At 70.8% G+C, this 458,384-nt stretch carries 408 protein-coding genes, 3 tRNA genes, 5 pseudogenes and 1 riboswitch (2 of these 417 running past the window's edge); of the genes and pseudogenes, 173 read left to right on the plus strand and 243 right to left on the minus strand.

Annotation, left to right across the window (positions count from 1 at the left end; translation table 11 throughout):
- The 4 genes from MQE23_RS14060 to MQE23_RS14075 all read left to right on the plus strand — a co-directional run.
- Positions 1-148 carry the 3' end of an aldo/keto reductase gene (locus tag MQE23_RS14060; protein ID WP_037669253.1) on the plus strand. It extends 845 nt beyond the left edge of the window, so the window shows 148 of its 993 coding nt (coding positions 846-993); its start codon lies beyond the left edge, outside the window; the stop codon is at positions 146-148.
- A 62-nt stretch (positions 149-210) separates the two neighbouring features.
- Complete coding sequence (locus MQE23_RS14065) at positions 211-909, plus strand: HAD family phosphatase (protein WP_243379311.1); 699 nt, start codon at positions 211-213, stop codon at positions 907-909.
- A 128-nt stretch (positions 910-1,037) separates the two neighbouring features.
- Positions 1,038-1,745 carry a hypothetical protein gene (locus MQE23_RS14070; RefSeq protein ID WP_037669251.1) on the plus strand — a complete coding sequence of 236 codons (708 nt, stop codon included), beginning with the start codon at positions 1,038-1,040 and terminating at the stop codon, positions 1,743-1,745.
- A gap of 126 nt (positions 1,746-1,871) precedes the next feature.
- Positions 1,872-3,326 carry an MFS transporter gene (locus tag MQE23_RS14075; protein WP_243379312.1) on the plus strand — a complete coding sequence of 485 codons (1,455 nt, stop codon included), beginning with the start codon at positions 1,872-1,874 and terminating at the stop codon, positions 3,324-3,326.
- Between the two features lie 75 nt (positions 3,327-3,401).
- Here MQE23_RS14075 and MQE23_RS14080 read toward each other — a convergent pair whose 3' ends face one another.
- The 5 genes from MQE23_RS14080 to MQE23_RS14100 form a co-directional block, all read right to left on the minus strand.
- On the minus strand, positions 3,402-4,403 hold the full coding sequence (locus MQE23_RS14080; RefSeq protein WP_243382620.1) for a ScbA/BarX family gamma-butyrolactone biosynthesis protein: 1,002 nt from the start codon (positions 4,401-4,403) through the stop codon (positions 3,402-3,404).
- A gap of 106 nt (positions 4,404-4,509) precedes the next feature.
- Positions 4,510-5,184 (minus strand): response regulator transcription factor, encoded by a 675-nt coding sequence (locus tag MQE23_RS14085; RefSeq protein ID WP_020272684.1) that lies wholly within the window; start codon positions 5,182-5,184, stop codon positions 4,510-4,512.
- Entirely contained in the window at positions 5,177-6,427 is a 1,251-nt protein-coding gene (locus MQE23_RS14090) for a sensor histidine kinase (protein ID WP_243379313.1), read from the minus strand. Before MQE23_RS14090 ends, MQE23_RS14085 begins: the two co-directional genes overlap by 8 nt.
- A 25-nt stretch (positions 6,428-6,452) precedes the next feature.
- A complete protein-coding gene (locus MQE23_RS14095) occupies positions 6,453-7,202 on the minus strand; it encodes an ABC transporter permease (RefSeq protein WP_243379314.1) in 750 nt (249 codons plus the stop codon).
- On the minus strand, positions 7,199-8,104 hold the full coding sequence (locus MQE23_RS14100; protein ID WP_243379315.1) for an ABC transporter ATP-binding protein: 906 nt from the start codon (positions 8,102-8,104) through the stop codon (positions 7,199-7,201). Before MQE23_RS14100 ends, MQE23_RS14095 begins: the two co-directional genes overlap by 4 nt.
- 183 nt (positions 8,105-8,287) lie before the next feature.
- Here MQE23_RS14100 and MQE23_RS14105 point away from each other — a divergent pair, with 183 nt between their 5' ends.
- The gene (locus MQE23_RS14105; RefSeq protein ID WP_243379316.1) at positions 8,288-10,153 is read left to right on the plus strand and encodes an ABC transporter ATP-binding protein; all 1,866 of its coding nucleotides are present in this window, start codon (positions 8,288-8,290) and stop codon (positions 10,151-10,153) included.
- On the plus strand, positions 10,150-12,030 hold the full coding sequence (locus MQE23_RS14110; RefSeq protein WP_020272679.1) for an ABC transporter ATP-binding protein: 1,881 nt from the start codon (positions 10,150-10,152) through the stop codon (positions 12,028-12,030). Before MQE23_RS14105 ends, MQE23_RS14110 begins: the two co-directional genes overlap by 4 nt.
- Before the next feature lie 39 nt (positions 12,031-12,069).
- Here MQE23_RS14110 and MQE23_RS14115 read toward each other — a convergent pair whose 3' ends face one another.
- Positions 12,070-12,459, minus strand: coding sequence for a helix-turn-helix domain-containing protein (locus tag MQE23_RS14115; protein ID WP_243379317.1), 390 nt, complete (start codon positions 12,457-12,459; stop codon positions 12,070-12,072).
- Between the two features lie 280 nt (positions 12,460-12,739).
- Here MQE23_RS14115 and MQE23_RS14120 point away from each other — a divergent pair.
- The 4 genes and pseudogenes from MQE23_RS14120 to MQE23_RS14135 form a co-directional block, all read left to right on the plus strand.
- Positions 12,740-13,114: pseudogene (locus MQE23_RS14120) on the plus strand (ABC transporter ATP-binding protein); the annotation flags it as partial.
- 170 nt (positions 13,115-13,284) lie between these two features.
- Positions 13,285-15,345 carry a M4 family metallopeptidase gene (locus tag MQE23_RS14125; RefSeq protein ID WP_243379318.1) on the plus strand — a complete coding sequence of 687 codons (2,061 nt, stop codon included), beginning with the start codon at positions 13,285-13,287 and terminating at the stop codon, positions 15,343-15,345.
- A gap of 221 nt (positions 15,346-15,566) precedes the next feature.
- The gene (locus MQE23_RS14130; RefSeq protein WP_243379319.1) at positions 15,567-17,213 is read left to right on the plus strand and encodes a M4 family metallopeptidase; all 1,647 of its coding nucleotides are present in this window, start codon (positions 15,567-15,569) and stop codon (positions 17,211-17,213) included.
- A 68-nt stretch (positions 17,214-17,281) separates the two neighbouring features.
- Entirely contained in the window at positions 17,282-17,803 is a 522-nt protein-coding gene (locus MQE23_RS14135; RefSeq protein WP_037669256.1) for a DUF1990 domain-containing protein, read from the plus strand.
- Positions 17,804-17,873: 70 nt separating this feature from the next.
- Here the strand turns inward: MQE23_RS14135 and MQE23_RS14140 are convergent, their stop codons facing one another.
- On the minus strand, positions 17,874-20,495 hold the full coding sequence (locus MQE23_RS14140) for a glycosyltransferase family 1 protein (protein ID WP_037669233.1): 2,622 nt from the start codon (positions 20,493-20,495) through the stop codon (positions 17,874-17,876).
- 290 nt (positions 20,496-20,785) lie between these two features.
- On the opposite strand from MQE23_RS14140, the gene MQE23_RS14145 reads away from it, so the two are divergent.
- From MQE23_RS14145 to MQE23_RS14175, 7 genes are all read left to right on the plus strand, one after another.
- On the plus strand, positions 20,786-21,988 hold the full coding sequence (locus tag MQE23_RS14145; protein ID WP_037669230.1) for a S8 family peptidase: 1,203 nt from the start codon (positions 20,786-20,788) through the stop codon (positions 21,986-21,988).
- A gap of 215 nt (positions 21,989-22,203) precedes the next feature.
- Positions 22,204-24,324, plus strand: coding sequence for an alpha-1,4-glucan--maltose-1-phosphate maltosyltransferase (locus tag MQE23_RS14150; protein ID WP_243379320.1), 2,121 nt, complete (start codon positions 22,204-22,206; stop codon positions 24,322-24,324).
- Positions 24,321-26,021 carry a maltose alpha-D-glucosyltransferase gene (gene treS, locus MQE23_RS14155; protein ID WP_020273068.1) on the plus strand — a complete coding sequence of 567 codons (1,701 nt, stop codon included), beginning with the start codon at positions 24,321-24,323 and terminating at the stop codon, positions 26,019-26,021. Before MQE23_RS14150 ends, treS begins: the two co-directional genes overlap by 4 nt.
- A gap of 191 nt (positions 26,022-26,212) precedes the next feature.
- A complete protein-coding gene (locus MQE23_RS14160) occupies positions 26,213-27,655 on the plus strand; it encodes a maltokinase (protein WP_243379321.1) in 1,443 nt (480 codons plus the stop codon).
- Between the two features lie 41 nt (positions 27,656-27,696).
- Positions 27,697-30,615: a 1,4-alpha-glucan branching enzyme gene (gene glgB / locus MQE23_RS14165; protein ID WP_243379322.1), complete on the plus strand. Its 2,919-nt coding sequence runs from the start codon at positions 27,697-27,699 to the stop codon at positions 30,613-30,615.
- A 125-nt stretch (positions 30,616-30,740) separates the two neighbouring features.
- Positions 30,741-31,211: a hypothetical protein gene (locus MQE23_RS14170; protein WP_020273065.1), complete on the plus strand. Its 471-nt coding sequence runs from the start codon at positions 30,741-30,743 to the stop codon at positions 31,209-31,211.
- Complete coding sequence (locus MQE23_RS14175) at positions 31,208-31,618, plus strand: hypothetical protein (RefSeq protein ID WP_020273064.1); 411 nt, start codon at positions 31,208-31,210, stop codon at positions 31,616-31,618. The genes MQE23_RS14170 and MQE23_RS14175 overlap by 4 nt, the downstream gene beginning before the upstream one ends.
- 48 nt (positions 31,619-31,666) lie before the next feature.
- On the opposite strand, the gene MQE23_RS14180 is transcribed toward MQE23_RS14175, so the two are convergent.
- From MQE23_RS14180 to MQE23_RS14195, 4 genes are all read right to left on the minus strand, one after another.
- The gene (locus tag MQE23_RS14180; RefSeq protein ID WP_243382623.1) at positions 31,667-33,898 is read right to left on the minus strand and encodes an AAA family ATPase; all 2,232 of its coding nucleotides are present in this window, start codon (positions 33,896-33,898) and stop codon (positions 31,667-31,669) included.
- 180 nt (positions 33,899-34,078) lie between these two features.
- Positions 34,079-34,396 (minus strand): thioredoxin domain-containing protein, encoded by a 318-nt coding sequence (locus MQE23_RS14185; protein ID WP_279345142.1) that lies wholly within the window; start codon positions 34,394-34,396, stop codon positions 34,079-34,081.
- Complete coding sequence (locus MQE23_RS14190) at positions 34,390-34,803, minus strand: MerR family transcriptional regulator (RefSeq protein ID WP_020273061.1); 414 nt, start codon at positions 34,801-34,803, stop codon at positions 34,390-34,392. The genes MQE23_RS14185 and MQE23_RS14190 overlap by 7 nt, the downstream gene beginning before the upstream one ends.
- A 29-nt stretch (positions 34,804-34,832) precedes the next feature.
- Positions 34,833-35,342: an Lrp/AsnC family transcriptional regulator gene (locus tag MQE23_RS14195; RefSeq protein WP_020273060.1), complete on the minus strand. Its 510-nt coding sequence runs from the start codon at positions 35,340-35,342 to the stop codon at positions 34,833-34,835.
- Positions 35,343-35,387: 45 nt separating this feature from the next.
- Here MQE23_RS14195 and MQE23_RS14200 point away from each other — a divergent pair, with 45 nt between their 5' ends.
- Together MQE23_RS14200 and MQE23_RS14205 are read left to right on the plus strand one after the other, a co-directional pair.
- Entirely contained in the window at positions 35,388-36,302 is a 915-nt protein-coding gene (locus MQE23_RS14200; protein WP_243379323.1) for an NAD-dependent epimerase/dehydratase family protein, read from the plus strand.
- 1 nt (position 36,303) lies between these two features.
- Positions 36,304-37,203 carry an aldo/keto reductase gene (locus tag MQE23_RS14205; RefSeq protein ID WP_020273058.1) on the plus strand — a complete coding sequence of 300 codons (900 nt, stop codon included), beginning with the start codon at positions 36,304-36,306 and terminating at the stop codon, positions 37,201-37,203.
- Here MQE23_RS14205 and MQE23_RS14210 read toward each other — a convergent pair.
- Entirely contained in the window at positions 37,200-38,870 is a 1,671-nt protein-coding gene (locus tag MQE23_RS14210) for a DHA2 family efflux MFS transporter permease subunit (RefSeq protein WP_243379324.1), read from the minus strand. The two genes, MQE23_RS14205 and MQE23_RS14210, sit on opposite strands and share 4 nt — an antisense overlap.
- Positions 38,871-39,021: 151 nt before the next feature.
- Here MQE23_RS14210 and MQE23_RS14215 point away from each other — a divergent pair, with 151 nt between their 5' ends.
- On the plus strand, positions 39,022-39,639 hold the full coding sequence (locus tag MQE23_RS14215; protein ID WP_020273055.1) for a TetR/AcrR family transcriptional regulator: 618 nt from the start codon (positions 39,022-39,024) through the stop codon (positions 39,637-39,639).
- Positions 39,640-39,752: 113 nt separating this feature from the next.
- Here the strand turns inward: MQE23_RS14215 and MQE23_RS14220 are convergent, their stop codons facing one another.
- On the minus strand, positions 39,753-41,147 hold the full coding sequence (locus MQE23_RS14220) for a cation:dicarboxylase symporter family transporter (RefSeq protein WP_037669584.1): 1,395 nt from the start codon (positions 41,145-41,147) through the stop codon (positions 39,753-39,755).
- A 177-nt stretch (positions 41,148-41,324) separates the two neighbouring features.
- Here MQE23_RS14220 and MQE23_RS14225 point away from each other — a divergent pair, with 177 nt between their 5' ends.
- Entirely contained in the window at positions 41,325-43,013 is a 1,689-nt protein-coding gene (locus MQE23_RS14225; protein WP_020273053.1) for an ATP-binding protein, read from the plus strand.
- Positions 43,010-43,714, plus strand: a complete 705-nt coding sequence (locus MQE23_RS14230) for a response regulator (protein WP_243379325.1) — start codon at positions 43,010-43,012, stop codon at positions 43,712-43,714. The genes MQE23_RS14225 and MQE23_RS14230 overlap by 4 nt, the downstream gene beginning before the upstream one ends.
- A 6-nt stretch (positions 43,715-43,720) precedes the next feature.
- Here the strand turns inward: MQE23_RS14230 and MQE23_RS14235 are convergent, their stop codons facing one another.
- Positions 43,721-44,272 carry a hypothetical protein gene (locus MQE23_RS14235; protein WP_020273051.1) on the minus strand — a complete coding sequence of 184 codons (552 nt, stop codon included), beginning with the start codon at positions 44,270-44,272 and terminating at the stop codon, positions 43,721-43,723.
- A 77-nt stretch (positions 44,273-44,349) separates the two neighbouring features.
- Here MQE23_RS14235 and MQE23_RS14240 point away from each other — a divergent pair, with 77 nt between their 5' ends.
- The 5 genes from MQE23_RS14240 to MQE23_RS14260 all read left to right on the plus strand — a co-directional run bounded on the left by MQE23_RS14240 (position 44,350) and on the right by MQE23_RS14260 (position 50,471).
- Positions 44,350-45,222: a 5'-methylthioadenosine/S-adenosylhomocysteine nucleosidase gene (locus tag MQE23_RS14240; RefSeq protein ID WP_037669601.1), complete on the plus strand. Its 873-nt coding sequence runs from the start codon at positions 44,350-44,352 to the stop codon at positions 45,220-45,222.
- A gap of 103 nt (positions 45,223-45,325) precedes the next feature.
- Positions 45,326-47,245, plus strand: coding sequence for a tetratricopeptide repeat protein (locus MQE23_RS14245; RefSeq protein ID WP_051185582.1), 1,920 nt, complete (start codon positions 45,326-45,328; stop codon positions 47,243-47,245).
- 70 nt (positions 47,246-47,315) lie between these two features.
- Positions 47,316-48,680: an extracellular solute-binding protein gene (locus MQE23_RS14250; protein WP_037669596.1), complete on the plus strand. Its 1,365-nt coding sequence runs from the start codon at positions 47,316-47,318 to the stop codon at positions 48,678-48,680.
- A gap of 16 nt (positions 48,681-48,696) precedes the next feature.
- Complete coding sequence (locus tag MQE23_RS14255; RefSeq protein WP_243379326.1) at positions 48,697-49,626, plus strand: sugar ABC transporter permease; 930 nt, start codon at positions 48,697-48,699, stop codon at positions 49,624-49,626.
- A gap of 5 nt (positions 49,627-49,631) precedes the next feature.
- Positions 49,632-50,471: a carbohydrate ABC transporter permease gene (locus tag MQE23_RS14260; RefSeq protein WP_243379327.1), complete on the plus strand. Its 840-nt coding sequence runs from the start codon at positions 49,632-49,634 to the stop codon at positions 50,469-50,471.
- A 338-nt stretch (positions 50,472-50,809) separates the two neighbouring features.
- Here MQE23_RS14260 and MQE23_RS14265 read toward each other — a convergent pair whose 3' ends face one another.
- Together MQE23_RS14265 and MQE23_RS14270 are read right to left on the minus strand one after the other, a co-directional pair.
- Positions 50,810-52,147, minus strand: coding sequence for an enolase C-terminal domain-like protein (locus MQE23_RS14265; protein ID WP_243379328.1), 1,338 nt, complete (start codon positions 52,145-52,147; stop codon positions 50,810-50,812).
- A 45-nt stretch (positions 52,148-52,192) separates the two neighbouring features.
- Positions 52,193-53,530: a gluconate:H+ symporter gene (locus MQE23_RS14270; RefSeq protein WP_243379329.1), complete on the minus strand. Its 1,338-nt coding sequence runs from the start codon at positions 53,528-53,530 to the stop codon at positions 52,193-52,195.
- A 136-nt stretch (positions 53,531-53,666) separates the two neighbouring features.
- On the opposite strand from MQE23_RS14270, the gene MQE23_RS14275 reads away from it, so the two are divergent.
- The gene (locus MQE23_RS14275) at positions 53,667-54,455 is read left to right on the plus strand and encodes an IclR family transcriptional regulator (RefSeq protein WP_037672438.1); all 789 of its coding nucleotides are present in this window, start codon (positions 53,667-53,669) and stop codon (positions 54,453-54,455) included.
- A gap of 46 nt (positions 54,456-54,501) precedes the next feature.
- On the opposite strand, the gene MQE23_RS14280 is transcribed toward MQE23_RS14275, so the two are convergent.
- Positions 54,502-54,951: a PPOX class F420-dependent oxidoreductase gene (locus MQE23_RS14280; RefSeq protein ID WP_243379330.1), complete on the minus strand. Its 450-nt coding sequence runs from the start codon at positions 54,949-54,951 to the stop codon at positions 54,502-54,504.
- A 231-nt stretch (positions 54,952-55,182) separates the two neighbouring features.
- On the opposite strand from MQE23_RS14280, the gene MQE23_RS14285 reads away from it, so the two are divergent.
- Positions 55,183-55,875: a helix-turn-helix transcriptional regulator gene (locus MQE23_RS14285; RefSeq protein WP_243382627.1), complete on the plus strand. Its 693-nt coding sequence runs from the start codon at positions 55,183-55,185 to the stop codon at positions 55,873-55,875.
- Between the two features lie 18 nt (positions 55,876-55,893).
- Here the strand turns inward: MQE23_RS14285 and MQE23_RS14290 are convergent, their stop codons facing one another.
- Positions 55,894-56,919, minus strand: a complete 1,026-nt coding sequence (locus tag MQE23_RS14290) for an ATP-dependent 6-phosphofructokinase (protein ID WP_020276077.1) — start codon at positions 56,917-56,919, stop codon at positions 55,894-55,896.
- 222 nt (positions 56,920-57,141) lie between these two features.
- On the opposite strand from MQE23_RS14290, the gene pta reads away from it, so the two are divergent.
- The 3 genes from pta to pyk all read left to right on the plus strand — a co-directional run bounded on the left by pta (position 57,142) and on the right by pyk (position 61,957).
- A complete protein-coding gene (pta, locus tag MQE23_RS14295) occupies positions 57,142-59,244 on the plus strand; it encodes a phosphate acetyltransferase (RefSeq protein WP_020276078.1) in 2,103 nt (700 codons plus the stop codon).
- Complete coding sequence (locus tag MQE23_RS14300; RefSeq protein ID WP_020276079.1) at positions 59,241-60,455, plus strand: acetate kinase; 1,215 nt, start codon at positions 59,241-59,243, stop codon at positions 60,453-60,455. The genes pta and MQE23_RS14300 overlap by 4 nt, the downstream gene beginning before the upstream one ends.
- Positions 60,456-60,529: 74 nt before the next feature.
- Positions 60,530-61,957, plus strand: a complete 1,428-nt coding sequence (gene pyk, locus MQE23_RS14305; protein WP_020276080.1) for a pyruvate kinase — start codon at positions 60,530-60,532, stop codon at positions 61,955-61,957.
- Between the two features lie 103 nt (positions 61,958-62,060).
- Here the strand turns inward: pyk and MQE23_RS14310 are convergent, their stop codons facing one another.
- From MQE23_RS14310 to MQE23_RS14325, 4 genes are all read right to left on the minus strand, one after another.
- Complete coding sequence (locus MQE23_RS14310; protein ID WP_243379331.1) at positions 62,061-63,437, minus strand: hypothetical protein; 1,377 nt, start codon at positions 63,435-63,437, stop codon at positions 62,061-62,063.
- Positions 63,427-63,990, minus strand: a complete 564-nt coding sequence (locus MQE23_RS14315; protein WP_243379332.1) for a DUF6114 domain-containing protein — start codon at positions 63,988-63,990, stop codon at positions 63,427-63,429. Before MQE23_RS14315 ends, MQE23_RS14310 begins: the two co-directional genes overlap by 11 nt.
- Before the next feature lie 118 nt (positions 63,991-64,108).
- Positions 64,109-64,741, minus strand: coding sequence for a DUF6230 family protein (locus MQE23_RS14320; protein ID WP_037672444.1), 633 nt, complete (start codon positions 64,739-64,741; stop codon positions 64,109-64,111).
- Between the two features lie 622 nt (positions 64,742-65,363).
- The gene (locus MQE23_RS14325) at positions 65,364-66,341 is read right to left on the minus strand and encodes a tetratricopeptide repeat protein (RefSeq protein ID WP_037672445.1); all 978 of its coding nucleotides are present in this window, start codon (positions 66,339-66,341) and stop codon (positions 65,364-65,366) included.
- A 234-nt stretch (positions 66,342-66,575) separates the two neighbouring features.
- Here MQE23_RS14325 and MQE23_RS14330 point away from each other — a divergent pair, with 234 nt between their 5' ends.
- Positions 66,576-67,211, plus strand: coding sequence for a TetR/AcrR family transcriptional regulator (locus MQE23_RS14330; protein WP_020276085.1), 636 nt, complete (start codon positions 66,576-66,578; stop codon positions 67,209-67,211).
- Between the two features lie 32 nt (positions 67,212-67,243).
- Here the strand turns inward: MQE23_RS14330 and MQE23_RS14335 are convergent, their stop codons facing one another.
- The 6 genes from MQE23_RS14335 to MQE23_RS14360 all read right to left on the minus strand — a co-directional run bounded on the left by MQE23_RS14335 (position 67,244) and on the right by MQE23_RS14360 (position 71,998).
- Positions 67,244-67,621 carry a hypothetical protein gene (locus MQE23_RS14335; RefSeq protein WP_020276086.1) on the minus strand — a complete coding sequence of 126 codons (378 nt, stop codon included), beginning with the start codon at positions 67,619-67,621 and terminating at the stop codon, positions 67,244-67,246.
- 73 nt (positions 67,622-67,694) lie between these two features.
- Positions 67,695-69,395, minus strand: coding sequence for a methylmalonyl-CoA mutase family protein (locus MQE23_RS14340; RefSeq protein WP_243379333.1), 1,701 nt, complete (start codon positions 69,393-69,395; stop codon positions 67,695-67,697).
- A gap of 75 nt (positions 69,396-69,470) precedes the next feature.
- Positions 69,471-69,809, minus strand: a complete 339-nt coding sequence (locus MQE23_RS14345; RefSeq protein WP_020276088.1) for a DUF3817 domain-containing protein — start codon at positions 69,807-69,809, stop codon at positions 69,471-69,473.
- A 43-nt stretch (positions 69,810-69,852) separates the two neighbouring features.
- Positions 69,853-70,362, minus strand: a complete 510-nt coding sequence (locus MQE23_RS14350) for a MarR family transcriptional regulator (protein ID WP_020276089.1) — start codon at positions 70,360-70,362, stop codon at positions 69,853-69,855.
- 32 nt (positions 70,363-70,394) lie between these two features.
- Complete coding sequence (locus tag MQE23_RS14355; RefSeq protein WP_037672446.1) at positions 70,395-70,742, minus strand: antibiotic biosynthesis monooxygenase family protein; 348 nt, start codon at positions 70,740-70,742, stop codon at positions 70,395-70,397.
- Positions 70,739-71,998: a cytochrome P450 gene (locus tag MQE23_RS14360; protein ID WP_082320044.1), complete on the minus strand. Its 1,260-nt coding sequence runs from the start codon at positions 71,996-71,998 to the stop codon at positions 70,739-70,741. Before MQE23_RS14360 ends, MQE23_RS14355 begins: the two co-directional genes overlap by 4 nt.
- 246 nt (positions 71,999-72,244) lie before the next feature.
- On the opposite strand from MQE23_RS14360, the gene MQE23_RS14365 reads away from it, so the two are divergent.
- Together MQE23_RS14365 and MQE23_RS14370 are read left to right on the plus strand one after the other, a co-directional pair.
- Positions 72,245-73,873 carry an FAD-dependent monooxygenase gene (locus MQE23_RS14365; protein WP_279345143.1) on the plus strand — a complete coding sequence of 543 codons (1,629 nt, stop codon included), beginning with the start codon at positions 72,245-72,247 and terminating at the stop codon, positions 73,871-73,873.
- Positions 73,874-73,908: 35 nt separating this feature from the next.
- The gene (locus tag MQE23_RS14370; protein WP_037672448.1) at positions 73,909-74,892 is read left to right on the plus strand and encodes an amidohydrolase family protein; all 984 of its coding nucleotides are present in this window, start codon (positions 73,909-73,911) and stop codon (positions 74,890-74,892) included.
- A gap of 75 nt (positions 74,893-74,967) precedes the next feature.
- Here MQE23_RS14370 and MQE23_RS14375 read toward each other — a convergent pair whose 3' ends face one another.
- The 9 genes from MQE23_RS14375 to MQE23_RS14415 form a co-directional block, all read right to left on the minus strand.
- Positions 74,968-75,309, minus strand: a complete 342-nt coding sequence (locus MQE23_RS14375; RefSeq protein WP_020276095.1) for a TcmI family type II polyketide cyclase — start codon at positions 75,307-75,309, stop codon at positions 74,968-74,970.
- 26 nt (positions 75,310-75,335) lie between these two features.
- The gene (locus MQE23_RS14380; protein ID WP_020276096.1) at positions 75,336-75,815 is read right to left on the minus strand and encodes an SRPBCC family protein; all 480 of its coding nucleotides are present in this window, start codon (positions 75,813-75,815) and stop codon (positions 75,336-75,338) included.
- 1 nt (position 75,816) lies between these two features.
- A complete protein-coding gene (locus MQE23_RS14385; protein WP_020276097.1) occupies positions 75,817-76,074 on the minus strand; it encodes an acyl carrier protein in 258 nt (85 codons plus the stop codon).
- Between the two features lie 44 nt (positions 76,075-76,118).
- Positions 76,119-77,369 (minus strand): ketosynthase chain-length factor, encoded by a 1,251-nt coding sequence (locus MQE23_RS14390; protein ID WP_020276098.1) that lies wholly within the window; start codon positions 77,367-77,369, stop codon positions 76,119-76,121.
- Positions 77,366-78,634: a beta-ketoacyl-[acyl-carrier-protein] synthase family protein gene (locus MQE23_RS14395; RefSeq protein WP_243379336.1), complete on the minus strand. Its 1,269-nt coding sequence runs from the start codon at positions 78,632-78,634 to the stop codon at positions 77,366-77,368. Before MQE23_RS14395 ends, MQE23_RS14390 begins: the two co-directional genes overlap by 4 nt.
- Positions 78,631-79,095 (minus strand): cupin domain-containing protein, encoded by a 465-nt coding sequence (locus MQE23_RS14400; RefSeq protein WP_020276100.1) that lies wholly within the window; start codon positions 79,093-79,095, stop codon positions 78,631-78,633. The genes MQE23_RS14395 and MQE23_RS14400 overlap by 4 nt, the downstream gene beginning before the upstream one ends.
- 60 nt (positions 79,096-79,155) lie before the next feature.
- Complete coding sequence (locus MQE23_RS14405; protein ID WP_243379337.1) at positions 79,156-80,274, minus strand: SchA/CurD-like domain-containing protein; 1,119 nt, start codon at positions 80,272-80,274, stop codon at positions 79,156-79,158.
- 215 nt (positions 80,275-80,489) lie between these two features.
- On the minus strand, positions 80,490-80,783 hold the full coding sequence (locus MQE23_RS14410; protein WP_243379338.1) for an MTH1187 family thiamine-binding protein: 294 nt from the start codon (positions 80,781-80,783) through the stop codon (positions 80,490-80,492).
- Complete coding sequence (locus MQE23_RS14415) at positions 80,780-81,124, minus strand: DUF3817 domain-containing protein (protein WP_020276103.1); 345 nt, start codon at positions 81,122-81,124, stop codon at positions 80,780-80,782. The genes MQE23_RS14410 and MQE23_RS14415 overlap by 4 nt, the downstream gene beginning before the upstream one ends.
- Positions 81,125-81,329: 205 nt before the next feature.
- Between MQE23_RS14415 and MQE23_RS14420 the strand changes: the two genes are divergently transcribed.
- From MQE23_RS14420 to MQE23_RS14435, 4 genes are all read left to right on the plus strand, one after another.
- The gene (locus MQE23_RS14420) at positions 81,330-81,962 is read left to right on the plus strand and encodes an AIM24 family protein (RefSeq protein ID WP_010048561.1); all 633 of its coding nucleotides are present in this window, start codon (positions 81,330-81,332) and stop codon (positions 81,960-81,962) included.
- Position 81,963: 1 nt separating this feature from the next.
- Positions 81,964-82,614 (plus strand): AIM24 family protein, encoded by a 651-nt coding sequence (locus MQE23_RS14425; protein WP_020276105.1) that lies wholly within the window; start codon positions 81,964-81,966, stop codon positions 82,612-82,614.
- A complete protein-coding gene (locus MQE23_RS14430; protein WP_020276106.1) occupies positions 82,611-83,411 on the plus strand; it encodes an AIM24 family protein in 801 nt (266 codons plus the stop codon). Before MQE23_RS14425 ends, MQE23_RS14430 begins: the two co-directional genes overlap by 4 nt.
- 116 nt (positions 83,412-83,527) lie before the next feature.
- On the plus strand, positions 83,528-84,004 hold the full coding sequence (locus tag MQE23_RS14435) for a MarR family transcriptional regulator (protein WP_020276107.1): 477 nt from the start codon (positions 83,528-83,530) through the stop codon (positions 84,002-84,004).
- 21 nt (positions 84,005-84,025) lie between these two features.
- On the opposite strand, the gene MQE23_RS14440 is transcribed toward MQE23_RS14435, so the two are convergent.
- The gene (locus MQE23_RS14440; protein ID WP_020276108.1) at positions 84,026-85,435 is read right to left on the minus strand and encodes an ATP-binding protein; all 1,410 of its coding nucleotides are present in this window, start codon (positions 85,433-85,435) and stop codon (positions 84,026-84,028) included.
- Positions 85,432-86,100, minus strand: a complete 669-nt coding sequence (locus tag MQE23_RS14445) for a response regulator transcription factor (RefSeq protein ID WP_020276109.1) — start codon at positions 86,098-86,100, stop codon at positions 85,432-85,434. Before MQE23_RS14445 ends, MQE23_RS14440 begins: the two co-directional genes overlap by 4 nt.
- A gap of 116 nt (positions 86,101-86,216) precedes the next feature.
- On the opposite strand from MQE23_RS14445, the gene MQE23_RS14450 reads away from it, so the two are divergent.
- On the plus strand, positions 86,217-86,861 hold the full coding sequence (locus MQE23_RS14450) for a PepSY domain-containing protein (RefSeq protein ID WP_243379339.1): 645 nt from the start codon (positions 86,217-86,219) through the stop codon (positions 86,859-86,861).
- 383 nt (positions 86,862-87,244) lie between these two features.
- On the opposite strand, the gene meaB is transcribed toward MQE23_RS14450, so the two are convergent.
- Positions 87,245-88,201 (minus strand): methylmalonyl Co-A mutase-associated GTPase MeaB, encoded by a 957-nt coding sequence (gene meaB / locus MQE23_RS14455; RefSeq protein ID WP_020276111.1) that lies wholly within the window; start codon positions 88,199-88,201, stop codon positions 87,245-87,247.
- A gap of 50 nt (positions 88,202-88,251) precedes the next feature.
- Positions 88,252-89,451 carry an acetyl-CoA C-acetyltransferase gene (locus tag MQE23_RS14460; protein WP_243379340.1) on the minus strand — a complete coding sequence of 400 codons (1,200 nt, stop codon included), beginning with the start codon at positions 89,449-89,451 and terminating at the stop codon, positions 88,252-88,254.
- 148 nt (positions 89,452-89,599) lie between these two features.
- Here MQE23_RS14460 and mce point away from each other — a divergent pair, with 148 nt between their 5' ends.
- The 7 genes from mce to MQE23_RS14495 all read left to right on the plus strand — a co-directional run bounded on the left by mce (position 89,600) and on the right by MQE23_RS14495 (position 99,575).
- The gene (mce, locus tag MQE23_RS14465; RefSeq protein ID WP_020276113.1) at positions 89,600-90,040 is read left to right on the plus strand and encodes a methylmalonyl-CoA epimerase; all 441 of its coding nucleotides are present in this window, start codon (positions 89,600-89,602) and stop codon (positions 90,038-90,040) included.
- A gap of 233 nt (positions 90,041-90,273) precedes the next feature.
- Positions 90,274-94,221 (plus strand): polarized growth protein Scy, encoded by a 3,948-nt coding sequence (scy, locus tag MQE23_RS14470; protein ID WP_037672450.1) that lies wholly within the window; start codon positions 90,274-90,276, stop codon positions 94,219-94,221.
- Positions 94,222-94,404: 183 nt separating this feature from the next.
- Positions 94,405-95,340: a cellulose-binding protein gene (locus MQE23_RS14475; RefSeq protein WP_010040099.1), complete on the plus strand. Its 936-nt coding sequence runs from the start codon at positions 94,405-94,407 to the stop codon at positions 95,338-95,340.
- 85 nt (positions 95,341-95,425) lie between these two features.
- Positions 95,426-96,385, plus strand: a complete 960-nt coding sequence (locus tag MQE23_RS14480; protein ID WP_243379341.1) for an ABC transporter ATP-binding protein — start codon at positions 95,426-95,428, stop codon at positions 96,383-96,385.
- A 2-nt stretch (positions 96,386-96,387) separates the two neighbouring features.
- A complete protein-coding gene (locus MQE23_RS14485) occupies positions 96,388-97,158 on the plus strand; it encodes an ABC transporter permease (protein WP_243379342.1) in 771 nt (256 codons plus the stop codon).
- A gap of 147 nt (positions 97,159-97,305) precedes the next feature.
- On the plus strand, positions 97,306-98,709 hold the full coding sequence (locus MQE23_RS14490; protein ID WP_243379343.1) for an ABC transporter ATP-binding protein: 1,404 nt from the start codon (positions 97,306-97,308) through the stop codon (positions 98,707-98,709).
- Positions 98,706-99,575, plus strand: a complete 870-nt coding sequence (locus MQE23_RS14495; RefSeq protein WP_243379344.1) for an ABC transporter permease subunit — start codon at positions 98,706-98,708, stop codon at positions 99,573-99,575. Before MQE23_RS14490 ends, MQE23_RS14495 begins: the two co-directional genes overlap by 4 nt.
- Positions 99,576-99,581: 6 nt before the next feature.
- On the opposite strand, the pseudogene MQE23_RS14500 reads toward MQE23_RS14495, so the two are convergent.
- Positions 99,582-99,913: pseudogene (locus MQE23_RS14500) on the minus strand (ATP/GTP-binding protein).
- 261 nt (positions 99,914-100,174) lie between these two features.
- Between MQE23_RS14500 and MQE23_RS14505 the strand changes: the two are divergent.
- A complete protein-coding gene (locus tag MQE23_RS14505) occupies positions 100,175-101,203 on the plus strand; it encodes an LLM class flavin-dependent oxidoreductase (RefSeq protein ID WP_037672453.1) in 1,029 nt (342 codons plus the stop codon).
- A gap of 83 nt (positions 101,204-101,286) precedes the next feature.
- Here the strand turns inward: MQE23_RS14505 and MQE23_RS14510 are convergent, their stop codons facing one another.
- The gene (locus MQE23_RS14510) at positions 101,287-101,679 is read right to left on the minus strand and encodes an SCO5389 family protein (RefSeq protein ID WP_020276121.1); all 393 of its coding nucleotides are present in this window, start codon (positions 101,677-101,679) and stop codon (positions 101,287-101,289) included.
- 256 nt (positions 101,680-101,935) lie between these two features.
- On the opposite strand from MQE23_RS14510, the gene nucS reads away from it, so the two are divergent.
- On the plus strand, positions 101,936-102,607 hold the full coding sequence (gene nucS, locus MQE23_RS14515) for an endonuclease NucS (RefSeq protein WP_010040116.1): 672 nt from the start codon (positions 101,936-101,938) through the stop codon (positions 102,605-102,607).
- 70 nt (positions 102,608-102,677) lie between these two features.
- Here the strand turns inward: nucS and MQE23_RS14520 are convergent, their stop codons facing one another.
- The 4 genes from MQE23_RS14520 to MQE23_RS14535 form a co-directional block, all read right to left on the minus strand.
- Positions 102,678-105,173, minus strand: coding sequence for an ATP-binding protein (locus MQE23_RS14520; protein ID WP_243379345.1), 2,496 nt, complete (start codon positions 105,171-105,173; stop codon positions 102,678-102,680).
- Positions 105,174-105,438: 265 nt separating this feature from the next.
- Complete coding sequence (locus tag MQE23_RS14525; RefSeq protein WP_003993003.1) at positions 105,439-105,762, minus strand: STAS domain-containing protein; 324 nt, start codon at positions 105,760-105,762, stop codon at positions 105,439-105,441.
- Positions 105,763-105,912: 150 nt separating this feature from the next.
- Positions 105,913-106,761 (minus strand): 3-hydroxyacyl-CoA dehydrogenase family protein, encoded by an 849-nt coding sequence (locus tag MQE23_RS14530; protein WP_020272609.1) that lies wholly within the window; start codon positions 106,759-106,761, stop codon positions 105,913-105,915.
- Positions 106,762-106,887: 126 nt separating this feature from the next.
- Positions 106,888-107,529 (minus strand): TetR/AcrR family transcriptional regulator, encoded by a 642-nt coding sequence (locus tag MQE23_RS14535; RefSeq protein WP_020272608.1) that lies wholly within the window; start codon positions 107,527-107,529, stop codon positions 106,888-106,890.
- 79 nt (positions 107,530-107,608) lie between these two features.
- Between MQE23_RS14535 and MQE23_RS14540 the strand changes: the two genes are divergently transcribed.
- From MQE23_RS14540 to MQE23_RS14550, 3 genes are read left to right on the plus strand one after another with little or no spacing between them, the layout of a single operon-like run.
- Positions 107,609-108,391 carry an ATP-binding cassette domain-containing protein gene (locus MQE23_RS14540; RefSeq protein ID WP_243379346.1) on the plus strand — a complete coding sequence of 261 codons (783 nt, stop codon included), beginning with the start codon at positions 107,609-107,611 and terminating at the stop codon, positions 108,389-108,391.
- 16 nt (positions 108,392-108,407) lie between these two features.
- A complete protein-coding gene (locus tag MQE23_RS14545; protein WP_020272606.1) occupies positions 108,408-109,157 on the plus strand; it encodes an ABC transporter permease in 750 nt (249 codons plus the stop codon).
- A gap of 13 nt (positions 109,158-109,170) precedes the next feature.
- A complete protein-coding gene (locus tag MQE23_RS14550) occupies positions 109,171-109,743 on the plus strand; it encodes a cob(I)yrinic acid a,c-diamide adenosyltransferase (protein ID WP_010040132.1) in 573 nt (190 codons plus the stop codon).
- Between the two features lie 3 nt (positions 109,744-109,746).
- Here the strand turns inward: MQE23_RS14550 and MQE23_RS14555 are convergent, their stop codons facing one another.
- Together MQE23_RS14555 and MQE23_RS14560 are read right to left on the minus strand one after the other, a co-directional pair.
- Entirely contained in the window at positions 109,747-109,935 is a 189-nt protein-coding gene (locus tag MQE23_RS14555) for a DUF5708 family protein (RefSeq protein ID WP_020272605.1), read from the minus strand.
- Positions 109,932-110,510, minus strand: coding sequence for a hypothetical protein (locus MQE23_RS14560; protein ID WP_020272604.1), 579 nt, complete (start codon positions 110,508-110,510; stop codon positions 109,932-109,934). The genes MQE23_RS14555 and MQE23_RS14560 overlap by 4 nt, the downstream gene beginning before the upstream one ends.
- Before the next feature lie 152 nt (positions 110,511-110,662).
- On the opposite strand from MQE23_RS14560, the gene MQE23_RS14565 reads away from it, so the two are divergent.
- From MQE23_RS14565 to MQE23_RS14575, 3 genes are all read left to right on the plus strand, one after another.
- A complete protein-coding gene (locus tag MQE23_RS14565) occupies positions 110,663-111,856 on the plus strand; it encodes a histidine kinase (protein WP_020272603.1) in 1,194 nt (397 codons plus the stop codon).
- Complete coding sequence (locus MQE23_RS14570) at positions 111,853-112,494, plus strand: response regulator transcription factor (RefSeq protein WP_020272602.1); 642 nt, start codon at positions 111,853-111,855, stop codon at positions 112,492-112,494. The genes MQE23_RS14565 and MQE23_RS14570 overlap by 4 nt, the downstream gene beginning before the upstream one ends.
- A 134-nt stretch (positions 112,495-112,628) precedes the next feature.
- Entirely contained in the window at positions 112,629-114,452 is a 1,824-nt protein-coding gene (locus MQE23_RS14575) for a glycoside hydrolase family 18 chitinase (RefSeq protein WP_037669157.1), read from the plus strand.
- 6 nt (positions 114,453-114,458) lie between these two features.
- Here the strand turns inward: MQE23_RS14575 and MQE23_RS14580 are convergent, their stop codons facing one another.
- The 26 genes from MQE23_RS14580 to MQE23_RS14705 all read right to left on the minus strand — a co-directional run bounded on the left by MQE23_RS14580 (position 114,459) and on the right by MQE23_RS14705 (position 142,314).
- On the minus strand, positions 114,459-114,905 hold the full coding sequence (locus MQE23_RS14580) for a DUF2550 domain-containing protein (RefSeq protein ID WP_037669156.1): 447 nt from the start codon (positions 114,903-114,905) through the stop codon (positions 114,459-114,461).
- Positions 114,906-115,035: 130 nt separating this feature from the next.
- Complete coding sequence (locus MQE23_RS14585; RefSeq protein ID WP_010040145.1) at positions 115,036-115,413, minus strand: F0F1 ATP synthase subunit epsilon; 378 nt, start codon at positions 115,411-115,413, stop codon at positions 115,036-115,038.
- A gap of 130 nt (positions 115,414-115,543) precedes the next feature.
- The gene (gene atpD / locus MQE23_RS14590) at positions 115,544-116,980 is read right to left on the minus strand and encodes a F0F1 ATP synthase subunit beta (protein ID WP_020272599.1); all 1,437 of its coding nucleotides are present in this window, start codon (positions 116,978-116,980) and stop codon (positions 115,544-115,546) included.
- A complete protein-coding gene (locus MQE23_RS14595; RefSeq protein ID WP_020272598.1) occupies positions 116,981-117,898 on the minus strand; it encodes a F0F1 ATP synthase subunit gamma in 918 nt (305 codons plus the stop codon).
- Positions 117,899-117,918: 20 nt separating this feature from the next.
- The gene (atpA, locus tag MQE23_RS14600; protein ID WP_020272597.1) at positions 117,919-119,508 is read right to left on the minus strand and encodes a F0F1 ATP synthase subunit alpha; all 1,590 of its coding nucleotides are present in this window, start codon (positions 119,506-119,508) and stop codon (positions 117,919-117,921) included.
- A 124-nt stretch (positions 119,509-119,632) separates the two neighbouring features.
- Positions 119,633-120,448 (minus strand): F0F1 ATP synthase subunit delta, encoded by an 816-nt coding sequence (locus tag MQE23_RS14605; protein WP_020272595.1) that lies wholly within the window; start codon positions 120,446-120,448, stop codon positions 119,633-119,635.
- The gene (locus MQE23_RS14610; protein WP_086852629.1) at positions 120,445-120,993 is read right to left on the minus strand and encodes a F0F1 ATP synthase subunit B; all 549 of its coding nucleotides are present in this window, start codon (positions 120,991-120,993) and stop codon (positions 120,445-120,447) included. Before MQE23_RS14610 ends, MQE23_RS14605 begins: the two co-directional genes overlap by 4 nt.
- Before the next feature lie 38 nt (positions 120,994-121,031).
- Positions 121,032-121,271 (minus strand): ATP synthase subunit C, encoded by a 240-nt coding sequence (locus tag MQE23_RS14615; protein WP_053670587.1) that lies wholly within the window; start codon positions 121,269-121,271, stop codon positions 121,032-121,034.
- Between the two features lie 67 nt (positions 121,272-121,338).
- The gene (gene atpB, locus MQE23_RS14620; RefSeq protein WP_243382630.1) at positions 121,339-122,109 is read right to left on the minus strand and encodes a F0F1 ATP synthase subunit A; all 771 of its coding nucleotides are present in this window, start codon (positions 122,107-122,109) and stop codon (positions 121,339-121,341) included.
- Positions 122,110-122,382: 273 nt separating this feature from the next.
- Positions 122,383-122,820 carry a hypothetical protein gene (locus MQE23_RS14625; protein WP_037669155.1) on the minus strand — a complete coding sequence of 146 codons (438 nt, stop codon included), beginning with the start codon at positions 122,818-122,820 and terminating at the stop codon, positions 122,383-122,385.
- A gap of 330 nt (positions 122,821-123,150) precedes the next feature.
- Entirely contained in the window at positions 123,151-124,494 is a 1,344-nt protein-coding gene (locus MQE23_RS14630; protein ID WP_243379347.1) for an MraY family glycosyltransferase, read from the minus strand.
- Between the two features lie 129 nt (positions 124,495-124,623).
- Complete coding sequence (gene glyA, locus MQE23_RS14635) at positions 124,624-125,862, minus strand: serine hydroxymethyltransferase (RefSeq protein WP_020272589.1); 1,239 nt, start codon at positions 125,860-125,862, stop codon at positions 124,624-124,626.
- A 71-nt stretch (positions 125,863-125,933) separates the two neighbouring features.
- Entirely contained in the window at positions 125,934-126,614 is a 681-nt protein-coding gene (locus MQE23_RS14640; protein WP_037669145.1) for a low molecular weight phosphatase family protein, read from the minus strand.
- Positions 126,611-127,258, minus strand: a complete 648-nt coding sequence (locus MQE23_RS14645) for an L-threonylcarbamoyladenylate synthase (RefSeq protein WP_020272587.1) — start codon at positions 127,256-127,258, stop codon at positions 126,611-126,613. The genes MQE23_RS14640 and MQE23_RS14645 overlap by 4 nt, the downstream gene beginning before the upstream one ends.
- Positions 127,259-127,328: 70 nt before the next feature.
- Entirely contained in the window at positions 127,329-128,174 is an 846-nt protein-coding gene (gene prmC / locus MQE23_RS14650; protein WP_020272586.1) for a peptide chain release factor N(5)-glutamine methyltransferase, read from the minus strand.
- A gap of 35 nt (positions 128,175-128,209) precedes the next feature.
- Positions 128,210-129,286: a peptide chain release factor 1 gene (prfA, locus tag MQE23_RS14655; RefSeq protein ID WP_020272585.1), complete on the minus strand. Its 1,077-nt coding sequence runs from the start codon at positions 129,284-129,286 to the stop codon at positions 128,210-128,212.
- 106 nt (positions 129,287-129,392) lie between these two features.
- On the minus strand, positions 129,393-129,614 hold the full coding sequence (gene rpmE / locus MQE23_RS14660; protein ID WP_010040182.1) for a 50S ribosomal protein L31: 222 nt from the start codon (positions 129,612-129,614) through the stop codon (positions 129,393-129,395).
- Positions 129,615-129,753: 139 nt separating this feature from the next.
- Complete coding sequence (locus MQE23_RS14665) at positions 129,754-130,890, minus strand: LCP family protein (protein ID WP_020272584.1); 1,137 nt, start codon at positions 130,888-130,890, stop codon at positions 129,754-129,756.
- Positions 130,891-131,099: 209 nt separating this feature from the next.
- Positions 131,100-132,893 (minus strand): trypsin-like serine protease, encoded by a 1,794-nt coding sequence (locus MQE23_RS14670; protein ID WP_243379348.1) that lies wholly within the window; start codon positions 132,891-132,893, stop codon positions 131,100-131,102.
- Between the two features lie 125 nt (positions 132,894-133,018).
- Entirely contained in the window at positions 133,019-135,064 is a 2,046-nt protein-coding gene (gene rho / locus MQE23_RS14675; RefSeq protein ID WP_243379349.1) for a transcription termination factor Rho, read from the minus strand.
- Between the two features lie 402 nt (positions 135,065-135,466).
- The gene (thrB, locus tag MQE23_RS14680; protein ID WP_020272580.1) at positions 135,467-136,396 is read right to left on the minus strand and encodes a homoserine kinase; all 930 of its coding nucleotides are present in this window, start codon (positions 136,394-136,396) and stop codon (positions 135,467-135,469) included.
- Between the two features lie 294 nt (positions 136,397-136,690).
- On the minus strand, positions 136,691-137,749 hold the full coding sequence (thrC, locus tag MQE23_RS14685) for a threonine synthase (protein ID WP_020272579.1): 1,059 nt from the start codon (positions 137,747-137,749) through the stop codon (positions 136,691-136,693).
- Positions 137,750-137,755: 6 nt separating this feature from the next.
- Positions 137,756-139,048 carry a homoserine dehydrogenase gene (locus tag MQE23_RS14690; RefSeq protein WP_020272578.1) on the minus strand — a complete coding sequence of 431 codons (1,293 nt, stop codon included), beginning with the start codon at positions 139,046-139,048 and terminating at the stop codon, positions 137,756-137,758.
- Between the two features lie 153 nt (positions 139,049-139,201).
- Positions 139,202-140,593 carry a diaminopimelate decarboxylase gene (gene lysA, locus MQE23_RS14695; protein WP_243379350.1) on the minus strand — a complete coding sequence of 464 codons (1,392 nt, stop codon included), beginning with the start codon at positions 140,591-140,593 and terminating at the stop codon, positions 139,202-139,204.
- 16 nt (positions 140,594-140,609) lie between these two features.
- On the minus strand, positions 140,610-141,674 hold the full coding sequence (nrtL, locus tag MQE23_RS14700) for an ArgS-related anticodon-binding protein NrtL (protein ID WP_243379351.1): 1,065 nt from the start codon (positions 141,672-141,674) through the stop codon (positions 140,610-140,612).
- 151 nt (positions 141,675-141,825) lie between these two features.
- Complete coding sequence (locus MQE23_RS14705) at positions 141,826-142,314, minus strand: response regulator (protein ID WP_347710132.1); 489 nt, start codon at positions 142,312-142,314, stop codon at positions 141,826-141,828.
- A 163-nt stretch (positions 142,315-142,477) separates the two neighbouring features.
- Here MQE23_RS14705 and MQE23_RS14710 point away from each other — a divergent pair.
- Positions 142,478-142,549 (plus strand) — tRNA-Arg (locus MQE23_RS14710).
- A gap of 465 nt (positions 142,550-143,014) precedes the next feature.
- On the opposite strand, the gene MQE23_RS14715 is transcribed toward MQE23_RS14710, so the two are convergent.
- Positions 143,015-143,620 carry a dihydrofolate reductase family protein gene (locus MQE23_RS14715; protein WP_020272574.1) on the minus strand — a complete coding sequence of 202 codons (606 nt, stop codon included), beginning with the start codon at positions 143,618-143,620 and terminating at the stop codon, positions 143,015-143,017.
- A gap of 232 nt (positions 143,621-143,852) precedes the next feature.
- Entirely contained in the window at positions 143,853-144,116 is a 264-nt protein-coding gene (locus MQE23_RS14720; RefSeq protein ID WP_020272573.1) for a hypothetical protein, read from the minus strand.
- A gap of 105 nt (positions 144,117-144,221) precedes the next feature.
- Here MQE23_RS14720 and MQE23_RS14725 point away from each other — a divergent pair, with 105 nt between their 5' ends.
- Complete coding sequence (locus MQE23_RS14725; RefSeq protein WP_020272572.1) at positions 144,222-144,818, plus strand: TetR family transcriptional regulator C-terminal domain-containing protein; 597 nt, start codon at positions 144,222-144,224, stop codon at positions 144,816-144,818.
- A gap of 108 nt (positions 144,819-144,926) precedes the next feature.
- On the plus strand, positions 144,927-145,427 hold the full coding sequence (locus tag MQE23_RS14730) for an Asp23/Gls24 family envelope stress response protein (RefSeq protein WP_037669140.1): 501 nt from the start codon (positions 144,927-144,929) through the stop codon (positions 145,425-145,427).
- Between the two features lie 25 nt (positions 145,428-145,452).
- On the opposite strand, the gene MQE23_RS14735 is transcribed toward MQE23_RS14730, so the two are convergent.
- Both MQE23_RS14735 and MQE23_RS14740 read right to left on the minus strand, forming a co-directional pair.
- On the minus strand, positions 145,453-145,746 hold the full coding sequence (locus MQE23_RS14735) for an AzlD domain-containing protein (RefSeq protein ID WP_347710163.1): 294 nt from the start codon (positions 145,744-145,746) through the stop codon (positions 145,453-145,455).
- 38 nt (positions 145,747-145,784) lie between these two features.
- Positions 145,785-146,495 carry an AzlC family ABC transporter permease gene (locus tag MQE23_RS14740; protein WP_347710164.1) on the minus strand — a complete coding sequence of 237 codons (711 nt, stop codon included), beginning with the start codon at positions 146,493-146,495 and terminating at the stop codon, positions 145,785-145,787.
- 102 nt (positions 146,496-146,597) lie between these two features.
- On the opposite strand from MQE23_RS14740, the gene MQE23_RS14745 reads away from it, so the two are divergent.
- Positions 146,598-147,167, plus strand: coding sequence for an XRE family transcriptional regulator (locus tag MQE23_RS14745; RefSeq protein ID WP_020272568.1), 570 nt, complete (start codon positions 146,598-146,600; stop codon positions 147,165-147,167).
- Positions 147,168-147,469: 302 nt separating this feature from the next.
- Here MQE23_RS14745 and MQE23_RS14750 read toward each other — a convergent pair whose 3' ends face one another.
- Positions 147,470-148,501, minus strand: a complete 1,032-nt coding sequence (locus MQE23_RS14750) for a Ku protein (RefSeq protein ID WP_020272567.1) — start codon at positions 148,499-148,501, stop codon at positions 147,470-147,472.
- A gap of 54 nt (positions 148,502-148,555) precedes the next feature.
- Here MQE23_RS14750 and ligD point away from each other — a divergent pair, with 54 nt between their 5' ends.
- Positions 148,556-149,437 carry a non-homologous end-joining DNA ligase gene (ligD, locus tag MQE23_RS14755; protein WP_037669137.1) on the plus strand — a complete coding sequence of 294 codons (882 nt, stop codon included), beginning with the start codon at positions 148,556-148,558 and terminating at the stop codon, positions 149,435-149,437.
- Positions 149,438-149,477: 40 nt separating this feature from the next.
- On the opposite strand, the gene MQE23_RS14760 is transcribed toward ligD, so the two are convergent.
- Positions 149,478-150,281 (minus strand): nuclease-related domain-containing protein, encoded by an 804-nt coding sequence (locus MQE23_RS14760; RefSeq protein WP_243379354.1) that lies wholly within the window; start codon positions 150,279-150,281, stop codon positions 149,478-149,480.
- Between the two features lie 120 nt (positions 150,282-150,401).
- Here MQE23_RS14760 and MQE23_RS14765 point away from each other — a divergent pair, with 120 nt between their 5' ends.
- From MQE23_RS14765 to MQE23_RS14815, 11 genes are all read left to right on the plus strand, one after another.
- Positions 150,402-150,905, plus strand: a complete 504-nt coding sequence (locus tag MQE23_RS14765; protein WP_243379355.1) for a dual specificity protein phosphatase family protein — start codon at positions 150,402-150,404, stop codon at positions 150,903-150,905.
- A 370-nt stretch (positions 150,906-151,275) separates the two neighbouring features.
- The gene (locus tag MQE23_RS14770) at positions 151,276-152,013 is read left to right on the plus strand and encodes a hypothetical protein (RefSeq protein ID WP_347710133.1); all 738 of its coding nucleotides are present in this window, start codon (positions 151,276-151,278) and stop codon (positions 152,011-152,013) included.
- The gene (locus MQE23_RS14775) at positions 152,010-153,281 is read left to right on the plus strand and encodes a HAMP domain-containing sensor histidine kinase (protein ID WP_243379356.1); all 1,272 of its coding nucleotides are present in this window, start codon (positions 152,010-152,012) and stop codon (positions 153,279-153,281) included. The genes MQE23_RS14770 and MQE23_RS14775 overlap by 4 nt, the downstream gene beginning before the upstream one ends.
- Positions 153,282-153,410: 129 nt before the next feature.
- Entirely contained in the window at positions 153,411-153,899 is a 489-nt protein-coding gene (locus MQE23_RS14780) for an SH3 domain-containing protein (protein ID WP_020276413.1), read from the plus strand.
- Between the two features lie 52 nt (positions 153,900-153,951).
- A complete protein-coding gene (locus tag MQE23_RS14785; protein ID WP_020276412.1) occupies positions 153,952-155,316 on the plus strand; it encodes an FtsW/RodA/SpoVE family cell cycle protein in 1,365 nt (454 codons plus the stop codon).
- On the plus strand, positions 155,313-156,773 hold the full coding sequence (locus tag MQE23_RS14790) for a penicillin-binding transpeptidase domain-containing protein (RefSeq protein ID WP_020276411.1): 1,461 nt from the start codon (positions 155,313-155,315) through the stop codon (positions 156,771-156,773). Before MQE23_RS14785 ends, MQE23_RS14790 begins: the two co-directional genes overlap by 4 nt.
- Positions 156,774-156,863: 90 nt before the next feature.
- Complete coding sequence (locus MQE23_RS14795; RefSeq protein ID WP_020276410.1) at positions 156,864-157,802, plus strand: diiron oxygenase; 939 nt, start codon at positions 156,864-156,866, stop codon at positions 157,800-157,802.
- Positions 157,803-157,895: 93 nt separating this feature from the next.
- Complete coding sequence (locus tag MQE23_RS14800; protein WP_243379357.1) at positions 157,896-158,885, plus strand: hypothetical protein; 990 nt, start codon at positions 157,896-157,898, stop codon at positions 158,883-158,885.
- Positions 158,886-159,132: 247 nt separating this feature from the next.
- Positions 159,133-159,786: a TetR/AcrR family transcriptional regulator gene (locus MQE23_RS14805; protein WP_020276408.1), complete on the plus strand. Its 654-nt coding sequence runs from the start codon at positions 159,133-159,135 to the stop codon at positions 159,784-159,786.
- A gap of 10 nt (positions 159,787-159,796) precedes the next feature.
- Entirely contained in the window at positions 159,797-160,096 is a 300-nt protein-coding gene (locus tag MQE23_RS14810; RefSeq protein ID WP_020276407.1) for a hypothetical protein, read from the plus strand.
- A gap of 106 nt (positions 160,097-160,202) precedes the next feature.
- A complete protein-coding gene (locus tag MQE23_RS14815) occupies positions 160,203-161,450 on the plus strand; it encodes a C40 family peptidase (RefSeq protein WP_243379358.1) in 1,248 nt (415 codons plus the stop codon).
- On the opposite strand, the gene MQE23_RS14820 is transcribed toward MQE23_RS14815, so the two are convergent.
- The 5 genes from MQE23_RS14820 to MQE23_RS14840 are packed head-to-tail and all read right to left on the minus strand — an operon-like array spanning position 161,414 to position 167,020.
- Entirely contained in the window at positions 161,414-162,676 is a 1,263-nt protein-coding gene (locus MQE23_RS14820; RefSeq protein WP_020276405.1) for a styrene monooxygenase/indole monooxygenase family protein, read from the minus strand. The two genes, MQE23_RS14815 and MQE23_RS14820, sit on opposite strands and share 37 nt — an antisense overlap.
- A 13-nt stretch (positions 162,677-162,689) precedes the next feature.
- Positions 162,690-163,337: an ATP/GTP-binding protein gene (locus MQE23_RS14825; RefSeq protein ID WP_037672864.1), complete on the minus strand. Its 648-nt coding sequence runs from the start codon at positions 163,335-163,337 to the stop codon at positions 162,690-162,692.
- Entirely contained in the window at positions 163,318-163,740 is a 423-nt protein-coding gene (locus MQE23_RS14830) for a DUF742 domain-containing protein (protein WP_010040346.1), read from the minus strand. Before MQE23_RS14830 ends, MQE23_RS14825 begins: the two co-directional genes overlap by 20 nt.
- Complete coding sequence (locus MQE23_RS14835) at positions 163,737-164,261, minus strand: roadblock/LC7 domain-containing protein (RefSeq protein WP_020276403.1); 525 nt, start codon at positions 164,259-164,261, stop codon at positions 163,737-163,739. Before MQE23_RS14835 ends, MQE23_RS14830 begins: the two co-directional genes overlap by 4 nt.
- On the minus strand, positions 164,258-167,020 hold the full coding sequence (locus MQE23_RS14840) for a nitrate- and nitrite sensing domain-containing protein (protein ID WP_243379359.1): 2,763 nt from the start codon (positions 167,018-167,020) through the stop codon (positions 164,258-164,260). The genes MQE23_RS14835 and MQE23_RS14840 overlap by 4 nt, the downstream gene beginning before the upstream one ends.
- Positions 167,021-167,388: 368 nt before the next feature.
- Between MQE23_RS14840 and MQE23_RS14845 the strand changes: the two genes are divergently transcribed.
- The gene (locus MQE23_RS14845) at positions 167,389-168,174 is read left to right on the plus strand and encodes a protein phosphatase 2C domain-containing protein (RefSeq protein WP_020276400.1); all 786 of its coding nucleotides are present in this window, start codon (positions 167,389-167,391) and stop codon (positions 168,172-168,174) included.
- Between the two features lie 33 nt (positions 168,175-168,207).
- On the opposite strand, the gene MQE23_RS14850 is transcribed toward MQE23_RS14845, so the two are convergent.
- On the minus strand, positions 168,208-168,699 hold the full coding sequence (locus MQE23_RS14850; protein WP_020276399.1) for a MarR family transcriptional regulator: 492 nt from the start codon (positions 168,697-168,699) through the stop codon (positions 168,208-168,210).
- Positions 168,700-168,873: 174 nt separating this feature from the next.
- The gene (gene lon, locus MQE23_RS14855; RefSeq protein WP_243379360.1) at positions 168,874-171,288 is read right to left on the minus strand and encodes an endopeptidase La; all 2,415 of its coding nucleotides are present in this window, start codon (positions 171,286-171,288) and stop codon (positions 168,874-168,876) included.
- A 175-nt stretch (positions 171,289-171,463) separates the two neighbouring features.
- On the opposite strand from lon, the gene MQE23_RS14860 reads away from it, so the two are divergent.
- Positions 171,464-172,111 carry a GNAT family N-acetyltransferase gene (locus tag MQE23_RS14860; protein WP_243379361.1) on the plus strand — a complete coding sequence of 216 codons (648 nt, stop codon included), beginning with the start codon at positions 171,464-171,466 and terminating at the stop codon, positions 172,109-172,111.
- A gap of 12 nt (positions 172,112-172,123) precedes the next feature.
- Here the strand turns inward: MQE23_RS14860 and MQE23_RS14865 are convergent, their stop codons facing one another.
- Positions 172,124-172,945, minus strand: a complete 822-nt coding sequence (locus MQE23_RS14865; RefSeq protein ID WP_037672855.1) for a rhomboid-like protein — start codon at positions 172,943-172,945, stop codon at positions 172,124-172,126.
- Positions 172,946-173,116: 171 nt separating this feature from the next.
- Here MQE23_RS14865 and MQE23_RS14870 point away from each other — a divergent pair, with 171 nt between their 5' ends.
- The 4 genes from MQE23_RS14870 to MQE23_RS14885 all read left to right on the plus strand — a co-directional run bounded on the left by MQE23_RS14870 (position 173,117) and on the right by MQE23_RS14885 (position 179,877).
- On the plus strand, positions 173,117-173,794 hold the full coding sequence (locus tag MQE23_RS14870) for a spermidine synthase (RefSeq protein WP_243379362.1): 678 nt from the start codon (positions 173,117-173,119) through the stop codon (positions 173,792-173,794).
- Positions 173,795-173,918: 124 nt separating this feature from the next.
- A complete protein-coding gene (locus tag MQE23_RS14875; RefSeq protein WP_010040369.1) occupies positions 173,919-174,659 on the plus strand; it encodes a response regulator transcription factor in 741 nt (246 codons plus the stop codon).
- Complete coding sequence (locus MQE23_RS14880; RefSeq protein ID WP_037672852.1) at positions 174,656-175,768, plus strand: HAMP domain-containing sensor histidine kinase; 1,113 nt, start codon at positions 174,656-174,658, stop codon at positions 175,766-175,768. Before MQE23_RS14875 ends, MQE23_RS14880 begins: the two co-directional genes overlap by 4 nt.
- 281 nt (positions 175,769-176,049) lie before the next feature.
- Entirely contained in the window at positions 176,050-179,877 is a 3,828-nt protein-coding gene (locus MQE23_RS14885; RefSeq protein WP_243379363.1) for a multifunctional oxoglutarate decarboxylase/oxoglutarate dehydrogenase thiamine pyrophosphate-binding subunit/dihydrolipoyllysine-residue succinyltransferase subunit, read from the plus strand.
- Between the two features lie 78 nt (positions 179,878-179,955).
- Here the strand turns inward: MQE23_RS14885 and fxsT are convergent, their stop codons facing one another.
- The 7 genes from fxsT to MQE23_RS14920 form a co-directional block, all read right to left on the minus strand.
- A complete protein-coding gene (fxsT, locus tag MQE23_RS14890; RefSeq protein WP_243379364.1) occupies positions 179,956-182,913 on the minus strand; it encodes an FxSxx-COOH system tetratricopeptide repeat protein in 2,958 nt (985 codons plus the stop codon).
- A 94-nt stretch (positions 182,914-183,007) separates the two neighbouring features.
- Positions 183,008-184,234 carry an FxsB family cyclophane-forming radical SAM/SPASM peptide maturase gene (locus MQE23_RS14895; protein WP_243379365.1) on the minus strand — a complete coding sequence of 409 codons (1,227 nt, stop codon included), beginning with the start codon at positions 184,232-184,234 and terminating at the stop codon, positions 183,008-183,010.
- On the minus strand, positions 184,231-184,380 hold the full coding sequence (locus tag MQE23_RS14900) for a hypothetical protein (protein ID WP_020277089.1): 150 nt from the start codon (positions 184,378-184,380) through the stop codon (positions 184,231-184,233). The genes MQE23_RS14895 and MQE23_RS14900 overlap by 4 nt, the downstream gene beginning before the upstream one ends.
- Positions 184,377-187,700 (minus strand): SAV_2336 N-terminal domain-related protein, encoded by a 3,324-nt coding sequence (locus tag MQE23_RS14905; RefSeq protein WP_020277090.1) that lies wholly within the window; start codon positions 187,698-187,700, stop codon positions 184,377-184,379. The genes MQE23_RS14900 and MQE23_RS14905 overlap by 4 nt, the downstream gene beginning before the upstream one ends.
- A gap of 3 nt (positions 187,701-187,703) precedes the next feature.
- Positions 187,704-188,702 (minus strand): MoxR family ATPase, encoded by a 999-nt coding sequence (locus tag MQE23_RS14910; RefSeq protein ID WP_243379366.1) that lies wholly within the window; start codon positions 188,700-188,702, stop codon positions 187,704-187,706.
- A 157-nt stretch (positions 188,703-188,859) separates the two neighbouring features.
- On the minus strand, positions 188,860-190,818 hold the full coding sequence (locus MQE23_RS14915) for a trypsin-like peptidase domain-containing protein (protein WP_020277092.1): 1,959 nt from the start codon (positions 190,816-190,818) through the stop codon (positions 188,860-188,862).
- On the minus strand, positions 190,815-191,159 hold the full coding sequence (locus MQE23_RS14920; RefSeq protein WP_037673754.1) for a CU044_2847 family protein: 345 nt from the start codon (positions 191,157-191,159) through the stop codon (positions 190,815-190,817). The genes MQE23_RS14915 and MQE23_RS14920 overlap by 4 nt, the downstream gene beginning before the upstream one ends.
- A gap of 187 nt (positions 191,160-191,346) precedes the next feature.
- Between MQE23_RS14920 and MQE23_RS14925 the strand changes: the two genes are divergently transcribed.
- Positions 191,347-191,526, plus strand: coding sequence for a DUF6104 family protein (locus tag MQE23_RS14925; RefSeq protein ID WP_023586593.1), 180 nt, complete (start codon positions 191,347-191,349; stop codon positions 191,524-191,526).
- 16 nt (positions 191,527-191,542) lie between these two features.
- Here MQE23_RS14925 and MQE23_RS14930 read toward each other — a convergent pair whose 3' ends face one another.
- The gene (locus tag MQE23_RS14930) at positions 191,543-192,373 is read right to left on the minus strand and encodes a hypothetical protein (protein ID WP_243379367.1); all 831 of its coding nucleotides are present in this window, start codon (positions 192,371-192,373) and stop codon (positions 191,543-191,545) included.
- A gap of 146 nt (positions 192,374-192,519) precedes the next feature.
- On the opposite strand from MQE23_RS14930, the gene MQE23_RS14935 reads away from it, so the two are divergent.
- Positions 192,520-193,479, plus strand: a complete 960-nt coding sequence (locus MQE23_RS14935) for a DUF4097 family beta strand repeat-containing protein (protein ID WP_243379368.1) — start codon at positions 192,520-192,522, stop codon at positions 193,477-193,479.
- Between the two features lies 1 nt (position 193,480).
- Entirely contained in the window at positions 193,481-194,536 is a 1,056-nt protein-coding gene (locus MQE23_RS14940; protein ID WP_243379369.1) for a PadR family transcriptional regulator, read from the plus strand.
- A 16-nt stretch (positions 194,537-194,552) separates the two neighbouring features.
- On the opposite strand, the gene MQE23_RS14945 is transcribed toward MQE23_RS14940, so the two are convergent.
- The 4 genes from MQE23_RS14945 to MQE23_RS14960 form a co-directional block, all read right to left on the minus strand.
- On the minus strand, positions 194,553-195,122 hold the full coding sequence (locus MQE23_RS14945) for a Clp protease N-terminal domain-containing protein (RefSeq protein WP_020277098.1): 570 nt from the start codon (positions 195,120-195,122) through the stop codon (positions 194,553-194,555).
- The gene (locus tag MQE23_RS14950; RefSeq protein ID WP_003992902.1) at positions 195,122-195,331 is read right to left on the minus strand and encodes an HTH domain-containing protein; all 210 of its coding nucleotides are present in this window, start codon (positions 195,329-195,331) and stop codon (positions 195,122-195,124) included. The genes MQE23_RS14945 and MQE23_RS14950 overlap by 1 nt, the downstream gene beginning before the upstream one ends.
- A 104-nt stretch (positions 195,332-195,435) precedes the next feature.
- A complete protein-coding gene (locus tag MQE23_RS14955) occupies positions 195,436-196,401 on the minus strand; it encodes a zinc-binding dehydrogenase (protein WP_020277100.1) in 966 nt (321 codons plus the stop codon).
- A gap of 407 nt (positions 196,402-196,808) precedes the next feature.
- The gene (locus MQE23_RS14960; RefSeq protein ID WP_020277101.1) at positions 196,809-198,041 is read right to left on the minus strand and encodes an NADP-dependent malic enzyme; all 1,233 of its coding nucleotides are present in this window, start codon (positions 198,039-198,041) and stop codon (positions 196,809-196,811) included.
- Positions 198,042-198,693: 652 nt separating this feature from the next.
- Here MQE23_RS14960 and MQE23_RS14965 point away from each other — a divergent pair.
- The 3 genes from MQE23_RS14965 to MQE23_RS14975 are packed head-to-tail and all read left to right on the plus strand — an operon-like array spanning position 198,694 to position 201,376.
- Complete coding sequence (locus MQE23_RS14965) at positions 198,694-199,644, plus strand: ABC transporter substrate-binding protein (protein WP_037673743.1); 951 nt, start codon at positions 198,694-198,696, stop codon at positions 199,642-199,644.
- A gap of 32 nt (positions 199,645-199,676) precedes the next feature.
- The gene (locus MQE23_RS14970) at positions 199,677-200,618 is read left to right on the plus strand and encodes an amino acid ABC transporter permease (protein WP_020277103.1); all 942 of its coding nucleotides are present in this window, start codon (positions 199,677-199,679) and stop codon (positions 200,616-200,618) included.
- Entirely contained in the window at positions 200,615-201,376 is a 762-nt protein-coding gene (locus tag MQE23_RS14975) for an amino acid ABC transporter ATP-binding protein (RefSeq protein WP_020277104.1), read from the plus strand. The genes MQE23_RS14970 and MQE23_RS14975 overlap by 4 nt, the downstream gene beginning before the upstream one ends.
- Positions 201,377-201,431: 55 nt before the next feature.
- Here MQE23_RS14975 and MQE23_RS14980 read toward each other — a convergent pair whose 3' ends face one another.
- Positions 201,432-202,202 (minus strand): class I SAM-dependent methyltransferase, encoded by a 771-nt coding sequence (locus MQE23_RS14980; RefSeq protein WP_243379370.1) that lies wholly within the window; start codon positions 202,200-202,202, stop codon positions 201,432-201,434.
- An 89-nt stretch (positions 202,203-202,291) separates the two neighbouring features.
- Between MQE23_RS14980 and MQE23_RS14985 the strand changes: the two genes are divergently transcribed.
- Positions 202,292-202,951 (plus strand): CGNR zinc finger domain-containing protein, encoded by a 660-nt coding sequence (locus tag MQE23_RS14985; protein ID WP_020277106.1) that lies wholly within the window; start codon positions 202,292-202,294, stop codon positions 202,949-202,951.
- A 17-nt stretch (positions 202,952-202,968) separates the two neighbouring features.
- On the opposite strand, the pseudogene sodX reads toward MQE23_RS14985, so the two are convergent.
- Positions 202,969-203,523 (minus strand): annotated as a pseudogene (gene sodX / locus MQE23_RS43650) (nickel-type superoxide dismutase maturation protease); the annotation flags it as partial.
- Here sodX and sodN point away from each other — a divergent pair.
- Positions 203,411-203,806 (plus strand): superoxide dismutase, Ni, encoded by a 396-nt coding sequence (gene sodN / locus MQE23_RS14995; protein ID WP_010040396.1) that lies wholly within the window; start codon positions 203,411-203,413, stop codon positions 203,804-203,806. The pseudogene sodX and the gene sodN overlap by 113 nt on opposite strands.
- A gap of 72 nt (positions 203,807-203,878) precedes the next feature.
- Here sodN and MQE23_RS15000 read toward each other — a convergent pair whose 3' ends face one another.
- Together MQE23_RS15000 and MQE23_RS15005 are read right to left on the minus strand one after the other, a co-directional pair.
- Complete coding sequence (locus MQE23_RS15000) at positions 203,879-204,112, minus strand: hypothetical protein (RefSeq protein ID WP_020277108.1); 234 nt, start codon at positions 204,110-204,112, stop codon at positions 203,879-203,881.
- Between the two features lie 16 nt (positions 204,113-204,128).
- Entirely contained in the window at positions 204,129-205,283 is a 1,155-nt protein-coding gene (locus tag MQE23_RS15005; protein ID WP_020277109.1) for an inorganic phosphate transporter, read from the minus strand.
- A 105-nt stretch (positions 205,284-205,388) separates the two neighbouring features.
- On the opposite strand from MQE23_RS15005, the gene MQE23_RS15010 reads away from it, so the two are divergent.
- Positions 205,389-206,123: a VOC family protein gene (locus MQE23_RS15010; RefSeq protein WP_243379371.1), complete on the plus strand. Its 735-nt coding sequence runs from the start codon at positions 205,389-205,391 to the stop codon at positions 206,121-206,123.
- A 65-nt stretch (positions 206,124-206,188) separates the two neighbouring features.
- On the opposite strand, the gene MQE23_RS15015 is transcribed toward MQE23_RS15010, so the two are convergent.
- The 4 genes from MQE23_RS15015 to MQE23_RS15030 form a co-directional block, all read right to left on the minus strand.
- Positions 206,189-207,409 (minus strand): sigma-70 family RNA polymerase sigma factor, encoded by a 1,221-nt coding sequence (locus MQE23_RS15015; protein ID WP_243379372.1) that lies wholly within the window; start codon positions 207,407-207,409, stop codon positions 206,189-206,191.
- Between the two features lie 28 nt (positions 207,410-207,437).
- Entirely contained in the window at positions 207,438-207,851 is a 414-nt protein-coding gene (locus MQE23_RS15020; RefSeq protein WP_020277113.1) for a YciI family protein, read from the minus strand.
- A gap of 84 nt (positions 207,852-207,935) precedes the next feature.
- Entirely contained in the window at positions 207,936-208,211 is a 276-nt protein-coding gene (locus MQE23_RS15025) for a hypothetical protein (protein ID WP_082320081.1), read from the minus strand.
- A gap of 26 nt (positions 208,212-208,237) precedes the next feature.
- Positions 208,238-208,822 (minus strand): dihydrofolate reductase family protein, encoded by a 585-nt coding sequence (locus tag MQE23_RS15030; RefSeq protein ID WP_243379373.1) that lies wholly within the window; start codon positions 208,820-208,822, stop codon positions 208,238-208,240.
- 112 nt (positions 208,823-208,934) lie between these two features.
- Between MQE23_RS15030 and MQE23_RS15035 the strand changes: the two genes are divergently transcribed.
- On the plus strand, positions 208,935-209,525 hold the full coding sequence (locus tag MQE23_RS15035; protein WP_243379374.1) for a TetR family transcriptional regulator: 591 nt from the start codon (positions 208,935-208,937) through the stop codon (positions 209,523-209,525).
- A gap of 64 nt (positions 209,526-209,589) precedes the next feature.
- Here the strand turns inward: MQE23_RS15035 and MQE23_RS15040 are convergent, their stop codons facing one another.
- The 3 genes from MQE23_RS15040 to MQE23_RS15050 form a co-directional block, all read right to left on the minus strand.
- Positions 209,590-210,207, minus strand: a complete 618-nt coding sequence (locus MQE23_RS15040; protein WP_020277116.1) for a GNAT family N-acetyltransferase — start codon at positions 210,205-210,207, stop codon at positions 209,590-209,592.
- A gap of 342 nt (positions 210,208-210,549) precedes the next feature.
- Entirely contained in the window at positions 210,550-211,719 is a 1,170-nt protein-coding gene (locus MQE23_RS15045) for a family 2 encapsulin nanocompartment cargo protein polyprenyl transferase (protein WP_243379375.1), read from the minus strand.
- 111 nt (positions 211,720-211,830) lie between these two features.
- Positions 211,831-213,237, minus strand: a complete 1,407-nt coding sequence (locus MQE23_RS15050; RefSeq protein WP_020274263.1) for a family 2B encapsulin nanocompartment shell protein — start codon at positions 213,235-213,237, stop codon at positions 211,831-211,833.
- Between the two features lie 291 nt (positions 213,238-213,528).
- Here MQE23_RS15050 and MQE23_RS15055 point away from each other — a divergent pair, with 291 nt between their 5' ends.
- Both MQE23_RS15055 and MQE23_RS15060 read left to right on the plus strand, forming a co-directional pair.
- A complete protein-coding gene (locus MQE23_RS15055; RefSeq protein WP_020274262.1) occupies positions 213,529-213,993 on the plus strand; it encodes a DUF6010 family protein in 465 nt (154 codons plus the stop codon).
- Between the two features lie 10 nt (positions 213,994-214,003).
- Positions 214,004-214,912, plus strand: a complete 909-nt coding sequence (locus MQE23_RS15060; protein WP_020274261.1) for a pyridoxal-phosphate dependent enzyme — start codon at positions 214,004-214,006, stop codon at positions 214,910-214,912.
- A gap of 49 nt (positions 214,913-214,961) precedes the next feature.
- On the opposite strand, the gene MQE23_RS15065 is transcribed toward MQE23_RS15060, so the two are convergent.
- Entirely contained in the window at positions 214,962-216,560 is a 1,599-nt protein-coding gene (locus MQE23_RS15065; protein WP_243379376.1) for a Na+/H+ antiporter, read from the minus strand.
- Positions 216,561-216,622: 62 nt separating this feature from the next.
- On the opposite strand from MQE23_RS15065, the gene MQE23_RS15070 reads away from it, so the two are divergent.
- The 3 genes from MQE23_RS15070 (at position 216,623) to MQE23_RS15080 (ending at position 218,720) form a co-directional block, all read left to right on the plus strand.
- Positions 216,623-216,883, plus strand: coding sequence for a UBP-type zinc finger domain-containing protein (locus tag MQE23_RS15070; protein ID WP_020274258.1), 261 nt, complete (start codon positions 216,623-216,625; stop codon positions 216,881-216,883).
- Between the two features lie 260 nt (positions 216,884-217,143).
- On the plus strand, positions 217,144-217,557 hold the full coding sequence (locus tag MQE23_RS15075; RefSeq protein WP_003992877.1) for a hypothetical protein: 414 nt from the start codon (positions 217,144-217,146) through the stop codon (positions 217,555-217,557).
- 17 nt (positions 217,558-217,574) lie between these two features.
- The gene (locus MQE23_RS15080; protein ID WP_082319955.1) at positions 217,575-218,720 is read left to right on the plus strand and encodes an RNA polymerase sigma factor SigF; all 1,146 of its coding nucleotides are present in this window, start codon (positions 217,575-217,577) and stop codon (positions 218,718-218,720) included.
- Positions 218,721-218,723: 3 nt separating this feature from the next.
- Here the strand turns inward: MQE23_RS15080 and MQE23_RS15085 are convergent, their stop codons facing one another.
- On the minus strand, positions 218,724-219,173 hold the full coding sequence (locus tag MQE23_RS15085) for a hypothetical protein (RefSeq protein ID WP_020274255.1): 450 nt from the start codon (positions 219,171-219,173) through the stop codon (positions 218,724-218,726).
- Between the two features lie 115 nt (positions 219,174-219,288).
- On the opposite strand from MQE23_RS15085, the gene MQE23_RS15090 reads away from it, so the two are divergent.
- Both MQE23_RS15090 and MQE23_RS15095 read left to right on the plus strand, forming a co-directional pair.
- Positions 219,289-220,257, plus strand: a complete 969-nt coding sequence (locus MQE23_RS15090; RefSeq protein ID WP_020274254.1) for a diacylglycerol kinase family protein — start codon at positions 219,289-219,291, stop codon at positions 220,255-220,257.
- 321 nt (positions 220,258-220,578) lie between these two features.
- Complete coding sequence (locus MQE23_RS15095; RefSeq protein WP_003992873.1) at positions 220,579-220,836, plus strand: WhiB family transcriptional regulator; 258 nt, start codon at positions 220,579-220,581, stop codon at positions 220,834-220,836.
- Positions 220,837-221,027: 191 nt separating this feature from the next.
- On the opposite strand, the gene MQE23_RS15100 is transcribed toward MQE23_RS15095, so the two are convergent.
- Positions 221,028-222,494 carry a PAS domain-containing sensor histidine kinase gene (locus MQE23_RS15100; protein WP_020274253.1) on the minus strand — a complete coding sequence of 489 codons (1,467 nt, stop codon included), beginning with the start codon at positions 222,492-222,494 and terminating at the stop codon, positions 221,028-221,030.
- A 384-nt stretch (positions 222,495-222,878) separates the two neighbouring features.
- Complete coding sequence (locus tag MQE23_RS15105) at positions 222,879-223,547, minus strand: TetR/AcrR family transcriptional regulator (protein WP_037670682.1); 669 nt, start codon at positions 223,545-223,547, stop codon at positions 222,879-222,881.
- 97 nt (positions 223,548-223,644) lie between these two features.
- Between MQE23_RS15105 and MQE23_RS15110 the strand changes: the two genes are divergently transcribed.
- Positions 223,645-224,397, plus strand: a complete 753-nt coding sequence (locus MQE23_RS15110; RefSeq protein WP_020274251.1) for an SDR family oxidoreductase — start codon at positions 223,645-223,647, stop codon at positions 224,395-224,397.
- Positions 224,398-224,417: 20 nt separating this feature from the next.
- On the opposite strand, the gene MQE23_RS15115 is transcribed toward MQE23_RS15110, so the two are convergent.
- Positions 224,418-225,488 carry an SIS domain-containing protein gene (locus MQE23_RS15115; RefSeq protein ID WP_020274250.1) on the minus strand — a complete coding sequence of 357 codons (1,071 nt, stop codon included), beginning with the start codon at positions 225,486-225,488 and terminating at the stop codon, positions 224,418-224,420.
- 257 nt (positions 225,489-225,745) lie between these two features.
- On the opposite strand from MQE23_RS15115, the gene nagB reads away from it, so the two are divergent.
- Positions 225,746-226,531, plus strand: a complete 786-nt coding sequence (gene nagB / locus MQE23_RS15120; RefSeq protein WP_243379377.1) for a glucosamine-6-phosphate deaminase — start codon at positions 225,746-225,748, stop codon at positions 226,529-226,531.
- On the opposite strand, the gene MQE23_RS15125 is transcribed toward nagB, so the two are convergent.
- The 6 genes from MQE23_RS15125 to MQE23_RS15150 form a co-directional block, all read right to left on the minus strand.
- Positions 226,528-227,070: a hypothetical protein gene (locus MQE23_RS15125; protein WP_243379378.1), complete on the minus strand. Its 543-nt coding sequence runs from the start codon at positions 227,068-227,070 to the stop codon at positions 226,528-226,530. The genes nagB and MQE23_RS15125 overlap by 4 nt on opposite strands.
- Complete coding sequence (locus tag MQE23_RS15130) at positions 227,067-227,315, minus strand: helix-turn-helix transcriptional regulator (RefSeq protein ID WP_020274247.1); 249 nt, start codon at positions 227,313-227,315, stop codon at positions 227,067-227,069. Before MQE23_RS15130 ends, MQE23_RS15125 begins: the two co-directional genes overlap by 4 nt.
- 61 nt (positions 227,316-227,376) lie before the next feature.
- Positions 227,377-228,912: a glycoside hydrolase family 3 protein gene (locus MQE23_RS15135; protein WP_243379379.1), complete on the minus strand. Its 1,536-nt coding sequence runs from the start codon at positions 228,910-228,912 to the stop codon at positions 227,377-227,379.
- Positions 228,913-228,921: 9 nt separating this feature from the next.
- Positions 228,922-229,761, minus strand: coding sequence for a carbohydrate ABC transporter permease (locus tag MQE23_RS15140; RefSeq protein WP_020274245.1), 840 nt, complete (start codon positions 229,759-229,761; stop codon positions 228,922-228,924).
- Positions 229,758-230,744 carry a sugar ABC transporter permease gene (locus tag MQE23_RS15145; RefSeq protein ID WP_020274244.1) on the minus strand — a complete coding sequence of 329 codons (987 nt, stop codon included), beginning with the start codon at positions 230,742-230,744 and terminating at the stop codon, positions 229,758-229,760. The genes MQE23_RS15140 and MQE23_RS15145 overlap by 4 nt, the downstream gene beginning before the upstream one ends.
- 72 nt (positions 230,745-230,816) lie before the next feature.
- A complete protein-coding gene (locus MQE23_RS15150; RefSeq protein ID WP_020274243.1) occupies positions 230,817-232,100 on the minus strand; it encodes an extracellular solute-binding protein in 1,284 nt (427 codons plus the stop codon).
- Positions 232,101-232,410: 310 nt separating this feature from the next.
- On the opposite strand from MQE23_RS15150, the gene MQE23_RS15155 reads away from it, so the two are divergent.
- From MQE23_RS15155 to MQE23_RS15180, 6 genes are all read left to right on the plus strand, one after another.
- Positions 232,411-233,175 (plus strand): GntR family transcriptional regulator, encoded by a 765-nt coding sequence (locus tag MQE23_RS15155; RefSeq protein ID WP_020274242.1) that lies wholly within the window; start codon positions 232,411-232,413, stop codon positions 233,173-233,175.
- 142 nt (positions 233,176-233,317) lie between these two features.
- Complete coding sequence (locus MQE23_RS15160) at positions 233,318-233,584, plus strand: DUF3311 domain-containing protein (protein ID WP_082319954.1); 267 nt, start codon at positions 233,318-233,320, stop codon at positions 233,582-233,584.
- Complete coding sequence (locus MQE23_RS15165; RefSeq protein ID WP_020274240.1) at positions 233,581-235,209, plus strand: sodium:solute symporter family protein; 1,629 nt, start codon at positions 233,581-233,583, stop codon at positions 235,207-235,209. Before MQE23_RS15160 ends, MQE23_RS15165 begins: the two co-directional genes overlap by 4 nt.
- Positions 235,210-235,280: 71 nt before the next feature.
- A complete protein-coding gene (locus tag MQE23_RS15170) occupies positions 235,281-235,787 on the plus strand; it encodes a GNAT family N-acetyltransferase (RefSeq protein WP_020274239.1) in 507 nt (168 codons plus the stop codon).
- 77 nt (positions 235,788-235,864) lie between these two features.
- A riboswitch (cobalamin riboswitch) is annotated at positions 235,865-235,947 on the plus strand.
- A 145-nt stretch (positions 235,948-236,092) separates the two neighbouring features.
- Complete coding sequence (locus tag MQE23_RS15175; protein WP_020274238.1) at positions 236,093-238,450, plus strand: ribonucleoside-diphosphate reductase subunit alpha; 2,358 nt, start codon at positions 236,093-236,095, stop codon at positions 238,448-238,450.
- Positions 238,450-239,457, plus strand: a complete 1,008-nt coding sequence (locus MQE23_RS15180; protein WP_020274237.1) for a ribonucleotide-diphosphate reductase subunit beta — start codon at positions 238,450-238,452, stop codon at positions 239,455-239,457. Before MQE23_RS15175 ends, MQE23_RS15180 begins: the two co-directional genes overlap by 1 nt.
- On the opposite strand, the gene MQE23_RS15185 is transcribed toward MQE23_RS15180, so the two are convergent.
- The gene (locus MQE23_RS15185; RefSeq protein WP_167338028.1) at positions 239,370-239,612 is read right to left on the minus strand and encodes a hypothetical protein; all 243 of its coding nucleotides are present in this window, start codon (positions 239,610-239,612) and stop codon (positions 239,370-239,372) included. The genes MQE23_RS15180 and MQE23_RS15185 overlap by 88 nt on opposite strands.
- 93 nt (positions 239,613-239,705) lie before the next feature.
- On the opposite strand from MQE23_RS15185, the gene MQE23_RS15190 reads away from it, so the two are divergent.
- Positions 239,706-240,668 carry a helix-turn-helix domain-containing protein gene (locus MQE23_RS15190; RefSeq protein WP_243379380.1) on the plus strand — a complete coding sequence of 321 codons (963 nt, stop codon included), beginning with the start codon at positions 239,706-239,708 and terminating at the stop codon, positions 240,666-240,668.
- Between the two features lie 12 nt (positions 240,669-240,680).
- On the opposite strand, the gene MQE23_RS15195 is transcribed toward MQE23_RS15190, so the two are convergent.
- The 22 genes from MQE23_RS15195 to MQE23_RS15305 all read right to left on the minus strand — a co-directional run bounded on the left by MQE23_RS15195 (position 240,681) and on the right by MQE23_RS15305 (position 261,222).
- A complete protein-coding gene (locus tag MQE23_RS15195; protein WP_243379381.1) occupies positions 240,681-242,051 on the minus strand; it encodes a cytochrome P450 in 1,371 nt (456 codons plus the stop codon).
- Positions 242,048-243,133, minus strand: a complete 1,086-nt coding sequence (gene cyc1, locus MQE23_RS15200) for an epi-isozizaene synthase (protein ID WP_128092619.1) — start codon at positions 243,131-243,133, stop codon at positions 242,048-242,050. The genes MQE23_RS15195 and cyc1 overlap by 4 nt, the downstream gene beginning before the upstream one ends.
- A gap of 295 nt (positions 243,134-243,428) precedes the next feature.
- Positions 243,429-244,079: a peptide deformylase gene (gene def, locus MQE23_RS15205; protein WP_020274233.1), complete on the minus strand. Its 651-nt coding sequence runs from the start codon at positions 244,077-244,079 to the stop codon at positions 243,429-243,431.
- A gap of 69 nt (positions 244,080-244,148) precedes the next feature.
- Complete coding sequence (locus tag MQE23_RS15210) at positions 244,149-245,129, minus strand: tetratricopeptide repeat domain-containing protein (RefSeq protein WP_037670680.1); 981 nt, start codon at positions 245,127-245,129, stop codon at positions 244,149-244,151.
- A gap of 117 nt (positions 245,130-245,246) precedes the next feature.
- A complete protein-coding gene (locus tag MQE23_RS15215) occupies positions 245,247-246,494 on the minus strand; it encodes an HD domain-containing protein (RefSeq protein WP_243379382.1) in 1,248 nt (415 codons plus the stop codon).
- Positions 246,491-247,822: an HD-GYP domain-containing protein gene (locus MQE23_RS15220; RefSeq protein ID WP_243379383.1), complete on the minus strand. Its 1,332-nt coding sequence runs from the start codon at positions 247,820-247,822 to the stop codon at positions 246,491-246,493. Before MQE23_RS15220 ends, MQE23_RS15215 begins: the two co-directional genes overlap by 4 nt.
- A 152-nt stretch (positions 247,823-247,974) precedes the next feature.
- Entirely contained in the window at positions 247,975-248,286 is a 312-nt protein-coding gene (rsrA, locus tag MQE23_RS15225) for a mycothiol system anti-sigma-R factor (RefSeq protein WP_243379384.1), read from the minus strand.
- The gene (gene sigR, locus MQE23_RS15230) at positions 248,283-248,969 is read right to left on the minus strand and encodes an RNA polymerase sigma factor SigR (RefSeq protein WP_010047600.1); all 687 of its coding nucleotides are present in this window, start codon (positions 248,967-248,969) and stop codon (positions 248,283-248,285) included. The genes rsrA and sigR overlap by 4 nt, the downstream gene beginning before the upstream one ends.
- Positions 248,970-249,225: 256 nt before the next feature.
- Positions 249,226-249,873: an alpha/beta family hydrolase gene (locus tag MQE23_RS15235; protein ID WP_243382639.1), complete on the minus strand. Its 648-nt coding sequence runs from the start codon at positions 249,871-249,873 to the stop codon at positions 249,226-249,228.
- 10 nt (positions 249,874-249,883) lie between these two features.
- A complete protein-coding gene (locus tag MQE23_RS15240; RefSeq protein ID WP_020275104.1) occupies positions 249,884-250,699 on the minus strand; it encodes an SOS response-associated peptidase in 816 nt (271 codons plus the stop codon).
- 91 nt (positions 250,700-250,790) lie between these two features.
- Positions 250,791-251,525 (minus strand): 4'-phosphopantetheinyl transferase superfamily protein, encoded by a 735-nt coding sequence (locus MQE23_RS15245; RefSeq protein WP_020275103.1) that lies wholly within the window; start codon positions 251,523-251,525, stop codon positions 250,791-250,793.
- Complete coding sequence (locus MQE23_RS15250) at positions 251,522-251,713, minus strand: hypothetical protein (RefSeq protein ID WP_167338033.1); 192 nt, start codon at positions 251,711-251,713, stop codon at positions 251,522-251,524. The genes MQE23_RS15245 and MQE23_RS15250 overlap by 4 nt, the downstream gene beginning before the upstream one ends.
- Positions 251,710-252,111 (minus strand): lipocalin-like domain-containing protein, encoded by a 402-nt coding sequence (locus MQE23_RS15255; RefSeq protein WP_020275101.1) that lies wholly within the window; start codon positions 252,109-252,111, stop codon positions 251,710-251,712. Before MQE23_RS15255 ends, MQE23_RS15250 begins: the two co-directional genes overlap by 4 nt.
- Positions 252,108-253,016 carry an alpha/beta hydrolase gene (locus MQE23_RS15260; protein ID WP_020275100.1) on the minus strand — a complete coding sequence of 303 codons (909 nt, stop codon included), beginning with the start codon at positions 253,014-253,016 and terminating at the stop codon, positions 252,108-252,110. Before MQE23_RS15260 ends, MQE23_RS15255 begins: the two co-directional genes overlap by 4 nt.
- On the minus strand, positions 253,013-253,963 hold the full coding sequence (locus tag MQE23_RS15265; protein ID WP_243379385.1) for an aromatase/cyclase: 951 nt from the start codon (positions 253,961-253,963) through the stop codon (positions 253,013-253,015). The genes MQE23_RS15260 and MQE23_RS15265 overlap by 4 nt, the downstream gene beginning before the upstream one ends.
- A gap of 28 nt (positions 253,964-253,991) precedes the next feature.
- Positions 253,992-254,777, minus strand: a complete 786-nt coding sequence (locus tag MQE23_RS15270) for an SDR family NAD(P)-dependent oxidoreductase (RefSeq protein ID WP_243379386.1) — start codon at positions 254,775-254,777, stop codon at positions 253,992-253,994.
- A gap of 52 nt (positions 254,778-254,829) precedes the next feature.
- Complete coding sequence (locus MQE23_RS15275; RefSeq protein WP_020275097.1) at positions 254,830-255,093, minus strand: acyl carrier protein; 264 nt, start codon at positions 255,091-255,093, stop codon at positions 254,830-254,832.
- Positions 255,094-255,199: 106 nt separating this feature from the next.
- Positions 255,200-256,393, minus strand: coding sequence for a ketosynthase chain-length factor (locus MQE23_RS15280; RefSeq protein ID WP_243379387.1), 1,194 nt, complete (start codon positions 256,391-256,393; stop codon positions 255,200-255,202).
- Positions 256,390-257,661, minus strand: coding sequence for a beta-ketoacyl-[acyl-carrier-protein] synthase family protein (locus tag MQE23_RS15285; protein WP_020275095.1), 1,272 nt, complete (start codon positions 257,659-257,661; stop codon positions 256,390-256,392). The genes MQE23_RS15280 and MQE23_RS15285 overlap by 4 nt, the downstream gene beginning before the upstream one ends.
- Entirely contained in the window at positions 257,658-258,329 is a 672-nt protein-coding gene (locus tag MQE23_RS43655) for a TcmI family type II polyketide cyclase (protein ID WP_020275094.1), read from the minus strand. The genes MQE23_RS15285 and MQE23_RS43655 overlap by 4 nt, the downstream gene beginning before the upstream one ends.
- A 256-nt stretch (positions 258,330-258,585) precedes the next feature.
- Positions 258,586-259,392 (minus strand): response regulator transcription factor, encoded by an 807-nt coding sequence (locus MQE23_RS15300; RefSeq protein WP_082320004.1) that lies wholly within the window; start codon positions 259,390-259,392, stop codon positions 258,586-258,588.
- Positions 259,393-259,758: 366 nt separating this feature from the next.
- On the minus strand, positions 259,759-261,222 hold the full coding sequence (locus MQE23_RS15305; RefSeq protein ID WP_243379388.1) for an MFS transporter: 1,464 nt from the start codon (positions 261,220-261,222) through the stop codon (positions 259,759-259,761).
- A gap of 249 nt (positions 261,223-261,471) precedes the next feature.
- Here MQE23_RS15305 and MQE23_RS15310 point away from each other — a divergent pair, with 249 nt between their 5' ends.
- The 10 genes from MQE23_RS15310 (at position 261,472) to MQE23_RS15355 (ending at position 272,219) form a co-directional block, all read left to right on the plus strand.
- Positions 261,472-262,176, plus strand: coding sequence for a TetR/AcrR family transcriptional regulator (locus MQE23_RS15310; RefSeq protein ID WP_037671485.1), 705 nt, complete (start codon positions 261,472-261,474; stop codon positions 262,174-262,176).
- A gap of 174 nt (positions 262,177-262,350) precedes the next feature.
- Entirely contained in the window at positions 262,351-263,577 is a 1,227-nt protein-coding gene (locus MQE23_RS15315) for a cytochrome P450 (protein WP_020275090.1), read from the plus strand.
- A gap of 11 nt (positions 263,578-263,588) precedes the next feature.
- Positions 263,589-264,596 carry an LLM class F420-dependent oxidoreductase gene (locus MQE23_RS15320; protein ID WP_020275089.1) on the plus strand — a complete coding sequence of 336 codons (1,008 nt, stop codon included), beginning with the start codon at positions 263,589-263,591 and terminating at the stop codon, positions 264,594-264,596.
- The gene (locus tag MQE23_RS15325) at positions 264,593-265,801 is read left to right on the plus strand and encodes a hypothetical protein (protein WP_020275088.1); all 1,209 of its coding nucleotides are present in this window, start codon (positions 264,593-264,595) and stop codon (positions 265,799-265,801) included. The genes MQE23_RS15320 and MQE23_RS15325 overlap by 4 nt, the downstream gene beginning before the upstream one ends.
- 202 nt (positions 265,802-266,003) lie before the next feature.
- The gene (locus tag MQE23_RS15330) at positions 266,004-267,464 is read left to right on the plus strand and encodes an FAD-dependent oxidoreductase (RefSeq protein ID WP_243379389.1); all 1,461 of its coding nucleotides are present in this window, start codon (positions 266,004-266,006) and stop codon (positions 267,462-267,464) included.
- A gap of 80 nt (positions 267,465-267,544) precedes the next feature.
- Positions 267,545-268,399, plus strand: coding sequence for an NAD(P)H-binding protein (locus MQE23_RS15335; RefSeq protein ID WP_243379390.1), 855 nt, complete (start codon positions 267,545-267,547; stop codon positions 268,397-268,399).
- A gap of 171 nt (positions 268,400-268,570) precedes the next feature.
- On the plus strand, positions 268,571-269,293 hold the full coding sequence (locus MQE23_RS15340; RefSeq protein ID WP_243379391.1) for a M50 family metallopeptidase: 723 nt from the start codon (positions 268,571-268,573) through the stop codon (positions 269,291-269,293).
- A gap of 110 nt (positions 269,294-269,403) precedes the next feature.
- Complete coding sequence (aroA, locus tag MQE23_RS15345; RefSeq protein WP_020275084.1) at positions 269,404-270,720, plus strand: 3-phosphoshikimate 1-carboxyvinyltransferase; 1,317 nt, start codon at positions 269,404-269,406, stop codon at positions 270,718-270,720.
- Positions 270,721-270,737: 17 nt separating this feature from the next.
- The gene (gene rsgA, locus MQE23_RS15350; protein ID WP_020275083.1) at positions 270,738-271,748 is read left to right on the plus strand and encodes a ribosome small subunit-dependent GTPase A; all 1,011 of its coding nucleotides are present in this window, start codon (positions 270,738-270,740) and stop codon (positions 271,746-271,748) included.
- Positions 271,749-271,895: 147 nt separating this feature from the next.
- Positions 271,896-272,219 carry a multidrug efflux SMR transporter gene (locus MQE23_RS15355; RefSeq protein ID WP_020275082.1) on the plus strand — a complete coding sequence of 108 codons (324 nt, stop codon included), beginning with the start codon at positions 271,896-271,898 and terminating at the stop codon, positions 272,217-272,219.
- Positions 272,220-272,226: 7 nt separating this feature from the next.
- Here MQE23_RS15355 and MQE23_RS15360 read toward each other — a convergent pair whose 3' ends face one another.
- Positions 272,227-272,835 carry a TetR/AcrR family transcriptional regulator gene (locus MQE23_RS15360; RefSeq protein WP_243379392.1) on the minus strand — a complete coding sequence of 203 codons (609 nt, stop codon included), beginning with the start codon at positions 272,833-272,835 and terminating at the stop codon, positions 272,227-272,229.
- Between the two features lie 203 nt (positions 272,836-273,038).
- Between MQE23_RS15360 and hisN the strand changes: the two genes are divergently transcribed.
- The 3 genes from hisN (at position 273,039) to MQE23_RS15375 (ending at position 274,972) form a co-directional block, all read left to right on the plus strand.
- On the plus strand, positions 273,039-273,839 hold the full coding sequence (gene hisN, locus MQE23_RS15365) for a histidinol-phosphatase (protein ID WP_020275080.1): 801 nt from the start codon (positions 273,039-273,041) through the stop codon (positions 273,837-273,839).
- 177 nt (positions 273,840-274,016) lie between these two features.
- The gene (locus MQE23_RS15370; protein WP_020275079.1) at positions 274,017-274,409 is read left to right on the plus strand and encodes a CBS domain-containing protein; all 393 of its coding nucleotides are present in this window, start codon (positions 274,017-274,019) and stop codon (positions 274,407-274,409) included.
- Positions 274,410-274,555: 146 nt separating this feature from the next.
- A complete protein-coding gene (locus MQE23_RS15375) occupies positions 274,556-274,972 on the plus strand; it encodes a Fur family transcriptional regulator (RefSeq protein ID WP_037671479.1) in 417 nt (138 codons plus the stop codon).
- Between the two features lie 228 nt (positions 274,973-275,200).
- On the opposite strand, the gene MQE23_RS15380 is transcribed toward MQE23_RS15375, so the two are convergent.
- From MQE23_RS15380 to MQE23_RS15395, 4 genes are all read right to left on the minus strand, one after another.
- Positions 275,201-275,274: transfer RNA gene (locus MQE23_RS15380), tRNA-Met, on the minus strand.
- A 108-nt stretch (positions 275,275-275,382) separates the two neighbouring features.
- A complete protein-coding gene (locus tag MQE23_RS15385) occupies positions 275,383-277,206 on the minus strand; it encodes a tetratricopeptide repeat protein (protein WP_243379393.1) in 1,824 nt (607 codons plus the stop codon).
- Between the two features lie 233 nt (positions 277,207-277,439).
- Positions 277,440-277,513 (minus strand) — tRNA-Met (locus MQE23_RS15390).
- Positions 277,514-277,569: 56 nt separating this feature from the next.
- Positions 277,570-280,509: a UPF0182 family protein gene (locus MQE23_RS15395; RefSeq protein ID WP_082320005.1), complete on the minus strand. Its 2,940-nt coding sequence runs from the start codon at positions 280,507-280,509 to the stop codon at positions 277,570-277,572.
- Positions 280,510-280,672: 163 nt separating this feature from the next.
- On the opposite strand from MQE23_RS15395, the gene MQE23_RS15400 reads away from it, so the two are divergent.
- Entirely contained in the window at positions 280,673-281,215 is a 543-nt protein-coding gene (locus MQE23_RS15400) for a PPA1309 family protein (RefSeq protein WP_037671475.1), read from the plus strand.
- A 42-nt stretch (positions 281,216-281,257) separates the two neighbouring features.
- Here the strand turns inward: MQE23_RS15400 and MQE23_RS15405 are convergent, their stop codons facing one another.
- From MQE23_RS15405 to MQE23_RS15420, 4 genes are all read right to left on the minus strand, one after another.
- Complete coding sequence (locus tag MQE23_RS15405) at positions 281,258-282,349, minus strand: PDZ domain-containing protein (RefSeq protein ID WP_037671473.1); 1,092 nt, start codon at positions 282,347-282,349, stop codon at positions 281,258-281,260.
- 102 nt (positions 282,350-282,451) lie between these two features.
- Positions 282,452-282,670: a hypothetical protein gene (locus tag MQE23_RS15410; protein ID WP_243383001.1), complete on the minus strand. Its 219-nt coding sequence runs from the start codon at positions 282,668-282,670 to the stop codon at positions 282,452-282,454.
- A 61-nt stretch (positions 282,671-282,731) separates the two neighbouring features.
- Positions 282,732-283,193: a molybdenum cofactor biosynthesis protein MoaE gene (locus tag MQE23_RS15415; protein ID WP_020275072.1), complete on the minus strand. Its 462-nt coding sequence runs from the start codon at positions 283,191-283,193 to the stop codon at positions 282,732-282,734.
- 127 nt (positions 283,194-283,320) lie between these two features.
- Positions 283,321-284,442, minus strand: a complete 1,122-nt coding sequence (locus tag MQE23_RS15420) for an SDR family oxidoreductase (protein ID WP_243379394.1) — start codon at positions 284,440-284,442, stop codon at positions 283,321-283,323.
- Positions 284,443-284,634: 192 nt separating this feature from the next.
- On the opposite strand from MQE23_RS15420, the gene MQE23_RS15425 reads away from it, so the two are divergent.
- Complete coding sequence (locus MQE23_RS15425) at positions 284,635-286,101, plus strand: zinc-dependent metalloprotease (RefSeq protein WP_243379395.1); 1,467 nt, start codon at positions 284,635-284,637, stop codon at positions 286,099-286,101.
- A complete protein-coding gene (locus tag MQE23_RS15430; protein ID WP_243379396.1) occupies positions 286,098-286,625 on the plus strand; it encodes an NUDIX hydrolase in 528 nt (175 codons plus the stop codon). Before MQE23_RS15425 ends, MQE23_RS15430 begins: the two co-directional genes overlap by 4 nt.
- A gap of 63 nt (positions 286,626-286,688) precedes the next feature.
- Here MQE23_RS15430 and MQE23_RS15435 read toward each other — a convergent pair whose 3' ends face one another.
- The 4 genes from MQE23_RS15435 to MQE23_RS15450 form a co-directional block, all read right to left on the minus strand.
- Positions 286,689-287,444: an AIM24 family protein gene (locus MQE23_RS15435; RefSeq protein ID WP_020275069.1), complete on the minus strand. Its 756-nt coding sequence runs from the start codon at positions 287,442-287,444 to the stop codon at positions 286,689-286,691.
- Positions 287,445-287,460: 16 nt separating this feature from the next.
- A complete protein-coding gene (locus MQE23_RS15440; RefSeq protein WP_020275068.1) occupies positions 287,461-288,141 on the minus strand; it encodes an AIM24 family protein in 681 nt (226 codons plus the stop codon).
- An 11-nt stretch (positions 288,142-288,152) separates the two neighbouring features.
- Positions 288,153-289,907 (minus strand): TerD family protein, encoded by a 1,755-nt coding sequence (locus tag MQE23_RS15445; RefSeq protein ID WP_243379397.1) that lies wholly within the window; start codon positions 289,905-289,907, stop codon positions 288,153-288,155.
- Positions 289,908-290,127: 220 nt separating this feature from the next.
- On the minus strand, positions 290,128-290,736 hold the full coding sequence (locus MQE23_RS15450; RefSeq protein ID WP_243379398.1) for a M48 family metallopeptidase: 609 nt from the start codon (positions 290,734-290,736) through the stop codon (positions 290,128-290,130).
- 255 nt (positions 290,737-290,991) lie between these two features.
- On the opposite strand from MQE23_RS15450, the gene MQE23_RS15455 reads away from it, so the two are divergent.
- Positions 290,992-292,218 (plus strand): TOMM precursor leader peptide-binding protein, encoded by a 1,227-nt coding sequence (locus MQE23_RS15455; RefSeq protein ID WP_243379399.1) that lies wholly within the window; start codon positions 290,992-290,994, stop codon positions 292,216-292,218.
- Positions 292,211-293,581, plus strand: a complete 1,371-nt coding sequence (locus tag MQE23_RS15460) for an AarF/ABC1/UbiB kinase family protein (RefSeq protein WP_020270251.1) — start codon at positions 292,211-292,213, stop codon at positions 293,579-293,581. The genes MQE23_RS15455 and MQE23_RS15460 overlap by 8 nt, the downstream gene beginning before the upstream one ends.
- A gap of 37 nt (positions 293,582-293,618) precedes the next feature.
- On the opposite strand, the gene MQE23_RS15465 is transcribed toward MQE23_RS15460, so the two are convergent.
- The 5 genes from MQE23_RS15465 to MQE23_RS15485 all read right to left on the minus strand — a co-directional run bounded on the left by MQE23_RS15465 (position 293,619) and on the right by MQE23_RS15485 (position 297,631).
- Entirely contained in the window at positions 293,619-293,837 is a 219-nt protein-coding gene (locus tag MQE23_RS15465; RefSeq protein ID WP_082319742.1) for a hypothetical protein, read from the minus strand.
- A 187-nt stretch (positions 293,838-294,024) separates the two neighbouring features.
- The gene (locus MQE23_RS15470; RefSeq protein ID WP_020270253.1) at positions 294,025-294,348 is read right to left on the minus strand and encodes a hypothetical protein; all 324 of its coding nucleotides are present in this window, start codon (positions 294,346-294,348) and stop codon (positions 294,025-294,027) included.
- Entirely contained in the window at positions 294,345-294,713 is a 369-nt protein-coding gene (locus MQE23_RS15475) for a WhiB family transcriptional regulator (protein WP_010047663.1), read from the minus strand. Before MQE23_RS15475 ends, MQE23_RS15470 begins: the two co-directional genes overlap by 4 nt.
- A 174-nt stretch (positions 294,714-294,887) precedes the next feature.
- A complete protein-coding gene (locus MQE23_RS15480; RefSeq protein ID WP_020270254.1) occupies positions 294,888-295,214 on the minus strand; it encodes a hypothetical protein in 327 nt (108 codons plus the stop codon).
- A 164-nt stretch (positions 295,215-295,378) separates the two neighbouring features.
- Positions 295,379-297,631 (minus strand): ATP-dependent DNA helicase UvrD2, encoded by a 2,253-nt coding sequence (locus MQE23_RS15485; protein ID WP_342364973.1) that lies wholly within the window; start codon positions 297,629-297,631, stop codon positions 295,379-295,381.
- 125 nt (positions 297,632-297,756) lie between these two features.
- On the opposite strand from MQE23_RS15485, the gene MQE23_RS15490 reads away from it, so the two are divergent.
- Positions 297,757-297,999 carry a mycoredoxin gene (locus MQE23_RS15490; RefSeq protein WP_003992805.1) on the plus strand — a complete coding sequence of 81 codons (243 nt, stop codon included), beginning with the start codon at positions 297,757-297,759 and terminating at the stop codon, positions 297,997-297,999.
- 42 nt (positions 298,000-298,041) lie between these two features.
- On the opposite strand, the gene MQE23_RS15495 is transcribed toward MQE23_RS15490, so the two are convergent.
- The 6 genes from MQE23_RS15495 to MQE23_RS15520 form a co-directional block, all read right to left on the minus strand.
- Entirely contained in the window at positions 298,042-298,659 is a 618-nt protein-coding gene (locus tag MQE23_RS15495) for a class I SAM-dependent methyltransferase (protein WP_020270256.1), read from the minus strand.
- 13 nt (positions 298,660-298,672) lie between these two features.
- On the minus strand, positions 298,673-299,617 hold the full coding sequence (gene nudC / locus MQE23_RS15500) for an NAD(+) diphosphatase (protein WP_020270257.1): 945 nt from the start codon (positions 299,615-299,617) through the stop codon (positions 298,673-298,675).
- A 165-nt stretch (positions 299,618-299,782) separates the two neighbouring features.
- On the minus strand, positions 299,783-301,186 hold the full coding sequence (locus MQE23_RS15505) for a dipeptidase (RefSeq protein ID WP_037667235.1): 1,404 nt from the start codon (positions 301,184-301,186) through the stop codon (positions 299,783-299,785).
- Between the two features lie 10 nt (positions 301,187-301,196).
- Positions 301,197-304,721 carry an ATP-dependent DNA helicase gene (locus MQE23_RS15510; RefSeq protein ID WP_243379400.1) on the minus strand — a complete coding sequence of 1,175 codons (3,525 nt, stop codon included), beginning with the start codon at positions 304,719-304,721 and terminating at the stop codon, positions 301,197-301,199.
- Positions 304,722-304,812: 91 nt separating this feature from the next.
- Positions 304,813-308,169, minus strand: coding sequence for an ATP-dependent DNA helicase (locus tag MQE23_RS15515; protein ID WP_243379401.1), 3,357 nt, complete (start codon positions 308,167-308,169; stop codon positions 304,813-304,815).
- A 293-nt stretch (positions 308,170-308,462) separates the two neighbouring features.
- Positions 308,463-308,885, minus strand: a complete 423-nt coding sequence (locus tag MQE23_RS15520) for an MGMT family protein (protein ID WP_243379402.1) — start codon at positions 308,883-308,885, stop codon at positions 308,463-308,465.
- A 186-nt stretch (positions 308,886-309,071) separates the two neighbouring features.
- On the opposite strand from MQE23_RS15520, the gene MQE23_RS15525 reads away from it, so the two are divergent.
- The 3 genes from MQE23_RS15525 to MQE23_RS15535 all read left to right on the plus strand — a co-directional run bounded on the left by MQE23_RS15525 (position 309,072) and on the right by MQE23_RS15535 (position 315,071).
- Positions 309,072-311,810 carry a lysylphosphatidylglycerol synthase domain-containing protein gene (locus tag MQE23_RS15525; protein WP_243379403.1) on the plus strand — a complete coding sequence of 913 codons (2,739 nt, stop codon included), beginning with the start codon at positions 309,072-309,074 and terminating at the stop codon, positions 311,808-311,810.
- 108 nt (positions 311,811-311,918) lie between these two features.
- Entirely contained in the window at positions 311,919-313,466 is a 1,548-nt protein-coding gene (locus MQE23_RS15530; protein WP_243379404.1) for an alpha/beta fold hydrolase, read from the plus strand.
- A gap of 135 nt (positions 313,467-313,601) precedes the next feature.
- Positions 313,602-315,071, plus strand: coding sequence for an alpha/beta hydrolase (locus MQE23_RS15535; RefSeq protein WP_037666856.1), 1,470 nt, complete (start codon positions 313,602-313,604; stop codon positions 315,069-315,071).
- A gap of 92 nt (positions 315,072-315,163) precedes the next feature.
- Here MQE23_RS15535 and moeZ read toward each other — a convergent pair whose 3' ends face one another.
- The 12 genes from moeZ to MQE23_RS15590 form a co-directional block, all read right to left on the minus strand.
- Positions 315,164-316,342, minus strand: a complete 1,179-nt coding sequence (gene moeZ / locus MQE23_RS15540; protein WP_020269791.1) for an adenylyltransferase/sulfurtransferase MoeZ — start codon at positions 316,340-316,342, stop codon at positions 315,164-315,166.
- A 63-nt stretch (positions 316,343-316,405) separates the two neighbouring features.
- Positions 316,406-317,155 (minus strand): spherulation-specific family 4 protein, encoded by a 750-nt coding sequence (locus tag MQE23_RS15545; RefSeq protein WP_243379405.1) that lies wholly within the window; start codon positions 317,153-317,155, stop codon positions 316,406-316,408.
- Positions 317,143-318,102 (minus strand): NAD-dependent epimerase/dehydratase family protein, encoded by a 960-nt coding sequence (locus tag MQE23_RS15550; RefSeq protein WP_020269793.1) that lies wholly within the window; start codon positions 318,100-318,102, stop codon positions 317,143-317,145. The genes MQE23_RS15545 and MQE23_RS15550 overlap by 13 nt, the downstream gene beginning before the upstream one ends.
- Before the next feature lie 121 nt (positions 318,103-318,223).
- The gene (locus MQE23_RS15555; protein ID WP_243379406.1) at positions 318,224-319,465 is read right to left on the minus strand and encodes a hypothetical protein; all 1,242 of its coding nucleotides are present in this window, start codon (positions 319,463-319,465) and stop codon (positions 318,224-318,226) included.
- Positions 319,462-321,210, minus strand: a complete 1,749-nt coding sequence (locus MQE23_RS15560) for a DUF3492 domain-containing protein (RefSeq protein ID WP_020269795.1) — start codon at positions 321,208-321,210, stop codon at positions 319,462-319,464. Before MQE23_RS15560 ends, MQE23_RS15555 begins: the two co-directional genes overlap by 4 nt.
- Positions 321,211-321,399: 189 nt before the next feature.
- Positions 321,400-323,022, minus strand: a complete 1,623-nt coding sequence (locus tag MQE23_RS15565; protein ID WP_020269796.1) for an ABC transporter ATP-binding protein — start codon at positions 323,020-323,022, stop codon at positions 321,400-321,402.
- A complete protein-coding gene (locus MQE23_RS15570; RefSeq protein WP_243379407.1) occupies positions 323,019-324,017 on the minus strand; it encodes an ABC transporter permease in 999 nt (332 codons plus the stop codon). Before MQE23_RS15570 ends, MQE23_RS15565 begins: the two co-directional genes overlap by 4 nt.
- Positions 324,014-325,024: an ABC transporter permease gene (locus tag MQE23_RS15575; protein ID WP_243379408.1), complete on the minus strand. Its 1,011-nt coding sequence runs from the start codon at positions 325,022-325,024 to the stop codon at positions 324,014-324,016. The genes MQE23_RS15570 and MQE23_RS15575 overlap by 4 nt, the downstream gene beginning before the upstream one ends.
- A gap of 4 nt (positions 325,025-325,028) precedes the next feature.
- Positions 325,029-326,747 carry an ABC transporter substrate-binding protein gene (locus MQE23_RS15580; RefSeq protein WP_243379409.1) on the minus strand — a complete coding sequence of 573 codons (1,719 nt, stop codon included), beginning with the start codon at positions 326,745-326,747 and terminating at the stop codon, positions 325,029-325,031.
- 219 nt (positions 326,748-326,966) lie between these two features.
- A complete protein-coding gene (locus tag MQE23_RS43660) occupies positions 326,967-327,059 on the minus strand; it encodes an Ms4533A family Cys-rich leader peptide (RefSeq protein ID WP_020269800.1) in 93 nt (30 codons plus the stop codon).
- Positions 327,060-327,126: 67 nt separating this feature from the next.
- Positions 327,127-328,374, minus strand: a complete 1,248-nt coding sequence (locus MQE23_RS15585; RefSeq protein WP_243379410.1) for a DUF3152 domain-containing protein — start codon at positions 328,372-328,374, stop codon at positions 327,127-327,129.
- A 554-nt stretch (positions 328,375-328,928) separates the two neighbouring features.
- Positions 328,929-329,963 carry an alpha/beta hydrolase gene (locus MQE23_RS15590; RefSeq protein ID WP_243379411.1) on the minus strand — a complete coding sequence of 345 codons (1,035 nt, stop codon included), beginning with the start codon at positions 329,961-329,963 and terminating at the stop codon, positions 328,929-328,931.
- A gap of 300 nt (positions 329,964-330,263) precedes the next feature.
- Between MQE23_RS15590 and MQE23_RS15595 the strand changes: the two genes are divergently transcribed.
- From MQE23_RS15595 to MQE23_RS15610, 4 genes are all read left to right on the plus strand, one after another.
- Positions 330,264-330,488: a hypothetical protein gene (locus tag MQE23_RS15595; RefSeq protein ID WP_020269804.1), complete on the plus strand. Its 225-nt coding sequence runs from the start codon at positions 330,264-330,266 to the stop codon at positions 330,486-330,488.
- Between the two features lie 215 nt (positions 330,489-330,703).
- Positions 330,704-331,351, plus strand: a complete 648-nt coding sequence (locus MQE23_RS15600; protein ID WP_020269805.1) for a TetR/AcrR family transcriptional regulator — start codon at positions 330,704-330,706, stop codon at positions 331,349-331,351.
- Positions 331,352-331,486: 135 nt separating this feature from the next.
- Complete coding sequence (locus tag MQE23_RS15605) at positions 331,487-331,714, plus strand: DUF3107 domain-containing protein (protein ID WP_010047710.1); 228 nt, start codon at positions 331,487-331,489, stop codon at positions 331,712-331,714.
- Positions 331,715-331,905: 191 nt separating this feature from the next.
- Positions 331,906-332,175: a hypothetical protein gene (locus tag MQE23_RS15610; protein WP_020269806.1), complete on the plus strand. Its 270-nt coding sequence runs from the start codon at positions 331,906-331,908 to the stop codon at positions 332,173-332,175.
- A gap of 307 nt (positions 332,176-332,482) precedes the next feature.
- On the opposite strand, the gene MQE23_RS15615 is transcribed toward MQE23_RS15610, so the two are convergent.
- Entirely contained in the window at positions 332,483-333,238 is a 756-nt protein-coding gene (locus MQE23_RS15615; RefSeq protein ID WP_208641468.1) for a ferritin-like fold-containing protein, read from the minus strand.
- A gap of 479 nt (positions 333,239-333,717) precedes the next feature.
- Here MQE23_RS15615 and MQE23_RS15620 point away from each other — a divergent pair, with 479 nt between their 5' ends.
- Positions 333,718-336,519: a DEAD/DEAH box helicase gene (locus MQE23_RS15620; protein WP_243382642.1), complete on the plus strand. Its 2,802-nt coding sequence runs from the start codon at positions 333,718-333,720 to the stop codon at positions 336,517-336,519.
- 164 nt (positions 336,520-336,683) lie between these two features.
- On the plus strand, positions 336,684-337,556 hold the full coding sequence (locus MQE23_RS15625) for an alpha/beta hydrolase (RefSeq protein ID WP_243379412.1): 873 nt from the start codon (positions 336,684-336,686) through the stop codon (positions 337,554-337,556).
- Here the strand turns inward: MQE23_RS15625 and MQE23_RS15630 are convergent.
- Entirely contained in the window at positions 337,553-338,446 is an 894-nt protein-coding gene (locus tag MQE23_RS15630; protein WP_243379413.1) for an NYN domain-containing protein, read from the minus strand. The genes MQE23_RS15625 and MQE23_RS15630 overlap by 4 nt on opposite strands.
- A gap of 204 nt (positions 338,447-338,650) precedes the next feature.
- Between MQE23_RS15630 and MQE23_RS15635 the strand changes: the two genes are divergently transcribed.
- On the plus strand, positions 338,651-338,827 hold the full coding sequence (locus MQE23_RS15635; protein ID WP_167337993.1) for a hypothetical protein: 177 nt from the start codon (positions 338,651-338,653) through the stop codon (positions 338,825-338,827).
- Positions 338,828-338,962: 135 nt separating this feature from the next.
- The gene (locus MQE23_RS15640; protein WP_243379414.1) at positions 338,963-341,065 is read left to right on the plus strand and encodes a serine protease; all 2,103 of its coding nucleotides are present in this window, start codon (positions 338,963-338,965) and stop codon (positions 341,063-341,065) included.
- Positions 341,066-341,089: 24 nt separating this feature from the next.
- Here the strand turns inward: MQE23_RS15640 and MQE23_RS15645 are convergent, their stop codons facing one another.
- From MQE23_RS15645 to MQE23_RS15655, 3 genes are all read right to left on the minus strand, one after another.
- Positions 341,090-341,695, minus strand: a complete 606-nt coding sequence (locus MQE23_RS15645; RefSeq protein ID WP_150482878.1) for a MarC family protein — start codon at positions 341,693-341,695, stop codon at positions 341,090-341,092.
- Positions 341,696-341,837: 142 nt separating this feature from the next.
- Positions 341,838-342,695, minus strand: coding sequence for a PHP domain-containing protein (locus MQE23_RS15650; RefSeq protein ID WP_020270848.1), 858 nt, complete (start codon positions 342,693-342,695; stop codon positions 341,838-341,840).
- Between the two features lie 190 nt (positions 342,696-342,885).
- A complete protein-coding gene (locus tag MQE23_RS15655) occupies positions 342,886-343,527 on the minus strand; it encodes a DUF6758 family protein (RefSeq protein ID WP_037667706.1) in 642 nt (213 codons plus the stop codon).
- A gap of 159 nt (positions 343,528-343,686) precedes the next feature.
- Here MQE23_RS15655 and MQE23_RS15660 point away from each other — a divergent pair, with 159 nt between their 5' ends.
- The gene (locus MQE23_RS15660) at positions 343,687-344,910 is read left to right on the plus strand and encodes an MFS transporter (RefSeq protein WP_243379415.1); all 1,224 of its coding nucleotides are present in this window, start codon (positions 343,687-343,689) and stop codon (positions 344,908-344,910) included.
- Between the two features lie 30 nt (positions 344,911-344,940).
- On the opposite strand, the gene MQE23_RS15665 is transcribed toward MQE23_RS15660, so the two are convergent.
- Positions 344,941-345,525: a suppressor of fused domain protein gene (locus MQE23_RS15665; protein ID WP_243379416.1), complete on the minus strand. Its 585-nt coding sequence runs from the start codon at positions 345,523-345,525 to the stop codon at positions 344,941-344,943.
- A gap of 459 nt (positions 345,526-345,984) precedes the next feature.
- Between MQE23_RS15665 and MQE23_RS15670 the strand changes: the two genes are divergently transcribed.
- Both MQE23_RS15670 and MQE23_RS15675 read left to right on the plus strand, forming a co-directional pair.
- Positions 345,985-347,100: a magnesium and cobalt transport protein CorA gene (locus tag MQE23_RS15670; RefSeq protein ID WP_020270844.1), complete on the plus strand. Its 1,116-nt coding sequence runs from the start codon at positions 345,985-345,987 to the stop codon at positions 347,098-347,100.
- Positions 347,101-347,123: 23 nt separating this feature from the next.
- Positions 347,124-347,636: a hypothetical protein gene (locus tag MQE23_RS15675; RefSeq protein ID WP_020270843.1), complete on the plus strand. Its 513-nt coding sequence runs from the start codon at positions 347,124-347,126 to the stop codon at positions 347,634-347,636.
- Positions 347,637-347,640: 4 nt separating this feature from the next.
- On the opposite strand, the gene MQE23_RS15680 is transcribed toward MQE23_RS15675, so the two are convergent.
- On the minus strand, positions 347,641-348,399 hold the full coding sequence (locus tag MQE23_RS15680; protein ID WP_020270842.1) for a hypothetical protein: 759 nt from the start codon (positions 348,397-348,399) through the stop codon (positions 347,641-347,643).
- 213 nt (positions 348,400-348,612) lie between these two features.
- On the opposite strand from MQE23_RS15680, the gene MQE23_RS15685 reads away from it, so the two are divergent.
- From MQE23_RS15685 to MQE23_RS15695, 3 genes are read left to right on the plus strand one after another with little or no spacing between them, the layout of a single operon-like run.
- Entirely contained in the window at positions 348,613-349,899 is a 1,287-nt protein-coding gene (locus tag MQE23_RS15685; RefSeq protein ID WP_020270841.1) for a CBS domain-containing protein, read from the plus strand.
- Positions 349,889-350,488 carry a DUF1003 domain-containing protein gene (locus MQE23_RS15690; RefSeq protein ID WP_020270840.1) on the plus strand — a complete coding sequence of 200 codons (600 nt, stop codon included), beginning with the start codon at positions 349,889-349,891 and terminating at the stop codon, positions 350,486-350,488. Before MQE23_RS15685 ends, MQE23_RS15690 begins: the two co-directional genes overlap by 11 nt.
- 43 nt (positions 350,489-350,531) lie before the next feature.
- Entirely contained in the window at positions 350,532-351,665 is a 1,134-nt protein-coding gene (locus MQE23_RS15695; RefSeq protein ID WP_020270839.1) for an Mrp/NBP35 family ATP-binding protein, read from the plus strand.
- 120 nt (positions 351,666-351,785) lie between these two features.
- Here MQE23_RS15695 and MQE23_RS15700 read toward each other — a convergent pair whose 3' ends face one another.
- From MQE23_RS15700 to sigE, 5 genes are all read right to left on the minus strand, one after another.
- Positions 351,786-352,457, minus strand: a complete 672-nt coding sequence (locus tag MQE23_RS15700) for a hypothetical protein (RefSeq protein WP_020270838.1) — start codon at positions 352,455-352,457, stop codon at positions 351,786-351,788.
- A gap of 235 nt (positions 352,458-352,692) precedes the next feature.
- Positions 352,693-353,133 carry a sec-independent translocase gene (locus tag MQE23_RS15705; protein WP_037667704.1) on the minus strand — a complete coding sequence of 147 codons (441 nt, stop codon included), beginning with the start codon at positions 353,131-353,133 and terminating at the stop codon, positions 352,693-352,695.
- 193 nt (positions 353,134-353,326) lie between these two features.
- Entirely contained in the window at positions 353,327-355,312 is a 1,986-nt protein-coding gene (locus tag MQE23_RS15710) for a trypsin-like peptidase domain-containing protein (protein WP_243379417.1), read from the minus strand.
- Between the two features lie 132 nt (positions 355,313-355,444).
- Positions 355,445-356,371, minus strand: a complete 927-nt coding sequence (locus MQE23_RS15715; protein WP_280641066.1) for a zf-HC2 domain-containing protein — start codon at positions 356,369-356,371, stop codon at positions 355,445-355,447.
- 71 nt (positions 356,372-356,442) lie between these two features.
- Complete coding sequence (gene sigE, locus MQE23_RS15720) at positions 356,443-357,213, minus strand: RNA polymerase sigma factor SigE (protein ID WP_243379418.1); 771 nt, start codon at positions 357,211-357,213, stop codon at positions 356,443-356,445.
- Positions 357,214-357,375: 162 nt separating this feature from the next.
- Between sigE and MQE23_RS15725 the strand changes: the two genes are divergently transcribed.
- Positions 357,376-358,074 carry an O-methyltransferase gene (locus MQE23_RS15725; RefSeq protein WP_279345197.1) on the plus strand — a complete coding sequence of 233 codons (699 nt, stop codon included), beginning with the start codon at positions 357,376-357,378 and terminating at the stop codon, positions 358,072-358,074.
- A 118-nt stretch (positions 358,075-358,192) separates the two neighbouring features.
- Here MQE23_RS15725 and MQE23_RS15730 read toward each other — a convergent pair whose 3' ends face one another.
- Positions 358,193-358,360, minus strand: a complete 168-nt coding sequence (locus MQE23_RS15730; RefSeq protein ID WP_003966491.1) for a DUF3117 domain-containing protein — start codon at positions 358,358-358,360, stop codon at positions 358,193-358,195.
- 385 nt (positions 358,361-358,745) lie between these two features.
- Here MQE23_RS15730 and MQE23_RS15735 point away from each other — a divergent pair, with 385 nt between their 5' ends.
- On the plus strand, positions 358,746-359,549 hold the full coding sequence (locus tag MQE23_RS15735) for an enoyl-CoA hydratase-related protein (RefSeq protein WP_243379419.1): 804 nt from the start codon (positions 358,746-358,748) through the stop codon (positions 359,547-359,549).
- 15 nt (positions 359,550-359,564) lie between these two features.
- Here the strand turns inward: MQE23_RS15735 and MQE23_RS15740 are convergent, their stop codons facing one another.
- Positions 359,565-360,155, minus strand: a complete 591-nt coding sequence (locus MQE23_RS15740; protein WP_279345144.1) for a DNA-3-methyladenine glycosylase I — start codon at positions 360,153-360,155, stop codon at positions 359,565-359,567.
- Entirely contained in the window at positions 360,152-360,553 is a 402-nt protein-coding gene (locus MQE23_RS15745) for a DivIVA domain-containing protein (RefSeq protein ID WP_082319773.1), read from the minus strand. Before MQE23_RS15745 ends, MQE23_RS15740 begins: the two co-directional genes overlap by 4 nt.
- A gap of 135 nt (positions 360,554-360,688) precedes the next feature.
- Here MQE23_RS15745 and folP point away from each other — a divergent pair, with 135 nt between their 5' ends.
- Positions 360,689-361,549 (plus strand): dihydropteroate synthase, encoded by an 861-nt coding sequence (gene folP / locus MQE23_RS15750; protein WP_243379420.1) that lies wholly within the window; start codon positions 360,689-360,691, stop codon positions 361,547-361,549.
- A gap of 95 nt (positions 361,550-361,644) precedes the next feature.
- Here folP and MQE23_RS15755 read toward each other — a convergent pair whose 3' ends face one another.
- Positions 361,645-362,403, minus strand: coding sequence for a TIGR00730 family Rossman fold protein (locus MQE23_RS15755; RefSeq protein ID WP_020270827.1), 759 nt, complete (start codon positions 362,401-362,403; stop codon positions 361,645-361,647).
- Positions 362,404-362,521: 118 nt separating this feature from the next.
- On the minus strand, positions 362,522-363,601 hold the full coding sequence (gene dapE / locus MQE23_RS15760) for a succinyl-diaminopimelate desuccinylase (RefSeq protein ID WP_020270826.1): 1,080 nt from the start codon (positions 363,599-363,601) through the stop codon (positions 362,522-362,524).
- Between the two features lie 84 nt (positions 363,602-363,685).
- On the opposite strand from dapE, the gene MQE23_RS15765 reads away from it, so the two are divergent.
- On the plus strand, positions 363,686-364,669 hold the full coding sequence (locus MQE23_RS15765) for a heavy metal transporter (protein WP_082319772.1): 984 nt from the start codon (positions 363,686-363,688) through the stop codon (positions 364,667-364,669).
- Between the two features lie 344 nt (positions 364,670-365,013).
- Positions 365,014-365,460, plus strand: coding sequence for a hypothetical protein (locus MQE23_RS15770; protein ID WP_020270824.1), 447 nt, complete (start codon positions 365,014-365,016; stop codon positions 365,458-365,460).
- A gap of 68 nt (positions 365,461-365,528) precedes the next feature.
- Here the strand turns inward: MQE23_RS15770 and MQE23_RS15775 are convergent, their stop codons facing one another.
- Complete coding sequence (locus MQE23_RS15775) at positions 365,529-366,626, minus strand: bifunctional succinyldiaminopimelate transaminase/glutamate-prephenate aminotransferase (RefSeq protein ID WP_243379421.1); 1,098 nt, start codon at positions 366,624-366,626, stop codon at positions 365,529-365,531.
- A gap of 127 nt (positions 366,627-366,753) precedes the next feature.
- Positions 366,754-367,071 (minus strand): ferredoxin, encoded by a 318-nt coding sequence (gene fdxA, locus MQE23_RS15780; RefSeq protein WP_010047804.1) that lies wholly within the window; start codon positions 367,069-367,071, stop codon positions 366,754-366,756.
- A gap of 140 nt (positions 367,072-367,211) precedes the next feature.
- Between fdxA and MQE23_RS15785 the strand changes: the two genes are divergently transcribed.
- Together MQE23_RS15785 and MQE23_RS15790 are read left to right on the plus strand one after the other, a co-directional pair.
- On the plus strand, positions 367,212-368,228 hold the full coding sequence (locus tag MQE23_RS15785) for a GNAT family N-acetyltransferase (RefSeq protein WP_243379422.1): 1,017 nt from the start codon (positions 367,212-367,214) through the stop codon (positions 368,226-368,228).
- A 30-nt stretch (positions 368,229-368,258) separates the two neighbouring features.
- Entirely contained in the window at positions 368,259-369,110 is an 852-nt protein-coding gene (locus MQE23_RS15790; protein ID WP_243379423.1) for a tetratricopeptide repeat protein, read from the plus strand.
- Between the two features lie 117 nt (positions 369,111-369,227).
- Here MQE23_RS15790 and MQE23_RS15795 read toward each other — a convergent pair whose 3' ends face one another.
- The 8 genes from MQE23_RS15795 to MQE23_RS15830 form a co-directional block, all read right to left on the minus strand.
- Entirely contained in the window at positions 369,228-369,842 is a 615-nt protein-coding gene (locus tag MQE23_RS15795; RefSeq protein ID WP_020270819.1) for a response regulator transcription factor, read from the minus strand.
- On the minus strand, positions 369,839-371,005 hold the full coding sequence (locus MQE23_RS15800) for a histidine kinase (protein WP_243379424.1): 1,167 nt from the start codon (positions 371,003-371,005) through the stop codon (positions 369,839-369,841). Before MQE23_RS15800 ends, MQE23_RS15795 begins: the two co-directional genes overlap by 4 nt.
- A complete protein-coding gene (locus MQE23_RS15805; RefSeq protein ID WP_020270817.1) occupies positions 371,002-371,742 on the minus strand; it encodes an ABC transporter permease in 741 nt (246 codons plus the stop codon). The genes MQE23_RS15800 and MQE23_RS15805 overlap by 4 nt, the downstream gene beginning before the upstream one ends.
- Entirely contained in the window at positions 371,739-372,650 is a 912-nt protein-coding gene (locus MQE23_RS15810; RefSeq protein ID WP_020270816.1) for an ABC transporter ATP-binding protein, read from the minus strand. The genes MQE23_RS15805 and MQE23_RS15810 overlap by 4 nt, the downstream gene beginning before the upstream one ends.
- Before the next feature lie 152 nt (positions 372,651-372,802).
- Positions 372,803-375,706: a hypothetical protein gene (locus tag MQE23_RS15815; RefSeq protein ID WP_243379425.1), complete on the minus strand. Its 2,904-nt coding sequence runs from the start codon at positions 375,704-375,706 to the stop codon at positions 372,803-372,805.
- A gap of 156 nt (positions 375,707-375,862) precedes the next feature.
- Entirely contained in the window at positions 375,863-376,273 is a 411-nt protein-coding gene (locus MQE23_RS15820) for a DUF6113 family protein (RefSeq protein WP_020270814.1), read from the minus strand.
- On the minus strand, positions 376,270-377,130 hold the full coding sequence (mshB, locus tag MQE23_RS15825; RefSeq protein WP_020270813.1) for an N-acetyl-1-D-myo-inositol-2-amino-2-deoxy-alpha-D-glucopyranoside deacetylase: 861 nt from the start codon (positions 377,128-377,130) through the stop codon (positions 376,270-376,272). The genes MQE23_RS15820 and mshB overlap by 4 nt, the downstream gene beginning before the upstream one ends.
- Before the next feature lie 26 nt (positions 377,131-377,156).
- On the minus strand, positions 377,157-377,351 hold the full coding sequence (locus MQE23_RS15830; protein ID WP_030842840.1) for a hypothetical protein: 195 nt from the start codon (positions 377,349-377,351) through the stop codon (positions 377,157-377,159).
- A 177-nt stretch (positions 377,352-377,528) separates the two neighbouring features.
- On the opposite strand from MQE23_RS15830, the gene MQE23_RS15835 reads away from it, so the two are divergent.
- Complete coding sequence (locus tag MQE23_RS15835) at positions 377,529-379,646, plus strand: prolyl oligopeptidase family serine peptidase (protein WP_243379426.1); 2,118 nt, start codon at positions 377,529-377,531, stop codon at positions 379,644-379,646.
- 283 nt (positions 379,647-379,929) lie between these two features.
- On the opposite strand, the gene MQE23_RS15840 is transcribed toward MQE23_RS15835, so the two are convergent.
- From MQE23_RS15840 to MQE23_RS15870, 7 genes are all read right to left on the minus strand, one after another.
- Positions 379,930-381,078, minus strand: coding sequence for a dipeptide ABC transporter ATP-binding protein (locus tag MQE23_RS15840; RefSeq protein ID WP_010047833.1), 1,149 nt, complete (start codon positions 381,076-381,078; stop codon positions 379,930-379,932).
- The gene (locus MQE23_RS15845) at positions 381,071-382,129 is read right to left on the minus strand and encodes an ABC transporter ATP-binding protein (RefSeq protein ID WP_243379427.1); all 1,059 of its coding nucleotides are present in this window, start codon (positions 382,127-382,129) and stop codon (positions 381,071-381,073) included. The genes MQE23_RS15840 and MQE23_RS15845 overlap by 8 nt, the downstream gene beginning before the upstream one ends.
- 11 nt (positions 382,130-382,140) lie before the next feature.
- Positions 382,141-383,109 carry an ABC transporter permease gene (locus MQE23_RS15850; RefSeq protein ID WP_037667683.1) on the minus strand — a complete coding sequence of 323 codons (969 nt, stop codon included), beginning with the start codon at positions 383,107-383,109 and terminating at the stop codon, positions 382,141-382,143.
- Positions 383,102-384,028, minus strand: coding sequence for an ABC transporter permease (locus tag MQE23_RS15855; protein WP_020270808.1), 927 nt, complete (start codon positions 384,026-384,028; stop codon positions 383,102-383,104). Before MQE23_RS15855 ends, MQE23_RS15850 begins: the two co-directional genes overlap by 8 nt.
- Positions 384,029-384,173: 145 nt before the next feature.
- The gene (locus MQE23_RS15860) at positions 384,174-385,814 is read right to left on the minus strand and encodes an ABC transporter substrate-binding protein (protein ID WP_020277548.1); all 1,641 of its coding nucleotides are present in this window, start codon (positions 385,812-385,814) and stop codon (positions 384,174-384,176) included.
- A 633-nt stretch (positions 385,815-386,447) separates the two neighbouring features.
- Positions 386,448-388,355 (minus strand): translational GTPase TypA, encoded by a 1,908-nt coding sequence (gene typA / locus MQE23_RS15865; protein WP_243379428.1) that lies wholly within the window; start codon positions 388,353-388,355, stop codon positions 386,448-386,450.
- A gap of 402 nt (positions 388,356-388,757) precedes the next feature.
- Entirely contained in the window at positions 388,758-390,950 is a 2,193-nt protein-coding gene (locus MQE23_RS15870; protein ID WP_243379429.1) for an ABC transporter family substrate-binding protein, read from the minus strand.
- Positions 390,951-391,238: 288 nt separating this feature from the next.
- On the opposite strand from MQE23_RS15870, the gene MQE23_RS15875 reads away from it, so the two are divergent.
- The 4 genes from MQE23_RS15875 to MQE23_RS15890 are packed head-to-tail and all read left to right on the plus strand — an operon-like array spanning position 391,239 to position 395,150.
- On the plus strand, positions 391,239-391,529 hold the full coding sequence (locus MQE23_RS15875; protein ID WP_020277543.1) for a hypothetical protein: 291 nt from the start codon (positions 391,239-391,241) through the stop codon (positions 391,527-391,529).
- A gap of 54 nt (positions 391,530-391,583) precedes the next feature.
- Complete coding sequence (locus MQE23_RS15880) at positions 391,584-392,420, plus strand: hypothetical protein (protein ID WP_020277542.1); 837 nt, start codon at positions 391,584-391,586, stop codon at positions 392,418-392,420.
- 16 nt (positions 392,421-392,436) lie between these two features.
- The gene (locus tag MQE23_RS15885; RefSeq protein WP_020277541.1) at positions 392,437-394,377 is read left to right on the plus strand and encodes a fumarate reductase/succinate dehydrogenase flavoprotein subunit; all 1,941 of its coding nucleotides are present in this window, start codon (positions 392,437-392,439) and stop codon (positions 394,375-394,377) included.
- On the plus strand, positions 394,374-395,150 hold the full coding sequence (locus MQE23_RS15890) for a succinate dehydrogenase/fumarate reductase iron-sulfur subunit (RefSeq protein ID WP_243379430.1): 777 nt from the start codon (positions 394,374-394,376) through the stop codon (positions 395,148-395,150). The genes MQE23_RS15885 and MQE23_RS15890 overlap by 4 nt, the downstream gene beginning before the upstream one ends.
- Here MQE23_RS15890 and MQE23_RS15895 read toward each other — a convergent pair.
- Together MQE23_RS15895 and MQE23_RS15900 are read right to left on the minus strand one after the other, a co-directional pair.
- Positions 395,125-396,120, minus strand: coding sequence for a phosphotransferase (locus MQE23_RS15895; protein WP_243379431.1), 996 nt, complete (start codon positions 396,118-396,120; stop codon positions 395,125-395,127). The genes MQE23_RS15890 and MQE23_RS15895 overlap by 26 nt on opposite strands.
- Positions 396,117-397,379: a glycosyl hydrolase family 18 protein gene (locus tag MQE23_RS15900; RefSeq protein ID WP_243379432.1), complete on the minus strand. Its 1,263-nt coding sequence runs from the start codon at positions 397,377-397,379 to the stop codon at positions 396,117-396,119. The genes MQE23_RS15895 and MQE23_RS15900 overlap by 4 nt, the downstream gene beginning before the upstream one ends.
- A gap of 191 nt (positions 397,380-397,570) precedes the next feature.
- On the opposite strand from MQE23_RS15900, the pseudogene MQE23_RS15905 reads away from it, so the two are divergent.
- Positions 397,571-399,095: pseudogene (locus MQE23_RS15905) on the plus strand (hypothetical protein); the annotation flags it as partial.
- A gap of 412 nt (positions 399,096-399,507) precedes the next feature.
- On the opposite strand, the gene MQE23_RS15910 reads toward MQE23_RS15905, so the two are convergent.
- Together MQE23_RS15910 and MQE23_RS15915 are read right to left on the minus strand one after the other, a co-directional pair.
- Entirely contained in the window at positions 399,508-400,743 is a 1,236-nt protein-coding gene (locus MQE23_RS15910) for an IS701 family transposase (RefSeq protein WP_243382649.1), read from the minus strand.
- A 139-nt stretch (positions 400,744-400,882) separates the two neighbouring features.
- Complete coding sequence (locus MQE23_RS15915; protein WP_243379433.1) at positions 400,883-401,383, minus strand: GNAT family N-acetyltransferase; 501 nt, start codon at positions 401,381-401,383, stop codon at positions 400,883-400,885.
- Positions 401,384-401,491: 108 nt separating this feature from the next.
- On the opposite strand from MQE23_RS15915, the gene MQE23_RS15920 reads away from it, so the two are divergent.
- The 4 genes and pseudogenes from MQE23_RS15920 (at position 401,492) to MQE23_RS15935 (ending at position 403,968) form a co-directional block, all read left to right on the plus strand.
- A complete protein-coding gene (locus MQE23_RS15920; protein ID WP_243379434.1) occupies positions 401,492-401,968 on the plus strand; it encodes a hypothetical protein in 477 nt (158 codons plus the stop codon).
- 51 nt (positions 401,969-402,019) lie between these two features.
- The gene (locus MQE23_RS15925) at positions 402,020-402,724 is read left to right on the plus strand and encodes a hypothetical protein (RefSeq protein ID WP_037674314.1); all 705 of its coding nucleotides are present in this window, start codon (positions 402,020-402,022) and stop codon (positions 402,722-402,724) included.
- 166 nt (positions 402,725-402,890) lie between these two features.
- Entirely contained in the window at positions 402,891-403,109 is a 219-nt protein-coding gene (locus MQE23_RS15930; protein WP_020277535.1) for a hypothetical protein, read from the plus strand.
- 217 nt (positions 403,110-403,326) lie between these two features.
- Positions 403,327-403,968: pseudogene (locus MQE23_RS15935) on the plus strand (immunity 49 family protein).
- 203 nt (positions 403,969-404,171) lie between these two features.
- Here the strand turns inward: MQE23_RS15935 and MQE23_RS15940 are convergent.
- On the minus strand, positions 404,172-404,453 hold the full coding sequence (locus tag MQE23_RS15940; RefSeq protein WP_243379435.1) for a hypothetical protein: 282 nt from the start codon (positions 404,451-404,453) through the stop codon (positions 404,172-404,174).
- Between the two features lie 204 nt (positions 404,454-404,657).
- Between MQE23_RS15940 and MQE23_RS15945 the strand changes: the two genes are divergently transcribed.
- Positions 404,658-406,340 carry an immunity 49 family protein gene (locus MQE23_RS15945; protein ID WP_243379436.1) on the plus strand — a complete coding sequence of 561 codons (1,683 nt, stop codon included), beginning with the start codon at positions 404,658-404,660 and terminating at the stop codon, positions 406,338-406,340.
- A gap of 21 nt (positions 406,341-406,361) precedes the next feature.
- Here MQE23_RS15945 and MQE23_RS15950 read toward each other — a convergent pair whose 3' ends face one another.
- The 8 genes from MQE23_RS15950 to MQE23_RS15985 all read right to left on the minus strand — a co-directional run bounded on the left by MQE23_RS15950 (position 406,362) and on the right by MQE23_RS15985 (position 415,300).
- Complete coding sequence (locus MQE23_RS15950) at positions 406,362-408,998, minus strand: SpoIIE family protein phosphatase (RefSeq protein WP_243379437.1); 2,637 nt, start codon at positions 408,996-408,998, stop codon at positions 406,362-406,364.
- Positions 408,999-409,250: 252 nt separating this feature from the next.
- A complete protein-coding gene (locus MQE23_RS15955) occupies positions 409,251-409,709 on the minus strand; it encodes an ATP-binding protein (protein WP_243379438.1) in 459 nt (152 codons plus the stop codon).
- A gap of 109 nt (positions 409,710-409,818) precedes the next feature.
- Positions 409,819-410,256: a (deoxy)nucleoside triphosphate pyrophosphohydrolase gene (locus tag MQE23_RS15960; protein ID WP_243379439.1), complete on the minus strand. Its 438-nt coding sequence runs from the start codon at positions 410,254-410,256 to the stop codon at positions 409,819-409,821.
- A gap of 46 nt (positions 410,257-410,302) precedes the next feature.
- On the minus strand, positions 410,303-410,497 hold the full coding sequence (locus MQE23_RS15965) for an SPOR domain-containing protein (RefSeq protein WP_243379440.1): 195 nt from the start codon (positions 410,495-410,497) through the stop codon (positions 410,303-410,305).
- A 341-nt stretch (positions 410,498-410,838) separates the two neighbouring features.
- Entirely contained in the window at positions 410,839-411,591 is a 753-nt protein-coding gene (locus MQE23_RS15970) for a GntR family transcriptional regulator (RefSeq protein WP_020277525.1), read from the minus strand.
- A gap of 147 nt (positions 411,592-411,738) precedes the next feature.
- Positions 411,739-412,905: a DUF4190 domain-containing protein gene (locus MQE23_RS15975; RefSeq protein ID WP_243379441.1), complete on the minus strand. Its 1,167-nt coding sequence runs from the start codon at positions 412,903-412,905 to the stop codon at positions 411,739-411,741.
- A gap of 488 nt (positions 412,906-413,393) precedes the next feature.
- Positions 413,394-414,974, minus strand: a complete 1,581-nt coding sequence (locus tag MQE23_RS15980; protein ID WP_243379442.1) for a S8 family peptidase — start codon at positions 414,972-414,974, stop codon at positions 413,394-413,396.
- 173 nt (positions 414,975-415,147) lie between these two features.
- A complete protein-coding gene (locus MQE23_RS15985) occupies positions 415,148-415,300 on the minus strand; it encodes a hypothetical protein (RefSeq protein ID WP_020277521.1) in 153 nt (50 codons plus the stop codon).
- A gap of 173 nt (positions 415,301-415,473) precedes the next feature.
- On the opposite strand from MQE23_RS15985, the gene MQE23_RS15990 reads away from it, so the two are divergent.
- On the plus strand, positions 415,474-419,178 hold the full coding sequence (locus MQE23_RS15990; RefSeq protein WP_243379443.1) for a tetratricopeptide repeat protein: 3,705 nt from the start codon (positions 415,474-415,476) through the stop codon (positions 419,176-419,178).
- Positions 419,179-419,221: 43 nt separating this feature from the next.
- Here MQE23_RS15990 and MQE23_RS15995 read toward each other — a convergent pair whose 3' ends face one another.
- Positions 419,222-420,052, minus strand: coding sequence for an oxidoreductase (locus MQE23_RS15995; protein ID WP_020277519.1), 831 nt, complete (start codon positions 420,050-420,052; stop codon positions 419,222-419,224).
- A gap of 120 nt (positions 420,053-420,172) precedes the next feature.
- Between MQE23_RS15995 and MQE23_RS16000 the strand changes: the two genes are divergently transcribed.
- Positions 420,173-421,078 (plus strand): LysR family transcriptional regulator, encoded by a 906-nt coding sequence (locus tag MQE23_RS16000; RefSeq protein ID WP_243379444.1) that lies wholly within the window; start codon positions 420,173-420,175, stop codon positions 421,076-421,078.
- A gap of 84 nt (positions 421,079-421,162) precedes the next feature.
- Positions 421,163-421,963 carry a sulfite exporter TauE/SafE family protein gene (locus MQE23_RS16005; protein ID WP_243379445.1) on the plus strand — a complete coding sequence of 267 codons (801 nt, stop codon included), beginning with the start codon at positions 421,163-421,165 and terminating at the stop codon, positions 421,961-421,963.
- Between the two features lie 62 nt (positions 421,964-422,025).
- Here the strand turns inward: MQE23_RS16005 and asnB are convergent, their stop codons facing one another.
- The 5 genes from asnB to MQE23_RS16030 form a co-directional block, all read right to left on the minus strand.
- Positions 422,026-423,861 carry an asparagine synthase (glutamine-hydrolyzing) gene (gene asnB, locus MQE23_RS16010; RefSeq protein ID WP_243379446.1) on the minus strand — a complete coding sequence of 612 codons (1,836 nt, stop codon included), beginning with the start codon at positions 423,859-423,861 and terminating at the stop codon, positions 422,026-422,028.
- Between the two features lie 70 nt (positions 423,862-423,931).
- Entirely contained in the window at positions 423,932-424,120 is a 189-nt protein-coding gene (locus MQE23_RS16015) for a ferredoxin (RefSeq protein WP_243379447.1), read from the minus strand.
- Between the two features lie 41 nt (positions 424,121-424,161).
- On the minus strand, positions 424,162-425,382 hold the full coding sequence (locus MQE23_RS16020; RefSeq protein ID WP_037674282.1) for a cytochrome P450: 1,221 nt from the start codon (positions 425,380-425,382) through the stop codon (positions 424,162-424,164).
- Between the two features lie 34 nt (positions 425,383-425,416).
- Entirely contained in the window at positions 425,417-426,466 is a 1,050-nt protein-coding gene (locus MQE23_RS16025) for a ketoacyl-ACP synthase III (protein ID WP_347710134.1), read from the minus strand.
- Positions 426,427-427,173, minus strand: coding sequence for an alpha/beta fold hydrolase (locus MQE23_RS16030; RefSeq protein ID WP_243379449.1), 747 nt, complete (start codon positions 427,171-427,173; stop codon positions 426,427-426,429). Before MQE23_RS16030 ends, MQE23_RS16025 begins: the two co-directional genes overlap by 40 nt.
- Before the next feature lie 265 nt (positions 427,174-427,438).
- Between MQE23_RS16030 and ccrA the strand changes: the two genes are divergently transcribed.
- Entirely contained in the window at positions 427,439-428,773 is a 1,335-nt protein-coding gene (gene ccrA, locus MQE23_RS16035; protein ID WP_243379450.1) for a crotonyl-CoA carboxylase/reductase, read from the plus strand.
- Positions 428,774-428,813: 40 nt separating this feature from the next.
- Positions 428,814-430,559: a 3-hydroxyacyl-CoA dehydrogenase family protein gene (locus MQE23_RS16040; protein WP_037674296.1), complete on the plus strand. Its 1,746-nt coding sequence runs from the start codon at positions 428,814-428,816 to the stop codon at positions 430,557-430,559.
- An 8-nt stretch (positions 430,560-430,567) separates the two neighbouring features.
- Here the strand turns inward: MQE23_RS16040 and MQE23_RS16045 are convergent, their stop codons facing one another.
- Positions 430,568-433,120 (minus strand): AAA family ATPase, encoded by a 2,553-nt coding sequence (locus MQE23_RS16045; protein WP_347710135.1) that lies wholly within the window; start codon positions 433,118-433,120, stop codon positions 430,568-430,570.
- 391 nt (positions 433,121-433,511) lie between these two features.
- Here MQE23_RS16045 and MQE23_RS16050 point away from each other — a divergent pair, with 391 nt between their 5' ends.
- From MQE23_RS16050 to MQE23_RS16070, 5 genes are all read left to right on the plus strand, one after another.
- Positions 433,512-434,717 carry a beta-ketoacyl-[acyl-carrier-protein] synthase family protein gene (locus MQE23_RS16050; protein WP_037672273.1) on the plus strand — a complete coding sequence of 402 codons (1,206 nt, stop codon included), beginning with the start codon at positions 433,512-433,514 and terminating at the stop codon, positions 434,715-434,717.
- A 152-nt stretch (positions 434,718-434,869) separates the two neighbouring features.
- Positions 434,870-436,099 (plus strand): cytochrome P450, encoded by a 1,230-nt coding sequence (locus tag MQE23_RS16055; protein WP_243379452.1) that lies wholly within the window; start codon positions 434,870-434,872, stop codon positions 436,097-436,099.
- The gene (locus MQE23_RS16060; RefSeq protein WP_243379453.1) at positions 436,099-438,246 is read left to right on the plus strand and encodes a beta-ketoacyl synthase N-terminal-like domain-containing protein; all 2,148 of its coding nucleotides are present in this window, start codon (positions 436,099-436,101) and stop codon (positions 438,244-438,246) included. The genes MQE23_RS16055 and MQE23_RS16060 overlap by 1 nt, the downstream gene beginning before the upstream one ends.
- Entirely contained in the window at positions 438,239-445,090 is a 6,852-nt protein-coding gene (locus MQE23_RS16065; protein ID WP_243379454.1) for a type I polyketide synthase, read from the plus strand. The genes MQE23_RS16060 and MQE23_RS16065 overlap by 8 nt, the downstream gene beginning before the upstream one ends.
- The gene (locus tag MQE23_RS16070; protein WP_279345146.1) at positions 445,074-446,978 is read left to right on the plus strand and encodes a non-ribosomal peptide synthetase; all 1,905 of its coding nucleotides are present in this window, start codon (positions 445,074-445,076) and stop codon (positions 446,976-446,978) included. Before MQE23_RS16065 ends, MQE23_RS16070 begins: the two co-directional genes overlap by 17 nt.
- 57 nt (positions 446,979-447,035) lie before the next feature.
- Here the strand turns inward: MQE23_RS16070 and MQE23_RS16075 are convergent, their stop codons facing one another.
- The gene (locus MQE23_RS16075) at positions 447,036-448,250 is read right to left on the minus strand and encodes a beta-ketoacyl-[acyl-carrier-protein] synthase family protein (RefSeq protein WP_279345147.1); all 1,215 of its coding nucleotides are present in this window, start codon (positions 448,248-448,250) and stop codon (positions 447,036-447,038) included.
- Positions 448,251-448,465: 215 nt separating this feature from the next.
- A complete protein-coding gene (gene ychF / locus MQE23_RS16080) occupies positions 448,466-449,554 on the minus strand; it encodes a redox-regulated ATPase YchF (RefSeq protein WP_243379456.1) in 1,089 nt (362 codons plus the stop codon).
- A gap of 169 nt (positions 449,555-449,723) precedes the next feature.
- Here ychF and MQE23_RS16085 point away from each other — a divergent pair, with 169 nt between their 5' ends.
- The gene (locus MQE23_RS16085; protein ID WP_063610774.1) at positions 449,724-450,311 is read left to right on the plus strand and encodes a DUF6542 domain-containing protein; all 588 of its coding nucleotides are present in this window, start codon (positions 449,724-449,726) and stop codon (positions 450,309-450,311) included.
- 287 nt (positions 450,312-450,598) lie between these two features.
- Here the strand turns inward: MQE23_RS16085 and ppgK are convergent, their stop codons facing one another.
- Together ppgK and MQE23_RS16095 are read right to left on the minus strand one after the other, a co-directional pair.
- The gene (gene ppgK, locus MQE23_RS16090) at positions 450,599-451,345 is read right to left on the minus strand and encodes a polyphosphate--glucose phosphotransferase (RefSeq protein WP_243379457.1); all 747 of its coding nucleotides are present in this window, start codon (positions 451,343-451,345) and stop codon (positions 450,599-450,601) included.
- Positions 451,346-451,425: 80 nt separating this feature from the next.
- On the minus strand, positions 451,426-452,451 hold the full coding sequence (locus MQE23_RS16095; protein ID WP_082320039.1) for a 4-hydroxy-3-methylbut-2-enyl diphosphate reductase: 1,026 nt from the start codon (positions 452,449-452,451) through the stop codon (positions 451,426-451,428).
- A 156-nt stretch (positions 452,452-452,607) separates the two neighbouring features.
- On the opposite strand from MQE23_RS16095, the gene xseA reads away from it, so the two are divergent.
- From xseA to MQE23_RS16110, 3 genes are all read left to right on the plus strand, one after another.
- A complete protein-coding gene (gene xseA, locus MQE23_RS16100; protein ID WP_037672267.1) occupies positions 452,608-453,816 on the plus strand; it encodes an exodeoxyribonuclease VII large subunit in 1,209 nt (402 codons plus the stop codon).
- A 9-nt stretch (positions 453,817-453,825) separates the two neighbouring features.
- A complete protein-coding gene (locus MQE23_RS16105) occupies positions 453,826-454,071 on the plus strand; it encodes an exodeoxyribonuclease VII small subunit (protein ID WP_020275876.1) in 246 nt (81 codons plus the stop codon).
- 120 nt (positions 454,072-454,191) lie between these two features.
- Entirely contained in the window at positions 454,192-454,782 is a 591-nt protein-coding gene (locus MQE23_RS16110; RefSeq protein WP_020275875.1) for a malonic semialdehyde reductase, read from the plus strand.
- Between the two features lie 55 nt (positions 454,783-454,837).
- On the opposite strand, the gene MQE23_RS16115 is transcribed toward MQE23_RS16110, so the two are convergent.
- Positions 454,838-455,362 (minus strand): DUF4245 domain-containing protein, encoded by a 525-nt coding sequence (locus MQE23_RS16115; protein WP_020275874.1) that lies wholly within the window; start codon positions 455,360-455,362, stop codon positions 454,838-454,840.
- Positions 455,363-455,488: 126 nt separating this feature from the next.
- Here MQE23_RS16115 and glpX point away from each other — a divergent pair, with 126 nt between their 5' ends.
- Positions 455,489-456,523 (plus strand): class II fructose-bisphosphatase, encoded by a 1,035-nt coding sequence (gene glpX, locus MQE23_RS16120; protein WP_020275873.1) that lies wholly within the window; start codon positions 455,489-455,491, stop codon positions 456,521-456,523.
- 90 nt (positions 456,524-456,613) lie between these two features.
- Here the strand turns inward: glpX and MQE23_RS16125 are convergent, their stop codons facing one another.
- Entirely contained in the window at positions 456,614-456,988 is a 375-nt protein-coding gene (locus MQE23_RS16125; protein ID WP_078945338.1) for a WhiB family transcriptional regulator, read from the minus strand.
- Between the two features lie 174 nt (positions 456,989-457,162).
- Positions 457,163-457,849: a DUF1707 domain-containing protein gene (locus tag MQE23_RS16130; RefSeq protein ID WP_020275871.1), complete on the minus strand. Its 687-nt coding sequence runs from the start codon at positions 457,847-457,849 to the stop codon at positions 457,163-457,165.
- Between the two features lie 178 nt (positions 457,850-458,027).
- Between MQE23_RS16130 and MQE23_RS16135 the strand changes: the two genes are divergently transcribed.
- Positions 458,028-458,384, plus strand: partial view of a fumarate hydratase gene (locus MQE23_RS16135; protein ID WP_020275870.1) — the start only. It continues 1,314 nt past the right edge of the window; only the first 357 of its 1,671 coding nucleotides appear in the window; it begins with the start codon at positions 458,028-458,030; its stop codon lies beyond the right edge, outside the window.

Raw genomic sequence — 458,384 nt, forward strand, 5'->3', positions numbered from 1 at the left:
CCGGATCGGCTACCTGCGCGAGAACGTCGCCGCCGCGGAACTGCGGCTCACCGACGAGCAACTGGCCGCCGTGTCGGCCGCGGTGCCCCACGACGTCGTCTCCGGCGAGCGCTACGACCCGGCGGGCATGGCGACCGTCGGCCACTGACTCGGTTCGCTCTTCCCTCCCTCCGCTCTTCACCCTCTTTTGACTACGTAACGAGGAATCCCATGGCAGACAAGCTCAAGCAGCTCAAGCTGGCCGCCGTCAACATCGACGGCGTCCTGCTGAACGACACCTTCAGCCCCGTCATCCACAACTTCATCGTCAGCCGTGGCGGCGAGTACACCGCCGACGTCGAGCGCAGCATCTTCTCCCAGCCGCAGCTCGTCGGCGGCCAGGGCATGGCGAACGCGGCACGCGTGCCGTGGACCGCCCAGGAGGCGATCGACGTCTACTTCAAGGAGCGGGAGGAGTACACCCGCGAGCACCCGGTCGAGCTGCTCGACGGCGCGATCGACCTGCTGCGCCGGCTGCGCGGGCTGGGACTGAAGACGGTCAGCTACGGCGGCCTCGACAAGTCTCACTTCGACCACTTCCTGGGCGAGCACGCCGACCTCTTCGACGAGCCCGGCTACGTCTGCACCAACGACTTCCGCCCCGGCCTGCGCGAGATCACCACCGAGATCTTCGGCCTGAAGCACGACGAGGTGCTGTTCATCGACGACGTGGCCCGGGTGGCGGAGGTCGCCAAGGCCCTCGACATCCCCTTCATCGGGCACCCCAGCTCCTTCGAGCACAGCTTCCAGCCCCAGCTGATGCGCGAGAGCGGCGCCCGGCACATCGTCGACTCGCTGCACTCCATCGACGAGGAGCTGCTGCGCACCCTCGACGCCGAGGCCGCCGCGCACTCCGTCTGGCGCGACTGACCCCACGCGCCGCCCCGCGTGCCGGACCGCCCTTCCCCCGGCCGGTCCGGCGCCGACGGCGCCCCTCCCCTTCCCCGCGCGGTCCCGGCCCTTCCGGCCGCGCCCCTCAAACACCCAGGAGTTACGCCTTGGACCGCGCCGCTTCCCCGCAGACCGTGTTGCTGGACTTCGACGGAGTGCTGAGCCTGAACGCGTCGAGCCTGCTGCTGCTCGCCCTGCACGAAGGCATCAACCGCCACACGGAGTTGCCGATCGAGGCGACGGTCACGCAGTTCAAGGCCATCAGCACCTTTCCCCAGCGGGAGAGCCTGCGCGTGCTGTTCGCGGGCCTCGGCATCGAGCAGCACCTCAGCGCCGAGATCGACGCCCTCAGGTCGCTGACCGCCGTCCGGGGCACGCCGCTGGCCCTCGGCGAGGGCGTGGAGGCGTTCTGCGCGCAGCAGCGTGCGCGGGATGTGCGGTTGCGGGTCTTCTCCACGATGGACCGCACCACCGCGCGCCGCTCGCTGCTCGACGGGCTGTTCCGGCCCGAGGACTACGTGGCGCTCGACCACGCCTCCAAGGCCGATCCGGACACCTACGCGGCGCTGCTCGCGGCCGAGGGCGAGGTGGACCCGGGGCAGTGGCTGCTGGTGGACGACTCCCCGCTCGCCCTGCGCGCGGCCAAGATCGCGGGACTGCGTACGGTGCTGATGCGCGGCGCGGTCTTCTCGGACGACGACGTGTCGGCGTTCGAATCCTTCATCGACGCGCAGGTGACCTCGTTCGCGGAGCTCGGCGCTCTCCTCACCGCCGAGGACGACCGGCCGGCCCCGCTGCCGGCCTCCCGGCTCTGACCACGCACCCGACCCAAGTTGCCCCAGGATTGATAGGTTTCGATGTCCCAGTCACTTGCTGATTCCGAGCTGTCACCACCCAGGACCGTCCCTGCGGAGACCGCCCCCGGTCCCACGCGTGTACTGGTGGCCATCGCTCTGGCCGCCGTGATGCTGCCCATCTCCGTCACGGGGCCGGGAGTCGCCCTCGCCGACATGTCCGGCGCGCTGCACGCCTCGGCCGCCTCCACCCAGTGGGTGCTGAACGCCTACAACGTGGCGTTCACCGCCTTCATGCTCGCGGCCGGTTCCGCGGCCGACCTCTTCGGGCGCCGCCGCCTGTTCCTGAGCGGCACGGCCGTCTTCGCGCTGGCCTCGCTCGTCGCGGGTACCGCGCCCACCATCCTGCTCGTGGACCTGGCGCGCTTCGTCCAGGGCATGGGCGCGGCCGCGGTGCTGACCAGCGGTTCCGCGCTGCTCGCCCACACGTTCAGCGGAGCTGCCCGGGCCAGGGCCTTCGGCATCTTCGGCGCCTCGATCGGGTTCGGCCTGGCGATGGGCCCGTTCGTGTCCGGTCTGCTGGTGGGCGTCGCGTCCTGGCACGCCGTGTTCCTGGTCAACGTCGTGCTCGGCGCGGTCGTGCTCGTCCTGGCCCGGCCGATGCCCGAGTCGAAGAACCCGGGTGCGCGGCGCATCGACCTGCCCGGCGTGCTGACCTTCACCCTGGCCCTCATGCTGCTCGCCCTGGGCTTCGTCGAGGGGCCCTCACAGGGATGGGGCGGCATCGTCACGCTCGGCTCCTTCGCGGGTGCGGCGCTGTTCCTCGCCCTGTTCGTCGTGGTCGAACTGCGCGTCGCCGAGCCGATGTTCGACCTGAGCCTGCTGCGGCGTCCCACGTTCGTCGCCATCATCTGGCAGCCGGTGAGCATCGTCTTCGCGTTCGCGGCCCTGCTCGTCTACCTGCCGCCCTACTTCCAGGGCGCGGGCGGCGCGGGCTCGACGATGTCCGGAGCGATGCTGCTGCCGCTGACGCTGCCGGTCTTCGTCCTGCCGCTGTTCACCGGCACGCTGGTGCGGTTGCTGTCCGTTCGGATGCTGCTGGCCGTCGGACCGGCGGTGCTGGCCGTCGCGCTGTTGCTGATGACGTTCACCGACCCGGTGTCGTCCCGTACCGGGCTGTACGCGGCGCTGCTGCTGGCCGGGGTCGGTATCGGTCTCGCCTTCGGCGTCATGGACAACGCGGCGGTCAGCGTGGTGCCGGCCGAGCGCAGCGGTATGGCGTCGGGCATGTTCAACACCCTCCGGGTCGCCGGCGAGACGATCGGCGTGGCGTGTGTGGGCGGGCTGCTGCTCACCTCGACCCGCCGGCAACTGTCCGCGGGCGACGGTGCGATGGCCGACGACGTGGTCCAGGGCCGGCTGGGTTCCGTACGCGCGAGTGGTGGGCAGGACCTGGTGGACCGGGCGGTCCAGGGTCTCCAGCACGGCTGGGGCGTCGTCTACGTGGTGCTGGCCTGTGTGGCCCTCGCCGGGGCGATCGCCATCTTCACGATGGTCCGTGACCGTGACCTGGACCAGTCCTCCACCGCTCAGGAGGGATGACCCCTCCCCGCTCCCCCACGGAACGAGAAAGACCGTCCGGACCCCACCTCGCGGGGTCCGGACGGTCTTTCTCGGTCACCGTCCCGCGCTGCCGCCGCGTTCCAGCCTGAAGGCGGCCCGGGCGACGCAGCGCCCGCCCTGTTCGAACGTCACGGGGATCGAGACGGTCCCGGCGGCGTCGGCCGCCTGCTCGTGGCCGTCGCCGACCACCGTCAGGGGCTCGTCGAGTTCCGCGTAGGCGCCGAACGAGGCCTCGAGACCGGTGAGCGACCATGACGCCGCCGGGGCCCCGAAGAGCTCCTCGGCGGTCAGCAGGGCGGTCTGCCGTCCCGCCTCCATCAGCACCATGCCGGGCACGTGGTCCTGGGCGTGGTCGAACAGGCTGGGGTGCCCGCCGGCCACCAGCAGCCGTGCCCGGACCTGCCGGCCCTCGGTGACCGGGTCGAGCAGCACCACGTTCTCCGGCCGCTCCCGGCCCACGCGCCCGGGCCTCACGAGGCCCTCCGGGGCCGGCCTGCGGTACGACTCGGACGTCGGCGTGCTCCCGCCGTCCCGTCGGCCGCGGAGCATCCCGTACACGCTGTCGGCGACGTACTTCACCCGCATCGTCACCTCGCCCACCGGCTGCCCGGACACGGTGATCGCCATGCGGTACCGCAGACCGCGCAGCGACCCCCCGACCCACTGGGCGTCGTGCGTCGTGGCCGCGACCGTCACCTCGGCCGGCCCGTGGGCCCGCTCCAGCGCGGTGAGGCCCGGCAGGTCCATCGACCACTGCTGGAGGACGAACTTGGTGCCGTTCGGTGCCCCGAAGTGCGCGTGCACCGCGTGCGTCTCGGCCTGGCGGCAGCACTCCAGCAGGAACAGCGGATCGACCGCGGAGCGGGTCGTGTGGTCGGTGTAGTAGGCGTGGGACGGCGGCAGTTGCGCTCCGGCCACGAAGTGGTCGTCGTCGACCGCCCTGCTGTCGGTCAGGAACACCTCCGACAGTGCCCGCCGGTGCACGAGCCCTTTCGCCACGGTGTGCTCGAACGTGAGCGCACGCAGCGCGGCTCCCACACGGTCCGTCTCGGCCATCACGGTCACGCGAATCCCCTTTGTACAGACTGTGCTTGACGACAGCCACGCTCCCAGCGACGGCTCACGCACACCTCACGCGCCCATCACGCCTCACCGAGGAGGGCTAGCCGAGGATCCCCCGGTCGTACGCCACCGCCACCGCCGCCGCGCGGTCCTTGACGCCGAGCTTGGCGTACAGATGGGTGAGGTGGGTCTTCACGGTCGCCTCGCTGATGAACAGCTCGCGGGCGATCTCGCGGTTGGACGTGCCCTTGGCGACCAGGGCCAGCACCTCGCGTTCGCGCGCGGAGAGCGGCTCGTTGCCGGGCGTCCTGGGAGTGCGGACGGCGGAGACCAGGCGGGAGGCCACGGCCGGGGAGAGGACCGTACGGCCCTGCGCCGCCGCCCGTACGGCGGTGAACAGCTCCTCGCGGGGCGCGTCCTTCAGCAGGTAGCCGGTGGCGCCCGCCTCGATCGCGGGGAGGGTGTCCGAGTCGGTGTCGTAAGTGGTGAGGACGAGGACCTTGGCGCGGGCGCCGGTGCGGGTCAGGGTGCGGATGGCGTCCACTCCCCCGCCGCCCGGCATGCGCAGGTCCATCAGGATCACGTCCGGATCGAGGCCGGCGGCGAGCGAGAGCGCCTCGACGCCGTTCGATGCCTCCCCCAGGACCCGGAAGCCCGGCGCGGACTCGAACATGCCGCGCAGTCCGTCCCGTACGACGGGGTGGTCGTCGACGATGAGCAGGGTGATCGCGGCGTCGCCCGCAGCGGCGTCACCCTTGGCGGCGTCTTCAGTCATGGCGGACCAACGGTACGCGAGCGGAGACCGCCGTACCGTGGCCCGGCTCGGACTCGACGGTGAGGGAGCCGGCGATGCGTTCGGCTCGGGCACGCATGCCGTCGAGGCCGAAGCCGCCGGAGCGGGTGCGGGCGGGGACGGTGAGGGGGTCGAAGCCGCTGCCGTCGTCGCGGATGTCGAGGATCACCTGGTCGCCGAGGAAGGACAGGGTGACTCCGACACGGCCGGCGGACGCGTGCCGGGAGGCGTTGGAGAGGGCCTCCTGGACGATCCGCAGGAGGGTGGCCGCGACTTCCTCGTGGAGCTGCTCGGCGGTGCCGGTGACCGTGAACTCGGCGCGTACGCCCGTCCGTTCACGCCACTCGGCGACCGTCTTCTTCAGGGCTTCCGGCAGCCCGGCGTCGGTCAGCTCCACGGGGGCGAGGTTGTGCACGGAGCGGCGGGCCTCGCCGAGGCTGTGCCGGGCGAGGTCCGAGGCGCGTTCCAGGTGCGTGCGGGCCACTGCCAGGTCGGGGGCGTTCGCGACGACCTGGAGCTGGGCGATGATGCCGGTCAGCCCCTGGGCGATGGTGTCGTGGATCTCGGCGGCAAGCCGCCGGCGTTCGTCGGCGACGCCCGCCTCCCGGGCCTGGACGAGGAGCTGGGCGTGCAGGGCGGCGTTCTCGTCGAGGGCCTGTTGCAGGGCGGCGTTGGTGCGTTCGAGTTCGCTGATGGTGACCGCCCGCTCGCGGGAGCGCTGTTCCTCCTGCTGGGTGATGTGGCCGACCACCGTCAGCAGGCCGAAGTTCGCGCCCAGCAGCCCGCCGAACAGCAGCCACTGGGTCGGGCTGCGGATCGGCATCCCGCCGGACTGCGAGCCCGCCACCACGACGACGGTGGCCAGGAGACCGAGCCACTGCCGGCGCTTTCCGCGGATCAGCTCGTCGCTGTCGAAGTAGCCGGTGGACGCGTAGAACCCGAAGAACGGGTTCAGCCACGTGAGGACGAAGGAGACGGCCCAGCGCAGCACGTAGTAGACGGTTCCGCGGGCGGACGGCGTCCGGCGGCCGCGGCGGGGCCCGTGCCACAGCTGGAGGAGCACCGCGGCGACGACCAGCGCCCCGGCCGCGTACCACTCGGCCGGGCTCGTCATCAGCTCGTGCGCGGCGACCGAGAGGAGGGTGGAGACGGCGAGCAGTCCGTAGACGCCCCAGGTGTGGAACTGGTTCTGACGGTGCTCGATCTGCTCGTCCGCCGAGGTCATCTCCTCAGTGTGCACGGCCCTTCGCCTACTCCCAGCGGAACCAGCGCGAGGCGCCGGCCGTCAGCAGCACGGTCCAGGCCACGAGCACTCCCAGGTGCCCCCAACCCGGCCAGTCCCCCGCGGCGGCCCGGTTCAGGGCCTCGGCCGCCGCGCCGAACGGCGTGAGGCCGACGGAGCGCGCCAGTGCGTCCGGCATGGTCTGCACCGGCATCCACACCCCCGCGCAGAACATCGCCGGGAAGAACACCGCCGACCCGATGGCGCCGGCGATCTTCGTGGACCGGGACAGCGCGCAGATCACCGCGCCCAGCGCGAGGGCGGCCAGCACGGCCAGGAGCAGGGCGAGGGCGTATCCGAAGCCCTGCCGTGGCAGACGTACGGCGAAGGCGAGCCGGCCGACCGTGAGGGCGAGCAGCGCCGAGACCAGGGCGGCCCCGCCGTACAGCAGCATCTGCGCGGACAGCAGGGCGGCGGGGCGGACCGGGGTCGTGGACATCCGGCGCAGGATGCCGCGCTCGCGGTAGCCGGTGAGGGTCTGCGGCATCGCCTGGATGCCGCCCATGATCAGGCCGAGCAGCACGCTCACCGGGACGTAGCCGTCGACCGGGCGCAGCCCGCCGAAGGACGGGTCGGCTTCCCGGAAGGACGGGATGGAGCCGAGGATCACCAGCAGCAGGGTCGGGAACACCAGGATCCAGAAGAGGCTGCCGGGCTCCCGGCGGAACAGGCGGATCTCGCTCTTCAGTACGGCGGTGTTGACCAGGGCCGTGCTCATGCCGCTGTCTCCTTCGTGAGGTCGAGGAACGCGTCGTCCAGGGTGGCGTCGGTGACCCGGAGCTGGTGGGCCGTGACGCGGCTGCGGGCGAGGAGGGAGATGACGGCGTTGACGGTCTCGTCGGTGCCGGCCAGGGTGACGCGGCCGTCCTTGTGCTCGACCGACGCGAGCGCGGGCAGCGCGTTCAGGTCACGGTCGTCCAGCGGGGCGGACGGGGTGAAGCTGATGACGGTGGAGCCCGCCGAGCGGCGGATCAGGCCGGCCGGGGTGTCCAGGGCGGCCACCCGGCCCTTGTCGATCACGGCGATCCGGTCGCACAGCCGCTGCGCCTCCTCCATGAAGTGGGTGACGAGGAGGACGGTCACGCCGTTCGCGCGGATGTCCTCGATCAGCTCCCAGGTGTCGCGGCGGGCGCGCGGGTCGAGGCCTGTCGTGAGCTCGTCCAGGACGACGGCCCTGGGGTTGCCCACCAGGGCGAGCGCGATGAACAGCCGCTGCTTCTGGCCGCCGGAGAGCTTGGCGAACCGGGTCGTCAACTTGGCCGTGAGACCGAGGCGTTCGGCGAGGGGCCGCCAGTCGAGCGGGCTCGGATAGAAGGCGCTGTACAGCTCCAGCGCCTCGCGGACGGTGAGCTTCGCCTGGAGCTCGCTCTCCTGGAGCTGCGCGCCGAGGACGCGGCGGGTGGCCTCGTGCTCGGTGACGGGGTCGAGGCCGGTGACGCGGACCCGGCCGGAGTCGGGAACGCGCAGCCCCTCGACACACTCCACGGTGGTGGTCTTTCCGGCGCCGTTGGGGCCGAGGATGCCGAAGATCTCGCCCTCCTCGACGGCGAAGGAGACACCGTCGACGGCCGGGCGGCCGGCGTAGGCCTTGCGCAGGTCGGTGACTTCGATGACGGACATGCGTCGAGGGTCCCGGGGCGGGCCGGGCCGGCGCATCGGCCGTCGCGCTCGAACGGGCATCAGCCGATCGGCTGATGCCGGCGTACGACCCCTCGAAATCGCAGGTCGTAGGACCAACGGCCGAGTCCGGTACGGCGGAAACTCGGTGGGCAGTGTCAGTGGCGATCCGTAGGCTCGCTGCTGATGGCCACGACACCCGCCCCCGCCCAGGACCGTCCCACCGTGCGTACGCTGCTGCGCCTGTGGCCGTATGTGCGGCCCGTGCGGGTGCGGCTGTTCACCGCCGCGTTCGTCGCGATACTGGCCTCCTGCGTGGGCCTGGTGATCCCGCTCGTCCTGAAGTGGATGGTGGACGGGCCGATCGCCGACCGGGACCCGGGCGGGGTCTGGCTCGGCGCGCTGTACCTGCTGCTGCTCGGCTTCGCCGAGGCCCTGCTGTTCGGGCTGCGGCGGTGGCTGGTGGCCCGGCCGCTCTCCCACGTCGAGGCGTCCATGCGGGCGGCTCTGTACCGGCACCTGCAGCGGCTGCCGGTGGCCTTCCACGACCGGTGGGCCTCGGGGCAGTTGCTGTCCCGGGGGACGACGGACCTGATGCTGCTGCGCATGTTCCTCGCCTTCCCGCTGACGTTCCTGCTGGTCAACGGCGTGACGATCCTCGTCGGCGTGGTCATCATGCTCCTCCAGGACTGGACCCTGGGGCTGGTGATCCTCGGGCCCGCCGTGCCCGTCATGGTCACCTGCGTGATCTTCGAGAAGCGGTACGCCAGGGTGGCCCGGCTGGCCCAGGACCAGGTCGGCGACCTGACCACGGTCGTCGAGGAGAGCGTGCTCGGCATCCGCATCATCAAGGGCTTCGGCCGGCACCGGAGCCAGGCCCGGGCGTTCAGGGAGCTGTCGGGGAGGCTGCGCGGCACGGAGCTGCGCAAGGCGCGGCTGCTGGCGACGATCTGGGGCGTCATCGTGACGCTGCCGGAGGTCGCGATCGGGGCGGCACTGGTGGTGGGCGTGGTGCAGGTGGCCGACGGAGGGTTGTCGGCGGGGACGCTGGTGGCGTTCCTGTCCACGGCGCTGGCGTTGCGGTGGCCGGTGGAGTCGATCGGCTTCCTGCTGGCGATGAGCCAGGAGGCGGCGACGGCGACGGAGCGGTATTTCGAGGTGATGGACGAGGAGGTGGAGGAGCGGGGGGTTGCCGGTGACCCGGCGTCGGTGCCCGCAGCCCAAGCAGGCCTGCGCTTCCACGACGTCACCTTCCGCTACCCGGACGCCCCACCCCAGTCCCCTCCCGTCCTGGACGAGGTCGACCTCCACATCCGCCCGGGCGAATCCATGGCCCTGGTCGGCGCGACGGGCAGCGGCAAGACGACCCTCACCGCGCTCGTCCCCCGCTTCTACGAGGTGACCTCGGGCCGCATCACCCTCGACGGCGTCGACATCACGGGCCTGTCCAGGCAGGCGCTGCGCGCCAAGGTCGCGGTCGCCTTCGAGGAGCCCACGCTCTTCTCGGCCTCGGTCGCCGACAACGTTCTCATGGGCGCCGACGACACGGCCGGCCCGGCCGACCTGGAGCGCGCCCTGGCCGTCGCCCAGGCGGACTTCGTGTACGCCCTGCCGCAGGGGACGGACACCCAGGTGGGCGAGCAGGGCCACAGCCTCTCCGGCGGGCAGCGGCAGCGCCTCGCACTGGCCAGAGCTGTCGTCGGACAGCCGGAGTTCCTCGTCCTGGACGACCCGCTGTCGGCCCTGGACGTGCACACCGAGGCCGCCGTGGAGGCCGCCCTGCGGCGGGTCCTCGCGGACACCACCGCCCTGATCGTGGCGCACCGCCCGTCCACCGTGCTGCTCGCCGACCGGGTCGCGCTGCTGTCCGGTGGCCGGATCACCGCGGTCGGCACCCACCAGGAACTGCTGCGTACGAACGCCGAGTACGCGCACTTGATGTCCGGCGAACAGTCAGGGGAACAGCCGGGCGACAGGTCAGGCCACCGGTCAGGCGACCGGTCAGGCGGCCAGTCAGCCGCACAGTCAGCCGAACAGGAGGGCGCACGATGACGGCGGCCACCACCGCACCGGCCGACGGGACTCCCGGCGACGAGAAACCCGACGGCGGGACACCCGGCGCTCGGCCCCCGGCCACCGGCGACCCCTTCGACCGGGACGTCCTGCCCACGCCTCCGGGCGCCACCGCCGCACTGCTGCGCTCCCTGCTCGCGCCCATGAAGGCCCGCGTCACGGTCACCACGCTCCTGCTGCTGCTCCAGCAGGCGGTCGTGCAGGCGGGCCCGCTGCTCGTGGCGTACGCCATCGACCGTGCCGTGCCGGCGTTCCGGGCACAGGACCACGGGCCGCTGATCGCGGTGGCCGTCGGCTATCTGGCGTGCGCACTGGCCGCGGGCGGGCTCCAGTTCGCGTTCGTCGCCGCCGCGGCCCGCGTCAGCCAGGACGTACTGCTGGACCTGCGCGGCCGGATCTTCCGCCACGCGCAGGCGCTGAGCGTCGACTTCCACGAGCGCTACACCTCGGGCCGGCTCATCTCCCGCTCCACGACGGACGTGGAGTCGCTGCGTGAGCTGCTGGACGAGGGCCTTCAGGAGCTCGTGACGGTCGTCCTGTCCTTCGTCTACATCTCGGTGATGCTGCTCTGGCTCGACCTGGGCCTCGGCGGTGTGGCGGTGGCGTCCCTGGTGCCGCTCTACGCGCTCGTGCGGTGGTATCAGCGGCGGGCCGGCCGGGTGTACCGGGCACGGTCGACGGCGATCGCGGCCGTCATCGTCAAGTTCGTGGAGACCATGAACGGCATCCGGCCGGTGCGCGCCTTCCGCCGCGAGGCCGTCAACGACGCGGACTTCGGCGCGCTCAACGAGCGGCACGAGCGGACCAACGGCGACGCGCTGCTGGAGATGGCCCGCTACGTCACCGGTTCCCGGCTGGTCGCCAACACGGCGGTCGCGTCGATCGTGCTGTGGGGCGCCTACCGGGTCGCGGACGGCACGCTGGCCCTCGGTGTGCTGGCGGCGGCCGTGCTGTACCTGCGGCGGCTGTACGACCCCATCGACCGGCTCGGGATGTTCCTCAACTCCTACCAGTCGGCGGCGGCCTCGCTGGAGAAGATCGCCGGGCTGCTCGCCCAGACCCCGTCGGTCCCCGAGCCGGCCACCCCCCGGCAGCTCCCGCCGCTCGAGAGCGAACACCCGGGCCGCGAAGTGGTCTTCGACGGCGTCCGCTTCGGCTACCGCACCGGCGGCGAAGTGCTGCCCCGTTTCGACCTGACGATCCCGGCCGGGCAGACGGTCGCGGTCGTCGGTTCCACGGGCGCCGGCAAGTCGACGCTGGCCAAGCTGCTGGCCCGGTTCTACGACCCCTCCGAAGGCCGGGTGCTGCTGGACGGCGTCGACCTGCGCGACCTCGCCGTGCCCGAACTGCGGCGCGGGGTGGTCATGGTGACGCAGGAGGCGTTCCTGTTCTCCGGCACGGTCGCCGAGAACATCGCGATCGGCCGCCCCGACGCCACGCGCGAGGAGATCGAGCGGGCGGCGAAGGAGATCGGCGCGCACGACTTCATCGGCTCCCTGCCCGACGGCTACGACACCGACGTACGCAAGCGGGGCGGCCGCATCTCGGCCGGTCAGCGTCAACTGGTCGCGTTCGCACGGGCCTTGCTGGCGGATCCGGCGGTGCTGATCCTCGACGAGGCGACCAGCTCGCTGGACGTCCCGGGCGAGCGCGCGGTGCAGCGGGCGATGGCGACGGTGCTGAAGGGCCGTACGGCCGTGGTCATCGCGCACCGGCTGTCGACCGTCGAGATCGCGGACCGGGTCCTGGTGATGGAACACGGAAAGATCGTCGAGGACGGCGAACCGGCCGGACTGGTCGCCGGCACGGGCAGGTTCGCGGATCTGCACCGGGCCTGGCGGGACAGTTTGGCGTAGAGGCCTTTTGATGGAATCTTCGCGGCGTCGCGACGCCCATTACCTGTGGTGACTGGTCACGCGGCAGCCCTGGCAGTGTGCGGCCGGCCGGGGCGTGTCGGTGCCGATGACGCGGAAGCCCTCATGCCGGAACTTCCGGCGCCAGGCAGGCTCACCGAACCCGGACGTGAAGCGGGCGTTCTTGGCCTGGGCGAAGTCTTTGAGGGCCTGCTGCTGCACGTCCGCGTTCCCCGCGCGAAGCCACTCGTTCTCGCGCCGGGCCTCGGTGAGCTGACGGCACTGCTCCGCGAAACCGGGAGCGGAATTTCTTCCGGGCTTCCAGTGCGCGTGCTGCTCGACAGCGAGGTTCCAGACGTACCGGGCATGCGCGCAGTGCAGCAGCATCTGCTCCGCCTGTTCGCTCGTCGGGTACATACGAAACCGTGCCATGCCGCGAACCTAGCCCGCGTGTTCTCCACCCGCGCACGACGCCGATCGGCACTCACCCGCTCGGGTGACCGACACGGCCTGGCGCCTCGGGGCAGCTGGCAGTCCCCCCCCCCAGCGCCGTGATTCTGCACCTGCTCGAGATCGACCTCAACGCCGCCTCGGCAGACGTCGAATCGCTGGTCGGCGATCCGGCTCCACGCCCCGTTGCGCGGGCGCAGACATTCACACCGCCCCTGAATGACCGGCCACCGCCAGAAAACCAGAGGGTGCGGGAGCTGCCGAGGGCCTGGACACCCGCCTGGGCCAGGGCGGTTGCCGCACCGACGGCTCGCAGGCCCAGCAACTGGCCCTGGCCCGGGTGGTGCTGGCGGACCCGCACACGCTGATCCTCGACGAGGCGACCGCGCTGCTCGACCCGACGGCGGCCCGGCGCACCGAGCGCGCCCTGGCCGCCGTGCTCGAAGGGCGCGCGGTCATCGCCGTCGCGCACCGGCTGCACACCGCGCACGACGCGGACCGGGGGGCCGTGATGGAGGACGGCCGGCTGACCGAACTCGGCACGCACGACGAGCTGGTGGCGGCAGGCGGGGCCTACGCAGCGCTGTGGCACTCCTGGCACGGGGACCTGCCCGACACCCGTGAACCGTCCGCATAGCGAACATGAACTTCCGGTCAACGAACCGTTTCCGGCCATAGTGTTGACGCGCCCCTGACAGAAAGCGCACTCGCCTGCCACGCTTCCCACGACTGCTCCACGGCAACCCCACGGCAACACCTCCACCTCCCCAGGCCGGGCGACCCCCGGTCCCGCAGAAGGAGCCAGTGTTGAGAAGCAGTTCCTCGCGAAGAAGCAGCTCCCACAGACGCACTCCCCACACCCCCCGCCGCACCGCGGCGGTGGCCCTCGTCGGCGTCGCCGCGCTGATCGCCGCCGCCGTGCAGAGCGGCACCGCCACCGCAGCCCCGGAGAAGGCACCGCAGGCCGCGAGCAAGGCGAACCCCGGCTCGGAGTCGGTCAGGCTCACCCCCGCCCAGCGCGCCGCCCTGATCCGCGAGGCCGACGCGGACAAGGCCGCAACGGCGAAGGACCTCGGCCTCGGAGCCAAGGAGAAGCTGGTCGTCCGCGACGTCCTCAAGGACCGCGACGGCACCCTGCACACGCGCTACGAGCGCACCTACGACGGCCTGCCGGTCCTCGGTGGCGACCTGGTCGTTCAGAGCACGAAGGCGGATGCCACCGCGTCCGTCGTGAAGGCCACCCGCGCCGCCATCACGCCGGCCACGACGAAGGCCGCGGTGTCCGCCGCGAAGGCCCGGCAGCAGGCCCTGGCCGCGGGGAAGGCCGAGGACGCCAAGAGCCCGGCCGTCAACCGCGAGCCCCGCAAAGTGATCTGGGCCGGGAACGGCAAGCCGGTCGTGGCGTACGAGACGGTCGTCGGCGGCTTCCAGCACGACGGCACCCCGCAGGAGCTGCACGTCGTCACCGACGCCACCACCGGCGAGAAGCTGTACGCGTGGGAGGCCATCGAGAACGGCACCGGCAACACGGTGTACTCCGGCACCGTCGACCTCACCACCACCCAGTCCGGGTCGACGTACAACCTCACCGACGGCGCCCGCGGCAACCACAAGACGTACAACCTCAACCGCGGCACCTCCGGCACCGGCACCCTCTTCTCCGGCCCGGACGACGTCTGGGGCAACGGCAGCCCCTCCAACCTGGAGTCGGCCGCCGCCGACGCGCACTACGGCGCCGCGCTGACGTGGGACTACTACAAGAACGTGCACGGCCGCAGCGGCATCCGCGGCGACGGAGTGGGCGCGTACTCCCGCGTCCACTACGGCAACAACTACGTCAACGCGTTCTGGTCGGACAGCTGCTTCTGCATGACGTACGGCGACGGCTCGGGCAACGCGAACCCGCTCACCTCGATCGACGTGGCCGCGCACGAGATGACCCACGGTCTCACCTCCAACACCGCGGGCCTCAACTACAGCGGAGAGTCCGGCGGTCTGAACGAGGCGACCAGCGACATCTTCGGCGCGACCGTCGAGTTCTTCGCCAAGAACTCCTCCGACGTCGGTGACTACCTCATCGGCGAGGAGATCGACATCAACGGCGACGGCACCCCGTTGCGCTACATGGACAAGCCCAGCAAGGACGGCTCGTCCAAGGACGCCTGGTACTCGGGCATCGGCTCGATCGACGTGCACTACTCCTCGGGCCCCGCGAACCACTTCTTCTACCTGCTGAGCGAGGGCAGCGGCACCAAGACCATCAACGGTGTCACCTACGACTCGCCCACCTCGGACGGCCTTCCGGTCACCGGCATCGGCCGGGACAAGGCGGAGAAGATCTGGTTCCGCGCGCTGACCACGAAGTTCACCTCGACCACCAACTACGCGGGCGCCCGTACCGGCACCCTCGCGGCGACCGGTGAGCTCTACGGCACCGACAGCGCCGAGTACAAGGCGGTCCAGGACGCGTGGGCGGGCGTGAACGTCGGCACCCGCTCGGGCGGCGGAGGCGGCGGCGGTACGTCCTTCGAGAACACCGCCGACGTGGCGATCCCGGACCGGGGCGCGGCGGTCACGTCGCCGGTCACCGTCTCCGGCCGGACGGGCAACGCGCCGTCCAACCTCCAGGTCGCGGTGGACATCGTCCACACCTACATCGGTGACCTCAAGGTGGAGCTGGTCGCCCCCGACGGCACGGCGTACACGCTGAAGGGCTACGGCACCGGCGGCAGCGCGGACAACATCGCCACCACCTACACGGTGAACGCCTCCTCCGAGGCCGCCAACGGCGTCTGGCAGCTGCGGGTCCAGGACAACGCGGCCCGCGACACCGGATACATCAACAGCTGGAAGCTCACCTTCCCGTAGGCCCGTTCGCGGTCTGCCCAGGACAGGGCGCCGCCCCGGTGGGTTCGACTCCCCCGGGACGGCGCCCGCTTCATGCGTCCGGTCACGTGGCCGGGCGTCCACCTCGTCGTCGATTTCCGGCCAACATCACGCGCAGTCCTGACATGTACGCGCCTTAAGTGCCACTCTTCCCCCACCCGCCGCACAGCACCACAGCACTTCCCCCACACCGAGGAGCTTGTGTGTCCACCTCTCTCTACGCGCGTCACAAGCGCACCACGCTCGCCATCGCCACCGCCGTCGCGGCCGGCGCCCTGCTCACCACCGGTCTGACCTCCGGCAGCAGCGCCGCGGCCGACGCCTCCTCCAAGCCGACTCTCGCGGCCGCTCCCGTCCTGCTCTCCGCGCCCGCCCGCACCGCCCTGATCAAGGAGCAGCAGGCGGACGCCGCCGGGACCGCCGACGAAATAGGCCTCGGCGAACAGGAGAAGCTGGTCGTCAGGGACATCGTGAAGGACGCCGACGGCACGGTCCACACCCGCTACGAGCGCACCTACGCGGGCCTGCCGGTCCTCGGTGGCGACCTCGTGGTGCACGAGTCGAAGTCCGGCGTGACCAAGGGCGTCACCAGAGCGACGAAGGCGAAGCTCGAGGTCGACTCGCTCAAGCCCGCCGTCACCGCCGCCAAGGCGGAGAAGCAGGCCGTGACCCTCGCCAAGGCGGCCGGCTCGGAGAAGACCGAGGCGAACTCCACGCCCCGCAAGGTGATCTGGGCGGCCGACGGCAAGCCCACCCTCGCCTACGAGACGGTCGTCGGCGGCCTCCAGGAGGACGGCACCCCGAACGAGCTGCACGTCGTCACCGACGCCGCCACCGGCAAGAAGCTCTACGAGTACCAGGGCATCGAGACCGGCACGGGCAACACCACCTACAGCGGCAAGGTCACCATCGGCACCACCAAGTCCGGGTCCTCGTACAACCTCACGGACGGCACGCGCGGCGGCCACAAGACGTACAACCTCAACCGCGGCACCTCCGGCACCGGCACCCTCTTCTCCGGCTCCGACGACGTCTGGGGCGACGGCAACCCGTCCAACCTGGAGACCGCCGCCGCCGACGCGCACTACGGCGCCCAGGTGACCTGGGACTTCTACAAGAGCGCCTTCGGCCGCAGCGGCATCCGCAACGACGGCAAGGCGGCCTACTCGCGCGTCCACTACGGCAACAACTACGTCAACGCCTTCTGGTCGGACAGCTGCTTCTGCATGACCTACGGCGACGGCTCGGGCAACACCCACCCGTTGACCTCGCTCGACGTGGCCGCCCACGAGATGAGCCACGGCCTGACCTCGGCCACGGCACGCCTCAACTACAGCGGCGAGTCCGGCGGCCTGAACGAGGCGACCAGCGACATCTTCGGCGCGGGCGCGGAGTTCTTCGCGGGCAACGCCTCCGACGTCGGTGACTACCTCATCGGCGAGGAGATCGACATCCGCGGCGACGGCTCCCCGCTGCGCTACATGGACAAGCCCAGCAAGGACGGCGACTCGGCCGACGCCTGGTCGGCCGGCCTCGGCAGCCTGGACGTGCACTACTCCTCCGGCCCCGCCAACCACTTCTTCTACCTGCTGTCCGAGGGCAGCGGTTCGAAGACCATCAACGGCGTGACCTACAACTCGCCGACGTCCAACGGCTCCACGGTCACCGGCATCGGCCGCACCAAGGCGCTGCAGATCTGGTACAAGGCGCTGACGACGTACATGACGTCGACGACCAAGTACGCGCAGGCCCGCACGGCCACCCTGAACGCTGCCTCGGCGCTGTACGGCGCGTCCAGCACGGAGTACAAGGCGGTCGCGGCCGCCTGGTCCGCCGTCAACGTCGGCTGACCGAAGCACGGCCGAGGGCGGTACCCGGACCGAAGGCAGACCCGGGTGCCGCCCTACTCTTGGTGACCATGTCTTCGGAGGACTTCACCTACGCCGATGTCGGCGCCACCCGCGACGAGGGTTTCTGCCCGCCGGGCTTCCATCCCATGAACGTGCGCACCCGCCTCGGCGAGGGCGAGGAGGTCTTCCGCCGGGCCTCGGAGGCGGTGCTCACCTGGGAGATGCACCGGGCCATGGGCGTCGGCATCGACGCCGGCGCGGACCGGGCCGCCCCCGGCGTCGACGTCACCGTCACCCTCGCCGGCATGATCAAGGCCCCCTGCCGTGTGGTGTGGACGGTCGAGGAACCCCGCCGCGTCGGCTGGGCCTACGGCACGCTGCCCGGCCACCCCGAGTGCGGCGAGGAGTCCTTCGTGGTCGACCGCACGGGTGACGGCACGGTCTGGCTGACCGTGAACGCCTTCAGCCGCGCGGCCAAGTGGTACGCAAAGGCGGGCGGGCTGGCGACCAGGGGCTTCCAGCACGCGTATGCGCGGCGGTGCGGCAATGTCCTACGGAACCTGGCAACGCAGGGTGGTGCAGACGCTTAGGGGCGCGGGGAACTGCGCGACCAGCCACAACGCACCTTCAGACGGCCACGAACACTGCCACCCCCGACGCTCACCGCATAAGCAACCCCGCAGCCTCCACCAACTCCTCGCTCGGCCCGGCCACCAGCCCCAACTCCGCGCTCGAAGCCAACAGCCGATGCGCGGGAAGGATCCGCACCGTATACCCAAAAGGCCCGGTGCGATCCAGAGACAAGGGCCCCTCATAAACCCAGCGCCCGTCCTGCTCGGGGGACCCGACCGGCTTCAACGGAACGACCGCCGCGTCGGCGATGTGGTCCTCCTCGTCCACCCGCCCCGAAACGGCCTGCACCTCCACGTCGTCCGGCCCGAGCTCACCGAGACCGACCCGCACGCGAAGCCCCAGCGTCGTACCCAGTTCCGCCAGCGCCGCCGACGCCGACGTCTCCACATGGTCGACGGTGACCCCCGGCCACGCCGCCCGCACCCTGGTCTTCCACTCGGCGAGATCGCGCGCCGCGTCCGGGCCCATGGACCGGTGGGAGAGCGCAGCGGGCGCGTAGAGCCGCTCCACGTACTCGCGGACCATCCGCCCGGCCAGCACCTTCGGCCCGAGCAGGCTCAGGGTCTGGCGGACCATCTCGATCCAGCGGTCCGGCAGCCCGCTCTGGCCGCCCCGCTCGTAGAAGCGCGGCGTCACCCGCTGCTCCAGCAGGTCGTACAGCGCCGCGGCCTCTATGTCGTCGCGGTGGTCGGGGTCGGTCCCCACACCGTCGGCCGTGGGGATGGCCCAGCCGAAGTCGGGCTGGAACCACTCGTCCCACCAGCCGTCCAGGACGGACAGATTCAGACAGCCGTTGAGGGCGGCCTTCATCCCGGACGTGCCGCAGGCCTCCAGTGGGCGAAGAGGGTTGTTGAGCCAGATGTCGCACCCCGGGTACAGCTTCTGCGCCATCCCCATGCCGTAGTCCGGCAGGAACACGATGCGGTGCCGTACCCGCGGATCGTCCGTGAACCGCACCAACTCCTGCACCAGCCGCTTCCCGCCGTCGTCCGCGGGGTGTGCCTTGCCCGCCACCACGATCTGGACCGGCCGCTCGGGATGCAGCAGCAGGTCCATCAGCCGGTCGCGGTCGCGCAGCATCAGCGTCAGGCGCTTGTACGACGGGACGCGCCGCGCGAAGCCGATGGTGAGGACGTCCGGGTCGAGCACGCCGTCGATCCAGCCCAGCTCGGCCGTGCCGGCGCCGCGCTGCCGCCAGGAGGCCCGCAGCCGCTCCCGCACCTCCGTCACGAGCTGCTCGCGCAGGCCCCGCCGCAGTTCCCAGATCTCCTGGTCGGGGATGTCCGCCACCGCGTCCCAGCGGTCCGAGCCGCCGACGGTCAGCGCGTCCTCGGCACGGTGGACGCCGATCTGCCGGGCGCCGAGCCGGAACACCTCGGGGGCGACCCAGGTGGGTGCGTGCACCCCGTTGGTCACGGAGGTGATCGGCACCTCGTCGGCGTCGAACCCGGGCCACAGGCCGGAGAACATCTCGCGGCTGACGTTGCCGTGCAGCAGGGAGACGCCGTTGGCGCGCTGGGCGAGGCGCAGGCCCATCACGGCCATGTTGAACAGGTTGGGCTCCCCGCCGGGGTAGGTCTCCATGCCGAGCTTGAGGACGCGCCCGACGTCGATGCGGGGCAGCTCGGCTTCGGGGCCGAAGTGGCGGGCGACCAGCTCGCGGTCGAAGCGGTCGATGCCGGCCGGGACGGGGGTGTGGGTGGTGAAGACGGTCCCGGCGCGGACCGCCTCCAGCGCCGAGTCGAAGTCCAGGCCCTCGGCGCAGAGCTCGGCGATCCGCTCCAGGCCGAGGAACCCGGCATGCCCCTCGTTCGTGTGGAAGACCTCCGGCGCGGGGTGCCCGGTGAGCCGGCAGTACGTGCGCACCGCCCGGACGCCTCCTATGCCGAGGAGCATCTCCTGGAGCAGCCGGTGCTCGCTGCCGCCGCCGTAGAGCCGGTCGGTCACGCCGCGCTCGCCGAGGTCGTTCTCCTCGACGTCGGAGTCCAGCATCAGCAGCGGGACCCGGCCGACCTGCGCCAGCCAGATCCGGGCGTGCAGCTGCCTGCCGCCGGGCAGGGCGAGGGCGACCTGGGCGGGGGTGCCGTCGGGCTCCTCCAGGAGGGCCACGGGCAGCTCGTGGGGGTCGAGGACGGGGTAGTGCTCCTGCTGCCAGCCGTCCCGGGACAGGGTCTGGCGGAAGTAGCCGTGCCGGTAGAGCAGGCCGACGCCGATCAGCGGGACACCGAGGTCGCTGGCGGCCTTCAGATGGTCGCCGGCCAGGATGCCGAGGCCGCCGGAGTACTGGGGCAGGGCGGCCGTGATGCCGAACTCGGGTGAGAAGTAGGCGATCGCGGCGGGCAGTTCGTCGGGCTGGGCCTGGTACCAGCGGTCGCCGGTCATGTAGTCGTTGAGATCGCCCGCGACCGCGGCGAGGCGGCGCAGGAAGCGGCGGTCCTGGGCCAGCTCCGCGAGCCGCGCGGGCGGCACGCTGCCCAGCAGCCGGACCGGGTCGCCGCCCGAGGCGGCCCAGCGCTCGGGGTCGACGGACTGGAACAGGTCACGGGTCTCCGCGTGCCACGACCAGCGCAGGTTGCGGGCCAGATCACTGAGCGGCCGGAGGGGTTCGGGGAGAACGGGTCGGACGGTGAATCGACGGATCGCCTTCACGGGTTCCACCTCGGCGCGTTCGCAGGATGACGCAGGGTTCTGACACAGGGCTTCATCGACGTCACCTACGACAGTACCGGCGTCGGTGCCGCCTCCGGTGAAGCTCCGGCACCCAATCCCCGATCGTCCGGAACCGGCCCATCCGCGGATATGGCCGATTCCGCCCCCATAGGCGTCCTTGTGGCGCTTCACCCGCCACGAGAGGCTGCCCCTGGCGTACCGGGCCCGCGCCCGCCGTACGCGGCGCCGCGCGGCAGCCGTACGCCGAGTCGAGGAGGGGAACTCGGACCATGGCACGGACGCGCACACGGCGTCTGCGCTGGACGGGGGGCTTGGCGGCGGCGATCTGTGCCGCGGCTTTTTCGGCCACCACCCTGCCCGCGCACGCCGTACCGGAGGGGCGGATACTCGGCGCCGGAGAACCCGGCTCCGTGCACGGAAGTTACCTGGTGACACTGAAGGAGGGCATACGGGCTCCGTCGGCGGCCGGACGGGCCCTCGCCGAGAAGTACGGGGTGCACATCAGCCACACCTACGGCACGGTCCTGAACGGCTACGCGATCAGGACCGACGCGAGACGGGCCGGGCGGCTCGCCGCCGACCCCCGGGTCGCCTCGGTCGTCCAGGACACCCGCGTGCGGCTGGAGCGCACACAGGCCGAGCCGCCCTCCTGGGGCCTGGACCGCGTCGACCAGCCGGCTCTGCCGCTGGACCGGAGCTACACCTCTCCCGAGTCGGCCGGCTCCGGGGTGAGCGTGTACGTGATCGACACCGGCGTCCGGACCACGCACCGGGACTTCGGCGGCCGGGCGAGCCACGGCTGGGACTTCGTCGGGAACGACAAGGTCGCGTCGGACGCCAACGGCCACGGCACACACATCGCCGGCACGGTCGCCGGGAGGGCCCACGGTGTCGCCAAGCAGGCCCGTGTCGTCTCCGTGCGCGTCCTCGACGCGGCGGGGGCGGGCACCACGGCCCGGGTGATCGCCGGGATCGACTGGGTGACCCGGCACGCGAAGAAACCCGCCGTCGCCAACCTCAGTCTGGGCGGCCCGCGCAACGAGCGGCTGGACGCCGCCGTCCGCGCCTCCATCGCCTCCGGCGTCACCTACACGGTCGCCGCGGGCAACGACGGCAGGCCGGCCGGCCTGTACTCCCCGGCGAGCGTCAAGCAGGCGCTCACGGTCGGCGCGACCGACCGGAGGGATGCGAAACCGGCCTTCTCCAATCACGGTCCGGCCCTCGATCTGTTCGCCCCGGGCGTGGGCATCACCTCGTCGTCAGCCGCGAGCGACACCGCACGGGTCACCTTCTCGGGTACTTCGATGGCGGCACCGCACGCCGCGGGCGCGGCCGCGCTGTATCTGGCCGATCATCCGAAGGCGGCTCCGGCCCAGGTCACGAGGGCTCTGACCGCGGGAGCGGCGACCGGGAAGATCTCCGGCCGGGGTCCCGGCTCGCCGGACAAGTTACTGCGGGTGCCGCAGGGCTAGGGCGAAGGAGCAGCCACGCGCAGGGGCCGGCCTCGTCCGTCGCGGACGAGGCCGGTCTTGTGTGTCGACATACGCGTGAGTAGTTAACAAAGTGCCGGATTGCCCACCCGAATAGGGTGGGAAGGCTCCTCCGGGTACCCCTCTCAGGAGCACCATGCAGGACCCACCTCCCCACAGACATCCGCCCACCCACGTTGACGCGGACAGGAGCGGTCATGCCCGCCAAGCACCATTCGTCACCACCCCCCACCCGTCGCACCGGGGCGCGCGCGCCCAGCGGCGAGTCCCGTTCAGTGCGCCCGGCCGACGCCGGTCCGCAGGTCCCACAGCCACCCCCCGTGGGCGACGCGACCGCCGTCGGGCGCATACCCGTGCTCGATGTCCGCCCGGTCGTCCAGCGCGGACGCCGGCCGGCCAAGGCCGTCACCGGCGAGACCTTCGAGATCTCGGCGACCGTGTTCCGGGAGGGGCACGACGCGGTCGCCGCCAATGTCGTCCTGAAGGATCCCGAGGGCCGCCCCGGCCCATGGACGCCGATGCGTGAGCTGGCTCCGGGCACGGACCGGTGGGGCGCCGAGGTCACCGCCGGGGAGCCCGGCCTGTGGTCGTTCACGGTGGAGGCGTGGGGCGACCCCGTCAGCACCTGGCGCCATCACGCGCAGATCAAGATTCCGGCGGGCATGGACACGGACGTCGTCCTGGAGGAGGGCGCGCGCCTGTACGAGAGGGCTGCCGCCGGTGCGCCCGAGGAGGGGGGCCGCCGGGGCGTCATCCTCGCGGCCGTCGCCGCCCTGCGGGACGAGGACCGCCCAGCGGCGGCGCGGCTGGCTGCGGCGCTGACGCCGGAGGTGGACGAGGTCCTGGCCCGCCACCCGCTGCGGGACCTGGTCACCACCTCGGAGCCGCTGCCCCTGCTCGTCGAGCGCGAGCGGGCCCTGTACGGCTCCTGGTACGAGTTCTTCCCCCGCTCCGAGGGCACCCGGCAGCAGCCCCACGGCACCTTCCGCACCGCCGCCCGCCGACTGCCGGCGATCGCCGCGATGGGCTTCGACGTGGTCTACCTGCCCCCGATCCACCCCATCGGCACCACCTTCCGCAAGGGCAGGAACAACACCCTCTCCCCCGGGCCCGACGACGTCGGCGTGCCCTGGGCGATCGGCTCGCCCGAGGGCGGCCACGACGCCGTCCACCCCGATCTGGGCACCCTGGAGGACTTCACCTGGTTCGTGGACCAGGCCCGCACCCTGGGGCTGGAGATCGCGCTGGACTTCGCGCTGCAGTGCTCCCCGGACCACCCCTGGGTGCACAAGCACCCCGAGTGGTTCCACCACCGCCCCGACGGCACCATCGCCTACGCGGAGAACCCGCCCAAGAAGTACCAGGACATCTATCCCATCGCCTTCGACGCCGACATGGACGGCCTGATCGCCGAGACCTGCCGGGTGCTGCGGCACTGGATGGATGCCGGGGTGCGGATCTTCCGGGTGGACAACCCGCACACCAAGCCGGTCGTCTTCTGGGAGCGGGTCATCGCGGACATCAACCGCACCGACCCCGACGTGATCTTCCTGGCCGAGGCCTTCACCCGCCCGGCGATGATGCACACCCTGGCCCAGATCGGCTTCCAGCAGTCCTACACCTACTTCACCTGGCGCAACACCAAGGAAGAGCTGACCGAGTACCTGACCGAGCTGTCGGGCGAGGCGGCCTCCTACATGCGGCCGAACTTCTTCGCCAACACCCCCGACATCCTGCACGCCTACCTCCAGCACGGCGGCCGCCCCGCCTTCGAGGTCCGCGCCGTCCTCGCGGCCACCCTCTCCCCGGCCTGGGGCATCTACTCCGGCTACGAACTGTGCGAGAACACCCCGCTCAGAGAGGGCAGCGAGGAGTACCTCGACTCGGAGAAGTACCAGCTCAGGCACCGTGACTGGGAGACGGCCGAACGCGAGGGCCGCACCATCACCCCGCTGCTGACCAGGCTCAACACCATCCGCCGGGAGAACCCGGCCCTCCAGCAGCTGCGCGACCTGCACTTCCACCACGCGGACCAGGAAGCGGTGATCGCCTACTCGAAGCGGAAGGGTTCGAACACGGTTCTGGTGGTCGCCAACCTCGACCCCCACCACACCCAGGAGGCCACGGTCTCGTTGGACATGCCGCAACTCGGCCTGGACTGGCACGAGTCGGTGCCGGTGCGCGACGAGCTCACCGGCGAGACCTATCACTGGGGCAGGGCCAACTATGTGCGCCTCGAACCGGGCCACAGGCCCGCGCATGTCTTCTCGGTTCTGCGACCGTCCACCCCGCAGATCGGAGGGTCACCCACAACATGATCGTCAACGAACCCGTGCCGGACACCTTCGAGGACACTCCCGCCAGGGACCGGGACCCGGAGTGGTTCAAGCGCGCCGTCTTCTACGAAGTACTCGTCCGCTCGTTCCAGGACAGCAACGGTGACGGCGTCGGTGACCTGAAGGGTCTGACCGCAAAGCTCGACTACCTCCAGTGGCTCGGCGTCGACTGCCTGTGGCTGCCGCCGTTCTTCAAGTCGCCCCTGCGCGACGGCGGCTACGACGTCTCCGACTACACCGCCGTACTGCCCGAGTTCGGCGATCTGGCCGACTTCGTGGAGTTCGTCGACGCCGCCCACCAGCGCGGCATGCGTGTGATCATCGACTTCGTCATGAACCACACCAGCGACCAGCACCCGTGGTTCCAGGAGTCACGCAAGGATCCCGACGGCCCCTACGGCGACTACTACGTGTGGGCGGACGACGACAAGCAGTTCCAGGACGCGCGGATCATCTTCGTCGACACCGAGGCCTCGAACTGGACGTACGACCCGGTCCGCAAGCAGTACTACTGGCACCGCTTCTTCTCGCACCAGCCGGACCTCAACTACGAGAACCCGGCCGTGCAGGAGGAGATGATCTCCGCCCTGAAGTTCTGGCTGGACCTGGGCATCGACGGCTTCCGGCTGGACGCGGTGCCGTACCTGTACCAGGAGGAGGGCACCAACTGCGAGAACCTCCCTGCCACGCACGACTTCCTGAAGCGGGTGCGCAAGGAGATCGACGCGCAGTACCCGGACACCGTGCTGCTGGCGGAGGCCAACCAGTGGCCCGAGGACGTCGTCGACTACTTCGGCGACTACCCGAGCGGCGGCGACGAGTGCCACATGGCGTTCCACTTCCCCGTCATGCCGCGCATCTTCATGGCCGTCCGCCGCGAGTCCCGCTACCCGGTCTCCGAGATCCTGGCCAAGACCCCGGCGATCCCGTCGAACTGCCAGTGGGGCATCTTCCTGCGCAACCACGACGAGCTGACCCTCGAGATGGTCACCGACGAAGAGCGCGACTACATGTGGGCCGAGTACGCCAAGGACCCACGGATGCGCGCCAACATCGGCATCCGGCGCCGGCTCGCCCCGCTGCTGGACAACGACCGCAACCAGATCGAGCTGTTCACGGCCCTGCTGCTGTCGCTGCCGGGCTCGCCGATCCTGTACTACGGCGACGAGATCGGCATGGGCGACAACATCTGGCTCGGCGACCGCGACGCGGTCCGCACGCCGATGCAGTGGACCCCGGACCGCAACGCGGGGTTCTCCTCGTCCGACCCGGGACGGCTGTTCCTGCCCACGATCATGGACCCGGTCTACGGCTACCAGGTGACGAACGTCGAGGCGTCCATGGCCTCGCCGTCGTCGCTGCTGCACTGGACCCGCCGCATGATCGAGATCCGCAAGCAGAACCCGGCCTTCGGCCTCGGCTCGTACACCGAGCTGCCGTCGACGAACCCGGCGGTCCTGGCGTTCCTGCGGGAGTACGAGGACGACCTGGTGCTGTGCGTGAACAACTTCTCGCGGTTCGCGCAGCCCACGGAGCTGGATCTGAGCGCCTTCGAGGGGCGGCACCCCGTGGAACTGTTCGGCGGGGTCCGCTTCCCGGCGATCGGCGAGCTGCCGTATCTGCTGACGCTGGCCGGTCACGGTTTCTACTGGTTCCGGCTCCGCAGGGACACCTTGTGAGGCCTGAGACGGTCTGACGAGGCCCTGAATAACGGGGCGGGCCGCAAACCCCCGGGGCGGGGCGTTTCTCCCGCCCCGCCCGGGGCACGCATCAGTAACACCCCGCCCATCCGCGTGAGCCGGAGGGGCGCCGCCGGCACCTGCTGAAGGCCCCGGAGGCGCACCAATCATGGGTGAAAGGACGCGACGCCATGTCGGAAGCCGTCACACGCACCGTCACCGCTCCGCCCGGCCTTCTTGCCTCCCTCGATCCGCTGCTGCGGGAGTGGCTGCCACGGCAGCGCTGGTTCGCGGGCAAGGGACGTCCGGTCACCGGGTTCACGCTGGTCGAGGCCACCGAGCTGCTCCCGGCCACAGGCAAGCTCGGCCTGTACCACCTGCTCGTGCGCGCCCACCAGCCGTCCGTACCGTCGCACGGCGCGCCCGGCCACCCCGGCGACTGCTACCAGCTGCTGATAGGCGTGCGCGAGGCGCTGCCGCCTCGGCTGGCGCCCGCGCTGATCGGACACCTGGCGACGGGGCCGCTGGCCGGCCGGACGGCCTACGACGCCCTGCACGACGCCAGGCCCGCCGAACTGCTCCTGGAGGCGCTGCGCACCCAGGCCCGGATCGGCGGGCTCCGCTTCGAGCGGGACCTCGACCAGGACATCCGGTCCGGTCTGGTGCCGCGCGTGGTGACCGCGGAACAGTCCAACTCGTCGATCGTCTACGGAGATACGTTCATCCTGAAGCTGTTGCGCCGGATCGTGCCCGGGGTCAACCCTGACCTGGAACTGCCGCTGGCGCTGGCCCGCGAGGGCTGTCCCCGGGTGCCCGCGCCGACGGCCTGGATGGTCGCGGACGTCGACCCCGCGGCGGACCCGGTGATCTCGGCGGGCCCGGCCGACCTGGCCGGCCAGCCGTACGTGCTGGGGGTGCTCCAGCCGTTCGTGCAGGGCGCCTCCGACGGCTGGGAGCTGGCGCTGCGCGAGCTGGCCAAGGGCGAGGACTTCGGCGCCGAGGCACGGGCGCTGGGCCGGGCCACCGCCGAGGTGCACACCACGCTGGCCCGGGCACTGCCCACGGTCACGCTCGGTCACATGCAGCTCCGGCTCATGGTGGACGGCATGATCGAGCGACTGGAGGCGGCCGTCCAGGCGGTGCCCGCGCTGCGGCCCTACGCCGGCGGGCTGCGCTCGGCGTTCACGGCGCTGGGCGATCTGGCCGCCGAGGGCCGCACCTGGACCGCGCAGCGCGTGCACGGCGATCTGCACCTCGGGCAGTGCCTGCGCTCGCCGGCCGGCGAGTGGTGGCTGATCGACTTCGAGGGCGAGCCGGCCCGGCCGCTGGCCGAGCGGCGCATGCCGCAGCCGGCGGTGCGGGACGTCGCCGGCATGCTGCGGTCCTTCGACTACGCGGCACGCTCGGCCGATCCGCCCCAGCCGGACTGGGCCGAGACCTGCCGTTCCGCGTACTGCTCCGGATACGCCGAGGCCTCCGGACTCGATCCGCGCACCGACCCGGTGCTGCTGCGCGCCTATGAAACGGACAAGGCGATCTACGAGGTGGTGTACGAGGCCCGGCACCGTCCCGACTGGCTGCCGGTGCCCCTGGCCGCCATAGACCGGCTCGCCTCGACCGGCCACCTGACCTGACCCGACCTGACTGATCCACCTGCGTCCTGGAGGCTCCGCCCGTGACCCCCCGTCCTGAGTCCAGCGGTTCCCGTTCCAAGGGGACGGCCGGGGAGAAGATCCCCGAGCAGCCCACGGCCGCCCAGAAGAAGAGTGCCGCGAAGAAGACGTCGGTGCCGAAACAGGCGGCGGCCAAGAAGGCGACGGCCCCCGCGAAGAAGGCCGCCGCCAAGAAGACGGCTGCCGCGCAGCCACCCGCGACGAAGGCCACGGCCAAGAAGGCGGCCCCGGCGAAGACGACCGCGAAGAAGGCCGTCGAGAAGAAGGCGGTTGCGAAGAAGGCTGTCGCGACGAAGGCGGGGGCCGAGAAGGCGGTTGCCGAAAAGGCGACCGCGACGAAGGCGACCGCGACGAAGGCCGCTGCCGAGAAGACGACGGCGAAGAAGGCCACCGCCAAGAAGGCCACAACCACCAAGGCCACCGCCGCCAAGGCGACGACCACGAAGGCGGTTGCCAAGAAGGCGACAGCCAAGAAGGCGGTCGCCAAGAAGGCCACGACGGCGAAGGCGGCGGCCACCAAGTCCACCGCCTCCAAGGCCACCGCCACCAAGTCCACCGCCACCAAGGCCGCTGCCACCGGGACCACCGCGGCCAAGCCTCCCGCGAAGAGGGCCGCCGCGAAGAAAACCCCCACGAAGAAGGCTCCCGCCAAGAAGGCCACCGCCAGGAAAACCGGCGCCGGCAAAGCCACCTCCGCCCCCGCCCAGACCGTCCCGCCGGAGATGGAGCTCGGCGTCTCGCCCGCTGTCGGCGCGGCCGACCGGGACCGGCTGCTCAACGGCACGCATCACGACCCGCACTCCGTGCTCGGCGCCCACCCCGTGCCCGGCGGGGTCGCGTTCCGGGCGTTCCGGCCGTACGCCCTGTCGGTGACCGTCGTCGCCGGGGAGGTGCGGGCGGAGCTGGACGACGACGGGGAGGGGTTCTTCTCCGGACTGCTGCCGCTGCGGGAGGTCCCGGAGTACCGGCTGCTCGTGGAGTACGAGGGGACGGTCCTGGACACCGAGGACGCCTACCGTTTCCTGCCCACACTGGGCGACCTCGACCTGCACCTGATCGGCGAGGGCCGGCACGAGGAGCTGTGGACGGCGCTGGGTGCGCACCCGATGACCCACCAGGGCGTGACCGGCACCCGGTTCTCGGTGTGGGCGCCGAACGCGCTCGGCGTGCGCGTGGCCGGCACCTTCAACTTCTGGGACGGCACCGCCCACGTCATGCGGTCGCTCGGCTCGTCGGGCGTGTGGGAGCTGTTCCTGCCGGACATCGGCGAGGGCGAGCTGTACAAGTTCGAGATCACCCGCCCCGACGGTTCGAAGACGATGCGTGCCGACCCGATGGCCCGGCGCACGGAGGTGCCGCCCGCGACCTCGTCGGTCATCACGTCCTCGGAGTACGAGTGGGGCGACGCCGCGTGGCTGGACCGGCGCGCCGAAGCCCCGGCGCACGAGGCGCCCTTCTCGGTGTACGAGGTGCATCTGCCGTCCTGGCGGCCGGGACTGACGTACCGTCAACTGGCCGAGCAGCTCCCGGGGTACGTGAAGAACCTGGGCTTCACGCACGTCGAGCTGATGCCGGTCGCCGAGCATCCCTTCGGCGGCTCCTGGGGCTACCAGGTCACCGGCTTCTACGCGCCGACGGCCCGGCTGGGCACGCCCGACGACTTCCGGTACCTGGTCGACAAGCTGCACCAGGCGGGCGTCGGCGTCCTCATGGACTGGGTGCCCGCCCACTTCCCGCGCGACGACTGGGCGCTGGCCGAGTTCGACGGCCGGCCCCTGTACGAGCACGCCGATCCGCTGCGGGCCGCGCACCCCGACTGGGGCACGCTGGAGTTCGACTACGGGCGCAACGAGGTGCGCAACTTCCTCGTCGCGAACGCCCTGTACTGGTGCGAGGAGTTCCACATCGACGGGCTGCGCGTGGACGCGGTGGCGTCGATGCTCTACCTCGACTACTCGCGCGAGCCGGGCCAGTGGACGCCCAACGAGCACGGCGGCCGGGAGAACCTGGACGCGGTGGCGTTCCTCCAGGAGATGAACGCGACGGTGTACCGCAGGGTGCCCGGTGTGGTCACGATCGCCGAGGAGTCGACCGCCTGGGACGGCGTCACCCGGGCCACCCACCACAAGGGCCCGAGCGGCTTCGGCGGGCTCGGGTTCGGGCTGAAGTGGAACATGGGCTGGATGCACGACTCGCTGGAGTACATGAGCCACGAGCCGGTGTACCGCAAGTACCACCACCACGAGATGACGTTCTCGATGGTGTACGCGTACAGCGAGAACTACGTCCTGCCGATCTCCCACGACGAGGTGGTGCACGGCAAGGGCTCCCTGGTGTCGAAGATGCCGGGCGACTGGTGGCAGCAGCGCGCCAACCACCGGGCGTACCTCGGCTTCATGTGGGCCCACCCCGGCAAGCAGCTGCTGTTCATGGGGCAGGAGTTCGCCCAGGGCGCCGAGTGGTCCGAGGCGCACGGCCCCGACTGGTGGCTCCTGGATCCGGGCTACGGCGCCGAGCCCGAGCACCGGGGCGTGCGCGACCTGGTCCGCGACCTCAACACCGTCTACCGCGCGACTCCGGCGCTGTGGCGGCTGGACACGGACCCGGCCGGTTTCGAGTGGGTGGTCGGGGACGCCGCCGACGACAACGTCCTGGCGTTCCTGCGGCTGGACCCGGAGGGCACTCCGATCCTGTCGGTGTCGAACTTCGCGCCGGTCGTCCGCCAGGACTACCGCCTGGGCGTGCCCGAGGACGTCCCGGCCTGGCACGAGGCCGTCAACACCGACGCCGCCCGGTACGGCGGCAGCGACGTCACCAACCCCGACCCGGTCAAGCCGGAGGCCCAGCCCTGGCACGGCCGCCCGGCGAGCATCCGGCTGACCCTGCCGCCGCTGTCGACGGTGTGGTTGCGCCCGGCGTAGGCGGCCTGTGACACCGCTGTGACGGGAGGGGTGGCTTCCGTCACAGCCGGTCCGGGCCGGGCCTGGTGAGGTGGCCGCATGCGTGCCACGTCGCTCACCTCACGGACCGGAAGGGGCTGAGGCCCGTGCTGGTGGGTCTCGGTGTCTCGGCGGCCTGCGCCGTCGGCGCCCTCGTCGCCGCGGCGGGGGTCGTCGCGATGGCGTTCCCCGGGCGGCCCGAGCCGTGGGCGCCGCACCTGATGCGCCGGGCGGCGGCAACGGCCGCGTGGGCGGCCGCGGCCGTGTACTCCCTCGGGTTCTTCGCCGTCCTGATGTCCGAGTCGGAGTTCGGCGAAGGGGCGAGTTCCGTCCCGGCCCCGGCCTGCGTCGACGGTTTCGACGAAGGCACGGTCGAAGGCCTCTCCCATCACCGCTCCTCCTACCTCCCGCTCCGCTTCGACTGCGTCCGCGACGACGGCAGCGTCTACTCCAGTGACTCCGCCTACGCGTGGATGAACGGCGCGTCCGCCGCCTTCGCCCTGTCCGCCGCCCTGCTCGCCATCGGCGCCGGGTACGCGACCGAACTGCGCGCCCGCAGGTCCGCGGTGGTGTCGTGACGCTGCTGCCGGTCTTCGCCGGGCTCGTCGTCGGCTGGGTGGCGCTGCGCGGGCTGCTGACGCACCCGCTGCTGCCGCTGTGGGTGCGGACCTCGACCTTCTGGACCGTGCCGCTCGCTGCCGCCACCTGGGTGTTCATCATGGCGGCGGACGATCCCGTCCTGTTCCCCGAGACCGCCCCCTGCCCCAGAGAGCCGTTCCGGGAGGGCGTCATCGGAAGCGGAGAGGTGTCAGGAGTCTCCACCCCGTTCCCGCCGCGTGCCTACTGCGTGTGGGAGGACGGCACCGTCTACAACCTCACGCCCGGGGCCGAGTTCCTGTTCTGGGTCTTCTTCGCCCTGACGGTCGTACCGCTCGGGGCCGGACTGTGGCACGCCTGGCGGGATCCGAAATCGTTCCTGCACTGAGGGGATGCCGTGCCCGGCCGGCAGTGGCCGGGCACGGCATCCGCTCGGCTACGCGAAGGCCTCCGCCAGCGCCTGCGGCAGCTCCCCGGTGTGCAGCACGCCGAGCCGCTGCGTGGCCCGGGTCAGGGCCACGTACAGGTCGCTGGTGCCGTACCGGGCGGGCTCGACCACGAGGACGGAGTCGAACTCCAGGCCCTTGGCCTGGCGCGGGTCGAGGAGGACGACCGACTGCGTGAGGTCGGGTTCGGCGCCCGCCGTCACGCCGTCCAGCCGGGCCGCGAGGCCACGGTGCAGGTCGCGCGGGGCGATCACCGCGAGCCGCCCCTCGTCCGGGGTGAGCTCCTCCACAGCCTTGGCGACAGCGCCCGCAAGGTCGTCGGTGGCGCGTGCCCAGGGGCGTACGCCCGTGGAGCGGACCGAGCTCGGCGGCTCGAACTCCGGGTGCTCGGCGCGCACCACGGCCGCGGCCACGTCCATGATCTCGGCAGGGGTGCGGTAGTTGACGCCGAGGCGGGTGTGCTCCCAGCGGTCCTCGACGTACGGCGAGAGGATGCCCGACCAGGAACCGACCCCGGCCGCCTCCGCGGTCTGGGCCGGGTCGCCGACCAGGGTCATCGAGCGGGTCGGGCTGCGCCGCATCAGCAACCGCCACGCCATCGGCGACAGCTCCTGCGCCTCGTCGACGATGATGTGTCCGAACGCCCAGGTGCGGTCGGCGGCGGCGCGCTCGGCGGCGCTGCGGTGGTCGTCCTCCTCGTGCCGTTCGGCGAACCGCTCGGCGTCGATGATGTCGTGCGCGGACAGCACCTCGGAGGACTCGGGGTCGTCCTCCTCCTTGTCCTCGAACTCGTAGGTCCGGGACGCGTAGGACACGTCCAGCACGCCCTGCGCGTAGGCGATCTGCCGCTCCCGCTCGCGCTGCGCGCGCTCGCGGGCCAGCCGGTCGTCCTCGCCGAGCAGTTCGGCGGCCTCGTCGAGCAGCGGCACGTCCGCGACGGTCCAGCGCCGGGTCACCGGGCGGCGCACGGCGGCGGCGTCCTCGGCGGGCAGGAACTCCTCGGGCGCGGCGAGGAAGTCGGCGACGAGCCGCTGCGGGGTCAGCAGCGGCCACAGCTGGTCGATCGCGGCCCAGACCTCGGGGTTCTCGGCGAGATCGTCGCGGATCTGGGTGATGTCGCTGGGGTCGAGCAGGCTGGACCCGTCGAAGGGGTCGGTGCCGATCCGCTCGGCGTACAGCTCGGTGAGGGTGTTGAGGATGTGCCCCTCGAAGTGCTCGCGGGACGCGTTGTGCGGCAGCTTCGCGGCGCGGGTGCGCTCGCGGGCGACGCCGACGAGGCCGTCGTCCAGCATGAGCACCTCGCGCTCGTGCTCGATCGTGATCACCGGGTCGGGCAGCGCCTGCCGGCTGCGCACGACCTCGGCGAGGACGTCGGCCATCTCGGCGCGGCCCTTCACGGCGGCGGCCTCGGGCGTGTCGGTGGCGGTCGCCTTGACCCCGGGGAACAGCTCGCCGACGGTCGCGAGGAGCACACCGGTCTCGCCGAGGGAGGGCAGCACCTCGCCGATGTAGCCGAGGAACGCCGGGTTGGGCCCGACGATCAGCACCGCCCGCTTGGCGAGCAGTTCCCGGTGCTCGTACAGCAGATACGCGGCGCGGTGCAGGGCGACGGCCGTCTTGCCGGTGCCCGGGCCGCCCTCCACCACGAGCACGCCGCGGTGCGGGGCGCGGATGATGCGGTCCTGGTCGGCCTGGATGGTCTGCACGATGTCGCTCATCCGGCCGGTGCGCGCGGAGTTGAGCGCGGCGAGCAGCACGGCGTCGCCCGTCGGGTCCTCGTGGCCGGTGCGGGTCTCGTCGCCGAGGTCGAGGATCTCGTCGTGCAGGTGGGTGACCCGGCGGCCGTCGGTGGCGATGTGCCGCCGGCGCCTCAGCCCCATCGGGGTGTGGCCGGTGGCCAGGTAGAAGGGGCGGGCGACGTCGGCACGCCAGTCGATCAGGACCGGTGTGCGCTCGGCGTCGTCGGTGCGCAGGCCGATGCGGCCGATGTGGTGGGTCACGCCCGAGGTGAGGTCGATCCGGCCGAAGCACAGGGAACCGTCCACCGCGTTCAGCGCGGCGAGCAGCCCGGATCGCTCGGCGACGAGGATGTCCCGCTCCAGTCTGGCCTGCATGGGGGTGTTGCCCTGCGCGAGCGCGTCCGTGACGGAGGTCTCGGCGTCGCCGCGCAGCGCGTCCACGCGCGCGTACAACCCGTCGATGAATTCCTGCTCCTGCCGCAATTCATCGTCCGGAAATTCGGTGTTTGACAATTCCGCTCCCGCCCGGATATACTGTGCTCACTGAACTTCACTATGACTTCAATCGACTTGAAGTCACGAATGAACAAATATACGCAAGGAAATCCCCCGAGCGCAATTGCTCGGGGGATTTCCTCGTTTCCGGGCCGCCGAGCCCGCCCTCTACAGCACGTCGGCCAGTTCCTCCAGCAGCCGCCGCTTCGCCCGGGCGCCCACCATCGCCTTCACGGGCTCACCGCCGCGGAAGACCATGAACGTCGGCATCGACAGCACCTTGTAGGCCTTCGTGGTCTCCGGGTTGGAGTCCACGTCGAGCTGCACCACCTTCAGCCGGTCGCCCTCCTCGGCGGCGAGGGCCTTCAGGACCGGCCCCATCTGCTTGCAGGGCGGGCACCAGTCGGCGGTGAACTCCACCAGCACCGGCAGGTCGGCGCCGATCACCTCCGCCTCGAAATCCGCGTCCGTCACATCCGTCACCATGTGTGCCTCCCCAGTTCGCACTGTGGCTCCGGACCCCCCGGAACCTCCGCCTCGGCGACCAGCTCGGCCCGCGCCAGCTGCCGGGCGACCGTCTTCCGCACGCTCGTCAGCTGACCGATCAGGGAGTCGAGTTCGTCCAGCTTGCGCCGGTAGACCGCGAGCGACGCCGGACAGGTGTCGCCCTCGGGGTGCCCGGCGCGCAGGCACTCCACGAAGGGCCGCGTCTCCTCCAGGTCGAACCCGAAGTCCTGCAGCGTCCTGATCTGCTCCAGCAGCTTCAGGTCGCACTCGTCGTACGTCCGGTATCCGTTGCCCTCACGCCGCGCGGGCAGCAGCCCCCGCGACTCGTAGTACCGCAGCGTCCGCGTCGTGGTCCCGGCCCGTGCGGCCAGCTCGCCGATTCGCATACGCACGAACGTAGTCCTTGACGCCGACGTCAAGGCAACAGCGGCTTGCGCTCCACCGGCGAGGTCAGCACGATCGACGTCGTGGTGCGGCCCAGCGCGGAGACCGCCTCCAGCACCTCTTCCAGGTGAACGGTGTCCCGGACGGCGGCCTTGAGGATCCAGCAGTCCTCCCCGACCACGTGGTGCACCTCGGTGATCTCGGGCCGCTCGATCAGCTCCAGGGTCCTGGGGTGCTTGAGGTTGTAGCCGCCGTGCGGGTCGACCCTGATGAACGCCTGGATGCCGTAGCCGAGCCGGGCCGGCACGACGTGGGCGCCGTAGCCGCTGATCACGCCCGCCGCCTCCAGTCGCCGCACCCGCTCGGTGACCGCCGCCGGGCTGAGCCGGACCCGGCGGCCCAGCTCGCTGAGCTTGATCCGGCCGTCGGTCTGGAGCAGCTGGAGGATCTGCCGGTCCAGCGCGTCGAAGGCCACCGAGGTTTCGTCGGCGACGGTGCGCGGATGCCGTGGTTCTTTCGGCGTAGCGGCCTGAACTCCCATGGTTCCCCCTTCAATGCGGGCATGTGCGCCAGGAGAATTATGGTCATGGAAAAGGCCCTGGAAGTCCTGGTCATCGGCGGGAACCGTTATGTCGGAAAGCGTCTGCTCGCACGGCTGCTCGCCGACGGGCACCACGTCACGGTGCTGAACCGGGGGTCCTCCCCGCCGCCTGCGGGAGTGGAGCACGTGGTCGCCGACCGGGACGACGAGCGGTCCCTGACGGGTGCGCTCGGCTCGCGCGTCTTCGACGTCGTCGTCGACCAGGTCTGCTACACCCCGCGCCAGGCGGCACTCGCCCGCCGTGTCTTCTCCGGCCGCACCCGCCGCTATGTGATGACCTCCACGGTCGAGGTGTACGAGTACGAGGACTCCCCCGCCCTCGTACGCGAGGAGGCCGTCGACCCGGCCACGGTCACCGTGGACCTCCGGCTGCCCTGGGACGACCCGGCGTTCCTGAAGGCCAACTACGGGGAGGGCAAGCGGCAGGCCGAGGCGGTCCTCGCGGCCGACGGCCCGGCGTTGTCGTACACGGCGGTGCGGGTGGCCCATGTGCTGGGCGGGAACGACGACTTCACCGGGCGGCTGGCCCACTACGCCGAGCGGATGCGCACCGGCGAGCCGATCGCCGTGCCGGTGGTGAACCGGCCGGCCACTTACGTCCACGTCGAGGAGATCGCCCGGTTCCTCGCCTGGGCGGCGGGCGAGGACTTCACCGGGCCGGTGAACGCCGCCTCCCACGGGACGCTGACCACCGAGGAGTTGTGCGAGGCCGTGGCCGCGCACGTCCCGGGCGGCCGGGCCGTGTTCCGGTCCGTCGAGGTCGGCGAGGTCTCCCCGTTCTCCTTCCGCCGCTCCTACGGCATGGACAACGCCCGGGCCGCCCGGCTCGGCTTCACCTTCACCGACGCCCGGCAGTGGCTGCCGCGTGCCGTCGCCGAGACGCTCGGGAAGGGCGACTGACATGCGCTACAGGACACTCGGCGGGCTGAAGGTGAGCGCGGTCGGGCTCGGCGCGATGCCGCTGTCCATCGAGGGCCGCCCGGACGAGAAGCGCGCGCTGGCCACCGTGCACGCCGCGCTCGACGCGGGCGTGACCCTCCTCGACACGGCCGACTCGTACCATCTGCCGGGCGCGGAGCCCGGCCACAACGAACGTCTGCTGGCCCGCGCGCTGGCCACGTACGGCGGTGACACCTCCGGCGTGCTGGTGGCGACGAAGGGCGGCCGTGGCCGCCCGGCCGGCGGCGACTGGACGGTGAACGGCTCCCCGCGCCACCTCAAGGCCGCCGCCGAGGCCTCCCGCGAGCGCCTCGGTGTGGAGGCGATCGGCCTCTACCAACTCCACAAGCCGGACCCCGAGGTGCCCTTCGAGGAGTCGGTCGGCGCCCTGCGCGAGCTGCTCGACGCGGGCACGATCCGGCTGGCCGGGGTGTCCAACGCGGACGCGGGCCGGATCCGCCGGGCGCGGGAGATCCTCGGCGAGAAGCTGGTGTCGGTGCAGAACCGGTACTCCCCCGCCGTCCGGGACAGCGAGCCGGAGCTGCGGCTGTGTGCGGAACTGGGGCTGGCGTTCCTGCCGTGGAGCCCGCTGGGCGGGCTGGCCCGCAGCTCCCTGGACGGCCCGTCGCGCACCGAGGGCAGGGAACGCCTGGCCGCCTTCCACGAGGTGGCGGAAGCCCGCGGTGTCAGCCCCCAGCAGGTCGGCCTGGCCTGGCTGCTGGCGCGCTCCCCCGCCGTCGTCCCGATCCCGGGGGCGAGCCGGCCGGAGACGGCGAGGGACTCGGCGGCCGCGGCGGACCTGCTGCTCACCAAGGAGGAGCAGGCCCGCCTGGACGAGGCCGCCGAGCCGGTCCGCGTCTAGCGCGCCCCGGCGGACTCCAGCTCCTTGTCCTCGGCGGGCTCGTCCGCGGTCTTCCCCCTGCCGGGCAGCAGCAGCGCCACCACGACTGTCCCGACACCCAGGATCACGGCCCCGACCAGACTGGTGTGCGCGACGGCGTCGGCGAACGAGGAACCCACCGCATCGGCCATCTGCCGTGCACCACCGGCGAGTTGCCCGGCCTGCGCCTTGAGCCGCTCCGCCTGCTGAGGGTCGCTCGTGTGCGCCGCCTGCTCGGCCAGCTGGCGCGCCTTGTCACCGATGCCCCGGGCGACGGCGTACCCGGCCCCGACGGAGTCCTGGGCCGTCTCCAGCGAGGAGGCGGGGAGCTTGCCGCCGGCCGTCGCGTCCGCGAGGTGGCCGGAGTACGACGTCGCGAGCAGCGAGCCGAGGATGGCGATGCCGAGCGACCCGCCGAGCTCCAGCGACGTGTCGTTCACCGCGCCGCCGACGCCCAGCTGGGACTCCGGGAACGCCCCCATGATCGCGTCCGTGCAGGGCGACAGCGCCAGCCCGATCGCGAGGCCGAGCACGATGAGGGGCGCGACGAAGTCGCCGTACGACGAGCCGGAGTCGACCCGGGTGAGCAGCGCCAGGGCCGCCGTACCGCCGACCATGCCGGCCGTCACGGTCCACTTCATGCCGACCCGCGGGGTGAGGTAGCCGGTGAGGGCGGAGCCCACGAAGACGGCACCGGCCAGCGGCAGCATGCGCAGGCCCGTGTCCAGGGCGTCGTAGCCGAGGACGAACTGGAGGTGCTGGGTCAGGTAGTAGAAGGCACCGAAGACGGCCAGGAAGAACAGGGCGACGGCGAGGTTGGAGCCCGCGAAGCGGCGGTCGGTGAAGCGGCGCACGTCGAGGACGGGACGCGGGTGGCGCAGCTCCCAGAGCACGAAGGCCACGAGCCCGGCGCCCGCGACGACCGCCGCCCCGACCGCCTTGACGCCCCAGCCGAAGTGCGGGCCCTCGATGATCATGTAGACGAGCGCGCCGATCCACACCACCGACAGCAGTCCGCCGCCGTAGTCGATACGGCCCTGGTGGCCGGACCTGGACGGCGGCACGAGGACGAGCGCGCCGACGATTGCCAGGGCGGCGATGGGCACGTTGATGAGGAACGTCGACGACCAGCCGTGGTGCTCCAGCAGCGCCCCGGCGACCAGCGGTCCGGCCGCGATGGCGAGTCCGGCCGTGGCGGTCCACAGGGTGATGGCCTTGGCGCGTTCGGCGCGCGGGAAGGTCGCCGCGAGCAGGGACAGCGTGGCGGGCATGATCATCGCGGCGCCGGCGCCCATCACGGCACGCGCCGCGATCACCGCCGTGGCGCTGCCGGCGAGGTAGCCGGAGACGGCACCGCCGCCGAAGACGACCAGCCCGAGGACGAGCGCGCCCCGGCGGCTGTACTTGTCGCCTATGGCGCCGAGGAGCAGCATCAGCGCGGCGTACGGGACGGTGTAGCCGTCGATGACCCACTGGAGGTCGGCGCTGGACAGGCCGAGGTCCTCGGTCATGGCGGGCGCGGCGACGGTGAGGGCGGTGTTCGCCATCACGATGATCAGCAGGCTGAGGCAGAGCACGAGGAGCGCCCACCAGCGGCGTGCGTAGGGGCGGTCCATCCTCTCGGCCGGTTCGGTCATGACGAGTCGCATGGCAGGGGTCGCCTTCCTCGGACGTTCGCGACAGGTGGTGCGCGACATGGATTGCACAGCAGTGTGCAATTGCTCAGTCATGTGCAATGTACGCTTGTTGCACACCACTGTGCAAATGAAGGAGGCGAGCCCCGTGTGAGGGGCGTGCAGAATGGCTGCCATGCCTTCCGGTCACACCAGCCGCGCCGACGCCAACCGGCGCCGCATCCTCGACGTCGCCCTGGCCGAGCTGCTGCGCGACCCCGACGCGTCCATGGACCAGATCGCACGCGCCGCGGGCGTCGTACGGCGGACGGTGTACGGGCACTTCCCGAACCGCGAGGCACTGATCAGCACCCTCGTCGACGAGGCGGTTCAGGCCCTGTCGGCCGCGCACGCGGCGGGCCGGGAGGGCGTGGAGGACCCGGCGGAGTCCGTGGCCCGCTCGGTGCTGGCGGTGTGGGAGCTGGCCGACCGCTACCGGCTGCTGATCGCGCTCGCCCAGCGCACGGTCACCATGCAGGGCATCCGGGAGCGGCTCGCCCCCGTCCGGGAGGCCGCGACCGGGGTGCTCCGGCGCGGCCTCGACGAGGGCGTCTTCAGCTCACCGCTGCCGGCGCCGGCCCTGGCCTACGTGCACGAGCAGATGCTGGTCGCGCTGATGGAGGCGGTGAACGACGGGCTCGTGGCAGCGCGAGAGGCGGGCCGCTGCGCCGCGGTCACAGTGCTGACCGCGGCGGGCGTGCCCGCCTCGAAAGCCACCGAACTGGTGGCGAAGCTGAACGACTGATCTTGTCTGCGTTGATCTTGCCTGCGTTGATCTTGTCTGCTTACGGACCGGGCGGCTGAGCGACGGGGGGACACTCAGCCGCCCGGAGTCTCGCGGGGCGCGACGCGCGGCCGTCAGGCCTTCGCCAGCTCCTTCTCGCCGCCCTGCTCGGGCACCTCGGCCTGGTCGTCGGCCGGGCCGCCGTGCGCGTCGTCCAGCAGCGTCTTCTCGTCGAAGGGCAAGTGACCGGCGAGGACCTGGTCGACCCGCTCCTTGTCGATCTCCTTCGTCCAGGTGCCGATCAGCACGGTGGCCACGGCGTTGCCGGCGAAGTTGGTCAGCGCGCGGGCCTCGCTCATGAAGCGGTCGATGCCGACGATGAGGCCGATGCCGTCCACCAGGGCCGGCTTGTGCGATTGCAGACCACCGGCCAGGGTCGCGAGGCCGGCGCCGGTGACACCGGCGGCGCCCTTGGAGGCGACCAGCAGGAAGAGCAGCAGCGGGATCTGCTCGCCGATCGACATCGGCGTGCCCATCGCGTCGGCGATGAACAGGGACGCCATGGTCATGTAGATCATGGTGCCGTCGAGGTTGAAGGAGTAGCCGGTCGGGACGGTGATGCCGACCACCGGCTTGCTGACGCCCAGGTGCTCCATCTTCGCGATGAGCCGCGGCAGCGCGGACTCGGACGAGGACGTCGAGAGGATCAGCAGGAACTCACGGCCCAGGTACTTGAACAGCGTGAGGATGTTCAGTCCGGAGATCACGCGCAGCAGGATGCCGAGCACGATGAAGACGAAGAGGAAGCAGGTCACGTAGAAGCCGAGCATCAGCACGGCGAGGCTCTTGAGCGCGTCCACGCCCGCCGAGCCGGTGACGGCCGCGATGGCGCCGAAGGCACCGATCGGGGCGGCCCACATCACCATGGCCAGGATGCGGAAGACGAGCCGCTGGATGTGCTCGATACCGCGCAGGATCGGCTGGCCGGCCGAGCCCATGCCCTGGAGCGCGAAGCCGGCGAGCAGGGCGATCAGCAGGGTCTGGAGGACCGACTCGTTGGTGAAGGCGGAGACGATCGTGGTCGGGATGATGCCGAGCAGGAACTCGGTGGTGCTCTTGCCGGCCTCGGGGTCGATCTGGGCGTGGCCGGCGTCCTTGATCGCGTCGGTCACAGCGAGGCCGGTGCCCGGCTCCAGGATGTTGCCGACGACCAGGCCGATGCCCAGCGCGACCAGCGACATGATCGTGAAGTAGACCAGGGCGATACCGCCGACGGCACCGACCTTGGCGGCCTTCCGCACCGATCCGATGCCCAGCACGATCGTGCAGAAGATGATCGGCGAGATCATCATCTTGATCAGGTTCACGAAGCCCGTGCCGATCGGCTTCAGCCCGACCGCGAAGTCCGGCGCGGCCAGACCCACCGCGATACCGGCGGCGACCGCGATGATCACCGCGATGTAGAGATAGTGCGTGCGGTCCCGCTTGGGTTTGCGTGCGGCAGGTGCCGTATCGGCTGCGCTGGTCACGGCGGCCCTCCTTGACGACGTCGTCGGCATCACCGGCGTGCGGCTCACGTCCGGGACAGGGAGCGGGGAACTCCCGGAGATGCGTATTGGGGAATGCCGTGACTATGTCCTGCTCTGTGAGCGCGGTCACCCTTCCGTTCATTTAGTTCACAATCAGCCACGAGGCAGACTGACGGCATGCGCTTCTCCGTACCCGGTCCCCGCAGTCTGGCGGGCCAGCTCTTCGCCATGCAGGCCGTCCTGATCGCGGTCGTCGTGGCCGGATACGCGCTGTTCACTTACGTCAGCGACCGCAGCCAGGCCGAAGAGGCGGCGCGGCGCCAGGCCAGGGCGGTGGCGCGCTCCGTCGCCGACTCCCCTTCCGTGCTGGAGGCGGCCCGCACCTCCGACCCGACCGCCGAGCTCCAGCCGTACGCGCTGAAGGTCATGCGGGACACCGAGGTCGACTTCATAACGATCATGAACCCGCGGGGCATCCGCTGGACGCACCCCGACCCGGACCAGATCGGCCAGCCCTTCCGGGGCCACACCGCGAAGGCCCTGAAGGGCGAGACCTTCGACGAGACCTACACCGGCACGCTCGGCCCCTCGGTCCGCGCGGTCACCCCGATCCAGGACGGCAAGGAGATCGTCGGCCTGGTCAGCGCGGGCATCCGGGTCGAGGAGATCACCCAGCGGGTGCAGGACCAGCTGACGGCCCTGCTCGGCGTCGCGGCCGGCGCGCTGGCCCTGGGCGCCGTCGGCACCTATGTCGTCAACGCCCGGCTGCGCCGCCACACCCACGGCATGAACGCGGCCCAGCTCAGCCGGATGCACGACTACCACCAGGCCGCCCTGCACGCCGTACGCGAGGGGCTGCTGATGCTGGACGGGCAGTACCGTGTGGCGCTGATCAACGACGGAGGGCGGGAGCTGCTCGGCGTGGCCGGGGACGTGGTGGGCAGGTCGGTGGCAGAGCTGGGGCTGCCCGCCCCGCTGACGGGCGCGCTGCTGGCGTCGGAGCCGCGGGTGGACGAGGTGCATCTGACGGCGTCGCGGGTCCTGGTGATCAACACCTCTCCGGTGTCGGGCGGTGAGCGGCGCGGTACGGTCGTCACCCTGCGCGATGTCACCGAACTCCAGTCACTGATGGGCGAGTTGGACTCCGAGCGGGGCTTCACGCAGGCGCTGCGCTCGCAGGCGCACGAGGCGGCGAACCGGCTGCACACGGTCGTCTCGCTGATCGAGCTCGGCCGGGCGGAGGAGGCGGTGGAGTTCGCGACGGCCGAACTGGAACTGGCACAGGCACTGACCGACCAGGTCGTGGCAGCGGTGAGCGAGCCGGTGCTGGCGGCACTGCTGCTGGGCAAGACGGCCCAGGCGAACGAGCGGGGCGTGGAGCTGATGGTGTCGGAGGACAGCAGCCTGGACGACGGCCTGCTGCCGGAGTCCCTCCCGTCGAGGGACCTGGTGACCATCCTGGGCAACCTGATCGACAACGCCGTGGACGCGGCACAGGGCAGCACGCGGGCGCGGGTGACGGTGGCGGCGTACACCCAGGACACCGAGGACCCCGAGGCCCTCGATGACGCCCCGGAGTTGGTACTGCGGGTCTCGGACACGGGCCCGGGCGTGGACCCGGAGCACGCCGAGGCCGTCTTCCAGCGCGGCTTCTCGACCAAGCCGGCTGGGCCGGGCGGCCGGGGGCTGGGGCTGGCCTTGGTACGGCAGGCTGTCCAGCGGCACGAGGGGACGCTGTCGGTGGCGGGGGCCGACGGGGGCGGGGCGGAGTTCGAGGTACGGCTGCCGCTGCGGGAGTCGGGGGCGGTGGCCGAGGGCGTGACATCCAGGACCTCGGTGTCCAGAGGCGCTGGAGGCAACGCATGACGAGCGACAGCACGCCCGAGAGGGACATCCGTGTCCTGGTCGTGGAGGACGACCCGGTCGCCGCCGACGCGCACGTGATGTACGTCGGCCGGGTCCCCGGCTTCGTGGCGGTGGGCAAGGCGCACACGGGCGCGGAGGCACGCCGGGCCCTGGAGCGCACGCCCGTCGACCTGCTCCTGCTCGACCTGCACCTGCCGGACGTGCACGGACTGCACCTCGCGCGGTCCCTCCGGGCGGCCGGACACCACGCGGACGTGATCGCGGTGACGTCGGCGCGCGATCTGGCGGTCGTGCGCGAGGGCGTCTCCCTCGGAGTCGTGCAGTACGTCCTGAAGCCGTTCACCTTCGCGACCCTGCGGGACCGCCTCGTGCGGTACGCGGAGTTCCATGCCGCGGTCGGCGAGGCGAGCGGCCAGGACGAGGTCGACCGGGCGCTGGCGGCCCTGCGCGCGCCCGGCCCGGCCGCCCTGCCCAAGGGACTGAGCGCACCGACGCTGGAGCGGGTGACCGTGGCCCTGCGCGACAGCGCGGAGGGCCTCACGGCCGCCGGTGTGGCGGAGACCGTGGGCATCTCCCGCATCACGGCCCGTCGTTACCTGGAACACCTCGTGGACGCGACGAGCGCCGAGCGGAAGCCGGTTTACGGGCAGGTGGGGAGGCCGGAGCTGGTCTATCGGTGGGTGCGGAGCGAACACAAGTAGGGAGCGTCAGCGGTGCGTGCGCGCAGACCTCGTGTACATCACGACCTGCACTCCGAGCCCCGCCACGGCAAGCGCCTCCAGCACCGACAGCACGACGAGCAACCCGCCTGCGTCCCCGCTCGCCCAGAAGACGACCAGCGCCGCCAGCGGTATCGCGCAGAATGCCGTCAGGTCGACCACGGTCTGAATCGCCTTGCGGGACCGGCGCCGGGTGTCACTCCGGTGGTACGCCTCCCATCCGAAGGTCGCGAAGCCACCGTGCGCGGCGAGTTCAGCCAACCGGGGGCCCAGATCGTCCCGGACGTAGTAGCCGATCGCCGAGATCTTCTCGTCGTTGACGAGGTAGGTCCACCCCAGGACGACGCCCACCGGCGGCAACGCCAGCAGCATCGAGGGTTGCTTGGCCTGGGCCGTGGCCGCGATGACGGCGGCGACGACCCCGAGGGTGACGTACAGCAGGTTGTCGCGGAAGCCGATCCGCGCCTTCTGCTCGTCCTTCACGGTCTGATACTCGGCGAGGAGTAGTTGGCCGACGGTGATGTCGTCTCGGTCTGACACTTCCTCGTCCCCCCGGGCGCTCCTCGTTCGGTGCCAATACAGGCGTGGTGCAGGTCACTTGGACGTACCTTAAAGGGGTGCCTGACACAAAACCCACAGTCGCGGTGCTGACCGCGTTGTCACTGGAGTACGCGGCCGTACGGGCTCACCTCACGGACCTGCGGAAGCGGGAGCATCGCCGGGGAACCCGGGCGGAGGTGGGGCGGTTGCCCGGTACGCCGTGGTCGGTGGCACTGGTCGAGATGGGCGAGGGGAACCTGACGGCCGCGGCGCTGACCGAGCGTGTGATGTCGTGGCTGGAGCCCGAGGCCGTCTTCTTCGTGGGAGTCGCCGGGGGGTTGAAGAGCGACATCGCACTGGGTGACGTGGTGGTGGCGACCAAGGTGTACGCGGTCCACGGCGGAAAGGAGACACCGGAGGGCTTCCTCGTACGGCCGGAAGCGTGGCGGGCCTCGCACCGGTTGGCCGCGGCGGCGCGGGACGCCTTGCGGGACGATCCGCGGGCGCATCTGAAGCCGGTCGCGGCGGGGGATGTGGTACTGGCGGCTGTGGAGTCCGGGCTGGCCGAGCATCTGCGGAGGCATTACAACGACGCGGCCGCCATGGAGATGGAGGGCTCGGGGGTCGTGAGTGCGGTGCATCTCGCCGGTGGGGATGCGCTGGTGATCCGGGGGATCAGCGATCGGGCTGACGGGGACAAGTCCCGCGTGGACGCGGAGGGCCGGCAGCCGAGGGCCGCGGCGAGTGCGGCCGCGGCGGTGGTGGCGGTACTGCGGGAGCTGCGGCCGGTCGGGGGGCGGGCGTCGGTTTCCGGCGGCTTCGACGACCCTGAGGAGGGCCCCCATCGCGGGCCGGCGCACGGAGGGGACCACCTCGACTTCCGGGGGAGCACCTTCCACGGGCCCGTCATCGCCAAGCAGATGGGGCGACGGGACGGGGAACGGCAGTAGCTCGGGGCCGGGACCCGTTCATGGTCCGGTGCCGGTGGCGACGGCCGCGCTCCCGGGAGTACCCGCGGCGTTCACGGGACGGGACGAGGACCTGGCCCGGCTGATGCCGGTGCTGGACCCGTCGGCGGGTTCCGACCTGCCGGTGGTGATCTGCGCGGTGTCCGGGCTGGGGGGCATCGGGAAGACCGCGTTGGCGTTGTACGCGGCGCACCGGGCGGTCGCGGAGGGGTGGTTTCCCGGTGGCACGTTGTTCGTCGACTTCCGGGGATACGACAAGGACCCCGTGACGGCTGATCAGGCGCTGCTCACGCTGTTGGACGGGATGGGGGTGCGGAGCTCGGATCTGCCGCAGACGGCGAACGCTCAGTACGCGCTGTATCGGCGGCTGCTGGCCGAGGAGCGCCGGTCGATGCTGCTGATCCTCGACAACGCGTCGGATCCGGAGCAGGTCTCCCCGCTCGTGCCCGGGACGGATCACCACCGGGTGCTGATCACGTCTCGGGATCGGCTGACCGACCTGGACGCGCGGCTGTTCGACCTCGACGTGCTCAAGCCGGAGGCGGCGGCCGAGCTGATCGACCGGTCGTTGCGGTTGAGCGACGGGAGTGACGACCGGGCCGCCCGTGAGCCGGATGCCGTTGCCGAGCTTGTCATCCTGTGCGGTCTCCATCCGCTTGCGTTGCGGATCGCTGTCGGCATGCTGCGCAAACGCCGGTACCGGAGCATCGCCTCGCTCGTGGGCGAGTTGCGGGAGGCCGAGGATCGGGCGGGGGCTTTGGGGGTCCGGCCCGTCTTCGAGGTGGCGTACGGACAACTGGCGCCGGAGCCGGCGAGGTTGCTGCGGTTGGTGTGCCTCGCTCCTACGGCCGAGGTCAGTGGTGAGGCGGCCGGGGCGTTGGCCGGACTCGGGCTCGAACAGACGGCCGGTCTGCTGGAGGAGCTTGCCACCTCGCACCTTGTGACGCCGGTGCCGACCGGTGGAGATGTGCGGTGGCGGTTGCACGACCTGGTGCGGGCCTTCGGGGCGAGCGTGGTGGCGGGGGATGCGGATCTGCGGGCGGAGGGGGAGGCCGCGCGGGAGCGGATCCTGGAGTTCTACCACCGGTGGACGACTGCGGCGGACGACCGGCTGAACTGGCTGCCGGGCATGCCGGAACCGGAGCGGTTCGCGGACGTGGCGGAGGCACTGGCATGGCTCGACGGGGAACGGACAGGCCTGGTGGGGGCGGCACAGTGGGCACGTGAGGGGCGGCACGCGAGCCTCGCGGTGAAGTTGACCGTACGCCTGACCAGGTACTTCGACTGGCGGCGCTACTACGATGAATGGTCCGGTCTCGCGCGCATCGCTCAGGAAGCCGCCCACCGTGCGGGAGACGTCGTCGGTGAGATCGATGCCTGGGACAGACTGGCCATGGCACTGCGTGAGGTCGACAAGCCGGAAGAGGCGATCGCCGCACACAGACACTGTCTCGCTCTGCTCCAGGCCGTGGGAGACGACAGGCGTGTGGCCAACGCGTGGGACGGCCTTGGTCTTGCCCTGACCGTCGCGGGTCGTTTTGAGGAGGCTATCGACGCGAACATTCGGGTCCTGGATCTGCGCCGGGCGGCCGGGGACCGTCGTAACGAGGGCAACTCATGGAACCATCTCGGCATCGCGCTGCACGAAGCGGGCAGAGTGGAAGAGGCCATTGATGCCTACACCCACGCCCGCGACCTGTATGAAGCCGTCGAGGACCGCAACCGCGCAGGTATGGCGTGGCACAACCTCGGCAACGCTCTGATGGACGCGGGCCGTTTGCCGGAAGCCATGGACGCCTACGGCAACTCCCGGGTGAGACACCGTGAGTTCGGTGCCTGGTACCACGAAGGCACGGCCCTCTGGGCCCTCGCTCGCGCTCATGAGGCCGCCGGCCATCCCGTCGAAGCCCGGACGGCCTGGCTCGACGCCGCCGAAGCCTTCGCTCGTGCCGACGCCACCGAAGAAGCCGCCGAAGCCCAATCCGCCGCAGACGCATTGACCTGACTAGACCACTCAACCTACGTTCACCGGGCAGCCATCCCCGCGCCACAACGAAGTGAGCCCGCAGGAGGTCATGCCCGTGCGCCCCACCGCCGCCTTACTCCCTGCCGTCTTCGTCGCAGCCACGCTCACTGCCTGCGGCAGCAGCTCCGGCAGCGACCCCGACACCGTGAAGGTCTCCTTCAAACAGTCCACGGACAACTCCATCAAGGTGATGGACACCTATCTGGCGGACATCAAGAAGCAGTTCGAGAAGGCCCACCCGGGCAAGAAGGTCGAGCTCGTCCCGATCAAGGCCCCGGACTCGGAGTACTACACCAAGCTCCAGCAGATGCTCCGCTCCCCCAAGACGGCACCCGACCTGGTCTACGAGGACACGTTCCTCATCAACTCGGACATCACCAGCGGCTACCTCAAGCCCCTTGACCCCTACCTCGCCAAGTGGCCGGACTGGAACCGGTTCATCGACACGGCGAAGGCGGCCGCCAAGGGCGAGGACGGCAAGACGTACGGCGTCCCCGACGGCACCGACACCCGCGGACTCTGGTTCGACAAGGACGTCTTCGCCAAGGCCGGCCTCCCCGCCGACTGGCAGCCGAAGACCTGGAAGGACGTCCTGACCGCGGCCCGCACCATCAAACAGAAGGTCCCCGGCGTCATCCCGCTCAACGTCTACACGGGCAAGCCGGTCGGCGAGGCGGCCACCATGCAGACCTTCGAGATGCTGCTCTACGGCACGAACGACGGCAGCACGGACCCCCTCTACGACAAGAACGCGAAGAAGTGGATCGCCGGCGGCCAGGGCTTCAAGGACGCACTCTCCTTCGTCGAGACCGTCTACAAGGAGAAGCTGGGCCCGGACGTCTCCGACGCGCTCGACCCGAACGTCATGACCCGGGTCCGCGGCGAGTGGCTCCCGAAGGGCAGGCTCGGCATCGCCCTCGACGGCTCCTGGCTGCCCCAGGACTGGCTGCCCGGCAGCGGCCACGAGTGGCCCGAGTGGTCGAAGAAGCTGGGCCTGGCCGCCATGCCGACCCAGAACGGCCAGGCGCCCGGCAAGGTGAGCATGTCCGGCGGCTGGACCTGGTCGATCCCGGCCAAGGCCGGCAACCCGGACCTGGCCTTCGAGTTCATCAAGACGATGCAGACCAAGGCCAACGCGCAGAAGTGGTACGTCGCCAACTCCGGCATCGCGGTCCGCGAGGACGTGGCGAAGGACCCCGGGTACGCCACCGCCCAGCCCGGCACCAAGTTCTTCACCGACCTGGTGCGGCACACCCACTACCGCCCCGCCTACCCGGCCTACCCGAAGGTCTCGACGGCCATCCAGGAGGCCATGGAGGGCGTGACGACGGGCGACACGTCGGTGGACGAGGCTACGAAGAACTACGTGGAAGCCTTGAAGGACGCCACGGACGACCAGGTCGTCGAGCGATAGGCGACGGGGACGCCCGATGACCACCACAGCACCGCACACCGACCTCGGAAAGACGCCCGGCCCCACGGCTCCCCGCCGCCCCCCGCGTCGGCCGGGCCCACTGGTCCGGGCCCTCCCCCTCACGCCCGCCGTCGTCCTCCTGCTCCTCTTCCTCGCCGGCCCGATCGCCTACTGCGTCTCCATCGCCTTCACCGACCTCCAGCTCACCGGCCAGGCCGAGGACTCGTTCGTCGGCTTCGAGAACTTCACCCGGGCCTTCGGGGACGAGGCGTTCCGCAACGCCGTATGGCTGACGCTGGTGTTCACGGTCCTGTCGTCCCTCATCGGGCAGAACACGCTCGGCCTCGCCCTGGCGGCGCTGATGCAGCGCGCGTCGAAACCGGTCCGCACGCTCACCGGCGGCATCGTCGTCACGGCCTGGGTCCTGCCGGAGGTCGTCGCCGGTTTCCTCCTCTACGCCTTCTTCCGCCGCGAGGGCACTCTGAACGGCATCCTGGACTGGCTCCACCTGCCCTCCCAGAACTGGCTGTTCACCCTCCCGATCCTGGCGGTGTCCTTCGCCAACGTCTGGAGGGGCACGGCCTTCTCGATGCTGGTCTACTCGGCCGCGCTGAACGAGATCCCCCAGGAGATCACCGAGGCCGCCGAGGTCGACGGGGCCGGGGGCCTGCGCCGCATGTGGCACATCACCCTCCCCATGATCCGCCGCTCCATCGCCACGAACCTGATGCTCAACACCCTCCAGACCCTGTCGGTCTTCGGGCTGATCTGGGTGATGACCAGGGGCGGCCCGGGCGGCAAGAGCCAGACGCTGCCCCTCTTCATGTACGAACAGGCCTTCCAGAACAGCCTGATCGGCTACGGCACGGCGGTGGCCCTGCTGCTCCTCCTGGTCGGCTCCCTCTTCTCCCTCGTCTACCTGCGCCTGCTCCGGACGGAGGTCTGACCCGCATGGCCGTCACCCTCGCCTCCCGCCGCACGGCCCGCCGCCTGGCCGCCGACGCGGGCCTCCTGGTGGTCGCCGCCGCGTTCGTCCTCCCCCTGGCCTGGGTCGTGCTGTCCTCCCTGGACCCCCACGCCGACCTCCGGGTCAAGACACCCGACGGCCTCACCCTCGACAACTTCGACGCGATCCTCACCCCCGAGATCACCTTCACCCCCCTCCTCAACAGCCTGATCCTGTGCGGCAGCGCGACGCTCCTGACGGTGGTCTGCGCGGCCCTGGCGGCCTACCCGCTCTCCCGGTTCCGCTCCCGCTTCAACCGTCCGTTCCTGCTGACGATCCTCTTCGCGACGAGCCTGCCCATCACGGCGATCATGGTCCCGGTCTACGCGCTCTTCGTCCGGGTGGACCTGATCGACACCATGCAGGGCACGATCTTCTTCTTCGCCGCGTCCCAACTGCCGTACGCCATCTGGCTGATGAAGAACTTCATGGACGGCGTGCCGAGGGAACTGGAAGAGGCGGCCTGGACCGACGGGGCGTCGTCCCTCCAGTCCCTGATCCGCATCGTGCTGCCCCTGATGGGCCCGGGCGTGGCCGTCGTGACGGTCTTCTCCTTCGTCATGATGTGGGGCAACTTCTTCGTCCCCTTCATGCTCCTGCTGACACCCGACCAGATGCCGGCCTCCGTCAGCATCAACGACTTCTTCGGGAACCGGGGCATGGTGGCGTACGGGCAGCTGGCGGCGTTCTCGGTCGTCTACTCGACACCGGTGATCCTTCTGTACGTCCTGATCGCCCGACGCCTGGGAGGGGGCTTCGCCCTGGGAGGGGCGGTGAAGGGCTGACCGGCGCGGTTGCCGGGGCTGGGGCGTAGCGCAACCCGGCGGAGCGGGGTGCCGCTGCGCCCACCCGTGCCGCCCTCAGCGGCACGACTGCCCGCAGCGAGGGCGACCACGACGCGCCCGCACCCGCGTACGCACGGAAGGGGCCGTGTCGGGGGGTGTCCGCCCGCAGCGGTTGGCGCGTCAACGGACAGTCAGTCGGCGTCCGACCCCATCGCGCCGTTCCGAGGACGGACACCCCCCGGCGCGGCCCCGACCCACAACCGGCGAGCAGGCGCAACGCGCACCCCCACCGAAGCAGCCACAGGCCGCCGCAGGCACCCCGCCCAACCGCCGGAGCCTCACCGCACCAGACACGGCCGCTTCGCGTCGAACTCCCAGCCCGGCACCAGATACCGCATCCCCACCGCATCGTCCCGAGCCCCCACCCCCTTCTCCCGGTACAGCTCGTGCGCCGCCAGCAGCCGGTCCATGTCGAGCTCGACACCCAGCCCCGGCGCGTCCGGCACGGCGATCTCCCCGCCCACGATGCGGGGCGGCGAGACGGTCAGCCGCTCCAGCCCCTCCTGCCAGATCCAGTGCGTGTCCAGCGCGTTGTACTCCCCCGGCGCCGCCGCCCCGCACTGCGTCACCATCGCCAGGGAGATGTCGAAGTGGTTGTTGGAGTGACACCCCCAGGTCAGCCCCATCGCGTTGCACAACTGCGCCACCCGCACCGACCCCTGCATGGTCCAGAAGTGCGGGTCGGCCAGCGGGATGGAGACCGACTGGAGAGCCAGGGCATGGGCCATCTGGCGCCAGTCCGTCGCGATCATGTTCGTCGCCGTCGGCAACCCCGTGGCCCGGCGGAACTCCGCGAGGATCTCCCGCCCGGAGTAACCGCCCTCCGCCCCGCAGGGATCCTCGGCGTACGCGAGCGTGCCCAGCAACGGCCGGCACAGCTCGACCGCCTCCCGCAGCGACCACGCCCCGTTCGGGTCCAGCGTGATCCGCGCCTCGGGAAAGCGCGACTTGAGCGCGCGCACGGCCGCGACCTCCTCGGCCCCCGCCAGCACACCCCCCTTGAGCTTGAAGTCCCGGAACCCGTAGTGCTCGTAGGCCGCCTCCGCCTGCCGCACGATCGCCTCCGGCGACAGCGCCTCCTCGTGCCGCACCCGGTACCACTCCACCAACGAGTCGGGCTCCCGGACGTACTCCAGATCCGTCCGGTCCGGGTCACCGACGTAGAAGAGATACCCCAGCACCCGCACGGAGTCCCGCTGCTGCCCGTCACCCAGCAGCGCCGCCACGGGCACGTCCAGCTGCTGCCCGAGCAGATCGAGCAGCGCCGACTCGACCGCGGTCACCGTGTGGACGGTGGTCCGCAGGTCGAAGGTCTGCGCACCCCGCCCCCCGGCGTCCCGGTCGGCGAACCGCTCGCCGATCTCGCGCAGCACCCGCTTGTAGTCCCCCACCTTCGCCCCGACGACCAGCGACTCGGCGTCCCGCAGGGTCCGCGTGATCTTCTCCCCGCCGGGCACCTCCCCCAACCCGGTACGCCCCTCGGAGTCGGTGAGTACGACGATGTTGCGGGTGAAGTACGGGCCGTGCGCGCCGGAGAGGTTCAGCTCCATGCTGTCCCGGCCCGCGACGGGGTAGACGGCGAACGCCGTGACGGTCGGCTGCTTCCTGCTGCTCATCAGTTGCCCTTCCTCAGAAGTACGGTTCACAGACCGACATACGGTTCACAGACTCAGGACGTCGAGGCCCCACTCGACGACGAGCACTCCGCCCAGCCCGAGCACGGCGAGCACGGTCGTATAGGACGTACGGACCTTGATGGCCTCGATGACGGAGAGGTTGAAGTACTCCTTGAACAGCCAGAACCCGGGGTCGTTGACGTGGGAGAAGGCGATGGAGCCGCAGGCGACGGCCAGCACCATGACCTCCGGGTGCACCCCGCTGCCCGCCAGCAGCGGCAGCGCCACGCCGGAGGCCGTGACGACCGCGACCGTGGCCGAGCCGAGCGCGATGCGGAGGATGACGGCGACGAGCCAGGCAAGGACGATCGGCGAGATGGACCAGCCGTCCGTGACCTCCTTGATGTAGTCGGAGATCCCGCCTTCGACGAGGACGTTCTTGAAGGCCCCGCCCGCGCCGATCACCAGCAGGATCATCGCCATCGCCTGGGCCGCCGAGCCACAGGAGGCGCCGACGTCGCTCAGGCTGCGCCCGATCCGCGGTCCGAACACCCAGACCGCCAGGCACAGGGTCAGCAGCAGGGCGATCGGCGCCGACCCGACGAAGGCGACGACGTGCAGGAACGGGCTGTCGCCCGAGGCGGCCATGTCGGTCACGGCGGCGGCCACGATCAGCACGACGGGGAACAGCGCCACGAACAGCGACCAGCCGAGGCCCGGCATCTCCTCGTCGGTGAACTCGCGCTCGCTGACCAGGCCCTTGGGAATGGCCGGCGTCAGCCGCGCGACGAACGGGAGGCGAGGCCAGGTCAGGGCGATGAGCGCGCCGGCGGGCACGGCGACGAACAGGCCGTAGAACAGCGTCAGTCCGACGGAGGCGTGGAAGGTCGCGGCGACGGCGGTGGGGCCGGGGTGCGGCGGCAGGAAGCTGTGCATGGTGGACAGGGCGATGGACATCGGCAGGCCGACCCACAGCAGCTTCGCCCCGGTGACCCTGACCAGGGTGAACGCGATGGGCACGATGATGACGAACGCGACCTCGTAGAACATGGTCACGCCGATCAGCATGGACGTGACCACCATGGCGACCTGGACCCAGCGCGGCCCGAAGGCGTCGAGGAGCTTGCCGGCTATGCGCTGTGCGGCGCCCGCGTCCCCCATCACCCGGCCGACCATGGCGCCGAGTCCGATGGTCAGCATGGTGTCGCCGATCTGGTCCCCGATGCCCTCGGAGAGGACGTCCGGGATGGTCGCCACGGGAATCCCCTGGACCAGTGCGACCCCGACCGCCACGAGCAGCAGGGCCGCGAAGCCGTTCAGTCTCAGCCTGGTCATGAGGAGGAGCAGAACCAGAACGCTGATTCCGACTACGAGCAGAGGCAAGGCAGTTCCCCTTTGAACCGGTGTCCCATCCCTATATGCAGACGGCGTCCACGTATGCAGATGGAGGCTAAGTGGATGAACGTGCCGGGTCAATGGCCGGGCGATCACGGATTTCCTGCGGACCTACGATGAGCGCATGCAGGAGAGCAGAGGGGTCCGCGGCGTGAAGTCGGCGGCCCGGACCGTCGCGCTGCTGGAACTGCTCGCCGAGCGGGGCGAACAGCCCTCGCGCCTCGACCAGCTCGCGGAGGACCTGGGGGTGCCGCGCAGCAGCATGTACCAGCTGCTCCAGACGCTCGTCGACGCCGGGTGGGTCCGCACGGACGCCACCGGCTCCCTCTACGGCATCGGGATCCGCGCGCTGCTCACCGGCACCGGCTATCTGGACGGGGACCGGCACGTCCGGGCGGTCCGCCCGTACCTCGACGAGGCGTCGGACGCGCTCGGCGAGACGATCCACCTGGCCCGGCTCGACGGCCGGGACGTCGTCTACCTCGCCACCCGCGAGTCCCACGAGTACCTGCGGACCATCAGCCGGGTCGGCCGCCGGGTCCCGGCCCACGCCGGCGCGCTCGGCAAGGCACTGCTCGCGGAGCGCGCCGACGAAGAACTGCCGTTCACGCGGTGGCCGTTGACCGCGCTCACGGAGAACACCCGCACCGACCGGGCAGCCCTCCTCGCCGACCTGGCCGGGGTGCGCGAGCGCGGCTACTCCATCGACCGCGAGGAGACGGTGCACGGCATCGCCGGCTTCGGCTTCGCCCTGCGCTACGGCACACCGGTCGTCGACGCCATCAGCTGCTCGGTCCCGGTGGCCCGGCTGACCCCGGAGCACGAGGCCCGCATCGTCTCCGTGATGCGGGACATCCGGGCGAGGATCGAATCCCGGCTACCACCGGCACCGGGCACACCCGACTGGCGCTAGTGAGGGCCCGCCCGAAGGCCCTCCGAAGCCGTCCGCCAGTCGCCCGTCAGCCGGCCGCCCCGTCCGGCAGGACCCCGGCCCGGAACGGCTCCACGCCCTCCAGCCTCCGCACCCGCGTCGGCTCGATCAGCAGCATCACCCGGCGCTCCCCGGGCAGCAGCCACGGATAGCGGTCCTCCCCGAGGTACTTCCGCGCGAGCCGGTCCATCGCCCGCTCCGCCTCCTCGCCCTCCACGAACCGGACGACCTTCCCCCGGATCTCCGCCCGGTCGTACGGGTTCGCGGGGTCGTGGTGGGACAGCGAAACGTACGGATTGCGCCGCAGATTCTCTTCCTTCACCCGCCCGATCGACGTGTTGACCATGACGTACTCCCCTTCGATGTCCGCCCACATGGGCGACACCTGGGGCGCACCGTCCGCACCGACCGTCGCGAGATGCCAGAAGTTCGTCGCGAGAAGACGCTCGCGAATATGCCCGTTGAGCTTGCCGTTCACCTGAGTGCCCGCCTTTCCGGGCCCACGCTCACCAGGCCCGGCGCCATCCTCGCCGCACCCGCGCCCCGGCCGACAGACGATCTTCAGCCCCGATCGAACCCGCCGGTAGCCGTAGCTTCCTACAATCCGTGATCCTGGCCGAACAGACCGTAGTCACCGCAGCCCCGCGCCCCTAGCTTGTGGCCCGTGCGCCGACCTTCAGCCCGCCCGAGCCAGCCCGCACCCCACTCCCTGCCCGCCACCCCGACACCCCCGCCCTTCAACGCCCCCGCCGCCCGCCGGCTGCGCGCGGCCCTCGGCATGACACCCGAGCGCGTCGCCCACGACATGCGCGTCTCCTACGGGCACCCCCGCATCACCCCGGACCACGTCATGGCCTGGGAACGCGGGGCGGCGGCCCCTTCCGCCTCGGAACTCACCGCACTCGCAGGGGTGTTGTGGTGCTCGCCCGGCGAACTCATCGGCAGACCCCGCACCCTGCGCGAGCACCGCATCGCCCGCGGCCTCGCCCCCGAGGACGTGGCCCGTGCCGTAGGACACGAACTCCACGCCTATCTGCGGATGGAGGAGACCGACACCTGGCGCGGCACCGACCGCCAGTCCGCCGCCCTCGCCGAGCTGCTCGGCCTCCGCCTGCCCGACTTCGTCACCGTCACGGGCGGCAACGCCAAGCTCGGCGACCTGCTGCGCAACGCCGTCACCACCCGCTGGCAGGCCTACGTACGCCCGGTGGCCAAGCTCGTGCCGTTGGACCGGCCGTTCCTGGAGGGCGCCCTCCAGGCACTGCACCAGGACTACCAGGGACACATGGCCGCCACCCTGAGCTGGGGCGGCGGCAGCAGCGACGCCGGCGACGCGGCCCGCGACTTCCTCGACCGGATCGTCGAGCACTTCTGGACGAGGATCCAGCAGAGCCCGGCCTAGGCCCGGGCCCAGGCCGCTCTAGAAGACCGACTCGGCCTCGTCCATCCGGTCCTTCGGCACGGTCTTCAGCTCGGTCACGGCCTCCGCGAGCGGCACCATCACGATGTCCGTCCCGCGCAGCGCGGTCATCCTGCCGAACTGCCCCTGGTGCGCGGCCTCCACCGCGTGCCAGCCGAACCGCGTGGCGAGCACCCGGTCGTACGCGGTCGGTGAGCCGCCGCGCTGGACGTGGCCGAGAATGACCGGCTTGGCCTCCTTGCCGAGCCGTCGCTCCAGCTCATGGGCGAGCGCCGTGCCGATGCCCTGGAAGCGCTCGTGGCCGAACTTGTCTATGGCGCCCTTGCCGTAGTCCATGGTGCCGTCGGCGGGGTGGGCGCCCTCGGCGACGCAGACGACGGCGAACTTCTTGCCGCGGGCGAAGCGCTCCTCGACCATCTTCACGAGATCGGCCGGGTCGAACGGCCGCTCCGGCAGACAGATCCCGTGCGCGCCGGCCGCCATGCCGGACTCCAGCGCGATCCAGCCCGCGTGGCGCCCCATGACCTCCACCACCATCACCCGCTGGTGGGACTCGGCGGTGGTCTTCAGACGGTCCATCGCCTCGGTGGCGACCCCGACCGCCGTGTCGAAGCCGAAGGTGCGGTCGGTCGACGAGATGTCGTTGTCGATCGTCTTCGGGACGCCGACCACCGGCAGACCGGCGTCGGACAGCATGCGGGCCGCCGTCAGCGTGCCCTCGCCGCCGATCGGGATCAGCGCGTCGATGCCGAACTCGTGGATCATGTCGGACGCGTTCTCGCACGCCTCGCGGAGCCGGTCGCGCTCCAGCCGGGACGACCCCAGGATCGTGCCGCCGCGGGCCAGGATGCCGCTGACCGCGTTCAGGTCGAGGGTGCGGTAGCGGCCGTCCAGCAGGCCCGAGTAACCGTCCTCGAAGCCGATGACCTCGTCGCCGTAGTTGTCGACCGCCCGGTGCACGACCGACCGGATCACGGCGTTCAGGCCGGGGCAGTCGCCGCCTGCGGTGAGAACTCCGATACGCATCGTGCTGTGTCTCCTGCTCGCTGTTGATACCGGTGAGCCTCTGCCGATTGTTTCACGCTCCACAGCCCGGCGTCGCACCCCGAGGCTGACGGGCGCCTTATCTATCGACGGAGGTATTGTCAAGAGGGTTCTGCTCACCTCGGTGGGCGATTTTTGTGCCCGTGGCTGGATAGCCATTGGCTTGATACACATCCCCCACTCGAGACGAAACGGAGAGCGCGCGTGACCCGCAGCGTGTACGTGACCGGCATCGACCGCGGCGACGGACGCCAGGTCGTCGAACTGGGGGTCATGGAGCTCCTCACCCGGCAGGTCGACCGGGTCGGCGTCTTCCGCCCCCTCGTCCATGACGGGCCCGACCGCCTCTTCGAGCTGCTGCGCGCCCGCTACCGGCTCGCCCAGGACCCGGCGACCGTCTACGGCATGGACTACCACGAGGCGTCCGCCCTCCAGGCCGAGGCCGGCACGGACGAGCTGGTGTCCACGCTCGTCGACCGCTTCCACCTGGTCGCCCGCGACTACGACGTGGTCCTGGTCCTCGGCACCGACTACGCCGGCACCCAGCTCCCGGACGAGCTGTCGCTCAACGCCCGGCTGGCCAACGAGTTCGGCGCGTCCGTGATCCCGGTCGTGGGCGGCCGCAAGCAGACCGTCGACTCGGTGCTCGCCGAGACGCGCAACGCCTACCGGGCCTACGACACGCTGGGCTGCGACGTACTGGCCATGGTCGCCAACCGGGTGGCCCGCGAGGACCGCGACGAGATCGCCGCCCAGCTCGACTCCCGGCTGCCCGTGCCGTGTTACGTCCTGCCCGACGAGCCGGCGCTGTCCGCCCCGACCGTCTCGCAGATCGGCCACACCCTCGGCGCCAAGGTGGTCCTCGGCGACGACTCGGGGCTGGCCCGGGACGTGCTCGGCTTCGTCTTCGGCGGGGCGATGCTGCCGAACTTCCTGGGCGCCCTGACCCCCGGCTGCCTCGTCGTCACCCCGGGCGACCGGGCCGACCTGGTCGTCGGCTCCCTCGCCGCGCACAGCGCCGGCACCCCGCCGATAGCGGGCGTGCTCCTCACGCTGGACGAGGTGCCCGGCGACGACATCCTCACGCTCGCCGACCGTCTCGCACCCGGCACCCCGGTGCTGTCGGTGGCCGGCACCAGCTTCCCCACCGCCGAGCAGCTGTTCTCCCTGGAGGGCAAGCTCAACGCGGCCACCCCGCGCAAGGCGGAGCGGGCGCTCGGCCTGTTCGAGCGGTACGCCGACACCGGCGACCTGGCCCGCCGGGTCTCCGCGCCGAGCAGCGACCGGGTCACGCCGATGATGTTCGAGCACAAGCTGCTGGAGCAGGCCCGCTCCGACCTGCGCCGGGTCGTCCTCCCCGAGGGCACCGAGGAGCGTGTGCTGCACGCGGCCGAGGTGCTGCTGCGCCGGGGCGTGTGCGAGCTGACCCTGCTCGGCCCGGTCGACCAGATCCGCAAGAAGGCGGCCGACCTCGGCATCGACCTCGGCGAGACCCAGCTGATCGACCCGGCCACCTCCGACCTGCGCGACGCCTTCGCCGAGAAGTACGCCGCCCTGCGCGCCCACCGGGGCGTCACCGTGGAGCTGGCGTACGACGTCGTCTCGGACGTGAACTACTTCGGCACGCTGATGGTGCAGGAGGGCCTCGCCGACGGCATGGTGTCCGGCTCGGTGCACTCCACGGCCGCGACCATCCGCCCGGCGTTCGAGATCATCAAGACCAAGCCGGACGCCGACATCGTCTCGTCGGTGTTCTTCATGTGCCTGGCCGACAAGGTCCTCGTCTACGGCGACTGCGCGGTCAACCCGGACCCGAACGCCCAGCAGCTCGCCGACATCGCCATCCAGTCGGCCACCACGGCCGGGCAGTTCGGCGTGGAGCCGCGGATCGCGATGCTGTCGTACTCCACGGGCACGTCCGGCTCCGGCGCCGACGTGGACAAGGTGCGCGAGGCCACCGAGCTGGTCCGCACCCGCCGGCCCGACCTGAGGATCGAGGGCCCGATCCAGTACGACGCCGCCGTGGAGCCGTCGGTCGCGGCGACCAAGCTGCCCGGCTCCGAGGTCGCCGGACAGGCGAGCGTGCTGATCTTCCCCGACCTGAACACCGGGAACAACACCTACAAGGCCGTGCAGCGCTCGGCCGGCGCGATCGCCGTCGGCCCGGTGCTGCAGGGTCTGCGCAAGCCGGTCAACGACCTGTCCCGGGGCGCCCTCGTCCAGGACATCGTCAACACGGTCGCCATCACGGCGATCCAGGCCCAGTCCCCCGCCCCGTCCCCGAGCGAGAAGGCGACCGCCCAGTGAGCCCCACCCGCGTCCTCGTCCTCAACTCCGGCTCCTCGTCGGTGAAGTACCAGTTGCTCGACATGCGCGACAGCAGCCGGCTGGCGGTGGGTCTGGTCGAGCGCATCGGCGAGCAGACCTCCCGGCTGAAGCACACCCCGGCCGGCGGAGAGAGCCGGGAGCGCGGCGGGGCGATCGCCGACCACGACGCCGCCCTGAAGGCCGTCGCCGAGGAGCTCGCCAAGGACGGCCTCGGGCTGGACTCGTCCGAACTGGCCGCGATCGGGCACCGGGTGGTGCACGGGGGCAGGTCCTTCACCGAGCCGACCGTGATCGACGACGCCGTGCTCGCCGAGATCGAGCGGCTCATCCCGGTCGCCCCGCTGCACAACCCGGCCAACCTCACCGGCATCCGCACGGCCCGGGCGCTGCGGCCCGACCTGCCGCAGGTCGCGGTCTTCGACACCGCGTTCCACACGACGATGCCGGAGTCGGCCGCCCGCTACGCGATCGACGTGAAGACGGCCGACGAGCACCGCATCCGGCGCTACGGCTTCCACGGCACCTCCCACGCCTACGTCTCCCGGGCCACCGCCGAGCTGCTCGGCAAGGACCCCGCCGAGACGAACGTCATCGTGCTGCACCTGGGCAACGGGGCGTCGGCCTCGGCCGTCAGGGGTGGTCGGTGCGTGGACACCTCCATGGGGCTGACGCCTTTGGAGGGGCTCGTGATGGGTACGCGCTCGGGAGACATGGACCCGGCCGTCATCTTCCATTTGATGCGCGTTGGTGGAATGTCCGCCGACGAGATCGACACTCTTCTCAACAAGAAGAGCGGTCTGATCGGTCTGTGCGGTGACAACGACATGCGGGAGATCCGCCGCCGCGTCGACGAGGGCGACGAGCGGGCGGAGCTGGCGTTCGACATCTACATTCACCGCCTGAAGAAGTACATCGGCGCCTATTACGCCGTTCTCGGGCGGGTGGACGCGGTGGCCTTCACCGCCGGTGTCGGCGAGAACGCGGCGCCCGTGCGGGCGGCCGCCCTGGCGGGCCTGGAGGAGCTGGGCCTGGCGGTGGACGGCGAGCGCAACGCCGTGCGCGGCGACGAGGCGCGGCTGATCTCGCCCGAGGGCGCCCGGGTCGCGGTGGCGGTGGTGCCTACTGACGAGGAATTGGAGATCGCGACACAGACCTACGCGCTGGTAATTGGTTCGGGGAATCACACCTGAGCGGCATCCCGCCCTTTTGTATTTTCCGCCAGACGGAATATTCCGTTGCGAAACAAACCGATAGGATCGCCCCCATGCGCCGTTCGAAAATCGTCTGTACTCTCGGCCCCGCGGTCGACTCCCACGAGCAGCTTGTCGCGCTGATCGAGGCCGGCATGAACGTGGCCCGCTTCAACTTCAGCCACGGCTCGCACGCCGAGCACCAGGGCCGGTACGACCGGGTCCGTGCCGCCGCCAAGGAGACCGGCCGGGCCATCGGGGTCCTCGCCGACCTCCAGGGCCCCAAGATCCGTCTGGAGACCTTCGCCGAGGGTCCCGTGGAACTGGTCCGCGGTGACGAGTTCACCATCACCACCGAGGACGTCCCCGGCGACAAGACGATCTGCGGGACGACCTACAAGGGCCTGCCCGGCGACGTGACCAAGGGCGACCAGGTCCTCATCAACGACGGCAACGTCGAGCTGAAGGTCACCGAGGTCGAGGGCCACCGGGTGAGGACGATCGTCATCGAGGGCGGCGTCATCTCCGACCACAAGGGCATCAACCTGCCCGGCGCGGCCGTCAACGTGCCGGCCCTGTCCGAGAAGGACATCGAGGACCTCCGCTTCGCGCTCCGCATGGGCTGCGACCTGGTCGCACTGTCGTTCGTCCGGGACGCCAAGGACGTCGCGGACGTGCACCGCATCATGGACGAGGAGGGCCGCCGCGTCCCGGTCATCGCCAAGGTGGAGAAGCCGCAGGCGGTGCAGAACATGGAGGACGTCGTGATGGCGTTCGACGGCGTGATGGTCGCCCGCGGTGACCTCGCCGTCGAGTACCCGCTCGAGAAGGTCCCCATGGTGCAGAAGCGCCTGATCGAGCTGTGCCGGCGCAACGCCAAGCCGGTGATCGTGGCGACCCAGATGATGGAGTCGATGATCACCAACTCCCGTCCGACCCGCGCCGAGGCCTCCGACGTGGCCAACGCGATCCTGGACGGCGCCGACGCGGTCATGCTGTCCGCCGAGTCGAGCGTGGGCGCGTACCCGATCGAGACCGTCAAGACGATGTCGAAGATCGTCACCGCGGCCGAGCAGGAGCTGATGTCCAAGGGGCTCCAGCCGCTCGTCCCGGGCAAGAAGCCGCGTACGCAGGGCGGTTCGGTGGCCCGTGCGGCCTGCGAGATCGCCGACTTCCTCGGCGGCCGGGGCCTGGTGGCCTTCACCCAGTCCGGTGACACCGCCCGCAGGCTGTGCCGCTACCGCGCCGTCCAGCCCATCATCGCGTTCACCACGGACGAGTCCACCCGCAACCAGCTCGCGCTCAGCTGGGGCGTGGAGCCGCACGTCGTGCCGTTCGTGAACAGCACCGACGAGATGGTCGACCTGGTGGACCAGGAGATGGTGAAGCTGAACCGCTTCAACGAGGGCGACATCGTGGTCATCACGGCCGGCTCGCCCCCCGGCGTCCCCGGCACCACCAACATGGTGCGCGTCCACCACCTGGGCGGCGCCAAGAGCTGACCCGGAAAGGGCCTGAGGGCCCGTGTACGGCGCCGAGGGCGCCCCCTGGGATACAGGGGGCGCCCTCGGCTTGTGCGGCTCCCGAACGGGCCTTGAGAGGCGTTCAGTCGGTGACGAAGTTGTGCAGCCCGGGCACGTGCAGGGTCCCGCCGAACTGGCCGGCCTGCTGGACCTTCACGTTGGTGAAGTAGATCAGCGGGATGTTCAGCGGCGGCGGGTGCTCCGGGTCGAACGTGATCGGGATCAGTCCGAGCAGGTTGCCGGAGATGCTCTCCGTGTACATCACCGTGTCGCCGTCGCGGATCGTGGACGTCGAGCCCTTGGCCGCCTGCACGTGGTAGGTCTTGCCGGACTGCTTGTCCTTGACCGTCTGGTGGAGGTCGCCGATGTCGGTGCCGCCGGAGATGACGTACTTCAGGACCTTCTTGACGGTGCCGTTGGCGGTGCGCACCTCGACGACGCCCTTGTAGTCGGCGCCCTTCAGCGTCAGCGAGCTGGCGTTGAGGAACCACGGATCGTCGGGCAGCGGCACCTTGTTGTCGACGCCGCCCTCGGCGTCGGTGGCGGCCGGGCAGTCCTCGGCGTCCGTGGAGGAGCTCGGGGACGGGCTGGGCGAGGCGGTGGCCTCCTCGGCCGCCTTCCCGGCCTGCTCCGCCGCCTTCCCGGCTCGCTCGGCCGCCTTGTCGACGGCCTTGCCGGTGTCCTCGGCCGTCTCGGACGCCTTGTCGGTGGTGTCCTTGACGGTGTCCTCGGCGGTGCCGGCGGCCTTCTCGGCCGTGTCCTTCACCGTGTCGGCGGCGTCGTCGCCCGTGGTCCCGGTGTCCTCGGACGCGGAGGCGGACGGGGTGGGGCTCGGGCTCGGGCTCGCGCCGGCCTTGTCCCCGCCGTTGAAGATGCCGCCGATGGCGTCGCCGATGTCCTCCAGCAGGTTGCCGCCGCTCTCGGACGGCGAGGGGGACGGAGTGGCGGCCGAGTCGCCGCCGCTGGGCGCGCTCGGGGACGGGGCCGGCTCGGGCTCGCCCTTGTCGTCGGAACCTGAATCCGACGAAGAGGAATCGTCCTGGTCCGCGCCCGTACCGCCCTCGGTGGCCGAGGGGGAGGGGGTGGGATCCGTCTCGCCCTTGCCGGCGTCCTCGTCCTTCGCCCCGTCGCTCGCCGAGGGGGACGGCGTGGGCGAGGCGGAGTCGTCGCCCTTGGGGTCCTTGGCGTCCTCCAGGGCCGCCACGCAGTCCTTGTACTCGTCGGCCGTCAGGCTCTTCGACGACGGCGTCGCCGGGTTGTTGCTGTCGGCGATGGCGAGCGTGGATGTGAAGCCCATGCCCATGAGGACCGCCGTCGGCATCGCCGCCATGGCTATCGCCTTGCCGGCGGGCCTGTTGAACCTGGTGAACAGCGGCTTCTTGGGTGCCGCGTGGCGCGGCCCGGTTCTCACACGGGACGCCTCCACATCAGCCCCGTGGGTCACCTCGTCAGCCGGCACTGTGCCTCCCGTTCGCCCCGTTGGCCGGGTTCGTTCCTGACAGATCGTTCGGCTCGCCCACCCCGTCCACGGGCCGCAGCACCGTGGTGTCGTGGTCCGTGCCGCCGGGAGCCTCGCCCGTGCCCGTCGTCGCGTGGCCGGCGAGCTGCCCCGCCGGCGGCGGGCCCGGCGCCCAGGCCACGGCCATCGCCCCGCCCACGAGGGCGAGGAGGAAGCCGATGAGGAAGCCGCCGAGGTTGGACACGGGGATGGACACCAGCGCCAGCAGGATCGCCGCGACACCCGCGAAGACGCGGACGTGCTTCTGGAACCAGAGGCTGACGCCCAGCACGACGAGCAGCACGCCGATGATCAGGGAACCGGCACCCGCGGTGGTCGCCATCGCCAGCGTCAGGTGACCGATCTGGAGGTTCGCGTACGGGAAGTAGGCGATGGGCAGTCCGCTGAGCAGGACGAACAGCCCGGCCCAGAACGGCCGCGTACCCCGCCAGGCGCGGAACTGCTGCCTCCGGAGAGTGAACTGGCCGTCTGCGGCAGGAGTCTCGGCGCTCATGGAAAAACAGCTCCCTGGTACGGCGTTGCTGTGGTGGTGATGTGGGCCGTCCGTGAAGGCCCGGCCGGAAGGTGGACGGGCGGGGGCGCCACCGGCTCCCCCGCCCGTCAGCGAGTGCTTAGTAGCACTCCTTGACACCCGTCGACAGCGACATCTTCAGGCCGCTGAGCTTGAAGGTTCCGGCAGTGGTCGCCCACGCCGTCTGCTTCACGTCGGTCAGGGTCGCCTTGTCCGCCTGCTGGGCGAAGCCGTACGGGTTGGACGTCTCGCCCTTCCGCATGGCCGGACCCTTGTTGGCGTCCTTGGCCGCCACACCGATGTCGATGTTCTCGAACGTCGCATCGGCGCTGAGGTCGGCGACGTCGATGTAGAGGTTCTGGGCCTCCACCGGCTTCGCACCCTGACCCGCACGCAGGATCAGGCTGACGTTCCCGAGCACCGGAATGTTCGGGGTGACGACCGACTGGCACAGGTTCTTGATCGTCGCCTGCTTGAACGACGAGACGGCGACCGGGTGGACGGCCTTCTTGCCGTCCATCGTGTATCCCTCGTCGAGGGCGCCGTACTGCGAGAAGCCCGTACCGACGAGCTGGTCGGTCGTGACCTTGAACGACTGCCCGGAGACACTGAACGACGCGGCGAGAGCGCCCTGCGCGAGGGCGACACCTATCGCAGCCGTGGCGGCGACGCTGGGCACCATCACCACAGCGAACCGCTTCCATCTGGTCCCGCCACGCACCTGGGACTCCATATTTCCTCCTTCTCGGACGTACATCTCCTGACCTGGCTCGCCCCGAATCGCGGCTCAGCCGTGCAGGGATGGGAGAAGTGCTACGTCCTCGGGAAGGAGAGCGCCTGCACTCGGCGGCGCAACTAGCGCCCGAATCACCGGCGATCACCCCCGAGCGACAACCACTGGTCGCGCCTGACACGCATCACGCACAACCCTGCTGGACAGGCTTCGCCGGGTGGGCGAAGACCCCCCTGTCCAAGAGCCGGCGCCACTGCCGCCGGCTCTGCTCGGTGGGGACCCAGGACGTCCCGCGACCCAACCGGCTGCCGGGGTACGGGAATGGACCGAGCGTGGCCGATCGTGGTGCATTCTCGCCGCCCGCACAAGGGGGTTCGTTACTGGCTAGTAACGGCGGGATAACCGAACAACGACCCCCCGGTCTCGGACGACGACACAGGGTGGTGCCGAACGGCGGTACAAAGCTGTTGATCGCTGGACAGAAACCGACAGATCAACGCCCATGACTTACTCGTAGTAACAGCGGCCGCGATTACCAAGTTTTGGTAAAGCGCGGCCGCGGTGACGCCCTGTCGGCAAATTCTTCACATGGGCACCACAGGCCCGTGCGTTTAACGACTGGTCAGAACAGGGCCCGAGCCAGGGCCCTACGGGCCGCGATCACGCGCGGATCCTCGGGTCCGACCACCTCGAACAGCTCCAGCAGCCGCATCCGCACGGTGTCCCGGTCGTCACCCACCGTACGCGCCACGGTCTCGATGAGCCGGCCGAAGGCGTCCTCCACATGGCCGCCCACCAGATCCAGGTCGGCGGCGGCGATCTGCGCCTGCACGTCGGCCGGCTTCTCGGCCGCCTCCCTGCGCACCTGCTGCGGGTCCACGCCCTGCACCCGCTGGAGCAACTCGGCCTGGGCGAGACCCAGTTTGGCCTCCTCGTTGCCCGGGTCCTCGTTCAGTACGTTCTTGTAGGCCTGGACGGCACCGCTCAGGTCACCCGAGTCGAGCGCCTGCACGGCGGCCTCGAGGAGCCCGTCGTACGGGCCGGCCGGCCGCTCGGGAGCCGGCTGGGCGCCGCCGCCCGGCTCGGCCTCGGGGTCGACGGCGAGGCCGGTCAGGCCGAAGCGCTGTTCCGCGACCTGCACCAGCTGGTCCAGCGTCTGCCGGATCTGCGCCTCGCCCGCGGCCCCCTGGAAGAGCGGCAGCGCCTGCCCCGCGACGACCGCGAAGACCGCCGGGATCCCCTGGATGCCGAACTGCTGCATCAGCATCTGGTTGGCGTCGACGTCGATCTTGGCGAGCAGGAAGCGGCCGTTGTACTCGACGGCCAGCCGCTCCAGGACCGGGCTCAGCTGCTTGCAGGGCTGACACCACTCGGCCCAGAAGTCGATGACGACGGGCACCTCGGCGGACCGCTGGAGGACGTCCCTCTCGAACCCCGCCTCGTCGACGTCGATGACGAGATCGGCCGGGGAGATCGCCCCCGCGCCGCCTTCCCGGGCGGCTTGCGCACGCGCCTGCTCCGCCTTCGCCTTGGCCTCCTGGGCCGCCTTCACCGCGGCGAGGTCGACGACTCCGCTCATGGACATGTTCCGTGGCTGCATGCGCCTATCCTCCCCCGTACTGCGCGCGCGTGTGAAAAACGGTGTGAAAGCCGGGCCGGTCGGGAGCCCTTCGGCGCCGGGTCCCCACCCCACGCCAGGTCACTCGAGCCCGTGTACGTCCCTCACGGGCTTTCGCTACGAGTCGTAGCGTAATGCCACACCGAACCGTCGGAACACCACCCCCCGGTGATCTCCCTCACGGCCGCACGGGAACCGCCGGTTTATGGTCATGACATGCACAGCCGCAGCCCAGCCAGCCGCACCGGGCGCCCGCGCAGCGCCACGGCGGACGCCGCGATCCTGGCCGCGACGCGGGCGGCGCTGGTCGAACTGGGCTGGTCCAAGCTCACCTTGGGAGACGTGGCGACACGCGCCGGGGTTGCGAAGACGACGCTGTACCGCCGCTGGTCCGGCAAGAACGAACTGGTCGTCGACGCGGTCGCGGAGCTCTTCGACGAACTGGAGCTCCCCGACAGCGGCTCACTGGCCGCGGACATCGAGGGCGTCGTCCTCCAGTTCGCCGCCATCCTGGCCCGCCCGGAGGCGAAGAGCGGCCTGATGGCGGTGGTCGCGGAGGCCACCCGCGACGACGCCCTGCGCGAACGCATCCGCGAGTCGGTCGTCGACCGCCAGAAACGCCTGGTCCTGGAGGGCAGATCCCGGGCCCAGGCGAGGGGCGAACTCCCGCCCGAGCCGGACCCCGTCACCGCGTCCCGCACAGCGGACCTGATCTTCGACATGGTGGCGGGAGCGGTGGTCCACCGCACGCTGGTGAGCGGGGAGCCGGTGGACGAGGAGTGGGTCCGCGGCTTCACCCTGGTGCTGCTCAGGGGCCTGGCGGCAGAAGCCGCGCACCCGGCCGCCGGCTGAGCCGTGTTCCCTGGGTCAGCCGGCCGGCCCGCTCAGGAGGAACCGCCGCCGAGGGTGATGTTGCCGTGAATGTCCCGGCCCTGGATCACCGTGCCCTGGGTGCCGCCGGAGATCTCGTTGTGAACGTCCCCGGAGCGTGAGCCGACCTCCGCGTCCGCCCGCCGCCGCCAGATCTCCAGCGCCGCCGCGAAGTCGGGGTCCTGCCGGGCGCGTTCGTTGAGCAGCGCGGCGAGCTGCCCGGCCCGCTCCTCGGTGCGCGGTGGCTCGGCGGGCACCGCCGGCTCCCCTTCGCCGGCCCGGGGTCCCCTTCGGGCGACCAGGTCGCGCAGGGACGCCCAGATCTGTTCGCCGGCCGCACCGGCCGTTCCCGAGGCGAGCGCCACGAGCAGTCCTGCCGTGATGGGTTCCACGGAGGTCCTCCAGTCGTCAGCGGATCATGCACTGATGGTTGACTGCGGACACTGAACCACGCTGGCGCGGGGCTCAGAAACCGGCAGGCTCCGTGTACACCCCCCACTCGTCCCGCAGCACCCCGCAGATCTCGCCGAGCGTCGCCTCGGCGCGTACCGCCTCCAGCATCGGCTCGATCATGTTCGCGTCCGACCGCGCCGCGGCGATCATGCCGTCGAGCGCCGCCCGGACCCGCGCGTCGTCCCGCCCGGCCTTCCGCTCCGCGAGCACCCGGACCTGCTCCCGCTCCACCTCGTGGCTGACCCGCAGGATCTCCAGATCGCCGGTCACCGACCCGGTGTGGACGTTCACCCCGACGACCTTCTTGTCACCCTTCTCCAGGGCCTGCTGGTACCGGAACGCCGACTCCGCGATCTCCCCGGTGAACCAGCCGTCCTCGATGCCCCGCAGGATCCCGGAGGTGATCGGCCCGATCGGGTGCTGCCCGTCGGGGTGCGCCCGCAGTCCCCGCTCCCTTATCTGCTCGAAGATCTTCTCGGCGTCGGCCTCGATCCGGTCCGTGAGCTGCTCGACGTACCAGGAGCCGCCCAGCGGGTCGGCCACGTTGGCCACCCCGGTCTCCTCCATCAGCACCTGCTGGGTCCGCAGCGCGATCTCCGCCGCCTGCTCGCTGGGCAGCGCGAGGGTCTCGTCGAGGGCGTTGGTGTGCAGCGAGTTCGTCCCGCCGAGCACGGCCGCCAGCGCCTCCACAGCCGTCCGTACGACGTTGTTGTACGGCTGCTGCGCGGTGAGGGAGACACCCGCCGTCTGGGTGTGGAAGCGCAGCCACTGCGCCTTCTCCGACTGCGCCCCGTACACGTCCCGCATCCAGCGGGCCCAGATCCGTCGCGCGGCCCGGAACTTCGCGATCTCCTCGAAGAAGTCGACGTGCGCGTCGAAGAAGAAGGACAGGCCGGGCGCGAAGACGTCGACGTCAAGACCGCGCGACAGGCCCAGCTCCACGTACCCGAAGCCGTCCGCCAGCGTGTAGGCCAGCTCCTGCGCGGCCGTCGCCCCGGCCTCCCGGATGTGGTAGCCGGAGACCGACAGCGGCTTGTAGGCGGGGATGCCGGCCGCGCAGTGCTCCATGAGGTCGCCGATCAGCCGCAGGTGCGGTTCCGGCTGGAAGAGCCACTCCTTCTGGGCGATGTACTCCTTGAAGATGTCCGTCTGGAGCGTGCCGTTCAGGACGGAGGTGTCGACGCCCTGCCGTTCGGCGGCGACCAGGTACATGCAGAAGACGGGCACGGCCGGTCCGCTGATGGTCATGGACGTCGTCACGTCACCCAGCGGGATGTCCTTGAACAGGACCTCCATGTCGGCCGCCGAGTCGATCGCGACACCGCAGTGCCCGACCTCGCCCAGCGAGCGCGGGTCGTCGGAGTCGCGGCCCATGAGCGTCGGCATGTCGAAGGCGACCGAGAGCCCGCCCCCGCCGTTGCGGAGGATCATCTTGTAGCGCTCGTTGGTCTGCTCGGCGTTGCCGAACCCGGCGAACTGCCGGATGGTCCACGTACGCCCTCGGTAGCCGGTCGCGTACAGGCCGCGGGTGAAGGGGTACTCCCCGGGCCAGCCGATCCGCTCGAACCCGTCGTACCTGTCGCCGGGCCGGGGCCCGTACACCGGCTCCACGGGATCGCCGGAGAGCGTGCTGAAGTCGGCCTCGCGCTTGCGCGCGGAGTCGTACCGGGCCTGCCAGCGACGGCGGCCTTCCTCTATGGCGTCAGCGTCCATACCATCGAATTTACTAGGACGTCCAAGTAAATGTCGATGGCAGACCGCCGTACGTTCGTCCGTACGGCGGTGCGGTTACGCCTTGGCGGTCGCGGGCGAGTCCTCCGCGACCCTGGCCTCGAGCTCGTGGCTGATCTTGCGCTCCACGAAGAACGCGGCCGTCGGGATGGTCCCCGCGAGCAGCACCCAGATCTGCTTGCCCACCGGCCACTTCGCCTTGGAGCCCAGGTCGAAGGCGAAGATCAGGTACACGACGTAGAGCCAGCCGTGCGCGATGCTGACGACGCGCGTGAAGTCGGCCGCGCCGTTCAGGTCGAGCACATACTTGCCGATCATGCCGAAGGTCAGCAGGACCAGCAGTACGCCGGTGACGTAGGCCATCACGCGATAGCGGGTCAGCACGCTCTTTTTCATGCCGTCGAGCGTAACCACCCGTTCCGGGAGATCTTGGCCCGGGTCACCCCTCCTCGAAGTCCCCCGCGGCGATCCGCAGCGGCCGCAGCATCGCGAAGATCTCGGCGCACTCCTCCGCGTCGTACACCCCGAGCCCGAAATCCATCGCCATCAGGTCGCGGGTGGCCGCCTCGACCACCTCACGGCCCTTGTCGGTGATGCTGGCGAGGGTGCCGCGTCCGTCGTTGGGGTTGGGCCGCTTGCCGACGAGACCCGACTTCACGAGCCGGTCCACGGTGTTCGTCACGGAGGTGGGATGCACCATGAGCCGCTCGCCGATCTTGGACATCGGCAGCTCGCCCGACTTGGAGAAGGTGAGCAGCACCAGCGCCTCGTAGCGCGCGAACGTCAGCCCGTACGGCTTGACCACCGCGTCGACCTCGGCGAGGAGGATCTGCTGGGCGCGCATGATCGAGGTGATCGCGGCCATGGACGGCACGTTTCCCCAGCGCTGCTTCCAGCGTTCGTCGGCGCGCGCGATCGGATCGAAGGAGAGACTGAGCGGCTTCGGCACGAACCCGACCTTACCGGCCGGTCACATGATGGTCAGCCCTGTCTCGGCCTTCGGTCACCCGTGCTCTCGGGCATGATCTCGAAGACCCCGGTCCACCGGTCGTCGTGCAGACAGGCGTTCATCGGACCGACCAGAGTGGCGTGCTCAGGGTCGGTGCGCCAGCGTTTGATGGCCTCGAGGCTCTCCCACTCGCTGGTGAGCAGCCATCGACCGGGATCATCGAGGGAGCGGCAGAGCTGTTCGCGCAGATGCCCGGGGGACCGCACGGCGCCGTCGCGTACGCCTTGGTAGGCGTCCACGAAATCCGCTTCCCTTCCCTCCCGGACGTGCAGCAGGCGCACCACTCGCACCCGCGCCGGTGCCGGAGCCTGCCCCGTCACGACGGGTCGAGGACGACGGGGAGTTCCGCGAGCCCGCGGAAGGCGGGGAACGGCACGGTCAGCCAGCGCACGTTCTCCGGCTCCCCGACCAGGGCCATGTCGGGGTGGCGCCCGAAGAGCGTGGTGAGGGCGATCTGCATCTCCAGACGTGCCAGCGGCGCGCCGATGCAGTAGTGCGGGCCGAGGCCGAATGCGAGGTGTGTCGCCTGGACGTTCGGGCGCTCGACGTCCATGCGGTCCGGGTCGGGGAACATCTCCGGGTCCCGGTTGGCCGCCGTGAGCGAGATCTGCACGAGCGCACCCTTGGGGATGAGTGTGTCGCGCATCTTGATGTCTTCCGTCGCGTAGCGGAACGTCGAGTTCTCCACGGAGGTCTCGAACCGGAAGATCTCTTCGACGGCTGCGGCCGTCGCCTCCGGGTCGCGGAAGGCCAGGCGCTTCTGCTCCGGTCGGCCGAGCAGGTGGTAGACGGCGTTGCCGATCTGGTACGCGGTCGACTTGTGGCCCGCGAAGAGCAGCACCCACGCGGTGGAGACGAGTTCGTGGTCGGTGAGCGCGCCGTCCTCGTCCTGCGCCGTGACGAGTGCGCTGAGCAGAGCTCCGTCCGGCTCCTTCCGCTTCCGCGCGATCAGGTCCACCAGATAGTCGCGCAGGTTGCCCTCGGCCAGTTCCAGCGCCTTCCTCGCCTCCGGCCCGAAGCCGGTCTGAGCGACGGTGGCGGACCATTCCTGGGCTTGCCTGCGTTCGTTCTCCGGGACGCCGAGGAGCTCGCAGATCACGTGCAGCGGCAGCGGGAAGCAGAACTCCGGGAGCAGGTTCAGGGGTTCGGACGCCGGGCAGCGGTCCAGCAGTTCGTCGGCGATCTTCTGGACCTTGGGCCGTAGCGATTCCACCCTCTTGGGGGTGAAGGTGGTGCCGACGATCCTGCGGAGCCTCGTGTGCTTGGGAGGGTCCGAGAAGAGCATGTTGTCGTCCAGGGCGATCGACGAGTCGCCGAAGATCCGGTGGTAGGCGTCGATGGCGCCGTACATGTCCTTGCTCAGCCGAGGATCGGCCAGGGCCGCACGGGCGTCGTCGTACCGGGTGATGAGATACGTGTCGACCCCGTGCGGGGGCTTCAGCGGGCATACGGGGGCTGTCGCCCTGAGCGCGGCGTAGACGGGATGCGGGTCGGCGCGAAACTCCCGGCTGCATGCCGAGGCCGCGGCGGCGGCCTCTTCGGGCGACATTTCCTCGGATGCGAACGCTTGCGTCATGGCTGATCCCGGGGGTCGAGAATTCCGTCGGTCGGTCACACAATTTCCCGGCCGCCGCTGCGCCGCAAACGCTGCGCGGCCATATGAGTCCGAGCGCCGCAGGATGTCCGCGGAATTGCTCCGGTTACCCGGCCGGCGTACCCCGGGGCGCCCCGGATCGCGCGCGTAAGTCCTGCTTGGTAAACATCATGGACGGGCCAGTCCACCGTTCCCGGACTGGGCAGTCGCCGGAGGACGAGGAAACCAGTGAGCGGACGCGGAGTGGAATCTGTACCAGTTCTCATCGTAGGCGGATCCCTGGTGGGTCTTTCCACCTCCGTGTTCCTGGGGCGTCTCGGAATCGAGCACATGCTCGTGGAGCGGCATGCCGAGACATCGACGCACCCACGCGGCCGCGGGAACAACGTGCGCACCATGGAGATCTTCCGGGCCGCCGGACTGGAGCAGAGCGTGCGGGAGGCCGCCTTCGCTCTCGCCGGGAACGACGGCGTGCTCCAGGTGGACACCCTCGCAGGGGACCAGCGCCGCTGGATCGTCCAGGACATCGCCGCAGGCATGGACGTCTCCCGGGTCAGCTCCTCGAACTGGTGCCTGTGCAGCCAGAACGATCTGGAGCCGGTCCTGCTGAACCGCGCCCGCCAGGGCGGGGACATCCGCTTCGGATCGGAGCTGCTTTCCTTCACGCAGGACCAAGAGGGAGTGCTGGCACAGGTCATGCGCCGGGACACCGGTGAGACCTGCACCGTGAAAGCTGATTTCCTGGTGGCCGCCGACGGCCCGAGAAGCCCCGTTCGCAAACAGCTGGGAATCGGCCAGTCCGGGCCCGGTGCCCTGTTTCACAACGTCAGTGTCACGTTCCGCAGCAAGACCCTCAAGGAATACGTCGGGCCGAAGCGCTTCATCGTCTGTTACACCACGGATCCGCAGGGGGAAGGCGCCCTGCTGCCCGTGGACAACGAAGAGCGGTGGGTCATTCATATCCCTTGGTCTCCAGATCGGGGCGAAACCCTGGAGGACTTCGGAAACGAGCGCTGCGCGGCACATATTCGCGCGGCTGTCGGTGTTCCGGACATTGATGTCGAGATCACGGGGAAGGCGCCCTGGCACGCTTCCAAGCGAGTCGCGGACAGCTACGGGCAGGGCCGGGTCTTTCTGGCCGGTGACTCGGCTCACGAAATGCCGCCCAACGGGGCGTTCGGCTCCAACACCGGGATCCAGGACGCCCACAACCTCGCCTGGAAACTCGCCGCGGTACTGCGTGGCTGGGCCGGCCTGCCACTGCTCGACACCTACGAGTGTGAACGACGGCCTGTCGCTGTCACGACGAGCGCACGGGCCTCCCAGCAGGCCACCGAGGAGCAGCACCCCGCATTCCGCCCGGCAGCGGGACGCAACAACGACGCGGCGGACCTCATGACGGTCGCGCTCTGCTACCGGTACGCCTCGAACGCAGTGGTGGGCGCCTCCCCTCGGCGGCCGGTCGTCCCGGACACCTTCCTGATCGACGGAGCGCCGGGGAGCCGCGCACCCCACATGTGGGTCAGGAGGGCAGGCGCCAGGATCTCCACTCTCGATCTGTACGAGCGTTCCTTCGTCGTGCTCGCCGGGGCCGAAGGCCACCGGTGGCGCCGCGCGGCGGAGCAGGCCGACGAGAACCTGGGCGTTCCGGTCGAGGTGTATCTCGTGGGAGACGGCCCTGATCACGACCTCGTTCCCGAGCCGGATGCCGACTGGGCGGCGCTGCACGGCACCGCCGACGACGGTGCCGTCCTCGTACGCCCGGACGGTTTCGTCGCCTGGCGCGCGCCCACCCACCTGCCGTCCCCCGATCGGGTGCTGACGGACGTGCTGCGGACCGTGCTCTGCCGCACCTGAGCACCCACCGAAACGACCACACCGAGGACATGCCGATGACATTCGAAGACGGCCCCGTAGCGGGCCGAGTGGACGTCCACCACCATTTCACCGCGCCTGCCTGGCTGGACTGGGCGGAAGAACGCGGTGTCGTCAACCGCGAGCGGCTGCCCTGGTGGACACGCTGGGACCTGGACGCGGCTCTGGAGGTCATGGACAAGACGGGCATCAGCACCGCCGTCATGACCGTCGCGATGCTCGGACGGTTCCGTGAGCGCGCGGAGCGCCAGGAGAGCGCACGGATCGCCCTGCGGGCGGCGGCCGATGTCGTCGAGGACCGTCCCGCGCGCTTCGCCTTCTTCACTCCCGTGTTCCTGGACGACCTGGAACTCTCGCAGTGGAGCCTCCGCTACGGGCTCGACGAGCTCGGGGCCGTCGGAGTGAGCACGAGAACGAGCATGGACGGTGTCTACCTCGGTGACGCCTCCCACGACCGCCTCCTGCAGGAGCTGAACGACCGGTCCGCCGTCATCAGCACGCATCCCATGGAGGTGCCGGCCGGAAAGGACGGCGGTGCCGGACTGCCGGGCATGCCGCCCTTCGTGTGCGACTTCCTCATGGACACCACACGCGCGGCCATCAACCTGATCCGCAACGGCACCCTGGACCGCTATCCGAATCTCAGCTTCGTCCTCCCCCACGGGGGAGGCTTCCTGCCGTACATGGCCACGCGGCTCGAACTCTTCGGCGGGCACCTCACTCCCGGCATCGAGCCGGGCAGGGTCCGTGACTACCTGCACCGGTTCTACTTCGACACGGCGGGCCCCATGTCTCCCTCCGCCACGCCCACGCTGCTGGCCACGGTGGATCCCAGCCGGGTCCTCTTCGGCACGGACTGGCCGCCCACCCCCGCGCAGGTCGTCGCCGACGTCGCGGTACCCGCCCTGGACTCCGATCCCTTCGTCTCGCCGGAACAGCTCAGGGGCATCAACCGGGAGAACGCCCTGCGCCTGCTGCCGGCACTGGCCCGCTCGTCCTGAGCTCCTGGCCGCACGGACGAGAGAAGGCCGCCGCCCCGTGAGGGCGGCGGCCTTCTCATCTCTCCTCGGCGTCACTCACCGGGCGGCCGGGGCCGTGTCTCTCTCCCAGTGGTAGAAGCACTGCGCCATCGCGTCCTTCGGACCGCGCCAGGTCTGCGGGTCGTACGGGCTGACGTACGCCTCGAGCTTGCTGCTGATGTCGCGGAACTCGGGGTGCCCGGCCACGCGCGCGATGGCGGGGCCCGGGTCCTGCTCGGCCTCGATGAAGTGCATGTACACATCGCCGAACTGGAAGAGGGAACGCTGGGTCACCCCGACGAGGCGGGGCAGGTCGCCGCGGTCGGAAGCCGCGAAGACCTCGGCGATGTCCGGAGCGGCGTGCGGGGCCATCCGGGCGACGATCAGGGCGTGGTGCATGAGGTCTCCTTACGCGGCGGCGCCGTTCAGGCGGGCGTGACGGGGGAGGTCCGCCGCTCGTCGGCGGCCTGCTCGATGCGGTCGCGGATGAGGGCCATCTGGACGGGCGAGTTGCGGTTGATGATGTCCGTCATCCCGGCGTCGTCGACCGGCGCGTCCGGCCTCATGGCGAAGTCCTGGGTCCAGCGCATCCGGGTGCCGTCGGGGGTCTCCTCGTACTCCCACCGGATGTTCATGTACTCGAACGGGCCGGGTTCGACCCGGCGTGCCGTGACGGTGAGTTTGTCGCGGTCGGTGGTCCGTTCCGACACCCAGCTCCACACCTTGCCGTTCTCGTCGGGGTGCATGGTCAGGCGGAAGGTCACCGTGTCGCCCTGCCGGGACAGCACGTCGGCGGCCGCGTACTCGCTGAACAGCTGCGGCCATCTCTCGATGTCGTTGGTCATGTCCCAGACGAGGTCGAGGGGTGCGGCGATGGTGATCTCGTTCTCGGTGTGTCCTGCCATGTCAGGCTCCTGCCGTGAGCGTGCTGTTGACGAGGTCGAGGAAGTCGCGGGGGGTCTTGCACTTCTCCGCGTCGGTGGGGAGCGCCCGGGCGTGCCGGTTCTCCAGCTCGCCCACGATGCCGAGGAGACCCAGCGAGTCCAGCCCGAACTCGGCGAAGGGGGTGTCCACCCGGGCTTCGAGGTCGTGCGGGTCGACGGTGACACCGGCGGCCTTCTTCATCAGTGCGGCCAGCTCTTCCAGGGTCACTTCACTGCTCATGCGCGTTCTCCTTGTCGAACGGGTGCGTACGGGTGCGGTGGGCTTCACCGGGCGGCCGGTCCCGGGTCGCGGCGCAGTACCAGCGCCGCGTTGGAGCCCATGAGTCCACGGCTGAGGACCAGGGCCGTGCTCAGCTCGGCCGGGCGCGCCGCCGTCGTCACCAGGTCGATGTCGTGGCAGATGTCGAAGACGTTGGGCGTGGGCGGGATCAGCCCTTGCTCCATGGCCATCACCGCGGCCGCGACGTCCAGCAGGGGCGCCCCGCAGTAGGACCGCCCGATGCCGGTCTTGGGAGCCGTGACGGGCACGCGGATGCCGTGCGGGCCCAGGGCGTCGGCGAGGGCGAGGGCCTCGGCGCGGTCCGCCTCCGGGACACCCATCGCGTCGGCGAAGACGACGTCGATCTCCTCCGGTGCGCAGCCGGCCTCGTCGAGGGCACCGCGGATGGCACGGGCGAGTCCCTCCCGTGAGCGGTCCCAGCGCGAGGCGCCGGTGAACGTGGCCGCGTGGCCCGCCACGGTGGCGCGGACGTCCGCGCCGCGTCGGCGTGCGCGGTCCAGGTCCTCGACGATCAGCACGGCACCGCCCTCGGCCGGGACGAAGCCGCAGGCCGCGGAGGTGAAGGGGCGATAGGCCCGCGCCGGATCCTCGACCGTGCTGAGTTCCGGGTATCCGAGCTGGCAGACCATCGAGTACGGAGCCAGCGGCGCTTCGGCCGCCCCGGCCACGACCACGTCGGTCCCCCGCCCCACGGTGCGGGCGGCGTGCGCGACGGCGTCCAGCCCGCCGGCCTCGTCGCTCGCCACCACGCCGCAGGGGCCCTTGAAGCCGCTGCGGATCGATATCTGGCCCGTGCTGGCCGCGTAGAACCAGGCGATGGACTGGTAGGGACCGACGAAGCGGGACCCCTGTCCCCACAGCTTCTGCAGCTCCCGCTGGCCGAATTCACCACCACCGGATCCGGCAGCGGTGACCACACCGACGGAGTACGGGGAGTCGGCGGCCGCGTCGCTCAGCCCCGCGTCCTTCAGGGCGGCACCGGCGGCGGCCATCGCGAAGTGGCTGAAGCGGTCGGTCTGGACGAGGAAGGTCTCCTCGATGAGTGCCGCCGGGTCGAATCCCCGGACCTCGCCGGCGACACGGAGCGGAAGGTGCCCGCATCCCTCCCGGGTGATCCGGTCGAGTACGGACAGGCCCTCCTCGACGGACTTCCAGTAGGTCTCCGTCTGCAGTCCGTTGGGCGCGACCACACCCATCCCCGTGATGGCGGTGCGGCGGTTGGGCTGAGCACTCATCGTTTCCTCCCGGCCTGCCCTGTCAGGAGCACTGCGGACTGGAACCCGCCGAAGCCGCTGCCCACGGACAGCACGTTGGCGAGCTTGCGCGGGCGGGCGGTGCGCGGTACGTAGTCCAGGTCGCACTCGGGGTCCGGGGTCTCGTAGTTCGCCGTCGGCGGGACCACCTGGTGGGCCAGGGCCAGCACGCAGGCGACGATCTCGATCGCGCCGATCGCACCGAGCGAGTGGCCCACCATGGACTTGATCGAACTCATGGGCGTGTCATAGGCGTGGGCGCCCAGCGACCGTTTGACCGCGGCGGTCTCGTGACGGTCGTTCTGGCGGGTGCCCGACCCGTGCGCGTTGACGTAGTCGATGAGTGAGGGGTCGAGCCGGGCCTGTCCGAGCGCGCTGTCGATGGCCCGGGCCATCTCCAGGCCCTCGCTGGTCAGTCCGGTCATGTGGTACGCGTTGCCGAAGGTGGCGTAGCCGCGGATCTCGCAGTAGACGTGCGCGCCGCGGGCACGGGCGTGTTCGAGCTCCTCCAGGACGAGCACGGCGGAGCCCTCTCCCATGACGAATCCGTCGCGGTGGGCGTCGAAGGGCCGGGAGGCGTGCGCCGGGTCGTCGTTGTTCGGCGAGGTCGCCCTGATGGCGTCGAAGCAGGCCATGGTGATCGGGGAGATCGGGGAGTCGGACGCTCCGGCGATGCAGATGTCCGCGCGGCCGTCCTCGATCGTGTGGAAGCCGTAGCCCACCGCGTCGAGTCCGGAGGTGCAGCCGGTCGACACGGTCTGCACCGGCCCCTGGGCTCCGAAGTACTCGGCGACGTCGGACGCCAGGGTGCTGGGCGAGAAGGCCCGGTGCAGCTGCGGGCCGGCGGCGCTGTGGTCGACGTCCCAGCGTTGCCCTCGCTCGCTGACCAGGACGTAGTCGTGCTCCAGGCGGGTCGTGCCGCCCACGGCGCTGCCGAGCGAGACGGCCACGCGCCACGGGTCCTCGGCGCCGAATTCGATGCCGCAGTCGGTCACCGCCTCCGCGGCGGCGACGAGGGCGAACTGTATGTACCGGTCGGCGCGTTCGACCAGGCCGGGATCGAGCCCGTGCGCGACCGGGTCGAAGTCGCACTCGGCCGCGATGCGTGAGCGCAACCCCTCGGGATCGAACAGTGTGATGCCGCGCGTCGCGGTACGGCCGCTGGAGAGGAGGTCCCAGAAGGCCGGCACCCCGATACCGCCCGGGGCGACGACACCAATGCCGGTGACCGCCACCCGCCGGGTCACGAGGGCACCCCGCGTCGCTCCGGCTGCACTCCGTCCCCCTGCACGGCCGGGTACGTTTCGCCGCTCGCGCTCTCCTGAACGGCCTCCGTGTCGACGTGGCCCATGCTCGGCTTCGGCGCCAGCGGACCCAGGTGGAAGACCATCCGGGCTTCGGCGTCACCGATGTTGCGGAAGCGGTGCCGCATGCCGATGGGGATCATGAGGCCCTGGTCGGCGCGGATCGGGCGCGTCACGTCGTCCAGGTCGACTTCCAGCTCGCCCTGGACGACGTAGACGAACTCCTCCGAGTACGGGTGGTAGTGCTCGCTGATGCGTTCACCCGGCTGCATGATGGCCAGGCCCATGAACCCGCTCGTGGATCCCACCGTGAGGGGCGTGAGCAGGGTGCGCAGGTCGCCGCCACGCTTGCGGTTGGGCTCGGTCTCACTGAGGTCCACGATGCGCGGGCGCGTCTTGTGCATGGTCCGTCTCCAGGTAGGTCTGTGGGGTGTTGTCGATGAGCGGGTGTCGTTCACGGACTGTCAGGACTCGGCAGCCCTGCGATCGGTGATCAGCGTCATGTCGGAGTGCGCCAGGAGGCGGGTGGCGTCCCGCTCGTCGGAGAGCGGCCCTTCGACGCCGAGTGCGGCGCCGTCGAGCAGGCGGGCCAGCACGGCGGCCTTCCTCGGGCCGTGCATGCCGAGCGCCCTGACCGGATCGGTCTCGGGATCCCGCGTGTCGATGAGACGGACGACCAGGTCGTCCCGGTGGAAGACGGTGCTGCGGTGCACGGGGCCGGCGGGGTCGGCCGCGGCCGTCTCGTCCTGCTGGGCGAGCAGCCGTGCCAGCACCATCCCGCAGCCCTCACGGGCCGGGTAGTACAGGGCGTGGCGCCGCAGACCGGCCGGCTCCGGTCCGCCGCGTGCCACATGGTGGACGGCCGGCATGGCCGCGCGGATGAAGAAGGCCCGTGCCGACGCGGGGTCGGTCAGGTCCCGGCTCTGTTCCAGGTGCGGATTGAGGGCTTCCTCGACGGCCCGCACCTCCGGCTGACGCGAGACATGGCGCAGCGCCGTCTGCAGATCGCCCTCCACCTCGACGGTGCGTACGACTCGGTTGCCGTGCATGAACAGCGTCGTCCGGCGCAGTCGTGTGGAGTCGTCGGCGCGGGCCTGGGGCGGCGCGTATCCGGCGAGGATGTCCGCGACCTTCGACTCGGAGCCGGGCTTGACGGTGAACGTCAGCGCATGGCGCGTCACTCCGTCGCCCACCCGCACCGGCGCCCGGACCCCGTCGGCGGTTCCGGCGGTGGGCGCGAGGGCACGCCCGGTCTCCCGGACGACGTTGTAACGCAGCGACCGGATGTCCCGGACGCAGTCCTGCATGGGCCTGACGGTCTCGAGGTGCTCCTCACTGTTCACCCAGGCGAGATACGGCGGCGCGGTCGCCCATTCGCTGGTGATGAGCCACTGGGACGGGTTCTCCACGGACTGGCACAGCTGGTCACCGAGGTGACCGGGAACCGACGCGACCCGGTTGCGCATGTGCTCGTACGCGTCGAGGAACCGTTGCTGGGCGCCTTCGTGGAGATCGACGAGCAGGATGACGCGCAGCCTGGAGCCGTCGAACGCCGACTGGGACGTATACGTCGAAGTGTTCACCGGCAGGCCCTTCCTTCACTGGGCAGACGGCGGCCGCCGTGTCCAGCAGGGGGACGGCGGTCGGCCCTGAGCCCTCATCGTGGGTCGGTGCGTCGGACTCCGCGAGCCGCACGGGTCATCAGAGGGAACTGCCCGGTGCGCGGGGCGCGTTTGTGCCTCGCCATGACACGACGAAGCCCCGGCCCATGAAGAGCCGGGGCTGTGGTCCTTGCGGTCTACTCGGCGAGGTGCCGCTCCACCGTCTCCACCTTGGAGGTGAGCCCGTCCGTCACTCCGGGGCGGATGTCCGCCTTGAGGACGAGAGACACCCGAGGCGCCCGCCGCTCGACGGCGGCGACGGCACGCCTGACGACGTCCATGACCTCGTCCCATTCACCTTCGATCGAGGTGAACATCGCGTCGGTCCGGTTGGGCAGGCCCGACTCGCGCACCACGCGGACGGCGTCGGCGACGTACTCCCCCACGTCCTCGCCGACGCCCAGCGGCGTCACGGAGAAGGCGACGATCATGCCTTCACCGCTCCTTCCTGGCGCGCCCGGGACGCGATGACCGCGTCCTCGGCCTCACGCCGCAGCTTGCGCTCCGCGAAGAACCCACCGGTCGGCAGCACCGAGAGGACGAAGTACAGCGCGGCGGTCTTCACCGACCACTTCGTCCGGTTCCAGGCGTCGGCCCAGAAGATCACGTACAGGATGAACAGGACACCGTGCACCATGCCCATCACCGGCACGGCGTTGAAGTCCGTGGTCCGCTTCAGCACCGAGCAGACCAGCAGGAGGAGGAAGGAGATCGCCTCGGGGGCCGAGACCAGGCGGAGGCGGCGGATGGCGGTGGCGGTCTTGAGGTCCACGGGTCACCTTCGGTGGGAGAGACGCGGCGGTCTGACGATCTGAACGGTCGGTACGGCTGACGGTTTGTGAACGCACGCACAAGCGTCCCGCCCATTGTGACAAACCGCCGCGGGCTCCCACCCCTAGGGGTGCGGTCAGGGTCGTTCTCCACCCACAGGCCCTGTCCGTGGCGCCCGGCCTGCGGCTACCTTCACGTACGTGGCGATGTTCCGACTTCAGAGCAGCAAGGTGCTCGCCGTCGACATGACCGGAGACGCCGTGAAGGCGAAGAACGGCTCGATGGTCGCGTACGACGGCGAGATGGCCTTCAAGAAGCTCAGCGGCGGCGGCGAGGGCATACGGGGCATGGTGACCCGGCGGCTGACCGGCGAGCAGATGACCTTGATGGAGGTGAAGGGGCGGGGGACCTGCTGGTTCGCCGACCGCGCCTCCGAGATCAACCTGGTCGGCCTCCAGGGCGACAAGCTCTACGTGGAGTCGAGCAACCTGCTCGCGACCGACGGCGGGCTGCGCACGGGGACGGAGTTCACCGGCCTGCGTGGCGCCTCGCAGGGCAACGGGCTGTTCACGACGACCGTCGAGGGCCACGGCCAGGCGGCGATCATGTCGGACGGCCCGGCGGTGGTGCTGCGGGTGAGTCCGCAGTATCCGCTGACCGTCGACCCGGGGGCGTATGTGGCGCACCAGGGGAATCTGCGGCAGTCCTTCCAGTCCGGTGTGACGTTCCGCACGCTGCTCGGGGAGGGCGGCGGCGAGGCCTTCCAGATGCGGTTCGAGGGGGACGGCCTGGTGTACGTGCAGCCGAGCGAGCGGAACACGATCGCGGGAGACGTGTGACATGGCCTTCCGGGAGATCAACGCGAAGATGGTCGAGGCGACGGTGACGCCCGGTCAGCGGCTGTTCAGCCAGCGCGGTGCGATGCTCGCCTACCGGGGCGAGGTGTCCTTCACGCCCAACACGGCCGGCGGCCAGGGCGGGATCATGTCGATGATCGGCCGCCGGGTCGCCGACGAGGACACGCCCCTGATGACCGTCGAGGGCAGCGGCACCGTCCTCTTCGGGCACGGCGGGCATCACATCCAGGTGATCCAGCTGTCCGGCGACACGCTGTACGTCGAGGCGGACCGCCTCCTGGCCTTCGAGGGCACGCTCCAGCAGGGCACGATGTTCCTGGGCTCGCAGGGCGGCGTCATGGGCATGGTGCGCGGGCAGGTCAGCGGCCAGGGGCTGTTCACGACCACGCTCAAGGGGCACGGGGCCGTCGCGGTCATGGCCCACGGCGGGGTGATCGAGATCCCGATCACGCCCCAGCGGCCGGTGCACGTGGACCCGCAGGCCTACGTCGCCCACCACGGAGAGGTCCGCAACAAGCTGTCCACGGCCCTGGGCTGGCGGGACATGGTGGGCCGCGGCTCGGGCGAGGCGTTCCAGCTGGAGCTGAGCGGCAGCGGTGCGGTGTACGTCCAGGCGTCGGAGGAGAAGCTGTGAGCACGTACGGAACCCCGGGCGCCGGCCCCGCGGTCTTCGACCCGGCGACACTGCCGCCGGACGACAACGTCAATCCCTACACCTTCTGCGTGGAGCTCAAGGGGAGCCAGTGGTTCCTCCAGAAGGGGAAGATGATCGCCTACTACGGCTCGATCGATTTCAACGGCGTCGGACACGGCCGGCTGGACCGTCTCGTCCGTACGTCCTTCCATTCGCCACTGCACGCGAGCGAGTGGGTCGTGGCGGAGGGCTCGGGCAAGATGCTCCTCGCCGACCGGGCCTTCGACGTGAACTCGTACGACCTCGAGAACGGCAACCTGACCATTCGCTCGGGCAATCTCCTCGCTTTTCAGCCAACTCTGTCGCTGAAGCAATCAATCGTGCCGGGTTTCCTGACACTGATCGGAACCGGAAAGTTCGTGGCCGCGTCGAACGGCCCCGTGGTGTTCATGGAACCCCCCATCCGGGTCGACCCCCAGGCCCTGGTCGGATGGGCCGACTGCCCCTCCCCCTGCCACCACTACGACCATGGGTACATGACCGGCGTAATGGGCGGTCTACGTGCACTGACGGGCCTCGGCGGAGCCTCCGGCGAGGAGCACCAGTTCGAGTTCGTCGGCGCCGGCACGGTCCTGCTCCAGTCGTCCGAGACGCTGATGGCCGAGCAGGCCACGGGGGCTGTTCCGCACCAGGCCGGCGTCCCCGGCGGCGGGGCGCACAGCCCCGGGGCAGGGCCGTCCGGCGTACCGCGTCTTCCCGGACAGCTGGGGGACCTCCAGCGTCGCTTCGGGCTGTGAGCGGTAGTCTGCGGAGTGTGACGTCGAACGCCTGCGCACCAATGTTCGGCGGGTGCGCTCCGTCACACGAAAACCCTCACTAGTTCGCCTTTCAACATTTTAGGTAGACTTCATTCATGGAGACCGAGACGGCCACCCGCTGGCTGACCGATGCGGAGCAGTGCGCCTGGCGCACCCACCTGGAGGTCAACAGGCTGTTGACGTACCAGCTCGAAAAGGACCTGCAGCCGTTCGGCCTGACAATGAACGACTACGAGATCCTGGTGAATCTCTCCGAGTCGGAGGACCAGAGGATGCGGATGAGCGACCTCGCCTCCGCCACCCTCCAGTCCAAGAGCCGCCTCTCGCACCAGATCACCCGCATGGAGAACGCGAACCTGGTCCGGCGGGAGAACTGCGAGTCCGACCGCCGTGGGCTCTACGCGGTCCTCACCGAGCACGGCATGGCGACGATGCAGAAGGTCGCGCCCCACCATGTGGCGTCCGTGCGGAGGCACTTCATCGACCTGCTGTCCCCCGAGGCCCTGACGGAACTCGACAAGGCCCTCAAGCCCATCGCGGAGCACCTGCGCGCCCAGCGCGGACGCCCGTAACCCCCGGCTGGCACATCCCGGCTAGGCGAGCGGCAGGCGGAGTTCGAACAGGGCTCCGCCTGCGGGCGCCTGACCGGCCGTGAGCGTGCCGCCGTGCCGTACGGCGACGTCCCGGGCGATGGCGAGGCCCAGCCCGGCACCGCCGTCGTCACGGCTGCGGGCGGCGTCCAGCCGGACGAACCGCTCGAAGATGCGCTCCCGGTCGGCCTCGGGCACGCCGTCCCCGTCGTCCGCCACCCCGAGCACGGCCAGGTCACCCTCCCGGCGCACGCTCACGGTGACGGCCGACCGGGCATGCCGCTGGGCGTTGTCGAGCAGATTGGCGAGCACCCGCCCCAACTGCCCACGCGATCCGGCCACGTTCACCGACTCGGCGTCCACCGTCACACCCGTCCGCCCCTCGGCCTCCTCCCGGGCCAGCCCGGCGAGGTCGACCTTCGCGTCACCCGGCCGCTCCCCCGCGTCCAGCCGGGCGAGTAGCAGCAGGTCGGCGGCGAGCCGCTGGAGCCGCACGGTGTCCTCCACGGCCCCGTCGAGGTCCAGCAGTTCGGGATGCGCAGCGGCCACCTCCAACTGGGTCCGCAGCGAGGCGATCGGGCTGCGCAGCTCGTGGGAGGCGTCGGCGACGAAGCGCCGCTGCCGCTCCACGGAGGTCTCCAGGGCCGCGAGCGTCTCGTTCGTCGTCCGGGCGAGCCGGGCGACCTCGTCGTGCGTCTGCGGCTCCGGCACACGCCGCGCGAGATCCTCGGAGGCGGTGATCGCGGCCATCTCGCTGCGGATGCCCTCCACCGGCCGCAGCGCCCGCCGGGTGACCAGCCAGGTCACCCCCGCGACGACGCCGAGCAGCAGCGGGAACCCGATCAGCATCACCGTCGTCGCGCTCTGCACGGCCCCGTGCTCCGCGGCCAGCGGGGCACCGGCGTAGACCTTCAGACGTCCCCGGTCATGGGTCTCGACCTCGACGGCGGCGAACCGGTAGTCCTCCGTCTCACCGTCGATCGTCGCGGACCCGTTCCGGAAGGTGCTCTCCCCGGCGATCTCCCCGGGTTCGAGGGACTCCTCGTGGTCGTCGGAGTCGTCGTCATCGTCCCCGCGCGGCGCCACCGACGGCGCCGGCTTCACCCGGTCGGAGTCGGTACCGCTGATCTCCTGCAGATCCTCGCTGACCGCGACCACCCGCTTCTTCTCGGCGAGCACCTGGACCGGCCCGTCGTCGCCGTCCAGCCCGGACAGCTTGTCGTACGGCGTCCCGGCGGCGAGCTCGGCGGCCACCGCCCGCGCGGAGCGCTCCGCCCGGGTGCCGGCCTCGCCCATCAGGTTGGACTTCAGGGACAGCAGGACGGCGGCCCCGGCGGCGACGAGCGCCACCGCGACGACGAGCGTCGCACCGAGCGTGGCCCGCGCCCGGACGGACCCGAACAGCCGCCTCACGGCGACGTCTCCAGCCGGTACCCGGCACCGCGCACGGTCCGGATCAGCCCCGCCCGCAGCTTCCGCCGCAGGGTGCTGACGTACACCTCGACGATGTTGGGGTCGCCCTCGTACGCGAAGTCCCACACGTGTTCGAGGATGTCGGACTTGGACACGACCTCCCCGGCCCGCAGCACGAGGTGCTCCAGCACGGAGAACTCCTTGGCGGTCAGGGCGACCTCGTCCTCCCCCAGGAACACCCGCCGGGCCGCGGTGTCCACCTTCAGGTCCCCGTGCACATGCACGGGCGAGGCCCCGGAACCCACCCCGCGCCGCCGCAGCAGCGCCTTGACCCGGGCGACCAGCACGACGTACGAGAAGGGCTTGGTCAGGTAGTCGTCCGCGCCGGTGTCGAGCCCCTCGGCCTCGTCGTACTCGCCGTCCTTGGCGGTGAGCATCAGGATCGGCACCTCGTGCCCGGCGGCGCGCAGGGCGGCGCAGACCCGGTAGCCGTTGAGGCCGGGCAGCATGATGTCGAGGATCACCAGGTCGTACGTGCCCTCCGAGGCCTGGTGCAGCCCCTCCCGTCCGTCGTGGACGACGTCCACGGCGTACCCCTCGGCCGTCAGGCCCCTGGCGAGCGACAGGGCCAGCCGCTTCTCGTCCTCCACGATCAACAGGCGCATGGGTAAAGAGTGGCAAAGCCGAGCTGAAGATCTCTTCAGGGGTCTTCAGGTTCCTCTCAGCCTCGGTCAGCCAGATTGGAACACGTCGAAAACGAAACGACTCGGGAGGAATCCGCATGAAGCGCAACATCGTGATCGCCGCTGTGACCGCTGCCGCTCTGATCGGAGGCGGTACGGCCACGGCTCTCGCGACCACGGAGGACGGGGGCTCGGCGCGGCAGGCGGCCAACACCCGGCTGTCGGACGACGACGTCCGCGACGACCAGGACGGTCCCGACGCGCAGGACGACGGCGACGACGCCGCGCGGGCTGCTTCCGCCGACGTGACGGCGCCCGAGGCCATCGCGTCCGCGCTGAAGCACACGTCCGGTACGGCCGTCTCCGCCGAGCTGGACGACGAGGACGACAGCGGCAAGGCGATCTGGAAGGTCGACGTCCTCTCCGGCGACAACACCTGGCACAGCGTGAGCGTGGACCCGTCGAACGGCAAGGTGCTCGGCTCGCACACCGACGACGAGGACGACACGGCGCAGGTGCGGGCGGCGCTGAAGGGCGCTTCCGTGACGGCCGAGGAGGCCGCGAAGGCCGCCGGCGGCAAGGGCACGGTGACGTCCGTGGACCTGGACGAGGACGGCAAGAACAAGTCCTGGGAGGCCGAGACGCACAAGTCCGGCGGCGCCGAGCAGGACTGGAAGATCGACCTCAACACGGCCAAGATCACGGCGGATCACGACCAGGACCAGGACGACGACCAGGACTGACCCGGTACTGCCCCCTTCCCACCGCCCCGGCGTCGCTGCTGACGCCGGGGCGTCGCGCAACCCGGCGGAGCGGGGTGCCGCTGCGCCCACCCGTGCCGCCTGGGGGCACCTCCCAGGCCCTTAAGGCACTGGGGGAGGCACGACTGCCCGCAGCTCGGGCGAGACGCGCCCGCACCCGCCGACGCACGGAAGGGGACGTGTCGGGGGGTGTCCGCCCGCAGCGGTTGGCGCGTCAACGGACGGTTAGTCGGTTCGCAACCCCATCGCGCCGTTCCGAGGACGGACACCCCCGGCGCGGCCCCGACTCACCGCACCCCGGTAGGCGCAACGCGCACCCCACCGAAGCAGCCCCAGGCCGCCGCAGGCACACCGCCCACCGACGATCAGCCCTCCGTCAACCCGGCAACCAGCTCATCAGCCGCCCGATACGGATCCAGCTCCCCGGACACGATCCGCTCCGCGAGCGCGCCCAGGCGCCGGTCGCCGTGCAGATCTCCGATCCGCTCCCGCAGCGCCGTCACCGCGATCGTCTCGACCTCCCGCGCCGCACGGGCCGTGCGCCGCTCCGCGAGCACCCCCCGCTCCTCCATCCAGGCCCGATGCTTCTCCAGGGCCTCGACGACCTCGTCCATGCCCTCCCCGCGCGAGGCGACCGTCTTCACGATCGGCGGGCGCCAGTCCCCGGGCCCCCGGGCCTCCCCCAGCCCCAGCATGTGGTTCAGCTCGCGAGCCGTCGCATCCGCCCCGTCCCGGTCGGCCTTGTTCACGACGTACACGTCACCGATCTCCAGGATCCCGGCCTTGGCCGCCTGGATCCCGTCGCCCATCCCCGGCGCGAGCAGCACGACGGACGTGTCCGCCTGCGAGGCGATCTCCACCTCGGACTGCCCCACACCCACCGTCTCGACGAGGATCACGTCACATCCCGCCGCGTCCAGCACCCGGATGGCCTGGGGCGCGGCCCACGCGAGCCCGCCCAGGTGCCCACGCGTCGCCATCGAGCGGATGTACACGCCCGGGTCCGACGCGTGCTCGGACATCCGCACCCGGTCCCCGAGCAGCGCACCGCCCGAGAACGGGGACGACGGGTCGACGGCGAGCACGCCGACCCGCTTGCCCTGCTTGCGGTACGCGGTCACCAGCGCCGACGTCGACGTGGACTTGCCGACCCCCGGAGACCCGGTCAGCCCGACCACATACGCCTTGCCCGCCAGCGGCGCCAGCGCCGCCATGACCTCCCTGAGCTGCGGGGACGCCCCCTCCACCAGGGAGATCAGCCGGGCCACGGCCCGCGGCCGGCCCTCCCTGGCCTGGGCGACCAGCGTGGAGACGTCCTGCATCACAGCTCCGTTCAGATACTTCAGCTGAGGAAGGCCCGAAAACCGGTTGCTCAGGCCTTCGGTACCCGCACGATCAGCGCGTCACCCTGACCACCGCCACCGCACAGCGCCGCCGCGCCCACGCCACCACCACGCCGCTTCAGCTCCAGCGCGAGGTGCAGCACGAGCCGCGCACCGGACATCCCGATCGGGTGACCCAGGGCAATGGCGCCGCCGTTGACATTCACCTTTTCGGTGGACACCCCGAGGTCCTTCATCGACTGCACGGCAACCGCCGCGAACGCCTCGTTGATCTCGATGAGGTCGAGGTCCTCGACGCCCAGTCCCTCCTTCTTCAGCGCGTGCTGGATCGCGTTGGACGGCTGGGACTGGAGCGAGTTGTCCGGCCCGGCCACGTTCCCGTGCGCCCCGATCTCGGCGATCCACTCCAGGCCGAGCTCCTGCGCCTTGGCCTTGCTCATCACCACGACGGCGGCGGCACCGTCGGAGATCTGCGAGGCGGAACCGGCCGTGATCGTGCCGTCCTTGGAGAACGCCGGACGCAGCTTGCCCAGGGACTCAGCGGTCGTGTCGCCCCGGATCCCCTCGTCCTTGCTGAAGAGCACCGGGTCGCCCTTGCGCTGCGGGATCTCGACGGGCGTGATCTCGGCCTCGAACAGCCCGTTCTTCTGCGCGGCGGCGGCCCGCTGGTGGGACAGCGCGGCGATCTCGTCCTGCTCGGCCCGCCCGATGCCGAGACGCGTGTTGTGCTTCTCCGTCGACTCGCCCATGGCGACGCCGTCGAAGGAGTCGGTCAGCCCGTCGTAGGCCATGGCGTCGAGCATCTGGACGGCGCCGTACTTGAAGCCCTCGCGGGACTTGGGCAGCAGATGCGGAGCGTTGGTCATGGACTCCTGGCCGCCCGCGACGACCACGTCGAACTCACCCGCACGGATCAGCTGGTCGGCGAGCGCGATGGCGTCCAGACCGGACAGACACACCTTGTTGATGGTCAGCGCCGGCACGTTCATCGGGATGCCGGCCTTGACCGCGGCCTGGCGCGCCGGGATCTGCCCCGCCCCGGCCTGGAGCACCTGACCCATGATCACGTACTGCACCTGGTCGCCGCCGATCCCCGCACGGTCGAGGGCGGCCTTGATCGCGAAGCCGCCGAGGTCGGCTCCGGAGAAGGACTTCAGCGAGCCGAGCAACCGCCCCATGGGCGTACGCGCCCCCGAGACGATCACCGAGCTGGTCGTAGCAGAAGACATGAGCTGCGATCCCCTTACCGGCTGCACAGCCGAGGAGTGAACGAGGGTTTACTTCGAATGTACTGACCGGTAGTCCGCCCCGTCATCCGGCTGTCGGTGTGATCGCGCGCACGTTGCGTAACCACCTCCGGAGCGCTCCACTGAATCCATGCTGACGCGAATCGACCACATCGGGATCGCCTGTTTCGACCTCGACAAGACCGTCGAGTTCTACCGTGCCACCTACGGCTTCGAGGTGTTCCACTCCGAGGTCAACGAGGAGCAGGGCGTGCGCGAGGCCATGCTCAAGATCAACGATACGTCCGACGGCGGCGCCTCGTACCTGCAGCTGCTGGAGCCGACCCGCGAGGACTCCACCGTCGCGAAGTGGCTGGCGAAGAACGGGGAGGGCGTCCACCACATCGCTTTCGGTACGGCGGACGTGGACGCCGAGGCGGCCGACATCAAGGACAAGGGCGTACGCGTGCTGTACGAAGAGCCGCGACGCGGTTCCATGGGGTCACGGATCACCTTCCTGCACCCCAAGGACTGCCATGGCGTCCTGACAGAACTGGTCACTTCGGCGCCCGTTGAGTCACCTGAGCACTGATGCTCGTACATAGGGGCCGGTAGGGTTGGGGGCGGTCGCCGCTCAGTCCAGGGTGACCGCGGTCCCGCCGTGCGACGGCAGGACCACCGGGGTCCGGGTTTCGGGGGACGAGCGTCGGGGCAGCAGCCCGTGCTCCGCCGATGATCTGACACCATTCCCCGGGGGCCCCGTTCGGCGTATGGACGGAGCTCGTTTGGAGAGAGTTGCGACCAGGGGACGGATGGGACCGCGCAGTGCGGGGCTACGAGAGCCAGGAGCGAGAGCCGGCGGCTGACGTCGACCACCTCTCTCGGTTCGAAGCCGAGATGAAGCGGCTGAAGACCGAGCGGGAAAAGGCGATCCAGCACGCCGAGGACCTCGGCTACCAGGTCGAGGTGCTGCGCGCCAAGCTGCACGAGGCGCGGCGCACCATCATGTCCCGGCCCTCCTTCGAGGGGGGCGACATCGGCTGGCAGGCCGAGCAGTTGCTGCGCAACGCGCAGATGCAGGCCGACCAGATCCGGGCGGACGCCGACCGCGAGCTGAGCGAGGCCCGGGCCCAGACCCAGCGGATCCTCCAGGAGCACGCCGAGCAGGCGGCCCGGCTCCAGGCGGAGCTGCACCAGGAGGCGGTGACCCGCCGCCAGCAGCTGGACCAGGAGCTGGCCGAGCGCCGCCAGACCGTCGAGTCGCACGTCAACGAGAACGTGGCGTGGGCGGAGCAACTGCGGGCCCGTACCGAGCAGCAGGCCCGCCGGCTGCTGGACGAGTCCCGCTCCGAGGCCGAGCAGGCCCTGGCCACCGCCCGTGCGGAGGCCGAGCGGCTGACGACCGAGGCCCGGCAGCGGCTCACCAGCGCCGCCGAGGAGGCCCGGGCCGAGGCCGAGCAGATCCTGCGGCGTGCCCGCACGGACGCCGAGCGGCTGCTCAACGCCGCCTCCACCCAGGCCCAGGAGGCCACCGACCACGCCGAGCAGCTGCGGACGTCCACCGCCACGGAGTCGGAGTCCGCACGCCGCCAGGCCCAGGAACTGAGCAAGGCCGCCGAGCAGCGGATGGCGGAGGCCGAGGAGGCGCTGCGCAAGGCGCAGGCCGAGTCGGAGAAGCTGGTCGCGGAGGCCAAGGAGGCCGCCGCCAAGGCCCTGGCGAGCGCGGAGTCCGCGAACGAGACGCGGACGCGCACCGCCAAGGAGCAGGTCGCCCGGCTGGTCGAGGAGGCCACGAAGGAGGCCGAGAACACCAAGTCCGAGGCCGAGCAGCTCGTCGCGGACGCCCGCGCCGAGGCGGAGAAGATCGTCGCGGAGGCCTCCGAGAAGGCCCGTACGCTCACCGCCGAGGAGACGGCGACCCAGCTGTCCAAGGCGGCCAAGACCGCCGAGGACGTGCTCAACAAGGCGTCGGAGGACGCCAAGAAGACCACCAAGGCCGCGGCCGAGGAGGCCGAGCGGATCCGCAGGGAGGCCGAGGCCGAGGCGGACCGGCTGCGCGCCGAGGCGCATGACATCGCCGAGCAGCTCAAGGGCGCGGCGAAGGACGACACCAAGGAGTACCGCGCCAAGACGGTCGAGCTGCAGGAGGAGGCCCGCCGGCTGCGCGGCGAGGCCGAGCAGCTGCGGTCGGACGCGGTCGAAGAGGGCGAGAAGATCCGCGCCGAGGCCCGCAAGGAGGCCGTGGCGCAGATCGAGGAGGCGGCGAGGTCCGCCGAGGAGCTGCTCGCCAAGGCGAAGGCGGACGCGGACGAGCTGCGTACGACGGCCCAGACGGACAGCGAGAAGGTCCGCACGGAGGCCATCGAGCGGGCGACGACGCTGCGCCGGCAGGCCGAGGAGACCCTTCAGCGCACCCGGCAGGAGGCCGAGCGGCACCGCGAGGAGGTCGTCGAGCAGGCCGAGGCCCTCAAGGCGGACGCCGAGCGTGCTGCGCGGGAGCTGCACGAGGAGACCGAGCGCGCCATAGAGGCCCGCCGCGCCGAGGCCGCCGAGGAGCTGACGCGGCTCCAGACGGAGGCGGAGGAGCGGCTGACGGCGGCCGAGCAGGCGCTGTCCGACGCCCGTGAGGAGGCCGCGCGGATCCGTCGCGAGGCCGCCGAGGAGAACGAGCGGCTGCGTGCCGAGGCCGCCGAGCGGATCCGTACGCTCCAGCAGCAGGCCGAGGCGGAGGCCGAACGGCTGCGCGACGAGGCAGCGTCCGACGCGTCGGCCGCGCGTGCCGAGGGCGAGGCCGTCGCCGTGCGTCTGCGGTCGGAGGCCGCGAGCGAGGCCGAGCGGCTGAAGTCGGAGGCGCAGGAGAGCGCCGACCGGGTGCGCGCGGAGGCGCAGGCCGCCGCCGAACGGCTGGCCACGGAGGCGTCCGAGACGCTGGCCGCCGCCCAGGAGGAGGCCAACCGGCGCCGCCGCGAGGCCGAGGAACTGCTCGGCAGTGCCCGGCAGGAGGCCGACCAGGAGCGCGAGCGGGCCCGCGAGCAGAGCGAGGAGCTGCTGGCCTCGGCGCGCAAGCGCGTGGAGGAGGCGCAGACCGAGGCCGTACGGCTGGTCGAGGAGGCGGACCGGCGGGCCACGGAGATGGTGTCGGCGGCCGAGCAGCACGCGCAGCAGGTCCGGGACTCCGTCGCGGGGCTGCACGAGCAGGCGCAGGAGGAGATCGCCGGGCTGCGCAGCGCCGCCGAGCACGTGGCGGACCGTACGCGGCGGGAGGCGCAGGAGGAGGCGGACCGGGTCCGCTCCGACGCCTACGCCGAGCGGGAGCGGGCGAGCGAGGACGCCGGCCGGCTGCGGCGCGAGGCGCACGAGGAGACCGAGGCCGCCAAGGCGCTCGCCGAGCGGACGATGTCCGAGGCGATCGCGGAGGCGGAGCGGATCCGTGCGGACGTCGCCGAGCACGCCCAGCGGGTGCGCACGGAGGCGTCGGACGCCATCGCGGAGGCCGAGCAGAGCGCTTCGCGCACCCGGGCGGACGCCCGCGAGGACGCCAACCGCATCCGCTCGGACGCGGCGACGCAGGCGGACACCCTCATCACCGAGGCCCGGAGCGAGGCGGAGCGGCTCACGACCGAGACGCTCCAGGAGACCGACCGGCTGCGGATGGAGACGGTCACCGAGGCCGAGCGGGTCCGTACGGAAGCCGTCTCCGAGGCGGAGCGCCTGCGTTCCGAGGCGGCCGCCGAGGCCGAGCGCGTGCGGGCCGAGTCGGTCGCCAAGGCCGACCAGCTGGTCGGGGAGGCCACGGACGAGGCGGAGCGGCTGCGGGCCGAGGCCGCCGAGACGGTCGGTTCGGCTCAGCAGCACGCCGAGCGGGTCCGCGGCGAGGCCGAGCGCGTCAAGGCCGACGCCGAGGCGGAGGCGGAACGGCTCGTCAACTCCGCGCGCGAGGAGGCCGACCGGACGCTGGACGAGGCCCGCAAGGACGCCAACAAGCGGCGCTCCGAGGCGGCCGAGCAGGTCGACAAGCTCATCACGGAGACCACGGCGGAGGCCGACAAGCTGCTCACCGAGGCGCAGCAGCAGGCGCACAAGACCACCGCGGAGGCCGAGTCGCAGGCCGACACGATGGTGGGCGCCGCCCGCAAGGAGGCCGACCGGCTCGTGTCCGAGGCGACGGTCGAGGGCAACTCGCTGGTGGAGAAGGCCCGTACGGACGCGGACGAGCTGCTGGTCGGCGCGCGCCGGGACGCCACGCAGATCCGGGAGCGGGCCGAGGAGCTGCGCGACCGCATCACGGCGGAGATCGAGGAGCTGCACGAGCGGGCCCGCCGGGAGTCGGCGGAGGCGATGAAGTCGGCGGGCGACCGCTGCGACGCGCTCGTCAAGGCCGCGGAGGAGCAGCTCGCGAAGGCGCAGGCCAAGGCCAAGGAGATCGTGTCGGAGGCCAACTCCGAGGCGGGCAAGGTCCGTATCGCCGCGGTGAAGAAGGCCGAGGGGCTGCTCAAGGAGGCCGAGCAGAAGAAGTCCACGCTGGTCCGGGAGGCCGAGGAGCTCAAGGCCGAGGCGATCCGCGAGGCCAAGCGCACGGTCGAGGAGGGCAAGCGCGAGCTGGAGGTCCTGGTCCGCCGCCGCGAGGACATCAACGCCGAGATCTCCCGTGTCCAGGACGTCCTTGAGGCGTTGGAATCCTTCGAGGCCCCGTCCCCGGCCAAGGACAACGGAGTCAAGGCAGGCGCAACAGTCGGCGCACCCCGTTCGGGTGGCAAGTCCTCGGATAGCTAGCGAACCGGGGCGAAACCGGTGTGTGCTGGAGCCTTTGACCACGTCTTTGGCAAGCAGTCCTGGGATCAGCCACTCAAAAGGGGTCTCATTTTGCAGACCAAACGCGCATCCGCTCGATGACACACCGTTTCGGCCCCTAGGATTCCACCTATCACCTCACCGGTCTCATTCGACAGGAACCCCATGAGCGACACTTCCCCCTACGGCTTCGAGCTTGTGCGGCGTGGATACGACCGCGCTCAGGTGGACGAACGTATCTCCAAGCTCGTCTCCGACCGTGACAGCGCTCTCGCCCGCATCACCGCTCTGGAAAAGCGCATCGAAGAGCTCCACCTCGAGACGCAGAACGCCCAGGCCCAGATCAGCGACGCCGAGCCGTCGTACGCGGGTCTCGGTGCGCGCGTGGAGAAGATCCTCCGCCTCGCCGAGGAAGAGGCGAAGGACCTGCGCGAGGAGGCCCGGCGCGCTGCCGAGCAGCACCGTGAGCTCGCCGAGTCGGCGGCCCAGCAGGTGCGCAACGACGCCGAGTCGTACTCGGCGGAGCGCAAGGCCAAGGCCGAGGACGAGGGCCTGCGGATCGTCGAGAAGGCCAAGAGTGACGCCGCCCAGCTGCGTGCCGAGGCGCAGAAGGACGCGCAGTCCAAGCGCGAGGAGGCGGACGCCCTCTTCGAGGAGACTCGTGCCAAGGCCGCGCAGGCCGCCGCCGACTTCGAGACGAACCTCGCCAAGCGCCGCGAGCAGTCCGAGCGCGACCTGGCGTCCCGTCAGGCCAAGGCCGAGAAGCGCCTGGCCGAGATCGAGCACCGTGCCGAGCAGCTCCGCCTGGAGGCGGAGAAGCTGCGCACGGACGCCGAGCGCCGCGCCCGCCAGACGGTGGAGACGGCCCAGCGCCAGGCCGAGGACATCGTGGCCGACGCCAACGCCAAGGCCGACCGCATCCGTTCGGAATCCGAGCGCGAGCTCGCGGCCCTCACCAACCGCCGCGACAGCATCAACGCCCAGCTGACGAACGTCCGCGAGATGCTGGCGACGCTCACGGGCGCCGCGGTGGCCGCCGCCGGCACGCCGGCCGAGGACGAGCCGATCTCCCGCGGGGTCCCGGCCCAGCAGTCCCGGTAACGACCCGGCATACGGAGTCTGAATCTCCGCAAAGCCCTCTGCCGCTCGGGTGGCAGAGGGCTTTGTCCCGTTCTAGCGTGGCGGCATGATTGAGCTCGAGGGGCTGACCAAGCGTTACGGCGAGAAGGTGGCGGTCAACAACCTGTCCTTCACCGTCAGACCGGGCATCGTCACCGGCTTCCTCGGGCCCAACGGCGCGGGCAAGTCCACGACCATGCGGATGATCCTGGGTCTCGACCACCCGACCGCCGGCGACGTCCGTATCGACGGCAAGCACTACCAGCAGCTCAAGGACCCGCTGACGTACATCGGCGCCCTGCTGGAGGCCAAGGCCTGGCACGGCGGGCGCAGCGCCTACAACCATCTGCTGTGCCTCGCGCAGAGCAACGGCATTCCGCGCAGCCGGGTGCGGGAGGTGCTGGAGACGGTCGGGCTGACGGCGGTCGCGAAGAAGAAGACCAAGGGCTTCTCGATGGGCATGGGGCAGCGGCTCGGCATCGCGGCCGCGCTGCTCGGCGATCCGCGGATCCTGATGTTCGACGAGCCGGTCAACGGTCTCGACCCCGAGGGCATCCACTGGATCCGCACCCTGATGAAGTCCCTGGCGGCGCAGGGCCGGACCGTGTTCGTCTCCTCCCATCTGATGAGCGAGATGGCGCTGACCGCCGACCACCTCGTCGTCATCGGGCAGGGCCGGCTGCTCGCGGACACCTCCATGGCCGACTTCATCGCGCGCAACTCACGGTCGTACGTCCGGGTCCGCAGCCCGCAGCGGGAGCGGCTGCTCGACGTGCTGCACCAGGCCGGGGTCGTGGCCGTCGAGAGCGGTGACGGCGTGCTGGAGGTGGACGGCGGCAAGGCCGAGCACGTCGGCGAGCTGGCGGCGCAGCACGGGATCACGCTGCACGAGCTGAGCCCGCAACAGGCGTCGCTGGAAGAGGCCTTCATGCAGCTGACCGCGGAGTCGGTGGAGTATCACGCACACAGCGAGACGAGCCCCCGGCCCCCAGGGCAGCAGTGGGGCGACGGCTGGAAGAGGGGCTGAGCATGGCGACGACCCAGGTCGTACGGTCGGAGTGGACGAAGATCCGGTCGGTGGCGTCCACCGTGTGGACACTGTCGCTGGTGGTGGTCGTGACGGTCGCCCTCGGCATGCTGATCTCGGCCCTGTCCAAGAACGAGTTCGACTCCATGGGCGCGCAGGAGCGGGCGGAGTTCGACCCGACGTTCATCAGTTTCGCGGGGATGAGCCTCGGGCAGCTCGCGATGATCGTGTTCGGTGTGCTGGTGGTGTCGAACGAGTACAGCACCGGCATGATCCGCACCTCGCTGGCCGCCGTGCCGCAGCGTGGCTCCTTCCTGTTCAGCAAGATCGCGGTGGCTGGCGGTCTCGCTCTCCTGGTCGGTCTGGTCACCAGCTTCGCCGCCTTCTTCCTGGGGCAGGCGATGCTCGGCGAGCACCGGGCGGAGATCGGCGACCAGGGAGTGCTGCGGGCGGTGATCGGCGGCGGCCTCTACATGGCCCTCATCGCGATGTTCTCCATGGGCGTCGCCGCGATGCTGCGCTCGCCGATGCTGTCGCTGGGCATCCTGATGCCGTTCTTCTTCCTGATCTCCAACATCCTGGGCAATGTCGACGCGACGAAGAAGGTCGGCAGGTTTCTGCCCGACCAGGCCGGCAGCAAGATCATGCAGGTGGTCACGCCCATCGACGACGACACCCCGTACGGGCCGTGGGGCGGACTGGGGATCATGGGCCTGTGGGTGCTCGCGGCGCTGATCGGCGGGTACGTGCTGCTGAAGAAGCGCGATGCCTAGAAAGGCGCGCCCCGGGGGGGGCTGCCGGGGCGCGCCGTGCTTCTCCCTTTACTTTCATTTGGGCGGAACCGTCAGCGCCTCGATATCCTCCTAACCCTTACGGGGGCGTGTGCCCCGCTGTCCTGAACCTTGCGATGGGTGCGGAGCATGATCGAAGCAGTCGGCCTGACGAAGCGCTACGGCGACAAGACCGCTGTGTACAACCTTTCCTTCCAGGTGCGGCCGGGGGCCGTCACGGGCTTCCTCGGACCGAACGGCTCGGGCAAGTCGACGACGATGCGGATGATCCTCGGCCTGGACAACCCGACGGCCGGGCACGTGACGATCGGCGGTTACCCGTATCGCAAGCTGCCCAACGCCCCCCGTCAGGTCGGTGCCCTGCTGGACGCCAAGGCCGTGCACGGCGGCCGGGCCGCCCGCAACCACCTGCTGTGCCTGGCCCAGCTGTCGGGCATCCCGGCCAAACGGGTGGACGAGGTGCTCGGGGTCGTGGGCCTCCAGGACGTGGCCAGGAAGCGGTCCAAGGGCTTCTCCCTCGGCATGGGACAGCGGCTGGGCATCGCCGCCGCGCTGCTCGGCGACCCGCAGGTGCTGCTGTTCGACGAGCCGGTCAACGGCCTCGACCCCGAGGGCATCCTCTGGGTGCGCAACCTGATGAAGGCACTCGCCGCGGAGGGCCGTACGGTCTTCGTCTCCTCCCATCTGATGAGCGAGATGGCGCTGACCGCCGACCATCTCATCGTCATCGGGCGCGGGCAGCTCCTGGCGGACATGAGTGTCACGGCCTTCATCTCCGCGAACTCCGCGGACTTCGCACGCGTCCGGACGCCGGACACCGAGCCGCAGCAGCGCGAGAAGCTGTCGGCCGCGCTCACCGAGTCGGGCGGGCACGTGCTGCCCGAGCAGGACGGCGCACTGCGCGTGACCGGGCTGCCGCTCCCCCGCATCAGCGACATCGCGCACGACCACGACGTACGGCTGTGGGAGCTGTCGCCGCACCAGGCCTCGCTGGAGGAGGCGTACATGCGGATGACGCAGGGCGCCGTCGACTACCGCTCGACCATCGACCAGAAGGAAGGCCTCCAGCAGCCGCTGCCGCCCGGGGCACAGCCCCCGATGCCGGTGCCCGGCCAGGGCCAGCCCGACTGGTACGCCCCGCCGCCGCCCCAGCAGGGCGGACACCCGTTCGCCATGCCGCCGCAGGGGGCGCCCGGCCAGGCGCCGGCGGGCCCGTACGGCGCACCCGGGACCCCGGGAGCGCCCGTGACGGCTCCGGCCGCCCCGGGCGGCTCCGGCGCGGGAACCCCCAACCCGTACGCCCAGCCGGCGGGTCAGACACCGCAGCCGCCCGCGCAGCCCGCACCGCAGGCGCCGCCGATGCCCGGACAGGGCGCACCGCAGGCGTCGCAGCCCGCCGGCCAGGCCCCGCCCCAAGCCCCGGCCATGCCCGCCGCGCCGGCGCCGCAGGCGAGCGCCGCGCCCGCGCCGTCGGCATCCGCCCCGGCCCCCGCCCCGACCTCCGACCTGACCAAGCCCGAGGACCCCCGATGAGCAGCCCCCAGCCTCAGATGCCGCCGGCCGCGCCCACCTGGGAGGCGGCGTCCGGTTCTGCGTACCCCGGTTACACGTCGCCGATCCCGGTCGTGCGGACGCACCTCGGGCATGCCATCGCCTCCGAGTGGACGAAGATCAGGTCGGTGCGCTCCACGATGTGGACGCTCGGCGTGTTCGTCCTGCTCGTCATCGGCATCGGCACGCTGACCGGCGTGGTGGTGGCGAACTCCGACCCGGCGCTGTCCGGCGAGAGCCCGCTCGGCCTGGGCTTCTTCGGCCTGCTGCTCGGCAGCATGTGCATCATCACGCTGGGCGTGCTGACCACGGCCTCCGAGTACGGCACGGGCATGGTCCGCACCACGATGGTCGCGTGCCCGAGCCGGGGCCGGGTGCTCGCGGCCAAGGGCATCGTGTTCTTCCTGGTCGCGTTCGTGGTGACGCTGGTGTCCGCGTCCCTCGTCGCCTTCCTGCACGTGGCCATGCTGGAGGGCCACGGCGTCAAGTCCCCCTCCGGCGGGGAGTGGCTGAAGGCCACGGTCGGCATGTCGGCCTACATCGCGCTGCTGGGCCTGCTCTCGCTCGCCGTCGGCTCGATCATCCGGCACTCGGCGGGCGCCATCACCATCATGATCGGCGCCGTGCTCGCCCCGCTGGTGATCGCGCTGTTCATGTTCTCGGAGTCGCTGTCGGCCGTCCGCGACGCCCTGCTCGAGTACTCGATCCCGAACCAGCTCAGCGTCTTCTACTCCGCATCCCTCAGCCAGTCCGGCCCGTCCGGCTGGGATCCGCTGTGGATCATCCTCGGCGCGACGGCCGTCGCCTTCGCCGCCGCCTTCGCGCTGCTGGAGAAGCGGGACGTCTGAGACCCGTCAGAACCTCGGCGCGTTACGGGACCGCCGCACCCCGGGGTGCGGCGGTCCCGCGCGTTCCAGCAGGCCTTGTGCCAGTGCCGGCGGTCATCGACGCCCGTGTGCTCGGACCAGGCGACCACGTGCGGCACCCCGTCCGGGATCAACTGGTCGCAGCCGGGGCAGCGGTACGACTTGCCCTGCGCGCTCGCGCCGGCCACGTGCCGCACGCTCCAGTTCTCACCCTGCCAGTTCTCCGAGGACTGCCAGCCGCCGTAGCGGCCGGGGCGGTCGTCCTCGGCGCTCCGGCCGGACGAAGCGGCGCCCTTGGGTCGGTTGCGACGCGGGGACACGGGACACCTCTCGGGGCTATACAGGACACGGGGTGTGTCCAGCCTACGCGGCGCGGACGGGGGTACACGTACGCCACCAATCGTCGCAAGTCCCTCGCCGGGCGAGGCGGGCCCCGCCGGGGTCCCTTCCCGGGCTCCCGCGGAACGGCCCATTCTGCAGACAATCCGCAAATTACCCCGACCGGCCGTGTCCTCGGCACGTGTCAGACGGTTATGCCCTGTGGGGGAGCTCCGTGTCGGAGCCAAGGAAGCAGGAAAGCAATGCGCGTTGGAAGTTTCGTGTTGGCGGCCCAGTTCCCCGGTCAGGGCGAGGGAGAGGCGCTGCACCGCGCGGTCCGCTCGGCCGAGGTCGCCGAGGAGGCCGGGCTCGACACGGTCTGGCTGGCCGAGCATCACTTCGTGCCGTACGGCACGTGCCCGTCGGCCGTCACCCTGGCCGCCTTACTGCTCGGCCGCACCCGCCGTATCCGGGTCGGTACGGCGGTCAGCGTGCTGCCCACCGCCCACCCCGTGGCCCTCGGCGAACAGGCCGCGCTGCTGCACCACACGAGCGGCGGCCGTTTCACGCTCGGCGTCGGGCGCGGCGGCCCCTGGGTCGACCTGGAGGTGTTCGGCGCGGGCCTGGAGGCGTACGAGAAGGGGTTCCCGGAGTCCCTGGACGTCCTGGTGCGCTGGCTGCGCGACGCGTCGGTGGCGGCCGACGGGGAGCGCTTCCGCTTCCGTGAAGTCCCGGTCGTGCCCCGGCCGTCGGAGGCCCTGACCGAGGTCGAGGGACCGGAGCTGGTCGTCGCGTGCACGTCTCCGGCGAGCGTGCGGCTTGCGGCGGAGCGCGGTCTTTCGATGCTGCTCGGGATGCACGTGGGGGACGAGGAGAAGGCCGAGATGGTCGCCCTGTGGCAGCAGCACGCGCGGGCGTGCGGCCGGCCTGCCGAGGAGATCCTGGGCGCGGCCCATGTGTCGGCGGGCGTCTGCCAGATCGCGGACCAGCGGGTCGACGCGGCGGAGACGCTGCTGAAGGCGATGCCGGGCTGGCTGAAGCAGGGCCTGGAGGCGCATGTCACGGTCGACGGGCGCACGCGCCGGATGCGCGACCCGCTGGCGTACACCGAACTGCTCTGCGGACTGCACCCGGTGGGCACCCCGAGGCTGTGCGCCGACCGGCTGGCGGCGACCAGCGAGCGGACCGGCATCTCCCGCTTCGCCCTGCTCGTCGAGGGCTCCGGGGACCTGGCGGCGACGGAGGAGAACGTCCGGCGGCTGGGGGCCGAGGTGCTCCCCCAACTCGTCTGAAGGCGGGATGGGTTCCTGGGGCTTGCCGCTCCGGTACAGAACTGCACCTCCCGCGTACGGAGCGGCAAGCGAGCTGCGCCGCGTCAGCAGTCCCGGAACTCGGGTGACTGGTTGAGCACCTGGCTGCGGACCGACGTGAAGCGGCCCAGCGTCTCGTCGACCGAGGAGTCAAGCGGGAACACGGCCACCCGGTGGCAGTTCTGGAAGGCCAGTCGCACACCGAAGTGCCGTTGCAGCGCGCCGCGTATCGCGTCACTCGCAAGCGCACGCAGCAACTGACCGCGTGCCTGCTCGTCCGGCGGAGGCGTCTGGTTGTCGGCGAACGCACCGCCGTCCACCTTCAGCTGGGCCACCAGGGAGCTGATCATCTCCCACGCATAGGGCAGGGAGGTCCGGACGCAGTCGACGAATTCCACTTCGTCGACCTCGCCTCGCTCGGCCTGTTCGAGTAGGGCCGGTGAGACGTCGAGCGACATGAGTTCTCCTCTCGCACCCCCGCCCGGCGGGCAGGGGTTGCCGGACAGATAAGGGAGTTCGTGATACCGGACACGCTGCGTACACACATCGCGACCTCCCGCTCATACCGTAAGCAACCGACGGTGACGGCACCAGGAGAATGCGCAGATGAGGCACTCCGAATGACCACACCCTGCACACAATCGGCCAATACCGAACACGTGTTTTCCAGGGCGAATCGCGTCGACACCCGCCAGTCGAGTAGCGTTGCCGACCATGCGTCTCGTCATTGCCCGCTGCTCCGTGGACTACGCCGGGCGGCTCACCGCCCACCTTCCCTCGGCCCCGCGCCTGATCCTGGTGAAGGCGGACGGCAGCGTCTCGATCCACGCCGACGACCGGGCCTACAAGCCCCTGAACTGGATGTCGCCGCCCTGCACGCTGAAGGAGGGCACCGGCGAGGACGAGGGCGTCTGGACCGTCGTCAACAAGGCGGGCGAGAAGCTCATCATCACGATGGAGGAAGTCCTCCACGACTCCTCGCACGAACTGGGCGTCGATCCCGGCCTGATCAAGGACGGCGTGGAAGCGCACCTCCAGGAGCTGCTCGCCGACCGCATCGAGACACTCGGCGACGGCTACACGCTGATCCGCCGCGAGTACCCGACGGCCATCGGGCCGGTCGACATCCTGTGCCGGGACGCCGACGGCAAGACCGTCGCGGTGGAGATCAAGCGGCGCGGTGAGATCGACGGCGTGGAGCAGCTGACGCGTTATCTGGAGCTGCTGAACCGCGATCCCCATCTCGCCCCGGTCCGCGGCATCTTCGCCGCGCAGGAGATCAAGCCCCAGGCCCGCGTCCTCGCGACCGACCGCGGCATCGGCTGCCAGGTCCTCGACTACGACGCGCTGCGGGGCATCGAGGACGACAAGCTGCGGCTGTTCTGACACACCCCACGTACACGACGACAAGGGCCGGGTCCGAGGAACGGACCCGGCCCTGCTGTGTGTGCGGCCGTCAGATGACCGGGTCCGGGCTGCTCTGCGGCGCGCTCGCGGTGGTGCTCGTGGGGGCGCTCGGCGCCGGGCCGCTGGCCGTGTCCGAGGTGGACGGCTGAGAGGTCGGCGGCTCGGACGTCGGCGGCTGCGAGGTAGGCGGCTCGGACGTGGGCGGCTGTGAGGTCGGCGGCTTGGAGGTCGTCGGAGGCTTCGACGTCGTGGGGGGCTTGGACGTCGTCGGCGGCTTGGACGTGGCGGGCGGCTTCGAGGTCGTCGGCGGCTTCGACGTCGCCCCGGTGTCGCTGGGGCTCGGGGAACCGCTGGGATCGCCCGTCGGCGTCGGATCGTCCGAGGTGCCCGGCGTGCCGTCCGGACCCGGGTCGGTCGGGCGGCTCGTCGCTGCGCCCGTGTCGCCGTTGCTGTCGTTCGCCGGCCGGTCGGCACCCAGGCTGCCGTCGTCGACGCCCTGGCTGGCCGAGGGGTTGACGCCGACCTGGTCGGACGGCGGGTTCTTGTCCTTGTCGGATGTGGCGCCGAGGGTCACGACCGTGCCGAGCACGGCGACGAGCAGGGCACCGGCGCCGGCGGCCACGAGGTTGCGCCGGGCCAGGCCCTTGAGTCCACCCCGGGCCTTGCGCGAGGGCGCGGGCGAGTTCTGGCGGGTGACCAGGGTCGGCGAGGGCGGCTGCTGGAGGGTCGGGAAGGCCGCCGGGACACCGCCGGCCGGGGACGCCGACTCCTCGTACCGGGCGTCGGGCACCTCCTCCCCCGCGGTCGGCCCGACCCCGATCGGCGTGCCCGAGCGGTCGGCGACCAGGGCGAGGGCACGACGGCCGGCGACGGTGCCCCTCTTGTCGGAGAGGGCACCGCGCAGGCCGATGGAGGCCTCCAGTTCGGCACGGGCCCGGTCGAGCTGTCCGCCGCACAGGGCGAGGATGCCGAGCTCGTGGTGGAAGTAGGCCCGTTCGGCGACGTCGCCGGCGAGCCGGGCGGCCTCGGCGCCGGCGTGCAGGGCGCGTTCCCAGGCGCTCCAGTGCAGTCCGGCGGCGAGCGCGGGCGCGGCGGTGCGCGCCAGGTGCACGGCCGGGCTCTCCTCGTCCTCGGCGGGCGGGCTGGTGAGCGGCTCGAGCACGGCCAGGGCGGCCAGGAGCGCGTCGGCCTCGGCGCACACGCGTTCCGGGGTGACCGAGGGGTGCCCGGCCCACCAGGAGTAGTGCTGGGCGGCGCTGCGGGCGCCGGCCTCGGCCTCGTCGGCGTAGCCGGCGGCCTCCAGCTGGGTCAGGACACCGGCGGCGAGCCGGTAGCGGGAGCCGACCGGGGAGACCAGGCCGCAGGAGGCCAGTTCGCCGAGCGCGGCGTCCGCGTGGGTGTCGCCGACCAGGGCGGGCAGATGCGCCTGGTGCGGCACCTCGCCGCCGAGGGCGACGGCGAAGCGCAGGGTGGCGCGCGCGGAGGCGCTCAGCCGGGAGGCGAGCAGCGGCGCGGGCGCGGCGGCCTCGCCGAGCGAGGGCAGCGGTACGTCGTCGCCGTCGGCGGCGTCGTACGCGTCGGTGGCGTCGGCCGGGGGCGCGTCCTCGAAGACGCCGAACTCGTCGACGGCGCCCGTCCCGGCGCGCAGCCGGTCCCGCTGCCGCAGCAGGGCGCCGGCCTGCACGAAGCGCAGCGGCAGGCCCTCGGACTCGAACCAGAGGTCGCCCGCCCAGTTGGACTCCTCGTCGGTGAGGGACCGGCCGACGGCGTGTTCCAGCAGGTCGAGTCCGGCAGCGCGCTCCAGGCCGCCGAGGAAGACCTCTTCGACGGCGGCGTCGGCGGAGGGCGCCGGCACGACCGGCGTGGCGCCGAGCAGGAAGGCGCACTCGGGGGTGGCCTCCAGCAGCTCGTCGAGCGCGGCGCCGCCGAACTCCAGGTCGTCGACGACGACGACCGCGCCGATCTCCCGGACAAAGGTGAGCAGTTCGTCCCGTTCCGGGCGGTGCAGGGGGGCGTTGTACACCGCGTAGAAGAGGTCGTACAGCAGGTCGCCGGAGCTGCGGCCGAAGCCGTTCAGGCGGACGACGCCGTCGGGGGCGAGGTCGGAGCAGTCCTCGCCCACGAGGTCGAGGAGACGGGTGCGGCCGCAGCCGGCGGGGCCGGTGAGGCGGACCGAGCGGCCGCGCGCGAGCAGGCGCACGAGTCGCTCGCGTTCGTCCTGGCGGGCCAGCAGCGGCAGGCTGGGCTGCGCGGGGCCGGGCGGAACGGGCGGCCGGGCCGCGCGCTCCGCCTCGACGCGCTCCGCCGTCGTGAGCTTCGCGGGCCGGGCGGGCCGTTCGGCGGGCGGGCAGACCTCTATCTCGCTGCCGTCGACGGGGTTGACGGTCAGCAGGAAGTCGCCGGAGACGAGCTGCACCGTGCGGGCGAGCGCGGGCGCGTGCTGACTGAAGTCGGGTGTGAGGGATTCCCTGGGCGGGCGCTGACGCGGCGACCGCTCGTCGCCGTCGTGGCCGTACTCCTCGGGTCCCCGGGTGTTCGGGTCCATAGGTCAAAGCCCCCCAAAAGCGTGTGTGTGCTCCGAAAAGCCCTCCCGGCCTTGCTGCACACCGCGCTGTCGCTTCTGGTCCGGGCCCGCTGGAAGGGTGTCAGGCAGCGGGCAGCCGAACCCTAAACCTTCGCACAGTATCTACGACAGTCCGGGGTACCGCGCCGTCCGAGACGTCACGGTCTGGTGAGGATTGTGCGCGTCGCACGATCGGCGATGTCCGTCCGGGTCTCCCCGGTCGCCCGGTTCACACCCGCACAGAACGTCACACGCGAGGCAATGTCTCCACCCCGATGCCTCCCTCGATCGCCAGGATCCGGTGCAGGCGGGTGGCCACCAGCAGGCGCTGCATCTGCGGCGGCACGCCGCGCAGGACCAGGCGCCGGCCGCAGCGGCCGGCCCGCCGGTGAGCCCCCATGATCACACCGAGTCCGGTGGCGTCCCAGGAGTCCAGTTCGGACAGGTCCAGCACCAGGTCGCCGACTCCGTCGTCGACGGCCGAGTGCAGGACCGTACGGGCGTCCGCCGCGCTCCGGACGTCGAGGCGGCCCCCGACGACCAGCTCGGCGTGGTCGCCCCTGATGTGCATATGCGCTCCCCGTGCGTGCGTCTCGTGCTCCGCGTTTCTGATGCCGGTGATGCAACCTCTGACTGCGTGAGGGGGGCAGAGGTTGCTTCTTGTAAGCGAACCGATACCGAATTCACCCGGGGGTGTGATGCCCCCGGGGCATGTGCGGTTTCAGTGCTTGTAGAAGCCCTGCCCGCTCTTGCGCCCGATGTCACCGGCGTCAACCATCCGGCGCATCGACTCGGGAGCCGCGAACTTCTCGTCCTGGGACTCGGTGTAGATGTTGCTCGTGGCGTGCAGCAGGATGTCGACGCCCGTCAGGTCCGCCGTCGCCAGCGGGCCCATGGCGTGGCCGAAGCCCAGCTTGCAGGCGAGGTCGATGTCCTCGGCGCTCGCCACGCCCGACTCGTGCAGCTTGGCCGCCTCGACGACCAGGGCGCAGATGAGACGGGTCGTCACGAAGCCGGCGACGTCGCGGTTGACGACGATGCAGGTCTTGCCGACCGACTCGGCGAACTCCCGGGCGGTGGCGAGGGTCTCGTCACTGGTCTTGTAGCCGCGGACCAGTTCGCACAGCTGCATCATCGGCACGGGCGAGAAGAAGTGCGTGCCGACGACCCGCTCGGGGCGCTCCGTCGCGGCCGCGATCTTGGTGATCGGGATGGCGGAGGTGTTGGAGGCGAGGATCGCCTCGTCCTTCACGATCTTGTCGAGCGCGCGGAAGATCTCGTGCTTGATCTCCAGCTTCTCGAACACGGCCTCGACGACGACGTCCGCGTCGGCCACGGCGTCCAGGTCGGTGGTCGCGGTGATCCTGGCGAGGGCGGCGTCGGCGTCGTGCGCCTCCAGCTTGCCCTTGGCGACGAACTTGTCGTACGAGGCCTTGATGCCGTCGGTGCCCCGCTTCAGCGCCTCGTCGGTGACGTCGCGCAGGACCACGTCCCAGCCCGCCTGTGCGGAGACCTGGGCGATGCCGGATCCCATGAGGCCGGCTCCGATGACGGCGAGCTTCCGTGCCACTGTGCGACTCCCCTGACGCGCTGTATATGTCTGCCTCTCGGGCGGACACTAGCGCTCGTGAGGGCCTGTGTGACCAGTAAGTAATGCGCGTCACGTCTCACATGACGGACATCACACCAGCAGGGGTCATCCCGCGCCACGGACGGCGTAGTTGAGCACCTTCTCGCTCAACAACTCCTCCATGTCGTCGAGGAGCACGAGCATCTCCCGTGACACTTCGTCCGGGTTGCGCCCCTTGGTCATCTCGCGGCCGATCGCGACGAAGACGGTGCCGTGGACCCAGCAGATCTGACCGGCGATCAGCCCCGGCAGCGGATCGGCGTCCCCGGCAGCCGTCTCCTCGCGGAGGGTCGCCTCCAGGTTGTCCTGGACCTCCTGCTGGATGCTCCACAGCCGGGAGCGCAGCGGCGGCGCCTCCTCGATGCAGCGCATGAAACGGTCGTAGCCCTCGACGAGGCCCATGCGGGGCGAGACGGCCTCGATCTCGGCGCGCAGTTCGCGCAGCACCGCCCGGGCGGCCGACTCCCCCGCGTCCCGGCCGCGCACCCAGCGGGAGAGCCGGTCGACGACCCCCTGGGAGCGGTCGAAGAAGAGGTCCTCCTTGGCCGGGAAGTAGTTGTAGACGGTGTTCACGGAGACGTCGGCCGCCTCCGCCACGTCCGCGATCGTCACGGTCACGAACCCGTGCTCCAGGAACAGACCGGTGGCGATGTCCGAGATGCGCTGCCTGGTCTCGCGCTTCTTCCGCTCCCTGAGCCCCTCTGCCATGCCCGAATCCTAGCTTTCCTGGTGACTATCAAAGATTGGGGTCATTGCAAACTTTAAGAGACTCTGTTTTTCTGGGGGCATGGCAATCATCAGTACGGCCGGACTGGCCCGTACCTTCCGGACCAAGCACGGTCCCGTGGACGCCGTGCGCGGCATCGACCTGACCGTCCGTGAGGGCGAGATCCTCGGCTTCCTCGGCCCGAACGGGGCCGGCAAGACGACGACCCTGCGGATGCTGACGACCCTGCTGGAACCGACCGGCGGCGCCGCCACCGTCGCGGGCTGCGACCTGGCGACAGACCCGGCCGGGGTACGGCGGGCCTGCGGCTACGTCGCGCAGTCCGGCGGGGTCGACCCGCAGATCACCGTGCGGGAGGAGCTGATCACCCAGGGGCGTCTGTACCGGCTGACGAAGGCGCGGGCCGCCGAGCGCGCCGGGGAACTCGCCCGCGACCTGGATCTCACCGAGCTCCTCGACCGCAAGTGCGCCGCGCTCTCCGGCGGGCAGCGGCGCCGCCTGGACATCGCGATGGCGCTCACCCACCGCCCGAAGGTGCTGTTCCTGGACGAGCCGACGACCGGTCTCGACCCGGGCAGCCGGGCCGGCCTGTGGGACGTGGTGCGCCGGCTGCGCGACGAGCACGGCACGACCGTCTTCCTGACCACGCACTACCTCGACGAGGCCGACGCCCTCTCCGACCGGCTGGTCGTCGTCGATCACGGGGTGGTCGTCGCCGAAGGCACCCCGAGCGCGCTGAAGCTCCGGTACGGCGGCTCGATCGACGCCTCGCTCCAGGACACCTTCCTCGCCATCACCGGCCGCAGCGCCGCGCCGGCCGACCAGACTCCCGTCGCCGTCTAGGACACAGAGGACTCTGATGCTGTTGCACGACACCGCGCTCGTCTACGGGCGTTATCTCCGCCAGTCCCTGCGCTCCCGCTTCGCGCTGCTCTTCGGCGTGCTGATGCCGCTGCTGTACCTGCTGTTCTTCGGCCCCCTGCTGACGGATCTGCCGCTCGGCGGGCGGGGCAGCTCCTGGCAGCTGCTCGTGCCCGGCCTGCTGTTGCAACTGGGCCTCTTCGGGGCGTCGTTCGCGGGCTTCTCGATCCTCATCGAGAAGGGCCACGGGGTGGTCGAGCGCATGCGCGTCACCCCCGTCAGCCGGCTGGCCCTGCTGCTCGGCCGGGTGCTCAGGGACGCCACGGTGTTCGTCTTCCAGGCCGTGCTGCTGGTGCTGGCGGCGATGGCGATGGGCCTGCGGGCCCCGCTGCCCGGCGTCCTGATCGGGTTCGGCTTCGTCGCCCTGCTCTCGCTCTCGCTGGCCTCGCTGTCGTACGCGCTGGCCATGAAGCTGCACACCCCGCAGACCTTCGGCCCGGCGATCAACGCGCTGACCATGCCGTCGATGCTGCTGTCCGGGCTGATGCTCCCGATGAGCCTGGGCCCGGCCTGGCTGGACGTGCTGTCGCACCTCATGCCGTTCCGCTATCTGGTCGACGCCGTCCGCGACGCCTACGTCGGCTCCTACGCCACGGCACACATGCTGTACGGCGTGCTGGTGGCCGTCGGTTTCACGGCGCTGTCCGTGACAGTGGGCACACGCGTGTTCCGAACGGCCGGAGCGTAACTACGCTGGCCACATGGTCAATCTGACGCGCATCTACACCAGGACCGGCGACCAGGGCACCACCGCCCTCGGCGACATGAGCCGGGTCGCCAAGACCGACCTGCGGATCGCCGCGTACGCCGACGCCAACGAGGCGAACGCGGTGATCGGCACGGCGATCGCGCTGGGCGGCCTGGACGAGGAGGTCGTCAAGGTCCTCACCCGCGTGCAGAACGACCTGTTCGACGTGGGCGCGGACCTGTCGACGCCGGTGGTGGAGAACCCGGAGTTCCCGCCCCTGCGGGTCGAGCAGTCCTACGTCGACAAGCTGGAGGCGGACTGCGACCGCTTCCTGGAGGGCCTGGAGAAGCTCCGCTCCTTCATCCTCCCCGGCGGCACCCCGGGCGCGGCCCTCCTCCACCAGGCGTGCACGGTGGTCCGCCGGGCGGAGCGCTCGACCTGGGCGGCCCTGGAGGTCCACGGCGAGGTCATGAACCCCCTGACGGCCACCTACCTCAACCGGCTCTCCGACCTCCTGTTCATCCTCGCGAGGACAGCGAACAAGGAGGTCGGGGATGTGCTGTGGGTGCCGGGCGGGGAGCGCTGACCCTCACGTCCTGCGCCGCGCCCCCTGCCACAGCCCGGCGGCGACCAGCGCGCCGCCGACGCACATCATCACGACGCCGACCTTCGTGAGGGTGAAGACGGGGATCTCCACGTCACCGGTGAACAGCCACAGCCCCAGGCCGATCACCAAGGTGACGGCGCCTTCCACCAGGTTTCCGCGGGCCTTGGTCATCGCCGCACCTTCTCCTTCTCCGGCGTCATCTCGGACTCCCCTGCGGGCGCCTTCCGCGGCCAGATCCAGTAGCTCAGCGCGATCAGGCCGTGGATGCCCGCCGCGCGCCAGGCCACATAGCGCCAGCTCTCCAGGGATGTGACGCGGCTCGGGTCGTCCACGTACCAGATGGCGAGCTGGAGCAGCACGGTCGCGACGGCCGCGCCCAGCAGCGTGCCCAGCCAGATCCGGCCCTCGTGACGCGCCCGGGCCATGCCGTGGGCCGGGGGCTTCGGTGGCGGCGGGGCTCCGCCGAGGCGGTGGGCCGCGTGGCCGTCGAGCCACTGCACGGTGCGGTGGCCGTGACCGACGGTGTAGCCGATGTACAGCGCGGCCAGCCCGTGCGTCCAGTTCGGCTCGGCCCCGTTCTTCAGGTCCAGCGCGGTGACGACCAGCAGGACGACCTCCAGTACCGGCTCGCACAGCAGCAGCGCCAGTCCCGTACGCCGCATGCGCAGCAGGTAGCGGAAGGCCAGTCCGGCCGCCAGCAACACCCAGAAGCCGATCTCACAGGCGGCGATCAAGGCGACGATCACGATGCGCTCCTCTCGGTCACCCTTCCAGGCTCCCGGTCGGCGCGGCCGGAATCGTCGTCGCGACTGACGAACCCGCGGTACATCGAAAGATGCAGCGACGGACCCTCCGCGGGGTCCACGCACACGGCGGGACAGCCGTGTTGGATGGTGGCATGGCCGTACGACTCCCCCGCCCACGCCGTTTCGACGTCCACGTCGCGCTCGGCGCTCTGCTCGGCGGGCTGCTGCTCTGGGGCGTCGGTCTGGCCACCCGTCCGCACACCGAGGCGTACGTGTTCCTGCCGGGACGCTGGCCCGTCCTGCTGCCGCTGCTGGTCATGGCCGGCTGCGAGCTGCTGCGCCGGACCGCCCCGCGCATCGCCCTGCTGATCGGCACGGCCGCGATCGTCCTGGACACCGTCACCCAGGGCAACCTGGTCACGATCCTGATGTACACCGACCTCATGTATGCGGCCGTCCTGTACGGCCCGCCCGCCTCGGCCCACCGCATCCCGAGGATCACCGGGCTGCTGTCGGTCGTCGGGGCGGTGGTGCCGTTCGCGTTGTGGCGCGAGCCCGAGGCGCTGCTGATCGGCGTGGTCACCGGCCTGGTGGCCTTCGGACCCGCCGCGACCGGCCTGATCGTCCGCAACCATCGCGACGCCGCCGAGGCGGCCCGGCTGCGCGCCGAGCAGACCGCGCTGCTCGCCGAGATGGACCGCACCCAGGCGGTCACCGCCGAACGCGCCCGGATGGCCCGCGAACTGCACGACATGGTCGCCAACCACCTGTCCGCGATCGCCATCCACTCCACGGCCGCGCTCTCCCTGGACGACTCGAAGACCTCCCGGGAGGCCCTGAGCGTCATCCGCGAGAACAGCGTGGCGGGACTCGCGGAGATGCGCCGGCTCATCGGGATCCTGCGGGACTCCGCCGGCGACGTCGCCCCGGTCGCCGCCCCCACGCTCGACGGACTCGGCGCTCTGGTCGAGGGCGCCCGCACCAACGGCCTCGACGTCACGCTCGACGCCGCTCACGACACGGTCCCCGCGCCCGTCGAACTCGCCGCCTACCGCATCGTCCAGGAGTCCCTCACCAACGCCCTCAAGCACGCCGGACCCGGCCGGGTCGCGGTGTCCGTCGCCCAGCGGGACGGCCTGCTGACCGTCGCGGTGACCAGCCCGTACGGCGACCGGGACGGGCCGAGCGCCCCCGGCTCGGGCGCCGGTCTGGTCGGCATGCGGGAACGCGCCGCGCTGCTGGACGGCACGTTCGAGGCCGGCCCGGAGGACTCGCTCGACGGCAAGATCTGGGCCGTACGCGCCACTCTGCCCGTCCACGACACCGTCGAAGGAGAACCCGAATGATCCGCGTCCTGGTCGCCGAGGACCAGTCGGCCGTCCGCGCAGGTCTGGTCCTCATCCTGCGCAGCGCGCCCGACATCGAGGTGGTCGGCGAGGCGGCGGACGGCGAACAGGCGGTGGCGCTGGCCCGGGAGCTGCGGCCGGACCTGGTGCTGATGGACGTTCAGATGCCGCGGCTGGACGGGGTGTCGGCGACGCGGCAGGTGGTGGCGCAGCGGCTCGCCGACGTGCTGGTGCTGACCACCTTCGACCTCGACGAGTACGTCTTCGGGGCGCTGCGGGCGGGCGCGTCCGGCTTCCTGCTCAAGGACACCGAGGCGAAGGACCTGCTGGAGGCCGTGCGGACGGTGGCGCGCGGGGAGGGGCTGATCGCCCCGGCGGTCACGCGGCGGCTGATCGCGGAGTTCGCGGCGAAGCCGGCCCGGGAGCCCGCGGCCGACCCGGCCGTCCTCGACCGGCTGACCCGGCGTGAGCGCGAGGTGCTGTCCTGTCTCGGCGAGGGCCTGTCCAACGCGGGGATCGCCGAGCGGCTCGACATGGCCGAGGCGACCGTGAAGACGCATGTCAGCCGCCTGCTGGGGAAGCTGGAGCTGCGCAGCCGGGTACAAGCGGCGGTGCTCGCGCAGGAGTTGGGGATCTGACGGGTCGCTGACCGCTCCAGGTCATGGTGGTCCAGACCTATTGACCGGTGGTCCAGACCTTTCTATTCTCACCGCACCATGAGTGGGCGTGAGGCTCAGTCACGCCCCCAACAACTCCATCGAGGAGGCGCAGCATGCGCTTCAGACACAGAGCCGCGGCAGGGTTCGCGACCCTGTTGCTCCCGCTGGCCGGTCTCGTCGGCCTCGCGAGCCCGGCCCAGGCCGCGACATCCGCCACCGCGAGCTACACCAAGACGCAGGACTGGGGCTCCGGCTTCGAAGGCAAGTGGACGGTGAAGAACACCGGCACCACGACCCTCAGCTCCTGGACCGTCGAGTGGGACTTCCCCTCCGGCACGTCCGTCACCTCCGCCTGGGACGCCGACGTCACCTCCTCGGGCACCCACTGGACCGCGAAGAACAAGTCCTGGAACGGGACCCTCGCCCCCGGCGCCTCCGTCTCCTTCGGCTTCAACGGCACCGGCACCGGGTCCCCCGCGAAGTGCAAGCTCAACGGGGGCAGCTGCGACGGCGGCACCACGGAACCCGGCGACAGCGCACCCAGCGCCCCCGGCACGCCGACCGCCTCCGACATCACCGACACGTCGGTGAAACTGTCCTGGTCCGCCGCCACGGACGACAAGGGCGTCAAGAACTACGACGTCCTGCGCGACGGCACCAAGGTCGCCACCGTGACGGGCACGTCGTACACCGACACGGGCCTGACCAAGGGCACCGACTACTCCTACTCCGTCCAGGCGCGTGACACCGCCGACCAGACCGGCCCGGTCAGCGGCGCCCGCGCGGTGCGCACCACCGGCGGCACGACCGAGCCGCCCAAGGGCGACAAGGTCAAGCTCGGCTACTTCACCGAGTGGGGCGTCTACGGCCGCAACTACCACGTCAAGAATCTGGTGACCTCGGGCTCGGCCTCGAAGATCACGCACATCAACTACGCCTTCGGCAACGTCAAGAACGGCCAGTGCACGGTCGACGACACCTACGCCGCCTACGACAAGGCCTACACCGCCGACCAGTCCGTCAGCGGCACCGCCGACACCTGGGACCAGCCGCTGCGCGGCAACTTCAACCAGCTCCGCCAGCTCAAGGCCAAGTACCCGCACATCAAGGTGCTGTACTCGTTCGGGGGCTGGACCTACTCGGGCGGCTTCGGCCAGGCCGCCGCCAACGCCGCCGCCTTCGCCAAGTCCTGCAAGGCCGTCGTGGAGGACCCGCGCTGGGCCGACGTCTTCGACGGCATCGACATCGACTGGGAGTACCCCAACGCCTGCGGCCTGACCTGCGACACCTCAGGACCCGCGGCCTTCAGGAACCTGATGCGGGCCCTGCGCGCGGAGTTCGGCCCCGACTACCTGGTCACCGCCGCCATCACCGCCGACGGCTCCTCCGGCGGCAAGATCGACGCGGCCGACTACGGCGGCGCCGCGCAGTACCTCGACTGGTACAACGTGATGACGTACGACTACTTCGGCGCCTTCGACAAGGACGGCCCGACCGCCCCGCACTCCCCGCTCACCTCGTATCCCGGCATCCCGCAGGCCGGCTTCAACTCGGCCGACGCGATCGCCAAGCTGAAGGCGAAGGGCGTCCCGTCCGCAAAGCTCCTGCTCGGCATCGGCTTCTACGGCCGCGGCTGGACCGGCGTCACCCAGTCCGCCCCGGGCGGCACGGCCACCGGCCCGGCGCCCGGCACCTACGAGGCCGGCATCGAGGACTACAAGGTCCTCAAGAACTCCTGCCCGGCCACCGGCACCATAGCGGGCACCGCGTACGCGCACTGCGGCAGCAACTGGTGGTCGTACGACACTCCCGCCACCATCGGATCGAAGATGGCGTGGGCCAAGAACCAGGGCTTGGGCGGGGCCTTCTTCTGGGAGTTCAGCGGCGACACCGGCAACGGTGAACTGGTGACGGCCGTCAACAACGGGCTCGGCTGAGAACAGCTAGGCAACATTGACGCGCTGACCGGGCGGGGCTGCCTCAAGCCACGCGAGGAAACCGGTCAGCGCGTCCTCGCTCATGGCCAGCTCCAGCCGGGTGCCCCGGTGCAGACAGACCAGGATCACATGATCGGACAGCAGCGCCAGCTCCTCCTCGCCCTCCGGGACCCGGCGGCCGGCCACCTCGATCGCGGAACGCTCCAGGATCCGGCGCGGGCGCGGCGAGTAGGAGAAGACCCGGAACCACTCGACGCGGTCGCCGTTGTAGCGGGCCACCCCGTACGCCCAGCCCTTGCCGTTGGAGTCGCCCTGCTCCGGGGCGTCCCAGCGCAGGCTGGCGTCGAAGGTGCCGCCCGAGCGCTGGATGAGCCGGCGGCGCAGACCAAAGACGAACAGTCCCACCACCACGAGGGCCACGACAATTCCGCACACAGTCAGAGCGAGGACCATCGACACCGACCTCCTCGTCTCCTAGGTAACGGAACGTAAAAAACACCCACATCCACCTCAGCCGCGGCTGGGTCCGGATCTCTCCGGTACCCAACCGCGGCTGAGTGACGTCATCACACGACGGGCTGAGTCAGCGCGCCGCCGTGGCCGTACGCAGACGGACGTCCGCGCGGCGCTGGGCCTCCGCGTCGTCCTCCGCCTTCGCACGCTCCAGCTCCTGCTCCGCGCGCTGGACATCGATCTCGTCCGACAGCTCCGCGATTTCGGCCAGCAGCGAGAGCTTGTCGTCCGCGAACGAGATGAAACCGCCGTGGACCGCGGCGACGACCGTCCCGCCATCACTCGTACGGATGGTCACCGGGCCCGACTCCAGCACACCGAGCAGCGGCTGGTGACCGGGCATGACGCCGATGTCGCCGGACGTGGTGCGCGCGACGACCAGGGTGGCCTGGCCGGACCAGACCTCACGGTCGGCCGCGACCAGCGCGACGTGCAGCTCAGCAGCCAAGGGTGGCTCCTCGGGTCACCACCCGGCGGGAGTGCCGGGTGTTGGTTACAAGTCTAGTAGGCGTGGCGGAGGGGGCGGGACGCGCCCGCCCCCTCCGTCATGAGCACGAGGCTCATATCGAGCGCGAGGCTCAGGAGACGCCCAGCTCCTTCGCGTTCTTCTTCAGGTCCTCGAGACCACCGCACATGAAGAACGCCTGCTCCGGGAAGTGGTCGTACTCGCCGTCGCAGATCGCGTTGAACGCGGCGATCGACTCGTCCAGCGGCACGTCCGAACCGTCCACGCCGGTGAACTGCTTGGCGGCGTGGGTGTTCTGGGACAGGAAGCGCTCCACGCGACGGGCACGGTGGACGACGAGCTTGTCCTCCTCGCCGAGCTCGTCGATACCGAGGATCGCGATGATGTCCTGCAGGTCCTTGTACTTCTGCAGGATGTTCTTCACGCGCATCGCGGCGTTGTAGTGGTCCGCCGAGATGTACCGCGGGTCGAGGATCCGGGACGTGGAGTCCAGCGGGTCCACGGCCGGGTAGATGCCCTTCTCGGAGATCGGACGGGAGAGCACCGTCGTCGCGTCGAGGTGGGCGAAGGTGGTGGCCGGGGCCGGGTCGGTCAGGTCGTCCGCGGGGACGTAGATCGCCTGCATCGAGGTGATCGAGTGACCACGGGTCGAGGTGATGCGCTCCTGGAGGACACCCATCTCGTCGGCCAGGTTCGGCTGGTAACCCACCGCGGAGGGCATACGGCCGAGCAGGGTCGACACCTCGGAACCGGCCTGGGTGAAGCGGAAGATGTTGTCGATGAAGAACAGCACGTCCTGCTTCTGGACGTCACGGAAGTACTCCGCCATCGTCAGGCCGGCCAGGGCCACGCGCAGACGGGTGCCCGGGGGCTCGTCCATCTGGCCGAAGACCAGGGCGGTCTTGTCCAGAACGCCGGACTCTTCCATCTCCGCGATGAGGTCGTTGCCCTCACGGGTGCGCTCGCCGACGCCCGCGAAGACGGAGACGCCCTCGTGGAGGTTGGCGACACGCATGATCATTTCCTGGATCAGCACGGTCTTGCCGACACCGGCACCACCGAACAGACCGATCTTGCCGCCCTTGACGTACGGGGTGAGAAGGTCGACGACCTTCAGGCCCGTCTCGAACATCTCGGTCTTCGACTCGAGCTGGTCGAACGCGGGGGCCTTGCGGTGGATGGACCAGCGCTCGCCCTCGTAGGCCTCGTCGCTGTTCAGCACCTCACCGAGGGTGTTGAACACCTTGCCCTTGGTGAAGTCGCCGACCGGGACGGAGATGCCCGCACCGGTGTCGGTCACCGGGGCCTGGCGGACCAGGCCGTCGGTGGGCTGCATGGAGATCGCGCGGACCAGGCCGTCACCCAGGTGCTGGGCGACCTCCAGGGTCAGCGTCTTCTTCTCGCCCGCGAGAGCCGGGTCGGCGACCTCGACGTGCAGGGCGTTGTAGATCTCGGGCATCGCGTCGACGGGGAACTCCACGTCGACGACCGGGCCGATGACCCGGGCGACGCGGCCCGTAGCCGTCGCGGTCTCAACAGTGGTGGTCATTTATCGGTCACTCCCCGCGGTCGCGTCGGCCAGGGCACTGGCGCCACCGACGATCTCGCTGATTTCCTGGGTGATTTCGGCCTGGCGGGCCTGGTTGGCAAGCCGGGTGAGCGTCTCGATGAGCTCTCCGGCGTTGTCGGTGGCCGACTTCATCGCGCGCCGCGTGGCGGCGTGCTTGGAGGCGGCCGACTGGAGCAGCGCGTTGTAGATCCGGCTCTCCACATAGCGCGGCAGCAGGGCGTCCAGGACGTCCTCCGCCGAGGGCTCGAAGTCGAACAGCGGGAGGATCTCGCCCTTGGGCTTCGCCTCCGCCGCGACCTCGTCGAGGCTGAGCGGCAGCAGCCGGGCCTCGATGGCCGTCTGCGTCATCATCGACACGAACTCGGTGTAGACGATGTGGAGCTCGTCCACGCCGCCTTCCGCCGTCTCCGTCTCGATCGCCTCGATCAGCGGGGCCGCGACCTTCTTGGCGTCCGCGTACGACGGGTCGTCGGTGAAGCCCGTGAACGACTCCGCGACCTTGCGCTCGCGGAAGTTGTAGTGGGCGAGACCACGGCGGCCGACGATGTAGCTGACGACCTCCTTGCCCTCACCTTCGAGCTTCGCCGTGAGCCTCTCCGCGGCCTTGATGGCGTTGGAGTTGAAGGCGCCGGCCAGACCGCGGTCGCTCGTGAGGAGCAGGACCGCGGCACGGGTCGAGTTCTCCGGCTCCGTCGTCAGCGGGTGCTTGGTGTTCGATCCGGTGGCCACCGCCGTGACCGCCCGGGTGAGCTCGGTCGCGTACGGCGTGGACGCCGCCACCTTGCGCTGCGCCTTGACGACGCGCGAGGCGGCGATCATCTCCATCGCCTTCGTGATCTTCTTGGTCGCGGAGACGGATCGGATGCGACGCTTGTAGACCCGGAGCTGTGCTCCCATGAGTCAGGTCCCTTCCGTCGTCACTTGCCGGCAGCCGGGGCGTCCTCGCCGAGCAGCTTGCCGTCGGAGGTCTCGAACTGCTTCTTGAACTCCGCGATGGCGTCGGCCATGGCCTGGAGGGTGTCGTCCGACATCTTCCCGCCCTCGCGGATGGAGGTCAGCAGGCCCTGCTCCTTGCGGTGCAGGTACTCCAGCAGCTCCTTCTCGAAGCGGCGGATGTCGGCGACCGGAACCTCGTCCATCTTGCCGGTGGTGCCGGCCCAGATGGAGACGACCTGGTCCTCGGTGGCCATCGGCTGGTACTGCGGCTGCTTCAGCAGCTCGACCATGCGCTGACCACGCTCCAGCTGCGCCTTGGACGCGGCGTCCAGGTCGGAACCGAAGGCGGCGAACGCCTCCAGCTCACGGAACTGGGCGAGGTCCACGCGCAGACGGCCGGAGACCTGGCGGATCGCCTTGTGCTGGGCGGAACCACCGACTCGGGAGACCGAGATACCGACGTTCAGCGCGGGGCGCTGACCGGCGTTGAACAGGTCCGACTCCAGGAAGCACTGACCGTCGGTGATGGAGATGACGTTGGTCGGGATGAACGCCGAGACGTCGTTGGCCTTGGTCTCGACGATCGGCAGACCGGTCATCGAGCCGGCACCCATCTCGTCGGAGAGCTTCGCGCAGCGCTCCAGCAGACGGGAGTGCAGGTAGAAGACGTCACCCGGGTAGGCCTCACGGCCCGGCGGGCGGCGCAGCAGCAGCGACACGGCGCGGTAGGCGTCGGCCTGCTTCGACAGGTCGTCGAAGATGATCAGGACGTGCTTGCCCTGGTACATCCAGTGCTGACCGATGGCCGAACCGGTGTACGGCGCCAGGTACTTGAAGCCGGCCGGGTCGGACGCCGGGGCGGCGACGATGGTCGTGTACTCCAGCGCGCCGGCCTCCTCCAGAGCGCCGCGCACGCCGGCGATGGTGGAGCCCTTCTGGCCGATGGCGACGTAGATGCAGCGGACCTGCTTGTTCGGGTCGCCCGAGCGCCAGTTGTCGCGCTGGTTGATGATCGTGTCGACGGCCAGGGCGGTCTTGCCGGTCTGGCGGTCACCGATGATCAGCTGACGCTGGCCACGGCCGATCGGGGTCATGGTGTCGACGGCCTTGTAGCCCGTCTCCATCGGCTCGTGCACCGACTTGCGGACCATGACGCCCGGAGCCTGAAGCTCCAGGGCGCGACGGCTGTCGGTCTCGATCTCGCCGAGGCCGTCGATCGGGTTGCCGAGGGGGTCCACCACGCGGCCGAGGTAGCCCTCGCCGACCGCGACGGACAGGACCTCGCCGGTACGGCTGACCGGCTGCCCCTCCTCGACGCCGCTGAACTCGCCGAGGACGATGGCACCGATCTCGCGCTCCTCGAGGTTGAGGGCGAGGCCGAGGGTGCCGTCCTCGAACTTCAGCAGCTCGTTGGCCATGGTCGAGGGCAGGCCCTCGACCTTCGCGATGCCGTCGCCGGCAAAGGTGACCGTACCGACCTCCTCGCGCGAGGCCGCGTCCGGCTTGTACGCCTGGACGAAGTTCTCCAGCGCGTCCCGGATCTCCTCCGGCCGGATCGTGAGCTCCGCCATCTGGGTTCCCTGCTCTCCTTGTTGGGCCCGAAGTTTCTTAGGGGGTCTGGGGGCGACCCCCAGGATTCTTCTGCACGGCCCAACCAGGGCCGTCGTAAGTACGTAATGCCTATTGAGTTGCTGCTCAGCTCGTGAGCCGGCGGCTGGCGTCCTCGATGCGGTCCGCGAGGGAGCCGTTGATGACCTCGTCGCCGACCTGCACCCGGATTCCGCCGAGGACCTCGGGGTCCACGTCCAGGTTGAGGTGCATCTTGCGGCCGTAGAGCTTCGCGAGGGCGGCGCCCAGGCGCTGCTTCTGCGCGTCGCTCAGCGGTACCGCCGAGGTGACGGTGGCGACCATGCGGTCCCGGCGCTCGGCGGCGAGCTTGGACAGGGACTCCAGTCCCGACTCCAGGCTACGTCCCCGCGGCGCGGCGACAAGGCGCGTCACCAGACGCTCGGTGGCCGCCTGTGCCCGGCCGCCGAGCAGGCTGCGCAGCAGCTCGCTCTTGGCCGAGGTGGTGGCCTTGCGGTCGGTCAGCGCGGCGCGCAGCTCGGTGCTGCCGGAGACGATCCGGCCGAACCGGAACAGCTCGTCCTCGACGTCGTCGAGCTTGCCCGCCTTCTGCGCGGCGGTGAGGTCGGCGGTGCTGGCCAGCTCCTCCAGGGCGTCCACCAGGTCGCGCGACTGCGACCAGCGGGAGCGCACCATTCCGGCGACCAGGTCGGCGGCCGGGCCGCTGACCTGGGTGCCGAGCAGGCGCTGGGCCAGTTCGGCCTTGGCCTCACCGGCCTGCGCCGGGTCGGTGAGGACCCGACGCAGCGACACCTCGCGGTCGAGCAGCGCGGTGACGGCGGCCAGTTCGTCGGCGAGCGCGCCGGCGTCCACGGACGTGGAGTCCGTCAGCGCGTCGAGACGCTCTCGTGCGGCTGCCAGGGCCTCGCGGCTCGCTCCATTCATCGGCCGGCCTCGGCCTTCTCCTCGAGGTCGTCGAGGAACCGGTCGATCACACGGCTCTGGCGGGCGTGGTCCTCGAGGGACTCGCCGACGAGCTTGCCGGCCAGGTCGGTGGCGAGCTTGCCGACGTCCTGGCGGAGCGCGGACGACGCGGCCTTGCGGTCGGCCTCGATCTGGGCGTGACCGGCGGCGACGATCTCCTCGCGCTGACGCTGGCCCTCGGCCCGCATCTCGGCGATGAGCGCGGCACCCTGCTCCTGCGCCTCCTGGCGCAGACGCGCGGCCTCGTGCCGGGCCTCGGCGAGCTGTGCCTTGTACTGCTCAAGGACGCTCTGGGCCTCGACCTTCATGGTCTCGGCCTCTTCGATACCGCCTTCGATCGCCGCGCGGCGCTCCTCCAGAACCTTGTTGATGTTCGGAAGCAGCTTCTTCCAGAAGAAGAAGAACACGATGGCGAAGGCGATGGTGCCGACGAGCAGCTCGGGGCCCGGAGGAACGAGCGGGTTCTGCTCTTCCTCGGCCGCCAGCTGCACCAGGTTGGCGATCACATCAGTGCCTTTCGTCGATACGTGTCGGTAGGGAAGTCTTACTTCGTACCGAACACGAACGGCATGACGATGCCGATGAGGGCGAGCGCCTCGCAGAAGGCGAAGCCCAGGATCTGGTTGGCGCGGATCAGGCCCGCGGCCTCGGGCTGGCGGGCGAGGGCCTGGGTGCCGTTACCGAAGATGATGCCGACGCCGATGCCGGGGCCGATAGCCGAGAGGCCGTAACCGACGGAACCGATGGAACCGGAGACAGCGGCGAGGGTCTCAGTGGCAGCCATGCTGAATCTTCCTTCTCTTAACGGACCGGTGGGGGTTGGCCACCGGACGACCGGGGTGGGGTGGGGCTCAGTGGTGCTCGGCGAGAGCGCCCTGGATGTACGTGCAGGCGAGGAGTACGAAGACGTACGCCTGGACGGCCTGCACGAAAAGCTCGAAGCCGATCATGGCGATGGTCATCACGAAGGAGACACCGGCCGCCGGGACCATCCAGCTGTTCAGGAGGTACCAGGAGGCGACGGTGAACATGACCAGCATCAGGTGGCCGGCGAACATGTTGGCGAACAGTCGCACCGCGTGCGTGAACGGCCGGACAAGCAGGTTCGAGAAGAACTCGATGACCATCACGAGCGGCAGCACCGGGCCGAGCGACTTGTCGTAGCCGGTGACGTTCTTGAAGAACCCGACGAAGCCGTGCCGCTTGAAGGTCAGCGAGACCCACGTCACGTAGACGATCACGGCGAGGACCGCCGGGAACGCGATGATCGACGACACCGGGAACTGCGCCAGCGGGACCACGGACCAGATGTTCATGATCCAGATGAAGAAGAACAGCGAGACCATGAACGGTACGTACTTCTCGCCCTCCTTCTTTCCGAGGGTCTCGTAGACGATGCCGCGGCGGACGAAGTCGTATCCGGCTTCACCGACCATCTGCAGCTTGCCCGGCACCACCTTGGCCTTGCCGAAGGCCGCGTAGAAGAAGCCGATGATGAGAATGGTCGTGATGATGGCGAGCAGCATCACCTTGTTGAACTCGAACCCCCCGACCGTGGCGAGCGGCTTGAAGAGGAACGAGTGCAGGCCCGGAGCCGGAAAACCACACCCGTTGTCGGACATGATCCGACAGCTCCAGTCAAAGGCGAGCTGGGTCTGGTCAGCACTCACCGCGGGCTCCTTCGGCGTGACGCATGGGTACGGCAACCTCGTTGTGTCGGCGCGGCGCGCAGCCGCGGGTCGGCACCGGACTGGTGTTACGGATGTGGGGGCGGCTGAGGGGCATCGAGCCTCGCGTTCGAGCAGGCGTCAGCTCAGATGCCCGCGCCCGCGATGCCGCAGTTGGCACCGGACGATAGCAGGAGTTCCCAGTGCTCTTTATCGCGCCCCTACTCGTCACGACGGGGACCCGGTCTTCTCGGGCTTCTCACTCTTCTCGGAGTCCGGGTCGATGTAGAAGATCTTGGCCTTCATGTGCGCACGAGCCTGCGCAGCCATCCACACGACGGTCGCGACGACGAGCCCGGCGGCGAACGTCCTCGCGTTGAAGAATGAGGTGTCCTTGAAGAGGGCGACGAAAATGAGGAGCAGCAGCAACTGGGCCGTGTAGAGCATCAGCCCCATGGCCTGGAACAACTGCGGGAGCGTTTTTGCCGTCCGCTGGAGGACGTACAGACCGATCCCCATGAAGAGGATGGCCAGGGCCGTGCCGACGGCTGCTCCGAGGGCTCCCTTGCCTCCGGCCAGCACGCCGCTGACGGCGACGGCGACCACACCGGCAGCCGCTGTGGGCACAGCGCACTGCAGAAGGTTCCGGGCGTCATTGGACGGCATGGCGGCAACTCCGCTTTCGCAGGGGGCAGGGGTGTCGTCATGGACGAGCGTAGTCCCGGGCTGAGTGGAGACCTCACACCAATGGACCGTCGCACTGCGGTCCTTCGGCTCTATCCGGGGGTTCTCGTGAACCGTATCACAAACTATTTGATGCAGTCTTTACCTGAAGGTGTGCGGGCTGTCACACATGAGAGTGAAGCCGCGCGTCTGTGCAGGAACGGCGCCGACTTGTCTGGTATTGGGCGCTTCGCACCCCCATCACAACCCCACGGCTTGGCAATGCTCTAGTCAGATTCTTACCTTGTCCCGGCTCTTACCTTGCCCGGGGCCTTACGGGGTCCCGGCCTTGCGCCGGTCCGCAAGCCGCGAACGGGCGCCGATGGCGGTGGCCCCGTTGACTCCTGAGACTCCCGACACCACCGGGGCGCGGTCCTCACGCGCGACCGGGGCCGCCTGCTCGGCGGCGGTCGCCGGCGTCGAGGCCTCGGGCGCCAGGGCCGGGACCCCGCGGCGCCGGTAGCGCGGCGGCACGAACCGCTCCATCCAGCGCGGGGCGCGCGGCGTGAAGCGCGGCAGCAGGAGCAGGGCCAGGCCGATCGCGCTGAGGAACACGACGCCGAGCACGATCCACATGGACGCCGAGTTGACCGAGTAGGCGAGCGCGCCGAAGGCGATCAGCGCCGACCAGAAGTACATGATCAGCACGGCCCGGCTGTGCGAGTGGCCGATCTCCAGCAGACGGTGGTGCAGGTGGCCGCGGTCGGCGGCGAACGGCGACTGGCCGCGCCAGGTGCGGCGCACGATGGCCAGGATCAGGTCGGCGGCCGGGACCGCGATGATCGTCAGCGGCAGCAGCAGCGGGATGTAGACGGGAACCGTCTGGTGCACGGCCTCCTTCTCCGACCCGACGTACAGGTTGAGCGCGTCCGGGTCGACCTGCCCCGTGACGGAGATCGCGCCCGCGGCCAGGACCAGGCCGATCAGCATCGAGCCGGAGTCGCCCATGAAGATCCGCGCCGGGTGCATGTTGTGCGGCAGGAAGCCCAGGCACATGCCCATCAGGATCGCCGAGAAGAGCGTGGCGGGGGCGGCGGCCTCGACGCCGTACGAGTACCAGATCCGGTAGGCGTACAGGAAGAACGCGGTGGCCGCGATGCAGACCATGCCGGCCGCGAGGCCGTCCAGGCCGTCGACGAAGTTGACCGCGTTGATCGTGATGACGACCAGCGCCACCGTCAGCAGGGTGCCCTGCCACTGGGTGAGCGCCACCGAGCCGATGCCCGGGATCGGCAGCCACAGGATCGTCAGACCCTGCACGACCATCACGCCCGCGGCGATCATCTGGCCGCCCAGCTTGATCAGGGCGTCGATCTCGAACTTGTCGTCCAGCACACCGATCAGCCAGATCAGGGCCGCCCCGGACAGCAGCGCCCGGGGTTCGTTCGAGGCCTGGAAGACCTGGTTGAGGTTGGTCAGGTGGTCGGCGACCAGCAGGCCCGCGCACAGGCCGAAGAACATCGCGATCCCGCCGAGCCGCGGAGTGGGTTCCCGGTGCACGTCACGTGCCCGGATCTCCGGCATCGCTCCGGCCACGATCGCGAACTTCCGTACCGGCCCTGTCAGCAGATACGTCACCGCGGCCGTGATGCAGAGCGTCAGCAGGTATTCACGCACGGGCTTCCCCACAGGTCTCGCTGGCCATCTCAGCCCCACACCCTAGCGATGCGCGCATATGTGTGGGGACTTCCGGGTAGCGACGATGGTTGCACGAGTAGCTGTGCACCCTGGTGCGCTTACCCCGTCTCAGCGGGGATACGGCGGAAATCCACCGGCCAGCTCCCGCACTTCTTCACGGGCCCTCGCGGTCTCGGTCACGCCCCTGAGCACCCCCGCGAGCAGCTTGGCGATCCGCGCCATCTCCGCCTCGCCCATGCCCTGCGTAGTGACGGCGGCCGTGCCCAGCCTGAGTCCCCGGGCGTCGCCGTGCGGCAGCGCGCAGCAGTCCATGACCAGGCCGGCGGCGGCGAGACGGCCCCGGGCGGTGCGGCCGTCGACGCCGAGCGGCGCCGGGTCGGCGGTGATGAGATGGGTGTCCGTGCCGCCCGTGGTCACGGCCATGCCCTCGGCGGCCAGCCGGGCCGCGAGAACCCTCGCATTGGCGACCACCTGATGGGCGTACACGGCGAACGCCTCAGTTGCCGCCTCCCCGAACGCGACCGCCTTGGCGGCGATGGTGTGCATCTGCGCGCCGCCCTGTGTGAAAGGGAACACGGCCCGATCGACCCGCTCGGCCAGCTCCGCGCGGCACAGGATCATGCCGCCGCGCGGGCCCCGCAGCACCTTGTGAGTCGTGGCACAGACGATGTCCGCGTACGGCACCGGGTTCGGCGCCGCTCCCCCGGCGACCAGCCCGATGGGATGCGCGGCGTCCGCGACGAGGTATGCGCCCACCTCGTCGGCGACCTCGCGGAAGAACGCGTAGTCGATGTGCCGGGGGTAGGCGATCGAGCCGCACACGATCGCCTTGGGGCGACGCGTACGCGCCAGGGTGCGCACCTGCTCGTGGTCCATCAGCCCGGACTCGGCATCCACGCCGTATCCGACGAAGTCGAACCAGCGGCCGGAGAAGTTCGCCGGCGACCCGTGCGTGAGATGACCGCCGTACGGCAGGCCGAGGGCGAGGACGGTGTCACCGGGGCGCAGCAGGGCGGCGTAGGCGGCCAGGACGGCCGAAGAGCCGGAGTGGGACTGGACGTTGGCGTGCTCGGCGCCGAACAGGGCCATGGCCCGGTCCACGGCGACGCGTTCGGCGACGTCGGCGAACTCGCAGCCACCGTGGTGCCGCGCTCCGGGGTAGCCCTCGGCGTACTTGTTGGCGAGGGGCGAGCCGAGGGCGGCCAGGACGGCCGGCGAGCTGAAGTTCTCGGCGGCGATCAACTGGAGCGTCGTCGCCTGCCGCTCCCGCTCGCCGAGCAGGATGTCGGCGAGTTCGGGGTCCTGGCGGCGCAGGAGGTCGGCCTCGATGGCAGGGGTGACCGTCATGGTGGGCTCCGGGCGGCGTCGACGGTGACGTACGTCCAATGTAGGCCCGGGGCCCCCGGGGCGCGCGGTCGTTACGTCTTTGCGGGGACGCCCGTGAGGGCCGTGACGACCGGATCGAGTGCCTGGTGTATCTCGTCGCCGATGGACCGGAAGAACGTCAGGGGCGCCCCGTACGGGTCGTACACCTCGTCCGCCTCGGCGTTCGGGGCCAGCAGCCACCCGCGTAGAGCCGCCGCGGCACGCACCAGCGCACGCGCGCGGGTGACCACGCCCTCCTCCAGGGGCGGCAGGGTCGTCGGGTCGATGGCCTTCACCAGACGGGTGAACTCCTTGAGCGTGAAGGTCCGCAGGCCCGCCGAGTGCCCCATGGAGATGACCTGCGCCCGGTGGTCCCGGGTGGCGGTCAGCACCAGGTCGGCGCGGATCACGTGCTCGTCGAGGAGTTCGCGCCCGGTGAAGCCGGAGGCGTCCGCGCCGAAGTCGGCCAGCACGGTCTCCGCATTGGCCTCCATGGGGGCGCCCTCGTGACCCCAGGTGCCCGCGCTCTCCACGATCAGCCCGCCGCCCAGGATCCCGAGCCGCTCCCGCACGAAATGGCGGGTCAGCCGCTCGGTGATGGGCGAGCGGCACACGTTGCCGGTACTGACGTGGAGGATGCGGAAGCTGTCGCGCGGAAGCCCCACGAACGTCGTCGTGATCTCCGCCGCGCTTTCCCCGTTGCCTATGCCACGCCCCGCTCCAGGGGCCGTCAATTCGCCACCTCGAGGTCGGGTACTACCTTTCGCAGCTCTTCCGCGGAGAGCGCGCCGGCGCGCAGCAGCAGCGGCACCTCACGGGTCACGTCGACGATCGACGACGGGACGTTGCCGGGGGTCGGGCCGCCGTCGAGGTAGACGGAGACGGAGTCGCCGAGCATCTCCTGCGCGGCGTCGCAGTCCTCCGGCGCCGGGTGGCCGGTCAGGTTGGCGGAGGAGACGGCCATCGGGCCCACCTCCGTCAGCAGCTCGATGGCGACGGGGTGCAGCGGCATGCGCACGGCGACCGTGCCACGGGTGTCGCCCAGATCCCACTGGAGGGACGGCTGGTGCTTGGCGACGAGCGTCAGCGCGCCCGGCCAGAAGGCGTCGACCAGCTCCCAGGCCAGCTCCGAGAAGTCCGTGACGAGCCCGTGCAGCGTGTTCGGGGAGCCGATGAGGACGGGCGTGGGCATGTTGCGGCCCCGGCCCTTGGCCTCCAGCAGGTCGGCGACCGCCTCCGAGGAGAACGCGTCGGCGCCGATGCCGTACACCGTGTCCGTCGGCAGCACCACGAGCTCGCCACGGCGGACGGCGGACGCTGCCTCACGCAGACCGGTCACACGGTCGGTCGCGTCGTTGGTGTCGTATCGCCGTGCCATCTTTAGCTGGCCTCCTCGTACACGTGCTGCTGGGATGAAGTCCACGAAGACTGCGGTGTGCCCGGTGTGCTCACGGCAGCGCCTTGCGGGCCGTGGCGAAACGCGGGCGGTTGTTCAGGTCCGGGTGGTCGGCGGCGTCGGTCCAGCCGCGGTCCTCGGCGAAGATCCACGGCACCTGGCCGCCCTGGGTGTCGGCGTGCTCCACGACCACGACACCGCCGGGGCGCAGCAGCCGGTGCGCGGTGCGCTCCAGGCCCCGGATGAGGTCGAGGCCGTCCTCGCCGGAGAACAGGGCCAGGTCGGGGTCGTAGTCCCGCGCCTCGGGGGCGACATACTCCCACTCGGTGAGCGGGATGTACGGCGGGTTGGTGATGACCAGGTCGACCTGGCCGTCGAGGTCCGGGAAGGCCGTCAGGGCGTCTCCCTGGCGCAGCTCGACCCTGGACCCCTCCACGTTCTTGCGGGTCCACCTGAGGGCGTCCTCGGACAGCTCCACGGCGTGCACGCGCGAACGCGGCACCTCCTGGGCGAGGGCGAGCGCGATGGCGCCGGAGCCGGTGCACAGGTCGACGATGCACGGCTCGACGACGTCCATGGCCCGTACGGCGTCTATGGCCCAGCCGACCACGGACTCCGTCTCGGGCCGGGGCACGAACACCCCGGGGCCGACCTGGAGTTCCAGATACCGGAAGTAGGCGCGCCCGGTGATGTGCTGGAGCGGCTCGCGGGCCTCGCGGCGGGCGATGACCTCCCAGTAGCGGGCGTCGAAGTCGGAGTCCTTGACGGAGTGCAGCTCGCCGCGCTTGACGCCGTGCACGAACGCGGCGAGCTCCTCCGCGTCGGTGCGCGGCGAGGGCACGCCGGCGTCGGCGAGCCGCTGGGTGGCCTGGGCCACCTCCGCGAGCAGCAGATTCACGCAAGTCCTCCGGTACTCAGTAGTCCTACGTGTCCTTACGCGGCTGCCAGCTTGGCGGCCGAGTCCGCGTCGACACAGGCCTGGATCACCGCGTCGAGGTCGCCGTCCAGGACCTGGTCCAGGTTGTACGCCTTGAAGCCGACACGGTGGTCCGAGATGCGGTTCTCCGGGTAGTTGTACGTACGGATCTTCTCGGAGCGGTCGACGGTGCGGACCTGGCTGCGGCGGGCGTCGGCGGCCTCCCTCTCCGCCTCCTCCTGTGCCATGGCGAGCAGCCTGGAGCGCAGGATACGCAGTGCCTGCTCCTTGTTCTGCAACTGGCTCTTCTCGTTCTGGCAGGAGGCGACGACTCCGGTCGGGAGGTGCGTGATGCGCACGGCGGAGTCGGTGGTGTTGACGGACTGTCCGCCCGGCCCGGAGGAGCGGTAGACGTCGATGCGGAGGTCGTTGGGATTGATCTCCACGTCGACCTCCTCGGCTTCGGGCGTGACGAGGACACCGGCGGCGGAGGTGTGGATACGGCCCTGGGACTCGGTGGCCGGGACCCGCTGCACGCGGTGCACGCCGCCCTCGTACTTCAGGCGGGCCCACACGCCCTGTCCGGGCTCCGTCGCGCCCTGGCCGCCCTTGGTCTTCACGGCGACCTGGACGTCCTTGTAGCCGCCCAGCTCGGACTCGGTGGCGTCGATGATCTCGGTCTTCCAGCCGACGCGCTCGGCGTACCGCAGGTACATGCGCAGCAGGTCGCCGGCGAACAGGGCCGACTCGTCGCCGCCCGCGCCCGCCTTGATCTCGAGGATGACGTCCTTGTCGTCGCTGGGATCGCGCGGGACGAGGAGCAGGCGCAGCTTCTCGGTCAGCTCCTCGCGCTGCTGCTCCAGCTCCTTGACCTCGGCCACGAAGTCGGGGTCGTCGGCGGCGAATTCGCGCGCGGTCTCGATGTCGTCGCCCGTCTGCGTCCAGGAGCGGTACGTGGCGACGATCGGGGTGAGCTCGGCGTAACGCTTGTTCATCCTGCGCGCGTTGGCCTGGTCGGCGTGGACCGACGGGTCGGCGAGCTTCTTCTCCAGGTCGGCGTGCTCGGCGACGAGTTCCTCGACGGCCTCGAACATCTTGGCTCCTGTGTACTGACGTGGGTGAAGGGGCGGGCGACCAAAAACGCCGGTCCCGGAGCGCCCGGTGAGGGGGCGCGTCCGCGGACCGGCGAAATGGGGCTCGCTACTTCTTGGAGCCGGCGGCCTTGCCGAAGCGGGCCTCGAAGCGGGCCACGCGGCCACCGGTGTCGAGGATCTTCTGCTTGCCCGTGTAGAACGGGTGGCACTCGGAGCAGACATCGGCACGGATCGCGCCGGACTCGATGGTGCTGCGGGTGGTGAACGACGCGCCGCAGGTGCAGCTGACCTGCGTCTCGACGTACGCGGGGTGGATGTCGCGCTTCAAGGTGTCTCCTAGGTTTCGGGAGGGCGCCGGGTCGCTGCCGCGGGGTGCGGGAGCGTGAACCGGGGCCGACGTACCAGTCTGCCAGGACTGGGGCCATCCCCCAAAACCGGGGGTTGCCGTCGTTTGTTCCCCGCGCCTCCTACCGGCCGCTCACGACACCCTTGGCTTCACCTGTCGCCGTGCCCTTCGTCGCGCTCTTCGGGATCGGCTTGTCGTTCTCCAGGGCCTTCCAGATCTCGTCGGCCTTCTTCTTCTGGAGCAGGACCCGGTTGGGGTCGGCCGGGTCGTAGGCCACCGGCATCGTGACCATGTGCATGTTGGACGGGGTGATGCCCTTGAGGCCGCCCGCGAAGGACGCGAGCTTGTTGACCGAGCCGAGGTCGGAGTCGGTCGTCACCGTCTTGGTCGCGGTTTCCGCGAGGTCGAGCAGCTTCTTCGGGTTCGTGAAGACGCCGACGTCCTTGACCTGGTTGACCAGCGCCTTGATGAAGGCCTGCTGGAGCTGGATGCGGCCGAGGTCGGAGCCGTCGCCGACGCCGTGCCGGGTGCGGACCAGGCCGAGGGCCTGTTCGCCGTCGAGTCTGTGGGTGCCGGCCTTCAGCTTCAGGTGGCTGTCGGGGTCGTCGATGTTCTTGGTCGTGGTGACCTCGACGCCGCCGAGGTCGTCGATGAGCCGCTGGAAGCCGGCGAAGTCGACCTCCAGGTAGTGGTCCATGCGCAGGTCGGTGATCGACTCGACGGTCTTCACGGCGCAGGCGGCCCCGCCGGTGGAGTACGCGGAGTTGAACATCACGCCGTTCGCGGCGGGGTACTGCTTGCCCTTGGTGTCCGTGCACTCGGGCCGGTCGATGAGGGTGTCGCGCGGGATGGAGACCACGCTGGCCTTCTTGTGGCCCTTGTAGACGTGCACGATCATCGCCGTGTCGGAGCGGGCGCTGCCGTCGTCGGTGCCGCCGCCGAGCTTCTTGTTGCCGCCGGCGCGGGTGTCGGAGCCGAGGACGAGGATGTTCTCCGAGCCGTTGTCGGCCTTCTTGGGCCGGTCCGTGCCGAGGGCCTGGTCGATGTCGACGCTCTTGAGGTTGCCGTTGAGCTTGAAGTACACGTACCCCGCCCCGGCGCCGCCCAGGACGACGATCCCCGCGGCGGTCCAGGCCGTCACCATCAGGCCCTTGTGGCGCTTGGGGGGCTTGCGGCGTCGGCCCTTGGCGCGGTGGCGCGGCCCGTTGGTGCCGGTATCGCCCGGTATGCCCGGACCCGGCGTGCTCTCGGCAGACATGTGCTCCTCAGCTCGTCTACGGTCGGTTACCCCCTGCGGTCAGTACCAGGCGTGATCGGTCGGGGACTGCCTCCTGGCACCATCGTCGCTCCGCCTGGTCAGACGGAGAAACTCGGGAAAGGGTTGCACAACGGACTGTGCCCACCGCGTGGGGCGGTGGGCACAGTGTGTGTTCGTGTCGGCGAGGGGTACCTCGCTCACCTGCGGTTTCAGCCGAAGATGTCGTACTGCTTGAAATCGGTACCGACAGAGATCCTTGTGGCGAAGATCTCGCTGGTCGCCTTGCCGGTGCCCGGGTACAGGTAGAGCGTCCCGCCGGGGGTGCGGGCCAGGAAGTCGGCCTTGCCGTCGCCGGTGATGTCGCCTGTGGCGTCGAAGGCGTTGTAGCCGCTCCAGGTGCGCACCTTGACCCGGGCCGAGAAGGCGCCCGAGCCGGCCTTGCCGGTGCCCTTGTAGAGGTACATGTAGCTGCCCGACGCGCTGCGGGCGATCAGGTCGGTCTTGCCGTCCCCGGTGAAGTCGCCGTGGCCGCGCACGGAGTTGTACTGGTTCCAGCCGGAGCTCACCTTGACGCGGGGCGAGAAGGTGCCGTTGCCCTTGCCCGGGTAGATCCACATCACGCCCGCCGAGTCGACCGAGAGCAGGTCGGGCAGGTAGTCGCCGGTGACGTCACCGGGGGTGATGATGCGGGTGCGGGTCTTCCAGTTGTCGGCGATCTGCTTGGTGGACCAGGTGCCGGTGGAGATCACGTAGTGGGTCCAGAAGACGTCGCCGTCGCTGCTGCGCCGGTAGACCAGGTCCTGGTAGCCGTCCCGGTCGAAGTCCGTCTGGAGGACGGTGTTGAAGCCGTTCCAGTTGCCCCAGGACTCGCGGGCGGCGAAGGACGTGCCCTTGGAGTCCTTGGAGTAGCCCGTCTTGGTGGAGGCGTTGCGCACCCACAGGTCGGCCTTGTGGTCGCCGCTGATGTTGGTGTCGTCGAGGCGCGGGTAGGCGGCGCCGACGTAGGTGCTGACCTTGCTGAAGACGCTGTAGGCGCCCTTGGCGACGCAGTCCGTCACGCCCCAGGAGACGACACCGACGATCCGGTTGTTCACGACCAGCGGGCCGCCGGAGTCGCCGTTGCAGGCGGTGGTGGTGCCGGTGTCGCTGCCGGTGGCGGGCTTGCCCGCACAGACCATGTGGCCCTTGACGAAGTCGCTGCCGTACGCGCCGGCGCAGGTGGTGTCGGACTGGACGGGCAGCGTGGCCGTCTTCAGCGTCTCGGAGATGTCGTCGCTGGTGGAGCTGGTGCGGCCCCAGCCGTAGACCTTGGCGCTGGTGCCGGCCTGGTACGACGTGGTGTCGCCGGACGTCGTCATGCGGATCGGCGTGGCCTTCACCGGGACGGGCAGGGTGAGCACCGCGATGTCGTTGTCGATGGTCGTCGCGTTGTACGACGGGTGGTTCCACTGCCGCCAGATGCCGGTGACGGTGCCGCCGTGCAGGTCGGTGCCGTCGGCCGAGGGCAGTTGGGAGGTGCCGGTGACGATCGCGCCGTTGGCGTGCCAGTCGTAGCCCTTGACGCAGTGCGCGGCGGTGAGGATCTTCGTCGGCGCGACGACGGCGCCGCCGCAGAAGAAGCCGATGTCGTCGCTGGTGGTCGAGGTGCCCCGGTCGTCGTAGTAGTGCAGCTGCGCCATCCACGGGGCCGAGGTGATGGTCGTCTCGCTGCCGCCGATGATCTTCGGGTCGATGGTGGAAGGGCTCGTGCTCGAGCTCGCGCTCAGCGACGCCTTGCTCGTCTTGCCCGCGACGTCGTCACCGGCCATGGCACCCGCGACGCGCTTCTCCAGCTCGGCGAGCGACGGCGAGGTGGTGGCGGGCTTGACCGTCGGCTGCGGCAGCGGGGTGGCCGCGCCGGCGGACGTCGTCAGCAGCGCGGCGGCCACGGCGGCGGCCACACCGGCCGCGGCGACGGGAAGGCCGATGCGTATCCGGCGTCTGTGCCGACCGCCCCCAGGCATGGTTCTACCCACGAATGTCCCCCCTCGGGATCACATGTTCGAAGAGAGCGTGATCCTACCCTCACGCGAACAGCACAAAGGGCCGCCCCCGTTTCCGGGAGCGGCCCTCTTACGCAGTGCTTACCTCAGTCGCCGTTGCCCGGCGTCGGAGTTGTCTTCTGGATCTGCATCAGGAACTCGGCGTTCGACTTCGTCTGCTTCATCTTGTCGAGGAGCAGTTCGACGGCCTGCTGCTGGTCGAGGGCGTGCAGCACCCGGCGCAGCTTCCAGACGATGGAGAGTTCGTCGCTGGCGAGCAGGATCTCTTCCTTACGGGTGCCGGACGCGTCGACGTCCACCGCCGGGAAGATGCGCTTGTCGGCGAGCTTCCGGTCGAGCTTGAGCTCCGCGTTGCCGGTGCCCTTGAACTCCTCGAAGATCACCTCGTCCATGCGGGACCCGGTGTCCACCAGGGCGGTGGCGAGGATGGTCAGCGAGCCGCCGTCCTCGATGTTCCGGGCGGCACCGAAGAAGCGCTTCGGCGGGTACAGCGCCGTCGAGTCGACACCACCGGACAGGATGCGGCCGGAGGCCGGGGCGGCGAGGTTGTACGCACGGCCCAGACGCGTGATGGAGTCCAGCAGGACGACCACGTCGTGACCGAGCTCGACCAGCCGCTTGGCACGCTCGATGGCGAGTTCCGCGACCGTCGTGTGGTCCTCGGCCGGGCGGTCGAAGGTCGAGGAGATGACCTCGCCCTTGACCGACCGCTGCATGTCGGTGACCTCTTCCGGACGCTCGTCGACGAGGACGACCATCAGGTGGCACTCGGGGTTGTTGTGCGTGATCGCGTTGGCGATCGCCTGCATGATCATGGTCTTGCCGGTCTTCGGCGGGGCCACGATCAGACCGCGCTGCCCCTTACCGATGGGCGAGACCAGGTCGATGATGCGGGTGGTGAGGACGCCCGGGTCCGTCTCCAGGCGGAGGCGGTCCTGCGGGTACAGCGGCGTCAGCTTGTTGAACTCCGGGCGGCCACGGCCGTGTTCGGGCGCCATGCCGTTGACGGAGTCCAGGCGCACCAGCGCGTTGAACTTCTCGCGGCGCTCGCCTTCCTTCGGCTGACGGACCGCACCGGTGATGTGGTCACCCTTGCGCAGGCCGTTCTTGCGGACCTGGGCGAGGGAGACGTACACGTCGTTCGGGCCGGGCAGGTAGCCGGACGTGCGGATGAAGGCGTAGTTGTCGAGGATGTCCAGGATGCCCGCGACGGGGATCAGGACGTCGTCCTCGGCGATCTGCGGCTCGGAGGCGACGTCGTCGCGGCCGCGGCGGCCCCGGCGGTCGCGGTAACGCCCGCGACGGCCACGCCGGCCGCCCTCGAAGTCGTCGTCATCCTGCTGACGGTCACGGTCCTGGCGGCCGCCGCCCTGCTGCTGGTTCTGCTGGCCGCGCTGGCCGCCCTGCTGGTCGTCGCCCTTGTTGCCCCGGCGGTCGCGGTCGCGGCCGCCGTCGCGGTCCCTGTCCCGGCCGCGGTCACGGCGGTCGCGACGACGGCCCTCGCCGCCCTCGCCCCCGTCGGACTTGGCGTCGTTCTGGGACTGCTGCTGCGGCTGGGACTCGCCCTTGGACTCGTTCTTCGCCTCGTTCTTCGCCTCGGCGGCGACCGTCTCCGGAGCGACGGCGGCCGGGGAACCGGCGTCGGCGGTGGCCCGGCGACGGCGGCGCTCGGAGGGCGCGTCGTCGCTGGCGGGCTGGCCGGGAATGTCGATCTGCTGCTGGGCCACGGCCTTCTGGGCCTTGTCGGCCTTCTCGGCGGGGGCCTCGGAAGCCTGCTTCGCGTCCGCCTTCTTCTCCGCCTTCTCGGCGTTGTCCCCCGTACGGGTCCGGGAGGTGGCGCGGCGCTTCGGCTTGGTCTCGGCGGGGGCCTCGGCCTTCGCCGCCGGAGCGGCGCCGCCGGACGCCTGCGCCTCCTTGATGACCTCGATCAGCTGGCTCTTGCGCATACGCGCGGTGCCCCTGATACCGAGGCCGGATGCGACCTGTTGCAGCTCGGCCAGCACCATGCCCTCGAGGCCGGTACCGCGGCGCCGCCGGGAGCCGGCACCGGTGGCAGGCGCGGAGGCGTCCGTGGCGGGCGCGGCAGCGGTCTCCTCGACACGTGCGCCCATCAGATCGGTGGTGTCGCTCACGAAGGGTCCTTCCCTGGAGCGGACGTCGGCCTGTCTGGCTCGGCGACCGGTTGTGCTGTCCGGCTTCGGTCCGTGTGGTGTGAACCGTGCCGGGGCGGTGGTCCGCCTCAGCGGCGGAGGAATCTGGTGATGGCGCTTCCATGTGCCGTGACACCCAGTGTCAGTGTCACGCGGCGTGGTCGCACCGGTTCCGGAGCGTGCCCTGCGCCCCGCTCAGTGTCCGTGTACGGCGTACGGTCCGACGTACGGAACACAGTGCGGCTTGGGGGGCTCCCGGAAGAATGTCTGTCCCGGACGGGGACACGAGGCACCTCGCCATGGTGGGGTCGGGTGCAGACTTGAGGTTAACACTACCGGATCCAACAAACATTCCCCCTCTCGAAATCCGGCAACCGTGCGCTTTCAGATGTCACTGGAGGCCGCGAGCGGCAGGACGATCGCGCCCTGCGGATCGAGACTCAGCCGGTTGGCGGCCCAGTCGGCGCCCGCCAGGGCCTCGACCTTGTCGGCGGTGCCCGCGTCGGCCAGCGCCATGACCGTCGGGCCGGCGCCGGAGATGACCGCGGGGACGCCCTCGGCCCGCAGCCGCTCCACCAGCGCCGCGCTCTCGGGCATGGCCGGGGCGCGGTACTCCTGGTGCAGACGGTCCTCGGTGGCGGGCAGCAGCAGCTCGGGGCGCCGTGTCATGGCCTCGACGAGCAGGGCGGCACGGCCCGCGTTGGTGGCCGCGTCGACGTGCGGCACGGAGCGCGGGAGCAGGCCGCGCGCGGTTTCGGTGAGTACCGGCTTTCCGGGTACGAAAACCACCGGAACGATGGAATCGGCGGGCTCCATCCTGATCGCCCGGGCCGCGCCGCCCTCCATCCAGGAGAGCGTGAAGCCGCCCAGCAGACATGCGGCGACATTGTCGGGGTGGCCCTCGATCTCGGTGGCGAGTTCCAGCAGCGCGGTGTCGTCGAGCTTGGCCTCGGCGCCTATGGTCACGGCCCGGGCGGCGACGATGCCGGCACAGATGGCGGCCGAGGAGGAGCCCAGGCCCCGGCCGTGCGGAATGCGGTTGGCGCAGACGATCTCCAGGCCGCGCGGCTGCCCGCCCAGCAGATCGAAGGCGGTGCGCAGGGAACGTACGAGAAGGTGCCGCTCGTCGCGCGGGAGGGTCTCGCTGCCCTCACCCGCGATGTCGATGTGCAGCCCGGAGTCGGCCACCCGGACGACCACGTCGTCGTACAACCCCAGCGCGAGGCCGAGGGCGTCGAAGCCCGGGCCGAGGTTGGCACTGGTGGCGGGGACGCGCACCCGGACGGCGGCGGCGCGGAACGCTGGACCGGCCATCGCTCGATGACTCTCCTTGAGCTGCGTGATTGTCGAATGACGTGGGATGGACATTCGATGGCGTACGAGAACCCTGGGGGCCGCGGAGACGGCGCAGCTCCGCGGCATATGCGGCGGGCGGGTTCAGTACAGCCTATCGAAGGAAGGTTCTGTGGCGACATAGGGCGCACAGGAGGCGCACGATGCGTGTCGTAAGCCCCCTGTGCACCCCCCGTAGGGAAACTCCCCCGGCAAGCGCCGTCTTACGCCGGACCGTGTCGAGCGTTACACCGGCGCTCGACACGTAGGCGCACGTCAGGCCAGTCCGAGGCGCTCCGCCGCGGCCGCCGCGTCGACGGGTACGGTGACCGGCTGCGGGGCACCGGCGACGGCCCAGTCGGGGTCCTTCAGGCCGTTGCCCGTGACGGTGCACACGATCCGCTGCCCCGGGTCGACCTTGCCCTGCTCGGCGGCCTTCAACAGACCGGCGACGGACGCGGCGGACGCGGGCTCGACGAAGACGCCCTCCTGCGAGGCCAACAGCCGGTAGGCGCGCAGGATCTCACGGTCCGTCACCTCGTCGATGAACCCACCCGACTCGTCCCGCGCGGCGATCGCGTACTGCCAGGAGGCCGGGTTGCCGATGCGGATGGCGGTGGCGATGGTCGAGGGGTCCTTGACGATCTCGCCGCGCACGATCGGGGCGCTGCCGGAGGCCTGGAAGCCCCACATCCGGGGGGTGCGGGTGGCGACGCCGTCGGCGGCGTACTCCGTGTAGCCCTTCCAGTAGGCCGTGATGTTGCCCGCGTTGCCCACCGGCAGGACGTGGATGTCGGGCGCGTCACCCAACATGTCCACGATCTCGAACGCGGCGGTCTTCTGGCCCTCGATACGTACCGGGTTGACCGAATTGACCAGCGCCACCGGGTAGTTGTCGCTCAGGCCGCGCGCGAGCGTGAGGCAGTCGTCGAAGTTGCCGTCGACCTGGAGGATCTTCGCGCCGTGCACGAGGGCCTGGCCCATCTTGCCGAGCGCGATCTTGCCCTGCGGCACGAGCACGGCACAGACCATCCCGGCCCGCACGGCGTACGCGGCGGCGGAGGCCGACGTGTTGCCGGTGGAGGCGCAGATGACGGCCTTCGCCCCCTCCTCCTTGGCCCTGGTGATGGCCATGGTCATACCGCGGTCCTTGAAGGACCCGGTCGGATTCGCGCCCTCCACCTTGAGGTGGACCTCGCAGCCCGTGCGCTCGGAGAGCACCTGCGCGGGCACGAGCGGCGTGCCGCCCTCACGGAGCGTCACGACCGGCGTGCTGTCGGATACCGGAAGGCGGTCCCGGTACTCCTCGATGATTCCGCGCCACTGGTGGGTCATTGCTGGTTACTCTCCTTCAACCCGCATGATGCTGGCGACACCACGCACGGTGTCGAGCTTGCGCAACGCCTCGACGGTCCCGGTGAGGGCCGCGTCGGACGCACGGTGCGTGACGACGACGAGGGACGCCTCGCCGTCCTTCCCCTGCTGGCGAACCGTATCGATCGAGACGCCGTGCTCGGCGAAGACGGTCGCCACCTGGGCGAGAACACCCGGTTTGTCGGCCACGTCGAGGCTGATGTGGTAGCGCGTGACCACGTCGCCCATCGGTGACACCGGCAGGGCGGCGTAGGCGGACTCACCCGGTCCGGTCGCGTCGCTGAGCCGGTTGCGGCAGACGGCGACGAGGTCGCCGAGCACGGCCGAGGCCGTCGGGGAACCGCCTGCTCCGGGGCCGTAGAACATGAGCTGCCCGGCGGCGTCGGACTCGACGAACACGGCGTTGTAGGCGCCGCGCACGGAGGCCAGCGGGTGGCTCAGCGGGATCATCGCGGGGTGCACGCGCGCGGTGACGGACGCCCCGTCCGCAGCCCGCTCGCAGATGGCGAGCAGCTTGATGGTGCAGCCCATCTCCTTCGCGGAGGCGAAGTCGGCCGCCGTCACCTCGGTCATGCCCTCGCGGTAGACGTCGTCGAGGCGCACGCGCGTGTGGAACGCGATACCGGCGAGGATGGCGGCCTTGGCGGCGGCGTCGAAGCCCTCGACGTCGGCGGTCGGGTCGGCCTCGGCGTAGCCGAGGGCGGTGGCCTCGTCGAGGGCCTCCTGATACCCGGCCCCGGTCGAGTCCATCTTGTCGAGGATGAAGTTCGTCGTGCCGTTGACGATGCCCATCACCCGGTTGATCTTGTCGCCGGCGAGGGACTCGCGCAGCGGCCGGATCAGCGGGATGGCACCGGCGACGGCGGCCTCGTAGTAGAGGTCCTTGCCGTGCTCGTCGGCGGCGGCGTGCAGGGCCGCCCCGTCCTGGGCGAGCAGCGCCTTGTTGGCGGAGACGACGGAGGCGCCGTGCTCGAAGGCGGTGGTGATGAGGGTCCGCGCGGGCTCGATGCCGCCGATCACCTCCACCACGACGTCGATGTCGCCGCGTTTGACGAGGGCGGTGGCGTCGGTGGTGACGAGGGCCGGGTCGATGCCCTCCCTGACCCTGTCGGGCCGCCGCACGGCCACGCCCGCCAGCTCCACCGGGGCGCCGATCCGGGCCGTGAGGTCGTCGGCGTGCGTCGTCATGATGCGCGCCACCTCTGAGCCGACCACTCCACAGCCCAGCAGCGCCACCTTCAGCGGACGCGTACGCATCATCCGACCTCGTTTCCTCATTACCTTCTACGGTGGAACCAGTCTCACTCACCGGACGGGAGTTTCTGCCCCCGGTCCGGATCGTGAGATGTCTATTTCATTTGTACGGGGGCGGAAGACAGGAGATCTTCCGCCCCGAGCCCTTCGGCTTCTCGTTCAGCCGACGTCGAGACGCAGCAGGTCCTCCTCCGTCTCACGGCGGATGATCACCCGGGCCTCGCCGTCCCGCACGCTGACGACGGGCGGCCGCAGCACGTGGTTGTAGTTGCTGGCCATGGACCGGCAGTAGGCGCCCGTGGCCGGTACGGCGATGAGGTCACCCGGTGCCAGGTCGGCCGGCAGGAACGCGTCCTTGACGACGATGTCCCCGCTCTCGCAGTGCTTGCCGACGACCCGGGCGAGCATCGGCTCGGCGTCGGAGGTGCGGGAGACCAGTGCGACGCTGTACTCGGCGTCGTAGAGCGCGGTGCGGATGTTGTCCGACATGCCGCCGTCGACGGAGACGTACGTCCGCAGCCCGTCGAGGGGCTTGATGGTGCCGACCTCGTAGAGCGTGAAGGCGGTCGGGCCGACGATGGCGCGGCCCGGCTCGACGGAGATGCGCGGCGTGCGCAGCTGGGCGGCCTCGCACTCACGGCTGACGATCTCGCTGAGCGCCTTGGCGATCTCGTGCGGCTCGCGCGGGTCGTCGTCACTCGTGTACGCGATCCCGAGCCCGCCGCCGAGGTCGATCTCGGGCAGCTCGACGCCGTGCTCGTCGCGGACGTCCTTGAGCAGCGAGACGACCCGGTGTGCGGCGACCTCGAACCCGGACATGTCGAAGATCTGCGAACCGATGTGGCTGTGGAGGCCGACGAGTTCGAGGCCGTCGAGCTGGAGGGCACGGCGTACCGCCTCGGCGGCCTGCCCGCCGGCCAGCGGGATGCCGAACTTCTGGTCCTCGTGGGCCGTGGCGATGAACTCGTGGGTGTGAGCCTCGACACCGACGGTGATCCGGATCAGGACCTTCTGCCGCTTCCCGAGGCTCTGCGCGATGTGGGCGACGCGGGCGATCTCCTGGAAGGAGTCGAGCACGATGTGCCCCACACCGGCCTCGACGGCCCTGGTGATCTCGTCGACGGACTTGTTGTTGCCGTGGAAGGCGATGCGGTCGGCGGGCATGCCGGCGGAGAGGGCGGTGGCCAGCTCGCCGCCGGAGCAGACGTCGACGTTCAGCCCTTCCTCGTGCAGCCAGCGCACGACGGCACGGGAGAGGAACGCCTTGCCGGCGTAGTAGACGTCGGCGTCGGCCCCGAACGCGGTACGCCACGCACGCGCGCGGGCCCGGAAGTCGGCCTCGTCGAGGAAGTAGGCCGGGGTGCCGAACTCCTCGGCGAGCCGTGTGACGGAGATCCCCCCGACGGTGGCGACACCGCGCTCGTCACGCGTCACGGTCTGCGCCCAGATCTTGGGGTCCAGGGCGTTCAGGTCGGCGGGCGGCGCCGAGTAGTGGCCCTCGGGGAGGACGTCGGCGTGACGGGGCCCGGCGGGGTGTGCGGAACGGCTCATGATCGGTATGCGTCTCTCAGAGGTGGTCGGGTGCGTCGATGCCGAGCAGGGACAGGCCACCGGCCAGCACCGCCCCGGCGGCTTCGGCGAGGGCGAGCCGGGCACGGTGGGCGGCCGAGGGTTTCTCGTCGCCGAGGGGCAGCACGGCGGGGAGCAGGGGCAGCGTGGCGTCGGCGACGGTGACGAGGTGCCGGGCCAGGCGGTCGGGGCCGCGGTGGGTGGCGGTGGTGGTGAGGATGCGGGGGTGGTCGCCGAGGGCGGCGAGCAGTGCCTCCGCGTCGCTCACGGGGCCGGGCTCGGGGTGGAAGCCCAGGTCGGCGGCGTTGCGCAGAAGTGCCCGGGTGCGGGCGTGGGCGTACCGGACGCGGAAGAGAGGGTTGGCCTCCCGCTGGACCAGGTGATCACCGGGGATCCGGGGCCGGTCGTGGGCGGCCGGGTACAGCAGTGCCCAGCGGCCGGCGTCGCGGCCGAGGGGCACGGGGTCGGTGGGGGTGGGGGCGGGGTGGATGGTGATGTCGAGGTCGGGGAGGGAGCGGGGGCCTGCGGAGCGGGAGGGACTGCCCGATGGGTCGGCATCCACACCGAGGACGGTCTCCCACTCCGGCGCGGGCCGGCCGTCGCACGTGACGCTTACGACGTCGCCCTGGCTGCGCAGCACGCGGGCCAGGGCATCCGCGACGACGACGGCACGGACCTCTGCCGGGCACCGGAGCCGCACGACGGTCCCGCCGGCCCCCTCGGCGTGGCCGTACCGCCGCCCACGCCGCAGGATCTCCTCGACGAGCAGTGCGGTGGCGTCGTGTTCCAGGCTGAAGTTGAGAAACCCGGGCCCCGTGACGACGACATCGCCGATGAAGGCCTCCCCCGCAAGCCGCGCCCTGAGGATCTCGGCCACGCGCCGCGGCGGCTGCCCTGCCGCGCCGGCCAGCTGGAGGGCGATGCCGGTGGCGTAGTCGCCACAGCCCCCGGGCCCCGGCGGAGTGAGCACGGCCCGCTCCGGCACGGTCACGCTGAGCTCGCCCTCGTCGACAGCGCGACGCACGGCGTGCAGCACGGTGCGGGAGAGCTCGACGGGGGTCACGGGGACAAGCGTATGGGAGGAGGGGGGTGCGGAGGCGAGCCGGTTTCGGGAAGGGTCCGGGATGTGGACGCGGGGCGTGAGGGCCGTGGCAGCTACTGTGCACAGCCGCCGTGCACGGCTATGGACCGGCGATCCGTACGCGGCCGACGGATCACCCGCCGGCGCTCCCGGCCCGTTCGGCCTCCCCCGCACCGAGGACGGACCCGTAAGCCGGCGCACCACCGCCGGCGGCACGACTACCGCCCCCCGGCCTGCCCCCACTCCGCTCCCGCTCGATCAACTGCCGCACCATCCCGACGAGTTCAGCGGGCTCGAAGGGCTTGGCGAGGAAGGCGTCGACGCCCACTTCGAGCCCGGCCTCGACCTCGTACTGGGTACAGGCACTGATGATCGCGAGGGGCATGTCACGGGTACGCGGATCGGCTCGCAGGCGAGCGGCGGTCCGGATCCCGTCCAGCCGGGGCATGACGACGTCGAGGGTCACGGCATCGGGCCGCACCTGATGAACGACATCGAGACACTCGGCACCATCGGCCGCGGTCACGACCTCAAGCCCCTCCAGCTCGAGGTTGACCCTGATCAACTGCCGGATGACCTTGTTGTCGTCCACAACAAGCACCCGGCCCGACGCGCCTGGCACAACTCGAGAGTAGGTCGGCCCCGGCCACCGCGTCCGGGTTTTCCCCACTTCCACCCCGACCGGGCGACCCACAACCCCGCCCCCGACAGCGGAAACCCGTTCATGACCACGCCGAGGGAGCTGGTAGTGTTCTACCCGTCGCCGCGAGCAACGCGACCGACACGCCCCCGTAGCTCAGGGGATAGAGCAACGGCCTCCGGAGCCGTGTGCGCAGGTTCGAATCCTGCCGGGGGCACTCGCCGAAGATCAGCAGAAATCACACGCTGACCAGGGCGGATGCCGACATGAAAGGGCGGGAGTCAGTCTCACTGACTCCCGCTCTTTGTCGTTGTTTCGCGCTGGTCGCGATAGACCTGCGATCGACACTCGACACGATCAGCGTGAGTGGCGCCCGACCGGCGTGCCTAGTACGGGCCCATCCGCTCGTGAGCCGAGAGCGGAAGAGAGTGGGCCGCGAGCCACGTGCACGCCGCCTCCAGGTCCGCCGGCGGCTCATCGTCCCTGTGAGCCCGGTACGACGGCCCCTCGCACGGCGCGCCGAACGTCCTCCAGCGCTGGTGCATTGGGGTCCTCCCCCATCATCGCGAGAGCCACGGTGGCGAGGCTGTCAGCAAGCCCTTCGCGGTTTTATTGATCAGGTCTTGCTCCGCGCCCGCCGGCGCCGGCCTGACGGCCGTCCAGACCGGCGGACGGGACGACGTCACGCAGGGACGCCGAGCGGCGGGTGCTCGAGCACGCGGGGCTTGTACTCGACCAACTGGATGCGGCCGTCGAAGGTGCGGTGCTCGATCATCTCGAGGGCAACGTCCGGATAGCCGTCGTAGATGCGTTCTTCGCCCGTGGCCCCGGTGATCACCGGGAACATCACGACCCGGAAGCGGTCGACGAGTCCGGCTCGTAGCAGCGACCGGCACAGGCTGATGCTGCCGATCGTGCTGAGGAGCCCCGAGCCACTCGACTTCATGGCGCGGACCGCCTCGACGGCGTCGTCGCGGACGAGCGTGGAGTTGGCCCACGTCAGTGGCTCCTCGAGTGAGGAGGAGAACACCACCTTGGACGCTTGCGTGAGCTCGTCGACGGACGCCTCTTCTTCGGGCCTGAACTCGTCTTGGCCACTCGGGACCTCGCCTGCGGCGAAGCCCGACATCAAGCGGTAGGTGTTCGCTCCCATCAGGTAGGTGGCCTCGGGCTGCTCACCGAGCCATGCGAGGTACTCCGGGCCCTCGAGGCCCCAGAACCCGGGCCATCCCTCTCCCGATGCGTGGCCGTCGAGGGAGGTGATGAAGTCGACGAGAAGCTCCGACATGGCGGTGTCCTTTCCTGAGGTGTCACGAGCTTGGACCGGCCGGGAGCCACAAACTCATCGGCCGCCCCGTCGAGTAACGAGAAAACCCATGACGCTGCAGCCGATCAGGTCGGCGGAGCGGCACTGCTTCGGAGGGCCGGAGGCCTATTTGAGTTCTGCCAAAGTCCCAGCTCAGACCCACCCTCGAACGGCCCATCACGCTCTACTGGGTAATCGGTGAGGCCCGAGCCGCTCAAGGACGCCGACTGGCCCGGCCCTTCGTGTAGTGGCGGCGTGCCGCCGTAGCCAGTAGGGCCGCACCCCCGCAGCCGACCAGGAGGGTGCCCCATTCGGGGACGTGTGCTGCGCGTAGGAGGCCGGCGACGCCGAAGCTCGTGTTCCAGCCTGCCTCTGTCATGGCGGAGCCGAAGCCCTGGACGGACAGGATGGCGCCGAACAGCCAGAGCAGGCCCTGACCCGAGTGGGTTTTCGAGGCATTGAGCTGCTGTTTTGGCATGACGGGGCCCTTCGGGAGTTTTTTCGATGCGGTCGCATCACATCGTGCAGGGTCCGCGGTTATGATGCAAGTGCATCGGAAAAGAGGGGTCGGGAGGAGCGGCGCGTGCCCAAGCAGGTCGACTACGAGGAGCGGCGGCTGCGGATCGCGGAGGCGGTGTGCGCCCTGGTCGCGCGTTCCGGGATGGAGGCCGTCAGCCTCCGGGATGTCGCCGCCGAGGCGGACGTGTCCATGGGGGCCGTGCAGCGATGCTTCCGCACCAAGGAGGACATGCTGCTCTTCGCCCTGGAGCACATCTCACAACGCGTCAGCGAGCGGGCCGACCAGCGCATCGCCGCGACCTCCACCCCACAGGCCGCGACCACCCTGCTGTCGCACACCCTGGCGGAACTCGCCCTGCTGGACGAGGAGTCGAGGGCTCAGGCGCATGTGTGGCTGGCCTTCGTCGGTCATGCTCCCACCAGTGAGAGGCTCGCCGCCGTCCTGCATGAGACGTACGCCAAGCTTCATGATCTCGTCGTGTGGCTCATCGGCTATGGACAGGACACCCAGGAGTTTCCGCCGCACCTCGACGCCGTCCAGGAGGCGCATACGCTCCTCGCCGTCGCCGACGGCCTCACCGTGCACGTTCTCGCGGGGCATCACTCGCCGGAGACGGCGTCGGCCGTCCTTCAGCGCCACGTCGACCGCCTCGCGCGGTGAGTGGCCAGTTCGGGCAGTTTCAGCACTTTCGCACCGTACGCACCATTGTTCTACGGTGGATAGGAGCGACGCTGCTCATACCCCGCACCGATCAACGAGGTGACGGTCATGACGGAGACCACACAGCGCAGAAACACCGCAACGGGCACGGGAAAGCAGGACGGGGGCACGACACCGCAGGTTCGCCGAGGAGACAGCACGGCTCCCCCGGAGACCCGGGGAAGCACCGCTGTCGCGGACGTGGTCGTGGCGAAGATCGCGGGCATGGCGGCCCGGGAGATCCCCGAGGTGCACAACCTCGGCGGAGGGATGACCAGGGCCTTCGGGGCCGTGCGCCAGCGGGTGCCGGGTGGGGGCAGTGGGGTCACCCAGGGAGTGAAGGTGGAGGTCGGCGAGCGCCAGGCCGCCGTCGATCTCGATGTCGTCGTGGAGTACGGCGCGGCGATCGCCGACACCGCCGCGGATGTCCGCACCAACGTCATCAACGCGGTGGAGCGGATGACCGGGCTGGAGGTCGTCGAGGTCAACATCGCCGTCGACGACGTCCATCTGCCGGACGAGCAGGAGGACGAGGGCGAGTCCGGGCAGGAGGGGCGGCGCGTGGCCTGAGGAGTCAGGTCCGCCTAAGGGAGCGTCAGGGAACTCCCGCCAGTCGCAGCAGTGCCGTCGTGGCCGCCGCCACCAGTACGACCACGAGGAACGGGGCCCTGCGCCAGGCGAGCACTCCGCCGGCCAGTACCCCGAGCGGTCGGGCGGGGCCGGTGAAGGCGTGGTCCTCGGTGAGGGCGGACGTGGCGGCCAGGGCGGCGAGCAGGAGGACCGCCGAGACCTCCAGCAGTTTTTCGGCGCGCTCCGGGAGCGTGCATCTCGCGCGTAGGGCCGGTCCGGAGAGGCGCAGCAGTAAAGTGCCGGCCGCCAGGGCGAGCATCGCCGCCAGCGTCGGCGGGAGGGGTATGGCGGTGTCGCTCACCGTGTGGCCTTCTTCCTCGTCCTGACGGTGAACAGGGGCAGGGCGGCCAGGGCCAGCAGGACCGGCAGGCCCGCCGGGAGGAACGGGGTGACGGTCAGGGCCAGGGCCGCGGCGGTCAGTGCCGTGCGCCGCAGGGGTTTGTCCTTCAGCGCGGGCAGGATCAGCGCCAGGATCACCGCGGGGAACATGGCGTCCAGGCCGAGTGCGTCGGTGTCCCGCACGACGCTGCCGAGCAGTGCGCCGAGCGCTGCGCCGGCGGGCCAGCAGATCAGGATGCCCAGGCCGCACAGCCAGTACGCGGCCCGTTTGCGCTCCGGCTCGTCCTGGGCGAGGGCGAAGACGACCGTCTCGTCGTTCATGAGATGCGTGCCGAGCATTTTGCGCCGGCCCCGCCCGAGGACGTCGGGCACCGCCAGACCGAAGGGCAGGTGGCGCGCGTTGACCAGCAGCCCGGCCAGCAGCGCGGCGATCGGGCTGCCGCCGGCGGCGATGATCCCGACGAACAGGAACTCGGACGAGGCGGCGAGGACGAGCACCCCCATCAGGACCGGGAACCACCAGGCGAACCCGGACGTGACCGCGACGGCGCCGTAGGACATGCCGATCACCCCTACCGCCAGGCAGACCAGCGCGATGTCGCGGAGCAGCGCGCCATCCAGTGTTCGGCAGTCCGGTGTTCGGCCTCCCCGTGTTCGGCCTCCCGGTATTCGGTCTCCCGGTGTTCTCCATAGCGAACGCATGTTTTTTATAGTGGACATGGCTTACGATGTTCGTCAAGACAAACGAACGACCATTGGAGCGAACGCGCCATGTCCGAGGCCGGCCCCGCCCCCAAGCCCCCGATCGAAGTCATCGCCGCGTCGCTGCGGGCGGAGCGCGTCCGGGCGGGGCTGTCCCTCACCGAGGTCGCCCGCAGGGCCGGGCTCGCCAAGTCCACGCTCTCCCAGCTGGAGTCGGGCACGGGGAATCCGAGCCTGGAGACGCTGTGGGCGCTCTGCGTGGCCCTGGAGATCCCCTTCTCGCGACTGGTCGCCGTGTCGCGGCCGCAGGTGCAGGTGATCCGGGCGGGGGAAGGGCCGGCCGTCGGGTCCGAGCAGAGCGACTACCGGGCCACGCTCCTCGCCGCCTCCCCGCCCGGGGCCCGGCGGGACGTCTACAGCGTCGCCGCCGAGCCCGGGCCGCAGCGCTCCTCGGCGCCGCACCCGCCCGGAGTCGTCGAGCACGTCGTGATCAGCTCGGGCCGGGCCCTGGTGGGCACGGCCGACGAGCCGGTGGAGCTCCGCCCGGGCGACTACATCTGCTATCCGGCCGATGTCCCCCATGTCTTCCAGGCGCTGGAGCCCGGCACTCGTGCGGTGCTCGTCTCCGAGCATCACTGAGCGTCCAGGTCCGGTAAGCGTTTCCGGTCGGACATCGTGGCGTTGGGCCAGTATGGAAGTCGACCCGAAGGGTGTCCGGGTGAACACCGTCTCCCCGGCCCGGCGCGCACCCCGGCCTGGACCGACCCGGACGGCGTCGGCGCCCCACGGGCCGGCTCACCGAGCCGGAGGAGGTCGCCCAGGTCGTCCGCATACTGGTGAGCGGCCGCACCCGCGCCCCGAACGGAGCGGACCTGGTCGTCGACGGCGGCCGGCTCAAGACCGTCCGACCCCGCAGGGCCGGGTTCGAGGGGCCGTGCGGGTCAGGCCGGGCGTTTGCGCGGGGTCGACTTCTTCGTGGCCGTCTTCTTCGCGGTGCTCTTCGACGCCGTCTTCTTCGCGCCCTGGCCGGACTTGGCGGTCGACTTCTTCGCGGAGGCCGTGGTCTTCTTGGCCGCCGTCTTCTTCGCGGTGGACGCCGACTTCTTGCCGCCGGTCTCCTTGGGCGCCGCGCGGGCCGTCTTGCGCTGCGGGAGCGACTTGACCTCGGCGTGCTCGCCGGCCTCCTCGCCCCGGGACTCGCGGGCCGCGCGGACACTGTTCTCCAGGGCGGCCATGAGGTCGAGGACCTTGCCGCCCGTGGCCGGCTCGGGGGCCTGCGGCAGGGCCTCGCCGGCGGCCTTCGCGGCGATGACCTCCTCCACCGCCTCGCGGTACTCGTCGTGCAGGTCCTCCAGGTCGACCTCGCCCAGGGTGTCCATCAGGGCGTCGGCCAGGTCCAGTTCCTGATCCCGGACCGTGACGTTCGTGTCGGGGGCCACGCCCTCGGGGGCGCGGACCTCGTCCGGCCACAGCAGGCCGTGCATCGCGATGGCCTCGCCGACCACCCGGAGCATGCCGAGGCGCTCCCGGCCGCGCAGGGCGAACTTCGCGATCGCCACCTTGTTGCTGCGCTTGAGCGCCTCCCGCAGCAGGGTGTACGGCTTCGCCGCCGGGGCGCCGCTCGCCTGGAGGTAGTACGCGGCGTCCATCTGGAGCGGATCGATCCGGTCGGCCGGGACGAAGGCGACGATCTCGATCGTCTTGGCCGTCGGGATCGGCAGGCTGGACAGGTCCTCGTCGGTGATCGGGATGATCGAACCGTCCGCGTCCTCGTAGCCCTTGCCGATCTCCCCCTGGGTGACCTCGCGGTCCTCCAGCTCACAGAACTTGCGATAGCGGATGCGGCCGCCGTCCTCGGTGTGGATCTGGCGGAAGGAGATCGAGTGGCTCTCGGTGGCGTTCACCAGCTTGATCGGAATGCTGACCAGGCCGAAGGAGATGGCGCCGTTCCAAATGGACCTCACGTGCAGCACCCTTCCGGTCACTCTCGGGAGTGTTTGTCCTGTTTTGCGTGGGATTCTTATCGTATGGCGCCTATCACAGTGGTGGAGGGGCGACGGCTCCCGCTCAGTAATCTGGAGAAGGTGCTGTATCCCGCCACCGGCTTCACCAAGGGCGAGGTCCTGCACTACTACGCGACCGTCGCCGGGGTCCTGCTGCCCCACCTGCGTGACCGGGCGGTGTCCTTCCTGCGGTATCCGGACGGGCCGGACGGGCAGGTGTTCTTCACGAAGAACGTCCCGCCGGGTACGCCCGACTGGGTCACCACCGCCGAGGTGCCACGGGTCGAGGGGCCCTCGCGGATGGTCCTGGTGCAGGACCTGCCGAGCCTGATGTGGGCGGCCAACCTCGTCACGGAGTTCCACACCCACCAGTGGCTCGTCGGCACGCCGGAGGAGGCGGACCGGATCGTCTTCGACCTGGATCCGGGGGCGCCCGCGAGCATCGTGCAGTGCTGCGAGGTCGCGCTGTGGCTGCGGGAACGGCTCGCGGCGGACGGCATCGAGGCCTACGCCAAGACCTCCGGGTCCAAGGGGCTGCACCTGCTCGCCGCCGTGCGCGGGGCGTCCTCCGAGCGGGTGTCCGAGTACGCCAAGGCGCTGGCCGTCGAGGCGGAGAAGACCATGCCCCGGCTCGCGCTGCACCGGATGACCAGGAACCTGCGCCCGGGGAAGGTCTTCGTCGACTGGAGCCAGAACGCCGCGCGCAAGACCACGGCGACCCCCTACACCCTCCGGGCCCGCCCCGAGCCGACCGTCTCCGCGCCCGTGACCTGGGAGGAGGTCGAGGAGTGCGGCTCGCCCGGACGGCTGGACTTCCACGCCACCGACATCGCGGCGCGGGTGCAGGACTACGGCGATCTGCTCGCCCCGCTCCTCGACCCGGACAGCGCGGGCCGGCTGCCTTAGCTCTACGGGCCTCGCACGCTCTCAGTCGGGCGGCACGCCCTCACACCCGCGTCCATGTGTTCCGGTCCCGTGCCATCGCGTGCAGGGCCTCCACGTCCGCCGGCTTCAGGACGCCGCCCTGACGGGCCAGGGTCGGCACCTCCAGGTCCGTGACGACGCGGACCTCGCGCGGTGCGGCCGGGACCGACACGGCCGTCGGGCCGACCAGGGCGAGGACGGGGCGGACCTCCGCCGTCAGGGCGTAGGAGGCGCGGTCGGCGTCGGCGCGGACGCGGCGGAGCAGGGCGGCCGGTTCGCGGCGGCCCAGGGTGACCATGGGGTCGGCGACCGTCACCCGCTGCTTGCGCGCGTACAGGGTGTGCAGGGCGTACAGCCCGCCGGGGCCGATCAGCAGGTGGTGGATGCGGCTGCCGCCGGGGAGCGGGACGGAGTGCACGGCGTGCCAGCCGGCGCCGTCCAGGCGGTCCAGGGCGTCCCCGACCGTCTGCTCCGCCTCCAGGGCCCGGCGGCGCGGGTCCGGGCGCAGCCGGCGAGCGGGGCCGGGGTCGCGGTCGAGGGCGACGAGGAGGGCCTCGCCGGGGCGGTTGGGGGCCAGGTCGTCGTCGGGGTGGAGGCTCAGACGGGCGAGCTCGGCGGGGGTCGGCACCGGGGGCGGTCCCACCGTCACCTGGCCGGTGATGAAGGGCCCGAGGGCCCGGAGCACGTCGTCCTCGCGGTCCTCGCCCAGCAGGTTGACCCGGCCCGCCTCGCGGTCGTACCAGGCGATGTTCCTGCCGTCCGGGAGGCAGACGTACAGCCGTTCCTGACCGTGCCGCCAGGTCGGTATGACGCGCAGTCCGTCCATGCACCATCACCCCAGACCATGGGAACAGGCGGGGTGCTGCGGGGGCAAGAACCCGGCTACCTTTGAGAAGAGTTGGGCCCGCCGGGCAGGCCCTCGGGCGGTGATGCTGGGGAGGCGCCGTTGCGTACCCGCAGGAAATCCGATGTGCCGGCTCCGGAGAGTCCCTGGAACGAGGTCGTCCCCGGGTTGTGGATGGGCGGACACGAGTACGCCGGGGCCCTGGGCCATCCGGAGTTCGCCGTCGTACGGGACGAGTTCGACCTCGTGCAGACGCTGCTGCGGCTGCCGGGGCACGGGCCCGATCCGGACGTCCCGCACCACGTCTGGCCCATCCCCGACGGGCCGCTCGACGGGACGCAGCTCGCCGGCGTGATCCGGCTCGCCGAGGCCGCGTGCGAGGCGCTGGACGAGGGCCGCAAGGTCCTCGTCCGCTGTTACCACGGGTACAACCGCTCCGGCCTCGTCGTCGCGCATGCGCTGATGCGGCAGGGCAGCTCCGCCGACGCGGCGATCCGGCTGATCCGGGACCGCCGTTCGCCCTGGGCGCTGCACAACGAACTGTTCGTCGAGTACCTGCGGGCCGGGCTGGCGACGGCCCGGCTGCTGGAGGAGCTCACCGAGTAGGGCGGCAAACGGACTCCCTCGCGCGCAAATGGGACTTCCGCACGAATAAGGTGTACGGGGCCGACGGTCGGTCCGAGCCGTGTGATCAGCCTCGAACCGCAGGAGTGCAGTGCCCGTCAGCCGCGTCCGCAGCCTTCCCGGCCGCCCCGATGACCTCTCCGGTCCTTCGGATGGCCTTTCCGGCCGCGCCGACGGCCTTGTCAGCCGCCCCGGCAGCCTTCCGGGCAGCCGTCCGGGCCGGACCGGGAGCGGCCTCGGGCGCGCGGGAAGCCTGCCGGGCCGACCGGCGGACCAGCCCGGCCGCTTCCGAAGCCGCCGCCGGAAGCCCGGAAGAGTCGCCCGGTGTGTCGCCGGTGTCGCTCTCCTGCTCGTGGGCGCCGTGGGCTGCGGGGACGCCGGCGGGCTGGAGGGGGCCGGGGCGACGCCGACGGCCGTCGGGCCGGCTCGGCTCTGGCCCGAGCTGACGCCGGCGTCCAGTCCGGCCTTCGAGATCGGCGAGGTGAACACCGAGGTGGTCAAGGGCGTCAAGGTGCCCGGCGACGACATCCACCGGGTGGACCCGGTCGGGGTCGTCCGGGCCGAGATCGCCGCGAGCCAAGGCGACTACGCCGGCGACAAGGCGCCCTACCGCGACACGAACCGCCGGATGGCCGACTGCGGCAAGGGCCCGGAGCACGGACGGTGCCCGGTCCTCAGGCCGTACTACCGGGACCTGACCGGCGACGGGCGCGACGACCTGACGCTGGGCTTCCGGCTGCTGCCCGGCAAGACCACCGCGGTGCGCGTCTACACCGTGGAGAAGCACCGGCTCGTGCAGGTGATGGCCTGGGAGGACGCGCTGAGCGGCGTCGAGCTGGCCGGGCGTTCCCTCGTCATCCGATCGCCGTCCGAGGTGGCGGGCTACGAGTACCGTCTGCAGTGGACCTGGGACCGGGACCAGCGGGCCATGCTCCTCACCCAGGACGAGATGCTGCGCACCGGCCCGCGGAAGCACTCCCTGCACCCCTCCCCGCACCCCTCCCCGCACCCGTCCGGCGCACCCGCCGCCACGCCCTCCGGCTCCCCGTCCGCCTCCCCCACCGTCTCCCCCTCGGCGAGCACCGGATGAGACCCAGGCTCCCCCAGTGGTCCGGGACGCTCGCCGCGAAGGCCGCCGCCTTCATCACCGTGATGTGCTGCGCGCTGGCCGCCCTGCTCGGCGTCCTGGTGCACGTACAGGTGACGAACCAGACCGTCGACCAGGCGCGTGACCAGGCGTTGCAACGGCTGACGCAGGCGACGGAGCGGTACGAGGCCGGGGACTCGCTCAAGCGTGGCGCCGGGGTGGATCCCCCGGGCCTGCCCCCGTCGCTGCGGAACCTGGCGGTCGCCGGGGACCGCGGCACGATGGTCGCCGACTTCGCGGGGCGCCCCACGATGTGGGCGGCCGGGCCCGCCGACGGCGACCGGGCCCTGGCCGTGGCGGTCGACTACTCGCAGCAGGCCCGCACCATCGCGGGCCTGGACCGGGCGATCCTGTGGTCGTCGGGGCTGGCGATCGGGGCGACGCTGCTGGTCGGCGCGTTCGCGGTGACACGGGTGACGCGGCGGCTGCACACCACCGCGCTGGTGGCCCGGCGGATCAGCGCGGGCGACCTGGACGCCCGCGTGAACGACCCCCGTACGGACCCCCGTACGGACCCCCGGAAGAAGGCCCCGGCCCGCCCGCAGGACGAGGTGGCCGCGGTCGCCGCCGCGCTGGACTCCATGGCGTCGTCGTTGCAGGGCAAGCTGCTCGCCGAGCAGCGGTTCACCGCGGACGTGGCGCACGAGCTGCGCACCCCGCTGACCGGGCTGCACGCGGCGGCCGAACTGCTGCCGCCCGGGCGTCCGACCGAGCTGGTGCGGGATCGGGTGGCGGCCCTGCGCACCCTCACCGAGGACCTGCTGGAGATCTCCCGGCTGGACACCGGCCGGGAGCGGCTGGAGCTGGACACCGAGCAGTTGGGGCCGCTGGCCGAGCGGGCGGTGCGGGGCGCGGGGAGCGACACGGAGGTCAGGGTCGTACGGGACGTGGCCGTGGAGACGGACCGGCGGCGGCTGGAGCGGGTGCTGGGGAATCTCGTGGCGAACGCGCACAAGCACGGGCGGGGGCCGGTCGTGCTGACCGTGGACGGGCCGGTGGTCACCGTCCGGGACCACGGGGACGGTTTTCCGGAGTACCTGGTGGCGCACGGGCCGCAGCGGTTCCGGACGGAGGGCGGGGCGAGAGGGCATGGGCTCGGTCTGACCATCGCGCTGGGGCAGGCCGAGGTGCTCGCTGCGCGGCTGGAGTTCGCGAACGCGCCGGACGGCGGGGCGGTGGCGACGCTGACACTGGCGGCGGAGGAGCGGTGAGAGCAGTTCCCTTCGCCCCTTCAGGGCGCTCCCCCTATGGCCCAGTGTGACGGGCGGGGGTCATCGGGCGCTCCTAATGTGGCGGTTAGTCAGCTTTGACACCCTCTGCTCCACATGGAGGCAACCCCCATGTCCTTGCGCTCCTCACTCACCAGCCGCCTCTCCATAGCAGCCGCCGCCGGCATCCTCGCGACCACGGCAGCCGTCACCCCCGCCGTCGCGGACGACGACTGGGGCACGGGGGGCGACCCATCCTCCGACATCTCCACCGCCGGGAACGACGACTGGAACGGCGGCGGCAACGGCAACCAGGACTGGAACGGCGGCGGCAACGGCAACCACGACCCGAACGGTGGCGGCAACGGCGATCACCACCGCGACCCACGCACCACCCGAGGCGTCGTCACGGCGAACACCCTGGCGCTGCGCAGCGCGCCCAACCGCGGCTCCCAGATCATCCGGTTCGCCCACCGGGGCGACGTCGTCTCCATCTTCTGCAAGTGGGAAGGCGAGAGCGTGCAGGGCAATCGCACCTGGTACCTGCTCACGGACGGCACCTGGGCGTGGGGCTCGGCCCGCTTCATCGACCCCATCGACCGCAAGCCACGCCGGTGCTGACAATCGTGCAATCCGAAGCCCACCACACGTCTCATTTGGTTAGATTCCGGACATGAGCAAGGCCGGAATCATCGTGGCGACGGCGGACCCGCCCACGCCCGCCGTCCGCCGCCTCCCCCGGCGCCGTGGCATCGAACTCGCCCTCATCGTCCTGGCCGTACTGCTGTCCGTGTACGGCTACTGCGCGGTGGGCCTCGCCCGGCACGACGCCCTCCCGCCCGGTGCCGCCGGCTACGGCGCCGGGCTCGGCGTGCTCGCGCTGCTGGCGCATCTCGCCGTGCGCCTGCGGGCCCCGCACGCCGACCCGCTCCTGCTGCCCATCGGCGTGCTGCTCAACGGGCTCGGCCTGGTGCTCATCTACCGGCTCGATCTGGAGACCCCGGGCGACCGGGCGGCACCGGCCCAGCTGATCTGGTCGACGCTGGGCGTGGCGCTGTTCATCCTGGTCGTCCTGCTGCTGCGGGACCACCGGGTGCTCCAGCGCTACACGTACGTCTGTGTCGTCGCCGCGCTGGTGCTGCTCACGCTGCCGATCCTCTTCCCCGCGGTGAACGGCGCCCGCCTCTGGATCCGGATCGCCGGGTTCTCCATCCAGCCGGGCGAGTTCGCGAAGGTGCTGCTGGCGGTGTTCTTCGCCGCGTACCTGGCCGCGAACCGCAACGCCCTCGCCTACACCGGCCGCCGCGTCTGGAAGCTCCAGCTGCCCACCGGCCGGGTCCTCGGCCCGATCGTCGCCGTCTGGCTGGTGAGCGTCGGCGTCCTGGTCCTGGAGCGGGACCTCGGGACCTCGCTGCTCTTCTTCGGCCTGTTCGTCGTCCTGCTCTACGTCGCCACCGGCCGCACCGGCTGGATCGCGGTCGGTCTGCTGCTGGCCGCGCTGGGGGCGGTCGCCGTCGGCCGGCTGGAGCCGCACGTGCACAGCAGGATCGAGACGTGGCTGCACCCGTTCGCCTCGATCGAGGCGGGGGAGGGCGCGAACCAGCTGGCCCAGTCCCTGTTCGCCTTCGCGGAGGGCGGCGTGCTCGGCACCGGCCTCGGGCTCGGCCACTCGGTCCTCATCGGCTTCGCCGTGAAGTCGGACTTCATCCTGGCCACGGCCGGCGAGGAGCTCGGCCTGGCGGGCCTGTCCGCGATCTTCCTCCTCTACGGCCTGCTGGTGGAGCGCGGCTACCGGGCCGGCCTCGCCCTGCGCGAGCCCTTCGGGCGGCTGCTCGCCGTCGGCCTCGCCTCGCTCGTGGCGCTCCAGGTGTTCGTGATCGCGGGCGGGGTGACCGGCCTGATCCCGCTGACCGGCCTGGCGATGCCGTTTCTGGCGCAGGGCGGCTCGTCGGTGGTGACCAACTGGGCGATCGTGGCACTGCTGGTGCGGGTCAGCGACTCGGCACGCCGTCAGTACGACGGGCCGGACACCCGATGACGCGGCACATCCGGCACGCCGGCGTCTTCTGCGCCCTGCTGCTGGTGGCGCTGCTGCTGAACGCCGCCCGCGTCCAGGTCGTCCAGGCCCCGGCATACGACGGGAACCCCGCCAACCGCCGCTCCGAGATCTTCCGTTACGGGCAGCCGCGCGGCGACATCCTGGTCGGCGGCCGGCCCGTCACCGGCTCGAAGGACACCCGCGAGCACCTGCGCTACGAACGGACCTACGTCGAGGGCCCGTTGTACGCGCCGGTCACGGGTTTCGCCTCCCAGCTGTACGGAACGACGCTCCTGGAGAAGGCCGAGGACGGCATCCTGTCCGGCACGGACCCGATGCTCGCGCCGTTCCCGCTGTGGAACGACTTCACGCGCGCACGCAGCCGCGGCGGCGACGTCGTGACGACCATCGACCCGGCCGCACAACGGGCGGCGTACAAGGGACTCGCCGGGCGCAAGGGCGCGGTGGCGGCGCTGGAGCCGTCGACCGGCCGGATCCTGGCCCTGGTGTCCGCCCCGTCCTACGACCCCCAGCCGCTGTCCGGCAACGGAGCGGCGGCCGCCAGGGCGTGGACGCGGCTGAACGCCGACCGGGACCGCCCCATGCTCAACCGGGCGGTGCGGCAGACGTATCCGCCGGGCTCGACGTTCAAGGTCGTCACGGCGGCCGCCGCACTGGACGCCGGCGTGGTCAGGGCTCTCGGCGCGCCGACGGACTCCCCCGACCCGTACACCCCGCCCGGGACGCGGACCCGCCTGACGAACGCGTCCCGCGGCTGCCGGGACGCCTCCCTGCGCGAGGCCTTCACCCTCTCCTGCAACACGGTGTTCGCCAAGCTCGGCGTGGAGGTGGGCGCGACGGACATGACGGCCACGGCCCAGGCCTTCGGCTTCAACGACCCGGCGCTGCGGATTCCCTTCCCGGTGGCCCGCTCCACCTTCGACACCTCGCTCGACCCGGCCCAGCTCGCCCTGTCGTCGATCGGCCAGTACAACACCCGTGCCACACCGCTCCAGATGGCGATGGTCGCGGCGGCCGTCGCCAACGGCGGTCAGCTACGGGAGCCGTACCTGGTGGAGCGCACGACACGACCGGGCGGCAGCACCCTCGCGGCAGCCGGCTCGCGCGCGGCCCGCCAGGTGATGTACCCCTCGACCGCGGTCCGGCTGCGCGCGCTGATGCGGGAGGTGGTCGAGGACGGCACGGGACGCCGGGCCGCGATCCGCGGCGCCAGGGTCGGCGGCAAGACCGGCACCGCCCAGCACGGCCTCGGCAACTCGGGTACGCCGTACGCCTGGTTCGTCTCCTGGGCCCAGGGCGACGGTGACCTGGCGCCGCGGGTGGCGGTCGCGGTGGTCGTGGAGGACGCGGAGGCGGACCGCGGGGACATCAGCGGCGGCGGCGACGCGGCACCGATCGCCCGGGCGGTGATGAAGGCGGTGCTCGAGGCCCGCTAGTCAACAAGTGGCGCCCAGGGGATTGACGGCCTTGCTGACAGGCAGTCTCATAAGGGGGACAGTGACGTGTGCACAACGAGGTGGGCAGCCATGACGACCCTGACGGAAGCCGACGCGCTCGACGGCCTGCGCGATGCCCTGGGCCTGCTGAAGGACCGGGAGCAGGTGGCCCAGCGGCTGCTCGACTCCTCCGCCAAGCACTCCTTCGACCCGGACGAGGAACTGGACTGGGAGGCGCCCTTCGAGGAGGGCAAGTGGTTCTGGCCGCCGGAGCTGGTGTCGCTCTACGACACGCCGCTCTGGAAGCGGATGAGCGAGGAGCAGCGCATCCTCCTCTCCCAGCACGAGGCGGCCGCGCTGGCCTCCCTCGGCATCTGGTTCGAGATCATCCTGATGCAGCTCCTGGTCCGGCACATCTACGACAAGGCGGCGACGAGCGCGCACGTGCGCTACGCGCTCACGGAGATCGAGGACGAGTGCCGGCACTCCAAGATGTTCGCCCGGCTGATATCCCACGGCGACACCCCCTGGTACCCGGTCAGCCGCGTCCACCAGCACCTGGGCCGCCTGTTCAAGACCATCTCGACCACCCCGGGTTCCTTCACGGCGACGCTCCTCGGTGAGGAGGTCCTCGACTGGATGCAGCGGCTGACCTTCCCCGACGAGCGGGTCCAGCCCCTCATCCGCGGCGTGACCCGCATCCACGTGGTGGAGGAGGCCCGCCACGTCCGCTACGCCCGCGAGGAACTCCGCCGCCAGATGGTGACGGCCCCCAAGTGGTCCCAGGAGTTCACCCGCATCACCTCCGGGGAGTTCGCCCGGGTGTTCTCGGTGGCGTTCGTGAACCCCGAGGTCTACACGAACGTGGGCCTGGACAAGCGGGAGGCTCTCGCGCAGGTACGGGCGAGCGGGCATCGCCGCGAGGTCATGCAGAACGGGTCGAAGCGGTTGACGGACTTCCTCGACGACATCGGGGTGTTGCGGGGCGTCGGGCGGCGGCTGTGGAAGTCGTCGGGGCTGCTGGCCTAGGGGCGAACCCCGGCCACGTCATGTCCATGCGGGGTGACTACTGTCCTCCTTGAACTCGTCACCCTCCGTGGCCCTCAAGGAGATCACCACCCCATGTCCCCCCACACCCGCCTCGTCCGGTTCGCCGCCCTCGGGGCCACGACCGCTCTCGCCCTGACCGCGTGCGGCGGCCAGGCCGCCTCGGATTCCGGCACCGAGAACACCCCGCAGGGCGTCGTCACCCAGGCCGCCGCCAAGAAGATCGCCGACCACTACGAGGAGGTCAACAACAAGGCCAACGCGGCGCGGGACGACAAGCTCCTGGGGACGGTCGAGGCGGGGCAGGTCTACGCGATGGACAAGGCCACCTACACCCTCTTCGAGACCTGGCCGAAGAAGGAGCAGAAGGCCTACACCAAGCCCTTCTCCTACCAGGACCGCGAGTACGTCATCCCCGAGAAGGGCACGGCCACCTGGTTCGCCGTCCGGGCCAAGTCCAGCGAGAACAGCAAGAACAGCGTGCTGCTGGTCTTCGACAAGGTCGGCGGGACCTACAAGATGGTGCTCTCCCTCTGGGCCGACAGCGGCGAGCCCCTGCCGAAGCTCGCCGTCGACCGTCACGGTCTCGCCGAGGCCGTCGACCCCGACACCAAGGTCGGCAAGCTGGCCCCTGCCGAGGTCGGCGCCGCCTACGAGGACTTCCTCGAGACCGGCGGCAAGAAGGAGGGCAAGGCCCTGGCCTCCACCGAGCCGGTCGAGAACGCCAAGGAGACCTACGAGCGGAGCAGCACCGAGGGCGCGGCCGGCGGCAAGGCCACCGAGAAGTTCTTCACCAAGCCCCCGGCCGACCCGAGCGTGTACGCCCTGCGGACCGCCGACGGCGGCGTCCTCGCCCTGTTCCCGGCCGCCCACAAGCAGGAATCCCTGCTGAAGGAGTCCTACCGCTCCATCGCGGATCTCGTCCCCAACGACGAACAGTCCGCACTCGGCGCCCCGCGGGGCGCCCTCATCACCGACACGTTCGAGGGCCAGGGCCTGGCCGAACTGACGCCCAAGTCCGCCCGGATCACGGCCGTCGACTTCCAGCACGTGGACGCCCGCTGAGAGGCTCCCCCACTCGCCCGCACCCGCCGACGGCGAGAAGGGGACGTGTCGGGGGGTGTCCGCCCGCAGCGGTTGGCGCGTCAACGGACGGTTAGCCGGTATCCGACCCCATCGCGCCGTTCCGAGGGCGGACACCCCCCGGCGCGGCCCCGGCCCACTACCCGGCGTCAGGCGCTACGCGAACCCCACCGCCCCCGCGCAGGCCGCCGCAGGCACCCCGCACCATCCCCCGGTTACGCTGCCGGTCATGACACCAACCGCCCCCACCCCCGCCTACCGGCGCCTCAGCGTCGAGGAACGCCGCAGCCAGCTCCTCACCGCCGCGCTGAGCCTCTTCGCGCACCGCGCCCCGGAGGACGTGTCCCTGGACGACGTGGCGGAGGCGGCGGGGGTGTCGCGGCCCCTGGTCTACCGGTACTTCCCGGGCGGCAAGCAGCAGCTGTACGAGGCCGCCCTCCGCTCCGCCGCAGACGAGCTCCAGCACTGCTTCGACGAACCCCGCGAGGGCCCCCTGCTCCCCCGCCTGTCCCGCGCCCTCGACCGCTACATGGCCTTCGTCGACGAACACGACGCCGGCTTCAGCGCCCTCCTCCAGGGCGGCAGCGTCGTAGAGACCTCACGCACGACGGCCATCGTCGACGGCGTGCGCCGCGCCGCCGCGGAGCACATCTTCCGGCACCTGGAGGTCACCGAGCCCGGCCCGCGCCTGCGGATGACCGTCCGGATGTGGATCACCGCCGTCGAGGCGTCGTCGCTCATCTGGCTCGACGAGGACAAGCAACCCCCAGCCGAGGAACTGCGCGACTGGCTCGTCGAGCAGTTCGTGGCCATGCTGTCGGTGACCGCCCGCCGCGACCCGCAGACCGACGCCCTGGTCCGGGCCCTCGCCGAGGATGTCTGACACTGATCCCGTGAAGAGCGAAGACACCCCCTTCGAGGGCGGCCCCATGGACGGCAGGTTCCTGCCCGTCCTGGTCGGCATCACCGGCCACCCGCCCAAGACGTACCGCATCCCCGTCCCGGACCCCGCCGGCGGCCCGCCCACCGTCCTGGTCTACCGCCGCGTGCCCCGGTCGGAGGGCAGGGTCGGACTGACCCACCGCTGGAAGTACCAGTACGCCCCCGAGGGCGCACCGGCCCGCCGGCTCAACTGGCCCTGGTCGAAGCCAGACGCCACGCCGCCCGGCAAGCGGGACGACGCCGACGGGTGACCCCGTTGCGCCGAACCGCGCACACTCACCGCGCGCACCTCGCGCACACCCCTGATCCTCACGGTGTCCGGCGGCGAACAGGTCGCCCCGCAACGGAGGTGATGGCATGTCAGGAAGCCTTCTGCGCCTGGTCTGCACGGCTGCGGTGGCAGCAACAACCGTCCTGGTTCAGGCCCCTGCCACGGCGGCCCCCGAACCGGAACCCGGCCTCGGGAAGGACCCCGCCTCCGTCGCCACCCTCCTGACGGACCTTCAGAGACTGTACCGGGAGGCCGAACAGGCCACCGAGGCCTACAACGCCACCGAGGAGAAGCTGAAGAAGCAGCGCGCCGAGACCGACCGCCTGGACCGCGCCCTCGCCCGCACCCGGCTCTCCCTGCACGACAGCCGGGGCGCGGCCGGTCGGCTGGCCCGGCAGCAGTACCAGAGCAGCACCGACATCTCCCCGTACGTACGCCTGCTGCTGGCCCGCGACCCGCAGCACGCGATCGACCAGGGCCGTGTGATCGGCCGGCTGGCGCGGGAGCGGGCCGACACCGTCGGCCGGCTGACCGGCAACGAACGCAAGGCCCGGGACCTGGCCCGCAAGGCCCGCAAGGCTCTCGACGATCAGCTCGCCCTCACCGAGCGGCGGAAGAAGGAACGGGACGAGGTCCGCGAGCGGCTCCACGACGTCGAGGAACTGCTCGCCTCCCTCAGCCGCGACCAGCTCACCGCCCTCGCCGAATTCGAGAAGAAGGGCATCACCGAGGCGCAGAACAAGTTCCTGGCGTCCGGCGCGCTCGGCAGCGTCGGCGACAGCAAAGGCAGCAGCATGGGCATCCGCACACCGTCGGCCGAGGGCGACCGCGCCGTGCGCCACGCCGTGCGGCAGCTCGGCAAGCCCTACGCGTGGGGCACGGAGGGCCCGAAGTCGTACGACTGCTCGGGCCTGACCTCGCAGGCGTGGGCGGAGGCCGGGACACCCATCCCCCGGACCAGCCAGGAGCAGTGGAAGCGGCTGAAGCGGATCCCGCTCCCGGAGCTGCGGCCGGGGGACCTGGTCGTGTACTTCCCGGAGGCCACGCACGTGGCGCTGTACCTCGGCGACGGCATGGTCGTACAGGCGCCCCGCCCCGGTGCGACGGTGAAGGTGTCACCGATCGCGGCCAACCCCGTCCTGGGCGCCGTACGCCCGGACCCGGGCGGGAAGCCCCTGCGGCGCTACGAGCCACCGGAGCTCCCCGAGTGGGCCACGGACGGGCCGGACGAGGGCTACGAGGGCTACACGGACAACGCCGATACCGCCGACACCACGGACTCCACGGACACCACGGACTACGCGGCGCCCGCGCCGGACACCTCGACCAGGTAGGCCTGCGTCTTCTCCGGGTCGTAGAAGAAGTTCTCGAAGTCGGCCGGGTCGTTGAAGCCGTTGGCGAACCGGTCGGCGACCGGCTGGAGTTCACCGGCGGCGCCGATCAGGTTCAGGATGTGCTCCGGCGGCGGCGCGAGCATCGCGTTGGTCCACTTGGTGACGTGCTGCGCGGTGTTCCAGTAGCGGTCGAAGGTGGCCCGCATCCACTCCTCGTCGAACGGCTTGTCGCCGCGCTCGACGATCGAGGAGAGGTAGGCGGCCGCGCACTTGGACGCGGAGTTGGAGCCCTGGCCGGTGATCGGGTCGTTGGCCACGACGACGTCCGCGACACCCAGCACGAGCCCGCCGCCGGGGAGGCGGCCGACGGGGTTGCGGACGGTGGGGGCGTAGCGGCCGGCCAGTGTGCCGCCCGCGTCGGTCAGTTCGACCTTGGTGGCCCGCGCGTACTCCCAGGGGACGTACCGCTCCATGAGTTCCAGGGTCAGGGAGAGGTGCTCCGCGGGGTCCTTGACGCCGTTGAAGACGTCGAGCGGGCCGCCGGGTATGCCTTCCCAGAACAGGATGTCGGCGCGGCCGGAGGTGGTCAGGCAGGGCATGACGAACAGTTCGCCGACGCCCGGCACGAGATTGCAGCGGACCCCTTCGGTGTCGGGATGCTCGGGGCGCGGGCCCAGACCGTGGACGTACGACACGGCCAGCGCGCGCTGCGGCTCGCTGTAGGGGGAGCGCTCCGCGTCGCGGCCGAACATCTGCACCAGCTCGCCCTTGCCGGCCGCGACGAGCACCAGGTCGTACGTCCGGGCGAAGTAGTCGAGGTCGCCGACGGCCGCGCCGTGGATGACGAGCTGCCCGCCGCGCTGGGCGAAGGTCTCCATCCAGCCGGCCATCTTCACGCGCTGGTCGATCGACTGCGCGTACCCGTCGAGCCTGCCCAGCCAGTCGATGGCACGGGCCGCGGGACCCTCGGCCCAGGAGCCGGGGGCGGCGACCGAGACGCCGAGTCCTTCGATCTTCGGGGCCTGGGACTCCCAGAAGTTCAGCTGGAGATCGCGTTCGTGCTGCAGGGCCGTGTGGAACATGCACTGCGTCGACATGACCCGGCCGGTGCGGATCTCGTCCGCCGTCCGGTTGGACATCAGGGTGACCTCGTACCCCTGCGACTGGAGGCCGAGAGCTATCTGGAGCCCGGACTGACCGGCTCCGACGACGAGTATCTTCCGCATGCGGGGCTGTCCTCTACTCGGGGGTTTCGTCGAGCGCGTGGCCCACCAGGGCCAGGAGGGTCTCGATCACGGAGATCCGGCGACGCGCGTCCATGATCATGACAGGTATGTGTTGCGGGATGGTCAAGGCCTCCCGCACATCCTCCGGCTCGAACAGCTCGCTGCCGTCGAAGTGGTTGACCGCGACCACGTACGGCAGCCCGGAGCTCTCGAAGTAGTCCAGGACCGGGAAGCAGTCCTTCAGACGGCGGGTGTCGGCCAGGACGACGGCGCCGATCGCGCCGCGCACGATGTCGTCCCACATGAACCAGAACCGCTGCTGGCCCGGCGTGCCGAACAGGTAGAGCACCAGGTCGTCGTCGAGCGTGATGCGCCCGAAGTCCATGGCCACGGTGGTGGTGGTCTTGCCCGGCGTGGCGGTGAGGTCGTCGGTGGCCTCGCTCGCCTCGGTCATCAGCGCCTCGGTCTGCAGGGGCGTGATCTCCGAGACGGCGGTGACCAGCGTGGTCTTGCCCACGCCGAAGCCGCCCGCCACCACGATCTTCGTGGCGATGGGGGCGCGGGTGCGGTCCGTCTCCCAGGCGTGCATGCTCTCGCCGGGCTGGACGAACGGGGATGAACCAGCGACGCCGTGAGCGGCGTCAGAGACGACGGAGTCCACTCAGCACCCTTTCCAGCAGAGCTCGGTCCGGGCGGCCCGTGCCATGGCCGGTGCCCGTCCCGTACACACGGATCTTTCCCTGGTCCGCGAGGTCGCTGAGGAGGACGCGGACCACGCCGAGCGGCATCTTCAGCAGCGCGGCGATCTCGGCCACCGTACGCATCCGGCGGCACAGTTCGACGATGGCCCGCAGCTCCGGCATCACGCGGGTGGACAGGGAGCCGTTCGTCAGCTCCTTGCGCTCCTCCGGGGCGTCCAGCGCGGCGGTGCTCGCCACGAAGGTCTCCACGAGGAGGACGTGGCCGAAGCGGGTGCGGCCGCCGGTGAGCGAGTAGGGGCGGACCCGGGCGGGTTTGCGGTCACCGCCGCGGACCGGGAGGTGCTGTTTCGGCGTACTGCTCATCGGACACTCCCCGTCGTCTGGGAATCCTCCAGGGATTTGCGGAGTTCGCTGCGGAGTTCGGGCGTCAGGACGTGGCCGGCGCGGCCCACGAACAGGGCCATGTGGTACGCGACCACGCTCATGTCGCAGTCCGCGGAGCCGTGGACGCCGAGCAGCGAGCCGTCGCTGATGGACATCACGAACAGGCTGCCCTCGTCCATCGCGACCATCGTGTGCCGGACCCCGCCGAAGTCCATCAGCTTGGCGGCGCCGACGGTCAGGCTGCCGATGCCGGAGACGATGGTGGCCAGGTCGGCGGCGGAGCCGCGCGGGCCGGTCTTCTTGACCCCGCGGGCCTGGAGAGCCTCCCGCGCCTCCTTGTTGCGGTGGTCGTCGGAGGACAGCAGGAGCAGTCCGTCGGACGAGACGACCGCGACCGAGAGGATGCCGGGTACCTCCTCGACGAGGTTGGTCAGCAGCCAGTGCAGGTTGCGGGCCTCACTGCTCAGTCCGATCAGTCCGAAGGTACTGGGAGCGGTCAACTGCTTGCCTCCTCGACTGTGCCCCCCGTGGCTTCTTCGGATTCAGCTGGTTGTGCTGCGCCGGTGTCGGGCCGCTTGTGCGAGGCCGTCTTCTCGGCGATTTCCGCCTCCACCTCGCGGTAGCCGGCCTGGGCGCCCTGGCGGAAGCCGCCGAGGCGGCGGCGGAGGGCTTCGGCGTCCACGGAGCCGCTGCGCTGGCGCGGGGCGGTGGTCGGAGCGGTGATCTTGGGTGTGCGCTTGGGGAGGCCCTTGTCGGTGATGCGTTCGTGCTCGACGTCGGCCTCCGCCTCGGCTTCGCCTTCGGCGTCGTGGTGCCCACCCGCACCCCCCGTGCGGGTTTCTTCGTCGGGTGCGGGTGGCCCCTGCGGGGCGGATTCGCCGTCGGCGGCCGCGGGCGCGTGCTCCACCGGGGCCGGCTCGTCCTGCGGGATCGGGGCGAGCAGCTCCATCGTGGTCTCGGCGGGGGTTTCCGCCGGTGCCGTCACCTCTGTCGCGGGTGCGGCCGGCTCCGCCGCCGCCTCCTCGCGCCGTACCGCCTTCTCCGCCAGCGACACCAGCGGGTCCCCGTGGCTCGCGCGGCCGTGCAGGACGTTGGAGTTGGCCTCGGCGTCGGCGCCGGGGAACGCGACGGTGTGGCCGGTGCCGGAGAGCGGGCCGGAGGCCGGGACGGCCGCGGCCGGAGCCGCCGCCAGCAGGGTCCGGGGCAGGACGACGACCGCCGCGACACCGCCCTGCTTCTGCTCGCGCAGCTGCACGCGCACACCGTGCCGGTGGGCGAGGCGGGCCACGACGTACAGGCCGAGGCCGAGACCGTCCTCGCCCTCCTGGTCGTACGGTGCCTCCGGGTCGAAGTCGGCGAGGCGGGCGTTGAGGCGCTCCAGCCGGTCCTCGGCCATGCCGATGCCCTCGTCCTGGACGGAGAGCATGACCTCGCCGTTCTCCAGCAGCCAGCCGGAGATCTCGACGGGCAGGTCGGGCGGCGAGAACGAGGTGGCGTTCTCCAGGAGTTCGGCCAGCAGGTGGGACAGGTCGTCCGCGGCGAACCCGGCGATGTGCGCGTGGGGCGGCAGCGCGGCGATCCGGACCCGCTCGTATCGCTCGATCTCGCTGACCGCCGCGCGGACGACGTCCACGAGGGGCACGGGCCCGGCGGCGTGCTGGACGTGCTCGGTGCCGGCGAGGACGAGGAGGTTCTCGCTGTGCCGGCGCATGACCGTGGCGAAGTGGTCCAGCTTGAACAGCGTGGCGAGGCGGTCCGGGTCCTGCTCGCGCTCCTCCAGGTTCTCGATGACGGCCAGTTGCCGCTCGACCAGGCCGAGCGTGCGCAGCGCGAGGTTGACGAAGGTGCCGCCGATGGCCGTGCGCAGCCGCTCCAGCTGGGCGGCGGACTCGGCGAGTTCGCCGCGCAGTTCCTCGCGCGCGTCGGCCATCTTCTGGCGCTGCCCGACGAGGTGCTTGCGGTCGGACTCCAGTGTGGAGATCCGCTCGTTGAGCGCGACGGCGTGCGCGTGCAGGGCGTTGACGGAGCGGACGACCTGGGCGAACTCGTCGTTGCGGCCGGTGAACTTGACGGGTTCCTCGGCCGTGGGAACCTCCGCCTCGGCCAGCCGCTTCGAGCCGAGGCGCAGCACCGCGAGGGGGCGTGTGAGGCTGCGGGCCATGCCCGTGGCGACGCCGACGGCGAGCAGCATCAGGGCGCCGAGGACGGCGATGCGGATCTCCAGCGCGGTGACGTCGTCGTCGCGCAGCGCCTCCAGGTCCTTGGTGCGGCGGTCGTAGAGGGCGGACTCCACGCCGCGCATCAGGTCGACCCGGGCGGAGAGGGCCGCGTCCAGCTTCCGGGTGTTGGCGGAGAGTTCGCCGTCGGCGAGGGTCGGCTGGTCGGTGAGCGTGGCGAGGTACTTCTCGGCGGAGTTGACCTCGGTGCCGGTGACCGTGTTGTCGAACGAGGTACGGGCCGCCTTGGGCGCGGTGTCGCGGAAGTCGGCCAGGGCGGCGTCGGAGCGCAGCCGGGCCTGCTGGGCGGCGGCGCTCAGGGCGTCGCGCTGCCGGGCGTCCGCGTCCGAGGAGGTCTCGGTCGGCAGGCCGGTGACCGGGTCGATGGCCGTCTCGGTGCCGCGCGGCACGCTGAAGGCGGCGAGCAGCAGCCCCCGGGCCGCGGCGGCCTGCTGGACCGCGGAGTCCAGCTCGGCCAGGGCCTGTCCGCCGGAGCCCGCGCGGGGCGGCGTCTGCTGCGCCAGCTGCTCGGCGAGCCGGTGGAGTTCGGTGATGGCGGTGGAGTACGCCTGGTGCGCTTCGAGAGCGCTGCTCTTGCCGGTGAGCGCCGCCCGGCGCACGGCCGCGATGTCGTCGAGGTCGGAGCGGAGCGAGGCGGGTGTGTCGGTGTCGGCCCGCAACTCCTCGACCTGCCGGTCCACGCGGGCGCTGCGCTGCTCGGAGGGCGCCTTCGACTTGGGGCGGCCGGCCGCGATGTAGGAGGTGACGTCGTCGCGCTCGTCGGCGAGGGAGTGCGCCAGGACGAGGGCGCCCTGCGTCTGCTCGGCGAGCGTCACCAGCTCCTGGGAGTCGTGGAGTTGCCCGGAGGCGGCGAGGACGGACGGGGTGCCCGCACCGGCGATGGCGGCGGCGACCACGGCCACGGCCACGATGAGCCGGTTGCGTACATGGGTGGGGCGGCCCTTGCCGGTGGGGGGCGTCGGCTCAGCGCCCTGAACGGGGGCCGTCTGCTTGCCTGGGCGACGAGGCCGCGTCTTCTGCACCGGTGCTCGCATTCCTGACTCGTGAACTCATGGGCCCGGGTGACGCTCCGTCAACTGGTGCGTACTCCAGGTACACTTCCCGACCCTCCCAGCGCCGGTGGGCAGCGCACGTGCATCACCTGACCCGCCACCCGAAGGAGTGAACCTCGGAGGAGAGTTGGGGGGCAAGTTCCGCTGGCCCTTGCAGCGGCCTTGCGCGGCAGGCCGGTTGGACGCCGTGCGCGGGCGGTGGCAGTATTCGCCACCACGCCTTCCCGGAACAAAGCATTCCAGCCCAAACGGGGCGTCTGACCTGCATGACCGCACCGGTCCGGCAACCATTGCCAGCGTTTTGCGGACCTTGTGAAGGGCTCGTGCAGACTGGCTGGATGCGTACCGAACTCGCCTCGGAACCGGGAGACGCGGACCGCCCCAACGAGGACTTCGCCAGTGTCGGACTACCGGCCTCCGGACAGGGCGGTTCGGTCGTCGTCCTGGACGGGGTCACACCGCCGAAGGGCGGGACGGGCTGTCTGCATTCCGTCCCCTGGTTCACCGCACGCCTCGGTGGTGCCCTGACCGAACTGACCGTTTCCCTCCCGGATGTTCCCCTGGCCGACGCCTTGTCCCGCGCCATCGCGCGTACCGCCGAGGCACACGCCTCAACCTGTGACCTTTCTCACCCCCGCACGCCTCAGGCCACGGTGGTCGTGGCCCGCTGGTCCCCGGAGACGGTGGAGTACCTGGTCCTGTCGGACTCGGCTCTCCTCGTGGAGTCCCAGGACAGCGTGGTGACGCCCTTCCTGGACGACCGGCTGGCTCTCCTCCCCCGTTCGGCCCTGGCCACGGACGCGCTGGTGGACTCCACGCTCCGCAACAAGGAGGGCGGCTTCTTCACGGCGGCGGCCGATCCCTCGGTGGCCCGGCGAGCGGTGACCGGCACCCTGCCCCGGCGCGAGGTCCGCGCCCTGGCCGCCCTGACGGACGGGGCGGCCCGCTGGGTGGAGCGGTTCGAGGAGGGCGACTGGACGGACTGCTTCCGCCTCCTGCGCAAGGAGGGACCGCAGGCGCTGGTGGACCGGGTGCGGACGCTGGAACGGACGGATTCGGCCAGATCGTTCCTGGGCCGGAGCAAGACGCACGACGACGCGACGGCCGTGTACGTCGAGTTCTGAGCAGCCGGAGTTCCGAAAAACCGGAACCGGGGGCTACTTCTCCATGCCCCGGTTCAGCTGGTGCAGCAGCCGGGCCAGTTCCGTGACCTCGCGGGTGTCCCAGTCGGCCAGGCGGCCGGCGTAGCGGGCGCGGCGGGCCTCGCGCACCCGGCGGACCCGGTCGTGGCCCTCCTGGGTGAGGGCGACGAGCCAGGCGCGTCCGTCGGCGGGGTCGGGCTCGCGGGCGACCAGGCCGAGCTCCTCCAGGGCGCGCAGCTGGCGGGACATCGTGGCCTTGCCGACGCCGATGTAGGCGGCGAGCTCGGTGGCCCGCTGCTTGCCGCACTCGTCCAGCCGTACGAGCAGGCCGTACGCGGACGACTCCAGGTCGGGGTGGACCTCCCGGGCCATCTCGCCCTGGCTGGCCCGGGCCCGCCGCAGGAGCACGGTCAGCTCCCGCTCCAGCGCCAGAAAGGCAGGCTGATCCACACCGGTTCCGGCCAGAGAGGCGTCCCGGTGTCCGTCGTCGTTGCCGTCCTCGTGCACGTGAGCCCTGCCTCGGTTGTCGCCCGGTACCTGCATTTTCCGCCACATGCGGCCATCGCCGCAGCTCGGCAAGTATTCCGCAGGTCACGGGGCGCGCGTCCACAGGGCCGCCACACGGTGAAGGCCCGGGTCTCCCTCACGGGACCCGGGCCTTCCCTCATCCGGTGGCCTCCGTCACGCGGCCACCGGAACCTCCGGCGCCGCATCCGCGGTGGCGGGCGCGAGCGCCAGCTCCAGGACCTGGCGGACGTCGGTGACGGCGTGGACGTCGAGCTTGTCCAGCACCTCCGCCGGGACGTCGTCAAGGTCGGGTTCGTTGCGCTTGGGGATGATCACGGTGGTGACCCCGGCGCGGTGGGCCGCCAGCAGCTTCTGCTTCACGCCGCCGATCGGCAGGACCCGGCCGGTCAGCGAGACCTCGCCGGTCATCGCCACGTCCGTGCGGACCAGACGGCCGGACAGCAGCGAGGCGAGGGCCGTGGTCATCGTGACGCCGGCGCTGGGGCCGTCCTTGGGCACCGCGCCCGCCGGGAAGTGGATGTGCACGCCCCGGTCCTTCAGATCACCCACCGGCAGTTCCAGCTCGGCACCGCGGGAGCGCAGGAAGCTCAGCGCGATCTGCGCGGACTCCTTCATCACGTCCCCCAGCTGACCGGTCAGGGTCAGCCCGGCCGCGCCCGTCTCCGGGTCGGCCAGCGACGCCTCGACGTACAGCACGTCACCGCCTGCGCCCGTCACCGCGAGGCCCGTCGCCACGCCCGGCACCGCCGTGCGGCGCTCGGCCGGGTCCTGGGCGGACTCGGGCACGTGGTGCGGCCGTCCGATCAGAGAGCGCAGGTCCTCGTCCCGGACGGTGAACGGCAGCTCCCGCTCGCCCAGTTCGTGCTGGGCCGCGACCTTGCGCAGCAGCCGTGCGATCGACCGCTCCAGGTTGCGCACGCCCGCCTCGCGCGTGTACTCACCGGCGAGCTTGCGCAGCGCGCCCTCGTCGATGGCCACCTCTTCCTTGTCGAGCCCGGCCCGCTCCAGCTGACGCGGGAGCAGGTGGTCGCGGGCGATGACGACCTTCTCGTCCTCGGTGTAGCCGTCCAGGCGGACGATCTCCATCCGGTCGGCCAGCGCCTCCGGGATCGCCTCCAGGACGTTGGCGGTCGCGAGGAAGACCACGTCCGAGAGGTCCAGCTCGACCTCCAGGTAGTGGTCCCGGAAGGTGTGGTTCTGCGCCGGGTCGAGCACTTCGAGCAGGGCCGCGGCCGGGTCGCCCCGGAAGTCCGAGCCCACCTTGTCGATCTCGTCGAGCAGCACGACCGGGTTCATCGACCCGGCCTCCTTGATGGCGCGGACGACCCGGCCGGGCAGGGCACCGACGTACGTACGCCGGTGACCGCGGATCTCGGCCTCGTCGCGGACGCCGCCGAGGGCGACGCGCACGAACTTGCGCCCCATCGCGTGGGCGACGGACTCGCCCAGGCTGGTCTTGCCGACGCCGGGCGGCCCGACGAGCGCGAGCACGGCACCGCCGCGCCGCCCGCCGACCACGCCCAGACCCCGTTCGGTACGCCGCTTGCGCACCGCCAGGTACTCGGTGATCCGCTCCTTCACGTCCTGAAGGCCGGAGTGCTCGGCGTCCAGGACGGCCTGGGCGCCCTGGATGTCGTACGCGTCCTCGGTGCGCTCGTTCCACGGCATCTCCAGGACCGTGTCGAGCCAGGTGCGGATCCACGAGCCCTCGGGCGACTGGTCGGAGGACCGCTCCAGCTTGTCGACCTCCTTGAGCGCGGCCTCCCGGACCTTCTCGGGCAGGTCGGCGGCCTCCACCCGGGAGCGGTAGTCGTCGGACTCCTCGCCCTCCTGCTCGCCGTTCAGCTCGCGCAGCTCCTTGCGGACCGCTTCCAGCTGACGCCGAAGCAGGAACTCGCGCTGCTGCTTGTCGACGCCCTCCTGGACGTCCTTGGCGATGGACTCGGCCACGTCCTGCTCGGCGAGGTGGTCGCGCAGCTGCTGGGTCGCGAGCTTCAGCCGGGCGACCGGGTCGGCGGTCTCCAGCAGCTCGACCTTCTGATCGGTGGTCAGGAACGGCGAGTAGCCGGAGTTGTCGGCGAGCGCCGAGACGTCGTCGATGGCCTGGACCCGGTCGACGACCTGCCAGGCACCGCGCTTGCGCAGCCAGGCGGTGGCGAGGGCCTTGTACTCCTTGACCAGTTCGGCGACCTGCCCGGGCAGCGGCTCCGGGACGGTCTCGTCGACGCGGGTGCCCTCGACCCAGAGGGCCGCGCCGGGACCCGTGGTCCCCGCACCGATCCTCACCCGGCCCCGGCCGCGGATCAGCGCGCCCGGATCGCCGTCGGCCAGCCGGCCCACCTGCTCGACGGTGCCGAGGACACCGGTGCCGGCGTACGTGCCGTCGATGCGTGGCACCAGGAGTACCCGGGGCTTTCCGGGCGTTGTCCGAGCAGCGGCCTGGGCGGCCTCCACCGCGGCACGGACCTCGGAGTCGCTCAGGTCCAGCGGGACCACCATCCCGGGCAGGACGACCTCGTCGTCGAGCGGCAGCACGGGCAGGGTGAGCGGTGTGGACGTCGAAGCCATGATCTCCCCTTCGGCAGTCAAGTTGAGCTATGCCGACTCAATGCACGGGAGCCGCCGGATGTTCCCCACCCGTCGTTCGCTGTGAGCGATCGACCGTGACGCCAGGGGCGATCGGGGCCGTAGAGTCAGCGACGTAACAGATCAATGCGGTTAGTGCCTATTACCAGGGGGCGGCGTGGACAGGACCGTGCAGGCGTGGGTGGACGGATGGGTCGTGTCGCGCGGGGCGGCTCCGCCCGTGACCGAGCCGTGGGGCCGCACGATCGACGTGGGGACGAACGGGCACGTCACACGGCATGTGTTCGGCGCGACCGGCGACGACCTCGACGAGACGTCCGTGCGCAAGGTGGCGGGCGCGGTGACCGGGGCCGGCGTGTGGCTGAAGGCGTTCCGGGACCCGTCGGTGGTCGCCGGCTGGCTGGACGACAGCTGGTGGATCGACCCCGAGCCCGGCTACCTGATGACGGTCCCGCTGGCGCCGGGGAACGCTCCGGACGTGCCCGACGGCTACCGGCTGCGCAGCTGGTCGCGCGGTGGGGTGACGCGAGTGATGGTGGCCGCCCCGGACGGTTCGCTCGCGGCGCGCGGCCAGATCGCCCCGACCGGCGCCACCGCCGCCGCCGACCAGATCGAGACGGCGCCTGAGCATCGCCGCAAGGGACTCGGCAGCCTCGTCATGCGGACGCTGCAGAGCGCCGCCGTCCGGCAGGGGGCACACACCGGTGTGCTCGCCGGTACGCCCGCGGGGCGAGGGCTCTACGAGGCGCTGGGCTGGGAGGTCGTGGCCCTGCTCACCAGCGCGAAGCACGAACCACGGACCTGAACGCCCTCGCCCTCAGCCCCGGGCCGGTCCGCTCGGGCCGGCCCGCCTCCCCCGCCACCGCCGGAGCACCGGCCAGGTCGCGACACCGATGGCCAGGGCGATCACATGCCCCCAGTTCGTCATCGGGTCGGTGAGGGCGAGCAGGTCCTGGAGCAGCATCCCGCCGAAGCCGGCCAGCAGCGGCACGCGCAGCCAGAGCGGCAGCAGCCCGGCCAGGGCGCCGGTGCCGGCGGCGACACCGAAGCTGACGCCGTAGTCGAGGCGGTGCAGCGAACTCTCGGGAAGCCGCCCGGCCAGCACCGCGAGCCCGACCGGGACCTCGGTCGCCAGGGTGGCGAGGACGTGCCCGAGCAGGAAGACACCGGCCGTGCGCAGGCCGCCGATCCGCCGTTCCAGCGCGGTCAGCACGAGCACGAACCCGATCGCGAACGGCGAGGCCACCCCGCCCGCGAGCCACAGCGCGCTGGCGACCAGCACCAGCTCCGGCGTCCGCACCAGGTGCGCCACGTCCGTACTGGAGCCCTGGAGCAGGGCGTGCACCAGGGCGGGGTCCGCGTACGCGGAGAACAGCGAGGTCAGACAGAGGACGATCCCGTACCCGAACGTGAACGGCGTACCCGTGGGAGTGGGGAGCAGCCGCCAGACCCGCGGTGCCCGAAGCCGAGGCTTCTCCGCCGCGGTGGGCTCTCGCACGTCCGGGCCCACGGTCCCGCACGGCACCGGGGCGCCGGCCCGCTGCCGCGGCACCCCGTCCAGCAGCGCCGACACGTCGGGAACGGGCGCGCCCGTCGGCGTCGGCGTGGCCGTCTCGTCGGCCGGCGCGGTGCGATCCACGGCGGGCGCTCCTTCCGTCATGCCCCACACTTCGCGTACCTCCGCCCCCTGTCTGTGACGGGCGCCACGCGAGAGCCGATTCACAGCAACCTGACAGCAGCGCGCCGCGTCCCCTGCCGGCCTCTCCGTATTGCTTGGCGCCGGGCACCCCTCACCTGCCAGGATGCTCGGATGCCCACCTCGAACGACATCCCCCTCGTGCTGGACCGTCGCGAGGGCCCGCACGGCGAGGTCGCGCTGCGACGGCACGGCGACCGGCTGGAGATCATCGCGAACGGCTGCTTCCTGATGGACACCTCCGACGGCCGCTCGGAGCGGCGGCTGGTCGACGCGGCCCTGGACGCCGTGGCCGGCCGGGACCGCCCGGACGTGCTGATCGGCGGACTCGGCGTCGGCTTCTCCCTCGCCCACGCGGCGGCGAACCCGCGCTGGGGAGGGATCACGGTCGTGGAACGCGAGCACGCGATTGTCGAGTGGCACCTCGACGGCCCGCTCTCCGCGTTCTCCGCCGAGGCCCTCGCCGACCCCCGCACGGAAATCGTCGAAGCCGATCTCGTGGCCTACGTCAATGAGACATCCGCCACGTACGACGCCCTGTGCCTCGACATCGACAACGGACCCGGCTGGACCGTCACGGAGGGCAACGAAATTCTCTACGGGGAGGCCGGACTGGCAAGCTGCGTACGGGTGTTGAGGCCCGGCGGGGTGCTCGCCGTCTGGTCCGCCCAGCCCTCTCCGGAATTCGAAGAAACCCTGCGGAATGTCGGGTTCCAACAGGTGCGTACCGAAGAGATCCCGGTTGCCCGGGGCGTTCCGGACGTCGTACACCTCGGCATCAGCCCTGGATAGCAAAGGTGTGCTGACTCCCCGTACGCTGCTCCTCTGACGCCGATCATTCAAGCGTCAATCGCAACCATGCGCAGACCGAGGAATCACCCCACTGATTCCGGAAAGCACACCCCAGGGGCGGGCGATGGAGCAGACACACACCTCCCACAACGGTTCGGCGACGGCTACACCGGGCGCACAGCGCCGGGTTCTCGTCGTCGAGGACGACGCCACGATCGTGGATGCCATCGCGACCCGCCTGCGAGCCGAGGGATTCCTCGTGCAAACAGCGGGTGACGGTCCGGCCGCCGTCGACACGGCCGAGGCCTGGCAGCCCGACCTGCTGATCCTCGACATCATGCTGCCCGGCTTCGACGGTCTGGAGGTCTGCCGGCGCGTGCAGGCCGCCCGGCCGGTGCCGGTGCTGATGCTCACCGCGCGCGACGACGAGACCGACATGCTGGTCGGGCTCGGCGTCGGCGCCGACGACTACATGACGAAGCCGTTCTCGATGCGGGAGCTGGCGGCGCGCGTGCACGTGCTGCTGCGCCGCGTGGAGCGGGCCGCGCTGGCCGCCGCGACGCCGCGCAGCGGCATCCTGCGCCTCGGCGAGCTGGAGATCGACCACGCGCAGCGCCGGGTCCGGGTCCGGAGTGAGGATGTTCACCTCACGCCGACCGAGTTCGACCTGCTGGTGTGCCTGGCGAACACGCCGCGCGCGGTGCTCTCCCGCGAGCAGCTGCTGGCCGAGGTCTGGGACTGGGCGGACGCCTCCGGCACCCGGACCGTCGACAGCCACATCAAGGCGCTGCGCCGGAAGATCGGCGCCGAGCGGATCCGTACGGTGCACGGCGTGGGCTACGCCCTGGAGACCCCGACGCCATGAGCGGCGGGCCGGCCGCACGGAGAAACCCCGGGGAGCCGGAACCCTGGGGCGGGGTGAGCCCGTTCTCGATCAAGACCAAGCTGGGCGCGCTGGTCGTCATCTCGGTGCTGATCACCACGGGCCTGTCGGTGATCGCGGTGCACACGAAGACGGAGCTGCGCTTCATCACGGTCTTCTCGATGATCGCCACACTGCTCATTACGCAGTTCGTGGCCCATTCGCTCACCGCGCCGCTGGACGAGATGACGGCCGTGGCCCGTTCCATCTCGCAGGGCGACTACACCCGCCGGACGCGGGAGAACCGCCGTGACGAGCTGGGCGACCTCGCCGTGACGATCAACGCCATGGCCGACGAGCTGGAGGCGCAGGACAGCCAGCGCAAGGAACTCGTGGCGAACGTCTCGCACGAGCTGCGCACACCCATCGCCGGCCTGCGCGCGGTGCTGGAGAACATCGTCGACGGCGTCACGCAGGCCGACCCGGAGACGATGCGCACGGCGCTGAAGCAGACCGAGCGGCTCGGCCGGCTGGTGGAGACGCTGCTGGACCTGTCCCGCCTGGACAACGGCGTCGTACCGCTGAAACAGCGGCGGTTCGAGGTGTGGCCGTACCTGTCCGGCGTGCTGAAGGAGGCCAACATGGTCGCCTCCGTGCGCGCGGGCATCGCCACCGGCTCGGGCAGTCACACCCGTACGGACGTCCATCTGCACCTCGACGTCCACCCGCCGGAGTTGACCGCGCACGCCGACCCGGAGCGCATCCACCAGGTCGTGGCCAACCTCATCGACAACGCGGTCAAGCACAGCCCGCCGCACGGCCGCGTGACGGTCAAGGCGCGGCGCGGGGCGCTGCCGGAGTCGCTGGAGCTGGAAGTTCTGGACGAGGGCCCCGGTATTCCGAAGTCCGAGTGGCACCGCGTCTTCGAGCGGTTCAACCGCGGCAACGTCAAGCGGCCGCAGGGGCCGGGGAGCGACGGCGGTACGGGACTCGGCCTGGCCATCGCGCGCTGGGCGGTGGATCTGCACGGCGGGCGGATCGGAGTGGCCGAATCCGAGCGGGGTTGCCGGATTCTTGTCACTCTTCCGGGCCTTCCATCTCTGCCAAGTTGACGTAAAGTTCGAAGCGGAGCCACAAGATCCACGGGCGTCCGCACTGACGGACACGTGTGATCAGGCACAGGCCCGCGCCGTCGGCGCACGAGGCCCTGCCGCGCCCTTCCCTCTTTAAGCGGAACCACGCTTGTTTCCCGCCATTTCAAGCCCCGAAACACACTTCAAGATGTGACTTGCGCGACGTTGAACGGGCCCGACCTGACCTACCCGGTCCAGGGGGCGTAGCCTTGATTCCCGCTGTCCATCATCTTGTGAAGCGGAAGAGGGCGGTTGCCGCCGTGTCGCCACAGTCCCCCAGTAACTCGAGCATCTCGACCGACACCGACCAAGCGGGGAAGAACCCTGCTGCGTCGTTCGGTGCCAACGAGTGGCTCGTCGACGAGATCTATCAGCAGTACCTCCAGGACCCGAATTCGGTAGACCGAGCCTGGTGGGACTTCTTCGCCGACTACAAGCCGGGGGCGGCTGCCGCCTCGGCTCCGGCGGGTACCGCGGCCGCGGGGGCCGCGGGGACCACCACCGCTCAGCCGGCGGCCCAGGCCGCCCCCGCCCAGGCCGCGGCCCCCGCCCCGGCGGCCCCGAAGCCCGCGGCCGCCGCGCCGGCTCCCGCCCAGGCGAAGCCCGCCGCGCAGGCCCCGGCTCAGGCTCCCGCCCAGGCCCCGGCTCCGGCGAAGGCCGCTCCGGCCGCCAAGCCGGCCGCCGCGAAGCCGAAGGCCGAGCCCGCCGCCGAGGCCCCCTCGGGCCCCGAGCAGGTCGTGCTGCGCGGTCCCGCCGCCGCGGTCGCGAAGAACATGGACGCCTCCCTGGAGCTGCCCACGGCCACGTCCGTGCGCGCGGTCCCGGTGAAGCTGCTGTTCGACAACCGCATCGTGATCAACAACCACCTCAAGCGGGCGCGTGGCGGGAAGATCTCCTTCACGCACCTCATCGGCTACGCGATGGTCCAGGCCATCAAGGCGATGCCGGCGATGAACTACTCGTTCGCGAAGGTGGACGGCAAGCCGACCCTGGTCAAGCCGGACCACGTCAACCTCGGCCTCGCCATCGACCTGGTCAAGCCGAACGGCGACCGCCAGCTGGTCGTCGCGGCGATCAAGAAGGCCGAGACGCTGAACTTCTTCGAGTTCTGGCAGGCCTACGAGGACATCGTCCGCCGCGCCCGCGACGGCAAGCTGACGATGGACGACTTCTCCGGGGTCACGGTCTCCCTGACCAACCCCGGCGGCCTCGGCACGGTCCACTCGGTGCCGCGTCTGATGCCCGGCCAGTCCGTGATCATGGGCGTCGGCTCCATGGACTACCCGGCGGAGTTCCAGGGCACCTCCCAGGACACCCTGAACAAGCTCGGCATCTCGAAGGTCATGACGCTCACGTCGACCTACGACCACCGGGTGATCCAGGGCGCCGCCTCCGGCGAGTTCCTCCGTCAGGTCGCGAACCTCCTGCTCGGCGAGAACAACTTCTACGACGAGATCTTCGAGGCGCTGCGCATCCCCTACGAGCCGGTCCGCTGGCTCAAGGACATCGACGCCAGCCACGACGACGACGTCACGAAGGCCGCCCGCGTCTTCGAGCTGATCCACTCCTACCGGGTCCGCGGCCACGTCATGGCCGACACCGACCCGCTGGAGTACCAGCAGCGCAAGCACCCCGACCTGGACATCACCGAGCACGGGCTCACTCTGTGGGACCTGGAGCGCGAGTTCGCCGTCGGCGGCTTCGCCGGCAAGTCGATGATGAAGCTGCGCGACATCCTGGGCGTGCTGCGCGACTCGTACTGCCGCACCACCGGCATCGAGTTCATGCACATCCAGGACCCGAAGCAGCGCAAGTGGATCCAGGACCGGGTGGAGCGCCCGCACTCCAAGCCGGAGCGCGAGGAGCAGCTGCGCATCCTGCGCCGCCTGAACGCCGCCGAGGCCTTCGAGACGTTCCTCCAGACGAAGTACGTCGGCCAGAAGCGCTTCTCCCTCGAGGGCGGCGAGTCCGTCATCCCGCTGCTGGACGCGGTCCTCGACAGCGCTGCGGAGTCCCGCCTGGACGAGGTCGTCGTCGGCATGGCCCACCGCGGCCGTCTGAACGTCCTGGCCAACATCGTCGGCAAGTCGTACGCCCAGATCTTCCGCGAGTTCGAGGGCAACCTCGACCCGAAGTCGATGCACGGCTCCGGCGACGTGAAGTACCACCTGGGTGCCGAGGGCACCTTCACGGGCCTCGACGGCGAGCAGATCAAGGTCTCCCTGGTCGCGAACCCGTCGCACCTCGAAGCCGTCGACCCGGTCCTGGAGGGCGTCTCCCGCGCCAAGCAGGACATCATCGGCAAGGGCGGCACGGACTTCACGGTCCTGCCGGTGGCGATCCACGGCGACGCGGCCTTCGCGGGCCAGGGCGTGGTGGCCGAGACCCTGAACATGTCGCAGCTGCGCGGCTACCGCACCGGCGGCACGGTCCACATCGTCATCAACAACCAGGTCGGCTTCACCGCGGCCCCCGAGTCCTCGCGCTCGTCGATGTACGCGACGGACGTGGCCCGCATGATCGAGGCCCCGATCTTCCACGTGAACGGCGACGACCCGGAGGCCGTGGTCCGCGTGGCCCGGCTGGCCTTCGAGTTCCGCCAGGCGTTCAACAAGGACGTGGTGATCGACCTCATCTGCTACCGCCGCCGCGGTCACAACGAGTCGGACAACCCGGCCTTCACCCAGCCGCTGATGTACGACCTGATCGACAAGAAGCGCTCGGTGCGCAAGCTCTACACCGAGTCCCTCATCGGTCGCGGCGACATCACCCTGGAAGAGGCCGAGCAGGCGCTCCAGGACTACCAGGGCCAGCTGGAGAAGGTCTTCACGGAGGTCCGCGAGGCCACCTCGCAGCCGACGATCGTGGAGACCTCCGACCCGCAGGCCGAGTTCCCGGTCGCCGTGAACACCGCGGTGACCACGGAGGTCGTCAAGCGGATCGCCGAGTCCCAGGTCAACATCCCCGACCACATCACCGTCCACCCGCGTCTGCTGCCGCAGCTCCAGCGCCGGGCGTCGATGGTCGAGGACGGCACGATCGACTGGGGCATGGGCGAGACCCTCGCCGTCGGCTCCCTCCTCCTGGAGGGCGTCCCGGTCCGTCTGGCCGGCCAGGACTCGCAGCGCGGTACGTTCGGCCAGCGCCACGCGGTCATCATCGACCGCAGCACGGGCGACGAGTACACGCCGCTTCAGTACCTCTCCGAGGACCAGGCGCGGCTCAACGTCTACAACTCGCTCCTCTCCGAGTACGCGGCGATGGGCTTCGAGTACGGCTACTCGCTGGCCCGCCCCGAGGCGCTCGTGATGTGGGAGGCGCAGTTCGGCGACTTCGTCAACGGCGCGCAGACGGTCGTGGACGAGTTCATCTCGTCGGCCGAGCAGAAGTGGGCCCAGACGTCCGGCGTCGTCCTGCTCCTGCCGCACGGCTACGAGGGCCAGGGCCCGGACCACTCCTCGGCCCGCCCGGAGCGCTTCCTCCAGATGTGCGCCCAGAACAACATGACGGTCGCCATGCCGACGTCGCCGTCGAACTACTTCCACCTCCTGCGGTGGCAGGTGCACAACCCGCACCACAAGCCGCTGGTGGTCTTCACCCCGAAGTCGATGCTGCGCCTGAAGGCGGCGGCCTCGAAGGCGGAGGAGTTCACGACCGGTCAGTTCCAGCCGGTCATCGGCGACCCGACGGTGGACGCGGCCGCGGTCAAGAAGGTCGTCTTCTGCGCCGGCAAGGTCTACTACGACCTGGAGGCCGAGCGTCAGAAGCGCGGTGTCACGGACACGGCGATCATCCGCATCGAGCGCCTGTACCCGCTGCCGGGTACCGAGCTCCAGGCGGAGATCAAGAAGTACCCGAACGCCGAGAAGTACCTGTGGGCCCAGGAGGAGCCGGCGAACCAGGGTGCCTGGCCGTTCATCGCGCTCAACCTGATCGACCACCTGGACCTGGCGGTCGGCGCGGACGTCCCGCACGGCGAGCGCCTGCGCCGCATCTCGCGCCCGCACAGCTCGTCCCCGGCGGTCGGTTCCGCGAAGCGGCACCAGGCCGAGCAGGAGCAGCTGGTGCGTGAGGTGTTCGACGCGTGAGCCACTGACACCGGCTCGTAGCAGGGCCCGGCCCCGGGAACATGCGTCCCGGGGCCGGGCCTTTCGCCGTCCGGAGTGTCAGATCGGCTGCGGTTCGAAATCCCAGTAGGGCCGGTGACGTTCCAGGATGTACTGCGTGTGCGGGTGATCCGGGCCGAGCAGGACGGTGAGCCGGGCGGCGACGTCGTTGTGCAGTTTCTCCGCCTCGGCGCGGTGGCCCAGTTCGGCCAGGTCGAGAGCGAGACCGGCGCGCAGGCTGATCGTGAGGATGTGATCGTCGCCCAGCGCCCGCGCGGAGCGTTCGGCGGCGTCCCGGCCAAGAGCCGCCGCGGCGTCCGTCTCCCCGGTGGCGGCGAGGGCGGCCACCCCGTTCTTGGCGCAGCCGATGGCCCATGGATGGTCCCGTCCGACGGCCTGCTCCATCTCCCGGACCGTGGTGAGGGACAGCTCCAGAGCGGCGCGCCGGTCCCCCATGTCCCGCATGACGGTGGCCACGTTGTCCCGGGCTCCGACGCAGTAGGGGTGCTGTTCGCCCAGCAGCTCCGCGTACTGCTCGGCGGTTCGCTCGGCGAGTTCCCTGGCCTCGGCTGCACGCTCCATGTGCCGCAGCAGCATCGCGTAGTCGCAGGAGACCATGAGCGTTTCGGGGTGCGAAGCGCCGCGTCGGCGCAGCAGCTTCTCCCGGACGCCCCGCATCATGGCGTACGCGAACTGGAGGTCACCGTCCCGGCGGGCGCACAGCGCGAGGTTGTGCTCGGCCTGCAGGGTCTGGCTGTGGTTGCGGTCGAGGACCTGGCTGTGGACGCGGGAGTTGTGGCCCTGGATCGCCATCGCCTCCCGGTAACGGCCGAGCAGCCGCAGCATCCAGGCGCTGCGCAGCGCCGAGTTGAGCGTGGCGACGTCCTTGCCGCCGAGGAGCTGGACCCGGGCCTCGAAGACGCTGCGGTGCAGGGCGAGCGCCTCGGTGTAGTGGCCCTGTAAGCCGATGGCGACGGCGAGGTTGCTCCGGATGCTGAGGGTGCGCGGTACGTTCTCTCCGCCGAGCTCCCGCGCGGCGCTCTCGGCGGCCTCCTCGAACAGGGTCCGGGCCTCCGTGTAGCGGCCGAGCGCCATCAGTGTGCCGCCGAGACCGTCCTTGGCGCGGATCACTTCGATGGGGCGGACCCCGTCGGCGTCGCGCAGCCGCCGCAGGTTCTCCTGGCCGACCTGCTCCGCCTCGGTGTACCGGCCGAGTCTGCGCAGCATGTTGCCGAGCTGGTGGACGGCGACGAGGACCGACCGGTCGGTGTCGCCGAACCTGGGCCGCCAGTTGTCCACCGCGAGCCGGCTCAAGGCCCAGCCGTCGTGGTACTCGCCGCGCATCCGCAGGTACTCGATGCAGTTCAGCACGAGGTCCCGCACATCCTGGTTGGAGGCCTCCAGGGCACCCGACGGCTCCAGGTGCGGGATGATCACGGAGTACCGGGCCCAGTTGCCGGCAGAGGCCGAGTCGCGCGGGTCGGCGGAGACCAGGACCCTGCGGGCGGCGGCGGAGTAGCGCGCGGCGTCGAGAGGCGACTGCACGGACCGTACGAACCGGTGGAACAGGCGGTGCATACGGACCGTGCCCACAGTCTGAGCGTCCATGCGAGGGCCCTGCTCGTACTCGATGCGCATGGAGGTGACCTCGGAGAGCCTGCGCAGCGCGGTGTTCCAGCTGCTGGGCTCGGCGATCAGTTCGGCCAGCTCGGGCGGCAGGTCGGCGAGCCGGGCCGTCTGCAGCAGGCGTACCGGGACGACGTCGTGTGCGAAGCAGACCAGCAGGTTGAGCAGCTGCCAGGCGGGTTCGTGGCTCTCCCGCAGCGTGTTGATCAGCTTGGACCAGGCGATCTCGTACTTCGGGTGGTGGCCGGAGGCCATGACGCCGAATCGGTCCGGCTTGCCGTCCCGGATGTCGCGTATGTAGTCGTTGACGGGGACGCCCGGGTTGAGCTGGAGCCAAGCGGCCGTCTGGTCGAGCAGCAGGGGCATGTCCTCCACCGCCTGGGCGAGCCGCTCCGCCTCATGGTCGGTGAGCCGCGCGGCGCGCCGCCGGGCGAACGCGACACTCTCCCGGCGTGCGAAGGCCGGCACGTCGATGACCTCGGCGTGGGCCGACCACTCACCTCGGTGGGTGGTGACGAGGACGTGTCCGCGTCCGTCGGGGACGAGCCCGCCGAGTCGCTCGGGCTCCTCGGCCCCGTCCAGGACGAGCAGCCAGGGGCGGGCGGTGCCGTCGAGCTCACGCTGTACCGCCTTGATGGTGGCCGACAGGTCGCCGGTGCCCGGGACACCCATGGCCGGGGCGAGCTCGGCGAACTGCTGGCGGGCGGTGACGCGCTGGGCGGCGCTGATCCACCAGACGATGTCGTACTCCCCCGCGAACCGGTGGACGTACTCCATCGCGAGCTGCGTCTTGCCGTTCCCGCTGGGCCCCCGCAACGCCACGGCGGCGCCGTCCCGCCCCGTCGCTGAGAACGCTCCGTACACCTGCTCCAGCAGTTCCGAGCGACCGACGAAGCGGTGGTTGCGCCGCGGTACGCCGCCCCACACCGCCGGCGGGTCGTCCGGGAAACGCGGGCCGCGACTGAGGTCCGGGGCGACGGGGCCCGCGATGCCCGCGAGGTCCAGGACGCGGTCGCGGGCCGCCTCGGGAGTGAGGCCGCGCAGTTCGACGGGGGCGAGGGCGATGACGGCGGAGGGCATCGGCTGGGCGGTGACGCTGACGGCGGCGACCCGGTCCCCGTGCTCCGTCAGCAGTTGCCTGAGCACGCCGGCCCAGGCGTCGAAACGGTCGCGGTCCAGCTGTTCGTGCCAGTCGTCGATGACGAGCAGGATCCGGCCCGGGGCATGCAGCAGGTCGTTCAGCGCCTCGACGGTGGCCGGTCGCCGCAGCGGATTCCAGCGCACCAGCGTCGTGGCCTGCCCGGCAGCCCGGATCTGGTGGTCGATCCACTTGGCCCAGGATTCGCTCTGCCCGGCGAAGATCACTGTGACGTGTCCGAGCTCCGCCGCCATCTCGCTGTCCCCTCAACTGAACCTGGTCACGACTGTGCACAGGTTATTCAATTGTGCGTCAAAAGGGCTCGATCAGCGCAAAGTTGACGACTGATCAGTTATCCGGAGTCGTGCCCCGTGCGGTCCGTGCGAGTCGTCGGGCGATGTGCCGGACAAGCCTCTCCAGGTCAGCGCAGTAGACGCTGGGGTGGCGGAAGCCTGTGCCGGGCGCGTACCGGTGCACGTAGTTGCCGCCTCCGCACACCCTCCCGACCGGGCAACCCCGGCACTCCGCGGCCAGGGCCCGTTCGCCCAGCTGGCGGGCGGCGACTCCGGGGTGACGCAGGGCCTCGTCGAAGGAGTTCCGGAAGACGTCCAGCCCGGTCTCCGCCGCACCCGCGTAGGCCGACTTCAGGGAGTCGACCTGCTCGATCGCGCCGTCCGTCTCGACCACGACGGCGGCCATCGGCGACAGTCCCACGGCCTCGGCCCTGCTGGGCGCGCCGAGCAGCAGGGCGGCGATCTCCTGGAAGAGCCGGACGCGGGTGCGCAGTCGCCGCTCGTCCCACCAGGCGTCGAAGACGGTGGCCAGCCAGTCACCGTAGGGGGCGGGGTGCGGGCGGTGGCGCCCGGGGCACTGTGGGAGGACCCCGGGGGGCGGGTGGCCCCAGTTGGCGTGCGGCAGGAGGAAGTCCACCGCGGGCGGGTTCAGCTCCAGCAGCGACCGGTAGACGTCCAGCGGGTCGGCGTCCAGGTCGATGGTGCACAGGATGCCCGCATAGCAGGCCGGGCGCGCGGCGAGCGCCCGGGCGGCCGCCCGGGCCGCGGGCCAGGCGGGGCGCCCGGCGCGGTCGACGCGGCGGGCGTTGTGGGCGGCGCGGCCGCCGTCGAGGCTGAGGCCGACCCGGATGCCGGCGTCGGCGAGCACGTCGAGTGCTGGGGCCGTGAGCCGGGTGCCGTTGGTCTGCAGGGTGGCGGTGACCCGGCATCCGGCGGGCACTGCCTCGCGGACGGCCCGGGTGTAGACCAGGGCGGGGCCCGGGCCGGTGAGGAGGGGCTCGCCGCCGTGCAGCTCGACACGGATCCCGTCGAGACCGTGCGCGCGGACGTGCTCGGCGATGCGGGCGGCGGTGTGCCGCATGGTGTCCTCGGGCGCGCGCGGCGGGCGGTCGCGCCAGCCGGAGTCCTGGCCCCGGTAGAGGTAGCAGTAGGTGCAGTCGAGGTTGCAGCGGCTGTGGACCTTCAGCACGAACTGCCGGAAGGGTGTGGGCCGGTGGGTGGAGGTGTCGAGCAGGACATGCGGCCACGGCGGGTGCGCCGACGGCGGGTGGTGCGCCGTCATGGGGCGTCCTCGTACTGGGCGACGACGGACTCCCCTTCCCGGGCCCGGAGCTCGGCGAGGACGGCCGCGAAAACCGGGTGGTCGGTGTGGTCCGGCCGGGGGATGTCGGGCAAGGGTATGTGGGCGTCGTCGACGGGCGCGGTCACTCGTCGGCCGTTTCGGATTCCATGCGGGCAATGCGGGAGCGGAGGTGTTCACGGCGGGCGGAGTCCTGCGTGAGGGGCAGAGCGCGACGGTAGTCGGCCAGGGCCGGGCCCGTCCGTCCGAGCCGCTCGTGGACCTGTCCCCGGGACTGCAGGGCGACGGAGCGGGTCTCGTCGTCACCCGCCTCCCGGGCGTGGTCGGCGGCTTGGGAGAAGCAGTCGGCCGCCTGGTGCAGCCGTGCGAGCACGCCCGTGCGGCTGTGCAGGAACTCCTGGGCGGTCCCGCGGTTGAGCCAGCACTGCCCGAGGAAACCGGGGTCGTCGGATCCCCGGGCCGCCTCGCCGAACAGCCACTCCGCCTCGTACAGGTCGGACAGCACCTCGTGAAGTCCGAAGCGCAGGAAGTGGGCGGTGCCCAGGTGCTGCCTGCGCAGGGGCAGGCGGGGATCGTCCGGGAAGGACGCGTCGACCGCCCGGCGCAGCAGGTCGATGGCCCGGGTGATGTCACCGGGCAGGTCCACGGTGCTCGCCCGTTCGAGCAGGGCCCGCCCGAAGTCGGACAGCACGTCGGGCCGCCGCGGGTCGTCCTCGTCCAGCAGTGGTTCGGCCTCCGACCAGGCGTCGATGGCCCGGTCCAGTTGCAGCTGGTCGCCGGAGCGGTCATAGCGGACGCGGTAGATGTGCGCGGCCCGCTCATGGCAGGCGAACCGCAGGGCCTTGTCGTCACCGGCGGCTTCCAGGGCCGCTTCCACCGCGTACATGAGCGAGCGGCGTTCCCGGCCGTCGTCGCGCGGCGGCTGGTGGATCTCGATGGCGCTCGCCATGTCCAGCCAGATCGTGCAGCGCTCGGTGTCCGGGAGGGCGGTCTCGTCACGCACCGCCGCAAGGAAGTCGTCGGTGGCGCGCAGGGCGGCCTCGGCCGCGCGTCGCTCGTCCGGCGCGGCGGCGGAGGTACGGCCGTGCCCCGCGTACTGGCGTGCCAGGTCGAGCCACAGCCGGCCCCTGGCCGCATACGCCTGTTCGTCCTGGGAGGACTCCAGGGCCACGTCGGCGGCCTCGACGGCCCGGTGCAGATGGGTGACGTACCACTCCTCGGGGCCGGATGCCGGGTAAGGGCCGTCCGGTCCGGCCGCGTCCGCTCCCGAGTCGGCGACGACCCGGCGGAGGTACGTCAGTGCGAGCGCGGTGCCGTGCCGGTGCTCGGCCGTCGTGTCCGGGGCGTGCAGTGCGGAGGTGAGGTCCCGGTCGGCCAGGTACAGCAGCACGGCACGGGCGAAGTCCTCCGCCCGATGGTCGCCGAGCGCGGCCCCGGCGGCCCACTGCCTGAGGCCGTCGGGGATGCCGTCGAACCCGATGTCCTGCTTGACCAGCTCCATCGCCTGGGCGAGGCAGATACGCCCCCGTACCACCCGTCCCCAGGCGCTGAGGTCCTCGAAGTCGCCGATCGCCTGCCAGGCCTCCCGGAGGTCCTCCCCGACGCCTCGCACCTGCCAACGGGACCACAGCGCGTCGGCCAGCCTCACCGCGGCCACGGCCCGCTCCGGCTCCGCCCCGGCGGCCTCCAGCGCCTGCCGCAGATACCCGACTGCTGCGTCGAGTTCCCTGGTCGAGCCCTCCTGCCGGAACCGCACGAGGGCCTCCCGGCCCCGTGCCAGCAGGTCCCGCACACTCAGCTCCGCGCGCACCGGCACGGCCGGCATCCGCTTGCCGAGGTCCCGCAGCACCTCCGCCGACACCTCGGCGAAGGCCCGCAGCCCGACGGGTTCGCTCTGGTCCGGGGCGACCGCCGTCGTCAGGTCCTCACCAGGGGTGACCGAGCCGCGCAGGAACGCCCCGGCCAGGGCGGGGAAGTTGCGCACGTCGCGCCCGAACCTGCGCTCCACGTAATCGGAGCAGTGCTTGAGCAGCAGGTCGGCGTCGTCCACCGCGAGCCGCGACCGTAGCTCCGAGGCGACTCCGGGCAGGAACTCGTAGCGCACTGCCCACGGGTCGTCCGGGTCCTCCCGGCGTTTGAGCAGGCCACTGAGCAGCACCTCGGCGAGCACGTCAGGGCCGCTTCCCGAGAGCATGGCGTGCTGGACGAGCTGCATGACCGGCAGGTAGAGGGGCACCGCGGACAGGTACACGGCGAGTCGGCGAGCCTCCGAGGAAGCCGGGCGCCAGAACGCACGGACACGGTCCGGGCCGGTCAGCTCCTCAGAGGCCCTGACCGCCGCCCCGGACGCCGGGTGATCGGGGCGCACCCACCCCGCCGCCGTCGCCAGCGACTGCTCGGTGGCGCCGGACACCAGACGTGCCCAGCCCTCCACCGGCTCCCGGCGCGGAGCGAGCACGGGCACGGGCAGCGCGGCATGCTCCGCCCGTCCCTTGTCGGGCCGGAACTCCAGTGCGCCCGCGGGCCCTTCCCGCCGGTGGAGCAGCCCCCGCCGGGCGGGCAGGTGGGTACGCAGCCACAACCGCTGCGGGAGTGGCTGCACGACGGCCACGGGCGCCGCAGCGGCCCATCGGTGCAGCAGTCGTTGCATACGGCCGGAGCGCCACATGGGCCCGGCGCAGTCGCTGAGGACCAGGGTCACGCAGCGCCCGGTCGGATCGCTCAGCTGCTCCGGGGCGTGCAGCGGACCGGAAGGTTCCGGGACGGTGGCCCAACCGGGCAGTCCGCCTTCGGTCTCGTGCAGGTACCGCACGCGCACCTCGCGGAAGGCACCGGCGCGTACGCAGACCTGGCGCAGTTCGTCGAGCGCCTGCTGCCACACCACGGTCGAGGTGGAGACGTCCATCAGGAGCATGAGGCGGGCCTCGCGTCGCCGGTCGGTGCGCAGGACCGGCAGGAGGAACCGGGACTCGGCGGCCCGGTGGGCGGTGGCGTGTTCGTCCAGGACGCGCGGTACGGGGCGGACAGGCGCCCGGTACCTCTGCAGCGGCCGTAAGCCCCGTTGCAGGGCGAGGGGTTCGGGCAGGGCGGGTGCGGCCGGGACGCGGACGGGCTCCATGGGAGCCGCGCCGTCGGCGGCGCCTGCCCCGGGGGCGAACAGCCGGGCCCCGTCGGGCGGCTGCGGTTCGCCGTCCGTGACCGGTGGGCGAGGGGGCGGCAAGGGCGAGCCGGTGTCGCCGTCGGCCGAGGGGAGGTCCCTGCGGGCTCCGTCCGCGGCGGACGGGAGGGCGGCCGTCTCCGCCGGGGCCGGGAGCCAGCGGGCCAGCCACAGCGCGTCCGCGAGTTCCTCCACACCGGGCCCGATACCCGCGTCCCGCATGCGCGCGACCAGCGCCGTGAGCGTGGAGGTCACGTCGCCGGGCGGGGTGTGGGGGGCCTGGTCGGTCATCGGCTATCGCGGCCCCCGGTCCAGCGGTTGCATCAGCAGGTCCGAGATCTCCTCGCGCCGGTGGACCTCGCCCCGGGCCGCGTGCTGAGCGAGGAAGATCGCGTTGAGCAGCTGGTCGGTGGGGCGCAGTGCACCGTCCGCCTCGGCCTGCGTGAAGCGGTCGACCAGGTCTCGGTTGTCGTCGTACGAACCCTGTCCGAAGTGCGCCTGGACCAGGGCGGCCAGGCGTTCGTCGCGCGGAGCCTTGAGGTCGAGCGTGATGCAGCGGCGCAGCAGCGGTGCGGGGAACTCGCGCTCGCCGTTGCTGGTCATGAGGACGAACGGGAAGGCCCGGCAGCGGACCTGCCCGCCCGTCACCGCGACACGACGGCCGTCGTCGGTGAGGACGTGGACGACAGGGGTGTGGTCGGCGATCCGCTCCAGCTCGGGGAGGGCGAACCTGCCCTCCTCCAGGACGTTCAGCAGGTCGTTGGGCAGATCGATGTCGCTCTTGTCCAGCTCGTCGATGAGCAGCACGCGAGGCCGGTCGGCGGCGAGCAGCGCGGTGCCGAGCGGGCCGAGCTTGATGTACCGGCCGATGTCCCGGGACGCGTCGTCGCCGGGCAGCTGGGAGTCCTGGAGACGGCCGATGGCGTCGTAGGTGTAGAGCCCGTCGCGCAGTTCGCTGCGGCTGACGATCGGCCATTCCAGGACCCGGCCGAGCTCGAGTTCGTAGGCGATGGCGTGTGCGAGGGTCGACTTGCCCACGCCCGGTTCACCGGTGACCAGGAGCGGTCGCCGCAGGTAAAGGGCGGCGTTGACGAGTTCGAGGGTGCCGGAGTCCTGGATGGGCAGCGGGGCGGCGTCCTCGCCCAGCCTGCGGCGGGTGGAGGAGTCGGGCCCCGGCACCTCGTACGGCACGACCGGGGCGTCGAACCTCCGCCACGCCGGCGGGTCGGGCAGCCGGTCGATGCCGGCCGGATCCGGTTGCCCGGTGCCGCGGTAGACGAACCACTCGCTCATGATGTGCTCCTCGTCGACGGTCGGTGGTCGTCCACGCCCTGGCCGACGGGGGCGTTGTGCACCCACAACGGGCCCCTGAAAATGTACCCACAACGGGCCCGCCCCACAGGCGTTTCCGGACGCTCGGCCCACGCGTCCCGTCCGTGCCACGCGTCGCTCACAGCGGCGCGTCCAGGGGTTCCGCGTCCTCGGGAGGCAACGGGCGGCGCGGATCGTCGTACATCAGTGCCAGGGGTTCGGCCCAGGGGCGCTCGACCCGGTGCTCGCTGATCTCCTGGCGCACGTGTCGCAGGCGGTCGGGGAGTTCGGCGAGGGATCCGACGGTGCCGAGCAGTTCCTCCGCCTTGGCGTACAGCGTGTCGCACGTCTCGGGACAGGCGCGCGAGGTGTGTCCGTCGATGTGCCAGAGCGCGACGCCGTGGCCGTTCTCCAGGGCGAGCCGCATGGCGGTGCGCCCGGGGTCGCGTCCCGCCGGGCGGCACATGACGGGGATGCGGTGCGCCTCGGCGTTGCGGTAGCCGCGAGAGCCGGGCACGGCTTCCTCCACGAGCGTGCGCCAGCTGCTGAAACGCCGCAGGCCGGTCATGCTCTGCCAGCGGTCGGCCCAGAGCTTGTCCGGATCTCCCCGGCGCTCGAGGGCGCGCAGGACCACGCGGCGGCGCGCCCCGAGGTGCCCCGTGTCGTTCAGTTCCGCTATGTCGTCGAACCGCCAGCGGTGCACGGCCATGTCGAAGTACTCGGAGGGCAGGGCCACTTCGAGCGGCACGGGCCGGTCCGCGTGGTCCTTGGCCCGCAGCAGCCTGCCCAGGGGCTCCCGCAGGGCCTGGACCAGGTCCTCGGGCCGGAACCCGTGGACGGAGCCGTCGGCCTCGTACAGCAGGGGCTCGCCCTCGCCGTCGTCGAACCAGACCTGCCAGAAGAACCGGGGGGACTGAGCGCCGATCACCGGGTCGAGCAGGACCGCCACGGTGGGGCCCTCGCCCGGGCCGGGGTAAGGGATCACCGTCCGCTCCGCCTTGTCGTCGGGGGCCGGAAGCAGCGCGTCCGGCAGGCCGACCTCCCGGACGAAATCGTGCATGGCCCTGCGGGGCTCCTTGCGCAGCCGCTTTTCGATCCACCGGGTGAGCGCGGCGCAGTCGCCGCCCCTGGTGCGGGTGTACTTCTCGACGCACATCAGGAAGCGCAGGAAGGTGAGCGCCTCGAGCGGCCGGCCTCCTTCGTAGAGCAGTCCGGCACCGTCGCGCCAGGTCAGCAACTCGAGCGTGGTGTCCGGCCACAGGTTGTTGCTTCGCGCCTTCTTCGCCAGCAGTTCGACGGTGGGCGCGTCGGGCGGCGGGGGCAGTTCGGCGAGCAGCCGGAGGGCCTCGCGGCGATCGGCCGGTGTCCAGCACTCGCCGCTGTCGGCCGCCGGGGCGTCCTGCAGGTCGACCCAGTTGTCCCCGGTCGGGGACGTCGGCTCGTCGCCGTGCCAGCGGTCGTGGGCGGCCATGACCGCTCGGTACGTCGCCCCGAAACGGCGCAGCGCCGAGATCGCCACCGCCTTGCCGCCGTCCTGCTGCCTCCGGCGCGATTTGATCAGGCCGACGACGGCTCCGCTGACCGGATCGACCAGCGGACCGCCGGACATTCCGCTGGGGAAGTCGATGTCGGGCTTGATGATCAGCCCGTAGGCGTCCTCATGGCCGTTGATCTCGGCGTCCACGATCCGGAAGTGGGTCGCGGGCGGTCCCGGATAGTACCCGCACGCCTTGAGCGCGCCACAGTGACGCACGGCCCGCTCGGGGATCCACACGCACTCGTGCGGGTGCTGTGCGGGATCCCCCGCCAGCCGCACCAGTGCCAGGTCCTCCTCCGGCGGGACGGTGGGCCGACGCGGTTCGGTGAGCAACCACTGCTCCAGGTGGGCCCGGGCGTCGATGCCCTGGCCGCGTACGCGGAAGGTGACCGAGGTGTCCGCCGCGAGGTGTGGACGCAGCACGTGGGCGGCGGTCAGCACCCATCCCGGCGCGACGAAGAAGCCGCTCCCCCACAGAGGTCTGTCGTCGTCTCCGACGGCCAGCAGGTGAACGGTGGCCGCCCGGGCGAGCTCGTACAGGCGGTCGCTGCGTTCGGTCATGCCGGGCGGGGCTCCTCCGCGGGTCCGCGGTCGAGTTGCCAGGTGAGCGTCACCTGCAGGGATGCCTTGGTCTCACCCCTGGCGAGCACGGCGAACGCCACGCCCTCCTTGGCCGTCAGCTCCACGCCGAAGGTGATCGCGGCCTCACTGGGGCGGGCCGCCTTGGCGGCGTCGAGGACGGAGGCGCCGACACCTTTGATCAGATCCTGGAGCTGTTCCACCTTCGCGAGGGCGGCCTCGGTGAAACCGACGTCCTCCTGGTCGTCGTACGCCTCGCCCTCACCGATCCGCGCGGTGATCACCGTGCCGTCCGGCAGCTGGACATCCTGGATGTGGCTCATCTCGTCCCCCGTCGAGTCCCCCGCCGACCGATCGAGCCCGGCCGGCGCCCACGTGCACCAGACGAGGGTCATACCCACGTTGGCCGCCCGTGACCCCACCCGTTCCCGGCCAGGGTCTCGCGGGACCGCACGGCCTACCCTGGAGGGGTTGGCCAAGGGCTTGCCCCTTCCGGATCAGGAGCACGAGTTGTATTTCACCGACCGCGGCATCGAGGAGCTGGAAAAGCGGCGCGGCGAGGAGGAGGTCACCTTCGAGTGGCTCGCCGAGCAGCTTCGGACGTTCGTCGATCTCAATCCCGACTTCGAAGTGCCGGTGGAGCGGCTGGCCACGTGGCTGGCGCGGCTGGACGACGAGGACGAGGAGTAGGACGTTCCCGCGACGGTCAGTCGCGGGGGTGGGTGAGGCCGTAGGCCAGGCTCAGCAAGCCGTGGGCGAGGAACAGGGCCCCCGCCGCGATCAAGCCGCCGTCCCGCCGCCGTACGCCCCGGGCCGTGAGCGGTACGCCCGCCGCCACCTGGGCGAGGGCCAGGGCGCGGGCCCTGGGGCCGCCGGTCCAGGGCATCCAGGGGCCCAGGCGGCTGTGGTCGACGGTGTCGCGTTCCGCGACCGCATCGCGCCAGCCGGGCCATTCGACCGGGAGGCTGTCGGGCTGGAGCGCGGCGGCTTCCCGCAGGCGGTCGGCGGGCTCGCCGGGGGCGAGTTGCCGGGGCAGTGAGACGCCCACGCGCGCGAGGACCGCGAGCAGGCCGCGCAGGCGGGTGCGGGCGTCGGCGGCGGAGTCGGGCTTCGTCAGCCGGTCGAGGGCCTGGAGGTCCAGGACGGGGTCGAGGCCCACGCGCGCGGCGAAGGTGCGCATCGCCTCCTCCTCCCCCGCCGGGAGGCCGCTCGCGAGCCAGACGAATCCGACCGGGCGGCGGAAGCCGGACGCGAGCGTGAAGCCCGCGTGGTCGGCGTCCCACCACAGGGCGAGAACGGGCCAGGGCGCGCCGACGGCCAGGGCCGTGGCCCAGCCGGTGACCACGCGGTCGACGGGCTCGCCGGCGTCCCGCCAGGGCCCGCCCTCGGGGACGAGAACACTCCATTCGTCGCCCGCCCGGGTGAGCTGCATACGCTCCCGCAGCAGGTGGGCGACGGGGGCGACGGCCCCGGGCACCGCGCGGCACAGCAGCAGCGCCCCAGGGGCGGGACCGGTGCGGTCGGCTTCCGTCGGCATGGTCACACGCTAGGGCGAATCACTGCCCTTCGTGCACTTTTGTACGTCTCGACGTCCCCAGAACGAGTGTCTTGACTTTCCATCACCACGATATATCGTGATTGACGGAAGACGCGATATGGCGCGTCACGTCGGGAGGTCTACCCATGTCCGAGTGGTCTGTCACGGAGCCGAGGAAACTCTCTTTCGACGAGCCCGTGAGCGAGCTTCACGTACGCCTCGTCAACGGAACGGTGAACGTGGTGAGCACGGACGAAGGTTCCGCCCGCCTGGAAGTCTCCGAGATCGAGGGACCACCCCTGGCCGTGACCCAGCAGGGCGGCACCCTGACGGTGGCCTACGAGGACCTGCCCTGGAAGGGCTTCCTCAAGTGGCTGGACCGCAAGGGCTGGCGCCGCAGCGCGGTGGTGTCCCTGGCCGTCCCGGCCTCCACCCGGGTGGAGGTGGGGGTCGTCGGCGCGGCAGCCGTGATCTCCGGGATCGAGGGACCGACGGCGGTGAAGGGCGTCACGGGCGACACGACCCTCGTGGGCCTCTCCGGCCCGGTCCGCGCCGACACGGTCTCCGGCAATGTGGAGGCCCAGGACGTGACCGGCGACCTCCGGTTCAACTCCGTCTCGGGCGACCTCACCGTGGTCGAGGGCTCCGGCTCCTCCGTGCGGGCCGATTCGGTCAGCGGCTCCATGATCGTCGACCTCGACCCGGAGGGCCCCACGGACGTGCGGCTGACCAGCGTCTCGGGCGAGATCGCGATCCGGCTGCCGTACCCGGCGGATGCGGAGGTCGAGGCCAACACGGCGAGCGGCGCCATCTCCAACGCCTTCGACGGGCTGCGGGTGCACGGCCAGTGGGGCGCCCACAAGATCACGGGCCGTCTGGGCGCGGGCACGGGCAAGCTGCGAGCGACGACGGTCTCCGGCTCGATCGCCCTGCTGCGCCGCCCCTCCAGGGAGGACGAGCCCGACGAACCGTGGGACACCCGGCCCGGCACCGGCAGCTCGCCGGCCGACCCGCAGGCCGGCTCGGGAGACAATTCCGTCTCCGACCGGGGCGCCGCCGACGCCGGCGTCCCGGCCGACGGCACGACCGACAAGAAGGTGCTCTGACATGCCCCCCGTCTTCGCCCACGGCCGCCTCCGCCTCTACCTGCTGAAGCTGCTGGACGAGGCCCCCCGACACGGCTACGAGGTGATCCGCCTCCTCGAGGAGCGTTTCCAGGGGCTGTACGCACCGTCGGCGGGCACGGTCTACCCGCGCCTTGCCAAGCTGGAGGCCGAGGGCCTGGTCACCCACACCACCGAGGGCGGCCGCAAGGTGTACTCGATCACGGACGCGGGCCGCGCCGAACTGGCCGACCGCAGCGGCGAGCTGGCCGACCTGGAGCTGGAGATCCGGGAGTCCGTCGCGGAACTGGCGGCGGAGATCCGCGCCGACGTGCGCGGGGCCGCCGGCGACCTGCGCCGCGAGATGCGCGCCGCGGCGACCGAGGCCCGCCGCGAGACCGGCACCAGGCCCCGCGGCACGGAGGACGCCCCCTTCGGGGACTTCGGGCAGTACGGCGACAAGGAGGCCTGGCGCGTCGCCAAGGAGGAGATGCGGCGCGCCAGGCAGGAGTGGAAGGAACAGGCGCGCCGCGCCAAGGACGAGAGCCGCCGCGCCCGCGAGGACGCCCAGCGCGCCCGCCGCCAGGCGAAGGAGGCCCAGGAACAGGCCCGCGCCCAGGCCCAGGAGGAGGTGCAGCGCATCGCCCGCCGGGTCCAGGAGCAGGTCCAGGACCACTTCGCCCGCGGCGACTGGCCCACGGGACTGCGCGAGGGCCTGAGCGAACTGGCCAAGGAGGTCGGCGAGTTCGGCAAGGACTACGGCAAGGACTTCGGCTTCGACTGGACCGGCACCGGCAAGCCGGCCTCGCAGCCGACGCCGTCACAGCCCCCCGAGGACTTCCCGGCCTCCTACGAACCCGCCTGGGCCCACGAGGACGCCACGGACTCCACCGGCGACCCCGCCCGCGACCTGGACCGCCTGCTCGACCGCTTCCGGGACGACATCCGCGACGCGGCCCGCGACCACGGCGTCACCCCCGGCCAACTGCGCGACGCCCGCCGCCATCTGTCGACGGCGGCGGCCCACATAGGAGCCCTGCTGCGCACCCCGAAGAAGTAGCGGTCGGATTCCCGCCTCACCCGGCCTTGGCCTCGCCGCCGCCCCCGTACAGCACCCGCACCAGGGACTCGTACGTGACCCCGTGGTCGGCGAGGACCTCGGCCGGCACGCCGGGACGCATGGTCAGGGCGAGCAGGATGTGCTCGTCCCCGATGTGCCGGTCCCGCTGGGCGAGGGCGACCCGCAAGGAGCGCTCCAGAACGTCCTTGGCCCCGCGCCCGAAGGAGGCCCGCCCCGACCACCACCCCTTGTCCTTCCGGTCACCTGCCATGGCACCGGCCCCGTGCACCTCCTCCACCCGGGCGACGATCTCCTCCACATCGATCCCGAGCCCGGCGAGCGCGTCGGTCTCGGCCTGCGACAGCCCGGCCCGCCGCCGCGCCGCCCCCAGCGCCTGCCGCACGGACTCCCTCCGCTCCGCGAGCCCGAGAGCGGCGAGCGCGAAGGAGCCGCGACTGCCCTCCCGATCGAGCAGCGCGAGCAACAGATGCTCCGGCTCCACGACCTGCCCGCCACCCCCGCCCTCCACATACGCGAACGCGCCCTTGACCACGCTCCGGGCGTCCTTGGTGAACCGCTCGAACATCAATGCCTCCCGTACTTCTTGTGCACGGCCTGCCTGCTCACACCGAGTTCGGTGGCGATCTCCTGCCACGACCAGCCTTGGTTGCGCGCATTGCGCACCTGCACGGCTTCCAGCTGCTCCAGCAGCCTGCGCAGGGCGGCGACGGCCCGCAGGCCGACCCGTGGATCACGGTCGCCCGCACGCTCGGCCAGATCGGTTGCTTCGGTCATGACGTCAACCTACGTTGACATCCCCCTCCCGTCAACCTCGATTGACAAACCAAACGGCCGGCCCGAACCCGGACCGGCCGTCAACGCCTACAACTCAGCAGGCACTACGGATTGGTGAGCACAACCTTCCCGAACTGCTCACCGGACGCCAGCCGTTCGAAGCCCTCCCGCGCACGGTCCATGGGCAGCACCTCGTCGATGACGGGCCGCACTCCGGTGGCGGCACAGAACGCGAGCAGATCCTCCAGTTCGTCCTTGGTGCCCATCGTGGACCCGACGACCTTGAGCTCCAGGAAGAAGATCCGGGTCAGTTCGGCGTGCGAGGGCCGGTCGCCACTGGTGGCACCGGAAATCACCAGCGTGCCGCCGGGCTTCAGCGACTTCACGGAGTGCGACCACGTGGCGGCGCCGACGGTCTCGATCACGGCGTCCACCCGCTGCGGCAGCCGCGCCCCCGACTCCAGAGCCTCCACGGCCCCCAGCTCCACGGCCCGCTTCCGCTTGGCCTCGTCCCGGCTCGTGGCGAAGACCCGGAGCCCGGCCGCCTTCCCCAGCACGATGGCGGCCGTGGCGACACCACCGCCGGCGCCCTGCACGAGCACGGAGTCACCGGGCCGGACGCCCGCGTTGGTGAACAGCATCCGGTACGCGGTCAGCCACGCCGTGGGCAGACAGGCGGCCTCCTCGAAGGAGAGCTCCTTGGGCTTGGGCAGGAGGTTCCAGGTCGGGACGGCGACCTGCTCGGCGAAAGTGCCCTGGTAGCGCTCGGTGAGGATGGAACGGGGTTCCTTCGGACCGACGCCGTGCCCGCTCTGTCCGATCACCGAGTGCAGGACGACCTCGTTGCCGTCCTCGTCGACACCGGCGGCGTCACAGCCGAGGATCATCGGCAGCTTGTCCTCTGCGAGGCCGACGCCGCGCAGGGACCAGAGGTCGTGATGGTTGAGGGAGGCGGCCTTGACCGTGACGGTGCTCCAGCCGGGGCGGGCCTCGGGAGCCGGACGCTCTCCCAACTCCAGGCCGGTCAGTGGCTGGTCGCGGTCGATTCGAGCGGCGTAGACAGCGAACATGACCTTGACGATAGGTTCCGGACCGACCGCACGGAACCACCGACCCCTGTGAGACACACCCTCTTGCCAGGCGCTCGGCACCAATGCTGAGGCGCGGCCAGGGCAACCACGACGCACCCGCACCCGCCGACGGCGAGAAGGGGACGTTTCGGGGGGTGTCCGCCCGCAGCGGTTGGCGCGTCAACGGACGGTCAGTCGGTACGCAACCCCATCGCGCCGTTCCGAGGACGGACACCCCCGGCGCGACCCCGACCCACCACCGGCGAGCAGGCGCAAGCGCGCACCCCCACCACACCCGCGCAGGCCGCCGCAGGCACCCCGCACCACCCGGACAGCCGCACCCAAAGAAGTGACCCCGCCCAATCCCGGACGGGGCCACTCACATCACCGCGCAACGCGCTACCGCGTCACCGCCGAGCCACACCCTCGGCCCGGGCAGCCGCCGCCACCGCAGCCGTCACCGCCGGCGCGACCCGCTCGTCGAACGGCGACGGGATGACGTAGTCGGCCGCGAGGTCGTCCCCGACCACACCCGCCAGCGCCTCCGCGGCGGCCAGCTTCATCCCCTCCGTGATCCGCGACGCCCGCACCTGCAAGGCACCCGCGAAGATCCCCGGAAACGCCAGCACGTTGTTGATCTGGTTCGGGAAGTCCGACCGCCCGGTAGCCACCACGGACGCGTACTTGTGCGCGACCTCGGGGTGCACCTCGGGATTCGGATTCGCCATGGCGAAAACGAACGCCCCCTCGGCCATCGACGCCACCGCGTCCTCCGCCACCGTCCCACCGGACACCCCGATGAACACGTCGGCCCCGGCCAGCGCCGCCTCCAGCGACCCGCTGATGCCCGCCTTGTTCGTGAACCCGGCCAGCTCCCGCTTCACCGGCGTAAGATCGTCCCGGTCCGCCGACACGACACCCTTGCGGTCGGCCACCGCGACATCCCCGATCCCGGCCTCGACCAGCATCTTCGCGATCGCGACACCCGCCGCACCGGCGCCGGAGATGACGGCCCGCAGCTCCCCCAGCGCCCGCTTGCTCAGCCGCGCAGCGTTCCGCAGGGCCGCCAGCGTCACCACCGCCGTACCGTGCTGGTCGTCGTGGAAGACGGGAATGTCCAGGCGCTCCTGGAGCTTCCGCTCGATCTCGAAGCACCGCGGCGCCGAGATGTCCTCCAGATTGACTCCGCCGAACGACGGCGCGAGCCGCACCACCGTCTCGACGATCTCGTCGACGTCCGTGCAGTTCAGCGCGATCGGAACTGCGTCCACGCCGCCGAACTGCTTGAACAGAATCGCCTTGCCCTCCATCACCGGGAGGGAGGCCTCGGGCCCGATGTCACCGAGCCCCAGCACGGCCGTACCGTCCGTCACGACGGCCACGACCGACGACTTCCACGTGTAGTCGTGCACGAGCTCCGGCTGCTCCGCGATCGCGCTGCACACCTTCGCGACGCCGGGCGTGTACGCCAGGGACAGGTCGTCCTTGTCGCGGACCGGCACCGTGGCCTGCACGGCCATCTTGCCGCCGCGGTGGAGCGCGAACGCCGGATCGAAGGAGTCGAGGGGCTCCGCACCGCCCTCGCTGCCCGTATGGTCCGTCGTGCTTTCGCTGCGAGGATTGACGATCTCCGCTGCCACTTCGTTTTACCCCTTAAATCTTCATTGGTTTGAGGGTGGCCACTCCTGGTGAGGCGTGGGCGGGACCGCGTACGGCCGTGGTCGTGCTGTGTACGTGTGACGTACGGGCGCGTACGCGATGGGCGCGCCGCACACGCGCCCTGAGCCCCGGATGAGGGGTGTAAAGAACCTTCTTACCGGACGGACGGCGCCGACGACGAGTCCATAACGCGAAGGTCACACACGGGCGCCCTGACTCTTCGCCCAATATCGGGACAAGGTCTGGACAAACCCTCGACAACCGCTCACGCGTCGGCGAATCCCTCGGGCCCCGTATCGGATTCCCGGGACATACCGAAGATCTTCCTGCCGGAAGGAATGATTCCCGCAGAAGGTCCGGCCGTGATGTACCGGAGTGGTGCGGTTCGGGGATCGCCCGTTATCCGATTTTGACATGGCTGGCCCCCAGAATGGCGCAGTCCGAATGGCAAGATGCCGTAATCACACGAGGTCGCGACACTCGAAGACGTGTGTTCTCGTCGACCCACGGCACTGCCGGCACCGCCGGCAGTCCACGGCACTGCCGAACCCGTCGGCAGTCCAGGCACTGCCGAACCCATCGGCAGCGCTCAGCCCCATCGGCAACTCCACCCATCCGCCGGAGGAACCCACCATGACCGCAAGCTCCACCCGTCGTACGACCGCCGCGCACTCCCGGCTAGCAGCGGTCGGTGCGATCGCGGTCGCAGGCGCGCTGATGCTCACCGGATGCGGTGACCAGACCAAGGACGCCGGGTCGGACAACGCGACGGCCGCTGCCCCGCTCGCCGACAAGCTGCCCCAGTCGATCCGTGACAAGGGCGTCATCAAGGTCGGCTCGGACATCGCGTACGCCCCGGTCGAGTTCAAGGACAGCTCCGGCAAGGTCGTCGGCATCGACCCGGACCTCGCCGCCGCCATGGGCAAGCAGCTCGGTGTCGACTTCCAGTTCGAGAACGGCACCTTCGACACGCTGATCACGGGTCTGCGCTCCAAGCGGTACGACATCGCCATGTCCGCGATGACCGACACCAAGGACCGTCAGGAGGGCATCGACTCCGACACCGGCAAGAAGGTCGGTGAGGGCGTCGACTTCGTCGACTACTTCACCGCCGGCGTCTCGATCTACACCAAGAAGGGCGACGACCAGGGCATCAAGACCTGGTCCGACCTGTGCGGCAAGAAGATCGTGCTGCAGCGCGGCACGGTCTCCGAGGACCTCGCCAAGGCCGAGTCGAAGAAGTGCCCGGCCGGCAAGAAGATCGCCATCGAGCCCTTCGACAACGACCAGCAGGCCCAGACCCGTCTGCGCGCGGGTGGCGCCGACGCCGGCTCGTCCGACTTCCCGGTCGCGGCGTACGCCGTGAAGACCTCCGGTGGCGGCAAGGACTTCCAGCTGGTCGGCGAGCAGGTCGAGGCCGCTCCGTACGGCATCGCGGTCGCCAAGAACCAGACGCAGCTGCGGGACGCCCTCAAGGCCGCGCTGGACGCGCTCATCAAGAACGGTGAGTACGAGAAGATCATGAAGAAGTGGGGCGTCACGGACGGCGCCATCAAGGAAGCCACGATCAACGGCGGCAAGTGACCGCGACGCAGCGGCACTGAAAGGCAACACCCGTGACTGTTGACATCGACAAGACGACGGGCGACACGCCCCCGGCCGGGCCGGAGGCCATCAAGGCCATCCCGGTCCGGCACTACGGGCGGTACATCTCCGCCGTCGTCGCCATCGCCCTGCTGGTCGGGGTCGTCTACGCGTTCTCCCAGGGCAAGATCAACTGGGATGCGATCCCGGACTACTTCTTCGACGACCGGATCCTGGACGGCGTGGGCAAAACGCTCCTGCTGACCGTGCTGTCCATGGTGATCGGCATCGTCGGCGGCGTCGTGCTCGCCGTGATGCGCCTGTCGAAGAACCCGGTGACCTCGTCGATCGCGTGGTTCTACATCTGGTTCTTCCGCGGCACGCCGGTCCTGGTGCAGCTGATCGTCTGGTTCAACCTGGGCCTGGTCTTCGAGTACATCAACCTCGGGCCGTTCTACAAGGACGAGTGGTCGGACTTCATGACCCCGTTCCTGACGGCGCTGCTGGGCCTCGGTCTCAACGAGGCCGCGTACATGGCGGAGATCTGCCGAGCCGGTCTGCTCTCCGTCGACGAGGGCCAGACCGAGGCGTCGCACGCGCTGGGGATGAGCCACGCCAAGACGCTGCGCCGGATCGTCATCCCGCAGGCGATGCGCGTGATCGTGCCGCCGACGGGCAACGAGGTCATCAACATGCTGAAGACGACCTCGCTGGTCTCGGTCGTCCAGTATCCGGAGCTGCTCCGCGCCGCTCAGGACATCGGCCAGACCTCCGGCGCCCCCGCCGAGATGCTGTTCCTGGCGGCGGCCTGGTACCTGCTGATGACGTCGGTCTTCAGCATCGGCCAGTACTACCTGGAGCGGTACTACGCGCGTGGTTCGAGCCGGTCCCTCCCGGCCACCCCGTTCCAGAAGGTCAAGGCCAACCTCCTGTCCCTGTCCAACCGCTCGAAGCCGACGGGAGGCACCGCATGACCGCCATGGTGAAGGCCGAAGGCGTCCACAAGAATTTCGGCCCTCTCGAGGTCCTCAAGGGCATCGACCTGGAGGTGAAGACCGGCGAGGTGTTCTGCCTCATCGGCCCCTCCGGCTCCGGCAAGTCGACCTTCCTCAGGTGCATCAACCACCTGGAGAAGATCAACGCCGGCCGCCTGTACGTGGACGGGGAGCTGGTGGGCTACCGCCAGAAGGGCGACAAGCTCTACGAGCTGAAGGACAGCGAGGTCGCCCTCAAGCGCCGGGACATCGGCATGGTCTTCCAGCGCTTCAACCTGTTCCCGCACATGACGGCCGTGGAGAACGTCATGGAGGCGCCGGTCCAGGTCAAGGGCGTGAGCAGGAGCCAGGCGCGGCAGCGGGCCCTGGAGCTCCTGGACCGGGTCGGCCTGGCCGACAAGGCGGGCAGCTACCCCACGCAGCTCTCCGGCGGCCAGCAGCAGCGCGTCGCCATCGCCCGGGCCCTCGCCATGGACCCGAAGCTGATGCTGTTCGACGAGCCGACGTCGGCGCTCGACCCGGAGCTGGTCGGTGACGTCCTGGACGTCATGCGCGACCTCGCCGAGTCCGGCATGACGATGATCGTCGTCACGCACGAGATGGGCTTCGCCCGCGAGGTGGGCGACAGCCTGGTCTTCATGGACGGCGGCGTGGTGGTCGAATCCGGTCACCCGCGCGAGGTACTGACGAACCCGCAGCACGAGCGGACGAAGTCGTTCCTGTCCAAGGTGCTCTGACGCCGCACACACCGAGGGGGCGGTACGGGAACTCCGTACCGCCCCCTTCGGCGTGCTACTTCAGGGCGAGCAGCAGGGTGTCCGAGGGCGAGCACCACACCGGCCTGACCTCCGCGAACCCCTTCTCGCGCAGCACGCGCGCGTGCCACGCCACCGGCGGCATGTCGCCGTCGGCGTGGTCGCCGTAGATCTCGTAGCGCCGGGCCGTGGGCTCCGCGAGGACCGGGTCCTTGGCGGCGAGCTGCCACCACTGCGACCAGTCGAGGACGCCGTCCCGCTTGGCCTGTTCCATGCGGGCGTGCCGCTGCGCCTGCTCGGCGGCGTTGATCCGGGGAGTCGTCTCGTCGATCATGTGGTCCGCGTTCATGAAGACACCGCCGTCGCGGACCACTCCCGCGACCTGGCCGTAGAGGTCCGCGAGGGGTTCCCGGTGCAGCCAGTGCAGGGCCGTCGCGGTCAGGACGGCGTCGTACGCGTCGTACGGCAGCTGCGCCGGCCAGTCGGGGTCCTTGAGGTCGGCGGTGACGAAGCCGACCCGCTCGTCACCCGCGAAGGTGCCCCGGGCGATGGCGAGGAGGGCCGGGTCGAGGTCGACGCCGGTGCTGGTGGCGTCCGGGAACCGGGCGAGCAGCCGGGCGGTGATGCTGCCCGTGCCGCAGGCGAGGTCGAGCACGCGCGGGGCGGTGCCCACGAGGGCCTCGACCATGTCGAGCATGATCCGGAAGCGTTCCTCGCGGTCGGGCAGGTACCACTCCTGCTGCCGGTCCCAGCTCTGCTGCCAGGCCTGCCAGTCGGCGGTGGCCGTGGTGATGTCCGCGTCCGTCATCGAGCCCCTCCCTCGTAATACCCTGGAAGCACCATCAGCTGTTACAAGTGCGCGCTCACGACAATAAAGCCCCTCCGTAAGGACTACAAGTGGAACTGGCCTATTACTCGGACTATGCCGTGCGCCTCGTCAACACGGAGGAACCGGCCCGGGGCAAGGACACCCTGACGTCGGTCGAGGCGGTCCGCGAGCTGTTCGGCGTCAACCAGTCGGCGGCCCGCCGCGCCGCCGACGCGGACGTCACGCGCTTCCGCTCGGTGCGGGCCCGGTTGCGCGCGGTCTTCGAGGCGGCCGACACGGGCGACGAGACGCTCGCCGTGGACCTGCTGAACTCCCTGCTGCTGGAGTTCCCGGTGAGTCCGCAGATCTCCGGGCACGACTTCCGCGACGACGACGGCCGTCCCCTGTGGCACATGCACCTGGCGGACCACCCGTCCAACGCGACCGCGGGCTACGCGGCGATCGCGGCGATGGGCCTGGCGTTCCACCTGACCGAGTACGGCGTGGACCGGCTCGGCCTGTGCGAGGCCCCGCCCTGCCGCAACGCCTACCTGGACACCTCCACCAACCGCTCCCGGCGCTACTGCTCCGACCGCTGCGCCACCCGCGCCAACGTCGCGGCCTACCGCGCCCGCAAACGCCTCGAAGCGGCCCGGCCCGACCTGCCCGAGAGCACGGGCCTGGCCGCTGACAGCACCCAGCCCAGCAGCGCCCAGGGCGAACGCAGGCCGGGCCTGCGCGGCCGGTAGCGGAACCGGACCCGGCCCAGCACCAGCTCGTCCGGCACGACGCCGTAGTCGGTGCTGTCGCCGCCGGCGTACGCGTTGTCCCCGAGCACCCACCAGCCGTTCTCGCGCCGCTGGGCGACCCGCTTGACGACCAGCAGGTCCTGCTGGAAGGGATGCCGCAGCACGATGACGTCACCGGGCTTGATCCGGGCTCCGTAGTGCACCAGGAGCCGGTCCCCGTGGTACAGCGTGGGCACCATGGACGGACCGGTCACCTCGGCCACCCCGAAGGGCGCCGGCCTCCCCCGCTCGGACTCCTGCGACAGCTCCGGCATCACCCGGCACCTCCCCGGTTCTTCGTCCACCAGTCTCAGTCTCACCCCGGACTTTTGTCCTAAGCCCATGGGGGCACTCGCGAAAACCGCTCCCCCACGGAGTAATGTCCCCTGTGAGAAGACGATCACGAGGAAGGAATGCTCCATGCTTTCCCGCCTGTTTGCCCCCAAGGTCAAGGTCAGCGCACACTGCGACCTTCCCTGCGGTGTGTACGACCCTGCCCAGGCCCGCATCGAGGCGGAGTCGGTGAAGGCCATCCAGGAGAAGATGGCCGGCAACGACGACCCGCACTTCCAGGCGCGTGCCACCACCATCAAGGAGCAGCGCGCGGAGCTCGCGAAGCACCACGTGTCCGTGCTGTGGAGCGACTACTTCAAGCCGCCGCACTTCGAGAAGTACCCCGAGCTGCACCAGCTGGTCAACGACACCCTCAAGGCCCTCTCGGCCGCCAAGGGTTCGACCGACCCGGCGACCGGCCAGAAGGCGCTGGACTACATCGCCCAGATCGACAAGATCTTCTGGGAGACCAAGAAGGCCTGAAGTCCGGGCAGACGAAGGGGCCCGGCCGGGAGAACCGGCCGGGCCCCTTCGTCATGGGCGCGGTCGTCGCCGTCAGTGGAACTGCGGGACGATCAGAAAGATCCCGTACGCCACCACGGCCGCGCAGGCGAGGAAGCACAGCGTCGCCTGGGTGACGCCCAGGGCGGAGGTGCGGCCGTGCTGTTCGCGGGCGCCCTCCAGCTGTGCGAGGCCGAGGACGCCGAGGGCGAAGACGACGACCACGGCTACGGTGACGCCGATGCTCACCGCGGTGACCTGGCCGAGCGCGGTCCAGTCCAGTTGCATGCCGACTCCCCTTCGTTCAGGCGGCCGTGCCGACCTTGGCGGGCGGCTCGGTGCGGATCGTGACCTTGTGCGCGTCGTTGACGTTGTGCGCGTGCACCGGGTTGCGGCGGGAGACGACCACGATGCCCGCGGCGAGGGCCGCGCCGACCAGGGCGACGACCGCCGTACCGAGGTCGCCGCCGCTCTGCACCACGCTCGCGGCCAGGCCGCCGACCAGCGCGGCGGCGGGCAGCGTGATCAGCCACGCGACCGCCATGCGGCCCGCGACGCCCCAGCGGACCTCCGCGAGCCTGCGGCCGAGGCCCGCGCCGAGGATGCTGCCCGAGGCGACCTGGGTGGTGGACAGGGCGAAACCGAGGTGCGCGGACGTCAGGATGACGGCGGTGGATGCGGTCTCGGCGGCGAAGCCCTGCGGCGACTGGATCTCGGTGAGGCCCTTGCCCATGGTGCGGATGATGCGCCAGCCGCCGAGATACGTGCCGAGGCCGATGGCGAGGCCCGCGGACGCGATCACCCACAGCGGCGGTCCGGCCTGGTGGCCGAGCGCGCCGGCCGAGATCAGGGTGAGGGTGATGACGCCCATCGTCTTCTGCGCGTCGTTCGTGCCGTGGGCGAGGGAGACCAGCGAGGCCGAGGCGATCTGACCGATCCGGAAGCCCTTGGTCACGGTGTCCTTGCGGGCGCGGTCGGTGAGCCGGTAGGCGAGGTACGTGGCCAGCAGCGCGGCGAGACCGGCCACGACCGGCGAGGCCACCGCCGGCACCAGCACCTTCTCGACGACCTTGCCGAAGTTGACGCCGTGGCTGCCCGCCCCGACCCACACGGCCCCGATCAGCCCGCCGAACAGGGCGTGCGAGGAACTCGACGGCAGTCCGACCAGCCAGGTCAGCAGGTTCCACAGGATCGCCCCGACCAGGCCCGCGAAGATCATGCCGGGGGTGACGAGGGTGTCGTCGACGATGCCGCCCGAGATGGTCTTGGCGACCTCGGTGGACAGAAAGGCACCGACCACGTTGAGGACACCGCTGATCAGGACCGCCGTACGGGGAGCGAGTGCGCCGGTGGCGATGGACGTGGCCATCGCGTTCGCCGTGTCGTGAAATCCGTTGGTGAAGTCGAAGGCGAGCGCCGTCACGATGACGACCGCCACGAGGAACGTGATGTGGTCCATTCCTGAATGCAAACAAGTGCAGGCCAATAGGCGGGGAACGGCGAGGCAAAGGCTGGTCAAGGTTCACGCGGGTGGCGGTGACGTCGCCCTTGTACGATCGCGCCCATGAGGATCGGCTGGACGTTCGCCTTCATCGACCGCCCGCGCGAGGCGTTCGACACCGCCTGCGCGTTCTGGACGGCGGTCACGGACACCCGGCTTTCCGAACTGCGGGGAGAACAGGCAGAGTTCGTCACGCTGGTCCCGCCCGACGCCGACGCCTGCCTGAAGGCACAGGCGGTGCGCTCGGGGGTCGGCGGTGCGCATCTCGACTTCTGTGTGGACGACGTAAGGGAGTTCACCGGCTCGGCGACGCGGCTCGGCGCGAGCGTGGTGGCCGACCTCGGGTCGCTCGTCGTGCTGCGGTCGCCCGGCGGGCAGTTGTTCTGCGCGGACCCTTGGCGCGGGCAATCGTCGCGGCCGGGAGTGGTGCGGGGCAGCCGTCTCGACCAGGTGTGCGTGGACGTGCCGCCGTCCGCCTACGACGCCGAAGTCGCCTTCTGGAGCGGGCTGCTGGCCGACTGGACGTCACGGCCCGGTTCCCTCCCTGAGTTCCACGTGGTCGAGCCGCCGCCGGGCCTGCCGGTACGCCTGCTCCTGCAACGCCTCGACGAGGAACGCCCGGCCTCCGCCCACCTCGACCTCGCCTGCGCGGACGTCGAGGCGACCCGGGCGCGGCACGAGGAGCTCGGGGCGGTGTTCGTGGCCCGCTTCTCGGGCTGGACGGTGATGCGCGACCCGGCGGGCGGCACGTACTGCCTGACGACCCGGGATCCGCAGACGGGCGGACTGCGCGTCTGATCCGCTTCGGCGTACGCGCACAGGACGGCCCCGCCGTCCTCGGACGTCGGTCCATGTTTCACCCGCTAGTCGAGCAACCGCGCCGCCCGCGCCTGGAGATAACGCTGTTCGGGCAGGCTGAGAGTCTGCGCGGCCGCCGACTCGTAAGCGGCACGAGCGGCTTCGGGCTCCCCCGCACGCTCCAGGAGGTGAGCTCGTACGGCCTCCAGGCGGTGGCCCTTCGACTCGTCTGCGAGAGCATCCAGGGCGGCCAGACCTGCGTGCGGGCCGTGGACCATGGCGACGGCGACCGCGCGGTTGAGGCGTTCGACCGGGCCGGGGACCAGGCGGACGAGGACGTCGTACAGGCCCAGGATCTCGGCCCAGTCCGTCGCCTCGGGCGAGGGCGCCTCGTCGTGGACGGCGGCGATCGCGGCACGCAGCTGGTACGGCCCGGGCCGGCCCCGGGACAGCGCCCCGGTGACCAGCGCGACGCCCTCCCCGATCGCGGCCTTGTCCCACCGGTCACGGTCCTGCTCGTCGAGGGGGACCAACTCGCCGTGCGGTCCGCTGCGCGCCTCGCGGCGGGCGTCGGTGAGCAGCATCAACGCGAGCAGGCCGGCCACCTCGCAGTCGTCGGGAAGCAGCCGGTGCACCGTGCGGGTCAGGCGTACGGCCTCGCCCGCGAGGTCCCGGCGCTGGAGCGCGGCCCCGGAGGTGGCCGTGTAGCCCTCGTTGAAGATGAGGTAGAGGGTCTGGAGGACGGACGGCAGCCGCTGTTCCCAGCGCTCCGGGCGGCCGAAGCGCACGCCCCGCACCTTCTGCTTGGCCCGGCTGATGCGCTGCGCCATCGTCGCCTCCGGGACCAGATACGCGCGGGCGATCTCCGCCGTGGTCAGGCCGCCGACGGCGCGCAGCGTGAGCGCGATCTGGGCGGGCGGCGTCAGGTCCGGATGGCAGCACAGGAAGAGCAGCGAGAGGGTGTCGTCCTCGCGGGGAGCCCGCTCCCCGGGCGGCGGGGCGGTGAAGGCGTCACGGGGCGCGAGAGCCGCCGCCCGCTCCTCGCGCTGCCGCCGGGCCTCCTCGCTGCGCAGGGCGTCGGTCAGCCGCCGCGAGGCGACCTTGATCAGCCAGCCGCGCGGATTGCCGGGCACACCCGCCGAGGGCCACTGCCCTGCCGCCGCGAGCAGCGCCTCCTGTACGGCGTCCTCGGCGGCGTCGAAGTGCCCGTACCGCCTGACCAGCGCACCGAGGACCTGCGGCGCGTCACGGCGCAGCAGGTCCTCGATCTCGGGTGTGCTCCTCACCGGCGCGCCCGTCGGCGTATCCAGGCCCTCAGATGTCCCCGGAGCCGTCCATGATCGGACGGATCACGACCGGGTAGTCGGGGGCGCCGGCCGGCTGGGGGCACCGGGCGACGCGCTCGGCGATCTCGGTGACCCGCTCCAGGCTCTCGCACTCCAGGACCCAGTAGCCGGCCAGCAGCTCCTTGGTCTCGCTGTACGGGCCGTCGGTGATCACCGCCTTGCCGTCGTCACCGAGGGTGACGTGCCGGGTCTGCGCCGGCTCGGCCAGGCCTTGCCCGTCGACGAATTCGCCCGTCTCGGAGAGGTCGTCGTTGATGGCGCCCATGTAGGCGAACATGGCCTGGAGCTCCTCCTCGCTCCACGCCGGGGAGTTCGCCGACGCCCTGCCGCGCATGGCCTCGTAGTCCGCCTGTGTGCCCTGCACCATGACCAGGTACTTCATCAGTCCGCTCCTTCGGCTCTCACCGCCCTGGTGGGCGGCTCTCACTCGGGACGTCGGAGCCGGGCCGGGATTCTCGACACGAGCTCAGGAACTTTCCACGACGGTTTCTCCGGGGGCGTCTTCACGCGGGGTCGTCGCAGGTGGGACGGGGTCCTCGGCGGTCCGGGGCGGTTCGGCGGTCCGGGTGTCCTCGCCGGCCCGATCGCCCTCGGTGTCTTGCGCTTCGTAGACCCCGCACTCGGGGTTGCGACAGGGGCCCGCCACCCACAGGGGAACCCACGCGCCCAGCGTCTTGTGGCGCCGGACGACCGTTTCCACTGGCTGTCCGCAGGTCGGACAGACATGTCCTTCGCTGCCCATGTCCTCAGGGTAGGCCGGTCGGCGGCTCAGCGCTTCCTGCTGTACGTGCGCACCAGCAGCCCGTTGCCGAACGTGCGCACCGACTCGAGCGTGAAGTCCGAGATCGCGAATCCGGAGCCGAACATCGGCATGCCCGTGCCGTACACCAGCGGGTAGGTCTTGATCACGAGCTCGTCGATCTCGTCGCGCAGTTCGCCCGCGAGCTTGGAGCCGCCGCACAGGTAGATGCCGAAATCGCCTTCTTCGGCCTTCAACTCGCGGATCTTTCCGACGAGGTCGTCCGCGATGATCTCGACGTTCGGGTCGGGCGACTCCTTCAGTGTGCTGGAGGCGACGTACTCGCGCAGGTGGGCATAGGGGCTGGTGATGCCCTCCTTCAGGGCGAGCTCGTAGCTGCCGCGGCCCTGGACGACGGTGTCGAACCGCTTGTTCGGCAGGTCGTCGAAGCCGAGGGCCCGGCGGCCCTGGGTGGCCGCGGTCTCCGGATACTCCGCCTTCAGGAAGGCGAGGAACTCCTCGTCGACGAAGCGGAGCATCGACGTCGCGTCGCCGTCCGGGTCCCCGATGAAGCCGTCGATCGAACAGGCGATGAAGTACGTGAGCTTTCGCAAGCCGGTCTCTTTTCGTAGGCTGCCGGTACAACGACTTCAGTTGTAGTACTCCTGGTGTAGTGGTTGCAAGGGATTATCCGCGAACCGCGGAAAGTGGGAGAAGGGACTCCGCATGGTCAGCAATCCCGGGCGCCGGGCCGCGCTCGTCGACGCCGGTGTCGAGGTGCTCGCGCGCGAGGGAGCGCGCGGGCTGACGTTCCGCGCGGTGGACGCGGAGGCCGGCGTGCCCGTGGGCACGGCCTCCAACTACTTCACGGACCGCGCCGACCTCCTGCGCCAGATCGACACCCGGCTGCACGTACGACTCGCGCCCGACCCCGACGTGGTCGCCGAGCTGATGACCCGCCCCAAGGACCGCTCACTGGTCACGGCCTTCATGCACGACCTCATGGCCCGCGCGACCCGCGACCGCACGGGCTATCTGGCCCTCATGGAACTGCGCCTCGAGGCCACCCGGCGTCCCGAACTGCTCGCCTCCTACACCAAGTCGGTGCGGGGTGACCTGGAGGAGGCCATGGAGTTCCACCGCACGGCCGGCCTGCCCGGCGGCGACGAGTCCGTCGCCGTGCTGTACCTGGCCATGCTCGGCCTGCTCCTGGAGCATCTGACCCTGCCGGGCGTCCTGGAGGGCGTACTGCCCGGGGTGAGCGTGCCGGAGGGGCTGGTGGAGAAGATCGTGGCGGCGGTGCTGCCGGAGGGGTAGGAGCGGGCGGGCCGGACCGACCGGGAGAGGCTGGGGTCCGGTCGGGCCGGGCGTCGGCGGGGAGTCAGGACGCGGTCTCGGAAGTACGGGGCTCGCGCCACATCGGCCACATGGTCGGGCCGCCCTCCGGGAGGTCGAGCACCGGGCCGGCGAGCTCGAAGCCGAGGCGCTCGTACAGCTTGCGGCTGCGGGCGCTGCTCGCTTCCAGGTAGGCGGGCAGTCCCTCACGGTCGCAACGGTCGAGGACCGACTCGATGAGCGCCGTGCCGAGACCCTCGCCCTGGCGGCCAGGGGCGACGCCGATCATCCACAGGTACTCGTGGGCCCGCCCGGAGGGATGGATGGCGGCGGTCAGCCGGGCGATCGCCTCGATGCGTTCGTTGTCCGGGTCGACGGCCTGACGCACCTGGGCCGGGCTGTCGTCCTCGGCGTCGGCGTCATGGTCGTCGGCCGGCATGGACAGCCACAGCGCGCAGGCCGAACCGTCCTCGGTGAGGTCGATGCGCCCGGCCTCGAGCACGATGTCGGTGAATGCGGCCATGAGCCCGGGATGGTTGGCACGACGGTCCTCCGCCCCGGGGAAGACCCAGCCGCTCACGGGGTCGTCCTGGAACGCCTCGTCCAGCAGCCGGACCACCAGCTCCCGGTCCGCCTCGCCCGCCGTCCGGATCGCCACACCCATGTCCCGCCCCTTCGATCGTCCCGACGGGCGTTGATCGTAGGGCGGTTGGGGACGGCCCCGGCCAATGGGGCGGGAGCTTGGCGGGATTTCATCGAACAGTTGCCCAAACCGCCTGTCGCCGCCGGCCATGAGGGGCGGGCCCCGCACACCGTGGGGAAGTGCGGGACCCGCCTGGCCGGAGGCCCGGGGCCGTACGGAGTCAGGAGCCGCACGGCCCCGGCGCTCCGGGGTCCTGCCCTTCGGTCACCCGAAGGTCGGTCAGGTGCCGCCGACGGCCGGTTGCCGCACCGCCGGCCGCTGCCGACGACCGTCGCAGACGGCCGATTTCCGCACCGCCGGCCGTCAGCTGCTGCGCCGTGTCACGAACTCGGCGAGGGCCAGCAGACCGCCCGCCGCCTCCGGGTCCGGCACCGCGCGGGCCAGTTGCTGCATCGCCAGGGCCATCCGGTCGGCCGCCTGGTTCTGTGCCCAGTCACGGCCGCCCGCCCGCTCCACGGTCAGCGCGATGTGATCGAGGTCCTCCTTCTCACTGGGTCGTGCGTACAGTTCGGCGAGTTCCGCGGCCGCCGGCGTGCCGGAGGCGAAGGCCGCCATGACCGGCAAGGACTTCTTGCGGGCGGCCAGGTCCGCGCCGACGGGCTTGCCGGTGCGGCGCGGGTCGCCCCATATGCCGATGACGTCGTCGATGAGCTGGAAGGCGAGCCCGGCCTCCCGGCCGAACGCGTCCAGCGCCGCCACCTCCGCGTCCCCGGCGCCCCCGTACAGCCCGCCGATCGCACAGGCGCACCCCAGCAGTGCGCCCGTCTTGGCCTCCGCCATGGCGAGCACCTCGTCGAGCGAGACCTCGTCGGGGCCGCGTCGCTCCATGGCCGTGTCCGCGTGCTGTCCCGCGCACAGCTCGACCACGCAGTCCGCGAGCCGGGCGGTGGCGGCCCGGGCCGCCGGATGCGGGTCCTCGGCGAGCAGCCGCACGGCCAGCGCCTGGAGGGCGTCCCCGGCGAGGACCGCGTCGGGGTCGCCGAACACGGTCCACGCGGTGGGCCGGTGCCGCCGGGTGGTGTCCCGGTCCATCACGTCGTCGTGCAGCAACGTGAAGTTGTGGACCAGCTCCACGGCCGCGGCCGCCCGGACCGCCGCCGCCCGTGCCTCGGGTCCGCCGAGAGCGGCCGCCGCGGCGAGGACGAGCGCGGGCCGGATGGCCTTGCCGGAGCCGCCCTCGGCCGGTGTGCCGTCCGCCTGCTCCCAGCCGAAGTGGTAGAGCGCGACCCGGCGCATCGGCCCGGGCAGTGAGCCGAGAGCGTCCCGCAGTACCGGGTCGACCTCCGCCCGGGCCCGCTCCAGGAGCATGACCGCCTCGTGCCCCTCCGCCGGTCCCGGCCGGCTGTCCCGCTGCGTCCCGATGAGCCCCCGCCTTTCCGGCGCCCCGGCCGCATCCCCGGGCTCGGCACCGCGCTGCCCACCGGGGGCGGGCAGCGCCGTCTCCGTCCTGGACTCCGTAAGGGACTCACCCATGGGACCGCCTCGGAGACTGAGCGGACGGTGGCTCTTCCGCTGCCGCTGGGTGCGTACCCCGAGGGTGTACCCGCGCTGCCGGGCGCGGACACGGCCGGCGTACCGGAAGCGTCACTGCCAGCGGCCGATCTCGACGTTCTCCAGGACGCCGAGCGCGTCCGGTACCAGGACCGCGGCCGAGTAGTAGGCCGTGACCAGGTACTTGATGATGGCCTGTTCGTTGATGCCCATGAAGCGCACCGACAGGCTCGGCTCGATCTCGTCCGGGATGCCGGAGGCCCGCAGACCGATGACGCCCTGGTCGCTCTCGCCGGTACGCATGGCGATGATCGACGTCGTCCGCTCCGAGGTCACCGGGATCTTGTTGCACGGGAAGATCGGCACGCCGCGCCAGGTGGGGATGCGGTTGCCGGCCATGTCGATGGTCTCGGGGACGAGCCCTCGTTTGTTGAGCTCACGGCCGAACGCGGCGATCGCGCGCGGGTGGGCGAGGAGCAGTTTGGTGCCGCGGCGCCTGCTGAGCAGTTCGTCCAGGTCGTCCGGGCCGGGCACGCCGTCGTGCGGCTGGATCCGCTGGTCGTACTCGCAGTTGTGCAGGAGACCGAAGTCGCGGTTGTTGATGAGCTCGTGCTCCTGGCGCTCCTTCAGCGCCTCGACCGTCAGCCGGATCTGCTGCTCGGTCTGGTTCATGGGCTGGTTGTAGAGGTCGGCCACGCGCGTGTGGATCCGCAGGACGGTCTGGGCGACGCTCAGTTCGTACTCACGGGGCCGGGCCTCGTAGTCGACGAACGTGTGCGGGATGTCGGGCTCGCCGGAGTGGCCGGCGGCGAGGTCGATCTCCTTCTCGCCGTACTTGTTGGAGCGCTGCGAGGGGATCGAGCGGCGCTGCTCGAGGTGTTCGCGCAGCGTGTCCGAGCGCTCGGCGATCTGCGCGAACTCCGCGCGGGGCAGGACGAGGACGGTGCACGCGGTGAGAGCACGGGCCGTGTACTCCCAGATCGCGTCCTCGTCCAGCAGCGCGTCGTCACCGAAGTAGGCGCCGTCGGCGAGGACTCCGAGGGACTCGTCGTCCCCGTACGGGCCCGTGCCGACCTTCTCCACCCGGCCGTGCGCCAGCAGGTACACCTCGTCGGACGGGCTGCCGAACGAGGCGATCACCTCGCCCGCGGCGATCTCCCGCTGCTCGCACCGCCGGGCGATCTCGAAGAGGACCTCCTCGTCCTCGTACGACCGCAGGGCCGGCAGTTCACCGAGCTCCGCGGGGATGATCTCGACGCGGTCGCCGGTCTTCACGAACGTCAGCCGGCCGTCGCCCACGGCGAACGTCAGCCGCCGGTTCACCCGGTACGTACCACCCTGGATATCGACCCAGGGCAGCATCCGCAGCAGCCAGCGGGAGCTGATCTCCTGCATCTGCGGCACGGACTTGGTCGTGGTGGCCAGGTTCCGCGCGGCCGCCGTGCCGAGACTCTGCTGCGGCTTGGTCTGCTCCGTGCGGACCTCTTCGCCTACCGACATAGAGAACTGCCCTCCCGGTTGTGACCGACGCCCATATGCCTCGGGCATCGATGTGCACGCTCAAGCCTTCCTCACACGGCGTCGCGGTGCTATTACACGAAAGAGCGGGAATGGATCTTCGTACGACTGGGCAGGGGCCCTGCTTTCCCGCCCGGTCGCGGGCGGCACGGCCGGCCCCGGACGGCTGGCGACAACCCGTGGGAACCTGTCGGTAATGCCGCTGGGGAGCGTGCGGAACCGGATCTAGCGTGGTGATCCGCTCCTTCCACCGCCTCCAGAAACGGCCCATCCATGCAGTACATCGCGCCGATCGGCATCGGCATCCTCTACGCCCTGTTGATGTCCCTCGTCCGCGAACCGCACCGGCGGCGCCTGAACGCGGTCATGGTCGGCGGCGCCGGTGCGGCGTACCTCAGCGGCGGCGGCATGGGCGGCTGGGAGTTCCCCTTCACCGCGCTGCTCGCCTACGTCGCCTTCCGCGGCCTGGAGTCGTGGACGTGGATCGGCGTCGGCTGGCTGCTGCACACGGCGTGGGACATCGTCCACCACATCAAGGGCAACCCGATCATCCCCTTCGCCCACACCTCCTCCCTGGGCTGCGCGATCTGCGACCCGGTGATCGCCCTCTGGTGCCTGCGGGGCGGCCCGTCACTCATCGACCTCGTACGCGGCCGCCGCCGGTCCGGGAATCCGCAGCCGGGCCCGGGATCGCGGGAAGGCGTCAGCCCCGAGTCCCCCTCCTCCGTCCCCGGGTGACAATGGCCCGGTGACCAGCCCCGACACCCCCGGATCCGCCGTACTGCGTCCGCGGCTGCCCTCGCCGGTGCAGGAGGTCGTGGACAGCCGGTTCGAGCGCCACGGCGTCCGGCTGGTGCTGAAGCGGGACGACCTGATCCACCCGGAGCTGATCGGCAACAAGTGGCGCAAGCTGGCGCCGAACCTCGCCGCTGCGGCCGGCCGTACCGTCGTCACCTTCGGGGGCGCCTACTCCAACCACCTGCGTGCCACGGCCGCGGCCGGCCGGCTGCTCGGCATCCCCACAGTCGGCGTCGTACGCGGCGAGGAGCTGGCCGGCCGGCCCCTCAACCCCTCGCTGAGGCGCTGTACGGCCGACGGCATGCGGCTGCACTTCGTCGACCGGGCGACGTACCGCCGCAAGTCCGAGCCGCGGACCCTGGCCGCGATCCTGCGCGCGTCGGACGCGGAGGAGGCGTACGTCGTCCCCGAGGGCGGCAGCAACGCGCGGGCCGTACGCGGCTGCCGGGCGCTCGGCGCCGAGCTGCACGACCAGGCCGATGTCGTCGCCGTGGCCTGCGGCACCGGTGGCACGCTGGCAGGACTGGCGGCCGGACTCACCCCCAGGCAGCGTGCCCTCGGTGTCCCGGTCCTCAAGGGCGGCTTCCTGACCACCGACGTCACCTCCCTGCAGCAGCAGGCCTTCGGCGGCCCGCGCGGCACCTGGAGCCTCGACGACCGCTTCCACTTCGGCGGCTACGCGCGCGTGCCCGACGAGCTCGACGCCTTCGCCGCGGACTTCGAGCACCGTCACGGACTGCCCGTCGAACGCCTGTATGTGGCGAAGCTGCTGTACGGACTCGTCGCCCTGGCCGGCGAAGGCGCCTTCCCGCGCGGGACGACGGTGGCGGCCGTGATCACCGGCCGCCCCTTCCCGTGACGCTCACCGTTTCCCGTGACACCCAACTTTTTTCCGATCCTCCCCGCCCCTACGCCGTCTCCCGGAAGGCCGCCGCCTCCTCCAGGTCCAGCCTGCGCAGCAGCGTCCGCAGCATCTCGTCGTCGATGTACCGGGCGTCCCTGAGCCTGACGAACACCTCGCGCTCGGCGCTGATCATCTCCCGCGACAGCCGCCGGTAGGTGTCGTCGACGGACTCCCCGGTGACCGGGTTGGCCTGCCCGAGCCGTTCCCAGACGGCGTTGCGGCGGCGCTCCAGGACGATGCGGAGCCGGTCGGCGAGCGGGGCGGGCAGGGCGTTGCGGTCGTCGGTGAGGAGTTCGTCCAGGCGCCGCTCGGCGGCCCGGGAGGCCTGTGCCTGGGCGTTGGCCTCGGCCAGGGTCTCGGCCTGTGTGTCCCGCGCGGGGAACTTCAGCAGACGGATCAGCGGGGGCAGGGTGAGCCCCTGCACGACCAGCGTCCCGATGACCGTCGTGAAGGTCAGGAAGAGGATGAGGTTGCGGTGCGGGAAGGGCTCCTCGCCGTCGTGCAGGGTGAGCGGGATCGAGAAGGCGATGGCCAGCGAGACCACGCCCCGCATACCGGCCCACGCGACCACGAACGGCCCTCTCCAGGTCGGGCTCGCCTCCCGCTCGCGGATCCGGGCCGACAGCAGCCGCGGCAGGAAGGTCGCCGGGTACACCCACACGAACCGGGCCGCGACGACCACCAGGAAGACGGCGACCGCGTACCAGGCGGCCAGTACCCCCTCGTACTCACCGAGGCCTCTCAGCACCACCGGCAGCTGGAGTCCGATCAGCGCGAACACCGCCGACTCCAGGACGAAGGCGACCATCTTCCACACCGCCTCCTCCTGGAGCCGCGTGGCGAAGTCGACCTCCCACGCGCGGTGACCCAGGTAGAGCGCGACGACCACGACCGCGAGGACGCCCGAGGCGTGCACCTGCTCGGCGGCGGCGTACGCGACGAACGGTGTGAGCAAGGAGAGCGTGTTCTGGAACAGCGCCTCCTTCACGTGCGTGCGCAGCCAGTGGATCGGCGCCATCAGCACGAGCCCGGCCGCGACGCCGCCGACCGCTGCGAGCAGGAACTCGCCGATGCCACCGGCCCAGGTCGCGCCCTCGCCGACGGCGGCGGCCAGGGCCACCCGGTAGGCGGTGATCGCGGTGGCGTCGTTGAGCAGGGACTCGCCCTGGAGGATCGTGGTGATCCGCGACGGGAGCCCGACCCGGCGGGCCACGGCAGTCGCCGCGACCGCGTCCGGCGGCGCCACCACCGCGCCGAAGACCAGGGCCGCGGTCAGCGGCAGGTCCGGCACGAGCATGTACAGGGCCCAGCCGACGACGAAGGTCGCGAACAACACGTACCCGACGGACAGCAGCGCGACCGGCCGCAGCTGCGCCCGCAGGTCGAGGTAGGAGCTGTCGGTGGCGGCCGTGTGCAGCAGCGGGGGCAGGAGGAGCGGCAGGACGACATGCGGGTCGAGGGTGTAGTCCGGCACGCCGGGGACGGAACTGACCGCCAGCCCGACCGCCACCAGCAGCAGCGGGGCCGGAACCGGTGTGCGCCTGGCCACCGCGGCGATCGTGGCGCTGCCCGCCACCAGCAACAGCAGTGGCATCACGTCCATCGTTCTCGCCCGCCCTCTTTTTTCCACGCGGTCTTCGGCGCGACCGTCGTAACCTGGCAATCATGAAACAGTGCACGCATGCCGACGCGCTGCCGCACCCCGAACCCGTCCCGCTCAGCGAGACGTGCCCGGTGTGCCTGGCCGAGGGCATGGATCCGGTGCAACTGCGGCTGTGCCTGAGCTGCGGTCACGTCGGCTGCTGCGACTCCTCACCGGGGCGGCACGCGGCGGAGCACCACAAGGAGTCGGGGCATCCCGTGATGCGGACCCACGAGCCCGGGGAGACCTGGCGCTGGTGCTTCGTCGATCATGTCCTGGTGTGACTCGACAGGACCCCGGCGCCGGACGGTTCGACCGTCTGACGTCTGGGTACGTCAACCCGGCGCGCGCTCTTCCCATTTGGGCCCGCCAACCCCCTAGACACGGAGCGTATCCACAGGTTTACTGTGAGTGACGGCAAGGGGTTGGGGTCCCGGGGACAGGACCGTTGAGAGCGCGATAGCGTCACCGCTGAACCACGTATCGCGTTACCCCGGGGGGCGACCCTCGGCCCTGAAACGCTTGTACCACCATGGAGGTGAGGGTGTCCCAGATCGCAGGCGAGCCCGCGACCCAGGACTTCGTGGAAGTCCGGCTGCCGGCCGCGGGTGCCTACCTGTCGGTGCTGCGTACGGCCACGGCCGGTCTCGCGGCCCGTTTGGACTTCACCCTCGACGAGATCGAGGACCTGCGCATCGCGGTGGACGAGGCCTGCGCGATCCTGCTTCAGCAGGCCGTGCCCGGCTCCGTACTCAGCTGTGTCTTCCGCCTCGTCGACGACTCGCTCGAGGTCACCGTCTCGGCGCCGACCACGGATGGCCATGCCCCCTCGCGGGACACCTTCGCCTGGACGGTCCTGTCCGCTCTCGCGGGCAAGGTCTCCTCCGCCGTGGACAAGGACAAAACCGTTTCGATCAGCCTCTACAAACAGCGCGGCGCGGGACCCGGGCCGGCGTGAGGAACGAGGACGGGCCGGTGCGGGACGAAGAGCGCGGCACACGAGAGCTGCCTGCCGAGGGCACGGCCCCAGGCGCGGGCACGGCGCCCGGCGGCACCCGGCGCATGGCGGACGGCATCGACGGCATCCCCGAGCAGGCCCGCCCGCATCCCGAGGACGAATCCGCGGGGGCCGTCCTCCCGGGCGGCGAGCGGCGGGACCGGGACGGTGCCGTGCGGAGCGCGCCTCCGGGCGGAGGGATCGCGGCATCTCCCGCCCAAGGGGGTCCCCCCACTCGCGTGAAGCCGGGAGTGGAGGAGGAGGCGAGGGCTCGGGGAAGGGCGACGGGCGGGACGATGAGCGAGCACGAGCGACACTCCGAGGACGCAGCGCCGCGCGCGCACCACACACAGGGTGCGTCGCACGGCTCCCCGGATCGCAGCGGGGCGCGCGAAATGTTCCTCAAACTGCGCACCCTGAGCAACGGCAGCCCCGAGTACGCGGAGCTGCGCAACCAGCTGGTCCGCATGCACCTGCCGCTCGTGGAGCATCTCGCGCGGCGCTTCCGCAACCGCGGCGAGCCGCTGGACGACCTCACACAGGTCGCCACGATCGGGCTGATCAAGTCGGTCGACCGCTTCGACCCGGACCGCGGCGTGGAGTTCTCCACGTACGCGACCCCGACGGTCGTCGGCGAGATCAAGCGGCACTTCCGCGACAAGGGCTGGGCGGTGCGCGTCCCGCGCCGCCTCCAGGAGCTGCGCCTGTCGCTGACCACGGCCACGGCCGAGCTCTCGCAGTTGCACGGCCGCTCCCCCACGGTCCACGAGCTCGCCGAGAAGCTGGCGATCTCGGAGGAGGAGGTCCTGGAGGGCCTGGAGTCCGCCAATGCGTACTCCACGCTGTCCCTGGACGTCCCCGACACCGACGACGAGTCCCCGGCGGTCGCTGACACCCTCGGCGCGGAGGACGAGGCGCTGGAGGGCGTGGAGTACCGGGAGTCCCTCAAGCCGCTGCTGGAGGATCTCCCGCCGCGCGAGAAGCGGATCCTGCTGCTGCGCTTCTTCGGCAACATGACCCAGTCGCAGATCGCGCAGGAGGTCGGCATCTCGCAGATGCACGTCTCGCGGCTGCTGGCGCGCACACTGGCGCAGCTCCGGGAGAAGCTCCTCGTCGAGGAGTGACGGCTACTTCTCCAGGTTGCCGGGGTTGCCGGGCCCGCGGATCCCGAGGGCCCGGGTCGTCTCGGGATTCACGAGCAGGACGAGTGCCGCGACGGCCACGACCGCGAGGGCGATCCCGGCCGGAATGGCCATGCTGTCGGCCTGGAGCAGGTTGTAGGCCACCGGCAGCGCCATGAGCTGGGTGATGACGGCCGGGCCGCGGCTCCAGCTGCGGCGGCCGAGCAGCCCGCGCGCGGCGAGCAGCGGCAGCAGCGCGAGCACGACCAGCGTGATGCCCCCGGTCACGGCCTGCCGGCGGTCGTCCGGCTCACCCGTGAGACCGAGGACGAGGATCCAGACGCCGCCGACGACCAGCGCGAGCCCTTCCAGTGCGGCCAGCAGTGCGGCGTACGTCAGCCGCCGCGGGCGGGGGCCGGTGATGTCCGGGGTGGTGGGGGTCTGCTCACTGCTCACCCCTGAAGAGTAGCCCTGTCGTACGCGCCCCTCATGGCGAGGTTCACCTCCGCTCTCTTACCTGATCCCTACCTCGGTCTGGGCCAGGTACCACCCAGTAGGTACGCTGCCAGTCATGCGTGCACTTCTCGTGGTCAATCCGGCGGCAACCACCACAAGTGCGCGCACACGCGACGTACTGATCCACGCGCTCGCCAGCGAGATGAAGCTCGAAGCGGTCACCACCGAGTACCGCGGCCATGCGCGAGACCTGGGCCGGCACGCGGCGGAGAGCGACGACATAGACCTGGTGGTGGCCCTCGGCGGCGACGGCACGGTCAACGAGGTGGTCAACGGTCTCCTGCACGCCGGTCCCGACCCGGGACACCTCCCCGGCCTCGCGGTGGTCCCGGGCGGCTCCACCAACGTCTTCGCCCGCGCTCTGGGCCTGCCCAATGACGCGGTGGAAGCCACCGGGGCTCTGCTGGACGCCCTGCGCGACGGCAGCGAACGCACCGTCGGTCTGGGTCTGACCTCCGGCACCCCGGGCACGGAGGACGAGGCGGTGCCCTCCCGCTGGTTCACCTTCAACGCGGGGCTCGGCTTCGACGCCGGTGTGGTCGGCCGGGTGGAGCAGCACCGCGAGCGCGGCCGGAAATCCACACACGCTCTTTACGTCCGCCAGGTCGTGCGCCAGCTCCTCGGCGAGCCGCACCGCCGGCACGGGACGATCACGCTGGAGCGGGCCGGCGAGGATCCGGTCACCGATCTGGTGCTGTCCATAGTCTCGAACACCTCCCCGTGGACGTTTCTGGGGAATCGCCCGATCTACGCGGCGCCTAAGGCCTCGTTCGATACCGGACTCGATCTCTTCGGTCTCAGCCGGCTCTCCACGGCGGCGGTTGCCCGGTATGGCACCCAGTTGCTCACTTCGTCCCCCGAGCGCGGACCCCGTGGCAAGCACGCGACCTCTCTGCACGATTTGACCGAGTTCACCTTGCATTCGAAGGTGCCGCTCCCCCTCCAGATGGACGGTGACCACCTGGGGCTGCGAACAAGCGTGACGTTCACAGGCGTACGCCGTGCACTGCGTGTGATTGTGTGAGCAGAACTGGCTAAAGTCCTTTCACTCGAACGTTTAGGCCAGGATCCACCCCATGGAAGTACGGCTGTGACCTAGTCGACACCGAAGAATCAAAAAAAACTTTCCAGAAGGGGTTGTATCCGCCGCTGAGGTTTGCGAGTCTCTACGTGGCGATCGAGACGGCCCGCAACACCGGCCTCCACTGATCACCAGAACCCCTCTTCAACTCACAGGACCTTCGCCGGGAACCTGGCAGTCGGCCCTTCACTTGTTGAGGGATTCGTGAAAGCGTTCACATTCACAAGCAAGCCCTGCACGTAATACCAAGGAGAGGTAGCAGCCATGGACTGGCGTCACAACGCCGTTTGCCGCGAGGAAGACCCCGAGCTCTTCTTCCCCATCGGCAACACCGGTCCTGCGCTGCTGCAGATCGAGGAAGCCAAGGCCGTCTGCCGTCGCTGCCCGGTGATCGAGCAGTGTCTGCAGTGGGCGCTCGAGTCCGGTCAGGACTCCGGCGTCTGGGGTGGTCTCAGCGAGGACGAGCGCCGCGCCATGAAGCGCCGCGCCGCCCGCAACCGGGCCCGTCAGGCCTCCGCCTGACAACCCACCCCTGCTGACAGCCTGAGCTTGGCGGCGCGTACAGCGAGTACGCATCTCCCGCCCCCGAGCCGCAGCGCGCAGTTCCCCCGATGCGCTTAGTTAAGCAGCAACGAGCTTTAGCCCCGGGCCATTTGATGGCCCGGGGCTCAATGCTTTCGTGGGCCGCTTTCAAGGCCCCGATGCTGCCGCTCCTACTTCCGCGCGGGCACCGGGATGTCGAGGATCACACGGGTGCCGCGCTCCGGGGCCGGGACCATGTCGAAGGTTCCCCCCAACTCGCCCTCCACCAGGGTCCGTACGATCTGGAGGCCGAGGTTGCCCGCGGTCTGCGGATCGAAGCCTTCCGGCAGACCGACGCCGTCGTCCTGGACGGTGACCAGCAGGCGGGCCTCCTTCGACGTACCGCCGCGGACCGCCGACACCTCGACCGTGCCGGTGTCGCCCTCGCGGAAGCCGTGCTCCAGCGCGTTCTGCAGAACCTCGGTCAGCACCATCGACAGCGGGGTGGCGACCTCGGCGTCGAGGATGCCGAAGCGTCCGGTGCGCCGGCCGGTGACCTTGCCCGGGGAGATCTCCGCGACCATGGCCAGGACGCGGTCGGCGATCTCGTCGAACTCCACGCGCTCGTCCAGGTTCTGGGAGAGCGTCTCGTGCACGATCGCAATCGATCCGACGCGCCGCACCGCCTCCTCCAGGGCCTCGCGGCCGCGGTCGGATTCGATGCGCCGGGCCTGGAGGCGGAGCAGGGCCGCCACCGTCTGGAGGTTGTTCTTGACGCGGTGGTGGATCTCCCGGATCGTCGCGTCCTTGGTGATCAACTCGCGTTCCCGGCGGCGGAGTTCGGTGACGTCACGGAGCAGGACCAGCGAGCCGATGCGGGTGCCCTTGGGTTTGAGGGGGATCGCGCGGAACTGGATGACCCCGTCGCTGGCCTCGATCTCGAACTCGCGCGGCGCCCACCCGCTGGCGACCTTGGCGAGCGCCTCGTCCACCGGGCCCCGGGTCGGGGCGAGTTCGGCGGTGGTCCTGCCCAGGTGCTGGCCGACGAGGTCGGAGGCGAGGCCGAGGCGGTGGTAGGCGGACAGCGCGTTCGGGGAGGCGTACTGGACGATGCCGTCGGCGTCGAGCCGGATCAGGCCGTCGCCCACCCGGGGTGAGGCGTCCATGTCGAGCTGCTGGTTCGCGAACGGGAAGGAGCCGGCCGCGATCATCTGCGCGAGGTCGGAGGCGCTCTGCAGGTAGGTGAGCTCCAGGCGGCTCGGGGTGCGCACGGTGAGGAGGTTGGTGTTGCGGGCGATGACACCGAGGACGCGCCCCTCGCGCCGTACGGGGATCGACTCGACCCGGACGGGGACCTCCTCGCGCCACTCGGGATCGCCCTCGCGCACGATACGGCCCTCGTCGTGGGCGGCGTCCAGCATCGGGCGGCGGCCACGCGGGACGAGATGGCCCACCATGTCGTCCTGGTAGGACGTCGGACCGGTGTTGGGCCGCATCTGCGCGACGGACACGTACCGCGTGCCGTCGCTGGTGGGGACCCACAGCACCAGGTCGGCGAAGGAGAGGTCGGAGAGCAGCTGCCACTCCGAGACCAGCAGGTGGAGCCACTCGAGATCGGTGTCGTCGAGGGCGGTGTGCTGGCGTACGAGTTCGTTCATGGAGGGCACGTGAGCGAGCGTACCCGGGGGTTTGTACGGCTCTGAAATGTACGGGCCCGGACAGGTACGGGCTCCTGGAACACCCGCGGGCCGCGGCGCCTGAGAGGGACCCTCAACCCTCCCGGCACCGCAGCCCGGAGCAGTATCGGCCGTGGGGTGTGCGGTCCCGGTCGGCCGAAGGACGAGGAGCCGGGGCAGTCAGGGCAGAGAGCCTCGGTTCCTCTGTCCGCCTTCCTGTGCGGGGAAGGCGGAGGCTGGTGCGCGCTGCACACGCGCTCTCGTCACGCATTGTGGACTAGACCACTCGTGGTGTCCATGCGTTGGAGGCTGTTCGTTGTTGTTAATTCTCCGACTGGTGGGACACGCCTGCGTCCCCCCGGCAGCCTAACGCGTGTGGGTTCCTGTGCGGGGCCAGATGGACATGGCAATTTCCACGACCGCCTCCAGTTCCTCCCGGCTCGCCCCGTCCCGCGCCTGTTGTGACATGCCCTGGATCATCGCTCCGGTGTGCCGGGCCAGGGCGGCGCAGTCGGTACCCGGGGGCAGCACGCCGGCGGCGACATCGGCTCTGATACGGCTCTCGAACGCGGCGATGTTGGCGTTGCGGCGGTCCCGCAGCGACTGTTCGACCTCGGGGGTCGAGCAGTTCGCGGCGGCGTGGACGACGAGGCAGCCGTGCGGGTGGCCGGGTTCCGTGTACGCGGTCGCGGCCTCGCGCAGCATGCGCTCGACGGCGTCCCGGGCGGTGGGCTCCTCGGCGAGGGCCTGGTCGGCGAACGAGCCGTACCTCGTGCCGTAGACCTGGACGACCTCCTCGAAGAGGGACCGCTTGTCGCCGAATGCGGCGTAGAGGCTGGGGGCGCCGATGTCCATGACGCGGGTGAGGTCGGAGACGGACGTGGCCTCGTAGCCGTGCTCCCAGAAGGCCAGGAGTGCCTTCTCCAGCGCCGTCTCGCGGTCGAAGGAGCGGGGGCGGCCGCGGGGCCGTCCCTTGCCGTTGCCTGTCGCGGTTCCGTGCCTCTCGGCCCTCGCGGTCCCGTCGTCGTTCACCATGGAGTGCATTTTATAGCGGGCACTAGAGAAATGTCGCCGGGGTGGGGTACGGTCATTTCTGTAGCGACCGCTAGTAAAAAGAGAAGGGGGCGCCGCCATGGGCGTGCTCACGGGCAGGACGGCACTCGTCACGGGCGCGAGCAGGGGCATCGGGCGAGGGATCGCCGAGCGGCTGGGGCGCGACGGTGCGCGGGTCGGGGTGCACTACGGCAGGAACGAGACGGCGGCGAAGGAGACGGTCGCGGCGATCGAGGCGGCGGGCGGCTCGGCGTTCGCGGTGGGCGTGGAGCTGGGCCTGCCGGGGGATGCCGAGGCGCTGTGGGCGGAGTTCGACCGGCACGCGGACGGGCTGGACATCCTGGTGAACAACGCGGGGATCGGCAACACGCCGCCGATCCATGAGCTGGAGGAGCCGGAGTACGACAAGGTCTTCGCGGTGAACGTGAAGGCGCCGTTCTTCATACTCAAGCAGGGCATGAGCCGGCTGCGGGACGGCGGCCGGGTCGTCAACATCTCCTCGGGGCTGGCCCGCACGGCGGCGATGCCGGACAACATGGCGTACGCGATGACGAAGGGCGCGCTGGACGTCCTCTCACGGGACCTGTCCAAGGTGCTGGGCCCTCGGGGCATCACGGTGAACTCGGTGGCGCCGGGGATCATCGACACGGACAACACGGCCCCGTTGCTGCACGGCAGCGCCGACGGCTGGGCGAAGGCCGCGGCGTATTCGGCGCTGGGCGGAGTGGGAGAGCCGGCCGACGTCGCCGACGTGGTGGCGTTCCTGGTCTCGGACGCAGGGCGCTGGGTCACGGGGAGCTGGGTGGATGTGACGGGGGGTTCGCTCACCTAGTCAACGAGTCGCTCACGTAGTCAACGAGTCTCCGTCACCTTCGCCAGCGCCCGGGGCGCGTCCGGGTCCTGGCCGCGGGCGATGGTGACCTCGTAGGCGAGGAGCTGGAGGGGAATGATCTCCAGGACGGGCTGCACCTCCTCGGCGACGTCCTCCGTCGGCAGGACGAAGCCGGCCGACGCCTGCTCGACCTGATGCCGGGGGCCGATGACGACCAGGTCGGCACCGCGTCCGCGCAGCCGGTCGAGGACCGGCTGGAGCGCTTCGCCGCCCTTGCCGTCGGTGACCACGGCGATGACCGGGGAGACGTTGTCGACCATGGCGAGCGGCCCGTGCAGCAGGTCGGCGCCGGAGTAGGAGAGGGCGGGGATGTAGCTGGTCTCCATCAGCTTGAGGGCGGCCTCCTTGGCCGTGGGGTAGCCGTAGCCGCGCGAGGTGATCACCATGCGCTCGGCGAAGCGGTAGCGGGCGGCGAGGGCGCGCACCTCGTCCTGCCGGGCGAGCAGGTGCCCTGCGAGGTCCGGCAGGACGTGCGCGGGCGTGCCGTCGCCGCCGCGCAGGCCCTCGACGAACAGGTAGAGCGCGAGAAGGGAGGCGGTGTACGTCTTGGTCGCGGGGAGGGCCTTCTCCGGCCCGGCCATGATGTCGATGTGGTACTCGGAGACGCCGGCGAGCGGCGAGTCCGGGTTGTTGGTGACGGCGAGCGTGATCGCACCGGCTTGGCGGGCGGCCCGCGTCGAGGCGACCAGGTCGGGAGAGCCGCCGGACTGGCTGACGGTGACGACGAGGACGTCCGTGAGGTCGGGCCGGGCGCCGTAGGCCGTGGTGGTGGACATCGAGGTGAGTCCGCAGGGCAGGCCGAGCCGGATCTCCAGGAGGTACTTGGCGTAGAGGGCGGCGTTGTCGGAGGTGCCGCGGGCGGTCAGCAGGACGAAGCGGGGAGCGCGGGCGGCGATCCGCCGTGCCACGTCCCGGATGGCCGGGGCGCCGTCGGCCAGGATCCGGCGCAGGACGGCGGGCTGCTCCGCCATCTCCCGGGCCATGATCCGGCCCGGGCGCTCGCTGGGGGTGTCCGGTGTGGCGGCGGTCATGGCGGGGTTCCTTCCGGGGCGCGGGCGGATGCAGCTCCCATTCCACTCCCCCGCACCGCGGAACGGCCACGCGGGACCGGTGCTGTTCACCTGCCGGAGAGCTGGCCGGCACCGAGCGGCTGCCCCTGTGGGACCGGCTGCATTCACCCTGGGAGCGGCGCCGCCGCTCTGTTAGATTGGCCTTGGATTGGTCTAAACCACATCCCCCTCCCAGGACCAGTCCAGTTGAGCATCCCTCTCAGATCGGCAGGCCCAGCGTGGAAGTTGTCATCGTTCCGGACGCCAAGGCGGGCGGCGAGCTCATCGCCGAGGCCATGGCCCAGCTGCTCCGGCGCAAGCCCGGCGCCCTGCTCGGCGTGGCGACCGGCTCGACGCCACTGCCCGTGTACGAGGCGCTGGCGGCCAAGGTGCGCTCCGGTGCCGTGGACGTCACGCGGGCGCGGATAGCCCAGCTCGACGAGTACGTGGGGCTGCCCGCCGACCATCCGGAGTCGTACCGCTCGGTGCTGCACCGTGAGGTGCTGGAGCCGCTCGGCATCGGGATGGACCAGTTCACGGGGCCGGACGGCACGGCCGAGGACGTGCAGGGCGCGTGCGAGGCGTACGACAAGGCGCTCGCGGACGCCGGGGGCGTGGACCTGCAGTTGCTCGGGATCGGGACCGACGGGCACATAGGGTTCAACGAGCCGTGTTCGTCGCTGGCGTCGCGGACGCGGATCAAGACGCTGACCGAGCAGACCCGGATCGACAACGCGCGCTTCTTCGACGGCGACATCGGCCAGGTGCCGCACCACGTGATCACCCAGGGCATCGGGACCATCCTGGAGGCCCGGCACCTGGTGCTGCTCGCCACCGGCGAGGGCAAGGCGGACGCGGTCGCGGCGACGGTGGAGGGACCGGTCGCCGCGGTGTGCCCCGCGTCCGCGCTCCAGCTCCACCCGCATGCGACCGTCGTGGTCGACGAGGCCGCCGCGTCGAAGCTGAAGCTGGCGGACTACTTCCGGCACACCTACGCCAACAAGCCGGAGTGGCAGGGCATCTAGATGTGCTGTCCTGCCTCCATGGCCTCGTCGTCGGCCGGCTCGTCCTGGGCCAGCAGGCCGGCCACCCACAGCGGCATGACCCAGTGGACGACGAGGACGGCGATGAGGAGGGGTGCGGCGTAGGCCTTCGGAGCGTCGCCTTCGACACCGCCCGTGATCAGCAGGGCGATCGCCGCCGCGGCCAGGAGCAGGGTCGTCATGCGGTGGGCCCGGGCCAGGACGCGGCTGCGTTCCGCCGACTGCCGCTCGTCCAGTACGTGTTCGCGCAGCTCCAGCAGGCCCCGGGTGGCGCCGTTGATGACGCCGGTCGCGACCATCCAGAGCAGCAGCAGCACCGCCATCACGGCGACGGGCCACAGCGGCTCGCCCTTGGCGAGGAAGAAGTGGGTCATCAGTGCGCCGATGGCCACGGTGAGGGTGACGTGCGCGGCGACGGCCAGACGCCGGCGTGCCGCCGTGGCGTACCAGGCCTGGCCGCGGCGGTCGTTCATGAGCCGCAGCATGCTCCGGTCGTAGCGGGTCAGGCGTGTCGTCGTCATGGCTGGTTCCTCCCGTAGACCTCGTCCGTGAGCGGCCGGAACGGTTCGAGGGAGAACAGGGCCTCGACCGGCAGACCGAAGAACTTCGAGATCCTCAGTGCCAGGTCGAGGCTCGGGTTGTACTGCCCTCGCTCGATGTAGCCGATGGTCTGGTAGTGGGCTCCCACTGCCTCGGCCAGGCTCTGCCGCGACACCTTCCGTTCGGCGCGCACCACGGCCAGCCTGTTGTGCACCTGCTCGCTCATGTATAAGAAGTACTACATTCGGAAGTAGCTTTATAACCCAGTAGGTTGCGACCCGACAGGCCTACACCCCGGCGATCACCTCGGCCGCCGCCCGGCCGCAGACGCGGGCCGCGCCGTGGGTGGCGATGTGCAGGGCGCCGCGGGGCGCGGCCTGGGGGACGCCCATCTCGACCACGATGGTGTCGGGGCGGGCGGCCAGCAGGGTGTCGAGGGCCGCCGCCATCCAGGGATGGCGGTGTTCGTCGCGGACGACGGCGACGATGCGGCGCGGACCGGCTGCCTCGAGGGCCGCCCGTCCGGCGCTCTCACCGGCACCGGCATCGCTCTCGTTGCCGCCCTCCGCCGAGAAGCTGCCCGTCACCGTGCCCGGCAGGAGGTGGACGAGTTCGGCGGCGATGCCCCAGGGGGTCTCGTCGCCCACCGCGATGTTGGCGACGGGGGTGAGTGCGGCGACGTAGGGCGGTTCGGTGAGGGGCTTGAAGGTCTCCGGGGTCCCGAGGCCCGGGGCGACGGTGACCGTGAGGGCGCGGCGGGCGGCGTGCAGGCCGATCTCGCTGCCGTGGGTCTCCCCGGGGGCGCGGCCTGCCGTGCTCGCCCAGCGGGCCAGCGCCCGGACCCGGTCCGCGGCCTCGGCCAGGCGTGCCTCGGGCAGCTCGCCCGTGCGGACCGCCGCGACCAGGGCGTCGCGCAGGCGCCGTACGGTCGCGTCGTCGGCCAGGCCGCCGCCCACGCAGATCGCGTCGGCACCGGCGGCGACGGCGAGGACGCTGCCGCGTTCGATGCCGTAGGTGCCCGCGATGGCCCGCATCTCCATGCCGTCGGTGACGATGAGGCCGTCGTAGCCGAGTTCGCCGCGCAGCAGGCCGGTCAGGATGCGGCGGGAGAGGGTGGCCGGGCGGTCGGGGTCCAGGGCCGGGACCAGGATGTGGGCGCTCATCACGGCCCGGCTGCCGGCGGCGATGGCCGCGCGGAACGGGGTCAGTTCACGGTCGGTCAGCACGTCCGCGGGGACGTCGATGCGCGGGAGGGCGTGGTGGGAGTCGACGGCCGTGTCGCCGTGGCCCGGGAAGTGCTTGGTGCAGGCGGCGACTCCGGCCGACTGCAGGCCCGTCACGTACGCGGCGGTGTGCCGGGCGGCCAGGTCGGTGTCGGCGCCGAAGGAGCGGACGCCGATCACCGGGTTGCGCGGGTCGGAGTTGACGTCGGCGGACGGGGCCCAGTTGAGGTTCACGCCGCTGGCCGCAAGACGGCGGCCCAGTTCGTGGGCGACCTGGCGCGTCAGCTCCACGTCGTCCACCGCGCCGAGGGCGTAGTTGCCCGGGAAGGAGGAGCCGGTCCGCACCTCCAGGCGCGTCACGTCACCGCCTTCCTCGTCGATCGCGACCAGGACGTCGTCGCGTTCGGCCCGCAGTTGCGCGGTCAGCGCGGCCAGTTGGCCGGGCGAGGCGATGTTGCGGCCGAACAGGCCGACGGAGGCGAGGCCCTCGCCGAGCCGGCGCAGCAGCCAGTCGGGGGCGGTGGTTCCGGTGAAGCCGGGCTGGAGGACCGTCAGGGCGTCACGGGTGAGCGTGTCGGTACCGCCGGCGAGTGTCGTCATGGGGTGAGGTCATCCCTTCACGGCGCCCGCGGTCAGGCCCGCGGCCATCTTGCGCTGGACGAGGAGGAAGAGGGCGACGATCGGCACGGCCATCATCGTGGCGCCGGCCATCATCGGGGCGTATTCGGTGCCGTGTTTGGTGGTGAAGTTGCCGAGCCAGACGGTCGCCGTCTGGTTCTTCTGGCTGAGCAGCATCAGGGCGTACAGGTACTCGTTCCAGGCCTGGATGAAGCCGTAGACCGAGGTGGCGACCATGCCGGGGGCCAGGAGCGGGAAGACGACCCGGAGGAAGGCGCCCGTGCGGGAGCAGCCGTCGACCATGGCGGCCTCCTCGAGTTCCTTCGGGATGTTGACGATGAAGCCCCGCAGCGTCCACACGGTGAACGGGAGGATGAAGGTCAGGTACGTGATGATGAGGCCCGTCAGCCGGTCGTACTGGCCCAGGTCGTTGAGCAGCAGGAACACCGGGATGATCATGGCGACCAGCGGGACCATCTGGACCGCGAGGATGCCCACGATCACGATCTTGCGCCCCCGGAAGGCGAAGCGCGAGATGGCGAGCGCGGCCAGCAGCCCCACGACCATGCCGATGACGACCACCGCCAGCGACACCACCATGCTGCGGCCCACCGGGCCCCAGAAGTCGGCGATGTCCAGCGCCCGGCCGAAGTTGGCGAAGGTGATGCCGGTCGGCAGCAGGCTCGGGTCCGGGTCGATGGCGTCCTCGGCGGGCTTGAACGCCGTGTTGAGCATCCAGTACAGCGGGAATCCCGCGGTGACGAAGACCAGGAGGCCGAGGACGTTCCACCAGAGCTTCGGCGCCCGGCGGCCGGTCAGCGTGCTGCTCATTCGACCTCTCCGATCTTCAGCATCTGCCGCATGTAGACGGCGACCACGCCGAGCAGCAGCAGGACGGTGATCAGCGCGATCGCCGAGCCCTGGGCGTAGTCGTTGACGACGAACGCCCGGTCGTAGGAGTAGGTGTTGAGGACCTGGAACTCCGGCTCGGGGTGGCCGTTGCGCATGACGAACACCTGGGGGAAGACGCCCATGTCCCAGATGACCGACAGGGTCGTGAGCATCACGATGATCGGCTTGAGGACGGGCAGGGTGACATAGCGGAAGACGCCCCAGGCGCCGGCGCCGTCCAGGCGGGCGGCCTCCTCCAGTTCCTTCGGCACCTGGGTGAGACCCGCGCTGAGTGTGATGACCACGAACGGCACGGCTCCCCACACCACCAGCAGCATGATCACGGCGAGGCCCTCGGGCCCGCTGGCGAACCAGTTGTGGCCGATCATCTCGACGCCGGGCAGCTTGCTGAGCAGCGCGTTGAAGACGCCGTAGTCCGAGTCGAAGAGCCACTTGAAGACCGTGGTGGCCACGATGACGGGCATGCCCCAGCTGGCCACCAGCACGATGTTGATGAGCACCTTCAGCCAGCCGGAGACCCGTTGGAGCAGCAGGGCGAGCGCCATGCCGATCACCATCGTGAAGACGACGGCCCCGGCGGCGAAGACGACCGTGCGGACCACGACGGTCCAGAACTCGCCGTCGCCCAGCACCTTCGCGAAGTTGTCGAACCCGACCGACTCGGCCGGTTGGAAGCCCCACAACTGGGACTGCCCGAACTTCTGGAAGGACAGGGTGACCAGACGGGCCAGCGGATAGCCCATGACCAGGGCGAGGATCAGCAGGCAGGGCGCGAGCAGCAGCCAGGGGACCGCGGTCCCGCCCGACGGCCGGTTCGCCCGTGGCAGTTCGGCGGGGGGAGGTGGCGGTGCCTGCCGCGGTGGCGGCACCTTGGCAGGGGTGGTGGTGTCTGCGGCACTCATCGCGCGCTCCTCGGCGGTCCCTCAGGTCTTGACGACGGCGGGGCTCCGCCACAAGGGAGCCCCGCCCACAGGTCACTTGGTGTTGATGACCTTGTCGATCGCGGCGTCCGCCTCCTTGGCGGCGGCCTCGACCGACTTCTTGCCGGTGCCGATGCTCTGGAGCATGGTCTGGAGGATCTGCGCCTTTTCGACCTGGCCCCAGCCGGGGGCCATCGGGACGAACCAGTTGGACTCGGCCGCGGTGGCGGGGACCGCCGTCTTCGGGTCGTTCTTCAGCGTCGCGAGGTCGGTCTTGTTGTTGGGCAGGTTGCCCTTGGCCATCAGGCCCTTCTGGCCGGAGGAACCGGTGAACGCGTTGATCCACTCGGCGGCCAGGGCCGGCGCGTCGGACTTCACCGGCACGGCGAGGTCGGAGCCGCCCAGGAAGACGGGCATGTTCTTGCCGGACGGGCCGGGCATCACGAAGTTCTCGAGGTTGCCCTTGAGCTTGCCGGTCTTGTCGTTCTTGGGGTCCTCGGCGGTCGCGCCCTCCCAGGCGGCGGCGAAGATCATGGCGGACTTGCCCTGGCCGTAGACGATGTAGCGGTCGGACTCGTCCTTGGTCTTGTCGCCGTGCATGTAGGAGTCGACGACGTTCTTGAACTCCTTGAGGCCCTTGAGGGACTCGGGCGAGGAGAGGGAGGCCTTCCACTGGCCGCCCGACTCGGTGGCGATGGCGCCGCCGGCGTCGTAGACGAAGGACATGGCCGCGTACCAGTCGCGGGTCGGCTGGTACCAGGCGCTGAACTTGCCGCCCTGCTTCTTCTGGATCTTGTCCAGGGCGGCGGTGAGGTCCTTGTACGTCTTCGGGGGCGTCTTCACCCCGACCGAGGCCGCCAGGTCCTTGCGCCAGTTGGCGACGCGGCCGCCGGCGTAGTACGGGACGCCGTAGGTCTTGCCCTCGTAGGTCACCGAGGCCTTGAGGCCGTCCAGCCAGGCGTCCGAGGTGTCGAACTCGCCCGGGTCGAGGGGGGCGAAGGCGCCCTTGACCATGTAGCCGAGCATCTCGGTGTTGCCCATCTCGACCACGTCGGGGGCCTTGTCGGTGGCGAGGACGGCGTCGAGCTTGGCGTTCTTGTCGGGCCAGCCGTAGTACTCGTGGTTGATCTTCAGCCCGGGGTGCTTCTTCTGCACGGCGGCGTCGGCGGCCTTCACCAGCTCCGGCCAGTTGTTCTGGGCGTCGACGGTGAGCCAGACGGTCAGCTCCTTGGCGTCCGCGCCCTTGTCCGAACCCCCGCTGCCGCCCTCGCCCCCGCACGCCGCGATGGAGACCATCATGCCCGCGATACCGATCGCGGATATCAGCTTGCGCTTCACGCCACCCTCCTCAGGGATGCCACCGACCCCCCTGCTCCCCGCGTTCGTGGGGCCAGGACCCTGGACCAATGGTGTAGACCAGTACGGGGAGCTTGGACCAGACCAGCAGGCCTGTCAAGGGTCCGGATTCGGCTCTGACCAGCCGTTATGCGACCTACATATGCAGGAACCTTTAAGTAAGAACCCGGCGAAAACCCGACCGGGCACGGCATACTCCAGGTAGACCACTTCGAGTTGTGGACTAGACCAAAAGCGGCGCCGACGGTATACAAGTGAGATCGTGTCGGCCCAGGAGCCGGGAAGGCGGAGCATGAGCACCGACATCAGCAGTGCGGAGAACGAGAGCGGGGCGCCCGTCCGCACCGCACGCGTGCCCAAGTACTACCGCCTGAAGAAGCACCTGCTCGACATGACCGAGACCCAGGCGCCCGGCACTCCGGTGCCGCCCGAACGCACACTGGCGACCGAGTTCGACACCTCGCGCACGACCGTGCGCCAGGCGCTCCAGGAGCTGGTCGTCGAGGGCCGGCTGGAGCGCATCCAGGGCAAGGGCACGTTCGTCGCCAAGCCCAAGGTCTCGCAGGCGCTGCAACTGACCTCGTACACCGAGGACATGCGCGCCCAGGGTCTCGAACCCACCTCGCAGCTCCTGGACATCGGCTACATCACCGCCGACGACCGTCTCGCCGGGCTGCTCGACATCACGGCCGGCGGACGGGTGCTGCGCATCGAGCGGCTGCGCATGGCCAACGGCGAGCCGATGGCCATCGAGACCACCCACCTGAGCGCGAAGCGCTTCCCGGCGCTGCGCCGGTCCCTGGCGAAGTACACGTCCCTCTACACCGCGCTCGCCGAGGTCTACGACGTCCATCTCGCGGAGGCCGAGGAGACCATCGAGACCTCGCTGGCCACCCCGCGCGAGGCCGGCCTGCTCGGCACGGACGTCGGCCTGCCGATGCTGATGCTCTCCCGTCACTCGCTGGACCGGGACGGGCAGCCGGTGGAGTGGGTGCGGTCGGTGTACCGGGGGGACCGGTACAAGTTCGTGGCGCGTCTGAAGCGTCCCCAGGAGTAGTGCGCGCGGGGCGGTGCGACTGCTGCTGAGCTCGGTTTCTTTTGGGTACCGCATTACGGACGAGGGGTTCCGTTCCCACCGCACCCTGACCTAGATTGCCTGCGCATTGCACAGGTGATCACTGAGGGGACGGAGCCGCCTGATGTCGCAAGCCCCAGAAGCCGGCAGAGGGGCGACGGTGACGCCGATGCGCGTCGTCATCGCTCTCTGCCTCATAGCGCCCTTCGTGGCCATGTTGTGGGTCGGCTCGTACGCCAAGACCGACCCGTCCTTCATCGGGATCCCGTTCTTCTACTGGTACCAGATGGCATGGGTGCTGATCTCCACCGCACTGACGATGATCGCCTACAAGCTGTGGCAGCGTGACCAGCGCGCCCGCTCTGCCGCGAAGGGCGGTGCGTCGCAGTGAACGACGGCGTGAACGGCGTCGCACTCGCCGTCTTCATCTTCTTCTTCCTGGCCGTCACGGTCATGGGCTTCCTGGCCGCGCGCTGGCGCAAGGCCGAGAACGAGCACAGCCTGGACGAATGGGGCCTGGGCGGCCGCTCGTTCGGCACGTGGATCACCTGGTTCCTGCTCGGCGGCGACCTGTACACGGCGTACACCTTCGTGGCCGTACCGGCGGCGATCTACGCGGCGGGCGCGGCCGGCTTCTTCGCGGTGCCCTACACGATCCTCGTCTACCCGCTGATCTTCACGTTCCTGCCCCGCCTGTGGTCGGTCTCGCACAAGCACGGGTACGTGACGACGTCCGACTTCGTGCGCGGCCGGTTCGGCTCCAAGGGCCTGTCGCTGGCGGTGGCGGTGACCGGCATCCTGGCCACGATGCCGTACATCGCGCTCCAACTGGTGGGCATCCAGGCCGTACTGGACGTCATGGGCGTCGGCGGCGGCGAGAACACCAACTGGTTCATCAAGGACCTGCCCCTGCTGATCGCCTTCGGTGTGCTGGCGGCGTACACGTACTCGTCGGGTCTGCGGGCGCCGGCGCTGATCGCGTTCGTGAAGGACACCCTGATCTACATCGTCATCGCGGTGGCGATCATCTACATCCCGATCAAGCTGGGCGGCTTCGACGAGATCTTCGCCAAGGCGGGCGACGCGTTCAGCCAGACCAACCCGGCGACGGGCGCGCCGCGCGGTGCGCTCACGCCGCCGGAGGCGGGGCAGTGGACGTACGCCACGCTGGCGCTGGGCTCCGCGCTCGCGCTGTTCATGTACCCGCACTCGATCACGGCGACGCTGTCCTCGAAGAGCCGTGACGTGATCCGCCGCAACACCACGATCCTGCCGCTGTACTCGCTGATGCTGGGCCTGCTCGCGCTGCTCGGCTTCATGGCGATCGCGGCCGGGATCAAGGTGCAGAACGGTCAGCTGGCGATCCCGCAGCTGTTCGAGACCATGTTCCCGGACTGGTTCGCGGGCGTGGCCTTCGCGGCGATCGGCATCGGGGCCCTGGTCCCGGCGGCCATCATGTCCATCGCGGCAGCGAACCTCTTCACCCGCAACATCTACAAGGACTTCATCAAGCCCGACGCCACACCCGCTCAGGAGACCAAGGTCTCCAAGCTGGTCTCGCTGCTGGTGAAGGTGGGCGCGCTGGCCTTCGTCCTCACCATGGACAAGACGGTCGCCATCAACTTCCAGCTGCTGGGCGGCATCTGGATCCTCCAGACCTTCCCGGCCCTGGTCGGCGGCCTGTTCACCCGCTGGTTCCACCGCTGGGCACTGCTCGCGGGCTGGGCGGTCGGCATGGTCTACGGCACGGTCGCCGCGTACGGCGTCGCCTCCCCGACCCAGAAGCACTTCGGCGGCTCGTCGAAGGAGATCCCGGGCATCGGCGAGATCGGCTACATCGGCCTCACGGCGTTCGTCCTGAACGTCGTCGTCACCGTCGTCCTGACCTTCGTCCTGAGGGCCCTGAAGGCCCCCGACGGCATCGACGAGACCAAGCCGGAGGACTACACGGCGGACGCGGGCGACCCCGGAGTCCAGGTGGAGCTTCCGCCGGCGACGGCGGGCACCTCGCACTGACTCGCAGGTGACAGCGGGCCGTCGGTGATAACCGGCGGCCCGCTGTCATACCCGTCCCGCACACTCGGACCATGGACATCCTCATCCGGCGGGTGAAGCCCACCGAATACGACGCCCTCGGTGAGATCACCGCCCAGGCCTATCTGAAGGACGGCCTCCTCGACTTCGGTGAGAGCGACTGGTACCTCGGCGAACTCAAGGACGTGGCCAAGCGGGCCGCCGCCGCGGACGTCCTGGTGGCCATCCAGGGCGAACAGCTCCTCGGCGGCGTCACCTTCGTCCCCGCCGGCGGTCCCATGGCCGACATCGCCCGTCCCTCAGAGGCAGAGATACGGATGCTCGCCGTCGCCCACGAGGCGCGCGGCCGCGGCGCCGGAGAGGCCCTCGTCCGGGCCTGCGTCGACCGCGCCCGTGCGACGGACGGCTGTGCCCGCGTCGTCCTGTCGACGCAGCGCACCATGCACTCCGCCCACCGCATCTACGAACGCCTCGGTTTCGTCCGTGTCCCGGAGCGCGACTGGAACCCGCTTCCGGAGCTTCCCGACATCACTCTCCTCACCTACGAGTTGACGCTGTGAAACCGTCGCGACACTACATCTAGGGGTGCTTTCGCCACCCGGCACAAGATGTATGCTCATGCTCGCTGTCGCCGCAGGGGAATCCGGTGTGAATCCGGAACTGTCCCGCAACGGTGTACCCATGCCTTTTTATCCGCGCATGGGAGTCAGTCCGAGGACCTGCCGACAGCGCGCCCGGCCGCCCGGCCGGTGCGCCCTGACGTCCGGGCCTCGCGGAGTGGGCCGGTGGACGCGACGCCGCGTGCGTTCGCGTGCTGCCCCCTGCCCTGTGCGAGGCCCCCGTGCCGAGCGAGGGAGAGCCCCACGTGACCATCGCGCCAGCCGATCCGGTCTCAGCCGCCGAAAAAGAGCACGACGGTCCCGGTGCCGCGCTGCTGCGGACCCTGACCGAGCTGACCGCCGACCTCCCCGACGCCGACCCCGGCCGGGTCGCCGCCGCCGCTCTGCGCGGCCGCTCCGCGCGGGCCGACGAGTCGGAGTTGCGCGACCTGGCGACCGAGGCGGCCGCCGGCCTCATCTCCGAGGATCCCGCCTACTCCCGGCTGGCCGCGCGCCTGCTGACGATCGGGATCCGCGCCGAGGCCGCCTCACAGGGCGTCACGTGCTTCACCGAGTCCGTGGCCGTCGGGCATCGGGAGGGTCTCATCGCCGACCGGACCGCCGAGTTCGTGCGCCTCCACGCCGCCCGTCTCGACGCCCTGATCGACACGGCCGCCGACGACCGCTTCGGCTACTTCGGCCTGCGCACGCTGCACAGCCGCTATCTGCTCCGGCACCCGATCACCCGCAAGGTGATCGAGACGCCCCAGCACTTCATGCTGCGCGTCGCCGCCGGTCTCGCCGAGGACGACACCCGCCGCTCCGTCGACGAAGTCGCCGCGCTTTACGGGCTCATGAGCCGGCTCGACTACCTCCCCTCCTCCCCCACCCTCTTCAACTCCGGCACGCGGCACCCCCAGATGTCGTCCTGCTACCTCCTCGACTCCCCCAAGGACGAGCTGGACTCGATCTACGACCGCTACCACCAGGTGGCGCGGCTGTCGAAGCACGCCGGCGGCATCGGCATCGCGTACTCCCGCATCCGTGCGCGCGGTTCGCTGATCCGCGGCACCAACGGCCACTCCAACGGCATCGTCCCGTTCCTGAAGACCCTCGACGCCTCGGTCGCCGCCGTGAACCAGGGCGGCCGCCGCAAGGGCGCCGCCGCGGTCTACCTGGAGACCTGGCACTCCGACATCGAGGAGTTCCTCGAGCTGCGCGACAACACCGGCGAGGACGCGCGCCGCACGCACAACCTGAACCTCGCGCACTGGGTGCCCGACGAGTTCATGCGGCGCGTGAACGCCGACGCGCGGTGGTCGCTGTTCTCCCCCGCGGACGTGCCCGAGCTGGTCGACCTGTGGGGCGAGGAGTTCGACGCCGCGTACCGGGCGGCCGAGGCGAAGGGTCTGGCGAAGAAGACCCTGCCCGCCCGCGAGCTGTACGGCCGCATGATGCGCACCCTCGCACAGACCGGCAACGGCTGGATGACCTTCAAGGACGCCGCCAACCGCACCGCCAACCAGACCGCCGAGCCGGGCCACGTCGTCCACTCCTCCAACCTCTGCACGGAGATCCTGGAGGTCACCAGCGACGGGGAGACGGCGGTCTGCAACCTGGGGTCGGTCAACCTCGGCGCGCTCGTCGACCAGGCCGGCGGGGACATCGACTGGGAGCGGCTGGACGAGACCGTCCGCACCGCCGTCACGTTCCTCGACCGGGTCGTGGACATCAACTTCTACCCGACGGAGCAGGCGGGCCGTTCCAACGCCAGGTGGCGCCCCGTCGGTCTCGGGGTCATGGGCCTGCAGGACGTCTTCTTCAAGCTGCGCCTGCCCTTCGACTCACCGGAGGCCAAGCGGCTCTCCACCCGCATCGCCGAGCGGATCATGCTCGGCGCCTACGAGGCCTCCGCCGATCTCGCCGAGCGCAACGGCCCGTTGCCGGCCTGGGAGAAGACCCGTACGGCCAAGGGCGTGCTCCACCCCGACCACTACGACGTGGAGCTGACCTGGCCGGAGCGCTGGGCGGCCCTGCGCGAGCGCGTCGCCGCGACCGGCATGCGCAACTCCCTGCTCCTCGCCATCGCGCCGACGGCCACCATCGCCTCCATCGCGGGCGTGTACGAATGCATCGAGCCACAGGTGTCCAACCTGTTCAAGCGCGAGACGCTGTCGGGTGAGTTCCTCCAGGTCAACTCCTACCTGGTGCAGGAGCTCAAGCGGCTCGGCGTGTGGGACGCCCGCAGCCGGGAGGCCCTGCGCGAGGCGAACGGCTCGGTGCAGGGCTTCGCCTGGATCCCCGAGGACGTACGCGCCCTCTACCGCACGGCCTGGGAGATCCCGCAGCGCGGCCTGATCGACATGGCGGCGGCCAGGACCCCGTTCCTGGACCAGTCCCAGTCCCTGAACCTCTTCCTGGAGACGCCGACCATCGGCAAGCTCTCCTCGATGTACGCCTACGCCTGGAAGTCCGGGCTGAAGACCACGTACTACCTGCGTTCGCGCCCGGCGACCCGCATCGCCCGCGCCGCCCAGGCCACCGTCCCCGCGCAGGCCACCCCGGACCCCGAAGCGGTCGCCTGCTCCCTGGAAAACCCCGAGTCCTGCGAGGCCTGCCAGTAATGACCACCCAGAACCTGCTCGACCCCGGCTTCGAGCTGACTCTCCGTCCGATGCGCTACCCGGACTTCTACGAGCGCTACCGGGACGCCATCAAGAACACCTGGACCGTGGAGGAGGTCGACCTCCACTCGGACGTCGCCGACCTCGCCAAGCTCTCCCCCGCCGAGCAGCACCTGATCGGCCGCCTGGTCGCCTTCTTCGCCACGGGCGACTCGATCGTCGCGAACAACCTGGTGCTGACGCTGTACAAGCACATCAACTCCCCCGAGGCCCGGCTGTACCTGAGCCGGCAGCTCTTCGAGGAGGCCGTGCACGTCCAGTTCTATCTGACGCTCCTGGACACCTACCTCCCCGACCACGACGACCGGGCGGCGGCCTTCGCGGCCGTCGAGAACATCCCCTCCATCCGCGAGAAGGCCGGGTTCTGCTTCAAGTGGATGGACTCGGTCGACCAGCTCGACCGGCTGGAGACCCAGGCCGACCGCCGCCGTTTCCTGCTGAACCTGATCTGCTTCGCCGCGTGCATCGAGGGCCTGTTCTTCTACGGTGCCTTCGCGTACGTGTACTGGTTCCGCAGCCGGGGCCTGCTGCACGGTCTGGCCACCGGCACCAACTGGGTGTTCCGCGACGAGACGATGCACATGTCGTTCGCCTTCGACGTGGTCGACACCGTCCGCAAGGAGGAGCCGGAGCTGTTCGACGACCGGCTCCAGCAGGAGGTGACGGACATGCTCCGCGAGGCCGTCGAGGCCGAGCTGCAGTTCGCGCGCGACCTGTGCGGTGACGGCCTCCCGGGCATGAACACCGAGTCGATGCGGCAGTACCTGGAGTGCGTCGCCGACCAGCGGCTCACCCGCCTGGGCTTCGCTCCGGTCTACGGCTCCGAGAACCCCTTCTCCTTCATGGAGCTCCAGGGAGTTCAGGAGCTGACCAACTTCTTCGAGCGGCGGCCCTCCGCGTACCAGGTGGCGGTGGAGGGCACCGTCGACCTGGACGAGGACTTCTGAGCCGCAGCGTCCTCGCGGGCCTCCTGGGCCTCCCGGATCTGCCGGTCGATGCGCCGGTCGCGCACGATGCCGAGCACGGACGGGAGGACCAGGAGGACCAGCGTCCCGAGTACGAAGATCATTGCGATGAGCGTCTGAGTCTGGTTCGTGTCCATGGACACCACTGTCGCGCCGAATGGTCCTTACCGTCAGTGGCAGTACTGTCGTAGACCCTCGAATTACTGCCAGCGGCGAGGCACACTGGGGACATGCTGCAGAACGTGGCCGTCGCCCTCCTCGACGGCGTGAACCCCTTCGAACTCGGCGTGGTGTGCGAAATCTTCGGCACCGACCGAAGCGACGACGGCCTGCCGGTGTACGACTTCGCCGTCGCCTCGGCCGAGGGCCCGTCGCTGCGCATGAATTCGGGCTTCTCGCTGCAGGTCGACCACGGCCTGGAGCGCCTGGAGACGGCCGATCTGATCGCCGTGCCGGCCGGGCGCAGCTTCGCGACCCGGGACTTCCCACCGGAGCTGCTGGACGCCCTGCGCCGCGGCGTCGACCGCGGCGCCCGGGTGCTCAGCGTCTGCTCCGGCGCCTACGTGCTGGCCGCGGCCGGGCTGCTGGACGGGCGGCGCTGCGCCGTGCACTGGAAGCACGCCGAGGACCTCGCCCGCCGGTACCCGCGCGTGGCCGTCGAGCCGGACGTGCTCTACGTCGACGAGGACCCGCTGTTCACCTCCGCGGGCACCGCCGCCGGCATCGACGCCTGCCTCCACCTGGTGCGCAAGGAGCAGGGCTCCGAGGTCGCCAACAAGATCGCCCGGCGGATGGTGGTGCCGCCGCACCGCGACGGCGGCCAGGCCCAGTACATCGAGCGGCCGCTGCCGCACTCCGAGGCCGACACGATCGGCGAGGTGCTGGCGTGGATGGAGCGGCACCTCGACGAGGAGGTCACCGTCGAGCAGCTGGCCGCCCACGCCCACATGTCCCCGCGCACCTTCGCCCGTCGCTTCCAGCAGGAGACCGGGACGACCCCCTACCGCTGGATCCTGCGCCAGCGCGTCCTGCTGGCCCAGCGGCTGCTGGAGGCGACGGACGAGACCATGGACGCGATCGCCGGTCGAACAGGGTTCGGCAACGCGGCCACGCTGCGCCACCACTTCGTCCGCGCGGTCGGAACGACGCCGAACGCCTACCGGCGCACGTTCAGGGGCCCAGAGGCGGCCTGAGGCCAAGGGCTCTCACCTCGCCACCGGCCGCACCCGCAGGTCGTGCGGCCGCAGCGTGATGCCGACGCGGGTGCCGTCGTTCGAGCCGGCCACCTGCTCGAAGCGGTACTTGGTGGCCAGCGCCGCCGTGATCAGCGTCAGCTGGGCCATCGAGAAGTGGTCGCTGGGGCACTTGCGGTTGCCCGTGCTGAACGGGCTCATGGCGTGCTTCGGGATGTCCTTGACCCGGCCCGGAAGCCAGCGGTCGGGGTCGAACTCCAGGTGCCGCGCGTACGACTTCGGATCGCGCTGGATCGCGTACGGGCTGTAGACGATGTCCGCCCCGGCCGGAATCCGGTATCCGCCGAGTTCCGTGTCCCGCACCGCCCGCCGCGTCAGAATCCACACGGCCGGGCTCAAACGCATGGACTCGACGACGACATTGTTGGTGTGCCTGAGTCCTCGGACGTCTGCGAATGCCACCGGCCTCCCACCGGTGACGGCTTCAACTTCGTCGCGCACCCGGTCCGCGTGTTCAGGGTGTTCCGCGAGCATATGCAGCAGCCACATGATCGTGGAGGCGACGGTTTCGCTGCCGGGGGTGAGGATCGCGACGACCTGATCGTGGATCTCCTGTTCCCCGATGGGATCGCCATTCTCGTCCGTCGCCTCCAGCAATGCCGTCAGCAAATCGTCCGGCTTTTGACCGGATGCGCGGCGCTCGGCGACGATCTCGTCCACCAGGAGATGCAAATCGGCCAATGCCCGGTTGAATTCACGGTTGGCCGGGAGCGGCAGCTTGTAGAGCGGTCCGAGCGGCACCACCATCCGCCGGTACATCCCGCGGAAGACGGTGGCGAGCGCGACGCACAGCCGCTCCGCCCGCTCGTCCATGTAGTCGCCGCGCAGCAGGCAGCGGGCCGCGATGCGCACGGCCACCCGGAAGGACTCGGAGGTGCAGTCGACGGTCTCGCCGGGCTTCCAGCGCTCGGTGAGCGCGTGTGCCTCCTCCTCCATGATCGGGCCGTAGGCGGGGATGGCGTCGAGCCGGAAGGCGGGCTGGATGGTGCGCCGCTGGCGGCGGTGGCGCGGGCCGTTCGCCGTGGCCACGCCCTCCTTGCCGAGCAGGCCCTCCAGTGACTCCCACAGCGGTCCGGCGATGATGAAGTCGTTGCTCAGCGCGAGGGCTCCGGTGAGCGCCGGGGTGGTGACGGCGTAGACCGTCTTCGGTCCGAGCTTCAGCCGGACCACGTCGCCGTGGTCGCGCAGCCGGGACATGAACGACAGCGGGTCGCGCACCAGCTTCCAGCCGTGCCCCAGGAAGGGGACACCGCCGCCGGCCCGGGGCGGTTCACGCAGGCCCGGTGCGAGGGGGGCTTCGGGCTTCACAGACTCGACGGTCATTTCTCACCTGCCGCTTCGTTGTTGACGTACGGGGGCGTGGACCGGTCGTCCCAGCTGTCGACCATGTACCGGCCGGACTCGTGATGGAACCAGTAGACGGAACTGAACCAGTTCCGCATATTGCTCAGACAGGCCCGCACGGCGGCGCTCAGTTCCTTTCCTCGCACGGTGCCGTCGGCGAGGGAGTCGGCGAATCGTAATGCTTCCTGTTCGGCCTCGAGGAATTCCGTGATGCATTTCTCGACGCGGCGCCTGACTTCTACGACCGCCTGTTCCAGTGTCAGCCCCTCATGGGTGATGAGACTGATTCCGAGATTGTGCACCTCGTCGCCTGCTATTTCCTTGGGAAGCGAGCAGAGGTCGTTGTACCAGGCGGCGAACTCCTGACTCAGCAGCGCGGCCCGCCGATATGCCGGGTGTTTCCGTACGGCGTCGGGGAGTTCGTATCCCGCGGCCGGCTCCAGCAGGTCCGTCCAGATCCAGTGGGCGAAGGTGAGCCGGCGCAGCCGGAGATACTCCTCGACCGTGGGCACGATTCCGTGGGTGCGGTTGTGGTACTCCCGGTCGTACGCGTCGATCACCGCGTGGAAGTGCCGGGCGAACCGGAGGTTCCAGGTCGCCGGCAGGAAGGCGTACAGCCGCAGCACGCTGTCCGCGAACCCGGCGACCAGTGGGTCCTCGTGGTGCAGGTGCTCCCTGGGGGAGTCGAGGGCCGAGTGCAGCCGGTCCCGCAGCCGCCGCCAGGCCACCGGGCGGCCGTGCACGATGTCGCGGTCGTGGCGGTCGTCCCAGACGAAGAACCAGGCGCTGTAGTCCGCGATCGCCTGCATCACCTCGTCGGAGGCGCCGATGTAGTACCCGGCCATGAGGTCCGTGTAGCACAGGCCGTCGGCATATTCCTCCACCTTGTCCGCGGGCATGAGCCGCTTTTCGAGCAGCCAGGCCCGGGTCTTCTCCTGGCACTTCGGCCAATACGGGTGGAGTTGCCGGGGAAACGCCGCCTCGATCACCGGAAGGGAGAGCGACGGTGGAACTGCGATGGTGGTCGGTGTCGATGTGGTGCCGTGTGACAAAGCATGCACGAACTAACCCCTCTCAGCCGCCAGTTGGCGCGGGCGCCCCTCCTTCCGTGCCGGGCGTGCGCCGTTGCATACCCCGCTCCTCCCATTCAGCACTACAACTGACCGTTCTGGGAACGCATTTGCTTCATTCACTACCCCACAGTGCCGGGAACCTCCCGGTGTGTGACTGGTACCGGATCACCAGGAGAGCAGAAGCGATCGAACGTGCGACGGACAGGCGAACGACGCAGGCGAACGGCGCCTGTTCAGGGTGGGAAACCCGAACGGACGCCGTTCGCCTGGTGATCCTGAGGTCTCAGTCGTTCGCGACGACCGGGTACCGGGGCTCGTTCTCGGCCATCTGCCGCAGCGCGTCCTTGCGTTCGCGCTTCGAGAGGCGGTCGATGTAGAGGTAGCCGTACAGGTGGTCGGTCTCGTGCTGCAAACACCGAGCGAAGTATCCGGTGCCGCGCACCCGGATCGGGTTGCCCTTCTCGTCCTGCCCGGTCACCTCGGCGTAGTCGGGCCGGGCGAGCGGCGCGTACGCGGTCGGCACCGACAGGCAGCCCTCGTTGCTGTCGTCCAGCCGGCGCTTCTCGGCGGGCAGTTCGACGAGCCTGGGATTGCAGACGACGCCGGTGTGCCGGACGCCCTCGTCGTCCGGGCAGTCGTAGACGAAGACCTTCAGGTCGACGCCGATCTGGTTGGCGGCCAGGCCCACACCCTCGGCGGTGCGCTGTGAGGCGAACATGTCCGCCACCAGCTGCTGGAGCTCGTCCCCGAAGTCGGTGACGTCCTTGCACTCCTTGTGCAGCACCGGGTTCCCGACCACCGTGATCGGCCGCGAGGTCCCCCGTTCCCGCCAGGCCGCCTCGCGCTCCTCGCAGTCCTCCGTGTCGATCACGTACCCCTCGTCATCGACGGGGAGCACGCCCGCGCGCTGCTGATCGGTGTCCTGCTGAGCCATGACGTTACGTACGCCTTCCTGAACAAATCCAAGCTGGGATGCTGATACAGGGTACGGGGGACGCAGGGCCTAGCAGACCTCTTCGAGGTCCCGCCAGTCCCGGGAATCCGGACTGTCGGCGACCCACCCGTCCAGCAACCCCCGGACCAGCGAAGCCGGCGCAGCCAACCCGCACTCCCGCTCGGGAACCCACAGCTGCCCGTCCGTCCGATGCCCCAGCGGCCCGGGATGCCCCGGCTCACTGTGATCATGCGGATCGAGGTGCTCCCCGTCGCCCTCGTCCGACGGCATCCGTGACTCCGAGCACATCCGGCACAGCAACCGCACCGAAGAAGACCAGTCCTCCGCGGCGAACCCGGCATCCCCGGCGAGCTGCTCCAGCGCGTCCCGGTCCGCCTCGGTCGCGGCCTCCAGCAGCACCACCCACGTCGGCACCGGCGACGGCGCCCACAGCTCGATCTCGTCGAACACGGGGTACGTGTGCCCCGCGGCCGTGGTCCGCTCCCCGTGCGGCACGCCGTCGTGGAGCACGACCTCACCCCAGCGCCGCCCCGACGACGGCAGCGGAATGGACAGCACCTCGATCCGCGCGGGATCCAGCCGCCGCCCCCACACGACCTCGGCCTCCCCCTCGGGAGACAGCCGTACGGCCGCGCTGCCGAGATCCATGCCGAGCGGCTCACCGGAGTCGTTGGCCGGCCCCGGCACCCGCAGCCCGTAGGCCTGCCAGGCACGCCGGGCCAGCGGCCAGTCCTGGAGGGCGGTCGCGGCGATTCCGACGTTCCACCAGTCGGGCGCGCCGGTGTCCCGGTCGAGCAGCGCCACGGCCCTGAGGCCCGCCGCCCGCGCCTGCTCCCAGTCGTGCCGGAACTTGTGCAGCAGGGCGAGGTTGAACCAGGACTCGGACAGCCAGGGCTCCAGGTCGGCGGCACGTGTCAACAACGCGCCGGCGTCCTCGTACCGGCCGTCGCCGATGAGAGTGAACGCCCGGTCTGTGGCCTGCCGCCAGGAGGCGGAGGGCCGGTGCCGTCCCTTGCCGAAGATCCTCACGATTCCCGCCTGCCAGTTCCGTGCGGTGGGCTGGCCGTAGCTGTGTTTCGAGCCCCCGGACACCTTCTTCTTCGCATCCAACCACGTACGGCCTCCGGGGCGCTCATTACCCATGGGTTACCCAGTCAGAGGCAAGGTCAGACTGCCCCTTGCCAGTACCCGGGCCAGCGATTCCACCACCTCCGGGGCGTACTCCCCGGCGGTGGCGAGCCGGAGTTCCTCCAGCGCCGTCAGCGGTCCGCCCAGGCCACCTTCCCGGGACTTCTCCTCGTACGCGTTCACGGCCCGGACGATCCGCGCGGCGAGCGGCTGCTCGGCGTAGGGGTCGGCCTGCCGCTCCACGACCACGGCGACCGCCTCGTCGACACCCGTCTGCCGTACGACGGCCCCGCCGAGCAGCGCGATCCGCCGCTGTTCCGCGGCGGGCAGGCCGGCGGTGGCGCCCGCGGGCACCGGGTCGACGAGGCTCAGCTGCCCGATGTCGTGCATGAGCGCGGCGTACTCCAGCACGGCCAGCTCGGGCTCGGTGAGACCCAGATCACGCCCCACCGCCTGGCTGAGCGCGGCGACGCGGCGGGCGTGCCCGCAAGGCGTGTACCCGGCGACCTCGGTGGCCCGAGCGAGGGAGGCGATGGTCTGCCGGTAGGTCGCCCGGACGGCGGCGTAGCGCCGGAACGACATCTGGGCGAGCAGCAGCGGCACAGAGAAGACGGGCAGCGCCCACAGGCCCACCACGGCGACCGCCAGGGCCATCACGGCCCCGGTCGCGATCACGGCGGAGCCGATGCCGCACACGGCCCGCAGCTCGTCCCGCAGCACCGGCCCGAAGGGCCAGCCGGTGCGGGAGTGGGCCAGCGCGGCGGCGAGCACGGCATCGCACAGCGCGGTCAGGGACAGCAGCGCGAGCAGCAGCAGCGCGTAGGCGGGACCGCCCCAGTCGTCGAACATGCCCCGGTTGTACGGCGGCTGGAAGCACACGGCGACGAACCCGACGGTGAGCACCCGGCGCGCAAGGTGGTCGAGCGTGGGCCCCTGCCCGCGCGCCACGTGCGGCACGCTGCCGAGCAGCGAGCCCGCCAGCACGACGGCGACGACCTGGGCGGGGCCGTGGTGCGTGGCCCGCCCGCCGGCCTCGCCGAGCAGCGCGTACGACAGGGCCGCGGCGGCCCCGAGCGGCGCCGGCTCCCTGACCTGCGCCCCGTTGCGCCGGGCGAGCTCCCCGACGGTGACGAGGACGCCGAAGGCGAGGGCGACCCGGCGTTCCTCCAGCCCGTCGTAGAGGGTGACGGCGAGGGAGCCGGCGGCGAGGAGGGCGGCACAGGCGTGGACGAGGGTGAAGAGCGGCGGCGGGCGGTACGCGCTCACCGGTGCGCTCCCGGCCGGCTGGAGAGCGGTGTGCCGGGCGGAGGAATCCGGGAGGGGCCGACGTCGTCTGCGGTCACGGCGGGGCGCCAACCCACCCGGCCGACGGCCTCCACGAGGGCCGCGACCATCACCGGGTCGAACTGGCTGCCGGAGCAGCGCTTCAGCTCCGCCAGGGCGACCTCGACGGGCCGGGCCCTGCTGTAACTCCGCGTGGAGGTCATGGCGTCGAAGGCGTCCGCGACGGCCACGACCCGTGCGGACTCCGGGATCTGGCTGCCCACCAGGCCGTAGGGGTACCCGGTGCCGTCCAGCCGTTCGTGGTGGTGGAGTACGGCGGCGCGGGCCTCCCCGAGGAAGCCGATGCCGCGCACCATCTCGTGCCCGTACTCGGGGTGCAGCTCGATCACCCGCCGCTCCTCGGGCGTCAGCGGCCCGTCCTTCCTGAGCAGCCGGGTGGGGACGCCCAGCTTGCCGACGTCGTGCAGGATCCCGGCGAACCGGAGCACCTCGACGCGCTCGTCGTCCATGCCCAGCTCGCGCGCGATCATCATGGAGGCCTGCCCGACGCGCTCGCTGTGCCCGCGGGTGTACCCGTCCTTGATGTCGACGGCCTGGACCAGCGCCCGGATGGTCGCCTGGTGGGCGGCGCGTTCCCGGTGGTACTGCGCGAAGGCCCACCAGGAGACGCACATCGGCAGCAGCACGAGCAGCGCGGCCACCGGACCGTACGGGCTGCGCCACAGCACGGCCATCATCAGTCCGGCCAGCCCGTGCACGGCGATGGGCGCGAGGGAGCGCGCCACGAGCCCCCGCCAGGCCCGCCGCACCGGCACCCGCTCGGCGACGGCCAGGATCCCGCCGTCCAGCAGCGCGAGCACCAGGCAGAACGCCAGCACGGCCGCCCCGGCCGGCCCGAGCGCGTAGGGGACGTCGCCTGCGACGACCGCGTCCCGCCCGCCGAGCGCCCGGTGCACCCGGGCCGCGGCCCACACGCCGAGGACGAGCTGGGCGGCCCGCCAGACGCGCCGCAGCGCCACGGGCCGCTGCTCGACGTGCGAGAGCAGCGCACCGGGCACGGCCACCAGGGCGGCGGCGGGCGCGGGCAGCAGGAAGGCACCGGCGAGCAGCACGGGATAGAAGGTCCCGGCCGGATGGGAGATCCCGACGAACCGGGACCGGGCGACGCGCTCGCAGCCCGCGTACAGCGCGGCGAGCAGCAGCACGGCCCACCAGGGCGTGCGGACGCCCGGCAGCGGCAGCAGACAGAGAAGGGCGGCGAGGACGACACAGGCCACGTACACACGTGCCCGCACCGGTACCGCTTCCATGAGCCCTCCCCCGGCCAAGTCCGTCAGGCCCGGAGCCTAGGACGGCGGTGGGGGGCTCCGCGGGCCGATAACCCGCGGATTAGCACGTTCGAGTGATGCGTTCGAGGATGACTACCCCCTCGGAGCAGGGGTAGTTGAAAAGCGCAGGAGTGTCAGGACTCCTGCGGCGTGGCCGGCGAGGCCGTGATGTCCTGCTCGGGGACGGCCTGGCCGGAGCGGATCAGCTCGATCCGCCCCATGACCTTGTCGCGCAGGTCGCCCGGCACGTCGTCATGCCCGCAGCAGCGCTTGACCAGCTTCTTCACGGCCTGTTCGAGCCCGTACTTCTCGAGACAGGGCGAGCATTCCTCGAAGTGGTGCTCGAACTTCACGCAGTCCGAGTCCGGCATCTCACGGTCGAGGAACTCGTAGAGATGATCGAGGATTTCGCTGCAATCCGTCTCGTGCGGCTCTCCGCAGCTCATGACCCCGAGCCTTTCGCTTCGTTCGACTCTCCGGCGCCGGCCGGGACCATCCCGCGGTCACGGGCGTAGTCCTCCAGCATGCCGCGCAGCTGACGGCGGCCCCGGTGCAGCCGGGACATCACCGTACCGATGGGTGTCCCCATGATGTCGGCGATCTCCTTGTACGCAAAGCCCTCGACATCCGCCAGATAGACGGCGATGCGGAACTCCTCGGGGATCGCCTGGAGCGCTTCCTTCACGTCCGAGTCGGGCAGGTGGTCGAGCGCCTGAGACTCCGCGGAGCGCAAGCCCGTCGACATGTGCGACTCGGCGCGGGCGAGCTGCCAGTCCTCGATCTCCTCGGCCGCCGAGCGCTGTGGTTCCCGCTGCTTCTTGCGGTACGAGTTGATGAAGGTGTTCGTGAGGATCCTGTACAGCCACGCCTTGAGATTGGTGCCCTCGCGGAACTGGTGGAAGGACGCGTACGCCTTCGCGTACGTCTCCTGCACCAGGTCCTCGGCGTCGGCCGGGTTGCGCGTCATGCGCAGCGCGGCCGAGTACATCTGGTCGAGGAACTCGAGCGCGTCCCGCTCGAAGCGCGCGTTGCGCTCCGCGGCCGTCTCCGCGCCCGTGCCGCCCTGGCCCTCGGGCTGCTCCGCCTGGCCGTGTTCGGTCCCTGCGTCGGTCCCTGTGACCGGACCCACCTCCTTGAGCGTTCTCGTGAGACCGAGACCGGTCTCACCCGAATCGGAGGATAGACGACGATCCGGTCCGCCCGCCGCCCGAATAGGGGCTGTCTTGGCCGCGTGCAGCACCGTCCAGTCCAGGTCGGCGCGGCTGCTGCGGCTCGGGCAGTAGATCGAACCCATGCGGCGGACTCCCTCTCCTACGGCGTCGGTGCTGGTCTCCAGCACGTACGTCCCGCACAACAGTGCTCGCCGCCCCGGCATTCCCGGAGCTTTACCCGAGTGACCCGGTCCACTCCACGACCGCGTCCGTGATGACCGCCACTGCCTCCTCCTGCGTGATCTCCGCACGCTTGGGGACGGCGAAGCCGTGATCGCCGTACGGCACCTCGACGAGCCCGTAGGGCCCTTCGGGGAACTCCCCGGGCTTCCCGAAGGGGTCGTTCCCGCCTTGGACGACCAGGGTGGGCACCCCGGAGCCCAGCAGCTCGGCGGCGCGGGACTTCTCGGGCTTGCCGGGCGGGTGGAGGGGGAAGCTGAGGGCGAGGACCGCGTGGGCGCCGAGTTCCGTGGCGGTACGGCAGGCGACCCGGGCCCCGGCGCTGCGGCCGCCGGAGACGACCGGCAGTCCGGGCCCGGCCAGTGCGGGCCAGATGCCCCGCCAGCCGAGGTCCAGGGTCCTGGGCGCGGGCGCGAGCTTCTTCCCGGCCACTCGCCAGGGCTGCTCCACCCGGGCCACGGTGACGCCGTGGGCGGGCAGGACGGCGGCCAGGGCCTTCAGGTCGCGGGCCTCGATGCCGCCCCCGGCACCGTGGCTGACGGCGAGCACGAGGCGGGCCTGCTTCGCCTTGTGCCAGGTGATGCGGGCGGGGCCGGCTTCGGTCTCGACGGTCTCCGTGGTCGCGTCGGACCCTTTCGTCACGTTGGTCACGTCAGAAGAGTGTGCCCTCTTCGGGCCCTTCCAGCTCCTTCAGCAGCTCCGGGCCGTTGTTGCGGACGTTGCTGACGGCCGTGGTGACGGGGTAGGCGCGCATCAGCCCGGCGGGCGGCGGGGCGAGCAGCTCGCGCAGGTCGTCGGGGTCCGTGCGGGACGGGTCCAGCCAGGCGTCCCAGCGGTCGGGCGTCAGCATCAGCGGCATCCGGGGGTGGATCTCGGCCAGGGCCCGCGGACCGTCCGCCGGGGACACCGCGAGCGGGCTCGTCTCCGCCTCGGTGGTGATGACGGAACACGTCACCCACCAGGCCTGCGGGTGGTCGTCCGGCAGCGTCTTGTCCCGCCAGAACTCGTACAGGCCGGCCATCGCGAAGACCGACCCGTCCGCCGGGGTCACGAAGTAGGGCTGCTTGCGGGGCCGCTTCTTCTTGCCCTCGACCTCCAGCTCGCGCTCCTGTGTGCCGGTGACCCACTCGTAGTAGCCGTCGGCGGGCAGGATGCAGCGCCGGGAGGTGAAGGCGCGGCGGTAGGACGGCTTCTCGTGGACGGTCTCCGCGCGGGCGTTGATCATCCGGGCGCCGCCCTCGGGGGTCTTCGACCAGGACGGGACGAGCCCCCACTTCAGCGTGCGCAGCTGCCGAACCGGTCGCGGGTCGTCCGCGTCTTTCACAGGGCGGTCGAGGACGGCGTAGACCTCTTTGGTGGGCGCCACGTTGTAGTCGGGCTCCAGAGTCTCCTCGGGCTCCCACTTCTCGATCTCGAAGATTCCTGCGAGATCCTCTGGCCTACGACTGGACGAATACCGCCCGCACATATGAAATCCACCCCTCCGACCTGCGATAACGGCTACCTAAGTCAGCACGGTGCTGGTCAGCGCCACATCCACTCGTGACCCAGGGCCTTCACTACTTTACGGAAGGAGGACGAGCAGTCCCACGGTCAGCCGGCACTGGGCCAGTCGGTGTCACGAACACCGGTCCCCTCGGCGGTTCACCCGCGGACACGCCCACCGCGGCGACGTATCCGCCAGGGAGCCGGAAGGCTCTGAACTGCGCCGCCGCATAGGGGGTGCGCGCGACGAGCGGGAAGCGGGTGCCCGGGCACTCGAAGCCGATGCTCCGCAGGCCCGCGCGCAGGCCCTGGCCGGTCAGTTTGGCCGCCGCCTCCTTCAGCACCCACAGGGCCGCCCGGCGTTCCTCGTCCTGCGGCACGGCGTGCAGGGCCGCCCGTTCGCCAGGGCCGAGGAAGGCGTCGTCGGGCAGCCGGGTCACGCGCGCCACCTGCTCCGTGTCGACTCCGACCCGCGCCCCCAGGGCCACGGCCGCCAGCGCGTACCGGCCGCTGTGCGCGATGCTCAGCGACAGCTGCGGTCTGCCCACCACGTACGGCTGCCCGCCGAGGCGCTGCCCGGTGCACAGGGTCGTCCACGGCGCGCCGACGATCCGTGCGGCCGCCCGGCGGGCCAGCCACCGCCCGATCAGCGTGCGGGTCCGGTCCGCGGCCAGCCGCTTTCGCAGCACGTGCTCGCGTTCGGCCGGCGCCAGCACCTCGGACACGGTGTGCGCGAGTTCCTCGGTGCCCGGGGAGTGCAGATCGTGTGCGAGGAGCAGCACGCGGGGCGGGGCGGCGGCCGGGGTCATGTGCCCTCCAGGCCCAGCCGTCCGAGGTGCCGGGACACCGTGGCGGCACTCCGGCCCTCGTCCGCCGCCTCCTGCGGGCCGGGGGCCGTGTGGTGCACCGCTCCGGGAGCGAAGATGCTCAGGGCCATCAGCAGCGGGTGGTCGGCGTCCTCGGCCATCCCGGCGATCGTGTCCACAAGGGCGCTCATCGGGCATCCCCCGACCGCTCGGCCCTGCGCCACACGAGGACCCGCCGCTGCGGACGGGCGTCCACCTCCCGGGTGGCGCGGACGGTGAGGACGTCCCCGTCGAGCTCGGCGTCCCGCGACTGCTCGATGCCGATCCAGTCGGGGCGCGACGAGATCCGGATGCGGTGCACGACCTTCCCGTCCTGCGCCCGCCACTCGCCCGCGTACCCCATGTACGAAGGTCCCGGTGCCGAAGCCGGTGCGGTGGGCATCATGCTCACCGAGACGTGGCCGTCGGGCGTGTAGATCAGCATGCCCGACGGGGACGGCCCCAGCGGGCCCTCACCCACGGGCCGCCCGGCCTCGTCCACGTCGTGGAAGGCGTCCAGATGCCACACTCCGACGATGTCCTGCGTCATGTCCGGTCCTGCTTTCCTCGCGTGGGTCTGATCGGGTCGTCCCGCCACTGCAGGCACTCCTCCACGAAGCCGAGGGCTCTGAGGTGATAGGCGCGGGCCGTCCAGCCGAGGCTGATGTTGTGGCCGGCGTCGGGCTGATGGTCCGTCACCACGCGGGGCGCCGAGCTCAGCCGGGACCGGAGCCGGGCGACCGCCTGCTGGTCGTGCTGCCACCAGGCCTCGTGCTCGGCGAAGGTGAACCGGACCGGCACCCGGATCCGCTCGGCGAACCCGGCGAACTCCTGCGTCCAGCGGACTGCGTCCGCGAGCTCCCGCGGCGGAATCGAGGCGACGACGCTGCCGCTGGCCCGGAACGTCCCCGGCGGATACAGCCGCAGCGGCCCCCAGTTGAGCCGCCAGCTCCGTCGCCCGTGCGTGTCCCTGGCGCTCAACGGCACCGCGTACTCGCCGCCGCAGCCGGAGATGTCGAGGCCGAGCAGTTCCGGGAGCATGCCGTCCGCAGCGATCCGCAGCGCCGGCTTGCCGCCGAAGGAGTGGGCGAGGAGGAAGATGCCGCTGCCCGTGTCGAACCGCGCCGTCAGGAAGCGCAGGGCCGCGCCGAGCGTCGCCGCCTGTTCCGCGATCCCCTGCCCCTGGGGCAGCTGCCGGGCAGACAGGCCGTAGCCCGGGCGGTCCACGGCCACCGCCGCGAACCCGAGGCTCGTGGCGAGGTCGAGGAACGACGTGTCGGGGTGGGACGGTCCGTGGAAGTACGAGGAGCTCATCCCGGCTCCGTGCAGGGCGACGACCATCGCCCTGCACGGAGCCTGTGACGGGAGGGCGAGCAACCCGGACAGGGTGATGCCGTCCGCGTCGAGGGTGATGCCGCGCACGCCCGCCGTGGCGGCCGGCTGTGCCACCGTCATGGACGGTCGCCCCCGGCGCGCTCCTCGGCGAACGCTTTGGCAAGGCCCAGGGTCGCCATGCTGTTGGTGCTGAGCGCCGTGCGGACGTAGTCGATCGCGTCCTGCACGGTCGCGTCCGCGCCCAGGACTTTCCCGATGTTGTCGGTGTCGACCGTGAACGTGTGCTGCGAGGAGGCCGTCACGCCGCCCTCGGTCGGCGTGATGGTCCAGCGGCCGGTGTGCAGCGTGATCAGGGCGGGCAGCGTGACCTGCTTGTAGGCGATCCGGTGGTGCGGCAGGCACACGCGGTACGACTTCGTGGTGTGCGAGGTGCCGTCCTTGGACAAGGTGTCCATCTCGAGCGTCTGCAGCCCCGGTGCCGGCTCCTCCAGCCGCACCGCGAGGACGTGCGGCAGGCGATCGGTCCACAGGTCCGCCCGGTCGATGAAGTCGTACACGTCCCGGGCGGCGCCCCTGATCGTGACCGTGTCCTCGAAGGAGCAGGTCAGCGCGTCGGCAGTGCCGTCGGACTCGGCCGTCACCTTCAGCGACTCGAGCTCGGAGCGGGAGTTGCGGTCCACGACGCCGTCGAGCCAGGCGAGGCTCTCGTCGTCGACCGCCTGGTAGTCGTGGTCGAGGCGCACCAGTGCGTCGCCGGAGGGGAGCGCCTCGATGTGCCAGGTGCCACCCATCGCCGCCACCGGGGGCGTACTGACCTCCTGCCGGAACCGGATGCGGAGGTTCTCCGGGTCGAGGGTCCGGCGCGACGTCCAGTTCTTGACGGTGTCGCCGGCCGTCGCCCAGATGCGGATGCGCTCCTCGCGTTCGCCGCGCTCCACCTGGTCGACGTAGATGTTCGGGGGGAAGAGACGGGGCCAGTCCTCGGCATGCGCGAGCATGCGGTAGACGGTTTCGGCCGGGGCCGAGATCTTGATCTCGTGACTGGACTCGTGCAGCTCCGACGGCATGGTGGACTCCTTCGCGCTCGGTAGGTGGTCAGAAGTTGCCGAGGCCGCCGCAGACGTTCAGGGCCTGGGCGGTGATGGACGCCGCCGTGTCGGTCATCAGGTAGCCGACCAGGCCCGCCACTTCCTCGGCGGTGGAGTAGCGGCCCAGCGGGATCTTGGCCTGGAACTTCTCCAGGATCGCCGCCTCCGAGGCACCGGACAGGCGGGAGTAGTTCCGCCGTACGTGCTCGGCCATCGGGGTCTCGACGTAGCCCGGGCAGACGGCGTTGACCGTGATGCCGGTGGGGGCCAGTTCGTTGCCCAGCGCCTTGGTGAAACCGACGACGCCGTGCTTGGACGCGGAGTACGGGGCACCCAGGACGACGCCCTGCTTGCCGGCCGTGGAGGCGATGTTGATGACGCGCCCCCAGTCCTTGTGCCGCAGCCCGCCCGTGGTCAGCACCTCGCGGGTCAGGCGGAACACGCTGTTGAGGTTGGTGTCGACGATGTCGTCCCACAGTTCGTCGGAGATGTCGGCCGTGACTCCACCGCCCGGGATCCCCGCGTTGTTGACGAGCGCGTCGACCGTGCCGAACCGCTCGACGGCCGCCTGGACGAATCCGCGGATCGAGTCCACGGACCGCACGTCCAGGACGACGCCGTCCACGTCGAGCTGCTCCTCCTGGAGCTGCTTGACGGTCGTGACGACCTTGTCCTCGGTGCGGGACCCTATGAACACCCGGTGCCCCTGCCCGGCCAGCAGCCGGGTGACGGCCAGACCGATGCCGCTGGTGGCACCGGTCACCAGGACGACCCGGCTCTTCTGCTCTGTCATTTCCCCTCTTTCCCTGCGAGTTTCACTGTGGTCTCGAGCTGCGGTGTCGTGGTCAGGCGGCCTGAGCGGGCAGGTGGGAGGAGATGGCGTCGAGGAGGGCGCGGGGCGTGTTCGCCTCCCCCACGACCGTCTCGTCCAGCTCGATGCCGTACTCGCGCTCGACGCGGCTGGCGGTCTCCAGCAGGGCGAGCGAGTCGTAGCCGATGTCGGCGAAGTCGGCGTCGAGGATGTCCCCTTCGAGGCCGGTGCCGTCGGGGGCGCCGGAGCCTTCGAGGAGGATCCGCTTGAGGTCGTCGAGCGTGAAGGTGCGGGACATGGGGAGCCTTCCTTCTTGTTTTCTGCGTGTTCCTGATACGGCTGGATGGGGGGTGCGGTCGGGCCTTTGGATGGGGGGGTGCGGTCGGGCTTTGGCGGCGGCGCGCTCAGCGGCGCACGACCATGGCCGAGTTGAAGCCGCCGTGGCCCCGGGCGAGGACGAGCGCGGTGCGCAGGCGGGCGGCGCGGGGCTGGGAGACGACCAGGTCGAGGCCGTGGCGTTCGGCCGGCTCGGTGTGGAGCGTCGGCGGGATCGTGTCCTCGCCCAGAGCCAGGAAGGCCGTGGCGAGATCGAGCGCCGCGCCCCCGGCGTACAGCCGTCCCGTCATCGTCTTCGGGGCGGTGACCGGTACGCCGTGCGGCCCGAAGACGGCGGCGATCGCCTCGGCCTCGACGCGGTCGAGCTCCGGCTCGGCCGCCGCGTCGGCGAACACCACGTCCACGTCGGCGGCGGTCACGGCCGCGTCCGCGAGGGCGAGCTCCACGGCCTTGCGCAGGCCGGGTTCGCGTCCGTCGAAGGTGGCGGCGTACCCGGCGATCTCGCCGTACACCCTGGCGCCGCGGGCCTTCGCGGAGTCACCCGACTCCATGATGAGCAGGGCACCGCCCTCACCGGCCACATGGCCGGCGGCCCGGTCGTCGAAGGGCAGGTAGGCGTGGGTCGGCTCCTCGGCGGTGCTGAGGCGGCCGCTGGTGTGCAGTCCGACCCACCCCCAGGAACACAGCAGCGCGTCCACGGCGCCGGCGACGACGAGGGAGGTGCCCTTGCGGATCTGGCGCCGGGCCTGGGCCACCGCGTCCAGCCCGCCGGCCTGGTCGGTGACGACCACGCCGCTGGGGCCCTTCATGCCGTTGCGGATGGAGATCTGGCCGGTGTTGACCGCGTAGAACCAGGCGAACGACTGGTACGCGCTGACGTACTGGCTGCCCTTGCTCCACAGGTTCTTCAGCTCGTGCTGGCTGAACGCGAACCCGCCCGCCGAACTCGCGGTGCTCACGCCCATGCTGAACTCGGGCAGTTCGGCCGGCCGTACGCCGGCGTCGGCGAGTGCCCAGTCCGCCGCGACCAGGGAGAGCCGGGTGACCCGGTCGGTCTGGGGCATCAGCCGGCTGGGCAGCTGGCCCTCGGCCGTGAAGTCGCCGATCTCACCGGCGAGCCGCGCCGGGTACCCGGAGGCGTCGAAGTGGGTGAGCGGGCCGATGCCGCTCTTGCCGGCGAGGGTGGCGTTCCAGAAGTCCTGGCCACCGAGTCCGTTGGGCGCCGCCACACCCAGGCCGGTCACCACCACTGAGGCCGTCACGCCGCACTCCTTTCGGGCTGGGCGAGCACCATGGCGCTCTGGAACCCGCCGAAGCCGCTGCCGACCGTGAGGACGGCGTCGACGAGCTGATCGCGGGCGGTGAGCGGCACGTAGTCCAGGTCGCACTCGGGGTCGGGGGTGTGCAGGTTCGCCGTGGGCGGTACGACGTTGTTCCGGATCGCGAGGATCGACGCGGCGATCTCGATGGATCCGATCGCGCCCAGCGAGTGCCCCACCATGGACTTGATGGAGCTCACCGGTGTGCGGTACGCGTGGTCGCCCAGGCTGCGCTTGAACGCGGCGGTCTCGTGGCGGTCGTTCTGCTTGGTCCCCGAGCCGTGCGCGTTGATGTAGTCGATGTCCGTGGGGTTCATCCGGGCCTCGTCGAGGGCGACGGTGATCGCCTCGGCCATCTCCCCGCCGTCGGCGCGCAGGCCCGTCATGTGGTACGCGTTGCTTCGGGTGGCGTATCCCGCGATCTCCGCGTAGACACGGGCGCCCCGGCGCTGCGCGCTGTCGAGTTCCTCGAGGACGAACACCGCGGCACCCTCGCCGAGCACGAACCCGTTGCGGGTGCCGTCGAAGGGCCGGGAGGCGTGCTCCGGCTCGTCGTTGCGTGGCGTGGTGGCCTTGATGGCGTCGAAGCAGGCGAGGGTGATCGGCGAGATCGGCGCATCGGTGGCGCCGGCGACCACGACATCGGCCGTGCCCTCGCGGATCAGCTCGGCGGCATAACCGACCGAGTCGAGCCCGGAGGTGCAGCCCGCCGACACGACGCTGCTCGGACCCTGCGCGCCGACGGCGCGGGCGACCTCGGCCGCGAAGGAACTCGGCACGAAGTAGTTGTAGAAGTGCGGGTCGGCGTAGGTGTGGTCGACCAGGTCGAGGCGGCCGTCGTCGCTGACGATCCGGTAGTCCTCGTCGAGGCTCATGGTGGAGCCGACGGCGGTGCCGACGGTGACGCCGATCCGGTAGGGGTCGAGCCCGTCGAGGGCCAGGCCGCTGTCGGCGACGGCGCCGCGCGCGGCGACGACCGCGAACTGGGCGGCCCGGTCCATCCGCCGGACCTCCTGCGGGGTCAGGCCGTGCGCGTACGGGTCGAAGTCGACCTCGGCGGCCACGCGGGAGCGGAACGGTGAGGGGTCGAAGAAGGTGATGCCCCGGGTCGCGGTGCGTCCCTCGGTGAGCAGCTCCCAGAACTTCCGGGCGCCGACCCCGCCGGGGGCGAGGACCTCGACGCCGGTGATGACGACTCGTCGCGCGCTCACTCCGCCGCCTCCCAGTGGTAGAAGCGGGTGGCGATCTGGTCGGCCGTGGAGCGCCAGCGCTCCGGGGCGTACTTCTTCACCAGCGGGTCCAGGTCCGCGCAGATCTTCACGAAGCGCGGGTCGGCCTCCTTCCAGGCCTGGTCGATCACGGCGGTGCCGTTCTCGCTCGGGAAGTCCTGGATGTGGAAGTAGACGCCCTGGTACGAGAACAGCTGCCGGCGCCGGGTGCCCATCCGGTACGGAAAGTCGGTGGCGTCCAGTTCGCCGAAGAGCCGGGCCACCTCGGGGACGACCTCGTCGGCGACCCGGTTCACGATCACCGTGCTGTGGAGACCGGTTTCCTTGTCGACCGGCGGCTCGCCCTCCCATTGGTAGAAGGCGACGGCACGGTCGTCGGCCACGGTCGGCGTGTAGGACGTGACCAGCGGTGCCAGCCGCTCGCGGAGTTCGGCGGCCCGGAATTCCTTCGCCGCTTCGTCGGCCGCCGCGCCGGCGTTCTCTCCGGTGAAGTCCTGAATATGGACGAGGACGTCGTAGTAGGCGTACAGCTGCCGACGCTTCAGCCCGGATATCCGGGGCGCAGTGACCGCATCGTAGTCGGCGAAGATCTCTGCTATCTCCTTGCTGCAATCCCCGTCCAGTCTGCCCACGCTCACCACAGTGAACATGTCCTGCCTCCCGTTCTGTTCCGACGCATCGGATTACGCAATGAACTATTCACCAGAGCTCGGCACACTCTCAACTCAATCCACTTCATAACTTCTACATTTCCAATGGAGGGAACAGTCAGGTCTCCGCACGCCCAACTCAGCTTTACGTCAGGGAAAGGTCAGACGGGCAGCTCAGGGCACGAAAAGGCCGCCGCCGCAGCTGGAGAGCTGCGGCGGCGGCCGGTGAATTCTTTTCTTTCTTTTTCCTCTCTCTTTACGGCATCATGGGTACACCCCGCCCGATGCGGAAGCCGACGCCGCGCACGGTGAGAATCCAGGACTTTCCACCGAGTTTTTGGCGGATGCTGCTGACATGCGTGTCGACCGTACGGCGGGACCAGGAGTTCTCCCAGACCTGGCGCATGATGTGCTCGCGCGAGACGACACTGTCGGGATTGACCGCGAGCAGGTGAAGCAGGTCGAATTCCTTGCGGCTCATCGGGATCACCCGATTGTCCAGCCGCACTTCACGGGTGAGCGTGTCGATCCGCAACGGGCCGTGCTCGATGACGTGCTCGCCCTGCCGGCGTGGTGTCGCCCGTCGCATCACCGCGTCTATCCGGGCCATGAGTTCCCGGAATCCGTACGGCTGGACCACGTAGTCGTCGGCCCCGGCCTGGAGGGCCAGCACACAGTCCAACTCGGACGAGCGGTCCGTGATGACGATGATCGGGATGTCGCAGCTGACCCGGATCGCCCGGCACACCTCCAGCCCGTCGATGTCGGGGAGGTCGGGACCCAGCAGCACCACGTCCGCCTGGTCGTAGACGTCGAGCGCCTTGGCACCCGTGTCGACGCAGGTCACCTGGTGCACGTGCCGGCCCAGTGCCTGTCTGAGCAGTTCCTGCTGCCGCTGCTCGCTCTCGACGAGGAGCACCTGCCAGGTGTCGAAGGCCGGGAACGAGACCGGGAGGGGCCGCGTCGGCAGTACGCCGACGCCTCCGCGGTACCGCTGCCGCTCGGCCCCGCCGGCAGCAACCGTGAGTATGTCACTTTCCGATATCTCAGTACGCTTTTCCATCCATCTACCCCCATGATCATGGATGTGCGACAGGAGACGTCCTGATCTTCTTCTCGTAGAAGTCGATCAGGATTTGCCGGTCGGAACTCACGGCGGCTTCATTGCCGACCGCGGCGAACCAGGCAGGTACTCCGAGGTCCTGGTAAGAGCTTTCTTTCGTGTGGTTCTGAAGGGATCCGCCAGGAATTTCGCCCGTCACGCTAACACGCAGGCATCCGAGCCGGTAGACCGTCGATCATGAAGTATCGAATGCCACAGAGAAGCCTGCCGCGTGGCTGAATTCATTCGGTGTGGCGCGATTTAACGCGTTCAATACCGCACCGTAACGAGAAGGTGCCTGCGCATTCGCTGCGGCGGGCCGGGCCGTCACTCCTCCGCGGGCCGTACCGCCCGCTCGGGCAGCCACCGGGTGCACAGCGCGGCGCCCGCGACGAGCGCGAGAGCCACCAGAAGAGCCGCCGAGGTCGCCGCCGTGAAGGCCGACGCCCCCTCTCCGCGCCGCCCGTTCAGGACGGAGAAGAAGACCGTGCCGAGTACGGAGGCGCCGAGCGCGTTGCCCACCTGCTGTGCGGAGGTCAGGGTGCCCGACGCCGAGCCGGTCTCCCTCTCGTCGACGCCCGAGAGCACGATGTCGAAGAACGGCGCGATGGCGAGCCCGGAACCGACACCGAGCACCGCGAGGGCGGGCGAGAGCCACCAGGCGTTCACCGGATCGTCCTGCACGGCGATCGTGCCCAGCGCGGCCAGCAGGCCGACGGCGGTGGCGGCGAACCCGATGAACATGGTCCGTCGCGCCATCCCGAGCGCCTGGGAGAACCCGAACCCGAGCACCATGCCCGCCGCCTGCGCGATCGTGGCGAGGCCCGCCTTCAGCGGACTCATCCCGAGACCGAGCTGGAAGAAGAGGCCGAACAGCAGCGCCCCGCCCATCATGACGCTGAAGAAGAGGATGCCGATGAACAGCCCGGAGACGAAGGCCTTCTTCCTGAACAGTGAGGGAAGGACGAGCGTCGGCAGGCCCTTGTCCGCCCGGTGGTACTGGTGGCGGACGAAGCCGGCGAGAGTGCCGATGCCGGCGGCCAGCAGCAGGAACACCCACCACGGCCAGCCGAGCTCACGCCCCTGCACGAGCGGGAAGATCACGGCGGCCATCCCGGCCGCGGCGATCATCGCCCCGACCAGGTCGATCCTGAGGTCCCGCTGCCGCTGCGACCTGGGCAGCAGGACGAGCCCGGCCACCAGGGCGAGAACACCGACCGGTACGTTGACGGCGAAGATCATCCGCCAGCTCCAGCCGAAGTAGTCCGCGTCGACCAGCCAGCCCGCCACGATCGGCCCGGCCACACCGGACAGCGCCATCACGGGCCCGGTCACCCCGAAGGCCATGCCGACCTTGTCCGGCGGGAAGAGGCTCCTGATGATGCCGAGCGCCTGCGGCACCATCAGCGCGCCCAGCAGGCCCTGCAGGACCCGGGCGGTGATCAGGGTCTCCGGGTTGGTCGCCAGCGCCGAGACCAGCGAGGTCACGGTGAAGCCGGCCAGGCCGGTCAGGAAGAGGTTCTTGCGCCCGTACTTGTCGCCGAGCCGCCCGCCGATGAGCAGTCCGGCGGCCATGGCGATGGTGTAGCCGGCCGCGAGCCACTGGATGAACTCCTGCGAGCCGCCCATGTCACGCGTGATCGTGGGTCCCGCGATGGTCGTGACCAGGGAGTCGAGCAGATCCATGACCTCGCCGACGAGGATGATGCCGACGGCCGCCCAAGCCCGCCTGGCAGAGAACGCAGGACCGTCCGGCAAGGCCACGGCCTGCGGCATTTCGGTGGTGGACATGCTGACCTCCTGGGGTCGGGACAGCTGACAGTGCCGCCGGCAGGGCAGCCAGTGATGCGTGATGACGTCGCAGGCGACTGCGGGGATGAACGACGTACGTTGCGGAAACACCGTTTCCTTTGGCCGAACACGTACCTGTAAACGAACACTGTTCTACGATAGAATCATGTTCGGCGTCAACCCAAATCTGAACCAACCCCGATCCGACCCCGCGCCCTCGGGCGCCTCCTCACCGGTAAGGTCTCCGTGATGCGTCAGAAGTCGAACTCCGCCGAGGTGCCCCTCCCGCCATGGGAGGTGCGCCGGAAGACCGAGGTTCCCCAGCGCGCTCCGCTCACGGCGGAGCGGATCGTCGACGCCGCGCTCGCGGTCGTCGACACGGAGGGCAGTGGCGCGGTCACCATGCGCCGGATCGCCGGCGACCTGGGCGTGGTCGCGTCCAGCCTGTACGCGCACGTGCGCAACCGCGAGGAGCTGCTGCTCCTGGTGCTGGAGCGGGTGATGAAGGAGGTGGGCGTCCCGGAGGTCACCGGGCAGTGGGACGCGGACCTCAAGGCGCACTACACGAAGATGCAGCGCGTACTGTCCGCCCACGGCGACATCGCCCTCTACAACTTCGCGGCCTTCCCGCCCACCGCCATCGGCGTGGCGATCACCGAGCGGCTGCTGTCGGTACTGCTGAACGTGGGCGTCCCCCCGAAGATCGCGGCCTGGGCCCTGCACCGGCTCACCCTGTACACGACGGCCGACGTCTACGAGGGCTGGCGCCTGGCGAACAAGGACCTGGCCGACTGGATCGATCCCGTCCGCGACTACTTCGCGTCCCTGCCCGCGGACCGGTTCCCGTCCATCGTCGGCAACGTGGACGTCATGCTGGACACCGACAGCGACGGCAGGTTCGAACTGGGCCTGGACATGCTGATCTCCGGGCTGGCGACGTTCGTCACGGACTGACCGCCCCGCCCCGGCCTCCGCAGCCGCAATCCGGGGCCGGCTTTTCCGTCACCGATTCCCTGCAGTTTCCCAGATTCAGAATTAACAAAGAGCTGACTCTGGTCTGACCCTGAGGGAAAATTCGCCGCGCTACCGTTCATGTCATCCCCCCTCGGCATACCCAAGGGAATTGTCATGAATGAGATCGCAGCGGACGCCGCTCCGGAATTTCCCATACTCCGCACCTGCCCGTTCAGCGTTCCGGAGACGTATCGGAAACTGGACGAGGCGGGCGGCCGGGTGCACCAGGTCCGCATGTCCGACGGGCGCCGCGCCTGGCTCATCACCAAGAACGAAGACGCCCGAGCGGTGCTTTCCGACGCCCGTTTCAGCTCCGAGAAACTTCGGCCCGGATTTCCCGAACTTTCTCCGGGCGGGCTCAAGGCGCTGACCTATTTCTCGCCGTTCCTGGTGAACATGGACGGAGCCGAGCACTCCCGGGCCCGCCGCGCGGTCCTCGGGGAGTTCTCCGTGCGCAAGATCAACGCCATGAAGCCGCGGATCGAGCGCATCGTCGACACGGCGATCGACCGGATGCTGGAGCAGCCGGACCGGCCGGTCGACCTCGTCGCGCACCTCGCGGGCCCCGTACCCACACTGGTGCTCGAGGCGTTCCTGGGTGTTCCGGCGGACGACCTCGACACCATCGAGCGCAACACGGGGAAGATGCTGCGCGAGGCCCGGACCGAGGACGAGCAGCGGGCCGCCGCCGAGGCCCTGCACGCCCACCTCGACCGCGTCATTGCGGCCAAGGAGGAGAATCCGGCCGACGACTTCCTCAGCCGTCAGATCGAGCGGTCCCGCCGGGAGCACGGAGGTGCCGCCGACCGTTTCGAACTCGCCAGCCTCGTGCAGCTCCTGCAGATCGCCGGACACGCCTCCAGCGCCGCGATGATCTCGCTGTCGGTGCTCACCCTGCTGGCCGACCCGGAGCAGCTGAAGGAGCTCACCACCGATCCGGCCCGCACGCCGGCCGCGGTCGAGGAGCTCCTGCGCTTCCTGTCGATCACCGACACCGGGCCGCTCAGGCTGGCCCTGGAGGACGTGGAGATCGGCGGCGTACGCATCCGCGCGGGCGACGGGGTCATCATTCCCACCCTGCCGGCGAACCGCGACGCCGACGCCTTCCCCGACCCCGACCGCTTCGACATCGGGCGAGCCTCGGGCACCCGGCATGTCGCGTTCGGCTACGGGGCGCACCAGTGCCTCGGCCAGAACATCGTGCGCACCGAGCTCCAGGTGGTCCTCGACCGCCTCTTCCACCGCGTCCCGGACCTGCGGCTCGCCGTGGAACCCGGCGCCCTGCCCTACAAGTACTTCGGCCAGTTCTTCGGCCCCGTCGAACTTCCCGTCACCTGGTAGGAGACCAGCACGTGAGCATACGTCTCGGCTATCACATCCCGTACTTCCATCACACGGAGACGGTCACCGGTCTCTTCCCCGCACTGGTCGACCAGGTGCGCGCCGCGGAGGACGCCGGGTTCGACCTGGTCACGACGATGGACCACTTCTACCAGCCGCCGCTGATCGGGCCGCCCGACGGCCCGATGCTGGAGGCGTACACCCTGCTCGGGGCGCTGGCGGCGGCCACCGGCCGTGTGCAGCTGTCGACCATGGTGACCGGCATCGGCTACCGCAATCCCGCCCTGCTGGCCAAGATGGTCACCACGCTCGACGTGATCAGCCAGGGGCGCGCCGTGCTCGGCGTCGGCGCCGGCTGGCATGAGCAGGAACACCGCGAGTACGGCTACGAGTTCGGTACCGTCGCCGAGCGTTTCGGCCGGTTCGAGGAGGCGCTCGGTGTCGTCGTCCCGATGCTGCGCGGGGCGCGGCCGCGAGTCGAGGGGCGCTGGTTCCGCGCCGAGGGTGCCATCAACGAGCCCCGGCTCCGGGAGGACCTGCCGCTGCTGATCGGAGGCGGGGGCGAGAAGAAGACGTTCGCCTTCGCCGCCCGGCACGCCGACCACCTCAACATCATCTGCACCACTTCCGAGCTGCCGCGGAAGATGGCGGCACTGCGGACGCGGTGCGCCGAGGCCGGCCGGGACCCGGCGACGCTGGAGACCAGCTTCGCCACGCCCCTGATCATCGACGAGGACGGCGACCGGGCCCGCAAGCTGCTGGAGGAGGCACTGGCCAGGTCGGGCGTGAACGTGGCGGAACTGACGGACTCCGAGCGGGCCGCGGCGAGCGACCGGTTCTTCGTCGGCACCCCGGCCGAGGTCACCGAGCAGCTCCAGGAGCGGGTGCTGTGCCACGGCATCGACGGGCTCATGGCCAACATGCTCGTCAACGCGCACGATCCGGACGCCATCGCACTGACCGGGCGCACGCTGGCCCCGCTGGTCGGGCTCGCGCCGGAGACGGGGACGACGACATGAACATGGCCGGATCGCAGCGCTTCACCGGAGGCGATGTACTGATGCAACAGCTGAAGATCGACCCCCCGGTGCAGCTGCTCTGGCGGGTGCAGGGCCGGCCGGCTCCCGAAGCGTTGCGGAAGTTCCACGCCAATCTGGCCCAGGGCCCGCTGAACCGGCGGATGCGGACCGCCCGGCTGCCGCTGGCCCGCCCGGTCTGGGAGCGGCACACCGACTGCTCCGCCCTGCGTGTCTCCCCTCGGACGATCGCGCCGGAAGAGGTGATGGACTGGGCCGACGCCGCCTGCCGGGTCGAACTCGACGCCCATGCGGGCCGCGGCTGGGTGCTGAGCGCGGCGCACATCGGCGACGGCACGTCCGTGGTGTCCCTGGTGGGTTCGCACGCGCTGACCGACGGCCAGGGTCTCATCGGCGCGGCCACACTGGCCGCCCGGGAGACCGCTCGGCAGTGGCGCTCCGGGCAGCCGTCGCTGGTCGAGGACCTCACCGATCTGGTGACGGAAGGCATGTGGACGTACTCCCGGCTGGCGCTGTCCCGGCTGCGCGGCAAGGTCGCCGAGGTGCCCGCCACCGCAACCCGGATGCTGCTCGGCCGTTCACGGCAGGCAGACGGCGCGGCACCCGTCCGCTCCCGGCTCGCCTTCACCGTGTCGGCCGCCGACGCCGAGCGGGTGGCGGAGAGCGGCGGGGGCAGCGTGACGGGGCTGATGCTCGCCATGACCGCGAACATCCTGCGCGCCGCGCGGGGCACCACCGAGTCGGGCGGGCCGTTCACGGTCGGGCTGCCCGTGAGCTTCCGGCGGCCGGACGACCTGGAGTCCTCCAACATGGTCGGGATCGCCACCCTGCGGCTGGCCGGCCTGCGCGGGCGTTACACCGACCTGGCCCACATCCGCCGGCTGAGCAAGGCGGTGTACGCCGAGGTGGTCGGCCGGCACCTCACCGGCTATCCGCAGACCGACGCCGCGCTGTCCAACGCCGGCGAGATGCTGCCGGAGGCCAGGGACGTCTTCGGTCCCGCCCTGGGTGTCCTCTTCCGCACGGTCTCGGGCGCCGGGGGGCCGCCCGGCCGGATGAACTGTTTCGTCCTCAGGGCCGGCGGGACGGTGTCGATCGGCTTCCAGTCCGCCGGCGTCTCGGTCGGAGCCGGGCTGGTCGAGGCGGAGCTCGACGCGTGGGGCCTCACCCCGACCCACAGCTGGTGACTCTCCTGCCGCGAGCCGCGGAACAGCGCGGTTCGCGGTAGTCGCGGTAGTCGCGGTAGTCGCGGTAGCGCCCCAGCGTCCTCGCAGGCCCCCGGGAAACGTGATCGGCTCCTGATGGCCTGCGCAGAACGCCGTACTTGTGAAAGAACGACGTTCGCTGATAGAACGTTGTTCGGAACCGGAAGGCAGAGAGGAACCCGTAATGGACGCTGACGTGATCGTGGTGGGCGCCGGACCCACCGGTCTGACGCTGGCCCACGAGCTGGCCCTCGCCGGCGCACGCGTGGCCCTGCTCGACAAGGGCCCCGGCCGGACCGGCGAGAGCCGGGCCCTGAACCTCCACCCCCGCACCGCGGAGATGCTGGCCTTGCGCGGCATGCTCGACGGCGCGGAGGAGCAGGCCAGGGCCCGCTTGGAGACGACCCACTTCGCACACCTGCCCGTGCCGCTGACGCTGGACGGCTGGGACTCCCGCTACCCGTACCAGGTGGCCATTCCGCAGGCCGAGGTCGAGAACGTGCTGGAGGAGCACCTCGCCGCACTGGGAGTACGGGTCCAGTGGAACTCGGAGGTCACCGGCATCGTGCAGGACGAGGAGCGGGTCCGCGTCCAGACCGGCGGGAAGTGGATCGAGGCACGCTATCTGGCGGGCTGCGACGGTGGCCGCAGCTTCGTCCGCAAGCACCTCGGGGTCGAGTTCCCCGGGCTGGACGCGCGGTGGTTCGGCACCGTCTCCGACGTCGTGCTGGGCATCACCGCTGAGGGGATCGCGACCACCTGGGACACCAAGGGCTCTCCCCGGATGCGTCCTGACGGGTCGTTCGCGAACATCTTCCCGATCGGCACGGAGTCGGACAACGTCTACCGGATCTTCTACAGCATCGCCGACCAGGTGATCGACGACCAGCGCGCGAAGGTGCCGGAGAACGAGGTCATCGCCGCGATCCAGGAGTTCTACGGCTCGGACACCGAGGTCAAGGAGGTGCGCTGGGCCTCCCGGTTCAGCGACGCCTCACGCCTCGCGGAGCACTACCGCGTCGGACGGGCCTTCCTCGCCGGCGATGCCGCGCACGTCCACCTGCCGCTCGGCGGCCAAGGACTCAACACCGGCGTGCAGGACGCGATGAACCTGGGCTGGAAACTGGCCGCCGAGATCGCCGGCTGGGCCCCCGAAGGGCTGCTCGACACCTACCACGGCGAACGCCACCCGGTGGGCGCCGCCGTCCTCACGAACACCCGGGCCCAGGTCGCCCTCGGCCAGAAGGGCATCGAGCACGAGGCGCTGAGGGAGATCTTCACCCAGCTGATCAAACTGCCGGAGGCCAACCGCCTGCTCGGCGGGGCGATCTCCGGCCTCTCCATCCGCTACGACCTCGGGGGCGACGAGCCCGTCGGCGCCCGGCTCACCGACTTCGCCCTGCCCGACGGCCGCTGGGCCAGCGAACTGTTCCACCAGGGGCACGGCGTCCTGCTGACCACGCGGACGGAACTGGTCGCCGAGGCGGCGCCCTGGACGGGCCGGGTGGACGCCGTGGAGGTACCGGAGCTCCCCGGCCTCGGCGCCGAGGCCGTTCTGGTGCGCCCCGACGGCTACATCTGCTGGGTGTCCGGCACGCCGCTCACGGAAGCACTCCACCGCTGGTTCGGCGCGGCCCGGACCTGACCCACGGCCGGCCCCGGCGCCGGCCGTGTGCGCCCCAATTTCCCCCAGCGCCCCCTTTCCCCCACGTAGGAGTCCACCTCATGACCATTCTGGTGACCGGCGCGACCGGCAACGTCGGCCGCAACGTCGTCGAGCTGCTGCTCGCGGCCGGTGCCCCGGTGCGGGCCACCTCCCGGAATCCGAAGACCGCCGAACTGCCCGCGGGCGTCGACGTGCGCGCCGGGGACCTGGACGACCCCGGTTCGTTCGGGGACGCGCTGGCGGGCGTGGAGAAGCTCTTCCTGTTCCCCAACCCGTCCGGCGTCGCCGGCTTCCTGCACCTCGCCAGGGCCAGCGGGGTCAAGCACGTGGTACTGCTGTCGTCCGCCGCGGTGAGCGAGCCCGGTGAGACCGCCGGTCCGATCGGACTCATGCACCTGTCGGTCGAACGGGCGGTGGAGGACAGCGGTCTCGCCCGGACGGTGCTGCGGCCGGGCGCCTTCGCGAGCAATGTGCTGCAGTGGGCCCCCGCGATCCGCGAGGGCGGTGAGGTCCGCGTCCCGTACGCCGAGAGCACCCTCTCCCCGATCCACGAGCGGGACATAGCGGCGGTCGCCGTCCAGGCCCTGCTGTCCGACGGACACGAGGGCGCGACGTACGAGCTCACCGGCCCGGAGTCGATGACGCAGCGCCGGCAGGTCGAGCTGATCGGGGCGGCAATCGGTCGTCCGGTGACCGTCGTCGACCTGGTCGGCGATGCCGCTCGGGCCCAACTGGAGGATCAGTACGGCGCGTTCGGAGTGCCCGGCCTCGTCGACTCCGTCCTCGGCACGTACGCGGCCTCGGTCGGCACCACCGCCCCGGTGACGGACACGGTCGCCCGGGTCACCGGCCGCCCGCCGACGGCTTTCGCCGACTGGGCGCTGGAACACCGTACGGCGTTCACCGCTGCCTGACGGCAGACCACCGAACATGAAGGAGCCGAACCCAGGACGGGTACGGCTCCTTCTCTGCTGCCCGCGCGTGCCGTCAGGAACGATCCCCACCACGTCGGCGTCTCAAATACCGTCCGCACATCCGTGCCACACTGCGAGATTCCACACGACGCCAGGGAGCCATCGCCGCACATGGACAGCACCGCAACCGCCTCGCTCGCCTCCCTCTGGGACGAGGTCTCCGGCACCCAGCCCGACCCCGACCTGTGGGTCGTGATCGCGACCCTGGTGGCCGCGCTCGCCGTGGTGATCCCGCACGGACTGTGGCGCGTCTCCCGCAACGCCATCACCATCGCCCACGAGGGCGGCCACGGGCTCGTGGCGCTGCTCAGCGGCCGCACCCTCACCGGCATACGGCTGCACTCGGACACCAGCGGCCTGACCGTCAGCCGCGGCAAGCCGTACGGCATCGGCATGATCCTCACCGCGGCCTCCGGCTACACCGCCCCGCCCCTGCTGGGCCTCGGCGGCGCGGCCCTGCTGGGCGCCGGCCGCATCACCCTGCTGCTGTGGCTGGCCACGGCCCTGCTGCTGGCCATGCTCGTGATGATCCGCAACGCGTACGGCGCCCTCACCATGATCGTCACCGGCGGCCTGTTCGTCCTGGTGTCCTGGCTGGCCGGCCCCCAGGTCCAGGCGGCGTTCGCCTACGTGGTGGTGTGGTTCCTGCTGATCGGCGGGGTGCGTCCGGCGTTCGAGCTCCAGGCCAAGCGGGCGCGGGGCGGGGCGGGAGACTCGGACGCGGACCAGCTGTCGCGGCTGACGCATGTGCCCGCGGCGTTGTGGTTCTTCCTGTTCCACGCGGTGTCGCTGTGCTCGCTGATCGGCGGGGGGCGCTGGCTGCTGGACCTGTGACCGGCCGGCCTGAGGGACGCGGGGCTCTGCCGTTGTGCGGCTCCGCCTCGTGGGCCCGACCGGCCCCCACGGCGCCGCACCCGAACCACTGCTCCTTATAAAGTGAAGCCATGGCCCCGAACACCGCAGACACCGCCCTTTGGCCCGCCCCGCACGCGAGCGGAGCCGTCGACGCGACGGTCCACGTGCCCGGGTCCAAGTCGGTCACGAACCGCGCCCTGGTCCTCGCCTCCCTCGCCTCCGAACCGGGCTGGCTGCGCCGCCCCCTGCGCTCCCGCGACACCCTGCTGATGGCCGGCGCGCTGCGCGCCATGGGCATCGAGATCGAGGAGGGCGTGGGCCCGGACGGCACCGGTGAGGCCTGGCGGGTGCTCCCCACGGGCCTGCGAGGCCCGGCCACGGTCGACGTCGGCAACGCCGGCACGGTGATGCGGTTCCTGCCGCCGGTCGCCGCGCTCGCGGACGGGCCCGTCCGCTTCGACGGTGATCCCCGCTCGTACGAGCGTCCCCTGAACGGAGTCATCGACGCCCTGCGTCAGCTCGGCGCCCGGATCGACGACGACGGCCGTGGCGCGCTGCCGTTGACCGTGCACGGCAGCGGCGCCCTGGACGGCGGCCCGGTGGCGATCGACGCGTCCTCCTCCTCGCAGTTCGTGAGCGCCCTGCTGCTGTCCGGCCCGCGCTTCAACCAGGGCGTCGAGGTCCGCCACACCGGCGCCACGCTGCCCTCCATGCCGCACATCCGCATGACCGTCGACATGCTGCGCGCGGTCGGCGCCCAGGTGGACACGCCCGAGTCGGGCGGCGAGCCGAACGTCTGGCGGGTCACGCCGGGCGCCCTGCTCGGCCGGGACCTGGTCATCGAGCCGGACCTGTCCAACGCCCAGCCGTTCCTGGCGGCGGCGCTGGTGACCGGCGGCAAGGTCGTCATCCCGGACTGGCCGGCCCGCACCACCCAGCCCGGTGACCGGCTGCGCGAGATCTTCACCGAGATGGGCGGGTCCTGCGAACTGACCGAGTTCGGGCTCGTGTTCACCGGTTCCGGCTCGGTCCACGGCATCGACGTCGACCTGAGCGAAGTGGGCGAGCTGACGCCGGGCGTCGCGGCGGTCGCGGCCCTCGCGGACTCCCCGTCGACCCTGCGCGGCGTGGCGCACCTGCGGCTGCACGAGACGGACCGCCTGGCGGCGCTGACCAAGGAGATCAACGAACTCGGCGGTGACGTCACGGAGACCGCCGACGGTCTGCACATCCGCCCGCGCCGTCTGCACGGCGGGATCTTCCACACGTACGACGACCACCGCATGGCCACGGCCGGCGCGATCATCGGCCTCGCCGTGGAGGGCGTGCAGATCGAGAACGTGGCGACGACGGCCAAGACCCTGCCCGACTTCCCCGACCTGTGGACCGGGATGCTCGGGGCATAGGACGCGGGGATCAGGTCATGCGCCGCTACGGCAAGCACACCGACGAGGACGACATCCGCAGCCGTCCCGGCCGCCGGAACACCCGGCCCCGGACCAACATCCGGCCCAAGCACGAGGACGCCGCCGAGGGCCTCGTCCTCACCGTCGACCGGGGCCGCCTGACCTGCCTCGTCGAGGACCGCGTGGTCATGGCGATGAAGGCCAGGGAGCTGGGCCGCAAGGCGGCCGTGGTCGGCGACCGCGTGGCGCTCGTGGGCGACATGTCCGGCAAGAAGGACACGCTCGCGAGGATCGTCCGCATCGAGGAGCGGACCTCGGTCCTGCGTCGCACGGCGGACGACGACGACCCGTACGAGCGCGTGGTCGTCGCCAACGCCGACCAGCTGGCCGTCGTCACCGCCCTGGCCGACCCGGAGCCCCGCCCCCGGCTGATCGACCGCTGTCTGGTCGCGGCCTACGCTGGCGGCCTGGACCCGCTGCTGGTCCTGACCAAGTCGGACCTCGCCCCGCCCGACAAGCTGCTGGAGCTGTACGGCCACCTCGACATCCCCTACGTCGTCACCAGCCGCGAGGAACTCCAGAACGGCACGGCCGTCGCCCGCGTACGGGAGCAGCTCGACGGCAAGATCACCGCGTTCGTCGGCCACTCCGGTGTCGGCAAGACGACCCTGGTCAACGCGCTGGTGCCGCAGGAGCAGCGGCGCACGACCGGGCATGTGAACGCGGTGACGGGCCGTGGCCGGCACACCACCACCTCGGCGCTGGCGCTGCCGCTTGCGGGCAGCGACGGCTGGGTGATCGACACACCGGGCATCCGGTCCTTCGGCCTGCACCACGTCGACCCGTCCCGGGTCATCCACGCCTTTCCCGACCTGGAGCCGGGCACCGAGGGCTGCCCGCGCGCGTGCAGCCATGACGAGCCCGACTGCGCGCTGGACGCGTGGGTGGCCGAGGGGCACGCGGATCCGGCGCGGCTGTACTCGCTGCGGCGGCTGCTGGCCACGCGGGAGCGCAAGGAAGGCGACTGACCTCCGCGTTGTTTGTCATGGCGTGAGGACGGTAAGTGCATAATCGCACCAAGCCGGATGCAAGACCGACCAGAAGCTGAACAATCTGTCGAACATCCTCAAACTGACTAAGCGGTCGCTGAACGTGGGATACGGGAGGAACGACTCATGGCGTGGCTGCTGGTCATTGTGGCGGGGTTGCTGGAGACCGGCTTCGCCGTGTGCCTGAAGCTGTCGCACGGTTTCACCCGGCTCTGGCCGACGGTCGCGTTCTGCATCTTCGCCCTCGGCAGCTTCGGCCTGCTGACCCTGTCGCTGAAGAAACTCGACGTGGGTCCCGCCTACGCCGTGTGGACCGGCATCGGCGCGGCGGGCACGGCGATCTACGGCATGGTGTTCCTGGGCGACCTGGTGTCGACGCTGAAGATCGTGTCGATCAGCCTCGTCATCATCGGCGTCATCGGGCTGCAGTTGTCGGGGTCGGCGCACTGACGTCCCGTCATGCGGCCTGCCGCTGAAGGGCGCTGCGGACCAGCTCGGCGACGCCGCCCTCGCCGGGAGGCGCGGCCACGCAGGACAGGGCGAGCCGGACGGCGAGTTCGCAGGAGCGGGCCAGGTCGGCGGTGGCGGACTTGGGGATGCCGGGTCCGGCCAGGACCGTGACGGCACGGTCGCGGACGAGGGTGACGAAGTCGCCGGGTGAGGGCAGCGGGCCGTCGGCGCGGCGCTGGGCCGGTACGGCGGAGGTGGAGGGCACGGCCGACAGGGCCGGGGACGGCAGCCGTTCGCTCCAGCAGCCGGTGAGCATGGCACGGACGAGGGCGTTCTCGCGGGCCGCCGAAGTGGTCCACTCGGCGGTGGCGGTGAGCCGCTCGCGCGGGTCGCTGTGCGCGGTGAGCGCGCGGTCGACCCCGGCGAGGTACCCGTCGGCTTCCCGCCTCACGAGCGCCCGGGCGAGCCCGTCCTTGCTGCCGAACTCGTTGTACAGCGTCTGCCGGGACACTCCGGCCGCCGCGGCCACGTCCACCATCCGCACGGCGGACCACGGCCGGCGCGCCAGCGCCGTGTAAGCGGCGTCCAGTAGAGATTCCCGCGCTGCAGGCATCATCGCCTCCCCTTGGGGCGAGCGGCTCTGCGCCCAGATTTGACGCGCACGAAACCACTGTCAAGGGTTCACGAGAGCACGCGGGGTCGCCTTTGAGCCGACCTGCGCGGGTGCGATCGTCCCGGTTGCGGGCAGTCGTACCGCCGGCAGCCCTGCCCGCAAGCCCCCTGTAGCCCCACCCCCACCTCGGCAGATAGGTTCGTTACATGCCCGACTACCTCGACGACCTGCGTCTCGCCCACGTCCTCGCCGACGCCGCCGACGCCGCGACGACGGACCGGTTCAAGGCCCTCGACCTCAAGGTCGAGACCAAACCGGACATGACCCCGGTGAGCGAAGCGGACAAGGCCGCCGAAGAACTCATCCGCGGCCAACTCGCCCGCGCCCGCCCCCGGGACGCGATCCTCGGCGAGGAGTACGGCGTCGAGGGAACCGGCCCCCGCCGTTGGGTGATCGACCCCATCGACGGCACCAAGAACTACGTACGCGGCGTCCCCGTCTGGGCCACCCTCATCTCCCTGATGGAAGCCGGCGAGGGCGGTTTCGAGCCCGTCGTCGGCGTGGTCTCCGCCCCGGCCCTCGGCCGCCGCTGGTGGGCCGCGAAGGGCTACGGCGCGTTCACCGGCCGCAGCCTCACGAAGGCGTCCCGCCTCCAGGTCTCGCGCGTCGGGAAACTGGCCGACGCCTCCTTCGCGTACTCCTCGCTCAGCGGCTGGGAGGAGCAGGGCCGCCTGGACGGCTTCCTGGACCTCACCCGCGAGGTGTGGCGCACGCGCGCGTACGGCGACTTCTGGCCGTACATGCTGGTCGCCGAGGGCGCCGTCGACATGTGCGCCGAGCCGGAGCTGTCGCTCTGGGACATGGCCGCCAACGCGATCATCGTCACCGAGGCCGGCGGCACCTTCACCGGACTCGACTCCCGCCCGGGCCCGCACAGCGGCAACGCGGCCGCGTCGAACGGCCTGCTCCACGACGAGTTGCTGGGGTATCTCAACCAGCGGTACTGAGCGGCCACCGCCGCTGAGCGACCACCGCGAGTGCGCAACCACCACCACTGAGCGCGCCCCCTGTTACCGGGCGCCCCCTTGTTGACCCTCCCTTTGCCTGCCACCCTGAGAGTCCGCCCGCTTGTGAACTTGTGAAAACATGAACAAACGGCGGGGACACCCCCAGGAGGCCTATCCATGCTCGTCCGTGACGCCATGAGCACAGTCGTCCTCACCATCGGCCCGACCCACACCCTCCGCCAGGCCGCCGCGCTGATGGCCGCCCGCAAGGTCGGCGCGGCCATCGTCCACGACCCCGACGCCGGCGGCATCGGCATCCTCACCGAACGCGACATCCTCATCTCCGTGGGCCAGGGCCAGGACCCGGACGCGGAACTCGTCCACGCCCACACCACCACCGACGTCGTGTTCGCCGCTCCGGCCTGGACCCTGGAGGAGGCGGCCGCCGCCATGGCGCACGGCGGTTTCCGTCATCTCATCGTGCTGGACCGCGACGAGCCCGCCGGCGTCGTCTCGGTCCGCGACATCATTCGCTGCTGGGCACCGGCGCGCCAGCAGGTACCCGCCTGACGACACGAACGGCCCGGGCCCCTCGCAGGAGCCCGGGCCGCCCCTGCGCGACCAGCCAGCTCGAATTAGACATTGTCCAAAGTAAGTGGAACTCTAACTCCACACCTGTTCGCGACCTGGTCCCTCTTGCTGTTAGGCTGGTGGCCATGAGTGACCTTCTGGAACGGCTGCGCGGACGCGGATGGCGGATGACCGCGCAGCGGCGCGTCGTGGCCGAGGTCCTCGACGGCGAACACGTCCATCTGACGGCCGACGAGGTCCACTCCCGAGCCGTCGCCAAGCTGCCCGAGATCTCCCGGGCGACCGTCTACAACACGCTCGGCGAGCTCGTGTCCCTCGGCGAGGTGCTCGAGGTCTCCACGGACCAGCGCGCCAAGCGGTACGACCCGAACGCCCACCAGCCACACCACCACCTGGTCTGCGCCCGGTGCGGCGCGATCCGCGACGTCCACCCGGTCGGCAACCCACTGGCGGACCTCCCCGACTCGGAGCGCTTCGGCTTCACGGTCTCGGACGTCGAGGTGACGTACCGCGGCGTCTGCCCGAACTGCGCGGCCGCCTAGCCTTCGCACGCGAGAGCCCCGGCACCCGATGGGTGCCGGGGCTTCGCCGTGCCCGCGCCCTCCCGTACCTGACGGTTCGCCATATCTCTGGAGAGCATGGCCGCTCGACCCGTATGGCGCCGGGTCGACGGCGAACCCACCCGCTCCCTCTACGAGGAGGCGGTGGGCCACCGCCGGTAGACGCACCGAGGGCCGGAACCCTTTCGGATTCCGGCCCTCGGCCTTCAGTAGCGGGGACAGGATTTGAACCTGCGACCTCTGGGTTATGAGCCCAGCGAGCTACCGAGCTGCTCCACCCCGCGTCGGTGAATGCAACGTTACGTCAACGCGGAGGGCGGATGCAAATCGCTTAGCCGGAGCCGCGAGCTGCAGTCTCGCTCAGCTGCGGGCAGTCGTTGCGAAACCCGGCGTCAGGCCGACAGCTCCTGCCGCAACGCATCCCGCAGCCGGGCCGCCCGCTCCGCCACGGACGCCGGCCCCAGGGACACCGCCCGGTCAGCCCACCGCTGCCCTTCCGCCAGCTCCCCCCGACGCGCGTAGACCAGGGCCAGCCGCAACGCCGCCCGCCCGTGCCCCGCGTCAGCCGCCCGCGTCCACCACACCGCCGCCTCGGGCTCGCTCCCCTCCCGGGCCAGCAGCAGCCCGAGATTGAACGCCCCGTTGCGGGATCCGGCCTCGGCCGCTTCCCGATACCACCGGGCCGCCTCGACGACGTCGCCCCGGGCGGCTGCGAGCATGCCCACCCGCACCTGCGCCCGCCGGTGCCCCTGCGAGGCCGCTCTCTCGTACCACTCCTCGCACTCGCTCCGCCGGTGCACCGGCTCCCCGAGCTCGTGCGCGGGCTCCGGCGGCCGGCGCGCGTCGAGCACGGTCGCCAGCCGGTACGCGGCCTCGGCGCTCCCGCCCCCGGCCGCACACCGCAGATGCCGCTCGGCCTCCTGGTCGTCGCCGTCCCGCAGCCGGGCCATGCCGACCTGAAGTGCCGCCTCGGTGTGCCCGGCGGCCGCGGCCCGCTCGTACCAGCGCAGCGCGGCCTGCTCCTCGCCCCGGCCGGCGTGCAGGATGCCCAGGTTGAAGGCGGCGTCCACGCTCCCGGCCTCCGCGGCCTTGGAGAACCACGGCTCGGCGCCGGTCTCGTCCCCGGCCCGCAGCAGCAGGATCGCCAGCGCGTTCGCGGCTTCCCGGTGCCCGGCGTAGGCCGCGCGCCGGTACCACTGCTCGGCCTGCGCGGTGCGCCCCTGCTCGGCGCAGAGCAGCCCCAGGTTGTAGGCGCCGTTCACGTCGCCCGCGTCCATCGCGGCCCGGTACCAGCGCTCGGCGGTCTGGGTCTCGCCCCGCTCGGCGTGCAGCGCGCCCAGCGCGTTCGCCGCGTTGCCGTCGCCGTCCTGGGCGGCCCGCAGCCACCACACGGCGGCGTTCTCGGTGTCGCCCGCGTCACGCAGCAGGAACCCGAGCGCGCAGGCGGCCCGCGCCTCGCCGTCCTTGGCGGACGTCAGGTACCAGCGCCCGGCCTCCTTGAGCTCGCCGCGCTTCTCCAGGATCGTCCCGAGGTGCAGGGCGGCCCGCCGGTGGCCGCGTGCGGCGGCCTGCCGGTACCACTGCTCGACCTCGTCCGGCACCTGGCCACCGTCGTCACCGTCGGTGTCCCGCGCCGCCTTCCGGTCCAGCGCCCGGGCCAGGCGGTACGCGGCCTCCCGGTGCCCGCGCTCGGCCGCGACCCGCATCCACTTCTCGGCCCCGGCGTCGCCGCGGTGCTCCAGCAGGTCGGCGAGGGCATACGCGCCCAGGGTGTGTCCCTGTTCTGCGGACTGGCGCAGCCAGTACTCGGCGGCGGGTTCGTCGCCGCGCTCACGGTGGTGCCGTCCGAGGGCGTGCGCGGCCGCCGCTGATCCGGCGACCGCGGCGATCCGCCACCAGCCGGCGGCCTCGTCGGCGTATCCGCGCTGGTGGAGAAGGACTCCGAGGTTGTTGGCGGCGGCCCGGTCGCCCGCGGCGGTGGCGGCACGCAGATGGGGTTCGGCACCGTCGAGGTCACCACGGCGCAGCAGCATGGCCCCGAGGACACTCATCGCCTCGACGTCGCCGGCCTCCGCGGCAAGCCGCTGCCGCAGCTCCTCGGCCGCCTCGTCGGCGATCTCCCCGGTCTCGTCCGGGGTCTCGGTGTCCTCCCGGCTGGAAGGCTGCACAAAACGCCCTGTCTCGAACAGAGTTGCCTTGTCCCCCATAACGTCCATCGTCGCACCACCTGCAACCTGGGTACACCTGGTATACCGCAGCCAGTGAGGTCACTACAGCGTTTTGTCGACATGCCCACAGAGAGACAAGTCAAACACAGATCTCCCAACTCCCCCCGGCGGCGCGGCCGCAGCCTGTGCCAGCACATGCGTTCACACATCACGAAGGCCCGGATTCCGTTGTGGAATCCGGGCCTTCGTGGTCGCTCCGTCACTCGGACTTCGCGATTCAGTAGCGGGGACAGGATTTGAACCTGCGACCTCTGGGTTATGAGCCCAGCGAGCTACCGAGCTGCTCCACCCCGCGCCGTTGTGTTCACAACCGTATCACGGCGCGGAGTGGGCATTTGACCAGGCCAGGCCCTAGCTGCTCGGCTTCGGGCTCGGACTGCCGCTCGGCTTGGCGCTCGGGCTCGCGCTGGGCTTGCTCTCGGCGCCCGAGCGGCCGGCCTCGGCCTGCGCGTCCTCGGCCCGCTGCAGAGCGTCCTCGAGATCCTTCTGCGCCCGGCCGTACGCCTCCCAGTCGTTCTCCTTCAGGGCCTCCTGGCCCGCGTCGAACGCCTTCTGGGCGTCCTGCAGGGCCTGTTGGACCGTCGGGTTGTCGGACGTGGGCGGTGGCGTCGTGGTGTCACCCTCGTCCGGTGGCTCGGGGGCCGCGCCCTCCGTTCCGAAGACCTTGTTGAGGGCCTCGTCGAGCGTGTTCTCGAAGGCGGTCTGGCCTCCGTAGGTGACCAGCACCTTGCGCAGCAGCGGGTACTTCAGTCCGCCACCGCGTACGTAGACCGGCTCCACGTAGAGCAGTCCGCCGTCGAGCGGCACCGTCAGCAGGTTGCCGTACTCGACTTCGGAGTCGCCGCCTCTCAGGAGCCTGATCGACTCGGCGATGTCCTCTTGGGAGTTGAACTGACTCTGGACCTGCTTGGGTCCGTTGACCGTCGTGTTCGTCGGCAGTTTCAGGATTCTGATCTTGCCGTAGTCACTGGCGCCCGCCTCGGCGTCGACCGCCATGAACGCGCTGAGGTTGTCCCGGCCGTTGGGCGTGAAGGTCGTCGTCAGCGAGAACGCCTGTGCCTTCTGGTCGGGCATCTTCATGCTCAGGTAGTACGGCGGCACCGCGTTGCCCGACCGGTTCGTCGGGTCGTCCGGCACCTGCCACACCTCGCTGCCGCTGAGGAACGTCGTCGCGTCCCGCACGTGGTAGCGCGTGAGCAGCTCCCGCTGGACCTTGAACAGGTCCTGCGGGTAGCGCAGGTGGTCCATCAGGTCCTTGGAGATCTCGCCCTTGGGCTTCACCGTGTCCGGGAAGGCCTTCATCCAGGTCTTCAGGACCGGGTCCTTGGTGTCCCACTGGTAGAGCTTGACCTCGCCGGTGTACGCGTCGACGGTCGCCTTCACCGAGTTGCGGATGTAGTTGACCTGGTTCTGCTGGGCCACCACCGCGCGGTTGTCGTTGGTCGCGGTCAGCGAGTCGGCCGTGGTGTCACCGAGGGTCGTACGCGAGGAGTACGGGTATCCGTTGGTCGTCGTGTACGCGTCGACGATCCACTGGATACGGCCGTTCACCACCGCCGGGTAGGCGTCGCCGTCGATGGTCAGCCAGGGGGCGACCGCCTCGACGCGCTCCTTGGGCGTGCGGTTGTACAGGATCCGCGAACCGTCGCCGATGGCCCCGGAGTACAGGATCTGCGGCTCGCCGAACGCCACCGCGTACGCGGCCCGGTTGACCGGGTTGGAGAGGTTGACCCCGCTGTCGCCCTTGTAGCTGGTGGTCTTCTCGCCGTTGTCGTCGGAGTAGTCGATCTCCTTCTGGGGACCGCCGACGATCGAGTACGTGGTGGTCTTCTCGCCGTAGTAGACCCGCTGTTCGTACGTGCCGAGGTTGCCCTCGGAGGGCAGGTCGGACTCCGTGAAGACCGGGCGTCCCTGCGCGTCGGCGTTGGTGCCCTCGGCGGCGACCACTCCGTATCCGTGGGTGTAACGGAAGTGGTTGTTGATCCAGTTCTTCTTCGGGATGCCCGCCAGGTTCAGCTCACGCAGGCCGATGACCGTGTCCTGGTCCTTGCCGTCCTTGGTGTACCGGTCGACGTCCAGGTTGTTCGGGAACGCGTAGTAGTTCCTGATCTGCTGGAGCTGCTGGAACGTCGGCGAGACGATGTTCGGGTCCATGATCCGGATGCTCGCCGTGGAACCGACGTCGTCGCGGAGCGTGGTCTTGTCCTCGGTCTTGCTCGTGCCCGAGTAGTCGGTGACCTTGGTGCCGTCGATGCCGTAGGCCTTGCGCGTCGCCTCGAGGTTCTTCTCGACGTACGGCGCTTCCTTGGCCTGCTCGTTCGGCTGGACCTGGAACTTCTGCACGATCGCCGGGTAGAGGCCTCCGATGAGGATCGCGGAGAGCACCATCAGGCCGAAGCCGATCACGGGCAGCTGCCAGGTGCGCCGCCACAGGGTGGCGAAGAACAGCAGGGCGCAGATGACGGCGATGCAGAACAGGATCGTCTTCGCCGGCAGATAGGCGTTGGCGTCGACGTACCTCAGGCCCGTCCAGTTGTCGGTCGCCCTGAAGTCACTGGACTTCACGGCGAGTCCGTACCGGTCGAGCCAGTAGGCGACCGCCTTCAGGGCCACGAAGACGCCGATGAGCACCGACAGGTGCCCGGTGGCCGCCGCCGTGGCGCGGGCGCCGGGGCTGGTGACGCGCAGCCCGCCGTACAGGTAGTGCGTGAGCGCGGCGGCGATCACGGACAGGATCGCGGCGGCGAAGCCGAAGCCGAGCAGGAAGCGGTACCAGGGCAGGTCGAAGGCGTAGAAGGAGACGTCCAGCTTGAACTGGGGGTCCTTCTGGCCGAAGGGCACGCCGTTGACCCACATCAGCCACGTCCGCCACTGGCCGGACGCGGAGGCTCCGGCGATCAGGCCCACCAGAGCGGTGATCCCGAGCAGCAGCCACTTCTTGTAGGGCGCGATGCCCATCCGGTAGCGGTCGAGGTTCTGCTGCTCCATGGACATGGCGCTCAGCGGCGGCCGCAGCCGGTGCGCCAGCCAGATGTTGACCCCGACCGCCAGGGCCATGAGCAGGCCGAAGACGAAGAAGAGCCCGATCTTGGTCCACAGGGTGGTGGTGAAGACCGACGAGTAGTTCACCGACCGGTACCAGAGCCAGTCCGTCCAAAAGCCCGCGAACATGGTGAACACCATGCCGAGGACGGCCAGGACGCCCAGTGTCATGAGCAGGGTCCGGACACGCCGGGACGGGCGGCCCACTCTGATCCGCGGCCCTGTCGGGCCTCCGCCGCGGTCCGGCATCTGGAAAGCCAAGGTGCGCACCTCGAAGTTCGCTGTTGATTCGTAAGGCCCGCGTCTTCACGGACCGTCCGTGGCCCCCGTGATCGCGGGCCCCCACCTATGCAACTTACTCACCGTTTACTCGGTTCCCGATTCCGGCCGGGAACGAGGCAGGATTGTGACCATGTCCAACACTCCCATGGCGGCGAGCCCGCTCACCCGGGCCGTACTCGAGATCGACGAGTACGTCTCCGGCCTCGGCTGGGACCAGTCCGCCCGCCTCTTCGCACTCGTCGACACCGCCCGCCTCCGGGCCGAACAGCCCTCGCTCGCGGACCGGCTCGGTCTGGACGACGCGTCGGAGAACACCGGCCTCACCCCGATCGAGCAGGACGAAGTTCCAACGGGCAAGCCGCTGGACGAGTTCCTGGCCACCATCGCCTGGCCCGACGCGGTGGCCGGCTGTGCCCTCGCCGTGGAGCGCCTGATGCTGCCGCCGTCCGCGGAGGCCCAGGTTCCGCAGGGTCTGGACGAGGCCGCGCTGACGAAGTGGGTGGCGGAGCACCCGGACCGTCAGGAGGTCCGTATGACGGTCGCGGTCCTGCGGGACGGCACCCGAGAGTCGGCCCTGCGCCTGCGCGAGAAGGACTCCCCGACGGAGGTCCTCACCGGATCCGATCTGGTACCGGGTCTGGCGGAGGCACTGGCGGCGACGTTCGAGGAGTAGCCGACGGCTGCGCGGCCCGGGCCGGTCCTCCGGCCCGGGGGACTACTTACCGCACTTCGGCAGATCGGCCGTGTCACCGCTGCGGATGTCCTTGAGAGCGCCGAGGGCGTCCTCGATGGTCTTGACCTTGATGAGGGTCAGGCCCTCGGGGGTGTCCTTGGCGGCGGCCTCGCAGTTGTCAGCGGGCGTCATGAAGTACTGCGCGCCCTTGGCCCGCGCGCCCACCGTCTTCATCTCGATGCCGCCGATCGGACCGACCTTGCCCTCGTCGTCGATCGTCCCCGTACCCGCCACGAACTTGCCCCCGGTCAGACTGCCTGGCGTGAGCTTGTCGTAGATACCGAGCGCGAACATCAGACCGGCGCTCGGCCCGCCGACGTCGGCCAGCTTGATGTCGATGGTGAACGGGAAGGTGTGGTCGGTCCCCGCGGAGATCCCCACGATGGCCCGCTTCTCGCCGGCGTCGTCCGACGTCGTCGTGGTGATGGTGACGTCCTGCGTCTTCGTCGGCGTCCGCTTCTCCTTCTCCGCGGCGGCCTGCTCCTTGGCGGGCACGATCGTGAAGCGGACGGCCTGGCCCGGCTTGTGCTTCGTGACGAGCTTCGCGACGTCGGCCGGCTCCTTAACCGCCGTACCGTCGACGGCCTTGATCACGTCTCCGGCGTGCAGCTCGCCCTCGGCCGGGGATCCCTTGACGACCGTCGAGACGATGACCCACGACTTCACCGGAACGTCGAGTTCCTTCAGCGCGGCGACCTTGGCGCTCTCCTGGGACTGGCTGAACTCCTCGGCGTTCTCCTGCGTGGACTGCTCCTCGGTCTTGCCGTCCGGGTAGAGCGTCTCGTGCGGCACCACCTTGTTGTCGTGCGCGAGCCAGCCGTAGACGGCCTCGACCAGGTTCATCCGGTAGTCGGCGCTGGTGACCCGGACCGTCGTCATGTTCAGATGGCCACTGGTCGGATACGTCTTCCGCCCGGAGACCTGGAGCACCGGCTCTCCGCCGTGATCGCCCAGCGTGTTCACCGTCGGCCCCGGGGACATCTCCGAATACGGCACGGGGATGAACACTCCCGCGCACAGGAGCGCGATCAGCATCAGGGTGGAGGCGAGCATCGTCGCGGTGCGGCGTGGCATGACTCGACAGTACGGGACGGTCCTGTCAGCGCACCGTCAGGGCCGCCCGTCCGGGGCGGCCCTGAGGTCTCAAACGCCTGTGACCTGCTCTTTTCCTGGCCGTCAGCTACCCGACCGAGGCCTCTCCATGGCCTCGCAGAAGCGGGCGTAACCGATGAGCTCCGGGCCGTCGCCACGGGCCTTGCGGGTCCGGTTGGCCCAACTGCCCCAGAGCCCCGCGCCGATCGCAGCCACAAGCGGAATCAGCAACCAGGCGAGCGCCGCCATGCCGACCTCCAACCCCTTGAGCGTCCGCAACTGACTGATCAGCAGATTAACCATCCGCAGTGACAACGCTCACGCCAGGGGTCCGGTTACGCAACCGGAAGGCTGCGTCCCGGATTCAGCAGGCGCCCACCCACTCCTCGGTGCCGTCGGAGAACTTCTGGTGCTTCCAGATGGGCACTTCGTGCTTGAGGTCGTCGATCAGCTTCCGGCAGGCCTCGAAGGCCTCTCCTCGGTGCGGACACGAGACGGCGACGACCACGGCGAGGTCACCGACCCGGAGCTCCCCCACCCGGTGCACGGCCGCCAGCGCCCGCACCGGGAACTCGGCGACGACCTTCTCGGCGATCCGCCTCATCTCGGCCTCCGCACTGGGGTGGCAGGAATACCCCAGCTCCGCCACGTCGGCACCCCCGTCGTGGTTCCGCACGGTGCCCACGAAGAGCGCCGTGCCGCCGGCCGCGTCGTCCCCGACGGCCCGGAACACCTCGTCCACGGAAAGGGCCGTGTCCCGGATACCGATCAGCCTGATCGGATCCTGCGCGGCCTGCTCACCCGGGTGATCGTTCGTGGATGCCATGCCTCCATCGTGCCGCACGCGACCGACAGCGCGGAATAGAGCTATCGACCGGCACGCGCGCGTGCGCGTTGGACTCTCCTACGACCACGACCACGACGGACCTGGGAGGCCGGGCCGGCGGGGCGGGTCAGATGCGCCGCCGGGCCTTGCGCGCCCGCCGCACCACCGCGGCAGCGCCCAGCAGCGCCACCGTCGCTCCCGCGGCGCCCGCGGCCGTCGCGTCCTTGCGGCCCAGTCGCCGCCCGGCCACCGTGTGCCGGCCGGAGACCTCCTCCAGGAGCTCCGCCAGCACCTCCTCGTTGGTGTACCGCGGCCGCCACCCCGCGTCGTGCAGCCGACTGCCGCTGACCACCCAGGGGTACATCGTGTACGCCAGGTCCCCGGCCGGGGACGGCGTGAGACCGATGCGGTGCAGGCGCGCCGCCGCACCCAGCGCGACCGCCGACGGCAGCTCCATCCGCCGGATGCCGCTGAGCTCCTCGACCTCCTCCTGCTCCAGCCACCCGTCGCACCCGACGGTCAGTTCCCCGTCGACCTTCTCCAGGACGGCGTACTCCAGGGCACTGCACAGGTCCTCGACATGGCAGAACTGCCATGCGGGCCGCGACCCGGCGACGACAAGCAGTCGGGGAGACTCGAAGTACCTGGTCAGCGCGGTGTCCGTGCCTCCCACCAGGATCGCCGGCCGCACCACGGTGACGTTCAGCCCGGGGTGCGCCCGCGGCGCCCGCCGCGCCAGCCGCTCGATCTCCAGCAGGTCGCCGACGCCCGTCGCCTCGGCCGTGGCCCGCAGCTCCGCGTCCTCGGAGAGCGGCAGCTCGTTGTCCGGCAGCGCCCCGTAGACCATCGCCGAGGTGCACAGCACGACCCGGTGCACCCCGGCCGCCGCGGCCGCCGTCAGGACGGTCTGTGTCCCCCGTACGTTGTAGGCCGTTCGGGCGGCGGCGTCGGTCTCCAGGTCGAGGTCCAGCGCCAGGTGCACCACCACGTCGGCGCCCCGCAGCTTCTCCGCGATGGCCGGATCCCGTACGTCCAGGATGTGCCACTGCGCCGCGGCGCAGTCGCCGCGCCGCTCGTCGATGGCGACGACCTGCTTGACCTCGTCGGACGCGGCGAGCTGCTCGGTGAGCAGGGCGCCGACGCCGTACGCGGCACCGGTGACCGCGACGACGGGTCCGCGTGCCGCGGGGCCCGCGGAACTGGTTGACTGGTTTCGCGCTGCGCGAACCTGCGGATCTGGGGAACTCACCGGGCGTCTCCAGCGGTTGTCTTCAGTACGAGCGCGAGCGACGCGTGCGTACCAGGTGGCATCCATCCTGCCGCAGGCTGTCAGTCGGCGAAGCACCGAGGCCCGATCCGCCCCAGGTGTCTACGCTGGGTGGTGTTGTCGGGCAGCCGTGCCGCCGGAAAGAACCGGCGGCCCTACCAGCCGAGGAATCCCGTGAGTGACACCCCATTCGGATTCGGCCTTCCGCCGGAGGAGCCGGACGACGGCGACGAGGGCAAGAAGAAGGACCAGGAGAGCGGTGGTGGTCAGGGACCGGCCAATCCGTTCGGTTTCGGCGGCCTGCCCGGAGCCGGAGGATTCGGCGGCGGCCCCGGCGGCCCCGGTGCGGACAATCCGTTCGCAGCCATGTTCGGCTCTCTGAACCCCAACGACCTGGGGGCCGCGTTCCAGCAGCTGGGCCAGATGCTCTCCTACGAGGGCGGCCCGGTGAACTGGGACATGGCCAAGCAGATCGCCCGCCAGACGGTCTCCCAGGGCAGTCCCGACGGCACCAAGGACACCAGCGTCGGCCCCGCCGAGCGCAAGGCCGTCGAGGAGGCCGTCCGCCTCGCCGACCTGTGGCTCGACGACGCCACGTCGCTGCCGTCCGGTGCCGGCTCGGCCGTGGCCTGGAGCCGCGCCGAGTGGGTCGAGGCGACCCTGCCCGCCTGGAAGGAGCTCGTCGACCCGGTCGCCGAGCGCGTCGGCACCGCCATGGGCGACGTCCTGCCGGAGGAGATGCAGGCCATGGCCGGCCCGCTGATCGGCATGATGCGCTCGATGGGCGGAGCCATGTTCGGTACGCAGATCGGGCAGGCCGTCGGCGTGCTCGCCGGCGAGGTCGTCGGCTCGTCCGACATCGGCCTGCCGCTGGGCCCGGCCGGCAAGGCCGCGCTGCTGCCGGTGAACATCGAGACCTTCGGCAAGGACCTGAGCGTCCCGCAGGAGGAGGTGCGGCTGTATCTCGCCCTGCGCGAGGCCGCCCACCAGCGGCTCTTCGCGCACGTGCCGTGGCTGCGCTCGCATCTGTTCGGAGCGGTCGACGGCTACGCCCGCGGGATCAAGGTCGACACGGCCAAGCTGGAGGACGTCGTCGGCCAGTTCGACCCGCAGAACCCCGAGCAGCTCCAGGAGGCCCTCCAGCAGGGCATGTTCCAGCCCGAGGACACGCCCGAGCAGAAGGCCGCCCTGGCGCGTCTGGAGACGGCTCTGGCGCTCGTGGAGGGCTGGGTCGACGCGGTGGTCCACGCCGCCGCGAAGCCCCGGCTGTCGTCCGCCGACGCCCTGCGCGAGACGCTGCGCCGCCGCCGCGCCTCGGGCGGCCCGGCCGAGCAGACGTTCGCCACGCTGATCGGCCTGGAGCTGCGCCCGCGCCGTCTGCGTGACGCCTCCCGTCTGTGGGCCTCGCTCACCGACGCGCGCGGTGTCGATGGCCGGGACGCCCTGTGGCACCACCCGGACATGCTGCCGACGGCCACCGACCTGGACGACCCGGACGGCTTCGTGCACCGCGAGCAGATCGACTTCTCCGAGCTGGACAAGATGCTCGGGGAGGCGGCGGACAAGCCCGACCTGAACAAGCCCGACCTGAAGAAGAAGGACGAGGGCGAGGGCGAGAACAAGGGCGACGACGCCGAGTGAGCCTGTACGACGACGCGGTCCTCGTGCTCAAGGAGTACGAGGACCAGACCGACCTGCGCCAGGCCTACCTCGACCATCTGGCGCAGCACCCGGACGGCCTGTGGAAGGCCTGCCACGCGGGCCACATCACGGCGAGCGCCCTGGTGATCGACCCCGAGGCCGGCCGGGTCCTGCTGACCTTGCACAGAAAACTGCGGATGTGGCTCCAGATGGGCGGCCACTGCGAGCCGGGCGACAGCTCCCTCGCGGCCGCGGCGCTGCGTGAGGCGACGGAGGAGTCCGGCGTCTCGGGGCTCTCGCTGCTGCCGGGCGGCCCCGTGCGCCTGGACCGGCACCCGATCCCGCCGCCGTGCCACTGCCACTTCGACGTCCAGTACGCGGTCCTGGCGCCCCCGGACGCCGCGCACGTGATCAGCGACGAGTCGCTCGACGTGCGCTGGTTCGGGTACGACGAGGTGGCGGAGGTGGCCGACGAGTCGGTCGTCCGCCTGCTGGAGGCGACCCGCGCGAGGCTCGCGGCCTGAGACACGCGTAAGGGGCGACCGCCAGAGCGGTCGCCCCTTACACCTTGCCAGGTCCGTGGTTGCTCAGTTCCAGACGTTGCCCTGGTTCTGGCCGCGTGCTCCCTGCTGGCCCATGCCGTACTGCGCGGCGAGGCCCGAGCCGATCTGGGCGTTCTGCGGCGGCAGCAGTTCGCTGGGCTGGACGAGCGCGAAGCCGGTGCCCATGAAGCTCAGCTCCCAGCCCTCGCCGGTGCTGCCGCGGCGCCGCCACACCCCGGAGGAGTGCGTCTGGGCCTGCATCTGTACCCGCAGGCTGGTCGACCAGGCGACGATCGCGTCGGCGTCGCAGTTGACGTACTTGTCGGGCGTCACCTGCATCAGCAGCGGCATGCCCGAGGTCATCAGGGCGATCTTGCCCCGGCCGGTGATGTTGAGCTGGTACTTTCCGGAGCCGGAGATGCCGTAGAGGCTGTCGACGGCGATGACCTCGTGGTGCAGGGAGGAGTCCATCGCCAGCACATAGCTGCTGTCGACGGTGAGGCCGTCCTGCTCCACCTCCATGACGTGGACGTGCTGCTTGAGGTTGGCGAGGTAGACCGTGCCCTGCCCGTGGCAGCGCATCAGGTCGAGTCCCTCACCGGTGTGCGCACGCGAGCGTGCCTGGTCGTTGCTCTGGTACTCGGCGTCGAACTCGACGAGGCCCTGGTAGGCGACCATGGTGCCCTTGCGGGCCAGGATGTCGTCGTGGCCCTCCAGGGCCACGCGCAGCATCTGCTTGTTCTGCAGACTCCAGCGGTCCTGGGTCTGCTGCTCGTTGTAGGCGAAAATCGGGCTCTGCATGGCGTGTGGCTCCCCCTCAGCCCCGGACCCGGAGGCGGTCGGTGCTGTCCTCGCTGGGCTGGACGACGACGATGCCCTGACCGGAGAAGGCCATCTGGTAGGCCTCGCCGCTGCCGCGGCCGATCAGCGACTGCGCCCGGAAGCTGCGCTTGCCCTTCACCTTGAGGTTCGGGGACCAGGCGACCAGGGCGTCGGGGTCGACGTACGTCTCGTCCTCGCCGCCTCCGCAGTCGACGACGATGGGCTTGCCCCGGGAGGTCAGCGCGACCCAGCCCTGCCCGGAGATCTTGGTGTTCCACAGGCCCTGTCCGGCGAACTTCGCCAGGCCCTTGACCCGCTCGACGCCCCATGTGAGGTGGGCGTCGAAGGCGAGCAGGTTGGTGGCGTTGACGGAGATGCCGTCGCCGTTGAGGTTGATCACGACGACGTTCGCCCCGTAGTCGGAGAGGTAGAGCAGGCCGTCGCCGGAGCACTTCATCAGGGGCGCGCCCTCACCGGTCATCCAGTCCTTCGCGATCTGGCGCACGGCCGGCGGGTTGGGCTCGTACTGCACGAACCCTTCGTAGGCGACCATCGACCCCACGCGCGCGAGGAGATCGTTTCCGGTCTGCATGGCGACCTTCAGCATGTGGTTGCCGTGGTTCTCCATGCGGGCGGTGACGGGTGCGGGGGCGTGGCCCGCGAGTTGCTGTGTCATGACGGGCTCCCTCAGACCTCGTACGGCTGGACGACGATGAAGTTCCCGGGCGCTGCCCGGAACTGGAGGTTGACGCTCTCCCCCGTGTCACCCGGGTAGGCGTTGCGGCGCATCCGCACCTGGCTGGAGACGACGACCTGGGCGGCGGCCGACCAGGCGACCACGGCGTTGCAGTCGGCGAACGTGGTGGGCGTGACCGGCAGGACCACGGGCGTGCCGTGGGTCTTCACGACGATCGTGCCGGTGCCCGTGAACTGCATCGTGAACAGCGCGCCACCGGGGATGCCGTGCCCCTCGATGCGGCGCACCTCGTACTGGAGGCTCTCGTCGAAGGCGAGGACGTTCTCGGCGGAGACGCAGATGCCGTCGCCCTGGAGCTCGATGGGGTGCAGCATCGTGGAGTCCTCGGCGAGGAACACCTGTCCCTGGCCGGTGCAGCGCATCAGCTGCATCTCCTGGCCGGTCGCGTTGCCCACGATCCGGCCGGCGAAGCCGGCGCCCTTGTAACTGAAGTCGACCTTGCCCTGGTAGAGCACCATGCTGCCCTGGCGGGCCAGCACGGGCTGCCCTCCGATGCCGAGGTCGACGCGGATGAGCTTCTTGTTCTGCTGCGTCCAGCGCTGCCCGGTGGGGGTCTCCTTGAACTTCTGGAGCGCGGCGGCGACTCCGGGGCCCTGCGGCGCTCCCTGGGGAGCTCCTTGAGGCGCTCCCTGCGGCGCTCCGTAGGGGGCTTGCCCGGGCTGCTGACCGAAGGGCGGCTGCTGGCCGTAGCCCGGTGGTGGTGTGGGCTGGCCGTAGCCCGGGGGCGGGGCCGGGGCGTGGGGTGCCTGGGGTGCTGCCTGAGGCTGGCCGTAGCCGGGCGGCGGCGGGGCCGTCTGGCCGGGGACCTGGCCGTACGGCGGCTGCTGCTGGCCCGGCTGGCCGTACGGCGCGGGCGCGGGGGCCGGGGGCGGTACCGGGGAGCCGCCGGGCGGGGTGTTCATGGGCGCGACGATGGTCGGGGCGGCGTGCACCTGGGGTGCGGGCGCCGGGGCCGGGGGCGGAGTGGCGCCGGGCGGGGGCGCGAAGCCCTGCGCGGCGGGCTGGGGAGCCGGGGCAGGGGCCGGGGGCGCTGCCGGTGCGGGCGCGGGGGCGGGTTCCGGAGTGCCGGGGACGCCGAACGCGGGCGGTGCGAAGCCCGGGGCGGTACCGGCCTGCGGCTGCTGCGCGGCGGGCGCGGGCGGCGCGGGCGTCTCCTCCTCGGCCACCTCGCCGCCGAAGTTCTGCAGCAGCGCGTCGAGACCACCGTCGAAGCCCTGTCCGACAGCGGCGAACCGCCAGACGTCCTTCAGGTAGAAGTCGCCGAGCATCACGGCACGTTCGGTGGAGAACTCCGAGCCGCCGAAGGGGTAGCGGGCCACTTCCTCGCCACCCGCGACGATGCGGATGTAGCCGGGGGCGATCTGCGACATCTGCCCGGCGCCGTCGATCGTCGCAGTGAAGGACAGCTTCTGGATCTGCGGCGGGATCCGGTCGAGCGTCACCCTGAAGGACTCCGTGTCGCCCGCCTGGGCGCCCAGGAGCTGAATGGACTCCTCCGGGGTCTTCGGCTGGTTGTAGAAGACGAAGTACCGGTCGTCCGAGAGCCGTTCGTCGGCGTCCAGGCCGAAGCAGCTGATGTCGAAGCTCAGCCCGGGGCCGGAGATCTGCACGCCTACGTACAGATCCGTGCCCGCGGTGAGGTCACTGATCCTGGCCTTGTGGCCGCGTTGGAATTCCCTGGCCATGCGTAACGACCGTCCCCCATCCAGAACGTGATTGCGTCGCGCCAGGCTAACGGCAAACCCGGACACCGGACGAGGTCGGTACAGACCCGGTACAGAACCCGTGCCCGGCCGTATCGGCTGCTCTCCAGCGGAAAGCGGTCACTCACCCCGGAGCTCGCGTGGGTGCTCAGCACCAGGTGCTCAGCCCGTCCCTCAGCTCGTGGCTCGGCCCACGCGACACTCAGCCCGCTGGGCGCTCACCCCGCGCACCGGGCACATGGGGCAACCGCTCGGCCGCGACCACGCCTTCGAGGTAGCCCCGGGCCCGCTCCGTGCGCGGATAGGCCTCCAGCAGCTCCCAGAAGCGGGGTCCGTGTCCGGGGACGAGCAGATGGGCGAGTTCGTGGACGAGGACGTAGTCGACGACGTACTCGGGCATGCCCTGGAGACGGTGGGACAGGCGGATGCTGCCCTCGGACGGGGTGCAGGATCCCCAGCGTGTGTTCTGGTTGGTCACCCAGCGCACCGAAGCGGGCCGGGCCCGCCCGCCGAAGTACTGGTCCGAGAGGCGTCGGGCCCGCTCGGCCAGCTCGGTGTCGCCGAAGGCCCGCTTGCTCTCCTGGGCGGCCAGCTTGTCGAGCATGACGTTCACCCAGCGCTGCTCCTCCGCCTCGGACATCCGGGCGGGGATGAGCACAACCGTGCGATCGCCCTCGCGGTACGCGGAGACCGTTCTGCGTCGGCGGGCGCTCCTGCGGACCTCGATCGCGCTCGCCCTCGAGCCGCTCGGCGGCTGGCTCGTCGTGCTGCGCTGTGGCTTTCCGGCGCGGTGCAGTGGGTCGGCGGGCACGCCCCGACGTTACCCGCTGTACCCGGGGAAGTCCCGGCTCCGAGAGGGTTCGATGCCCGTACACCCCCACCTGCCGCCGGATTTGTACGACGAATGCCCGCGCCTGTGGACAACTTTCTGCAGACGACGACGGGTTTGGGCATGCTGGCTGTTGTCGGCGAAGCGACGGACAGGCCCGGCCCGGGACCAGGCCGGCCAGCGACCGGGGTGGCGCGCGACATACGGGGACGATCCAAGGCATACGGGGGGCCTGTCATGCATCCGATGGTGAAACCCGCGCTCAGGCGCGGCTGGCGCGACCTCAACACCGTGCAGTTCGGGATGACACCGGCGCATGCGATGACGCTCGGCCCGATGGACCTGGCGACGGGCAGCTTCCTGGATCTGCTGAACGGCACACGGGGGCTGGAACTGCTGCGTGAGGAGGGGCGCCGGATGGATCTGCCCGACGGCCATGTCGACGGGCTGGTGCGGCGGCTCGCCGGGGCCGGTCTCCTCGACGACGCGCGGGGCGGCGGGCCGGCCGCCGACGCCCTGCGGCAGAAGAAGGAGGTCCTCGACCGGCTGCGTCCCGACCTTGCTTCCCTGTCCCTGACCACCTCGGCACCGGGCGACGCGATGCGCCGGCTGGCCGCCCGGCGCGCGCAGCGCGTGCAGGTGCAGGGCGCGGGCCGGGTCGGTGCCGTGCTGGCGTCGCTGCTGTCGGGGGCGGGTGTGGGCGAGGTCGACGTGCGCGACGGCGGCCGTGTGGAACCGTGGGACGTCGCGCCGGGCGGGCTGCCCGCGGAGGCCGTCGGCGACCGCAGGGACGAGTCGGCCCGCCGGGCCGTGCGCAGGGCGGCCCCGGACCGGCCGCCGCGCCGCGCGGCATCCCGGACAGTCCCGGAGGAAGGCGACCCGGGCTTTTCGCTGGTGATCGTCGCCCCGCGCGACGATGTCGCCGTGCACGCACCCGACCCGTCGGCCGCCGAACCGCAGATGTCCTCCGGGACACCTCATCTGTACGCCGGGGTCGTGGAGGGGACCGGGGTGGTCGGCCCGCTCGTCCTGCCCGGGGAGACGGGCTGCGCGAGGTGTCTGCACGAGAGCCGCACCGACCGGGATCCGACCTGGCCGCGTCTGGTCGCCCAGTGGCGCTCCGGCAGGCAGCGACAGGTGCGGCCCTGCGACCTGACGCTGGCCACTACGGTGGCCGGACTGGCCGCCGCCCACGCGCTCGCCTTCCTGGACGGCCGGGTTCCGTCGAGCGCCGGGGCGCGCTGGGAGGTCTCCGTGCCCGGTCTCCACTGGCATGCGCGGCCGGTCTGGGCACATCCGGCATGCCCGTGCGGGGCGGCGGAGAGAGAAGCGGAGAGAGGAAAGGGGGAGCACCCCTCGGAGGATGGGGAGTCACACGAGACAATGGCGGTGCAACGGCCGTCGGCGCAGTGCCGTAAGGCAGCGGCGAAGCGGCCGGCTGGGACTTGGAGGGCGCATGTCTGATCTTCCCCGGAAGGCGGTCACCCGGACCGCCAAGCTCGCCGCGCTCCCGCTCGGCATCGCCGGGCGGGCGACCTGGGGATTCGGCAAGCGGATCGTCGGCGAGTCCGCGGAGCTCGTCGGCCGCGAACTCCAACAGCGCACGGCCGACCAGCTGTTCAAGGTGCTCGGCGAGCTCAAGGGCGGCGCCATGAAGTTCGGCCAGGCCCTGTCCGTCTTCGAGTCCGCGCTGCCCGAGGAGGTGGCCGGCCCCTACCGGGCCGCGCTGACCAAGCTCCAGGAGGCGGCGCCGCCGATGCCGACGCGCACCGTGCACGCGGTGCTCGAGGAGCGGCTGGGCGAGGGCTGGCACGAGCTGTTCCTGGAGTTCGAGGACAAGCCCGCCGCGGCGGCCTCGATCGGCCAGGTGCACCGCGGGGTGTGGCATGACGGCCGCGAGGTGGCGGTCAAGGTGCAGTACCCGGGCGCCGGCGAGGCCCTGCTGTCCGATCTGAACCAGCTGAGCCGCTTCTCCCGCCTGCTCGGCCCGCTGATCCCCGGCATGGACATCAAGCCGCTGATCACGGAGCTGAAGGACCGCGTCTCGGAGGAGCTGGACTACGGCCTGGAGGCCCAGGCCCAGCAGGCCCACGCCGAGGAGTTCACGGACGACCCGGACGTGGTCGTGCCACAGGTGGTGCACCAGTCCGACCAGGTCCTGATCACGGAGTGGATCGACGGCATCCCGCTGTCGGAGATCATCGCGGACGGCACCCAGGAACAGCGCGACCGGGCCGGCCAGCTCCTGGCCCGCTTCCTGTTCTCCGGCCCCGCCCGCACCGGCCTGCTGCACGCCGACCCGCACCCGGGCAACTTCCGGCTGCTGCCCGGCGGTCCGGACGGTGAGGACGACTGGCGCCTGGGCGTCCTGGACTTCGGCACGGTCGACCGTCTCCCGGGCGGTCTGCCGGCCACCATCGGCGAGTCCCTGCGGATGACCCTCGACGGGGAGGCCGAGGCGGTCTACGAGCTCCTGTGCGCGGAGGGGTTCGTGAAGGAGACCATAGAGCTGGATCCCGACGCGGTCCTGGACTACCTGCTGCCGATCATCGAACCGGCCGAGGTAGAGGAGTTCACGTTCACGCGCGGCTGGATGCGCAGCCAGGCGGCCCGCATCGCGGACCCGCGCTCCCCCGCCTACCAACTGGGCAAGCAGCTCAACCTGCCGCCGGCGTACCTGCTGATCCACCGGGTGACGCTGAGCACGATCGGCGTGCTGTGTCAGCTGGGGGCGACGGTGCGTCTGCGCGAGGAGTTGGAGGAGTGGCTGCCGGGGTTCCTCCCGGAGGACCCGGCGGACGGCGAGGCGTCGGTGGCGGAGGCATGAGTCTCAGCGGGCACCAAGGGTGACCGCTGCCCGCGCCTCACCACCAGTCCGAGTCCAGGCGTCCCTCGATCGACCTGAGGTTCTCCCGGGAGCAGGTCTCACAGAAGTAGCGACGGACACCGTTCTCGACGGAGTGGGTCCAGGTGAGTGGTGGGCCGTCGGCCAGGGAGCCGGCCGACGTGCCGCAGCGGTCGCACACGAGCGGCTGGGCCCCCGCTGCGGAGCCGTCGTCACCGCTTCCGGGATGACTCGTCACCCGGCGACGATATCGCCGTGCCCGACGGCCGCGCTGCGCGACGCGGGGTTCGTCCGCCGTCCGCGCGCGGCCCGGCCGGTTCGCGGGACACAACGCACCGCGGGGGCCGGTCCGTTCGGACGGACCGGCCCCCGCGGGAGAGCTCGGCCTCCCGGGCTCGGGAGGCCACCGCTTCAGGTGAGGTCGGTTACTGCATGACCGCCATGGCCAGCGCCCGGCGGGCACGCCGTGAGGCGCGCTCCGCCCTGCGCTGCATCCGGCGGGCGGTCGCCAGGCGCACGGCCGGGCGTTCCCGCTCCGCCTCTTGCAGTCGCTCGCGCATATGCGCACGAGCCATGGCTTCTGGGATGAGTTGCATCTCTCGGGTCCTGTTCTGACGCGAGTCCTTCGCGCCGGTGGTGGTGAAGTCTTGGGTCGCGGAGCCTGCGGGCTCGTCAGTGGACGGCTTCATCGGGGCCTGCTTCTGGGGGTCGTGCGTGAGGGGACGGTCGATCGTTCCTGCGGTGTTCATGCCGTAACCGGGTTCTTGCGCGGGCGGCCACGCGGCCGCTTCCGGGCGACGACGACACCCTGCACGAACAGCTCGCCACCCCAGACGCCCCAGGGCTCACGCCGCTCCTTGGCGCCGGCGAGGCAGGCCTCGACCAACGGGCAGGTGCGGCAGAGGGACTTGGCGTACTCGACGTCCGCGGGCGACTCGGCGAAGAAGACCTCCGGGTCGTAGGAACGGCACGGGACGGGTACGCCGAGGTTCTCGATGGCGTCGTCGAGCGCGGTGAGCGCGGTGAGCGGGGTCAAGGCGGAGTCCTCCGTGGAGCCGGGCTTGGGGATCGTTTCGGAAGGCGGTACGGACGGGGCGTGCGCTTCGAGTTGCACGGTTCGTCTTCCTCGTCTGGTCGTTCCGGCCTGTTGGCCGGGGGGCGGCTGGTACCGGGTTCTTTTCTTGTCCCGAGGCTCCTTCGGTCCGTCGTCCCTGTTCAGGGACAAACAGAAGGGCCGCGGATCCCGGATGGGGTTCCGCGGCCCTGAAGGCGCCGGCCTGATCGGCGATCAGGCTGGATCACTCCAGGGTTCTGGCCCACGGAAGGCCCACATCTGGTGGTGCTGCGTCGTCTGCTTCCGGAATCCGGCACCGGTCGCCGTAAAGGCATAGGCCTGCGCCTGTGCCACTACTGCCGCTTCCAGTGCCTTGGTCGGTCGCTCATTGCGCTCACGGACGGGAAGGCCCGCGGGAGCAACGGAGGAGGACGCCGGACGCGCGGCACGAATGCCGGACAGACCGGTGCCCAGGTTCGAAACGCCGAGCATGCACGCGGAGACGGCCGAGCGATCGGTCATTTTCACGATGCTGACGGAGCTGGTGTTGATGCTGATCACTGGACTCGCCTCCTCTCGGCGTCTCGGGGGACTGGGTGAACCAGTCCTGCGGATATGCAAGTACAACACGGAATCAGGGCCTCCGAGAAGGCCGCTGCTCTCGTGCCTAAGAACCTATGGGGATTGCTGGGGCATGCGCAAACTATTTTTTCGACGAGTTCGCGTCAGTCCTGATCTGTGTCCCCTCCGGCGTACTGGCCTGCACAGATGGCCAGTACGTCGGCTCCGTAGCGATTGAGCTTGCGCATTCCCACGCCCGGGATGCGCGCCAGCTCGTGCTCGTCGTCCGGCGCGGTCTCGGCGATCGCCATCAGCGTCCTGTCGGTGAAGACGCAGAAGGCGGGCTGACCACTGCGTAGCGCCTGGTCGGCACGCCACTCGCGCAGTTGCTCGTAGAGCCCCTCGTTCATGTCGGAGGGGCAGTCGTCGCAGCGCATCAGCTTCATCTCGCCCGCGTCGGTCAGCGTGCGGCCGCAGACTCGGCAGCGGGCGGGCGTTCGCTGGACTCGTCTCGGGGCGGAACCCCTGGTTCCGTGGATTCCGCGCTCGATGCCGCCCCCACTGCCGGCGGCGTTGCGGGCCGTGGTGGCCGTCGATCCGGGGCGCAGCCCGTCGAGGAAGCGGCTGGGACGGCGGTTGGGGCGGCCGCCGGGGGAACGGGAGAGGGCCCAGGAGACGTGGAGGCGTTCCCGCGCGCGGGTGACTCCGACGTACAGGAGGCGGCGCTCCTCCTCGATCTGTTCGTCGGTCTTGGCGTAGGTGATCGGCATCATGCCCTCGGCGACGCCGACCAGGAAGACGACGTCCCACTCCAGGCCCTTGGCCGAGTGCAGGGAGGCGAGGGTGACGCCCTGAACGGTGGGGGCGTGCTGGGCGTTCGCCCGTTCGTCGAGCTCGGCGACGAGGTCCGTCAGGGTGGCGCCGGGTTTGGCGGCGGCGAAGTCCTGGGCGAGGTTCACCAGGGCGGCCAGGGACTCCCAGCGTTCTCTCACGGCGCCGGAGCCGGCCGGTGGCTGCGGTGTCCAGCCTTCCCCCGACAGCACGGCACGCACCTGGGAGGGCAGGTCGACGGCGTCGTCCAGAAGGGAGTCGTTGCCGCCGAAGCGGGCCGCACCGCGCAGGGCGACGCTCGCCTTGCGCACCTCCGGACGGTCGAAGAACCGCTCGGCGCCGCGCAGCTGGTAGGGCACTGCGGCGTCGGCGAGGGCCTGCTCGTAGGTCTCGGACTGCGCGTTCGTCCGGAAGAGGACGGCGATCTCGGCGGCCGGGACTCCCGCGTCGATGAGCTCGCGGATGCGCCGGGCCGCGCCCTCCGCCTCGGCGGGCTCGTCCGTGTACTCGGCGTACACCGGCTCGGGCCCCGGGGCGCGCTGGGAGACGAGCTCCAGGCGATGGTCGGCGGCGCGGCCCTTCGCCTGGGCGAGCAGGCCGTTGGCGAGGTGGACGACCTGGGGGGTGGAGCGGTAGTCGCGGACCAGCTTGACGACCGTGGCGCCGGGGTGGCGGGTGCGGAAGTCGAGCAGATGGTCCGGTGTCGCGCCCGTGAAGGAGTAGATCGTCTGGCTGGCGTCGCCGACGACGCACAGGCTGTCCCGGTCGCCCAGCCACAGCTCCAGCAGGCGCTGCTGGAGGGGGCTGACGTCCTGGTACTCGTCCACGACGAAGTGCTGGTACTGGGCGCGGACCTGCTCCGCGATGTCGTGCCGGTCCTGGAGGACGGCCACGGTCAGCAGCAGCACGTCCTCGAAGTCGATGACGGAGCGCTCGCGCTTGACGTCCTCGTAGGCGGCGTAGAGCTGGGCGATCTCGGCGGGGGCGCGGGGGGTCTCGCGGCCGGCCTTGGCGGCGGCGGGCGCGTAGTCGGCGGGGACGGTCTGGGTGACCTTGGACCACTCGATCTCGGCGGTGACGTCCCGCAGCTCTCCACGGTCGAGGCGGATCCGGCAGGCGGCGGCCGCGTCGGCGACGAGCTGGATCTTGCGGTCGACGAGCCGGGGCATGGAGCCACCGATCGCTTTCGGCCAGAAGTACTGGAGCTGTCGCAGCGCGGCCGAGTGGAACGTGCGCGCCTGGACACCGGCGGCGCCGAGCTGGCGCAGCCGGCCCCGCATCTCCCCGGCGGCGCGGTTGGTGAAGGTGACGGCGAGCACGCTGGAGGGCTGGAGGAGACCGGCGCGCACTCCGTAGGCGATGCGGTGGGTGATCGCTCGGGTCTTGCCCGTGCCGGCGCCCGCCAGGACGCACACCGGACCGTGCAGGGCCGTGGCCACCTCGCGCTGCTCGGGGTCGAGCCCTTCGAGAACCGCGTCGGGGGTCTCCGGTACCTGCGGGAACAGGGTGGAGTGCGTTGCTGCTGTCACACAGCCATGCTGCCAGGTCTCGCGAAACGCCTGTGCCGGTTGTCCACAGGCAGGCACTGATAGTCGTACTAATGCGGCAGGCGTCACGTGCGGCGGGGGCGGGCCGGGGAATGGTGGACCTTTCACATACGTTCCACCACTGCGAGCACCCGCCTCCGAGCCACCGAAGGAGCACGACAGACATGCTGGGCACTGTCACGATGTACAGCACCACCTGGTGCGGTTACTGCCGTCGGCTGAAGAGCCAGATGGACCGCGAGGGCATCGCGTACACCGAGATCAACATCGAGCAGGACCCGGAGTCCGCCGCGTTCGTGGAGAAGGCGAATGGCGGAAACCAGACGGTGCCCACCGTTCTGTTCCCGGACGGCTCCACCCTCACCAACCCGTCACTGGCTCAGGTGAAGCAGAAGATCGGCGCCTAGTCGCCGCGTGCGGTTGTGCGGGAAGGCGGCTCCTGAGACAGCTCAGGAGCCGCCTTCTCGTGGTTTGTCCCACACCACGACGTAGCGCCACAGCAGCGTGCGGCGCCAGTCGCAGCCGGGCAGCAGCCGCCGGGCGGCCTGCCGGATCTCCCCCCACGACATGTGCACGTCTTCCATGGGCATGCCGGCCGGGCCTCTCTTGCCGCCGTTCAGCCGGGCGTACAGCATGCTCGCGGGCACGCCGCTCGCGCTGATGGCCCAGTCCAGGACCGTACGGTTGGCGGCCATGCCGACGATGACCAGACGGCCGCCGGGCGCGGTGAGCCGGGCGAGACGGGTGACCGCCTCCTCGAACGGCGCGTGGTGGACCACGGCGACCGCGCTGACGAAGTCGTACGTGCCTTCGGGCAGGGCACTGTCGGTGAGGTAGTTCGCCTCCAGGTACGTGACCTTGCCGGGCGCGTGCGCCTGCTCGCGGGCGAGCTTGATCATCTCCGGGGAGCGGTCCACGCCCGTGACGGACGCCGCCCGGGCCGCGAGCTTGCGGGCGAGCAGGCCGTCGCCGCAGCCGGCGTCCAGGGCCGTGCCGCACCCGTCCGGCACCGCCGCGAGCACCGCCGGGTGGTGGTGGACGTTGTGGTTCCAGTACGGGTCGGACACGCGGGCGGCCCCGTCAGACGGCGCTTCTCGTCGGGAGCGGCTTGCCGTACCAGAGCTCGATCAGGCGGGCCGCGATCGAGATGCCGTACGGCGGGAGCACCTCGCCGGACTCGAAGGCGGCGCGCAGTTCGTCACGCGAGAACCAGCGGGCCTCGTGGATCTCGTCGCCGTCGACGTCTATCTCGGTCGAGGTGGCGCGGGCCAGGAAGCCCAGCATGAGACTGGACGGGAACGGCCAGGGCTGGCTGGCGACGTACTCGACCTGGCCGACGGTGATGCCGACCTCCTCGTGGACCTCGCGGCGCACCGACTGTTCGATGGACTCGCCGGGCTCGACGAAACCGGCGAGCGTCGAGAAGCGGCCCTCGGGCCAGTGCACCTGGCGGCCGAGCAGGATGCGGTCGTCCTCGTCGGTCACGGCCATGATCACAGCCGGGTCCGTACGCGGGTAGTGCTCCGCGCCGCAGGCCTGGCAGCGGCGGATGTGACCGGCCGCGGCGATGACGGTGCGCTCGCCGCAGCGCGAGCAGAAACGGTGGGTGCGCTGCCAGTTCTCCAGGCCGACCGCGTGCACCATCAGGCCCACGTCCCGGGCCGACAGGAGCAGGCCCGCCTCGCGCAGGCCCGCCGGCCGCGCGGACTGGTCCATGCGCCCGGGCAGGGAGTCCTTCTGGAGGGCGAAGTAGCTCACGCCGTCCTCGTCGATGCCGAGGAAGTAGCGGTGGGCCTCGGTGAGGGGGGCCTCGAAGGAGGGCGTCATGACGAGTTCGGTGCGCCCGTCCGCCGTCTCGTCGATGAGGACCTGGCCGCCGGAGACCACGAAACAGCGCGTGGAGGGGTGGCTCCACGCCGCCGCGAGCCAGGCCTCGTCGAGCCGGTGGTGCGCGGCCCGGTCGATGCCGCTCGGTGCGGTGAGCGAGATGGGTCGGTCGGCGTTCTGGTCGGTCCAGGTGGTCACGGGTGCTTCCAACTCCCCGGTGGAACGGTCGGGTTCGGCGGGCTGATCAGCGGGACGTACGGCGGGAGGCGACCGGGTCCGGCGGGGTGGTGCGGGGCGCGACGGTACGGGGCAGTCCTTCCAGTGTGCCCCGCGCGCGCTGCCGGTCCGGACGGCGCGGGACGCTCAGGGCGCATGGCGCCAGTTCCGGGCGAGGTCGTCCCACAGGTACGCGGTGGTCTCGACGCCCTTGAGGAGCAGGTCGAGTTCCACTTTCTCGTTCGGGGCGTGCCAGCCGTCGGACGGGACGGAGATACCGAGGAAGAGCACCGGTGCCCCGAGCACGTCCTGGAGGTCCGCCGCCGGTCCGGAGCCGCCCTCGCGTGTGAAGCGGACGGGCTTCTCGAAGGCCCGGCCCATCGCGCGGGCGACCGACTGCAGAGCCGGGTGGTCCAGCGGCGTCAGGCACGGGCGCGTGGCCCCGCTGAAGGTGATCTCGCAGCGGATCCCGGCGGGCACCTGCTGCTCGGCCCAGGCGCGGACGGCCTTCTCCACGTGGTCCGGGTCCTGTCCCGCAACCAGCCGGAAGGACAGCTTCACCAGGGCGGAGGACGGCACGATGGTCTTGCTGCCGGGGCCCTGGTAGCCGCCTGTGATGCCGTTGACCTCCGCGGTCGGGCGGGCCCAGACGCGCTCCAGGGTGGTGTACCCGGCCTCGCCCTGGGTGGCGTACGACTTGGCGGCGCGCAGCCACTGCCGCTCGTCGAAGGGCAGTTCGGCGAAGAGTTCCCGCTCGCGGTCGGTGAGTTCGATCACGCCGTCGTAGAAGCCCGGTATCGCCACGCGCGCGTGCTCGTCGTGCAGGGCGGCGACGAGGCGGGCGGCGGCGGTGGCCGGGTTGGGCACCGCACCGCCGAAGGAGCCGGAGTGGATGTCCTGGTCGGGGCCGTGCAGCCGTATCTCGCACTCGGCGAGACCGCGCATGCCGGTGCACACCGTGGGGGTGTCCTCGGACCACATGCCGGTGTCGGAGACGATCACCACGTCGGCGGCGAGCCGCTCGGCGTGCTGTTCGGCGAGGGCCCGGAAGTGCGGCGAGCCGGACTCCTCCTCACCCTCGATCAGCAGCTTCAGGTGCACCGCCGGGGTGGTGCGGCCCGTGGCGGCGAGGTGGGCGCGGACACCGAGGGTGTGGAAGAACACCTGGCCCTTGTCGTCGGCCGCCCCGCGCGCGTAGAGGCGGTTCTCGCGGACGACCGGCTCGAAGGGCTCGCTGTCCCAGCCGTCCTCCCGGGCGGCGGGCTGCACGTCGTGGTGGCCGTAGACCAGCACCGTGGGCGCCTGGGGGTCGTCACAGGGCCACTCGGCGAAGACGGCGGGCGCGCCCGGAGTCTGCCAGACCTCGGCCGTCGGGAACCCGGTCTCCTTCAGCTCGGCGGCGAGCCAGTCGGCGCTGCGCCGTACGTCCGCCGCATGGTCCGGCTGGGCCGACACCGACGGGATGCGAAGCCACTCGGCGAGGTCGTCGAGGAAGGCGCCGCGGTGCTGCTCGATGTACGTACGGACGACACTGTCCGGGGTCTGGCTCATGGTCACGAGCCTATCGGCCCGCACTGACGTCCTCGGAGTGCGGTTCCTCACCGGGCCGCCCACCGGACGTGGAGTCACCGGACGGCTCCTCCAGCAGCAGCCGCTCCAGCGCCGCGCGGTCCGGCAGCCGGTCCGGGCGTACGACCTCCCCGCTGCGCACGTACAGGAACGCGGCCGTGACCGACTCCAGCGGCACGCCCTGCTGCTCCGCCCAGGCGAGGCGGTAGACGGCCAGCTGGAGCGGGTCGGCGGTGCGGGTGCGGTTCGTCTTCCAGTCGACGATCTCGTACGTCGTCTCCTGTCCGTCGCCCTCCTTGTAGACGGCGTCGATGCGGCCCCGTACGACGCGGCCGGCGATCTCGAGCTGGAAGGGGGCCTCCACCCGGTAGGGCGTGCGGTGCGCGTACCGGGTGCGTTCGAAGGCGTCCTTGAGGGCGTCCAGGTCCTCTTCGTCGGCGATCTCGGCGTCGCTGCCGGGAAGTTCCCCGGGCTCCAGGAACGGCAGCGTCAGCGCTTCGAAGCGGGCCTCGACCCAGGCGTGGAAGCGGGTGCCGCGGCGTGCGGCGGGCTGCGGCGGGCGGGGCATGGGGCGGGCCAGTTCCTGCGCGAAACCGTCCGGGTCGGCGGCCAGGCGCAGCAGCTGGGACGCGGTGAGCGAAGCGGGCAGGCGGACCTCGGTGACGCTGTCTCGGGCGCGCAGGAGCTCTCCGGTGAGGGCGTCGAGGTCGCGGTCCCATGAGGCGACGGTGCGGGCTTCCTCGGGGGTGAGCCGGTGGTGTTCCGGCGCCGTCGAGTGCGGGCCCGCGACGGGGAGGTCTGGTGGAGCCGCCTGGTGCGGGATGGTGGGGCGCTCCGCCGGCCGCTCGTCCCGGTCGGCCGGGTCTTCCGCGACGGCGTCGCCTTCGAAGGGATCGTCGTCGAACGGGTCCGGTTCGTCGTACGGAGGCTCGTCGTCCTCGGGAGGAGGCGGCCATTCCGGGTCGTCGACGCTGTCCAGGTCGTGCACGGCCGCGGGGTGCCCGTCCTCGTGGGACGCGCGGTCCTCCAGGTGCGCCAGGACGGTCGCGGCGGCCGCGCGGCGGCGGGCCAGGGCCGTCTCGTCCAGGGGCAGGGGCCACACCTGGTCGGCGGTGGCCTGGTGCAGGGCCGGGTTCTCCGCGTCCTCGGCGGGTTCGTCCGCCCATGCCTCGATCTCGCCGTAACCGGCCGCGCAGTGCTCGTGGAGGGCCTGGAGGAACGCGGAGGGTCCGCGGCGCTTCTTCTGGGTGGGGCCCCACCAGTGGCCGGAGCCCAGGAGCAGGGAGCGGGGGCGGGTGAAGGTGACGTAGCCGAGGCGGAGTTCCTCGGTGTGCTGGTGGTCCTTCATGGCCTCGTGGAAGGCTTTCAGGCCCCTGGCGTCCCAGGACTCCACGCCGGGCAGGGTGTCGGCGTCGCCGCGCAGTTCGTGCGGCAGGACCTTGCCCTGGGAGGTCCACTTCTCGCGGCCCTGGCTGCTGGGGAAGGTACCGGTGACCAGCCCGGGGACGACCACGACGTCCCACTCCAGGCCCTTGGACTTGTGGGCGGTGAGCACCTTGACGGTGTTCTCGCCGCCGGGCAGGGCGTTGTCGAGGCCCTTCTCGTACTGGGCGGCGGTGCGCAGGAAGCCGAGGAAGGCGAGCAGGGTGGCCTCGTTGTCGCCGGCGGCGAAGGAGGCGGCGACGTCGAGGAAGTTGGAGAGGGTCTCGCGGCGGCGCGCGGCCAGGGCGTGCGGGGACGCCGACAGCTCGACCTCCAGGCCGGTGACGGCGAGGACACGGTGCAGGACGTCCATCAGTGGGTCGGCCAGAGAGCGGCGCAGCTCGCGCAGTTCGGTGGCCAGGCGGGCGAAGCGCACGCGCGCGTCGGGCGAGAAGGGCAGTGCGTCGTCGTCCCCGTGGCCGTCCAGCGGCGTCTCCAGGAACGTGTCGAGGGCGTCGGCGAGCGAGATCACCTCGGAGGGGTCGACTCCCTCGACGGCCTCGGCGAGGCGCCGGTCCGGGTCGTCGTCGCCCTCCACGCGCGCGTGGGACACCAGGAGCCGGGCACGCCGCCCCAGCAGGGCGAGGTCGCGTGGGCCGATGCGCCAGCGCGGACCGGTCAGCAGGCGCACCAGGGAGGCGTTGGCGCCGGGATCCTGGAGAACCTCGCAGACGGCGACGAGGTCGGCGATCTCGGGCAGGTGCAGCAGCCCGGACAGGCCGACGACCTCGACCGGGATGTCCCGGGCGACCAGGGCGCCCTGGATCTCGGCGAAATCGGTCGCCGTGCGGCACAGGACGGCGATCTCGCCGGGTGCCGTCCCGGTCCGTACGAGGTGGGCGACGGAGTCGGCGGCCCAGTCGATCTCCTCGGCGTGGGTGCCCAGCAGGGCGCAGCGCACCATGCCGTCGCGTTCGGCCCCGGGGGCCGGGCGGAGGGCCTCCACGCCCGCGTGCAGGGCCCGCAGGGGCTCCGCGAGGCCGTTCGCCAGGTCGAGGAGGCGGCCGCCGCTGCGGCGGTTCTCGCTGAGCGCCTGCCGGGTGGCGGGGCGGCCGTCGGCGTGGGCGAAGTGCTCGGGGAAGTCGTCGAGGTTGGCGACGGAGGCGCCCCGCCAGCCGTAGATGGCCTGGCAGGGGTCGCCTACGGCGGTGACGGGGTGGCCGGTGCCCTCGCCGAACAGGCCTGCCAGGAGGACGCGTTGGGCGACCGACGTGTCCTGGTACTCGTCGAGCAGGACCACCCGGAACTCGTCGCGCAGCGCGCGGCCCACTTCGGGGATCTTCGCGAGCCGGGCCGACAGGGCGATCTGGTCGCCGAAGTCGAGCAGGTCCCGCTCGCGCTTGGCCGCCCGGTAGCGGGTGACCAGTTCGGCGAGTTCGCGGCGGGCGGCGGCCGCTTCGGGCACCTTGCGAAGGTCGGCGTTGGTGAGCTTGGCGCCGCGCAGGGTCAGCAGCAGTTCGGCGTCGTACGCGCGCAGCGCCTCCGGGCGGACGAGGTGCTCGGCGAGTTCGGCGTCGAGGGCGAGGAGGTCGCCGACCAGGTCCGGGAAGGAACGGGTCAGGGCCGGGTAGGTCCCCGGGGCCTCGCGCAGCACGCGCGCGGCGAGCTGGAAGCGGGTGGCGTCGGCGAGCAGCCGGGACGTGGGCTCCAGACCGAGGCGCAGGCCGTGGTCGGTGAGCAGGCGGCCCGCGAAGGCGTGGTACGTGGAGATCACCGGCTCGCCCGGCGGGTTGTCCGGGTCGATGGCGTCCGGGTCGGTGACGCCGGCCTTGACGAGCGCCTTGCGGACGCGCTCGGCGAGTTCGGCGGCGGCCTTGTTGGTGAAGGTGAGGCCGAGCACCTGCTCGGGTGCGACCTGGCCGGTGCCCACCAGCCACACCACGCGTGCCGCCATCACCGTCGTCTTGCCCGAGCCGGCTCCGGCCACGATCACCTGCGGGGCGGGCGGCGCGGTGACGCAGGCCATCTGCTCAGGGGTGAACGGGATGCCGAGGAGCTCCTTGAGCTGCTCGGGATCAGTGATACGGGCGGGCACGTCAGAGAGGCTAGCGGCGGCCACTGACAGTGGCGGCCGGATCGGCTTCCGGGACAGAAGAAGCGCAGGTCAGCACATATGGTGCGATAGATCACTCGACGACATGACGGCCCTCCTGCCGCGCGCTGCACGAGGCCCGGAACGCGCAGTGCGTGCAGTGCTGGCCGGCGGTCGGTGTGAACCGTTCGTCGAGGACCTTGCCGGCCGCGGTGGCCAGCAGGTCACCGACCCACTCCCCCTCCAGCGGCTCCTGGGCCTGCACCTTGGGCAGGGTCTCGCCGCCGTCGCGCTGGGCGGCGCCCTGACGCAGGTGGACCAGTTCGGCACCGCCTGGCTCGGGGCGCACACCGTCGAAGACGTCGTCGACGGCACCCTCGCGGACGGCCAGCTGGTAGACGGCGAGCTGCGGGTGGCGCTCCACCTCCTTGCCGGTGGGCGCCTGTTTGCCGGTCTTGAAGTCGACGACGTAGGCACGGCCCTCGCCGTCCGCCTCCACGCGGTCCATCTGGCCGCGGATGCGCACCTGGTAGTCACCGGCTTCGAGGGTGACGTCGAAGTCGTGCTCGCTGGCCACCGGGGTGCGTCCGGTGCGGTCCATGACGTGCCACTTCAGGAACCGTTCGAGCGCCACGCGCGCGTTGTCCTTCTCCTGGTCCGACTTCCACGGCGCGTCGAAGGCCAGGGCGTTCCACACGGAGTCGAGCCGTTCCATGAGGACGGACAGGTCGGCCGGGGTGTGCCCGGAGGCGACCTCGTCGGCGAGGACGTGCACCACGTTGCCGAAGCCCTGGGCGGCGGTCGCGGGCGCGTCGGCCTTCACCTCGCGGCCCAGGAACCATTGCAGGGCGCAGGTGTTGGCGAGCTGGTCGAGGGCGCTGCCGGAGAGCACGACCGGCTGGTCGCGGTCGCGCAGCGGCACCTTGGACTCGGTCGGCTCGAACATGCCCCACCAGCGGTAGGGGTGCGCGGACGGCACCAAGGGGCGGCCGTCCTCGTCGGCGAGGGCCGCGAGCCGGGCGAGGCGGCGGGCTGCGGCCTCCCGGAGGGCGTCGGAGACACGCGGGTCGACCGTGGTGGCGCGCAGTTCGGCGACGAGTGCCGCCACGGACAGCGGGCGGCGCGGGCGTCCCGTGACGTCCTTGGGTTCGACGCCGAGTTCGGTGAGGAAGCGGGAGGGCTGGTCGCCGTCGTCCGCCGGGGCCTTGACCGCGGTCACGACGAGGCGTTCACGCGCGCGCGTGGCGGCCACGTAGAACAGCCGGCGCTCCTCGGCGAGCAGCGCGCCGGGGGTGAGGGGTTCGGCGAGTCCGTCGCGGCCGATGCGGTCGGCCTCCAGCAGGGAGCCGCGGCGGCGCAGATCCGGCCACAGGCCCTCCTGAACGCCCGCGACGACCACGAGGCGCCATTCCAGGCCCTTGGAGCGGTGCGCGGTCATCAGGCGGACCGCGTCGGGGCGTACAGCGCGGCGTGTGAGGGTGTCGGCTGCGATGTCCTCGGCCTCGATCTCCTCCAGGAAGTTGAGGGCGCCCCGGCCGCCGGTGCGCTCCTCGGCACGGGCCGCGGTCGCGAACAGCGCGCAGACGGCGTCCAGATCGCGGTCCGCGTTGCGCCCGGCCGCGCCGCCCCGGCGTGCGGCCCGCTCCAGCCGTGTGGGCCAGGGCGTGCCCTCCCACAGGTCCCACAGCGCCTCCTCGGCCGTACCGCCGCCCGCCAGCCGCTCACGGGCCTTGCGCAGCAGCGCGCCGAGGCGCTGGGCACCACGCGCGTACGTGGGGTCGTGCACGGCGAGGCGCTCCGGCTCGGCGAGTGCCTGCGCGAGCAGCACGTCGGAGGGCGGCGGCAGCGGGGTGCCCGCCGCCCGCTCCTCGTCGCGCAGGGCCCGGCCGAGGCGGCGCAGGTCGGCGGCGTCCATGCTCGCGAGCGGGGAGGTGAGGAGGGTGAGGGCGGTCTCGGTGTCGAGCCAGCAGGTGTCCGGCTGCGGGGAGGGGGCGTCCTCGGTGGAGGTGGCCCTCTCGGGGTCCTCAGGCTCGGCAGGTCCGCTCTCAGAATCGGCTGTCTCCGCCGTGGCCACCGCCCGCAGCGCCGTCAGCAGCGGGGCCACCGCCGGTTCGTGACGCAGGGGCACGTCGTCACCGTCGACGTCCACGGGTACACCGGCCGCCGTCAGGGCGCGGCGGACCGTCGGGATGGTGCGGGAACCGGCACGCACCAGGACGGCCATCTCACTCCAGGGGACGCCGTCCTCCAGGTGGGCCCTGCGCAGGATGTCGGCGATGTTGTCCAGCTCCGTCCCGGGCGTCGGGTACGTGTACGCCTCGACGCGGCCGCCGTCCCGTACGGGCGCGAGTTCGCGGTGGGCGCGCACCTTCTCGGCGGGCAGGCGGGTCAGCGGCATGCGCTGGGTCAGCAGCCGGGTGGCGGCCAGCAGGGCGGCGCCGGAGCGGCGGGAGGTGCGCAGCACAGCGACGGGGGCCGGGCGGCCGTCCGCGCGTGGGAAGGCGTGCGGGAAGTCGAGGATGCCGTTCACGTCCGCTCCGCGGAACGCGTAGATCGACTGGTCGGGGTCACCGAACGCGACGAGCGTGCGGCCGCCGCCGGCCAGGGCGTGCAGAAGTCGTACCTGAGCGGGATCGGTGTCCTGGTACTCGTCGACGTAGACGGCGTCGTAGCGGGCGGCGAGCCACGCGGCGACCTCGGGCCGGCGGGCGAGGAGCACCGCGCGGTGGACGAGTTCCGCGTAGTCGATCACGCCCTGGAGGTCGAGCACGTCGAGGTACTCGGCGAGGAAGGCGGCGGCGGCGCGCCAGTCGGGGCGTCCCGTGCGGCGGGCGAAGGCGTCCAGGGCGTCCGGCCCGAGACCCAGTTCACGGGTGCGGGCGAGGACCGCGCGGACCTCGTCGGCGAAACCACGGGTGGTCAGGCAGGCGCGCAGCTCGTCCGGCCAGCGCACGTGAGCGAGCCCGAGCCGCTCCAGGTCCACCTGGCCGGCGAGCAGCTCCCGGACCGAGACGTCCTGCTCGGGGCCGGACAGCAGCCGTAGCGGCTCCACGAACAGGTCGCTGTCCTGGTGGGCGCGGACCAGGGCGTAGCAGAAGGAGTGGAAGGTGGTCGCCTGGGGCGCGTGGGCCGCGCCGCTTCGCAGGGCCATGCGGTCGCGCAGTTCGACGGCCGCCCTGCGGCTGAAGGTGAGCACGAGGATGCGCTCGGGGTCCTGGCCCCGGGCGATGCGCTCGGCCACGGACTCGACGAGCGTGGTGGTCTTGCCGGTGCCCGGACCTGCGAGAACGAGCAGCGGGCCGGTGGCGTGGTCAACCACGGAGCGCTGCGAGGCGTCCAAATGAGGGGGGTCCAGCCGTTCAGGAGGGGTACGTACCAGTCGGTAAGCGCCACGGCTCCCCCGCCGCACCCGGGGGTGCGACAGGCCGCTGGTGGAGAAAGAGGAGCTCACGTGGTTCGCCGGTCCTGGTGGAAGTGCTGGTTGGCGGGCCACCGCGCGTGGCGGGCGGTGACCGCGGGGTGACGGGGACGCGTGCAGCCGACGCTACGCCGACGGGTGAGGCGGAAGCAGGGCTTCCTCTTCTTCCCGCCAATCACTCAAGGCCCTCATGGCCCCCATGCCGCTACTGGCGCTCCCGGCACTCATGTCCCTCATCTCACGAACGTACGTCATGGCGGCGGAGTGCCCCGATTCCCCCGTCCGGATCACGGGTCACACAGGAGGGCGTCCGATGCCGGAAGCTGTCAGGTGTGACCCTCCGCGCGTTCGCCGCCGTCCCAGCGCGCCCGTCTCATGTCGAGGCGCGGCAGGTGGCCCTCGGTGGCCCGGCCCGCCTCCTTCAGGGGCGTGCCCTCCGCGCGGTAGTGGCCGAGCGCCCGCTGCTCGTGCCCCGGCAACAGGACGCCGTCCGCGCGGACGACACGCCACCACGGAACGGCTCCGCCGTAGAGAGCCATCACGCGGCCGACCTGCCGCGGACCGCCCCCCTCCAGCCACTCGGCGACGTCCCCGTATGTCATGACACAGCCCGGCGGGATCAGTTCGGCGACGTCCAGGACCCGCTCGGCGTACGCGGGCAGCGCTTCCCCGGGTTCCTCACGGGCGTCGCCGTACCCCGGGCGGGCGTCCTGTGCGCCGGCGTCCTGCGGAAGGCTTTCCTTGCTCATCCGCCCCATCCTGCCGCACCCCACCGACAACGGGACGGGCGTGCTCCGGAGCGTTTCCCTCGCCCGGCGGCAGCGCGTCGGGCAGACTGTCCGCCCCCGCATGTGCACCCTGATGCCCCCGTGTGTCGGTGCGGCATGCCACCATCGTGCGGGCGGTGACCGGTGATACGAGACCAAGAAGAGACGATGAAGCAGCAGGGTGCGCACCCCGAGGACCCGGAGGGCACCTCTGACGCTTCATCGCGCCCGGGCACTCCGGACGACGGCCCGGCGGCCTCCGAGAAGTCCCGCAAGAAGGCCCCGGCGTCCGCCGAGGACGAGGAGACCGTGCACATCGACGAGGTGGAGGGCGACGAACCGCTGCTCCCCGCGCGCGTGCACCGCCCGTCCGACCTGATGCGGCTCCTGGTGGGCGTACTCGCCGTGGCGCTGCTGATCGGGATCGCCGCGTTCGCGCACGGCACGACCTCGGGCCTGGAACAGGACATCAACAAGGGCACGGGCCAGGCGCCCGACCTGCTCATCAAGATCGCGGGTCTGGCCTCCAGCATCGCGATCCTGCTGGTGCCGGTCGCCTTCGCCATCGAGCGGCTGATCAAGCGGGACGGGCTCAGAATCGCCGACGGCGTGCTCGCGGCCGTCCTCGCCCACGGTGTGACCCTCGCCACCGACCTGTGGGTCGCCCGCGCCGCCCCGGACTCGATCCAGGAGGCGCTCACCCAGCCCTCCCCCGGCGACATCCACGCGTTGACCGACCCCGTGCACGGCTATCTGGCGCCGGTCATCGCGTACATGACGGCGGTCGGCATGTCGCGCCGACCCCGATGGCGCGCGGTGCTGTGGGTCGTGCTGCTCCTCGACGCCTTCTCGATGCTCGTCACCGGGTACACGACACCGTTCTCGATCATCCTGACGGTGCTGATCGGCTGGACCGTGGCCTACGGCACGCTCTACGCGGTCGGTTCGCCCAACGTCCGGCCCACCGGGCAGACCCTCATGGCGGGCCTGCGGACGGTCGGCTTCCGCCCGGTCAGCGCGTCCCGCGAGGACATCTCGGACAACCCGGACGCCGGCGACCGGGGCCGCCGCTACTTCGTCACGCTCGAGGACGGCCCGCCGCTGGACGTGACGGTGGTCGACCGGGAGCAGCAGGCGCAGGGCTTCTTCTACCGCGCGTGGCGCAACCTGACCCTGCGCGGCTTCGCCACCCGCAGCAGCCTCCAGTCGCTGCGCCAGGCCCTGGAGCAGGAGGCGCTGCTGGCGTACGCGGCGATCGCCGCCGGCGCCAACGCGCCCAAGCTGATCGCCACGTCCGAGCTGGGTCCCGACGCGGTGATGCTCGTCTACGAGCACAGCGGCGGCCGCACCCTGGACTCGCTGCCGGACGAGGAGATCACCGACGACCTGCTGAGCGACACCTGGCACCAGGTGAAGGCTCTTCAGTCCCGGCGCATCGCGCACCGCAGGCTGGTCGGCGACGCGATTCTGGTGGATCGTTCCGGCACGGTGATCCTCACCGACCTGCGCGTCGGCGAGATCGCGGCCGGCGACCTGCTGCTGCGCATGGACACGTCCCAGCTGCTGGTGACCCTCGGCCTCCGGGTGGGCGCCGAGCGGGCGGTCGCCTCGGCGGTGGAGGTGCTCGGCCCCGACGCGGTGGCGGACTGCCTGCCGATGCTCCAGCCCATCGCGCTCAGCCGTTCCACGCGCGCGACGCTGCGCAGGCTGGCCCGGGAGCGGGCACAGCGTGAGCGCGAGGCCGTCCTGGAGGCGTCCCGGCAGGCCAAGCAGGCGCGTCCGGAGGACGCTTCGGACGAGGCCGTGCCGGTTCTGGAGAAACCCGACAAGAAGACCGTACGGGCGGAACAGCGGGCCGAGAAGCGGGCCATCGACGAGGCCCTGGAGGAGGCGCGCGAGGAAGACCTGCTCACGCAGATCCGGCACGAGGTGCTGCGGATCAGGCCGCAGGCACCCGTCGAGCCGGCCCGCCTGGAGCGGGTGCGGCCGCGCACGCTGCTCAGCTTCATGGCCGGCGCGATCGGCGCGTACTTCCTGCTGACGCAGCTCACGCACATCGAATTCGGGCCGCTCATCGCGAACGCCGAGTGGGGCTGGGTCGCCGCGGCCGTGCTGTTCTCGATGGGCAGCTACATCGCGGCGGCGATGGCTCTGCTGGGGTTCGTGCCCGAGCGGGTGCCGTTCGTGCGGACCGTGGCGGCGCAGGTTGCCGGGTCGTTCGTGAAGATCGTCGCCCCGGCGGCGGTGGGCGGTGTCGCCCTCAACACGCGCTTCCTCCAGCGCGCGGGAGTGCGGCCGGGGCTCGCGGTGGCGAGCGTCGGAGCGTCGCAGTTGTTCGGGCTCGGCTGTCACATCCTGATGCTGCTGGCCTTCGGCTATCTGACCGGCACCGAGAAGACGCCGTCGCTGTCGCCGTCCCGGACGGTCATCGCCGGTCTGCTGACGGTGGCGGTGCTGGTGCTCGTGGTGACCTCGGTGCCGTTCCTTCGGAAGTTCGTCGTCACGCGCGTGAGGTCGCTGTTCGCAGGTGTCGTGCCGCGCATGCTGGACGTGCTCCAGCGGCCGCAGAAGCTGGTCACCGGCATCGGCGGCATGCTGCTGCTGACCGCATGCTTCGTGATGTGCCTGGACGCGTCGATCCGCGCGTTCGGCGACGAGTCGACGTCGATCAGCCTCGCCAGCGTCGCCGTCGTCTTCCTCGCGGGCAACGCCCTGGGGTCCGCGGCGCCGACCCCGGGAGGTGTGGGCGCGGTCGAGGCGACCCTGACCGTCGGTCTGATCGCCGTCGGGCTGCCGAAGGAAGTCGCGGCACCGGCGGTCCTGCTGTTCCGCCTGCTGACGCTGTGGCTGCCCGTGCTGCCGGGCTGGCTGGCCTTCAACCACCTCACACGCAAGCAGGCCCTCTGACCCGGCCTGCACAAGCCCTTCAGTGGCCACCGGAGCGCCACCAGCCCCTCCTACCTCGTACGGCACGCGTCCCGCGCGGACTGCCCCCCGCCGCCGCAGGATGGAACCATGCCGACCCTCCTCCGGCTGCGTGCCGCCGCCCTGACCGCCACCGCCGTGCTGCTGTCCGCCGTGCTGGCGGGCTGCGGTGACGACGACGCCAAGGACGAGGACCTGACGCAGCAGGAGCTGAGCTGGAAGGACTGCCCGACCCCGTCCGACGCACAGGGAGGAGGCGCCGCGCCCTCACCACTGCCGGACGGCGACGAGTGGCAGTGCGCCACCATGAAGGCCCCGCTCGACTGGGACGACCCCAAGGGCGACACGATCGGCCTCGAACTGATCCGGGCCAGGAGCAGCGGGGACGAGAGCGCCCGCATCGGCTCGCTCATCTTCAACTTCGGCGGCCCCGGCGGCTCGGGCGTCACCGCGCTGCCGTCCTTCGCGGAGGACTACGGCACGCTGCGCACCCGCTACGACCTGGTCAGCTTCGACCCTCGCGGAGTCGGCCGCAGCGCGCCCGTGATCTGTGAGAACGACCAGCAGCTCGACGCGTACTTCCAGCAGGACGCCACACCTGACGACCCGGCCGAACGCACCGAACTCATGGACAGCACCAAGGAGTTCAACGACGCCTGCGAGCAGAACTCCGAGAAGATCCTGCCGCACGTGCGCACCACCGACGCAGCCCGCGACCTGGACCTGATGCGCCAGGTCCTGGGCGACGAGAAGTTGCACTACTTCGGCATCTCCTACGGCACCGAACTCGGCGGCGTCTACGCCCACCTGTTCCCCGAGCGGGTCGGCCGCGCCGTGTTCGACGCCGTCGTCGACCCCACGCAGAACGCCGAGCAGGGCTCGCTCGGGCAGACCAAGGGCTTCCAGCTCGCGCTGGACAACTTCGCCGAGGACTGCGTGTCGAAGACCGAGGAGTGCCCCCTCGGCGACAGCGCACAGGACGTGACGGACCGTATCGCCGGACTGCTGGAGGACCTCGACCGCACACCGATCCCGGGTGTCTTCCCGCGCCAGCTGACCCAGAGCGCGGCCACCAGCGGCATCCTCCAGGCGCTGTACTCGAAGGGCTTCTGGGAGTACCTCACCGAGGGCCTGCAACAGGCGTACGACGGCGACGGCAGCATCCTGATGCTGCTGTCCGACACGATGAACGGGCGCGAGGAGAACGGCGAGTACGACAACAGCACCGCCGCCAACGTCGCCATCAACTGCGCGGACGACAAACCCCGCTACGACACCGCCTTCGTGGAGCGGAAACTGCCCGAATTCCGGGCGGCCTCCGACCTGTTCGGCGACTTCCTGGCCTGGGGCATGATCAGCTGCACCGACTGGGCCGTGCCGGGCGCCGCCGACCACCCGGACGTGAGCGCGCCGGGCTCGGCGCCGATCCTGGTCGTCGGCAACACCGGCGACCCGGCCACCCCGTACGAGGGCGCACGGAAGATGGTGGAGGCGCTGGGCAAGGGGGTCGGAGTCGAGCTGACGTACCGGGGCCAGGGGCACGGCGCGTACGACAGCAAGAACAAGTGCGTGCAGAGCGCGGTGAACGGCTATCTGCTGGACGGAAAGGTGCCGCGGGCGGGGACCGTTTGCACATGACATCAGGCCCGGCTTGACGAACGCGCAGGTCAGAAGGTTATCCACAGGCTGCAACGGCTGGCGCGGGATCTGCCTACCATGGCCTGACCGCCATCCGCGGCACGGTGCGGACGGCCTGCGAGGGGGGATGGGCCCATGACGCGTTTCGCACGGTGGACGGCTTTGGCGGTCGCCTCGGCACTGCTCGCCGCGGGATGCAGCGGCGGCTCGCCGGACGACGACAGGGGCGGGCTCTCCTGGGGCCGCTGCAAGGCCACCGGCGACGCCCCCGCACCGAGCAGCGACTGGCAGTGCGCGACGCTGAAGGTGCCGCTGGACTGGTCGAAACCTGACGGCGAGACGATCGGGCTGGCGCTGATCCGCGCCAAGGCCCGCGGTGACGACCGCGCGGGCTCACTGCTGTTCAACTTCGGCGGCCCCGGCGCCTCGGGCGTGTCCATGATGCCGTCGTACGCCCCGACCGTCTCCCGACTCCGCGAGCGGTACGACCTGGTGAGCTGGGACCCGCGCGGAGTCGGCGCGAGCGAGGGTGTGCGCTGCCGCGGCGACAAGGAGATCCAGGCGGCCGAGTCGGTGGACGTCACCCCGGACACACCCGCGGAGGAAAAGGCGTTCTTCCAGGACGCCGCCGACTTCGGCAAGGGCTGCCAGAAGGACGCCGGGAAGCTGATGGCGCACGTGTCGACCGCCGACTCGGCCCGCGACATGGACCGCATCCGGGAAGTCCTCGGCGACGAGAAGATGCACTACTTCGGCATCTCCTACGGCACCGAACTGGGCGGCACGTATGCGCACCTGTTCCCGAAGAACGTGGGGCGGATGACTCTGGACGCGGTCGTCGACCCCGGGGCCGACGCGGTGGGACATGCCCGCAACCAGGCGAGGGGCTTCCAGCGCGCGCTGGACGGCTACCTGAAGTCCACGGGCCAGGACCCGGCGGAGGGTTCGCGGAAGATCGCGGACCTCCTGCGACGGATCGACTCCCGGCCCCTGCCGGCGGGCACGCCCGAGCGGAAGCTGACACAGACACTCGCCGTCACCGGCATCATCCTGCCGCTCTACAGCAAGGACAGCTGGCCCACGCTGACCAGCGCCCTCGACGCGGCCCAGCGGGGAGACGGCTCGGAACTGCTGACCCTCGCCGACGGCTACAACGAACGCGACCCGTCGGGACGCTACGGCACGACGACCCACGCCCAACGGGTCATATCGTGCCTGGACGACAGGCAGCGGCCGACCGCGGCGACCACCAGGAAGCTGTTGCCCCAGTTCGAGAAGATCTCCCCGGTCTTCGGGACGTTCCTCGGCTGGGACACGGCCGGCTGGTGCCACGACTGGCCGGTGCCCGGGCAGCACGACACCCCGGAGGTGAGCGCCCCGGGCGCGGCACCGGTCCTGGTGGTGGGCAACACCGGCGACCCGGCCACCCCGTACGAGGGTGCCCGGAGGATGGCCGACGAGCTGGGCAAGGGCGTCGGAGTGATGCTCACCTGGCGGGGCGAGGGACATGGCGCGTACGGCAGTGGCAGCGACTGTGTCGACTCCACGGTGGACGCGTATCTGCTGGACGGTTCGGTGCCGAAGGACGGCAAGGTCTGCTCATGACGACGGCGGGGGCTCCGGGCACCCGTGGTGCGCGAAGCCCCCGCCGCTCGCGAAGGGAGGCCGGATACGGCTCGGTATGCCGGCGCGTCCGGTCAGTAGACCGGCTTGTCCGGCTCGATCTGGTTGACCCAGCCGATCACGCCGCCGCCGACGTGGACCGCGTCCGAGAAGCCCGCGGACTTCAGGACCGCGAGGACTTCCGCACTGCGGACACCCGTCTTGCAGTGCAGGACGATCTTCTTGTCCTGCGGGAGGCTCTCCAGGGCGGTGCCCATGAGGAACTCGTTCTTCGGGATCAGCCGGGCGCCCGGGATGGAGACGATCTCGTACTCGTTCGGCTCGCGGACGTCGATGATGTCGATGCTCTCGCCGTCGTCGATCCACTCCTTGAGCTGCTTGGGAGTGATCGTGGAATCGGCGGCCGCCGCCTGGGCCTCCTCGGAGACGACGCCGCAGAAGGCCTCGTAGTCGATGAGCTCGGTGACGGTCGGGTTCTCGCCGCAGACCGCGCAGTCCGGGTCCTTACGGACCTTGACCTGGCGGTACTGCATCTCCAGGGCGTCGTAGATCATCAGCCGGCCGACCAGCGGCTCACCGATGCCGGCGAGCAGCTTGATGGCCTCGTTGACCTGGATGGAGCCGATGGACGCGCACAGCACGCCCAGGACGCCGCCCTCGGCGCAGGAGGGGACCATGCCGGGGGGCGGGGGCTCCGGGTACAGGCAGCGGTAGCAGGGGCCGTGCTCGGACCAGAAGACGGAGGCCTGGCCGTCGAAGCGGTAGATCGAGCCCCAGACGTACGGCTTGTTCAGCAGCACGCAGGCGTCGTTGACCAGGTAGCGGGTCGCGAAGTTGTCCGTGCCGTCGACGATCAGGTCGTACTGGCTGAAGATCTCCATCACGTTGTCGGCCTCGAGCCGCTCCTCGTGAAGGATCACGTTCACGTACGGGTTGATGCCCTTGACGCTGTCACGGGCGGACTCCGCCTTGGGGCGGCCGATGTCGGCCTGGCTGTGGATGATCTGGCGCTGCAGGTTCGACTCGTCGACCTCGTCGAACTCCACGATGCCGAGGGTTCCGACGCCCGCGGCGGCCAGGTACATCAGCGCCGGCGAGCCCAGGCCGCCGGCGCCCACACACAGCACCTTGGCGTTCTTCAGCCGCTTCTGCCCGTCCATCCCGACGTCGGGGATGATCAGGTGGCGGGAGTACCTGCGGACCTCGTCTACGGTGAGCTCGGAAGCCGGCTCGACCAGGGGTGGCAGCGACACGGGGACTCCGTTGGTCGGTCAATCACTACGGTTGTTCTCCCCGTAACAGTGCCATGTGCTTTTTCATTCCGAGACACCTGTTCCGACCAGCGAGACGATTTCGTCCCAGTAGCCGGGCATGGTCTCCCAGGGGTCGGTGCGGCCGCCCTGGTCCGTGTGGTCGGTGAACCAGATCGTCGCGGCGCCCGCCCAGCGGGCGATGCGCAGCGCCTCCCCCAGGTGCGGGCGGGGCACTCCGTGGACGAAGTGGCAGAAGCGCTCGGGCGGATGGTCGGCGGTCCACTCGGCCACCTGCGACCAGCGGTAGTCGCTCCACGGGCCGGAGAAGGTGACCAGCTGGTCGGCGAGCCGGGCGTAGCCCGGGTGCGGGTGGATGCCGTGACCGAGGACGATGTGGGCCTCGTCACGGATCACCCGGAGCGTGGCGACCGTGCGGCGTACCTCGGGCAGCCCGGCATGGTCTGCCGGGCAGCGGTCCAGGAGGAAGCCGTCGACCTGGTACCAGTCGACGAACCGGTGGGCGTCGGAGATCAGCTCCCCGAAGTTCCGGGTGCCGTACCGGGTGTCGAGATGGCCGAGGACGCGGACACCGGCGTTGCGCAGGCGCCCGGCCGCCTCCAGGCAGTGCGGGTCGGGGCGGGCGCCGGGGCCGTCGGCCACGTTGAGGACCACCCAGTGCAGCGGGGTGCCGGGGCGGGTGAGTTCGCCCCACTCGGTGGGGGCGAGGAGGGGGTGCGCATAGCCGGGGACGCCGACGCCGGGCCGGAGTTCCGTGCCGGACGTGCGTGGCCTGGTGCTGGTCAGATGCGGCATGCCGCCTCCATCCAGATGTCGGCGAGGGACTCCTCGAGGCCGATCCGGGGGCGCCAGCCGAGCCGGTCGCGGGCAGTGCGCACATCGGCCTGCTGCCAGCTGCCGCAGCCGTCCGGGTACGGGTACGCGACCGGGGGCGCGTGGTCCGGGTCGGGGCGGGGGTGGCCGATGGACTGGCGCAGGGCGCCGGGAGGGCCGTCGAGTTCGTGGAGCGCGCCGCCGTATCCGGCCACGCGGGCGAGGACTGCGGCGGCGTCGCGCAGGCGGACGGCACGGCCGGAGCCGATGTTGATGACGCCCTGCGCGGCGGAGAGCGAGGCGGCGTGGACGGCCCGGGCCACGTCCCGGACGTCGACGAAGTCGCGCTGCGCGCCGAGGCCGCCGAGTTTCAGTTCGCCGTCGCCGGACTGCATGGCGCGGCGCATGGCCTCGGCGAGCCGGCCCAGCGGGGAGCCGGCGGGGGTGCCGGGCCCGGCCGGTGAGAAGACGCGCAGGACGACGGCGTCCAGGCCGGAGCCGAGGACGAGTTCGGTGGCGGCGAGTTTGCTGACGCCGTACGGGCCGCCGGGCCGGGGGACGGCGTCCTCCGCCGTGGAGGAGCCGGGCTGGCTGGGGCCGTACTCGGCGCTGCACCCGATCTGCACCAGTCGGGCACCGCAGCCGCTGCGGCGCAGGGCTTCGCAGACGGTGGCCACGGCGACGGTGTTGTGGCGGGTGAGCTCGCGGGCACCTCCCCTGGTGGCGCCGGCGCAGTTGACGACGACGCCGGGGTGGACCGCGTCGAGGAAGCGGGTGAGGGCGCCGGGGCTGCCGGATGCGAGGTCGAAGCGGACGTCGGCGTCGTCGCCCCGGCCGAGGGCGGTGAGCTGCACGGCCGGGTCGGCGAGCAGGCGGTCGGCGACGAAGCGCCCGATGTAGCCGTTGGCTCCGATCAGCAGGACTCTCATCGCGCGGCTCCCGGGGCGGCCGGGGCTGCTGGGCGGGTGGTCATGCGGGTTCTCCTTGAGGCGGGAAGGGAGGGACGTGAGGCGTGCTGCCGGTGGCGACGGGGCCGGTGGCGGCGGCGGGTCACCGGGAGGGCTCCGGCGGTGCGTGGGCCGAGGCCCTGGTCAGCTTGCGGGTCGCGTGGACCAGGAGGGCCAGGGCCGCCGTACCGCAGGCGAGGGCGGGGACGCTGCCGGCACCCCAGGTGGTGACGAGGGTTTCGACGGGAGTGGCCAGGAAGCCGCAGCCGGGGAGGCGGGAGGTGAAGACCGCGGCGAGGGCGGCCGCCTGGAGCGTGGCCGTGGCGGTGAGGACCACGGCGGGGGCGTAGGCGAATCCGTGAGTGGTGAGGAGGCGGGCCAGGAAGAGGAGGGCGCCCAGGGTGAGGGTCTCTGCGTAGGCCGCGGGCTCGTCGAGGACTGCGGCGCAGAGGGTGAGCAGGGCCGCCAGGGCGCCCAGGAACAGGACGAACGTGCCGAACAGGAGCGGTCGTACGGCGGCGGCGAAGTCCTCCAGGCCGCGGCTGGCCGCGAGTTTGCGGCGGGCGCGCGCGGTGAAGAGGTGGGCGGTCCAGGCGGCGGGGGCGCAGGCCAGGGCGAGGGCCAGGACGGGGGCGGTGGTGAGGGGCCAGGGGCCGTCGGCGGTACCGGTGGGCAGGCTGTCGGGGCCTCCGGCGATGGCGCCGTCGAGCAGACCGTTGCCCAGGAGGGCGTACGCCACGAGCCAGCTGGTCCGGGTCGTGGACCTGCCGGGGACAGTGCGGTCGGGTCGGCTCAGGGGGCCCCGGTGCAGGGCCGCGCGGAAGGCAAGGGCCACGGCGAGGGTGCCGGCCGCCGCAGCGAACAGGCGCGACCGGCCGTGGGTGAGGTGCACGGCTGCCACGGCGGCGGTGCACAGCGTGCCCGGGAGGAGAGTCAGCAGGGCCCAGTCGGTGCGTGCCCGTGGAGCGGCGGGCGCTTCGGGCGTGGGTGCGTCCCCGTCCCGGGAGACCCGCGCGTACATCTCTTCCGCCAGGGAGAAGACGTCCCGGTGGCGGAAGCGGGCGGCGGTCCGGTCGGTGATGCCGTGCGCCTCCAGCCCCGCCGCGATCTCCAGGGGGTCCACCGCGCGTTCGCAGAGTTCCTGGTGACGGTGCATCAGCGCCTTCACGGGGTCGGCGGCACCGCGGCGCGGGGTGGCGGGCTTGCGGTCGGCGGCCGTCTCGGGGGCGGGTGCGGGCGTGGTCGCGGGGCTCGGCGCCTGCTCCGAGCGGGCGGCCCCCCGCGCCCCGGGCGCCCCCGGGCCGGTGGGGGTCTCCGGGCGGTCCAGTTCGCCCAAGCCGCTCATCGTGCTCCCTCCGGGGCGGGAGTGGTGGCGCGTACGGGTCTGGCCGTGGCCCAGCCGGGGCCGCCGCGGACGACGAGGCTGGGGGACGGGGCGGCCCAGCGGATCGGGACGTGGGCCTCGGCGGGTACGGCGAAGGGCAGCGGCGCCCCCGCTTCGTCGAGGACCACACGGCGGATCGGCGCGCGCGAGACGATCTCCAGGTAAATGCTGTGAAATGCCTCGATGTTCTGCTCGACCGTGAACAGTTCGAGGGCACGGGCGCGGGCGGCGGCACCCAGGCGGGCACGGCGCGCGGGGTCGCGCAGCAGCGCCACGCACGCCTCGGCGAGCGCCCGCGGGTTGCGCGGCGGTACGACGAGCCCGGTGCCGCCGATGACCTCCACGACCGCGCCGACGTCCGTCGACACCGTCACGCGTCCACAGAGCATGGCCTCGACGAGGCTGATCGGGAAGCCCTCGACGACGCTGGAGAGGACGGTCACGGCGCCCGAGGCGTAGGCGTCGGCGAGGGAGGGGAGTTCGGGCCCGCCGATCTCCTCGAAGGACACCGGGTTGTCGCCGGTGGCGTGCGGGCCGTCGGCCTCGTCGGGGAAGAGCTGGGCGGCCAGGGTCCGGCAGTGGCCGAGGTAGGCCGTGCCCTCGGAACCGGCGGGCGCTCCGACGATGCGCAGGCGCGTCTTCGGCTGCCGCTTGCGGATCTCCGCGAAGGCGTGCAGCAGCGAGACCAGGTCCTTGGCGGGCTCGACGCGTCCGACCCAGACGAGCGTGTCCGGGTCGGCGCACTCGGGGGACTCACCGACCTCGGCGAAGGGCCGGGCGTCCATGCCGGGGTAGACCGTGCGGAGCTTCTCGCGGTCGGCACCACAGCGCTCCTGCCAGCGGCGGGCGTGCGTGTTGCCGGACGTGACGACCTCGGCCCGGGAGTAGGCCTCGGCCGCGAGCCTGCCGTGGAAGGCCGCCAGCAGGGACCGTACGGCGGGTGGGGCGTCGGGGGCGGTGAGGTAGTGGGTGCGCAGGCGCACGCCGTACTCGGAGACCAGCAGGGGGACGCCGGTGAAGTGGCGGGCGAGCAGGCCCGGCAGGGCGGCCGGGCCGCCGGACGCGGCATGGCAGAGGTCGACCGCGCCGAGTCCGTCGTCCTCGTACCAGTCGAGGGAGAGGGGGCGCAGGGCGCGTTCCAGGTGTGCGGCCACGGCGAGCAGATCCGATACGCGCGCCTCGCGCGCCGCGCGGTGGGCGCCGGGCGCGCGACAGGCGCGTTCCAGTGTGCGTACGGCGGTCTCGGAGCGGAGAGCCCCCACCAGGCCACCCGCCTCGCGGGCGAGTTCGGCGAGCCCGTACAGAGCGTTGGCGAAACGGTCCGCCTCGTGGGTCGACGCACCCTCGGAAGGCCTCTTGGCGGCGCCCGGCGTTCCCGCGGAAGACCGCTGAAAGACGGCCGGCGCACCCCCGGAGGCCCCGCTCAGCACGGCTGCCAGTTCGCCGAAGCACTCGGTGAACCGCCTGCGCGCACGGCGACCGAGGACCACCTCGTCGTCCTCGGCCGTCCACATCGGTGCGGTGCGCACCCTGCGGACGTTCGGCGGCAGCGGGATCCAGCCCTCGTCCTCCTGGTGCCGGCTGCGGCTGAGCGCGTGGACGTCGAACTCGTGCTGTCCGAGCCCGCGCACCAGCCGGTCGCACCAGAGCCTGGCGTCACCGCTCACATACGGATACCCACCCTCCGTAAGCAGTCCGATGCGCACGAGTGCACCCCCGATCTCCCGTATCAGGAGCCGCCATTGCCCGGCGGCTCGCAGCGGGACGAACGTATGCGGACAAGGCGGTGGCGCGACGGACGGTTGTCCGTCGCGCCACCAAAAGGGGTGAACGGTCGTAACTTTCCCGTGCGGATCGCGTTCCGTCGCGCTAGGAGATCAACCGGACACGGATCGTCATGCCGCGGCCAACTCCCGTCGCTCCGCCCGGCGTCGCGCGGCGGCCTCCGGATCGAGCGCCGGTACGGCGGCCAGCAGCTGCCTGGTGTACGGGTCCTGCGGCGACCCGTACACCTCGTCGACGGGCCCCTCCTCGACGATCCTGCCCTGCCGCATCACCGCGACCCGGTCACTGACCTGGCGCACGACGGCCAGGTCGTGCGCGACGAAGACCAGCGCGAGGCCGAGTTCGCGTTGCAGCTCCCCGAGCAGGGCGACCACGTGCGCCTGGGTGGTGACGTCGAGGGCCGACACAGGCTCGTCGCAGACGATGACGCGCGGGTCGGCCGCGAGGGCCCGGGCGATACCGACGCGTTGGCGCTGCCCGCCGCTGAACTCGTGCGGATAGCGGTCGTAGTGGGCTCCTTCGAGCCCCACGCGCTCCAGCAGTTCCGCCGCGCGCTCCCGGATGCGCCCCTCGTCCCGCTCACCCCGCGCGCGCAGCGGGTCGGCGATGGACTCGCCCACGCTGCGGCGGGGGTTGAGGGAGGAGACGGGGTCCTGGAAGACCATCTGCACGGCCGGGTTCACGCCCGTGTGCGGGCGGCCTTCGTACCGGACCTCCCCCGCCGTCGGCTCCAGCAGCCCGACGAGCATGCGCCCCAGGGTGGTCTTGCCGCTGCCGCTCTCGCCGACGACGCCGAGGGTCTCGCCGCGGCGCAGGGTCAGCGACACGTCACGCACCGCCGTGAACGCCCGCTTCCCCCGCCCGAACTCGCGCCTGAGTCCGGTCGCCTCCAGGACGGCCCCCTGCGGGGCTGCCTCCTCCAGAACGGCCTTCTCCGGGGCCGTCGAGCCGGCCCTCGGCGCGTCCAGCCGCGGGACCGCGGCCAGCAGCTCACGGGTGTACGGCTGGGCCGGCGCGCCCAGCACGCTCGACACCGGGCCGTGCTCGACCGCCCGCCCGTGCCGCATCACCAGCACCTCGTCGACGCTCTCGGCGGCGACCCCCACGTCGTGCGTGACGAGCAGCAGGCCCATGCCGGTCTCCTCGCGCAGCGTGCGCAGCAGGTCGAGGACCTGGGCCTGGACGGTGACGTCGAGGGCGGTCGTCGGCTCGTCGGCGATCAGCAGACGGGGCTCGCAGGCCAGCGCCATGGCGATCAGGGCGCGCTGGCGCATGCCGCCGCTGAACTCGTGCGGCCGGGAACGCGACCGCCGGGCCGCGTCCGCGATGCCCACCCGGTCGAGGACGTCGACCGCACGCGCGCGTGCCGCACGCCGGGACACGCGCGCGTGGACGCGGTACACCTCGGCGATCTGGTCTCCGATCGCGTAGTACGGATCGAGGGAGGACAGCGGATCCTGGAACACCATCGCGGCCTGCCCGCCGCGCAGCCGCCGCAACTCCTCGTCGGAGGCCCGCTGCACGTCGGTGCCGGCCACCCGGACCGAGCCCCCGACCCGCGCTCCCGTGCCGTGGTGCAGGCCGAGCAGGGCGGACGCCACGGTCGACTTGCCGGAGCCGGACTCGCCGACGAGGGCCAGGGCGGCGCCCTGCTCCAGCCGGAAGGAGAGGCCGTCGACGGCACGCAGCTCGCCGAAGTCCACGCGGAGGCCGGTCACTTCGACCAGGCTCATGTCAGCACCACCCGTCGGTCGGCCACCGCGTACAGCACGTCCGCGACGGCGTTGGCGAGGACCACGAAGAATCCGATGACGAGGACCATGCCGACCACGACCGGCAGGTCGACCACATTGACGGCATGGACGAGTTCCTGTCCGATGCCGGGCAGGCCGAACAGCGTCTCGGTGAGCACCGCGCCGCCGATCGCCGAGCCGACGTTGTTGGCGTTCAGCGCGATGACCGGCGCGAACGCCCCGCGCAGCGCGTGCCGCCCGACGATCGACCGTTCGCCGACACCGTACGCGCGGAAAGTGCGGATGTGATCCTCGGCCAGCGTCTCCAGCATCGACGCCCGGGTCAGCCGGGCGAACGCGGCGGCCTCGATGAGGGCCAGCGAGAGCCAGGGCAGCAACAGGTTCCACGCCCACTGTTCGGGGTCGTCGGTGAGGGCGACGTACTGCGGGAAGGGCAGCAGCCGCAGTTCCCCGCAGACGACGATCATCAGGACCAGCCCGATCACGAAGACCGGGGTGGCGGTGCCGGCGAGGGTGACACCGGTCAGCACGCGCTCGGAGAACCGCCCGCGCCGCCACGCGGAGAGCACGCCGGTCCCGACGCCGAGGAGCAGCCAGAGCACCATCGCGCCCGCCACCAGGGACAGACTGACCGGGAGCTTCGCCCAGATCAGCTGCGTGACCTGCTGGTCGCTCTGGTACGACAGGCCGAGGCAAGGCGCGGAGCAGTGCTGCACGGACGTACCCGTCGAGTAGTCCTGGCCGGCGACGAGGCCCTGGAGGAACTGCCAGTACCGCAGGAACAGCGGGTCGTCGAGGTTCAGTTGACGGGCGACCTGGTGCACCTGTTCCGGTGAGCAGCGCGGGCCGCAGGTGATCTGGGCGACGTTGCCGGGAGTGGCGTAGAAGACGACGTAGACGATCACCGAGATGGCGAGCAGGGTGACCGCGGTGCCGACGGTCCGGCGCAGGACGAAACCGGTGAAGCCGTTCATGCCCTGCCTCCCTCGGCCGCCTTGGACTCCCGCCTGCGTCCCGTCCCGACGCGCAGCCGGGAGGCCGCGCGGGGGTCGAGGGCGGTGCGGACCCCGTCGCCGAGGACCGTGAGGGCGAACACCGTGACGAACAGCGCGCCCGCGGGCAGCAGCAGGTACTGCGGGGCGGCCTGGTACCAGACGTCGGCGGCGGTGAGCATCTGCCCCCAGGAGGGCGTCGGCGGCTTCACTCCGACGCCGAGGAAGGACAGCGCGGCCTCGACGGTGATGTTCGACGGGACGAGCAGCGCGGCGTACGTGATGACGGGCGCGGCGATCCCGGGCAGCAACTCGCGGCGGGCGATGCTCCAGGTGCCCCAGCCGCTGAGCCGGGCCGCGGAGACGTGGTCGAGCTCCTTGAGGGTGAGCGTCTGCGCGCGCACGATCCGGGCGATGTTGCCCCAGCCGATCAGGCCGATGACGAGTGCGACGAGCACCGGCCGCGGAAAGCTCGACGGCACGATCGCGAGCAGCGCCAACGACATGATCATGAGCGGCATGGCGACGATGATGTCCGTGAACCGGCTCAACAGTTGATCAACCCATCGCTTCCCGAGCGCCGCCGCGACACCGAGGGTGATCCCGATGGCGACCTGCACGACGGTCGCCGCCAGCGCGACGCCCAGCGACACGCGCGCGCCGTACGTCAGCCGTGCGAACAGGTCGCGCCCGGTCTGCGGTTCGACGCCGAGCCAGTGGTCGCCGCTGATGCCGCCGAGCGGCCCGATGGGCACGCCCCCGCGCGCGGAGTCCACCAGGGAGGGGTGGTAGGTGGTCGGGTCCTGGCCCTCGAGGGCGGTGAGCAGCGGTGCGGCGAGGGCGACCAGGACGAGCAGCGCGACGACTCCGGCCGCGACGAGGGCGGCGCGCTGGGTGCGCAGCCGCCGCCAGAACTGACGGGCCCCCGAGGCAGCCGGGGCGGAGGTGTCCGTCCCGATCGCCCCGGTGGCGAGAAGTACCTCACTCACGGCGTCACTTCACCGCGACCTGCGAGATGTCCAGCACACCGGTCCAGTCGCTGATCACGATGTTCTTGACGTCCTCGCCGTACAGGCGCTTGTAGACGGGGTGGAACAGCGGGACGGTCAGGGCCTTCTCGCCGATCTTCTTGTCCAGCGCACCCCACCTCTTGGCAGCCTGGTCAAGATCCGTCAACTTGTTGATCGCGTCAATCTCGGCATTGACCGACTTGTCGTTCAGCTGGCCCGTGTTGAAGTTCGCGCCGTCCTTGACGATCTGGCGGCCGTCGAAGATCGGGGCGAGGAAGGGACCGCCGGAGGGCCAGTCGGCGCCCCAGTGGGCGAGGAAGAAGCCCGGCTCGGTCTTCACGTCGTGGATCTTGTCGGAGTAGTCGTTCTCCTCCAGGCCCTGGAGCTTGACCGTGATGCCGGCCTTCTTCAGCGCGTCCTGGACGGCGGTCGCGATCTCCGGGCTGGTCTCGAAGTCCTTGGCGTTGGAGTGCGTCAGCGTGACGGTGAGCCCGTTCGGGTGGCCGGCCTCCTTCAGCAGCTGCCTGGCCTTGGCCGGGTCACCGGCCTTGCCCGCCGGGAAGAGGTCGTACGGCGTGTATCCGAAGGACTTCTGGTGCGGCAGGAAGGTGGTGGCGGGCTCGGCCAGCGCGGACCCGCCCGCGGCGTTGACCACGGACGACCGGTCGATGGCGTACGAGATGGCCTGCCGTACCTTGACGTCGTTGAACGGCTTGACGGCCGGGTTGAACGCGAGGTAGTTCGTGTAGCCGAAGTGTCCGGTGCCGACGCGTGAGGCGAGGTCCTGGTCGCCGCTGACCTTCGCCAGCTCGGCCGGGCCGAGGTTGGTGTCCGTGGTGACGGCGGCGGCGTCCGCGCCCTGGGACGCGGACAGCCGCTGGTTGATCACGGACGAGTCGAGCCCGGACCGTACGTCGATCCTGTCCGGGTAGGCCTTGCGTTCGGCGTCGGTCGCGGCGGACCAGTGCGTGTTGCGCTCCAGGACCAGCCGCTCACCGTCGTTCTCGTTCCGCACCACCCGGTACGGCCCGGACGAGACCGGGTGCTCCTCGTACTTCGTGCCCGTGTCCTTGCTCTTCGGGACGGGCGTGAACTGCGTCTGCGTGGCGAGGTACGGGAACTCGCCCTCGGGCTTGTTCAGGTGGAAGACGATGGTCCGGTCGTCCGGCGTCTCGATCGCGTCGAGGCCCTTCTTGTCCTTGTACGGGCCCTGGTAGCCGGCGGCACCGACCAGCCAGTCCCGCAGATAGGGAGCGCCGCCGGAGAGCTCGGGGGCGAAGGAGCGCTCGATGCCGTACTTGATGTCGGCCGAGGTGATCGGCGTGCCGTCCTCGTACGTGAGCCCCTTCTTCAGGGTGTACGTCCACACCGTCGCGTCCTTGCTGGGGCGCCCGGTGTCGGTGGCGAGGTCGGGGACGACCTGGGTGCCGGCGGCGCCGTTCTCGCGGTTGCGGGTGGTGAGCGTACGGAAGACCAGGGACGGGACGTTGCCGCCGCCGGAGGTGTACAGGCGCGCCGGGTCGAAGTCCTGCTGGGGACCGGCGTTCAGGACGGTGAGGGTGCCGCCCTTGTGAGGCGTGGAGTCGCCGCCGACGCCCTTGGCATCGTTGTCCTCCGGGCCGCAGGCGGCGGCACCCGCCGCCAGGACCAAGCTGACGGATGCCGCGGCCACGCGGCGCGCTGTGACGGACGGTTGGCGCATCGGAATGACGACCTCTCGGATGACGTCTCGGATCGCGAGACGAGTTGACGAACGGTGAGACGTAGCTGGACACACGTCTGCCCGGGCGCCGGGTCGTCGAAGAAGCCGTGTCAGGGCCACGAGAACGTGACGAAGTCACAGCGAACGTGACGGGGTCACAGGGAACGTGACGGGGTCACGGGGAACGTGAGATTTCGCGACGCGCGCCTGGGGCGGGCGTCAGCAACAGTGGATGTCGGCCACGCAGAGCGAGGTCACGCCGATGAGCGCCAGCTCGATGGCGGCGCGAACGGAGACGTGACGGGGCGACATGCGAGAAATATGAACGAACTTCCGGCGCATGTCAACGCGGTACGTGGGCCGGCCCCTGTGACGCCTGTCAACTCCCGGGGTACGGCCAGGGGTTGGCGCGGCAGTGGATGCCGTCGTGGTCGAGGAACTTGGTCTGCTGCTGCATGACCGGGGCGAGGCCGCCGTCCTTGTCGCAGGTGACGTGGCCGTAGCCGAGGCGGTGGCCGACCTCGTGGTTGATCAGCATCTGCCGGTAGGCGTGGATCTCGTCGCCGTACGTCTCCGAGCCCTGCGCCCACCGGTAGGCGTTGATCATCACGCGCTCGGTGGCGGCCGAGTCGCAGGAGACGTTGTCCACGGTGGTGTCCAGACCGGACTTGGCGCACCAGTCGGCGGTGGTGCCCGGGCTGGCGAGGGTGATCACGAAGTCGGGCTTGCCGGAGTAGATCCGTTCGAAGGTACGTGCGCCGTTGTGGGCCCAGCTGCGCTGGTCGTTGAGCGTCTTCTGCACGGCCTCGGCGAACAGTTCGGCGTCGAGCCCGAGCCCCTGCTCCACGTCCACGCGGTAGGTGAACTTCTGCCCCGCACCCGGCGCCTCGGCGATGCCGGGCACGGCGTCGAACTTCCCGGAGCCCTTGAGCTTGGCGCCGAGCGGGTACGTCCTGCCCATCTTCTCGTCGTACGTCAGCGGCTTCGCGCCGGGGTCCGGCACGGGCGCCCGGCCGTCCGCGCGGGACGAGGAGCCCCGGAGGTCGCGGGCCTGGTCGGTGGCGGACTGCGACTGCACGCCGGAGCCGCCGGGGTCGTCGGTGACCTGTCCGGCGACGATCACGGCCAGCACGGTGGTGACGGCGGCGGCAGCGATGCCGGTGAAGGCACGGCCCTTGGCGCCCCTGACCGGGGCGGGCGTGCCCGTGGGCGCCACGTCGTCGTCATCGTCATCGTCGGAGCGGATTCCGGCCGGGGCGCCGGCGTTCCAGTCCGAGACGCAGGCATAGGCGTCCGCCGCGTGTGCGGAGGCGGGCGTACGGGGTGCGAAGACGTCGTCCTCCTCGCCGAAGGCGTCGAGATACTCCTGCCGCGGCCCGGGGCCGGAAGCCCGTCGCTGCCGCGGTATGGGAGCACCGCCACTACCCCTCAACTCGCCCCAGCCGCCCCCGGCTTCGCGCTGCTCGGGATGCCCTCCCCGGGCCTGGGGGAACCCGTGCGCGGGAGTCCCATCGGGAACCCGGGGCACCCCGCGCGCGGGGGTACCGTCCGGGAGCCGGGAAACGCCGTGCGCGGGAGTCCCGTCGGGAAACCTCGGAATGCCGCGCGCCGGGGTCCCGTCGGGCAACCGCGGAACACCATGCGTCGGCGTACCGTCCGGAAGCCGCGGACCACCCTGCCCAGGGGTCCCGTCGGGAAACCTCGGAACACCATGCGCCGGGGTCCCGTCAGACAGCCGGGGAACACCCCGCGCCGGCGTACCGTCAGGGAAACGCGGCAGCCCGCGCGCCGGTGTGCCGTCGGGCAGGCGCGGAGCGCCGTGCACGGGCGTACCGTCCGGCAACCAGCCGTCCGGAAGACGCGGCATCCCCTGCGCGGGCGTGCCGTGCGAAGGCGCCCCGTGCGCAGACGTTCCGCGCTCAGGCGCCCCTTGCGCCGGCGTCCCGTCCACCGTCGCGGGCCGAGGCCCCGGCACCCGGCGCGGACCCGCACCCGGCTGCGGTCGGCCGCCCTGCGACGCGGCCCGGGGCGGGGCCGTCCGGCCTCCCCGGCTCGTGTCCGCTGCCTGGCCCTGACCGGACCCCTGTCCCGACCCGGTCCGACCGTCCCGTACTGCGGTTGTGTCCGCGGTGTCGCCCTTGGCGACCGGCCCACGGCGGCTGTGGCGTCCCACGTCGCGCCTCAGCCCCCCATGCTCTCGTCGGTGCCTGCTTCGTCGACGGCCTCGTCCGTGCGAGCTCGCTTCGCTCGCCGTTCGCCGGACTCCCCCGCGTCTTCGAGGAGTTCACGGAACGCCATGGCCACCGTCTCCGGGTACTCCATCATGGCCACGTGTCCCGCGTCCGGCAACGTCACCAGCCGCGAGTCGCGATACGCCCGCGCCGCCTTCTGGGCCATCCGGAAGCCGACGAGTTGGTCACGCCCACCGTAGACGAGGAGGGTCGGCGCGAGAACGCGTTCGGCCTGGCGCCACAGTCCCTGCTGGCCACCCAGGGTGTACGCGTTCACGATCCCGCGCGCGGAACGCGTCATGGCGTCCCAGAAGTACGGCATCCGCAGCCGCCGCTCCATCTCGTGCACGGCGTTGCTGAATCCTTCCGGCGTCACCCGCCCCGGATCCCCGTAACACAGCGCCATCACGCCACGGACGCGCTGCTCCGCCGTCCACTCGCGGGTCAGCCGGGTGAAGAGCGGCGCGACACCGGGCACCGCCAGCAGCGCTGTGGGCACGGCGGTGCGCTGCACTCGGATTTCGGGCAGAGCGGGCGACACGAGCGTGAGCGTACGGACCAGATCGGGCCGTACCGCGGCGACACGGGTGGTGATGGCGCCACCGAGCGAGTTCCCGAACAGGTGCACGGGGCCGCGACCGGTGGCGTCGAGGTAACGGATGACCGCGCGCGCGTGCCCCGTGACCGAGTAGTCGCCGTCGTCCGGCGGCGGGGAGTCGCCGAAACCCGGCAGGTCGAGGGCCTCACTGTCGACGACGTCGTCGAGCAGCGGCATCAGCGCCGACCAGTTCTGCGAGGAACCCCCGAGTCCGTGCACGTACAGCGCGGGAGCCAGCCCCTGGCGCGCGGGGGGCCGCGACCGCACCGCCAGCGTGACCCCCGGCAGCTCGACCGAGCTGAGCCGCTCGCCCTCGGCGACCCTGACGGCCGCCACCTTCGGCAGCACATTGGCGGGCGGCACGAACGGCAGCTCGGTCGAAGACATGCGGCAATGTTACGAGACGATCACGTAGTGGCTCATGTGTTCGCCGTCACAGGAATCGGCCATGTGGGGCGGGCACATGAGGCCGAGACGGGGAAGGCGCGGAGAAGGAAAGGCACCCGAGAACGGGGAGGCACCTGGGAAAGGCAGGGCAGATGAGAAGCAGCCAACGGGATGCGCACTGCGTCACGTCCCGGACGCGGATCGCATAGCGTCCGGATCGGGTGTCTCCTAGGCTCGTAGAGAGGGCACCCGCGTGTGGCCCCTGCATTCCCAGGGACGTTCGTAGGAAGGGAGCCCAGCATGGCCGTAGACCCCACCGACCCGGAGACCTTCGAGGCCGAGGAGGCGTCGGAGACGCCGGAGTACGACGTCGAGGCCCCCGAGGTCGACGCGGCCGAGCAGCACACGGACGTCGCACCGAACCGCGACGACCCGCTGACCGGTGTCGACCCGGACCGCGCCAATGAGGCCGACCTGGTGGAGCAGGCCCGGATCGTCTCTCTCGACGAGGACGACTACCGGTGACGTACGCCGCCGGGTGGCGACGAGGAACAGCACCGAGCCACCGGGCAGGAAAGGAGCCGCATTTTGCCCGCTCTGAACCTGTTTGAAACGTTCTCAACCGCTTTCATAACCGTCCGGTCCGTGAAATTCTGCGTTCTCACCGCGCACACGAGGGTTACCGAAAAGTACGATGGCGACGCGGCCAGATCCGCACGTGGACGACTATGGGAGGCGGCGTGACAGCCATCGAGCAGACAGAGGCGGTTCGCCCGCGGGGCACACGCCTGCCACGCCGTGCCCGACGGAACCAGCTCCTGGGCGCCGCCCAGGAGGTCTTCGTGGCCCAGGGCTACCACGCGGCCGCGATGGACGACATCGCCGAGCGCGCCGGCGTCAGCAAGCCGGTGCTCTACCAGCACTTCCCGGGCAAGCTCGACCTGTATCTCGCGCTGCTGGACCAGCACTGCGAGTCGCTCATCCAGGCCGTACGGAACGCGCTGGCGTCGACGACCGACAACAAGCAGCGCGTCCGGGCGACGATGGACGCCTACTTCGCGTACGTCGAGGACGACGGCGGCGCCTTCCGCCTGGTCTTCGAGTCGGACCTGACGAACGAGCCCGCCGTGCGCGAGCGCGTCGACAAGGTCACCAACGAGTGCGCGGAGGCGATCTGCGACGTCATCGCCGAGGACACGGGCCTGTCGCGCGCGGAGTCGATGCTGCTCGCCTCGGGCCTGGGCGGCCTCGCCCAGGTGGTGGCGCGGTCCTGGCTGCACAGCGACCGCAGCGTGCCGCGCGACCAGGCCGTGCAGCTGCTCGCCTCGCTGGCGTGGCGCGGCATCGCGGGCTTCCCGCTGCACGGAACCGACCAGCAGCACCACTGACGGCGGCTTTGTTCCCGCCCGCTGTTCGCTCGTGGCGTTCTCGGGCGGAGCATGCCGGTCCCCTCACCGGGCTAATGTGTGCTGCGTACGGCGCGGAAGGTCGCGCACATCACTGACCGTCGGAGGGACATAGCCGTGGAGGTCAAGATCGGCGTGCAGCACGCGCCCCGCGAGATCGTTCTGGAGAGCGGTCAGAGTGCCGAGGAGGTCGAGCGGGCGGTGTCCGAGGCGCTGGCCGGGAAGTCGCCGCTGCTGACCCTCGTGGACGAGCACGGCCGCAAGGTCCTGGTCCCGGCCGACCGTCTCGCGTACATCGAGATCGGCGAGCCGGCCCCGCGCAAGGTGGGCTTCGGCGCTCTGTAGGCGCATGCGTGAACGGGGCGGGACGGCTGTCGGCCGACCCGCCCCGTTCGCGTTCCCGTTCGCGTACGGCGCACGGGTTCCTCCACGGATGGAGCACGGTTCACCCACAGAAGTGGGTTGGATTGCGCAGGTCAGGGGTAAGACGGGCTACGACCGATTTGGGCAGCCGGCCATGTGGGAGGGACCTCGACATGCTCCTGGAAGCGCTGAGTTCCGCGATTCTCGGCCTGGCTCTGTCATGGGCGGCCACGCATCGCCTGGCGCACCGGCTCCCGGCCCGCCCCCTGGTCCTGTCGACCGGCGTCGCGGGCGCCCTCTTCGGGGCCTTCGTCATGCACAGCGCACTGGAGGCCGGGCACCTGCTGGTGGTGCTGCTCGGCGCGGTGATCGTCTCGGTGGCCTCGCTGTCGCTGCTGCTGCGCCCCGCGGGCCGGCTGCGCCGACGATCGGCGACGGCGTAGCCGGAGCCGTCAGGCGCGCGGAGACCTGCGCGCCCGGCCGGCACCGGCCCGCAGCCGCGACACAGCGGCGGCGAGGGCCCGGGCCACGCCCACCTGCTGCTGAGCCACCGTGCGCGGAACGCCATTCCGAGCGGAACCACCTCCGCGAGCGCCACGCGACCGGAACCATCTGTGCGAAGCGCCCGGCAGCCGAAACCGCCCGGGCGCGAAGCGCCACGCAGCCGGGATCACGTCGGCGCGCAGCGCCACGCGACCGGAACCACCTGTGCGAAGCGCCACGCGGCCAAGCCCACCCCGGTGCGGAGCGCTACGCGGCCAAGCCCAGCGCGGCCATCCGCTTGGTGTGCGCCTCGGTGATCCGGGAGAACATCTTGCCGACCTCGGCGAGATCGAAGCCGTCCGCGACGCCGCCCACCAGCATGGTCGACAGCGCGTCCCGGTCGGCGACCACCCGCTGGGACTGCGACAGGGCCTCGCCCATCAGCCGCCGTGCCCACAGCGCGAGCCGCCCGCCCACCCGCGGGTCCGCGTCGATCGCGGCACGCACCTTCTCCACGGCGAAGCCGCCGTGCCCGGTGTCGTCGAGCACGGCCAGCACCAGACCGCGGGAGTCGGAGTCCAGCCGGGCCGCGACCTCCCGGTAGAAGTCGCTGGCGATGGAGTCGCCGACGTAGGCCTTGACGAGGCCCTCCAGCCAGTCCGAGGGGGCCGTCTGCTTGTGGAACCCGTCGTAGGCCGCGACGAACGGCTCCATCGCCCGCGTCGGCTCCTCCCCGATCTCGGCGAGCCGATCGCGCAGCCTCTCGAAGTGGTGGAACTCGGCCGACGCCATCTTCGCCAGCTCCGCCTTGTCCTCCAGCGTCGGCGCCAGCTTGGCGTCCTCCGCGAGCCGCTCGAACGCCGCCAGTTCGCCGTACGCGAGCGCACCGAGCAGGTCCACGACAGCGGCGCGGTACTGCGGGTCGGCTGAGGCCGTCGCCCAGTCCCGGGCGGCGACTCCGGTGTGTTCGGCCGGGGTGGCGGTGGTGTCCGAGGCGTTCTCAGGCTTGTCAGAGCTCGTCATGAAGCGCACAATAGCCCGCCCGCCGGAAGGCGTAAGGCCCTGGTCAATCAGTGTGACGACGACTACGTGACCAAATCGGCCGTCGCGTGTGCGGGATTCCGGGGTATGGTGGTAATGCGCCTGCTGGTACGTCGACGTACCTCGACAGGCCGCACGTATGAGGATGCCCGGTCGGTGGCCCGATCGGCTCCGACCCGACAGCCTCCCCCGGCCGTCCGCCACAGTGCGTACGAGACCCGGAGGGGGACACCCTCAGCGGCATGAGCGCTAGAGCGTCGGCGCGGTCCCGTGCTCTACGGCCCGCCCGTAGGCAGCCGACGTCCCCGGCACGGTCCGACAAGACCCCCGCGCTCGCCTCGCGCCGCCCACACAGAAGAGGCAGCACCCTGACTACGACGTTCCGAGAGCTCGGAATTCTCCCCGAGACCGCCGAGGCCCTGGAGGCCGTCGGCATCACCACCGCCTTCCCCATCCAGGAGATGACGCTCCCCGTGGCCCTTTCGGGCGCGGACGTCATCGGCCAGGCCAAGACCGGCACCGGCAAGACGCTGGGCTTCGGCCTCCCGCTCCTCGAGCGCGTCACCGTCCCCGCCGACGTCGAGGCCGGACGCGCCGAGCCCGAGGACCTCACCGACGCCCCGCAGGCGCTCGTCGTCGTCCCCACGCGCGAGCTGTGCACGCAGGTCACCAACGACCTGCTGACCGCGGGCAAGGTGCGCAACGTGCGTGTCCTCGCGATCTACGGCGGCCGGGCCTACGAGCCCCAGGTCGAGGCCCTGAAGAAGGGCGTCGACGTGGTCGTCGGCACCCCGGGCCGGCTGCTCGACCTCGCCGGGCAGAAGAAGCTGAACCTGAAGCACGTCAGGTGTCTGGTCCTCGACGAGGCCGACGAGATGCTCGACCTGGGCTTCCTGCCCGACGTCGAGAAGATCATCAACATGCTGCCGGTCCGGCGCCAGACGATGTTGTTCTCGGCGACCATGCCGGGCGCTGTCATCGGACTGGCCCGCCGCTACATGTCGCAGCCCACGCACATCAGCGCCACGGCGCCGGACGACGCGGGCAAGACGGTCGCGAACACCAAGCAGTTCATCTACCGCGCGCACAACATGGACAAGCCCGAGATGGTCGCGCGCATCCTTCAGGCCGAGGGCCGCGGGCTGGTGATGGTCTTCTGCCGCACCAAGCGCACGGCGGCCGACCTCGCCGACCAGCTCAAGCAGCGCGGCTTCGCCTCCGGCGCGGTCCACGGCGACCTGGGCCAGGGCGCCCGCGAGCAGGCCCTGCGTGCCTTCCGCAACGGCAAGGTGGACGTGCTCGTCTGCACCGACGTCGCCGCGCGCGGCATCGACGTCGAGGGCGTCACGCACGTCATCAACTACCAGTCGCCGGAAGAGGAGAAGACGTACCTGCACCGCATCGGCCGTACGGGCCGCGCGGGCGCCAAGGGCATCGCGATCACGCTCGTCGACTGGGACGACATCCCGCGCTGGCAGCTGATCAACAAGGCGCTGGACCTGGGCTTCAACGACCCGCCGGAGACGTACTCCACCTCCCCGCACCTCTTCACCGACCTCGGCATCCCCGAGGGCACGAAGGGCGTCCTGCCGCGCTCGGAGCGCAAGCGCGCCGGGCTGGACGCGGAGGAGCTGGAGGACCTGGGCGAGACCGGCGGCCGGGGACCGCGCGGGCGCGGAGGCCGCGGCCGCGGCGGCCGGGACGAGTCCCCGTCGGCCGACCACGAGCGTTCGGCCCGTACGCCGCGACGCCGCCGCCGTACGCGCGGCGGGACGCCGCTGGACGGCGCACCGGAGTCCGCCGGCACCGCGGCTCCGGACACCACGGTCACGGGCGGTTCCGCCGAGGCGGAGGCCGTGACGGCTCCTCGCACCCCGCGTCGCCGTCGCCGCACCCGCGGCGGCGCCTCGGCAGCCGAGTCGGCGCCGGTCACTGCGGTCGAGTCCCCCGCGTCCGCACCGGCGGAGAACGCCGTGGCGACGGCGGAGGGCACGAGCACGGAGGCGGCGAAGCCGCGCCGGCGCCGTACGCGCAGGTCGGAGACGCCGGTGGAGACGCCGGCGGTGGAGACCGCGGTGACGCCGTCGGCGGCTGCAACGACCCCGGCGGACGCGGACGCGGATGCCGCACCGGTCGTGGCCGCCCCGGTGGCCGAACAGCCCGAGGCGCCTGCGGCCAAGCCGCGCCGCCGCACCCGCAGGACCACGGCCGCCTCCGCGGCCGAGCAGGCGGTAGACACGGCCGAGGGAACCACCGCCACCGAGTCCGCACCGGAGCCGACGGAGACGAAGCCCCGCCGCACCCGCAAGACGGCTGCCAAGTCCGAGGCCTCGGCCGCGGCGGAGGACGCCGCCGACACGGCCGAGACCGCCGAGGCCAAGCCCCGGCGTACGCGCAAGGCCACGGCAGCGACCGAGGACACCGCAGGCGAAGCACAGGCCACCGAGCCCAAGCCCCGCCGCACGCGGAAGACCACCGCAGCAGCCGAAGCCGCCGCCGACACCGCCGAAGGCACGGAGACCAAGCCGCGCCGCACGCGCAAGGCGACCGCCGTCGCGGAGGACGCCGTCGACACGGCCGAGACCGCCGAAGCGAAGCCCCGGCGTACGCGCAAGGCCACGGCAGCGACCGAGGACACCGCAGGCGAAGCACAGGCCACCGAGCCCAAGCCCCGCCGCACGCGGAAGACCACCGCAGCAGCCGAAGCCGCCGCCGACACCGCCGAAGGCACGGAAGCCAAGCCGCGCCGCCGCACCCGCAAGGCCGTCGAGACCGCCGAGTCCGCCGAGACCGTCGGTGCCGGGATCCCGGCCCAGTCGGCTCAGGAGCCGGAGGCCGCCGAGGCCAGGCCGCGGCGTACGCGCAAGGCGACGGCCAAGGCCGAGGCGAGCGTCGACACGGCCGAGGCGACCGAGGCGAAGCCGCGCCGTACGCGGAAGACGGCCGCCGCTGCCGCGGATGCCGAGACCGCCGAGGCCAAGCCGCGTCGCACGCGGAAGACCGCCGCAGCGGCCGAAGCCGCCGCCGACACGGCCGAAGGCACGGAAGCCAAGCCGCGCCGCCGCACCCGCAAGGTCACCGAGCCCGCCGACATCCCGGCACAGGCCGGGCAGGAGCCGGAGGCCGCCAAGCCGCGTCGCACGCGGAAGTCGGCAGCGGCCGCCACGGCCTCCGCCGAGGTCGCGGACGACGCGATCGAGGCGAAGCCGAAGGCCCGCCGCACCCGCAAGGCCACGGCCGCCGCGGAGCCCACGGAGGGCTGACACTCCCTCGATGGCCCGGCCCCCACCGCGTGTGGGGGCCGGGCCATCGGCATTGCCCCCGAGCGCGGCCCGCCCGCGTCTCCACCGGCCGCCACCCACCGGCGCACCCCAACCACCAGCCCACTACCGGCCCGCCGCCCCGCCCCACCCGCTACCCTCACCCCGTGACCAGGCAAGCCACCTTCACCCCACCCCCGGGCGCCCGCGCATACCCCCTGCGCACCACCCGGGGCGAGTTCGCCGTCGTCGACTCGTCACCGAAGGCGGGGGCAGGGGTCAGGGGAGTCGCCCTGATGCTGCCCGGATTCACCGGCAGCAAGGAGGACTTCAGGCTGCTCCACGAGCCGCTCGCGGAGCGCGGGTACCGGGTCGTCGCCGTGGACGGGCGGGGGCAGCACGAGTCGGACGGCCCCGTGGACGACGAATCCGCCTACGCCCAGCGGGAACTGGCCCGGGACGTGCTCGCGCAGGCCGAGGCGCTCGGCGTACCCGTGCACCTCGTGGGGCACTCGCTCGGCGGGCAGATCGCGCGCGCGGCCGTGCTGCTCGACCACTCCCCCTTCCTCTCCTTCACCCTGGTCTCGTCCGGCCCGGCGGAGATCTCCGTCTCGCAGCAGCAGCGCGTGAAGGTGCTGCGGGACGCGCTCGCCGTGCTGTCGATGGAGCAGGTGTGGGAGGCCATCCAGGCCATGGGACCGCCGGAGGAGGTGGGCGGGCCCGCTCGCGGTCCCGGCGACGCGGAGCAGTTGCGCCGCCGCTGGCTGGGCAACAGCCCCGCCCAACTTCTCGCGACCGGCCGCCAGTTGTGCACCGAGCCGGACCGGGTCGACGAACTCGCCGCCGTGCCCCTGCCGTTCCACGTCCTGTCGGGCGCGCACGACGACACCTGGCCGGTGGCGATCCTCGACGACATGGCCGTACGGCTGAACGCGCACCGCACGGTCATCCCGGGAGCCGAGCACTCCCCGGGCGCCGACCAGCCCCTGCCGACCGCCCACGCCCTCGCCGACTTCTGGGACGGGACCCGCACGCCTTAGTACTGCGTCTGAAGGTGCTCCCAGAAGCCGTCCCGCAGTGCGCGCCGCAGGTCCGCCTGGCCGCGCAGCGAGTACTGCAACAGGCCCTCCGCCTCCACGAGCAGGTCCTGGTCCACCGAGCCGGGCAGGTAGGGGTGGCCGGGCAGCAGCTCGACCAGGGTGTCCCGGCCGCGGGCCGCCAGCCACTTCGCCGCGATCTGCGCGCCCACGAACCGCACGTCCTCACGGGTGGGCCGGCCCGCGGTCGCCTCGTAGGCGGGGGCTGCGCGGCGGGAGACGTAGGGCTTGAAGAAGTCGAGGTCGAAGGTGCGCTGGCTGTCGACCTCCCACAGGAGGGGCTCCGCCTGGTTGCGGCCCTCCGGCGCCTCGATGCCCCACAGGTGCACGCGGGCGCCGTACCCCTGGGCCGCCTCCACCGCCGACACCAGGTCCTCGTCGCCGCCGAGCAGGGCCGCGTCGCTGATGGCGCGGTGCCGGGCGAGGGACTCCAGGTCGGTGCGGATGAGTGAGTCGACGCCCTTCTGCTGGTTGTTGGAGTTCAGGTTGCCCAGCCGCACCTTGACGTCCGGCAGTTCCGCGATGCTCTGCTGCTCCGCCGTGTGGATGCGGCGGCGGGCGCCGTCGTACCAGTAGACCCGCAGCAGCCTGCTGTCCGCGAAGATCGTGCGGGCCTTGTCGATGAGCGCGTCGATCAGGCCCTCGGCATCGAGGTCGAAGGCCCGGCGGTCCTCCGTACCGGTGACGAGCCGTCCCGCGGCCGCGTACAGGTACCCGGCATCGACGAAGATCGCATGGGTCGAGGGTGTCTTCGCCACCTCGGCGAGCATGCGCTGGAGCAGCTCGTTGGTGCGGTCGATGCGGGCGCTCAGGGCCGCGAGGTCGTCGTTCATCACCTCCATTGTCCCGGCGGTCACGCTGCGAACACAACCGGTCCCGGTCGGTCCCGTAACGACAGCCTTACGACTCAGTAATTAGCCGGTCGAAAAATTTCCTTAGCGTAGGGAATGTTTCAGCCGCCCTGTGCGGTTGACCCATACGGAACACCGGGCACCGCTGCCTCGTGGGCCGACCACCAAGTAGTTCTCCTCAGGAGGATGACCAGACGAAGGGAGAAGCCCTTGCGCTTCGAAATCATGCACCTCGACGACGTCGACGGCACGCCCGTGGACACGACCGTCGTGGACGCCGCCTCCGTCAACCGCATCGTTCAGCAGGCCGCCGCCACAGGGCAGCGCCTCTGGATCCGCCCGGCCGGGACCACGGCCTCGTAACGCGCGCCGCTCTCCCACACTTCGAAGCCCCCGCACGCCATCGGCCGTGCGGGGGCTTTGCTGTTGCGGACCTCCCTGGTGGGGGGCGTACTGGCTGAGGGGGACGGCGAGACAGAGAACAGGACGGTGGACCGCATGTCCGTCATGGGCCGGTCGAACGAGGAACTGCACGAACGGGCCACAGCCGAGGCCGCGCAGCGGTACGAGGATTCCGCCGCGGAGCGTGAGCGGGTCGAAGGCCGGATCGCGGCCGGTGTGCGGTTCCCGGACAATCCGGACGCGCTCGCCGTACGCGCCGACCGGATCCTCGACCGGGGCGGTCTGTCGCCCTCGGCGGTGGTGGCGGACATCCGCGGCGAGGCCATGGATCTGCCCCAGGCCAACGAACGCATCATCGACCTGTCGAACGAGCTCCAGGCCTGGAGCTTCCTGCCGCGCGGGGTCAGGGCCGGAGCCACGGTCGCCCGGATCACGCTGCGCCGTGACGGCCGCGAGCTTCCGCACGGCACCGGCTTCCTGGTCTCGCCGCGGCTGCTGATGACCAACCACCACGTGCTGCCCGACGAGGGCTTCGCCCGCCGGTGTTTCGCGGAGTTCAACGCCCAGGTCACGGTCGACAACGTCCCCGACACCGCCGTCCGCATGGAGCTCGACCCGGGGACCTTCTTCGCCGCGGACCAGCGGCTGGACTTCGCCCTCGTGGCGGTCGTGCCCACCCAGGACGGCCGCCCGCCGGGCGAGGTCTTCGGCTGGAACCGGCTCAGCGTGCAGCTCGGCAAGCTGGTGCTCGGCGAGAAGGTGAACATCATCGGTCACCCGGACGGGCGCCTCAAGGAGATCGTTCTGCGTGACAACGCGGTGCTGGTACGGCTCGACGACTTCGTCCACTACCGGACCGACACCCGCCCCGGTAACTCGGGCTCCCCCGTCTTCAACGACCAGTGGGAGGTCGTGGCCCTGCACCACAGCGGCGTCCCGAAGAAGGACGACCAGGGCCGCGTCCTGCGGAAGGACGGCCGGCCCTGGAGCCAGGGCGACGGCGACGACGCGATCGACTGGGCCGCCAACGAGGGCGTCCGCATCAGCTCGATCCTGAAGCATCTGGCCCGGCTGGACCTCGACCCCGGGCGCCGTGCGCTGCTGGCCGAGATGGGCCCGGACTCCGGCCTGGACCGGAGCACGGCCGCGCTCGCGACCCAGCCGGAAAGAAGCGTGATGCCGGGCGTATCCGGCATCACGACCCCGTCGGCCCCGGACGTCCCCGGGACGGCGGCCATGACCGAGAGCGAGACCCGGACGCCCGGGACACGGAGCCCCAAGAAGGGACGCCCGGCCCGCGGCACCGCCTTCGGCGGCCGTCGGCACCTGGTCTTCCTGCACGGCAGGGACCAGCAGAGCAAGGAGCCCGAGGACCTCCGGCGGAGCTGGACGTCCGGCCTGAACCAGGGCCTCACGCTCGCCGCCCTGCCCACGGTCCACCCGGAGGACGTGTGGTTCCCGTTCTACGGCACGAGACTGGCCGACCTCGTGACCGGGCGGGAGAGCACGGCCCGGGCCGTCGGACTCGACGAGGTGAGCGCCGCCGCTGCCGCCGAGGTCTTCGCCGCCGAGTCACCCACCGGCTCCTACGAGCAGCTGCTCTACGAGGCGGCCGCCCGGGCCGGCATGCCGCAGAACGGGCCGGCGGCCACGGAGGGCTTCGGGGCGGGGCTGGTCGGCGCACTGCACCGGCCGCTGAGCTGGCTCGCCGCCCGGTCCGACCTGGACGAGTGGACCATCGCCACGTTCCTGCGGGACGTCGACCTGTACCTCGGCGACAGTGCCGTGCGGCAGGCCGTGCTGGACAGCGTCCTGGAGACGATGCCCGCCACCGGCGAGCTGGTGCTGGTCACGCACAGCCTGGGCACGGTCGTCGGCATGGACCTGCTGAACCGGCTCCCGGAGGGCCTCGACCCCGTACTGCTGGTCACCGCGGGCAGTCCGCTCGGGCTGGACGGCGTCAACGAGCGGCTCCTCGCCCGCGGCCCGCACCGGCCGCCGAAGGTCCGCGACTGGGTCAACGTCTGGTGCCCCACCGACGCGGTGGCCGTCGGCTGCCCCCTGGAGGACGAGCGGTGGGGCAAGCTCACGCAGCTGGCCGTCCAGAACGGCCGGGACCGCGCGCACAAGATCGAGGAGTACCTCGCCCACACGGGACCGGCCAGGGAGATCGGCACCGTACTCACCCGCCCCGCCTGACGCGGCGGCGCCTCAGCCGGCGCCTCAGCTCCCCTGGATCACCTGCGTGACCCCGTTGATGATCTGCTGCACGGCGATCGCGGACAGCATCATGCCCGCGAGCCGCGTCACCAGGACCACACCGCCGTCCTTGATGATCCGGATGATCACCAGCGAGTAGCGCATCACCAGCCACAGCACGACGTGGATGGCGAGGATCGCCGTCCACACGGACACCTGCGTGGCGACCGTGTGGGCCTTCTGCACGGCGAGGATGACCGACACGATCGCCCCGGGCCCGGCCAGCAGCGGCATGCCCAGCGGCACGAGAGCGACGTTGACGTCCTTGGTCTGCTTCGGCTCGTCCGTCTTGCCGGTCAGCAGATCGAGGGCGATCAGCAGGAGCAGCAGCCCGCCCGCGATCATCAACGCGGGCACGGACACGTGCAGGTAGTTCAGGATCTGATGCCCGAGCAGCCCGAACACGGTGATCACACCACCGGCGACACAGACGGCCTGGAAGGCCATCCGCTTCTGCACCTTGCCGGGCCGTCCGGCGGTGAGCGCGAGGAAGATCGGGGTGATCCCGGGGGGATCCATGATGACGAAGAGGGTCAGGAACAGGGAGCCGAAAACGGCGAGATCGAACATGAGCGTGATGGCCTTGCGGGAGTACTGAGGGTGGGCAGCGGGCGTCCGCAACCGCTGTGGGCAGGCGTTCCGCACGGCGGAACGGCGTGGGCACAGCCGACAACGCCGGGTGCCTGAAAGACGGACCTACAGGACAGAGACCTCAGACCCCGCCGGCCCCGGGCACCGGAAACGCCCCGAAGGCCCGCCGTGTGATCTCCCCGTACACCTCGGGATCCGTCGTGTACTCCCCGAGCACACACGTCTTCCGGCTGCCGTGATAGTCACTGGACCCGGTCACCAGAAGCCCCAGTTCCTTGGCCAGCCCCCGCAGCCGCGCTCGCGTATCCGTGTCGTGGTCCATGTGGTCGACCTCGACGCCGTCCAGCCCGGCCGCGGCCATCTCGGCGATCGCGGCCTCCGGCACCGTACGCCCTCGCTTGCTCGCACCGGGGTGCGCGAACACCGCGACCCCGCCCGCGCCCTTGATCAGCCGGATCGCCTCGAAGGGGTCGGTCTCGTGCTTCTCCACGAAGGCCCGGCCGCCGTCGGCGAGCCAGTCCTGGGTGAAGGCGTCGCTGACGGTCGGCACGACGCCCAGCTCGACGAGCGCGGTCGCCACGTGCGGACGCCCGACGGACCCGTCACCGGCGATCCGCGCCACCTGCTCCCAGGTCACGGGCACGCCCAGCTCCTGAAGCTTGGCGATCATGCCCTGCGCCCGGGGCACCCTGTCGTCCCGGACCAGTTCGCGCTCGGCTAGCAGCGCCGGTTCCTCGGCGTCGAAGAGGTACGCCAGCATGTGCATGCTGATGCCGTCGAGCCGGCAGGAGAGCTCCGCTCCGGTGACCAGCGTGAGTCCCCCGGGCAACGCGGCGATCGCCTCGGCGTGGCCACGGGTGGTGTCGTGATCGGTCAGCGCGACGACGTCCAGCCCGGTCGCGGCGGCCTTCCGCACCAGCTCGGCCGGAGCGTCCGTACCGTCGGAAGCGGTGGAGTGGGTGTGCAGATCGATACGCACGACGCGGACTCCAGACACTGACGGGACGAGCAGGGCTGCTCAAGGATAACCAGATTTTCGACGACCCCTGTCACACCCGAACCCCCCAAGCGCCCCCTACAGCAACGCCCCCAAGGGGCGCGGGAACCGCACGACGACCCACAGACCCCCCGGCAGCCGCCCGCACACCCGAAGCCCCGCCCCCTGGGCACTACGGCTGAAGCAGTCGCGGCGACAGAGCCCCACACGGCACCAGCTCCACCTCCGCCCCTGCCTCACGCAGATCCGCCAGCACCAACTCGTCGTACATCAACAACCCCGACTGCTCCGGCCACACGACCGCCCACAGCCACATCCCGAGCGCCTCACCGGCGAAAACCGCACGATCGTCCGGCGCACCGGACACATGCCACAGCGGAGTCGGACGCCCGGCGGCGAGAACCTTCGCCTGAGCCGGTTTCCCGACGTCCATGTACGGCCCCGGATCCGGACCGTCCATGCCCGCGTACCGCGCACCGAGTCCGACGCCGAGCTCCTCCGCCACCAGGATCAGCTCACCCATCCCGCCGAGCGGCCCGGGCCCCGTGCAGGCCACGGCCGTGGCGCGGCCACCCGTGCGGTCGTCCCCCGCGCAGGCCACGCCCGTGAACAGCCAGCCGACCGGCAGCGGCCAGGGCATCCACACCGGCACCCGGGTGCGGTGCACCACGACGTTGAGGGCGTCGACGCTGGGCGGTATCACGGGCTGCACCGGATGGACGGTGCCGTGCACATCGCACTGCCACGAGTCGGAGAAGAGGCCGGGAGCCCTGACCCGGCCACCGCACTTCGGGCAACTGGGTTCGCCCCTCATAGGGCCCCACGGTCCTACCCCCGCCCCGTCGCGTCAAGGACGATCACCCAACCGGACGGAACCCTTCACCCCCACACTAGGTGCCCCTTGCATTAATTAGCCTAGCTAACTTAGTATGTGTAAATACCAACTACTTCCGTTCGGGAAAGGGAGCAAGCAATGGACCCCTTCGACGCCGGAGCGGGCGGCCTCCTGAAGCAGCCCAAGTCCGTGTGGGCGACCGCCGGGGCGTCGGTCGTCGCCTTCATGGGCATCGGACTCGTCGACCCGATCCTGCCGTCCATCGCCCAGGGTCTGCACGCCACGGCCGGCCAGGTCTCCCTGCTCTTCACCTCGTACTTCCTCATCACCGCCGTCGCGATGCTGGTGACGGGCTTCGTCTCCAGCCGGATCGGCGGCCGGAAGACGCTGCTGCTCGGCCTCGCGTTCGTGGTGGTGTTCGCCGGCCTCGCGGGCACCTCCGGATCCGTCGGCGAACTGGTCGGCTTCCGGGCCGGCTGGGGTCTCGGCAACGCGCTGTTCGTCTCGACGGCCCTCGCGGTCATCGTCGGCGCGGCGGCCGGCGGAAGCGCGGCGGCGATCCTGCTGTACGAGTCGGCCCTCGGCCTCGGCATGGCGTGCGGACCGCTGCTGGGCGCCCTGCTCGGCGACGCCAGCTGGCGCTACCCGTTCTTCGGTACGGCGTTCCTGATGGCGATCGGCTTCCTGTGCATCACCGTGTTCCTGAAGGAGCAGCCGAAGCCGGCCCGCAAGACCTCGCTCCTGGACCCGGTCAAGGCGCTGGGCCACGGCGGCCTCGCCTCGGCGGCGGTCTCGGCGTTCTTCTACAACTACACGTTCTTCACCGTGCTGGCCTTCACCCCGTTCGTGCTGAACATGAGCCCGTACCGGTCGGGGGCGGTGTTCTTCGCCTGGGGCGTGCTGCTCGCCGTCTTCTCGGTGATCGTGGCACCGCGGCTCCAGAAGCGGTTCGGCTCGCTGAAGGTGCTCGGCGGTTCGCTGGTACTGCTCGCGGCCGACGTGCTCGTACTCGGTTACGGCGACCACACGACCGCCGTGGTCTGCACGATCCTGTCCGGCGCCTTCATCGGCGTGAACAACACCGTCTACACCGAGCTGGCCCTCGGCGTCTCGGACGCGCCCCGGCCGGTGGCGAGCGCGGGCTACAACTTCGTGCGCTGGTTCGCGGCGGCGGCCGCTCCCTACTTCGCGCCGAAGATCGAGGAGTGGACCGACCTCCACATCCCGTTCGTCGTGGCAGCGGTCACCGCGGTCGTGGGCGCACTCGTGGTCGTCGTACGGCGGAAGGCGCTCACGCACGAAGCCGAGGAGCTGGAGCCGAAGCACGCGACCGAGGACGGTGTCGCCGTCTTCGCCAACTGATGCTTTACGGCCAAGGGTTGGTGAGCTTCCTCACTCCAGCGGGACGGACTTCCGGGACGGATCCCGGAGGTCCGTCCCCTGGTTCAGCCACCTCTCCTGGAGCGCCTGGGCGCCGTGCACGCGCTTCCAGGCGGCCTCGTTCGGCGTCATCGGCAGCAGCGGCAGGAACCGCACGGGGTCGAGGGGCTCGTCGAGTTCCAGGTCCTCGACCAGACCGCCCGGCTCGGCGACCAGGACCGAGGTGAAGGGGGCGCCGGGCCACAGCGGTTCGCCGACGTCGAGCGAGGCTCCCGGAGCCACGACCAGGCCCTCCACCTGCGGAGACGCGGCGAGTACGGCGAGCGGCCGGAGCGCCTTGTCGGTGTCGGCCGACCCGGCACGCACCGACAGGACCAGCTCGGCGCGCGGCCCCCTGACCGGGTCGGCGACCACCGTCGTGGGGTCCGTCATGGGGTGCGCGGACATGCCGAGCGTGGCGTAGCGGACGATCTCCCCCTCCTGGAAACGGAGCACCTCGATGCGGTCCGTGCCCAGAAAGGTGACCGCCGCGCGCCCGTCCGGTTCGCCCAGCGCGGTACGCAACCGGGCCTCGACCAGAGGAAGAACATTTGCCATGCGGCGAGCATAGAACTCGTCAGTAGCGGGCAAACAAGGGCCTTGACACGTCGGGCGGCTGATACTCTTGCCCGGTGGTTCGGGGCAGCACGCAGAAGCGTCGCGATCAAGCCCCGACGCCGAAGGAACTCCCTTACGAGGGACCGGCCGGAGGAGGTGGGACTGCAATGGACCGAAGTCGACCGTGCAGTAGCACCACGCTCTTCCCGCCGCTGACGTAGCTGTTCTGGCTCTGGCTGGTCGCCACCTCTCGCACTCGCTTCACGCGGAAGAGCGCTTCGTTTCGCTTTGCCTGATCTGCCTCAGTAGCTGAATCAGTAACGAGACTCGCCACCGCGACGGTGCGGTGCTCCCCGCTTTGTGGACGTGCCAAACATCATCAGTCCCAACGTCCTCATTCCGGGTAGTTCCACCTGTCGGGTCCGGCGCCTTTCGTTGCCTGTCGCGAAGGAGCCCGCCATGTCGATGATCCGCGACCTGCGCGCCGTCGTCCGCCCGTCCCGCGTGTCGCTGCGCAAGGAGGGCGGGACGTACGACGCCACCCGCAGCCCCGCGACGGCCTCCGCCGTCGTCGACTGCGCCATCTACCGGGACGGCCGCCGCATCCAGACCGAGAACCCGCTCACGCCGCACGAGGCGGTGCGCCTGGTGCGCCGCGACGGCGGCTTCGTGTGGATCGGCCTGCACGAGCCGACCGAGGCCGAATTCTCCGGCATCGCCAGTGAGTTCGGACTGCACCCGCTGGCGGTGGAGGACGCCGTCCAGGCCCACCAGCGGCCCAAGCTGGAGCGCTACGACGACTCCCTCTTCACGGTCTTCAAGACCATCCATTACGTGGAGCACGACCAGCTCGACGCCAACAGCGAGGTCGTCGAGTCCGGCGAGGTCATGTGCTTCACCGGACGGGACTTCTTCATCACCGTCCGGCACGGCGGTCAGGGCTCCCTGCGGGCCCTGCGGCACCGTCTCCAGGACGACCCCGAGCTGCTGGCCAAGGGCCCCTCGGCCGTGCTGCACGCCATCGCCGACCACGTCGTCGACGGCTACATCGCGGTCGCCGACGCCGTGCAGGACGACATCGACGAGGTCGAGACCGAGGTGTTCTCACCGGGGCGCAAGGGCTCGCCGCGCGGCTCGGACGCCGGCCGGATCTACCAACTCAAGCGCGAGGTGCTGGAGTTCAAGCGGGCCGTGTCGCCGCTGCTGCGGCCCATGCAGCTGCTGAGCGAGCGGCCGATGCGGCTGATCGACCCGGACATCCAGAAGTACTTCCGGGACGTCGCCGACCACCTGGCCCGGGTCCAGGAGCAGGTCCTCGGCTTCGACGAGCTGCTCAACTCCATCCTCCAGGCCAACCTCGCGCAGGCGTCCGTGGCGCAGAACGAGGACATGCGCAAGATCACCTCATGGGCCGCGATCATCGCCGTGCCGACGATGGTGTGCGGGGTGTACGGCATGAACTTCGACCACATGCCGGAGCTGCACTGGCGGTACGGCTACCCGGTGATCATGGGCATCACGGTGGTCATCTGCCTGGGCATCCACCGCACTCTGAAGCGGAACGGGTGGCTGTGAACGGCGTGGATAGGCTGGGGGCCATGACAAGCGAGCTGCTCGGCCAGGCCCTCGTCGAGGAGGCCACGAAGAAGTCCGGCCTCGTCTGGGTCCAGGGCCCGGACGGCCCGGCGCGTGCGCTGTGGCACGTGTGGCACGAGGGTGCCGCGTGCCTGGTCGGCGACGGTCCCGGCGAGCAGCCGCTGCCGGGCCTGGCCGACGGGGCCGAGGCCCGGGTGACGGTCCGCAGCAAGGACAAGGGGGGCCGGCTGGTCTCCTGGACGGCCCGGGTCACCCAGCTCTCCCCGGGCTCCGAGGCGTGGGACGCGGCCGTCGCCGAGCTCAAGGGCAAGCGGCTGAACGCGCCCGACGGCGAGGCGATGACCGCCCGCTGGGCCCGCGAGTGCCGGGTGCTGCGCCTGGAGCCGACCGGGACGACGGCGCCGCTGCCCGACGACTCCCTGTCCGAGCCGCCGCTGCCGACCCCGGCGATCACCCGCCGGCCGATTCCGGCGGGTCTGCCCCGCCTGCTGCTGAAGAAGCGCAAACGCTCCTGACCGCCTACGACGCCGGCAGCTGCCTGCCGTAGTCGACCGTCTCGTTCTTCTCCGGCTCCCGCAGCGAGAAGTCCTGCCCCCAGGCGGAGAACGTGAGGGTACCCGCCCCACCGGCCCGCTCCAGGCGCAGCGGATACGGCTTGCCCTCCAGGGACACCTCCAGGGTGCCGCCGGAGCCCTTGTCGCCCGAGATGCGGATGGTGCGGATGCCCGCCTGCTCGTCGTGGCCGTCCGTCGCGAGCTTGCCGTGCAGGGTCAGCAGACCGTCGAGGAGGACACCCTTGTCCGTGAAACCGCTGAACTTCTTGTACGAAGGGTCGCCCTGCGGCACCTTCACGAACTTGCCGCCGAGCTTGGAGGCCGCGGCGGCGTCCGCCTTGCCGCCCTCGCCCTGGCCCGCGCCATGACTCCAGAACTCCGCGTCGGCCTTGACGAAGAGCTGCTCGCCGATGCGCAGCAGTCGGAAGGTCGCGCCCTTGGTGGTGACCGAGCCCTCGCCGCCGTCGGTCTTCAGCCGCATGTCGAGGGCGTAGGTGCGCCCGCCGCTGACGACGCTGCCGTGCAGCCGGACCGCCCCGGCGGACTCGGCGGCCGTACGCGTCTTGGCCTGGATCTTCTCGGCGGACAGTCTGCCGACCCCGTTGGTGCCCTCGTTCGGATCCTCCTCCGCGCAGCCCGTGAGCACCGTTCCGGTCACGGCCAGTACGCAGATCGCGCTCGCGAGTGCGGCACTGTGGTTGCGGCCCTGGCGAATCGGAGTCACAGGTGGGGCTGCCTCTCTGACGGGAGACCTGAACGGCGTACCGCAGGGTACCGGGGACGTGCGGGCAGGTCGGAGCCAGTCCGTCCGGAACGCCCGCCGACGCGTCCCCGATCAGGACGGGCTAGCCTGAAGCCCACCCGAGCAGGCAATTCGGAAAAGACAGGCACACAGTCAGGCACCACGGAACACCCCGCACGAAAAGGAGCCGCGGCCATGGCAGCGGGCGCCCCCCGGATCTTCGTATCGCACCTCTCCGGTGTCGCCGTCTTCGACCCCGCCGGCGATCAGGTGGGGCGGGTGCGCGATCTGGTCGTCATGCTGCGGGTGGGGCAGCGACCGCCGAGGCTGCTCGGCCTCGTCGTCGAACTCGCCACCCGCCGCCGCATCTTCCTGCCGATGACCCGGGTCACCGCCATCCAGTCCGGGCAGGTCATCACCACCGGCGTGCTCAACGTCCGGCGCTTCGAACAGCGACCCACCGAGCGGCTGGTCTTCGGCGAACTGCTGGACCGGCGCGTCGTCCTCACCGAGACCGGCGAGGAGGTCACCGTCCTCGATCTGTCGGTGCATCAGCTGCCGGCCCGCCGGGAGTGGGAGATCGACCGGGTCTTCGTCCGCAAGGGCAGGAAGGGCAGTGCCTTCCGGCGCGCCAAGGGCGAGGCGCTGACCGTCGAGTGGACCGCCGTCACCGGCTTCTCCCTGGAGGAACAGGGGCAGGGCGCCGAGAACCTGCTCGCCACGTTCGAGCAGCTGCGCCCCGCCGACCTGGCCAACGTCCTGCACCACCTCTCCCCCAAGCGCCGGGCCGAGGTCGCCGCCGCCCTCGACGACGACCGGCTGGCCGACGTGCTGGAGGAGCTCCCGGAGGACGACCAGATCGAGATCCTCGGCAAGCTGCAGGAGGAGCGCGCCGCCGACGTCCTGGAGGCCATGGACCCCGACGACGCGGCCGACCTGCTGGGCGAGCTGCCGACGGACGAGCAGGAGCGGCTGCTGAGCCTGATGCAGCCCGGCGACGCGGCCGACATGCGGCGCCTGATGTCGTACGAGGACCGCACGGCGGGCGGTCTGATGACGACCGAGCCGATCGTGCTGCGCCCGGACGCCACCGTCGCCGACGCCCTCGCCCGCGTCCGCAACCCCGACCTCTCCCCCGCCCTGGCCGCCCAGGTCTACGTCTGCCGGCCGCCGGACGAGACGCCGACCGGCAAGTACCTCGGCACGGTCCACTTCCAGCGCCTGCTGCGCGAGCCACCGCCCTCCCTGGTCAGCTCGATCCTGGACAGCGACCTGCAACCGCTCGACCCCGACGCGGACCTGCCCGCCATCGCCGGGTTCTTCGCCACGTACGACATGGTCGCGGCGCCCGTGGTCGACGATTCCGGCTCGCTGCTGGGCGCGGTGACCGTGGACGACGTACTCGACCACATGCTCCCGGAGGACTGGCGGGAGACGGAGTTCCACCTGGCCGAGGAGGAGGTGGCGACCGATGGTTCCTGAGCGCGAGACCCTGCGCGAGCGCACGCCGTCCGGCTCCACGGCCGCGGGCCGGCCGCGCACCGCCCGCCTCGACCAGCCGGGCGTGCCCAAGCGCCGCATCCTGCCCGAGTACGACCCGGAGGCCTTCGGGCGGCTGTCGGAGCGCATCGCGCGCTTCCTCGGCACCGGACGGTTCCTGGTCTGGATGACGGCCGTCATCATCCTGTGGGTCGCCTGGAACAGCCTCGCCCCGCGCGACCTGCGCTTCGACGAGTACCCGTTCATCTTCCTGACCCTGATGCTGTCGCTCCAGGCCTCCTACGCCGCCCCGCTGATCCTGCTCGCGCAGAACCGGCAGGACGACCGCGACCGGGTCAATCTGGAGCAGGACCGCAAGCAGAACGAGCGGTCGATCGCGGACACCGAGTACCTGACCCGCGAGGTCGCGGCCCTGCGCATCGGCCTCGGCGAGGTCGCCACCCGCGACTGGATCCGCTCGGAACTCCAGGACGTGGTCAAGGAACTGGAGGAGCGGCACAACGGCCACCGTCACGACCCGGTCGTGTTCCCGGCGGAACGGTCACGGGGACGTGACGCAGACGACCGCTGAGACGCTTTCCTACGCACCGGTACAGCGCCGTACCATCGTCCTTATGGCTACGGAAGACGCGGTGCGCGAGGCACTGGCGACGGTGAACGACCCCGAGATCCACAAGCCCATCACCGAACTCGGGATGGTCAAATCCGTGGAGATCGGCGCGGACGGGGCGGTCGCGGTCACCGTGTACCTGACGGTCTCGGGCTGCCCGATGCGGGACACGATCACGCAGCGCGTGACCGAGGCGGTGTCCGGGGTCGAGGGCGTCACCCGCGTCGACGTCACGCTCGACGTGATGAGCGACGAGCAGCGCCGCGAGCTGGCGTCCGCCCTGCGCGGCGGCCAGACCGAGCGCGAGGTGCCCTTCGCCAAGCCGGGCAGCCTGACCCGCGTCTACGCGGTCGCCTCCGGCAAGGGCGGCGTGGGCAAGTCCTCGGTGACAGTGAACCTGGCGGCGGCGATGGCGGCCGACGGCCTCAAGGTGGGTGTCGTCGACGCCGACATCTACGGCCACAGCGTGCCGCGCATGCTGGGCGCCGACGGCCGTCCGACCCAGGTCGAGAACATGATCATGCCGCCGTCGGCGAACGGCGTGAAGGTCATCTCCATCGGCATGTTCACCCCGGGCAACGCCCCGGTCGTGTGGCGCGGCCCGATGCTCCACCGCGCCCTCCAGCAGTTCCTGGCGGACGTGTACTGGGGCGACCTGGACGTCCTCCTGCTGGACCTGCCGCCCGGCACGGGCGACATCGCGATCTCCGTGGCCCAGCTGGTGCCGAACGCCGAGATCCTGGTCGTCACGACCCCGCAGCAGGCCGCCGCCGAGGTCGCCGAGCGCGCGGGCTCCATCGCGGTCCAGACCCACCAGAAGATCGTCGGCGTGGTCGAGAACATGTCCGGCCTGCCCTGCCCGCACTGCGGCGAGATGGTCGACGTCTTCGGCACGGGCGGCGGCCAGGCGGTCGCCGACGGCCTGACCCGCACGACCGGCACGAACGTCCCGGTCCTCGGCAACATCCCCATCGACGTCCGCCTGCGCGAGGGCGGCGACGAGGGCAAGCCGGTGGTCCTGACGGACCCGGACTCCCCGGCGGGCTCGGCCCTGCGCGCGATCGCCGGAAAACTGGGAGGACGGCAGCGGGGCCTTTCGGGCCTGTCCCTGGGAATCACTCCGAGGAACAAGTTCTAGACGGACCCTTTTGGGGGCGCGGGGAACTGCGCGATCAACCACATCGCACCCGCAGCCGCCCTACATGCCGTACCCCTACGGCGAAGGGGCGCCGCAATCCCACGGCGCCCCACACTCAGGTCACGCGTAAGCGGCGATGTCCTTGACCACGGCGAAGCCGAGCCCATACGCACTCATGCCCCGCCCGTACGCACCCACATGCACACCCGCGGACGTCGACCCGGCCAGCACCCACCCGAACTCGGACTCCCGGTAGTGGAACACCGTCGGCACCCCGTCCACCGGCAGCGACAGCGTCGACCAGTCGGCCCCCTCCAGGTCGTCCGCCAGCACCCACGCGGTCTCCGTCTGCTGCTCCAGCCAGTCGTCCCGCAGCGAGTGGTCCATCTGCCCGGGCCACGTGAAGGACAGCAGCCCCACACCCGCGAGCCACGCCGCCGAGGACACCGACGTCGCCTCCAGCAGCCCCGTGCCGTCCGCACTGCGCCGTGAGGGACTCGCCGCCACGGTCACCACGACCGCGAACTTCTCCTTGGCTTCCTGATCACCCCCGGCGGCATGCTCGTTGCGCACCGTGGGCTCGTCACCGTGCCCGATCGACCCGTGTTCCACGGCTCCGTCGGCCGTCGTGCCGACCTGCATCAGCCAGCGCGGTCCCGTGAACGCCTCGTCGAGGCCGTACCACGGGAAGGGCGCGCGCAGGTAGCCGTCGACCGTGCGCCAGGCGGAGGGGGCCTGTTGTCCGCCCTCCGCGGCCGGCGCCTGTGCGACTGCCCGACTCGTCGTCTCCATATGCCCGGACGCCTCCTCGCTCTCGTCGGGCCGGAACGGCCCGCCCCCCTTCGGGCGGCGTTGCTGGTCCAGTACGGCCCGCCCATCAACTCGGCAGCATAGCCACACCGCTGCGAGCAGCAGGGAAACCGCCCGGCGCATGGGCCGCACGGGCGCCTTGTTCAGGCCGTACACAGCCCGACCGGAGTATGAAACACGTCACGCGCGCCGGGGGCGTACGCCCCGGTGTGTCGCCTCAGGTGGCGTCCGCGTCGAAGGGCGGCCGGTCGTCCTGGCCAGGGATCTCGGGCTTCTTCGTCATGTCGATACGGCCGCCGGACGAGCCGGAGGCCGACGAGGAGGACGAGTCGGAGTCCCGGCCGTGGACGGCGTCGGTGACCTCGGCCATCTCCTTCTTCAGGTCGAAGCCGTTGCGGATCTCCTTGAGCCCCAGGTCCTCGTTGTCCAGCTGCTTGCGGATGAACGTCTTGGGGTTGAGATCCTCGAACTCGAAGTCCTTGAACTCCGGGCCCAGTTCCTCCCGGATGTCGTTCTTGGCACTCTCCGAGAACTCACGGATCTTCCGGATCGTACGCGTCACGTCCTGGATGACCTTGGGGAGCTTGTCCGGACCGAAGACGAGCACGGCGAGGACGATGAGCGTCATCAGCTCGAGTGGTCCTATGTCATTGAACACCTGAAGCTCCTTGCGATGTCCTCGGTCCTCGGCCCTCGGTGGTCATGGGGGTCTTGCCGTGGTCCGGGCCGGATCCACGGTACCCGGCGATCCTGTCCGACCGGTACCGTCCCGAGACCTCCGAGTGCGGCCAGTGGGAGCGCTTTCCCGAATGTTTGCCTGATTCGTTCCTGTAAGTGCCGGACATCACGCTTCAGCTGCCGCCGGAGGACCCGAGGACGAGGGACACCGTCCGCTCCTTGCCGGCGCGCTCCACGGTCAGCTCCAGCCGGTCGCCGGGACGGCGGGCGCGGGTCTTGACGATCAGTTCCTCGCCGGAGTGGACGCGCTGGCCGTCGACCTCGGTGATGACGTCGCCCGCCTTGATCCCGGCCTTGGCGCCCGGACCGCCCAAGGTCACCGGCGGTCCGCCCTCACTGCCCTCGGCGGCGACGCGGGCGCCGTCGCCCGTGTAGTCCATGTCGAGGGTGATGCCGATCACCGGGTGGGTCGCCTTTCCGGTGTTGATCAGTTCCTCGGCGACGCGCTTGCCCTGGTTGATGGGTATGGCGAAGCCGAGGCCTATCGAGCCGGCCTGGCCGCCGTCCGGCTCGGCGCCGCCGCCTGCCGACCGGATGGCCGAGTTGATGCCGATGACCCGGGCCTCGGCGTCGAGCAGGGGCCCGCCGGAGTTGCCCGGGTTGATGGGGGCGTCGGTCTGGAGCGCGTCGACGTACGACACGTCGCTGCCGTCGCCCTTCTCGCCGCCCGCCGTGATGGGCCGCTGCTTGGCGCTGATGATGCCGGAGGTGACGGTGCCGGCCAGGTCGAAGGGCGCGCCGATGGCCACGACCGGGTCGCCGACCTGCACGTTGTCCGAGTTGCCGAGCGGCAGCGGGGTGAGGCCGCTGACGCCCTTCACCTTCACGACGGCGAGGTCGTAGCCGCTGTCCCGGCCGACGAGCTCGGCCTCGGCGGTCTCCCCGCCGTTGAAGGTCACCGTGATCTCGCCGGCGGATCCGGCGGCCCGCACGACGTGGTTGTTGGTGAGGATGTGCCCTCGGGTGTCGAGCACGAAGCCGGTGCCCGTGCCCTGTTCGCCGGAGCCGCTCACATGCAGCGTGACCACGCTGGGCAGGGCCCGCCCGGCGATCCCCGCCACACTGTCCGCGTCCCGCCCGGCGGGCTCCTTCCCGGCCTGCGGCAGCTCGACGGTCCCGATGCCGCCGTTCCGCTCCAGATACGTCCCTATGCCACCGCCGACGCCCCCGGACACGAGCGCGAGCAGCACGGCACCGCCGACCAGCGCCTTCCTGCCCCGCCGGCGCCGCTGCTCCGTGCTGAGCACTCCGGCCCCGTTCTGCTGGAGAGGGCCGTGGCCGCCGGGGGCCACGGGGGCTGCCCAGGGGTCGTAGCGCTGCCAGGGGTCGGGGGCGGGGGCAGCTGCCGGGGTCGGGGGCAGAGTGTCGGCGTAGACAGCCGCGGCGGGCACCGGTGCGGGGCCGCCGGGGGGCGGCAGGGGCGCGGCCGGCCCGGGGATGCCGGGAGGCGCCGCCGGTGTCCCCTGCGGCGGCGGAACGGGCGCGCCGGGCATGACCGGCCGGTCCGCCGTCACCACGCCGTGCGCCGGGGTCGCCGCCGGATGCTGCACCGGCGGCGCGGGCGCCCAGGGGCCGGGTTCGCCATAGGGCGGCGTGCTGTAGGGGTCGGGATCGTGCAGGGGCTTGGGGGCGCCATCGACCGACACGGCTGAAGGGGCGTCCCCGGCCTCCACGGCACTCCGGGTCTCCGCGGTGGTCCCGGCAGGTCCGCCCTGGACCGGCACGGCGGAGGGGGCGTCCCCGGCCTTCACGGCACTCCCGGCCTCCGCGGTGGTCCCGGTCTCTGCCGGGTTCCCGGACTCCACCGGGATCCCCGCAGACCCGCCCTGGGCCGGCACAGCGGACGCGGCGGGCATGCCGTCCTCGGCGCCCCCGGCGGGCACCGCGCGCTCGCCGTCGGCCGACACCGGCTCGGGGCGCCTCAGCTCGTAGTCGCCACCGTCCTCGGCCTGCCGCACGGCAGGCCGCGCCAGCTCGAAGTCACCGTCGGTGCGGGCCGAGTCCGCCGGCGCCTGCTCCGCCCTCTCCGGCTCCCCCGAAAGGCCCTGCGGCCGAGGACGGCTCCACCACTTGGCCTTCGTGGGCTTCCCCTCGTTCATGCTCTCCCCACAGCCGCGGCACGGCTCGACGGCGGTAGCCGCAGTTCGTCGAATCGGCGCCACGGCCACGCCTCGGCCGCGGGCGCCACCCCCGGATTCAATCAGGTTCGCTCGCCGCCGCGCAGCGGCCGGTCAGCGAGCCGTACGGGAGGAGGCGGGAGAAGAGGGGGACGAGGTCGTGTCCGGGAGGGGCACGGCGAGGAGGGGCGCCGCGATCTCGGGGACCGTCGACCACGAGGTCAGGGCGGCCGGCGGGGCCGCCTCGAGCGGACGTATCAGCGGGGACACCACGGCGGCACCGGCCATCACCGGGGCGGCCAGCGCGTGCACGGCCTGCTGTCCCGAGGCGGAGGGCGGCACACCCGGCAGCAGCGGCGCGGACACCTCGGTCGGGGCGACCGGGGTGCGGCCGAGCACACTCTGGCCGTGCACCTGCCCGGGCAACGGCGCGGTACCGCGGCGCCGCTGCGATTCGGGCGGGGTCGCGACGCCCGTGCCCTGCGTGCGCATCGGTGTCACGTTGCTTCCCGTGCCCGCGCCGCCTCGGGCCTCCGTGTCGGTCGGGGTGCCGGCGGTGACGCCGCCCAGCGCGATCGCGGCCAGGGACACGGCCCCGGCTGCCGCGAAGGCGAACCGCAGCCGCGAGGAGGATCTGTCGGGCTCATGCCGCCCGACGTCGTGGATACGGAAGCCCCGGCCGACCGGAGGAAGGCCGCGGCCGTCGGACGGCAGCACGGGGACGTGCGGCCGGGCCGGGACGTACCCGAACTCGAACCGGTCGCCGCGCTTGGCCCCGAAGGCCCCGGACGATCCGAACCGTCCGGACAGTCCGCCGGGCAGCCCTCCCCCGCCCGGCGGTGTGGCATCACCGTCCGGGCCGCCGCCCGCGGGTAGTCCCTGCAGGCGGGCCAGGAAGCTCTCGGAGGGAGGCGGCGGAGCCGCCTCCGCGAAGACGTTCTTCAGCCGGCGCTGGGCGTCCACTTCCGCCTTGCACTTCGGGCAGGTGGCCACATGCGCCAGTACGCGCTCACGCGCGTCATGACCGAGCTCTCCGTCCACCAGGGCGGAGAGTCGGTCTCCCAGGTGCTGCTCTGCGAGGTGTCCCTCGGTAGCTTTCGGCCGTGATCCGCTCACGCGCTCGCGCCCCCTCCTCCCAGTGCGGGAACACGGGGCACGAAGGAGCGGCGCTCGGCGCGCGCCTCCGGGGAGCGGTGCGCGAGGGCCTTGCGCAGCTGGGAACGCCCCCGGTGGATCCGCGAGCGGACCGTGCCGAGCTTGACCCCGAGGGTCGCGGCGATCTCCTCGTACGACAGCCCTTCGATATCGCACAGGACGACCGCGGCGCGGAACTCGGGAGCGAGGGTGTCGAGGGCCTGCTGGACGTCCGCGTCGAAGTGCGCGTCGTTGAAGACCTGCTGCGGCGAGGGCTCCTTGCTGGGCAGCCGCTCGGCCGCGTCCTCGCCGAGCGCGTCGAAACGGATGCGCTGCTTGCGGCGGACCATGTCCAGGAACAGGTTCGTCGTGATGCGGTGCAGCCAGCCCTCGAAGGTGCCCGGCGTGTACGTCGACAGGGAACGGAAGACACGGACGAAGACCTCCTGCGTGAGGTCCTCGGCGTCGTGCTGGTTGCCGGTCAGGCGGTAGGCGAGCCGGTAGACCCGGCCGCTGTGCGTGCTGACGATCTCCTCCCACGTGGGCGGAGTCCACGCCTGCCCGTCCGCGTCGGTGGTGAAGGTCGCGGTCTGGGCGAAGTCAGCGGCGTGGCTGTGGTCAGCGGTGTCGTTCACGGATGTCGGCCTGCCCGCCGATGTGAAGAAGCGCCAAAGCACTCCTCCCCTATCCACAGGCGCAGCCGCACCTCCCCTGTCAGCTCTGGTGGTGTCCAGTGGAGCCCCTACCATAGCCACCTCGCCCGTTAGGACCGGATAAGTGGTTTTACGAGAATTTGATCTGGGCTGATACGCCTCGTACTGCTGCGTCGCCACTTGCTCGGCGCCTCGATCCACTGACTGCCCCCCGTCACGACCCGCGCCACTCGCTTCCCCCTTTAAACGACCGGTCCCATCTGCGGGTTCCCGGGCCCAACGGATACAGTCACGCCCAGGCATTCACGGGGACAGGAGAGGGTCATTACCGGCAACCGGCAGACGAGCTGGGCGTTCGCCGACGCCTATGTCGCCGAGGACGACGCGCTGCGCTGGGCCCGCGACCGGGCCCGTGAGGCGGGTCTGCGCTCGGTGTCGCCCGGCACGGGCGCCGCGCTGCGGTTGCTGGCCGCCTCCGTCGACGCGAAGGCAGTCGCTGAGATCGGGACCGGCTGCGGTGTCTCCGGGATCCACCTCCTGCACGGTATGCGCCCGGACGGTGTTCTGACCACCGTGGATCCCGAGCCGGAGCACCAGCAGTTCGCCCGCCAGGCCTTCCGCGCCTGCGGCTTCGCCAGCAACCGGGCCCGTTTCATTCCGGGCCGCGCCCTGGACGTGCTGCCCCGTCTCGCGGACGCCGGCTACGACCTCGTCTTCTGCGACGGCGATCGCCTGGAGGTCATGGACTACCTCGCCGAATCGTTGCGGCTGCTGCGCACCGGCGGGCTCGTCGTCTTCGAGGGCGCCTTCGCGAACGGCCGGACGGTGGACTCCGGTCCCCAGCCCACCGAGGTGCTGCGGCTGCGGGAACTGCTGCGGGCCGTGCGCGAGAGCCAGGAGCTGGTGCCGTCCCTGCTGCCGGTGGGCGACGGGCTGCTGTGCGCGGTGAAACGGTAGCCGGGCAGCACGTTAGTCGGGCCGAACCCGGGGCAGGCGAAAGGCATCGGTGAGAAAACAGCTGCCCCGGCACCTCATGTGATGCCGGGGCAGCTGAAAGGGTATGGTCGCTTGCGCGTCAGCCGACGACCTTCTTGAGGGCGTCGCCCAGGGCGTCGGCCTCGTCCGGGGTCAGCTCGACGACGAGCCGACCGCCGCCTTCGAGCGGAACGCGCATGACGATGCCCCGCCCCTCCTTGGTCACCTCGAGCGGGCCGTCACCCGTCCGCGGCTTCATGGCCGCCATGCTCGTTCCCCTTCCTGAAACCCAGCTCATCGTCAAGGCCGACGGCCCCCTGAAGAAGGGCACAGTGCGGTCCTTGAGGCAGGACACGCGACACCGGCATCGAACACATTGCTTCCAGGCCATTATCCCGCATCGCAGGACCCGATGACCAACATCAGTCGGCATCGCTTGGGCAACGCACGCGAGCAAAACCACTCAATTCGGCGATGTGACTGCGATACTCCGCCACCGCACACACATCCGCCGAACGGAAACGGACGAGAATTCTTTGACGCAGGTCACACGTCCGGTCCGGTCGACCGTCGACGATCTCCGTCATGCTGTCCTCAGACCCGGGACGTACCGGCCGGTACGTCCCCGAGCAGCGACACGGAGGGGATACTCCATGGCCGACACCGTGCTCTACGAGGTGAGCGACGGACTCGCGACGATCACGCTGAACCGCCCGGAGGCGATGAACGCGCTGAACGTGGCGGCCAAGGTCGCCCTGCGGGACGCGGTCCGGTCCGCGGCGGACGACTCCGCCGTACGGGCGGTGCTGCTGACGGCCGCCGGTGACCGGGCGTTCTGCGTCGGACAGGACCTCAAGGAGCACATCGGGCTGCTGATCGAGGACCGGGAGACCGGTTCGGGGCAGACCATGAGCACCGTGCGGGAGCACTACAACCCGATCGTGCGGGCGCTGACCGAGGCCGCGAAGCCGGTCGTCGCCGCAGTGAACGGGGTGGCGGCCGGGGCGGGCTTCGGCTTCGCGCTCGCGGCGGACTACCGGATCGTGGCGGACACGGCCGCGTTCAACACCTCGTTCGCCGGGGTGGCGCTGACCGCCGACTCGGGGATCTCCTGGACGCTGCCGCGGGTGATCGGCCCCGGGCGGGCGGCCGACCTGCTGCTCTTCCCGAGGAGCATCAGCGCGCAGGAGGCGTACGAGCTCGGCATCGCCAACCGGCTGGTGCCGCCCGGCGAGCTGCGCGCGGAGGCCGAGAAGGTGGCGCGTGCCCTGGCCGAGGGGCCGACGGTGGCGTACGCGGCGCTGAAGGAGTCGATGGCCTACGGGCTGACCCACTCCCTGGCGGAGACCCTGGAGAAGGAGGACGAGCTCCAGACCCGGGCGGGCTCCTCCGAGGACCACGCGATCGCGGTGCAGGCCTTCGTCAACAAGGAAAAGCCCCGGTACCTGGGCCGCTGACTCCGTCGCCGCAGGTCAGCCGCCCGGTCGACGCGCGACGCAGTCCTGGAGGTGGTCGTCGACCAGTCCGCAGGCCTGCATCAGCGCGTACGCCGTAGTGGGGCCGACGAAGCGCAGGCCCCGCTTCTTCAGCGCCTTGGACAGGGCCGTCGACTCTGGGGTGACGGCCGGGACGTCGGAGAGCGCCTTCGGGACCGGGCGGGTGCCCGGCCCGGGGGCGTGGGACCAGATCAGCTCGTCCAGTTCGCCCGGGGCCCACTCGGCCAGCACACGCGCGTTGGCGAGCGTCGCGTCGATCTTGGCGCGGTTGCGGATGATGCCGGCGTCGGCGAGGAGGCGCTCACGGTCCTCGTCGGTGAAGGCCGCCACCGAGGCGATCTTGAAATCGGCGAAGGCGGCGCGGAAGCCGGGGCGGCGGCGCAGGATCGTGATCCAGGACAGGCCGGACTGGAAGGCCTCCAGGCTGAGGCGCTCGTAGAGCGCGTCGTCGCCGTGGACCGGGCGGCCCCACTCCTCGTCGTGGTACGTCACGTACTCCGGGGCGGACAGGGCCCAGGGGCAGCGCAGCGCGCCGTCCGGGCCGGCGAGGGCGGCGCCGTCGCTCACGGCCGGTCCTCCTGGCGCGGGCTGGGCTTGTCCATGGACACCTGGTTCTCCGCGGAGGTGTGGTTCTCCCTGGGCACCTGGCCGTGGCCGGCGGCTGTTCTGGCGCCCGCCAGGGCCGACTCCAGGTCGGCGATGCGGGCGTCCCGCTCGGCGAGCTCGGCACCCAGGCGACTGAGGGCGTCGTCCACGTCCGCCATGCGGTAGCCGCGGGCGGCGAGCGGGAACCGGAGGCCCTCCACGTCGGCACGGTCGACCGGGCGGTCCGGGGGCAGCGGGTCCCGCAGCCGCTCGGGGACGGCCTCGGGCAGCGGGCCGTTCTCGCCGCCACCCACCACGGCGAGGGTCACCGCGGCGACCACGACGGCTAGCGCGACGACCAGAAACAGGAACATAACCATCGCGGAGCCCCCACGGTCGGATCTGTCGGTGTCTTCGGACACCGATGGTGTCAGGCTCCGATCGTGCCATGCGAGTCCGACAGTTAGGGTCGCAGGCGGCGGAAGACGGGGACGTACCAGGAAAGGTCACAGCGGATGCTCAGGCTGGGCAGGCGGGAATTCGGGCCGCACGAGCCGGTGATCATGGCGATCGTGAACCGGACCCCGGACTCCTTCTACGACCGGGGCGCGACCTTCCGGGACGAGCCGGCCCTCGCGCGCGTGGAGCAGGCGGTGGCCGAGGGAGCCGCGATCATCGACATCGGCGGGGTCAAGGCCGGGCCGGGCGAGGAGGTCACGGCCGCGGAGGAGGCCCGGCGGACGGTCGGTTTCGTCGCGGAGGTGCGGCGGCGGTTCCCGGACGTGGTCATCAGCGTGGACACATGGCGGGCCGAGGTCGGCGAGGCCGTGTGCGAGGCCGGGGCGGACCTGCTGAACGACGCCTGGGGCGGGGTGGATCCTGGGCTCGCCGAGGTCGCCGCGCGGTACGGGGTGGGGTTGGTGTGCACGCACGCGGGTGGTGCGGAGCCGCGGACCCGGCCGCATCGGGTGGAGTACGACGATGTCATGGCCGACATCCTGGACGTGACGGTCGGGCTGGCGGAGCGGGCGCTGGCGCTGGGCGTGCCGAGGGAGTCGATCATGATCGATCCCGGGCACGACTTCGGGAAGAACACGCGGCACAGTCTGGAGGCGACTCGGCGGCTGGGCGAGATGGTCGCCACGGGGTGGCCGGTGCTGGTGTCGTTGTCCAACAAGGACTTCGTGGGGGAGACGTTGGATCGGCCCGTGAAGGAACGGGTGGTGGGGACCTTGGCCACGACTGCGGTGTCCGCGTGGCTGGGGGCGCAGGTGTACCGGGTGCACGAGGTCGCGGAGACGCGGCAGGTGCTGGAGATGGTGGGGGCGATCGCGGGGTGGCGGGAGCCTGCGGTTGCCCGGCGTGGGCTGGCCTAGGGCGTTGACCTGAGGTACCAGGGGGCTCCGCCCCTGGACCCCGGCCTATGCCCAGCCGCCACCCGAATCACTCGAGCAAGAACCCCGGCTCGCCTCTACCTGCCCGCTTCCTTCGACACCAGGGCCACCGCCTCGTCCACGTCGTCCGTGACGTGGAACAGGAGGAGGTCCTTCTCCGCGGCCTTGCCCTGGGCGATGACCGTGCGGCGGAGCCAGTCGACCAGGCCGCCCCAGTACTCGCTGCCGAAGAGGACGATGGGGAAACGGGTGACCTTCTGGGTCTGGACGAGGGTGAGGGCCTCGAAGAGTTCGTCGAGGGTGCCGAGGCCGCCGGGCAGGACGACGAAGCCCTGGGCGTACTTGACGAACATCATCTTCCGGACGAAGAAGTAGCGGAAGTTCAGGCCGATGTCGACGTACGGGTTCAGGCCCTGCTCGAACGGCAGCTCGATGCCGAGGCCGACCGAGATGCCCTTGGCCTCCAGGGCACCCTTGTTGGCCGCCTCCATCGCGCCCGGGCCGCCGCCCGTGATGACCGCGAAGCCCGCGTCCACCAGGCCCCGGCCCAGCCGGACACCCGCCTCGTACTCGGGGGAGTCCGCCGGAGTCCTGGCCGAGCCGAACACGCTGATCGCGGGCGGGAGCTCGGCGAGCGCGCCGAAGCCCTCGATGAACTCCGACTGGATGCGCAGCACGCGCCAGGGGTCGGTGTGCACCCAGTCGGACGGGGCGCGCTCGTCCAGCAGCCGCTGGTCGGTGGTGCTGGCCTGCACCTGCCCCCGCCGCCGGAGGACCGGACCCAGGCGCTGTTCCTCCGGCGGCTGCTTCTTCCCCTCGGGGTTGCCGGTCGCCATGTGCGCTCCCTCCGTCGTGCCGGTCGTTCCACCTCAGCGTAGATCTACGCGGGTTACGAACGAGGGACGTGAGCATGTCCGCGATGGAGCGCCGTAAACACGATGACGTCCCGGCCGGTCAGGCCGTCAGCCAGTTCCTCAGGCGCTCCTCGCCCGCGAGGATCTTCGCGGTCTCCACGCGCTCGTCCCGCTTGTGCGCCAAGTGGGGGTTGCCCGGGCCGTAGTTGACCGCGGGGACGCCCAGGGCCGAGAAGCGGGACACGTCCGTCCAGCCGTACTTCGGCATCGGGGTGCCGCCCACGGCCTCGATGAACGCCTTCGCCGCGGGGTGGGACAGGCCCGGCATGGCGGCCGAGCTGTGGTCGACCACCTCGAACTCGTCCACGCCGCAGTCCGCGAAGACCTCCCGGACGTGGGCCACGGCCTCCTCGGGCGTGCGGTCGGGCGCGTAGCGGAAGTTGACGGTGACGACGCACTCGTCGGGGATCACGTTGCCGGCCACTCCCCCGGTGATGCCCACCGCGTTCAGGCCCTCGCGGTACTCCAGGCCGTCGATCACGGGCCAGCGGGGCTCGTAGGAGGCCAGGCGGGTGAGGATCGGGGCGGCCGCGTGGATCGCGTTGGACCCCATCCAGCCGCGTGCCGAGTGGGCCCGCTCGCCCTTGGTCTTCAGCAGCACCCGCAGCGTGCCCTGGCAGCCGCCCTCGACCTGGCCGTCCGACGGTTCCAGGAGGACCGCGAAGTCGCCCTGCAGCCACTCGGGGTGCGCCTCGGAGACGTGCTTGAGGCCGTTCAGCTCCGCGGCGACCTCCTCGTTGTCGTAGAAGACGAAGGTCAGGTCGCGGTTGGGGGCGGGGACCGTGGCCGCGATGCGCAGCTGCACCGCGACGCCCGACTTCATGTCGCACGTGCCGCAGCCCCACAGGACGCCGTCCTCGTCGAGCCGGGAGGGGACGTTGTCCGCGATCGGGACGGTGTCGATGTGACCGGCCAGGATCACCCGCTCCGGGCGGCCCAGGTCCGTCCGGGCCACGACGTTGTTGCCGAACCGCTCGACCGACAGGTGGGGCAGCGCGCGCAGCGCGGTCTCGATCGCGTCCGCGAGCGGCTTCTCGGTGCCGCTCTCGGAGCGGAAGTCGACGAGCCGGGCGGTGAGCTCCGCGGCATCCAGCGTGAGGTCAAGGGAGGTGTCGGCCATGCCGTCGACCCTAACGCGCCAGGCGTGTGCACACTGTCCACACCTGGCACAAGGCACTCCGTACTCTCCAGTACCTTGTACGGCGTGCCAGAGCCGTCCTCTTCCCCCAAGCGTCGCGGCCGCCTCGTCCGATGCGGGTCCGCGTTCGTGGTCCTGCTCGCGATCGCCGGTTACCTCGTGGTGCAGTACGTCACCGGAGGCACCGGCGGACCGGGCTGCAAAGTCGTCTCCGGCAAGGGCGACGGGGCCTCGTACGAGTTCTCGCCCGAGCAGGCGGTGAACGCGGCGACGATCGCCGCCGTGGGCGACGGGCGCGGCCTGCCGGAGCGGGCCGTGACCATCGCGCTGGCGACCGCCCTCCAGGAGTCGGGCCTGCGCAACATCCGCCATGGCGACCGGGACTCGCTCGGCCTGTTCCAGCAGCGGCCCTCGCAGGGCTGGGGCACGCCGAAGGAGATCCTGGACCCGACGTACTCGGCCGGCGAGTTCTACGACCACCTGGTCAAGGTGCCCGGTTACACGCGCCTGCCGCTCACGGTCGCCGCGCAGCGCGTGCAGCGCAGCGGTTTCCCCCAGGCCTACGCCAAGCACGAGCCGGACGCGGCGCTGCTCGCCGCGGCTCTCACCGGGCAGTCCGCTGCCACGCTGACCTGCGAGGGCCGCCCGGCCGCGACCCGGGCGACGGGTCCGGACGGGGTGCGTGCCGCGCTCGTGCGGGACTTCGGGCGCGATGTGCTGCAGCCGGCCGGTGCGGAGGTGGGCGGCTCGTCGGCGGCCACGCCGACGCCGTCTCCGAGCGGTGCGGGCGGGTCCGACGGGCGGACCATGACGCTGCCGGTGACCGCCGACACGAGTTCCGCCGGCGGGCGGAGCCTGGAGCAGCGGGGCTGGCAGCTGGCGCACTGGGCCGTGGCCAACGCCTCCGAGCTGCACATCGCTCGCGTCACCTACGCGGGCCGGGAGTGGGTCGCCGGGAACACCGCCAGTGAGTGGCGGGAGGCCGTGACGAAGGGCACCCCGGGTGCGGAGCGGGACACGGACGCCGTCCGTATTGTCACGATGCGCTAGATCGGACAGAGGTACGGGAACCCACCCGTGAGGGTTGCCCGCGCGGCTCTGCCGCGACGGTGTGCGCAGGTTTCCGTGCCCTCACCCGGGAGTCCTTGAAAGCCCTTGGGGTCAAAGGGCCGGAAGGATTCGGCGTTCTTCCCGGCGGGGGTCTTTTTGCCCGTTTGTCCGCAGCCGATTATGCGACACATTGCCAAATCTTTACGTTGCGCCGCCGCAACCTTCGAGGGCTTCGAGCGGTAGTCACTGCGTCCGAGCCGGGGCGATCAACAGCCAGTCGATCAACTCCCGGACCCGGTCGGACACTTCAGAACCTCACTGTTCTCTCCCGTCGAAGGAGCACCATGTCCCTCCCCCTGACCCGCCGGATCGCCCGTGCCGCGCTGATCGTCGCTGCGGGAGCGGCTGCCGGGGTCGGTGCGGCCGGCTCCGCCAGTGCGGCCCCCGAGCTGCCGGCCAACCCGAACCTCGGCGGACTGACCGCCCTGGACGGGGCGAACGTCGGCAACACCGTCGACGGCGCGGCGCGGGACGTCACCAAGTCCGCGGGTGACACCGGCAGCAAGACCGTCAAGAAGGCGGTGCCGGCCGCGGGCAAGATCGGCGGCAAGACGGTCAAGAAGACCACGCCCCTCGCGCAGAAGGCGGCCGGTGACGCGGCGGGCTCCGCCGGGCAGCTCGTCGGTGACGCGGCCGGTTCGGCGCAGGGAGGCCTGCCGACGGACTCCCTGACGAAGGGCGGGGTGCCGTCCACGGGCTCGCTGCCGGCGAAGGGCCTGCCGGTCGGCTGACCCGGGCTTCCACCGCCGACGGGGTCCAGGGAGTTTCCCTGGACCCCGTCGGTTTGCTGCGTACCCGGTTACTTGCCCAGCCGGTCCACTGCCGCCCGTACCCGCTCGTCCGTCGCCGTCAGGGCCACCCGGACGAACTCGGCGCCTGCCGGGCCGTAGAAGTCGCCCGGGGCCACGAGGATGCCTCGTTCGGCCAGGTGGGCCACCGTGTCCCAGCAGGATTCGCCCCTGGTCGCCCACAGGTAGAGGCTGGCCTCGCTGTGCTCGATGCGGAAGCCGTGGGCGAGGAGAGCCTCGCGCAGGAGGGTGCGGCGGGCGGCGTAACGCTCGCGCTGGACGCGGACGTGTTCGTCGTCGCCGAGGGCCGCGACCACCGCGGCCTGGGTCGGTGCCGACGTCATCATGCCGCCGTGCTTGCGGATCTCCAGGAGGGGCGACAGGACCGCCGGGTCGCCGGCCAGGAACGCCGCCCGGTAGCCGGCCAGGTTCGAGCGCTTGGAGAGGCTGTGGACGGCGACGATGCCCTCGTACGAGCCACCGTTGACGTCCGGGTGCAGCACCGAGACCGGGTCGGCCTCCCAGCCCAGCTCCAGGTAGCACTCGTCGGAGAAGAGCAGGATGCCGTGCTCACGGGCCCAGGCGACGATCCGGGTGAGCTCCTCCTTCGGCAGGACCTTGCCCGTCGGGTTGGACGGGGAGTTCAGCCAGAGGAGCTTCAGGCCCTCGGGATCCAGCTCGGTCGGGTCGTCGTAGGCCTCGTACTCGGCGCGGGCCAGGCGGGCGCCCACCTCGTACGTCGGGTAGGCCAGGCGCGGGAAGGCCACCCGGTCGCCGGGGCCGAGGCCCAGCTGGGTCGGGAGCCAGGCGACGAGCTCCTTGGAGCCGACGATCGGCAGGACGTGGCGGTGGGTGACGTCCCGGGCGCCGAGGCGGCGCTCGACCCAGCCGGTGATCGCGTCGCGCAGCTCGGGCGTGCCCCAGACGGTCGGGTAGCCCGGGGAGTCCGCCGCGGCGACCAGCGCCTTCTGGATCAGCTCGGGGACCGGGTCGACCGGGGTGCCGACCGACAGGTCCACGATGCCGTCCGGATGGGCGGCGGCCGTGGCCTTGAACGGCGTCAGCTTGTCCCAGGGGAAAGTGGGGAGACGGTCGGAGACTGCGGACACGGTTTCTGGCTCACTTTCTGGTACGTACGAGCCGTCGCGGCAAACGCCTCGGCCCCGTACGGCGACCAGGGCGTGATCGGGCCGTACGGGACCGAGGCGGCACGGATGTGCGGGCCGCTTGCGGTGACTAGGCCTGCGGCGGCAGCGCGGCGATGAAGGGGTGGTCGCGCTCGATCAGCCCCAGCTTGCTGGCACCGCCGGGCGAGCCGAGCTCGTCGAAGAACTCGACGTTCGCCTTGTAGTAGTCCTTCCACTCCTCCGGAGTGTCGTCCTCGTAGAAGATCGCCTCGACCGGGCAGACCGGCTCACAGGCACCACAGTCGACGCATTCGTCCGGGTGGATGTACAAGGACCTGGAGCCCTCGTAGATGCAGTCGACCGGGCACTCCTCGATGCACGCCTTGTCCTTGACGTCGACACAAGGCTGCGCGATGACGTAGGTCACGCTGTCGTTCCTCCTCGATAGGGCGCTGGCGGGCCTCCTCAGGCTCCGCCGCCTGGCGCGCGGGAGCGCGGCGTCGTCGATGCCCGCCCCTAGTATCTCCGTTCCTGGGCATGATCCGAACAGGAGGGGTGAACTGACCTGTGGAAATCTCTGCGGCCGGGCGGCTCGAGGTCCGTATCACCGCTGCTGACGTGGGCAAACGGGTCTCCGTGCGGAGCTTGATCGAACATGCGGCTCCGGGTGAGAAGTTCACCGACACGGTCGGAGTTCTCACATCATGGGACAAAGGTGTGTTGCTGATCACACGAAAGTCCGGCGAGAGCGTCCGCATAGCGGAATCCACGCTGGTCGCGGGCAAGGTCGTGCCCGACGCGCCGGCGCGTCGCCGCGGTCCGGCCGCGTCCTACGAGGAACTCGCCCGGGTCGCCGCGCGGGCTTGGCGGCCCGTGGAGAGCGAGCGGCTCGGGGACTGGGAGCTGCGGGCCTCGTCCGGGTTCACGCGCCGGGCGAATTCCGTGCTGCCGCTCGGTGACCCGGGCGTGTCCCTGGACGAGGCCCTCGACGCCGTTCGGCGGTGGTACGGCGAGCGCGGCCTGCCCGCCTACGTCCAGACCGCGACCGGTGCCGAGGGCACACAGGAGCTGCTGTGCGCGGAGCTGGAGAAGCGGGGCTGGGTGCGGGAGGTGACGGCGGAGTTGTGGATCGGGCCGCTGGCGCCGGTCGCCGACCTCGCCGAGCCGTCGGAGGTCGTACTGGCCCGGGAGGCCGACGAGGCGTGGCTGGCGCGCTACCAGCGCAAGGGCGTGAGCGAGGTCGCCCTGCGGGTGCTGGGGGCCGGGCCATCGGTGTGGTTCGCGACCGTGCCCGGTACGGCGGAGGCAGCGGCCCCGGCCGCCATCGGGCGGTGTGTCGTCGACGGGCGGTGGGCCGGGTTCGCCGCCGTCGAGGTCGATCCGGATCTGCGGCGGCAGGGACTGGGCACGGCCGTGATGGCGGCGCTGGCCCGGCGGGCCCTGGAGGAGGGCGCATCGGCCGCGTGGCTCCAGGTCGAGGCCGAGAATGAGGGAGCACGGGCGTTGTACGCCGGGATGGGCTTCGCCGCGCACCACGCCTACCACCACTACCGGGAGCCGGATGCCCGGGCTCCCGGCCGGTAACCGATCGTCGTGAGAGGGCACGAGCCAGCTATGCGTCCCCCCTACCCCCCGCCCCCGGAGCGTTCCGCCGAGCTGCGGCGGCGGTTCGCCGAAGAGGCCCGGTCCGAGCGGCCCGATCTGTCGACGCTGTGCCTGCTGGTGGGCGCGGTGGCGGACGGAGCGCTGGACGAGGCGGGCATGGACGCCGCGCAGGTCGAGCTGGACCGGCTGGCCGGGCTGCTGCCGTACCGGCCCGGCCGGCCGCAGGCGTGGGCGGTCGCCCTGCGGGAGCTGCTCGGGGACCGGATGGGGTTTCACGGCGCCCCGGCCGACTACCAGCGCCTTGAGTCCTCACTGCTGCACGAGGTGCTGGTGCGGCGCCGTGGGCTGCCGATCCTGCTGTCCGTGGTGTGGATGGAGGTGGCCCGGCGGGCCGGGGCGCCGGTGTACGGGGTGGCTCTGCCGGGGCATTTCGTCGTCGGCTTCGGGCCTGACGAGGGGCAGGTGCTCGCCGATCCGTTCGACGGGGGGCGGGTGCTGACGGGGGCGGACGCCGAGTTGCTGGTCGCCGGGGCGACGGGGGCGCACCTGGATCCGTCGATGCTGCGGCCGGCCGACCCGCTGGATGTGGTGTTGCGGATTCTGAACAACGTGCGGGCGTGGGCGGCGGCTCGGCCGGAGCGGTCGGATGTGGCGTTGTGGGCGGTCGAGCTGTCGTTGCTGCTGCCCTCGCATCCGGCTCGGTTGCGGTACGAGCGGGCGCAGTTGCTGGTGGGGCGGGGGGATTTTCTGGGTGGGGCGGTGGAGTTGGAGGCGTATGCGGAGGTTCTGGGGGCGGTGGATGAGGGGGCCGCGGATCGGGTGCGGGGGGAAGCCCACGCGGCCAGGGCCATGTTGAACTGACGCGTTCTCGCCGTGGGGCTGCGGGAAGTGGGCGTGTGCGGGTTGTTCGTGGTTGATCGCGCCCGCGCGGCGGAGCCGCATATCGATACAGCCCCGCGCCCCTCGAAGAAGGTCGGACTACAACCAGCCTTTTTCATGGGCTACGCGGACTGCCTCGGCGCGGTTTCTCACTGCCAGTTTCTGGATGGCCGTGGAGAGGTAGTTGCGGACCGTGCCCTGGGAGAGGTGCAGGGTTTTGGCCAGTTCCGCGTTGGTGGAGCCGTCTGCCGCTGCTCTGAGGACTTCTCGTTCCCGGTCCGTCAGCGGGTTGGCGCCTTCCGCCAGGGCCGCTGCCGCGAGGGTCGGGTCGATGACGCGTTCGCCGGTCAGGACCTTGCGGATCGCCTCGGCCAGTTGCGCGGCGGGGGCGTCCTTGACCAGGAAGGCGTCGGCGCCGGACTCCATGGCGCTGCGGAGGTAGCCGGGGCGGCCGAAGGTGGTGAGGATCACCAGCCTGACGTGCGGGAGTTCGGTGTGGAGGCGGGCCGCGGCCTCGATGCCCGTCGCGCCGGGCATCTCGATGTCCAGGAGGGCCACGTCGACGGCGTGTGCGCGGGCCGCGTCCAGGACCTCGTCTCCGCGGGCCACCTGGGCGACGACCTCGATGTCCTCCTCCAGGCCGAGCAGGGCGGCCAGGGCCTCGCGGACCATCGACTGGTCCTCGGCGAGCAGGACCTTGATCGTGCGGCTCATGCCGGGGATCCTATGTCCGCCGGTCCGGCCGAGGGCACGCGGGCGACCAGGCGGAAGCCGTGCTTGAGCGGGCCCGCCTCCAGGGTGCCGCCGGCCTTGGTGAGGCGTTCGGTGAGGCCCGTGAGTCCGTTGCCGTGGCCGTCGCCCGGGCCGCCCGAGCCGTCGTCCTCGACGGCGAGTTCGAGCACCGGGCCGTCGAGGGTCTGGCGGTGCAGCAGCTCGACCGCGCAGCGGCGGGCGCCGCTGTGCCGTACGACGTTGGTGACCGCCTCGCGCAGCGCCCAGGCGAGGGCGGTCACGCTGTCCTCGGGGACACCGGTGAGGTCGGGTTCGGCGGGCAGGTCGGCGGTGACACCGGCCGCGGTCAGGGCGGCCCGGGCACCGGCGAGTTCGGCGTTCAGGCGGGGGCGGCGGTAGCCGGTGACGGCCTCGCGTACGTCGACGAGTGCCTGGCGGCTGACCTGCTCGATGTCGGCGACCTGCTGGGCCGCCTTGCCGGGCTGGTCAGGGAGCATCCGGCCGGCCAGCTCGCTCTTCAGCGTGATGAGGGAGAGCGAGTGGCCCAGCAGATCGTGCAGGTCGCGGGCCAGGCGCAGGCGTTCCTCGTTGGCGGCGAGCTGGGCGACGGTGGCGCGGGCCTCGCGCAGCGCGATGGTGGTGCGTACGAGTTCGCGCACGCCGGTCATGGCGAAGCCGCCGAGCAGGGCCGGGAGGAGGAGCCCGCCCAGGTACGGCAGGCCGTCGTGCGTGGCGAGCCCCACAGCGGTCAGCAGCGCACACGCGGCCGGGATCGTCCAGCGGGCCATGCGCAGGGGCAGGGCCGCGCCGGACGCGATCGAGACGTACACGAACAGCACCAGCCACTCGCGGCCCAGGGTGAGGGCGAGGAGCGTGGACTGGGCGGCGAGGACCCCGAGCGAGCCGAGGACCAGGGCGTTGCGCTCGCCGCGGCCGGTGCGGAAGACCAGCAGCATGTACCAGGTGACGAAGGCGGCCAGGCCGATCCAGCCGAGGACGCGCACGCCCGTGCTGTGGTTGCCGTGCAGCAGGTCGGTGACGGGTGCGCTCAGGTAGACCAGCCAGATGCCGGTCCACAGCGCCTTCACCGCCCGCTGCCTGCGGTTCACGGGGCGCTGCCCCATGCCGAACCCGACGCCGCTCACGCCTTCAGGGTGTCCTTCCGGTACAGCCAGGCCGCGCCGCCCGCGAACAGGGCGAAGGACACCACGAGGACGACGAGGTCCTGGACGTGCGGGGCGCGGCTCTGCTCGATGGCCTGCCCCAGGGCAGCGTACGCGTGCGTGGGGAGCCACTTCGCGATGTCCTGGAGCCAGCCCGGGAACGTGGTCGTCGGCATCCACAGGCCGCCGAGCATCGACAGGCCGAAGTAGGTGATCATGGTGATCGGGCGGACCGCGTCGCCGCTGGCGAGATAGCCGATGGCGACGCCGAGCGCGGCGAAGACGAGGCTGCCGGCCCAGATCGCGCCGGTGAGGGCGAGCCACTGCCAGGCGTCCAGGCGTACGTCCTTCACGGCCGCCGCGACGGCGAAGACGATGACGATGGACGGCAGGCTGACGACGGCGGCGCTCGCGGTCTTGGCGAGGACGTAGCCGCGGCCCGGCAGCGTCGTCAGGCGCAGCTGCCGTACCCAGCCGCCCTCGCGCTCCTTGGCGATGCGTTCGCTGTTGCCCATGAGGACGGCGGTGAGGGCGCCGAAGGAGGCCATGGAGACCATCATGTAGGTCGGGAGGGTCAGGGCGCTGCCGGGGACCTTCGTGGTGCCGTCGGCGTTGCCCGCGATGATCAGGAACAGGACCGACGGGTAGATCACGGAGAAGAACAGGAACTTGCGGTTGCGCAGGGCGCGGGCCAGTTCCAGCTTGATCAGGCTGTTCACTTCGACTTCGCCTCCTCGGCGGTCGTGATCGCGACGAAGGCCTGCTCCAGGCCGAGCCCGGCGACTTCGAGGTTGCGGGGGTAGACGCCGAGGCCGTAGAGGGCGTGGACGGTGGCGTCGGCGTCGGTGGACTGGATGCGGACGGTCCGGCCGGAGACCGTCAGGGAGGTCAGGAAGGGCAGGTCGCGCAGGGCGGCCTCGTCGACGCGGCCCGCAAGGTCGAAGGAGATGCGGCGGGCGCCCGCCTTGGCCTTGATCTCGGCGGCCGTGCCGTCGGCGAGGAGCCGGCCGCGGTGCAGGACGAGGACCCGGTCGGCGACGGCGTCGGCCTCTTCGAGGTAGTGGGTGGCGAAGAGGACGGTCCGGCCCTGGTCGGCCTGCTCGCGCATGGTGGCCCAGAAGGCCTGGCGGGTGGTGACGTCCATGCCGGTGGTGGGCTCGTCCAGGACGATCAGGTCGCTGTCGCCGGCGGTGGCGAGGGCGAAGCGGACGCGCTGGGCCTGGCCGCCGGAGAGCTTGTTGACCTTGCGGTCGGCGATCTGCTCGATGCCCGCGCGGGACAGGACCTCGGAGGGCCGGTACGGCTTCGGATGCAGGTCGCAGGCGAGCCGCACGAGTTCGGCGACCGTGACCTCGTCCATCAGCCCGCCGCTCTGCAGCATGGCGCCCACGCGCCCGGCGACGATGGCGTCCCGGGGGCTGGTGCCGAAGAGGCGGACCGTGCCGCTGTCGGGTTTTTTGAGGCCGAGGAGCAGGTCGAGCGTGGTGGACTTGCCGGCGCCGTTGGGGCCCAGCAGCGCCACGGTCTGCCCCGGGCGCAGGGCCAGGGTCAGTGCGTCCACCGCCCGGACGGCGTCGTATGCCTTGCTCACCTGGTCGAACGCGACCACCGAGGCTGTCGTTGTCATGCGGCCATGGTGGCTTCGGGGGTGTGGGCGGGGGCAGTGTCGGGCGTCCGGAGTGCCGCATGACAGATGTCATCCCCGCGGGATGACCGGGCGCCGCACGAGAGCCCCCGCCCACAGCGGGCAGGGGCTCTCGTGCGGCGGGTGGCCGGAGGTCAGTTCGGCTTGGTGTCGATGACTCCGACGCGCTCCGCGGGCGTCTTGCCCCGCAGGGCCTTGCGCAGGGCCGTGACGACGTCCTGCGGCGTCACGTCGCGCTTGCCGCTCGCGCCCTCGATCTGCACGCCCTCGAAGGTCTTGCCGTACGCCTCCTGGAGCGCCTTGAGGTTGTACGTCTCCACGAGCTTGCCGTCGACGGCCTTGAAGCCGAGGATCTTCGGAAGGGACACGGGGCCGAAGTCGATGCTGTGCGCCGCGTCCGTGCGAACGGTGGCGAGGTCGGACATCGCGGGCTGCGCGAACTCCTTGAGCATCCGGTCGACCTCGGCGTTCGAGACCGTCGGCTGCCGGGTGGTGGTCGGGAGGTTCACCGTGCCGGGGGTGCCGGTCTCCACCTGGGTGCGGTACGCCTCCTCGACCGCGGCGGTCGACTTGGCGACGTCGATGCCCTTGCCCGTCTTGCCGTACACGGGGACGGCCTTGCCGCCCTCGAACTTGATCGTGCCGTCGGTCGACGCGCCGGAGCCGCCCGCGGCGGCCTCCAGGGAGGCGTGCAGCTTCTCCTCGTCGATCGGCATGACGGGCGTGACGACCCGGTGGTTGCCGAAGAGCGAGCCGATCACGGAGATCGGGTTGTAGTCGCTCTTCGCCGCCGCGTCGGCCGTGGCGTCCATGTCGAACTGGAGTCCCGCCTTGTCCGGGTCGAGGGACACGGTCTTGCCGCCCACGGACAGCTTCAGCGGCTTGCCCACACGGCCGTCGAAGGCGTCGTCGAGCTTCTTGACCGCGCCGTCGCGGGTGGTGCCGCCGATGTCCACGCCGAGCACGCTGGTGCCCTTGGGCACGTCGGTGCGGTTCATCAGCAGTCCGGCGCCGTAGACGCCACCGGCCACGACCACCAGGCCGGCCGCGAGCAGCACGAGCTTGTTGCGCCCCTTCTTCTTCGGCGCCTTCGAGGAGCTCGCCGGGGGCGGGGAGACCGGCTCGGGCAGCTTCGGGGCCGTGTGGGGCACCGGGGCGTCACCGGGCGCGCCCGGACCGAACGACGAGGCCGCGCCGGGCGGTACGACGGGGATGCCGCTGGTGACGGTGTGCCCCGAGACGTTGTCGTGGCGGGCGGCGTAGCCCTGGCCGTCCGGAGGCTCGGGGGCCGGCTTCTGCGGGGTGAGGATGGCGGTGTCGTCGCTCATCCCGCCACCCGGGCCGTGGCCTGCGGCGCCGTGGCCGGCGGGAGCGGCGGTGCCGGGGCCACCAGGGCCTCCGGGGCCAGGACCTCCAGGACCTCCGGGCTTGGCCGTACCGGCAGGTCCGCCGGGTCCGCCCGTGCCGGCGGGGCCGCCTATGGCTCCGGGTCCGGCAGGCGCACCGGGGCCGCCCGGCCGGCCGGGGTCGTTGAAGGCGCCCGGGGCGCCGGGGCCACCGGACGTGCCGGGGCGACCGGGCTCGTCGAACGCGCCCGGGCCACCGGGCCTGCCCGGCTCGTTGAAGCTGCCAGGGCCACCAGCACGACCGGGGTCGTTGAAGCTGCCGGGCCCACCGGGACCACCGGGCTCACTGAAGCCGCCGGGCTCACCGGAGCGACCGGGCTCGTTGAAGGCGCCCGGGCCACCGGGTCCGCCCGGCTCACTGAAGCCGCCAGGGCCACCGGAACGACCGGGCTCATTGAAGCCGCCAGAGCCACCCGGATCGTCGAAGCCGCCAGGGCCACCCGAACGACCGGGGTCGTTGAAGCTGCCAGGCCCACCGGGACCGCCCGGCTCACTGAAGCCGCCAGGGCCACCGGAACGACCGGGCTCATTGAAGCCGCCAGAGCCACCCGGATCGTCGAAGCCGCCAGGGCCACCCGAACGACCGGGGTCGTTGAAGCTGCCAGGCCCACCGGGACCGCCCGGCTCACTGAAGCCGCCAGGGCCACCGGAACGACCGGGCTCACCGAAGGCGCCAGGCCCGCCGGGGCCGCCCGCCGGTGGGGCCATCGGGCCGTCGCCGGTGACCGGACCGCCCGTCGGGCCGGCCGGGCCGCCGGGGCCGCCCGCGTCGCCGAAGCCGTTGGGAGCGCCCTGGCCTCCGTAGCCGCCCTGGCCGTTCTGGCTGAGGCGGTCGTTCTCGGAGAAGTACGGCAGGTCGTCGCGGCGCGTCTCGCCACCGTCGCTGCCCGGGGCCGGACGTGAACCGTTGCCGAGCGGGCCGGCCGCCAGTGCCTCGGTGACGTCGAAGGAGCCCGTGCCGCCGCCGTGCCCGGGCGCGACGGGGCCGCCGGTCGCGCCGCCGGGAAGCCCCGCGCCGTTCGTGCCGCCGGGCCGGGAGCCGCCCGGCCTGCTCATGGAACCGACCACGCCTCCGGGCCGCCCGGCACCGGAACCACCCGCAGCGGAACCACCCGCGGCCGGGCCGCCTGAACCACCCGCCGCCGGGCCCGAACCGCCCGGCAGACCGGCCCCGTTGGTGGAGCCGCCGCCCTGACCGGGCTTGCCCGAGCCGGACTTGCGGGGCGCGAACCAGTCACTGGTCGGCTTGTCCTCGGCGGACTGGCCGGACTGGCCCGGCTCGGCAGCAGACTCGGCCGTGCCGGTGCCCCTGGGCGTGGCGGCGCCCGGGGCGTTCGCTTCGTTGCCCGCTCCCGCACCGGAACCGGCACTGGTGTCGCCGGAGCCCTCCGCCTCCGCGACGGGCTTGCGCACCACCACCGGCGGAATGGGCCGTGACCCGGGGATGTTGATCCGGATCCGGGTCGTCAGCGTGGTCTCGGTCTTGCGTTCCTCCGGCCGCGTGGCCGAACGGCCCGCTTCCGTACCGCCGTCGGAGACCGCCGGGGTCCCGTAGGGCGGCGTACCCGACGGGTAGGCGGCTCCGCCGCGCCCGTTGGGCCCGGAGGACGGAGTGTCAGTTTCACGACTCAAGGCAGGTTCTCCCGGTTGGCTCCGCCGCCCGACACAACCTCACGCGGGCAGCTCGGCGGCGCGCACCACCATACTGGCCACTTCTCGCCCGTATCTCAGGACCGCTGGGGAAACTCACACCGGACCCCCACGGGCGCGTCCTGGCGAAGTGGTACGTCACTTGCCAAGTCGGACGTGGTCGCCGTCCGGTTGCCGCCCCGGGGCGAGGGTGGCGCAGATCACAGCGACAGCGATGCCTCCGAGCAGGAAGAGATAGGAGCCGCTGCCCGCCGCGAAGAGGAAGTCGCCCTCCGGGCGGCTGGCCGTGAGCAGGACGATGGCGAGCATCCAGCCGGCGGCGGCCGCGACGCCCCCGGCCCGCCCGCGGGTGACCCGCGCGGCACCGAGGACGAGCCCGGCCTCGCCGGCGAGGGCGAGCAGCAGCCCGCCGGGGAACCACGCGGGCTGCACCAGTGCCCCGGCCGCGCCGATCACGGCCCCGAGCAGGAAGAAGCCCGCATAGACGGCGGCCCGTCCGGCGGAGGGCGGCCGCATCGGCTGCGCGAGCATCGGAGTCCGGTCGTTCATGAGGCCTCCTCGACACCGGCGAACAGGTCCGTCTCCCGCTCGCCGGGTCCCCGCTCGCCCCGCACCAGCTCGTAGTACTCGGTCGTGAGGATCGGCTGGGCGAGTTCGTTGGACAGTGCGAAGTACGGCCCCGACACGCTGATCTGGGTGGCGTGGGCGCTCATCGCGGCGGTCTTGGCGGCGGCGTGCGCGGTGCCGTCGACCGCGGTGGTGATCCGCTCGTCGGCCACGACGCCCGGTACGTCGTCGACGTCGGCCGCCTTGGCGAACGGGAGGCCGGGCAGGTCCTCCCGGAGCCGGGCGAAGGATTCCTCGACAACCGGCCGGGGGACCCGGTTCCAGTAGACCTTGGGGATCGTCCAGCCCGACTCGGCGGCCAGCTCTGCCGCGCGCATCGCGACGCGGTGGGCCTGGATGTGGTCGGGGTGGCCGTAGCCGCCGTTGTCGTCGTAGGTGACGAGGACCTGCGGACGTACCTCGCGGATCACCTCGACGAGGTGGGCGGCGGCCTCGTCGACGTCGGCCTGCCAGAAGCAGGAGGGGTCGTCGTTGTCGGGCAGGCCCATCATTCCGGAGTCGCTGTAGCGTCCGGCGCCGCCGAGCAGGCGGAAGTCCTGGACGCCGAGCTCGGCCATGGCGGTGGTGAGCTCCCGGCGGCGGTGCTGGCCCAGGGCGGGGCCGCTCAGGTGCGCGAGCTCGGGCGGGATGACCTCGCCGCGTTCACCGAGGGTGCAGGTGACCAGGGTGACGTGGGCACCCTCGGCCGCGTACCTGGCCATGGTCGCGCCGTTGTTGATCGACTCGTCGTCCGGGTGCGCGTGCACCAGCAGCAGACGCCGGTCGGGCAGTTCCGTCATGGACCCCAGCCTACGAGGTCCCGCGGTCAGAACTTGATGCTGCCGATCATGCCCGCGATGTTGGTCGTCAGCTCGTTGATCGTGGGAGCCACGGTCGAGGAGGCGAGGTAGAAGCCGAGCAGCATGCAGACGATCGCATGCCCCGCCTTCAGACCTGACTTCTTGATGAGCAGGAAGACGATGATCGCCAGCAGCACCACCGCCGAAATCGAGAGTGCCACGGCGGCTCACCTCCAAAGATCCACGAGGGCGCGGGGGGTCGGACTATGGGGGCATCAAATCCGTACAGCAGCCAGCAGGTTCATACCCACTATGCGACATTGATCATAACTATCCGTCTGCGCGCATCGATCGGCGCACGGCCGCACAAGGGGGCGCATGGCCAATATGGTCAGGGCATGACGACCGAGCCTGACTCCTTCCCCCGGCGGCACGCCCGTACCCAGCGCTTCACGCTCGGCGCGCCGCGTTCGTTCACTGTGGCGCCCGACGGTTCACGTGTCGCGTTCCTGCGCTCCGGTTCCGGTACGGACCGGGCGAACTCGCTGTGGGTCCTCGACACCGAGGAGGGCGGGGAGCGCGTCGCCGCCGACCCGCGCGCCCTGCTGGGCGGTGCCTCGGAGGACCTCTCGCCCGAGGAACGCGCCCGGCGTGAGCGCAGCCGGGAGGGTGGCGCCGGCATCGTCGGGTACGCCACCGACACGGCCGTCGAGTTGGCCTCTTTCGCCTTGTCAGGGCGGCTTTTCGCGGCCGAGCTGCGGGCCGGGACGGCGCGTGAACTGCCCACGCCCGGGCCGGTGATCGACCCACGTCCGTCGCCCGACGGGCGGTATGTCGCCTACGTCGCGCAGGGTGCGCTGCGCGTGGTGGGCGCGGAGGGGGACGGCGACCGGGCGCTCGCCGAGCCCGAGTCGGAAAATGTCTCATATGGGCTGGCCGAGTTCATCGCGGCCGAGGAGATGGGGCGGTCGCGCGGTTTCTGGTGGGCTCCGGAGTCGGACCGGCTGCTCGTGGCGCGCGCGGACGACACGCCGGTGGACCGGTGGTGGATCTCCGACCCGGCGCATCCGGAACGCGAGCCGCAGCGGGTGGCGTATCCGGCGGCGGGCACCGGCAACGCGGACGTACGGCTGTTCGTCATCGGTCTGGACGGGGTGCGCACGGAGGTCGCCTGGGACCGGGCGCGGTACCCGTATCTGGCGCGTGTGCACTGGTCAGCGGCAGGCGCGCCGCTGCTGCTCGTACAGGCGCGCGACCAGCGCAGCCAGCTGATCCTCGCGGTGGATCCGGAGTCGGGCGCGACCCGGATGGTGCACGCCGACGAAGATCGGATTTGGCTTGATCTTTTCCCCGGGGTGCCGTGCTGGAGTCCGGCCGGGCAGCTGGTGCGGATCGCGGACGAGGGCGGTGCGCGGCTGCTGGCGGTCGGGGACCGGCCGCTCACGGGGGCGCAGCTGCACGTGCGGGCCGTGCTGGACGTCTCCGCCGACGACGTGCTGCTCTCGGCGTCGGCGGGTGAGGAGGCCGCCGACGCGGAGACGGGCCAGGTGCATGTGTACCGGGTGAACGAGCTGGGCGTGGAGCGGGTGTCGCAGGAGCCGGGCGTGCACTCGGCGGTGCGGTCCGGGGACCTGACGGTTCTGGTCTCGGCGACGCTGGATCGGCCAGGTGTGCGGGTGCAGCTACTGCGCGACGGGAAACCGACGGTTGTTGTCCCCTCGTACGCCGAAGATCCTGGTATGTCCCCCCGAGTGACACTCACCGAGGGGGGCGCACGGCGCATCCCGTGCGCCGTGCTTATGCCTCGGGACTACGCCGGTGACACCCCCCTGCCGGTGCTCATGGACCCGTACGGCGGGCCGCACGGGCAGCGGGTCCTCGCGGCCCACAACCCGCACCTCACCTCGCAGTGGTTCGCGGACCAGGGATTCGCGGTGGTCGTCGCGGACGGCCGGGGCACCCCGGGCCGCTCCCCCGCCTGGGAGAAGGGGATCCACCACGACTTCACGCTCTCCCTGGACGACCAGGTGGAGGCCCTGGAGGACCTCGCGAAGAGGTTTCCGCTGGACCTGTCCCGGGTGGCGATCCGCGGCTGGTCCTTCGGCGGCTGGCTGGCGGGCCTCGCGGTGCTGCGCCGGCCGGACGTCTTCCACGCGGGGATCGCGGGCGCCCCGGTGACGGACTGGCGCCTGTACGACACGCACTACACGGAGCGCTACCTGGGGGCTCCGGCCGAGCAGCCGGACGCGTACGCGCAGAGCTCCCTCGTCACGGCGGACGGCCTGTCCTCCCCCGCCGAGCCGCACCGCCCGCTGATGATCGTGCACGGCCTCGCCGACGACAACGTGGTCGTCGCCCACGCCCTGCGCCTGTCCTCGGCCCTCCTGGCCGCCGGCCGCCCGCACGAGGTGCTGCCGCTGTCGGGGGTCACCCACATCACCCCCCAGGAACAGGTCGCGGAGAACCTGCTCCTGCTCCAGGTCGACTTCCTGCGCCGCGCTTTGGGACTGGGCTGAGCCACAGACATCCCGAGGAGCACCGCAACCATCAATTGAGGAACCACGGCGAAGCGGCAACCAGGTCCGCGAAAGCGGCGCCGGTTCAGGCGCAAAGAACAGCAACGGGCCGGGGCGACATGGCGCGCCCCGGCCCGTTTACGGCACCCGCACGGCCGTACGCTGTTCAGCCTGACGCGTCCGTATATCGGAATCGGGTCGGCGAAGTTGCCTGTGTGTTAACGCAGTTCGCGGGGGTTTGTGCGGCTGTGCGTGCCACCTCGGCGGCACGCACGGCCGGCCGTCAGGCCGCGTGGACCACGTCCTTCTCCTCGGCGAAGTGGCAGGCCGACTCGTGGGCCGCCGGGGTGTCCTCGCCCTTGAAGCGCTCGGGGACCGCGAGGAGCGGGACCTCCTGGGCGCACTTGTCCTGGGCCTTCCAGCAGCGGGTGCGGAAGCGGCAGCCCGAGGGCGGGTTGGCCGGGGACGGGACGTCGCCGGTGAGGATGATGCGCTCGCGGCCCTCACGGGACTCCGGGTCGGGGACCGGAACCGCGGAGAGCAGGGCCTGGGTGTAGGGGTGGGTCGGGTGGTCGTAGATCTCCGTGTCCGTACCGATCTCCGCCATCTTGCCCAGGTACATCACACCCACCCGGTCCGAGATGTGCCGGACGATCGACAGGTCGTGCGCGATGAAGAGGTAGGACAGGTTGAACTCGTCCTGGAGCTTCTCCATCAGGTTGATGACCTGCGCCTGGACGGACACGTCCAGCGCGGAGACCGGCTCGTCGCAGATGATGATCTCGGGGTTGAGCGCCAGGCCGCGGGCGATGCCGATGCGCTGTCGCTGACCGCCCGAGAACTGGTGCGGATAGCGGTGGATGTACTCGGGGTTGAGACCGACCACGTCCAGCAGGTCCTGGACCTTGCGGCGGCGGTCGCCCTTCGGCGCCACCTCGGGGTGGATCTCGAAGGTCTCCCCGATGATGTCGCCCACCGTCATACGGGGGTTGAGCGACGTGTACGGGTCCTGGAAGACCATCTGGATGTTGCGGCGTACGGCCTTCAGCGCGCGCCCGGACAGCTTGGTGATGTCCTGGCCCTTGTAGAAGATCTCGCCCGCGGTCGCCGTCTCCAGCATCATCAGCAGCTTGGCGACCGTGGACTTGCCACAGCCGGACTCGCCGACGATGCCGAGCGTCTCGCCCTGGTAGAGGTCGAAGGAGACCCCGTCCACGGCCTTGACCGCGCCGATCTGACGCTTCAGCAGGATGCCCTGGGTCAGCGGGAAGTGCTTCACCAGGTTGCGGACCTGCAGGATCGGCTCACCGCGCTCGACCGGCGCCTCGATCGCGGCCACGGCCTCCTCGTCGGTGGCCGCGTCGACCGTCTCGACCTCGGTGACGTTGGGGGTGGCGTCCATGGACTCGTCCGTCTTCTCCAGGTCAGCCATGGATCGTCTCCTTCCAGAAGTGGCACGCGCTGCCGCGGCCGACCAGCTCGCCGCCGTCCCGCTCGGTGACCGGGTGCAGGGACGGGACGTCCGTACGGCAGATGTCCTGCGCCTTGGGGCAGCGCGGGTTGAAGGCGCAACCGGACGGGATGCGGGTCAGGTTGGGCGGCAGGCCCTTGATCGCGTACAGGTCCTGGCCCTTCTGGTCCAGGCGCGGGATCGACTCGAGCAGACCCTTGGTGTAGGGGTGCGCGGGCCGCTTGTACAGCTCGTGCACCGGGGCGGTCTCCACGATCCGGCCCGCGTACATCACCGCGATCTTGTCCGCGACGTCGGCGACGACGCCGAGGTCGTGGGTGATCAGGATCAGACCCATGTTGTACTCGCGCTGCAGGTCCGCCAGCAGGTCCATGACCTGGGCCTGGACCGTCACGTCGAGGGCCGTGGTCGGCTCGTCGGCGATGATCAGGTCCGGCTCCAGGGCGAGCGCCATCGCGATCATGATGCGCTGGCGCATACCCCCGGAGAACTGGTGCGGGTAGTCGCCGACGCGCTCCTTCGCGGCCGGGATCTTCACGCGGTCCATCAGCTCGATCGCCTTGGCCTTGGCGTCCTTCTTGCTCAGGCCCTGGTGGACGCGGAACATCTCGCCGAGCTGGTAGCCGACGGACAGCACCGGGTTCAGCGCGGAGAGCGCGTCCTGGAAGATCATCGCGATCTTGCTGCCGCGGATCTTGCGCCGAGCGTCGTTGGACATGGTGAGCATGTCCTCGCCCCGGTACAGGATCTGGCCCTTGGGGATCCGCCCGGGCGGCATGTCGAGGATGCCCATGATCGCCTGGGCGGTCACGGACTTGCCGGAGCCGGACTCGCCGAGCACGGCGAGGGTCTCGCCGGAGCTCACGGTGTAGTTGACGCCGTTGACGGCCTTGGCCACGCCGTCACGGGTGTGGAACTCGACGTGCAGATCGCGCACTTCGAGCAGGGGAACGTCGCCGCCGGCCGCGCCTCGCGGCTCGGGCACGTTACGGGTCTCTTCGATGGTGGTCACGTACGCCCTCCTCAGCGCAGCTTCGGGTCAAGGGCGTCGCGCACCGCGTCGCCGAGCATGATGAACGCGAAGACCGTGAGGCTGAGCATGCCCGCCGGGAACAACAGCGTGTGCGGGTTGTCCCGGATCACCTTGCTGCCCTCGGAGATGTCGATGCCCCACGAGATCGTCGGGTCGCTGAGGCCGAGACCGAGGAACGACAGCGTCGCCTCCGCGGAGATGTAACCGCCGAGGGCGATCGTGGCCACGACGATGGTCGGCGCGATGGCGTTCGGCATCACGTGGCGGAACAGGATCCGCGTGGTGCCCGCGCCGAGCGCCCGGGCCGCCGTCACGTAGTCCGCCTGCTTGGCCGTGATGACCGAGCTTCGCGTGACGCGCGCGATCGAGGTCCAGCCCAGGCAGGCCAGGGCCAGGATCACCACGTACACCTTGCGCTCGGTGAAGGCGTTCAGGACGACCATCGTGCCGAGCAGGAACGGCAGGCCGAAGAAGATGTCGACGATCCGGGAGATCAGCGAGTCGATCCAGCCGCCGAAGTAACCCGCCAGCATGCCGAGCAGACCGCCGAGCAGGGTGACCAGGGCGGTCACTCCGACACCGACGAGGATGGAGGCGCGGGTGCCGTGGATGACGCGCGAGTAGATGGAGCGGCCCTGCTGGTCGTAGCCGAACCAGTCGGGCTGGAAGAAGTGCCCCAGCTGCGGCTTGCCCAGGTAGTGGTGGACGAGGTCGCCGTCGCGCGGGTCGACGCTGGTGAACCAGCCGGGGAAGGCGGCGATCACCAGCAGCAGGACCAGCAGCACCGAGGAGATCCAGAACATGGGCCGGTGCCGCAGGTCGTACCAGGCGTCACCCCACAGGGAGCGCGGCTTGTCGCTCTTCTTGCCGCTCTCCTTGGCGGGGGTGTCGACGGCCGGCGGGGCCACGGCGTCCACGGTCGCGGCGTCGGTGGTCTGGGCCTTGGTCACGTCAGGCATACCGGATCCTCGGGTCCAGGACCGCGTACAGCAGGTCGATGAGCAGGTTGATCAGGAGGATGACGAGGACGAGCACCGTCACCACACCCGTGACCGTCGAGCCCTCGCTCGTCTGGATCGCCCTGTAGAGGAGGTTGCCGACACCCTGGATGTTGAAGATGCCCTCGGTGATGACCGCGCCGCCGATGAAGCCGCCGACGTCGGTGCCGACGAAGGTGACCACGGGGATCAGCGAGTTGCGCAGCAGGTGGACACCGATGATGCGGCGTCGGGGCAGGCCCTTGGCGAGCGCGGTGCGCATGTAGTCGGCCCGCAGGTTCTCGGCGAAGGTCGTCCGGGTGAGCCGGGCCACGTACGCCATGGACAGCATGGCGAGGACGAAGGCCGGCAGGAACAACTGCGAGAAGTCCGTGGAGTCCTGGACGTTGGGCGGCAGCCAGCCGAGTTCGTCCGCGAAGATGAACCGGGCGATGAAGCCGAGGACGAACACCGGGATGGAGATCACCGTCAGCGTGAAGACCAGCACACCGGTGTCGGCGGCCTTGCCGGCCCTGAGACCGGCCCAGGCGCCGAGGCCCACACCGATGATGATCTCGATGGTGATGGCCAGCAGCGTCAGCCGCAGAGTCACCGGGAAGGCCTCGGACATGAGGTCGACGACCGGGCGGCCGGCGAGGTTCTTGCCGAAGTCTCCCTGGAGGAGATTCCACATGTAGTGGACGTACTGTTCGAGGACGGGCTTGTCGAAGCCGTACTCGCGCTTGATCTGCGCGATCTGTGCGGGATCGGGAGCCTTGTCCCCGTAGATGGCCCGGACCGGGTCGCCCGGCAGGATGTGGACCATCAAGAAGATCAACAGAGTTGTCCCGATGAAGATCGGGATCATCTGGAGCAGTCGCCTGGCGGCGTAGCGCCCCATCTTGCGCCTCCATGCCGTGAGGGGTCGGCGAGGCCTGCGCACTCATCTACCGCAGGTGAGGGGGTGAGGTGGAGGCCTGTGCCTACGGGCCGGTGCCGCCGCTCCCCTGTTCCGGGAGGGGCGGCACCGGCCTGCGGTCATCTGGTTACTTCTGCTTGACCTGGATCGAGTCGAAGATCGGGTCACCGTCCTGGCCGTACTTGATCTTGCCCAGGATCTTGGTGGACTGACCGCTGTTGACCTTGTAGACCCAGAGCGGGATCGCCGGCATGTCCTTGGCGAGGAGCTGCTCCGCGTCCTGGTACATCTTCACGGTCTCGTCGATCGAGCCGGCCTTGTCCGCCTCGGAGCTCAGCTTGTCGAACTCCTTGTTGGAGTAACCGCTGGTGTTACCGGCCGACTTGGTGCCGTACAGGTCGCGCATGAAGTTCGAGTTGACCGGGTAGTCGAGCACCCAGCCGCCGCGGTACATGGACTTGACCTCGTGGGCGTCACGGGCGTCGAGGTCGGCCTGGAAGGTCGGCTTCGGGTCGCCGGTGCACTCCACGCCGGTGGACTTGCGGATCGAGTTGCAGACCGCGTCGACCCACGGCTTGTGGTCCTGGTCGGCGTTGTACTGGATCTGGATCTTGTTGCCCGGGACGCCGCCACCCTCCTGGATGAGCTTCTTGGCCTGGGCCGGGTCGAACTTGACGATGTCGCCGAGCGCGCCCTTCTTGTAGCCGAGGACGCCCGGGGCGACGTAGGAGTCGGCCGGGGTACGCGTGCTCTGGAGGACGGTCTTGGTGATCGTCTGGCGGTCGATCGCCATGGACAGACCCTGGATGACCTTGGGGTCGATGTCCTTGAACTGCTTGGTGTAGAACGCCGGGACGATCGACTGGACGGCCGAGTACGGCTGGTCGATCGCGCGGTCGCCGAGGTCCGTCTTGTAGCTGGCCAGCGCGGTGGTCGGGACCTGCTCGATCCAGTCCACGTTGTCGGAGCGCAGGTCGGAGTACGCGGCGTCGGCGGTCGTGTAGTTCTTGAAGTCGATGCCGCCGTTCTTGGCCGCGTTCGGACCCTTGTAGTCCGCGAACTTGCGGACCTTGATGAGCTTGTTGTGCTCCCAGGAGACGAACTTGTACGGGCCGTTGCCGACCGGCTTCTCGCCGAACGCCTTCGGGTCCTTGAAGAAGGACTCGGGCAGCGGCGACCACACGTCGTAGCCCAGCTTGTACGCGAAGTACGAGACCGGCTGCGTCAGCTTGACGGTGAAGGTGTTGTCGTCGACGACCTTCAGGCCCGACATCTTGTCGCTCTTCGGGTCACCCTTCTCCGGGTGCACGTCCTCGAAGCCCACGATGTCGGAGAACCAGCTGGAGTTGGTCTGGTTGTTCTTGATGTTGGCCGACCAGTTCCAGGAGTCCACGTAGGACTTGGCGGTGACCGGCGTGCCGTCGTGGAACTTCCAGCCCGGCTTGAGCTTCACGGTCCACTCGGACGAGTCGTCGTTCGGCGTGACCGACTCGGCGTTGACGTACACGAGCTTGCCGGTGCCGGGCTCGTAGTCGACCAGGCCGGCGAAGATCGTGCGCAGGACACGGCTGCCCTGGCTCTCCTTGGCGTTGGCCGGCTGGAGCGGGTTCTGGGGCTCGCTCAGCTGCGCAGTGACGATGCCGTTCGGGTCGGCCTTCCCCTTGTTCATGTCGTCGCCGGCACTGTCGTCGCCGCCGCCGCAGGCGGTGGCGGCCAGGGCGACGACTATCGCCCCCGCGACCCACTTGGCGCTCTTGGCACCGCGCATGGGTTCCTCCTATGAAGTCATTGGTTCACCGCAAAGGGAGCACAGACAGACCACCGCACCGCCCGTCGCCGGTGCCGGAAATCGTCAGGTGCCCCCGCGCTCGTGAGTCGGCGCCGCCTCCAGCGAGTGACCCGTTCATCCGAGCTCTACGCGCCTAACTATCTGCCATGCGCCAGGAGCGAACCACACTCTCGAGGTCTCGGTTCGATCACAGCTCGCGTATACATCTTCCAAAATCCGGACAAAGGGTTTGGTGAAAGATCCCTGCGAAACGGACTTGTTACACATCTATCGGTGGCGCGTGTCCGCATTCCGGACGCGAGAATGAGATAAACCGCTTGCGGCTACCGTGGCTGCCGTGCAGGCTGCCACCGGTGGCTGTGGCGCACTCGTCGCCCGCTCAAGAGGCCTCCACCGCAAGGCCGTTGTGCGGCCTGTGCGCGGGCAGAGCGCGGCACTTCCGCAGCAGGGTAGTGCGAACGAGGCGCTCCGGACGGCTCTCCCCGGCAAATCGAGGGTTTTCCCTCACCCTTCCCTTCGCGTTCCCTCCGCTTTACGACGGCACCGACCACGGCACCGACGACACCGGGCACCCCGCGAGGCGGGGTGCCCGGTGTCGTCGAACGGCAGGCGTCAGCCGTGCTTGGCGCGGCTCGCGGCGCGGGCGCGCTCGCGGGCGTCCAGGTTCACCTTGCGGATGCGCACGGCCTCCGGGGTGACCTCGACGCACTCGTCGTCGCGGCAGAACTCCAGGGACTGCTCCAGCGACAGCTTGCGCGGCGGGACGATCGACTCGGTCACATCGGCCGTGGACGACCGCATGTTGGTGAGCTTCTTCTCCTTGGTGATGTTGACGTCCATGTCGTCGGCGCGGGAGTTCTCGCCGACGATCATGCCCTCGTACACCTCGGTGCCCGGCTCGACGAACAGCACGCCGCGCTCCTGGAGGTTGGTCATCGCGAAGGCGGTGACCGCACCGGCGCGGTCGGCGACCAGGGAGCCGTTGTTACGGGTCTGCAGGGTGCCGAACCAGGGCTCGAAGCCCTCGTGGATGGAGTGGCCGATGCCCGTGCCGCGGGTCTGGGTCAGGAACTCGGTCCGGAAGCCGATCAGACCGCGCGAGGGCACGACGAACTCCATGCGGACCCAGCCGGAGCCGTGGTTGGACATGTTGTCCATGCGGCCCTTGCGGACGCCCATGAGCTGCGTGACGGCGCCCATGTGCTCCTCGGGCACGTCGATCGTCATGCGCTCGACCGGCTCGTAGACCTTGCCGTCGACCTCCTTGGTGACGACCTGCGGCTTGCCGATGGTCAGCTCGAAGCCCTCACGGCGCATCGTCTCGACCAGGATGGCCAGCGCCAGCTCACCACGGCCCTGCACCTCCCAGGCGTCCGGCCGCTCGGTGTCCAGCACCCGGAGGCTGACGTTACCGATCAGCTCGCGGTCGAGGCGGTCCTTGACCTGACGGGCGGTGACCTTGCGGTCCTTGACGGCCGCCTTGTTGTCGGCGCCCTTGCCGGTGGCGCCACGGCCGACCAGCGGGGAGGTGTTGGTGCCGATGACCATGGAGATCGCGGGCTCGTCGACCGTGATCAGCGGCAGCGCGACCGGGTTCTCCGGGTCGGCCAGGGTCTCGCCGATCATGATGTCCGGGATACCGGCCACGGCGCAGATGTCACCGGGACCGGCCACCTCGGCCGGCTTGCGGGTGAGCGCCTCGGTCATCATCAGCTCGGAGATACGGACGCTGCTGACGGACCCGTCGCGCTTCATCCACGCGACCGTCTGTCCCTTGCGCAGCTCGCCCTGCTCGACGCGGAGCAGCGCGATGCGGCCGAGGAAGTTGTCGGCGTCCAGGTTCGTGACGTGGGCCTGGAGCGGGGCGGCGTCGTCGTAGCTCGGGGCCGGGATGTGCTCAAGGATGGTGGAGAAGAACGGCTCCAGGCTGGTGGAGTCGGCCGGGACCGTGCCGTTGTCCGGCTTGGTCAGCGAGGCGATGCCGTCGCGGCCGCAGGCGTAGACGATCGGGAACTCGATCTGCTCCTCGTCGGCGTCCAGGTCGAGGAAGAGGTCGTAGGTCTCGTTGACGACCTCGTCGATCCGGGCGTCCGGGCGGTCCGTCTTGTTGATGCAGAGGATGACGGGCAGCCGGGCCTGGAGCGCCTTGCGCAGCACGAAGCGGGTCTGCGGGAGCGGGCCCTCGGAGGCGTCCACGAGCAGGACGACGCCGTCGACCATCGACAGACCGCGCTCCACCTCGCCGCCGAAGTCGGCGTGGCCGGGGGTGTCGATGATGTTGATGGTGATGACGTCCCCCCCGTCCTTCGGGTGGTACTTCACCGCCGTGTTCTTGGCCAGGATCGTGATGCCCTTCTCACGCTCCAGGTCGTTCGAGTCCATCATGCGGTCGTCGACCGAGTCGAGCTGGTGCGCGGCGAAGGCGCCGGCCTGCTTCAGCATGCCGTCGACGATGGTGGTCTTGCCGTGGTCGACGTGGGCGACGATGGCGACGTTGCGGATGTCGTGGCGCGTGGCCATAAGAAGGCGTACTCCCGGAGTGTGAGGAATGCCCTGCGCGTACGTCGGTGGTGCGCGGGCCCTGCCGGGCTCAACATGCCACGGCCTCACCCCATGGTACGGGTCCGCGGGTGCGGGGGTGAGCCGGGATACGTCGGTGCAGGTCAGCTCCTGTTTCACAGCACTCGGCGCCGGCGCCCGGGCCTGCTGGGGGCTACCCCCCGGACGGGCTGGGAGTGTCAGCCCCGGCCTGCCCGGAGACCGTCCTGCCGTCCGCTTCGGAGGCCCCGGTCAGCCGGTCCCGCGTGGCGACGCGGGACCAGGTGAAGGTTCCTCTTCCCCCCCGTGCCCGAACGCCCCGCGCCCGCACCATGATCGCTGCTGGGCTCATGGTGCGGGCGCCGGGCGGTGACGGCAAGGGAACTACGGGGTCGCCGATCCCTTCGCCGACGGGCCCGAGGCCGGCTTCGCGCCCTTCTTCAGGAAGCCCATGTCCTCGTAGGCGGGGGTGCCGAAGCCGAAGGCGCCGGTGTTCACGAGGTTCTTGCGGGTCGCGATGAGCTGGGGGCGCTGGAAGAGGGGGATGGAGCCGGCCGCCGCCCAGATGCGGGAGTCGGCCTTGCGGATCAGGGAGCGGGAGTCGCTCTCGTCGAGGGTGGACACGGCCTCGTCGAAGAGCTGGTCGACCTGGTCGGTGCCGACGCGGGTGTAGTTCTGCTCGACGTTCAGGGAGCCGTCGGCGGCCGGGACGGGCTTGGCGTAGACGGGGCGGGCGTCGGTGGCGGGGAAGGCGGTGGCCGGCCAGGAGTAGAGGGCGAGGTCGTACTGGCCGGACGCGATGTGGTCCTTGAAGTAGGACTCGTCGGAGACCTTGGAGATGTCCGTGCCGATGCCGACGCGCTCCAGCATGCGGGAGATGCGGTCGGCGACCGTGCGCAGCGTCTGGGAGCCGGGCCCGGAGGGGAGCACGAAGCGGAGCGTGAGGGGCTTGCCGTTCTTGGCGAGCGGGGCGGCCCCGCGGTTCGCCGGGGCGGCGGTGCCCTTGGGGGCGTAAGCGCCGGGGGCACCGCCCCGGGCCGGGTGCTGGTACTGCTTGCCGTCGTGGGCGAGGTGGTCGGCGGGGTCCTTCCCGCCGTGCGCCTTGTTGTCCTCGCCGACGACGTACGTGCCTTCGTCGTCCTGCTCGTTCCGGGAGGAACCGGAGGCCTTCTCGCCCTCGGCGCCGGCCGCCTTCTCCCCTTCCTTCTTCTTCTGCTCCTTGACGGGGCCGCCGCGCACCCACCCGGCGTCCGCGAGCAGGGCCTGGGCCTCCTTGGTGTCCTGGCCGCCGAGGGCGCCGCTGTTGTCGGCGTAGTGGGCCTGGCCGGACAGGGCCAGGTGGCTGCCGACCGGGACGGCGGGCAGGCCCAGGGGCTTCAGGACGGCCTCGGCCAGTTTCCTGCGGTCGAGGGCGCGGGCGACGGCCCTGCGCACGCGCTCGTCGGCGAGCGGGCCCTCGGCGCCGTTCAGGGCGAGCTGGGTGAAGGCCGGCTCCAGGGACTTGCGCACCTCGAACCCGCGCAGGGCCTGCTGCTGCCGGGCGTACTTGGCGGCCGCCTTGCGCAGCTTCTTGCGGGCGACGGTCTCCTCGTCGGCGGCGTCCTCGTCGGTGCCGTTGGCGACGGCCCAGGAGTGCAGGGCGTCCGCGGCGGACCGGTCGGCGCCGGGGCCCATCAGGGGGCTGCTGGAGCTCTGGGGGCGGGCGGCGACGGTGATGCGGCGGGCGGCGGTGGGGTCGATCTCGGCCACGTCGAGGGTGCCGGCGGCCAGCTCGGCGGCCCGCTTGTCGCGCGGCACGGTGCGCAGCACGATCTCGGAGAGCTTGGCGGGCTTGCCCCACCAGCGCGGATTGCGGGCGAGGGTGATCTCGTCGTCCTCGCGGTCGACCTTCTCCACCGTGAAGGGACCGGCGCTGACCTTGAGCTTCCTGCGCGCCCCGTCGTTGAAGGAGTCCGGGGTGCCCATGACGTCCTTCGGGTACAGCGGCGAGAACAGGGAGCGCCAGTCGGCGTAGGGGCGGCTGAAGGTGACCCTGACCTCCAGCGCGTTGTCTCCGCGCTCGACCTTCTGGATGCGGTCGTAGCCGGCGTTGCGGGCGGTCCAGTAGGCGGTGTCCTTGCCGGACAGGGCGCGCCACTGGGCGGCGAAGTCGGCGGCGCCGATCTCCCGGCCGTCGCTCCAGACGGCCTGCTGGTTCAGCTTGTACAGGACGACCTGCTTGGGCTCGGTCTCGACGACCTCGGCGGACTCCAGGTAGGCGGGGTTGCGCTCGGGACGGCCACTGGCGTTCATCCGGAACATCGACGGCAGGGCGGCCTGGGCGACGCGGAGGGTGGTGGCGTCGGCGTCCGACTGGAAGGTGTTCAGGGTGTCGGGCACGGAGTCGACGGCCCAGCGCAGGGTGCCGCCGTCGGCGATCCGGTCGCGGCCCGCGGGCTGGATGTCCGGTGCCGCGAGCGGCTTGCCCGCCGGGTCCTCGGAGCCGCATCCGGTGAGCGCGGGCACCGCGAGCACACCCGCGGTGAGGAAGGCGACCGAACGCGTGACCGCGCGCGGGCCGACGCCGTGCTGGGACATCTGTGCTACCTCCGGGAAGCCGCGGGCGTTATGATCACTTTTGGCGGTATTTGGAGTTCATCTGATGTATGCGGCCACTGAAGAGGAAAGGGTTCGGCAACACAGAGCGACACGGCGGTCACGGGCGGGAAGTCACCCGGGCGGCGCAACGCACCGCAGGGTGCACCCGCACGCCTCGGCCAATCGATGCACATCCCTTCACAGCACAAGGTGTGACGCGCAACACTCGCAGGCGCATGAACGTTGCCGCCTTGGGCCTCGAAGGACCCGCGGAAGTGAGGGCAAGTCATGTCCGTTCACGACGAACTGACGTCAGTCCAGCGCAGTCTCGACGAGCTGTTCCGCTCGCTGGGACGCCTGGAGAAGCAGCTCGGCACCGGCGGCCTGGAGATGCGCCGCGTCCGTGCCGACGCCAACCACCTGCGCGAGAGCGTCGCCCTGCTGCGCGACGCCGCCGCCACACCGGCCGCACCCAAGCGCCCCGACCTCGTCACCATCTCGGACGCGCCGTACGACCCCTCGCTGTGGGTCGACTCGGACGACGAGGGGCTCGGCGCCCGGGACCGGCGCGCTCCCTGACCGGGAGGGCGTCGAGCGACCGGCACCTCCCCCGAACCCGACCGGAGTCGTCAAGTGGCCACTGGTACGGAACCTCCCGCCACAGAACCCCATCACCGAAGCGGCGGCGTACGGGCGGGTACGCGCGCCGCGATCGAGGCCCCGCACCTGCGCACCGACCGCTGGTGGCTGGCCCCGGCCGGCACGGTCGCCGGCCTGCTGGCCTTCATCGTCTACTCGACGTGGCGGGCCTTCGCCGACGCCGACTACTACGCGGCGCCGTACGTCTCGCCCTTCTACTCCCCCTGTCTGGCGGAGCGCTGCGAGCCGATGAGGGCCGGCCCGAACTGGGAGATCTTCGGCAGCTGGTGGGGGATCTCCCCCGCGATCATCATCCTGATCTTCCCGCTCGGCTTCCGCCTGACCTGCTACTACTACCGCAAGGCCTACTACCGGGGCTTCTGGGCGTCCCCGCCGGCCTGCGCGGTCGCCGAGCCGCACAAGAAGTACACCGGTGAGACCCGCTTCCCGCTGGTGCTGCAGAACATCCATCGGTACTTCTTCTACGCCGCGATCGTCGTCGCCGGGATCCTCACCTACGACACCGTGCTCGCCTTCCGCGACGAGAACTACGAGTGGGGCCACATGGGCCTCGGCACGCTCGTGTTCCTGGTCAACATCGTGCTGATCTGGGCGTACACGATCTCCTGCCACTCGTGCCGGCACATCGTCGGCGGCAAGCTCAAGCACTTCTCCAGGCATCCCGTGCGCTACCGGATGTGGCAGTGGGCGGGCCGGCTCAACGCGCGGCACATGCAGCTCGCCTGGGCGTCGCTGGTGTCCGTGGCGCTCGCCGACTTCTACGTCTACCTGGTCGCGTCCGGTGCCTTCGACGATCCGCGGTTCTTCTGATGAGGGGTGCGTTCTGATGTCCGTGGTCGACCGGCAGGAGTGGGACGTCGTCGTGGTGGGGGCGGGCGGCGCCGGACTGCGCGCCGCCATCGAGGCCCGCGAGCGGGGCGCCCGTACGGCCGTGATCTGCAAGTCGCTGTTCGGCAAGGCGCACACGGTGATGGCCGAGGGCGGCATCGCGGCGGCGATGGCCAACGCCAACGAGAACGACAACTGGCGGGTCCACTTCCGCGACACCATGCGCGGCGGCAAGTTCCTCAACCAGTGGCGGATGGCCGAGCTGCACGCGCAGGAGGCGCCGCAGCGGGTGTGGGAGCTGGAGACCTGGGGGGCGCTGTTCGACCGCACCAAGGACGGCCGGATCTCCCAGCGCAACTTCGGCGGCCACGAGTACCCGCGCCTCGCGCACGTCGGCGACCGCACGGGCCTGGAGCTGATCCGCACCCTCCAGCAGAAGATCGTCGCGCTCCAGCAGGAGGACTTCAAGGAGACCGGCGACTACGAGTCCCGGCTGAAGGTCTTCCAGGAGTGCACGGTGACGCGGGTCCTGAAGGACGGGCAGCGGGTCAGCGGGGTCTTCGGCTACGAGCGTGAGTCCGGCCGTTTCTTCGTGCTCGAAGCCCCGGCCGTCGTGATCGCGACCGGCGGCATCGGCAAGTCCTTCAAGGTGACGTCGAACTCGTGGGAGTACACCGGCGACGGCCACGCGCTGGCCCTCCTCGCGGGCGCTCCCCTGCTGAACATGGAGTTCGTGCAGTTCCACCCGACGGGCATGGTCTGGCCGCCGTCGGTGAAGGGCATCCTCGTCACCGAGTCGGTGCGCGGTGACGGCGGCGTGCTGCGCAACTCCGACGGCAAGCGGTTCATGTTCGACTACATCCCCGACGTCTTCAAGGACAAGTACGCCGAGACCGAGGACGAGGCCGACCGCTGGTACGACGACCCGGACCACAACCGGCGGCCCCCCGAGCTGCTCCCCCGCGACGAGGTCGCGCGGGCGATCAACAGCGAGGTGAAGGAGGGGCGCGGCTCGCCGCACGGGGGCGTGTTCCTCGACGTGTCGACCCGGATGCCCGCCGAAGTCATCAAACGCCGGCTGCCGTCGATGTACCACCAGTTCAAGGAGCTGGCGGACGTCGACATCACGGCCGAGGCGATGGAGGTCGGGCCCACCTGTCACTACGTGATGGGCGGCATCGCGGTCGACTCCGACACGGCGGCGGCCCGCGGGGTACCGGGCCTGTTCGCGGCCGGTGAGGTGGCCGGCGGTATGCACGGCTCCAACCGGCTCGGCGGCAACTCGCTGTCCGACCTCCTGGTGTTCGGGCGCCGGGCGGGCTGGCACGCGGCCGAGTACGCGGCGGAGCCGCGCGGGGCGCGGCCCGTCGTGGACGACGTCCAGATCGACTCCGCCGCCGCCGAGGCCCTGCGACCCTTCTCCGCCGAGGCGGAGACCGAGGAGCCGAAGGGCGGCCCGCCGGAGAACCCCTACACCCTGCACCAGGAACTCCAGCAGACGATGAACGACCTGGTCGGCATCATCCGCCGCGAGCCGGAGATGAAGCAGGCCCTGGAGAAGCTGGGCGAGCTGCGGGCACGGGCCCGCCGGGCCGGGGTCGAGGGACACCGGCAGTTCAACCCCGGCTGGCACCTCGCCCTGGACCTCAGGAACATGCTGCTGGTCAGCGAATGCGTGGCGCGGGCCGCGCTGGAGCGCACCGAGTCGCGCGGCGGGCACACCCGCGAGGACCATCCGGGGATGGACCGCAAGTGGCGCCGGATCAATTTGCTGTGCGCGCTCACCGACCCGACGGGCGGTCTGGCGGCCACGGACCCGGTCCGCGGCCAGATCGCCCTCACCCGCGAGACCACCGAACCCATCCGTGCCGACCTGCTCGCCCTCTTCGACAAGGAGGAGCTGGTCAAGTACCTCGCCGAAGAGGAGCTGTACGAATGAGCAGCTACACGGCCCACTTCAAGGTGTGGCGCGGTGACGTGGGAGGCGGCGGCCTGGAGGATTTCAAGGTCGAGGTGAACGACGGCGAGGTGGTGCTCGACATCATCCACCGCCTCCAGGCCACCCAGGCCCCCGATCTCGCGGTGCGCTGGAACTGCAAGGCGGGCAAGTGCGGTTCGTGCTCCGCCGAGATCAACGGCCGGCCGCGGCTGTTGTGCATGACCCGCATGTCGGTGTTCGACCGGGAGGAGACGATCACGGTGACGCCGCTGCGGGCGTTCCCGGTCGTCCGCGACCTCGTCACCGACGTCGGCTTCAACTACGCCAAGGCCAGGGAGGTCCCGGCCTTCGTGCCGCCGGCGGATCTCGGTCCCGGCGAGTACCGGATGATGCAGGAGGACGTGGACCGCTCGCAGGAGTTCCGCAAGTGCATCGAGTGCTTCCTGTGCCAGGACACCTGCCACGTGGTCCGTGACCACGAGGAGAACAAGCAGGCGTTCGCGGGGCCCCGTTTCCTGATGCGGGTGGCGGAGCTGGACATGCATCCGCTGGACGCGGCTGCGGAATCCGGCCTGGACCGCAAAACCACCGCCCAGGACGAACACGGCCTGGGCTACTGCAACATCACCAAGTGCTGCACGGAGGTCTGCCCGGAGGGCATCAAGATCACGGACAACGCGCTGATCCCGCTGAAGGAACGGGCGATCGACCGCAAGTACGACCCGCTGGTGTGGCTGGGCTCGAAGATCAGGAGGCGCTCTTCAGCAGGCTGAGCGCCTGCTGGAGGTTGTGCTCGGCGATGTCCCGCATCCGCTCCGGGTGCGGGAAGTCGCCGTCGATGAGGGTCAGCGGGCCCGAGACCAGGCCGAGGTGCATCGACAGGCGGTACAGACGCAGGCGCGCCTCGTCCAGGCCCGGAGTGCGCAGCGCGTCGTAGCGGGGGCCGAAGCGGAGCCTGAGGAAGACGTGCTCGTGCTCCACGTCGAAGTACATCAGGCCCTCGATGTCGATGAGCGCCGGCTGCCCGTCGGACGTGAGCAGGACGTGGTCCGGGCCGAGTTCGCCGTGGATGAGGGTCTGGCGGTCGCGCGGGCGGACCTCGGCGGCCAGGGCGTGGATCGTGGCCTCCAGTTCCCGGCGTACGGCGGCGGCGCGGGGCTCGCGCCGGGCCGCTTCCGCGAGGCAGCGCAGGGCGCCGTCGGTGATGCGCCGTTCGCAGGAGACGCCGTGGGAGGAACCTCCCTGGTCGACGACGGCGACCTTCCCGAAGCGGGGGCCGGTGTGGGAGTGCAGGGTGGCGAGGAGTTCCGCCATCCGGTCCATGAGCCGAGGTGCCTCGCGCGGGTCCCGGGCGAGGGCGTCCTCCAGGCTGCCGCCGGTCATGTCCTCGACGACGGCCGCGTCGGCCGGGAGGTGCGTGTGCGTGGCGTCCGCGTACATCAGGCGGGGGGTGCGGACGCCGGAGGCGGCCAGGCGTTCGTGGGCCGCCGTGAACAGGCCGAGGCCGGTGCCGTGGGAGAAGACGTCCCTGGGGTCGGGGTCCGGCTGGTCCCAGTAGTCCTCGTCGGCCGACCACACGTAGGCCACGGCCGTGGAGTCGTCGTCGAGGGTCAGGCGGTAGACGCCCTTCTTGGTGCCGCCGCGCAGGCGTTCCACACCGGTGAGGGTGCGGCCGGGGCCCAGGGCTGCGCGGGCGAGGGGGGCGAGGTCGGTGCGGGTGAGGGGCCTTCGGGTCCTGGTCACCGCACCCAGTCTTCCTTGTACGCACGCCAGTCCGCATCGGTCGCCGCGAAGTCGATGTACAGCGCGACGCCGAAGCGGGCCCGGTCGGCGTCCGTGCGGGACAGGCCCAGGCGGACACCCCGGACGGCGGCGGGCACGGTCTCGGCGTGGCCCCAGTGGTCGAAGTTGCTCTCCCAGTAGAAGGGCAGGCCCATCAGCAGGTCGGTCGAGGGCGGGGTGACCTCCAGGGCGAGGGAGGTCTGCTGGGCCACGTAGCCGCCGTAGGTGCTCTCCAGCGGCTGCGCGGTGTCGTACGACATCACGGCGATCTGGTCGACGCGGCGGGCGACCTGGCCGAAGAACTCCTGGGACCACCACTTGGGGTGGTCGGTGAACGTCCCGGCCACGGAGTGAAGGGCGGGGAGCGGGTCGATCTGGTGGGAGGCGACGGAGAGGAGGGCGTCCCGGGAGCGGGTCTCGCGGCGCAGGGCGTCGAGGAGGGTGAGGTAGTTCCGGTCGCCGGAGTGCAGGGGCTCCAGGTCGAGGTGGATGCCCTCGTAGCCGGTGTCCAGGACCTGGCGGGCGGAGCGGACGACGGCGGCTCGGGTGTCCGCGTTGTCCAGGCGCATGCCGTCGGGGCCCTCGGTGGCCAGGACGTCGCCCAGGAAGGCCTGGACGCGGACGCCGGGGAGTTTCTCGTGTACGGCGTCGATGAACCAACGGGCTCTTGGGTAAACCGACTTGGGCAGCGTGCCGTCGTGTTCCAGCGGGCCCGAGTGGACGTACAGGTCGCGGATGCCGGTGCCTTGCAGGCGGCGGGCCAGGGCGGTGACGTCGGCGTCCTTCTTGCGGCCGTCGACCCAGGCGTGGCCGAGCCAGAGGGCGTCGCGGTTCCTGGTGTGGGTGCCGGGTGCGGGGTCGCCGGTGTAGTTGATGTAGAGGGCGGTTTCGGCGGTGAGGAGGGGGAGGAGGGCGATGATGAGGGCTAAGGCAGCGCGTCTGAGCCAGCGGCGCCGGCGGCGTCGGGGTGGGGCGCCGGGGTCGGCTTGGGGTTGGGCTTCCGGGTCTGCTTGAGGTTGGGATTCCGGGTCGGCTTGAGGTAGCGCTTCGGGTTCGGCTTGGCCTTCGGCTTCAGCTTCGGTTTGGCCTTCGGCTTCAGCTTCGGTTTGGCCTTCGGCTTCAGCTTCGGTTTGGGCTTGGGCTAGGGGTTGGACATCCGCCCCGGCGTTGGCTTCGGCGGGATGGTTCCCGTTCTGGGTTGTGCCCTCCGTGCGGTCCATGCCGTCTCCCCTCGTAAGTCTCGCAGTGGTGACAGGGGTGACGAGTGGAACGGGAGTTCGGTTGCGGGCGAGGGTTCGGTAATGGGTCACAGACCACGCCCACGACCCTTCGTATGATGATCCGACTGACTGAGGCTCAGAGGGACTTGGTCCGAAGCAGGCGGCAACGGGCGTACGGGGATTGGGAAAACGTGATCCAGCCGGAGAAGATCCCGCAGTTCACGGGGGAATCTGGAGCAGCTGGAGACCGACTACGCGGATCTGAAGAAGGACGCGGGTCATGTCCGGGACGCTGGTGGGGACATCCACTCGCGGTTCCAGGGGCTGTCGGCGTTCTATCACGCTCCGGAGGCGGAGCAGTTGTTCGCCACGACGAAGCCGGTCAAGGAGAAGGCGGACGCGTTCGCCGATGATCTTCAGACGGTGTCGGGGGCGTTGTCGTCGTACGCGACGGAGATCCGCCCGCTGGTGGCGAAGCTGAAGCAGCTGAAGGCGGACGCGGCGGCTTTTGTCTCGTCGGTCAAGGACGATGACGAGTGGGAGTACGACGAGGACAAGGTCGACGAGCACAACAAGCTGCGTGATGACATCACCGCGACGGTCGCGGCGTTCTGGGCTGCGGAGCGGACCTGCCACAACAAGATCACCGCTCTGTGGGGCGGGACGCAGATGGTGGCCGGGGACGGTTCGCAGAAGAAGAACCAGTACGGCTTCAACGCCGATGACATGAAGGACGCCAAACTCCCCTGGGGTGACCCGGTGGAGGAGAAGCACCACTGGTACGAGGTCGGCCACTGGGTGAAGTCCTTCGTGTGGGACGGGCTGATCGTCGACGGTGTCTGGGGCACGATCAAGGGCCTGGGCACCCTGGTCGGCTTCGGCGGCTGGGAGGCGATGGGCCAGGCGTGGAAGGGCCTGGCGCAGCTGGCGACCGGTCTGGCCATCACGGCGATCCCCGGGGCGCAGGCGTGGTTCTGGACGGCGTCGGACAAGGAGATGCCGTCCTGGCTGCGTGATTCGCGCACGGCGATGAAGGAGACCGGCAAGGCACTGGTGGCGTGGGATCAGTGGGGCAAGAACCCCGCCCGCGCCGCCGGAGCGGTCACCTTCAACGTGCTGACCACGGTCTTCACCGGCGGCGCGGGCGGCGCCGCGGCGGGCGCGGGCAAGGCGGGCGCGGTCGCCAAGGCGTTGTCGGTGGCGGGCAAGGCGGGCCGGGTGATCGACCCGATGACCTACATCGCCAAGGGCGCGGGCGCCGGCCTGTCGAAGATCGGCGACATCAGCGCGGCGCTGAAGGGTGCCGGCACCATCGACATCCCGAAGCTGCCCGAGAACGCGGTCACCCTGCCGGAGGGCACGGTCATGCTCGCCGACGGCACGGTGAACCTGCCCGAGGGCGCCGCCCTGCCGGAAGGCGCGACGAAGCTGCCCGAGGGCAATGTGCGGTTGCCCGAGGATGTCCCGGTCCTGCCCGAGGGCACGACGAAGCTGCCCACCGAGGACGGTGCCCCGGCGCGCTACTACGACCCGGACGGCAACCTCCTCGACGAGCACGGCAACGTGCTGCAGCATGCGGACCAAGCGCCAGTTGAAACAGCTGTCAAGCCTGGAGGTGCCGCAGTAACGGGAACGGTGGGATCGCACCACGCCTCTCCCATCAGAGAGCCGGCCCTCGTGGGTGCGAGCGACAATGCGGGACACTCAGGTCACGACATGGCCGGGAGTGCAGGACAACCCCCTGGCAGCCACGGTGGTGACAATGGAAGCGCTGGGCACGGCAAGTCCGACCATGATGGCCTTCCCGGCGATGACGCTGCCGGCTATGACTCCCACCATGGTGATACTGCCTCCAACGGCCCTGCTGAAGGACCTGCCGATAGCCACCCTGACGGGAACACATCAGCCGCTGATGACGCCGACCAGGCGGACGTGCCCGACAGCCCGACGGGCGGGCCGGACATGGATACGCAGACCTCGACCACGGACGGAGCACCTCCGAAGCCCAGTGGGGACGAGCCTCTACTGATTCGTCAGGACGATGACTTCAGCGCCACGCACAATCAGTTCGGACTGCGCAAGTCGCGCTTCGAGCCGGATCTAGTACTCCAGCCGTAGATCGTGATCTTCACGTCTGATTCGTGGCTTGTCGGTGGTAATGGCTGGCCTGGGCTCGGGCCTGGTGACGGCGTCGCCAGGCGGACCAGCGGAGCCGGTGGGCCATGTCGCGCAAGGGCCGGACGAAGGCTGTGAACAGTCGCTGGATCTCGTTGCAGGTGAGCGGGGCCAGCCCGTCCGGAGCGGGATGGCAGGCGTGTTCGTCAGCGCGGACGACGGCCAGGAAGGCGTGGGCGAGCATGGCCAGGGTGACCCGGCGGGACCACGAGGTAAAGCGCCGGACCTGGTGCTCGTCCAGTCCGGCCAGGCCCTTTCCGGCCTGGAAAGTCTCCTCCACCCGCCATCTCGACCCGGCGACGCGGACCAGCATGGTCAGGGGCACCGGGACGGGCGACCAGCAGCGGTAGTAGGCGAGTTCACCGATGGTGCGGTTGCGGCGAATCAGCAGCCGGTGACAGCCGGGCCGGGGTTCGGCCAGGTCGATGACGGCCCAGTCGTAGAAGCGATGCCCCTTGGCGCCAGCCCCGGCCGACAGCTTCTGCCAGGCTCGCTTCGGCACCCTCGCAGCAAGGGCGTCCGCGCGGAACTTCCCGGCGCCGGTGGTCACTTCGGCCGAGCAGGCGACGGCGAGCACGTAGCCGACCCCGTGTTCTTCCAGCGCGGACCGCAGCTTCGGGTTGCCGCCGTAGACCTCGTCTGCCGCGACCCAGCTCACGCGGTGCCCGGCGTTAAGGAACCGGCCGATCATGCGGGTGGCCAGCTCCGGCTTGGTCGCGAAGGCGGTTTGCTCGTTCAGCCCGGCGGCCCGGCAACGGTCCGGGTCGCATATCCACGAGCGCGGCACGTACAGCTCGCGGTCCACCGCCGCGTGTCCGCGCCGGCCCGCGTAGACCAGGTAGACGGCGACCTGGGCGTTTTCGATTCTCCCGGCGGTGCCGGTGTACTGGCGCTGGACGCCGACGGTGTGCGTGCCCTTCTTCACGTCCCCGGTCTCGTCGACCACCAGCACCGCGTCCTCGTCGTGCAGATGCTCCAGTGCGTACTCGCGCACGTCGTCGCGCACGGCGTCGGCATCCCACTTGGCCCGGCCGAGCAGGTGCTGCATGCCGTCCGGGCGGGCCTCCCCGGCCCACTCGGCGATCGACCAGCAGTTCTTGCGTGGCAAGTCCGACAGCAGCCCCAGCACCAAGTCCCAGGCCCGGCGTCGGGGCTCCACCCGCGCGAACCGGCCCGCGATCCGGCCCATCAGGCCCTCGAATGCTTCCTGCCAGCGGGCAGGGTCTACGCTGTGACCTGCGGCCACCGCATGATCCTCAGTCTTCACACACCGATGATCAACGGTGACCGCAGCCATCCCGCAGCCGGTCCACCGGCAAAACCGCGGTCTACGGCTGGAGTGCCAGGTCGCGCTGATACCAGGTGCCTGGCTTACCGCCGAGGTCGGCCGGGTCTGCCGGGCCGACCGGGACGAACCCGGCCTTGGTCAGCACCCTCTGGGACGCGGCATTGGCATGGGAGGTGGCTGCGCGCAGTGTGTGCAGCCCGTGCCGCGCTGCCGCCAGCTGGCACAACTCCCGGACGGTTGCGGTCGCAACGCCGCGGCCGGCGACGTGCTGCGCGACCCGGTAGCCGAGGTTGGCAGAGCTGTCCTTGAAGTCGTACAGGTTGAACCGGCCCAGAATCGAGCTGTCCGTGGTGACCAGCACGTAGAAGGCGCAGAAGCCGGCCTCTTGCTCGGCCAGCATGGCGCTGTGCCGGTCGGCGAACTGGTCGTAGAACTCGTCGCCCCGGTCGGAGATCGAGGCAGCGAAGTAGGCGCGGTTCGCCAGCTCGAAGGCCAGGACCGCCGCGGCATGGCCAGCATCCAGCTGCTTCAGCTCGGGCACGGCGCGACTCTACCCGGACCGCGCGCCGATGCCACCCGAGTTTCCATCAGTGGCAGACAGCCCCAAGACCATGACACATCACGATCTACGGCTGGAGTACTAGGCATCATGCCGGCCGATCCCGCGGGCAAGATCACACCCCTGGAACACGTACTCGGCGGCGCAAACCCGAAGGCCAAAGAGGCGAGCCAGTTCACCTCGTTCGCTCCGAAGGATGGCACCGGAAAGGTCTATGGCGCCCAAGAAGTCAGCATCGACTACCAGCGGCTGCAGGCTGACATCGCGGCTGGCAAAGTCCATGGTGTCGAGATCTGGCGCCCTGAACAGATCCAGCGGAGCATCAACGACGAGATCAACAAGGTGGCGGGCAAGGACGTGGAAGTGCCGACGACGCTTAGGCCGTCGGACTCGGACGCGGTGACCAAGTTCGTTAATGACCTCGGCCTGAGCAAGGGCAAGACCAGCAAGGTGCACCGCCGGGTCATGGCGCTGCTCAATACGAGGCGTGACGGAGAATGGTTGATCAGCGGAGTAGTCCCGAAGGAGTACGTCGACGGGCCATACCCGACGACCAGGACGCCGTGAAGCCGTCGGACAGCATGTCCGAGAGCCCAAGCTTTCATACTGGAGTAGAGAGTGCCCGACAGTCAGGATTCGTGGGAACCGAGCACCCGAGTCGCCCAGCTACTCTTTGTGGACTTTGACGGAATGCCTTCAGATCCCGACGAAGTCATCAGCGATGGCCTCGACGGCGGTTACAGGGACCGCTCCGAGGCCCTCAGGCAAGTGCTGCGAGATTCGGATGAGGACCCGGCAGGGCGTTTCCTGGCGTGCGTCGCGCTGACACGCTGGGGTGACGCGATCGGGTACGAAGAGGTGGTCGCTACCGCTCATTCGCCCGGAGCAGTCGCCTGGCGGGGCGCCTCGTACGACAGGATGCACGGCGAGGACGACACCTTTGGAGTGTTGGCGGACGCTGTGGGAGACAGCATCGACATGGTGGACGAACGTGGCACGGGTGCCGAGCGGGTGAGAGCCGCAGAGGCGTTGCTCGGAGTGGTCGACTCTGTTCAATTCGACCGGCACATCAGCTCCCTGCTGCGTGAGGATCTCGTCGTGGCCTCTCTGCCGGTGATCAAAGAAGCGGTGGCACGCGGCACTGCGAGGTTGAAGCAAGAGCAAATTCCATACGATCTCGGTCTTCAGCTGGCCTTGGCGATTATTGCGGCTCGTCGTATCGACACAGACTGGGCTCTGAACGCTGCGCGCGGTCTTGTGGCGGCTAAGCCCGGTGAGCGTGCGATGGAAGAACTGCACGAGGATTTTCCCGAGTTCCGGTGAAGCGGCTGCCAGTGAAGAGGATGACATAGAAGGAAGGCTGAGCATTATTCCGCCCAGAGGCTGCAGTGGGTCACCGACGCGGTTTTTAGGTTTACTGGCTTGGCCGTTGCGTGGCCAGCCCCTCTGAAAGGGACATGCGCTGGTCGCGATCATCCCCCGCCCGGTCTTGCCCACGGGGAACGCGGAAGCGGGCCTCGCCGTACTCCAGGAGAACGCGCAGGCGCTGATCGACGGTCTGGAAGCGGACTCCTGCCCCGACCAGTTGGAAGCTGCTCTTAAAGATGGAAAGCTGGACTACATCGTTGTCAAGGGCGAAAGGAATGCCGGCGAGTACGCTGGCTACCATACGCGGCAGTTCGACATCACCGACAGGAGCGCCTCATGACCGTCGTGGTCGCCAGGCACGGCACCCCCTGGCCCGAACGACGAAAGCTATGCCGAGGCCCTCGGCAAGAGTCCGACGATGTACATCGGGTGACTTGACGACTCGGACGTCCATGATTGACTCCGCCTTCTCCAAGGCACTACTCCATCTTCAGGCTCGCTGCGCCCCTGATCCTCGTGCCGCAAAGGTGGAGACGTGGGAGGCGGTCGTCACGGCGATGCAATTCGGTGCTGCGTTGTTCGCCGTTACCAGGACGGACGACGGGACAGTCCGATACCGCATCGGACACGAGGTCCGGAACCTCCCGGCCATCGACCCGCGGCCCTACGCGGATGCCGGCAATTGGCTGACCACCTTCTGGCTGGCAGTGATTTGCCGTGACCGGGAGCGTCTGACCGCACTGTGTGAGATTCCGCGGGAACAGCTGCGTTCTTCTGATGATGCGTATGACGAGTATGTCTATCGCTGAGTGAGCACGCTTCAGGATCACTGGCCGCAGCGTCCTACACTGGTGGAGAATTTGACCGCCACGCTTCAGGGGTCGCATCCCGATGCCGTCCGGATCGCCCCACGGGATCTGCTCCAGAACGTCCTATATCCGCCGATCAACCTCTTTTACCGCTTTCTGCGCCAGGACGGGCCTGGTTTCAATCAGGCTCTGGTAGAGGCACTGGAGTTGCACAAGGCGTACTGGACAGCGGACGAGGACCGCGAGAAGGATCCGACTGGTGCCGTAGCCCTGGCCTTGCTCGCGGTTACGTGTCTCGCTTACGACGGCGACATTCCGATCCAGGTGGATTCCGACTACCTGCCCAAACACCTGCTGGAGCGCGCCTGGTTGGGCAAGTTCGAGACCTGATGTTCCGGCCAGAACGAAGCACGCTCCGTCAGCGACGAGGGCCTGGTCCCCTCGGCCCGCTCGCCATCGCCTGCATGGTGCACGACGCCGACCTGCCCGTCGAAGTCAGGTCCGAGTACATCCCGCGGGCGCCCCTGGGGAGGTCCTGGGTGGGCGAGTACGACACCTGACGCAGCCGATGCCGTTCGCTTTCCGGCACTGCCCTACGGCACGTGCCGGGAAGCGTTCGGCTCTGCCGCCCGCAACGGCATCTTCACCAGCGTTCCCGACCTGTTGACGAGGAGTTCGGGAATGTCGTCCTCGTAGAACCGCACTTGGCCGATGACTCCCTCGATCTTCGCGTTGAAGGCGAGCATGTCCGCCAGTGCGACCAGTTCGGCGAGGAGCTCCGCGTGGATCTCCTGCCGGGCCGTCAGCGACCAGTGGTCGGCGCCCTGGAAGAGCCGGCCAGTCCGCCTCGCCGCTGCAGTCGTCCGCGCTGTCACCCTCCACGTGCCGGCGGAGGTGCGCGAGTACGGCCTCTGGCACGGTCGGCGACAGGTCGAGGGCCAGGTCCACGGCGAACACGTCACTCATGGGGGGTGAGTCCAGGATCCGTCGCCGCCCTGGACGAGCCCTGGTGGGGGCGCCAACTGGGCGGGCGAGGGCCGGGATTCGGCATCGGGCACCCGGCTCATAGGCTCGAGGGCATGACACCGGACAACGTCGCCGACCCCGAACTGCCGATGCTTTCCGCGGCGCAGGCCACGCACTTGCGCGCACTCGCGGCTCCGCACCACCGGGACGGCCACCAGTACTCCCTCGAGTCCTTGGCACACACGTGCAGCAAGACCCCGGAGGAGCACTGGCCCGACCTCGTCGCCGCACACTTCGGCCGCTTGCAGCAGGCGAGCCAGGGCGATGAGAGCGTGGCGGAACTGCTCCGGGGTGTCCACGCCCGCCTGCTGCCCGTCGAGTCGATCACCCCGGAGCTTTCCGGCGCCCTGCGGTACGCGCGGGTCGTGGCCGACGGACTGGTCCTCGCCTACGCCCTGGACGGGCCCACCAGCGTGCGGATCCTCACCGACCGGGACGTGGCGCGTGCCGGGCTTCAGGCCCTCGGGGAGGCGGCGCGCGCGAATCTGATGCGCGTGCCCGTGCGGCACGAGGAGGTGGGCGTCGAGGGGCAGGCGAGGCTGCACTCCGTGTACGGGGACTCCCCGTTCGTCGCCGGCAAGGCGCTGTTCCTCGCAGAAGTGGCCCGGAAGGTCGTCGGCGAGAATCTCCCGGACGCAGGTGCCCTGGTCGTTGTGCCGACCCGGCACAATCTGGTGTATCACCCGATCACCGACGGCTCCGTGGTGGATGCCGTCAACAGCCTTGCCGCGTATGCGCTGGGCGCTTACCAGGACGGGCCGGGTGCGCTCTCACCACGCGTCTACTGGTGGCATCACGGCTCCCTGACATCGCTCACGGTCATCGACCACGACACGCTCACCTTCTCCGTGCGGCCGCCGTCGCATCTCCTGGGCCTGATGAAGGGCCTGGTCCGTCTCGACCGCGTCGGCCGTCTCGCCACCCACGCCACCGCTGAGCCTCCCGCGCTCGGTGAACTCATGTGCAGCGCAGCGGAGTCGATGGACCTCCTCGTGCGGGACCCGGCAGCACTGGGCGACGTGTTCCGTTCCATCCTGGCACTCGCCCACGCGCGCTGCGCCTACGATCCGGACGTCGCGCACATCGACACGTGGGACGCGTGGGCCACCGCGACCCGGCTGGGCTCCGCGCTGTTCACCGGCGCGCCGTCGCAGGAGTGCCGCCTGGGCGAGGACCGCGTCTGGCAGCTCCCCGCTCTGCCCGCGGAACCGCCCGCTGACGCGCGTGCCTGGCTCGATGCCCTCTACCTCGCGATCGTGTGCCGTCAGACCGCCCGGATCGGCCGGCTGTGCCGGGTGCCGCTGGAGGTGCTGCGTCAGGACGACTCCGTGGACGAGTACGTGCTGCACTGGATCGACGCGCTGCAGGCCTACTTCTCGAACGGCCCCGGCATGGATGACGTCGTGAAGAAGCTGATCGCCACCATCGAAACGTCCGGGCGGGACGGCGTGACCCAAGCGCCGCTGGAGTTCGTGAACGGGATCGACTACCAGCCCGCCGCCCTCTTCCACCGGCTCATCGCACGTGACCACGACACCTTCGCCAAGGTGCTCGCCGAAGCCGTCGCGGAGCACGGCGGTTACTGGGGCGCGTCGGCGGCCCCGCGCGCCAGGGTGGCACTCGGGCCGCTCGCGATGGCGTGTCTCGCCTACGACTACGGTTTTCCTGTCGATCCCGCGCAGACGTATCTGCCCACCCATCTCCTCAACCGCGAGCGGATCGAGGAGATTTCCTGACGGCCGGGCCAGCGGACCCGGCTAAAACAGACTCAGCAACGCCTCCGCCGGGTCCGTCAGGCTCGTTTCGCCGCCCGGCAGGGGCAGTTCGAACCACACCGTCTTCCCCCGGGGCGTGCGGCGGGAGCCCCACGCGGCGCTGAGGAGGCCGACCAGCTGCAGGCCCCGGCCGCCCTCGTCCGTGTCGCGGGCCCGGCGGCGGCGGGGCTGGACCAGGCCGGAGTCCCAGACCTCGCAGACCAGGGTGCGGTCCAGCAGCAGACGCAGCCGGATCTCGCCCTCGCCGTAGCGCAGGGCGTTGGTGACGAGTTCGCTGACCAGGAGTTCCGTGGTGTCGACCAGGGGTTCCATGTCCCAGCTGAGCAGCTGGGCGCGCGCGTACTCGCGGGCCCGGCCCACGCTGCGCGGCTCGCGCGGCAGGGTCCAGTCGCCGACGGACTCGGTGGGCAGGCCCTGTACACGTGCCATCAGCAGCGCGATGTCGTCCTCGCCGTGATGGGTGTCGAGGGTGTTGAGGACGTGGTCGCAGACGTCCTCCAGGGGCTGGTTGGGGTCGGAGAGGGTGCTGACGAAGGCCTGGAGGCCCTCGTCGAGGGGGTGATCGCGGCTTTCGACCAGTCCATCCGTGTAGAGCGCGAGCAGGGCGCCCTCGGGGAGTTCGACCTCGACCTCCTCGAAGGGCTCGCCGCCGACGCCGAGCGGCAGGCCCGGCGGCACGTCGAGCATCAGGGCCGATTCGCCCGGTTCGACCAGGACGGGCGGCAGATGGCCCGCGTTGGCGAAGGTGCAGCGCCGGGTGACGGAGTCGTAGACGGCGTAGACGCAGGTGGCGAGGTACACCTCCGACAGGTCCGCCTCCCGGGGGCGGCGGGCCGCCCTGGTCGCCTGCTGGACGCCGCCCGGGGCCCCGAGGCCGCGGGCGATCTCGTCCAACTGGGAGAGCACCTCGGCCGGTTCGAGGTCGAGCTGCGCCAGGGTGCGTACCGCGGTGCGGAGTTCGCCCATGGCGACGGCGGCGCGCAGGCCGCGGCCCATGACGTCGCCGACGACCAGCGCGGTGCGGTGCCCGGGGAGTTCGATGACGTCGAACCAGTCGCCGCCGACCTCGCTGGGCCGGCCGGTGTTGGCGTTGCCGGGCAGATAGCGGCAGGCGATGTCGAGGCCGGAGGCCTCCGGGTCGCCGGGCGGGAGCAGGGACCGTTGCAGTATCAACGCGCGTTGGTGCTCGCGCCGGTAGAGGCGGGCGTTGTCGATGCAGACGGCGGCGCGGGCGGCGAGTTCGACGGCCAGGTCCCGGTCGCGGTCGCCGAACGGCTCGCTGCCCTTCGTACGGGCGAACTGCACGAGCCCGACGACGGTGTCGTGGGCGACCATCGGCACGGCGAGCGTGGACTGCACGAGCCCGCCGTCCTCGCCGGGGACGGTCTGCGGGCGGGCCGTGCGCAGGGCGTCCGCGCAGGGCGAGTTGAACGGGTAGTGGTGGACGGCGCCGACCGCGACGGGCACGCCGGTGCCGGTGAAGGGCGCGTCGGAGACGGCACTGGCGAAGGCCACCCGGCGCAGTTCGGCGCTGCCGTCGGCGAGCCCGGGCGGGGTCTCGTCGCCGACCAGCAGGCCCTGGTAGAGGTCGACGGTGGCCAGATCGCAGAAGCCGGGCACGACGACGTCGAGGAGCTGCCGGGCCGTGGTCTCCAGGTCGAGGGAGTTGCCGATGCGGGCGCCGGCCTCGTTCAGCAGGGCGAGGTTGCGCCGGGCGGCGGCGGCCTCGCGGGCGGCGGCGCGGCGCGAGGTGATGTCCGTGCCGAGCCAGGCGATGCCGATCGGCCGGCCCGAACCGCTGTGCACGCGATAGAGGTTGACGGACCAGTGGCGGCGCTCGTCGGAGCCCGGCACGAAGCCCGTGACGTGCATGTCCGTGATGGAGTTGCCGGTCTCCAGCACACGGCGCAGCGTTGCGGCGACCCGCTCCGCCTCGCCGCGCTGGAGGTAGTCGTGGACGCCCTTGCCGCGGTGGTCGTCCGGCTCGCCGCCGAAGACGGACGCGAACCGGTGGTTGGCGCGGCGGACCCGCAGGTCGGCGTCGATCAGCAGGAAACCGAACGGGGATTGACCGAAAATGGCCTGCGAAGCGGCGAGGTCGGTCTCGATGCTGCGCAGCGTGCGGACGTCGACGACGATGCAGACGGCGGCCTTCTCGCCGTCCTCGGTGCGCGTCGGCATGACGTACACCTCGGCGAGCCCCTCGCGTCCGCACTCCCCCTCGGCGTCCTTCGGCGTCCGGAAGGGCACCACGCCGGTCCACTCGCGGCCGTCGAGGATCTCCGCCATCTTGCGCATGCCCCGCTCGCGCAGGCGCGGGTCGATGAACGTCTCGATGGGGTCCATGCCGACGGCGCGGTCCGCGGGGATGCCGAAGAGGTGCTCCGCGCGCAGGCTCCACTGGTCGACCAGCCCGTCGGGGCCGATGGAGAAGGACGCGACCTTGATGTAGTCGTAGATGGAGCCGGGGGGACTGCTCTGCCACATGGCGTCCCCGGGCTGCACCCCGTCGGCCGCGAGCGCACCTCCCACCGCGGAGGCCAGGCCGTCCGCGGCCATCGCCCTCGCGCCCGCCGACGGGTCCTCGGACTCCGTGGCCTTCGCTGGTATCTCGCTCACGCGAACCGTCCCCTCCAGCTCACCGCGTCCGGCACCGGTCACCGGGGGCGGCTGCCCGCAGTATCCAGCACTACGGTGCCGCACAACACGGTGTTCACGATCACAGCACGGTCCCGATGGTTTTCGGTCCGGACCGTGAGAACACTCCCAGTCTTCTAACCAGGCGACACGTCGTCGAATCCCGTCCGTCGGCAACCGCCACTGGCCTGAACCATTCGCTCGACAGCGACGGGGCGGACGTACACCGATTTTTCACTCCGGAACCGCGAGTTCGAACCACACGGTCTTGCCCACGCCGCCGGGCCGGGTGCCCCAGCGGCGGCACGAGGTGGCCACCAGGTAGAGCCCGCGGCCGCTCTCGTCCTCGGGCCTGGCGGCGCGCTCGCGGGGCGGGTCCGGGAGCGGGTCGGAGACCTCCACCAGGAGGACGGCGTTCAGTTCGGAGGGGCGGACCAGGCGGACGCCGATGGGGCCCCTGGCGTGCCGCAGGGCGTTGGTGACCAACTCGCTGACCAACAACGCCGTGAGGTCGGCGAGGCTGTCGAGGCCCCAGCCGCGCAGTTGGCCGCGGACGGCCTGACGGGCCGTGCGCACGGCGCCCGGCTCGGCGGGAAAGGTCCACGCGGCGCGGTCACCTTCGGTGTCGATCACGCCGATCACTTCCCCGGCAGCGGGCCCAACGGTGTCCCTTTTCGTAGGGTTAATGGGCACATACCCGATATCCGGGGCGAAGTACCGCGCGGGGCAGCGCACTGTGGCACGAAAGTCGTACGGGGCGCCCGCACGGACGCCTTCAGGTCTCGCACGCCCCCGGTTGGCCTCAGGCGCCGGGTACTTCTCCCGTACGACGACCGCCGAGCGGCCCCAGGTGCGCGAGTGTCTGCCGCACCGCGGGCACGTCCTGGTCGAGCCAGTCCACGTCCCAGATCTCTTCGGGGCCGAGCCAGCGCAGTGCGTCGTGGTCCTCGAGGGGCTCGGGGGCGGCGGAGCCGGGCCGCAGCCGTGCGGTCCACACCTGCAGCACGTACGGCGACTTCAGCGGCCACTCCCCCGGGACGCGCCCGCCGGCCTCGGCGTCGACGCCGAGCTCCTCGCGCAGCTCCCGCACCAGCGCCGCGCCGGCCGTCTCCCCCGGCTCGACCTTGCCGCCGGGCAGCTCCCAGCGCCCTGCCAACTCGACGGGCGCGCTGCGCCGGGCGGCCAGCAGCCGCCCGTCGTCGACCAGCGCGGCACCCACGACGACGATCCGCTCACTCATGCGGGGAGCCTACGGCTGCGATCCGATCCGGACGACAGGGCCCGGGTCAGTCGTGCGCAGCCCCCGACCCGTTCTGACCGAGCCGCTCGACCCAGTACAGCTGCTTGTGGCCGCGGCCGTCGAGGCTGTCCGCGATCTGCTGGGCCTCGGCCCGGGTCGCGTACCGGCCGACCCGGTAGCGGTTGCCGTTGTCGTCCTCTCGTATCACGAGCCAGGGAAGAGTGATCGTGCTGTCGTTCATCGCGCCCCTCCACTTCCCGCCCGCGGCCTGTGCCGTGCCCCACCCGATAAGGAAACCGCAATGCGCATATGCCCGAGCCTACGCCTAACCTTCACGCAGCGAATACGGCTTTTCACAAAGAGGTACGCAACCGGCCAGAACACAGGGGGCGCACGACGACGAACGCGCCGTCCGCGTGCCTCGACGCACCCGGCCGGAGGCATACCGCATACGCCGCCGCCGACCTGGGAGAACGACGGCCGGCTCAGGGATACGGACCACCCGGGCCGGGGACGGCTCCCGCGGTGATCGTGTGAGCGGGGCGCGCGGGGGGCGCGCCGCGGGGCTGAAGTGAGCGTTCGCTACTTGACCGGAAGGTGGTAGGCGACCCGGTACCGATCGGCCGGGATGACCACGTCGGCCGTCTCGACCGGGCGGCCGGAGGCGTAGAACGTGCGCTGGATGACCAGGACCACATGGCCGGGGACGCCCCCGAGGACGAGCAACTCCTCGGCGAGGCCGGGGCGGGCGCCCACCTCCTCGGTGACGTTGTCCACGATCACGTCGATCGCGCGCATGCGCTCGACGACCCCCATGCCGCCGACCGGCCCCTCCTCCGGCAGCATCACCGGCGTACGGCCCGTGACGGCGAGCGGCTCCCAGGAGGTGGAGAGCATCATCGCCTCGCCGCCCTCGCGGAAGAGATACCTCGTGCACATCACGCGCTCGCCCGGCTCGATGCCCAGCCGCTCGGCGACCGCGACACTGGCCTCGGACTGCTCGCTGCTGGACTCCCAGGTGCCGCGCCCCTCGCCGTCGGCCTGCTCCTGGCGGAACGGCGTGGCCCCGCCGGTCGGGCGGTACCCGGAGCGGGCGATGCGCCGGGGCACGGGCCGCTCGCGCACATACGTCCCCGAGCCGGAGCGGCCCTCGACCAGACCCTCCGCCATGAGCACCTTGCGGGCCTCCAGGGCGACGGTGTCCGAGACGCCGTACTCCTGGCGGATCCTGGCCTGGGAGGGGAGTCGGGTGTGCGGTGGCAGCTGACCGTCGACGATCTTCTTGCGGAGATCACCCGCGACGCGCAGGTACGCCGGCTGCTCACCGAATGTCACTGGCCGCTCCCATCAGGTTGTACAGACAGCAACAGCCTGGCAACCGTAGGTTGTGCCATGCAAGCAAAGGCCAGAGAATCACTCGATGTGATGACATGGGGGCCCCGAGGGCTTTACGCAGGCACTTTCTCCCCGCTATAGCCGCCGTCACACCTGGGCTTCGGAGCCACCGCCCTCGTCGTCGCCCGGGGAAGGCGGCGCCGTCGCGAGGCCGAGCGCCTTGCGCGCGGTGACGGTCGACGGGCCGTCGACGTACTCGTAGGCCTTGTCGTAGTGCGCGTGGTACGAGTCCACGTCGTCCGCCTCGCTCGCCTTCGCCCACTCCTCCCGGGCGTCCTCCAGGTCCTTCACCAGGCCGGCGACGGGCTGCCGGGCTCTGGCCGGCCAGGAGTGCCCGCGCAGTGCCTCGATCTGCTCGCCGAGCACGTCGTGCACCTGGGTGGCCCAGGCCCGGTGGCCGGCGAGGTCGTCCACGGGGGTGTCCTCGGGCTCCTCGTACAGCGCCGCGTCGACGGCGTTGGCCGCCGACAGGAAGACGACCTGGTCGGTGTCGAGCGTGGTGGGGTCGCCGCGCAGGGAGCCGGTCAGCCCGGCCTTCGCGTCGGTGTTGCCGAAGACGCAGGTGATCGCGCGGTCGCCGTAACGCCAGCTGTCCCGGGACGGCATGAGGTAGTACACGTCGACGTCGGCCGGCATCGCCCAGGAGTCCATGGCGTACTGGTCCTGGAGCGCGTAGCACCTCTCGTCGGCGATGTCGGTGATCTCGGCGTCGCCCGGGAAGGCGCCGCCCGGCAGTGTCACGACCGCGAACACCTCGCCGTCGTGCCCGCCTTCACAGGACACCGGGTCGACGTCGTAGGTGTCGCCCTCCAGACCGCCGGGCGCGTCGAAGCAGTCGCCCTTCTCCAGCGACAGGCTCTCGTTGCCCCGCGCGCCGTCCTTGAACCCCTCCCAGGCCTCGGACAGCACACCCGTGGACAGCGTCACCGCCCACAGCGCGATCCCGACGGACGACAGCACGGCCCCGGCGATCGCCGGCCCCCGGCCGCTCTGGCCGTTCCGCCTGATCTGCCGCAGCGCGATCAGCCCCAGCACGAGCCCCGCGGCGGGCAGGAAGCAGAGCACACCGAGCACGAGCGCGGCGACGGCGAGCGCGTTGACGGAGACCGGCGCGCCGTACGGGCGGCCGGTGGGGCCGTAGGGGCCATGGGGTCCATGGGGGCTGTAACCCTGCGCTCCCTGGAGCCAGTTCGCAGGCGGCGGGCCGTACGGGTCCCGGGGCTGCTGGTTCCCGGGGGGCGGGGGTATCGACACGGGTACGGTGCTCCTGGCTGAGGCGGCGGAGAGAGCGGCCGTGCGGAAACCGACGTACGGCTGTGCGCATCGTATGCGGCGGGGCGACGGGGGCGGAATGCAGACGATCGCGACCTCGACACGGGCGCCGAACCGCCTGACCGGACCGTGGAACTGCGGGAGGAGTGGTCGGCTCAGCTTCCGGTGGCGGCGCACGGGGTGCTCACGGGCGAACCGGAGGCGGACGGGCGGAACCTGGACGCGTGGGCCGGGCGGCGGACGGCCGGGCGATCGAGCGTGTGCGGCGACGCTGCGGCCGGACACAGCCCTGGTGCCGGCGAGTGGGCTGGTGCTGCGGGCGGACTGGGAGGTGCCGTTCGAGGGGCGTCCACCGCGAGACGAGCCTCGTCCTCGGGGCGGGCTGGGTCGTCGGCCCGAAGCCTTCCCGGAGGACGAGGACGCCTACGTACGGGGCACGTCAGGAGACTGACGGCCGGTCACGAGCGAGGTCAGAACTGGAGCGCCCAGGCGTCGATCCGCCCGGTGTCGAAGCGGGCGTTGTCGCTCACGCGCAGCTTCCACGTGCCGTTCGCTGCCTCCGAGGAGGCGTTCACGGTGTACGTGGTGTCGATGTTGTCCGCACTGCCGCCGCTGCCGTAGCCCTTCAGCGTGTACGCCGATCCGTCGGGGGCGATCAGCTGGACCTGGAGGTCTCCGATGTAGGTGTGGACGATGTGGACCTCGACGGCCAGGGCCGAGGGCGCGTTGCCGGAGACGCCGGAGACGGTCACCGGCGACTCGGCGGTGGCGTTGTCGGCGATGGCCTGGTCGGCGGTGTTCTCGAAGCGCGGGCCGGGCGGGGTGGTCGTGCCGCCGCCGACGTTGAGGAGCCGGTTGGGCGAGCCGGTGCCGGGGCTGGTGACGACGCCGGTGGTGGCGGCGGCCGTCAGCGCGGAGGAGACCTGCGCGGGCGTGGCCGTGGGGTTGTCGGCCAGGTGCAGGGCGGCGGCTCCGGCGACGTGCGGGCTCGCCATCGACGTACCGGAGATGGTGTTGGTCGCGGAGTCGCTCGTGTTCCACGACGAGGTGATGGACGAGCCGGGCGCGAACAGGTCCAGGACCGAACCGTAGTTGGAGTAGCTCGCCTTGGCATCGCTGGACGTCGTGGCGCCGACCGTGACGGCCTCGGTGACGCGGGCCGGGGACCGGGTGGAGGCGTTGGTGGACTCGTTGCCTGCCGCGACGACGAAGGTGACGCCGGAGGTGACGGCGTTGCGTACGGCCGTGTCGATGGCGGTGTCGCCGGGGCCGCCGAGGGACATGTTGGCGACGGCCGGCTTGACCGCGTTCCGCGCGACCCAGTCGATGCCCGCGACGACCTGGGCGGTGGTGCCCTGGCCGGAGTTGTTGAGCACCCGGACGCCGACGACCTTGGCCTTCTTGGCGACGCCATAGGCACCGCCGGCGACCGTGCCGGCGACGTGCGTGCCGTGGCCGTGGCCGTCCTGGGCGGTGTTGTCGTTGTCGACGGCGTCGTAGCCGTAGGAGGCGCGGCCGCCGAAGTCGCTGTGCGTGATGCGGACGCCGGTGTCGATGACGTACGCCGTGACGCCCTCCCCGGCCGAGTCGGGGTAGGTGTAGGAGCTGTTCAGCGGGAGGTTCTTCTGGTCGATGCGGTCCAGGCCCCAGGACGGCGGGCTGGGCTGCGTCCCGGTGATGCGGAACGTCCTGTTCTGGACGACGGAGGCGACGGCCGGGTCGGCGGCGAGGCGTTTCGCCTCGGACTCGGAGGCCTCGACCTCGTAGCCGTTCAGGGCCTTGGTGTAGGTGCGCTCGATGTCGGCGCCGTACTTGTGCGCGAGGGCCCGGCCCGCGGCGGAACCGGCCTTCTGCGTCTTCAGGGTGACGACGTAGCTGTCGGCGACGGCGTTCGCCGCGCCCTCGTACTGGATGCGCCCTTCGGACGCGGCCGGGGCCGCGCCGGCGGGGAGGGCGGAGACGAGGCCCGCGACGAGCGCCGCGGTGGCCGTCGCGCCGAGCGCGGCCAGTCTTCGCCGGGTGGGTCCGTGGGGAGTACGCATCACTGCCATCTGAGGGGTCCTCCTCAATCGGTGGTGCGCTGTGGGGTGTGTGCACGCCCGTCGGAGCCACCCTGGGGTCATGGCCGTAGGTCATGGTCATGTCAATCTTGGAGGACTCCTGTGCGTCAGCCGAAAGATTGAGGCCTCCACAGGAATTGCACAAGGGCCCTGCACGCGGAGTCCTACCGCTGCCACCACCACAGCAGCGCGCTGACGGCGCCGGAGCCCAGCGCGGCCGCCGCGCCGCGCACCGCGCTGAACATGACGGCACGGCGGAGGCGACGCCAGTCGCGGGCGCGCGAGCGGGTGCGCGTGGGGGTGCGGTCGGCGTCCATCTGCTGCTCCTGCCGTCGTGCTCCGGGGGGGGCGTACGCGCACCAGTTCACGCTCGGTGGGGTGACAACTCCCAGCCAACTCGGAACAGTTCGGAATCCGACTGCGTACCCTGAAGGTCGACGCGGCCTTTCGGATTTCCGAACCGGAAAGCCGACCGTGCCGAGGAGGTGGAGTGGCGTCGCTCGTGCTCGAGGAGCTCGACCGGTTACGCAGGCGGGCCGAGGCACGTCTCGCCGACCGTGAACTCCGCCTCGTACGGAGCAGGCTGGCCGAGAAGTCCGGCGTTTCGGTCAAGACGATCAGCGACTGGTTCAACCACAAGCACGCGCCGCGGAACCTCGACCACCTGCTCGCGGTGGCCCGCATCCTGGCCCGCTGGGCCGAGCTGCCTCCCCCGGTGCCACGCCAGTGGTCCGCACTGATGGCGGCCGACCGCGCGCCCGAGGCGCCATCGCAGGAGAGGACGCCGCCGTCGCCGCCGGCGGTTCCCGGCGCCGGCGACCTCGGCCCCGATCCGCTGCCGGGCCCCGGGGGCCGGGCCGCTCCCGGGCGGCCCGTCGGCGAACTCGCCGACCCGTTCTCGCTGGAGGTCCACCGGGCGATCGAAGTCCCCCCGGCCGCCGGGCCGTGGGACAACGGCAGGAGCGAGACGCTGCCCCTCCTCCCGGCCTACGTCGAACGCGTACACGACACCCGGTTGCGTGAGGTGGTCCAGCAGGCCGCCGACGGCGTCAGCGGCATGGTCGTACTGGTCGGCGGCTCCTCCTGCGGCAAGACCCGGGCCTGCTGGGAGGCCGTGCAGGAACTCCCGGCCGGCTGGCGGCTGTGGCACCCGATCGCTCCCGACCGCCCGCAGGCGGTGCTGGCGGACCTGGCCGCGGTGGCTCCGCGGACGGTGGTGTGGCTCAACGAGATGCAGCACTACCTGCTGACGCCCACCGACTCCGTCGGCGAGCGCGTCGCCGCCGGACTGCGTGACCTGCTCGCCGAGCCGGACCGGGCCCCGGTGCTCGTCCTCGGCACGATGTGGCCCGAGTACTGGGCCACCCTCACCGGCACGCCCCAGCCCGGCCTCGCCGATGCCCATCCGCAGGCTCGGGTCCTGCTCAGCGGCGCCGTCGTACCCGTGCCGGACACCTTCAACGGCCCGGCTCTCAAGGCGCTGCGGGTCGCCGCCGGCGGCGACCCCAGGCTGGCCCGGGCCGTCGCCGAGGCCGATCAGGGGCAGATCACCCAGTACCTGGCGGGCGCGCCCTCCCTGCTCGACCGCTACCGGGCCGCCCCCACCGCGGCGCGGGCGCTGATCGAGACGGCGATGGACGCGCGGCGGCTCGGGCACGCCCGGGCGCTCCCGCACGCACTGCTGGAGGCCGCCGCCCCGGGCTACCTCACGGACGGCCAGTGGGACACGCTCGGCGAGGACTGGCTGGAGCAGGCGCTGGCCTACACGGCCGCGCCCTGCCATGGCGCCCGCGGTCCCCTCACCCGGATGCGGCCCCGGCCCGGCGACCCGTATCCGGCCCAGCCGCACTACGTCCTCGCCGACTACCTGGAACAGGAGGGCCGCACCAACCGCCGGACCGCCGGCGTGCCCCCGCAACTGTGGAACGCGCTCGTCGACCACGCCGCCGTCGGCAGCCACGTCGACATCGCGCGCTCGGCGGGGCTGCGCGGTCTCAAACGGCTCGCGGTCCGCGCCTACTCCGTGGCCGCCGCGCACGGCGACACGTTCGCGCTGCTCCAGGCCGCGAAGGTACTGCGCGAGGCGGACCGGACCGACGAGGCGATCACCTGGTATCAGCGGGCGGCCGAGGCCGGCGACTCGTTCGCGCTGCGGCAGACGACCGCCCTGCTGCGTGAGGCGGGCCGCACCGACGAGGCGATCGGCTGGTACCGGCGGGCGGCCGAGACCGGCGACAGCGAAGCCCTCCAGCAGACGCTCGGGCTGCTGCGCGAGGCGGGCCGCACCGAGGACGCGATGGGCTGGCTGCTCCGCCGCGCCGAGGCCGGTGACGTCAACGCCATGCGCAGACTCGCCTACGAGTTGCAGAGCGAGGGGCACCCTCAGGACGCGCTGCCCTGGTACCGGCGGGCGGCCGAGGCCGGTGACATCGACGCCATGCGCAGGGCGGCCGGCCTCCTGCGCGAGGCGGGTGCCCCGGACGAGGCACTGGCCTGGTACCGGCGGGCCGCCGAGACGGGCGACACCTACGCGTTGCAGCAGACGGTCGGCCTGCTGCGGGAGGCGGGGCGCACCGAGGAGGCCGTCCGCTGGCTGAGCGCCCGCGCCAAGACCGACGACGCCTTCGCCTTCCAGCAGATGGTCGATCTGCTGTGGACGGCGGGCCGCACCGACGACGCTCTCGACGCCCTGCGCGCCCGGGCCCGGTCCGGGCACATCTCGGCACTGCTGCGGGCGGTGTCGCTGCTGCGGGAGGCCGGACGTGCCGACGAGGCGGTGGAATGGCTGACGGCACAGGTCGAGACGGGGGACGCGGGCCTGCGCCGCCCCTTGGTGGATCTGCTGCTGGAGTCGGGGCGCGGCGAGGAGGCCATAACGTGGCTGCGCGGCTGGGCCGGGACCGGTGACACCAGTGCGCGGCGGCGGGCCGTGGACCTGCTGCTGGAGGCGGACCGCACCGAGGAGGCCGTCGCCTGGCTGCGGGAACGGGCCGAGGCCGGCGACGTGGACGCCCTGTGGCAGGCCGCCTCGCTGCTCCAGCAGGAAGGCCGCACCGACGAGGCGCTCACGTGGTACGCCCGTGCCGCCGACGCCGGGCACACGTCCGCGCTGCTCCAGGCCGGTGACGTCCTGCGGCGCACGGGCCGGGTCGCCCAGGCACTCGAGTGGTACCAGCGGGCGGTCGACGCCGGGGAGACGGACGGCGCCCAGCAGATCGTCGACCTGCTGCTGGAGGCGGACCGCACCGAGGAGGCCGTCGCCTGGCTGCGGGAGCGCGCCGAGGCCGGGGACACGGACGCCCTGGGACAGGCGGCTTCCCTGCTCCAGCAGGAGGGGCGCACCGACGAGGCGCTGGAGTGGTACGAACGCGCCGCCGAAGCGGGTGACGTGGACGCGCTCTGGCAGGGTGCCTTCCTCTCCCAGGAGGAGGGCCGTACGGACGAGGCGCTGACCTGGTACGGCCGCGCCGCGGAGGCGGGCGAGACCAGTGCGCTCAGCCAGGCCGCGAGCCTGTTGCAGGGAGCGGGCCGGATCGACGAGGCGCTGGAGTGGTACGAACGCGCGGCGCGGGCCGGCGACTCCGAGGCACTGTGGCAGGCGGCCTGCCTGCTGCAGGAGGCGGGCCGGCGTGACCAGGCCGTCGCCTGGTACCGGCGGGCGGCGGAGGCGGGTGACGTGGACGCGCTGTGGCAGACGGCGTTCCTGCTGCGTGAGGCCGGCCGCACCGACGAGGCGATCGACTGGCTCCAGGACCGTGCCGAGGCCGGATGCGAGTTCGTCCTGTGGCTGGCCGGCGACCTGCTGAGGGAGACCGGCCGTCCCGCCGAGGCCCTGGCCCGCTACCGGCGGGCGGCGGAGACGGGCGACACCTTCGCGCTGCGCTGGGCCGCGGAACTCTCCCAGGAAGCGGGCCGGACCGACGAGGCGCTGGAGTGGTACGAGCGCGCGGCCGAGGCCGGGGACATCAGCGCCCTGCGCCAGGGCGCCGAACTCCTCCAGCGGACCGGGCAGGTCGACGAGGCGCTCGCCTGGTGCCGGCGGGCCGGCGAGTCGGGGACGGTCTTCGCCCTCCACAGCGCGGTCGACCTGCTGCGCAGGGCGGGCCGGAAAGCGGCCGCGGACCAGCTCGCGCGCTACGGCTGGGAGCCGGGCGGGGACATCGCGCAACCGTGGGAGGCACGGCCGCCGGGGTGACCGCGACCGCGGTCGCCTCCTTTCGGGGCTGGCGTGCGCGACGTCAGTCGTCGAACCCCGTGGCCCGGGACCGCTTCTCCCATGCCAGGACCTCGTCGCGTACCTGGTCGAGATGGGCGAGGACCGCGCTGACGCCGTCGTCCCCGAGGGGCAGGCGCAGCGGCGTGGAATCGGCGTCGAGCGCGGCCAGAATGAGGGCGGCGGCCTTGGCCGGGTCGCCCGGCTGGGTGCCGTCGCCGCCGGCGACGAGGCCACGGGTCTCGCTCACCTTGCCGTACACGCCGCTGTCCGCACTGGCACCGGCCCGCCCGGTCGCGAACAGGCCCGTGCGGAACGCGCCCGGCTCGACGATCAGCACCTTGACGCCGAACTCCGCGACCTCGTCCGCGAGTCCCTCGGACATGCCCTCCAGGGCGAACTTCGTCGCGCTGTAGGCCGAGAAGCCCGCGAAGGACAGCTGCCCGCCCATGCTGCTCATCTGCACGATCGCGCCCGACCGCCGCTCTCGCATGTACGGCAGCACGGCCCGGGTGAGGGCAGCCGGGCCGAAGACATGCACCTCGAACAGCGCCCGCAGCTCCTCCTCGGTGGTCTCCTCGAAGGCACCGACATGTGTCCGGCCCGCGTTGTTGACCAGGACGTCGATCCGCCCGTGCCGCGCCACGACGTCCCGTACGGCGGCCTCGGCGGCGCCGGTGTCGGCGACGTCCAGGCGCAGGGCCTCCACCCGGTCGGGGTGGGCGGCGACCAGGTCGTCCAACGCCTCGGGGCGCCGGGCCGCGCCGACCACCACGTCGCCCGCGGCGAGGGCCGCCTCGGCGATCGCCCGCCCGAAGCCGCTGCTCGCACCCGTGATCAGCCACACCTTGTTCATGACAGCTCCCCGTCTCGTGTCGTCACGACCGCGTGTCGTCACGACCTCGTGTCGTTACGCCGACCACCCTCTCGCCCGGCCCGCTGCCCGGTCCAAGACTTTTGGTGATAACCAATGGCTATGACCCTCGACGTTCATGTGCGCGACCTGCGCTACTTCGTGGCGGTGGCCGAGGAACTGCACTTCACCCGCGCCGCCGAGCGCCTGTACGTGTCGCAGCCCGCGCTGAGCAAGCAGGTCCGGGCGCTGGAGCGGCAGTTGGGCATCGAGCTGTTCCGGCGCGACCGGCACGGCGTGGCCCTCACCGACGCCGGTACGGCACTGCTGTCGCACGCCCGGCGGGTGCTGGCGGACTGGGCGGAGGGGGCGGCCGCGGTGGAGGCGGCCAGGGCGGCGCAGCACAGCACGCTGGTCGTGGGCATGAGCACCAGCCCGGTCCGGGGCGGCCTGCTGCCCGCGATCCGCTCCCGCTTCACGGCCGCGCACCCGGAGGCCGTCATCCGGCTGCGGCAGGTCAACTGGGAGGACCCGAGCGCGGGCCTCGCCGACGGCGCCGCGGACGTGGCCTTCGTCTGGCTGCCGCTGCCCGGCCAGGAGCGCTACGACTGGACGGTCGTCGCCGAGGAACCGCTCATGGTCGCCCTCCCGGACACGCATCCCCTGTCCGACCGCACCGAGGTCGACTTCACGGACCTGCTCGACGAGCCGTTCCTCGCGCTGCCGAAGAGCACGGGTCCGCTGCGCGACTACTGGCTGGCCCTGGACGCCCGCGACGGCCGACCTCCCCGGATCGGCGCCGAGATCGCGAGCACGGAGGAGACGTACGAGGCTCTGACCGCCGGTCTCGGCGTGTGCCTCGTGGCCGCGGGCAACGTCCCCCTGCTCACCCTGGGCGGCGTGACCGCCCGCCCGGTACGCGGCCTCACACCCAGCCGTTACGTCCTGGCCTGGCGCCGGGAGGACGGACGACGTCCACTGGTCCGGGAGTACGCGGAGGCCTGCCGGCGGGTCACCGGGCGCTCATGAACATCTCGTTGCACACCACCCCCCAGCCCTCCGGGGCGCTGATACTGACCGGACGTTCGAAGGGCCAGGGGAAGCGGGGCGACGGTGGACTGGACAGTATGGGGCGGGCTGGCCGCCGGGCTGGTCATCGCGACCGTGACCGCCCCGGTCGGGGTGTCCGGCGCGGTGTTCCTGCTCCCGGTCCAGCTGAGCGTCCTCGGCGTGCCCAACCCGGCGGTCACCCCGACGAACCTGCTGTACAACGTGGTGGCCGGACCCGGAGCCCTGTGGCGCTACCGCCTCGACGGCGCGCTGCGCGGCGACCTCGCCCGGCGCCTGGTGCTGGGCACGCTGCCCGGCGTCGTCCTCGGCGCCACCGTCCGTGTCTTCGCCCTCCCCGGCCCGGGGGTCTTCCGGCTCCTGGCGGCCGCCCTGCTGCTGCCGCTCGGCCTGTGGCTGTTCCTGCGCGCCCTCGCCCCGGCACGCCACGGCCCGTCGCCCGCGGGTGAGTCGGCCCCAGGTGAGTTGGCCCCGCACATGCTGACCGGCCTCGCGCTGGCGGTCGGCGTGGTCGGCGGCATCTACGGCATCGGCGGCGGCTCCCTGCTCGGCCCGATCCTCGTCGGACGCGGCCTGCCCGTCGCCCGCGTCGCCCCGGCCGCGCTCGCCGCCACGTTCGCCACGTCGCTCGTCGGCGCCGGCACCTACGCGCTGCTGTCGTTTTTCAGTTCGGGAGACGTCGCCCCCGACTGGTGGCTCGGCCTCGCCTGCGGCACGGGCGGCCTCATGGGCGGCTACCTCGGCGCCCGCCTCCAGCCCCGCCTGCCCGACCGAGCCCTACGCCTCCTGCTCGGCGCCCTCGCCACGGCCGTCGGCGCGCTGTACGCCGCCCAGACCCTGAACTGACAGCGTGACGTTCCGGACCCGTGGTTCCCCGATGACAGCCGGATCACCCGATGACGGCCGGATCAGTCGAGCTTCAGCGTCGGGTTGCGCTGGTCGAGCCACGTCGCCAGGTCGAGCGAGCGTTCCAGTACCGTCCGTTGCTGGAGGCTGATGGTGTCCTGGTCCGCCTTCATCGCCTCGCTCAGGCGGTCCCGGCTGCACAGTGTCAGCGCCGGGTGGTCGCCGTTGAGCAGGTCGGAGACCTGGGACCGGATCGCCGCGAGGTACTGCGGGTCGAAGGTACTGGGGTAGCCGCTCTTCTTGCGGTCGGCCACGGCCGGCGGCAACATGTCGCGCGTCGCTGCGCGCAGAAGGCTCTTCTCCCTGCCGTCGAACGCCTTCAGCGACCACGGGGTGTTGAACACGTACTGCACGAGACGGTGGTCGCAGAACGGGACACGTACCTCGAGCCCGGCCGCCATGCTCATCCGGTCCTTGCGGTCGAGCAGGGGCTGCATCTTCCGCGTCACGTTCAGATAGCAGACCTGGCGCATCCGCTTCTCCAGGCCGGTCTCGCCCTTCTTCAGCGGCACCTCCTTCAGGGCGCTGACGTAGTGATCCTGGACGTAGGTCCCCAGGTCGAGCCGGCGTGTCAGGTCGTCGTCCAGGAGGCCGCCCGCGTCGAAGAGGGAGCCCTTGCCCGCGAGCCAGGGGAAGGTGTCCGCGTAGCGGTACCTGTCTTCGTGGAACCACGGGTAGCCCCCGAACAACTCGTCCGCCGACTCCCCGGAGAGCGCCACCGTCGACTGCTCACGGACGGCCTTGAAGAGGAGGTACATCGAGTTGTCGCGGTCGCCGATCCCGTTGGGGAAGTCCCGTGCGCCGACGGCCGCCTGCCGTACCGCCGGGTCGGCCAGCGCGCCGGCGTGGAGCACGACGTCCCGGTGGTCGCTCCCTACGTGCTCGGCCACCGCGTGCGCGTACGGGGTGTCCCGGGTGGGGGCGAGGTCGATCGCCTTGAAGTTCTCCTCCTGGTTCGGGAAGTCCACGTTGAAGCTGCGCACCGTCTCCCCCCGCTCCCCGAGCTGCTGGGCCGCGAACGCGGTGATGACGGAGGAGTCGAGACCGCCGGAGAGAAGCGTGCAGCGGGGTACGTCCGCGACGAGCTGCCGGGAGATGATGTCGTCCAGCAGGTCCCTGACGTGCGCGACGGTGGCCTGCTGGTCGTCCGTGTGGTCGTCGGCCTCAAGGCGCCAGTAGGCGTACTCCCGCGAGCCGTTGGTGTCGGTCACGGCGACGTGGCCGGGGCGCAGCTCCCGCATCCCCTCCCAGATCGCGTGCCCCGGGGTCTTGGCGAAGGAGAACATCTCCCGCAGCCCGTCCAGGCCGACGACGGCGGAGCAGAGCGGGTTCGCCAGGATCGCCTTGGGCTCCGAGCCGAAGAGGATGCCGTCCTCGGTCTCGTAGTAGTAGAACGGCTTGACGCCCAGCCTGTCCCTGACCATGACGAGCTTCTCGGTGCGCGCATCCCAGATGGCGAAGGCGAACATGCCGTTCAGGCGCTCACCGATCGCCTCGCCCCACTCCACATAGCCCCGGAGCACGACCTCGGTGTCCGAGTCGGTGGTGAAACGGTGCCCGCGGCGCCGGAGTTCGTCGCGCAGTTCGGTGTAGTTGTAGGTCTCTCCTGAATAGACCATCACCACTTCGCCGTCTGCGGTATCCACCCTCATCGGTTGCGCCCCGCCGGCCAGGTCGATGACGGCGAGCCGCCGGTGGCCAAGGGCGGCGTGCCGGTCCGCCCACGTGCCTCGTGCGTCGGGACCGCGGCAGGCCATGGTCTCGGTCATGGCGTCGAGGACCTGCGACTGCTGCGTCAGATCCCGACGGTACGAAACCCAGCCGGCAATACCGCACATGGCGATGAACCCTTTCCTCGGAAATAGTTGCGTCGAGTGCAACCTCAGTAACCAGTGCCGCCCTTCGGGGTCATTCCACCTGGATCACATCCGCAGGGCAGATGGCCATGGCGTCCTGGACGGCGTCACGCAGATCGTCGGAGGGGGCGGGGTCCAGAAGGATCACGATCCCGTCCTCGTCCTGGTCGAAAATCTCCGGCGCGACCAGGACGCACTGTCCTGCGCCGCAGCACTTCTCCGTGTCGACAGAAATCTTCATGGTTCTCCTCTTCGGGTCCCAGGTCAGTGGTTGCTCACCGGTCACCAGGTGACCGGGAGTTCATGGCAGCCGTAGACCAACATGTCGCGGCGGAACGGAACATCCTCGAATTCCACCGCCAGCCGCAGCTCCGGAAAGCGGGCCAGCAGCGTGTTCAGAGAAATCTCCAGCTCAGCACGTGCCAAGGACTGACCGAGGCACTGATGCACGCCGTACCCGAAGGCGATGTGGTGCTGGGCGTTCCGACGCCTGATGTCGAACGTGTCGCCGTCAGGGAACTGCTCGGGGTCTCGATTGGCGGAGGCGACGGCACACACGATTCCCTCACCCGCCTTGATGAGCTGGCCGCCCACTTCCACATCGGCTGTCGCGGCCCGCCGCGGCCCGCTGCGCGTGATGCTGTGGAAACGCAGCAGCTCCTCGACGGCTCCCGGCATCAGGGAGGGGTCCTCGCGCAGCTCGTCCGCTGCCCGCGGATTGCGGATCAGCGTCAGCGCGCCGAGCCCGATCATGTTCGCGGTGGTCTCGTGCCCGGCGATCAACAGCAGCGTGGCTGTCCCCGTCACCTCTTCCCGGGTCAACTGGCCTTCGCGCATCCGCTCATGGACCAGCTCGCTGAGGATGTCGTCGCCCGGGTTCCCCTCCTTGTCGGCGACCAGGTGGTCCAGGTAGGCGCGCAGTTCCTTACGGGCTGTGGTGCGCTCCTCTTCCGTGTTCACCCGGGAGAGCACAGTGGCAGTGATCGACTGGAAGAGGTCCCGGTCTTCGTACGGCACGCCGAGAAGCAGGCTGATGACCAGTGACGGAAGCGGGAGTGCCAGGGACCTCACCAGGTCCACGGACCCCTCGGGCCCCTCCTTGCCTTTCTGTTCCTCCAACCCATCGCACAGCTGGTCGGTGATCTGCTGGATGCGAGGGCGCAGCGCGGACACGCTCTTCACGGTGAAGGGGCGCGTCAGCATCCTGCGACGGCGACCGTGCTCAGGAGGGTCGGTGCGGATGAGACTGCTGCCTTCGCCTGCGGTCACCATTCCGCTGCGGGGAAATCCCGGAGCGTTTACGTCGGAACTGAACCGGGGGTCCGAAAGAGCGCCACGGATGTCCGCATAGCGCGTCAGCAGCCACGCCCAGCTCCCGTCGGGCAGCGAGACGCGACTGACCGGATGTTCAATACGAAGTCCCGCGTATTCCTGCGGCGGGGAGAAAGGACAGCCCGGCGGCGGCTCGGCGGGCAAGGGGGCGAGTGTCTGAGACTTGTCCATGTCAGTCCTTACGTCGTTGTTGTCCTGGCGGCAGCTAGCGATTGCCCCAGGAGATCAAGGAAGTTCCCATGGTCATTCCGCCACCGAATCCTGCGAGCAGGACCAGCTCTCCGGCCGCCAGCCGGCCCGAGCGGTGCGCGTGGTCCAGAGCGATGGGAATGGAAGCCGCCCCGGTGTTGCCGTGTCGGGCGACCGGCATGTGCAGGTGCGCATGGGGCAGGCCCAAGTGGCCCCATATGTCCCGGAGCATGGCTCCGTTGGCCTGATGCGGGATGAAGTGGCGGATCTCTTCGGGCGGTACGGACAGGTCCGTCAGCAGGTCGTGAACGGCACGCGGGAGTTCCCGTGTCACGTAGTCGCGGACCTCGCGCCCACGCATGCGGAAATAGTGCTCGCCACGGGCGAGGGTGTCGGTGGAGGAGGGTTGCCGGCTGCCGCCTGCCGTGATGCCGATGAGGTCGAGCAGTCGGCTGTCCGTTGCCACGCTGCCACCGAGGAGCCCGCCCGCCTCAGCGACCGGCCCGAGCACCACCGCTCCCGCCCCGTCCCCGAAGAGCGGAGCGGTCCGGCGATCCGATGGGTCGACGATGCGTGAGTACACGTCGCTGCCGATCACCAGCGCGCGGCCACCGGGCCGCCCGTCCTCCAGGGTCATGGAGGCCCCGGCCCGCAGTGCGACGACGAATCCCGCGCACACGGCGTTCACGTCGAAGGCGGCGGCACGGTCGGCGCCGAGCAGACGCTGAACGACAGCGGCAGTAGGGGGCTGGGGCTGGTCGGGTGTGGAAGTGGCGACGATGATCCAGCTCAGCTCGGCGGGACCGACCCCCGCGTTCTGAAGGGCTCGGCGGCCGGCTTCTGCCGCCAGGTCCGACGCCGCTTGGTCATCCTCCGCGTACCGGCGCTCAAGAATGCCCGTCTTGCGTTCGATCCACTCCGGGGTGACACCGGTCGAGGCCGCCATTTCCTGGTTCCCGACCATGCGCTTCGGCAGGAACGAACCCGTGCCCAGTATCCCGACACGCGCCGCGGTTGCCCGATACGTCACAATCCCATGTTTCCTTGCGGGTGCCCGGCGCCACACAGGGTGCGCTCAATTTCACTGGCGATGCCTTCCTGCTCGTCAACGAGATAGAAGTGACCTCCCGAGAAGACATCCAGCGTGAAAGATCCCTCCGTGTGATCACCCCAGTGGTGCAGTTCACTGACTTCCACCCGTGGATCCGAGAACCCCGTGAAGCCGCGGATGGGGCATTTCAGAACGGGGCCGGGCACGTATTCGTACGTCTCCGCAGCGTGATAATCGCTGCGAATCGCCGGGAGGAACATCTTGAGTATGTCCGCGTCGCCGAACATCTCCGAACCAGTGCCGTCGAGCGCCCGGATGTCCTCGGCTATCTCCTCGTCCGAGAGCCGGTGCAGCCCCTTGTCGACGTTGCGGTGGGGGGCAGGTCGTCCCGAGACGAAGAGGGCCTCGGGCTGTCGGCCGCTCGACTGCAACCTCAGCGCGACCTCGTATGCGAGCGTTGCGCCCATGCTGTGCCCGAACAAGGCGTAGGGGCCGTCGAGTCGCGGACCCACCGCCTCGACAACGCGGTCAGCCATCTCATGAATGTGCGGAATATTGGCTTCGGACCTGCGGTCCTGACGCCCCGGGTACTGCATGGACCACACGTCGATCTCTGGGGCCAGCCGCTGCGAGAACGGAAAGAAGAAGCTGGCGGATCCGCCTGAATGCGGGAAACAGAGCAGCTGGTATCGCGCCTCGGGTGACGGGTGAAACCTGCGCACCCAAGCAGTTTCTTTAACGGGGTTACCAACCACGCCGCATACTCCAAATCATCCTTCGCAATGAACGGGGCGATGCCTCACGTTTGCACATGATGCCCGGGGGATGCGACCGCAGCAATCCCCTACTTTCGCCGAGCCAGCCGGTAGGGGGGCAGGTGAACCGGTCGTCCACGATAGGGGATTTCCGTGAGAACCGAGCCCGCCTAATCTCTGGCGAGAAGGGCGTGCACTGCCCCACCTCGCACTCGCCCCCGGAGGAAACCACGTGAAGGAAATAGTCGATGCCATCGTCTCCACCGAGGCGACGTCCGACGACTACGCGGCGCTGCCACTCCCGGACAGCTATCGAGGCATCGCCGTCCGCAAGGCTGACACCGGAATGTTCGATGGGCTGGACTCGGGGGTGAAGGACCCACGCAAGTCCCTTCACCTCATGGAAGCTCCGGTGCCCGAGCTCGGCCCGGGCGAGGCGCTGGTCGCCGTCATGGCCTCCTCCGTGAACTACAACTCGGTGTGGACCTCGATCTTCGAGCCGCTGCCGACGTTCGGCTTCCTGGAGCGCTACGGCCGCACCAGCGAGCTGGCCAAGCGCCACGACCTGCCGTACCACATCATCGGCTCCGACCTCGCGGGCGTCGTCCTGCGCACCGGACCCGGCGTCAACGCCTGGCACCCCGGCGACGAGGTCGTCGCGCACTGCCTGTCCGTGGAGCTGGAGTCCAGCGACGGCCACAACGACACGATGCTCGACCCCGAGCAGCGCATCTGGGGCTTCGAGACGAACTTCGGCGGCCTCGCCGAGATCGCGCTGGTCAAGTCCAACCAGCTGATGCCCAAGCCCGGCCACCTCAGCTGGGAGGAGGCCGCCGCCCCCGGTCTGGTCAACTCCACCGCCTACCGCCAGCTGGTCTCCCGCAACGGCGCCGGCATGAAGCAGGGCGACAACGTGCTCATCTGGGGCGCGAGCGGCGGACTCGGCTCGTACGCCACGCAGTTCGCGCTGGCCGGCGGCGCCAACCCGATCTGTGTCGTGTCGAGCGAGCGGAAGGCGGACATCTGCCGGGCGATGGGTGCCGAGGCGATCATCGACCGCAACGCCGAGGGCTACAAGTTCTGGAAGGACGAGCACACCCAGGACCCGAAGGAGTGGAAGCGCTTCGGCAAGCGCATCCGTGAACTCACCGGCGGGGAGGACGTCGACATCGTCTTCGAGCACCCGGGCCGCGAGACCTTCGGCGCCTCCGTCTACGTCACCCGCAAGGGCGGCACCATCGTCACCTGCGCCTCGACGTCCGGCTACACCCACGAGTACGACAACCGCTACCTGTGGATGTCGCTGAAGCGCATCATCGGCTCGCACTTCGCCAACTACCGCGAGGCGTGGGAGGCCAACCGCCTGATCGCCAAGGGCAAGATCCACCCGACGCTCTCGAAGGTCTACCCCCTCGAAGAGACCGGGCAGGCCGCCTACGACGTGCACCGCAACCTGCACCAGGGCAAGGTCGGCGTGCTGTGCCTGGCACCCGAGGAGGGCCTGGGCGTGCGCGACCACGACAAGCGCGCCCAGCACATCGACGCCATCAACCGCTTCCGGCCGTGAGCATCCGGGACGGAAGCCGATGACAACCAGAGGAATGGACGTGCAGGACACAGTGGAACCCGGCCGGGCCGTCGGAGTCGTGGGACTCGGGACGGTAGGCGAAGCGTTGTTGGGCATGGTCGCCGCCACCGGACGCCCGGTGGTCGGCGTCGACCACGACCCCGATGTCATCGCCCGGGTCGAACGACGCCTCAAGGGCCAAGACCTCGACGCGACCGGAGAGCCCGCCTCCTGCGCCCTGACCACCGACATCACCGCGCTGGCCCACGTCGGGGTCGTGGTGGAGGCGGTGACCGATGATCTGGCCGCCAAGCGCGACGTACTTCGCCGGCTGCGTCAGGTCTGCCCGCCCGATACGGCGTTCGTCACCACGGCCTCCTCGCTGCCTCTCTTCCCTCTCGCCACCGCATCGGGGTGTCCCGACCGGATCGCCGGCCTGCGGCTGCTGCGCCCGCCGGCGACCGGCAGGCGCGCCGAAGTCGTACGCACCTCACTGACCTCCGACGAAGCAGTCGAGGTGGCGGAACGCCTCGCGACAGCCATCGGCCTCGAAAGCGTCGTTCTCGGGCACCATGCGAGCGACTCCGCCGCTCGGCTCGTCCACCCGTACCTCAACCGCGCTGCCGCCATGGTCGCGGAGGGTTTCGCTTCCCCCCGCGACATCGATACCGCGATGCGGCTCGGTTGCGGACTGCCGTCCGGTCCGTTGGAGCTGATCGACGAGCTGGGCGTGGACGAGGTCCACAGCTGCCTGCAGTCGCACTGGAACCGCACCGGTGACGAAGCCTTCCGCCCGGTGCCGCTCCTGACCTCGATGCTTCGAAGGGGCACCCTGGGAAGGAAGACCGGCCAGGGCTTCCACGGTTACGACGAGCAAGGTCTGCCGAGCGAGCAGAGCCCGGTCGAGCAGGGCCGTGTGGATTCCCCGTCACCCGGCAGGCGCATACGTCACGTCGGCGTGTACGGCTCCGGCACGATGGCACGCGGTATCGCGGAGGTGTGCGCCACGTCCGGGCTCCGCGTCACGCTGGTGGCTCGTAGCACCGACAAGGCACAGAGCACCGCGATGGCCATCGAGGCATCGCTGGTCAAGGCGGTGCGTCGGGGCAGGATCACTCCGACCGGGAAGGAGGAGGCGGTCGCCGCGCTCGCCGCCGTCGACGACGTGTCGGCGCTCGCCGACTGCGACCTGGTCATCGAGGCCGTCGCGGAGGACCTCGACATCAAGCGCGGCGTGTTCGCGCAGCTCGGGGCGGTTCGCCGGCCCGGTGCGATCCTGGCCACCACTACCTCCAGCCTGTCCGTCGCGGCCTGTACCGCTCCGGCCGGCTGTCCCGGAGAGACGCTCGGCCTGCACTTCTTCAACCCCGCGCCCGTGATGAAGCTGGTGGAGCTGGTGCGGACGCCGGACACGGCCGACGACGTGATGGATGCGGGCCGCGCGTTCTGTGCCGGCCTCGGCAAGGTCTCGGTGACCTGCCCCGACCGAGCCGGCTTCATCGTCAATCGCCTGCTCTTCCCCTATCTCACGGACGCGGTGCGGTTGTTGGATGACCCCGCTGTCGACGTCGGGGCGCTCGACACCGCGGTGGAACGGGGATTCGGATACCCGATGGGACCGTTCACCCTGCTCGACGCCATCGGCCTGGACGTCTCCCTGGCGATCCTGGAACGTCTGCACGCCGAGTTTCCCGGGGCGGGCTGCGAACCCCCGGCCGTTCTCAGGGAGCTGGTGGGCGGGGGCTATCTCGGACGCAAGGCGGGCCGGGGACTGCGCAGGGCGTGAGGCACCGCTCAACTCCGGCAGAACTCCGTTGAGTTCAGTGCCACGGGGAGCTCTGCACGGCCCCGCACCCCCAGCTTCCGGTAGATGCGGGTCAGATGCTGCTCGACGGTGCTGGGGGTGACACCGAGCTGCTCGGAGATCTCCCGATTGGTGAGACCCTCCCGCGCGAGCTGGGCCACCCGATGTTCGGCCCTGCTCAGCGTGTGGAACTCTTCGGTCACCGCCGACGGCCTCATGCCGGACCGCGTGTCGGAGCCGGTGCCACCCAACCGGTCGTACACCACCTGCGCCTGCTTGCGCAGCCACGGGCTGCCCGTGTCCGGCTGTGCCAGCTCCTCCTCCAGGAGGCGCGCCGCCTCGTCCCTGTCACCGAGCTCGGCGAGCGCTTCGGCGGCGTAGACCCGCCACGCCGTGAAGACGGACACCTTGAGCTTCCATGCGGCCATCAGGTCCCGGCACGCGTAGAAATCGCCGAGCGCCGCTTTGTGACGCCCCGCGGCCAGGTGGAGACGACCGCGCGCCTGCAAGTAGTGCAGTCCGGGCAGGGACTGGAACATCAACTGGGGTACCGGGGCGCGGAAGCACTCGGTCGCCGCCTCGAGGTCCCCGAGACCGACGCAGGCGAGAACCTTGGCGGAGAGCGGCAGACCGACGGCCACCCCCCAAGCCGGTGGAGGCAGCAGCGCCAGGGCCTGCTCCGCGCGGCTCAACGCGGTCGTGAAATTGCCCAGCCAGCTCTCCAGGATGGCGCTGGCGGCCAGCAGGATGGCCTGACAGGTGGTCGTGCGCCCCGAGCAGCCCACGACCAGCCGGTCGCACCAGTCCGCGGCTCGTTCGAGGCGTGCGGCGCGAATCAGCGAGATCAACGCGGCCATCGTGGGTGCCAGGAGTGGTTCATGCGGCACTTGCGCCTGCAGGAGCTGCTCGGCGGCTCCACACGCGTCGTCGGTGGGTCCCTCGGTCAGCAACGACGCGAGCACCAGCGCTCCGTCCCACTGCGGATCGACCGACACGATGCACTGGCCCGGATCGTGCGGGGATTCCAGGGGGCTGTGCCGGTATCGCGCGCCGTGATTGGGAAAGAAGTACGCGAGCCAGACCCGCAAGGCGTCCAGGCGGGCCCGAGCGTCCTGGGGCAGCTCCTCCCGCACGGCATCGAGGTCGGTGAGGAGGGCGCTGACCTCCTGCGTCCGCCCCGACCACAACAGATACATGCCCAGCAGCAGACTGTGATCCCGGCTCAGTCGACCGGCCCGGTGCTCATCGAGCAGATCGGTCAGGTGCCAGCGCACTGCCCCCGGGTCCACTTCCCACTCCGCCTGCGCCAGTTCGGCCCGGACCAGGGCGCGCGTCGATCCGTCGGCGGACGCGTCGTACGCGGCTCTGAGGAAGGCGATGGCCTGTTCGGCGTCGTGCTCATGCAGGGCCTGCGCGGCAGCTTCCCGCAGGGCGATGACCGCCCAGGGCTCCTGGGCGGGCCGCGCCTGCACCAAATGTCCTGCCACCACGCCCAGTTCGGCGTTGGCCTCGCGCAGTGCCAGGGCGGCGTTCAGATGCAGCCGTGTGCGTTCGTCGCCGGGGATGCCGTCCAGCACCACGTCACGAGCTGCCTCCAGGTGGTAGGTGAGGCCGTCGGTCAGGCCGGCTGCCTCCAGGGCCGTGCGCGAACGTGCGGCCTCACCGGCGGACATGCCCAGGTGGTGCAGCAGTCGCTCCACTCGCTCCGCGGTAGCCGACTCCCCGAGGACAGCGAGCGCCCGCGCGGTCCGCAGCCCGTCCTCGGTCATCAGACCGTGGATGTACTGAACGGCGAACCGGACCGCGTCGCCACCCGGTGGAGGGGGGACCGCGCCCTGGCCCGGTTCGCCCGGTGCACCGGAACTCGACCAGTCCTTCAGAAGCGCGTGCAGCAGCAGAGGGCTCCCCCCGGACGCCCGCCGCCACAGCGACACGGTCCGGTCGCAGACGCCGCTTCCCATGTGCTCGGCGAGTACTCCCTTGACACACGCAGGGCACAGCGAGGTGAGGCGCAGCAGCGAGCAGCTGGGATTGCGCATGTACTCGGCCGTCAATGCGGGACTCTGCTGGGGGAGGTCGGAACTCCCGGTGAGCAGGATGAGGGCGCGCAGTGGGGCCACACGGTGGATGACGTAGAGCAGGTAGCGCAGGGACTCGCTGTCGATGTCGTGGACATCATCAACGGTGACGATCAGTGGTGTGCGCTCGGCGACCTCGCAGACGGCGTCGTGCACCACGGCGGCCACCTTGGCCGGTGACTCGCACGCGGCCGCGATCTCGTCCATGGAATAGCCCAGACAGGACAGGAGTTGGGCAACGACGCCCAGCGGGAACGAGCGCTCCGCCGCCGATGCCGTGGCGCTCAGCACAGTCGCGCCGGCTCGCTCGGCCTGCCCTTTGACGTAGTCGGCCATCCGGGTCTTCCCGACCCCAGGGGGACCGAGAACCAGAGCAGCTTGCCCCCTACCGTCACGGGCCTCTCTAAAAAGTCCGTCAAGAAGTTGTTGTGCTCGGCATCGTTCTGCCAACTCCATGACGGACATCGCTCCTTCCAGGGCCGCCCGGCTTCGGCCGCCACATGTACTGCTCACGCAATCAAAGCATGCCTGGCGACACCCCCCCTAACCCGGTGACGCTCGCACCGCTGAAGCCGACCCACCGTGGCGCCGGGCGGGACTGGGGCCAGATCGGTCGCGCCCTCTTTACGGTGATGAAATAGGGGGGTGGCGCACCCCCCTAATCATCAACCCCCAATGAACTGGGGCTTCTTGCAACACGTCTGAGCATTGGCTAGCGTGCAAAGCCCTGTGGGGCCCTCGACGCTTTCAGCCGCTCTTCCCATTCCCGGATGGGAACTGCATGAGAAATGCCAAGACCTACAACGGATTTCTAGGCCCGGAACCCGACTGGCAGCAGTGAAGGGAAGATGGAACAGTGGACGTATGGGTTACCGGTCTGGGCGCAATGACGCCGCTCGGCGGAGATATGCCGAGCACGTGGGCCGCAATGCGAGACGGCGCCAACGGAATCAGCTGCCTGGAGGACGAATGGGCCCGGGAGCTGCCCGTCCGGATCGCCGGGCGCCTTGCGGTGAACCCCGCCGACTCCCTGGCACGGACCGAAGCCCGTCGGCTCGACCGTGCGGAGCAGATCGCCCTCGTGGCGTCCCGGGAGGCCTGGCAGGACGCCGGCTCCCCGGAACTTCCCCCTGAGCGCCTCGCGGTGGTGATGGGCACCGGCATCGGTGGCGTCACGTCCCTGCTGGCCCAGAACCACACGCTCGAGGTCAAGGGGCCGCGGCGGGTCTCACCCCACACCGTGCCCATGCTGATGGCCAACGGCCCCGCTGCGTGGGTCAGCATGGACCTGGGCGCACAAGCCGGCGCCCACACTCCCGTCAGCGCTTGCGCGTCGGGGGCCGAGGCCATCGCTCTCGGCCTGGACCTCATCCGGGCCGGCCGGGCCGATGTCGTCGTGGCCGGGGGCGTGGAAGCCAGCGTGTTGCCCCTGCCGCTCACCGGCTTCGCGCAGATGATGGCGCTGTCCACGTCCAACGATGATCCGGCACACGCCAGCCGGCCCTTCGACGCCCAGCGCAATGGCTTCGTCCTTGCCGAGGGGGGCGCGGTCGTCGTGCTGGAGCGAGCGGACCACGCGCGAGCCCGCGCCGCTCGCGCCCATGCGACGGCCCTGGGTGCGGGCACCAGTTCGAGTGCCGCCCACATCACCGCCTCGGACGTGGCAGGACAGGTGCGCGCCATGACCCTGTCGCTGCGCGACGCGCGGATCACCGGGGAGGACGTGGGGCACGTCCACGCCCACGCGACGTCGACACCTCAGGGCGACGCGTGCGAATCCGATGCCATCGCCCAGGCCATCGGTACGCATGCCGTGGTCACCGCGACGAAATCCATGACCGGCCACATGTTGGGGGCGTCCGGGGCCATGGGTGCGGCTGCGGCGGTCCTGGCGCTGCGTGACGGCGTCGTGCCCGCGACCCGCAACCTGCGGGAAGTGGATCCGCGCATCGATCTGGATGTGGTGATGGACGAGCCACGCCCGGGACGGTTCCACACCGCATTGGCCAACTCCTTCGGCTTCGGCGGGCACAACGTCTCGCTCGTCTTCGGCCGTGCCTGACGTTTACAGGAGCCCTCAACTGCCGGGTCGCCCAAGCGAGTTGGGCCAGTGCGGGGCGCCACTGTCACCGAGCGGCACTGCTTTGACTCTCTCTTCGAAAGAAGTCCATGACATCCGAGATACATGAGAACAGGTGCCCCATCCGTCTAGATGTGGATTTCTACAGGGATCCGCATTCGGTCTACCGGGCGATAAAGCAACGCGGAAACAAACCCACCGAAGTCGTACTCGAAACGGGTATGGCCTACCTGCCGCCGAACTTGCGTGCCTGGTTGGTGACTTCCTACGAGGATGTCGAATTCGTGCTGCGCGATTCCCGGTTCCGCAAAAGCATAGACGAAGCAATGCCGCTGTTCGCGGCGAGCGCCCAGGGCAGCGGACAGCAGCAGGACCGAAGCTCGCTGCTCTACGACAACATGGCGAACAACGACCCGCCGGTCCATACCGCCCTGCGCAAACCGCTCAACAGCTCCTTCACCGCGCGGGCAGTGGCTCCCAAGCGCCAGGCCATGCAGGAACTGGCCGAATCAGTACTGGACGCCGTCGCGGGACAGGAGTCGTTCGACCTCGTCCAGGACTTCGCCTTTCCCTACTCGATCGGAGTCATCTGCGACACGCTCGGGGTCCCGCGCGAGGATCGCGAGACGTTCCACCAATGGGTGCAGACGATCACCAGCGATGCGGAACCCGAGGTGCTCCGGCGCGATGCGCAGCGCATGGTCGGCTACCTTCGCGGCCTCATCGCGCAGCGACGTGAGACGGGCACCGACGACATCCTGACGCAACTCGCCGTCTCCCTCAGCGAGTCGCAGGCGGTCGCCCAGGCGTACGCATTGCTCGCCGCCGGCTACGAGACCTCGGCGAACCTGATCGTCACGGGGCTGCTGGTACTGGAATCGGACCCGGATCAGAAGGCGCGCGTATGGCGGGACCGGTCACTCGTGCCGACCGCCGTGGAGGAGATGCTGCGCCATCAGTCCCCCTTCAATCTGTCGCTCTACCGGTACGCCACCGAGTCGGTCGAGGTGGGCGGGACGACCATCCCGGCCGGCTCCATCGTGTTCCTGGCCTTCGCGGCGGCCAACCGCGACGACGCACGTTTCGAGGATCCCGACCGCTTCACCGTCGACCAGCCGCGCCGTGAACACCTGGCTTTCGGCGGCGGCATCCACAACTGCATCGGCAAGCACCTCGCGCGCCTGGAGGCGGAGGTCGCCTTCGACGTCCTTGTCCGACGCTGTCCGGAACTCTCCGTCCGCACGGCGCCCCAGCACATGGACTGGAAGGCCAGTCCCACCTTCCGGGGACTCAGGAATCTCGTCGTCGCCCCCGGGCCGCTGCGATCCCGCTCGGGCACGGCAGAGACAGGTGAAGCAGCCTGATGACCGCACTGACACACCAGCCACAACCGGCACCGCCGTACACGGCACCAGGCGCGGACCCCGTGGCTGTCATCGGTTTGTCGTGTCGCTTTCCCGGCGCCGCCGATCCGGGCGCGTTCTGGCGCAACCTCGTGTCCGCGGCGGACAGCGTGGGCACCGCTCCGCCCGGTCGCTGGGAGGAACGGGTCGGACCCGCGCCCGCGGAACCCCGCAACCCCATTCGGCATGGCGGCTTCATCGAGGGCATCGACGAGTTCGACGCCAGGTTCTTCGGCATCGTCCGGCGTGAGGCCGAGTACATGGATCCGCAGCAGCGGCTCCTGCTCGAGCTCTCCTGGCAGGCGTTGGAGGACGCCGCCGTTCCCGCTCACAGCCTGCGCGCGACGCGCTGGGGCGTCTATGTGGGGGCGGGCGCCGATGACTTCAGAACGCAGTACTTCGCCTCCGGGCGCCTCGACAGGTTCGGGCACATGGGCTCGAGCCGCTCGCTGCTGGCGGGGCGCGTCTCCCATCACCTCGGGCTGCGCGGCCCCAGCGAAGTCGTCGACACCGGTCAGTCGTCCTCCCTGTACGCGCTGCACCGGGCACTCGCGAGCCTGCGGCTGGGCGAATGCGACGCGGCGCTCGTCGCCGGCGTGAACCTCAACCTCCTGCCGGACGTCACCGACCAGGTTCAGCTGTGGGGCGGCCTGTCCGCCGACGGCCGCTGTCGCGCCTTCGACGAGCGTGCCGACGGATACGTCCGCGCCGAAGGGGGTGGCGTCGTCGTACTCAAGCCGCTCGAGGCTGCCGTACGCGACGGTGACCACGTCTACTGCGTGGTGCGCGGCAGTGCCGCCAACAACGACGGAGGCAGAACAGCTCTCGGCGTCCCCAGTCCGGACGCCCAGCGCGAGGTGATCGAAGCCGCCCACCGCGCCGCGGGGGTCACGGGTGCGTCGGTCGGCTACGTCGAACTGCACGGTACGGGAACGCCCGTGGGTGACCCGGTCGAGGCCGAGGCCCTCGGCGAGGCCATCGGCAGGCGGCGCTCGCGGGCCACGCCGTTGCTCGTGGGCTCGGTCAAGTCGAACATCGGGCACCTGGAGTCGGCGGCGGGCATCGCCGGATTCATCAAGGCATGCCTGGTACTGCATCACGGGCAGCTGCCGCCGACCCTCCACCATCACCGCAGCCCGGCGGAACTGCCGTTGGCGGACCTCAACCTCCGGGTCGTCGGTGCGGACCAGGAAGAGCGCCTGGGCACCGACGAAGTCGTCGGGGTCAGCTCCTTCGGCATGGGCGGCACCAACGTCCATGTGGTCCTGGCGGGTTCACCAGCCAGGACGGATCCGTCCGGCCGACTCGGGTCCCGGACTCCGTCCGAGCGCCCCACCACGGACACCGTGTGGTGTCTCTCCGGTCGCACCCGCGAAGCGGCCCGCTCACTGGCCCGCGCCTTCCTCGAACACTCCTTCCCCACGGAGCGCTACACCGTGAGCGACGTGGCGTGGTCCCTCGCCCAGCGCGGCGAGGGCGAGCACCGGGTCGCGGTGGTCGGCGGCAGCTGGGACGAGATGCGCGACGGACTGCTCAAGATCGTGGCAGGCCACGACCTGGCCATCCCGGCGGACTGGCTGCACGAGGGAGGGGCTGAACGCGCTGCCTGGGTCGCCGTCGCCGGTACCTACGCCGCCCACGGAGACCTGGCCAAGGTCGCAGATCGATTGGGAACAGGACGGCGCAAGGTGCCCGGCCTGCCCACGTACCCCTTCGAACGCGACACCTTTCACGGGCCCACCCCGCCCCACCCCGTCGCCCCGGCCCCCGAACCGGCCCCCGCGGCACCGGAAGAGGCCCGCACCCGCCCCCTGCTCGACGGCTGGCAGCAGGCTGCCGATCCTTCGGAACGGCTCTGGCTCATCCGGTCGTTCCTGGAGCGCGAACTGCTCGACGTTCTGGGCGAGACGGGCGACGAGCACCTGCGCGTGGACCCCGACAGCACCTTCAAGGACCTGGGCGTCGACTCCATGTCCCTGCTCGAGCTCCAGGACCGTCTCACGGCCGCCACCGCAGTGGAACTCCCCGAGTCCGCGCTCTTCGACCACCCGACGGTCAACGACCTCGCGGCACATCTGAACACCGAACTGGAGGCACTCCGTGGCTGAGAACACACCGCAGCCCGAAGACATAGCCGTCGTAGGTATGGCCTGCCGCTACCCGGGCGGCATGAACACTCCGGAGCGCCTGTGGGCCCTGGTCGACGAGGGCCGGGACGTCATCACCGACTTCCCCGACAACCGGGAGTGGCACACCGAGGACCTCTACGACCCGAGCTTCGTGCGGCAGGGCGGGTTCCTCCACGACGCGGACCTCTTCGACGCCGACTTCTTCGGGATCAGACCCGCTGAGGCGATCTCCATGGATCCGCAGCAGCGGGTGCTCCTGCAGGTCACCTGGGAGGCGATCGAGCGGGCGGGCATCGTCCCGTCGAGCCTCAAGGGTTCGCAGACCGGCGTGTTCGTCGGGCTGATGCCGAACGAGTACGGGATGCCGCTGTGGAAGTGGCAGGACGAGACGGCCGGTTTCATGGGCACCGGCACCTCACCCAGCGTGGCGTCCGGGCGGATCGCCTACCTCCTGGGCCTGGAAGGTCCCGCCCTGACCATCGACACCGCCTGTTCGTCGTCCGGCGTGGCGATCCACACCGCCGTCCGGTCCCTGCGCAGCGGCGAGACGGACCTGGCGCTCGCGGGCGGCTGCACCGTGCTCACGGGGCCCGGCATGTTCGTGGACTACGCGAAGAAGGGTGCCCTCTCACCGGACGGACGCTGTCGTACCTTCTCCGACACCGCCAACGGAACCGTCTGGGCCGAAGGTGCGGGCGTCCTCGTCCTCGAGCGCCTCTCGGAGGCCCGGCGCAATCGGCGCCGCATCCTCGGCGTCATCAAGGGAACCGCCGTCAATCAGGACGGCGCGAGCAACGGCCTCACCGCACCGAGCGGCAAGGCTCAGGTCAAGGTGATCCAGCAGGCGCTCGCCGACGCCCGGCTCACGCCCGGCGAGATCCAGCTCGTGGAGGCGCACGGTACGGCCACCAAGCTCGGCGATCCCATCGAGGCCAACGCCATTCAGGCCACCTACGGAGCGGACCGCGAGGACGAGCCCGTGTGGATCGGCTCGTTCAAGTCGAACATCGGCCACTCCATGGCCGCCGCGGGAGTCGGCGGTGTCATCAAGTGCCTGAGCGCGATGCGCGCCGGCACCATGCCCAAGACCATGCACGTCGAGGAGCTCAACTCCCACGTGGACTGGTCCTCGTCGGTGAACGTCCTGCGTGAGAGCAGGCCCTGGCCCGCGGCACAGGACGGGGCACGTCGGTGCGCCGTCTCCTCGTTCGGCGTCAGCGGCACCAACTCGCATGTGATCCTGGAGGCCTGGGAGGACGAGCCGACGGCTGTCGCGGCCCCGGCGGACGCCTCCGACGACGCCACGCACGTCCTCACCCTCTCCGCCAAGGCGCCGACGGCTCTGCGTTCTCACGCCGCGAGGGTCGCCGAACACATCACCTCCGGGACCTCGTCCCTGGCGGCGACCGCTCATGCGCTCGCGACACAGCGCGAGCACTACGCTCACCGCGCCGTCGCCATCGCGGGAGGACGAGAGGATCTGGCCGCTGCGCTCCAGGCGTTCGCCGACGACACGGACTCCCCGGCAGTGGTGCACGACGAGGCACGTCGCATTCGGCGCCCGGTCTTCGTGTTCCCCGGTCAGGGGTCCCAATGGGAGGCCATGGCCGTGCAGCTCCTCAAGGACTGCGACGTCTTCCGGCTGAGGATCGAGGAGGTCGCGGGAGCCTTCAAGCCCTACCTCGACTACGACTTGCTGGCAGTGCTGACCGGCGAGGACCACGACACGGACCGAGAGCGCACGGACGTCGTCCAGCCACTCATCTTCACCATGATGCTGGGTCTCGCGTCGATCTGGGAGCTCGCCGGTGTCCGGCCCGCCGCGGTGATCGGACATTCTCAGGGCGAGGTCGCCGCCGCGTGCCTCGCCGGTGCTCTCAGTCTCGATGAGGCGGCCCGTGTGGTCGCCTGCCGCAGCCGCGTTCTGGAGGACGAGGGGCGCGGCGCCATGGTGGCCGTGGCGCTCGGCGTCGAGGAGGCGCTGGCCGCCACACGCGAAGCGGTCGCGGATCTCACGGTCGCGGCGAGCAACGGCCCCGCATTCACCATCCTGTCCGGCGACGACGAACCCGGTATCCGACGTCTGCTGGACCAGTGCGAGGACCGGGGCGTGTACGCCCGCCGGGTCCCGGCCAAGTGCGCCTCGCACTCCCCCGTCATGGCCGAGCTCGAAGGCTCGATCATGGCAGGACTCGACGGCCTCCAGGCCTCCGCGGAGGAGGTGACCTTCTTCTCCACAGTCGAAGGCGGCCGCGTACGGGGGCAGGACCTGACCCCCGCGTACTGGTTCCGGAACCTGCGCGAGCAGGTCCGGTTCGCCGAGACCGTCACGGCCATGGTGTCGCACGGCTACGACGCGTTCATCGAGATCAGCCCGCACCCGGTGCTCCTCACCCCGCTGCGTCAGATTCTGGAGCAGGCCGACAGCGACGCCCCGGTATGCGCGACTCTCCGTCGGGACCAGGGTTCGTACGAGCGGTTCCTGACGGCTGCCGCCGAGGCCTACGTACAGGGACACGACGTCGACTGGGCTGCCCTGCACAGCGGTGCGTGGTCCGCGGGTCCGGCTCCGGAGGGCCTCCCCACCTATCCGTTCCAGGGACGCAGGTTCTGGCTTCCGTCGCAGATGGAGACCACGGTGCAGACCACGGCCGCCCCCGTGGCCGCCGCTGCCCGCCCGAGCGCGCGCAGGACGGGGATCGCAGCCGGCGGCCACCCGTTCCTGGCATCCGTGGTCGAGACGGTCGACGGCACCACGGTGATGAGCGGGCGCCTGTCCATCCGAAGCCACCCGTGGTTGATGGACCACCGGGTGGAGGACACGCCTTTGCTGCCCGGCACCGCCTTCGCGGAGCTGCTGCTGTCGGCGGGACGCGAACTCGACTGCCCCGACCTCGACGAGATGGTGCTCCGGGATCCGCTGTTCCTGCCGGTGGACGGGTCTCAGGTCGACGTCCAGGTGACCGCGCGCAGCGCCGACGCGCAGGGGAAACGGGCCGTGGCGGTGTACTCGCGCTCGGCGGCCGACGCCGAGTGGCGGCATCACGCGGAGGGCTTGGTGTCCCCCGAGACCCCTCGACCGGCTCCCGCCGCTCCCCCGACCGAGGCCGGTGCCGTACGCCTGGAGACCGACACGCTGTACTCGCGGCTGCACGGGATGGGCTACGGCTACGGCGACGCGTTCCAGGGCGTACGCAGTGGAGAGCACGGCGACGGCTGGGCCCGCTCCCGGGTGGTCCTGCCGGACAGCGCTCGGGTCAACCACAGCGGCTTCGCGCTGCACCCGGCGCTGTCCGACGCGGCACTGCACGCCGCCGTGGCCTGTGGCCTGATCGAAACGCCGGCGGCAGCGGACATCGCCGTCCCCTTCGCGTTCAACGGCGTACATGTCGATGAGGGCGACCATGCCGACCAGTGCTGGGCCGTTGCCCGCCGAGTGGCTCCCGACGCGATCGCCCTCACTCTGGCCGACGACGACGGACACGTGCTGCTGAGCATCGACCGCATGGTGGTCCGCGGCCTTGAACGACCCGCTCAGCAGCCGGACCACGAGGAGGCCACGCTCTACACGACCGACTGGGCCGAGGCCGAGGGCGAACTCGGCGTGGAACGCCGCCTGTGCGTCGTGGGGGCTGACGGGCCGCTCGCCTCGTCCCTGCGGGACACCGCACACGGCGGGATCACCGTGGCCACGCTCGACGAGGCCATCATGATCGTCAGGGCTCTGCCCGGAGACTGGCAGGTCGTCCTGTCCGCCCCGCCGACGGGCCCCGGGGCCGTGACCGCGGCTCACGTCCACGACTCGGCAGCGTGGGCGCTGGAGGCCGTCCAGCAGTGGATGCTCGCCGAGGACCTCTCCGAGCGTGCCCTGCTCACGTTCGTCACCCGGAACGCGGTGGCCGTGCCCGGCGATGACGCGCACGACCTGGCCTCCAGCACTCTCTGGGGGATGGTGCGCACCACGCAGACCGAGAACCCCGGTCAGATCCGCATCATCGACGTCGACGACGCCGCAGTCGCCGAACCGGCACCGATCAAGGCGGCGTTGCTGCGTTCCGAGGCCCAGCTGGCCGTGCGCGCGGGCCGTGTGCTGCGCCCGCATCTGTCGCCTCACGCTTCCGTCACCGCCCCGTTCCCGGACTGCGGCGACGACACCGTCGTCATCACCGGCGGCACCGGCACCATCGGCCGCGCCCTGGCCCGCCACCTCGTCACCCGGAAGTCCGTGCGGTCTGTGGCGCTGCTCAGCCGCAGTGGCCGGCAGGCGCCCGGTGTCACGGCCCTCACCTCCGACCTGGAGCGGCTGGGCGCCTCGGTTCGCGTGCTCGAGGTCGACACCACCGACGCGGAGCGCCTGCAAACGGTCCTGGACCAACTGCGCTCGGAACGTCCGCTGGCAGGCGTCGTCCATGCCGCGGGCCTCCTCGACGATGCCATCGTGCCGAACATGACGCCCGGGCAACTGCACCGTGTGCTGGCGAGCAAGGTCGACTCGGCGCTCAACCTGGACGCTGCGACGCGCGAGGACGACCTTCGCTTCTTCACCGTCTTTTCCTCCCTCTACGGCGTGCTCGGCGGCCCCGGGCAGGCCAACTACGCCGCCGCGAACACCTTCCTGGACCACTTCGCGCACTGGCGCCGGGCACAGGGGCGGCCGGCCAACTCCGTGGCCTGGGGCCTGTGGGACGAGGCGACGGGCATGACGGGGCACCTCGACGAGGCAGATCTGCTGCGGCTGCGGCGCAACGGAGTGGCGCCGTTCACGGTGCCGGAGGGACTCGCCCTGTTCGATGCCGCACTCGGCAGCGGCACCACCGCGGTGATCGCGGCACGTCTCGCGGTGGCCGATGCGACCGACGACGCGACGATGGACGGCCCGTTCCTGTTCTCCCGCCTCGCCGGGCGCGCAGTGCCCCGGACCGAGAAGGTGCGCGAACCCGCACCCGCACCCGCTGTCGCCGCCGCCCCGCCCGCGCCGGCTCCGCGGCCGGAGACGCAGGAGGAGCCTGCCGCCTCCGCTCAGCCACGCGCCGAGGCCGACCGGCCCACCCGTCCGCAGGAGGCGGCCACCGTCCTCGACCTCCTGAACTCGACGGACGCATCCCGCGACCAACGCGTCGCCGGCCTCCTCACGGTGGTCAAGGAGAGCGTGGCCGAACTGCTCGGCACCGAAGCCCGGCGCGTGGATGCCCAGCAGTCCTTCTACGAGATGGGCTTCGACTCCCTCACCTCCATGGAGCTGCGCGTCCGCCTCGGCCGCAAACTCGACATCCGGCTGGGCGCCACCGTGGTCTTCGACCACCCGACTCCGGAGGCACTCGTCTCCCACGTCGTGGATCTGTTCCAGCCCGATGACGGGCAGGAGCAGCCGGACGAATCCGAGGAGCCCGGCCCGGGCCAGGTCGCCGAGACGGGCTCCGCTCCGGCCCCGACTGCCGTGCCGGCGAAGCAGCAGGCGCGACAGAGCGCGGACGCCGAGGAGCCGAGGGCGGACGAGCCCGCCCTACCCGACTCCGCCCCGTTTCCCCTGACCAAGCTGCAGGAGGCGTATCTCGCGGGGCGCTCCGGCGACTTCGAACTGGGCAATGTCTCCACGTACTTGTACGTGGAGGTCGACCTGGCGGGCTTCGACGTGGCGGCGGCCGAGCACGCGCTCGACCGGCTCGTACGGCGCCACCCGATGCTGCGGGCCGTCTTCGACCCGGAGGCCGGGAGCCAGCGGGTGCTGGGCACCGTGCCGCGCGTATCGATCCCCGTCGAGAACCTGACCCGGCTCACGGAGGACGAGCGCGACGAGCGGCTCGCCGCGATACACGCGGAGCTGAAGGCCAAGGAGTTCGACGTCACGAGCTGGCCCCTGTTCATGGTGCGCGCCACGGCCATCAGCCCGACCGTGACGCGACTGCACTTCGGCATCGACGTACTCGTCTCGGACGGCAGCAGCACCTCCGTCCTCTTCAAGGAGTGGGCGCAGCTGTACGACGCTCCGGACCTGCAGCTTCCGGAACTCCGGTCCGGGTTCGACGAGTTCACGCTCAAGGTGCGCGAGCAGGCCGCGGCGGCGGAGAACAGCCGGAGCAGGTCGTACTGGAGCGGTCGCCTCCAGAGCCTGCCCCCCGCTCCTGAACTGCCCCTCGCGGTCCGCCTTGCCGATGTGCCGCGCCCCGTGTTCACCAACCGCTTCCTACGCGTCGACGCGCCGGAGTGGGAACAGTTCAAGCGCAATGCCGCGGCAGCCGGTCTGACGGCGTCGGGCGCCGTACTCGGGGCGTACTGTCACGTGCTGGCCGCGTGGTCCAAGACACCGGACTTCACGATCACCTGCCTCGTGTCGCAACGGGACGCGGTACCCGGTGTGGACACAGCGCATGTCATAGGCAACTTCTCCTCCACAAGTCTGCTCGAGGTGCGGGTCGACCAGGCCGCTCCTTTCCGGGACACGGCCCGTCGGATCCAGCGGCAGCTGATGCAGGACATGGAACACACCGACTATTCGGGCCTCGATGTGCTGAGGGACCTCGGTCGCATGGACGCGAGCGCGGGGCGGGCACGCATGCCGGTCGTCTTCAACAGCACGATCGGCGGGGCCGCCGCGGGCGGGCAGGAGGCCGGGCCCGTGGGCTGGCTGTGCCGCATGGGCGAGACCGGCACGCCCGTATGGAGCGGGGTCCGCACCCCGCAAGTCATCCTCGACCACACAGCGTTCGAGGAGAGCGGTGGTCTGATCCTCAACTGGGACGTGGTGGAGGAAGTGTTCCCGGAGGGCGTCTTGGACTCCATGTTCTCGGCATACGAAAGGCTGATTCGTGAACTCTGTCGCTAACTCCGCCTGGCTCGCGCCCGCCTGGGCGAACGACCCTGCGACGGCTGCCGGCGGTGGGGGGCTTCAGCCCACTCCAGCGCCCGGGTTCGCCTCGGACCACACCCTTCATGGCCGTTTCGTCGAGCGAGCCGCGCGTACTCCCGATGCCGTTGCGGTGATCTCACGCGACCGGCGGCTCACCTATGGCGACGTCGACGCCGAATCGGCTCGTGTGGCCTCTCTCCTGGTGGAGCACGGCACCACCAAGGGAACGCTGGTCGGTGTGGTGATGGACAAGGGCTGGGAGCAGGTGGTCGGCAGCCTGGGCGTGTTGCGGTCAGGAGGTGCGTACGTCCCCGTCGACCCGCGCTGGCCGGCCCAGCGCCTCGCCGAGGTGATCGCCGCCGCGGGCCTGGAGACGATCCTCACCCAACCCGCGCTGCGCGACGTCGTCGACTGGCCCGACGGCGTCACGGTGCTGGACGTCGAAGCGCCCAGCCCGGTCGAGAACGCCGCGGTCCACACGGCGCCGGACGTCCCGGTGACACCTCGTGACGTCGCATACGTGATCTACACCTCTGGCTCCACAGGCGTCCCCAAAGGGGTGGTGATCGAGCACGGTCCGGTGGTCAACACGATCCTGGACGTCAACGACGAGCTGTCGCTCTCCGCGGACGACCGCGTCCTCGGCCTTTCGGCTCTCAACTTCGACCTGTCGGTCTACGACATCTTCGGCCCTCTCTCCGCCGGTGGCGCAGTCGTGCTGCCCGGACCGGAAGACGCACGCGAACCCGCCAGCTGGCTCGCCCTGATGGCCGAGGAGAGCGTGACGGTGTGGAACAGCGTCCCCGCCCTGATGGCCATGGTGTGCGAGCACCTGGCGTCGTCCGAGGACACGGGTCCCCGATCCCCGGGGGCTCCGTCCTCGCTGCGCGCCGTCCTCATGAGCGGGGACTGGATTCCCGTGGCCTTGCCCGACGAGATCCGGCGGTTCTTCCCTCGGGCGGCGCTGTGGAGCCTCGGGGGTGCGACCGAGGCGTCGATCTGGTCGATCTGGCATCGGATCGTGCCCGAAGATGCGACGTTGCCGTCCATCCCCTACGGCACGTCCATGCGGAACCAGAAGGTCTTTGTGGCGGATTCGCTGCTCCGGCCGCGCCCCACTTGGGTCGTGGGCGAGATCTGCATCGCCGGCGCCGGCCTGGCCCGTGAATACCTCGGCGACACGGAGAAGACCGCGAAGAGTTTCACGGTCTCTCCGTCCACCGGAGAACGCGTGTACCGGACCGGTGACTGGGGGCGTCTCCTGCCAGGCGGGGAGATCGAGTTCCTCGGCCGCGACGACATGCAGGTCAAGGTCGGCGGTTACCGGATCGAGCTCGGCGATGTGGAAGCCGCGCTGCTGCGATGTCCGGGGGTCACGGGCGCTGTCGTCACGGCCCCGGGCGACCGGAACCGTAAGCGACTCTTGGCGCACGTCGTGCTGGAGGAGGGTGCCGGGCGAACGGGAGCGGACGTCAGGAAGGCCGCGGAGGAATTCCTGCCGCCGTACATGCTTCCGTCCCTGGTGACCGTGTGGGACGCACTGCCCCTGACGGCGAACGGCAAGGTGGACCGCGCCTCACTGGCCCGGCACGAGGAGGAGCCGGACCCGGAGGATGAGAACGCTCGTCCCGACACCGAGGAGGAACAGGTCCTGCTCTCCCTGTGGAAGGACTTCTTCGAAACGTCCTCGCTGTCCGTCCTGGACAACTTCTTCGAACTGGGCGGGGACTCTCTGCGGGCCGTACGTCTGATGGCAGTGGTGAGGAAGGAACTGAACGTCTCCTTGCCCGTTTCCACGCTCTTCTCCGCACCGACGATCCGGTCTCTGGCGGGCCGCGTACAGGAGTCGCGCGCGGCCGCGTAACCACCTGAGTGTCCGGCTGGTACCGAGGGCACCAGCCGGACACTCCGGGCCGCGTCGTCAGTCGGTGAAGACGAGGCTGACGTTGTGTCCGCCGAACCCGAACGAGTTGGCCAGCGCCGCGGACCACTGGCCGGTGCGCCGCTCACCGCCCACCACGTCCAGTTCCACGCGCGGGTCGAGTTCGTCGAGGTTGCGCGTGGCCGGCACCGTGCCGTCCCTGAGCGCGAACAGAGCGGCCAGGGCGCCGACCGTTCCGGCGGCGCCCATCATGTGACCTGTCATCGACTTCGTCGCCGTCACCGCGGCGTGGCTACCGATCACCCGGCCGATCGCCTCGGCCTCCGCCAGGTCACCGGACTCCGTCGAGGTGGCGTGGGCGTGCACGATCCCGATGTCCGCCGGGGCCAGGCCGGCGTCACGCAGCGCCAGTTCCATGGCGAAGGCCTGGCCTTCCGCGTCGGAGGCCGTGATGTGGTTCGCGCTCGAACTCACGGCACTGCCGGCCAGCGTGCCGTAGGCGCGTGCTCCACGGGCCCGGGCGAACTCGGCGCGCTCGAGCACCATCATCCCCGCACCCTCGCCCATGACGAACCCGGACCGCTTGACGTCGAACGGGCGGGACACGGTCTCCGGGTCCACGGACTGCGTCGACAGGGCCTTCATCTGGGCGAATGCCGCGATGGTGAAGGGGTGCAGGCATGCCTCCACCCCACCTGCGACGACTATGTCCGCCCGCCCGCTGCGGATCAGATCCTGCCCCAGGGCGAGGGCTTCCGCCCCGGACGCACAGGCACTCACCGGCGTCCTGGCGCCTCCCTTCGCGCCCAGGTCCATGCTCACCCAAGCGGCCGGCCCGTTGGGCATCAGCATGGGGACCGCGAACGGCGACAGCCGGCGAACCCCGGCGCGCTCGAAGACGTCGTCCTGGCCCAGCGTGGTGAGGACACCACCGGTCCCCGTACCGATGACGACGGCGCATCGTTCCGGCTCGACCTGCGGAACGCCGGCGTCCTGCCAGGCTTCGCGCGCGGTGAGGACAGCGGCCTGCTCACCGCGGTCCAGCTTCCTGGCCTCGGTCCTCGGAAGCAGGGAGGCAGGGTCCACGGTGAGCCCGGCCGCGACGTGCACGGGCAGGTCCGCGGCCCACTCCTCCTCCAGGAAACGCACCCCCGACTTACCGTCCAGCATCCCCGACCACGACGACGGCGCATCGGCTCCCAGCGGCGTCATCGCACCGACGCCCGTCACCAGCACACGACCGCTACGGGTCACACGAACCTCCTTGAATTGTCCAGATGCTACATAGCACTGACTTGCCCTCATGACGATCATGTCAGCGCTCAGAAGCGGAGTCAGGACAGGAGTCGACCGATCCGAGAGTGAGAGATTGTTCTGTTCCAACAACAGAGATCAGAAAGGGGCCCACCCTCAAGGTGGACCCCTTATGACTGGACTTCCGAAACGCCGGATTAATGTCCCACTTTCAACTAGACGTTGAACCGGAACTCCACGACGTCCCCGTCCTGCATCACATAGTCCTTGCCCTCCATGCGGGCCTTGCCCTTCGCGCGGGCCTCCGCCACCGAGCCCGACTCCACCAGGTCGTCGAAGGAGATGACCTCCGCCTTGATGAAGCCCTTCTGGAAGTCGGTGTGGATGACGCCGGCGGCCTCGGGGGCCGTGGCGCCCTTCTTGATGGTCCAGGCGCGGGATTCCTTGGGGCCGGCCGTCAGGTAGGTCTGGAGGCCGAGCGTGCGGAAGCCGACGTGGGCCAGCGTCGCGAGGCCGGGTTCCTCCTGGCCGACGGACTGGAGGAGTTCGAGGGCCTCGTCCTCGTCGAGCTCGGCGAGGTCCGCCTCCAGCTTGGCGTTGAGGAAGATCGCCTCGGCGGGGGCGACCAGGGCGCGCTGCTCGTTCTTGAAGTCCTCGTCGACCAGCTCGTCCTCGTCGACGTTGAAGACGTAGAGGAAGGGCTTCGTCGTGAGCAGGTGCAGGTCGTGGAGGAGCTCGTTGCGCTCGCTGCCCTGGACGATGCCGTGCGCGAAGAGCGTGTCGCCCTTCTCCAGGATCTCCTTGGCCTCCTCGACCGCCTTGACCTTGGGCTGGATGTCCTTCTTGATCCGCGACTCCTTCTGGAGACGCGGCAGCACCTTCTCGACCGTCTGCAGGTCCGCGAGGATCAGCTCGGTGTTGATCGTCTCGATGTCGTCCTTGGGCGAGATCCTGCCGTCGACGTGCACGACGTTCTCGTCCTTGAAGGCACGGATGACCTGGCAGATCGCGTCGGACTCGCGGATGTTCGCGAGGAACTTGTTGCCCAGGCCCTCGCCCTCGGACGCGCCGCGGACGATGCCCGCGATGTCGACGAAGTCGACCGTGGCCGGGAGGATCCGCTCCGACTTGAAGATCTCGGCCAGCTTGCCGAGCCGCGGGTCGGGGACGCCGACGACGCCGACGTTGGGCTCGATCGTGGCGAACGGGTAGTTGGCCGCCAGCACGTCGTTCTTGGTCAGGGCGTTGAACAGGGTCGACTTGCCGACATTCGGCAGACCGACGATTCCGATCGTGAGCGACACGTTGCGACTTCCCGTGAGTGGAGAGGGCAGGGGGCCAGGGGACCGGCCGATCCACCAGTCTACGGCGTACCCGGAACCGTCCCGGCGACGTATCGAACGCTTGGCCAAGCCTCGTTCCACGGCGTGTCTGAAGGCCTATTCGGCATATTGAACGACCTAAGTTGGTGCGGTGGAGCAATACAGGACGCGACCTGCCCAGTACGGACCGCGACACGACCGGCCGAGATCGTCCCTGCCGCCGCAGGCGGGACGAGGAGCGGGCGGCGGGGCGGTGCGAGCGGTCCGGCAGCCTGGACCACAGCGCCGTCCCACGTCGGTACGGCGACCCGCGCCCGCGCCGGCACCCGCCGCGACGAGGTTGCCCAACCCCCGGCTGACCGGGCTGGGCAGCGGGTTGTTCTGCGCGCTGGTGATGTTCCTGCTCGGCCTGGTCTGCGCCGTGCTGTTCGGGGCGTCGCTGACGGCGTACGGGGTGTTGTTCCTGCCGGTGTGCGTGCTCACTGCCGTCTGGGTACGCCGCGGGGATCTGATGACCGCGCCCGTCGTCGTGCCGATCGCCTTCGCCGTGGGGCTGCTGCCGGTGGCGGACGGCGACGGTGGGACCGGCGGCAGGCTGATGGGGCTGGTGACGGCGCTCGCGACGCAGGCCGGGTGGCTGTACGGCGGCACGCTCGTCGCCGGGCTGATCGTGATCGTCAGGCGCGTCCGGCTGGTGCACCGCCGACGGGCGGCGGGCGTGGCGCGCCCGCCGACGTGACAGCCGAGGCGCGCCCGCCGGCGTGACAGCCGAGGCGGGTCCGCCAGCGTGACAGCCAGGACGCGTCCGCCAGGTGCGACCGCCAGGACCCGCCCGCCGGGGTGCCGGCAAAGACACGTCCGCCGGGCGTATCAGCCAGATCCGCCCGCCGACGTGACAGCCAGGGCGCGCCAGGTGCGACCGCCGGGACCCGCCCGCCTGTGTGACCGCCGGGTGCCGGCCAAGACACGTCAGCCCGGTGTGACAGCCAGAGCCGCCCGCCGGTATGACCGCCGGGACCGCCCGCTCTAGTGTCCCGCCGCCCGCATCGCCGCCCCCACGATCCCCGCGTTGTTCTGCAACTGGGCCGGGACGATCTCCGCCTTGATGCCCTCGATGTGCGGCAGGAACTTGTGTGACTTGCGGCTGACACCGCCGCCGATGATGAACAGCTCCGGCGAGAACAGCATCTCGACGTGGGCGAGGTACTTGCGCACGCGGTGCACCGCCCAGTGCTCCCACGTCATGTCGTGGTCCTCCCGGGCCTTGCTGGAGGCCCGCTTCTCCGCGTCGTGCCCGTCGAGCTCCAGGTGGCCCAGCTCGGTGTTGGGGACCAGGACGCCGTCGACGAAGACCGCGCTGCCGATGCCCGTGCCGAACGTGAGCACGATCACCGTGCCCCGGCGGCCGCGGCCGGCGCCGAAGTGCATCTCGGCGACGCCCGCCGCGTCCGCGTCGTTCACCACCGTCACCGGCAGCCCGCCCAGCCGCTCGCCGAGCAGCACGCGCGCGTCGGTGTCGATCCAGCTGTCGTCGACGTTCGCCGCTGTCCGGATCGTCGCCCCGTCGGTGACCACACCCGGGAACGTGACCCCGACCGGGCCCGTCCAGCCGAAGTGGTCGACGACGTGCTTGACGCCGCCGGCCACCCCGTCGGGCGTGGCCGGCTGCGGGGTGAGGACCTTGTGGCGCTCCTGCGCCAGGTCGCCCTTGTCCAGGTCCACCGGGGCACCCTTGATCCCGGAACCGCCGATGTCCACGCCGAAGATCTGCATGGCCCTACGTTACGACGGGGGACGGACAGTCACCGGCCGGATCGCGAACCCCGCCCGGCGACTCCCCGATCACTACCCGATCACTCCCCGGAATCCTCACCGGTTCCGGCGCCGCGGCGCTCGGCGGCCAGCGCCGCGGCCTCTTCGCGCAGGTCGCGGCGCAGCTCCTTGGGCAGCGAGAAGGTGATGGACTCCTCGGCCGCCTTGACGATCTCCACGTCCTCGAAGCCGCGCTGGGAGAGCCACTCCAGGACCTGCTCGACCAGGACCTCCGGGACGGAGGCACCCGAGGTGACGCCGACCGTGGAGACACCCTCCAGCCAGGCCTCGTCGATCTCGTCGGCGAAGTCCACGAGGTACGCCTCGCGAGCTCCGGCGATCTTGGCGACCTCCACGAGCCGCTTGGAGTTGGAGGAGTTGCGGGAGCCGACCACGATCACCAGGTCCGACTCGGCGCCCATCTGCTTCACGGCCAGCTGGCGGTTCTGCGTGGCGTAGCAGATGTCGTCGCTGGGCGGCGAGATGAGCTGCGGGAACTTCTCCTTCAGGGCGTCGACGGTCTCCATGGTCTCGTCGACGGACAGCGTGGTCTGGGAGAGCCACACGACCTTGGACGGGTCGCGGACCTCGACCTTCTGCACATCGCCCGGGCCGTCGACGAGCTGGATGTGGTCGGGGGCCTCGCCGGAGGTGCCGATGACCTCCTCGTGGCCCTCGTGGCCGATCAGGAGGATGTCGTAGTCCTCGCCCGCGAAGCGGACGGCTTCCTTGTGGACCTTGGTGACCAGCGGGCAGGTGGCGTCGATGGTGGCGAGGCGGCCGCGCTCGGCCTCCTCGTGGACGACGGGGGCCACGCCGTGCGCCGAGAACATGACGATGTTCCCCGGGGGCACCTCCTCCGTCTGCTCGACGAAGATCGCGCCCTTCCTCTCCAGGGTCTGCACGACGTACTTGTTGTGGACGATCTCGTGCCGGACGTAGACCGGAGCGCCGTACTGCTCCAGCGCTTTCTCGACGGCGATCACGGCGCGGTCCACACCCGCGCAGTAGCCACGGGGGGCGGCGAGCAGGACACGGCGGCCAGGCGAAGCAGACATGCGTCCCATCGTAAGGCCGCGTTCGGCGGGTCGAAGATCGCATCCGTGTGGAGTCCCCGGGAAGACTGACGGGGCGCGATGTGAGTGACGGAGGCGAAGGCGTCGGGCCCCGCGTCGCCGGGCGGATGGGCCGCGTTGTCGGCGGCGGCCACTACTCTCGCGGACATGGCTGTGAACACGTCTCCGGAATCCCCGCTCCCCGTCGGTGAGGTGTCGCGGCTCATCGGGGGGTGGATCGACCGGCTCGGGGCGGTGTGGGTCGAGGGGCAGATCACGCAGTTGTCGCGGCGGCCGGGTGCCGGTGTGGTGTTCCTGACGCTGCGGGACCCCTCGTACGACATCTCGGTCAGCGTCACCTGCTACCGGCAGGTGTTCGACGCCGTCGCGGACGTGGTGAGCGAGGGCGCCCGGGTCGTCGTCCTCGCGAAGCCCGAGTGGTACGCCCCGCGGGGGCAGCTGTCGCTGCGGGCGGCCGAGATAAGGCCCGTCGGCGTCGGTGAGCTGCTGGCGCGCCTGGAGCAGCTGAAGAAGGCCCTCACGCGCGAGGGCCTGTTCGCGCCGGAGCGCAAGAAGCCGCTGCCGTTCCTGCCGCAGCTCGTCGGGCTGGTCTGCGGACGGGCCTCGGCCGCCGAGCGGGACGTGCTGGAGAACGCCCGGCACCGCTGGCCGGCCGTGCGCTTCGAGGTGCGCAACGTCGCCGTGCAGGGCGTGCACGCCGTACCGCAGGTCGTGCAGGCCGTGAAGGAACTCGACGCGATCGAGGACGTGGACGTGATCATCGTCGCGCGCGGTGGCGGCAGCGTGGAGGACCTGCTGCCGTTCTCCGACGAGCAGCTGATCCGGACGGTGGCCGAGTGCCGTACGCCCGTGGTGTCCGCGATCGGGCACGAGCCCGACAACCCACTCCTCGACCACGTCGCCGACCTGCGCGCCTCCACCCCGACCGACGCCGCGAAGAAGGTCGTGCCGGACGTCGGCGAGGAGTACGAGCGGGTGCGGCTGCTGCGGGACCGGGCGCGGCGGTGCGTGGCGGCGCTGGTGGAGCGGGAGGAGCGCGGGCTGGCCCACGCGCTGGCACGGCCGTCGATAGAGGACCCGCACCGGATGATCGACGAGCGCGCCGACCACGTGGCGGACCTGCTCGACCGGGGCCGGCGCTGTCTGCGGCACCAGCTCGACCGGGCCGACTCGGAGCTGACGCACACGCACGCACGCGTGGTGGCCCTCTCCCCCGCCGCGACCCTGAAGCGCGGGTACGCCGTCCTCCAGAAGGCGGACGGGCACGCGGTCCGCGACCCCGGCGAGGTGGCGGCCGGCGAGGCCCTGCGCGCGCGGGTCTCCGAGGGTGAGTTCTCCGTACGAGTGGACACATAGGGTGGGTGGATGACCAGCGAGGTTGATGAGACACCGGGCATGACCGAGGCGCTCGGGTACGAGCAGGCGCGGGACGAGCTGATCGAGGTCGTCCGCCGCCTGGAGGCGGGCGGTACGACGCTGGAGGAGTCCCTCGCGCTCTGGGAGCGCGGCGAGGAGCTGGCCAAGGTGTGCCGGCGCTGGCTGGACGGGGCGCGGGCGCGGCTGGACGCGGCGCTGGCGGAGGAGACCGCGGACGAGGCGGACGCGGAGTAGCACGGGCCGTTCACTGTGAGGTGAGACACGACGCCCCAGAGTTGGTTGAACGTTGAACTTCACTCGCGTACGGTCGGAGACATCAGACGTACCCGCTCGAGAAGGTCCAAAGGTTCATCCATGTCTCTCGCCCTTGACCCCGCCGCGCAGGACCTGCTGTTCCGCGAGGCCCGCACCGCCAACACCTTCACCGACGAGCCGGTGACCGACGAGCAGGTGCAGGCGATCTACGACCTGGTCAAGTACGGCCCGACCGCCTTCAACCAGACCCCGCTGCGCATCACCCTGGTCCGCTCCCCCGAGGCCCGCGAGCGCCTGGTGCGGCACATGGCCGAGGGCAACCAGCCCAAGACCGCCGCCGCCCCGCTGGTCGCGATCCTCTCCGCGGACAACGAGTTCCACGAGGAGCTGCCGCACCTGTTCCCGGCCATGCCGCAGGTGAAGGACCTCTTCTTCGCCGAGCGCCCGGTCCGTGAGAACGCCGCCACGCTGAACGCCGCCCTCCAGGCCGCGTACTTCATCGTCGGCGTCCGCGCCGCCGGTCTCGCCGCCGGCCCGATGACCGGCTTCGACTTCGAGGGCGTGCGCAAGGAGTTCCTGGACGACGACCACACCCCGCTGATGGTCGTCAACATCGGCCGTCCGGGCCCGGACGCCTGGTACCCGCGCTCCCCGCGCCTGGAGTTCGACCAGGTCGTCACGACCGTCTGAGCCACGGACACGAGGAAGGCCCCCGGCAACCGTGCCGGGGGCCTTCCTCGTGCGCTCACTCCGTCTTCAGCGCGTCCGCCATCTTCGTCAGCTGCGCGAACGACGCGGTGCCCGTCACGACCGTCGTCGAGCCCTTGGTGCCCTCCAGCACCAGCGCGTCGTACCGGCCACCCTCGTAGCGGGTCCAGGTCCGGCCGTCGATCTTCTCGGTCTTCCCGGTCTCGCGCGCGCCCTGGGTCGCCTCGTCGAGGAAGACGGGGCGCCGCTGAGTGGACTGCTCGACGGCCACGTACTCCCCCTCGGGGTCGTGGAAGCCGAGGTGCCAGGCGTCGAACTCGTCGCCCTGGAAACGGACGGAGGTGGCCTTCCACGCGTCGGGCAGGCCCTGCGGCGCGGCGATGGGGTACGAGGCGGCACGGCGTGCCGTGAGCAGCTCGACCCGGTAGTCGACGCGCTTGACGTCGGGCGCGCTGTCGTCGTGCGGGATGAAGAGGTATATGACGCCCGCCACGAGGACGATGACTCCCATGGAGAGGATCATGTCCCGCGCCGTCTTCTGCTTGCCGTTCGTGCCTGCCACGCCCCTATCGTCGCAGGTCTCCAGCGCGCTCATCCGTGGGGGCCCCTGCTCATTTTGCGGTCTCGGCGATAGAGTCGGGCAACAACACCCTCATCCGGCCGTCGTCGTACAGAAAGGTGCGCTCCGATGACCGAGCATCATCACTTGCCGTCCGAACTCGATGTGCCCTCCGAGGCCCCCGACCGCAACCTCGCCCTGGAACTGGTCCGGGTCACCGAGGCAGCGGCGATGGCCGCGGGCCGTTGGGTCGGACGGGGTGACAAGAACGGCGCCGACGGTGCCGCGGTGCGTGCCATGCGGACCCTCGTCTCCACCGTCTCGATGAACGGCGTCGTCGTCATCGGCGAGGGCGAGAAGGACGAAGCCCCGATGCTGTTCAACGGGGAGCGCGTGGGCGACGGGACGGGTCCCGAGTGCGACATCGCCGTCGACCCGATCGACGGCACCACGCTGACCGCGAAGGGCATGACGAACGCGATCGCGGTGCTGGCCGCCGCCGAGCGCGGGTCCATGTTCGACCCGTCCGCCGTCTTCTACATGGACAAGCTCGTCACCGGGCCCGAGGCGGCCGACTTCGTCGACATCAACGCGCCGGTGTCGGTGAACATCCGCCGGGTCGCCAAGGCCAAGCGGTCCGCGCCCGAGGACGTGACGGTGGTGATCCTGGACCGGCCGCGGCACGAGGGCATCATCAAGGAGATCCGGGACACCGGCGCGCGCATCAAGCTGATCTCCGACGGCGATGTGGCCGGCTCCATCCTGGCGCTGCGCGAGGGCACGGGCGTCGACCTGCTGCTCGGCATCGGCGGTACGCCCGAGGGCATCATCTCGGCCTGTGCGGTGAAGTGCCTGGGCGGCACGATCCAGGGCAAGCTGTGGCCGAAGGACGACGAGGAGCGGCAGCGGGCGATCGACGCGGGTCATGATCTCGACCGGGTGCTGATGACGGAGGACCTGGTCACCGGGGAGAACGTCTTCTTCGTGGCGACCGGCATCACCGACGGGGAGCTGCTGCGGGGCGTGCGGTACCGGGCCGAGACCGCCACGACCGACTCGATCGTGATGCGGTCGCGGTCGGGGACGGTGCGCAGGATCGATTCGGAGCACCGGCTGAGCAAGCTCCGGGCGTACAGCGCGATCGACTTCGACAAGGGGAAGTAGCGCGCACAGGGGTGGGGCTCGGGCAGCCCACCCCACGACGAAAGGGCGCCCCCGGTGCGGTGGGGGCGCCCTCTTCGTCGTGCGTGTCGGTCAGCCGGCCGCGGCTATGGTGCTCGCCGAGCGGGCCGCCTTCTTCAGCTCCAGGTCCCGGCGGCGGCGTCGGGCCAGGACCACGCGGCGTTCGGCGGCGGTGAGGCCGCCCCAGACGCCGTAGGGCTCGGGCTGGAGCAGGGCGTGCTCGCGGCATTCGACCATCACCGGACAGCGGGCGCAGACCCGCTTCGCCGCCTCCTCCCGGGAGAGCCGGGCGGCGGTCGGCTCCTTGGAGGGGGCGAAGAACAGGCCCGCCTCGTCACGCCGGCACACCGCCTCGGTGTGCCACGGGGCGTCTTGGTCCCTGTCTCGCGCAGGCACCCGCGGGGCCGGAACGGCAGCTACCAGGGACGAATGCGGCGGTTGCAGCACGGTCTACTCCTGACGACGGCTTCGCGAGCGAGAGACGATGCAGCAAGGCCTACCCGCTGTGCGCGCGCCTATGCACTGAGTTCCGAAGCGCTGGTTTCGCCCCCGTTTTCGGGTTCCGTCGGGTGGCGTCACCGGTGGACCGATTTGCGCCGCACCCCGACGAATTCGCGACTGTCAATGGTTCAGGTGTTTGCGCAAACTCTTGTCGACCTTGCGCTGCACCCGGTCGAGGATGTCCGCGACGACCTTGCCGCGCCGGGGCCGCGCCTCGACGCTGCCCAGGACGGCCCAGCCGTCGACGTAGACGATCGGGGCCTCCGGGTCTCCCGAGTCGAGCGTGTCCACCTCGAAGCTGCCGAGCACGCCGCCGCCCATACCGCGCAGCGACACGTTCTCCGGGACGCGGATCTCGACGCTACCGAAGACCGAGAACGCCTTGATCATGACCTGCTGGTGGTCGAAGAGCGCCTCGCTCAGGTCTATCTCGACACTGCCGAAGATCGAGTACGCATGGATACGGCGGCCCGTGCGCCAGCGGCCCTTGCGGACGGCGCTGCTGAAGATCGCGACGACGTTGTCGTCCGGGTCGATCGGAAAGGCGCCGGCCGTGGGGCGGTACGGAGCCGGAGCCGGCGAGGGGCCGGGACCCTGGCGGTGGGCGGCTGGCAGATCCCGTATGAAGACGTCCAGTTCGCCGACCGTCTTGGCGCGCAGCACCCCCTCGACGCGCTCGGCGTGCTCGTCCGCGGTGAGACGGCCCTCGGCGAGGGCGTCGCGCAGGATGTCGGCGATGCGGTCGCGCTCGGCGTCGGAGGCACGGAGCTCGGAGACGGCGGGCGCGGTCTGCTTCTGAAGGTCCACGGCAGCAGCGTACCGAAACACGATAGATCGCGACACCCCCCGCGACGGCCTCTGTGTCGCGGCCGAGTGTGACGAACTGAGCCTTACCTCACGGGCTCAGCGCCGGAGGCAGGTTCTAGGCTGTTGGCGCTCGCCAAAGGAGGCGGGCCGCCGTCTGCCGAGTGAGGAATGGGCTGAGATGCCTGAGTTCGCGTACACCGATCTGCTTCCCCAAGGGGAGGACACCACGCCGTACCGGCTGGTGACCTCCGAGGGCGTCTCCACGGTCGAGGGGCCGGACGGGCGGACCTTCCTCAAGGTGGAGCCGGAGGCGCTGCGCAAGCTCGCCGAGGAGGCCATCCACGACATCCAGCACTACCTGCGCCCGGCCCACCTCGCGCAGCTGCGCCGCATCATCGACGACCCCGAGGCGTCGGGCAACGACAAGTTCGTGGCGCTGGACCTGCTGAAGAACGCGAACATCGCGGCGGCGGGCGTCCTGCCGATGTGCCAGGACACGGGCACGGCGATCGTGATGGGCAAGCGCGGCCAGGAC

This window comes from Streptomyces sp. HP-A2021 (assembly GCF_022807935.1).
Classification (GTDB): Bacteria; Actinomycetota; Actinomycetes; order Streptomycetales; family Streptomycetaceae; genus Streptomyces; species Streptomyces afghaniensis.

What these genes read in the sequence shown, in the direction of transcription:
- MQE23_RS14065 (WP_243379311.1), top strand. Translation starts at nt 211, where the DNA reads ATGGCAGACAAGCTCAAGCAGCTCAAGCTGGCCGCCGTCAACATCGAC.
- MQE23_RS14080 (WP_243382620.1), bottom strand. Translation starts at nt 4,403, where the DNA reads ATGGCCGAGACGGACCGTGTGGGAGCCGCGCTGCGTGCGCTCACGTTC.
- MQE23_RS14085 (WP_020272684.1), bottom strand. Translation starts at nt 5,184, where the DNA reads ATGACTGAAGACGCCGCCAAGGGTGACGCCGCTGCGGGCGACGCCGCG.
- MQE23_RS14090 (WP_243379313.1), bottom strand. Translation starts at nt 6,427, where the DNA reads ATGACCTCGGCGGACGAGCAGATCGAGCACCGTCAGAACCAGTTCCAC.
- MQE23_RS14095 (WP_243379314.1), bottom strand. Translation starts at nt 7,202, where the DNA reads ATGAGCACGGCCCTGGTCAACACCGCCGTACTGAAGAGCGAGATCCGC.
- MQE23_RS14100 (WP_243379315.1), bottom strand. Translation starts at nt 8,104, where the DNA reads ATGTCCGTCATCGAAGTCACCGACCTGCGCAAGGCCTACGCCGGCCGC.
- MQE23_RS14105 (WP_243379316.1), top strand. Translation starts at nt 8,288, where the DNA reads ATGGCCACGACACCCGCCCCCGCCCAGGACCGTCCCACCGTGCGTACG.
- MQE23_RS14110 (WP_020272679.1), top strand. Translation starts at nt 10,150, where the DNA reads ATGACGGCGGCCACCACCGCACCGGCCGACGGGACTCCCGGCGACGAG.
- MQE23_RS14115 (WP_243379317.1), bottom strand. Translation starts at nt 12,459, where the DNA reads ATGGCACGGTTTCGTATGTACCCGACGAGCGAACAGGCGGAGCAGATG.
- MQE23_RS14135 (WP_037669256.1), top strand. Translation starts at nt 17,282, where the DNA reads ATGTCTTCGGAGGACTTCACCTACGCCGATGTCGGCGCCACCCGCGAC.
- MQE23_RS14145 (WP_037669230.1), top strand. Translation starts at nt 20,786, where the DNA reads ATGGCACGGACGCGCACACGGCGTCTGCGCTGGACGGGGGGCTTGGCG.
- MQE23_RS14150 (WP_243379320.1), top strand. Translation starts at nt 22,204, where the DNA reads ATGCCCGCCAAGCACCATTCGTCACCACCCCCCACCCGTCGCACCGGG.
- treS (WP_020273068.1), top strand. Translation starts at nt 24,321, where the DNA reads ATGATCGTCAACGAACCCGTGCCGGACACCTTCGAGGACACTCCCGCC.
- MQE23_RS14160 (WP_243379321.1), top strand. Translation starts at nt 26,213, where the DNA reads ATGTCGGAAGCCGTCACACGCACCGTCACCGCTCCGCCCGGCCTTCTT.
- MQE23_RS14185 (WP_279345142.1), bottom strand. Translation starts at nt 34,396, where the DNA reads ATGGTGACGGATGTGACGGACGCGGATTTCGAGGCGGAGGTGATCGGC.
- MQE23_RS14190 (WP_020273061.1), bottom strand. Translation starts at nt 34,803, where the DNA reads ATGCGAATCGGCGAGCTGGCCGCACGGGCCGGGACCACGACGCGGACG.
- MQE23_RS14195 (WP_020273060.1), bottom strand. Translation starts at nt 35,342, where the DNA reads ATGGGAGTTCAGGCCGCTACGCCGAAAGAACCACGGCATCCGCGCACC.
- MQE23_RS14200 (WP_243379323.1), top strand. Translation starts at nt 35,388, where the DNA reads ATGGAAAAGGCCCTGGAAGTCCTGGTCATCGGCGGGAACCGTTATGTC.
- MQE23_RS14205 (WP_020273058.1), top strand. Translation starts at nt 36,304, where the DNA reads ATGCGCTACAGGACACTCGGCGGGCTGAAGGTGAGCGCGGTCGGGCTC.
- MQE23_RS14210 (WP_243379324.1), bottom strand. Translation starts at nt 38,870, where the DNA reads ATGCGACTCGTCATGACCGAACCGGCCGAGAGGATGGACCGCCCCTAC.
- MQE23_RS14215 (WP_020273055.1), top strand. Translation starts at nt 39,022, where the DNA reads ATGGCTGCCATGCCTTCCGGTCACACCAGCCGCGCCGACGCCAACCGG.
- MQE23_RS14225 (WP_020273053.1), top strand. Translation starts at nt 41,325, where the DNA reads ATGCGCTTCTCCGTACCCGGTCCCCGCAGTCTGGCGGGCCAGCTCTTC.
- MQE23_RS14230 (WP_243379325.1), top strand. Translation starts at nt 43,010, where the DNA reads ATGACGAGCGACAGCACGCCCGAGAGGGACATCCGTGTCCTGGTCGTG.
- MQE23_RS14245 (WP_051185582.1), top strand. Translation starts at nt 45,326, where the DNA reads ATGCCGGTGCTGGACCCGTCGGCGGGTTCCGACCTGCCGGTGGTGATC.
- MQE23_RS14250 (WP_037669596.1), top strand. Translation starts at nt 47,316, where the DNA reads ATGCCCGTGCGCCCCACCGCCGCCTTACTCCCTGCCGTCTTCGTCGCA.
- MQE23_RS14255 (WP_243379326.1), top strand. Translation starts at nt 48,697, where the DNA reads ATGACCACCACAGCACCGCACACCGACCTCGGAAAGACGCCCGGCCCC.
- MQE23_RS14260 (WP_243379327.1), top strand. Translation starts at nt 49,632, where the DNA reads ATGGCCGTCACCCTCGCCTCCCGCCGCACGGCCCGCCGCCTGGCCGCC.
- MQE23_RS14265 (WP_243379328.1), bottom strand. Translation starts at nt 52,147, where the DNA reads ATGAGCAGCAGGAAGCAGCCGACCGTCACGGCGTTCGCCGTCTACCCC.
- MQE23_RS14275 (WP_037672438.1), top strand. Translation starts at nt 53,667, where the DNA reads ATGCAGGAGAGCAGAGGGGTCCGCGGCGTGAAGTCGGCGGCCCGGACC.
- MQE23_RS14290 (WP_020276077.1), bottom strand. Translation starts at nt 56,919, where the DNA reads ATGCGTATCGGAGTTCTCACCGCAGGCGGCGACTGCCCCGGCCTGAAC.
- pyk (WP_020276080.1), top strand. Translation starts at nt 60,530, where the DNA reads ATGCGCCGTTCGAAAATCGTCTGTACTCTCGGCCCCGCGGTCGACTCC.
- MQE23_RS14315 (WP_243379332.1), bottom strand. Translation starts at nt 63,990, where the DNA reads ATGAGCGCCGAGACTCCTGCCGCAGACGGCCAGTTCACTCTCCGGAGG.
- MQE23_RS14320 (WP_037672444.1), bottom strand. Translation starts at nt 64,741, where the DNA reads ATGGAGTCCCAGGTGCGTGGCGGGACCAGATGGAAGCGGTTCGCTGTG.
- MQE23_RS14325 (WP_037672445.1), bottom strand. Translation starts at nt 66,341, where the DNA reads ATGCAGCCACGGAACATGTCCATGAGCGGAGTCGTCGACCTCGCCGCG.
- MQE23_RS14330 (WP_020276085.1), top strand. Translation starts at nt 66,576, where the DNA reads ATGCACAGCCGCAGCCCAGCCAGCCGCACCGGGCGCCCGCGCAGCGCC.
- MQE23_RS14340 (WP_243379333.1), bottom strand. Translation starts at nt 69,395, where the DNA reads ATGGACGCTGACGCCATAGAGGAAGGCCGCCGTCGCTGGCAGGCCCGG.
- MQE23_RS14345 (WP_020276088.1), bottom strand. Translation starts at nt 69,809, where the DNA reads ATGAAAAAGAGCGTGCTGACCCGCTATCGCGTGATGGCCTACGTCACC.
- MQE23_RS14360 (WP_082320044.1), bottom strand. Translation starts at nt 71,998, where the DNA reads ATGACGCAAGCGTTCGCATCCGAGGAAATGTCGCCCGAAGAGGCCGCC.
- MQE23_RS14370 (WP_037672448.1), top strand. Translation starts at nt 73,909, where the DNA reads ATGACATTCGAAGACGGCCCCGTAGCGGGCCGAGTGGACGTCCACCAC.
- MQE23_RS14375 (WP_020276095.1), bottom strand. Translation starts at nt 75,309, where the DNA reads ATGCACCACGCCCTGATCGTCGCCCGGATGGCCCCGCACGCCGCTCCG.
- MQE23_RS14380 (WP_020276096.1), bottom strand. Translation starts at nt 75,815, where the DNA reads ATGGCAGGACACACCGAGAACGAGATCACCATCGCCGCACCCCTCGAC.
- MQE23_RS14385 (WP_020276097.1), bottom strand. Translation starts at nt 76,074, where the DNA reads ATGAGCAGTGAAGTGACCCTGGAAGAGCTGGCCGCACTGATGAAGAAG.
- MQE23_RS14390 (WP_020276098.1), bottom strand. Translation starts at nt 77,369, where the DNA reads ATGAGTGCTCAGCCCAACCGCCGCACCGCCATCACGGGGATGGGTGTG.
- MQE23_RS14400 (WP_020276100.1), bottom strand. Translation starts at nt 79,095, where the DNA reads ATGCACAAGACGCGCCCGCGCATCGTGGACCTCAGTGAGACCGAGCCC.
- MQE23_RS14410 (WP_243379338.1), bottom strand. Translation starts at nt 80,783, where the DNA reads ATGATCGTCGCCTTCTCCGTGACGCCGCTGGGCGTCGGCGAGGACGTG.
- MQE23_RS14420 (WP_010048561.1), top strand. Translation starts at nt 81,330, where the DNA reads ATGTTCCGACTTCAGAGCAGCAAGGTGCTCGCCGTCGACATGACCGGA.
- MQE23_RS14425 (WP_020276105.1), top strand. Translation starts at nt 81,964, where the DNA reads ATGGCCTTCCGGGAGATCAACGCGAAGATGGTCGAGGCGACGGTGACG.
- MQE23_RS14435 (WP_020276107.1), top strand. Translation starts at nt 83,528, where the DNA reads ATGGAGACCGAGACGGCCACCCGCTGGCTGACCGATGCGGAGCAGTGC.
- MQE23_RS14445 (WP_020276109.1), bottom strand. Translation starts at nt 86,100, where the DNA reads ATGCGCCTGTTGATCGTGGAGGACGAGAAGCGGCTGGCCCTGTCGCTC.
- MQE23_RS14450 (WP_243379339.1), top strand. Translation starts at nt 86,217, where the DNA reads ATGAAGCGCAACATCGTGATCGCCGCTGTGACCGCTGCCGCTCTGATC.
- meaB (WP_020276111.1), bottom strand. Translation starts at nt 88,201, where the DNA reads ATGCAGGACGTCTCCACGCTGGTCGCCCAGGCCAGGGAGGGCCGGCCG.
- MQE23_RS14460 (WP_243379340.1), bottom strand. Translation starts at nt 89,451, where the DNA reads ATGTCTTCTGCTACGACCAGCTCGGTGATCGTCTCGGGGGCGCGTACG.
- mce (WP_020276113.1), top strand. Translation starts at nt 89,600, where the DNA reads ATGCTGACGCGAATCGACCACATCGGGATCGCCTGTTTCGACCTCGAC.
- MQE23_RS14475 (WP_010040099.1), top strand. Translation starts at nt 94,405, where the DNA reads ATGAGCGACACTTCCCCCTACGGCTTCGAGCTTGTGCGGCGTGGATAC.
- MQE23_RS14480 (WP_243379341.1), top strand. Translation starts at nt 95,426, where the DNA reads ATGATTGAGCTCGAGGGGCTGACCAAGCGTTACGGCGAGAAGGTGGCG.
- MQE23_RS14485 (WP_243379342.1), top strand. Translation starts at nt 96,388, where the DNA reads ATGGCGACGACCCAGGTCGTACGGTCGGAGTGGACGAAGATCCGGTCG.
- MQE23_RS14490 (WP_243379343.1), top strand. Translation starts at nt 97,306, where the DNA reads ATGATCGAAGCAGTCGGCCTGACGAAGCGCTACGGCGACAAGACCGCT.
- MQE23_RS14495 (WP_243379344.1), top strand. Translation starts at nt 98,706, where the DNA reads ATGAGCAGCCCCCAGCCTCAGATGCCGCCGGCCGCGCCCACCTGGGAG.
- MQE23_RS14505 (WP_037672453.1), top strand. Translation starts at nt 100,175, where the DNA reads ATGCGCGTTGGAAGTTTCGTGTTGGCGGCCCAGTTCCCCGGTCAGGGC.
- MQE23_RS14510 (WP_020276121.1), bottom strand. Translation starts at nt 101,679, where the DNA reads ATGTCGCTCGACGTCTCACCGGCCCTACTCGAACAGGCCGAGCGAGGC.
- nucS (WP_010040116.1), top strand. Translation starts at nt 101,936, where the DNA reads ATGCGTCTCGTCATTGCCCGCTGCTCCGTGGACTACGCCGGGCGGCTC.
- MQE23_RS14520 (WP_243379345.1), bottom strand. Translation starts at nt 105,173, where the DNA reads ATGGACCCGAACACCCGGGGACCCGAGGAGTACGGCCACGACGGCGAC.
- MQE23_RS14525 (WP_003993003.1), bottom strand. Translation starts at nt 105,762, where the DNA reads ATGCACATCAGGGGCGACCACGCCGAGCTGGTCGTCGGGGGCCGCCTC.
- MQE23_RS14535 (WP_020272608.1), bottom strand. Translation starts at nt 107,529, where the DNA reads ATGGCAGAGGGGCTCAGGGAGCGGAAGAAGCGCGAGACCAGGCAGCGC.
- MQE23_RS14540 (WP_243379346.1), top strand. Translation starts at nt 107,609, where the DNA reads ATGGCAATCATCAGTACGGCCGGACTGGCCCGTACCTTCCGGACCAAG.
- MQE23_RS14545 (WP_020272606.1), top strand. Translation starts at nt 108,408, where the DNA reads ATGCTGTTGCACGACACCGCGCTCGTCTACGGGCGTTATCTCCGCCAG.
- MQE23_RS14550 (WP_010040132.1), top strand. Translation starts at nt 109,171, where the DNA reads ATGGTCAATCTGACGCGCATCTACACCAGGACCGGCGACCAGGGCACC.
- MQE23_RS14555 (WP_020272605.1), bottom strand. Translation starts at nt 109,935, where the DNA reads ATGACCAAGGCCCGCGGAAACCTGGTGGAAGGCGCCGTCACCTTGGTG.
- MQE23_RS14565 (WP_020272603.1), top strand. Translation starts at nt 110,663, where the DNA reads ATGGCCGTACGACTCCCCCGCCCACGCCGTTTCGACGTCCACGTCGCG.
- MQE23_RS14570 (WP_020272602.1), top strand. Translation starts at nt 111,853, where the DNA reads ATGATCCGCGTCCTGGTCGCCGAGGACCAGTCGGCCGTCCGCGCAGGT.
- MQE23_RS14575 (WP_037669157.1), top strand. Translation starts at nt 112,629, where the DNA reads ATGCGCTTCAGACACAGAGCCGCGGCAGGGTTCGCGACCCTGTTGCTC.
- MQE23_RS14580 (WP_037669156.1), bottom strand. Translation starts at nt 114,905, where the DNA reads ATGGTCCTCGCTCTGACTGTGTGCGGAATTGTCGTGGCCCTCGTGGTG.
- atpD (WP_020272599.1), bottom strand. Translation starts at nt 116,980, where the DNA reads ATGACCACCACTGTTGAGACCGCGACGGCTACGGGCCGCGTCGCCCGG.
- MQE23_RS14595 (WP_020272598.1), bottom strand. Translation starts at nt 117,898, where the DNA reads ATGGGAGCACAGCTCCGGGTCTACAAGCGTCGCATCCGATCCGTCTCC.
- atpA (WP_020272597.1), bottom strand. Translation starts at nt 119,508, where the DNA reads ATGGCGGAGCTCACGATCCGGCCGGAGGAGATCCGGGACGCGCTGGAG.
- MQE23_RS14605 (WP_020272595.1), bottom strand. Translation starts at nt 120,448, where the DNA reads ATGAATGGAGCGAGCCGCGAGGCCCTGGCAGCCGCACGAGAGCGTCTC.
- MQE23_RS14615 (WP_053670587.1), bottom strand. Translation starts at nt 121,271, where the DNA reads ATGGCTGCCACTGAGACCCTCGCCGCTGTCTCCGGTTCCATCGGTTCC.
- atpB (WP_243382630.1), bottom strand. Translation starts at nt 122,109, where the DNA reads ATGTCCGACAACGGGTGTGGTTTTCCGGCTCCGGGCCTGCACTCGTTC.
- MQE23_RS14625 (WP_037669155.1), bottom strand. Translation starts at nt 122,820, where the DNA reads ATGCCGTCCAATGACGCCCGGAACCTTCTGCAGTGCGCTGTGCCCACA.
- glyA (WP_020272589.1), bottom strand. Translation starts at nt 125,862, where the DNA reads ATGACGGTCACCCCTGCCATCGAGGCCGACCTCCTGCGCCGCCAGGAC.
- MQE23_RS14645 (WP_020272587.1), bottom strand. Translation starts at nt 127,258, where the DNA reads ATGGCACGGCGATACGACACCAACGACGCGACCGACCGTGTGACCGGT.
- prfA (WP_020272585.1), bottom strand. Translation starts at nt 129,286, where the DNA reads ATGTTCGAGGCCGTCGAGGAACTCGTCGCCGAGCACGCCGACCTGGAG.
- MQE23_RS14665 (WP_020272584.1), bottom strand. Translation starts at nt 130,890, where the DNA reads ATGTCTGCCGAGAGCACGCCGGGTCCGGGCATACCGGGCGATACCGGC.
- MQE23_RS14670 (WP_243379348.1), bottom strand. Translation starts at nt 132,893, where the DNA reads ATGCCTGGGGGCGGTCGGCACAGACGCCGGATACGCATCGGCCTTCCC.
- thrB (WP_020272580.1), bottom strand. Translation starts at nt 136,396, where the DNA reads ATGGCCGGTCCAGCGTTCCGCGCCGCCGCCGTCCGGGTGCGCGTCCCC.
- thrC (WP_020272579.1), bottom strand. Translation starts at nt 137,749, where the DNA reads ATGACCCACCAGTGGCGCGGAATCATCGAGGAGTACCGGGACCGCCTT.
- MQE23_RS14690 (WP_020272578.1), bottom strand. Translation starts at nt 139,048, where the DNA reads ATGATGCGTACGCGTCCGCTGAAGGTGGCGCTGCTGGGCTGTGGAGTG.
- lysA (WP_243379350.1), bottom strand. Translation starts at nt 140,593, where the DNA reads ATGAGCCGTTCCGCACACCCCGCCGGGCCCCGTCACGCCGACGTCCTC.
- MQE23_RS14715 (WP_020272574.1), bottom strand. Translation starts at nt 143,620, where the DNA reads ATGTCGGAGCTTCTCGTCGACTTCATCACCTCCCTCGACGGCCACGCA.
- MQE23_RS14720 (WP_020272573.1), bottom strand. Translation starts at nt 144,116, where the DNA reads ATGCCAAAACAGCAGCTCAATGCCTCGAAAACCCACTCGGGTCAGGGC.
- MQE23_RS14730 (WP_037669140.1), top strand. Translation starts at nt 144,927, where the DNA reads ATGACGGAGACCACACAGCGCAGAAACACCGCAACGGGCACGGGAAAG.
- MQE23_RS14735 (WP_347710163.1), bottom strand. Translation starts at nt 145,746, where the DNA reads ATGCTCGCCCTGGCGGCCGGCACTTTACTGCTGCGCCTCTCCGGACCG.
- MQE23_RS14745 (WP_020272568.1), top strand. Translation starts at nt 146,598, where the DNA reads ATGTCCGAGGCCGGCCCCGCCCCCAAGCCCCCGATCGAAGTCATCGCC.
- ligD (WP_037669137.1), top strand. Translation starts at nt 148,556, where the DNA reads ATGGCGCCTATCACAGTGGTGGAGGGGCGACGGCTCCCGCTCAGTAAT.
- MQE23_RS14760 (WP_243379354.1), bottom strand. Translation starts at nt 150,281, where the DNA reads ATGGACGGACTGCGCGTCATACCGACCTGGCGGCACGGTCAGGAACGG.
- MQE23_RS14775 (WP_243379356.1), top strand. Translation starts at nt 152,010, where the DNA reads ATGAGACCCAGGCTCCCCCAGTGGTCCGGGACGCTCGCCGCGAAGGCC.
- MQE23_RS14780 (WP_020276413.1), top strand. Translation starts at nt 153,411, where the DNA reads ATGTCCTTGCGCTCCTCACTCACCAGCCGCCTCTCCATAGCAGCCGCC.
- MQE23_RS14785 (WP_020276412.1), top strand. Translation starts at nt 153,952, where the DNA reads ATGAGCAAGGCCGGAATCATCGTGGCGACGGCGGACCCGCCCACGCCC.
- MQE23_RS14790 (WP_020276411.1), top strand. Translation starts at nt 155,313, where the DNA reads ATGACGCGGCACATCCGGCACGCCGGCGTCTTCTGCGCCCTGCTGCTG.
- MQE23_RS14795 (WP_020276410.1), top strand. Translation starts at nt 156,864, where the DNA reads ATGACGACCCTGACGGAAGCCGACGCGCTCGACGGCCTGCGCGATGCC.
- MQE23_RS14800 (WP_243379357.1), top strand. Translation starts at nt 157,896, where the DNA reads ATGTCCCCCCACACCCGCCTCGTCCGGTTCGCCGCCCTCGGGGCCACG.
- MQE23_RS14805 (WP_020276408.1), top strand. Translation starts at nt 159,133, where the DNA reads ATGACACCAACCGCCCCCACCCCCGCCTACCGGCGCCTCAGCGTCGAG.
- MQE23_RS14815 (WP_243379358.1), top strand. Translation starts at nt 160,203, where the DNA reads ATGTCAGGAAGCCTTCTGCGCCTGGTCTGCACGGCTGCGGTGGCAGCA.
- MQE23_RS14820 (WP_020276405.1), bottom strand. Translation starts at nt 162,676, where the DNA reads ATGCGGAAGATACTCGTCGTCGGAGCCGGTCAGTCCGGGCTCCAGATA.
- MQE23_RS14830 (WP_010040346.1), bottom strand. Translation starts at nt 163,740, where the DNA reads ATGAGCAGTACGCCGAAACAGCACCTCCCGGTCCGCGGCGGTGACCGC.
- MQE23_RS14845 (WP_020276400.1), top strand. Translation starts at nt 167,389, where the DNA reads ATGCGTACCGAACTCGCCTCGGAACCGGGAGACGCGGACCGCCCCAAC.
- lon (WP_243379360.1), bottom strand. Translation starts at nt 171,288, where the DNA reads ATGGCTTCGACGTCCACACCGCTCACCCTGCCCGTGCTGCCGCTCGAC.
- MQE23_RS14870 (WP_243379362.1), top strand. Translation starts at nt 173,117, where the DNA reads ATGCCCACCTCGAACGACATCCCCCTCGTGCTGGACCGTCGCGAGGGC.
- MQE23_RS14875 (WP_010040369.1), top strand. Translation starts at nt 173,919, where the DNA reads ATGGAGCAGACACACACCTCCCACAACGGTTCGGCGACGGCTACACCG.
- MQE23_RS14880 (WP_037672852.1), top strand. Translation starts at nt 174,656, where the DNA reads ATGAGCGGCGGGCCGGCCGCACGGAGAAACCCCGGGGAGCCGGAACCC.
- fxsT (WP_243379364.1), bottom strand. Translation starts at nt 182,913, where the DNA reads ATGGCGGCGGAGCTCGGACACGTCACAGTGATCTTCGCCGGGCAGAGC.
- MQE23_RS14895 (WP_243379365.1), bottom strand. Translation starts at nt 184,234, where the DNA reads ATGACGGCGCACCACCCGCCGTCGGCGCACCCGCCGTGGCCGCATGTC.
- MQE23_RS14905 (WP_020277090.1), bottom strand. Translation starts at nt 187,700, where the DNA reads ATGACCGACCAGGCCCCCCACACCCCGCCCGGCGACGTGACCTCCACG.
- MQE23_RS14910 (WP_243379366.1), bottom strand. Translation starts at nt 188,702, where the DNA reads ATGAGCGAGTGGTTCGTCTACCGCGGCACCGGGCAACCGGATCCGGCC.
- MQE23_RS14915 (WP_020277092.1), bottom strand. Translation starts at nt 190,818, where the DNA reads ATGACCGAACGCAGCGACCGCCTGTACGAGCTCGCCCGGGCGGCCACC.
- MQE23_RS14920 (WP_037673754.1), bottom strand. Translation starts at nt 191,159, where the DNA reads ATGAGCCACATCCAGGATGTCCAGCTGCCGGACGGCACGGTGATCACC.
- MQE23_RS14930 (WP_243379367.1), bottom strand. Translation starts at nt 192,373, where the DNA reads ATGCCGACGGAAGCCGACCGCACCGGTCCCGCCCCTGGGGCGCTGCTG.
- MQE23_RS14935 (WP_243379368.1), top strand. Translation starts at nt 192,520, where the DNA reads ATGTCCGAGTGGTCTGTCACGGAGCCGAGGAAACTCTCTTTCGACGAG.
- MQE23_RS14940 (WP_243379369.1), top strand. Translation starts at nt 193,481, where the DNA reads ATGCCCCCCGTCTTCGCCCACGGCCGCCTCCGCCTCTACCTGCTGAAG.
- MQE23_RS14945 (WP_020277098.1), bottom strand. Translation starts at nt 195,122, where the DNA reads ATGTTCGAGCGGTTCACCAAGGACGCCCGGAGCGTGGTCAAGGGCGCG.
- MQE23_RS14950 (WP_003992902.1), bottom strand. Translation starts at nt 195,331, where the DNA reads ATGACCGAAGCAACCGATCTGGCCGAGCGTGCGGGCGACCGTGATCCA.
- MQE23_RS14955 (WP_020277100.1), bottom strand. Translation starts at nt 196,401, where the DNA reads ATGTTCGCTGTCTACGCCGCTCGAATCGACCGCGACCAGCCACTGACC.
- MQE23_RS14965 (WP_037673743.1), top strand. Translation starts at nt 198,694, where the DNA reads ATGACCGCAAGCTCCACCCGTCGTACGACCGCCGCGCACTCCCGGCTA.
- MQE23_RS14975 (WP_020277104.1), top strand. Translation starts at nt 200,615, where the DNA reads ATGACCGCCATGGTGAAGGCCGAAGGCGTCCACAAGAATTTCGGCCCT.
- MQE23_RS14980 (WP_243379370.1), bottom strand. Translation starts at nt 202,202, where the DNA reads ATGACGGACGCGGACATCACCACGGCCACCGCCGACTGGCAGGCCTGG.
- sodN (WP_010040396.1), top strand. Translation starts at nt 203,411, where the DNA reads ATGCTTTCCCGCCTGTTTGCCCCCAAGGTCAAGGTCAGCGCACACTGC.
- MQE23_RS15000 (WP_020277108.1), bottom strand. Translation starts at nt 204,112, where the DNA reads ATGCAACTGGACTGGACCGCGCTCGGCCAGGTCACCGCGGTGAGCATC.
- MQE23_RS15005 (WP_020277109.1), bottom strand. Translation starts at nt 205,283, where the DNA reads ATGGACCACATCACGTTCCTCGTGGCGGTCGTCATCGTGACGGCGCTC.
- MQE23_RS15010 (WP_243379371.1), top strand. Translation starts at nt 205,389, where the DNA reads ATGAGGATCGGCTGGACGTTCGCCTTCATCGACCGCCCGCGCGAGGCG.
- MQE23_RS15020 (WP_020277113.1), bottom strand. Translation starts at nt 207,851, where the DNA reads ATGAAGTACCTGGTCATGGTGCAGGGCACACAGGCGGACTACGAGGCC.
- MQE23_RS15025 (WP_082320081.1), bottom strand. Translation starts at nt 208,211, where the DNA reads ATGGGCAGCGAAGGACATGTCTGTCCGACCTGCGGACAGCCAGTGGAA.
- MQE23_RS15035 (WP_243379374.1), top strand. Translation starts at nt 208,935, where the DNA reads ATGGTCAGCAATCCCGGGCGCCGGGCCGCGCTCGTCGACGCCGGTGTC.
- MQE23_RS15040 (WP_020277116.1), bottom strand. Translation starts at nt 210,207, where the DNA reads ATGGGTGTGGCGATCCGGACGGCGGGCGAGGCGGACCGGGAGCTGGTG.
- MQE23_RS15045 (WP_243379375.1), bottom strand. Translation starts at nt 211,719, where the DNA reads ATGGGTGAGTCCCTTACGGAGTCCAGGACGGAGACGGCGCTGCCCGCC.
- MQE23_RS15050 (WP_020274263.1), bottom strand. Translation starts at nt 213,237, where the DNA reads ATGTCGGTAGGCGAAGAGGTCCGCACGGAGCAGACCAAGCCGCAGCAG.
- MQE23_RS15055 (WP_020274262.1), top strand. Translation starts at nt 213,529, where the DNA reads ATGCAGTACATCGCGCCGATCGGCATCGGCATCCTCTACGCCCTGTTG.
- MQE23_RS15065 (WP_243379376.1), bottom strand. Translation starts at nt 216,560, where the DNA reads ATGGACGTGATGCCACTGCTGTTGCTGGTGGCGGGCAGCGCCACGATC.
- MQE23_RS15070 (WP_020274258.1), top strand. Translation starts at nt 216,623, where the DNA reads ATGAAACAGTGCACGCATGCCGACGCGCTGCCGCACCCCGAACCCGTC.
- MQE23_RS15090 (WP_020274254.1), top strand. Translation starts at nt 219,289, where the DNA reads ATGCGTGCACTTCTCGTGGTCAATCCGGCGGCAACCACCACAAGTGCG.
- MQE23_RS15095 (WP_003992873.1), top strand. Translation starts at nt 220,579, where the DNA reads ATGGACTGGCGTCACAACGCCGTTTGCCGCGAGGAAGACCCCGAGCTC.
- MQE23_RS15100 (WP_020274253.1), bottom strand. Translation starts at nt 222,494, where the DNA reads ATGAACGAACTCGTACGCCAGCACACCGCCCTCGACGACACCGATCTC.
- MQE23_RS15105 (WP_037670682.1), bottom strand. Translation starts at nt 223,547, where the DNA reads ATGGTGAACGACGACGGGACCGCGAGGGCCGAGAGGCACGGAACCGCG.
- MQE23_RS15110 (WP_020274251.1), top strand. Translation starts at nt 223,645, where the DNA reads ATGGGCGTGCTCACGGGCAGGACGGCACTCGTCACGGGCGCGAGCAGG.
- MQE23_RS15115 (WP_020274250.1), bottom strand. Translation starts at nt 225,488, where the DNA reads ATGACCGCCGCCACACCGGACACCCCCAGCGAGCGCCCGGGCCGGATC.
- MQE23_RS15125 (WP_243379378.1), bottom strand. Translation starts at nt 227,070, where the DNA reads ATGACGACGACACGCCTGACCCGCTACGACCGGAGCATGCTGCGGCTC.
- MQE23_RS15130 (WP_020274247.1), bottom strand. Translation starts at nt 227,315, where the DNA reads ATGAGCGAGCAGGTGCACAACAGGCTGGCCGTGGTGCGCGCCGAACGG.
- MQE23_RS15135 (WP_243379379.1), bottom strand. Translation starts at nt 228,912, where the DNA reads ATGACGACACTCGCCGGCGGTACCGACACGCTCACCCGTGACGCCCTG.
- MQE23_RS15140 (WP_020274245.1), bottom strand. Translation starts at nt 229,761, where the DNA reads ATGAGCAGCACGCTGACCGGCCGCCGGGCGCCGAAGCTCTGGTGGAAC.
- MQE23_RS15145 (WP_020274244.1), bottom strand. Translation starts at nt 230,744, where the DNA reads ATGAGTGCCGCAGACACCACCACCCCTGCCAAGGTGCCGCCACCGCGG.
- MQE23_RS15155 (WP_020274242.1), top strand. Translation starts at nt 232,411, where the DNA reads ATGAGCACCGACATCAGCAGTGCGGAGAACGAGAGCGGGGCGCCCGTC.
- MQE23_RS15160 (WP_082319954.1), top strand. Translation starts at nt 233,318, where the DNA reads ATGTCGCAAGCCCCAGAAGCCGGCAGAGGGGCGACGGTGACGCCGATG.
- MQE23_RS15170 (WP_020274239.1), top strand. Translation starts at nt 235,281, where the DNA reads ATGGACATCCTCATCCGGCGGGTGAAGCCCACCGAATACGACGCCCTC.
- MQE23_RS15180 (WP_020274237.1), top strand. Translation starts at nt 238,450, where the DNA reads ATGACCACCCAGAACCTGCTCGACCCCGGCTTCGAGCTGACTCTCCGT.
- MQE23_RS15185 (WP_167338028.1), bottom strand. Translation starts at nt 239,612, where the DNA reads ATGGACACGAACCAGACTCAGACGCTCATCGCAATGATCTTCGTACTC.
- MQE23_RS15190 (WP_243379380.1), top strand. Translation starts at nt 239,706, where the DNA reads ATGCTGCAGAACGTGGCCGTCGCCCTCCTCGACGGCGTGAACCCCTTC.
- MQE23_RS15195 (WP_243379381.1), bottom strand. Translation starts at nt 242,051, where the DNA reads ATGACCGTCGAGTCTGTGAAGCCCGAAGCCCCCCTCGCACCGGGCCTG.
- def (WP_020274233.1), bottom strand. Translation starts at nt 244,079, where the DNA reads ATGGCTCAGCAGGACACCGATCAGCAGCGCGCGGGCGTGCTCCCCGTC.
- MQE23_RS15220 (WP_243379383.1), bottom strand. Translation starts at nt 247,822, where the DNA reads ATGGAAGCGGTACCGGTGCGGGCACGTGTGTACGTGGCCTGTGTCGTC.
- rsrA (WP_243379384.1), bottom strand. Translation starts at nt 248,286, where the DNA reads ATGAGCTGCGGAGAGCCGCACGAGACGGATTGCAGCGAAATCCTCGAT.
- MQE23_RS15240 (WP_020275104.1), bottom strand. Translation starts at nt 250,699, where the DNA reads ATGTGCGGGCGGTATTCGTCCAGTCGTAGGCCAGAGGATCTCGCAGGA.
- MQE23_RS15245 (WP_020275103.1), bottom strand. Translation starts at nt 251,525, where the DNA reads ATGACCCCGGCCGCCGCCCCGCCCCGCGTGCTGCTCCTCGCACACGAT.
- MQE23_RS15250 (WP_167338033.1), bottom strand. Translation starts at nt 251,713, where the DNA reads ATGAGCGCCCTTGTGGACACGATCGCCGGGATGGCCGAGGACGCCGAC.
- MQE23_RS15255 (WP_020275101.1), bottom strand. Translation starts at nt 252,111, where the DNA reads ATGACGCAGGACATCGTCGGAGTGTGGCATCTGGACGCCTTCCACGAC.
- MQE23_RS15260 (WP_020275100.1), bottom strand. Translation starts at nt 253,016, where the DNA reads ATGACGGTGGCACAGCCGGCCGCCACGGCGGGCGTGCGCGGCATCACC.
- MQE23_RS15265 (WP_243379385.1), bottom strand. Translation starts at nt 253,963, where the DNA reads ATGCCGTCGGAGCTGCACGAGTCCAGTCACGAGATCAAGATCTCGGCC.
- MQE23_RS15270 (WP_243379386.1), bottom strand. Translation starts at nt 254,777, where the DNA reads ATGACAGAGCAGAAGAGCCGGGTCGTCCTGGTGACCGGTGCCACCAGC.
- MQE23_RS15275 (WP_020275097.1), bottom strand. Translation starts at nt 255,093, where the DNA reads ATGTCCCGCACCTTCACGCTCGACGACCTCAAGCGGATCCTCCTCGAA.
- MQE23_RS43655 (WP_020275094.1), bottom strand. Translation starts at nt 258,329, where the DNA reads ATGTTCACTGTGGTGAGCGTGGGCAGACTGGACGGGGATTGCAGCAAG.
- MQE23_RS15300 (WP_082320004.1), bottom strand. Translation starts at nt 259,392, where the DNA reads ATGGAAAAGCGTACTGAGATATCGGAAAGTGACATACTCACGGTTGCT.
- MQE23_RS15305 (WP_243379388.1), bottom strand. Translation starts at nt 261,222, where the DNA reads ATGTCCACCACCGAAATGCCGCAGGCCGTGGCCTTGCCGGACGGTCCT.
- MQE23_RS15310 (WP_037671485.1), top strand. Translation starts at nt 261,472, where the DNA reads ATGCGTCAGAAGTCGAACTCCGCCGAGGTGCCCCTCCCGCCATGGGAG.
- MQE23_RS15315 (WP_020275090.1), top strand. Translation starts at nt 262,351, where the DNA reads ATGAATGAGATCGCAGCGGACGCCGCTCCGGAATTTCCCATACTCCGC.
- MQE23_RS15325 (WP_020275088.1), top strand. Translation starts at nt 264,593, where the DNA reads ATGAACATGGCCGGATCGCAGCGCTTCACCGGAGGCGATGTACTGATG.
- MQE23_RS15330 (WP_243379389.1), top strand. Translation starts at nt 266,004, where the DNA reads ATGGACGCTGACGTGATCGTGGTGGGCGCCGGACCCACCGGTCTGACG.
- MQE23_RS15335 (WP_243379390.1), top strand. Translation starts at nt 267,545, where the DNA reads ATGACCATTCTGGTGACCGGCGCGACCGGCAACGTCGGCCGCAACGTC.
- MQE23_RS15340 (WP_243379391.1), top strand. Translation starts at nt 268,571, where the DNA reads ATGGACAGCACCGCAACCGCCTCGCTCGCCTCCCTCTGGGACGAGGTC.
- aroA (WP_020275084.1), top strand. Translation starts at nt 269,404, where the DNA reads ATGGCCCCGAACACCGCAGACACCGCCCTTTGGCCCGCCCCGCACGCG.
- rsgA (WP_020275083.1), top strand. Translation starts at nt 270,738, where the DNA reads ATGCGCCGCTACGGCAAGCACACCGACGAGGACGACATCCGCAGCCGT.
- MQE23_RS15355 (WP_020275082.1), top strand. Translation starts at nt 271,896, where the DNA reads ATGGCGTGGCTGCTGGTCATTGTGGCGGGGTTGCTGGAGACCGGCTTC.
- MQE23_RS15360 (WP_243379392.1), bottom strand. Translation starts at nt 272,835, where the DNA reads ATGATGCCTGCAGCGCGGGAATCTCTACTGGACGCCGCTTACACGGCG.
- hisN (WP_020275080.1), top strand. Translation starts at nt 273,039, where the DNA reads ATGCCCGACTACCTCGACGACCTGCGTCTCGCCCACGTCCTCGCCGAC.
- MQE23_RS15370 (WP_020275079.1), top strand. Translation starts at nt 274,017, where the DNA reads ATGCTCGTCCGTGACGCCATGAGCACAGTCGTCCTCACCATCGGCCCG.
- MQE23_RS15375 (WP_037671479.1), top strand. Translation starts at nt 274,556, where the DNA reads ATGAGTGACCTTCTGGAACGGCTGCGCGGACGCGGATGGCGGATGACC.
- MQE23_RS15385 (WP_243379393.1), bottom strand. Translation starts at nt 277,206, where the DNA reads ATGGACGTTATGGGGGACAAGGCAACTCTGTTCGAGACAGGGCGTTTT.
- MQE23_RS15395 (WP_082320005.1), bottom strand. Translation starts at nt 280,509, where the DNA reads ATGCCGGACCGCGGCGGAGGCCCGACAGGGCCGCGGATCAGAGTGGGC.
- MQE23_RS15400 (WP_037671475.1), top strand. Translation starts at nt 280,673, where the DNA reads ATGTCCAACACTCCCATGGCGGCGAGCCCGCTCACCCGGGCCGTACTC.
- MQE23_RS15405 (WP_037671473.1), bottom strand. Translation starts at nt 282,349, where the DNA reads ATGCCACGCCGCACCGCGACGATGCTCGCCTCCACCCTGATGCTGATC.
- MQE23_RS15410 (WP_243383001.1), bottom strand. Translation starts at nt 282,670, where the DNA reads ATGGTTAATCTGCTGATCAGTCAGTTGCGGACGCTCAAGGGGTTGGAG.
- MQE23_RS15415 (WP_020275072.1), bottom strand. Translation starts at nt 283,193, where the DNA reads ATGGCATCCACGAACGATCACCCGGGTGAGCAGGCCGCGCAGGATCCG.
- MQE23_RS15435 (WP_020275069.1), bottom strand. Translation starts at nt 287,444, where the DNA reads ATGCAGAGCCCGATTTTCGCCTACAACGAGCAGCAGACCCAGGACCGC.
- MQE23_RS15440 (WP_020275068.1), bottom strand. Translation starts at nt 288,141, where the DNA reads ATGACACAGCAACTCGCGGGCCACGCCCCCGCACCCGTCACCGCCCGC.
- MQE23_RS15445 (WP_243379397.1), bottom strand. Translation starts at nt 289,907, where the DNA reads ATGGCCAGGGAATTCCAACGCGGCCACAAGGCCAGGATCAGTGACCTC.
- MQE23_RS15455 (WP_243379399.1), top strand. Translation starts at nt 290,992, where the DNA reads ATGCATCCGATGGTGAAACCCGCGCTCAGGCGCGGCTGGCGCGACCTC.
- MQE23_RS15460 (WP_020270251.1), top strand. Translation starts at nt 292,211, where the DNA reads ATGTCTGATCTTCCCCGGAAGGCGGTCACCCGGACCGCCAAGCTCGCC.
- MQE23_RS15470 (WP_020270253.1), bottom strand. Translation starts at nt 294,348, where the DNA reads ATGAACACCGCAGGAACGATCGACCGTCCCCTCACGCACGACCCCCAG.
- MQE23_RS15490 (WP_003992805.1), top strand. Translation starts at nt 297,757, where the DNA reads ATGCTGGGCACTGTCACGATGTACAGCACCACCTGGTGCGGTTACTGC.
- MQE23_RS15505 (WP_037667235.1), bottom strand. Translation starts at nt 301,186, where the DNA reads ATGAGCCAGACCCCGGACAGTGTCGTCCGTACGTACATCGAGCAGCAC.
- MQE23_RS15520 (WP_243379402.1), bottom strand. Translation starts at nt 308,885, where the DNA reads ATGAGCAAGGAAAGCCTTCCGCAGGACGCCGGCGCACAGGACGCCCGC.
- MQE23_RS15525 (WP_243379403.1), top strand. Translation starts at nt 309,072, where the DNA reads ATGAAGCAGCAGGGTGCGCACCCCGAGGACCCGGAGGGCACCTCTGAC.
- MQE23_RS15530 (WP_243379404.1), top strand. Translation starts at nt 311,919, where the DNA reads ATGCCGACCCTCCTCCGGCTGCGTGCCGCCGCCCTGACCGCCACCGCC.
- MQE23_RS15535 (WP_037666856.1), top strand. Translation starts at nt 313,602, where the DNA reads ATGACGCGTTTCGCACGGTGGACGGCTTTGGCGGTCGCCTCGGCACTG.
- MQE23_RS15545 (WP_243379405.1), bottom strand. Translation starts at nt 317,155, where the DNA reads ATGCCGCATCTGACCAGCACCAGGCCACGCACGTCCGGCACGGAACTC.
- MQE23_RS15550 (WP_020269793.1), bottom strand. Translation starts at nt 318,102, where the DNA reads ATGAGAGTCCTGCTGATCGGAGCCAACGGCTACATCGGGCGCTTCGTC.
- MQE23_RS15555 (WP_243379406.1), bottom strand. Translation starts at nt 319,465, where the DNA reads ATGAGCGGCTTGGGCGAACTGGACCGCCCGGAGACCCCCACCGGCCCG.
- MQE23_RS15565 (WP_020269796.1), bottom strand. Translation starts at nt 323,022, where the DNA reads ATGAGCCTGGTCGAAGTGACCGGCCTCCGCGTGGACTTCGGCGAGCTG.
- MQE23_RS15570 (WP_243379407.1), bottom strand. Translation starts at nt 324,017, where the DNA reads ATGAACGGCTTCACCGGTTTCGTCCTGCGCCGGACCGTCGGCACCGCG.
- MQE23_RS15580 (WP_243379409.1), bottom strand. Translation starts at nt 326,747, where the DNA reads ATGCGCCAACCGTCCGTCACAGCGCGCCGCGTGGCCGCGGCATCCGTC.
- MQE23_RS43660 (WP_020269800.1), bottom strand. Translation starts at nt 327,059, where the DNA reads ATGTCGCCCCGTCACGTCTCCGTTCGCGCCGCCATCGAGCTGGCGCTC.
- MQE23_RS15590 (WP_243379411.1), bottom strand. Translation starts at nt 329,963, where the DNA reads ATGTCTTCGACCGAGCTGCCGTTCGTGCCGCCCGCCAATGTGCTGCCG.
- MQE23_RS15595 (WP_020269804.1), top strand. Translation starts at nt 330,264, where the DNA reads ATGGCCGTAGACCCCACCGACCCGGAGACCTTCGAGGCCGAGGAGGCG.
- MQE23_RS15610 (WP_020269806.1), top strand. Translation starts at nt 331,906, where the DNA reads ATGCTCCTGGAAGCGCTGAGTTCCGCGATTCTCGGCCTGGCTCTGTCA.
- MQE23_RS15615 (WP_208641468.1), bottom strand. Translation starts at nt 333,238, where the DNA reads ATGACGAGCTCTGACAAGCCTGAGAACGCCTCGGACACCACCGCCACC.
- MQE23_RS15620 (WP_243382642.1), top strand. Translation starts at nt 333,718, where the DNA reads ATGACGCTCCCCGTGGCCCTTTCGGGCGCGGACGTCATCGGCCAGGCC.
- MQE23_RS15630 (WP_243379413.1), bottom strand. Translation starts at nt 338,446, where the DNA reads ATGAACGACGACCTCGCGGCCCTGAGCGCCCGCATCGACCGCACCAAC.
- MQE23_RS15635 (WP_167337993.1), top strand. Translation starts at nt 338,651, where the DNA reads ATGACCAGACGAAGGGAGAAGCCCTTGCGCTTCGAAATCATGCACCTC.
- MQE23_RS15640 (WP_243379414.1), top strand. Translation starts at nt 338,963, where the DNA reads ATGTCCGTCATGGGCCGGTCGAACGAGGAACTGCACGAACGGGCCACA.
- MQE23_RS15645 (WP_150482878.1), bottom strand. Translation starts at nt 341,695, where the DNA reads ATGTTCGATCTCGCCGTTTTCGGCTCCCTGTTCCTGACCCTCTTCGTC.
- MQE23_RS15655 (WP_037667706.1), bottom strand. Translation starts at nt 343,527, where the DNA reads ATGAGGGGCGAACCCAGTTGCCCGAAGTGCGGTGGCCGGGTCAGGGCT.
- MQE23_RS15660 (WP_243379415.1), top strand. Translation starts at nt 343,687, where the DNA reads ATGGACCCCTTCGACGCCGGAGCGGGCGGCCTCCTGAAGCAGCCCAAG.
- MQE23_RS15665 (WP_243379416.1), bottom strand. Translation starts at nt 345,525, where the DNA reads ATGGCAAATGTTCTTCCTCTGGTCGAGGCCCGGTTGCGTACCGCGCTG.
- MQE23_RS15670 (WP_020270844.1), top strand. Translation starts at nt 345,985, where the DNA reads ATGTCGATGATCCGCGACCTGCGCGCCGTCGTCCGCCCGTCCCGCGTG.
- MQE23_RS15675 (WP_020270843.1), top strand. Translation starts at nt 347,124, where the DNA reads ATGACAAGCGAGCTGCTCGGCCAGGCCCTCGTCGAGGAGGCCACGAAG.
- MQE23_RS15685 (WP_020270841.1), top strand. Translation starts at nt 348,613, where the DNA reads ATGGCAGCGGGCGCCCCCCGGATCTTCGTATCGCACCTCTCCGGTGTC.
- MQE23_RS15690 (WP_020270840.1), top strand. Translation starts at nt 349,889, where the DNA reads ATGGTTCCTGAGCGCGAGACCCTGCGCGAGCGCACGCCGTCCGGCTCC.
- MQE23_RS15695 (WP_020270839.1), top strand. Translation starts at nt 350,532, where the DNA reads ATGGCTACGGAAGACGCGGTGCGCGAGGCACTGGCGACGGTGAACGAC.
- MQE23_RS15700 (WP_020270838.1), bottom strand. Translation starts at nt 352,457, where the DNA reads ATGGAGACGACGAGTCGGGCAGTCGCACAGGCGCCGGCCGCGGAGGGC.
- MQE23_RS15710 (WP_243379417.1), bottom strand. Translation starts at nt 355,312, where the DNA reads ATGAACGAGGGGAAGCCCACGAAGGCCAAGTGGTGGAGCCGTCCTCGG.
- sigE (WP_243379418.1), bottom strand. Translation starts at nt 357,213, where the DNA reads ATGGTAGGGGCTCCACTGGACACCACCAGAGCTGACAGGGGAGGTGCG.
- MQE23_RS15730 (WP_003966491.1), bottom strand. Translation starts at nt 358,360, where the DNA reads ATGGCGGCCATGAAGCCGCGGACGGGTGACGGCCCGCTCGAGGTGACC.
- MQE23_RS15735 (WP_243379419.1), top strand. Translation starts at nt 358,746, where the DNA reads ATGGCCGACACCGTGCTCTACGAGGTGAGCGACGGACTCGCGACGATC.
- MQE23_RS15745 (WP_082319773.1), bottom strand. Translation starts at nt 360,553, where the DNA reads ATGGTTATGTTCCTGTTTCTGGTCGTCGCGCTAGCCGTCGTGGTCGCC.
- folP (WP_243379420.1), top strand. Translation starts at nt 360,689, where the DNA reads ATGCTCAGGCTGGGCAGGCGGGAATTCGGGCCGCACGAGCCGGTGATC.
- MQE23_RS15755 (WP_020270827.1), bottom strand. Translation starts at nt 362,403, where the DNA reads ATGGCGACCGGCAACCCCGAGGGGAAGAAGCAGCCGCCGGAGGAACAG.
- dapE (WP_020270826.1), bottom strand. Translation starts at nt 363,601, where the DNA reads ATGGCCGACACCTCCCTTGACCTCACGCTGGATGCCGCGGAGCTCACC.
- MQE23_RS15770 (WP_020270824.1), top strand. Translation starts at nt 365,014, where the DNA reads ATGTCCCTCCCCCTGACCCGCCGGATCGCCCGTGCCGCGCTGATCGTC.
- MQE23_RS15790 (WP_243379423.1), top strand. Translation starts at nt 368,259, where the DNA reads ATGCGTCCCCCCTACCCCCCGCCCCCGGAGCGTTCCGCCGAGCTGCGG.
- MQE23_RS15795 (WP_020270819.1), bottom strand. Translation starts at nt 369,842, where the DNA reads ATGAGCCGCACGATCAAGGTCCTGCTCGCCGAGGACCAGTCGATGGTC.
- MQE23_RS15810 (WP_020270816.1), bottom strand. Translation starts at nt 372,650, where the DNA reads ATGACAACGACAGCCTCGGTGGTCGCGTTCGACCAGGTGAGCAAGGCA.
- MQE23_RS15820 (WP_020270814.1), bottom strand. Translation starts at nt 376,273, where the DNA reads ATGAACGACCGGACTCCGATGCTCGCGCAGCCGATGCGGCCGCCCTCC.
- mshB (WP_020270813.1), bottom strand. Translation starts at nt 377,130, where the DNA reads ATGACGGAACTGCCCGACCGGCGTCTGCTGCTGGTGCACGCGCACCCG.
- MQE23_RS15835 (WP_243379426.1), top strand. Translation starts at nt 377,529, where the DNA reads ATGACGACCGAGCCTGACTCCTTCCCCCGGCGGCACGCCCGTACCCAG.
- MQE23_RS15840 (WP_010047833.1), bottom strand. Translation starts at nt 381,078, where the DNA reads ATGGCTGACCTGGAGAAGACGGACGAGTCCATGGACGCCACCCCCAAC.
- MQE23_RS15850 (WP_037667683.1), bottom strand. Translation starts at nt 383,109, where the DNA reads ATGCCTGACGTGACCAAGGCCCAGACCACCGACGCCGCGACCGTGGAC.
- MQE23_RS15855 (WP_020270808.1), bottom strand. Translation starts at nt 384,028, where the DNA reads ATGGGGCGCTACGCCGCCAGGCGACTGCTCCAGATGATCCCGATCTTC.
- MQE23_RS15860 (WP_020277548.1), bottom strand. Translation starts at nt 385,814, where the DNA reads ATGCGCGGTGCCAAGAGCGCCAAGTGGGTCGCGGGGGCGATAGTCGTC.
- typA (WP_243379428.1), bottom strand. Translation starts at nt 388,355, where the DNA reads ATGGCCACGCGCCACGACATCCGCAACGTCGCCATCGTCGCCCACGTC.
- MQE23_RS15870 (WP_243379429.1), bottom strand. Translation starts at nt 390,950, where the DNA reads ATGTCCCAGCACGGCGTCGGCCCGCGCGCGGTCACGCGTTCGGTCGCC.
- MQE23_RS15875 (WP_020277543.1), top strand. Translation starts at nt 391,239, where the DNA reads ATGTCCGTTCACGACGAACTGACGTCAGTCCAGCGCAGTCTCGACGAG.
- MQE23_RS15885 (WP_020277541.1), top strand. Translation starts at nt 392,437, where the DNA reads ATGTCCGTGGTCGACCGGCAGGAGTGGGACGTCGTCGTGGTGGGGGCG.
- MQE23_RS15890 (WP_243379430.1), top strand. Translation starts at nt 394,374, where the DNA reads ATGAGCAGCTACACGGCCCACTTCAAGGTGTGGCGCGGTGACGTGGGA.
- MQE23_RS15900 (WP_243379432.1), bottom strand. Translation starts at nt 397,379, where the DNA reads ATGGACCGCACGGAGGGCACAACCCAGAACGGGAACCATCCCGCCGAA.
- MQE23_RS15910 (WP_243382649.1), bottom strand. Translation starts at nt 400,743, where the DNA reads ATGGGCCGGATCGCGGGCCGGTTCGCGCGGGTGGAGCCCCGACGCCGG.
- MQE23_RS15920 (WP_243379434.1), top strand. Translation starts at nt 401,492, where the DNA reads ATGCCGGCCGATCCCGCGGGCAAGATCACACCCCTGGAACACGTACTC.
- MQE23_RS15945 (WP_243379436.1), top strand. Translation starts at nt 404,658, where the DNA reads ATGACACCGGACAACGTCGCCGACCCCGAACTGCCGATGCTTTCCGCG.
- MQE23_RS15960 (WP_243379439.1), bottom strand. Translation starts at nt 410,256, where the DNA reads ATGAGTGAGCGGATCGTCGTCGTGGGTGCCGCGCTGGTCGACGACGGG.
- MQE23_RS15965 (WP_243379440.1), bottom strand. Translation starts at nt 410,497, where the DNA reads ATGAACGACAGCACGATCACTCTTCCCTGGCTCGTGATACGAGAGGAC.
- MQE23_RS15980 (WP_243379442.1), bottom strand. Translation starts at nt 414,974, where the DNA reads ATGGCAGTGATGCGTACTCCCCACGGACCCACCCGGCGAAGACTGGCC.
- MQE23_RS15985 (WP_020277521.1), bottom strand. Translation starts at nt 415,300, where the DNA reads ATGGACGCCGACCGCACCCCCACGCGCACCCGCTCGCGCGCCCGCGAC.
- MQE23_RS15995 (WP_020277519.1), bottom strand. Translation starts at nt 420,052, where the DNA reads ATGAACAAGGTGTGGCTGATCACGGGTGCGAGCAGCGGCTTCGGGCGG.
- MQE23_RS16000 (WP_243379444.1), top strand. Translation starts at nt 420,173, where the DNA reads ATGACCCTCGACGTTCATGTGCGCGACCTGCGCTACTTCGTGGCGGTG.
- asnB (WP_243379446.1), bottom strand. Translation starts at nt 423,861, where the DNA reads ATGTGCGGTATTGCCGGCTGGGTTTCGTACCGTCGGGATCTGACGCAG.
- MQE23_RS16015 (WP_243379447.1), bottom strand. Translation starts at nt 424,120, where the DNA reads ATGAAGATTTCTGTCGACACGGAGAAGTGCTGCGGCGCAGGACAGTGC.
- MQE23_RS16020 (WP_037674282.1), bottom strand. Translation starts at nt 425,382, where the DNA reads ATGGACAAGTCTCAGACACTCGCCCCCTTGCCCGCCGAGCCGCCGCCG.
- MQE23_RS16045 (WP_347710135.1), bottom strand. Translation starts at nt 433,120, where the DNA reads ATGTCCGTCATGGAGTTGGCAGAACGATGCCGAGCACAACAACTTCTT.
- MQE23_RS16060 (WP_243379453.1), top strand. Translation starts at nt 436,099, where the DNA reads ATGACCGCACTGACACACCAGCCACAACCGGCACCGCCGTACACGGCA.
- ppgK (WP_243379457.1), bottom strand. Translation starts at nt 451,345, where the DNA reads ATGCAGATCTTCGGCGTGGACATCGGCGGTTCCGGGATCAAGGGTGCC.
- MQE23_RS16095 (WP_082320039.1), bottom strand. Translation starts at nt 452,451, where the DNA reads ATGGGACGCATGTCTGCTTCGCCTGGCCGCCGTGTCCTGCTCGCCGCC.
- xseA (WP_037672267.1), top strand. Translation starts at nt 452,608, where the DNA reads ATGGCTGTGAACACGTCTCCGGAATCCCCGCTCCCCGTCGGTGAGGTG.
- MQE23_RS16105 (WP_020275876.1), top strand. Translation starts at nt 453,826, where the DNA reads ATGACCAGCGAGGTTGATGAGACACCGGGCATGACCGAGGCGCTCGGG.
- MQE23_RS16110 (WP_020275875.1), top strand. Translation starts at nt 454,192, where the DNA reads ATGTCTCTCGCCCTTGACCCCGCCGCGCAGGACCTGCTGTTCCGCGAG.
- glpX (WP_020275873.1), top strand. Translation starts at nt 455,489, where the DNA reads ATGACCGAGCATCATCACTTGCCGTCCGAACTCGATGTGCCCTCCGAG.